The organism is Streptacidiphilus sp. PAMC 29251, from assembly GCF_054208735.2.
Window position 1 is genome coordinate 2890875 of record NZ_CM135725.2, and the last position, 457831, is coordinate 3348705.

Here is a 457831-nt window from a genome sequence, read left to right on the forward strand (position 1 = left end):
GTACGGGCCGAGCCGACGGCTGAACTCGCGGAGGTACTCCACCGCGCGCAGCGACCGCATCTCCGTGGCGCCGCGCAGGGCCTCGGTCGCGGCGGCGCAGGCCTCGTCCACCTCGCCCAGGCCCAGCCTCGCGGTGGCCAGCACCGTACGGCAGAACACCCGGCTCCTGGCGTACCCGGCGGCCCGCAGCCGGAGCGAGCGTTCCGCGTGCTGCGCGCAGGGCCGCCACTGCTGGAGGTCGCGGTAGCAGTGGCCGAACTCGTCGGCTAGTTGCGCCTCGTCGAAGAACCGGGCCCAGCCCGGCATCTCGTCGCTGGGACGGGCGGCCTGCAGCGCGCGCTCGGCCCGGACCAGCGAGGTGGTGCAGGAGCGGGCGTCCCCGATCAGGCCGTGGCCGCGGGCCTCGGCGGCGAGCATCAGCGCCTGGACGGCCGCGGGGGCCGCGGTGCCGATGCCCTGCTGGGCGACCCTGGCCAGCTGCACCGCCTCCCGGCCGTGGCCGAGGTAGACCGCCTGACGGCTCATGGTGACCAGGACGTACGCCCCGTAGAGCCGGTCGTTGGCGGCCTGGGCCAGGCGCAGCGACTGGACGAAGTAGCGCTGGGCCAGCCCGTGCGCGCCGATGTCGTAGGAGGTCCAGCCGGCCAGCCGGGTGAGGTCGGCGACCGCGCCGAACAGCGAGCGGCCGATCGGCTCGCTGTAGCGACCGCGGAGCATCGGCTCGGCCTCGCTCTCCAGGTAGCGGATCAGCGCCTGCCTGGCGTGGCCGCCGCCGTAGGCGTTGTCGAGCGAGCGGAACAGGTCGCCGACGGCGTGGACCGCGGCGACGTCACCGCGGCCGACCCGCTGCAGGCCGCGCGGGGAGGGCGGCGGTGGCGGGGCGAGCTCGCCGTGCGCGCCGAGGATCCCGGCGCCGACCGCTCCGGCGGTGCCCGGCAGCGCCGGTCGGCGGGTCTGCGCCGGGATGCCGGTGGCGAGACCGTGGGTCACGCCGTGGGCCAGGCCCTGGGGCACCGCTCCTGGTCGCCCGACGGGGCGGGCCGGGCCGGGGCCGATGCCGAGGTCCTGGGCGGTCTCGCGGGCGACCCGGTCGTCGCTGCGGCCGATCAGCCAGTCCCGGCTGGGCACCACCAGGCCGGCCGGGGTGAAGGCGATCCGGCGCAGCTCGGAGTGCACGCCGGTGTCCTTGCGCCACATGCTGCTGACGATGTCGACCGCCTCGGCCGGGGTCTCCGCGAACTCGAGCCCGGCGTAGACCGGCGCGCAGGCGTCCAGGCCGAGGTCCTGGGCGGAGAGCCGGCGGCCGAGCCGCCGGGTGAAGACCTCGGCGATCAGCGCCGGGGTGGCGCCCCTGGGCTGCTGGCCGCGCAGCCAGCGGGTGACCGAGGTCTTGTCGTAGCGCAGGTCGAGGCCGTGCTCCAGGCCGAGCTGGTCCACCCGGCGGGCGAGTCCGGCGTGGGAGAAGCCTGCTTCCTCGATCAGCCCGGCGAGGCGCTGGTTGTGCGAGCGCGCGACCTGGGCGCGTTCCACCTGGGCGCGCTCCACCTGCGGGCGCTCGACACCGGCCCGGGGCGACCGGGGGGCCTCGTGGGCCGCTGAGTCCACTGCGGGCCGGGCCTGGCCGAGTCGCGGGTCGACCGACCGGGAGCGCTCGGCGAGAGTCGGCCGCTCGGCGGTGCCTGAGCGGTCGGGTCGGGTCTCTGACGACGGTCGGTCGGTTACTGGCCGCTGGGACATGTGCCACACACCTTCCGGGTGCGCGCGCCGCCCCGGAGGATGCGCCCCTCGGAGTACGTCGCGAGCTCCCTACGGGAACGGCGTGAATGTAGCGAGCATTTGACCCGTAATGGCCGATTCTGTCAATACAATCGTCCGATCGAGTGACAACAGCCCCTCGTTGTGGTGATGGCCCGTCAGGATGGTGCAGTGCGCCGGACCGACCCGCCGAGTGCCCCGGCGGCGGCGCGGTGACGGCCCCGTCGCCGGGTCGGGTGACGGGTGGTCAGCGGCTCGGTGACGACGCAGGCAGTGGCTCGGGTGACGGCCTGTCAGCGGGCGGCGAGGCCCCGGAGCAGCAGGCCGACCAGTGCGGCGAACTCCTGGTCGGCGGCGGGGGTCGCCCAGGTGGCGGCGTAGGCCGGGTCGTGGAACCGGGCGGTGGCCTGGAAGACGGTGTGGGCGAGCGTCAGCGGGTCGCCGACCTCGGCGAAGATGCCCTCGTCCTGGCCCTCCGCGATGATCACCGCCAGCTGGGCCTCCAGGGCGGCCAGGTGCTCATCGATGAGAGCACTGCTCTCGTCGACGAGCACCGAGTACGTCGCGAACAGTTCCGGGTCGTCCAGGGCCTTGTGCTTCTTGGCCTGGTAGAGCGTCTCCAGCCAGAGCCGCAGCCGGACGTCCGGCGGCTGCGAGCCGGTGGCCACGGCCGGGAGCGCGGCGTGGGCGCGGTTCAGCCAGCGCTCGGTCACCGCGCCCCGCAGCGCGGCCTTGCTGGGGAAGTGCCGGTAGACCGTGCCGTGGCTGACCCCGAGCGCCCGGGCCACGTCCAGCACGGTGGCCTTGGCCGGCCCGAAGCGGCGCAGCGCGTCCTCCGCCGCCACCAGGATCTGCTCGGTGCTCAGGACTGATTCCGCCATGGCTGGTCTTCTCCGGTCCTACGTCTCACTTCGTCACGTCTCACTGAGTCACGTCTCACCGAGTCACTTCTCGCTGTCCAGATGTGCCATCTGGGCAGCAATGTACCGGTCTCCGGCGGCGGCCCCGGCCGGCACCGCGGCCTCGATGGCCTGCAGGTCGGCGGCGTCGAGCTTGAGGTCGAGCGCGCCGAGGGCCTCGCTCAGCCGGTCCCGGCGGCGGGCGCCGACCAGCGGGACGATGTCCTCGCCCTGGGCCAGCACCCAGGCGATGGCGGTCTGCGCGACGCTGGCGCCCTTGGCCTCGGCGACCACCCGCAGCGCCTCCACCAGGGCCAGGTTGGTGTCGATGTTGCCGGCGCTGAAGCGGGGGGAGATGCCGCGGAAGTCGCCGGGGACGGCCGGCCGGTCCGCCGACCAGTGGCCGCTGATCAGGCCGCGGGAGAGCACGCCGTAGGCGGTGACGCCGATGCCCAGCTCACGGACGGTGGGCAGGATCTCGGCCTCGATGCCGCGGGAGATCAGCGAGTACTCGATCTGCAGGTCGGCGATCGGGTGCACGGCGTGGGCCCGGCGGATGGTGTCCGCGCCGACCTCGGAGAGGCCGATGTGGCGGACGTGGCCGGCCTGCACCATCTCGGCGATCGCGCCGACGGTCTCCTCGATCGGGACGGCGGAGTCGAGCCGGGCCGGGCGGTAGACGTCGACGTAGTCGGTGCCCAGCCGGCGCAGCGAGTAGGCCAGGAAGTTCTTGACCGCCGCGGGCCGGGCGTCATAGCCGGACCAGCCGCCGTCGGCGTCGCGCAGGGCGCCGAACTTGACGCTGATCCCGACCTCGCCGCGATCCCGGCCGCTGCTCCGCAGGGCGTCCCTGATCAGCAGTTCGTTGTGGCCCATGCCGTAGAAGTCGCCGGTGTCGATCAGGGTCACCCCGGCGTCCAGGGCGGCGTGGACGGTGGCGATGGACTCGGCCTCGTCGGCCGGGCCGTACATGCCGGACATGCCCATGGCGCCCAGGCCGAGGGCGGAGACGCGGGGGCCGGTGCTGCCGAGTCGGCGGAGGTTCATGGGGGATCCCTTCGGGTGTGTGGCTTGTCGCGGTCAACTATGCATGATGCGCTGACAGATTTCCATATCTGTCATTCTTTCGTGTGCTTCCGCGGTCGTAGAGTTGCCGACAGGGCCACAACACAGACACGCGGGACGCAGACCCGCGGGACACGGACACGTGGGCAAGGGGTGACGGCAGTGGGCGGCGGGCTTCGGTTTGTGCACCTGGGCATCGGCGAGCGGGCGGTCCCGTACGAGGAGGCGCTGGCCGAGCAGCAGCGGCTGCACGCGCTGCGGGTCGCCGACGAGATCCCGGACACCGTCCTGCTGCTGGAACACCAGCCGGTCTACACCGCCGGGCGCCGCACCCGGCCCGAGGACTACCCGCTGGACGGCACCGCGGTGGTCCAGGTCACCCGCGGCGGCGAGATCACCTGGCACGGCCCCGGCCAGCTGATCGGCTACCCGATCGTCAAGCTGCCTGAGCCGATGGACGTGGTCGCGTATGTGCGCCGCCTGGAGGAGGCGCTGATCCGCGCCTGCGCCGACTTCGGCGTGGCCACCACCCGGATCGAGGGCCGCAGCGGCGTCTGGGTGCTCGGCCAGGAGCTGCCCGGCGCCGTGGTCGACGCGGACCGGGTGGTGAACATCGGCGCGCTCACCCTGCGGATGGGCGCCAAGCTCGGCCTCGACCCCCGGCTGGCCGGCCCCGAGTACGCCGCGTCCAACGCCGGGCAGCGCGGCGACGACCGCAAGCTCACCGCGATCGGCGTCCGGGTCGCCCGCGGGGTGACCATGCACGGCTTCGCCCTGAACTGCGATCCGGACATGACCTGGTTCGACCAGATCATCCCCTGCGGCATCCGCGACGCCGGGGTCGGCTCGCTGAGCACCGAACTGGGCCGCGACGTGACCGTCGCCGAGGCGCTGCCGACGGTGGAGCGGCACCTCAACGAGGTGCTGGCGCGCGGGAATCAGCCGTCCTCGCCTGCTGTTGCCGTGTGAGCGTGGTTCCCAAGGCTGAATGCTCGTCCAACCGGGCGTTCGAGCCATGGAATCGCAGGCGTATCCTGGGGTATCGCCTGGCAGTAAAGCGCGCGCAGTAAAGAGCACGGTACGACAACCTGTATTACGTCACCATGCAGGACGACAACACTGAGGGAGCCGCTACGTGTCCGCTGTCGCACCCGACGGTCGGAAGATGCTGCGACTGGAGGTCCGCAACAGCGAGACCCCGATCGAGCGCAAGCCGGAGTGGATCAAGACCCGGGCGAAGATGGGCCCCGAATACACCGCGCTCCAGTCGCTGGTGAAGTCGGAGGGGCTGCACACGGTCTGCCAGGAAGCCGGCTGCCCCAACATCTTCGAGTGCTGGGAGGACCGCGAGGCGACCTTCCTCATCGGCGGCGACCAGTGCACCCGCCGCTGCGACTTCTGCCAGATCGACACCGGCAAGCCGGCCGACTTCGACCGCGACGAACCGCGACGGGTCGCCGAGTCGGTGCTGAAGATGGACCTGAACTACGCCACCATCACCGGCGTCGCCCGTGACGACCTCGACGACGGCGGGGCCTGGCTCTACGCCGAGACCGTGCGCCAGATCCACGCGGTGACCGCCGAGCGTCCCACCGGCACCACCGGCGTGGAGCTGCTGATCCCGGACTTCAACGCGGTGCCCGAGCAGCTCGCCGAGGTCTTCTCGTCCCGCCCGCAGGTGCTGGCGCACAACATCGAGACGGTGCCGCGGATCTTCAAGCGGATCCGTCCCGGCTTCCGCTACGACCGCTCGCTGCAGGTGATCACCGAGGCCCGGGCGGTGAACCTGGTCACCAAGTCCAACCTGATCCTGGGCATGGGCGAGACCCGCGAGGAGGTCAGCCAGGCGCTCCGGGACCTGCACCAGGCCGGCTGCGAGCTGATCACCATCACCCAGTACCTGCGCCCCTCCCCCCGGCACCACCCGGTCGAGCGCTGGGTGAAGCCGCACGAGTTCGTGGAGCTGCAGCAGGAGGCCGAGGAGATCGGCTTCGCCGGCGTCATGTCGGGACCGCTGGTCCGCTCCTCGTACCGCGCCGGACGCCTCTACCGCCAGGCCCTGGAGCACCGCGGCACGACCGTCTGAACAGAATGCCCGAAACCCTGCACGAGGGTTTCACCTATGTTTGACCCGGGGGTCACCGCGCGGTAACACGGTGTGGTGACGATGGGGTGGGAGCCTCGGAGGCTGCACCCCGAGAGACAGCACGAGCACGGACAGACAGCACGACCACGAGGGGAGTGGTTCCGCATGCAGTCAGTATCGCGAGCACAGTCCGCCGGGCGGCCGTCCGTCAACGGAAGCCTGAGCACCGGAGGGATCAGCACCGGCCTGCTCAGCGGCGGCCTGCGGTCCGTCGGCGGCGCTCTGCGGATGGCCGAGTCGGTCCTGCTCGGCAGCGGCCAGCAGACCGCCCGCCGCAACGCCTGGGACGCGGTCTGCGAGAACCGCCGCCATGCCCGGGACCGCGAGGAGCTCGACCGACCCCTGGCCCGCTCCGCCCGCTGACCTCGCTCCACCGGGCACGCTGACCGCCCCTCGGGCAGCCGGCCGGCCCGGCGGCGCGGCCATTCGAACGCACTGAGATCAACCCGATACGGACTCAGGCCCCCGGGCTTGGGAAACCGGGGTGGTCGCACCGTACGATGGCCCCATGGCGAGGCAGGAAACCACCGACGAAAACCCCGGACGGCTCAAGCAGATCCGTCTGGCGTACACCATGACCAAGCGGGTCGACCCGAAAATCGGTCTCATCATCGCCGGTATCGGGCTCGGCACCCTCGCGGTGCTCCTCGCTATCGGCTTCGCGGTCGGACACCCGATCTACCTGGGCGTGCTCGGCCTCTTCGCGGGGCTGCTGGCCGCCGTGGTGATCTTCGGACGCCGGGCCGAGAAGGCCGCCTTCGGGCAGATGGACGGGCAACCCGGCGCAGCCGCGGCCGTGCTCAACAACATCAAGCGCGGCTGGACGGTCACCCCCGTGGTCGCGGCGACGCGCCAGCAGGACGCGGTGCACCGCGCGGTCGGCCGCCCGGGCATCGTCCTGGTCGGCGAGGGCAACATCAACCGGCTGCGGCCGCTGATGGCAGCCGAGAAGCGCAAGATGAGCAAGGCGGCGGGCAACGTCCCGGTGATCGACATCATCGTGGGCGAGGGCGAGGGCCAGATCCCGCTGAAGAAGCTGCAGATGCACCTGACCAAGATGCCGCGGACGCTTCCGCCGTCCCAGGTCACCCAGATCAACGAGCGGCTCCGGGCGATGGGCGACCTGATGACCAACGCCCCCATTCCCAAGGGTCCGATGCCCAAGAGCGCGCGGATGCCCAAGGGCCGCTGACCACCGCTCCCCCACCCGCAACGACAGTCGGCCCCGGCCGCGTCACCTCGCTCCGAGGGACGCGACCGGGGCCGCTCCATGCGTACCGGTGCCTGAGGCCGTTGCCCCAGGCTCTCGCGGAGGCCGTGAGACCCAGGCCTCGCGCTACATCCGGACCTCGACCGTGCCGACCAGGCGGTCGTGCATGCCGCGGCCGTCGCGGTCCCAGATCACCGCGGGGATGGCGAGCATCATCAGGAAGGTGCGCAGCGCCACCTGTCCGAGCGTCGCCCGGCTGCCGTCCACCCGGACCACCCGCATGCCGAGCAGGCGCTTGCCGGGGCTGCTGCCGATGGTGCCCACAGTGAGTACTGTGACCACGAAGAACACAAAAAGGGTCCAGTCGTTGGCCTGGGCCAGGTTGCCGTGGGTGATCAGCCCGTAGGAGACGATGGCGCACAGCCACCAGTCGATCACCAGGGCCACCAGGCGGCGCCCGGTCGGGGCCATCGATCCGGCGCCGTGCTCGGGCAGGCCGAGCCGCTGGCCCCGGTAGTCGGGGTCGCCATCGGTCTGCGTCGCGCCCAGCTTGGGGCCTTCGATCCACGATCCGAGCGCATCTCTACTGTCGTCCACAAACCCACAGTAGCCGCCGGAGGCCTAGCGGTCCCCGGCCGGGGTAGGAAGAGCGAAGGAGGCCCAATATTGGTCTAGTCCACTCTCCAAGGAGTGAAACAACGACACGACCGCCGAGGCCCCAACGACCAGGAACCCCAAGGGTCGTTCCCCCGTTGACCTGGTGCGGTTAACAACTGCGAAACATGTGAGTCACAGGCGAGAAACGGCCTGTTCCTATCGTGAGCCACACGGTGCCGCCGGCGGGACCGGCGGTCCCGCACCCGCAATCCTGGCGCTTGCCGGGCCGAGGAGGATGGATGTTCAACAACGCCGACGAGATGTCTCGCTACATCTCGGAGAATGACATCAAGTTCGTCGATGTCAGGTTCTGCGACCTTCCAGGCGTCATGCAGCACTTCACGGTGCCCGCGGAGTCCTTCGATCCGGCCGAGACCCTGATGTTCGACGGATCGTCGATCCGCGGCTTCCAGGCGATCCACGAGTCCGACATGGCCCTGGTCCCCGACCTGAGCACGGCCCGGCTCGACGCCTTCCGCAAGGAATCGCACCTCAACATCAACTTCTTCATCCACGACCCGATCACCGGCGAGCAGTACAGCCGTGACCCGCGCAACGTGGCCAAGAAAGCCGAGGCCTACCTCGCCTCCTCCGGCATCGCCGACACCGCGTACTTCGGCCCCGAGGCGGAGTTCTACGTCTTCGACGACGTCCGCTTCGAGACCAAGCAGAACAAGTCCTTCTACGAGATCGACTCCGTGGCCGGCGCCTGGAACACCGGTCGCGTCGAAGAGGGCGGCAACCGCGGCTACAAGGTCCGCTACAAGGGCGGCTACTTCCCGGCCCCCCCGGTGGACCACTTCGCCGACCTGCGCGCCGAGATGTCGCTGGAGCTGGCCGCGGCCGGCCTCACCATCGAGCGGCAGCACCACGAGGTCGGCACGGCCGGCCAGGCCGAGATCAACTACAAGTTCAACACGCTGCTCGCCGCGGCCGACGACCTGATGCTGTTCAAGTACATCATCAAGAACGTCGCCTGGCGGAACGGCAAGACCGCGACCTTCATGCCCAAGCCGATCTTCGGCGACAACGGCTCCGGCATGCACTGCCACCAGTCCCTGTGGAGCGGCGGCGAGCCCCTCTTCTACGACGAGCAGGGCTACGCCGGCCTGTCCGACATGGCCCGCTACTACATCGGCGGCCTGCTCAAGCACGCCCCGTCGCTGCTGGCCTTCACCAATCCGACGGTGAACTCCTACCACCGCCTGGTCCCCGGCTTCGAGGCCCCGGTCAACCTGGTCTACTCCCAGCGCAACCGCTCGGCGGCGATCCGCATCCCGATCACCGGCGCCAACGCCAAGGCCAAGCGCATCGAGTTCCGCGCCCCGGACCCGTCCTCCAACCCGTACCTCGCCTTCTCGGCGATGCTGATGGCCGGCCTGGACGGCATCAAGAACAAGATCGAGCCGCTGGAGCCGGTCGACAAGGACCTCTACGAGCTGGCCCCGGACGAGCACGCCTCGGTCCCCCAGGTCCCGGCCACCCTCCCGGCCGTCCTCGAAGCCCTCGAGGCCGACCACGACTACCTCCTGGCCGGCGGCGTCTTCACCCCCGACCTGATCGAGACCTGGATCGACTTCAAGCGCACCCAGGAAGTCCTCCCGATCGCCCTCCGCCCCCACCCGCACGAGTTCGAGCTCTACTTCGACCTGTAGCTTCCGGTCCCGCTCTACGAAAACGTGCGACCTCACATTTGATTCTCCGCAGGTCAGCGAAATCGCTGACCTGCGGAGAATCTGTTTCGGTGACAGCTCCTGGCCTTCCGCCCGATCGTCACCGTAAACTGAAAATGCCTGACAGCAAGCTCCTGCAACCGTCCTCAGAGACACAGTGCCTGCTGTCGATCAGCCCTCGCCGATGACGCCCAGCAACCACACTTCGGCATGCTTTTGCGCAAAGGCATGAACTTAATGCGCTCTGCGGCCAGTACAGGAGGGAGCAAGTATTCGACTGACGGCCCTCTAGGCTCACTCCACGTTCCCTCTCGCATGGCGGGCACCATTCTCGACGTCGTCAATATGGACGATGGCATCAGGAATATCCTTGAAATGCATGAGAGCCCTCACGGAGACTTTGTAACTCCGCCCTGCCCTTGCAACGGGAAAAGGAAACTCCCCCGCCCTGATGAGCCGATGCGCCGCAGATTCGGCGATCCCCATCACCACTGCAGCTTCTCGGAGCCCGATGAACGAAGGGCAAAGGTCCGAGACATAGTAGTAGAGGTTCTGGTCGGAAATTCGACCTCGCGACAGTGACATCATCACCGCATGGCCAACTGAACCCGAACGGTGCCCGGAGCGAATTTCATCGTGAAAATCCCGCACACCGTTGAAGCAACCCAACCTCTGAAGCAGCGCCCCAAGCCGCTCACCCCTGATTCGCTCTGCGGCGTCTGCGTCGAGAATACTACTGACGTCGATGATCGACGATGCCCTCAACGGGGATACCGAGGCAGAGCCTTCTGGCCAGAGCAACACTTCTACGTCATCTGTCGAGTACTCCGGCGAACCGGCATTTCCCCAGGCCACGGCAAAGGCTGCCTTCACCATTCGATCCCTCACACGGCGCGGCGGGACGCCCTTGACAGTGTCCGCCCACACTTCCAGTGCGGTTGTCGCCATAGCTGACCGAATTTCTTCAAGCTCTACCTTGAAATCGCGGGAGATTTTTGCTGAAAGCGAACGAAAGCAGGGAACGATGCAGTCGAGGATGACCAGCCGCCAGGTGTCATCGCCATCCAGGTCACACAACCTCCCCATCGCAATCATTGACTCCCAAATGCGCGAACTCTGACCTTAATTGACTCCCGCCCGGATCGCTTCAGTTCGAAACTTCGAATAATTTGGATGCTTCTTTATCGTACACTCCCGAGCATTCCCCACGTGCACACAAACCGGATCCTCGCCGAAAATCTTCTGGGTCTTCCATTCGATTTGATCGAAAATATCCAGCATGATTCTTGCTCCAATTTTCATCTTTCCCGACGCGAGCGAGCATGGCGATTCAAGCAGATTCCAACAGTTGTTCCCAGACTCCATCATTCGATCGAGTGGAAATCCCTTGCTTCCGCCACATGGGCGCAACGGATGTGCGTACCCAGGGATGACACAGGAAGCTGATCCTTGGCTCGATACAGGACTGGAGAGAGCTTCCGGCCAGGTTGAACGGTTGAGGCTTGACCGGAGCAGCCGATCCGGCAGCGATTGATTGACGTAATGACTGCGTCAATATATTATTCCTGGCATGCTCTACCCGAATCCCACCCTCAGCGCCGTCGACGAGCAGGTGCTCGGCGAGATCGACCAGATGCGGCAGGACCTGCGACATCAGGTGCGTGCGACGCCCTCGAAGTGGACCGCTGGACTTCGCAAGTTCCTGACCGCTGATGCCGTTGCGGCCTCGAACTCCATCGAGGGGTTCAAGGTGTCCACCGTCGACGTCGAAGACCTGATGGACGGCGAGCGCGACGTCGAGGTCTCCGAGGAGAACCGCGAGGAGACCCTCGCCTATCAGCGGATGATGACGTACATCCAGACACTCCACGACGCCCAGGACTTCAGCTACAGCAAGGGCCTGCTCAACGCGCTGCACTGGATGCTGCAGGGCCATCGCCATGCTGTGCGAAAGCCGGCAGGGCAGTGGCGTCGCGGCCCCGTGTATGTCACCGACGCCCGCGACCCAAGCATCGCGGCCTACACGGCCCCGAACGCCGAAGGCGTTCCCGCACTGGTGCAAGAACTGGTCAACTGGCTGAACGCCGAGGACGGGGTCCACCTCCTGGTGCGAGCCGCCATGGCACATCTGCACCTCGTCTCCATCCACCCCTGGGCTGACGGGAACGGGCGTATGTCCCGGTCGCTGCAGACGCTCATGATTGCCCGAGAGGGCGTGCTGGCCCCGGAGTTCTCGTCGATCGAGGCATGGCTGGGCCGCCCCGGCAACACCTGGGAGTACTACCGCGAACTCGCCGACCGGGGACCGGAGTACGTCCCCGACCAAGACGTCTCCAGCTGGATCCGCTTCAACCTGACCGCCTACCACCAACAAGCCCAGACCGTCCAAGGCCGACTCGACCGCTCCGGCCGAACCTGGGGATCGCTCGCCGGCTTCGCCGAGAGCAACCGCCTGGACGAACGTACGGTGACCGCCCTGCACGACGTGGCCATGGCCGGACGCGTCCGTCGCTCCCGCTACGAACACGTCGAGGGCCTGAGTCTGCAACAGGCACAACGCGACCTGCGCGATCTCGTCACTGCGCAGCTCCTCGAACCAGTCGGCCGGACCCGCGCCCGTTACTACACGGCCGGCCCTCGCTTCCCCCAGCCTGCCTTGGACATCGCGCGCACCCCGATGACTCTCAGGAATCCCTACACCAGCTGATCGGCATTCAGCGTCTCTGATCAGCTTCTTATGCAGCGATTGTGCAAGATGATCAGTTGGGCCTCGGAAATCCACAGGTCAGAGCACTCTTCGAGTTGTACTTCGACATCTAAAGGGCATCTGACCCGCGCAGCCTTTGCGACGCAACTTGTGTGCCATCACGTGGCACCCGGTACTGCTCATGCACCATCACGTGGTGGCCGAGCCAAGGGCCGCGCCTCAATCGTGCAGAGGGCGCAGGCCGGTGGTCGGCGAAGTGGCCGTGAAGGCGTCCCGGCCGTGGGAGTTGCCCAGGAGTTGCCTTATAGGGGTTGGGTGAAGGTGAGGCTGGTGGCGCCGGTGGCGGTGGCCAGTCCGGTGGTGAGGCAGGTCACCCGGGCCAGGGGGTCGCGGATGTTGGCGATGGTGACCTGGTCGCCCGGGAACCGGCCGGTGGTGATCGTCGCGGTCAGGCCGACCGCGCCGCCGGCGCCGCCCAGCCCGGGGACCAGGCTGGTAACCGTGGCGTGGCTGCCGGTGCCATCCGCCCAGGCGATGTCCAGGATCCCGGCCACGTTCTGCGCCGAGACGCACGTCAGGTTTCCGGTCAGGGCGTAGGTGAACGTCCCCGTGGTGGCTCCGCCGCCGGGGAACACGCAGGTGGTGATGGTGCCGGTCCCGGTCCCGGTCCCGGTCCCGGTCCCGGTCGAGCTGGTCACGGGCGCAGGGCTGGGCAGGACCAGGCCGGAGACGGGGGGAGAGAAGTTCAGCACGATGCTCGCCAGGCAGGCCGGAGCCCTCAGCGCGGCAGATACCAGTGCTGTGCCGCACTGACGGGGTGAGAGTCAGGTGCCCAGGATGGTGGCGACCACGGTGCCGGACGCCGGCCAGCAGTAGCGCCGCGGCCAGGGGTACCGCGCCTGGACGCGGCCAGTGGGGCTTCGGGTGCTACGCAGGGACATGGCGGTCTCCTTCGGAGTCCGGTGCACCCGCTCCGCCCCCACAGGCGGTGCCGGTCGCGCTACGGCGACCGGCCAGGGCAGCCCGCGAGGCGCCGGTGCCCGGTCCCGTCCCGCGTAAAGCGGGAGATCTTCGGCTGGGGCCGTTGCGCGGGACGCAGTGCGGCCCCAGCTACCCATCAGGCGGGCATCCGGGGCCGCAGGCATGCGTGGTGGTTCTAGAAGGCGAAGTAGGCGGTGTGGGTGCTGCCGTCGGTGAGCTGGAGAGTGAACCGCTGGCAGGTGCCGTGCAGGGCGGTGGTGGTCTTCCACTTGTAGGTGTAGACGCCGAGCAGGGTGCTGTAGGTGAAGCCGTCACTGGCCGTGGCGGTGGGAGTGCCGGTGGGGGCGTGGGTCAGGCAGTTGACGGGCACGGTGGTCGGGGATCCGGCGGCGACGACGCCCAGGCCCTTGTTGCCGTGCAGGGTGAAGGAGACGGGTACGTCCAGGCCAGGGACGCGGGGGTTGAGGAAGGGAGGGTTGAGTACGGGCAGGAGGAAGCCGGTGAAGGTGAACGGGGTGACGTAGGTGTAGTGGTCGGCGCTGCTGGCGGCGCTGGTGCCGCCGGCGGTGGTGACCTGGACGTCGACGGTGCCTGCGGCCTCAGCGGGGGCGGTGGCGGTGCAGGAGGTCGCGGTGCACGACACGGCGGTGGCCGGGTGGCCGGCGCCGAAGGTGAGCGCGGTGGTGCCGGCCAGGTCGGTGCCGGTGACCGTGACTGTGGTCCCGCCCGCCGTCGGGCCGCTGCCGGGGCTTACGCCGGTGACCGAGGGCGGGGCCAGGTAGGTGTACTGGTCGGCGGTGGTGGTGGTGCTGGTGCCGGCCGGGGTGGTGAGGGTGACGTCGACGGTGCCGGCGGCGTGGGCCGGGATGGTGGCGGTGACGGTCAGGTCGTTGACGACGTGGATGTCGGTGGCCGGTGTGGTGCCGAAGTACACGGCGCCGGTGCCGGCCAGGCCGGTACCGGTGACGGTCACGGTCCCGCCGCCGGAGGTCAGGCCCTGGCCGAGGCTGATCGCGGTCACCGCCAGGGGTGCGGGCGCGAGGGCGACGTCGTAGGGGGTGCTGCCGACGGGGATGGCGGCGGTGACGGTGTTCGTGGCGGTGTCGATCACCGAGACGGTGTTGCCGCTGGCGTTGGTGACGTAGGCGTTGCCGGTGACCGGGTCGACCACGATGCCGCCGGGGCCCGTTCCGACGGGGATGGTGGCGGTGATCGTGTTGGTGGCGGTGTCGATGACCGAGACCGTGTTGTTGCCCTGGTTGGTGACGTAGACGTGGGCGCCGTCGGGGGTGGCCGACACCTTGTACGGCCTGGACAGGCCGGGGATGGTGGCGGTGACCGTGTTGGTGGCGGTGTCGATGACCAGGACGGTGCCGTTGTTGTAGTTGGCCACGTAGGCATGGGCACTGTCGGGGGTGAGGGCCACCCCGGCGGCCTGGGGCGGAATGGGCACGGTGGCGGCTACCGTGCTGGTGGCGGTGTCGATGACGGACACCGAGCCGCCGACGAAGTTGGCCACGTAGGCCCCGGTGCCGTCGGGGGTGAACGCGATGCTGTTGGGCTGGTTGCTGGTCACGATGGTGCCGGTGATGGTGTCGGTGGCGGTGCTGATCACGGTGATCCCGCCGATGCCCGGCCCGACGTTGTCGCCCACGTACACCAGCGAGCCGTCCGGGGACACCGCGATGGTCGACGCGCCCAGACCGACCGGGATCGTGGCCGTGACCGTGTCCGTGGCGGTGTCGACCACCGAGACGGTATTGCTGCCCTGGCTGGTGACATACACGGTGGAGGCGTCCGGGGACACGGCCACCGCGGTGGGGAAGGTGCCGACGGGGATGGTCGCGGCCACCGTGCCGGTGGCGGTGTCGATGGCGCTGAGCGAGTTGCCGCGCAGGTTTGCGACGTAGGCGATCCGGTCGCCTGTGGCTGCGTGCGCGGGCGCGGCCAGGGCGGTCAGGCCGCCCAGTGCAAGGGCCCCGGCGGCGGCCAGCGCGGTCACCCGCGAACCCCTTCGGGCCCCGGACGCACGGGACGGGGTGGTCAAGAACGACATGAAGGTCTCCCCCCTCATCTGCGCACCGAGGCGGCAGGAGACCGGTGGGCCTCCCTGCGACCGCCCCGGGGCGCGGTACCGCAACGGTCACCACGCCCCGGGGCGCAGGCACAGAAGACGGCAGGCAACAGCGACCCGGCACGTCAACTCACCTGCAAAAAAAGAGGACTTGGGGCATGGCGCCGTCCCGTCCACCATGGCACACACATAACCTCCACCGGATGCGAACAATCACATCAACCCGACAAAAACCCGCCCACACCGCAAGGCGGCCAAAAGGTGCACAGGGGGTGATCCAAAACGATCAAAGTCAGACGAAATAAGTCTCTTGACCTGACTCTCGGGACTGATGCGGGGTCGGCGGAACACTTCTCCGCCCTCGCCGAAGCTGCCCTCCACGGGGGCAGACCGCGCCACCGGCTCGCAGCCCTGACGGCCACCTTGGCGCCGGTCCTGGCCCGCGTCGCCGAGCTGCCGCGCACGCGCACGCCGACCCGTACGTGGCCTGACCCTGGACCTGCGATTCTCGGACACCCCGGCCACGATCACCGCGACGACCGCGAGCTCGGGCACCTGCAGCATCGACACCACGCAGAGCAGCGAGTACGGCGACTGCCAGCTCAGCGTGGTCGCTGACAGCTCGGCGGTGACGATGACCGTCACGGACCCGGGCTTGGGCTGTGTAATGATCGGAATCATGCAGCACCCGGAGTACCACACATGCGACAACGGCGTCCTGCACCGCGTCACGCGCGCTGACGTCGTATGACCGGCGCCGACGCCTTTCTGGAGACTCTCGCGACCAGCGGCCTGCCGCCCCTGCGCGGCCGGCGGCCCGTCGCCGACGACTTCCGCGCCGACGTCGTCACCCGCGATCTGGGGCCGCTGCGGCTGGCCGAGCTGGTGACCCCGGAGGGCGAGTGCTTCCGGGACGCGCGGTCCGCCCGCGCCGCCGACAGCGAACTGTGGCAGATCGAGCTGGTGACGCGAGGGTGGGTGTGTGCCGAGCAGGGCGGCAGCACCGCTGTGCTCGGGCCCGCCGACCTGGTCCTGATCGACCCGGTGCGGCCGGTCCGCTTCGCCAGCACCGCCACCACGCATGTGACCATGCTGGTGCCGCGGCACTCGCTGCGGCTGGGACCGGACGAGGCCGCCCGGCTGGCCGGCGTGCGTATCCCCGGCGACCGCGGCCCCGCGGCCCTGGTGTCCTCACTCGCACGGGACATGGCGCGGGACATGACGCGCTCCCTGGACGGATTCCGCGCCGACGAGGCGGACCGGTCGGCGGCCGCGGTCATCGAGCTGATCGCGGTGGCGCTCTCGGCCCAGCTGGGCCACGCGCGCCCGGTCGCCGACGAGACCCTGCGCACCAGGATCGTCGGCTACATCGAAGCCAGGCTGTCCGACCGGGACCTCGCCCCGGCGAAGGTCGCCGCGGCACACCACATGTCCGTGCGCCACCTGCACAAGCTCATCGAGAACCAGCCACTGACCGTGGCGGCCCTGATCCGCCGCCGGCGCCTGGAGCGGTGCCGCGCGGACCTGGCCGGGACCGACCGCACCGTCGCAGCCGTCGCCGCAGCCTGGGGGTTCGCCGATCCGGCGCACTTCAGCCGACTGTTCAAGGCCACCTACGGATACAACGCGGTGACGCTCACGTCCAACAACCGTGCACAGATGGTCAACGCGTCCGCCGCCCGGCCCACCGAGGATGGTGACTGAAAACGTAGAAAGCAGAAAGGCGATCACATGGAACAGTCGGTCGAAGCAATGAGCGCCATCCCGGCCCGGATGAACGAGGGTTGGAACAACGGTGACGCCGCCGCGTTCGTCGCCGATTTCGCGGATGACGCCGAGCTCGTGGACTTCGAGGGAACCGTTCACAAGGGCCGCGAGGCGGTCATCGCATGCAACCAGCCGCTCTTCGACACAGTATTGAAGGGTTCCCGGCTGGTACGGGGTGAGGTGCCGTTCGCCCGGATCGTCCGCCCGGGCTGGGGCGTGGTGCACCACCGCGTCTCCATGGTGATGCCGGGGCGAGCCTGAGCCACTGTCGAGCCGCCACTTCATGCAGCTGCTCGCGGTCGTGTGGCAGAACGACCGCTGGGAGGTCGCGACGCTGCAGAACGCGCGCCTGATCTCGCTGGAAACCGCGATGGCCCTGGACGCCCAGGCCGCCGCCGCCCCGGCAGCGTCCGCCGGGTGAAGCCGGAATCGCCCTCGTCCTGCTGTCAGTGCCGCTGGCTACTGTGCTGGTGTGACTGATCTCAAGGTTGTGGCACGGGCGTTGGTCGGGGACGGGTGTTCGGTGGAGCGGCTGGTGTGTCATCCGCGGCTGCCGCTGGTGGCGTGTTGGGACGCCGAACGCCCGGCGGTCCGTATCTGGGACTGCGGCGGGGAGCAGTTGCGGGAACTCGGGGCCGTCGGGGCTGAGGCGGAGGGGTACGCGGACGCCGCCGGGTGGGACCGAATGGAGCTGACGCCGGCTGCGGCGTGGCAGTGACCAGGCAGCCGCCCAGCGCGGACGGACGCCATCTCGCGGCTACCGAGCACAATGGCCCGCCCGAGTCGCGCCTGACCGCGCTCACGGTGACTCCGACCGGCGAACTCCTCACCGCCACCGACGGTGGCCAGCTGTTGCTGCTCTCCGTGCTAACCAGCACCGCGCTGACGCCGACCAGGACCTGGGTGTGGCAGGGGTCGCCGAAGAGCCCCGGATCTGCAAGGGAGATGCTAGCCGCGACCGGGGAAGCATGGAAGCGCTTCCAATCTTTCGTTCAAGTCATTGACAGAGAACGAGCGAAGAAGCACCATCTCGTCCAGGTTCTGAAGGCCCGACAGCGCATGTCGAGCACTGGAAGCGCTTCCAGTATTTCTACTCCCACCCTTGGAGTCATCGTGCAACCACGCAGTCTCCGGCGGCCATTGGCCGCCATCGTGGCGCTGGTCCTCGGTGCCGGCCTGGCGGGGCTCGCGCCCGGCACAGCGTCCGCCGCAGCCGCGTCCGCCGGGGCCAACGGGCACGCCATCAGCCCGTCCGCCCGCTTCTTCGTACCACCGCCGGCGGACGGATCGGTGCAGCAGATCGTCCAGTTGGCGAAGAAGGGCGACCTCAAGGACGCCGCGCTGCTGGCGAAGATGGAGGCGGCGCCCTCCGCCGTCTGGCTCACTGGCGGCACGCCCGCACAGGTGGGCAAGCAGGTGCGGACCACCCTGGCCGAGGCCGCCCTGGAGCGGGCCGAGCCGGTGTTCGTGGTCTACGACATACCCGGCCGCGACTGCTCCGAGTACTCCGCGGGCGGGGCCGCCGACCAGGCGGCCTACCAGAGCTGGGTGGACGCGGTCGCCGCCGCGGTCGGCAGCGCCCACGCGGTGCTGCTGGTCGAGCCGGACGCACTGGGCAACGAGCCCTCCGACTGCAACCTCCCAGCCGCCTCCTACCCCCGCACCGATGCCGAGCGGACCTCCGAAGTCGCTTACGCGGCAAGTGCCTTGGAGCAGGACCCGAACACCGGCGTCTACCTGGACGGCACCAACCCGCACTGGCAGGCCGTCCCCAACATCACCACGCGGCTGCTGGCCGCAGGCGTGCAGGGGACGCAGGGCTTCTTCCTGAACGTCTCCAACTTCCGCACCAATGCCGAGTCGCAGGACTACGGCTCGTGGATCTCCGACTGCATCGCCATGGTCACCGATCCCTCGCACTGGGCCTACGGCCACCCCGAGTACTGCGCCAGCCAGTACTACCCGGCCACCGTGGACGACTTCAGCACCTGGAGCCAGACCACCGCCTGGTACACCCAGAACCTCGGCGGCGCGGTGCCCAGTACCCACTACGTGGTCGACACCAGCCGCAACGGCAAGGGCGCCAACACCATGGCGGCGTACGGCGCGGCGCCGTACAACCAGAGCGCCTCCACCGTGGCCGTGCTGATGCAGGGCAACTGGTGCAACCCCACCGATGCGGGGCTGGGCGTCCGCCCCACCGCGAACACCGGCGTGCCGCTGCTGGACGCCGACCTGTGGGCGAAGACGCCGGGCCAGTCCGACGGCCAGTGCGACGCTCTGGGCGGCGTGCGGAGCTGGGACTACACCGCCTACAGCCGCCCCGGCTGGCCGACCGACGCCACCGGCCAATCGGCGTTCGACCCGCTGTGGGGCCAGGTCGACCCGGCCGCCGGCTCCTGGTTCCCGGCCCAGGCCCTGCAACTGGCCCAACTGGCCACCCCGAAGCTGGGCTGAGCCCGGGTGTACTGACCCGCCGGTTGCGCCTGGGGCCGGCGCCCGCCTGTGGTGGCGGGCGCCGGCCCGGTGGGTCAGGGGTAGTAGGGGGTGTAGGTGACGGCGCTGACCTTCAGGTAGCGCGCGCCGTCGGCGGTGGCCCAGGTGGAGGAGTCGGGGTTGCCGGGCCAGTCGCCGCCGACGGCGGTGTCGATGATGAAGTGGATGCCGACGCCGGAGGCGGTGCTGAACCACTTGGTGCCGGTGAAGACGCCGTCGGTGCTGAAGTCGATGTGGTCGGGCCACCAGGTGAACGAGTAGGTGTGGAAGGTGTTGGTCCAGCCGCTGGACTTGTTCACCGCCCACTGGGTCTGGTTGTTGCTGGGATCGTGGAAGGTCTGGTAGGCGGTGTTCGGGTGGGAGCCGATGATCTCAGCGGCGTCCATCTCGGGCAGCCACGGGTTGAGGTAGGCGCCCCACACGGCGGGCAGCAGGCCGTCGCCGTTGGGCATGTTCGCCGTGAAGCTGTAGGTGCCGTAGCCGTAGAGGGCCTTGGACTCCACGCGGCCGGAGTCGTACACGCCGCCGCCGGCGTTGTAGGTCTTGATCATCAGTGTGCTGCCGTCGTACCAGACGCAGTTGGGCGTGTAGGTCTCCAACTCGTTGTTGGCCGTCCACCTACCGCTGACGACGTTCCAGAAGCTCAGGGAGTTCAGGGACTGGGGCGTGCCCCAGGAACTGGCGTGGGCGGGGACGGTGGTGAGCGCGAGCAGCAGGCACGCCGCCAGGGCTGCGATCAGCAGCCGCGCTGGTTTGAGCAGGGGCAGGGGCGGGGGCAGGGGCATGGTGGTACCTCCTGGTACTACGGCCGAAGGGGTAGCTCGGACGGTGGCGCTCAGAAAATTTGGAAGCGCTTCCATAGCGGGATTCCCCACAACTGAGCGAATATGGGAGGCTCGCCATCGTCAAAAATGGAAGCGCTTCCATCATTGACGATGATTGGCTGGGGGCGGAGGGGTGTCAAGAGTGTCAACACGAGATTTCCTGCAGGTGTGCGTAGATCACCACAGGCTTCCATCGTGGAAGCGCTACCATCGACGCTCCGGCGTTGGCTGACCGAAGGCCATCAGCGCGGACCGCCGACGTCTCGTGGAGGGACAGGACCCATGCAGGCATCGCCGCGACGACAGCCCACCTTGGACGAGGTCGCAGCCCGTGCGGGAGTCTCGCGCACCGCGGCGTCGCGCGCGATCAACAACAATCCCCATGTCAGCCAGGCCAAGCGCGACGCCGTGCAGCGTGCCGTCAACGAGCTGGGCTACGTCCCCAACCCGACGGCGCGTGCCCTGGTCACCCGCCGGGTCGGTGCGGTCGTGCTAGCCGTCTCCAGCGACGAGCCGACGCTGTTCGCCGACCCGTTCTTCGCCGAAGTCACCGTCGGGGTCAGCTCGTTCCTCGAACACACCGACCTGGAGCTGATCCTGCTGCTCGCGCACACCCCCCGCGGCACGGACCGGCTCCAGCGCATCCTGGGCGGCCGCCGCGCGGACGGGCTGATGCTCATGGCCGTACGCGGCGACGATCCGCTGGGAAACCTGGCCGAGCAGACGGACCTGCCGGTGGTCTTCGGCGGCCTGCCGCTGCACAGCACGCCCCGCTGGTATGTCGACCCCGACAACCGCGGCGGTGGCCGCCTGGCCGCGGAACACCTGCTCCGCACCGGCCGGCGACGCATCGCGATGATCACCGGCCAGGTCGACCTGCAAGCCTGCGTCGCACGCGAGCAGGGCTTCCGCGAAGCCCTGCTCGTGGCCGGGGGATCTCTCGTCGCGCTGGAAGCCGGGGACTTCACCCTGCCCGGGGGCGAGACTGCAATGGAGCGCCTGCTCACCGCCCACCCGGACATCGACGCGGTCTTCGCCGCCGGCGACAACATGGCGCTGGGCGCCCTGCGCGCGCTACGGCGCCACGGCCTCAGCGTGCCGCACGACGTCGCCCTCGTAGGCTTCGACGACCTCGCCGGCGCACCCTACGCAGACCCGCCCCTCACGACGGTGCACCAGCCGGTCCGCGCCCTGGGGCGCGAGATGGCACGCATGCTCGTCGACGCCATCGACGGCCAGGACCCCAGCCCGCTGATCCTGCCCACGCACCTCACCGTCCGCGACAGCGCCCCGGAGGACCACGCCGACAGGACGTAACGGCCTGCGCCGTTACGTCCTGTCCGGAACTGACGGAGCCCTCGCTGTTCGGGGTCAGCCGGCCGCGGCCTGGAGCGCGTTGACGATGTTCGGCCGCTGCCACTGCACCGTCGTGCGGTTCAGCAGGCCGAACTGGTCGTCGCCGACGCCGGTGTAGCCGTTGTCCCACACCACGGTCTTCTGACCGAACTGCTTGGCGTACGAGGTGACGTGGGTCTCGAACTTCGCGACCTCGGCCGAGTTGTCGCCGCCGTTGTACGGCTTGACCGTGGCGCCGAACTCCGTCCAGGTCACCGGGATGCCCCTGCTGGTGAACAGCCGGTTGGCGTTGTTCACGTCGCCGTCCGGCAGGTAGTTCATCGAGCCGTCCCAGGTGAGGTAGTTCGGGGCGGTGGTGGAGGCGAAGGCCCACGGGTTGTACGTGTGCAGCGACACCGCGATGTTGGCGCCGGCGGGCACCGTGAGGTTGTCCGCACCGGTCTGCGCGTTGGCCCCGTACGGCACCACGATCAGCCAGCGGGTGGAGTTGTTGCCGCCGGTCGAGCGGACGACGTTGACGAAGTCCTGGTTCAACGTGTTGATCGGGCCCCAGTTGTCCGATGTGCCGCCGCCGTAGCGGTTGCCGCCGTTGGCGTCCTGCGGCTCGTTCATCGCCTCGAACAGCAGGTGGTTGCTCTCGCCGTTGAAGTAGGTGGCGATCTGCTTCCACAGCGCGACGAACTCCGGCTCGGTCGTGCTCATGGCCCCGGTGCTCGGGATGAGCCAGCTGTCGCCGCCGCCGTCGTGGTGGATGTTGATGTCGACGAACATGTTGTCGCTGATGGCCCAGTCCACGACCTGCTTGAGGCGGGCGAAGTAGGTCGGGTCGACGGTGTAGTTCGGCGCCCCGCTGGTCATGTGCCCGGACCAGGTCACCGGGATACGAATGTAGTTGAACTTGGTCGAGATGAGATCGATCATCGGCTTGGTCGTCGCCGGGTTGCCCCAGCAGGTCTCGCCACAGGTCGCGTCGAAGGAGTTGCCGAGGTTCCAGCCGGCGTGGATCTGCGACCAGAAGCTGTTGCCGCCGCCGGTGCCCGTGCCGGTGCCGGCGTTCACCGTCCAGTGCTGGTTGGCCGTGCCGGCGCAGTCCCAGATCTGCAGGTAGGAACCGTTCGCGCTGCCGTTCGCGTCAAGGCACCGGCCCGAGTTGGGATTGCTGATGCTGCCGTTGGCATTGACCGTCCAGTGCTGAGCGGCGGTGCCGTTGCAGTCGTAGAGCTGCACACGGGTGCCGTTGGCCGTACCGGCGGCCGTCACGTCGACGCACCGGCCCGAACCGGGGTTCAGGATGGAACCGTCCGAACGCACCGTCCACTGCTGCGCGCCGGTGCCGTTGCAGTCGTAGAGCTGGACAGCGGTGCCGTTCGCGGTGCCGGCGCCCGGCAGGTCGACGCACCGACCGCTCTGCTGGCCCACGATCGTGCCGGGGGTGTTGGTGGCCGCCGAGGCCGTACCGCTGGCCAGCGACGCCGTGGCGATGCTCAGAGCCGCGGCTGCCGCGAGGGCGACTGCCGTACGCCACGCGCGGCGTCGGTGACGGTCGGGATGCTGGTGGGGGGACTGCATCGTGGCGTGCCTCCTGCGTTGATCCGGGGGGGTTGATCCGGGGTGGGGGTGGTGGGTCAGGGAGCTGTGGTGCGACCGGCGGTGGAACAGCGGCCTGCCCTGGCGGGGGTGTCACGCTGAGGCCGAGGGCAGCCGGCATCGGGCGTTCTAGTGGTGGGCATGTCAAATCTGACCCGGTGGATCCGAGGCGTCCGGGGCGAGGCGGCCAGTGGGGTCGAACAAGTAATGAGTACCTAGTAGGTACTAGGTAGGATCTGGGTTGGGAACGTACCCCACGGCAGGCTCCCCGACAAGAGGGCTGATGCACAAAGGCCAAGCGGTTCACAGCAGTTCATGGATCATGGTCGACCGGTGACCGAAGCCGCCGACCGGCCGTTCAGGCCGGCCCGCGGCTGCGCCCGTCGGCGAATCGGCCGAACAGGGTCTCGGCGGCCGTGTCCCACTCCTCGACCAGATCGATGCTCTCCGGAGCACGCAGCCACTGCACCTGCAGGCCGTCCATCATCGCCACGATCTGCCGGGCGAGCAGTTCCGGACGGTCGGTGAGCTCCCCGGCGAGCGCGGCGAACGAGGAGACCACCCGCGCCTGGCGCGCCGCGAAGTAGTCGTGCGCCGGGTGCCCGGGGTTCAACGACTCGACCTCCAGCACCGCGAACAGTCTCACGATCTCGGGCTGCCGCACATTGCGTCGCATCGTCACGGCGCACAGTTGCCGCAGGTCGACGCCTTCCGGGCCGCCGGCGGACCACTCGTCGGGCACCTCGTCCTCGCCGACGCCGAGCTGCACGCGCAGCGACTGGGCGTCCTCGACGTCGCGGTGTTCCAGCACGGCGACGAGCAGCCCGACCTTCGAGCCGACATAGTGCAGCAGGCCGGGGACAGTCAGCCCGCACCGGTCGGCGACGTCCTGCATGGACAGGCCCCAGAAGCCGCGTTCGGCGATCAGCTCAGAGGTCACCTCCATGATCTGCCGCCGCCGCTGGGCCGCCGGCAGCCGGGACCGCTCCCGCCGGTACTGCGGCGCTGCCTCATCCATGCTCACCGCGCCCTTCCGCCGGAAGCCCGATCGTCCGGCATCCAGCCCAGGCTATCCGTCGCACCGAAGCCGCACCCACGTCGCACCCGCGTCGCACCCACGCCGCAGGCCGAGTCGTCCACGGACTGACAGGTCTAGACCTTGACGGGGACATGCGATGTGAAGTTCAATCATGTCTTGAGGAAAGTGCTGACGCCCCGTCAATGCCCGGCGTCCACAGGCCTGGCGGTACACCACTGAATCCCGCCCGTCCCGGGCGCCAAGCCGTCCCGCTCTGCCCCCACATCAGCGAGGACGCAGGCCCGTCACCCTTTCTCCCCCTCCACAGCAAGGGAGTACCCCCATGCGCGCCTTCCCCCTGCCCCGACGCCGGTCCCTGCCCCGACGCCGGACCCGGCCACTGCGTCGGCTGTCCTCCGCGGTGGCGCTGACCGGCGCGGCCGTCCTGGCCGCGAGCGGCCTCACCCTCGCCTTCGCACCCACCGCCTCGGCGGCGGTCAGCTCGGGCACCAGTTACACCGTCACCAACGTCAACAGCGGCAAGTGCGTGGACGCCAGGGCGGCGGGCACCGCCAACGCCACCGCCGTCCAGCAGTACGCCTGCAACGGCACCAACGCCCAGAACTGGGTGTTCACCGCCACCAGCGGCGGCTACTTCCAGGTCGGCAGCGCCGCCGGCACCGCGCAGGTCTGGGACGACGCCAACGTCTCCAGCGCCGACGGTTCGCTGATCCAGCTGTGGACCTACGGCGGCGGCAACAACCAGCAGTGGCTGCCGGTGCTGCAGTCGGGCAGCACCTACCACTTCGTCAACCGCTTCAGCGGCAAGTGCCTGGACGTCCCGTCCGCCTCCACGGCGGACAGCGTCCAGCTGCAGCAGTACACCTGCAACGGCACCGCGGCCCAGTCCTTCAACCTCTCCACCGGCGGCGGCGGTACGACGCCCCCGCCCGGCGGGTTCGTGGTCAGCGAGGCCCAGTTCAACCAGATGTTCCCGAACCGGAACTCCTTCTACACCTACAGCGGCCTCACCGCGGCGCTCAGCGCGTACCCGAGCTTCGCCACCACCGGCAGCGACACCGTCAAGAAGCAGGAGGCCGCGGCGTTCCTGGCGAACGTCGACCACGAGACCGGCGGACTGGTCTACGTCACCGAGATCGACCAGTCGGGGAACTACTGCGCGAATGAGCCGTACGGCTGCCCGGCCGGCACCTACGCCTACTACGGGCGCGGCCCGCTGCAGATCAGCTGGAACTTCAACTACAAGGCCGCCGGGGACGCGCTCGGCATCGACCTGCTGGACAACCCGAACCTGGTGCAGACCGACGCCTCCGTGGCCTGGAAGACCGGCCTCTGGTTCTGGAACACCTCGACCGGCGCCGGCACCATGACCTCGCACAACGCGATGGTCAACAGCGCGGGCTTCGGCCAGACCATCCGCGCCATCAACGGCAGCCTGGAGTGCAACGGCAACAACACCGCCGAGATGCAGGACCGGATCAACGACTACCAGCAGTTCACCCAGATCCTGGGCGTCCCGGCCGGCAGCAACCTCAGCTGCTAGGGCTTGGCCATGCGTCTGCGGCGGCACCGTAAGCACCGGTGCCGCCGCAGACGCATGTCTCCGCAGCCGCATGTCTCCGAACCGGGGGCCGGGGCTGCTGACAGTTCGGTATCGACCCAGTAGCATTCCAAAAAGCGAGAGAGCGCTCTCTTGACTCCGCTCCACGGGTGCCGCACGCCGCGTCCCGCCCACACGGAGTGCGCAGCCCGTATATCGCAGACTGGATGAGTGACTGTGACCGACCTCCCGTACCTGGATCCGACCCTGTCCACCGCGGAGCGCATCGACGACCTGCTGCCGCGGATGACGCTGCCGGAGAAGGTCGGGCAGATGCTGCAGCTCAACGCGATGGAGGACGTCCGACACCAGGTCGAGGACCTGTACGCGGGCTCGATCCTGCACGCCTCCCCGGAGCGGCTGACGCAGGCCATGGACCTCGCCGAGGGAACCCGCCTGAGCATTCCGCTGCTGGTCGGCGAGGACTGCATCCACGGCCACTCGTTCTTCTCCGGTGCCACCATCTACCCGAGCCAGCTGGGCATGGCCTCCTCCTGGGACCAGGCACTGGTCGAGCGCATCGCACGGGCCAGCGCCGTCGAGATCTCCGCCACCGGTGTCCACTGGACCTTCTCGCCGGTCCTGTGCATCACTCGCGACCTGCGCTGGGGCCGGGTCGGCGAGACCTTCGGCGAAGACCCCTACCTCATCGGCGAACTGGCTTCGGCCATGGTCCGCGGGTACCAGGGCGACGGACTGGACGACCCCACGGCGATCCTCGCCTGCGCCAAGCACTTCGCCGGCTACTCGGAGACCCAGGGCGGGCGCGACGCCAGCGAGGCCGACCTCAGCCGTCGCAAGCTGCGCTCCTGGTTCCTGCCGCCCTTCGAGCGGGTCGCGCGCGAAGGCTGCCGCACCTTCATGATCGGCTACCAGTCCATCGACGGCGTCCCCATCACCGCCAACCGCTGGCTGCTGCGCGAGGTCCTGCGCGAGGAGTGGAACTACACCGGCACCCTCGTCACCGACTGGGACAACGTCGGCCGGATGGTCTGGGAGCAGAAGGTCTGCGCCGACTACGCCGAGGCCGCCGCCAGCGCCGTCCGGGCTGGGAACGACCTGGTCATGACGACCCCTCAGTTCTTCGAGGGCGCACAGGAGGCCATCAGTCGGGGGATGCTCACCGAGCCCGAGATCGATGCCGCGGTCCGCCGCATCCTGACCCTCAAGTTCGACCTGGGGCTGTTCGAGAACCCCCGCCGCCCCGACCCGGAACGCCAGGCCGCTGTGGTGGGTCATGCCGACCACGCGGCACTGAACCTGGAGAGCGCCCGGCGCAGCCTGGTGCTGCTCAGCAACGACGGCACGCTGCCCCTGCTGGCCGAGGCCGCCACCGGCGCCGACGGCCGCGCCGTGCCGACCGCCCCGGCCCCGCCCCGGCGGATCGCGCTGGTCGGCCCCAACGCGGACGACGCCGATGCCCAGCTCGGCGACTGGGCCGGCGCCTCCGGCCAGGCCGACTGGCTGGCCGACGGGCAGCCCAGGCACCTCACCCAGACCCTGCTCGACGGGCTGCGGGCGCTGGCGCCCGAGGGCTGGACGGTGGCCCATGCCCCGGGAGCCCGCATCGCCGAGTTCGGGCCGAACCCGAACGGCCCGCTGCTTCCCGACGGACAGCCCGCCCCCCAGGTGGTCGTACCCGCCGGCCTCGATCCGGAGCTGCTCCGCGCGGCCGTCGCCGCCGCCGAGCAGTCCGACCTCGTGGTCGCCGTCGTCGGCGACACCATCGGGCTGATCGGCGAATCACGGTCCACCGCCACCCTGGAACTGGTGGGCGGACAGATCGCCCTCCTCGACGCCCTCGCCGCCACCGGCAAGCCGCTGGTGGTCGTCGTGATCAGCTCGAAGCCCATGGTGCTGCCGCAGTCGGCGCTCGGTGCGTCCGCGCTGATCCAGGCGTTCAGCCCCGGGATGCGCGGCGGCCAGGCCCTGGCGGAACTCCTGCTCGGCCTGGTCGAGCCGAGCGGCCGACTGCCCGTCACCGTCCCCCGGCACGTGGGCCAACAGCCGGTCTACTACAACCAGCTGCGCGGCCAGCACGGCGACCGGTACGCCGATCTGACCCAGGAGCCGCAGTTCGCCTTCGGCCACGGGCTCAGCTACACCGAGGTCGCCTACTCCGACCTGCGGGTCACCGCATCCGACCTCCGGCCCGAGGAACTCGTCCAGGCGACGGTCACCCTGACCAACCAGGGCTCTCGACCGGCCCGGGAGACGGTCCAGGTCTACATCCGGGACCTGGTGACCTCGACCACCTGGGCCGACAAGGAGCTCAAGGCGCACTACCAGGTCGACCTCGCCCCCGGTCAGTCCACGGAACTCGCCCTGGCGTTCCCCGCCGCGGACTGCAGCATCGTCGACGCGGACGGCCGACGCACCGTCGAGCCCGGGGACTTCGACCTCCTGGTCGGCCCCTCCTCCCGCGATGCCGACCTGCTCAGCGCACGCTTCCACATGCGCTGAGGTGCGGTGGGCCGTCGCCGCACACGGCTGGTCGGTCGTAGCGGCGGCGGCCCCGCGGTCCGGCTCAGCCGGCCTGGTGGCTGGGGAGGACGCAGACGGCGTCCAGGCCGAGCACGTGGTTGAGGCGCCCGAAGGCGAGCCAGGAGCCGAGGCACATGGTGAGCTCCACCACCTCGGCCTGGCTGTAGTGGGCCAGCATCCGGGACCAGAAGGCGTCGTCGATGCCGTGGTGGTCGGTGGCGTAGCGCTCCGCGTACTCGGCGGCCAGCCGGGTGCGGTCGTCGAAGGCCCCGGTGCTGCGCCAGTCGGCGACGGCGTCGAGGAACTCCGGCTCGACCGTCGCGCCGTCGCGGTCGGTACGCCAGTCCAGGCAGAACAGGCAGCCGTTGATCTGCGCGATGCGCAGCCGCGCGGCCTCGAACTCGCGCAGGCCGAGCGTGGTGTGCTCGTAGACGGCCAGCGAGAAGCCGGCCGCGGCGACCCCGATGCCGGGCACCAGCTCGCCCCAGACGTAGGCGATGGGGTCCTTGTCCTCCGGAATGTCGACGATCATCACTGCTTCCTTCCGAGTCGGCCGACGGCGGGACGCAGCGGCACGTCCAGCGCGTCGTAGAGGCCGGGGCCGGCCTCGACCAGCCAGTCGACGGCGTTGACCAGGCGGCCCGCGGCGGTGGCGTTGCCCCCGGCGGAGCGGTTCTCGCCCTCGTCGGAGGCGGTGACGGTGACCTCGATCCGCGGCCGGCCCTCGACGATCACGCGGTGGGCGCCGTGGTCGTCCGGCGGGGTCGGCCAGTCCGGGGCGCAGTCGGGGTGGATCCGGGTGACGTGCTCGACGACCAGCCGGACCTCGCCGTCGACGACCCCCTGCACCTCGAAGCGGACCGCCCCCTGGGTGCCCGCCTCGAACTCGCCCATGGTGCGGGTGACGACCGTGGTCTCCAGCGCCCGGCGCTGGACCTGTTCCCTGATCTCGTCGAGTTCGACCCCCAGCGCCCGGGCCAGCAGCCGTAGCTGGCCGCCCCAGACCATGGTCGGCACCTCGGGGGCCAGCATGGGCGGCTCATAGTCCATCGGCTGGCCCATGCCGACCAGATAGCGCACCGAGTCCGGCTGGTCGTAGCTGGAGTAGTCGAAGACCTCCTGGCACCGGATCGCGTCCACGGTGCTGCCCAATCCGCTGACCAGCAGCGGCAGTACGTCGTTGGCCCAACCGGGGTCGACGCCGGAGACGAGGAGCGAGCCGTTGCCCTCGGCGATCGCGGCCAGCACCGGTTCGCGGAACTCGGGTGGGGCGCTGCGCTGGTCGTAGAGGGGGTAGAGCGCGGAGGTGACCACGACCGCTCCCGCCCCGACCGCCAGCAGCACATCGGCCAGGGCCTCGTCGGGCCGGATGTCGCCGCTCGCCGCGTAGACCACCGCCCGCGGGCGGGCGGCCAGCACCGCCGCCACGTCGTCGGTGGCAGCCACCCCCAACTGCCGCCCGAGCCCGGCGAGTTCGCCCGCGTCCCGGCCGACCTTGGCCGGGTCGTGCACGAGCACCGCTGTGAGTTCAAGCCCGGGATGGGCGGCCACTGCCCGCACCGCCGCCCGCCCGAGGTTTCCGGTCCCCCAGACCACCGTGGAAATCATGGCCGGAGGCTAACCGCAGGACCTCGCGATTCCCATAGCCGTGACACAGGCGAAGCTGACTTCACGGATCACCGGGTTCCTCTGGGCGTAGGATGAGGAAACATGACGATCAAGAAGCGAGCCCTCGGGAACACCGGCGAGGATGTGACCATCCTCAGCTATGGCGCCATGGAGCTGAGGGGCGTGCCGCGCGGTCCCGAGATTGCGGACGACGACGCGGGCCGTCTGCTGAACGCGGTCCTGGACGGCGGCATCAACCTGATCGACACCTCGCCCGACTACGGCCGCAGCGAGGAACTGATCGGCAATCACATCGGCCACCGCAGGGACGAGTTCTTCCTCTCCTCCAAGTGCGGCTGCCCGCTCGAGACGCCGGCCGACGTGCCGCCGCCCTACCCCCACGACTTCAGTCCGGGGAACGTCCGCGCCAACGTCGAGCGGTCGCTGCGGCGGCTGCGCACCGACCGCCTCGACCTGGTCCAGGTGCACATGTCGCCGAGCGGGGCGACGCTCCGGGAGGACCGCACGGTCGAGACGCTCAAGGAGCTCCAGGCCGAGGGCAAGATCCGCTTCATCGGCATGTCGGGCATCCTGCCGAACCTGCCCGACCACCTCGCCCTGGGTGTCTTCGACGTCTTCCAGATCCCGTACTCGGCGGTCCAGCGCGATCACGAGGCACTCATCACCCGGGCTGCCGAGGCAGGCGCGGGCACCTTGATCCGGGGCGGCGCGGCGCGCGGCGCGGCGTCGGAGGAGAACAACTGGCGGACCGGGCCGCTGAGCCAGGCTCCCGGCGTCGCCCAGCGGAACTGGGAGACCTCCGGCATCGACGACCTGCTGAGCAAGGCCGGCATGAGCAGCATGGAGTTCGTCCTGCGCTTCACGCTCAGCCACCCCGGCCTGTCGACCACGATCGTCGGCACCTCCAACCAGGCCCACCTGGCCGGCAACATCGCCGTCGCCCAGAAGGGGCCGTTGCCCGACGACCTCTACGAAGCGGCCAAGAAGCGCCTCCCCCTCCCGTAGGACCGCTCGCGGAACACTGCTGCCCCGGGCATGTCGCCGGGGCAGCAGCGCGGGTGGCGCCGGAAGGTCGACCTACGAGTCCTTCACCTGGTTGTAGATCTCCTGGCCGGCCGCGTTGTAGGCGTGGAGGTAGGGGTTCGGGGTCAGGACGAACGAGCCGGGGCTGGAGGAGCTGGAACCCAAGGTGTTGGTCATGTCGGACGCGTAGAAGAACGCGCCGCCCGCCATGATCACCGGGTACTCCTTCGGGTTGGAGTCGTAGCTGACGGTGATCTTGGCGACGGCGGACGTGTAGTGCCCGGCACCCAGCGAGAGGGAGTCCCGCTGGCCGGCCGACGCACCGAAGGAGTCAAAGAACTCGATGGTGTGACCCGCGTTCCACAGGCGGTTGTTGATGAAGGTCGGAGGGGAGTCCGGGCTGGTGCCCCGGTCCCCCTTCGTCTCGCATTGCACGTACTGGCCCGCGGAGTTGACGGCGACGAGCGCGCCGTCCCAGTCCTTCGAGGCGATCGGCGTGCGGACCGCGATCACCACGTGGTACTTCGAGGCCTCCGAGCCCATGCAGGAGGCCAGGATCCTGGCGGCGGTCCCGGCGGCGATCGGGGGCGTCTTCCCGCTGATGAACGTCCACGAGACGGGGGCAGGGGTCACCGGGCCCGAAGACACCGAGCCGCCCCCGGACGACCCGGCGCCCCGCGTCGCGCTGTGGGTAGACGTCGCGCCGTGGGTCGGCGTCGCGCTCCGACTGGGCGACGCGGTGGCGCCGCTGGTCGGGATTCCAGTGCCGAGCGCGGTGGTGTCGAGCGCCGGCTTGGCGGTCGCGTGCCCGCCGAAGGCGGTCACCGCCGCGACGCTCACCACGGCGACAGCGGCGGCGACGCCGAGCGGCAGTCCCCAACTGCGGCGCAGCGAAGCGGGCTGGTCCTCGGGATCGATCCTCATGAGCAGTTCCTCTCGGATCCGCCGATGGTTCGGCAGGTCACGATCGGGGGGAGCCGCGGGAATGCCCTGCATGTCATTCATCGTGCGACCTCCTCCACATGGACGGGATTCTTCGGACTGAATGACGTCGGAGCCGTGCGTCCGCCGACGAGGTCGGCCTCCAACCTCCGCCGGGCCCGGTGCAGTCTGGACTTCACGGTCCCGACCGCCACCCCCAGCACCGCCGCGGCCGCCTGCTGATCCAGGCCCGACCACACGCAGAGCTCGACGACCTCGCGTTCATGGCGCGGGAGCCGCGCCAGCGCCCGGTGGATCTCCGACATCCGGCGTTCGTCGTCGACCAGGCCGGCGACGCGGTCCGCGTGGTCGCCCACCGGCTCGTCGTGCGAGACGAGCCGGTACAGCAACGCCTGCGCCCGCCGCAGCCTCCGCCTGGTGTTCGACACCAGGCCGTCGGCGATGCCCAGCAGCCACGGCAGAGCCGAGTCGCGGTCCAGGACCGTCTCCGAACGCCGACGCCAGGCATGCATGAACACGGTCGACGTGAGGTCCTCGGCCTCGGACCAGTCGGCCGTCCGCCGGAACAGGTGGTTGTAGACGGTCCTCGCGTGACGGTCGAAGATCCGACCGAAGGCCTCCCGGTCGCCGTCGACGGCCAGCGCCCACAACTCCCGGTCGGAGATCCGTCCGACCAGCGCGGCAGGACCCGCGTCGTTCAGTTCCATGCCCTACATGTGTCCGGCACCCGATTGAAGGTTCCCACTGAGCTCCCCCGCTTTGCCGAACACCCTCACTCCGGTGGCGCTCGGCCCGCCAGGACACTCTCATACTTTCCCGCCCCGCGCGGCTTCGCCCAGGGCAGAGCGCCGCTCCCTTCCGCAGGCGGCTCGGATCCCTAGGCTGAAGGGGTGAGCACTCCTGCGCCCAACGAAGCCCGCGTCATCCCCCTGCGCCCGCGGATCCAGCCGCCCGGCTCCACCGGGGCGCCTCGCGCCCCGCAGCGACCGACCGGAACCCCGCCGGCCCCCGCGCCGAGGGAACCCCTGTGGCGCCACCTGGTCGGCGACGCGCTGCGGCGCGAACGGCTCACCCAGGAGCGCACGCTGAAGGACGTCGCGGAGGCGGCCCGGATCTCGATGCCGTACCTGTCGGAGGTGGAGCGTGGACGCAAGGAGGCCTCCTCCGAGGTGCTCGCCGCCGCCGCCCAGGCCCTCGGGCTCGGCCTCGCCGACCTGCTCTCGCTCGCCCAGGACGAGCTGACCCGGCACCCCGGCAGCCGGGCGGGCCGGGACCGCACGTCGCCCACGGCGCGGTACGACGGCCTGTGCCTCGTCGCCTGACGGGCCGCGGGGTCGTCAGCCGAACGCGAGCCGTCGGCGCACCACCTCGTCGACGAGCCCGTAGGCGACGGCCTCCTCGGGGGTGAGGACCTTGTCCCGGTCCATGTCCGCGCGCAGCGTCGCCATGTCGTGGTGCGTGTGCTGGGACAGGATCTCCTCCACCTGCGAGCGGATGCGGGCCATCTCCTTGGCCGCGAGGCTGAGGTCGGAGACCGTCCCCTGCCGGCCGTTGCTGGCCGGCTGGCCGAGCAGCACCCGCGCGTGCTGCAGCATGAACCGTCGCCCGGGATCTCCACCGGCCAGCAGCACCGCTGCCGTCGACGCCGCCTGGCCGACGCAGAACGTGGAGATCGGCGCCTGCACGAACGTCATCGTGTCGTAGATCGCCATCAGTGAAGTGAAGGATCCACCGGGCGAGTTGAGGTAGATGGAGATCTCCTGCTCGGGGTTCGCCGACTCCAGGTGCAGGAGTTGTGCGATGACCGCGTTGGCGACCCCGTCGTCGATCTCCGTGCCGAGGAAGACGATCCGCTCGTTCAGCAGCCGGCTGAAGACGTCGTAGGACCGCTCACCCTGTGCGGTCCGCTCGATGACATAGGGAACCGTGTACGACCCCATGTCACAACCCCACCCGTGGGCGCGACGTGGCCGGGCGGATGCTGGCCAGCGATTCCACCACCCGGTCCACGATCCCGTACTCCCTGGCCTGCTCGGCCGTGAACCATCGGTCCCGGTCACCGTCCCGGGTGATCGTCTCCTCGCTCTGCCCGGTGTGCTCGGCGGTGATCTTCTCGATGGCCTTCTTGGTGAACTGGAGGTTCTGCGCCTGGATCTCGATGTCCGCGGCGGTGCCACCGATGCCCGCCGAGGGCTGGTGCATCATGACCCGCGCGTTCGGCAGCGCGAACCGCTTGCCGGACGCTCCGACGGTGAGCAGGAACTGGCCCATGCTGGCGGCGACCCCCATCGCCAGCGTCGACACGTCGTTCGGGATGAGCTGCATGGTGTCGTAGATGGCCAGACCCGCGGTGACCGAGCCGCCGGGGCTGTTGATGTACAGGCTGATGTCGGTGAGCGGGTCCTCCGCCGACAGCAGCAGCAGTTGCGCGCACACCCGGTTGGCCGAAACCTCGTCGACCTGGGTGCCGAGGAGGACGATGCGCTGGACGAGCAGCTGGGCGGCCAGGTGGTCGTCGAAGCGGCTGTGCTGGGTGTCGCCCTCCTCCGCGCGGGGCCGGAGGGTGGTCGGTGGAGTCATCTGGGTCTCCTTGTCGGGCGGGGATGCCGTCGACTCCACTCTTGCCCCTGGGGGACCCGCGAACGCGGTCGCTCTGCCCGCCGCAGATTCGCCAGGGGCAGATCCGAGCCCGTCACCGGGCGGGATCGCTCCTGCCCGGGTCGTTGGGGTGCGACTCCAGCGCGGTGACCTTCACGTTCATCCACGGGCGCAACGGGAGCGTGCCCAGCACCTTCTCGTGCAGGTCGGCCTCGTCCACGGCACACCAGATGCCCAGGCTGCGCAGCTCGCCGACCGGGCGCCACAGACGGAACAGGTTTCCGGCGGCCGCCAGTTCCGCGGCCCGGACGGCCTCGGCGGCCCGGCGGCGGTCGACCTCGGCCTCCTCGGTGCCCTCGGGGATCGTCGTGGTGATCTCGACCAGGAACTCCTTCATGGTCCTTCTCCCTGTCTCAAACGAGGTGTTGACCAGTGTCAGAGTAAACATAGATCATGAGCTAAAGGCAACTATACAAACACTATTAATGTTCCCTTTGTTCGAAGCTACCGTGTGTGATCTCTTACACCTGATCGTCCGGGGGGACCCGCCTTGTCACCTGTACTCGCCGCGGCCGACCTCGCGCCCGCCCCTTCCGCGATGCGCTCGGTGTGGGGATCGCCGCTGTACCGCGGGGCGACCGTCGCGCTGTTCCTGTCCGGGCTCGGGGCCTCGGCCGCCGCCCCGCAGATCACCCTGTTCCTGGTCGATGACCTGCACGTCTCGCTGACCACGGCCGGCCTGTACTACCTCACGAGCATCACCGCCCCGGTCGCCGGGTACCTCATCGGCGCCCGCTCGGACCGCACCGGCCGACGACTCGGGCTGTTCCGGCTGTGCGCCGTGGCCGGGTTCCTCGGCTGGTGCGCCATGGCCGCGGCCGACCGGGTGTGGATGCCGTTCGTGATCAGCGCCGTGGTCCTGGCCTTCGCCGGCGGCGCCGGGTCGCAGCTGTTCGCCGCGGTCCACGACGACCTGCAGGCCACCGCCAGCCCCGTCGGCGACGGGGTCGTCTCGGTCGTGCGCATGGCGATGACCGCCGGGTGGATCGTGGGCCCAGTGGCGGGCTCGCTGCTGGCCACCGCTGCCGGGCCGCGCGCGATGCTCGTGGCCACCGGGGTGTGCACCCTGGCGCAGATCCTCCCGATGGGCCTCGCCCGCACCCGCTCGGCTCCACCCGAAACGCCTGCCACGGACATGCCCGCAAGCTCCGCCCGGCGGCAGGTTGGGGTGCGGGACATGCTGCCCTTGCTCGCGTTCACCGGACTGTATGTGTTCGTCTACGCGGGAGAGCCGATCAAGTACGGCTATCTGACGATCTATATGCATGACGACCTGCGGCTGCCGACGGCGGTCAGCGGCGCGGTCATCGGCATCCAGCCCCTGATCGAGCTGGTCCTGATGCCGGTGGCGGTGGTCGTCGCGCGCCGGACCGGGATGATGCGCCTGATGGTCCTCGGCGCCGCGTTCGGCGTCGGCGCGAACCTGTGCTTCGCGCTGACCGGCAGCGCGGCGGGCATGTTCGCCGGGCAGGTCCTGATGGGCGGGGTGTGGGGGGTGTTCGCCGGACTGGGCATCATCGTCGCCCAGCGCCTGCTGCCCGAGGCCGTGGCGACCGCCTCAGCCGTCTTCATGAGTTCGACCGCGCTCGCCAGCGCCCTGGGCGGGCTGACCGGCGGCCTCGGCGTGGGCCTGCTGGGGCTGCCGCACGTGTTCCTCGCACCGGCCCTGTACGGCCTGGTGGCGACCGCCGGCCTCGCCGTCATGAGCCGCTCCCGGCACGCCGTGGGCTGACACTCGCTGCGCGCCGTAGGCTGACACTCGCGACATGCGGTGGGCTGACGCCGCCACCGGAGCGGCTCTGGTCGCCGGCCGTGAGGCCGAGGCGACCGCCGTCAGGCAGTTCTGACGACGGTGCCGGTCCCTTCGAGCGCTGCTACCTCGTCGGCGGGCGCGGTGGTGTCGGTGACGAGGGTGTGCACAAGTGTGGACGGGCCGACGTGGGCGTAGGCGGTCCGGCCGAGCTTGCTGCCGTCGGCGGCGGCGATGATGCGGCGCGAGGAGGCGATGATCGCTTTCTTCACCGCCGCGTCGTCGAGGTCGTAGGCGGTCAGGCCCTCGGCGGCGCTCAGGCCGCAGCAGCCGACGATCGCGGTGTCGAAGCGCAGCGCCGCCAGGGAGGCGAGGGTGAGGGGGCCGGTCAGGGCGCCCTCGGCGGAGCGGGGCCGTCCGCCCGGCACCATCAACGCGGTCGGGCCGGGAGCGTCGCTGAGTACGTGGATGGCCTGCAGCGACAGGGGCATCACGGTGATCCGCCGTCCACGCAGCAGGCGGGCCACCTCCAGGCAGGTGGTGCCGCTGTCGAGCAGGACGGTCTCGCCGTCGGCGATGAGCCGGGACACCTCGGACGCGATCCGGTGCTTCTCGTCGGCCGCCTCGTGGGCGCGCAGCGCGAAGGGCGGCTCCTCGCCCCTGAGCAGCAGGGTGCGCGCGCCGCCGCGGACGCGCTCGAGGGCGCCCTGCGCGGCCAGTGCGTCCAGGTCACGCCGGATGGTCATGTCCGAGGCGCCGGTCAGCTCGGCGAGTTCCGGGACCGTGGCGCTGCCCGACTCCCTGACGGCCTGGGCGATCAGCCGGTGCCGGTCTGCGTTGCTCATACCGCGATTGAACACCATCCAGAAAGAACATACAAGCCGTGCGAATCTATGGGTTTCAAACACTTCATATGTTCGTTATGGTTGTTTGCATGAGTCGTTCCCTTCGCGCCGCCCGTGTGGCGACCTTCGTCTACTTCGTCCTCAACGGCACCCTGATGGGCATGTGGCTGGTGCAGATCCCCGCCATCGAGCAACGCGTGGGGATCAGCAACGCGACGCTGGGAAGCCTGCTGGTACTGCTGGGCCTCGGCGCCTTCGTCGGCATGCAGGTCGCGGGCCGACTGGCCGACCGCATCGGCACCCGCGTCGTGGTCCCCGCCGCCGGCGTGCTGTGCGGTGCGGCCCTGGTACTGCCCGGACTTGCCCGCGATCCCTGGACGTTGGCGGGCGCGCTGCTCGTCTTCGGCTTCGGTAACGGCTGCCTCGACGTGAGCATGAACACCCATGCCGTGCACGTGGAGAAGGCCTACAACCGGCCCGTCATGTCGGCCTTCCACGCCACCTTCTCGGTCGGCGGAGTCATCGCCGCGCTGGTCGGGGCACGAGCGACCAGCGCGGGGATGAGCCCCGCCACGACGCTCGGCGCCGCGGGAGCAATCGGCGTCGTCGTCGCCCTGCTGCCGGCCCGCAGCCTGCTGGCGCCCGCGGCGGCCTCAGCGGCGCCCCTGGCTTCGCCGGGCTCCCCCGCGCCCGAGTCAACGGCCGCGGAAGGCCTGACGGAACCGGCGACGACGCGGCGTACCGTTCCCGGACGCGTTCCCGGACGCATCTGGATCCTCGCCGCCCTGGCGTTGATCTGCATGCTGGGCGAGGGCGTGGCCAACGACTGGAGTGCCCTGGAGGCGAAGAACATCCTCGGCGCCCCGGCCGCGACCGCCTCGTTCGCCTACGGCACCTACGCCGCGACCATGACCATCGGCCGGCTGCTGGCCGATCGCGTCTCCCGGCGGTTCGGATCAGCGGCCGTCCTGCGCTACGGCGCGGCCGCGGGCGCCGTCGGAATCACCGTCGTGGCCCTCTCGCCGTGGATCTGGATGACCCTGGCCGGATGGGCGCTGTTCGGACTGGGCCTGTCCGGCTGCGTCCCCCAGTTGTTCAGCGCCGCCGGGCACACCGACCCCGCCGCCGCGGGCGCCAACGTCTCCCGGGTCGCCGGTCTCGGCTACCTCGGCATGCTCGCCGGCCCGGCGCTGATCGGCTGGATGACCCGCGTCATGGCGCTCAACCACACCTTTCTGCTCCCGGCGGGGCTCCTGGTGATCGCCGCCGCGACGGCCGGGATCCTGCGTGCCGGAACCGGGCGCGCGCCCAAGCCCACAACTGAGCCCGAGCCCAAGTCCGAGTTGGCGCAGCACCCCTGACGGAAAGGAAGCCCCCATGCCATCCGGCCAACGGATCGTGCTGTTCGACCTCTTCGGAGTCATCGCCCTGCACCAACGCCCCGGCGCCCTGGCGGAGATGGCCGCCTGGTGCCACGCACCCGCAGACGCCTTCACCGAGGCCTACTGGGCCCTGCGACCGCCCTACGACGCCGGACGGCAGTCCGCACCGCAGTACTGGACAGCGGTACTACGGCGACTGTCCCGCCCTGTTGACACCGACACGATCGAGCAGCTGCGGCTCGCCGACATCGACAGCTGGTCACGCGTCGACGACCAGATGGTCGCCTACGCGCTGTCCCTGCGCGACCGTGTCAGGGTCGCCCTGCTCTCCAACATTCCCGCGGATCACGCGGACGCCTTCAGCGCGGCCCAGCCCTGGCTGCGAGACCTCGACCACGTCGCCCTCTCCGGGAAGATCAACGTAGCCAAGCCGGACCCGACCGCGTTCCACCACTGCGTCACCGCCATGCACGCCGCACCCGCAGACTTCCTCTTCATCGACGACCGCGAAGAAAACGTGCGCGCCGCACAAGCCATCGGTATGACCGGACACCTCTTCTCCGGCCTCGGCCAACTGACGAACGCCGTCAACGCCTGGCTACCGACCAGCACGACGTCATCCAAGCAAGCCGGCAGGGACTCCCGGAATCCCTACGCCAACTGATCGACATTCGGCACCTCGGGGCGAGGCCCGCGACCATGGCGCGCTACGGGCCGCCGGCCGGTGTCAGACTCAGCCCGCGTCGGACGTCGCCTGCTCCTTGACGGCCACGTCGAACAGCGCTGCGGCCGCGGCGCGGGCGGTCGTCGCCGCCGAGGGGTCGTGGTCCATGCGGGCCGATACCCCGGCGCCGTCGTAGAGGAGGTGCAGCTGCCTGGCCAGGCCGTCGGCGTCGGCGACGCCGGCCTCCCGCGCCAGGTCGGTGAACATCGCCCGCACCCAGTGCCGGTACCGGTCCGCGGCGCACTGGGTGGGGCTGCCGGGCTGCGCCTCGGCACTGGCCGTCATGTGCGCGCAGCCGTTGAAGTCGGGCTCGGTGAACAGCTGGCCCTGGGCGTCGAAGACTCCCAGCAGGCGCTCGCGGGGTGTGCGAAATCGGGTCAGGGCGCGTTCGACCTGTTCGCGGGTGTTGGCGTGGCGGGCGTCCAGGTAGGCCTGGACGAGTTCCTCTTTGCTGCCGAACAGGTTGTAGAGCGATGCCTTGGCCACGCCTGCCTGTTGCACGATGCGGTCGATGCCGACGCTCTGGACGCCTTCGCGGTAGAACAGGTCGTCGGCGGCGGCCAGCAGACGTTCACGCGCGGACGGCGTCGCGGTAGTGACCTTGCTCGGCATGGCTGCTTCCTTCTTCCAGACTGGCGGTCCAGTCTACTGCTCCCTACGGGGCCTATTGAGCCCCTCATCCGGTGGAACACACCTAGACCGATCTGTCTTCCCCGACACGGGCAGGGGCGGCCGCCATGTCCTCACGGTGGGAGAGGAGCCTAGCGGTCGAGGAAGAGCCTGGTGTGGGTGACGAACCGGTCGGGGTACTGGAAGTGGGCCCCGTGGTTGGCGTCCGGGTAGATGATCAGCTCGGCGTTCGGCAGGAACTGCTGAAGGATGTACGAGTTGATCGTCGCGATGATGGTGTCGTCGGTGCCGTTGACCACCAGGACCGGAACCTTGATGTTCTTCAGGATCGCGTAGGCGGGGTCCTTGGTGGTGCCGTAGGTGTGGATCGCGGCGCCCTGGCCGGCGTAGACTTGCTCGCCGAACGGGGAGGCGTCGCGGTCCTTGCGGGCCACGATCCGCTCGACGTACTCACGGCCCAGCTTCTGGCTGGTCTCGGTCGGGGCGAACAGGATCGGCAGCCACATGTCCTCCTGCCGGGGCAGCTTGACGCCGAACAGCGCGCCGGTCTCCGCCGGCGTCTCGCCGATCCCCACGCCACCCCGCGGGCCGGTGCCCACCAGGACCAACTTGCGTACCAGATCTGGCCGTTGGAGGACGACCTGCTGGGCGACCAGGCCGCCCATCGAGTGCCCGACCAGATCCGCACCGGTCACGCCCAGTGCGTCGATGAACGCCGCGGCGTCGGTGGCCATCTGCTCGATGGTGTCCGGGACCAGCCCGCTGGTGGAGGCGACTCCGGTGTTGTTGAACAGGATCACCTCGCGGTCGGCGGCGAATCCGTCGCTGATCGCCGGGTCGTGGTCGTCCAGGTTTCCGATGAAGTGCTGGAAGAACACGACCGGTGTCCGCCCCGCGGCAGCGTTGCCGAAGCGCCGGTAGGCGAAGCGGATGCCGGCGGCCTCGACGAACTGGGTGGGGGCGGTGTCGTGGGTGTAGTCGTTCATTGCGGCGCTTCTCCTTGAGGCAGTGGGTCGACCGGGATCAGTTGGCGGAGTGGCCACCGACTTGGTGATGCCCTCGACGGCGTGCTTGCTGCCGACATAGACCGAGGCCCCGGCCGCGCCCTCGTGCCCATAGGTCGAGGAGATGTTGACGATGCTGCCGCTGCCCTGTTCCTGCATGACGCGAACCTGGTGCTTCATGCTCAGGAGGACGCCCAGGACGTTGGTGTCGAACGTCGCGTTGTAGGTGTCCGCGGTCTGGTCGGTGATCGGACTGGGGCGCCCTTCGGTGCCGGCGTTGTTCACCGCGGCGTCGAGACGTCCGAACCGTGCGACGGACAGCAGAGGATCAGACAGCGGTGCGTCCGCCGTCGACGGGGATGACGGCGCCGGTGATGTATCCGGCGGCCGGTGAGGCCAGGAACGCGATGACCTCCCCGATTTCCTCGGCCTCTGCGGTGCGGGCCAGGAGCGTGGTCCTGCCGAGGGCGGTGAGGCTTTCCCTCGATGAGCCGCCGGTGTAGGCCGGCCCGGGGGCGATGGTGTTGACCCGCACGCCCGCCGGGCTGTACTCGGCGGCCCAGGCGCGGGTCAGTGCAGCCAGCGCGGCCTTGGTGGCGCTGTAGGCGGCGCCACCCGCCAGGCCGATCTGCCCGGCCATGCTGCCCAGGTTGATCACGGTTCCCCGGCCGCGTTCGGCCATCCCCGGGGCGATGGCCGCCGTCAGGTAGTACGCCGAGCGCACATTGGCCGCGAACAGCGTGTCGAAGGTGTCGGGCTCCAGATCCGCGGTGGGGCCGAACCAGGAGAACCCGGCGTTGTTGACCAGCACATCGACGTCCCCGGCCGCCTCGGCCAGTTGTGTGATGGCAGCGACGTCGGCGAGGTCCGCGGCGAGGAACTCGGCGCTGCCGCCTGCGTGTTCGATCTCCTTGACCACGGCGGCCCCGCGCTCGGCGTCGCGGCCGTGGACCAGGACCTTCAATCCGTCCCGGGCGAGCTTCAGCGCTGCGGCCCGGCCGATTCCGGACGTCGCCCCTGTCACCAGGGCTGTGCGCATGACGGGCATGATCGTCCCTTCCGATGATTGGTTAGACCGGTCTGTCTACTCCGCTGTCCAGCTAAACAGGTCGAGCCTGTCTCGTCAACCTGCGGCGGTGAATCAGCCACCTGGGCATTGTCTTGACCGACATGACTGCCGCACCTAGGGTTGTTTCAGGGATTAGACAGACTGGTCTAACCATTCAGCGAATCTGCTCGCGGGCTGAACCACCCGCACCGGGATCAGGAGAGAACCATGACGACACGGGAACCCAAGCCCCCCGGACCCGACCACCCGATCACCATCGCGCCCACGGGCGTACGCGTAGTGGCCCGGGTCGGCGCACATGTCATCGCCGACACCAGCAGCGCCCTGACCCTGCGCGAGGCCGACTACCCGCCGGTCCAGTACATCCCGATCGGCGACGTCGACCCGGCGCTCCTTGCGCCAAGCGCCACCCACACCTACTGCCCCTACAAGGGCGACGCCTCCTACTACAGCGTCGACCTCCCCGCGGACGCACTGGTCGACGCGGTGTGGTTCTACCCCGAGCCGTACCAGGCGGTCGCCGACATCGCCGGCCACGTCGCCTTCTACACCGACAAGGTGGACGTCGTCGTCGGGGCCTAGGGTCGTGGTCGACAGCTGCCTGCTGGAGGGTGCACTGATCGGGCACGGTCAGTCGGCGCGGCGATCCCCGGCCCCACGCACGCCGCGCCGCTGCACCGGGCTCAGTCGCGGTAGGCGGCGGTTGCGAGCTGGACGAACGAGTGGATCAGGGGATTGCTGTCGCCCTCGTTCCATGCCGCGACCACGCGGCTCGGCGGCATGTCGATCAGTGGTACCACGACGAGTCCCGTTGTCGGTTCGTGGCCCAGGAGGGTCATCCCGACCGTGCCGTTCCAGAGCACGGCCTGCAGGCACTCCTGGACCGCGCGGACCACCGGGCCCTGACGGGGTGTGCCGCCGTTCCAGTAGGACTGCCAGAGGGGGTCGGTGCCCTGCGGGAATTGGAACCAGTGCCGGGCGGCCAACTCGGCCAGCTCCAGGCTGTCGTGGCCCGCCAGCGGATCGTCGGCGCGCAGCAGCGCTCCTACCGGGTCGGCGCGCAGTTGCCGCACGGTCAGGCCGGTCTCGTCGAAGGGCCCGCGGGTCAGGGCGACGTCGACAAGTCCGGCGTGCAGCCCGCAGGTGGGATCGGTGAGGTCGGTCTCGCGGATGCGGACCTCGACGCCCGGGTGCCGTCTGCGGTAGGCCGCAGCCAACCGGGATGCGGCCGGGTCGCTGCTGTCGCCCAGGAGGCCGACGGTGAGGGTGGCGCTGCCGGCTGCCGCAGCCACGCGTACCCGCACCCGGTCGGCGTGGTCGAGCAGCCCACGCGCCTCGTCGAGCAGCACCGCCCCCACCCCCGTGAGCGTGACACCGGCGGATGATCTGTCGAACAGCGCGGCGCCGACCTCGGCCTCCAGCTGCTTGATCGCCCGGCTGAGTGGCGGCTGACTCATATGCAGCCGGGTGGCGGCCCGGCCGAAGTGGAGTTCCTCGGCGACCGCCGTGAAATAGCGCAGCGTACGTAGCTCCATACTGTGACGATACCCGTACGGTATCGACTTCCCAGAATGGGTCTTGGACAGCGGCCAGGCCCAGGCAGTGGAATCCAGGTGTAACCAATGAACCCGGAAAAGGACACAGGGAGCATGCACCTCACCTATTGGATCGTCGCCGGCCTACTCGCCCTCTTCTACCTCTACGGCGGCGGGATCAAGGTGATCCAGAGCCGTGACCGACTCCGCCCGATGATGGCCTGGGTGGACAGCACCCCGATGCCGGCCGTGCGGGCCATCGGTGTGATCGAGGTGCTCGGCGCGATCGGGCTGGTCCTGCCGCCGCTGACCGGCATCGCACCCTGGCTGGCCCTGGCCGCGGCCATCGGGTTCGTGCTGCTGCAGATCGGCGCGACCAGGGTCCACCTGAAGATGGGCGACCGGCAGGTGGCCATGAACATCACGCTCATCGCCGCCGCAGCCGTGACCGCCTGGCTCTCGACGACCTGGCTGTGACGTCAGCGATCTACGTCACGCATCGACTGCTGACACCGCGTTGGGAGACCCCGCCGGTGGGGCTCCTGCCGGCGGACTTCGCCACCCTGGCGGCCTGGGCCGCGCAGATCGTCGAGCGCTGAGCAGCCGGGGCCGCGGTGCAGCGGACTGCCGCCGGCCGGCGGAGGGATGCGGTGTCAGGGGTGGAAGCGCCACCGGCCTTCGGAGACGACGTCCACCTCGCCGTCGACGACGCGGATGGCTGAGTCGTCGTCGATGAAGTAGATCGGGAAGTCCGCCTGGGCGGTGATGCGGTCGGCCCAGGCGTCGTCCCGTTCCGGGAAGTACGGAGAGTCCAGGTGGGGTTTCAGATACCAGTCGAAGAGGCCGAACGGCGGTTCCACCGTTGTCGCGCCGAGCACGTGCAGGTCAGCGGCGTCCCCGATGACATCGGCGGAGTGTGCGGTGAGATTTCGGCTGAAGATCATCGATCCGGCGCTCACCCCCACGTAGACACGGTCCCCAGTGCTTCCAGGAAGCCCTCGGCCAGGTCGTTGCCGGTGATGCTGCGTGCGAGGTGGTAGTGGTTGCCGCCCTCGACGTAGACGACATCGGCGTGCAGCAGCCGGTCGAGCACCAGTTGCCGGGGCAGGCCGTTCAGCTCCAGGATGTCGAACTCCCGCCAGCCGAGGGCGTGCAGCCGGTTCAGGTCCGCCACGAACCAGCTGTGGTCCCCGGGCTCGGCGACGGACGCCGTGGGAATGTACACGATGTTCGCCGACTCGAACGGCTTGCCCAGCAGCTCGCGCAACGCCTCCCGCAGGGTCTCGTTGCGCAGGCCGCTCGACGTCAACAGTAGTTTCACCCGGCGAGCCAATCACGGCCGACGGAGCCCGCGCAACGGGCGCGGGCGGAGGCCCCGCAGGAAAGCCAGTCGTCGGTAGGAGTCCAGCAGGGCCCCGCGGTCGTAGCTGCTGGTGGTGACCAGGTACTCGTCCGCGCCGCTGCGTGCCAGCAGCTTGTCCAGGCCGGCCGCCACCTCGTCCTCGGTGCCGTACAGCTGCCCGCGCTGCGCCTCCTCGAACAGCGAGCGCTCCCGCCCGCTCATCGCCGCAGCGTCGGCCAGGACCTCGTCCAGGGGCACGAGCGCCGGGAACTCGCCGTGGGTCCGGGCGTACGCCGTGGCCCGGGCCTCGGGCAGCAGCAGCCTGCGGGCCTGGTCCCTGTCGGCCGCGACCGCGACCGTGCCGGACAGCACGACGTAGGGCCGCTCACCCCAGCCGGACGGACGGAAGCTGCCGCGGTACGCCTCGACGGCCCGCAGCATCGCGTCCTCACCCCGCACCGGGGCGATGACCAGCGGCAGCCCGGCCTCGGCTGCGACCTGCGCGCCCGTCCCGGTGGCCAGCACGAACGCGGGCACCCGGAGGCCCTCCGCCGGATGGGCGTGGACCTGGGGTGCGCAGTCTGGGTACCGGTGAAATAGCCGAGGAGTTCGGCGAGCTGACCGGGGAAGTCGTCAGCGTCGCTCTTGTCGCGACCGAGCGCCCTGCGGATCCCGTCGGTGAAGCCCACCGACCGGCCGAGGCCCATGTCGATGCGACCGGGGAAGAGCGCCTCCAGCACCCCGAACTGCTCGGCGACGACCAGTGGCCGGTGGTTGGGCAGCATCACCCCGCCGGTGCCGACCCGGATGGTCGAGGTCGCGGCGGCGACGGCGGCCGCGAGCACGGTCGGCGCGGAGCCGGCGATGCCGGGCACGCTGTGGTGCTCGGACACCCAGAAGCGGTGGTAGCCGAGCTGCTCGATCTCCTGGGCGAAGCTCACGGTGTCGCGCAGCGCCTGCGCCGCGTCCTGCCCCTGCCGGGTGCGGGAGCGGTCGAGTACGGAGAAGGGGATCGTCGCGGTGACTGGGCTCACCTGTGGTTCAACGCCTGCGCGGTGCCATGATTCCCGCCCGTTGCCTAGGGTGGCCGATGTGACGCAGACGAGGCAGCCGACGCAGACGGCGAGGACGGCGAGGACGCAGGCGACGAGGGCCAGCAGGCCCTTGGCCGTGTTCGACCTGGACGGAACACTGGCCGAGACCGGGCACCGCCAGCACTTCCTGGAGCGGCAGCCCCGGGACTGGAAGGGCTTCTTCGCCGCGTCGGTCCAGGACCCGCCGCTGGCCGAGGGCGTGCGGCTGGCCCTGGAAGCCGCGGCGACCTGCGAGGTCGTCTACCTCACCGGCCGCCCCGAGCGCTGCCGCCGGGACACTCTGGCCTGGCTGGCCCGGCACGGCCTGCCCGAGGGGAGCCTCCGGATGCGGGGCAACGACGACCGGCGCCCGGCCCGTACGACCAAACTGGAGGTCCTGCGCGGCTCGGCCGGGGCCGGGAGATACGGATGCTCGTGGACGACGACGAACTGGTCTGCGACGCGGCCGAGCGGGCCGGCTTCCGGGTCGTCCGCGCCCGCTGGGCCAGCACCTCGCACACGGAGTCGACGGCCCTGCGGGACGCGCAGGAACGCGAGGCCGAACCTGACAAAAACGGAGGGGATGCCCGACCGTGGTCAGTGGGCTGCCCAGCGCGGCAGGCGGCCGGGTGGGGTGCAACTCCGCCCTGGCCGTGCTGGTCTGATGAACCGTCACCAGTGGTTGTCAGCAGCCGCCGGACGAGGGGCACCGCTGCCGCTGCCGCTGCCTACGCCGATACCGACGCCGACGCCGACGCCGATGTCGAAGAGGCCGGCTCCGCCGCAGACTCCGGTGTCGGGGAGGGCGAGTTCGACGCGGGCGGCCGCTTCGTGGTCGCCGGCCAGGGCGGCGGCGACCGAGCGGACCTGCTCGTATCCGGTCATGGCGAGGAAGGTGGGGGCGCGGCCGTAGCTCTTCATGCCGACCAGGTACACCCCTCCTCCTGGTGGCCCAGTTCGCCCGCGCCGTGGGGGTAGACCGTGCCGCAGGAGTGCTGGTTGGGGTCGATCAGCGGGGCCAGCTTGACCGGGGCCTGGAGCCGCTCGTCCAGGGTCAACCGCAGTTCGCTCTGCCAGGTGTGGTCGGGCCGGAAGCCGGTCAGGCCGATCACGTGGTCCAGGCCCTCGATCCGGCGGCCGTCGTCGGCCACCAGCACGACCTGCCCGTCGGCCTCCTCGACGCGCTCGGTGCGGAAGCCCTGGACGACCTCGATGTGCCCGGCCGCCACCGCCTCCTTCGCACGCAGGCCCAGCGCCCCGCGGGCGGGGAGTTCGTCGGACTCGCCGCCGCCGAAGGCGTTGCCCACCTGGCCGCGGCGCAGTACCCACACCGTGCGGGTGCCGGGCGCGTCCTTGGCCAGGTCCGCCAGCGACAGCAGGGCGGTCAGGGCGGAGTGGCCGGAGCCCACGACGGCGGTCCGCCTGCCCGCGTGCCGGGTGCGGACGGCCGGGTCGGCGGTGTCGGGAGCGAGGTAGGTGATCCGGTCGCGGTGGGTGTGCTCGCCTGCGGCCGGGAGGCCGTCGCTGCCCAGGGGGTTGGGCGAGGTGAAGGTGCCGGTGGCATCGATGATCGCCCGGACCAGGAGGCGTCCCTCGGCGCCGTCCGGGTTGCGGGTGTGGAGGGTGAAGGGCTGGTCCTCGCGGCCGGAGTCGACGATGCGGTCCCGGCCCCGGCGGGCGGCGCCGGTGACGGTGGTGCGGTAGCGCAGGCGGTCGCCGAGGGCGTCGGCCAGCGGCTGCAGGTAGAACTCGGCCCACTCCGCGCCGGTCGGGTAGCGGGTGGCCTCAGGGCGGGTCCAGCCGGTGGGCTCCAGCAGGCGGGCGGCGGCCGGGTCGACCAGCTCGGACCAGGCGGAGAACAGCCGGACGTGGCCCCAGGCCCGGACCGCGGAGGCCGCCGCGGGCCCGGCCTCCAGGACCACCGGCTCCAGGCCGCGTTCCAGCAGGTGGGCGGCGGCGGCAAGACCGATCGGGCCCGCCCCGACCACGGCGATCGGCAGGGCTGCGGTGCTGGGGCTGCTGTTCTCACTCATGGCCGTCTTCTCCGTGTGGTTCGGATCGTCTGCGGGTTGCCCAAAGGGGGGATCAACTGCTGCGGGTGTGGCCGGTCAGCAGCAGCCGGCCCCGGCGGCGACGGCCTCGGTCTTCGCGGCGGGGTCGCAGCAGGCCGAGGCGGTCTCGGCAGCCTGCGCGGTGCCGCAGCACGGGCTCGCCGCGACGGGGGCGGGGGCCGAGGCGGGGGCGGTCTCGGTCGGGGCGGCGGTCTCGGTCGGGGCGGTGCTGCAACAGGCGGTGGCGGGGTGCTGGTGCTCTCGCTCATGGCGGTACTCCTCATGGTCGGCATGCCTTGTTTCGACAGTTGTCGATACAGGGGAGTTTGTCGCCTGCTTAGACGGATGTCAAGATAGACACATGTCGAATTTGAGCGTCGTGGAGCTGCCGGCCCTGCAGGACGGGGTCGCGCCCTGCTGCCCGCCGGTGACCTCGGCCGAGCTGTCCGAGCCGGACGCCGTGCGGATGGCCGCGATGTTCAAGGCCCTGGGCGACCCGGTGCGACTGCGACTGTTCTCCAAGATCGCCTCCCATGCCGGCGGCGAGGCATGCGTGTGCGACATCCAGGACGTCGGGGTCTCCCAACCCACCGTCAGCCACCACCTCAAGAAGCTGCGGGAAGCCGGGCTGCTGTCCTCCGAGCGGCGCGGGACCTGGGTCTACTACCGGGTCGAGCCGTCAGTACTGGCCGCGATGGGCATGCTGCTGAGCAACGCCGCCTCCTGAACCGTCGCCCCCGGGACCGACACGGCGCAGGAGGGGCGGGCCAAGTGGCGCCCAGGAGGGGCTACTTGGCTCGGCTGCGGCCGAAGATCAGGGCCACCAGTGCCAGTCCGACCACGGCACCGACCAGTTGGACGCCGACGAAGCCGGGCACCGAGGAGGGCTTGATGCCGGCGAAGGTGTCGGTGAAGGCGCGGCCGATGGTCACGGCGGGGTTGGCGAAGGAGGTGCTGGAGGTGAACCAGTACGCCGCGCCGATGTAGGAGGCCACCGCGACCGGGGCCAGGTTCAGCCGGTCGGTGCGGGCCAGGCCGAAGATCAGCAGGATCAGCCCGGCGGTGGCGACGACCTCGCCGATCAGCAGGTGCCCGACCGAGCGGTCGTGCGTGGACCACTGCACCAGCCGCTTGCCGAACATGGCGTCCGCCAGGATCGCTCCGCCGATCGCGCCGAGGATCTGGGCCGGGATGTAGACGGCGGCGTCGCGGATGCTCAATCCGCCGGTGGCGCGTCCGGTCCCGCGTCCGGTCCCGCGTCCGGTCCACCAGTCGGCGAGGGTGACCACGGGGTTGAAGTGCGCGCCGGATATCGGGCCGAGCAGGGCGATCAGCACGCCCAGGCCGAAGACGGTGGCGGTGGAGTTCGCCAGCAGTTGCAGGGCCACGTCGTCAGTGAGTTCGGTGGCTTGAATGCCGGAGCCGACCACGACCGCGACCAGGGCTGCGGTGCCGACCAGTTCCGCTACCGCGCGTTGACCCAGCGGCGGCCGGTGCGCGACGGCCTGGCCGGGCGGCAGGGCGGCATCGCCGTGGGGCAGAGCGCTGGCGCCGGTTGCGGCCGGGGTGGCGTCGGTGGTGGTCACGGGCAGGGCCTCTTCGTGTCGGCGTCGTTGGTGGCGCGGGCCTGCTCGGCCAGTGCCCCGAGGTCGGCGGCCAGCGCCTGGACGGCGGCGGGCTTGAGTTTGTAGTACAGGAAGCGACCGCAGGCTTCCGTCTCCACCAGATCGGCGTGCCGCAGCAGCCGCAGGTGGTTGGACAGGTTCGTCTGCTTGGCGCCGGTCTCCTCGACCAGGTGGCACACGCACAGCGACTCCACGGCCAGCAGCCGGAGGATCTGCATCCGCAGCGGATCGGCCAGGGCCTTCATTACTTCAGTATCCACTGACGTCACCATAGGCTGATACGTTACCCGGCAAGGGGTCGCCAGGCGACCCCCAAGCTGCCACCGCCCGATCAGAGAGCACCCGCCTGCGATGACTGCCGCACCCGCTGCCTCGGTTCTGTTCGTCTGCGTCCACAACGCCGGCCGCTCGCAGATGGCCGCCGGATTCCTCACCCACCTCGCGGGCGACCGCGTCGAGGTCCGCTCCGCCGGCTCCGTCCCCGGCGACCAGGTCAACCCCTCGGCCATCGCCGCGATGGCCGAGGTCGGCGTCGACATCTCGCACCAGACGCCCAAGATCCTGACCACCGGGGCCGTCCAGGCGTCGGACTACGTCATCACCATGGGCTGCGGCGACGCCTGCCCGATCTTCCCCGGCAAGAGGTACCTCACCTGGGAACTCGAGGACCCCGCCGGGCAGGGCGTGGAGGCCGTGCGCCCGATCCGCGACGAGATCAAGAAGCTGGTCGAGGGCCTGGTCGCCGAGATCGACGCCAAGCAGCAGGGAAGCTGACGGCGTCGTCGCCGGGGTGACGGTGACTGTCAGCGCTGACGATGACCCAAAGGACTGACGGTGACCGTCAGGGCTGAAGGGTCGCGGTCAGCGTGATCCCGACGGCGAGAGCGCGGGAGATCGCGCAGGTGCGCGCGGCCCGTTCGGCGAACTCCTGGAAGCGGTCCTCCGCGACCCCCGGCATCTGCGCCTCGACGGTGATGTGAATGCCGCGGATGCCGGGGCTCACCACATCGCTGCCCATGTCGACCTCCACGGATGTCCGGATGGTGCCGACGGCCAGCCCGTTCTTGTGGAAGATGTTGGCCAGTGCGTGGTTGTAGCAACCCGCGTGGCCCGCGGCCAGGAGTTCCTCCGGAGAGGCTCCCTCAGCGCCCTCGAACCTGCTGGCGAACGAGTAGGGGTACTCGCTCAGCGTCGCGGACGCTGTGGAGATGGTCCCGGTACCGCCGTGAAAGGTGCCGTCCCAGACGGCCGAACCGATGGCATGCATGCTGTGGCCTCCTCCTGGGGATGCATCAGGACGTCGGGGACGGCTGGGGGAAGGTGCGGCCCATCTCGGCGCCCAGGTTGCGTTCGATGTGGGTGTTCCGCTGCAGGCCACGGGCGAACAGTTGCGCGTTGACGGACTGGAACTCGGGCCGTGCGGCCGCGGCCCAGAAGGCGTCCGACTGTCGGACGAAGACGTCGTCGGTGGGCAGGGTGAGCTCGTTGACGAAGCCCTTGAGGTCCTCGATGACGCGTCGGTCCCACTGGGAGACCCGGGTCGCGTAGGCGTCCACGAACGTCTCGAAGGAGGCGTCGGGGACGGCCCGGTTCACGTAGCCGTACCGCTCGGCGAGGTCGGCGTCGAAGTCCTCGCCGCCGAGCATGATCTCGAAGGTGCGGCCGCGGCCGACCAGGCCCGCGAGGCGGGCGGTGGCTCCGCCGCCCGCAACGGCGGTGAAGCCGACCTCCATCTGCCCCAGCACGGCCTTCTCCCGGCTGGCGAAGCGGATGTCGGTGGCGAGCACGAACTCGCTGCCCGCGCCGCGGGCGATGCCGCGGATCGCGCTGATGGTGACCACGGGCAGCTTGCTCAGCCGCACCAGGATGTCCACCCAGGCCGGGTAGCCCGTCGTCCCCGGCAGGGCTTCGGCGATCGCCGGGTCGGCCGCCAGGTCGTAGTGGGCCAGGTAGAACTCCGGGTTCGCGCTGTCGAACACGACCGCCTTGACGGATTCGTTGCGCTCCAGTTCGGTGAGCAGCTCCTTCAGGTCGCGCATCAGGTCCGGTCCGATCACATTGACCGGCGGGTTGTCGAAGGTGACCCGCCACAGGGCCGGGGAGGTCTGAGTGAGCGTCAGGTGGGTGGGCTGGTAGCGGTCGGCGAACGTCATGGTCTCTTCTTCCTTGTCACATGCCATGGATCTGGTCAGAAGTCAGGAGTCAGGCGACCGACCGGACCGCCTCGATGATCACGTCGGCAACCTCCCGCGACCGCGAGATCGCGCTGGAGTGCGAGCCGCCCTCCAGGACGGTCGTCTTCGCTCCGATCCTGGCGGCGGTGGCCTTCTGGTATTCGGGGCTGATGGCGTTGTCCGCGCTGGGGACGATCCACCAGGTCGGCAGGCGCTTCCAGGCCGGTTCGACCGACAGCGGCTCACCGAAGGCGATGCCGGAGGCGGGGCGCTGGTTGGCGGCGCCGGCCGCGGCCTCCTCATCGGTCACGTCGGCGGCGAAGACCGAGCGGTACTTGTCGACCTGCAGGGTGAACTCGGGAACCTCGCTGCCCGGGTAGCTCCAGGGCTGGAGTGCCTCACCCAACTCCGAAGGGGGAAAGTCCTTCGGGGCGTCCAGGGCGTTCTCCCCCTGGTCCAGGCCGAAGGCCGCCAGCAGCACCAGCGCCTTGACGTTCTCGGCGGAGCTGCCGGCATGGGTGACGACCGGGCCGCCGTAGCTGTGGCCGACCAGGACCACGTCGCCGGGGGTCTGGGCGACCACGCCGGCGACGTACTCGCCGTCCGCGGTCAGGCCGCGCAACTGGTTCGGAACGGTGCGAGCACTGATGCCCGCCGCGCGGAGGTGGGCGATGACCTTGTTCCAGGCGGAGCCGTCGGCGAACGCGCCGTGGACGAGGAGCACGGTGGGAGACATGGTGGTGTTGCCTTTCAGTACGGCTGCGGGCCGGTGGGCCGCGCAGCGGGAGGGGTTGGCGTGGGTGTGTCAGTCGGCTGCCGTGAGGTCGCCCAGGGCGTCGCCCAGGTCCAGTTCCAGCGGCCCTCTGGTCTGGAATCCCCGTGCGAACAGCTCGCCTGCCCGCTGCTTCACGCTGTCGCTCACCACGAGTTGCTGGAACAGGGCCGCGTCCGCCCGCACGGCGGAGCGCTCCGGCAGGGTGACGGCGTTCACCGCCGCCTTGGCGGCGATCACCGCGTCGCGTGGGAACCGGGCGATGCGTCGGGCGGTCTCGGCCACGAAGTCGTCCAGTTCGGCGTCCGGCAGCGCGCGGTTGATCCAGCCGTAGCGTTCGGCCAGTTCCGCGTCGAAGTCGGCGGAGGTCAGGATCGCCTCCAGGGCCCGGCCCCGGCCCAACAGCCGGGACAGGTGCTGGACGGCGCCCGCGCCGGGCGGCGCGCCGATGCCCACCTCCGGCTGACCCAGCACCGCGGTCTCCTTCGCCGCGAAGCGCATGTCGCAGGCGAGCGCGAACTCGCTGCCCGCGCCCCGTGCCCGGCCCCGGAGTTTGACGACGGTGACCGCAGGGCTCTCGCTGAGCTTGCGGAACAGCATCCCGAGCGAGGCGTCCCCCGGCCCGCCGGCCTTCGCCGCCTCGGCGGTGTAGGCGGGGACCTTGGTCATGTCGACGTGCGGGAACAGGAAGTCCGGATCCGCGCTGTCGAACACCACCACCCGGGGCGCGTCCGGCTGGACGAGTTGCTCCAGCAGCAGGACCAGGTCGCGGACCACCTCCGGGCCGATCAGGTTGATCGGCGGAGCGTCGAACGTCGCGTGGAGGACCTTGCCGTCCAGGCGCGTCGTGATCGTTTCGAGTGAGTCGGTCATGCTTCTCCTCCGTTCAGGGACATGTGCACCGAGCGGACCGCGCTCGCACCCTCGCCCACGGCCGCCGCGACGCGCTTCATCGAGCCGGCCCGCACGTCACCGGTCGCGAACACCCGCGGCAGACTCGTCTCGAAGGGCAGCGGACGTCGGCCCAGGGCGGCCCAGGCGGCGCCGAGCGCGGAGTCCTCGATGCCGACGTCGGTCAGGACGAAGCCGTGGTCGTCGGTCGCGACACCGCTGAGCCACTCCGTGGCGGGGCTGGCGCCGATGAAGCAGAACAGGCCTCGGCAGTCCAGCTCGGCCTCCGGCCCGCCCCCGCCCTTGCTGCCCACCGTGATGCGCTCCAACCGGTCGCCGCCGTGCAGCGCGGTCACGTCGCTGGAGGTCCGGACGGTGACCGAGGGGTGGGCCACGATGCGGTCCGCGAGGTACGAGGACATCCCCGCCTCCAGATCCGCGCCGCGCACCACCAGGCTGACCGCGCAGCCCCTCCCAGCGAGGTAGAGGGCCGCCTGACCTGCGGAGTTGGCTCCGCCGACCACGGTGACCGGGTGCGGGCCGCAGGCGCGGGCCTCCAGTTCGGTGGCGGCGTAGTAGATACCCGCACCCTCGAAATCAGCCCACCGGTCCAGCGGCAGCGAACGGTAGCTGGCGCCGGTGGCGATCACGGCCGCCCGGCTGGTGATCTCGGTGCCGTCCCGCAGCACCACCCGCAGCAGGCCGTCCGCGGTGTTCGGCGGGCCGGCAGTCTCGGGCGGGGTGCCGGTCTCCAGCGGGGCGGCAGCCTCGGGCGGGGTGCCGGTCTCCAGCGGGGCGGCAGCCTCGGGCGGGGCGACCGGCTCCAGCGAGGCGACCTCGCACGGGCTGGCGATACGCGCGCCGAACTTCTGCGCCTGCACCACCGCCCGGCCGGTCAGGTCCGCACCGCTGATGCCCGAGGTGAAACCGAGGTAGTTCTCGATACGGGAACTGGCAGCCGCCTGGCCGCCGGCCGCCCGAGTCCAGGACCAGGGTCCGCAGCCCCTCCGAGGCCCCGTACACCGCCGCGGCGAGCCCGGCCGGGCCGCCGCCGATCACGACCAGGTCCAAGGTCTCCCCCGCCACCGGACGGTAGGACAGGCCGAGGTGGTCGGCCAGCGCGTGGGTGGTCGCCCGCCGCAGCACCTGGGTGGGCGTGATGACCAGGGGAAAGTCGTCGGCCTCGGCGCCCGCGACATGGGCCAGCGCCTGCCCCGCCCGGCTGTCGGCCGACAACCAGGTGTGCGGCTGCCGCTGTCGGGCGGCGTAGGTCCGCAGCGCCAGCGCCTCCGCGGAGGCGTCGTGGCCGACGATGACCATCGTCCGGGCCGCGGCGTTCCCCCGCAGGTCCTCGCGCCGGGCCAGGAGTGCGCGCAGCACGATGTCGGACAGTTCCGGATCCTCGTTCATCAGCCGCCGAAAGGACGGCGGTCCGACCCGGAACACCGTTCCCGGCGTGGCGGCCCTCGCGCTGAGATAGGTGGACTGCCCGGTCAGCAGATTCAGTTCGCCGCTGAACTCGTGCGGCCCATAGCGTGCGACAACCACCTCACCCGCGTCGGAGGTGTCCGGGCGGACGATCTCCACTTCGCCCGACTCGACCAGGATCATGTCGCCCGCGGGCTCCCCCGCCCGGAAGAGCACCTCGCCCGCCCCGGTGGCCCGCTCCGTTCCATAGGCCCGCAGCCGGGCCCACTGGCCGTCACTGAGCGCCGGCCTTGCGGCTGTTGTCGGTTCTGGCGTCGACATCGTCCTACCCCTCGTCCCGTCCCGTCGTCATGCCCGAGCGACCCTGACTTCACTTTGACAACCTAGCATGCTGGATAGGTCTCGGCAATCCAGATGGTCGCCTGCGCTTCCCCGGGCCGGAAATTCGGCAGCGGGAAGCAAGGTGGGCACGACCCAGACAGGAGGGCCTGGATTGGCTCATAAGAGTTAGGTATGCTGAATTCATGGGACTTTCGTGGATGCATGACTCCAGCTGTTCGGTATCGAGGAGTCTGGGCGTCCTCGGCGAAAACTGGACCCTGCTCGTCCTGCGCGAAGCGCTCACCGGCACGACGCGCTTCGCGGAATTCAGGTCCGCGCTGGGACTGGCCCCCGACGTGCTGAGTCGGCGGCTGTCGACGCTTGTCGAATACGGCGTCATGTATCGCGAGCCCTACCAGGAACCCGGCAGCAGAGTGCGGTACGAGTACCACCTCACGGACGCCGGACGCGAGTTGGAGGTGGTGCTCGGGGCGCTGCAGCAGTGGGGGGACCGCCACCTGCCGTGGCCGGCCGGCCCCACCATCCAAAGGCGCGCCATGCGCACCAACCGCCCGGTCCATGTCGCCTTCGTCGACGACCACGGATACGAGGTGCCGTGGGCGGACATCGAGACCGTGCGCACCGACGCCTACCCCGAGGAGGACAAGGGCGACGAGCCCACGGTCTGAGGACGGCGATCCGAAAAGACCGGAGAAAGCGGGCGCCGTCGACGGGGTATGGCGCAGGTCACGGGAATCCGGTGGAACTCGGTGGCCCCGGCGGACAGGATCTGGCGTGGAACTTTCCTTGCGCGCCAGGCTGCGCTCCGGTGATCCGGAGGCCTTCGGGCGGATATTCGATGATCATGCGCGTGCGGTGCACCGGCCAGGCCTGCTGCCCTGGCTGCTGGGCATCGCCACCCATGTGCTGCGCAACACCCAGCGGGCCGCCCGCCGCCACCAGGCGGCCCTCGGTCGCGTCCCGCTCCGCGACACCGTGCCGGACTTCGCCGACGAGCTGGTGGGCCGGATGGAGGATGCCCAGCGACTGGCCGCCGAGCACCTCATGAGCGAGATCCACCACGCGAACCCGGCGACCGGCCCCGAGGCCGCCGCCGCAGGCATCGACGCCGCAGGCTCCGTCCCCGTGTCCCGGCGTCGAAGGCGGCGCTGGGTGCACACCGGCACCGCGGAGCCGGCCCCCTCCAAGGCGTCACTGCTGCTGCAGAACGCCGCCGACGTGGTCTCGCACAGCCAGGCCGCCGCCCAGTCGTACGGCGCCGGGACCCCTGAGCGCCTCGACTTCCCCGCTCCCGGGCAGGGGATGGTCGGAGCGCCCGGCGAAATACAGGGCCCCTTGGAGGACCTGGCCGCCCTTCCCCGCGACCCGGCCGAGGCGCTGCGGACGATCGGGGCCCAGGTGAGCCGGCAGATGGACAACGACGAGAACACCGATGGGGGGCAAGCGCCCCTCCTCCCTGAACCCGCAACTGGTCTTCGGCTACCTCGGCGGCATGCTCGCCGAGTCCGTGGACCCGCAGACCACGGCGTTCCTCTACCGGGTCGCCGCCCTGATCCCGGGAACGGGGGTGGTCCCCGACGCAGTGGACGCCGCCGGGCGGCACGGTGTCGCGATCAGCATCGACGGCGGGGCCAGGGACCGCGAAGAGTGGATCTTCGACAAGTCCACGTACGCCTTCCTCGGATTCCGCCAAGTCACCCAGGACGACACGGTGATCGGCAAGGCCGGCAGCGTGATCCTGGTGACCGCGGTACTCGAGCGCACCGTCGTCGACCACGTGGGCGACACCACGTCACGCAGGACCACCGGCTGAGCCGGTCACGTCCCGGGAACACACCCTTCCCGGATCCCGCTGCCCGGCGAGGCACCAGCGACACTTCGCCGGGCAGCACCGTCAGGTTCGCTGTTCCTTGTCGGCGGGGCCGATCCGGGCGGCGCCTGGCCGTAGGTGGGGGGCGTGCTCGGCGACCGCGTCGAGGAGTTGGCGCCTCGAGGGGTTCACCAAGGTGGTCCTCCCGGCCACGGTGACAGTGGGCACCGTCTCGTTGCCGTCGGCGACCGAGCGCACGAAGGCCGCCGCGTCCGGATCCCGCCAGATGTTCCGCTTGGTGTAGGGCAGCCGGGTGAACAGCAGCCGCAGGCGCAGCATCATGCAGAAGGTGCATCCCGGACGCCAGTACAGCACCACGCCGTCGCTGTTCTCGGTCACGAACTCCCCCTGGGTGGATGGTGGATGGGATCCCGGCTCGAGCCTAGTCGAGTCGAAACCCAGCCCGCGCGGGGAGTTGCGGGGAGTCCGCGGCCTCCTGCTCAGATGGGGGCGAGCAGGGTGGTCAGCCGGTCGCAGATGCTGGCCCAGGCGAGCCGGGCGCCGTCGTGGATGGGCCGGGTGGGGAGGTGTTCGTGGAGGATGGTCATCTCGGTGGCGTCCCCGTCCGGGCGCAGGATGACGGTGACCTGGGTGGTGCGGTTGTTGGTGGTGTCAGCGGCCCAGGTGAAGACGAGGCGGTGCGGAGGGTCGACGACCAGGTATTCGCCGGTGACCTCGTCGGCGCCGCTGTCAAGGATCTTGACGATCCGGTAGTGTCCGCCGACCACGGGATCGCAGGTGGCTTCGGCGACGAAGCCGGGGGTCGGGGCAGAGCCACTGCTGGAGCCGGTCGGCGTCGGTCCAGGCATCGAAGACCTGCTCGGGGCTGGCCTTCAGGGTGCGGGTCACTCTGACCACGGAGTCGCTCACGGCGTGGGCCCCCCTTCTTGGACGTGCTGTTCCAGGTGGTCGGCCAGGTGGTCGGCCAGGTGGTCGGCCAGGGCGTCGGCGCGCCGTTCCCAGAAGCCGGTGTAGTTGCTGATCCACTGCTCGGCCTCGGTCAGCGGCTGCGGGTCGGCGCTCAGGTAGTGGTCCCGGCCGCGGATCTCGCGCCGGACCAGGCCTGCGCGTTCCAGCACGATGATGTGCTTGGAGACGGCGGCCAGGGACATCGGCAGCGGTTCGGCGATCTCGGTGACCCGGGCCTCAGCCGTGCGCAGGCGCTGCAGGATCGCCCGGCGGGTGGGATCGGCCAGCGCCATGTACGTCAGGTCCAGGGGTACGGAGACACGTTCAACCATATTGCTGAATGTTAGCGTGGCGAGTACATTCAACCAACAGGTTGAATGACTTGAAGGAGGGGAACCCATGCGTCCCACCGAAACCGCCGAACCCACCCGCGGGTCCGAACCCGCCTCGACCGCGATCGTCACCGGCGCCGGACGCGGCTTCGGGCGCGCCACCGCCGGAGCCCTGTGCCGAGCCGGCCTCCGGGTCGTCGGAGTCGCCCGCGACCGCACCGACCTGGAGAAGGTCCACGGCGAACTCGGCGACTCCTTCGTCCCCGTCGGCGCCGACGCCACCGATCCGGCCGTGGCCGAACGGCTGCTGGCCCAGTACGCCCCGCGCGTCCTGGTGCTCAACGCCGGGGCCGTGCCGCTCGCGCGGCCCGTCCACGAGCACACCTGGGAGTCCTTCAGCCTGCACTGGCAGACCGACGTCCAGCACGTCTTCCACTGGACCCGGCTGGCACTGACCATGCCCCTTTCGCCGGGCAGCACGGTCCTCGCGCTCTCCAGTGGGGCTGCTCTGCGCGGGTCGCCGGTCAGCGGCGGCTACGCCGGGGCCAAGGCCACCGTCCGATTCCTCGCCTCCTACGCGGCCGAGGAGTCCCAGCGCGGCGGCCTCGGGATCAGGTTCCTGTCCGTGCTGCCGCCGATGACCCCCGGTTCGGGCGTCGGCGACGCCGGAGTCGCCGGCTACGCGGCCCGGTCCGGCGTGAAGGAGGCCGACTTCATCCAGCGACTCGGCCCCACTTCCACGCCGGAGCAGATCGGCCGGACCATCGCGGCCCTCGCCCTGGACCCGGATCGCGCCCAGGGCGGCTACCAACTCACCGCTGCGGGGCCGGTCGCCCTCGATTGAAGCCGCTTCCCGGGGTGATCGCGGCGAGCGGCACCGACCGGCACCCGTTCGTCGCGCCCTCGGGGGCCCCGTACCCCATGACGCGTCAGAGGTTCAGCAGTTCCTCGTAGAAGCCGCCGAAGTCCCGCTCGCGGTCGATGAGATGGATCTCCAGGATCCAGTACAGGAGCTGCCCCGACTTGTCGGTGCGCCGCAGTGGCTTGTCGTTGGCGGGCACGATGTGGGAGTCGACGTCCTCCCAGTCGTTGTCCTCGGGCGGGAACTCCCCCACCAGGTGGCCGGCGTGCCAACCGCCCAACTGCCAGCCCGCTTCCCCCGCCAGCCGCTCGACCTCGGCGTAGAGCCGGCTGCCGGTGATGTCCGGGTCGGCCTCGAAGAAGCGGCGTGCCGCGGCGAAGACCGTCGCCAGGTCATCACGCAGGCGAAGCTTGACCGGGTCGTCACCGAGCACGAAGGTCCGCCCGAAGTCCGCCTCGAACTCCTCGAAGATCGGCCCGAAGTCGGCGAAGACGACGTCGTCCGCGCCGATGACCCGGTCCGGCGGGTTCTCGCGGTACGGCAGCAGGGTGTTCGGCCCGGACCGCACGATCCGCTTGTGCCAGTAGTGCGTGGTCCCGAACATCTCATTCGCCAGGTCACGGATGCGGTCGCTGACCGCCCGCTCACCCTGGCCGACCGCGATCAGCTCACGCTGCTCCACCTCGGCGAACAGCTCAACCGCCTTGGCCTGGGCATCCAACAGTCGCTCCGCGCGAACGGCTTCCTCATGCATGCCCCAGACGCTAGGCGAAAGCGGGTGCCCCGGCCAAGCGGAATCAGCCGACGCGCACCGGGTCAGCCACGGGCATCGGGTCCGTAGCCGCCCTCCCAGCAGCTGCGATACGGACCCGGTGGACCCGTCGGACCAGCAACTGCACCAGCAGGGCGCCGGCCACGGCGGTGGCGAAGGCCACGGCGCCGCCGGCCGGCTCGGTGAGAACGGCGACCAGGAAGCAGAACGCGGCGAAGCCCCACAGGCCACGTAGCACGCCGGCCAATGTCGCCCCCGCCGCCGACGGGCCGCCCTGGGCCAGGGCGAAGGTGGCCACCACGCTGGTACCGATCGGAAACGGCGCCAGCACACCGGTCAGGCCGGGGCCCAGGTGCGCGGCAGCGGTGGTGAGCGCGAGCACGAGCGCCGCCGTCATCGCAGCGCGGGCGGGGAGGTCCCACCACCGCGGACCCGGCGTCGACGGCGGAACCGGTGCGGCGGCCTGCCGCGCCGTCGCCATCGGCGTCGTCGTCATCGCCATCGCCATCGCGAGTGCGGTCGCCGCCATCGAGAGGCCGAGACCGGCCAGGGCGGGGAGGTTGACGGCCGACAGGGCGAGATCCGCGACCAGGCAGACCAGCCACCCGGTCATCAAGGTGGCCGGCCAGGACCAGGTACGCGCCTGCCGGGCGAAGACGACGGCGAACAACGCCAGCGAGACCAGCCCGAGGAGCGAAGCGGACGCGGCATGCGCCGCGAAGCGCCGTCCGTGTTCCAGATAGGTGATGAACAGAATGGGCCCCGCCACGATCGGCAGCGCCACCAGCGTCCCGGCCACGGCAGGCCCCCACCGGCGCCCCGCCAGCGACGATCCCACGACGAGCAGCGGGGCCAGCACGAGTTTCAATATCAACAGCGTCACCGACCCACCCTGCCAGACCGCCCCTCCGCCACCACGGCCGGGTCCAGACCGCCTTCAGCTGCGCCGGGCGGCCCATACCGTGCGTTCGGTGCGGACCGTCAGGTCGTCGCGGCGGAGGATGCTGTGCGGGCTGTCGGTGTCGAGCAGTCGGTCGAGGGCGGTGAGGTCCTCGGCGGTCAGTGCCGGGGCGGCGCTGCCGCGCAGGCGGCGCAGGCTGTTGAGGGCGTAGCGGCCGACCGCGTCGGTGTGGGGCGGGCCGATGTTCACGCTGATGGTGCGTTCGGCCTCGACAGTGAAGCCGTTGGCGGTGAGCTTGGATCCCCAGTCGGCGCCGCGGTGCGGCAGGTGTTCGGCGTGGTGCTGGTCGAGCGCGGCGTGACAGCGTTCCTCGAGACCGGGACGGCCTTCGGGGCGTCCTCGGGCAGGAACCTGGGGAAGCCGGCCAGTTCGACGACGGCGAACAGCCCGCCCGGCGCGAGCGCGTCGTGGACCTGGCGCAGGGTGCGGTCGGGATCGGCCATGTGGTGCAGGGAGGCTGACGCCCAGACCAGGTCAGGTGTACCGAGGTCGGGCCAGGTCGCGTCGAGGTCGGCCTGGACCGTATGCACCCTGTCTGCCAGGCCTTCCGCCGTGGCCTTCGCCAGCAGTCGCTGCAGGTGGGGAGTTGAGGTGTCGACGGCGGTCACCTCGGCCCGGGGGAAGCGCTTGAGCAGGGCGAAGGTGCCGGCCCCGGTCCCGCAGCCCAGATCCACGAGGTGACGGGGGTCGGCTCCGACGGGCAGCCACGCGGTGATGGCGGCGATGTGCTCGGCGAGCACCTCGGCGTCCAGGTCGAGGATCTCCGCCTGGCCGTCGGTGTCGTGGCCCGCTGTGTGCTGGTGGGTCGAGTGCTGGTGCGCCGCGTGGTCGTGCGCTGGTTGGTCGTGCGCCGTGTGGTCGTGCGCTGCGGGTGGGGAGGTGTGCGTCATGCCGACCACGCTAGACAAACCATGGGCGCGTGGCGCGATGGCTTCCCGAAAGCGCAAGACGATGGCCGCCTGGCCTGCCTGCTGCGCAAGAACGCCATGACCTGCGGCTTGATACGACGCTCCAGGGGGCTCCGGGGCTCCGGGGGCGGGGCGGTGGCGGCTCGGGTCAGGCGCCCTCGCTGCGCTGGTGGCTGCGGCGGGCGTCATGGTCGAAGATGCCGAGGGTCTCGCACGGCCCGCCCTCGGCGCCGATGGCGTGCGGGAGCATCGTCGGGAACTCGGCGGCCTGGTTGGTCTCCACCCGAAAGCGCCGGTTGCCCAGCAGCAGGACGGCGGTGCCGGAGAGGACGACGAGCCATTCGCGCCCGGGGTGGGCCCGCATCCGCGAGGGGTTGTCGGGCGGCGGGTTGGTCATCCGCTGACGTACGACGGTCATGCCCGGTTCCGCGCGGATGGGCCACCGCATCAGCCCGTGGGCCGCGTCGATGGTCGGACTGGAGATGACATCGTCGGTGGCGGTCTCCACCAGCTGGTCCAGCGAGGTGTCCAGGGCCCTTGCCAGCGTGACGAGTTGATCCAGCGCGAGCCGTCGCTGACCGTTCTCGATACGGCTGAGCGTGGACGGGCTGAGCTTGGCGCGGGTGGCCAGTTCATCGAGGGACCAGCCCTGAGCCACGCGCAAGGCGCGGACCCGTTTGCGCACCAGGCTGTCCAGCTCATCATTGTCTTGCGTCATAGGCAACATGGTATGCCCTGCACGCAAGGCGTGCTTAGTGTGATCGCGAGGGCCCGGCTCCGGGCCTGTTCACCGCGAGGAAAGGTACGCCCATGCCTGTGACCACGTCCGAGGAGACGACCGACACCCTGCCCACCGCCGATGAGACCGTCGACGCCGTGGTGATCGGAGGCGGCGCCGCCGGGCTGAACGGCGCGCTGATGCTGGCCCGCTCCCGCCGCTCGGTCGTGGTGATCGACAGCGGCACTCCCCGCAACGCACCCGCCGAGGGCGTGCACGGCCTGCTCGGCCTCGACGGCACCCCGCCGGCCGAACTGCTGCGCACCGGCCGCGCCGAGGTGCGCCGCTATGGCGGCACGGTGGTGCCGGGCGAAGTCATCGCCGCCGCTGCGACCGACCCGTCCGCCGAGGCACACCCCGCCGCCGGGGGCGACCCGCGGTTCACCGTCACCCTGGCTGACGGCCGCACCCTGCGGGCCCGTCGCCTCCTGGTCGCCACCGGGCTACGGGACGTCCTGCCCGACATTGACGGACTGGCACAGCACTGGGGGCACAGCGTGGTGCACTGCCCGTACTGCCACGGCTGGGAGGTACGAGACACCACCATCGGCGTCCTGGCCACGGGACCGGCCTCGATCCACCACGCGCTGCTCTTCGGGCAGTTGAGCGACGACCTGGTCTACTTCACCCGCGGCACCGACCTGGACCAGGACACCCGGGAGCGTTTCGCCGCCCGCGGCATCCGGGTCGTGGACGCCCCGGTCGCCGGGGTCGAATCCACCGAGCAGGGCGGCATCGCGGGCGTTCGCCTGGACGACGGACGGATCGTGGCCCGTCGCGTCCTCGCGGTCGCGACCACCCTGCAGGCCCGTACCGAGGGGCTGGACGGCCTGCACCTTCCGCTGCGGGACCTGCCCGGCGGCATGGGCCGCCACTTCGCCACCGGCCTGGCCGGCACCACCGACATCCCGGGCGTGTGGATCGCGGGCAACGCCACCGACCCGATGGCCCAGGTCGGCGCCTCCGCCGCGGCCGGGGCCCTGGCCGGCGCCCATATGAATGCCGACCTGGCCAACGCCGACACCGAGGCGGCGCTGGTCGCCGCGCGGGGGTAACCGGACACGGCACCAACGCCATATCCGCAGCGCGCAAGCGCCGGGAACAACCGCCCCCGGCGGACCGGCGCTGCCCTTCCACGCCTCCACGGCCAACCGAAAGGTCCACCCCCCATGCGTACGAACCCGCCTCCACAGGTGAGCGCCGACGCCGCCGATGCGAGCGTTGGCGACCCGCGTCAGCGTCGCGCGATCCTGATCGCCGTCTGCATTGCCCTCATGGCCGTGATCGCCTCGGTGTCCGGGCTCAATGTCGCCCAGCCGGACCTGGCCATCGCGTTCGACGCCTCACAGAGCACCGTCCTGTGGATCATCAACATCTACACCATCAGCCTGGCCGCGCTTCTGCTGCCGCTCGGCGCGATCGGCGACCGCTGGGGCCGCAAGCCGGTGCTGCTCACCGGCCTGACCGTCTTCGGCCTGGCCAACGTGGTTGCCGGCCTGGCGACCTCGGCCGAGGTCATGCTGGCCGCACGGCTGCTCAGCGGCGTCGGCGCGGCGATGATCATGCCGGTCACCCTCGCCGTGATCACTTCGACCTTCCCCGAAGCGGAGCGCGGCCGAGCGATCGGCGTATGGACCGGCGTCGCCGGTGGCGGCGGCGTGCTGGGCATGTTCCTGTCGGCCGCCCTGGTGGACCTGGCGAGTTGGCGGTGGCTCTTCGTCCTGCCGGTCGCTCTCGTGGTGGTGGCCATCGTCGCGGCACTGCGGTCCGTCCCCAACTCGCGCGACGAGTCGGAGCACAGCTTCGACTCCGTCGGCGCGCTGACCTCGGTCATCGCCGTGGTCGGGCTGATCCTCGTGCTCCAGGAAGGCCCCGGGCGCGGCTGGACCGCGCCCGTCACCCTGCTGAGCCTCCTCATCGGCGCGGTCGCCGCCGTCACCTTTGTGGCCTGGGAGCTGCGCCGACACGCACCGCTGCTGGACGTCCGCCTCTTCCGCGAGCGCGGGCTGGCCTCCGGCTCCCTTGCGCTGCTCGCGGTGTTCGGGGTCCAGGCGGGCATCTTCGTCGTCCTCTTCCCCTACTTCCAGGCCGTGCTCGGCTGGTCCGGCCTCCGGTCCACCCTGGCGCTGATGCCGATGGCGCTGCTGATGATGGCGGCCTCCGGACTCGCCCCGCGGGTGGCCGAACGCGTCGGAGCCCGCGCGACCATGGCCGCCGGAATCCTGCTGGGCGGTGCGGGCCTGGCCCTCATGGCCGGCTTCGTCTCCGTCGGCGGCGGCTACCTCTCGGTGCTCCCCGGCATGCTCGCCATGGGCATCGGCATGGGCCTGACCATGACGCCCTCCACCGAGGCCATCACCGGTGCCCTGCCGCGCGAGCGCCAGGGCGTCGCGTCCGCGCTCAATGACGTCACCAGGGAGTTCGGCACCGCGCTCGGCGTCGCCCTGCTCGGAGCGCTGCTGTCCGCCGGCTACCGCAGCGCCGTCGACTCCCGGCTCGACGCCGTTCCCAAGGGCACCGCCGACGCCGCCCGCGAAGGCCTCGCCAACGCCCTTGCCGTCGCCGACCAGGCGGGACCGCAGGGGCAGGCACAGGCGCAGGCACTGATCCGAGCCGCCCGGCAGTCGTTCGTCGACGGCTGGCAGCACGCGATGTGGGCGGGGGTTGCGGTGATGGCAGTCCTGTTCGTCTACATCCTGGCCCGAGGCCCCCAGCGCCCCACCCACACACCGGCGCCCGCCTCCGAGCCCGCAGCCGCACCCACGCCCGCCTCCGAGCCCGCGCCCAAGCCCGTGCCCGCCGCCGTGCCCGCCTCCGTCCCCGCGAGCGAAGAAAGCAGACGCGGCTGACGCCTCCCGGCCCTCAGGTCCGTCGGGGGACGACTCCGCCGCGGAGGGCGTCAAACAGCCGCTCCAGCCGCGCGCGGTGGTCGTCCACCAGGGCGCTCGACGGCTCGCTCACGACGTTCGGCGGCTCGTCGGCGGTGCGCCGACGCGCGGTCTCCACCAGCACGGTGCTGTAACCGGCGATGAAGAAGGCGGCGAGCAACGTCCCGTCGCCCTCGAAGGCCGGGTCGCGTTCGAGCTCCTCGGCGAGGACCAGCTGAAGGTCGAAGGCGATCTCTCGCGCGCGAGCGAGCAGCGCGGGTGAGGCCGCGACGGTCCGGAAGAAGGGGAGGGACCGGTCGTTGACCCCGGAGAGCGGGTGCCGGGCGTCGAGCAGACGGAGGCTGGTGTCGCGCAGGGAGGCCAGCACCTCGACGCCAGGAGAGCGGTCGCGCACCGCCGAGCGCAGGAATTCGACGGCGTCGTCCGCGCGGTCCAGGAAGAGGTCCTCCTTGCGTGGAAAGTGCTTGAAGACCGTCACGCTCGAGACCCCGGCCTCCCGCGCGACCTCGGCGACCGTGACCGTGTCGTACCCGCGGTCCTTGAACAGCTGGGTCGCCACCTCCAAGATCCTCGCACGCGTCTGCGGCCCGCCGCGCTCTCCGGTCCTGGGCATCCGACCTCACTTCCTTGTGTAACTAAACTTAGTCAGTTAACTTAGTGCTATGTCCTCCGAACAGACGATAGCCATCGAAGCCACCGACCGGTCTCCGCACTCCCCCCGATCATTGCGGGAGGCATGGGTGGCCCTGGCCGGCCTGTCCGCGGTGTTTCTCTTCGAAATGCTGGACAACTCGATCCTGAACGTCGCGCTGCCCACGATCGGGCGCGACCTGCGTGCTTCCACCACCGCACTGCAATGGGTGACCGGCGCGTACGCGGTGGTGTTCGGCGGGTTGATGCTGGCGTTCGGCGCGATCGCCGACCGGTTCGGCCGGCGCCGGATCATGATCATCGGTCTGGTGCTGCTCGGCGTGGCGAGCCTGGCCACCGCCTTCGTCACCACCCCGGAGCAGCTGATCGCCGTCCGGATGGCGATGGGGGTCGCGGCCGCGATGACGACTCCGGGGTCCATGGCGCTGGCCTTCCGGCTGTTCGACGAGGACGGCCTGCGGGTCCGGGCGATGACCGTCATCACGACCGTGGGCCTGGTCGGGCTCGCGGTCGGCCCGACCGCGGGCGGCCTGGTGCTCTCGGTGGCGCCCTGGCAGGTCCTGCTGCTGGTCAACGCGCCGGTCGCGGTGCTCGCGATCATCGGTGTGCGGTTCGGCATCGCCGAGGACGTCGCGGCCGACCTGCACCGCGATCCGGTGGATGCGGCGGGTGCGGTGCTGGGCACGGCGGCGATCGTGCTGGCGCTGGTCGCGCCGACGCTGTTCGTCAACGCGGGCGCCGGATCGTGGGTCCCGTGGGCGATCACGGCGGCGGCCGTGGTGGCGGCGATCACCTTCGTCCTGCGCGAGCGTTCGGCGCGCCACCCGCTGCTCGACCTCAAGCTCGTCGCGCACCCGCTGGTCTCCAGCGGCCTGGCGTTCAAGGCCGCGTCCGGGCTGGCGACCGCCGGCCTCGGCTACCTGGTGACGCTGCAACTGCAACTCGAGTGGGGCTGGTCGCCCGCACTCGCCGCCGTCGGGATGCTGCCGCAGGTAGTCGTCCTCATCGCGGGCGGCGCGTTGCTCGGTCCGTTCGTGAAGTGGGTCGGTCTTGAACGGGCCGCCTGGCTCAGTGCCGCAGCGGTCGTGTTCGGGCTCGCCGTCTACGCCGTGCTGGGCAGGTTCGGATACGCGTGGGTCGCGGTCGCACTCGTGCTCGTCTCCGCGGGAATGCGCGTGGTCGGCGTCGTCGCCGGGACCAATGTGCTCCGCGGCCTGCCGAAGGAACGGACCACGATCGGCGCGGCCCTGGTCGACACCGCGACCGAGGTCGCCTCCGGCGTCGGCATCGCCGCCACCGGCACCATCCTCGCGGCGCTGTTCACCGGCACCATCGCCAGTTCGCACTGGAGCACCCACCAGACCGCGCAGTTCCAGGAGGCGGTCACCGTCTCCGGCCTCACGCTCACCGGTGTGGCAGCGGCCCTCGTCGGCTGGGGGATCCTCCGCAGCCGGCACCTCGCGGCAGCGCCGCCCCGACCAGCCGAGTGAGGGGGCAGGAGAAAGTTCTGTCACGGCTATGTACAGCCCGTTTACCCATAGGTAACTTACTGGCGAGTCAGATCCGTGACCTACCTCACTTTTGTCAGGGGAGCCATGTCCGGAAAGTCCGTTCGCCAGCTATCAGTCGCCGCCGTCGCCGCCCTGGGGCTCGCCGCCGCCTCGCTCACCGCCGCCACCGCGGCCGACGCCGCAGCCCCGAGCGCCGCAGCCGCCGACTCGTTCTACGCCTACTCCGGCAGCGCGCCCCTGTCATCCTTCGCACCGGGCGCCGTGCTCGACGTGCGGACACTGCCGTACCACATCGTGGGCATCGCCACCCCGCTCACCGCGATCCAGATCCTGTACCGAACCACCGACGCCCAGGGCCGCCCGGCCGCCAACGTGACCACCGTGGTGCGCAGTCTCACCGGGGACAGCACCAAGGCCGTGTCCTACCAGTCCTTCTACGACTCGCTCAATCCGCAGGACGGCCCCTCCCGAGCCATCGCCGGCAATGTGAGCCTGGGCGGGGCCATCGCCAACGTCGAGTCCGCGGCCCTGTCCACGGTCCTGCTGCAGGGCTACAACCTGGTCATCCCGGACACCGAAGGCCAGTCCGCGGACTTCGCGGCCGGACCGGAGTACGCCACCAACACCCTCGACTCGATCAGGGCCGCCACCCACCTTGCCGCCACCGGCATGAACAGCGGCACCCGGTTCGGCCTCATGGGCTACTCCGGCGGCGCCATCGCCACCGACTGGGCGGCGGCGCTCGCCCCCAGCTACGCACCGGACGTCAACAAGAACCTGGTGGGCTTCGCCGAGGGCGGCCTGCTGGTCGACCCGGCCCACAACCTGAAGTACGTCAACGGGGCCCTGCTCTGGTCCGGTGTCATACCGATGGCGCTGATCGGGGTGGCCCGCTCGTACGGCATCGACCTCACGCAGTACATGAGCAGCTACGGCAAGCAGGTCTTCGGCCAGTTGCAGAGCGCCTCGATCGTCGACGCCCTCGGCCACTTCCCTGGGCTGACCTGGCAGAAGATGGCCCTGCCGCAGTTCGCCGACCCGGACTCGGCACCGGCCTTCGTCAGCGCGGTGAACCGGATCAACCTGGGCTCGGCCCCCACCCCGACGATTCCCGGATACATCGCCCAGGGCGACGGGGGCGTCCAGGAGGGGACCTTCGGCCACCCGGCCGGCATCGGCACCGGCGACGGCGTCATGGTCGTCGGCGACGTGCGGGCCCTGGCCAACCAGTACTGCGCCACCGGCGACGGCTCCATCAAGTACGACCAGTACGACCTGCTCAGCCACACCGAGACCGCCGTCGCCTGGGCGCCGGTGGCAGCAGCGTGGCTCAATGACCGGTTCGCGGGCAAGAAGGCCCCCACCGACTGCGGCCGGATCGCGGCCGGCAACTCGCTCGCCCCCGAGCGGCCGCTGCCCTGACCGACGGCTGACCGACGGCTGATCGACGGCTGGCTGAGGGCTGGCTGAGGGCTGACTGACGGCGCCCGACGTGCGAGTGGTGCCGTGATGGCGGACATTGCTTCTCAGAGCCCGCGTCCGGCGGCACGGGCCTGCTTCGTAGGCTGACCGCACACGCCGAACCCTGGAGAAGCAATGTCCGTGCGCCTCAACGAGTACGACCAGCCCATCGGTGAGCCGGTGCCCGACTGGTCCCCCCGCCGGTTGCCCGCCGAGGTCACCCTGAAAGGCGACCACTGCCGGTTGGAGCCGCTGAACGCGGACCGGCACGCCGCCGAGCTCCACGCGGCCTACAGCGCCGGCTCGGACCAACGGGACTGGACGTATATGTTCATCGGGCCGTTCGAGCAGGCGCAGGACTACCGCCGCTACGTCGAGGAGGCGGCCGCCGGCAGCGACCCGCGGCACTACGCGGTGATCGACCTCGCCGACGACAGGGCCGTGGGCACCCTCTCGCTGATGCGGCAGGACCCGGCCCACGGGGTGGTCGAGGTCGGCAATGTGATGTTCTCGCCGGCCATGAAACGGCGTCCGATCTCGACCGAGGCGCAGTTCCTGGCCATGAGGTACGCCTTCGACGACCTCGGCTACCGGCGCTACGAGTGGAAGTGCGACAGCCTCAATGCGCCCTCGCGCACCACGGCCGAGCGCCTCGGCTTCACCTTCGAGGGAATCTTCCGGCAGGCGCTCGTGTACAAGGGCCGCAACCGCGACACCGCCTGGTACTCCGTCACCGACACCGAATGGCCCGCGATCGAGCGGGCCTTCCAGGCCTGGCTCGCACCGGAGAACTTCGACGAGCAGGGAGTCCAGCGCCGCCCGCTCGCGGAACTGCGGCGCTGAGGCCGCCGGGCCGGGACAGCTGCTCGCCGCGGGCGGGCGCGGCGGTGTCGTACGCGCCAGGTCCTCCCCTTCGTCAGATCGTGGCCGAATCAAAGCACAGGGCACTGACAAATCCAGCCGAGCCGGGAGCACATGTCAGGGGGCGGCCTCCTGGGATCCCTGGGCGTTGTCGGCGGCGTCGGCCGGGGGTTTGTCTGGGGGCGCCTGGTCGGTGGGCGACTGGCCGGAGGGGTCCGGCTGGGCCGGGTCCTTGGGTGGGCGGCCGCGTCGGGGCAGGGTGCCCACGTTTCCCGGCAGGCGTCCGGCCTGGGCGAGGGACTGGCGCAGCAGGTACTCGATCTGGGCGGTGGTACTGCGCAGTTCGCTTCCGGCCCAGCGGGCCAGTGCGTCGTGCACCGCCGGGTCCAGGCGGAGCAGAATATTCTTGCGTTCGGTCACTGTGGCGCTTACTGGTAGAGGGTGCCGGTGTTCACCACGGGCTGGGTGGCGTGGTCGCTGCAGAGTACGACGAGCAGGTTGCTGACCATGGCGGCCTTGCGCTCCTCGTCGAGGTCGACGATGCCTTGTTCGGCGAGGTTGTCCAAGGCCATCCGCACCATGCCCACCGCGCCCTCGACCAGCCGGGTACGGGCGGCGACCACGGCGTCGGCCTGCTGGCGGCGCAGCATCGCCTGGGCGATCTCGGCCGCGTAGGAGAGCCGGGTGATGCGTGATTCGATCACATGGACGCCGGCAGAGCTGACCCGAGCGGTGATCTCGGCGGACAGTTGGGAGGTAATCTCCTCGGCGTTCTGACGCAGTGACAGTTCTTCGTCGTGGTGGGCGTCATAGGGGTAGTTGCCGGCGATGTGCCGAACCGCGGTCTCGGTCTGGATGCCGACGAACTGGACGAAGTCATCGACCGCGTAGACGGCTTGAGCGGTGTCGTCGACCTGCCAGACCACGACGGCGGCCATCTCGATCGGATTGCCGTCGGCGTCGTTGACCTTGAGCACCGCGGTCTCGTGGTTGCGGATCCGGGTCGAGACCTGGCGCCGCCGGGTGAACGGGTTGACCCAGCGCAGACCGGTGTCGCGGATGGTTCCGCTGTAGTGCCCGAACAGGGACACCACCCGGGCCTGCCCAGGGGCGACGGCGGTCAGGCCGATCAGCACCAGGACCCCGACCGCGATCAACGCTGTCGCGAACGATCCCCCATCGGTCGTCGAGGACCCGGCCAGGACGGCCCCGCCGACGACCAGGGCCAGCCCGGCGGCCAGCCCGAACCACCCGGACCAGGCACGCGCGGCGTGCTCGCTCACCGGCGACTGCGGCATCCGGGCCCGGATCTCGCCGGGCTCTCCAGCAACCATCTCACTGCCTCCTTCTTCTCTGCGCCGCGTTGTCCTGCGGCGCCCGATGTCACACGGGTTGGGTCTTGTCCCTGGTGGGGATGGCGCCGGTCGGTTTGGTGCCGGTCGGTTTGGCGCCGGTGACCAGGCGTTCGCGGTCGAAGAGCTTGGCGACGACCAGGTAGGCAGCGCCGTCGATGGCCAGCAGCAAGGCCGCGAACAGGAGGGCGACCGCGAGGGTCGGTTTGATGACCTGGAACGACATCAGCGCGATCAGCACCAGCGGCGGCAGGCTCGCCAGCGTGCTCAACTGCTGGGCGACGCGGGTGTCGCCGGCCTTGGTGGAGATCGCGATGCCGACCCAGATCGCCCAGCCGGACAGCAGCGGGATGTAGAACACCTCGGCGAGCAGTTGCGGAGCGTGCCAGACGGCCGTGGCGATCACCGGATTCGCGCCGATGCCCACGATCGCCAGGAAGACGCCGAAGACGACGTAGGAGAGTCCGACAGCGGGGATGAGGTTCGCCACCGCCTTGCCGATCAGGAATTCCTCGCGTCGGATCGGTGTAGTCAACACCGGTTCCAGGGTGCCCTGTTCGCGCTCCCCGATCACCGAGCTGGCCGCGATGGCGGACGGGAGGAACACCGGGATCAGCATCAGGAACATCAGCGAAAGCCCCACCTGGTCGTCCAGTTGCCGACTGTCCGCGGCTGCCTGGCCGGCCAGGATGGTGACGGTCGGCGTGATCAGGAAGAGGACCGGGAAGACCGCCATCGTGGACAGGATGAAGCGGTTGCGCCGGAACTCGGTGAGCTCCTTACGGACCACCGCGCCGATTCGCACCGTGCTGATGCCGGAGCCGGCGGTGGTGCCGAGGCCGGAGCCGGCGTTGGTGCTGGCGCTCATCGCGATCCTCCTTCCTGGCCCTCGACCAGTTCGAGGTAGACGTCCTCCAGTGAGTGCCGCGATTCGTTGATCGACAGCACGTCGGCGCCGGCGGTCACCAGCGCCCGGGTGACCGCCGGCGCCGCCACGGCCGGGTCGGACACCGTCAGCACATAGCAGACCGGACCGCTCGCCGACAGCTCATCGGATCGCCAACTCTCCACCGCTGCAACGCCCGTGAAGACCCGCTCGGGGTCGGCCAGCGGCGCTGCGATCGTGGCCTCCAGCGACCGGCTGAAGTGGGTGCGGCGCAGTTCGTCGGGTCGGCCGATGGTGCGCAGGCCGGTGTTCATGATGGCGACCCGGTCGCACAGGCGCTCCGCCTCATCGAGCCGATGGGTGGTCAGGAACACGGTGACGCCGCGCTGCCGCAGCCCGCGGATCAGGCCGTGCACCTCGTGCGCCGCCACCGGGTCGAGGCCGGAGGTCGGCTCGTCCAGGAACATCACCTCCGGATCGTTGAGCAGCGTGCGGGCCAGCGCGACCCGCTGGCGCAGACCCTTGGACAGGCTCCCGCAGAGGTCCTGCGCGCGGTCGCCGAGGTCGACCGCGTCCAGGGCCTCCTTCATCCGGGCCTCGCGCTTCGGCAGGCCGTACAGGCGCGCGAAGAACTCCAGGTTCTCGGTCACCGTCAGTTTGCGGTACAGGCCCGGAGCCTCCGGCATGATCGAGATGCGCCGGCGGATCTCCGCCTCATTGCCGCGGGTCAGCGGAATGCCGGCCACCACCGCCGACCCTGACGTCGGGGCGATCAGCGTGCCCAGGATCCGCACCGTGGTGGTCTTGCCCGCCCCGTTGGGGCCCAGGAACCCGAACACCTCACCGCGGGCGACGCTGAACGACACATCCTCCACGGCGGTGCGGCCGCCGAAACTCTTGCGCAGGTGGCTGACTTCCACCGCTGACTCCCCTGCGGAGGACGCCCGCCCACCGACCCCGCCGCCCTCGGCTGCTCTGCTCATTCGGCCCTGCCTTCGACTGCAAGCCCCAACTGCTTCTTACCTCTATCAAAGTGATATCACATTTCTTGGCAGACCGCTTCCCCTTCGGGCGACCTCTCCTACCGGCGGACCATTGACGCTGCACATTCACGGTGCTTCACTGCTCAGGCAGAGAGCGCTCTCTTACGCTCTCGGACCAGCCGCACCACCCTCCCCCCACCCACCACAGGGAGCGCCATGCCGAGCACACCCAGCCGCCGCACCGTGCTGCGTACGGCCGCCGTCGCCGCCGCCACGTTGCCCATGGTCGGCGGCCCACTCGCCACCGGCGAGGCGTTCGCCTCGTCCCCTGCCTCCGGCAACGACGGCCACCCCGGCCACAGCACCGGCCTCGGCCCCAACGTCCTGGTCTTCGACCCCTCGATGAGCGACGCCTCGATCCAGGCCCAGGTGGACGCGGTGTTCACCACCCAGCAGTCCAACCAGTTCGGCACCGAGCGCTATGCGCTGGCCTTCCGGCCCGGCAGCTACAACGTCGACATCAACGTCGGCTTCTACACCCATGTACTCGGCCTCGGGTCCTCCCCGGACGATGTCGTGATCAACGGTCATGTCACGGTCGACGCCCAGTGGTTGCAGGGCAACGGCACCCAGAACTTCTGGCGCGCCGCCGAGAACCTGGCCATCGTCCCGCCGGACGGCCTGGAGCGGTGGGCGGTCGCCCAGGCCGGTGGGATGCGGCGGGCCCACATCAAGGGCAACATGACCCTGTGGCCCAGCCCGCCCGGCAACCGCTGGTCCAGCGGCGGGTACCTGGCCGACAGCGTGGTGGACGGCCAGGTGGACTCCGGTTCGCAGCAGCAGTGGCTGTCCAGGAACGACAGCTTCGGCAGCTGGACCGGCACCAACTGGAACATGGTCTTCGTCGGCACCAAGGGCGCTCCCCCGCAGAGCTTCCCCACCCCGGCCTGGACCACCGTCGACCGGACTCCGTCCGTCCGTGAGAAGCCCTTCCTCACCATCGCCCACGACGGCTCGTACCACGTCTTCGTTCCCGCCCTGCGCCACGGCAGCGCCGGCCCGAGCTGGACCTCCGGCCGGGCCGCCGGGCACAGCATTCCGCTGTCCCAGTTCCATGTCGCCCGGCCCGGCGACTCCGCCAGGACCATCAACGAGGCCCTGGAGCGGGGCAGCCACCTGCTGTTCACCCCCGGCGTCTACGCCCTCTCCGGCGCCATCAAGGTGGACCGTCCCGGCACCGTCGTGCTCGGCCTGGGCCTGGCCACCCTCCAGGCCACGCACGGCAATTCGCTCATCGAGGTGGCCGACGTCGGCGGCGTCACCGTCGCCGGGGTGCTGCTGGAGGCCGGCGCCGCCAACTCGCCGGTCCTGCTCCGGGTCGGCCACGGCCGCAGCCACCGGTCCCACGCCGGGGACCCCACCGTGCTGTTCGACGTCTACGCCCGGATCGGCGGCGCGGTCGCCGGTGGCGCCACCGTCAGCATCCAGCTCGACAGCAATGACGTGATCTGCGACAACCTCTGGCTCTGGCGCGCCGACCACGGGTTGGACGGCACCGTCGGCTGGTCCGTCAACCCGGCCGACACCGGCTTCCTGGTCAACGGCGACCGGGTCATCGCCTACGGCCTCGCGGTCGAGCACTACCAGAAGTACGAGGTGCTCTGGAAGGGCAACCACGGCCGCACCTACTTCTTCCAGAACGAGCACCCCTACGACGTCCCCACCCAGACCGCCTGGCGCCACGGCAGCACCAACGGCTACGCCGCCTACAAGGTCGCCGACTCGGTCACCGACCACCAGGCCTGGGGGCTCGGCAGCTACTGCTTCTTCGACCTGAACGCCAATGTCTACACCGACCGCGCCTACGAGGTCCCCGACACCCGCGGCGTTGTCTTCACCGACCTGATGACCGTCTGCCTCAACGGCCCTGGTGGCGGCGGCATCCTGCACTGCATCAACAACAGCGGCGACCCGGTGCAGAACGGCTTCGGCACCTTCGACCTGACCGGCTACTCGAACGGCGTCGCGACCTGAGTGTTAGTCAGAGGTCCTGAGGGCCCGGACCGGCCCAGCGGGGCCAGGGCCAGGCCCTCGGAGCGGCCCCGGACCGCCGCCGTCATTGTCGGTGGCGGCCCGGGGTCGTTCCGATGATGTGGGTGAACGCCGCGATGAAGCTGCTGGGGTTGGCCCAGCCGCAGGCGGCGGCGGTTCGGGTGGTGTCGTGGCCCTCGGCGAGGAGCACGAGCGCGTGGTGGACCCGTAGTTGGGTGCGCCACTCGTAGAAGGTCATGCCGAGTTCATGGTGGAAGAGACGGCTGAGGGTGCGGGCGCTGGCTCCGATCCGCTTTCCGAGTTCGGCCAGCGTGGCATTGTCCGCCGGCGTCTGGTGCAGCATCCGGGCGACGGCCTGCAGCCGGTCGTCCCGTGGTTCGGGCAGGTGCAGCGGCTGTTCGGGTGCTTCGCGGAGTTCCTCGACGAGGACGCGAAGGAGGCGGGCGCGCGCGGAGCGGCTGTAGTCGGGCACGGCGTCGTCGTAGTTGCGGGGGCCGGTCAGGGCGAGCAGGACCTCGCGGGCCAGGCCGGAGGCCAGGAAGACGGCGGGATGGTCCGGGACGAGCCGGGCCAGGGACGGCGCGAGGAAGACGATCCGCATATCGGTGTCGCCGTGGGCCCGGTGCTGATGCGTGAACCCGGCGGGGGTCCAGGCGACCCGGTTGGCGGGAACGATCGACGTGCCGCGCTCGGTGTGAACCGCCAGGACACCGCGGGCCGCGTACACCAGGTGGCCCCGGGCGTGCGACTGCACCGTACTTGTCTCGCCGGACGGCCACAGGTGGCGCCCGCCGGAGGGCCACAGATGTGACGTCACACCGGCGTTCGGGCGAGCTTGGCGGTGAACAGGCATCAGTTGGCATTCTAGCGGTAGCAAGCCACCTCTCGATCCGGCGAGACTTCCTTCAGGCCCAGCGGTCATGGAGGCAGCCCGCCTCGATGCCGCGGCCTGAGAGAGCTTGAGAGAGCTTGAGAGAGCTTGCGAGAGAAGGAGCAACGCATGGCGACGTTCGTCCTTGTGCCCGGCGCCTGGAAGGGCTCCTGGTCGTTCGAGGCGGTGGTCCCGCTGCTGGAGCGCGCCGGTCACACCGTGCACGCGCTGACCCTGACCGGTCTGCGGCCGGACGACGACAATTCGACGGTCGCGACCGCCAACCTCGACACCCACGCCGACGACGTGGTGCGGCACCTCGATCGCCACCACCTCACCGGCACGACGCTGGTCGGCCACAGCTACGCCGGGATGGTGATCGCCGCCGCAGCGGACCGCGCCGGCGGCCGGATCTCACGACTGGTGCATCTCGACGCCTACGTGCCGCGCGACGGCGAGTCCTGCTGGTCGTCCACCAACGAGCACTTCCGGAAGGTGTTCGCGGCCGGCGCTACGGCCACCGGCTACTCCGTCCGACCGCCGGCGGGAGGCGATCCCCGCCGCCGTCCCCATCCCCTCGCCTCGTTCCTGCAGACCGTCCGGCTCACCGGCGCGCTCGCCCAGGTCCCCCGTCGGGAGTTCGTCTACTGCTCGGGATGGGAGGACCGGACACCGTTCGCCGAACTCCGCAGCCGACTCCAAGCCGATCCCGCGTGGCAGGTCCACGACCTCCCCACCGGCCACGACGCCATGCACGAGGCGCCGGAGGCAGTCGCCGCACTCCTGCTCGGCTGACCAGCCGGCTAGCGTGCCACGCGGTAGTGGAGGTAGACGACTTTCGAGCTGAAGGTTCGGGTCTCGACGAGTTCGAGATCCACCCGCTGCTCGCGCTGGGGAAAGAACGAAGTGCCACCGCCCACCAGAACCGGGTAGACCCTGGCCCGGTACTCGTCGATCAGACCCAACTCGGCCGCCTCGGCGGCGAGAGCCGCGCCACCGATCGCGATCTCGCCCTCCCCCGGCTCGGCCCGCAACCGCTCGATCTCCGCCGCCAGGCCGCCGGAGGCCAGGCGGGCACAGCCCTGCACCGCCGACAGCGTGGTGGAGAACACCACCTTCGGGAGCGGCTTCCAGAGCGCGGCCCACTCAAGCATGGGTTCGTCGAGCGAGGGATCCTCGTCGGCGGTCTCCCAGTAGAGCATCGTCTCGTACAGCCGTCGTCCCATCAGATGGACGCCGACCCCGCGAATCTCGTCGGTGACGAAGCGAAAGACCTCCTCGTCGGGCGCCGTCCAGTCGAAGCCGCCGTCCGGCCCCACGACGTAGCCGTCGAGTGAGACGCCCATCGAATAGGTCACGCTGCGCATCAGGAGCCCTCCTCGGTAACGGGTTCGACAGTACGATGTCTCACTTCCTTGACCAAGGCCTCGAACCGAGAATCCCCCACCTGGACGACGTGGGTGCGACTCGATTCGTCACTCGGCGTGACGGCGAGACTTCGCCGCCCCTTGGCGTTCCGCAAGATCTCGACCGAGGCATCGGGGGGAAATATCTGTGCTTTCCCTCTGACTCCCTGCGGGACAACCAGGACACCACTGTCAAGGACCCTGATCCGCCTTCCCACCATGAACGCCACCAACAGGAAGCATCCAGCCGCACATCCATAGGGAATTCGGTCCGCGAGACCACCGCTCTGAACCGCCGGGAGCAACGTGGAAAGACATAGGATGACGAATCCGACCTGAGCGGCGGGAGCGCCCTTTCTGGGCGCCGAGAATACAGTTTCCGGCTGCGATTCGGATGGCTTCATGCGCGGCGCCCTTCCAGTGCTGGGTAGATGGGTCGTTCTAGAGGATGATTGCCAGAACCGCGGTCGCAATGAACAGAAAGGTCCCTGCGGTCAGGCGGATCGTACGAGAGGTTGACTCGCCAAGCATGGCGACTCCATAGGCGGACAGCTTCTGCATCCACTGCTGGTCCGATCATAGGAATACCCCTAGGGGGTATCGTCGTTCCTGTTCCCGACCGGCACGTCGAAGCCGCCACACCCACCAGGGGCCACCATGCACGCGATCCGGCACGCACTGTCCATCACCGGCTCGATGACCTGGGAGATCACCTGGGCCCTGATCCTGGGCTTCGCCCTGTCCGCGGTCGTGCAGGCGGTGGTGCGGAAATCCACGATCATCCGGCTCCTCGGCGACGACCGGCCCCGCACCCTGGCCATGGCCTCGCTGCTCGGGGCGGCCTCCTCCTCGTGCTCCTACGCGGCCGTGGCGCTGGCCCGCTCGCTGTTCCGCAAGGGCGCGAACTTCACCGCCGCGATGGCCTTTGAGATCGCCTCGACCAACCTGGTGGTCGAACTCGGAGTGATTCTGGCCCTGTTGATGGGCTGGCAGTTCACCGCCGCCGAGTTCACCGGCGGCCCGATCATGATTGTGGTCCTGGCCGTGCTGTTCCGCATCTTCCTGCGCGACAAACTGCTGCGCGAGGCCCGCGAGCAGGCCGACCGGGGCACGGCCGGCTCGATGGAGGGCCATGCCGCGATGGACATGTCCGTGCAGGCCGAGGGCTCCTTCACCAAGCGGCTGTTCTCCCGCGAGGGCTACACCTCGGTGGCGCACGTGTTCGTGATGGAGTGGGCCGCGATCCTGCGCGACCTGGTGATCGGCCTGCTGATCGCCGGAGCCATCGCCGCCTGGGTGCCCGACTCCTTCTGGCGCACCTTCTTCTTCGACGGCCACCCCCTGGCGTCCAAGCTGTGGGGCCCGGTCATCGGCCCGCTGGTGGCCGTGTTCTCGTTCGTCTGCTCGATCGGCAATGTGCCGCTGGCGGTGGTGCTGTGGAAGGGCGGCATCAGCTTCGGCGGCGTGGTCGCGTTCATCTTCGCCGACCTGCTGATCCTGCCGATCCTGAGCATCTACCGGAAGTACTACGGGTGGCGGATGACCGCTTTCCTCGCCGCCACCTTCTACGCCGCCATGGTCGTCGCCGGCTACGTCGTCGAGTTCGTCTTCGGGGGTCTTGGCCTGATCCCCGACCAGGCCACCGCGAAGATCCCGATGGATGGCGTGAGCTGGAACTACACCACCTTCCTCAACATCGCCTTCCTGCTGCTGGCCGCCGCGCTGCTGGTCCGCTTCCTGCGGACCGGCGGACGCGGGATGCTCGCGATGATGGGCGGCGCGCCGGAGGCCGAGCACGCACCTATGCACAGCCACGAGCACGAGCACTGAGGGCGGACAGGGCAGCGGGAATGCGAACGCGGTCGGCGCTGTTGAGCCGAACAGCAACACACATGGAAATGAAAACCATGACGTTGTAAGTGGTCCGCCAGACCACCCGCACAGGAGGGACACCGCATGGCCCGCAACGAACTGCGCCCGATCGTCAAACTCCGCTCGACCGCCGGCACCGGCTACACCCACGTCACCCGCAAGAACCGCCGCAACGACCCCGACCGGCTCACCCTCCGCAAGTACGACCCGCGCGTGCGCGAGCACGTCCTGTTCCGCGAGGAACGCTGACCCGCCCCGTCTCCCCCACCAGCTCAACTCAAGGAGTAGCCGTGAAGACCAGAATCCACCCCGCGTACCGCCCCGTCGTCTTCCGCGACAAGGTCGGCGGCCTCGCCTTCCTCACCCGCTCCACCGCCACCGGTGCACACACCATCGACTGGGAGGACGGCCGCAGCTACGACGTCATCGACGTCGAGACCTCCTCGGCCAGCCACCCCTTCTACACCGGTAGCGCCCGCGTCCTCGACACCGCCGGCCGTGTGGAACGCTTCAACCGCCGCTACGGAAGCACCGCAAGGCTTGCCGGCCAGGCAAGCTGACGCACCGGCGGTCAGGCACCGCCGTAGCCGTGCAGGAACGTGGTGACGGCATGGGTGATCGAGTCGGCGATCTGCGCCGGGGAGAGCGGTGCTCTCCCGTAGGCGCGAATGGTGATCTCGGAACTGACCAGGGCGATGAAGTGGACGGTGGCCCGCGCCGGGTCGTCGAAGCGGAGCAGCCCGGCCTCGGCCAGCTGCTCCAGCCGCCGGGCGACCTCACGCTGCACCCGTAGCGGTCCCGCCTGCTGCCAGGCGTCGATGACGGCCACGGGGAAGTGCGCCACCTCCGACTTGATCTGGCGGATCATCGCGAAGTGCTCGGGGAACTGGGTGCGCTGCCCGACGAAGGCCCGGCCCAGGGCGACCAGGTCGGCCTCGGGATCGGCGCCGGCCAGCTGCCTCTCCACGGTCTCGATGAAGGCGTCCGCGACCTGGTTGGCGCTGGCCTGCACCACGTCGGAGAACAGCTGCTCCTTTCCGCCGAAGTGGTTGTAGATCGTCCTGGTGGAGACACCCGCCTCGGCCGCGATCGCCTCGATGGTGGTGCGGTCGTAGCCCTCGCGCCCGAACACCGTGCGCGCGCCCTCGGTGATGGCCACCCGCTTCGCCGCGCGGACGCCCGGGCGGGGACCCGAGGACCTGGCTGTCGGTGTTGACGGCGTTGTCGGCGAGCTCATCGGGTCCTCCACAGGTACTGGCATCCATCGCCGTCGATCGTCATCCGTCGTTGTTCAATTTACCATGCACGTTGTACTTTACTTTGACGGGTGCAGTGCCAACAACGGAGGAACCATGGGAACCACGGTCGCGATCGTCGGGGGCGGATACGGCGGGGCAGCTCTCGCCAAGGAGCTCGACCCGGATTTCGACGTCGTCCTGATCGACCCCAAGGACTCCTTCGTCCACGCGGTCGCCGCCCTGCGCGGCCTGGTCAGCGCCCCCTGGGCCGAGCGCATGTACTTCGGCTTCGACGGGTTGCTCCAGCGCGGGCGCCATCTGCGCGACCGCGCCGCCGCGGTGGACGCCGGCGGGGTGACCACCGCCGACGGCACCCGGGTGGCGGCCGACTTCGTCGTCCTGGCCAGCGGATCCTCCTACCCCTACCCGGCGAAGCTCGACACCGACAGCACCGCCGAGGCGCTGGCCCGACAGGCCGGCACCCGGGCCGAACTCGCCGCCGCCCGCCACGTCCTGCTGGTCGGCGCGGGGCCGGTCGGCCTTGAACTCGCGGGCGAGATCACCGACCAGTGGCCGGACAAGCGGGTCACCCTGGTCGACGTCGCCGCGGACATCCTCGGCGGCCAGTACTCCCCCGAACTGCGCACGGCGCTGCGCGGTCAGCTGGCCGACCGCGGCGTGCGGCTGCTGCTGGGCAGCCCGCTGGCCAAGCAGCCTGCAGTGGAGCCGGGGGTTCGGCAGGGCTTCGTCGTCCGTACCGAGAACGGCGCCGAGATCGAAGCCGACCTCTGGTTCCGCTGCTACGGCGTGGTCCCCAGCAGCGACTACCTCTCCGGCTCCGGCGAACTCGCCGCGGCCCGGCGCGCCGACGGCTTCGTCGAGGTGGACGAGAGGCTCCGGGTGGCCGGGGCCTCCAACGTCTTCGCGATCGGCGACATCACCGCCGTTCCCGAGCCCAAGCGCTCCAAGGCCGCGTCGGACCACGCCCAGGTCGTCGCGGCCAACATCAGGTCGCTCGCGGCGGGCCGCCCCGCCGAGGCCGTCTACCGGCCGGGACCGGCCGCCGTGCTGATCCCGCTCGGTGCGGCCGGCGGAGCCTCCCAGGTGCCCGGTCCCGAGGGCCCGGTCGTCCTGGACGCGGCCACCACGGCCCGCTACAAGAGCGGGGACCTGCTCATCGGCCGGTACGCCGAACTCTTCGGCACAGCGCCGCAGCAGTAAGCACCAGCAGTAAGCAGCAACAGTGAGCGGCCCCCGGGGGACGACACACTGCCGCAGTACGCTGTTCATCATCGGCTCGGAGAATAGTTGACATGACGACAACTCAGGAGATCGACCAGACCGCCTTCGCCCAGCAGTGGGAGGAGTGGCACACCGCCCACGAGCAGGTGCTCGCCGACCCGCACGGCTTCCTCGCCATCACCGGCCTGCACTGGCTGAACGAGGAGCCCACCCGCTTCGAGGACGCGCCCGGCGCCTGGTCCACCACCGACGAGGGGGTCGTCGTCGAGCTGGCCGAGGGCGAGCAGCTCACCGTCGACGGCGTCACCGTCACCGGTCGGCACAGCTTCGGCGTCATCGGCGAGCGGGTCAGCCTCTACCCGGCCGCGGGCGACGCGGTCATCGAGGTCGCCAAGCGCGGCGGCCACGACATCCTGCGTCCGCGCCACCCCGAGAACGGCCTGCGCACCGCCTTCACCCACACCCCCGCCTACCAGCCGGACCCGAACTGGGCCGTGACCGGCCGCTACCTGCCCTTCGAGACGCCCAGGCCGACCACCGTGGGCGCGTCGGTCGAGGGCCTGCAGCATGTCTACGACGCCCCCGGACAGGTCGAGTTCGAGCTCGACGGGGCCACCCACCGGCTCACCGCGTTCAACGGCCGGGAGCCCGGCAGCCTGCTGGTGCTCTTCAACGACGCCACCTCGGGCGTCACCACCTACGCCGCCAACCGCAGCCTCTCCGTGGCCGCGCCCGACGACCAGGGGGCGGTCCTGCTGGACTTCAACCGCGCTGCCAACCTCCCCTGCGCCTACACCGACCTGGCCACCTGCCCGCTGCCGCCCGCCGAGAACCGGCTGCCGGTCGCGGTGGAGGCCGGGGAGAAGATCCCGTTCGAGCGCCAGACCGACTAGGACCGCCTAAGCCCGACCGTCCGAACACCGTTCGCTGGGCGCCGTTCGCTAGGCGCCGTTCGCTGGGCGCTGGGCGGCGCGGTAGCGGGAGGGCGGGGTGCCGTAGCGGCTGACGAAGGCCTGGCGCAGGGTCTCGGCCGTTCCGAAGCCGCATCGCGTCGCCACGGCCGCCACCGGCAACTCGGTCGAGGCCAGCATTCGGGCGGCCGCCTCGGTGCGGGCGTCGCGGACGAATCGGCCCGGGGGTTTGCCCAGCTGCTCGACGAACAGCCGGGTCAGCTGGCGTTCGCTCACTCCCGCCCGGGCCGCCAGCGCGGCGGCGCCCAGGTCGCCGTCCAGGTGGCTGGAGATGTGGTCGACGGCCCGCCCCACCAGGCTGTTCGTCGGCGCGGGGGTGGCCGTGAAGATGCTCATCTGGGCCTGGTTGCCCGGTCGTTGCAGATAGGTGACCAGGCCGCGGGCCACCGCGCGGGCCAACTCGGCGCCGTGGTCCTCCTCGATGAAGGCCAGGGTCAGGTCCAGCGCGCTGGTGACGCCGGCCGCGGTGGAGACGCTGCCGTCGCGGATGTAGATCGGCACCGGGTCCACCGTGATCTCCGGGTAGGCGGCGGCCAGTTGCTCGGCGTACCACCAGTGGGTGGTGGCACGTCTGCCGTCCAGCAGGCCGGCGGCGGCCAGCACGGTCGCCCCGGTGCAGACCGAGGCCACCCGGACGCTCTCCCGGGCCAGGCGGCGGACATGTCCGACGATCAGCGGGTTGGCCGCGGCGGCGGCGTGGCCGAAGCCGCCCGAGACGATCAACGTGTCCAGCGGTCCCCGCAGCCGTTCCAGCGGACGCCGGCCCTGCAGCGTCAGCCCGGAGTCGCAGGTGATCGCCCTTCCGCCCGGCGTGGCCAGGCTCACCGCGTAGGCGGGGCAGGCGCCCAGCAGGTTGGCGGTGATCAGGGTCGAGGTCACGCAGGCGATGTCCAGCAACTCGGCCTGGTCGTAGCCGACCACGACCATCTGTCGTTCCTCCATGGCCAGGACCCTATGTCGGGATGCCAGGCATCCCAAGATTCCGGACCGGGTCGCTGCTTTCTCTTGGCTTCTCCAGGCCGGGAGCCGATGGTGACGGCATGACCAAGACACTCGCCTTGTTGCTCTATCCCGGCCTCACCCCGCTGGACCTGGTGGGGCCGCTCCAGGTGCTGTCGACCCTGGCCCGGATCGACCCCTCGTTCGAAGTGGTCGTCGTCGGGCGGGAGTTGGCTCCGCTGGACACCGACACCCCGCTGAGGCTGGCCCCCAGCCATACCTTCGACCAGGTCACCGCGCCGTTCGCGCTGATCGTGCCCGGCGGGAACGAACCGACCCTGGCCGCCATGGCCGATGAGCCGCTGCTGGACTGGATCCGCCGGGCCGCACGGACGGCCGAGGTCGTCGGCTCGGTCTGCACCGGCTCACTGCTGCTCGGCGCGGCCGGACTGCTCGACGGCCGACGGGCCACTACCCACTGGGGCTTCCGCGACCTGCTGCCCGGGTTCGGGGCGACGCCCGTGGCCGAACGCTGGGTCGAGGACGGTCCGGTGCTGACGGCCGCCGGGGTGTCGGCCGGGATCGACATGGCCCTGCACCTGGTGGCCCGGCTCGCGGGCGAGGAGATCGCCCGGATGGTCCAGCTCTTCATCGAGTACGACCCGCAGCCGCCGCTGGGCGGAATCGACTGGGGGACCACCGACCTGGACTTCTTCAAGCCCTATGCCTGGGCCATGCTGGAATCGTCGCTGGCCGACCATCCGGCACTGCTGGCCCGGCTGACGGGCTGACGGGGGTAACGGGCTGACGGGCGCTCCTCGCGACGGGTGCGGTCGCGAGAAGCGCCCCTGGGTGCCGGGCAGATGGGGTCAGGGCAGATGGGGTCAGGGCAACGGGGTGGGCTTGGCGAGGTAGGACTGGGTGCGGGTGACCCAGTAGTCGGAGTCGCTGGGTGTGCTCTGGTAGGTGCCCACCATCTCCGGCACCCCGTAGGTCCCGGAGCCGGTGCCGGCGCCGAACAGGATCGCCACGATGCCGTCCGCCGCCGCCTCCGGGAGGTGCGAGCCCCAGGTGACGGTGCTGCCGCTGACGGTCACCTTGGGGTCGGCGCCCGGGTTGCTGCTGTAGAAGGCCAGGTTGTTGCCGCTGCTGGTGAACGAGTCGCCGTAGAAGAACGTGGCCGCCGAGTCCTCGTCCTGGTTGGCCGAGACGTCGTCCAGGGCGGGGAACTTCCCGGACGCGTTCCAGTAGGTCGGGCTGGCGGTGAGCGTCGAGTTGAGGTGCCCGGTCGGCAGCTGCCAGAGGACGGCCGGCAGGCCGAGCGACTGGCGGATGGTCTTCACATAGAGCAGGTAGTTGCTCCAGTGCGCGTCGTTCAGATAGCGGATGTCGCCGGCCGGGTTGGGGTCGTGCAGGATGCCGAAGTCCTGCCCCCACTGGTCGAAGGCGACGAAGTCGGCGTCGTAGCCGATGCCGGCCGTCTTGATGAAGTTCGCGACCTGGGTCGCCACGTTCGCCACCGACTGCTGGCCGGCCGTCCAGGTCGTGCCGTCGGTGTCCTTCAGCGCGTCACGGACCGCCCAGGTGTTGACCTGCCAGCCGACGAAGGCAGTCGGGTCGTACTTCTTGATGGCGTAGTTGATCGCCTGGACCAGGCCCTTGAGGTTGTTGCCGAAGGCCGGGTCGCTCCCGCTCGACAGCACACCGGAAGAGTACGCGGCGCTGGTGGCGGCCGGGAACTGGGTGGCGTCGTTGTTGTGGGCGGCGGCGTAGTTCTGCTCCAGGTAGCCGAGCATGTCCGGCTCGATCACCCAGCCGACCGGCTTGCCCGGTGCGGCCGTCTGTGCGGCCTGAGCGGCGGATTTGAGGGCCTGGAAGTAGGTCGTCAGCCAGCTTGCGCTCTGCATGTTGGTGTAGTCGACGGCGGTGCCGTCCACATTGCCGTTCATGCCGTAGTCGACCAGGACCGGCGTCATCCCCAGCTTCTCGGAGTGGGTGACCATGGTGGTCGCGGTCGTGGCCCAGTTGGCGAAGTCTCCGCCGATCAGGTACTCGTAGCCGTAGTCGGGCAGTTTGCCGTGCGACTTCAGCGTGGTGAAGAACGAGTCGACGGTGCTGCCGGGGGTGTAGACCGAGCCGATGGAGAGGTAGTCGGGGTGCCAGGGGGAGGCTCCGCCGCCACCACCGGTGGGGGTCGGCGTCGGGGTGGGAGTCGGGGTCGGCGTGGGCGTTGCGGTCGGCGTGGGCGTTGGGGTTGGGGTCGGAGTCGGCGTGGGTGTGGGGGTCGGCGTGGGAGTCGGCGTGGTGGTGCCGCCGGGGCCGGTGAGTACCACGTCGTCGGCGGCGTAGGAGCCCGTGCCGTACCAGCCGTGCAGGTAGACGGAGATCGACGTGGTGGTCGCGCCGGTGGTGAACGTGGTCGAGAGGGGTTGCCAACCCGTCGCCGAAGGAGTCCAGTTGGCGTTGCCGCCGGTGGCGCCCAGGTAGACATAGGAGCCCTCGACATACGCCGACAGCGTGTAGGCCGTGTTGGGCAGCACCGCGACGGTCTGGGAGCACTGCGCGGTGGAGGACCCGGTCGGCAGCGCCGCGAGCGCGTGCGTGCCGGAGTGGACCGGGGAGGTGACCACCTTGGCGGTCCCGGCATCACAGGTCCAGCCGGACAGGGTGCCGGTCTCAAAGCCGGCGTTGGTGATCGGATTGGTGCTGGCGGCGCTGGCGGTACGGCTGAGGGCGGTGAATCCGAGCGGGACGAGCAGGACGGCGGTCAGAGCGGCGACCGCTCGGTTCCTCTTGCGTCGGTGCACTGTGTGGTACCTCCTGGCAGGGCGGCTTGACGATCGGCACCGCACCGGTGGCGCGCGGAAACCCAAGGCTGTGTACCTGACAAAGCGGGCTTTCCGAACGATGGCCCAGGCCCGCCCGGCCGTCAAGGGTCTAGACCATGAGTTGAGGAGGCGCTAGGGATCCCTTAACGGGCGAAGGCCCCGGCCGGGGTGCGGCCGGAAGCACTGTGCCGCCCATGCTCCGGGCAACCGCTCAGACCGACTCCACGAGCGCTCAAGGGCTAATCTCGAAAGGGACCGTTCCAGGCAAAACCGTCGAGACTGCGAAGAAGAGGTGTGCCATGCCCACGATCACCACCAAGGACGGCGCGGAGATCTTCTACAAGGACTGGGGCCAGGGACAGCCAGTGGTCTTCAGTCACGGCTGGCCGCTCAACGCCGACGCCTGGGACGAACAGGCCCGGCTCGTGGCCGACCACGGCTTCCGCGCCGTCGCCCACGACCGGCGCGGCCACGGCCGCTCCAGCCAGACCTGGGACGGCAACACCATGGACCAGTACGCCGACGACCTGGCCGAGCTGATCGAGAAGCTCGACCTGCACGACGCGATCCTGGTCGGCCACTCCACCGGCGGCGGCGAGGTCGCCCGCTACCTCGGCCGGCACGGAAGCGCCCGGGTCGCCAAGGCCGTCCTGGTGGGCGCCGTCCCGCCGGTGATGCTGAAGTCGGACACCAACCCGGAGGGCACCCCGATCGACGCCTTCGACGGGATCCGGGCCGGCGTCGAAGCGGACCGCTCGCAGTTCTACTACGACCTCAGCGAGGCCTTCTACGGCTACAACCGCCCCGGCGCGACCACCTCCGAGGGCATGCGCCGCTCCTTCTGGCTGATGAGCATGCAGGTCGGCTTCCGCGGCGCCTACGAGTGCGTCAAGCAGTTCTCGGAGACCGACTTCACCGAGGACCTCAAGAAGATCGACGTGCCCACCCTGGTGGCCCACGGCGACGACGACCAGATCGTCCCGATCGCCGCGGCAGGACTGAAGACCGCGCAGATCATCAAGAACGCCACCCTCAAGGTCTACCCGGGCGCCCCGCACGGCATCGCCGGCGAGTACCGCGCGGCCTTCGAGAAGGACCTGCTCGCCTTCATCAAGAGCTGAGCGGAACCTGTCCCCCTGCTTGTCGAATCTGGCCTGTCGAATGCGGGCAGCGAAAGGCCCGGGACCCCTCGGCGAGGTGTCCCGGGCCCGGTCCGCGGCGACTACGGCGTGGCGCCGCCGTCGACGGTGATCACCTGGCCGGTGATCCACCGGCCGGCGTCGCCGACCAGGAACGAGATCACATCCGCGATGTCCTGCGGTTGACCCATCCGCTTGAACGGTGACGCCGCCGCCATCGCCGCCTGCCGCTCCGGCGGGGCGGCGCTGAACATCCCCGGCACGGTCGGGCCCACCCGCAGGGTGTTCACCGTGATCCCGCGCGGGCCCAGTTCCTTGGACGCGACCTTGCCGAACAGCTCCAACGCGGCCTTGCTCGCCGCATACGCGCCGGAGCCGGGGATCGGGTCCTGGACGATGGTGGACGAGATGTTGACCACCCGTCCGCCGTCGGCCAGCAGCCGCGAGGTCTCCCGCAGCACATTCAGCGCACCGCGCACATTGACGTCGAAGACCAGGTCGAAGACCTGCTCGCTCAAGTCGGCGATCGGCTTGGGGATCATCGTTCCGGCGTTGTTGACGACCACGTCGATCCGCCCGAACCGGGCCACCACGTCCGCGAACAGCGCGCCGACCTGATCGGCCTTGGTGACGTCGGCCTGCAGCGCGACGGCGGTGTGGCCCGCCTCCTCGATCTCGGCGACCAGCTGCTTTGCCGCCTCCGCACCGGAGTTGTAGGCCACCACGACCCGGTGACCGTCAGCGGCGAGGGTGCGGGAAACAGTGCTGCCGATGCCACCGGCGCCGCCGGTCACCAGGGCGACTCTGCCGGTCGGGTTCTCGGTTGTCATGGATACCTCTCAACGTGGTGTGGGCAGCAGCCGGTCGGCAACCCAGTCAGCTGCTTGCAGGGTGCAGGTACTGATCAGATTCAGACAGACATGTGCTTCGCGGTCGTGCACAACGAGCTGGTGGTGCGTTCCCCAGGCCCGGTCGAGCTCGTCGAGGGCCGTCAGCGGAAAGATGTCGTCGAGGCGCGCCTGCATGTCCAGATCGTCGTCGCACACAAAAGCGAAACGGAAGTCGTCCTTCAGCCGTCGGGGCAGCCCGTCGAAGGGCGAAATACTGGGCCCGCCCCGCAGGTTGACGATACAACGGAATGCGCCGCCGAGGGCCTGAGCCACCCTCAGCGCGGGATATCCACCGAAACTGATGCCGAAAAAGGCGAGCCGGTACGGATCGATGCGCGCGTCCTCGCGCAGGAGTACGACCGGCCACCGTGCTGGACTCCCGGGCGGCCTGGGCATGGCGATCGCCTCGGGCCACCCAGCGGACCCGCCACTCCTCCCGGAACCCCGCGGACGCCGGGTCCAGGCCCTCGCAGGCGGAGACGGTGATGTCATAGCGGCCGTCATTGGTCGGCCAGACCACATCGGTCTTGTCCCCGGCGGCGACATAGCTGGTGACCGCGGTCCCGCCGAAGTCGTTCGCGCTGACCGTGAAGCGCAGCTCGGTCCCGCCGTCGTTGCTGGGGGCGCACAGCGCGGCGGCGCTGCTCCCACGTGGGAGCAGCGCCGCCGCGGGGGAGGTCAGCCGTAGATTTCGAACTCGGAGAGCTGGGCCGCGATCCAGCCGGTGTTGTTGGTCAAGGAGAGCCGCAGCGCCTGTGCGCTGGTTCCGGGCGGCAGGGTGATGGTGACGACGTTGTTCGCCGCCGGGTCGAAGGTGTAGTCGGCGGACGGGACCAGGGTGGTGAAGTCGGTGCCGTCGGTGGAGCCGAGGACCGAGAGCGTCTCGACCCGGGTGCCCCAGTTGGCCGGCAGGGTGAGCACCACCTTGCTCAGCGGCTGGTTGGAGCCGAGGTCGGCGGTGAGGGTCTGCGGATAGGCGGTGCCGTCCTCGCTCTCCCAGTAGGAGCCGTCATTGCCGTCGTTGGCGTTGGTGGCCGGGAAGTAGGTCAGCGCACTGCTGGACGTCATGGTCGCGCCCAGCGCCAGGTCGGCCGGCGGTGCGACGCCCCCGGCGCCGCCGATGCTGTCGGTGCTGGCGATCAGCTGCACGCTCGTCGCACGGTGGCCCTCGGAGATGCGCAGCGCCCCCTTGGTAATGCCGGCGGCGGACACCGTGGCGCTGACGTCCACCACGCACCAGGACGCGGTGTCCGTGGATGACGCGGCGTCAAGTGAACTGCCGCAGGGGTGGAGTGCGTCCGGTGACACGGTGAAGCCGGCACTGGCCGTGATCGCCCCCAGAGCGGTGGCGGCGCTCCCGGTGTTCATGACGGCGACCTTCTGCACCGGCGTGGCCGTGCCGACTCCCGCATTCTCAAAGGTCGTTGTGCTCGGATAGGCCCACAGTCCGCTCTGCTTCGGCATCCCGCAGGCGCTGGACGACCAACCCCGGTTCCCCGGACCGCGATTGACGGTGAACCCCGCGCCGCAGCTGAACACCCCCGCGCCCCGAACACCGCTCGCCGTGGTGCGGGACACCGAGATCGCACCGGGAGCCTGGTCCTGGAAGACGTAGGTCCCCACATTTCGAACGGTGTTGTCGTTGATCCGCACCTGGGTGACCGCGAAGCCCGCGCTCGGCGGCGTGGTGACCGCCGCGCCGACATAGGCGTTGGAGTTCTGGAACATGAAGGCCGAGTAGGGGCTGTCCAGGATGGTGTTGCCGGTGATGTTCACCGGGGCCGCCATGTCCCCCTGCTGCGGGTCGAACCAGATCGCACCGACCCCGTAGTCCCATCCGGGATCCCATTGCCCGGTGCGTACCAGGGTGTTGCCGCTGATGGTGAGCGGTCCGGACATGGGCACCGAGTCGAACCGCTGTCCGACGTGGATGCCGCCGCCGCGGGTGACGGTGTCCTGGAGCAGGTTGTGGCTGATCACATCGCCCGCACCGGAGCCGTAGACGCCGATGTTGTTGGCCAGTCCCGGCGAGTCCACGGTGTTGTGGGTGAGGACGTCGTCGGTGTCGCCGAAGTTCTCGGACCACAGCGCGAGACCGTCGTCCTGGGTGTTGCGCAGGAAGCTGTTGCTGATCACCGCGTGGGTGACCGGGCCGTTGGCGGCGTTGAGGTTGATGCCGTCGGCGGTGGTGTCCTGGATCCGCAGCCGGTCGAAGGTGAGGTTGGTGCTGGGTCCGACCACCCAGGCGCCGACCTTCTCGTTCTGGATCCACACCCGGGAGATGACGGAGTCGCTGAACCCGCCGTTGAAACCGGTGTCCTGGCTGTTGCTGTCGTCGCGGACGCCGACATTGCCGAACAGCGCCAGATCGGAGATCCGCACCTGCGAACTCGGCGGGTTCTGCTTGCCGTTGAACTCGACGTTCTTCCCGGTCAGCACGGTGTACCACTCGCCCGCACCGGTGACGGCGACCCGGTCGACGTCCAGCGGCTTACTGACGGTGTAGGTCCCGGCCGGCAGGTAGACCGCCTTCCCGGCGGCCGAGGCGTCATTGATCGCCGACTGCAGAGCGGCCGTGACGTCGGTCGCCCCGGTGCTGTCCACGCTGTACGGGGCCCGGGTCACGTCCACCGACCCGGCCGGCTGCCCGAGCGGTGCGGCGACCTGCTCGAAATCAGCTGTGTTGATCACATACCAGGGCGCGTTGTCCCCGGCGTCCACCTGCAGTTTCACCACCGTCCCGGCCGGCAGCACCGAACCGAACCGGTAGCGCACGTCGTTGTAGAAGTCGTGCGGCACCTGACCGTCCGGCTTGCCGACGCTGGGGTTGTTGCTGAACGGGTAGGTCCCGTAGAGCCAGCTGAACTCCGAGGTCAGCGACAGCGCGGTACGCGCCTTGCCGTTGACGTAGAGGTGCAGCGGGGCGGTGATGCCGCCGCCGTGCAGCGAGTCGGGAATCGCGTAGTGGAAGTCAACGGCGTTGGCGGCCTTGGTCAGTGTGAAACTGACGTACTGTCCCACCCCCGCCAGCTGCACGGCCTGACGCCCCGTCGCCTCGGCGGCGAGACTCCCGTAGTGGAAGTCGGGCCCGAGAACGGTGCCGTTGGTGCGGGTGCCGTGGCTGGTGGCGGCGTTGTACTCAGTGAAGGGAACGGGAGCCCCGGCAGAAGCTGGCACCGGGGCGGCCGGCACTGGGGCGGCTGACGCCGTCGTGGCCATCAGGGCGGGCGCGATGAGCAGCGCAGCGGCGAGCATGCGGATGGGTGGGGGAAACATGGCGCTCAACGTACAGACGCGTCAGTTTCTCCACAAGATGTCGATAGAAATAAGCAAGAAACAAACATTATTTGCAAATTATGGACCGGAAGGCGAAAAGCGCAAGCTCGGGCCGCACTATTCCGCGCACCGCAGCATTCGCGGCGGCACTCGCTCCGCAAGAAATGAACAGCCGGCGGGGGCCGGTCGTACGCACGTGTCCCCCGCCGGAGGGCCTCAGCGCTTGGTGGCGCGCAGGACCACGAACTTCGGGCTCGACGCGATGGTCACGCAGTTGCCGAACAGCCGCCGCAGCGTCACGTGGTAGTTGAGGTGCCGGTTGCCGACCACCCAGAGCTGTCCGCCAGGACGCAGCGCGCTGCGGGCGTCGGCGAACATCCGCCGGGCCGCCGCGTCCGTGGTGGCCTGGTGCGAGTGGAACGGCGGGTTGTTCAGGACCAGGTCCACCGACCCCGGCGGCAGGTCGGTCAGGCCGTCGCCGAGCAGGAACCGGGCCTTGGACGGGATCCGGGCCGCCTGGAAGGTGGCCTTGGAGGACGCCAGCGCCTGGTGCGACTCGTCCGCGAAGGTGATCTCCGCGTCCGGGTTGGCCAGGGCCGCGGCGGTGCCGACGATGCCGTTGCCGCTGCCCAGGTCCACCACGTGCTCGGGCCCGGTCCTGGTGGGCAGGTGCTGGAGCAGGAAGCGGGTGCCGATGTCCAGCCGCTCGGCGGAGAAGATGCCCGCGTGGTTGGTGACCTTCAGCCCGGCCGCGGTGCCGAGGGTGGCGTCGTCGGCGGGCAGGGTGTAGGTGACCGGCCAGCCGCTGGGCGCCGGGGTGAGCGCCGGGTCAGGGGTGCAGAAGATCAGCCGGGCCTTCTTGACCGCCAGTGAGGTGCGGGTCGGGCCGAGAATCCGTTCGAACAGCTTCAGCGTCGAGGTGTGGATCTCGGTGACCATCCCGGCCCCGATCACCACCGTGCCCTCGTGGACGGCCGGCGCGAGGCGCAGCAGCTGGTCCTCCAGCAGGGCGAGGCTCTTCGGCACCCGGACCAGCAGCACGTCCACCCGGGCCGGCGCCGGCTCCTGGCTGGAGAGCAGCGTCACCGCGTCCGATGCCAGGCCGTTGCGCTCCAGATTGGCCAGGGTGGCCTGCTGGGTCAGGTACGAGTCGGTGATCTGCACGGTGGTGCCGTCGACGGCGGCGTCGGCGGCCTGCGCGGCGGCCACCGCCGTGGACAGGGCGCCCCAGCGGTCGCCGAGGACGACCACGGTGCCGGTCAGCGCCACCGGTGGGCTGGTCGTGCCGTCCAGCGCCGCGGCGCCGTCGAGCTGCCGCAGCAGGTACTCGTCGGAGGCGTCCCAGGCGCGGAGCGTGTCGCGGGGGTCCTCGGGGAAGCGGGCGAGGGAGTACTCAGCATGTGCAGTCGTCAACTGGTTCATTGTCCGACCAATGTATCCGCAGAGCGGCGGCCCGACCGCATGATGCGGTCGGGCCGCCCCCGAGCGGGCTTCCCGCAGAGGGCTCAGGGCGGGCTTCCCGCAGGGCTCAGGAGCCGGCGGGCCAGGCGATCTGGGTGGAGTGGTAGTAGGTGACGCCCGCCGCCTTCCAGCGGGGGCCCTGGGCGCCGAGGCGGGTGCGGAAGGCGGTCCAGCTGTGGGTGCTCTCCGGGGACCAGCCCAGCTCGGCGAGGGCGGCCAGCCTCGGGAAGGCCATGTACTCGATGTCCGCGCTGGTGACGATGGTCTCGGTCCAGAGCGGGGCCTCGACCCCGAGCACGGCCGAGGCCGGCACGCCGGACAGATAGGCGCCGGGGTCCCAGCCGTACGCCGTCTTGACGTCGGTGAGCCCGGCCCAGTCCTGGCCGAGCGGGGTGCTCTCGGTGTACTTCATGTCCAGGTAGGCGTGGTTCGCCGGGGACATGATGATCTTTGTCCCCTTCTTGGCCGCGGCCGCCACCGCCTTGTTGCTGGTGGTGGTGTCCCAGAACTGGGCGACCGTGGACGGCAGCAGGGTGGCGTTGACCACGTCGTGCCAGCCGATCGCGGTCTTGCCGTGGGCCGCGGCGATCGCCTGCACCTTGTTGACGAAGGTCGCGTAGTCGGCGGCGCTGGTGGACTGCGCCTCGTCCCCGCCGATGTGCAGGTACGGGCCGGGGGTCAGCGCGGCCAGCTGCCCGATCACGTCGTCGAGGAAGGTGTAGGTGACCGGGCTCGCCACGCAGAGCGAGCTGAAGCCCACGTCGGTGCCGGTGTAGAGCGGGGGCGCGACGCCGTCGCAGTTCAGCTGGGCGTAGGAGGACTGGGCCGCGTTGGTGTGGCCCGGCATGTCGATCTCCGGGACGACGGTGATGTAGTGCTGCTGCGCGTACGCCACGATCGCCGAGTAGTCGGCCTGGGTGTAGTAGCCGCCGGGGCCGCCGCCGACCTCGGTGCTGCCGCCGTGCGAGGTGAGCAGCGGCCAGCCGTTGATGGCGATCCGCCAGCCCTGGTCGTCGGAGAGGTGCAGGTGCAGGTAGTCGATCTTGTAGCGGGAGATCTGGTCGATGTACCGCTCGACCTGGGCCACGGTGAAGAAGTGCCGGGCGACGTCCAGCATCGCGCCGCGGTAGGCGTAGCGCGGGTAGTCGACCACCCGTCCGCCCGGCACGGTCCACGGACCGGGCTGGACGCTGCTGCTCTCCACCGTCGGCGGCAGCAGTTCGAGCAGGGTCTGCACCCCGGCGAACAGCCCGGCCGCGGCCCGGGCCCGGACGGTGACACCGGACCCGGTGACGTCCAGCTGGTAGCCCTGGGCGCCGACCGAGGCGGGCGCGCCGGACAGCCGCAGCGCGATCGATCCGGTGCCGGTGGTGACCGGGACCGCGTAGCCGGTGGACTTGTGCAGGATGGCGGAGAGGTAGCTGCCGATTCCCGGCACGTCGCTGGAGATGCTGGTGGAGGAGGGCAGCGTGTAGCTGACCCCGGCCGCCGGAACGGCGCTGACCGGGGCCGGGACGATGTCGGCGAAGCTCTCGACCGCGGCCCGGGGCTTGGCGGCGGCGGCCGCGCCGGCAGCAGGAGCCGTGGCCGCGCCCAGGGTGGCGAGGAGGGTGGCGCTGACGGCGGCGAGGGCGGCTAAGAGTCGGCGGGAGCGTTGGACCATGGGGGCCTCCGTAGATGGGGTCGAACACCGGGCCGGGGGCGCGCCTGCTGGGCGCGCCCCCGGCCTACGTGCCGTCAGACGACGATGCGGTCCAGGTTCGGAGCGCCCGCCGAGGGGTTGGAGAAGGTGATGGTGTTGCCGCTACCGGCGTTGCGCTGGACGGTGACGGTCTTGGTGACCACGGTGTTGTAGTCGGGTGTCTCCGGGAAGTTGACGGTCTGTGGGGTGCCGTTGACGGTGACCGTCGCGGAACGGGCCTGACCGACGCTCATGAAGTAGATGGTCAGGGTGTAACTACCCGTCGCCGGTTCGGAGATGCCGGTGAAGGTCGCCGTACCGCCGTTGCCCAGGTAGCTGAGCTTCTTGCCGCCGGAGCAGTGCGAGCAGTTGGTGATGGTGGTGCCGCCCGCGAGCGTCGCCGCCTCGGCCTCGTACGACTTGTTTCCGCCCGGGGCCGCCGGTGTGGTGACCGACAGCGCGGTCCCGGAGGCCGAGGCGTTCCCGGCCGCGTCGTGCGCCCGCACCGAGTAGAGGTACGAGGTGGACGGGGCGACGGTGCTGTCCGTCGCGGTGGTGCCGGTGACCGTGCTCAGCAGCGAACCGTCCCGGTAGACGTCGTAGCCGGTGACCCCGACGTTGTCGGTACTGGCGTCCCAGGCCAGCGCCACGCTCCCGGAGGCCACCGAGGTGGTCCGCAGGTTCGCCGGGACGGTGGGCGGCTGGGTGTCGCCCCCGCCGCCGGCGGCCGGGGTGGTCACCGACAGCGCCGTACTCGCCGCCGAGGCGTTCCCGGCGGCGTCATGGGCCTTCACGGTGTAGCTGTAGCTGGTGGAGGCCGCGACCGTGGCGTCGGTCGCGGTGGTGCCGGTGACCGTGCTCAGCAGCGAGCCGTCCCGGTAGACGTCGTAGCCGGTGACCCCGACGTTGTCGGTGCTCGCGTCCCAGGCCAGCGCCACGCTCCCGGAGGCCACCGAGGTGGTCCGCAGGTTCGCCGGCGCCGAGGGGGCCTGGGTGTCGCCGCCACCGCCGCCGATGGGCGCGGCGACGTCCTGCTTGGCCGCGTTCCAGCCGGAGACGCTGATCACCGGGGTGGCCCCGGCCAGGTCGGCGGACTTGTAGCTGACGCTCACGGTCTGCGACTCACCCGGCCACAGGGTGATGTCGTTGTCGCTCCACAGCGCCGAGGGCAGCTGGTTGTCCCCGGACGCCTCCGCCCCGGACGCGGTGCCCCGGCGCACGTCCGTGCGCAGGAAGAAGCCGACGGTGGGCGTGGTCGAGGTGTTGGTCAGGGTCACATGGGTGACGGTGTCGGCGCCGTTGGGACCGGCCTGGGCCTGCGAGACGGCGGTGGCCTTGATGGTGCTCGCCGCCAGGGAGTTGAGGCCCTGCAGATTGGCGTAGGTGGTCAGCACGGCGGCGGGGTGGTCGATGGTGGAGGACCAGTTGACCGCGTCCTTCTGGGTGGACTGCCAGTAGACGTTGCGGTCGACCACGGTCGAACCTTGACGCACCGTCAGTTCGACGAAGTAGGTCTGCGCGGTGGAGCCGGTCGGGACCTTGGGGGTGATCACCGAGGTGCGCACCTGCTGGCCGGTCAGGCTGATCCCGCTGACGGTCTGGTCGTCCAGCACCGCCCCGGCCAGGCTGTAGACCTTGGCCTCGACCGAGACACCGCTCTGGGTGGTGGAGCCGATGTTGTCCAGCGCGACGGTGCCGTTGTCCTGGGTGTAGAGGGCGTGCAGCGGCTCGTTGGCCTTCTTCGCGCCGTAGAAGCTGCCGGCCTGGTCGCCGTCCTCGTTGTAGAGGTCCCAGAGCACGGTCGGCCAGCCCTTGTTGAGCTGCCAGTAGATGGTGCCGGTGGACGGGGTCGGGGTGCTGGTCGAGTGCGCCATGAACGCCTCGAACTGCGCCCTGGTGTTCTCGTAGTTCTGGACCTGGGCCTCCTCGACATAGTTGTTCAGGCTGGTCGGCGCGCCGTAGCGGGCACTGAGCGCCTTGTCGAAGAGGGTGACCGTGCCGAACTTGTAGTCACCGGTGCCGGTCTCGTAGTTGGCGTGGTACTGGTTGGCGCCCGGGCTCTGCCACAGCGCGTTCTGGTCCGCCGGGGAGAGGAAGCGGTTCATCGAGTCCTGGGTCGGGATGGTGTCGCCGGCGCTCTCCTCGGTGTCCAGGCCCCAGGAACCGCCCGCGTTGGTCTGGCTGTCACCCGAGTCGCCGTGGGTGTTGTCGTACCAGTAGTTCGGCGGGACGTAGTCGTACGGGCCCTCCTTCTGCCCGGACGCGCCCAGGGTCGGTCCCGGGTTCTCCTCGGCGGAGGAGACCACCGGGACGTTGAAGTCGGCCGCCTTGAACTGGGCCAGGGTGGCGCTCTCGTCGGCGGCGGCCGGGGCGTTGTCGCTCCAGCTGAAGGCGACCACGCTGGGGTGGTCCACCTCGTTCTGGGCCACGGTCAGCGCCGAGTTGGTGGCCACGGTCAGCGTCTGGCCGCTGATCGTGCCCTCCCAGGCGTCGCAGCACTGGTAGCCGGAGTAGATCATGATCCCGGCGGCGTCCATCTGCTGGTAGAAGTCGTCCGGCATGAAGTGGCCTTCGAGCCGCAGCATGTTGACGCCCAGGTTCTTCAGGATCGCCACCTGCTTGGCGATGTCCGCCGCGTCGTAGTGCAGGAACAGGTCCTCGGCGAAGCCGCCGCCGCGGACCACGAAGGGCACCCCGTTGACGGAGAACTGCCGTGCGCCGTCCGGGGCGAGGGTGGACTTGCCGATGATCGCCGAGCTGGTGCTCCTGATTCCGAAGGTGCCGCTGGTCGAGTTGGAGACGGTGCTGCCCTGCGTGACCGAGGAGGTCAGCGTGTAGAGCGGCTGCGCGCCCATCTGGTACGGCCACCAGACCTTGGGCTGACTGATCGTCAACCCCGGGAAGCCGGAAGGCGCGAAGGTCACCGTCTGGGTGCTGTTGGCGGGCACGGTGACGCTCTGCTGCACCGTGATCGGCGCGGCGCCGCTGCCGCCGGGGGCGGTGACGGTCGCCGAGACGGTGCCGGTCTGCGCGGACGAACTGTGGTTGGTGACACTGCCCTTGACCGTCAGCGCGGAGCTGGTCAGGGCGGCGTTGTTGCTCTCCACCACATGGGTGTTGGCGATGCTGAGCGCGTTGGCGACCTGGAGCTGGACCGGGAACTGGATGCCGGTGTTGTTGTCCGGCGGGATCTGGTTCCAGTCCACGTCGTCCAGGGTCAGCATCTTGCTCGGGTCGTTCGGGTACACCTCCAGCGCCAGGGAGTTGGCGCCCGAGGTGAGGATCCCGGTGACGTCGAAGGTGTAGCGGGTGTACGCGCCCTGCACGGTGGACTGGGTGGCGACCTCATGGCCGTTCACCCACACGTCGGCCTGGCCGACGATCCCGTTGACGATCAGGCTGGCGTACTGGCCGGACTGCAGCGAGGCGTTGAAGTCGGTGCGGTACCACCACGGGTCCTTGAACTGCGCCACGGTCTCGGCGCCGACCTTGGTCATCGAGCCGAAGCAGGTCTTCATGTTGTTGGAGTAGAAGACGTTGGGACACTTGCCGTTCTGCAGCAGTGCCTCGATCTCGGTGCCGGGGCCGCCGCCGTCGTCCGCCGCGACCGGGAGCCAACTCGCGGTGGCGAAGCCGGGGGTGGAGATCTGCGCGCCGCCCTGGGTGGCGGTGGCACTGGTCAGCACCTTCCAGCCGGCGCTGCCGAGGGTCACCGCGGGGCCGCTGACCGCGGGGGTCGCAGTGACGTGGGCCGCAGTGACGTGGGCCGCGGCGGCGGGGGTGGCAGCAGCGGGGGCCGCGCCCCGGCCGGCGACGGTCATGGCGAGTATGAGCAGAAGTAGGACGAAGAACCGGGTATGCGCCGTTCTGACGTTCACGGGGCCTCCTCGCAGCACGATCTAGTTAAGTAAACTAACTTGACAATGTGTGAAGGTACGCCCGGCTTGTCGCGCGGTCAACAAGGCCGACGGCCAAACGCCCGTGACAGCGGAACCCTTGATCCGCTAGGTTCCACCCAGCTTCTTATCTGATCTTTATCTCGGGGTTCCGTGAACATCGACTTCAGCAACCAGCCGCTCTTCTCCTGGTACGTCGTGCTGCTCGCGATCAGCGGCGTGGCGCTCATCGGCCTCGGCATCGCGCCGACCGGCCGGACCGGCATGCGGATCTTCAACGGCCTGGTCGGCGCGGCCTTCCTCGGCTATGCCGTCTACCTGGGATTCATCTTCCAGGGCGGCAGCTACCTCATCTTCTTCAAGGCCTTCATCGTGCCGGTGCTGCTTGATCGCCAACACCGTCAAGTCCTACAACGGCCGCCGCCACGCGGCTGCCGCACAGGCCCAGTACCCGCAGGCCCAGTACCCGCAGGCGCAGCCGACGCCCGCCGCGTCGGCTGCCGACCCGCAGGGCTGACGACTACCCCGCCAGCGTGCGGAGTTGGGCCAGGTCCTCGGCGGAGGCGCCGAGGGCCTCGGCCTGGGAGAAGAGGGCGGGGATGTCCTTGGGGCGGCCCCACTGGCGGAGGAACTCGGCGTAGGCGAGCAGCGCGTGCAGGTCGCCCGCCTCGATGCCGCTGCGGTAGCAGTCCTCCGCGGTGCGGCGGTCCTTCTGGTCCTCGTAGATCAGTGCCAGGTTCAGCCAGGCGTTGGCCTCGCCCTCCTCCGCGGCGGCGGTGTAGTGCTGGATCGCCTCGTCGAAGCGCCCGCGGTCGGCGAGGAACACCGCGTAGTCGAAGTGCGCGCCAACCTCCTCGTCCTGGACCGCGGTCAGGAACTCGCCCTCCGCGGCCGACTGCTCGTCCGGCGTGCCGTGCTCGGCGCAGAAGTTGGCCCAGGCCAGCTGCGCGCCCTCGATCTCGTCGTCCAGCGCCTCGGCCAGGTGCGCCCTGGCCTCGCTGAAGTTGCCCAGCTGCTGCTCGGCCTCGGCCATCGGCACCAGCACCGAGCGGACGCCCGCGTCCAGCCCGCGCCGCAGCCAGCGCAGCGCCTCCTCGGGCTGCTCCGCCTCCAGGTGCATCCGGCCCAGGTTGCCCAGCGCCATCGGGTCGCCGCGCTCGACCGCCAGGGTCAGCACCTCCTCGGCCTCGACCAGCCGCTCCGGGTCGTCGCTGAGGAACACGCCGAAGTCGTTGAGCGCCCCGGCCGCGCCCGCGTCGATGGCCCGCCGGTACCAGGTCTCGGCCTGCTCGCGGTCGTCCAGCTCGTCGGCGAGCACCGCCGCCGTCCACAGGGTGACCTCGCGGCCGCGCTCGTGCGCCTCCTGGAGGTTCTTCAGCGCCTCCTCCGGCTCCTCGATCTCGACCAGCAGCGCGGCCAGCGCCTCGTAGGCGCCGGAGACGCCGTCGTCCGCGGTCTGCTGCAGCACCTCCAGCGCGGCGTCGACGTCGCCCCAGGCCTCGACCAGGTCGAGCAGCTTCTCGGCGACCTCGTCGTGCCTGCTCTCCCACGCCCGCGCGTACAACTCCAGGGCTTCCGCGTGGCGGCCCTTGGCCGCCTCCTCGTCGGCGCGCTGCACAAGAACCTGCTCGGACATGGCGATTTCCTTCCTCGGATCGGACGAGCACAAGTATCGCCGCCCGCGCGCCCTCCGCGCGCACCCGCCCCGACCTGCGGCGACGATCGTGTGAAAAGATCGCCCCCATGCCGATCGAACAGACGCCGGGCTGGTCCGAGGTCGCGGACCGGGTGTTCCAGCGCCGGTACCACCCCTGGGACGTGACCGTCAGTGTGATCGTCGGCGCGGACGGCCTGGCCGTGGTCGACACCCGGTGCAGCCCGGCCGAGGCGCGCGAGCTGCGGGAGCACCTGCGGCAGCTGTCGCCGGCCCCGGTCCGGTGGGTGGTGAACACCCACGCCCACTTCGACCACGTGCTGGGCAACACCGAGTTCGTCCCGCCCAGCCAGGTCCCCGGCGCGGAGCTGTGGGCGCACCGCGCGGCGGCGGCGGAGATCACCGGCACGGCCGTCCCGGACCACCTGGTGGACCGGACCCACACCCTCGACCTCGGCGACCGCGCGGTCCAGCTGCTGTTCCCGGGCCGCGGCCACACCGACGGCGACCTGCTGCTGCTGGTCCCGGACGCGGACGCGCTGCTGGCCGGCGACCTGGTGGAGGAGTCGGGACCGCCCGCCTTCGGCTCCGACTCCTATCCGCTGGACTGGGCGCCCACCCTGGACGCCCTGCTGGCCCGCACCGGCCCCGGCACGGTGGTCGTCCCCGGCCACGGCGCCCCGGTCGACGCCGCCTTCGTGCGCGGGCAGCGCGACGAACTGGCGGCGGTCGCCGAGCAGCTGACCGCCCGGCACGCGAGCGGAGTGCCGGTCGGTTCGGCCCTGGCCTCGGGCCAGTGGCCCTACCCCGCCGAGGGGCTGCGCGACGCCGCGGAACGGGCCTACGCCCAGCTGGACGGCACCCTGCGCTGACTGTCAGCACCGGTTCAGCCCAGCGGGTCGGCCAGCTCCCAGCCGCGGGCCAGCAGCAGGTCGACCTGTTGCAGGGCGGCGGTCAGCCGGGTCTCGCGGTCGCCGTGGAGTTCCAGCCAGGGCACCTGCTGCGCCGTCAGCACCTCGCGGAAGCGCTGGGTCATCCAGGGCCGCAGGTGCTCGCCGTCCCGCAGCCCGTCGTCGTGGAACGGGACGTCCGCGTCCGCCGTGAGCAGGTAGAGCGCCCGGGGCGGGACCGCGGCGGCGAGGTCGCGGACGGGCAGGGTGCTGCGGCCCCGGTAGCGCTCCTGCCAGACCGTGGTGGCCAGCGCGTCGGTGTCGCAGACCAGGACCGGGCCGCCGGCCCTGGCGGCCCGCTGCTCGTCGGCGGCCTGGTTGCGGACCACGGTCTCGAAGTCCTGGTCGTCCCACTCCAGGTCGAAGACGGTGGGCGCGGGGCCGGCCGGGTCGGCCGCGGCGCGGGCCAGCGCCAGCTTCACCACCGTCAGCTCCCTGCCGTACTCCGGCACCCAGCCGGTCTGCGCATGCGGGCCGCCCCGGGCCCGGAGCGCGGCGGCGAGGTCGCGGGAGAGCGTGGTGGTGCCGGTGGACTCCGCGCCGAGCACCACCACCCGGCGCGCGAACCAGGCCCGGACCGGGGGTTCCAGCGCGTCCCAGTGCGCCACCGGGTCGGCCCTGACCTTGGTGCCGGAGACCGTGAAGGTCTCCCTGGCCCGGTCCAGCAGCACTGCCGCCGCGCCGAAGCGGCGAGCCAGCTCGGTCCCGTAGGACTCGGAGCTGAAGACCGCGTCGACCGGGCGGTCGGCGTGCGGGCCCAGCGCCACGCCCTGCCGCATCAGCGCGACGTGCCCGGCCCAGATGTCCTCGCTCTCCAGGTCGATCGGCAGGTTGTCGACCATCCCGGTCACCGCCACCCCGGGCCGGTCGGCACAGGCCTCGCGGAGCCAGCCGACCCGGGTCGCCAGCGGTACGGACTCCACGTCCGCGGCCATCACCACCACGGTCACCCGCTCGCAGTGGTCGGCGGCGGTGCGGATCAGGAAATGGTGCCCGCTGTGCGCGGGGTAGAACTTCCCGATGACCAGGCCGTGCGCGAATTGACGACGCGTCATGCCGCCACCGCCACATCCGCACGTGCCGGGGCAGCAGTGGCCAGCTCCCGGTGCCAGGCCCGTAGGCCGAGCAGGCACATGCTGAGGAAGAGCACATAGACGATGCCGGTCAGATTCAGCGCCTTGGTGAAGTAGAGCGGGACATAGACCACGTCGGCCGCGATCCAGAAGTACCAGTTCTCGATCTGCTTGGCGTTGAGCAGCCACTGCGCGGCCAGCGACAGCGCGGTGGTGAGCGCGTCCCAGAACGGCGCGATGTCATGGGCCTGCGTCAGCACCACGGTCAGCCCCCAGGTCACCGGGACCAGCAGGGCGAGCAGCACCAGCAGCGTGCGGCGGTCCGCCCGGCCCATCGCCCGCCGGGTGCGCAGTTCGCCGCCGTGCAGCCAGACCCACCAGCCGACGGCGGCCAGGCCGAGGTAGACGATCTGCAGCAGCGCGTCCGCGTAGAGCCGGGCGCTCCAGAACAGCACCAGCCAGAACAGGTTGTTGGCGATCCCGACCGGGAAGTTCCACACCTTCACCTTGACGGTGAGCCACACCCCGATCGCGCCGGTGGCGAAGCCGAGCAGCTCGGCCCAGCTGACGGCGTCCTGGCCGACGTGGAACAGGACGGTGTTGAGCGGAGCGACCAGCTCGCCCAGGGCATGGCTGACATCCATGGCGGGATCCCCCTCGGATCGATTACGTCAAAGTGACGATAACTCCCCGGGGCTGCGCGGACAAGTGCTTTCAGCTGCGTAGTCTGGCCCCATGGAACTGTGGATCAACCCCCGCTGCGGCAAGTCAAGGGCCGCGGTCACCGCCTTCGAGGAGGCCGGTGCGAGCTACACCCTCCGCCGCTACCTGGAACAGCCGCCCAGCCCGGACGAGTTGGTCGCCGTGCTGGCCCGGCTCGGCCTCGAACCCTGGGAGATCACCCGGCTGGACGAGCCGGTCGCCGCCGAGCTGGGCCTGCGGGACCAGGATGCCTGGCCGCGGGACGCCGCCTCCCGCGACCGCTGGATCGCCACCCTGTCCGAGCATCCGATCCTGATCCAGCGGCCCATCATCAGCACCGACGACGGGCGGGCGGTGGTGGCCCGCACCCCGGAGGCGCTGCGCTCGGTGGTCCCCGAGCCGGTGCGGCGGCGGCCCCGGCGCTAGGTCAGGAGCGGTCTCGGCCGAGCACCACCGGCAGGGTCGCGTACCCGCGCAACAGCAGCCGGGGGTTGCGGGTCGGGGCCGGCCCGGGCGCCGGGGCCAGGTCGGGGAAGCGGGTGAACAGCGCCCCCAGCGCCAGGGTCCCCTCCAGCCGGGCCAGCATCGCTCCCAGGCAGTAGTGCGCGCCCGCGCCGAAACTCAGCGGCTGGACGTCGGCACGCCAGGGGTCGAAGCGGTCCGGCTCGGGGAACCGGGCCGGGTCGCGGTTGGCGGCGCCGATCAGCAGCAGCACCTCCCCGTACAGCGGCAGCCGCACACCGCCCGCCTCGACCCCCTCGCGCAGCGCCACCCGGGACGTCAGCTGCACCGGCGAGTCGTACCGCAGCACCTCCTCGACCAGGTCGGCGGCCGGCAGCGCACCGGTCCGCAGCGCCGCCTGCACCGGCGGGTGCGCGAAGACCGCGGCGAGCCCGTTGCCGAGCAGATTGGTGGTGGTCTCGAAGCCGGCCACCAGCAGCAGCACCAGATTGCCGATCAGCTCCGCGTCGCTGAGCCGGGCGTCCTCGCCCCCGGTCAGCCCGACCAGTGCGCTGACCAGGTCGTCCTTGGGCGCGGCCCGGCGCTCGGCGGCGAGTTCGGTGAAGTAGCCGGACAGCTCGCGGGCTGCCGCGTCGGCCCCGGAGAGGTCGCCCTGCCCGGCGGCGAACTCCAGTACCGCGCTCAGCTCGTGGCCCAGCGGCCGGAACAGGTGCCGGTCCGCCTCGGGCACGCCGAGCAGCTCGCAGATCACCGCGACCGGCAGCCGGTGGGCGACCTGCTCCATGAAGTCCACGGGTGCGCCGCCGGCCCCCCGCTCCGCCAGCTCGTCCAGCAGGGTGTCGACCACGGCGGACACCGCGGGCTCCAGCGCCGCGACCCGGCGCGGGGTGAAGACCGAGGCGATCGGGGCCCGCATCCGGGCGTGCCGGGGCGCGTTGGCCTGCAGGATGGAGCGGCCCAGCAGCCCGGTCGCGGTCAGCCTGGTCGCGGTCGTCTCCTGGAGCTCGGCCTGCTGCTCCGGCCACCAGGCGGCGACGACCGCCCCGTCCACCACCCCGAGGCCGGGCTCCCGCAGCAGCCGGTTGACCTCGGCGTAACCGCTGACCAGCAGGAACGAATCGGTGACCGGGACCACCGGGCCGAGCCGGTGGGCGGCGGCGTACAGGGGGTACGGATCGGTCCGCCCCGCCCCGGCCGCCAACTGCTCGACTATCGCCGCCGCAGCCGCGCTGGTTTCCATCTGTCCACTCCTTTTGCCGGTGCTCGGACAATTACTGATTCCCGACCGGTGCTCGTGTCGACGTACCGTCAGATAATGAATGGCGTCCACTAGTCGGTGTAGTCGCCTACCCGAAGGGATACGCCCACCGTGTCAGATGTCGAGCCGCAGTTGTCCACCGCCCGTCCCGCCGCCCAGACCACCGCCGACCCGGCCCCGCTGGGGCTGGCCGCGTTCGCCATGACCACCGTCGTCCTCAGCTGCTACAACGCCGGTTTCCTCGGCCCGGCCACCGAGGCCGTCGTGCTCCCGCTCGCCCTGTTCTACGGCGGGCTGACCCAGCTGCTGGCCGGAATGTGGGAGTTCCGCCGCGGCAACACCTTCGGCGCCACCGCGTTCAGCTCCTTCGGCGCCTTCTGGCTGGCCTACTACCTGCTGGCCAAGGACGTCGCGCCGACCCTCGCCACGGCGACCGACGCGCACAAGGCGGTCGGCCTGTTCCTGCTGGTCTGGGCCATCTTCACGGCCTACATGGCGGTGGCCTCGGTCCGGGTCAGCGGCGCGGTGCTCGGCGTCTTCGTCGCGCTGACGCTGACCTTCCTGCTGCTGTCCATCGGCGAGTTCGCGACCAGCGCGACCACCACCAAGATCGGCGGCTGGCTTGGGCTGGTGACGGCGGCGCTGGCCTGGTACGCCTCCTTCGCCGGAGTGATCAGCTCGACCTTCGGCCGCGACGTGGTGCCGACCATGCCCGGCGGGCCGGCCCGGTAGCACCTGGCACCCGCGACGGCAGCGCCCCCTGACCGGCACCTCGGGGCGCTGCCCAGCGAACTATCCCGTGCAGATGTCTAGTGCATACCGACTGGTCGGTACTACCCTCCGTTCACGCCCTCGCCGCCGAGGCCGCGGTCCCGGACCATGCCTCGGCGCGACCGCATGTCCGTACGTACAGGTGCCCCGAGGAGCCAGCAGGATGACGACGACCCCCTCCACCGCCGACGCGCCCGTCTCCAGATCAGCACCCAGCCCGCTCGGCCGGCTGTGGCAGCGCAACCTGGACCACTACCCGGACACCGGGCGCCGCTACGCCTACCTCGCGATCGTGGTGCTGACCACGATCGTTCTGTACTACGCGCTCTACATCCAGTACGCCGTCGCGACCTCGATCATCCAGCACTTCCACATGACCTACCGCTACTTCATCTGGGTCTCGGTGGTCGGCAACGCGGTCGGCGCCTTCGCCTCGCTGATCGCCGGCCTGGCCGACCGCTGGGGCCGCGCCAACATGGTGGTCTACGGGTTGGCGGTGACCGGCCTGCTGGTGCTGTTCGGCCTTCCGAACGCCTCCGGCGAGCTGTCCTATCTGATCCTGTTCGCCCTGGTCGGCTTTGTCGAAGGCATCGTCCTGGTCGCGACACCTGCCCTGATCAGGGATTTCTCCCCACAGCTCGGTCGAGCCACGGCCATGGGCTACTGGACCATGGGCCCGGTGCTCGGCAGCCTGGTGGTCACCACCGTCACCAGCAGCACCCTCGACTCCTCCACCTGGCAGGACGAGCTGCGCTACGCGGGCATCTCGGCGCTGATCGTCTTTGTGATCGCCCTGGTGGCGCTGCGCGAGCTCTCCCCGCGGCTGCGCGACCAGATCATGGTCAGCCTGCGCGACCGGGCGCTGGTCGAGGCCCGCGCCAAGGGCATCGACACCTCCGCCGTGCAGACCGGCAGCCACTGGAAGCAGATGATGCGGCTGGACGTGGTCGGCTCGGCCTTCGCGATCAGCATCTTCCTGCTGCTCTACTTCGCCGCCGTCGGCAACTTCGTGGTCTACTTCGCCACCACCTTCGGCTACTCCGAGCAGCGGGTGAACGCCCTGGCCAACTGGTACTGGGCCGCCAACGCGATCGCCCTGGTGGTGGCCGGACTGGCCTCCGACCGGCTGCGGGTGCGCAAGCCGTTCATGCTGGTCGGCGCGATCGGCACGATCATCGTCACGCTGCTGTTCGCCCTCGCCGCGACCCACGCCAAGACCGGCTACTACACCTTCGCCTGGATGTTCGTCGGCATCGGCGTGCTCAGCGGCCTCACCTACGCGCCGTGGATGGCGAGCTTCACCGAGACCGTGGAGAAGCACAACCCGGCCGCGACCGCGACCGGCCTCGCGGTCTGGGGCTGGATCATCCGGATCACGGTGGCGGTCTCGGCCGCGTTCCTCCCGCTGGTGGTCACCTCGGCGACACCGCTGGTGGAGCACGGCACGGAGGTCGCCACGGCGCAGGCGCAGGCGGGTCCGGCGCTGGCGATCGTCAACGCCCACCCGCAGCTGTTCGCCGAGCTGTCGAAGTACCCGCCGACGGCGATCCCGCCGGCGCTCCAGGGCCAGGCCGTGCAGGAGGTGGGGATCCCCAACCTGACCATCGTGCAGAAGGCGCAGCCGCAGCTCGCGGTGCTGCAGAAGTACGGCACCCAGGTGCAGCAGGCCGCCAAGGACAACCCGGGCAACTGGCGCACCTGGTGGTTCGTCTGCCTGGGCGGACAGGTCCTGTTCCTGCCGTTCCTGTTCATCATGGCCGGGCGCTGGAGCCCGAAGAAGGCCCGCGAGGACGCGGAGGAGCACGCCAGGCTGGTGGACCTGGAGATGGCGGCGATGGCGTCCAGCGACGCCTGACCCCCTGAGGGGCCGTTTGGTCGGCGGGAACGGGTGAACCCGCTCCCGCCGACCGGACAAATACCACAACCAGTGCAATTGTGGTCGATATGACCACACCTTCCTTCGCGGACACCACCGACTTCACCAACGCCGACCGCGGTTTCGTCGCCGCCCTGAAGCCCGCTGTCGTCACCGACGCGAAGGGCCGGGTGATCTGGGACAACGACGCCTACGACTTCCTCTCCGGCGACTGCCCCAGCAGCGCCAACCCCAGCCTCTGGCGCCAGGGCCAGCTCTGCGCCAAGCAGGGGCTGTACCAGGTCACTGAGGGGATCTACCAGGTCAGGGGCCTGGACCTGTCGAACATGACCCTGGTCGAGGGCGACACCGGGGTCATCGTGATCGACCCGCTGATCTCCGCCGAGACGGCCGCCGCCGCGCTCGGCCTCTACCGCGCGCACCGCGGCGAACGCCCCGTCACCGGCCTGATCTACACCCACTGCCACGGCGACCACTTCGGCGGCGCCCGCGGCGTCGTCCCGCACGGCCACGCCCCGGTCCCGGTGATCGCCCCCGAGGGCTTCATGGAGCACGCGGTCAGCGAGAACGTCTACGCCGGCACCGCGATGACCCGCCGCGCCGCCTACATGTACGGGGCGACCCTGCCCAAGTCGGCGGCCGGCCACATCGGCGCCGGCCTGGGCATGACCACCTCGCTCGGCACGGTCACCCTGATCGCGCCGACCGTGGACGTCACCCACACCGGCCAGGAGGAGACCGTGGACGGCGTCCGCATCGTCTTCCACCTCACCCCGGGCACCGAGGCCCCCTCGGAGATGAACTTCCTCTTCCCGGACCGCCGGGCGCTGTGCATGGCCGAGAACGCCACCCACAACATGCACAACATCCTGACCCTGCGCGGCGCGGTCGTCCGCGACTCCCGGATCTGGTCGCACTACCTGGACGAGGCGGTCACCCTCTTCGCCGACCAGGCCGACGTGGCCTTCGCCTCGCACCACTGGCCCACCTGGGGGCAGGCCGAGATCGTCACCTTCCTCACCGAGCAGCGCGACCTCTACGCCTTCATGCACGACCAGACGCTGCGCCTGCTCAACCAGGGCCTGACCGGGCCGGAGATCGCCGAGCAGCTGGTCCTGCCGCCGGGCCTGGAGGGCTCCTGGAACGCCCGCGGCTACTACGGCTCGCTCAGCCACAACGTCAAGGCGATCTACCAGCGCTACCTGGGCTGGTTCGACGGCAACCCGGCGCACCTCTGGGAGCACCCGCCGGTGGCGACCGCCAAGCGCTACGTCGAGTGCCTGGGCGGGGTGGACGCCACCGTGGTCAAGGGCAACGAGTACGCCGCCTCCGGCGACCTGCGCTTCGCCGCCACCCTGCTCAACCACGCGGTCTTCGCCGCCCCGGACCACAGCGGCGCCAAGAAGGCCCTGGCCGACGTCTACGACACGCTGGGCCACGGCGCGGAGAACGGCACCTGGCGCAACTTCTACCTGACCGGCGCCCAGGAGCTCCGCAACGGGATCACCAAGACCGAACTCGACCTCGGCAACCCGGAGATGGCGATGGCCCTGAGCGTCGAGCAGCTGATCGACTCGCTGGCCATCCGGGTGGACGGCCCGCGCGCCTGGGACACCGGTCTGACCATGGACTGGAACCTCAGCGACGAGAAGCAGAGCTGGCGGATCACCCTCTCCAACGGCGCCCTCACCTACCGCACGGTGCTCGGCGCCGAGGCCGCCGACGTCTCGCTCACCCTGACCAAGCCCCAGCTGCTCGGCCTGCTGGCCGGCCAGGGCCTGGACGGGGTGAGCGTCGACGGCGACGCCTCGGTGCTGAGCAGGCTGATGGGCCTGCTCGACTCTCCCGAGCCGAACTTCGCCATCGTCACGCCCTGAGGCTTCGTTCACCGTTGCACGAAGACCGCCACGGTCCGGGACGGGACGGTGAAGCTGCCCGTGGCGGGGTCGAAGGCGGACTGCCGGACCACCGGATCGCTGCCGCCGGCCTGCGCCGGGTGCAGTTGTTCGGTGGTCCCGGCCAGCGCGGCCAGGGTCTGCCGCTGGGCGGTCGGGGTGGCGTTGAAGACCACGGTGACCGAGCGGTAGGTGTGCGGCAGCCCGGCGCCGTCCAGGTGCAGGGTGATCACGCCCGGGGTCTCCCCCGGGGTGCCGGAGAGCGGGAAGCTCAGCCGTTGCTGGACCGCGGCCGCGGTGGGCAGTGAGAACAGCGGGGTGGAGCGCTTGATCTGCAGGAACTGCTGGTAGAGCGCCGAGGCCGAGGTCTCGGCCGCGCAGCCGGGCACCAGCGCCGGGTTCGCCAGCAGCGGCTGGGCGAAGACCCAGGACGCCTGGTTGGACGCCGCCATCGGCAGCCCCCTCCCGAAGCCGTTGCCGTTGGCGCAGTTCCACTGGATCGCGTTGAACCAGTCGCCGCTGTCGTAGGAGTTGGCGTCCAGCGACTTGCTGCGCAGCAGGTCGCTGCCCGCGACGGCGAAGCCGGGGCCCTGCGCGAGCGCGGTGGTGGCCAGTGAGAGGGCCTGCATCCTGGCCCGGTCGGCGGGTGAGGTGCCGGTCGGCAGCTTGTAGGCGAGGGCGTCGTAGAGGTCCAGGTTGTCATGGGCGTCCACATAGGTGATCGCCTCGCCGGGGGCGTCGGTGTACCCGGTCGGGGCGCCGTTGTAGTCGACCCCCGAGCCCTTGACCGCCTTGCCCGCGCTGTCGGTGAACGAGTACGTGGCGAGATTGCCGGTCAGGCCGACCTTGATCTGGTCCATGGAGTGCAGCAGCGCCGCCCGCTGCTGGTCGGCGGTCCCGTTCACCGCGGCCCCGTTGGGGTCGGTGCCCAGCCCGGAGCCGAAGCCCTGGATCCGCGGGTCGGTGTCGAAGGGACCGCCGCCCCTGACCGCGTCCCGCTGCCGGTCGTTGAAGGTGGCGATGCCGGTACCGGCCATGTTCGCCTGGGTGGCCTGGACGAAGCGGGCGTCATTGGCGACCACGCCGAAGTTCCAGCCCTCCCCGTAGAGGAACTCGCTGCGCCCGGTCCGCTTCAGCGAGGACTGCACGTCCAGCACGGTCTGCTTGGGATCGAGCCCCATCAGGTCGAAGCGGAAGCCGTCCACGTGGTACTCGGTGGCCCAGGTCCTGGTGGAGTCCACCACCAGCTTGTTCATCATGGTGTGCTCGGGCGCGGTGTCGGCGCAGCAGCTGTCGGTGGTGACCTTGCCGTTGGCGTCGAGCCGCTGGTAGTAGCCGGGGACGATCCGGTCCAGCACCGAGGTGGGAGCCTGTCCCGAGGCCGCGGTGTGGTTGTAGACCACGTCCAGAACCACCCGCAGTCCGACCTTGTGCAGGGCGGCCACCATCTGCCGGAACTGCACGGTCCGCGCGGTCCCGTCCGGGTCGGTGGCGTAGGAGCCCTCGGGGACGGTGAAGTGGTACGGGTCGTAGCCCCAGTTGTAGTCGTCGGTGGCCTGGGTCTTGGCGATGCAGGCCTGCTGGTCGGCGGAGTCCGGGGCGGAGGCGGCCAGGTCGCAGGCCGGGGCGGTCTGCCCGGCCTTGGTCTCCGGCACCGAGGAGAAGTCGAAGGTCGGCAGCAGATGGACGGTGGTGACGCCGGCCTTGGCCAGGGCGGCGAGGTGCTTCATGCCGTCCGAGGTGAGGTCGTCGAAGGCCAGGTAGGTCCCCCGGTCGGCGGCCGGGACGGTGCTGTCGGCCGCGGAGAAGTCGCTGACCTGCAGCTCCTGGATCTCCTGCTGCCCGGCGGAGATGGCCTTCGGTGAGGAATCGTCAAGCCACTTGACCGGTTGGGTCGAGCGGTCGTCCAGGTCGACGATCTCGCTGCGCTTGGAGTCGGCGGAGAGGGCCAGCGAGTAGGGGTCGGTGACCTCGTTGACCACCACCTTCTGCACGCTGGGGGCCCAGACCGTGACGGCGTAGAGGTAGTACTCGCCCTTCCAGGAGGCGGGCCCGCTGACCGACCAGACGCCGCTCCCGGCGTCCCGGTGCATGGCGACCCGGTGCGGGGTGGTGGCGGTGGGGCTGTCGTAGAGCTCCAGGCTGACGGTCGAGGCGGTCGGGGCCCAGACCGAGAGCTTCGCCGTGTTTCCGGTGACCACCGGGCCGAGGGCGGCCTTCGCCGCCTTGGCCCCGTACACCGCGTCCAGCACGCCCGGCGTCTGCACGCCGCTGGCGGCCAGCAGCGCGCCATTGGCCTCACGCTCCGTCATGATCAGCTGTCCGCGCAGCGCCGTGGCGATCCGCCCGGTGTCGCGCGGGTCGACGGTGAAGGCCGCATAGCCCTTGAGCTCGGGGTGGGCGGCCAGCTGAGCAGCTGTCAGACCACTGCTGACCGGCAGCAGCCGGAGCCAGTAGCCGGGGTCGGTGAGGTCGCCGTCCTTGACGGCCAGTGCACCGGTCGGCGAGTAGACCAGCTCGGCCGAGGAGCCGGCCGGCAGGTTCTGCCCGAAGCCCCAGGCGGCCGGGACGGCCACGGTGGTCCGGTCGATCCACTGCGCCTTGGACTGGCTCAGGTCGAGGTCGGCCGCCGAGGCGGTGGACTGCGGCAGGATGTAGCCGGGGGTGCCGTCGGTGATCCAGACCTCGCGTCCGTTGATCGCGAAGTTCAGCTCCTGGTTGTCCGGCAGATCCTTGGTGTCGCCGTTGTGGAGGATGTAGTCGAGCACGGTCGCGCCGTCCGCCAGCGGCACGGTGAAGACATCGCCGAAGGCGTCCGTCCCGGAGGGCTTGAGCGGGCTGCCCCAGTCGGTCGGGGTCGCCGCGCCGGTCCAGTCGTGCAGGCCCCAGCCGGTGTAGTCGCCGTCGGTGCGGTGGTAGTGGATCACGGCGGTGCCGGCCGGCGGCTGCACCGGTGTGCCGGGATCGGTCGGGGAGGTGGTGGCGCTGCCCGAGTCGACCCAGACCTCACCCGTCTGCGACAGGTCGATGCCGCGGTCGGCGTCGCCGTCCTTGGTGCCGTTGTTCTCGATGATGAAGCCGACCGTGGACGCGCCGGGCTTCAGCTTGACGTAGGCGAAGGCCCCGTAGGCGTCCCGGCCGATGAAGGGGTGCCCGGCCGGCCAGGTGGTGCCCTCGCCGTCGGCGATGTCGCCCCAGGCGTAGAGGTTCCAGCCGCTGTAGTCGCCGTCCGCGCGGTGGTAGTGCACCACCGCGTAGCTGCGCGAGGCGGCGGTGGGCTTGGCGGGCGGCGCGGGCGTCCCGGCGGTGGTGCTGCCGGTGGCGTCGGCCAGCCTGCCCGCGCTGTCCTCGACCACGGCCTTGTAGTGGACCGTGGTGCCCGGCGCGACATTCGTCAGGTCCTGGGTGACCTGGTACGGCGCATGGTCGGCGGTGCCGAGGGTCCGCCACTTCCCGCTGCCGACGGCGGCGGCGAAGGTGACCCGGTCGAAGCCGCTGCCGGGCACGGTCGCGGCGACGGTCGCCGTCCCGGTCGCGCCGGCCGCGGGCGGGGTCAGCGCCACCGAGGGTCCGGCGGCGGGCCTGGCCAGCTTGGCGGCGGCCCGGTAGACCACGGCGGACTGGGCCGGCACGGTGATCGCCAGCTTGCGGTCCGCCCCGGTCGTCGCCGTGGTGACCGCCCCGCCGTAGATCGGGGTGAAGGCCATCCCGGCCGAGTAGGTGGAGACGCTGACGCTCTGCGCGGTGGTGGCGTTGTTCACCGCGACCAGGTACTCGACCTGCTGGTCGGCGTCGATCCTGGAGAAGGCATAGACCCCGGGACCGTCGGCGGCGTAGCGCTCGACCTGGGCGCCGTCCTCCAGCGCCGGGTTGGCCTTGCGCAGCGCGGCCAGGGTGGAGATGGTCGCGTAGAGCGGGGTATCGGTGCCGTAGCGGTCGGCGGATCCGGTGCTGCCGCCGATCACGGTGTCGGTGTTGTACTCGTCGGTCTTGGAGGCGAACATGTCCTGCCGGGCCGACTTGTCGCCGCCGGTCCCGGTGAAGCCCTGCTCGTCGCCGTAGTAGACCACCGACTGACCCCTGGTCAGGAACTGCAGCTGCTGGGCCAGTTGGTCCTTCTTCAGCAGCTGGGCATTGCTGTCGCCGGGGTTCGCCGACTGCAGGAAGTAGCCGATCCGGCCCATGTCGTGATTGCCGAGGAAGGTCGGCAGCTCATAGGCATTGGTGTCGGCGGTCGTGTACTTGTAGTCGTTGGCATAGAGCGAGGACAGCGCCTGGGCCGAGCCGCCGGCCGTTGTGTAGCTCTGCGCCGCCGCCTGGAACGGGAAGTCCAGGGTCGCCTGCAGCTTGCCCTGGGTGACATAGGACGAGGTGGTGGAGGTGTCGCTGTCGTAGACCTCGCCGAACATGAAGAATCTCTTGTTGCCCTGCTTGGCCGCGTAGGCCTTCAGCGCCGGGGCCCACTGCTGCCAGAACGCCATGTTCACGTTCTTGACCGTGTCGATCCGGAAGCCGTCGACCCCGGTCTTCTTCACCCAGTCCTCGTAGACCTTCTCGAAAGCCCTTGACCACCCGCGGATCCTGGGTGTCCAGGTCGTCCAGACCGGAGAAGTCGCCCTCGGTCCCGGACTCGCCGGTGAAGGTCGAATTCCCCCGGTTGTGGTAGAGCGTCGGGTCGTTGAGCCAGGACGGAGTACGGGCGGTCCGGTCCGCCGCCGCGTTGTAGACCGGCGTGTAGGGGAACGAGCTGGTGGTCAGCGCGGGAAAGCTGGAGGTCCCGTGCAGGGCGTTGGCGTCGGCGATCGCGGTCAGGTCGACCGGGCGGCCGTTCTCGTCCAGGGTCGGGTAGGCGCCGGTGGAGCGGTAGTCATAGGTCTTCTGGGAGTAGTCGATGACGTCGGCGGTGTGGTTGGTGATGACGTCGAAGAAGACCTTCATCCCCCTCGCATGAGCCTTGTCGATCAGCTGCTTCAGCTGGGCGTTGGTGCCGAAGTGCGGGTCGACCTGGGTGAAGTCGGTGATCCAGTAGCCGTGGTAGCCGGCCGAGGCGTCGGCACCCGTCCCCTGCACCGGCTTGTTCTTGAAGATCGGCGCCATCCAGATCGCGGTGGTGCCCAGCTTCTTGATGTAGTCCAGCTTGCCGATCAGGCCCTTGAGATCACCACCGTGGTAGAAGCCCTTGTCGGTGGGGTCGAGGCCGTTGTCCATCCGGCTGCCGGTGATGCCCCCGGTGTCATTGCCGGTGTCGCCGTTGGCGAAGCGGTCGGGCAGGACGAAGTAGTACTGCTCGCGGGTGAGGTCGTGCCGGTCCGGGGTGGCGGCCAGCGAGGCGTCCGACGGGGCGGGGCGCGGGGGCGGGGGCGTCGTCGTCGCCGTTGTTGTCACCGTGGTTGTCACCGTGGTGGTGGCGGCGGTCGCGGCCGGTGCGGCGGTCGCGGCGAACGCGGGCGCGAGCAGGGCGACGGTGGCGATGAGGCTGCCGAGTCTGGGTCGTGGGGCCACGCGGGCTCTCCCTTGAGGCGGCGTCAGCGGTACAGAACAGGGGTGGCTCGCCCAGGAACGTAGTGGCCGCAATCACTTTCAGCAAGAGTCTGTAAAGGATTTCAACAAGTGATCCCGCCGCTGCCCGCTCCCACCGCTGGCAGTAGGATCGTCAACATGTTCGGAGCCTCTGCCCGCACGGGGCGGTGGCTCCTTCTTTCACCTGTACTCCAACGTGCGCGGGAGGCCGCTCCAAGCGGGACCAGCGAAGGGCCGTAGGACTTCAGAGGGATATCGAGAAGCGAATCCCCAACCACAGGGTGATCAGCTCCCGGGAGGCCGCATGGCAGACTACTGCCCCATGGGGGAACCGAAGCGGGACCACGAGGGCGCCATTGACGCCGTACGTCCGTCCGGTCCCGTCGTCCCCGACGGAACCGCCGCACGCACTGCCGCACCCACCGGCGCCAGCCCCGCCCAGGACTCGCCGACGCGGCCGGCCGGCTGGCGACAGCGGCTGTGGCACCCGCTGCGCGGACACTTCCACTCCCCCGGCCGCCCCCGGCTGTGGTTCGAGCTGCTGCTGATCGCGATCAGCTACTGGCTCTACTCCCTGGTGCGCAACGCCGTCCCGGAGATGCAGGGCCAGGCCGAGCAGAACGCACACGACATCTGGCACTTCGAGCAGACCCTGGGCTTCGCCTGGGAGAGGTCGATCAACCACGCGATCGACTCGGTCACCTGGCTGATCACCGGGATGAACTACTACTACGCGACGCTGCACTTCATCATGACCATCGGCGTCCTGGTGTGGCTGTTCCGCCGCCAGCCCGGACGGTACGCCGCAGCCCGGCTGTCACTCTTCGTGACCACGGCGATCGCCCTCTTCGGGTACTACTTCTACCCGCTGGCCCCGCCCCGGCTGATGAGCGGCGGCGGTTTCATCGACACCGTCGCCAAGCACCACACCTGGGGATCGATGGCCTCCGGCGACATGGCGAACGTGTCCAACCAGTACGCCGCGATGCCCTCGATGCACATCGGCTGGTCGCTGTGGTGCGGCCTGACCATCGCCTTCCTGGCCCGGCGGCGCTGGGTCCGGGTGCTGGGGCTGCTCTACCCGATGGTCACCCTGGTGGTGATTGTGGCCAGCGGCAACCACTTCTTCATGGACGCGGTGCTCGGCGCCTGCTGCACCGGGGTGGGCCTGCTGGCCTCTCGGCTGGTCTACGGGCGCTGGATGTTCGCCTTCCCGCGCGAAGCTGCGCCCCCGGTCCGCCCCAGCGACGCGGGGGACGACACCCGCCCCAGCCGCGAACCGGTCACCGCCAACCGCTGAGAGCAGTGCTCTCCCTCCGCTTGAAGCGGTGCTCTCCCCCTGTCGAGAGCACCGCTCTCGTCGTTAAGCACCGCTCTTGCTCTGGGGCGCCGCCCGCCCAGCACCGAGAGCACCGCTCGCACCTCGCGGGGCACCGCCCTCACCGCGCCGAGAGCACCGCTCTCGTCTCAGAGCCCCGCCCTCACCGCCGAGCGCCGCCCTGACAAGGCGGATGTCACCCGTAGAACAGTGCTTCCACCACGATCCGCGCCTGCCGCGCCCGCCGCCGGTAGTCGTCCACCATCTCGCCCGCGTGCCCGGCCGGATACCCGAGGTAGCGGGCCACCCCGGCCAGCTCCTGCGGGTCGCCCGGGAAACTGTCCCCGGCCCGCCCCCGCACCAGCATCACCGCGTTCCGCACCTGCGACGCCTGCACCCAGGCCGCCGACAGCACCTCGGCCTGCTCGGGATCCAGCAGCTCCGCCCGCACCGCGGCGGCAAGCGCCGCACCCGTCCTGGTGGTCCGCAGCCCCTCCACCCGGTGCCCGTGCTGCAGCTGCAGCAGCTGCACCGTCCACTCCACGTCGGCGAGACCGCCCGGGCCGAGCTTGGTGTGGGTGGTCGGGTCGGCCCCGCGCGGCAGCCGCTCCCGCTCCACCCTGGCCTTGATCCGCCGGATCTCCAGCAGCTCGGCGTCGCTCACCCCGGCGGCGGGGTAGCGCAGCGGGTCTATCAAGCTGACGAAGGCCGAGCCCAGCTTCGCGTCCCCGGCCACCGGCGCCGCCCGCAGCAGTGCCTGGCTCTCCCAGGTCCGGGACCAGCGGCGGTAGTAGGCGGCGTACGAGCCCAGGGTGCGCACCAGCGGGCCCTGCCGGCCCTCGGGCCGCAGATCGGCGTCGATCAGCAGCGGGGGCTCGGTCGAGGGCAGCTGCAGCAGCCTGCGGACCTCCTCGAACACCGCGCGGGCGGCGTTGGCCGCCCTGGTCTCGTCGGCGCCGGGGAGAGGTTCGTGGACCACCATCACGTCCGCGTCGCTGCCGTAGCCCAGCTCCCCGCCGCCGTACCGGCCCATGCCGATGATGGCGATCCTGGTCGGCAGCGGCTCCCCGGCCTGGGCCTCCCAGCCGGCCACGCAGGCGCTCAGCGCCCCGCCCAGGGTGGCCGTGGTGAGGTCGGTCAGCGCGGTCGCCGACGCCGCGACGGCCTCGGCCGGGCTGTCACCCAATCGGCCCAGTACATCGGTGGCACTTGTCCGGAACAGCTCCCGGCGGCGCACCGAACGGACCGCGGCGACGGCGGACGGGGCGTCGGCCGCCCGGCCCACCGCCGACTGGATCTCCCGCTCCAGCGCCCGCAGGCCGCGCGGCACCAGGCCGTCGCTGTCGCCGAGCAGGGCGACCGCCTCCGGCGCCCGCAGCAGCAGCTCGGGGGCCAGCCGTCCGGAGGAGAGGATCCGGGCCAGGTTCTGCGCGGTGGCGCCCTCGTCCCTGAGCAGCCGCAGGTACCAGGGGGTGGAACCGAGGCTGTCGGAGACCTTGCGGAAGTTGAGCAGCCCCGCGTCCGGGTCGGCCGAGTCGGCGAACCAGCCGAGCATCACCGGCAGCAGGGTGCGCTGCAGCGCGGCCCGGCGGCTGACGCCGGTGGCCAGCGAGCGCAGATGGCGCAGCGCGTCGGCGGGGGCGCGGTAGCCGAGGGCCGCGAGCCTGGTCCTGGCCGCGGCGGCGGACAGCCCGGTGAGCTCACTCCCGGTCAGCTCGATCCCGCGCCCCGCCCCGTTCTCCTCGGCGCCGAGCCGGGCCACCGCGTCCAGCAGCGGGCGGTAGAACAGCTTCTCGTGCAGCCGGCGCACCTCGCGGGCGTGCCGGCGCCACTCCTGGCGCAGCTCCTCCACCGGGTCGGCGCGCAGCCCCAGCGAACGGCCGAGCCGGCGCAGGTCGTCCTCGCCGGTGGGCACCAGGTGCGTGCGGCGCAGCTGGTAGAGCTGGATCCGGTGCTCCATCGCCCGCAGGAAGCGGTACGCGGAGTCCAGCGCGGCGGCGTCGGCGCGGCCCACATAGCCCCCGGCCGAGAGCGCGGCGAGCGCCTCCAGGGTGGTGGAGCTGCGCAGGCTCTCGTCCGCGCGGCCGTGCACCAGCTGCAGCAGCTGCACCGAGAACTCGACGTCCCGCAGGCCGCCGGGACCCAGCTTCAGCTCCCGCTTGACCTCGGCGGCCGGGATGGCGTCGATCACCCGGCGCCGCATCTGCTGCACATCGGGGACGAAGTTGTCCCGGTCGGCCGCGTGCCAGACCAGCGGGCTGACCGCGTCCACATAGGCCCGGCCCAGCTCGGCGTCGCCGGCCACCGGGCGGGCCTTGAGCAGGGCCTGGAACTCCCAGGTCTTGGCCCAGCGCTGGTAGTAGGCGAGGTGGCTGCCGAGGGTCCTGACCAGGGGTCCGTTCTTGCCCTCGGGGCGGAGGTTGGCGTCGACCGGCCAGATCACGCCCTCCCTGGTGGTGTCCGAGCAGAGCCGCATCAGCCGGGCCGCGAGCCGGGTCGCGGCCTGGACGGCCCGGCCGTCGTTCTCGGCGGTGTCCCCGTTGCCGTTCGGCCGGGGTTCGGCCACGAAGACCACGTCGACGTCGGAGACGTAGTTGAGCTCATGGCCGCCGCACTTGCCCATGGCGACCACGGCGAGCCGGCAGGCCGCGGCGGAGGCCGGGTCCTCCTCGGCGGCGATGTCCAGGGCGGCCTGCAGGGTGGCCCCGGCGAGGTCGGCGAGCTCCGCGGCGGTCTGGCCGATCTGGGTGGTCCCGGTCAGGTCGCGGGCGGCGATGCCGAGCAGGCAGCGGCGGTAGCCGGTGCGCAGCGCGTCCTCCCGGGGCTCGTCGGCGTGCCGCTCCCAGATGTGGGAGTACAGCGTCCGCAGGAACTCCTCGGGCCCCGGGTGGATGTCGCTGAGTTCGAAGGTGACCAGGGCGTGCCAGTCGTGCGGGTGCCGGGCCAGGTGGTCGCCGAGGGCGGCGCTCGCGCCGAGGACGCCGAGCAGCCGGTCGCGCAGCGGCTTGGCGGTGGTGACCGTGTCGAGCAGGGTGCGGCAGTCGGCCGGGGTGCAGGCCTCGGCGAGCCGGGCCAGGCCCTGCAGCGCGAGATCCGGGTCGGCGGTGGCGGCCAGGGCGTCCAGCAGCACAGTGTCGGTGGCATGCGGGGCGAGCGCCGGCTCGGCGAGCCGGCGGACCGCGGCGTCGGGGTCGATGAACCCCCGGCGGACCAGCCGCGCCGCCGGGTTGCTGCGCCGCGCGTGCCGATCCGTCAGATCGGTCGGGCCGCTGGTGCCGTCCGCACTGGACAAGGCAGTTCCCCTCAGACGCCGGAACGGAACGTCGAATCCTCGAATCCTCGAACAAGATCCGAGACTACGTGCAGAGAGCGCCCGCAGCTACGTGGCTTCGTCGGCTCGTGTCCCCAACTTCGGCTACTTCGGCTACTTCGGCTACTGCGGCCTCTTCGGCGTTCTTCCCCGCGCGGCCCCGTGACCCCGCTCCCGCCGCGGCGTTGTCACCACGTGGAGACGACCGCCCGTACCGCCGTTCATCCCGCCGCCCGTGCCACCCCCCGTCATGCCGCCCGTACCACCGCCCCGCAACGCGACCGGCTGCCCTCGCTGACCGGGCTGCGGTTCTGGGCGGCGCTGCTGGTGGTGCTCTACCACCTGAGCCGGGAGTACCGGCCGCTGCCCTGGATCAGCCCGCTGGTCTGGTACGGCCGGGACGGGGTGACCTTCTTCTTCGTCCTCTCCGGCTTCGTCCTGGCCTGGTCCTACGCGGACACCTGGTCCTCCCCGGGCACCTGGTCCTCCCCGGGCGGGGGCCTCCCGGCGACGGTGTTCTACTGGCGCCGCCTGGTCCGGATCGGTCCCCTGCACCTGCTGGCGACCGGCCTCGCGGTGGGGCTGACCCTGGCCCTCGGTGCGGCCGTACCCCTCCGAGCCACCCTGCTGTCCCTCCCCCTGCTCCAGGCCTGGAGCAGGACCACCGCGACGGCAGGCAACCCGGCCGCCTGGTCCCTCAGCGCCGAGGCCTGGTTCTACCTGCTGCTCCCGCTGCTACTGCCGTTCCTGCTGCGCCGCGGCAACCGCGCCCTCGCAGCGGTGGGCATCCTCGCCGCCGGCTGCGGGCTGCTGCTGTGGCTGGGCATCGGACCGGTCGTGCCCGCCGCCGACCGCGGCTGGCTGCTCGACTACTTCCCGCTCTTCCGCACCCCGCAGTTCCTGCTCGGTGCGGTCACCGGCCTCGCCGTCCGCCGCGGCCTCCGCCTCAGGCTGCCGGTCGGCGCGGCCGTGGCCGGCCTGCTGCTCTGGCACCTGGCGCTGATCCCCTGGCACCACGCCGTCCCCGACTCCCGCTGGTACGGCCCGTACAGCGCCTCCCAGTTGCTGGTGGCCCCGCTCTTCGCCGCCCTGATCGCCGCAGCCGCCGCCCGCGACGCCGACGGCCGCACCGGCCGCCTGGGCGGCCCGTGGATGCGGCGGCTCGGCCACTGGTCCTTCGCCTGGTACCTGATCCACCAGACCTGCATGCGAGCCATCCTCGCCACCCTCGGCCCCCCACGCGGCCTCTGGCCCACCCTCGCCGGCTGGCTCCTGGTCCTGGCCGTCAGCCTGGCCCTCGCCGGCGTCCTCTACACCTACGTAGAACGCCCCCTGGAAGCCCACCTCCGCACCCGCGGCCCCGGCCGCTACACCCCACCCCCACGCCCACACCCCCTACTTCCCGGTGCCCGCACCCCGTCCCCCACCCCCGAGCCGACGCCCGCCGGCAACCCCCAGCCCCAGCGACGCTGACCACGTCCACAGCTTGCAGAGCCCAGCTCAGCAGGTTACATTTATTTCAGATATAGACTGCCCCGCAGGAATGAAGCTGGAGGCTGACACATGGCGCGCAGCAGTGTCCTTGCGGAAGCCACCAAGGTCGATCCGCACCCGTCCCATCAGGCAGAACTGACCGCGACCAGTCGGCTGACGGCAAGCGAGGTCAAGGTGATACTGCGATCGGCGGACGGGAGCGAGCAAATTCTTCCCGCCGAGCTCATTGAGATCCTGATCGCCTCGGCAGGCCAGTTGGCACGTGGGCACGCGGTGACCGTGCTGGCCTCCGAGACCGAGCTGACCCCGGCTGAAGCCGCTGAGATGCTGGGTCTGTCCCGACCTTTCGTCGTCCGCCTGCTCGACTCCGGCGACATCCCGTCGACCTACCTCCCCGGCAGCCGACACCGGGTCGTTCGCCTGGCCGACGTGCTGACCTTTCAAGCCCGTCGCGACCAACGCCGCGAGGGCCGCAGGAAAATCGCCGACACCATCGAAGAAGCCGGCCTGCCGTACTGATCCCGACCAAGACAGCACCGAACGTTCAAGGGGGAGCCGGTACTGATGCGGGTTTTCGTGGACACCAATGTCCTCTTCCCGTTCTCCGTGATGGATCTGATGCTGGCTCTTACCGAGGACTCCATCCATGAGATCGTCTGGTCGGAACGCCTGCTCTCGGAGTGGGAACGGGTGATTATCCGCGAACAGCACCGCTCCACCGCGTCGGCCGCGGCCGTCACCCGAGCGATCCGCCAATTCTTCGCCGACTCCGAGATCCCAGAGACGGCATACGCCCACCTTGTGGAGCAAATGCCGGGCGACGACCCTGACGATCGCCACCACACGGCTGCGGCCTTGGCCGCCAGGGCCGAAGCGCTCATCACCTGGAATCTCGCCGACTTCCCTGCTGCCGCCCTGGCCGACCTCGGACTGCGCGTACTGGACCCCGACACTTACCTGTGCGAGCTCTATCGCGAACTGCCAGACGAGGTATCCGACACCGTAATCAGGCTGGCCTCAGAAAAGCGCAATCCACCGACAACAGTCCGCGAAGCCCTCAACCGCCTCACCAAAGCGGGTCATCAAAGTTGATGGGTCGTCAGCTTTCCGCGTGCCCTTCGGGTGGTTGCGCAGTGTGATCGCAGGCGTTGGCTCCGGCGGTTTCGGAAGCCGTAGGCCTTGCGGGCTTCGAGCTTGATCACGCGGTTGTTGCCTTCGGATGCGGCGTTCGTTATGCCGGTTTTGATGTAGTTTCTCGATGCCGTGCCACCACTGGTCGACGGTTTCGGCGAGGGTGACCAGTTCGACCAGGTAGGGGCGGTCGGCACAGAAGGCCTGGAAGCGGTAGCGGGCGGCGGAGACCGCGGAGCGGTCGGGAAGGACGTGGGCGTGCTTGGCGGTGAGCCGCAGCAGGTCGCGCAGGAGCTCCTTGGCACGCCAGCCGTCGAGGATCTGCTTGCCGTAGGTACCCATATCGGTCAACTCGTCGGCAAGCGTGGCCAGTTCTGTGGTGGTGAGGTCTTCCTTGTTGCGGCGCAGGAGCTTGCGGACGCTCCAGACGGGGTCGCCCTTGCGGGCGCGGCGGCCGTGGTGCCTCCAGGTGAGGCGGCGGCGCAGGTCGGCCAGGTGGCGCTGGGCGAGCTGGACGACGTGGAAGCAGTCCACGACGATTCGGGCGTGGGGCAGGGCGGTGCGCACGGCGGCGCGGAAGGTGGCGCACAGGTCGATGGCCACGTACCTGACCCGCTGTTTCCAGGTCTCGGGCTGGAGGGTGAGCCAGGCGGCGACGGAGGCGGCGTTGCGGCCCTCGACCTGCCCGAGCAGGCCCTGGCCGCCGACCGCGTCGACGAAGCCGATATGCCAGGCGTCGGCGACCAGTTCCCATGTGCCCGTTTCGGGGTTCTCCCGCCAGACCGGCTTGCCCCTGCGGGTCTCGTCGATGCCGACGGCCTCGGTCACGGGCGGCTGATCAGGCAGGACGAGCTCGGCGTACTGTTCGAAGGCAGCTTGGGCAGTGGGCCAGGAGATGCCCAGGTCACGGCCGGCCTGTACGACCGTGCGGCCGTCGTCGGCCACCACGCGTCCGGCCTCGCGCCGCAGCGCGCGGGTCAGCCGGGCCCCCGCTGGCACCTCGCGGACCTGCTCGGTGAACGAGCCGCGCGGGCACAGCGGTTCCGCGCAGAACCAACGGGACTTGTGCCAGTGCAGATCCACACGTCGTCCACCGTAAGGAAGTTGGCGGGGGCGGGTGAGACGTGGGCCCTTCCTCGTCGTGGAGAGCACTCCGCACTCCGGGCATGCCCGCGCACCCTCGTCCACCGTCGCCACGTGCACGACGAGAGCCGGCCCGACCTCCTCCACCTTGATCACCCCCAGCCCCTCCAGGCCCAGCAGCAGTGTCGCGTCCGTATCGGCACAGGTATCGTTGATGTTCGAGCCCGCAGGTGTTCGTGATCGGTTTCTCTAGACAAGAACCATGATCACCAATCCCTGCGGGCTCCTTGCATCCGGGGCACACCACACCCGGCATCGTCACCCAACGTGACAGTCAATTGGCTCAAGCCGCTGACGGCCCATCAAGTTTGAAGACCCACCAAAGCGGGGCTACCCGCGTTCGCCGACCTGATCCTCCATGCCCTCGACCCAGGCAGCTAAGCCTCCCCACGATGGAACACCACGGGCGGCTCGACTGGCGACTTCGAGATGATCGCGTCGCGGCCCGGCCAGCCGCACGAATGGGTCGCCTCAGCCTGCACAGCGGACTGAGTACACATTGGTCCTGCAACGGCCCTCAACCGGCCGATTCTTCTTCGGCCCCAGCACCGTCCGTCTCACGGCGCGGAAACCGCTCCATAGACTTTCGACATGACCAGTCCGGACTTCACCCACCTCCTTCGCATCGCCGAAGAGCTGGCGGAGAACCTCCGCCGCTCATCAGCAAGATCGAGATCAGTCGCGGTGAGATCGTCATGATGATGTCGCCGTCGACTCGGCACGGATTCAACGCCAACCGGGTCCAGGTCCAGCTCATCCACCAGATCCCCGACGAACTGATCGCCGCCGCCGAGCCCGACATCACGGATCGGGTCCACGGCATCAGGCGGACCCCGGACGTCGCCGTCGTCGACGCGGAGGCGCTGAAAGCGGACGAGAAGGCGTTGTCCACCCAGGATGTCCACGCCGGGTTCGAGATCGTGTCGCCCTCGAACCCGGAGAACGACCACAAGGACAAAGTGGTCGACTACGCGCGGATGCAGATCCCGATCTACGTGATCATCGATCCGCGCGACGGCACGATCCTCGTCCACGACGAGGTGACCGCCGCCGGCCACTACGGCCGTCTGCAGCCCCACCGCTTCGGCGACACCGTGCACATCGACCCCTGGATGCTCCGCACCGACACCCTGGAGCTCTACGGACCGACCGTCATGGCCGGCCACCCGAAGCCCTGATCGGTGGGGCCTCGGCGGTCAGCCCACACCATCGCCCCGGATCAGCCAGCGGTCACCGACGATGGCCCAGGTCGCCGACCTGGGTATTGTGTGGAGCGCGTGCGACAGACTGCGACCGACCGCTGAAGAGTGGTCAGGATGAACGGTGGCTCACCGCTGATTCCGGTGCGGGCGTCCTAGAGTTCCTCGTCTCGCGCCAGGATCAAGCTGACAGTTCCGTCCTCAAGATTGACCCCTGGGTCCAGATGCATGTGGTAGCCGTTGTGTAGCTCGGGCGAGGTCAGATCGTCGAGTTGCTCAGCGAGCCATCGAAGGCCCGCCACGTTGCCGGAGATCGTCACTTCGTTGGCCGAGCCGTACACCTTGATCCGGGGTTCCTCCATGCCGATACGCTAACTCAAGGCGCTTTCGATTTCGCGCTGCCTTGCCCCTCGATGCGAACTACCGGCGGTTCGGTCGTTGAGGCCCCGTCCTGGTCAACGAGTCCACTGGGGTCAGCGATTCACCTGAGTTAGACATCAGGGCAGGCTGCTGCTCGTAGTATGGGGCTATGCTAGAGGAGCCAGCGTTGTCTATCACCGCCTCGACCCCATCAAGCCCTGAAGCATGGTTACATTCTCCCGAACATCAGCGCGTCCGTTTCTTCGGGCTCTTGGCGGTCGCATCATTCGGGCTTTCTTTGTTGCTCCTCGCTCTCATGGTGATCTTGTGGTGGCCGTTTCGCGGCTTTTACTTCTATGATGTGAGCGGAGAAGTAGTCAGTCGACTGTCCCCCTTCTTCCTGCCAACGCTGATATTCCTGCTTGCGGGCGGGTTCTTGCTGACGTCTCGCAACGGTCAACGTGCAAAATTCGATGCCCGGCAGCGACAGCTCGACCATGACGTCGAAATTGTCTCTCGGCAAGCAGAGTTGATCGCGCAAGGCGATCCGCAGCACGCAGAGATCTGGGCCCTGACCAACGAGCGCCTACGCGGCTATCATGAACGCGCCTACCGTCAGGCTGATCAGAGTTTCCGCAATGCCCAGTGGGCCATATTCGGCGGATTCATCATCGTGGCCGGCACGGCTGCCATCGCAGCTTGGAAAACCACGCTTTCCACCTCCTCCAGCATCGTTCTTGGTGTGATTGGCACCGTAGGGGCTGGGCTGGCTGCGTACATAGGACGTACGTTCTTGCGTTTGCAAGAGACGACAGCGAACCACATGCGGTCGTATTTCGATCAGCCGCAGGAAACCTTCCGCTACTTGCTGGCCGAGCGTCTGGTGAGCCGCCTTCCAGAGGCACAGCGGACGCAGTCGGTCGAGCACCTTGTTCAAGCTGTCATGCTTTCTGGGTTTTCAGTCGAACAGGCCCGATCCGCCCTGAGCTCGCCAGCAACAGAATCGACCGCACAAGAATCGGAACCTCGTTCTGAAAGTTAGGGGCGGGCACCGCTGTGGAACCCGATGGCAACTTGGTGCAGCCCATGCCAATCCGGCGACAGACCGGCCAGGTCGGCCAGGTCGGCGTGTCGACCCACGAGCCGAAGGTCTGATGCCTCGCACGGCTCCAAGACGGCGAGCGATGCGTTGGATCGGCTCGTCAGTCGCCTGAATATCCCCAGAAAAGGATCTCGGTCGGCTCCCTCTCTGACAGTCTCGACTGAGACGTCCGGTTCGTCCGGGTTAGTCTGGATGGGCGAGACAGGAGATTCCCGGCATGGCTTCCAATACCACCACCTCACGCACAGCCCCCGAGCCCGACCCGGCCCCGCGGCCGAAGCGGCGCACGTTCACGGCGGAATACAAGCTGCGGATCGTCGCTGAGTACGATGCCGCCCCCAGCGGGGAGAAGGGCGCGGTCCTGCGCCGCGAGCGGTTGTACCACTCGCACATCATCGAGTGGCGGGCCGCGCGAGACGCCGGAGCGATGGCCACGCTCGCCGACCGGCGGACCTCGCCCGCACGCCCCAAGAGGCCCGCCGAAGCAGCCGAGGCCGAGCGGCTGCGCAAGAGGCTGGCCGTCGTGGAACGGGAGCTGGCGCAGAAGGACGCCGCCCTGGAGCTGCTGGGAAAAGCTTCCGCACTCTTGGAACTGCTCTCCAAGAGTGCGGGCTGAAAGCCGAGGCCGAGCAGGTCGCCGACGAGCTCTTCCAGTCGCTGGAGCGGGAGTTGAACACCACTGCGGCCTGCCGGCTGACCGGTCGCTCACGGGCCACGCACTACCGTCGGCTCAAACCCGCCCCCGCCGCGCGAGCGCGCTCCGCGCCCCTCGCCGCCCTCAGCTCTGGCTCCGGCGGAGCGCGCGCGGATCCTGGCACTGATGAACAGCCCGGCCTATGCCGAACTGGCACCTGCCCAGATCTGGGCGCGCGAACTGGACGAGGGCCGCTACTACTGCTCAGTGCGCACGATGTACCGGATCCTGGAGGCCCAGGGCCAGACCGGCGAGCGCCGCCGCCAGGCCACCCACGCCGCCAAGTCCATCCCCGAACTCGTGGCCACCGCCCCCTCGCAGGTCTTCAGTTGGGACATCACCAAACTGGCCGGACCAGACAAGGGCATCTGGTACCACGCCTACGTCATCATCGACATCTTCAGCCGCTACGTCGTCGGCTACACCGTGGAGATGGCCGAATCGGCCGAGCGCGCCGAGGAGTTGATCAGCGAGACCGTCGAACGCAACGGCATCGCCCCCGAGCACCTGCACGCGGACCGCGGCACCTCGATGACCAGCAAGAAAGTCTCGCAGTTGCTCATCGATCTGGGCGTGACGCGCTCGCACTCGCGCCCCAAGGTCTCGAATGACAACCCGTACAGCGAAAGCCAGTTCAAAACCACGAAGTACATGGCCGACTACCCGGCGCGGTTCGACTCCCTGAACCACGCACGCGAGTGGTTCGACTCATTCATTGCCTATTACAACCATGAGCATCGCCATTCGGGCATCGGGCTGCACACGCCTGCGTCCGTGCACTTCGGCACCGCCGGCCAAGTCCAGGACCAGCGCGCCGTCACGCTCAACGAGGCATACGCCCGCCACCCCGAACGCTTCGCCCGCCGCCCCCGCCCGCCCAAGATCCCCGATCAGGCGTGGATCAACGACCCCGCCAAACGCAGAGAACCCGAATCAGCACAACAGAGCGCATAACCGTACGAACGTCTCATTTGACTTGACACGTTCCGGCTCGCCCTCGGAGTTGTGCAGGACGGCGCACCTGCCAAACCAGCGCTCGCTGGCAAGCGGCACGATCACATCCACGTGTTCTCGCGTCAACTGGTCGGTGCCGGCACTCTGGCGAGCCTCGTCGACCGACACCGGCTAGACAGTGTTGTAGTCGGCCTCCAGATCCTCCTGGTAGGGGACGTAGTAGTTCCAGCTGGATGCGCCCACGGCAGCCTGCCTTCCTCGACCAATCTGAACGGACAGTGCGGCGCAAGCTACCAAGGGGCACTGACAAGCCACCTCACCGTGCGCTGTTGACCGACCTCGCACGGCCCCATGGCAGCCCCGACGTCGTGCCTCAGAACTGCTCCTGCATCAGTTGCCATCGGGCAGCGTAGTTCCAGACCACAACTGCGCGTGACAGGGTGGGCGAAGTCTGGGATGCTCCACGCCATGTTCTTGATCGCTGCCGAAACGGCCGACACCTACTCACCTACCGGGGTCTACGTCTTCTTGATCCTGCTCGGCGTCGCCGGCGTTGGCTGTGGGATGGCTCTCTGGCTCAATCTCCGCAACTACCGTGACCGAATCATCACTAACTCGAAGAGAGGCGCAGAGAGGCGCATGCTCGGAAGTGGCAACCTGGCTATCGGCGGCCAATCAGCGCCAAGTCACCTGAAAATCAAACTCTTTGGGGCTTCCATCGTGATAGCAAGCGGGATAGTGATCTTGATATCCATAGTTTCGTTGGCCAAGCACGACTGACGCCGTTCAGCGCAGCGGGGTGGCGCGCTCTCGCCAGATACAGGCCCTGGCCGGTCTCCTGCGGCTCCGCAGGAACCACGACGGCCCGTAGGCGGCCCAGAGGGAATCAAGAAGCCCGGCACCAGTGAATCACTCCACTGGTGCCGGGCTTCACGCGTCAGCCGTCAAGCGCGTGACCTGCGGCTACAGCACCGGGAGGTTCTTCCTCAGCTCGTAGGCGCTGACCTCCTGGCGGTACTCCTCCCACTCCTGGCGCTTGTTGCGCAGGAAGAAGTCGAAGACGTGCTCGCCGAGGGTCTCCTGGACCAGCTCGCTGTTCTGCATCAGGTCGATGGCCTCGCCGAGGTTCTGCGGGAGGGGTTCGATCCCCATCGCGCGGCGTTCCATGCTGCTGAGGGCCCAGACGTCGTCGTCCGCGCCGGGGGGGAGTTCGAGGTTGTCGGCGACGCCCTTGAGGCCGGCCGCCAGGATGACGGAGTAGGCCAGGTAGGGGTTGCAGCCGGTGTCCAGCGAGCGGATCTCGACCCGGGTCGAACCCTGCTTGCTGGGCTTGTACATCGGCACCCGGACCAGCGCGGAGCGGTTGTTGTGGCCCCAGCAGATGTACGAGGGGGCCTCGCCGCCGGCGCCGGCCGAGCGCTGCGAGCCGCCCCAGATCCGCTTGTAGGAGTTGACCCACTGGTTGGTGATCGCGGCGATCTCGGCGGAGTGCGCGAGCAGCCCGGCGATGAAGGAGCGGCCGATCTTGGACAGTTGGAACTCCGCGCCCGCCTCGTGGAAGGCGTTGCGGTCGCCCTCGAACAGGGACAGGTGGGTGTGCATGCCCGAACCCGGGTACTGCGAGAACGGCTTGGGCATGAAGCTGGCGTGCACGCCCTGCTCCAGCGCGACCTCCTTCATGACCGAGCGGAAGGTCATGATGTTGTCGGCGGTGGACAGCGCGTCCGCGTAGCGGAGGTCGATCTCCTGCTGGCCGGGGGCGCCCTCGTGGTGGCTGAACTCCACCGAGATGCCCATCGACTCCAGCATGGTGATCGCCTGCCGGCGGAAGTCGTGGCCGACGCCGCGCGGGGTGTGGTCGAAGTAGCCGGACTGGTCCGCCGGGGTGGGCACGGTGCCGTCGCCCGGGAGGTCCTTCAACAGGAAGAACTCGATCTCGGGGTGGGTGTAGAAGGTGAAGCCCAGCGCGGCGCACTTCTCCAGCGTCCGCTTCAGCACGTAGCGCGGGTCCGCGTACGACGGGGAGCCGTCCGGCATCAGGATGTCGCAGAACATCCGGGCCGTGCCCGGGGACTCCGAGCGCCACGGGAGTATCTGGAACGTCGCCGGGTCCGGCTTGGCCAGCATGTCCGACTCGTAGACCCGGGCGAAGCCCTCGATCGCGGAGCCGTCGAAGCCGATGCCCTCTTCGAAGGCCTGGTCGAGCTCGGCGGGAGCCACGGCGACGGACTTCAGAAACCCGAGGACGTCCGTGAACCACAGTCGGACGAACCGGATGTCGCGCTCTTCGAGTGTGCGGAGAACAAACTCCTGCTGCTTGCCCATGGCGACAGTCTCACCTCTGCTCTTTACGATTACGTTACGTGAAAGCGGCCACCAGGGGCAGCACTCCGCGCGCTGACTTGTCCGCTGGTCGCATCATCGCAGATTCGGCGCGAAGAAAAAGTCCGCATACGGACCCCCGTGCGAGCCCCGACCGTGCGGCTCAGCTGACGACGCGGCCGAAGTGGGTGGGCCAGTAGCCGGTGGACAGCACGGACACCCGGACGTCGATGCCGGGGCGGGGCGCCTCGATATACCGACCGTCACCGAGGTAGAGCGCGACGTGGTGGATCCCGGACGCGCGGCTGCTGGTGGACCAGAACAGCAGGTCGCCCCGGCGCAGGTCACTCGCGGTGATCGGGAGGGTGGCGGTGAACTGGTCGGCGGCCACCCGCGGCAGCTGCACCCCGGCCCGGAGGAAGGCCTGCTGGACCAGGCCCGAGCAGTCGTAGCCGTTGGGGCCGTTGCCGCCCCAGACGTAGGGCTTGCCCAGCTGCGCCGAGGCGAAGGCGAGGGCGGTCTCGATCGAGCCCGAGGGCACGGTCGTCGGGGGCTTCGACGGGGCGGACGGTGCGGACGGACCCGAAGGCCCCGTGGGACCTGGCGGGTTGGGGCCGACCGGCGGGGGCTTCGGCAGCGGCTTGGGCGTCGGGGTCGGCGCGGCCGCGGAGCCCTTGGTGTACCGGAGGTAGACGTCGTAGTGGGTGGTCCAGCGCCACTCCTTGTCACTGGCCCGCTGGAACCAGTAGCGCGTCCCGTCCCAGCCCTGCCGCAGCGGGGCCGCACCGGTCGGCGCGGGCGGCGGCTTCGGCGTCGTCGGCGGCTTGGACACCGGCGTCGGCTTCGCCGTCGACCCGCTCGGCGTCACATGCTGCAGGTAGATGTCGTAGTGGCTGGTCCAGCGCCATGCGCCGTTGGAGCGGAACCAGTAGCGGTGGCCGTCCCAGCCGGGGCGGGTCGGCGCCGCCAGCGCGCTCGCGCCGGACGCGGTGGCCAGGCTGGCTCCGGTCCCGGCGACGGTGCCGCTGACGGCGACCAGCGCGCTGGTCGCCGCGGCGCGGACCAGCGGATGGCGCGGGTACGGGTACGGGTGCGGATGCCGCTTCGCGGCGGGTGCGGCCGCCGCGGCGGCGGTCGCGGTGCAGTGGGTGCAGCGGCAGGCCGCGGTCCCCACCGCCAGGGCGTCGAGTTCTATGAAGGCAGTGGTCATACCTCGCGTGCTCCGTTCAACGATGCGGTCGCAGGGACCTTGGCGGCGGCGGTGACGGGGGTGGCGGCGGGAGCGGGAGCGGGGGTGGGAGCGGGGGTGGGAGTGGTCTGGCTCTGCGGCGGCAGCACCTCGGCCGGGGTACTGACCGCCGGCAGCGTGAGGAAGGCCGTGACCAGGTCGCGGACCAGACCGGTCCTGGCCTCGCCGTCGAAGTGGACACCCTGGGTGTGCTCCAGCCGGGACACGGCCAGCGCCGCGGTCTCCAGCGCGTCGCCGACGATCACCTCACGGGTGCCCGCGTCCAGCTCGGCCAGCCGGCGACGGCGCAGGGCCCGGCCGAACTCCCCGGTGTAGTCGAGGGCGACGGCCTGCGCGGAGTAGACCGAGATGCCGACCGGCGCCGCCTCGGCGGTCAGCAGCCGGGTGAGCTCGCCGTCCAGCCACTGCCCGTCCCGGAGGCACGGGCCCGGGCTGGCGAAGCTGTCGCAGGGCAGCGTCGAGGTGACCCGGCGCAGCGCGGCCTCGGTCGCGGCGGCCAGGTAGGCGCGGTGGTCCTGGACCGCGAACTGGGCCCGCGCGGTGTCGCGGACGGCCCAGACCAGCAGCACCTCGGCCTGGACCGGGGAGCCCTCGCGGTCGGTGGCGGCGATCGGCTCGCTGCGCCAGTGGCGCACCCGTACGTCCACCGCACGCCGCCTGAGCAGCGGGTTCACCCAGACCAGGCCGGTCCGCCGGACCGTGCCCCGGTAGCCGCCCCAGCGGCTGAGCACCCGTGCCGTGCCGACCGGGTTGGCCATCAGCCCCAGCACCGCGACCACGCCGACCAGGGCGCAGCCGCCGAGCAGCGGCCAGGCGTGCGGCAGCGTCCCCCGCCGCAGTTGCACCAGGACGGCGCCGGCCACGGCCGCGGCCGCGGTGAGCAGCCCGGCCCAGCCGGGGAGGACGAAGCGGGCCGGACGCTCCCTCAGCTCGGCGTCCCCACGCGGCGGACGGCGGACGGACGTGCTGGCGGACGTGCTGGCGGCGGATCGGCCAACGGTGTTGGCGGGGTGGCTGACGGGGCTGGCTCCGGCGGGCGTGCTGCGCTGATCCACGTGGATGGTCTCCCTCTGGGGCGCGTTCCTGACTGAACGTATCTTTATATCCGACAAATAGTCAAAAGCAGGAGATTGCCGTCTATTAAGGGTGTCCCCTCGTCCGGCCCACCCCGAACCCCCATAGCGTCGGTTAGACGATTAGGCTGGGTCCGTGGCCTACCTACGCATCGCGCTGAACCAGATCGACACCACCGTCGGCGACATCGCCGGGAACGGCGACCTCGTCCTCCGCTGGACCAGGCACGCCGCCGAGCAGGGCGCCGACCTGGTGGCCTTCCCGGAGATGGCGCTGACCGGCTACCCGGTCGAGGACCTGGCCCTGCGTCCCTCCTTCGTGGACGCCTCCCGGGCCGCGCTGCTGAACCTCGCCCAGCGGCTGGAGGCCGAGGGCCTCGGCTCCACCGCCGTGGTGGTCGGCTACCTGGGCCGGTCCACCACCTCCTCGCCCAAGCTGGGCCTGCCGGTCGGCTCGCCGCAGAACTGCGCGGCGCTGCTGCACGGCGGCAAGGTGGTCACCCGGATGGCCAAGCACCACCTGCCCAACTACGGCGTGTTCGACGAGTTCCGCTACTTCGTGCCCGGCGACACCCTGCCCGTGGTCCGGCTGCACGGCGTGGACGTGGCCTTCGCCATCTGCGAGGACATCTGGCAGGACGGCGGCCGGGTGCAGGCCGCGCGCCAGGCCGGGGCCGGGCTGCTGATGGTGGTCAACGCCTCCCCCTACGAGGCGAACAAGGACGACTCCAGGCTGGAGCTGATCCAGAAGCGCGCCGCCGAGGCCGGCTGCACCCTGGCCTACGTCAACCAGGTCGGCGGCCAGGACGAGCTGGTGTTCGACGGCGACTCGGCCGTGGTCACCGCCGCCGGCGAGGTGCTGGCGCGGGCCCCGCAGTTCGAGGAGGGCTGCATGCTGGTCGACCTGGAACTGCCGCAGGCCACCGAGCCGGCCCAGGGCAGCCGCTTCGTCGCGGACGGCCTGGAGATCGTGCACACCGTGCTCTCCGAGGAACCGCTGCCGGAACCCGCCGAACGGGTGACGCCGGGTCAGGCTCCCCGTCTCGGCGAGGAGGAGGAGATCTACGGCGCCCTGGTCGTCGGGCTGCGCGCCTACATCCAGAAGAACGGCTTCAAGTCGGCGCTGATCGGCCTCTCCGGCGGCATCGACTCGGCGCTGGTCGCGGCGCTGGCGGTGGACGCCGTCGGCGCCGAGAACGTGCACTGCGTGTCGATGCCCAGCGCCTACTCCTCGCAGCACTCCCGGGACGACGCCGCCGAGCTGGCCCGGCGCACCGGGCTGCACTTCCGCACGGTGTCGATCGCGCCGATGTTCGACGCCTACATGGGCGCGCTGGGGCTGACCGGCCTGGCCGAGGAGAACCTGCAGTCCCGGCTGCGCGGCACCATGCTGATGGCGATCTCCAACCAGGAGAACCACCTGGTGCTGGCCCCCGGCAACAAGAGCGAGCTGGCCGTCGGCTACTCCACCCTCTACGGGGACTCGGTGGGCGCGTACGGGCCGATCAAGGACGTCTACAAGACGCTGATCTTCCGGCTGGCGACCTGGCGCAACCAGGCGGCGGTCGAGCGCGGCGAGACCCCGCCGATCCCGGAGAACACCATCCTCAAGCCGCCGAGCGCCGAGCTGCGCCCGGGGCAGGTGGACACCGACTCGCTGCCGGACTACGACCTGCTGGACGCGGTGCTCACCGCCTACATCGAACGGGACCTCGGCCGGGCCCAGATCCTCGCCGAGGGCTACGACCCGGCGGTGGTGGACCGGGTGGTCCGACTGGTCGACACCGCCGAGTACAAGCGCCGGCAGTACCCGCCGGGCACCAAGATCTCGTCCAAGAACTTCGGCCGCGACCGCCGCCAGCCCATCACCAACCGCTGGCGCGAGGCGCCCTGACCCGTCACCGGTCGCCGCCCACACCGGCCTGCACGGCTACAGCTGGATGTGGGCGCCGATCGGCAGGTGGTCGCTGCCGGTCTCCGGCAGGGTCCAGGCGTCGGTGGGCTTCACTCCCTTGGTCATGATCTGGTCGATCCTGGCCATCGGGAAGAAGGCCGGCCAGCTGAAGCCGAAGCCCGACCCGGCCGAGCCCTGCGCCGAGCGCATCTGCGAGGTGACCGGGGCCAGGCTGCGGTCGTTCATGGTGCCGTTGAGGTCGCCGAGCAGCACCACCCTGGACAGCTTCTCGGCGGCCAGCGCCTGCCCCAGCGCCGCGGCGCTGTTGTCGCGCTGGTTGGCGGTGAACCCGCTGTCCAGGTTCACCCGTACCGACGGCATGTGCGCCACATAGACGGCGACGTCGCCGTGCGGGGTGGCGACGGTGGCGCGCAGGGCCCTGGTCCAGCCGATCTCGATGTCCACCTTGCGGCCGTCCGACAGCGGGTACTTGGACCACAGCCCGACCGTGCCCTCGACCAGCCGGTAGGGGTACTCGGCGGCCAGATCCCGCTGGAAGGTGTCCAGTTCGTTGCCCGCGGCCAGCTCCTCCAGGGCGATGACGTCCGGCTTGGCCGCCTCCAGCACCTTGACCGTGCCGGCGATGTCGGTGTTGCCGGCGTTGACGTTGTGCTGGACCACGGTGAAGTCGTAGGAACCACCGCTCTTGTCTGTGAGCAGTGCTCCGAAAAGGTTCACCCACACCAGCGCCGGCACCAGCAGCACGATCAGCGCCGTCGCCGACCTGCGCAGCAGGCCCAGCACCAGCAGCACCGGGATCGCCAGGCCGCTCCAGGGCAGGAAGGTCTCCACCAGACTGCCCAGGTTGCCGACCCGGTTGGGGATCTCGGCGTGGAACAGCAGCAGCAGCGTGACCAGCACAGCGAGCACGGCCAGGATCCGGCCGCGGCGCCAGGTGGAGTGCCCTCTGGCGTCCCGCCCCCAGCCGCCCACTCCGGGGATCCTCGAACGCGGCGACTCGCCGCCGACCGTGTCCCGCTGTGCCTGTGCGTATGCCATGTGCCTACCCAACGTGCCGTTCCGTCCCTGGTGCCACCCTATGGGGAGGAGGACGTACGACCCGCTCGAACAGGTTCCGACTTGCGCTAAAAAGTCCGATCTACACATCCGGGACGGTCGGGGCGGCCGGAGCAGCCGCAGCAGCCGATGGCGATGCGGAAGGCGCCACCGCGGGCTCGACCGGTCGTGGGCCCAGCCCCTGCAGCAGGGTGTCCACGATGGTCGCCGACAGCGTCGGATCCTCCAGCGGCGCGCCCGGACGCAGCAGGCTCCGCGACAGCATCGGCCCGATGAACAGCTCACCGAGCAGGTCGAGGTCCATGTCCGCGCGGATCTCGCCCTGCTCCACCCCCCGGGCCAGCAGCCGCCGCAGCCGCGCCCGCCGGGGGTCGACGACCTGCTCGTGGTAGCGCCGGTAGAGCTCCGGCATGGACCGCAGTTCGTTGGCCACCAGACCGAGCGAGGTGTGCGAGCGCCGGGCCAGCGCGGCCCGCCGCAGGTACTCCAGCGCCGCGACCAGGGCGTCCCGTACGCTCCCCTCGGCGGCGGCCGCCGAGGGCTCCGGCTCGTCCAGCCGCTGCAGGATGTCGATCAGCAGCTCCTCCTTGTTGGGCCAGCGCCGGTAGATGGTGGCCTTGCCCACACCCGCCTCGCCGGCGATGCCCTCGATGGAGAGCAGCGCCAGCGGATAGCCCTGCTCCAGCAGCCTCAGCACCGCCCCGACGATCGCCTGCTCGGCCGCCTCGCTCCGCGGCCGCCCCCGCCGCGGGGCGGCGGCAGCCTGCTCCGCGGCGGGGGCGTGTGCGCCGACGGGGGCGCGGGCAGCGGCGGCAGCCTCCGCGGCGGCGTCTTCGCTCGTCGTCCTGGTCACCCCGCTATCCTGCCGTCTCGTCCTGCGCCCCCTGGCCAGGGGCGTCCGGCGCACCCGCCCGCCCCGGCAGGTCCGCCTTGCCCGGCAGGAAGGCCAGGGACACGATCACCCCGATCACCGCGACCCCGCACGAGGCCAGCGCCGTCACATGCATGGCGTGGACGAAGGCGTCCTTCGCCGGGTCCACCAGCGCCGCGGCCCGTGGGCCGATCTTGTCGACGATGCCGAGGGTGCCCTCGATGGACTCCCCCGCCGGGGCCCGCAGCGGCGCGGGCAGCGTGCCGAGCTTGTCCTGGATGCCGCTGCGGTAGGTGGTGGACAGCAGCGCGCCCAGGATGGCCACCCCGAGCGAGCCGCCGACCTGCCGGAAGGTGTTGTTGACGGCGGAGCCCGAGCCGGCCTTCTCGCGCGGCAGGGTGGACATGATGGTCACCGTCGCCGGCGGCATCACCAGGGCCATGCCCGCGCCCTGGAAGAAGGCCAGCACCTCCAGCACCCAGATGCCGGTGTCCCGGCCGAGCAGCAGGAAGCCGGCGAAGGTCGCGGCGATCATGAACAGTCCGGTGGCGCAGGTCGCCTTCACCCGAAGCGGTCGACCACGAGCCGGGCCCGCGGCGACACCAGCAGCTGGGCGACGGCCAGCGGCAGCAGCAGCAGCCCGGCCTGCAGCGCCGAGTAGCCGCGGACGCTCTGCAGGTAGAACACCGAGAAGAAGGTGACCCCCATCAGCGCGAAGAAGGTCAGCCCCACCGCGACCACGGCGGCGGAGAAGTGCTTGTTGCGGAACCAGCCCATGTCCAGCACCGGATTCCGGCTGCGCAGCTGGTAGAGCACGAAGCCGGCCAGCACCAGGATCCCGACCAGGATCGGCACCCAGGACTGGGTGATGGTGAAGTCGGCGACCTGGCCGCCCTTGATGATCCCGTAGACCAGCGAGACCAGGCCCACCACGGAGAGCAGCACGCCCAGCGGGTCGAGCTTGCCGGGGTTGGGGTCGCGGGAGTCCGGGACCAGCCAGACCATCCCGATCAGCGCCAGCACCACGATCGGCACGTTCACCAGGAACACCGAGCCCCACCAGAAGTGGGCCAGCAGCAGACCGCCCGCGATCGGGCCGATGGCGATGGCCAGGCCGACCGCGCCCGACCAGATGCCGATCGCCCTGGGCTGCTCGTCGCGCTCGAAGACGTTCATGATGATCGCCAGCGTGGCCGGCATCACAAACGCGCCGCCGAAGCCCATCGCGGCCCGGTAACCGATCAGCTCGCCGGGCGAGTGCGCCATGGAGCAGAGCAGCGAGCCCGCCCCGAAGATCACCATGCCGAAGAGCAGGGTCTTCTTGCGGCCGATCCGGTCGCCGAGCAGGCCTGCGGTGAACAGCAGCCCGGCGAAGACCAGGGTGTAGGAGTTGATGGCCCATTCGAGCTGGCTCTGGGTCGCGCCCAGCCCGGTGGGGGCGGGGCTGGCGATGGTCTTCATCGCGACGTTGAGGATCGAGCTGTCCAGCACGACGACGAGCAGGCTGAAGATCAGCACGGTCAGGATCGCCCAGCGGCGCCGGTGGATCGCCTCGGGGACCCGGCGCGCGGCGGTGGCGGCGGGGGATGTGGTGGTCATAGGGACCACGCTACGCCCATTTACGATACGAGCCCGTCTCGTATCGTAAATCTTCTGCCAAATCCTCGGCACGGATCCCCGCCGCCCCGCCCCTTTGCGGCCGGGCTGCCGCGTGTCAGCATGGAGGTGATCCGGGGACGCCCTCCGTGGCGCCACGAGACGACACCAACAGGAGACCAGCCATGCAGCACGGTTCGCTTCCGCCTGCCGCCACACCTGCCACCGCGCCTTCGTCCGCGCCCACGACGCCCGCCGCACCCGCGAAGGCCCAGGCGCAGACCCAGCAGTCCCTCTACGGCGGTGTCACCTCCCGCCGTGTGACCGTCCGCGACCTCGCCGCCGCCAAGCAGCGCGGCGAGCGCTGGCCGATGCTCACCGCCTACGACGCGCCCACCGCCGGGATCTTCGACGAGGCCGGCATCCCGGTGCTGCTCGTCGGCGACTCGGCCGGCAACGTCCACCTCGGCTACGAGAACACGGTCCCGGTCACCATGGACCAGATGGTGATGATGTCCGCCTCGGTCGTCCGCGGCACCAAGCGCGCGCTGATCGTCGCCGACCTGCCCTTCGGCTCCTACCAGGAGTCCCCGCCCAGGCACTGCACAACGCGGTACGGCTGATGAAGGAGGCCGGGGTCGGCGCGGTCAAGCTGGAGGGCGGCGAGCGCTCCGCCCCCGCGACCGAGCTGATGGTCCAGGCGGGCGTCCCGGTGATGGCCCACCTCGGCCTCACCCCGCAGTCCGTGCACGCCTTCGGCGGCTACCCGGTCCAGGGGCGCGGCGACGAGGCGGCCCACCAGCTGCTCCGCGACGCCAAGACCGCGGAGGCCGCAGGCGCCTTCGCGCTCGTCCTGGAGGCCGTCCCGGCCGAGCTCGCCGCGCAGGTCACCGCCTCGCTGCACATCCCCACCGTCGGCATCGGCGCGGGCGTCGGCTGCGACGCCCAGGTCCTGGTGTGGACCGACATGGTCGGCCTCACCGGCGGCCACGTGCCGAAGTTCGTCAAGCAGTACGCCGACCTCCGCGCCACCCTCGGCGACGCCGCCCGCGCGTTCTCCGCGGACGTCATCGCCGCCACCTTCCCCGCCGAGGAGCACACCTTCCACTGACCGGCGCCGATACCGCCACCAGGAAGACTTGCATGAATGCAAGTATCATGGATGCAAGTTGCATCCATGCAAGTCTCCTGAAGGTTGGCCGCTGTGGACGGATTCATCGGCCGTAAGGCAGAGCTGGCACTGCTGGAGGAGCAGCTGGTGCCGGTCCGCACCGGCGGCAGGACCGGGCGTCCGGGTCGCGCCCTGCTCATCCGGGACGGCGGCGGGTCGGCAAATCCCGCCTGGTCGAGGAGTTCCTGCGGCGCACCGAGCTGCCGCATGTCTTCTTCACCGCCGCCGGCGGCTCCCGGCAGGACGACCTCGCCCACTTCGGTGCGGACGTGGCAGCGTCCAACCTCCCCGACGCCTCGCGGTTTGCCGACTTCACCGCCCCGCAGACCTGGGACGCCGCGCTCACCCTGCTCTCCGGGGTCCTGCCGCAGGACCGGCCCAGCGTGGTGGTCCTGGACGAGATGCCCTATCTCGCGCAGGAGGATCCGACCTTCGAGGGCACGCTGCAGAAGCTGTTCGACCGCACCCTGTCCCGGCTCCCGGTGCTGCTGATCCTGATCGGCTCGGACATGGCCATGATGGAGGCGCTCAACACCTACGGGCGCCCCTTCTACCAGCGCGGCACCGAGATGGTCATCCCCCCGCTGAACCCGGCCGAGGTCGCCGAGATGCTGCGGCTCGAGCCCGCCGACGCCTTTGACGCCTACCTGGTCTCGGGAGGGCTCCCGCTGATCCTCGAGGAGTGGCCGGAGGGGGCGTCCCTCTGGGAGTACCTGGACCAGGCCGTCACCCGCCCGACCTCGGCACTGCTGGTCAGCGGTGAACGCGCGCTCGCCGCCGAATTCCCCACCGAGGCGCAGGCCCGCAGCGTGCTGAGGGCCATCGGGCACGGTGAGCGCACGTTCTCGCTCATCGCCCGTGCGGCAGGCGACCTCAACTCGGGTTCGCTCCGCCGCTCGCTGGACATCCTCGCCACCAAACGAATGATCGAGGCCGAACTCCCGCTGTCCACCCGGCCGTCCAAGGAGACCCGCTACCGGGTCGCCGACCCGCACCTGCGCTTCTGGCTCTCCTTCCTCGGTCCCGGCCTGCCCGCCATAGAGCGCGGACGGGGCGACCAGGTGCTGGCCACCATCCGTGGCAGCTGGGCCTCCTGGCGCGGACGCGCGATCGAACCCGTGCTGCGCGAGGCCCTGTGGCGGCTGCCCGCCGGACATCTGCCGAGGGCACCGATGTCGTCGGCGGCTACTGGACCCGCACCAACGACCCGGAGATCGACATCATCGGCGCGGACCGCTCCCCCATCGCCAAGCGGATCACCGCGGTGGGATCGGTCAAGTGGCTCGAGAGCAGGCCCTTCGACGCCCGCGACCTCTCGCGCCTCATCGTCCACCGCTCCCAGCTCCCCGGCGCCGACGACTCCACGCCGCTCCTCGCCGTCACCCGCAGCGGCTGCACCGCGCAGGGCGTCCGCGCCATCGGCCCGGAGGAGCTGCTGACCGGCTGGCAGGCCGGGACCTGAAGGTCTGCCGGGTCTGACGGCGCGCTGACGGTGGGTCCGCGGCGCTGACGGCGGCGTGACGGGGGCGTGACGGGGCCTGGGGCGAGGGTCGGGGCATGACATGGAGCGCAGGGAGGGACCCGGCCGTCGCGGTGCGGGGGATGGCGAAGTACTACGGGGAGACCAAGGCCCTGGACGGTGTGGACCTCGACGTCCAGGAGGGCACCGTACGGGGGGTGCTGGGGCCCAACGGGGCGGGGAAGACCACGCTGGTGCGGATCCTGTCGACGCTGGTGAAGCCGGACGCCGGCAGCGCCACCGTGGCCGGGATCGACGTGCTGCGGCAGCCCCGGCAGCTGCGCCGGGCGATCGGTCTGACCGGGCAGTACGCCTCGGTGGACGAGCTGCTGTCCGGCTTTGAGAACCTCTATCTGATCGGCCGGCTGCTCGACCTCTCGGCCAAGGGCGCGCGGGCCCGGGCCACCGAGCTGCTGGAGCGCTTCTCGCTGACGGACGCCGCCAAGCGGCCCGCCAAGACCTACTCGGGCGGGATGCGGCGGCGGCTCGACCTCGCCGCGTCGATGATCGGGCAGCCCAGGGTGCTGTTCCTGGACGAGCCGACCACCGGCCTGGACCCGCGGACCCGCAACGAGGTCTGGGAGGAGGTCCAGCGGATGGTGGGCGAGGGTTCGACCGTGCTGCTGACCACGCAGTACATGGAGGAGGCGGAGCAGCTCGCGCACGATCTGACGGTGATCGACAAGGGCAAGGTCATCGCCGACGGCAGCGTCGAGGCGCTGAAGCGGCAGGTCGGCGGGCAGACCCTGACGGTCCGTCCGGCGGTGGCCGATCAGCTGGAGGAGATGGCGCGCTGCCTGGCGCCGTACGGGGCCACCGCCGCCGAGGGGCTGCTCGAACTGCCGGTCGGCGGCGAGGAGCAGCTGACCTCGGTGATCGCGGAGCTGGCGCGGGGAGGGTTCGGTATCGCGGGGATCGAGACCCGGCTGCCGAGCCTGGAGGAGGTGTTCCTGACGATCACCGGAACGGGCGCAGGTGCCACCGGGAGGCCCAGTGGCCTTCCGGCTCAGCAGACTCAGATGGAGGGCGTTCGATGACCAGTGCCGTACTCAACCCCGTGAAGCCGCTGGTGCCGCTGGCGCCGTTGGAGGACCAGCGGATCAGCCTGCGGGCGTCGCTGCACCACATCGGGGCGCTGACCCGGCGCAACCTGATGCGGATCAAGGCCGACCCGGAGTCGATGCTCGACGTCCTGCTGATGCCGATCATGTTCACCACACTGTTCGTCTATGTGTTCGGCGGCGCGGTGTCCGGCAGCCAGACCGACTACATCCAGTACATGGTCCCCGGGATGCTCGGCCAGATCGGGATCTCGCTGGCGATGAGCGTCGGCACCGGGCTGAACTCCGACTTCAGCACCGGGGTGATGGACCGCTTCCGCACCCTGCCGATCGGGCGCAGCTCGGTGCTGATCGCCAAGCTGCTGGCGGAGAGCGCCCGTTCGCTGGTGTCGCTGGTGATCCTGATGGCCTTCGCGATGGCGCTGGGCATGCGGATCCACACCGGGCCGCTGCAGCTGCTGGCCGCGCTGGCGCTGGCGATGGCCTTCGGGGCCGGGATGGTCTGGGTGTCGATGCTGCTGGGGATGGCGCTGAAGAACCCGCAGGCGGTGCAGGGGGTCGGGCTGCTGATCACCATGCCGCTGCAGTTCGGCAGCTCCACCTTCGCCCCGACGAAGACCATGCCGGGCTGGCTGCAGGCGTTCACCAAGGTCAATCCGCTGTCGGCGCTGGCGGACTCCAGCCGGGCCCTGATCAAACGGCCATCTTCCGGTGCTGCATCCGGCGCTGGAGGTGCTGGGCTGGTCGGTCGGGCTGACCGCGGTGTTCGCACCGCTGGCGGTGGCCAAGTTCAAGAAGCGCACCTAGGAAGCCCTCCTAGAAGGAGGAGTGACGGGGCGTCAGCCCTCGCGGAGGACGGCCACGGCCTCGGCCGGTTCGAGGGCGGCGCCCTCCGCGTGGGCCGCGTCGTAGGCCTGGTCGCCCAGCAGTTCACGCAGACCCGCGATGGTCTCCTCCAGGAGCTGGCGCTCCAGGTGGTGGACGTTGTTGCGGGTCTGCTGCCGTTGGTACGCGCCGATCAGCCGGGCCGCGAGCAGCGCGGGGTCGTCCCCAGCCGGGTCCTCCGCTGCATCCGGGGCGGCGTCGCCGATCGGGACGCCCTCCTGGGCGCAGCGCATCAGCAGGTCCGCGGCGGAGGGGATCAGCATCAGGCCGAGCATGTCGTTGATGACGCCGGCCAGCGGGTGGTCGGCGACCCGGCCGACGCCGCCGCGGAGCCGGTGCAGCCCCTGCGCCAACTGCCCCTGGCGGGCGTCGAGCCAGCCCAGCATGCCCTCCAGCATGCCGCCGAGCATGGAGGCCATGCTGCCGTCCTTGAAGTCCTGGCGCATCGGTTCCAGCAGTTCCCTGGCCTCGTCGAAGCGCTCCTGCCGGCAGCGCAGCGCGGCCAGGACGACCGTCCCGAAGAAGCCGGTCCCCTGGCCGTAGGGGGTGTGGATCCGGGAGTTCTGGACCCCCAGCAGGATCTGCCGCTCGCCCTCCTCCAGCTCGCCGGCGCCGAGCAGGGCGTCGCCGAGCCGCACCTGGAGGATCGGGACGCCCTGGTGCGCGCCGATGCTCTCGGCGTGGACGATGGCCTCGCGGGCGCAGCGGGCCGCGGCGAGGTAGTCGCCGTCGAAGGACGCCGCCTCGGACTGACCGGCCAGGGCCTCGGCCATGCCCCAGCGGTCGCCGAGCCGGGTGAACAGCTCCAGGCTCTCGGCCGCCTCGGCGTGCGAGAGCTCGCGCTTGCCCGGCTGGTCGTTGTGCAGCTTGCAGCTCATCTGCAGGGCGAAGGCCAGCTCCCAGGGGCGGTCGTGGCGGCGGCAGCTCTCGACCATCGACTCGACCGCGGGGTGCATCTGGTCCATCAGCGCGGCGGACATGGTCACATAGACCCGGTGCAGGGCCGGGATCCGGGCCGACTGCGGCAGTTCCACCGGGTAGGCGCCCAGGACGTCGGCGGCCAGCCGCCGGGTCTCCTCGGTCGGCGACCGGCTGAAGTCGCCCTCGGCGGTGACGCACTGAAAGATCTTCAGCCCGCGCCTGGCCTCCGCGTAGACCTCGGCGGACCAGGGCGGCGGCAGGTCCATCGGCCCCTCCGGCAGCGGGACGGACGGTCCCGCCGGGAAGTCGGGCGGGCAGAGCTCGGCCACGGCGACCACCCAGGCCCGGGACTCGTCGACGAAGTCCCGCAGGTTCCAGAACCAGGCCAGCGAGAGCACCAGGCTGAGCGCCTCCTGCGGATCCCGGGCGGCGACGGCCCGGCGCAGCGCGGCGCGGAGGTTGTCGTGCTCGGCCTCCAGCAGGGCGAGGGCCTCCAGCTGCTCGGCTCCGCGCAGCAACGGGTCGGTGGCGCGGGCGAGTTCGCGGAAGTGGATCCGGTGACGGTACGTCACGTCCTCGGCCTCGGGACTCTCGGCCAGGCGCTCCCTGGCGTACTCGTGGATGGTCTCCAGCATCCGGTAGCGGGGCGGGCGGTAGCCGGGTGCGGGGTCCTGGCCCGCGCCGTGCAGGGAGGCCTGGACCAGCGACTTGTCGACCAGGGAGGCCAGCAGCGAGGCGATCTCGCCCTGCGGGAGCCCACCCGGCGCGTCGTCGGGGTTCGAGCAGATCTCCTCGACGGCCTCCAGGGTGCAGCCGCCGGCGAAGACGGACAGCCGGGCGAGCAGGGCGCGCTCGGGCTTGTCCAGCAGGTCCCAGCTCCAGTCGACGACCGCGCGCAGGGTCTGCTGGCGCGGCAGGTTGGTCCGGCTGCCCGCGCTGAGCAGCTGGAACCGGCCGTCCAGCCGGTCCGCGAGCTGGCGCGGCGTCAGCGCGCGGAGCCGGGCCGCGGCGAGCTCGATCGCCAGCGGCAGGCCGTCCAGGCGGCGGCAGATCTCGGCGCAGGCGTCCGGGTCCTGGGCCGGGTCGGTCGGGTCGAAGCCGGGACGGGCCGCCGCGCCGCGCTCGGCGAACAGCCGCAGGGCGGCCGGGTCGGGCAGCGGGTCGACCGGACGGACCGTCTCGCCGGGGACGCCGAGGGGCTCCCGGCTGGTCGCGAGCACGGTGACGCCGGGGCAGGCGACGGTGAGCGGCTCGGCGAGCTCGGCGGCGGCCTGGATCAGGTGCTCGCAGTTGTCCAGGACCAGGAGCAGGCGGCGCGGGGTGCAGTGGTCGATCAGCTGCCGCAGCGGGGTCTCGGCCTCGGGCGTGGACAGCGCCTCGGCGGCCATCGCCTCGGCCTTCCCGCCGACGTGCAGCTGGGTGCCGCGGAGGCCGAGGGCGCTGAGGACGGCGCCGGGGATGCCCTGCGGGTCGTTCAGCGGGGCCAGTTCGACCATCCAGACGCCGTCCGGATAGTCGGCCGCGAGGGCCTCGGCGGCCTGCTGGGCCAGCCGGGTCTTGCCGCTGCCGCCGGGGCCGGTCAGGGTCAGCAGCTGCCGGTCCGGGAGCTCGGCCCGGATCGCGGCGAGGTCGGCGTCCCGGCCGACGAAGCTGGTGAGGCGGGGGCGCAGGTTGCCCGCGGGAGCGGGGGTGCGCGCCGGGGTGTCCGCAGGCGTGCGCGCCGGGACGGGCGCCGGCGCCGGTGCGGACGCCAGCAGCTCCGTGTGGAGCCTGCGGAGCTCGGGCCCCGGGTCCGTGCCGAGCTCCTCGGCCAGGGTGTGGCGGAACGCCTCGTAACCGAGCAGGGCCTCCGGGGTGCGGCCGCCGGCCTGGAGCGCGCGGAGGTGGAGCGCGCGAAGCGGCTCGTCCAGGGGTTGGCGTTCGATCAGCTCGGCCAGCTGTTCCAGGACCTGGTCGGTCCGGCCCAGCGCCAGCTCCGCGCCGAGCAGCCGTCGCCGTACCGACTCCCGCTGCGCCTCGCAGCGGGCCGCGGCGTCGGGGCGGCCCGGCAGGTCGGCGAGCGCGGGACCGCGCCACAGCGCCAGCGCCGCCCGGAGCGAGTCGACGTCCGGACGGCGGCCGAGCGCCTCGAAGCGTTGCAGGTCGGAGCCGTCGACCTCAAGGCGGTAGCCGTCGGCGGTGGAGCCGAGCAGGTCGGGGCCGAGGGCCCGGCGCAGCCGGGCGACCAGGGTCTGCAGCGCGTCCTGCGGATCGACCGGCGGTCCGTCCGCCCAGATCTCCTCGATCAGCACCCGGGCCGGGACGGCGCGTCCGCCGCGCAGCACCAGCGCCGCGAGCAGCGCACGCAGCCGCGGCCCGCCGAGCGGCACCGGTGTGCCGTCGTCACGGAGCGCCTGGGTGGTGCCGAGAATCCCGTACCGCATCCGATCATTCTCGTTCATCCGGACGCCCCGGTGGAACGGACCGCCGATTGTCGACGTTCAGCAGGTTGTCGCTTGTCCCGGAGTCGGTAAGCCGGAATGATCGGCAGTCCCTTCCCAGTTATCGGAGCCCGAGAATCCGTATGACCCTCACCGACGCCCCTCCCCGCTCCGACCGGAAGATCAGTGTCATCTTCTGGGTACTGCTCGCCGTTCTGGCCACCTCCGGCTGGGCGCTGTGGAGCGACTGGGGCGATCCCAAGGTCGGCGTGTTCCTGTTCGTGGTGGCCGGCTGGCTGGTGTCGCTGTGCCTGCACGAGTACGCCCACGCGCGGACCGCGCTGCACAGCGGTGACATCTCGATCGGGACCAAGGGCTATCTGACCCTCAACCCGCTGAAGTACACCCACCCGATCTACAGCTTCGTGCTGCCGCTGGTGTTCATCATCCTGGGCGGCATCGCGCTGCCCGGTGGCGCGGTGTTCATCGAGCGCGGCCGGATCCAGGGGAAGTGGAAGCACAGCCTGATCTCGGCCGCGGGACCGGCCGTGAACCTGGTGTTCGCGCTGCTGCTGCTGATTCCGCTGGGCCTGCAGGGAGACTGGCAGACCAGCTCCCACCTGCGATTCTTCGCTGGAATCGGGTATCTGGCGATGCTTCAGCTGATGGCCGGGATCCTGAACCTGGTCCCGATGCCGGGGCTGGACGGCTACGGGATCATCGAGCCCTGGATCTCCCCCGCCAACCGCCGCGCGTTCGCGAACATCGCGCCCTACGGCATGATGATCGTCTTCCTGCTGCTGTGGAACCCCAGCGTGCGCGACTGGTTCTTCAACGATGTGATCTTCCGGGTGCTGGGCTGGTTCGGCGACAGCGCGGACTACGCCGACATCGGCTCCGGGGCGTTCCAGATCTTCGGCAACCTGCACCTGGGCAACCTCTTCGGCAGCTGAGGCCTCAACCCGACCAGCCTTACTGCGTCCGTCCCCGGCGCCACGCCACCCAGCCGATGTTGCTGGCGATCCCGGCCAGCAGCACCCAGGCCAGGCCGATCCAGAAGCCGGCGAGCACCGAGACCACGGCGGCGATCAGCGCCAGCGCGGCGAGGACGAAGGCGAGCAGGGCGAAACGGGGCATCTGCGGAACTCCGGAAGGAACTGAGGAGGGGAACTGGGGACGGGGAGGACGGGCACGGGCCGGGAGGACCATTCTCCCCCGCCCGGCCCGTGCCCCCGTACCAGGGGTTGCTGAAGTCGGATCAGACGTCGGTGATGCGCAGGCCCGCGTGGGCCTTGTAGCGGCGGTTGACCGAGATCAGGTTGGCCACCAGCGACTCCACCTGGTGCGCGTTGCGCAGCCGTCCGGCGAACACCCCGCGCATCCCCGGCACCCGCTCGGCCAGCGCCTGCACCGCGTCGGTGGCGGCCCGCTCCTCGCCGAGGACCAGCACGTCGATGTCCACCTGCTCCACCGCCGGGTCCAGCAGCAGCACCGCCGAGAGGTGGTGGAAGGCCGCCGTCACCCGTGAGTCCGGCAGCAGCGCGGCGGCCTGCTGCGCGGCGCTGCCCTCCTCCGGCTTCAGCGCGTAGGCGCCCTGCTTGTCGAAGCCCAGCGGGTTGACGCAGTCCACCACGATCTTCCCGGCCAGCTCGGCCCGGAGCGAGGTCAGCAGCTCGGCGTGGCCCTCCCAGGGCACCGCGACGATGACGATGTCGCTGGTCGCGGCGGTGGTGGCATTGTCGGCGCCGCGGACGCCGTGGCCGATCTCGTCGGCCTTCTCCTGGGCCCGCTCGGCGCTGCGCGAGCCGATCACCACCTGCTGGCCGGCCCGGGCCAACCGGTAGGCCAGGCCGCGGCCCTGCGGCCCGGTGCCGCCGAGGACGCCGACCACGAGACCGGAGACGTCCGGCAGGTCGTGCGGGCTGCGGGCGGGGGCGGGAGCGGCGGCTGCTTCAGGTGTGGTCATTCCCGAATCCTCGCATCACCGGAGCCCACTGCGGCAGCATGGGGGCCATGGATGCGGCCAGGGTCACAGTGCTTCGGGAACTGCTCGCCGGAACGGCATGGCTGGAGCGGACCCACGGCTTCGCGGGGGCGCTGCGCGGCTCGGTCACCCGCGCCTCCGCCACGCCGGACGGGCTGTTGCTGGTCGGCACCCACGGCGAGGAGCCCTGGCACCTCGCCGCGCACCTGGACGACGAGGCCGCCTGGTCCGGGCTGCCCCAGCTCTCCCCCACCCTGGTCCGCCGGGTCGTCCCGCCGGGCGCGCCGCCGCACCTGTCGGTGCCGATCCAGCGGCTGGAGCAGGCCCGGCGCGGCGAGACGGTGTTCGTGGTCGCGCCGGACAGCGCGGACGGCGGACTGCTGGAACGGGTCCAGGACGCGCGCCGGGCCGGGGCGACCGTGCTGGCGCTGGAGAGCGGCGATCTGGAGCTGCGCGGTCTGGCCCATGAGTCGCTGACGGTCCCGGCCGAGGACGACACGCTGACCTTCGACGTGGTCCAGCACCTGGTCAGCACCGCGGCAGGCGCGCAGCCCGCGGCCGGTCAGCGGCGGGCCCGGCGGGCGCTCTCGCGCATCGTCGAGCGGCTCACCGCGCCCGCGCCGCCGATGCGCTGGTAGCCGCGACTGTGGTGCGCCGGTAGCCGGGACTGTGGCGGCGCGGTGAATAACGTTTTGCCCCATCCGGCCTCGCCGGGTCAGGATCACCCTTTGTGACCTCGAACAACGCCCGAACCGGGTGGCTCCGCCGACTGGCCTCCCAGTTCACCGTCGACCTCTCCCCCTGGCACGGCTCACGGGACTTCCGGCTGCTGTGGAGCGCGGGGGCGATCACCGTCTTCGGCAGCTACCTGACCCTGGTCGCCGTGCCGCTGCAGCTGAAGCAGCTGACCGGGTCCTCGCTCGCGGTCGGGCTGATCGGGGCGGTGGAGCTGGTCCCGCTGATCGTCTGCGGGCTCTGGGGCGGGGCCCTGGCCGATGCCCTGGACCGGCGCCGGCTGGTCCTCTACAGCGAGGCGGCGCAGGGCGTCTGCGCGGCGGTGCTGCTGCTCAACGCGCTGCTGCCGCACCCGGCGGTCTGGCCGCTGTACCTGGTGGCCGGTCTGGCCTCGGCCTTCGGCGCGATCCAGCGGCCCTCGGTGGACGCGCTCACCCCGCAGATCGTCGGCCACGACCAGCTCACCGCCGCCGCCTCGCTCAACTCGCTGCGCTGGAACGTCGGCGCGATCGCCGGACCGGCGCTGGCCGGTGTCATCGCCACCACGGCGGGTGTTCCGGTGGCGTACGCGATCGACCTGGCCACGTTCTTCGTCTCGGTGCTGCTGATGTACCGGCTGCGCCCGGTCCCGCCGTCGCCCTCGGCGGAGAAGCCCTCCGTCGCCGCGATCGTGGACGGCCTCCGCTACGCCCGCAGCCGGCCCGAGCTGCTGGGCACCTACGCGGTCGACCTGGCGGCGATGCTGTTCGCGATGCCGACCGCGGTCTTCCCGTTCCTCGCGGACCGGCTGCACGCCAACTGGTCGCTGGGCCTGATGTACGCGTCCTTCGCGGTCGGCTCGCTGCTGGTGACGCTGACCAGCCGCTGGGCCTCGCAGGTGCACCGGCACGGACGGATGGTGGTCTGGGCGGCCATCGGCTGGGGTGTCGCCATCGCCGGGGCGGGGCTGTTCGGAGAGGTGTGGCTGGTGCTGCTGTGCCTGGCGTTGGCGGGCGGCGCGGACATGATCAGCGGACTGTTCCGCTCCACCATGTGGAACGGCACCATCCCGGACGAGTACCGGGGACGGCTGGCCGGGGTCGAGCTGCTGAGCTACTCGGTGGGGCCGCAGCTGGGCCAGGTCAGAGCGGGTGGGATGGCGGCGGCGGTCGGCGTCCGGGCCTCGATCTGGGTCGGCGGGGTGGCCTGCGTGGTCGCGGTGGGCGCGCTGGCGCTCTCGCTGCCCGCCCTGATGCGCTACGACGTCCGCACCAACCCGCACGCCCTCGCCCTCCGCGCCCGCCGCGAGGCCGTGCCGGCGGCGGACGCGGTCACGGCGGGGTAGCCCCAGAGGCCTGCGGTTACTTCCGCCGGGGGGACAACGCGGCGATCACCGCCGCCGCGGCGGCCGCCAGGGCGAGGGCGGCGAGGAGGCGGGCCCAGGGGCCGGAGGGGGCGACCGGGAGCAGCGCCGCGGCCAGAGCGATCCCGCTGGCGCCGTAGGCGCAGAGCAGGACCAGCGGGCGGCGCAGCGGCCGGGCCGCCGGCGGCCCCGCCGCCAGGGCGTCGACGCAGAGCAGATAGGTCAGCAGCAGCGCCGTGTCGCAGGCGGCCAGCCACCCCGGAGGGTGGTTGAAGGCGGCCAGCACCACGCACATCACCGCGAAGGCGGTGTTCCGGTGCCGGGACAGCCTCGCCCGCCAGCGGAAGCCGTAGGCGACCGGACGGGCCGTCAGCGGGGTGGCGGCGAACCAGGCGATCAGGGCCGCGAGCAGCGGAAGCACCAGGTAGGACCACGGGTGCGCGCCCCATCCGGCCGGATTGGTGACCAGCAGCGCGACGATGCAGCCGAGGAGCCGGGCGAGCTGGTCCAGGCCCTGCACCGGGGCGGGAGCCGGAACAGCGGCGGCAGACGGAGCCGTACTGGTGGTCAACTGACTCTCCCTTGGAGGCGGCTGCGCAGCAGCGGGGCCAGTGACAGGTCCAGGGTCTCGCCGAGCCAGGGGACGACCGGGATGCCCTTCTCCACCAGGCTGTAGCGGACCGCCTCGCGGTCAAGACGCCACAGCCGCAGCGCCAGCTGCTCCACCGCGTCGGCGGCGGCGACCCGGGGGTCGCCGATCGGGATCTCCACCACCACGATCGGGTTGCCGCGCTCGGCCAGCCCGCCGAGCACGTCCATGATCCGGTTGTCGGCCAGCGGGGTGACCGCGTACACCAGCGCGCCGTGCGGCAGCGCGGGCGGGGGCAGCCGGTTCAGGTCGGGGGTGTGGAAGGCCAGGTCGCGGCGGACGTCCAGGACGGTCTGCACGATCCGGTAGAAGTAGGCGTCGCCCATCCCCGGCTGCAGCCAGTACAGCTTGCCGCCGACCGAGACGATGCCGACCCGGTCGTGGCTGCGCAGATAGGTGCGGACCAGGCCGGCCGCGACCCGCAGCGACTCGTCCAGGCTGGAGCGACCGGTCACCGGGTCGGCGACGTCGGTGAAGGCGTCCAGCAGCACCACCGCGTCGGCGGCCCGCTCGGCGGCGAACTGGTTGATCTGGATGCTGCCGCGCCGGGTGGTGGACGGCCAGTGGATCCGCCGCTGGCGCTCGCCCCAGACATGCGGGCGCACGCCGATGACCTCGATGCCCTCGCCGGTCTGCCGGGCGGTGTGCTCGCCCAGCCGGTCCGGCAGCCGGACCGGGATCGGGGTGAGGCCGCCGTCGACCGGCAGCGGGAAGACCTCGACCTCGCCGAGGTCCACCCGGACCGTGCTCCGGGCCAGCCCGCCGGCGTCGTAGAGGTCGAGGTCGACCACGCCGAGCGACCAGCGGCCCCAGCGCTGCGCGGTGAAACCCAGGGTGACCACAGGACCGCTGACCTGCACCGATACCAGCTCAGCACCGGGGCCGGGGGCGACGCCGGGGTCGACCCAGCCGACCAGCCCGTCGAAGTCGACCGTCACGGTCGCGATCAGCGGCTCGCCCTCGAAGCAGCGGCGGCTGGGCACCTCGGCCTCGGCGCCGCTCCTGGACGGACGGCTGCCGGCCGAGCCGGAGAGCAGCAGCAGCGCGGCGGGGCCTGCGGCGAGCGCCAGCAGCCAGGGCTGGCCGGTGAGCACCGCCGCCGCGACCGCGACCACCGCGACGGTGGAGAGCCGCAGCGCCCGTTCGGCCGGACGCCAGCCCTCGGGCCGCGGCGCGGGCGGCTCGGAGTCCGCCCTGGCCGCGCCGTCCTGCCCCAGCGCGCGCCGCACGGCCGCCGACGGCGGGGCCTGCGGCAGGGCGGGCGGGCCGGACCGGGCAGGCGTCGGGCCAGGTGCCGGGAGGGCTCCCGCTGCCGCAGGCTGCTCGAAGGTCGCCCGCCGCTCCGCGGCCCGGCGCACGGACCGCCGCTCGGGCCCCGGCTGGGCTTCGGGCGGCGTCATGCGGTCTGCGGGCCGCTCTGCGCGGGCACCGCAGCCGCAGGCACTGCAGCCGCGGGCACCGCCGGCGGCGCCGTCCGCGGGGTGGTGCGCGGGGTCGGGACGGACTCGACCAGCGCGGCGATGACGTCGTCGGCGCTGATCCGGCGCACCCACAGCTCCGGGCGGAGGCTGATCCGGTGCGCCAGCGCGGGCACCGCGATGGACTTGACGTCCTCCGGCACCACGTAGTCCCGCCCCGACATCACCGCGCGGGCGCGGGCGAGTTGGACCAGCGCGAGGCCGCCGCGCGGGGACGCGCCGACCTGGATCTGGGCGTGCTTACGGGTGGCGTCGATCAGCGAGACGATGTAGTCGACCAGGTCGTCGTCGATCTCGACCCGCTCCAGGCTGTCCCGCATCGCCAGCACCTCGGCCGGGTCCGACAGCGACTTCAGCACCGCCTCCGGCGCCGAGCGGTCCAGCCGCGCCCTGAGCATCGCGGCCTCGTCGGCCACCGGCAGGTAGCCCATCCTGACCCGGAGCAGAAAGCGGTCCAGCTGGGCCTCGGGCAGGGTGTAGGTGCCCTCGTACTCGATCGGGTTGTCGGTGGCGATGACCACGAACGGGGCCGGCAGCCGGCGGGTCACCCCGTCCACCGAGACCTGGGCCTCGGCCATCGCCTCCAGCAGCGCGGCCTGGGTCTTCGGGGGCGTCCGGTTGATCTCGTCGGCCAGCAGCAGGTTGGTGAACACCGGGCCCGGCCGGAACACCATCTCGCCGGTGCGCTGGTCGTAGAACGGCGCGCCGGAGACGTCCGAGGGCAGCAGGTCGGGGGTGAACTGGATCCGGCTGAAGTCCAGCCCGAGGACCGAGGCGAAGGACCGGGCCAGCAGGGTCTTGCCGAGCCCGGGCAGGTCCTCGATCAGGACGTGGCCGCCGGCCAGCACGCCGAGCATCACCAGCTCCAGGGCGGCCCGCTTGCCGACGACGGCGCGCTCGACCTCGGCCAGGACGGCGTGCGCACGCTCGCCCGCCTGCTGGGGCGTCAGGACGGAAACGGTGTCCTGCGGGCTCAGGTTGCTCACGGTGCTCCTAGGTCGCGCTTGCGGTAAGGCTTCTGACGGTTCGTCCGGTCGCTCTGCCGGGTCACAGCGACTCCAGCCGCTCGACCAGCGCCGCCAGGGTCCGGTCGGGGATCGGCCCGGGGGCGAGTCTGGGGTCGATCCGGGGCGCGCCGACGCCTCGTTTGGCGATCGACCCGGCGTCCAGGGCGTCCCTGGCCAGCCGGGGTTTGGCCGGGTCGATCCAGGGCCACAGCTCCGGCCCGATGATCGCGGCGGCCCGGCGCGGCTCGGTGTGCAGCGAGACCCCGTGCCGCTCGGCGAGGCGGACCGCGTAGAGCCGCTGCAGCAGCGGGCGCAGGTGCAGCTCGTATCCGGCCAGCGACTCCCGGGCGTCCTCGATCGCGGCGTCCCAGTAGCGCAGGGTCGGCTCCCGGCTGCTGACCAGGCGCACCTTGCGGCGGTAGTCGCTGTCCATGGCCTCGGCGCCGTGCACATAGCGGGCCGCCAGCAGCGCGGCGGCGACCAGCACGGCGGCGCCGACCCCGGCCACGGCCAGGCCGCCGACCAGGGCGAGCGCGGTCTCGGAGCCGATCGCGGCGATCGCGAGCACCACCAGGGCCTCGGGCAGGACCGCGATCCGCGGGGCAGGACGGGAGCTCATCGGACCGGTTCCCCGTTCGCCGTCGCAGCAGCCTTCAAGCCCTCTGCAGCCTTCAGGGCCTCTGCGGCGGCCTCGCGCTCGGCCAGCAGCCTGCTGATGTCGTCGAGCGCGTTCCTGGCCCGGACCAGCTCGGCCTGGGTCATCGGGTGGCTGGAGTAGCGCGCCTCGCGGAACAGCGCGGCCAGCTCCTGCGGGGCGAGGCCGACCAGCAGCCCGGCCGCACCGGCCCGCTGCAGCAGGTCGGCGGGGCTGTCCGAGGCCCGGCGGCCGAGGCCGCTGCGGGCCAGCGAATCCTCCATCGCGGCGTAGCAGGCGATCACCGCGGCCCGGACGTCCTCCCCGTGCAGGGCGAGCCGGCCGGCGCTGACGGCCGCCGAGAGCGCCTCCTCGTCGGCGGGCGCCTCCAGGGTGCCGACCAGCTCGGGCGGGGGCGCGGACCTGCTGCCGAGGTAGCGGCGGGCGACGATCACCGCGGCCACCAGCAGCGCCAGCACGGCCAGCACCAGCAGCGTGGTCAGCAGGAAGGGCAGCGAGATCGGGTGCGGCACATGGACCCGCGAGGCGCCGCCCGGGTCGACCGGCGGGAGCGGCTGGGGCTTGATCGAGGGCATCACCGGCGGTGTGGCGGGCGCGACCGGGGGCGGCTGGTCGGTGGTGCCCATGCCGACCATGGCCAGCGTGACCGCGGTGCCGAGGATGGTCAGCACCAGGGCGGTGACGGTCAGCGTGACCAGTCGGCCCTCGTGCGGGGTGCCCATCGGGCGCTCGTTCTGCCGGCCGTAGTACTTGGCGGTGAGGTACCAGCCGCCGACACCGACCACCAGCAGGATCAGCAGCCACTCGCCGTGCAGCGGCCCCACGCTGTCCAGCAGGCTGCCGCCGCCGCTGTCGGCCGCGTCCAGACAGACGGCGGCGACGGCGAGGCCGAGGACCAGGGCGAGCAGCAGCAGCGGGCGGGGGGCTCCGGGGCCCCGGAGCCCGCCCTCGCGCGGGCGGTCCTGGTGCACGGACCGCCGCGCCGCGTCTGTGTCCTCCGCCACGCCCCTGATGCCCCCGCGCCCTTGCCCGTACGTCACGGGCTCACGCGGAGCACCATCATGTGCGTACGCGAGCCAGTCTCGACGGCAACCCTGGCACGTCGAACGCCCTCACGCCAAGGGATGTCCGTGATGTCCGGCTCGTCCCATGCCAGGTACTGACCGGCTACTTCCAGTTCGGATCGTTGTCCCACTCCTCGTTGCGCTCCTTGGAACGCTCGATCGCCCGGGCCGCCTCCGCCTCGGTCGGGTACGGGCCCAGTCGGCTGCGCGCGGGGCAGATCATCCCGTGCTCCACGGTCTTGTGCTTGAGGCAGTAGAACCAGCCCTCGGCCTTGTCGACTCCATCGGTCATGACCCGTGCTCTCCGTTCGCCGTCGTCCCGCTCGGTTGAGGACCCTGGTGTCAGGATGCTGCCCAGGAAGGCCGCACGCACGCCTCGGTCCTCCGCCCGTGGCCGATCGTTAGGATTGCGCGCATGTCTCCCCTCGTTCCCGGCACCCTCTCGCCGACCCGCAGCGTCCCGGCCCACATCCCCCGTCCCGAGTACGTCGGCCGCAAGGGGCCGAAGCCTTACGAGGGGCCCGAGGTGCAGACGGCCGAGACCATCGAGAAGATGCGGATCGCCAGCCGGATCGCCGCCCGGGCCATGGACGCCGCCGCCGCGGCGATCGCGCCGGGAGTGACCACCGACGAGCTCGACCGGATCGCCCACGCGTACATGTGCGACCACGACGCCTACCCCTCCGACCTCGGCTACCGGGGCTTCCCCAAGTCGATCTGCACCTCGGTGAACGAGGTGATCTGCCACGGCATCCCGGACTCGACCGTGCTGCAGGACGGCGACATCGTGAACCTGGACGTCACCGCGTTCATCCACGGGGTGCACGGCGACCTCAACGCCACCTACCTGGTCGGCGACGTGGACGAGGAGTCACGGCTGCTGGTCGAGCGGACCAGGGAGGCGACCCGGCGCGGGATCGCGGCGGTGAAGCCGGGGCGGCAGATCAATGTCATCGGACGGGTGATCGAGTCCTACGCCAAGCGCTTCCACTACGGCGTGGTCCGTGACTTCACCGGCCACGGGATCAACACCTCGTTCCACTCCGGCCTGATCGTGCCGCACTACGACAGCCCGTACGCGACCACGGTGATGCAGCCGGGGATGACCTTCACCATCGAGCCGATGCTGACCCTGGGCGGCTACCAGCACGACATGTGGGCCGACGGCTGGACGGTGGTGACCAAGGACGGGAAGCGCACCGCGCAGTTCGAGCACACGTTGGTGGTCACCGCCGACGGCGCGGAGGTGCTGACCGTGCCGGGAACCGACTAGCCGACTAACCGACTAGCCGATGAGCCAGTGCTCGCCGACCGCCACCGCGCCGACCGCGGTGCAGGCGTCGGTGAGCACGTCCAGCACCCGCAGCGGGTCCGGCAGCTGCCGGTCCGGGTCGCGGACCCAGGTGACGGTGGAGCCGTCGGCGAGCCGGGACGGCGGCAGCAGCACGTAGCTGCCGCGGGTGTGCCAGCGCAGGCCCGGGTGCTCGGTGACGTTCTCCGGGCTGGTGTCCAGCTCCGAGGTCCACCACTCGTCCTCGTCCAGGGCGGAGCGGCTGGTAGTGAAGAACAGGTACCGGTCGTCGCCCACCGCGGCGACCGGGCCGACCGTGACGCCGAGCTCGTCCATCCGCTCCAGCGCGAGCCGGCCGGCCTCGGCCGGGACGTCCAGGACGTCGTGGCTGCGGCCGGTCGCGGTGACCGCGTTGGCCTCCGGGTCGCGGGCCATCCAGCGGGTGACCTGCTCCACGTCCGCCGAGGCCTGGGACTGCCAGGCGAAGGAGAGCGGGTGCTGCGCCGGGGCCGGACAGCCGACCCGGTCGCAGGAACACCGGTAGTCGACCGCGTGCGCGGCGGGGGCGACCGGGAAGCCGGCGCGAACCGCGCGGCAGAGCTCTTCCAGTCGGGACGCGTTCTCGGCCGCGCCCAGCGCGGCGACCGTCCGGGCGTTCTGGCCCGGCCGCCTGCGCCACCAACTGCTTCGCCTGCTCGCGGATTCCATCGAGCCCCTCTCGCTTCCGTACGCACCCCGGGGTTGCCGGAATGTGTACAGAGCAGGATACGGGTGCGGGTGAGGTGCTGTGTGCCAGCTGCGGGAAGAGTGGCCGGATGTGGCTGCTCCCAGCAGTGGTCCTAGCTGTTGACCATCTGGGTCAGTTGGCTCGCCGAGGGGATCTTGTCGGTCACGTTGAGGCCGTTCTGGGTACCGGCCTGCTTGACCCCGTCGACGACGCTCTGGACCTGGTTGAAGTCGGCGTCGGTGGCCGTGCCGCCCTTGATCTTGCTGGGCAGGTCCTTGATCTTGTCGATACCGGACTGCAACGCGTCCGTGGCCTTGGACAGGGTCGGGTCGCCCTTGGCGTCGTTGAGCGCGGCCTTCAGCCGGTTGTAGGTGAAGGCGCCGGCCAGACCGGCCTTCACCACGGCGAAGGTCCTGCCCTTGGCGCCCTTCTTGAAGGTCCCGGCCTTGAACGGCTTGTAGAGCCACTGGTACGAGGCCCCGGCGGCGAGGCTGGCGTTCGCCACGAACTTGGTCTTGGCGAGCTTGACCCGGTCGGCACTGGTCGAGGGCGAGGCGACGCTGCCCGCGAGCGGCGTGGCCGAGTTGCTGCTCTTGCTGCTACTGCTGCAGGCGGGCAGCACCAGCAGGGACACGGAGAGAGTGGCTGCGGCCAGGGCGGTGCGGAGACGGGCTGTCGACACGACGGTCCTCCGGGGAGTCGGCGTACTGCGGCCCGCTGAGGTGCGGGCTCTGCGCCCCACGCTCACACGCGCCCCACCGGGCGGCGACCTCCTGCGGGCCGAACGGGTGAGCCCACCAAGGCTAGGCGCCCAGGTAGCGCAGCACTGCCAGCACCCGGCGGTGGTCCGCCGAGGACACCGGGAGGTCCAGCTTCAGGAAGATGTTGGCGACGTGCTTCTCCACCGCCCGCTCGGAGACCACCAGGTCCCGGGCGATCGCCCCGTTCGACCGTCCCTCCGCCATCAGGCCCAGCACCTCGCGCTCGCGCGGGCTGAGTGCGTCCACGGTGTGCCGGCTGGGGCTGGCGCCGACCAGCTGGTTGATCACCTCCGGGTCCAGCGCGGTGCCGCCCGCGGCGACCCGCTCCAGCGCGTCGACGAAGTCGCGGGTGTCCATCACCCGCTCCTTCAGCAGATAGCCGACCCCGGCCGAGCTGCCGGCCAGCAGCCGGCTGGCGTACTGGGCCTCCACGTACTGGGAGAAGATCAGCACCGGCAGCCCCGGCTGCGCCGCCCGCAGCTCGATCGCGGCGCGCAGGCCCTCGTCGGTGTGGGTGGGCGGCATCCGGATGTCGGAGACCACGATGTCCGGACGGTGCGCGGCGACGGCGGCCTTGAGCTGCTCGGCGTCCGGGACCGCGGCGACCACCTGGTGGCCCTCGTCCTCCAGCAGTTGGACCAGTCCGGCCCGCAGGATGGCGGTGTCCTCGGCGACGACGACGCGCATGGTGTCTAGAGGCCTTCCAGTTCGATGCCGATGGTGGTCGGACCGCCCGGCGGGCTGTCCACGCTCAGCCGTCCGTCGGCGGTGCGCACCCGCTCGGCGAGGCCGCGCAGCCCGCTGCCGGCACCGCCGAGGGTCGCGCCGCCCTGCCCGTCGTCGGTGACCAGCAGCCGCAGACTACCGTCCACCGAGAGCACGGTGACGGCGATATGCGCAGCCCCGCTGTGCTTGGCGGCGTTGGTGAGCAGTTCGGCGGCGGCGAAGTAGAGCATGGTCTCGACCGAGGCCGGGGGCCGCTGCTCCAGCTCGACCCGTACCGTCGTCGGCAGCGCGCAGCGGGCGGCCAGGGTGGCCAGGGCCGGTTCCAGGCCGGAGTCGAGGGCGGGCGGGTGGATGCCCCGGACCAGCTCGCGCAGTTCCTGGACGATCTCCTTGGCCTCGTTCCTGGACTCCCGGACCAGGGCCAGCGCGGTGTCCGCGTCGCCGCGTCCGAGCCTGGTCTCGGCCCGGCCCAGCCGCATGCCCAGGGCGATCAGCCGGGCCTGGGCGCCGTCGTGCAGATCCCGTTCGATCCGGCGCAGGGTGGCCGCCGCCTCGTTGATGGCGTGCTCGCGGGTCTCGGTCAGCTGGGCCAGCCGCAGCGAGGTCTCGGACGGGCCGAGCAGCCGCGGCAGCAGCCAGCGGTCCAGCAGCAGCGGGACCCGCTGCACCCAGGGCCAGATCAGCAGAACCAGCAGACCGAATGCGGTGACGGTGATCGCCCGGGGCCAGCTGTCGGCGTAGGAGCCGCCGAGCTGCAGGCCGAGACCGCTGCTGTGGTGCGCGAACGCCGCCTCGATCTTCCACTCCACCGGGTAGACGGTGAACAGCAGGCCGTAGGTCCAGAAGCCGAAGCCGACCATGAACTGCAGCGCCCCGAGCGGGAAGCGGATGGTCAGATAGCCGGCCGCGCGCCAACTGGCCGGGTCGCCCAGGTGGTACTGGATCCAGCCGCCCAGTCCCGGGCCGCGCCGGGGCCGGGGCGGGGTCGGGATGCTGAGGCCGAGCAGCCCCCGGGCCAGGCCCCGGTAGGGGGCGCCGAAGCCGCGGACCAGGGACAGGAACAGGAACATCAGCGGCAGCAGCAGCAGCCCGGCCGAGATCACCCCGGACACCACCAGCAGCAGCACGGCGGCCAGGCCGAGGAAGGCCAGCGGCAGGCTCAGCAGCGAGTAGCAGAGCTCGCGCCAGGCGCGCGCCGAGAGGGGCTCCCGCAGCGCGCGCCTGATGATGTGCATGAACGGATTCTGGCTCACCGGACGATCACACGTCTCGCTTCCTGAGGGTCAGCCGGGCGGCGAGGTAGGCTGCCAGGACCCAGCCGAGCATGATCAGCAGCCCTTGCAGCGGGGAGTAGGCGTCGGAGCTGTTGTGGCCGCTGCCCATCATCACGATGGTGCTGGCCGGCAGCGCCCCGGAGACATGCTCGCCGAGGCTGCCCGGCAGCAGGCTGGTGACCGCGGGCAGCACGAACTGCAGGCCGAGGACGGCGCTGATCGCCCCGGCCGGGTGCCGGATCAGCGCGCCGAGGCAGAGGGCGAAGACCCCGGTCAGCGCGATGTAGAGGCCGAAGGCCGCCAGCGCGCGGAGGGTGGTCGGGTCGGTGAGCGAGGTGTGCGCGTGGGCGCTGGTGATCCGCGAGCCGATCAGGAACGAGGGCACCGCGATCAGCTCGGCCAGCACGAACAGCACCCCGGCGAAGACGGTGGCCTTCGCCGCCAGCACCGGGGTCCGGCGCGGGGCGGCCAGCAGCGTCGACCTGATCATGCCGGTGGAGAACTCGGAGGCGAACAGCAGCACCCCGAGCACACAGGCGGCGAGCTGCCCCCACTGCGCGCCGGGCTGCAGGATCAGGCCGATGGTGTCGTGGACGTACTGGTCCTGGTTGTCGGGGCTGAGGGTGTTCCAGTTCGCGGTCAGCAGGCTGGTGGCGGCCACCGTGAAGCCGATGCTGAGGACGACCATGGCGGTCAGCGACCACCAGGTCGAACGGAGGCTGGTGAGCTTGGTCCACTCGCTGCGGAGCAGGTTGCCGAAGGCGGGCTGCTCCGGTTGCTTCTGCTGCCTACGCGGGGTGTTGAGCACGGCGGTGGTCATGGTCACTCGTCTCTTTCTCGCTGCTGAGGGGTGGTCAGGCCGCGCTGTACTGGACGCTGCTCGCGGTCAGCCGCATGAACGCCTCTTCGAGCAGCGCCGGGCGGGCCACCGGCGGGGTGGCCGCGTAGAGCTCGGGGTCGGTGTGGCGCTGGATGAACTCGGCGGTGCCGCAGTCGGCGAGGAGCCGGCCCTGGCCGATGACCAGCAGGTGGTCGGCGGTGACGGCCATCTCGTTCATCAGGTGCGAGGAGACCAGGACGGTGCGGCCCTGGGCGGCGAGGTCCTTCATCAGGGTGCGGATCCAGAGGATCCCCTCCGGGTCGAGGCCGTTGACCGGCTCGTCCAGGAGCACGATCCGCGGGTCGCCGAGCAGCGCGGCGGCGATGCCGAGGCGCTGCGCCATCCCCAGCGAGAAGCCGCCCGCGCGGCGGTCGGCGACCTCGTGCAGGCCGACCATGCCGAGCACCTCGTCCACCCGGGCCGCCGGGAAGCCCTGCGACTGGGCCAGGCTCAGCAGGTGCTTGCGGGCGGTGCGGCCCTTGTGGAAGGCCTTCGCCTCCAGCATCGCCCCGACCTGCGCCAGCGGGGTCTCCAGCTCGGCGTACGGCTGCCCGTTGATCAGCGCGGTGCCGCTGTCGGGCCGCTCGAGGCCGAGCAGCAGCCGCATCGTGGTCGACTTCCCGGCCCCGTTGGGCCCGAGGAACCCGGTGACCTTGCCGGGCGCCACGCTGAAGGTGATGTGGTCGACGACGGTCCTGCCGCCGTAACTGCGGGTGAGCCCCCTGGCCTCGATCGCGGGCCCTGCTGTCGCTGTCTGCGCTGTCGTCCTCGTCATGCCCTCAAGCCTGTCGGCCCGTCCCCGCCCGAACGAGGGCGCAGGCACCCGTCCTCAAAGGTGGTGCCAGCACGAACCCGTGGCTCCCTGGCGGGGTCTACTGCCAGGCGTCGACCACCTGTTGCGGCCCCCAGAGCAGGCTGCCGCTCTCCGGCCCGGTCTCGACGGAAGCGCCGGAGAGCGAGGCGATCACCAGACCGGTACGGCCGGGGGTGAAACCCGGGACCAGCGGCGCGGCGTGGGTGAGGCTGGTGAGGTCATGCCGGTCGAAGGGAGTGGCCAGCCACTTCACCGAACCGGCGAACAGCACCTCCCGGGCGATCGGCGCCCGATCCGCACCGATCAGGTCGACCTCGGGGTCGAACTGCCGGTTCCACCAGCCGCCGACCGCCTCGACCGAGCCCCACGGCAGCAGGCCGTCCAGGGCCGCCAGTTCCAGGGACTGGCGTACCAGCGGTTCGACAGCCCGGCCGCGCCAGGTCGCCCAGCGGCGTTCGACCAGTCGGAAGGCCGCTTCGGGGCGACCCCGGCGGACCTGTTCCTGGGCCGCGCGCAGGACGGCCACATAGAGACGGCAGCTGCTGTCGGCGATGCGGTAGAGCGCGGGCTTGCCAGGATGGGTGGAGAGCGGTTCGTCCATGGCCAGGATCCGCTTCTCGTCCACCAGGCGACGCAGCAGCGGGGACAGCGAGCCGGACGGCAGGACCCCGCCCCGGCCTCCCGCTGTCGCGGCGATGTTGGCATGGGTGCGGTCGCCGCCGCCCACCGCTTCCAGAACGCGACGTGCGTGGTCCGGCGAGGGGAACTCAGCCAGCAGCGAGGACTCGGGAACGCCGAAGACCGGGGACGCGGGATCCGCGCACTCCTGTTCCAGGAATTCCAGAGCGGGAGTGCCGTGCGGCCAGGCGCGAAGGATGCCGGGCAGGCCACCAGACACCAGGTGGGCGTCCACGGCATCCGCGGCCGCCAGCCCCAGCGCCCGGCCCGTCTCGGCGGGATTCAACGGGCCCAGGGTGAGGTTGTCCGCGCGCCCGTAGAAGGGACGGTCATAGGCCGTCAGTCGTTCCATCATGTGCAGATCACTGCCGAGCAGCAGAAGCAGCACGGGACGCGGGGCGAGCAGGCGGTCCCAGGCCGTCTGCAGTGCACCGTCGAAGAGATCGTCCTGCTCCGCGAGCCAGGGCAACTCGTCGATGACGACGACCGCGGGGCGCGGAGGGAGCGCTGCGGCCAGCACCCGGAAAGCGTCGGGCCAACTGCCCGCAGTGCTGGTGGCGACCAGTTCCGGATCTGCTGGAAGCGAGGACTCCTTGAGGGCTGCAAGGAACTCCGCCACTGCTTCTGTCGAGGACGCGCCCTTGGTGGCGGCGAAGAACAGATAGGGCACCTCGGCCCGGTCGCAGAATTCCTGCACCAGACGGGACTTGCCGACCTGGCGCCGTCCCCGTATGGCCACAGCAGTGCCGGCGCCTGAGGCCGCGACCCGCTCCAGACGCTTGCCGAGCAGGGCCAGCTCTGCCCTTCGGCCGACAAAGGAGGTCCGCTGCACCTCGTGCTCCCATCTGGGTAGATTCAATCTACGTAGATTGAATCTACCTCTGTCGGGGTCGGCAGGCGACATGGCTGGAAGCGGCTGGGGCTGGTAGGACGGGGGATGAGTGAAGCTGTGAGGCCTGCGCGTTCGCGGTACGACGTGGTGGTGGTCGGGGGTGGGCACAACGGCTTGGTGGCTGCCGCGTATCTGGGGCGGGCCGGGCGGCGGGTGCTGGTGCTGGAGCGGTTGGGGCACACCGGGGGCGCCGCGGTCTCGACCCGGGCGTTCGCGGGGGTGGACGCGCGGCTGTCGCGGTACTCCTACCTGGTGAGCCTGCTGCCGCGGCAGATCATGGCGGATCTGGGGCTCGCGGTGGAACTGCGACGGCGCAGGGTGTCCTCGTACACGCCGGTGTCGCGCGAAGGAAGGGCGACAGGTCTGCTTGTCGACAACGGGGACGAGGCCGGGACGGCCGAGGCGTTCCGGCGGCTGACCGGGTCGGGGCGGGAGTACGCCGCCTGGCAGGAGTTCTACGGGCGGACCCGGCGGGTCGCCGAGGCGGTGTTCCCGACGCTGACCGGGCCGCTGCCCCGGCGGGCGGAACTGCGGGCGCGGGTGGGCGACGACAAGCTGTGGGAGGCGCTGTTCGAGCGTCCGCTCGGCGAGGCGGTGGAGGAGACCTTCAGCGACGACCTGGTGCGCGGGATCGTCCTCACCGACGCGCTGATCGGCACCTTCACCCATGCCCACGACCCGTCACTGCGGCAGAACCGCTGCTTCCTCTACCACGTGATCGGCAACGGCACCGGCGACTGGGACGTCCCGGTCGGCGGCATGGGCGCGCTGACCGACGCACTGGCGGACGCGGCCCGGGCGGCCGGCGCGGAGCTGCTCACCGGCTGCGAGGTGACCTCCGTCCGGACCGACGGGACCGACGCCGAGGTGGTGTTCCGCAGCGGCGACGGCACAGGGGGCGGTGACGGGGACAACGCCGAGGAGTACCGGGTGGGCGCGGCGCAGGTGCTCTGCAATGCCGCGCCGCGCGAGCTGGAGCGGCTGCTGGGCGAGGAGCCGTCCGGGCCGGCGCCGGAGGGGTCGCAGCTGAAGGTGAACATGCTGCTGCGCCGGCTCCCCCGGCTGCGCGACCGCGGGGTCGACCCGCGGGCGGCCTTCGCCGGGACCTTCCATGTCGCCGAGTCCTACCAGCAGTTGGAGGCCGCCTACCGGGAGGCGGCGGGCGGGGCGGTGCCGAGCGTCGCGCCGTCCGAGATCTACTGCCACTCGCTGACCGACCCGTCGATCCTCGGCCCGGAGCTCCAGAGCCAGGGCTACCAGACGCTGACGCTGTTCGGACTGCACCAGCCGGCCCGGCTGTTCGACGAGGCCGGCAACGAGGCGTCCCGGGAGGCCGCCCTGGCGGCGGTGCTGCGGCAGTTGGACGCCGTACTGGACGAGCCGCTGGCGGACTGCCTGGCGCTGGACGGTGACGGCAGGCCCTGCGTGGAGGCCCGCACCACGCTGGACCTGGAACGGGACCTCGGCCTGCCCGGCGGCAACATCTTCCACCGCGACCTGGCCTTCCCCTTCGCGGAGGGCTCCTCCGACGATCACGAGGACCGCTGGGGAGTCGCCACCGCCCACGCCAATGTGCTGCTCTGCGGCGCGGGCGCGGTCCGCGGCGGCGGCGTCAGCGGCATCCCCGGCCACAACGCGGCCATGGCCGCGCTGGGTCGGTAGAGAGCTAAGCGTCAGGCGGGGACTGCGGGTCGGCCGCGTAGCGGGCGCCGTGGAGGCGGGGTTCGAGGCCGATCCAGATCACAGACATCAGTCGGCGGGCGGTCTCCTCCGGGGGCTCGGGCCCGGTGTCGAGGACCCAGCCCGCCAGCGCGTCGGCCGCGCCGACGATGGCCTGGGCCACGGCCGCGGCCTCACCGCGGTCCGGGCGCTCGCCCTGCCGCGGCGGCGGCACCGCGTCCAGCGCCGCCCGGCGCACCAGCAGGGTGACCGCGTCCACCACCTGGCGGCGGGCCGCGGCGACCTCCTCGACCACCGGCTCGCCCTGGGCCCGGGCCTGCTGGTAGAGCACGATCCAGCTCTCCCGGTGCTCGGCCACGAAGCCGAAGAACGCAGTGAGCCCCCGGCGCAGCTGCTCGCCGGTCTCCAGGCCGGGTTCGGCGGCCTGCCCGACGGCCTCGATCAGCCGGTCGGCCTCCCTGCGGATGCAGGCGGCGAACAGCTCCTCCTTGGACCCCAGGTAGAGGTAGAGCATCGGCTTGGAGACGTCGGACGCCTCGGCGATCTCGTCCATGGAGGCGGCGTGGTAGCCGCAGCGGGAGAAGACGCCGACCGCCGCGTCGAGCATCTGCTGCTCGCGCTGGGCCCGCGGCACCCGCTTCGCCTTGGGCGCAGGAGGGCCCGAGCCGGTGGCACTCTTGGCCGCGGGGCGTGCATCCGATCGCATGAGGCGAGTGTATTGGCTGGAGACGGCACCGATTCAAGTGTCTTCACCTGTGGACGTACCGGGTGACGTAACGGGCGAGGCACCGGGTGACGCGCGGCACGTCCGCCGCACTTGCGCCGGGTGCGCTCCGCGACATTAACTAGCATCGCTAGTTATAACGGCAGCGCAGCCGCGACGGAAGGATCATCTGGTGCAGCAGCATGGAGATCAGTACATCGGCGGCGAGTGGGTCCGCTCCCTCGGGGCGGACACCATTCCCGTACTGAACCCGGCCACCGAAGAGGTGATCGCGACCGTCCCGGCCGGCACCGCCGAGGACGTGGACGCCGCCGTGCGGGCCGCCCGTGCCGCCGCCCGTGCCTGGGGGGCGACCTCGCGCGAGGAGCGCCTCGACCACCTGACCCGGCTGCGGGACGGCCTGGCCGCGCACCAGCAGGAGATCGCCGAGACCGTGGTCGCCGAACTGGGCTCGCCGATCAGCTTCGCCACCCCGGTCCAGGCCGGGCTGCCGCTCGGGGTGGCCAACTCCTACCTGGAGATCCTGGCCGGGTACGAGTTCACCGAGCAGGTCGGCAACTCCATCGTCTACGCCGAGCCGGCCGGGGTGGTCGCCGCGATCACCCCGTGGAACTACCCGCTGCACCAGGTCGTCGCCAAGGTCGTGCCGGCCCTGGCGGCGGGCTGCACGGTCGTGCTCAAGCCGGCCGAGGACACCCCGCTGGTGGCCCGGCTGTTCGCCCGGCTGGTGCACGAGGCCGGCTTCCCGGCCGGGGTGTTCAACCTGGTCACCGGCCTCGGCACGGTGGCCGGCGCGGCGCTGGCCGCGCACCCGGAGGTCGACCTGGTCTCCTTCACCGGCTCCACCGCCGTCGGCGCGAAGATCGCCGAGATCGCGGGCGGCGGCATCAAGCGGGTCGCCCTGGAGCTCGGCGGCAAGTCCGCCAACGTGGTGCTGCCCGGCGCCGACCTGGGCCGCGCGGTCAACGTCAACGTCGCCAATGTCTTCGCCAACTCCGGCCAGACCTGCACCGCCTGGACCCGGCTGCTGGTGCACCAGGACCAGTACGAGGAGGCCGTGGCGATCGCCGCCAAGGCCGCCGCCAAGTACGTCCCGGGCGACCCGACCGACCCGGCCACCAGGATCGGCCCGGTGGTCAGCGCCAAGCAGCGGGACCGGGTCCGCGGCTACCTCGAGACCGCGGTCGCCGAGGGCGCCCGGGTGGTGGTCGGCGGCCCGGAGGCCCCGGACGGCCTGAGCACCGGCTTCTACGTCCGGCCGACCGTCCTGGCCGACGTCGCCCCGGACGCCACCGTGGCCCAGGAGGAGATCTTCGGCCCGGTCCTGTCGATCCTGTCCTACCGCGACGAGGCGGACGCGCTGGCCATCGCCAACGGCACCGCCTACGGGCTGGCCGGCGGGGTCTGGGCGGCCGACAACGAGACCGCGGCGGCGTTCGCCCGCGGCATGGACACCGGCCAGGTCGACATCAACGGCGGCCGCTTCAACCCGATCGCGCCCTTCGGCGGCTACAAGAGCTCCGGCGTCGGCCGGGAGCTGGGGCGGCACGGCCTGGAGGAGTTCCTCCAGCCGAAGTCGCTGCAGTTCTGACGCCCGCTCATATCCCTTGACCCACCTGCCTCACTTGCCGAAAAGCGCCCGAAAGAGGTCCACCATGGTCCGCGCCGCCCTGCTCACCGCCGTGGGCGCCCCGCTCGAACTCACCGAGATCGAGCTGCCCGAGCCCGGCCCCGGCAAGGTCCGGGTCAAGCTGGCCGCCGCCGGCGTCTGCCACTCCGACCTGTCGATGACCACCGGGGTGCTGCGCTCCAGCACCCCGGTGGTGCTCGGCCACGAGGGCGCCGGGACCGTGGTCTCGGTCGGCGCGGGCGTCAGCTCGGTCCGGGTCGGCGACCCGGTCGTCCTCAACTGGGCTCCGGCCTGCGGACACTGCCACCTCTGCGCGATCGGCGAGCCCTGGCTCTGCGAGAACCAGTACGCCGCCTCGGTGGAGACCTACGCGGCGCTGAAGGACGGCACCGCGCTCTACCCGGGCCTGGGCGTCGCCGCCTTCGCCGAGGAGACGGTGGTCAATGAGAACGCGCTGATCCCGCTGCCGGACGGGGTCCCGCTGACCTCGGCGGCGCTGCTCGGCTGCGCGGTGCTCACCGGCTACGGCGCGGTGCACAACTCGGCCAGGGTCCGGAAGGGCGAGTCGGTGGTGGTGTTCGGCCTGGGCGGGGTCGGCCTGGCGGTGCTGCAGGCCGCACGGATCGCGGGCGCGTCCCCGATCATCGCGGTGGACGTCACCCCGGAGAAGGAGGAGCTGGCCCGCCGTCACGGCGCGACCGAGTTCCTGCTCGCGGACGAGCAGACGCCCAAGGCGATCCGCAAGCTCACCGGCGGCAACGGCGCGGACCACGCCTTCGAGTGCGTCGGCCGCGGCAGCACCATCCGCGCGGCCTGGTCCTCCACCCGCAAGGGCGGCCGGGCCACCGTGGTCGGCATCGGCGGCAAAGCAGACATGGTGTCCTTCTCCGCCCTGGAGATCTTCCACTTCGCCCGGACCCTGACCTCCTGCGTCTACGGCAACAGCGACCCGGTCAAGGACATCCCGATCCTGGCCGGGCACGTCCGCTCGGGCGCGCTGGACCTGGAGTCGCTGATCACCGACCGGATCACGCTGGAGCAGATCCCGGCGGCCTTCGAGCGGATGGCGGCCGGACAGGGCGGCCGCTCGCTGGTCGTCTTCTAGGACGCGGACACCCGCACGGGTAGCGGCGGAGCAAACGGTTCGACTCACGGGCGGGCGGAACGTTAGGGTGGTTTGTTCCGCCCGCCCGAGGACCGAGGATTTCACGTGAGTTCCGACCAGCCTGCCAGCGCGTCCCACGTCCTCGAGGAGGCCTCGCGGCGCCGCACCTTCGCGGTGATCAGTCACCCGGACGCGGGCAAGTCCACGCTCACCGAGGCGCTGGCGCTGCACGCCCAGGCGATCACCTCGGCCGGCGCCGTGCACGGCAAGGGCGGACGCAAGGGCGTCACCTCCGACTGGATGGAGCTGGAGAAGGAGCGCGGGATCTCGGTCACCTCCGCCGCACTCCAGTTCGGCCACCGCGACCATGTGATGAACCTGGTCGACACCCCCGGCCACGCCGACTTCTCCGAGGACACCTACCGGGTCCTGGCCGCGGTCGACTGCGCGATCATGCTGGTGGACGCGGCCAAGGGCCTGGAGGAGCAGACCCGCAAGCTGTTCTCGGTCTGCCGCCACCGCGGCGTCCCGGTGATCACCTTCATCAACAAGTGGGACCGCCGCGGCCGCGGCTCGCTGGAACTGCTGGACGACATCGAGAGCGTGCTCGGCATCATCCCGGTCCCGGTGGTCTGGCCGGTCGGCGAGGCCGGCAATCTGCGCGGCCTGGTCGAGGCCGACGACACCAGCCAGATGCGCCGCTTCACCCGCGTCCCCGGCGGCACCCACAAGGCCGTGGAGGAGAAGCTGACCGCGGCCGAGGCGGCCGAGCAGGAGGGCGAGCTCTGGGAGACCGCCCTGGAGGAGATGGAGCTGGTGCTCTCCTCCGGCCCCGGCTGGGACGAGCAGGCCTTCCGGGACGGCAAGATCTCCCCGGTGTTCTTCGGCGCGGCCCTCACCAACATCGGCGTCGGACTGCTGCTGGACGCGGTGGTGGACCTGGCCCCGGCGCCCGGTCCGCGTCCGCTGGCCAAGGGCGACACCCGGCCGGTGGAGAACGACTTCTCCGGGCTGGTCTTCAAGATCCAGGCCAATATGGACCCGGCGCACCGCGACCGGATCGCCTTCGTCCGGGTCTGCTCCGGCGTCTTCGAGCGCGGGATGACGGTGACCCGGGCGGCCAGCGGCCGATCCTTCGCCACCAAGTACGCGCACACCGTCTTCGGCGCGGAGCGCACCGTGGTCGACACCTCCTACCCCGGCGACGTGGTCGGCCTGATCAACGCCACCGCGCTGCGGGTCGGCGACACCCTCTTCGCGGGCCGCAAGGCCGAGTTCCCGCCGCTGCCGGCGTTCGCGCCCGAGCACTTCGCGGTGGCCCGGCCGAAGGACATCAGCCGCTCCAAGCAGTTCCGCAAGGGCATCTCGCAGCTGGACGAGGAGGGCGTGGTGCAGGTGCTGGTCTCCGACCGGCGCGGCGACCAGGCGCCGGTGCTGGCGGCGGTCGGCCCGATGCAGTTCGACGTGGTGCTGCACCGGATGGAGCACGAGTTCTCGTCCCCGATCGCGCTGGACCACCTCCCCTACAACATCGCCAGGGTCACCGACCCGGCCGGCGCGGCCGTCCTCAACCGCGCCCGCCTGGTCACCGGCGAGACCCTGACCCGCCGCTCGGACGACGTGCTGCTGGCCCTGTTCGGCGACAAGTGGCAGATGAACAGCTTCGTCCGAAGCAACCCGGACGTGAAGCTGGAGACCCTGATCGCCACGGCGGACTAGCCCGCACCCTGTCTACTGGCTGCACAGCTCCGTGCGCAGGGCGGTGAGGCGTGCGCTGAGCTTGATGCTGCCCGGGCAGTTGAAACTCCCGGCGGGTCCGTCGGTCCAGGCGGTCATGGTTCCGTGCGCCTTCTGCCCGTCGGAGCAGGTGTAGCTGAAGTCCACGGTGTCCTGGTCGGCCTCCTGGTAGGACACGACTGTTCCGTCCCCGTCGGTCTTCATACGGACATTCTTCTGATAGGGGAAGGGCTCGCCCATGGATCCGACCGTCAACGAGGCGCCTTCGTCGTAGGCGGCGAGCAGGTCCTCGGCCAGGTGGGGGAAGGGGCGGTCGCTGGTGAACCCTGACCGCAGCTCCACTCGCGGGAGCAGCTTCACCGTCGTCCAGACGCCCCGCTTGACGACGGTCCTCCCGCTCGCGGCGACCAGGACCAGGCTGCTCGTCCGCGCACCCCAGTCGACCGTGCCGGCAGGGCAGCCCGCGTCCGCCAGGGGCAGACCGGGGGACGCGGTCGGGGACGTGGTCGGGGCCGGCTTCGTGGCGGAGCAGGCGGCCAGCAGCAGCACACAGGCGGCCAGAGTGGCGGCGGCGAATTTCATGTCGTCCGATCGGGTTACGCGGGCAAGGGGCCCATCCGACCAGCCATTATGCCCAAGCCCCCACCGCGCCCCAGCGCCGGCCGGTCAGGCCGAGCCGCGGGCCACCAGGGTGGGGTGGAAGACCGCGGACTGGAGCGTCTCGGCGGGTTCGGCGATCTGGGCCAGCAGCAGCTGGGCCATCCGCGCCGCCATCTCCTCCAGCGGCTGCCGGACGGTGGTCAGCGGCGGGTCGCAGGCCAGCGCCGCGCTGCTGTCGTCGAAGCCGACCAGCGCGACGTCCTCGGGGACACGGCGGCCGGCCCGGTTGAGCACCGGGATCGCGCCGAGGGCCATCAGGTCGGAGGCGACGAAGACCGCGTCCAGGTCCGGGGCCTGGGCCAGCAGCTCGCGCATCGCGGCGCCGCCGCCGGCCTGGGTGAAGTCGCCCTCGACCACCCCGGCCTCGGTCAGCCCGTGCGCGGCCATGGCCTGGTGGAAGCCGGTGAGCCGCTCCTGCGCCGAGGGCATGTCCAGGGGTCCGGAGAGATGGGCGATCCGGCGCCGGCCGATGCCGACCAGGTGGTCGACCGCGAGCACCGCACCGGCCCGCTGGTCGGCCTCGACGAAGCTGATCGGGGTGGTCTGCCCCGGACGGCCGGAGAGCACGGCGGGGACCTGGGCCTCGGCCAGCAGTCCTGGCAGCGGGTCGGCGGCGTGGCCGCAGATCAGCACGACGCCGTCGACATGGCCCTGGCGCAGATAGCTGACCAGGTGGGCCCGCGAGTCGGAGTCGTCCACCAGCATCAGCACCATCTGCACGCCGCGGGGGCGGATCACCTCCATCACCCCGGTCACCACCCGTCCGAAGAAGGGGTCGGTGAACATACGTCCGAGGAAGGGGTCCGCGACATGGCGGGACTCGGCCTCGGAGACGACCAGGGCGATCGAGTCGGTGCGCCGGGTGACCAGCGAACGGGCGGCCCGGTTGGGCACGTAGTCGGTGGCGGCGACCGCGTCCTCGACCAGCTGACGCATGGCCGGGTCGACGGTGGTGCTGCCGTTGATGACGCGCGAGACCGTGGCACGGGACACACCTGCGACCCGTGCCACGTCTTCGAGCGTGACCGAACCCAGCGACGGCGGCTTCCTCTTCATGACGTAGTTATACCTGCTGCCATGAGGGTGGAGAGCCGCCGTCCCGGGTCTCGGGGGGCTGCTTGCAGCCTTGGGGGGCTGCCTGCCGCCTACGTCCGGTCGCTTCCGATTACGGGAAGCTGGGGAGGTAGACGTTGTTGGTCGTGGCGTTGGCCGCCGGACCGGTGCTGTTGATGACGTGGGAGATCGTTCCCGTGCCGCCGAGCGACACCGTCAGCAGGTCGTGGAACTTCACGTTCGCGGTGACCGGCGCCTGGAAGGCGTTGTCGGAGACCACCGCGGGGTTGACGTTGAAGTAGCAGTAGCTGCCGACGCCCCAGGCCTCATGGCTGGTGACGTTGTCGGCCACCTTGTAGGCGGGGTAGCCGTTGGCGCTGCCGTTCATCCAGGCCGCCTGGTTCGGCGGGTCGTAGGGCATCTCGTTCTGGAAGAAGTAGGTGCGCCCGCCGTTGCCGTTCCAGAGCACCTCGGTCTTCTGGAAGTGCTCCACGGCCAGCCCGTAGAGGGTGACGTTGTCGCCGTTGACGACCAGTCCGGTGTCGGCGGTGTTGACCGTCCACCCGGTGTTGTCGCCGTGGTCCGCGCGCCAGAGCCAGAAGTTGTCACCGACGGTGTTCTTGCTGTTGATGACGACGCTGGTGGTGGCCTTGCCGACGACGCCGGTGCCGCCGATCCGGATGAACAGGTCGGAGACCACGGTCGGGTCGGCGGAGTGGTCGGCGCTGGAGCCGGCCGGGCCGATCTGGACCAGGGTGTTGGAGTTGGTGGTGCCCGCGTCGATCAGGAAGCCGCCGATGCGGACCCCGTTGACGTCGGCGGTCTGGATGGCGGTGACGCCGTTGTCCGGGACCAGGGTGGCCATGCCCAGGCCGAGCACGACGGTGTCGGCGCGGTTGACCTGGAGGGTCTGGTCCAGGTGGTAGACGCCCGGGGTGACCAGCAGGTTGTCACCGGCCGCGAGCGCCGCGTTCATGGTCTCGGCGGTGTCGTTGGGCTTGGTGACGTAGAAGGTGTGCATGGCCAGCGAGGTCCCGGCCGGGGTGCCGTTGATCCAGCTGGCGCCGGCCGAGTTGGCCCGGTCACCGGGCACGAACACCTTGTAGGTGTTGCTGCTGGTGTCGAAGTAGAGGTAGGGCTCCTCGGCCGAGGTCGGGGTCTGGTTGACCACGGTGTGCGAGGGGTTGGGGAAGTTCTGCGCGGGCGCACCGGTGTCGCCGACGAAGACCATGTTCCAGACCGAGCCGTTCCAGCCGCCCATGGTGCTGTTGCGGGTCAGCCACTGCTGCTGCGAACCGGAGTTGACCGAGCCGCTGATCCTGGAGTCGGCGAGGAAGCCGCCGCTGGCCCAGTAGTCGCCGGTCGGGTCGAGCTTGAGGTCGCCGTGGACGTCCACCCGGCGCAGCGAGGTGCCCTGGGCGGTGGCCCAGGTGTCGGTGCCGCTGGGCGGGGTGATCGACAGGTTGCTGGCCTCGCGCCAGAAGTTCTGGGTCGCGTTGCCGTTGAACCAGCCGGCGTCGACGGTGACGTACCCGTTGATGTTGACGTCGTCGGGCGACAGGCCGAGGCCGGAGACCTGGGTGTTGAAGCCGACGTTGGCGCTGACGCTGTAGTTGCCCGGCTTGAACAGCAGCGCGTTGCGCTGGGCGCCGAACTGGTTGGTCTCCTGCTGGCTGAAGACCGTGTCCAGCTTTGCTCTGGATGCTGGTGGTCGACATGGTCGGGTCGAAGACCGTGACGTTCGGGCCGAAGTCCGGGGTGTCGGTGGTCGGCGGTCCGGTGACCGGCGGGGGCGTGGTGGTGCCGCCGCCGTTGCCGCCGGTGTAGACGCCGAACTCCCAGAGGGAGTAGCCGTAGCCGGTGGCGCGGGCGGTCCCGTAGACCCGGACGTAGCGGCCGGTGCCGGAGACGGCCAGCGTCTCGATGCCGCCCGCGCCAGTGGTGGTGGAGTAGATCGGGGTCCAGTTGGTGCCGTCGGCCGAGGTCTGGATCTGGTACGCCTTGCCGTACGCCGTCTCCCAGTTGAGGACCACCTTGCAGATGCTCTGCGAGGAGCCGAGGTCGACCTGCAGCCACTGCGGGTCGCTCGCGGCGCTGGACCAGCGGGTGCCGGTGTTGCCGTCCACGGCCGCGGAGGCGGGGGTGCCGCCGTTCTCGGTGGAGGAGGCGGTGGCGGTCTTGCCCTGGGCCGCGTTGGCAGTGCCGCAGGTGGTCGGCGGCGGGGTGGTGGGCGGCGGGGTCGTGGTCGGCGGGGTGGTGCCGCCGGCGGTGCCGTAGACCTGGAACTCCCAGAGCGAGTAGCCGTAGCCGGTGGCGCGGGCGGTCCCGTACATCCGGACGTAGCGGCCGGTGCCGGAGACGGCCAGCGTCTCGACTCCGCCGGGGCTGGTGGTGGTGCTGTAGATCGGGGTCCAGGTGGTGCCGTCCGCGGACGTCTGGATCTGGTACGCCTTGCCGTAGGCGGCCTCCCAGTTGAGGACCACCTTGTCGATGCTGGCGCTGGCGCCGAGGTCGACCTCGAGCCACTGCGGGTCGCTGAAGGCGCTGGACCAGCGGGTGCCGGTGTCGCCGTCGACCGCGGCGGAGGCGGGGTTGTTGGCCGCGTTCTCGGTGGACGAGGCGGTGGCGGTCTTGCCCTGCGAGAGCAGGGTGTCGGCGGCGTGCGCCGAGCTGGCCGGGGACATGAACACGGCCAGCATGGCGGCGAGCACCAGCAGGACGGACCAGAGGGCGAGCGGCCGCCCGGCCTGGTCATGAAGGGTGTTCCGGGGGTCGTGCTGCGCCCGGATATGAGCCGATCTCATGTGCATCTCCTGCGCGATGAGACAGAGGGTGGGGGGAAACGGGCATGGCGGATCGACGCGCCGACCGGGGTGGACGGAGCGTCAGCTATGGCCCGTGCTGCGAAAGGAGGCGCACTTGAGGGGGTGGGAGAGCGCTCTCTCAGGGGCGAGTTTCATCCCCTGTGCACCGCCGCGTCAAGACCATGAGCATGCCGGAACCAAACCGCCCGTTTTCCCGGAGCGCGCTTGCGGCCCCTACCGGCGGCCCTCACTCACCGCGCGGACGCATCCCGGCGGCGCGGTAGATGTCGTCGATCAGGCCCATGGTGACCACCGCGTCCTCGGGCGGCGTCAGCACCGGGCCGCCGTCCAGCACCGCGGCGGCGAAGGCCCTGAGCTGGTACGTATAGGTGTGGCCGCCCGCCACCCGCTCCCGCCGGACGCCCGCCGCGGTGCGCACCGTCAGCCGGTTGAAGATCTGCGGGGCCAGGTAGTTGACGACCCGTAGCTCCCCCGCGTCGCCGCGCACCCTGGCCGTGAAGTCCAGCAGCCGCCGGGACCACATCGAGGTGGTGATCCGCCCGCCCGCCCCGCCGGCGAAGCGCAGCTCGGCGGTCATCGCCCGGTCCACGTCCGCGCCGCGGAGCTTCGCTGTGGCGGCCAGCACCTCCGGCGCGCCCTGCGCCCCCTGCGCCTCGCCGCCCAGCAGTTGCAGCAGGTGCAGGGCGTAGCAGCCGCCGTCCATCAGCGCGCCGCCGCCCAGCGGGTAGCTGTAGCGGATGTCGTCGAACTTGGGCAGCGGGAAGCACATCGCGGTCTCCACCGAGCGGATCGTGCCCAGCTCGCCGCCGTCCACGATGGCCCGCATCCGGGCCGCCATCGGGTGGTAGCGGTAGTGGAACGCCTCCATGACGACCAGTCCGGACGCCTTGGCGGCGTCGGCGACCGCGCGGGCCTCGATCGCGTTGGAGGTGAACGGCTTCTCGCAGAGGACGTGCTTGCCGGCCGCGAGCGCCTTCAGGGTCCACTCGGCGTGCAGCGCGTTGGGCAACGGGTTGTAGACCGCGTCGATGTCCGGATCGTCCAGCAGCGCCTGGTAGCCGGCGTGCACGGTGGGGATCCGGTGCTTGGCGGCGAAGCCGCGGGCCCGCTCCGGATCCCGCGCGGCCACCGCCGTCACCACCGCCTCCGGCACCTTCGCCGCCGGACGGACCAGCGCGGACGGAGCGATCCTGGCGGCGCCGAGCACACCGATACGCAGCAGACGAGGGTTCATGCGGTCAGCTTAGGCCGACCGGCAGAGGGTGGGGCCGCTCGGCGACCCCGCATATCAGTCGCTATCGGCAGGTGCCACGTAGTCGCGGTGGGACGGCAGCCACTCCACCGCGAAGTCGGCAGCATCGCGCACCCGCAGCAACCGGCAGTGGGCCGAGCCGATTCGGCCGGACCAGAGCACATGGCCCTCACGTTCGAAGTCCTGACCCATCGCACCGAAGTCGCTGTCGTCGAGCGCCACGTCCTCGTACGACCACCACTCGGGCTCGCCCTGGGGCCCCCGGACGACGCACTCGTAGCTGCGGAGCGGTGGGTTCGGAATGCGGTACTCGGCCAGGTGGAAGGCCGTGAGGACGCTGAAATCCACACCGATCAGCAGGACTTGTGCGTCCATGGCATAGAGGCGGCCCAGCGGGGAGTCCTCGCCGAAGTGTCGGTCGCGGCGATGGCCGGACACGATCGCCTCAGCTGCGGGGCCGACTGCCGCGAACGACGTCTGCGGATGATCGCTGCGCATCGCTCCAGGCAGGCCTCGCACGGTCTCGGCCAGCACGCCCATGCCAACGGCAGGGTGGTCGCAGGGTCGAAGGGCGGCATGGAAGCCTTGTAGTCGGCCGCTTCGGCTTCGCTCATGCCGCTGATCGCGTGCAGGAAGTCGCGAGAGGTGGCGGAGTTCTCCGGGGTGAAGGCCGGAACGACCAGTGTGCCGCTCGGGGAAAGGGCTTGCTGCAATGCGTGGGCTGCGGCCAGCGGGCCGCCGATCACCCACCCCAGTCGGCGCAGCGACGGCATGCACCATGAGCGGGCTGTTCAGCCGCAGGGCCCCGAGTTCCTTGGCCAACTGCGCCTGGGAGACGGTTGTCGGGGGCGTTTCCGGTTCGGTTGCCACGTCGGACCACGTCTTCAAGGCATCACCTTCTTCCCCTTGCCCCGGTACCAGGTTTCGCCGGACCAGTGAGGTATAGGCACCCTGAGAACTCTACCCGCGATAACAGGGCAGTACCCGTGCCACAGCGGAGAAGAATAGCATGCAGGTGCTCTCCGGAGAATTCTTCCAGGTCAGGCCGTGCCGGACGCGGCCCCGCTTGCCGCTCGTGCGCTCTCCAACTCTGTTCTCGCTCCCCTGAGCAGGAGGAGTACCCGCTCGTGGTGATCGCCGACGACATCGACGACGCGAACGCGCATACGAATGTCGCCAATTTTCTCTATCGCGACGCTGGAGAATCGGCCGACGCGTCTCATCTCGCGGTGATCGCCGCCCAGTAATCCACCGTGCGCGAACGGGTTCAGGTCGAAATCCCGACCGAGGGCAATACCCATGCTCTGCAGCTGGAGTGTGATCTTGCCGTGATCGACCCAGTCCCCGTCGGGGTCGGGCGGCACCGCCGCTGTTGCCTCCCAGCACTGGTAGCCGATCTCCTCCACGGTGGAGGTGTACGAGCTGCCGTTGTGCACCTCGACCACCCAGATATGCGTGCCCGTCATTCCCGGCCGTACTTGCCGCACTTCGCCGGTCCAGGCAATGATCGGGCAGACGGTCCGCGCGTACTGGGCCCGCGCGAATATCAGCCCTGTCGTCACGGCCAATATATTGGACAACGACTCCACGTCGAGAAGAGTGAGCCGCCAGGGCCATTCCTTTCTCATGGACGGGTTCACATTGGCGGAGACGACCGCCCATGTCAGCAGGCACAGCAGGAATCCCAGCAGGACGAGTGGGACAATAAAAAGCAGTCGACTTCGGCTGATCCGGTGCTGTGCGTCAATGCTCCGCTGCGACATGATCCGGATGTCCTCCCCCATTGACACCTGAGCCCGAATCCACCGATGAATGACCTGTCCGAGGCCTGGACATAACGACGCGGATGCCCTCTGACCTGGGACGATGGGACTTCCTACAGAACCAAGTCGCCAGAACGAGAGAACATCCGCGAGATGCAATCCTGCCATGCCGCCACAGCGGTTTCCGCCGTCTTCGACGAGCCGAACCTGATCGCCGATGCCGGGCTGCTGTCGCTGGTCCGGCTGGCCGAGCGGGCCGGCCTGCGGCAACTGGCCGCGTCCGCGCTCCGCATCGAGGGCGCCGACAACAGCGGCGGAGCCAACCCGGCCGCCAAAGTGATGTCGCTGATCAGCGCGATGTGCGCGGGCGCGGACAGCATCGACGACGCGGCGCGGCTGCGGCACGGCGCGATGGACCGCGCCTTCACCTCGGTCCGCGCGCCCTCCACCCTGGGCACCTTCCTGCGCTCCTTCACCCACGGCCACAACCGCCAGCTCCACCGCGTTCACCGCGACTTCCTGGCCCGACTGGCCCGCAGCACCCCACTGCTGCCCGGCGCCGACACACTGATGTTCATCGACATCGACCCCACCCACCGCCGCGTGTACGGCCACGCCAAGCAGGGCGCGCAGGTCGGCCGCCTCAAGGGCCAGCGCACCCTGCACCCGATCCTGGCCACCCTGTCCACCCCGATCGCCCGGCCCGTGATCGGCGCGGTCCGCCTGCGCCGCGGCAAGGCCGCCGACGTCCGCGGAGCCGAGAGCTTCGTGAGCGAGGCCCTGGCCATAGCGAAGGAGACCGGCGGCACCGGGATCCGCCTGGTCCGCGCGGACAGCAAGTTCTACACCGCCGACGTGGTCGCCGCCTGCCGCCGGGCCGGCGCCCGATTCTCCCTGACCACCGGCATGAACCCCTCCATCGCGGGCGCGATCTCCCGCATCCCGCAGGAGTCCTGGACGGCGATCCGCTACCCGGACGCCTTCGTCGACCCCGACACCGGCGAGATGGTCTCCGACGCCGAGGTCGCCGAGATCCCCTACACCGCCTTCACCGGCCGAAGGAAGTCCGAGCACGTCACCGCCCGGCTGATCGTGCGCCGGGTCCGCCGATTGAACGCCGAAGTGGCCCAGGGTCAGGGCGAGTTGTTCACCGCCTGGCGTTACCACCCCGTCTTCACCGACAGCTCCTTCGCGGTGCTGCAGGCGGAACTGCACCACCGGCAGCACGCCGTGGTGGAGCAGGTGATCGCGGACGGGAAGTCCGGGCCTCTGGCCCACCTGCCGTCCGGGAACTTCCAGGCCAACGCCGCGTGGCTGACCCTGTGGGCGATGTCGCACAACCTGCTGCGGGCCGCCGGTGCGCTGACCTCGGTCTTCCACGCCAAGGCCACCACAGCGACCCTGCGCGCCCACCTGGTCCACGTCCCGGCCCGGCTCGCGCGCACCGCGCGCACCAAATTGACGGTGCATCTGCCCGAGCACTGGCCCTGGCGCGACGCCTTCACCGCCCTGTTCGAGGCCGTCCACTCCCCACCGCCGCGCCCGGCGGCCTGACCGCCACAAGATCCCGCACCGCGACGGCCCGACGGCCACCGGCGACAGCGCCACCAACCGCTCCCGACCCCGCACAACCCCTCGGACAGGCCGCGACCCGCGCACGGCGGCTACCGCACACCCTCAACCTGTTGCCCCCAGCGGCCGACCGTCCACGGGCAGGAGAGCAACCCCGAAATGATCAGCCGGTGGATTCGGGCTGAGCCAGCCATCATAAGCGGCCTGCCAATCGGGTGTCCATGGTGACGCCGCCCGGCCGCTTTTAGAGACGGCCGACCGCGACAAACAGGAGCAGGGCCAGGATCAGCACATTGCCGGCGATGTTGCGGGCCTCGGCCGAACCGCGGTCGGCCGCGCGGTCGGCGCACAGCAGCGAGCCGTGGCTGGCCATCGCGCCGAGCAGCACCACCGCCAGGCCGATCGCCGCGGCCGGCGTCAGCGCCGGGGCGATCCCGGTCGCCCTTGGCAGCACCAGCCCCAGCGCGCCCAGCAGTTCGCAGACCCCGGTCAGCCGCAGCACCGGCAACGGGAACGGCGCCACCCCGCTCTGCCCGGACGCGAGCAGCCGGTCCTTCGACCAGACCGCCTTGGCAGCCCCGGTCGCCGCGAAGAGGACCGCGAGCAGGCCCTGGACGATCCACAGTGCGAGGTTCATCGCGACTCTCTTCCAGCTGGAGCGAGCGGACCCGCCAGGCGTGCGGCAGGGGTCAGGCCGCCGCCTGGTCGCCGCGCTTCTCGGCGGCGTCCACCCGGGCAGCCTGCCACAGCGCGCGCAGGGTCGCCGTCCAGTGGTGGTCGGCGATCGCCGCGGCCATCAGCGGATGCTCTCGCACCGCCTGCTGGGCGGCCTCCTGCGCGCCGCGCAGCCGCTGGTACTCGGCCTGCCGGGGCAGCGGCCAGGCCACCACCGGGCTGCTGGGCCCGTCCAGCACGAACGCGCGTGTCGCTGCCTCGCTGGCCCAGACCTGCTGTTGGGCACGTACGAGGTCGCCAGGGAAGCGACTGCCTGATGACATGACGACATTCTTGCAGGGGCCACTGACAGGAGGCTCTGAAGCGGATGAACGTCTCCTGAGGATCCGGGTCAGGTCGCCGGGGTGCCGGCCCGTACCGTGGCCGGCGGGATGTCGCGCATTCCCCTGATCGGTGAGAAGACCAGCCAGGAACCGGTCAGGGCCATGATCGAGGCGCCGATCCACAGGGTCGGACGCAGTCCGATCCAGGTCCCGAGAATACCGCCGAGCAGGGCGCCCAGCGGCACGGTGGCGTAGATCAGCCAGCGGATGGACGCGTTCATCCGGCCGCGCAGCTCCGGCGGGCAGACCGACTGCCGGTAGGAGACCTGCGCGGTGTTGTAGACCGCCCCGGCGGCGTTGAAGGCCGCCCAGCCCGCGCCGTAGGCCAGCGCGCCCCAGCCGGACCAGGCCAGCGGCATCAGGAAGGTGAACGGGGCGGGGACCACCAGGGCCACCCACATGATCCGTGCGGTGCCGACGGCCCGGGCGAGCCGACGCGCCATCAGACTGCCGAAGAACCCGCCGAGCGTACCGAGCCCGAGCACGATGCCGACCTGGGTGGGCGTGGAGTGGACCGCCCGGATCAGGAAGACCACCTCGATCGAGGTCACCATGCTGATGGCCAGGTTCGCGGTCGCGGTGCAGGCGGCGATCCGGCGCAGGATCGTGTCGCCGAGGACGAAGCGCAGCCCCTCCCCCATCGCCGCCCGGAAGGTGACCCGGGGGGCGCCGGTGCCGGGTTCCCGGCGCGGCTCCGAGGTCCGGATCAGCAGCAGCGAGAGGACGCTGAGCGCATACGAGACGGAGTCCGCCGCGATCGCGCGGGCGGCGCCGACCAGTGCGGCCAGCGCGGCGCCGAGCGAGGGCCCGAGCGAGTCCGCGAGGGTTTCGGTGGCGCGCAGCTTGCCGTTGCCCTCGACCAGCTGCTCACGGGACAGCAGGGTCGGCAGGTAGCTCTGGTCGGCCACGTCGAAGAAGACCCGGAACGCCCCGACCGCCATGGCCGAGAAGGCCAGTTGCCAGATGGTGATCCGGCCGAACAGGGTGGCCAGCGGGATGGATCCGATGGCGGCCATGCGCCCCGCGTCGCACCACACCATCAGGGTGCGCCGGTCGACCCGGTCCACGATGACGCCGGCCGGCAGGGTCAGCACCAGGAACGGCAGCCTGAACATCACCCCGAGCAGCGCGACCTCGAAGACCGTCGCGTTCAGCGTGCGGACCGCGATGAGCGGGAGGACCAGCGTCGAGACGGCGCTGCCCAGGTCGCTGACGGCCCCTCCGGACCACAGCAGCAGAAAATCCCTATGCCTCCAGAGGGAAGGGGTCGGCGGAGGGGACTCCGATATTATTGGCATGGTCTGTTCAGGCACCCCCTATGCCTACACGGTTGGGGGGCCCAACCCAACCACTCTTGAAGAACCTTCACAACTGAGCGTGGTGTCACCTAGTGACATTGCTCTGACCTGGGAGAACAGGGAAGCCCGGCGCCGATATTCAAGGGCGGGTCACGGACCCGCCGCCGGTCGGGGCGGTCCAGTCGGCAACGGGGTTGCCCAGCCAGCGGCTCCGGGCCGGGATCGTCTCCCCGCGCATCACCAGCGAGGAGGGCCCGACCACGGCGGCGTCCGCGACCGTCGCGCCCAGCAGCACGATCGAGTGCGGCCCGATGGTGGCCCCGGCGCCGACCCGGATGCCGTCCATCCGCATCAGCCGGTCCTGGAACAGGTGGGTCTGCACCACCACGCCCCGGTTCAGGGTGCAGCCGTCGCCCAGTTCCACCAGGTCGGTCTCCGGCAGCCAGTGCGTCTCGCACCAGACCCCGCGCCCGATCCGCGCTCCCAGGCTGCGCAGCCAGGTGTTGAGGAAGGGCGTGCCGATCAGCGTGCTGCCCAGCCAGGGCATGCCGAGTTCCTCCACAAAGCTGTCGTAGAGCTCGTTGCGCCAGACGAAGGAGCTCCACAGCGGTTGCACCCCGGCCCGGAACCTGCCCATCAGCAGCCGCTTGGCGGCGGTGGTGAGCGCGCAGGCGACGATCCCGCAGAGCACCAGCAGCACTCCGGCCGGCAGCAGCGAGCCGACCGCCCCCTGCCGGAGCAGCACGGCCTGCAGTCCGGCCGCGGCCAGGTCGGCGAGCAGCACCGCGAAGACCATCGGGGCCAGCCGGCACAGCTCCACCGCCGCCCTGGCCAGCACCAGCCGCCGGGGCGGGTCGTAGGTGCGGGCCGGGTCGCCGGTCTCGACCACCCGCTGCAGCGGGAAGCCGGGACGGCCGAGCCAGGAGCTCCCCGGTTCGGCCCGGTGCGGCGCGTCCGAGAGCACTCCGACCAGCGCGTCGTCCGGCAGGTCGCGGCCGGGGCCGACGATCGCGGAGTTGCCCACGAAGGAGCGCCGCCCGACCGACACCCGGCCCAGCCGGAGCCAGCCGCCGGAGACCTGGAACGGGGCCAGCAGGGTGTCGTCGGCGAGGAAGGCGAAGTCCTCGACCGTGGTCAGTCCGGGGAGCAGCAGCACGGTCGACGCCTCGACCCGGCGGCCGACCCGCGCCCCGAGCAGCCGCAGCCAGGACGGGGTGAGCAGCGAGGCGTAGAGCGGATAGAGCTGGGAGCGGGCCGCCCCGGTCAGCTGGTGCACCAGCCAGACCGACCAGCCGATCCGCCCGTGGGCCGGGTGCAGCCCCGGCCTGACGGCCCGTGAGAGCAGCCGGACCAGCCCGGCCAGCAGCAGGGCGTAGAGCACCCGGCTGACCAGCCCCAGCGGCAGCGAGCTGAGCAGCAGCCAGCCGAAGGCCTGCCCGGCGCCCGGGTGCTGGCCGAGCAGGACGTAGAGCACCAGCAGGGCCGGGGTCGCGGCGGCCAGCGGGAGCAGTTGCAGCCCCGGCAGCGAGAGCGCGTAGGCCGCGTCCCAGGCCCGGTCGCGGACCGGGGAGCGCGGCGGACGCTCGGCCGGCCAGGGCTCCGCCGCGGTGCACGGGTCGGGCCGGGTCGGCGAGCCGTGCACCCGGGTCCGCTGCCGGACCTGGCCGGTGACGCAGCTGCCGGGGGCGACCTCGGCCCCGGCGCCGACCTCGGCCCCTGGCATCAGCATCGCCCGGGTGCCGATCCTGGCCCCGGGGCCCACCGTGATCGGGCCCAGCCGCAGCAGCTTCCCGTCCAGCCACCAGCCGGCCGCGTCCACCTCGGGTTCCAGCGTGCAGCCCGCGCCGAAGGCGGCCAGGCCGGTGACCGGCGGCATGGTGTGCAGCTCGACGTCGGGACCGACCGTGCAGCCGAGGAGGCGCGCATAGCGCCGGGCCAGCGGGGTGCCGACCACCGCGGCGATGTTGAAGGCGGCGACCAGCCGCTCGGCGGTCCAGAGCCGCAGATGGACCCGGCCGCCCCTGGGGTACGCCCCCGGGCGCAGGCCCCGGGTCAGCAGCCTGGCCCCGGCCGCGCCGAGCAGGGTCCGGCCGAGGGCGCTGCTCAGCAGCAGCCAGCCGATGCCGATGAGCCACCAGGAGGTGGGCCTGGCCCAGGTCGGGGCGTGGGCCTGGCCGCCGCTGAGCAGCCCGTCGCAGAGCAGGTTGTTGAGGGCGGCCAGGGCGAGGACCCAGCGGGCCGCGCCGAGGGTGTGCAGCAGCAACAGGACGGTGGCTTGGTAGAGGCCGGTGCGGGCGGGGGTGGGGGGCGCGGGCGCGCGTTCGGGCCGGGGGCGGCCGGTCTGGGCCGGCAGGGCGGGCCCGGAGCCGCCGAGGCGAGTGTCGCCGACGCCGGCGGGCTGGGCAGCGGCGGCTTCGGGGGTGGCCGTGGCCTCGGCGGTGGCGGCGTGAGCGGCCTCGGCGGTGGCCGTGGCCCGGAGGTCGAGGTGGGCGGCGAGGTCGCCGAGCCGGGGTTGCCGGTAGAGGTCGGCGACGGACAGCCCGGGGTGCCGTTGGCGCAGCTGGGAGACCAGTTGGGCGGCGGCCAGACTGGTGCCGCCCAGCGCGAAGAAGTCCCCGTCGGCGTCGGTGCTCACCCCGAGCAGGTCGCGCCACTGCTCGGCCAACGTGGCAGCGGTCCCCCGCAGTTCGCCCCGATCAAGCCGCCCCTGCCCCTGCCCCTGCCCCGCGTCGCCTCCCGGCAGCGACGGCGACGGCAGCGGCCAGGGCAGCGCGCCCCGGTCGACCTTGCCCGAGGTCCGGGTCGGCAGCTCGGGCAGCACCGCGAGCACCGGCACCAGCGCGGCCGGGAGCTGCCGCAGCAGCCGCTGCCGCAGTTCGGCCGGTTCCAGCCCGGCCCCCGGCTCGGCCACCAGGTAGCCGACCAGCACCTGTCCGCCGAGCGGGGTCTCCTGGACCGCCGCTGCCGCTGCCCGCACCCCCGGCAGGGCGGCCAGCGCGGCGTCCACCTCGCCCAGTTCGATCCGCCGCCCGCCCAGCTTGACCTGCTCGTCGGCGCGGCCGACGAACACCAGTCCGGCCGGTTCGGCCCGGACCAGGTCCCCGCTGCGGTAGACCCGGTCGCCGGGCAGCGCCGGGTGCGGGCGGAAGCTTTCTGCGTCCTTGAGCGGATCCAGATAGCGGGCCGCGCCGACCCCGCCGATCAGCAGTTCGCCGGTCTCGCCCCAGCCGACCGGGGAGCCGTCCGGGTCGACCACCGCGAGCGCCCAGCCGTCCAGCGGGGTGCCGATCCGCACCGGCTGCCCGGCCCGCAGCAGCGAGGCGCAGGCGACCACGGTGGTCTCGGTGGGCCCGTAGGTGTTCCAGAACTCGCGTCCTGGACGGTCGAGCCGGGCGACCAGCTCGGCCGGGCAGGCCTCGCCGCCGACGATGACCAGCCGGACCGCGTCCAGCGCCTCGATCGGCCAGAGACCCGCCAGCGTCGGCACGGTGGAGACCGCGGTGATGCCGCGCTCCACCAGCCAGGGCGCCAGTTCGGCGCCGGCCCTGACCAGCGCCCGCGGCGCCGGGACCAGGCAGGCGCCGTGCCGCCAGGCCAGCCACATCTCCTCGCAGGAGGCGTCGAAGGCCACCGAGAGCCCGGCCAGCACCCGGTCGCCCCGGCCCAGCGGAGCCTGCCGCAGAAACAGCCCGGCCTCGGCGTCCACGAAGGCGGCGGCCGAACGGTGGCTCACCGCCACGCCCTTGGGACGGCCGGTGGTGCCGGAGGTGAAGATGACCCAGGCGTCGTCGGTCGGCTCCGGGCCCTTCTGGCCCTCCCTGCCCTGGCCCTCCCTGCCCTGGCCCTCTCGGCCCTGGCCCGGCGCGGTCGGCCCCGGCCGGAACTCGCCGTCCGGGCCCAGCACCGCGCAGACCCCGGCGTCCTGCCAGATCAGCTCGGCCCGCTCGTCCGGGTCGTCCACGTCGACCGGGACGTACGCGGCGCCGGCCAGCAGCACGCCGAGGATCGAAGTGTAGAGCGCGGCCGTCCCGGAGGGGATCCGGACGCCGACCCGGTCCCCCGGGCCCGTCCCGCCCGCGCTGAGCCGCGCCGCGACCGCGACCGCTGCCGCGCGCAGGCCCCGGTAGTCGAGGACGGCGCCGTCGGCGTCCAGGGCGGGCGCGTCGGGCGTGAGCCGGACCGTGGCGTCCAGGATGTCCACCAGGGTGCGGGCCGGCGCTGCGGGGGCCACGGGCCAGTCGGCCTGCGGGAGCGGCAGCGTCGCCGCGAGAAGGTTCTCAGATTCCACGTGCCGCGCTCTCGTCAGGTGCAAGGATCACCGTGATTGACGAGCGCGCGGCACTCCGGGTAACTGTGAAAAGCGCATAAAGTTGGTAAAACCTGACAAGACGTCATTTCATAGGCATCGCACAGCCGGCAGCGCTCAGCCGCTGACGCTGGCGGCCCCGGTCTCGATGTGCCCGGTGAAGCGCCGGCTCCAGGAGGCGTCGGTGCTGACGGTGACCGTGAAGTCGTACCAACCATTGGTGTAGGCGGCGGCGTTGAAGTAGTCGGAGACGCTGCCCCCGGCCGGGACCTGGTACGTCCACGGCCCGTCGCTGCGGTACTGGGTGGAGCTGATGGTGAAGGTCGCCGCCGCCGTCCCGGTGTTGGCCAGGGCGAACCAGATCGCCTGCTTGCCGGTGTCGGGGGCGGGCGCGTAGGAGGAGGTGACCTCGGCGGTGTGTCCTGCCCCCGTGGTGTCCCCGGCGAAGCGGCGCAGGAAGCGGTTGGGGCCGATCAGGGTGAGGTCGTATTTTCCGTTGCCGTAGCCGCTGCCGACGTTGAAGTAGTCGGCGGCGGTGCCGCCGGGGTCGACGGTGTACTGCCAGGGGCCGCCGGTGCGGTCGGCGTTGGCGTAGATGGAGAAGTGGGCGGCGGCGGTGGCCTGGGCGCCCTGGTTGGTCATCTTGATCCAGACCAGCGTTTTGCCGGCGCTGTCGAACTCCAGGTGGTCCACGAAACCGTTCGGCTGGTAGGGCAGGGCCCGGGCCGGACGGGTCCCGGTCTCCTGCGCGGGCAGGGAGTTGGTGCCGGGGGCCGGATTCACCAGCAGATTGCACTCCGCCTGGCCGATGACGGTGCTGGTGGTGGGCAGGGCGGGCAGCCCGTGCACCGGGTTGGCGAAGTCGAAGGCGCTGGTGAGGTCGCCGCAGACCTTGCGGCGCCAGGCGCTGATGGCCGAACAGGTGGCGGGGGTGCCCAGGGCGGTGGTCCAGGTCTCCAGGAAGCGGATCACCGAAGTGTGGTCGAAGACCTGGGAGTTGACCCAGCCGCCGCGGGTCCAGGGTGAGACCACGACCATCGGGACCCGGAGGCCCAGCCCGACCGACTGGCCGCTGTAGGACTCGTCCGTGGTGCCCGCGGGAGCCACGGGCGGCGGGACGTGGTCGAAGAAGCCGTCGTTCTCGTCGTAGTTGAGGAACAGCACGGTGGAGTCCAGGACGGTGCTGCTGGCGGCCAGGGCCTGGATGACCTGGTTGACGAAGTGCGCGCCGTCGTTGGGCGGGGCGTCGGGGTGTTCGGAGAAGGCCTGGTTGGCGACGATCCAGGAGACCTGGGGCAGGGTCCCGGCCAGGGCGTCGGCCTTGATCGCGGCGGCGATGTCGTCCGGGGTGGAGCCGGTCACGGCCGGGACCGAGGCCATGCCGCGCTGGTACAGCGGGCTGCTGGTGGCGGCGTTGGCGAACTGGGTGAAGTAGGCCAGGCCGTTGTCGCCGAAGTTGTCGCTCGCGTTCTGGTAGACCTTCCAGCTCACCCCGGCGTTCTGCAGGGATTCGGCGTAGGTCTGCCAGCTCAACCCGGACTCGTCGCCGCCGTCGTAGGCCGGACCGCCCGCCTTGCCGGCCGGGTCGATCGAACCACCCCACAGATAGGTGCGGTTGGGACCGGTGGCCGACAGGATCGAGCAGTGGTACGCGTCGCAGACGGTGTACGCGTCCGCCAGCGCGTAGTGGAACGGGATGTCCGAGCGGTTGAGGAAGCCCATGGTCCGGCTGGAGCCCTTGGCCGAGACCCAGTTGTTCATCGCGCCGCCGTTCCAGGCGCTGTGCTGGGTGGCCCAGCCGTGGTCCAGCGATCCGTCGCACTGCGCGAGGGTCTCGCCGCTGGTCCCGAAGTACCAGGTGCCGGTGGCGCTCAGCTGCCAGGGGTACTGCCGACCGCTGCCGCTGGGCTGGTCGAAGACCGAGTAGCCGCCGGGGAGGGTGATGCCGCTGCGGTCGGCGAAGCCGCGCACGCCCTTGAGCGCGCCGAAGTAGTGGTCGAAGCTGCGGTTCTCCTGCATCAGCACCACCACGTGCTTCACGTCCGTGATGGTCCCGGTCGCGGCGGCGGCCCTGGGAGTGGAGCCCGGCAGGGCCTCCAGCCCGAGGGCCGCGCCCAGGGCGGCGGCGGAACCGAGGAAAGTACGACGGGTGACAGGCGCCACGGAGTCCTCCGGATCGGTGGATTGCTGGATCTCGCTGGATCGAGCTCGATTCGGGGACTGACTCTTCAGTAACCAGATGTCGTCGACCCCCGCCAAAGGTGGCAGGGACATGAAGCCCTGCCCACCATTGGACTGGACTCGTTACCGCAAAGTAATAAAGCCTCAGGACTCCAGCAGGGCGATGAACTGACGGGCGAACAGATACGCGTCCCCCGGCCAGCGCGCGGACAGGTAGGAGCCGTCCAGCACGGTGAAGGCCGCGGTGTCGTCGGCCGCCGTGCCGCGCCGGGAGAGCGTGCGCGGACCCCGCTCGAAGTCCGTCGGGGCCGCGAGCGCCGCCCGTACCTCCTGCTCCACATAGGCGGAGTAGGTCCGGTAGTAGCGCCCCCGGCGCCAGGCCGTGGCGAGGTAGGCGGAGCGCTCCATGTACCCGGGCAGGCAGGTGGTCCGCCGCCCGTGCAGCACGCTGCGTCCGGTCGCCGGATCCTGGGTACGGGCCAGCACCAGCACGCCGTGGCAGATCGCCGCGACCGGGCGGCCGGTGGCCCAGAACGCGGCGACCTTCGCCCGGAGCACCGGCGAGCCCAGGTACTGCCGCATCGCCGGGGCATGGCCGCCGGGCAGCAGCAGCGCGTCGTAGTCCTCGGGAGCCAGCTCCTCCCAGCCGAGCGTCCGCCGAAAGGCCGACGACTCGACCAGCTCCGCGTAGAACCGCCGGGGCTCGGGCTCGGCCCCCAGCTTCCCGAAGACCACACCGGTCAGCAGCAGCGGATCCGCCGCGGGCACGGTGCCGGCCCGCTCGGTCGCGAAGACCACCTCGTGCCCGGCGTCGGTGAGCAGCCGCCAGGGCACCGCCACCTCGGTCACATCGAAATCCCGGTCCGGGACCGGGATCAGCACGCGTGCCACAGTTCGACTCCCTTCACTGCTGTCACTGGTGCGCTTCCGTCGGCGGGATGCCGACCAGTTTCGCCAGGAACCGGTCCGCCTGTTCCTCCAACGGGGTCCAGGACGCATCGGGTTGGCTGACGCGCAACGAGACGGCGCCGTGGACGGCCGTGGAGGTCGCATAGCCTACGGCGTCGCTGAGGGTTCGACGTCGAAAGTCCAGTCGAGCATCGACTGAAGGAACTCGACGACTCCCTGCTCCTCGCTGTACCAGGAGCCGTCCCGTCGTTGACGCGCTGCCACACGACCGGATCCGCGTCGGCGGCCCGCTGCAGCGGGATCGCCCAGCTGACGACGTTCTGCTCCTCCTCGGCGATGAACAGATAGCCGTCCGCTACCTCCAGCTGCTCCAGCGTGAAGATCGCGTTGTGGGCGTCGAGCAGTTCCGCGCAGGCTCCGAGCTGGTGGTGGAAGGCGGAGAGTTCGGGCGGCAGGCGCATGCCCAGCCGGCCCTCCGTCTCCGCGACCACGGCCGGCGGCCGGGCGTCAGCGGGTGTCCACGCCTATCGACCGCCTCGGGGGCGCCCAGGGCCCGGGTCGGCGTCGCGCGCAGCGGCCTGGCGCGGGATCTGGTCGGTGTCGAAGGTGCCGTCGGCGATCTGTCGGGCGAGGTTGGCGAGGTGGTGGTGGTTGGAACGGGCATAGGTGCGGAAGGCGGCGAACGCCTCGTCCACGGACACCTGCCAGCGTTCGGCCAGGATGCCCTTGACCTGTTCCAGGACGACACGGCTGGTCAGTGCGTACTGGAGCTGGCCGCGTTCCAGCTCGCTGTGGGCCAGGGTGCGCTGCTGGAGGATCGCGATGGTCGCCACGTCCGCCAGCGCCTGGGCCAGCGCGATGTCCGCGGCGCTGAGCGGTTCCGGGTCGGTCTGGAACAGGCCCAGCACGCCGATGATCCGCCCGCGCAACCGCAGCGGGATGGTGTTGGCCGAGCAGAAGCCCGTCGCCTGGGCGGCGGCGGCGAACTGGGGCCAGTCCTGGGTGTTGTCGGGGTCGTTGAGGTTGATGTCGGTACGGGCGGTGCCGCTGCGGTAGCAGTCCACACAGGGGCCCTGGTCGTGCTGCAGGGCCAGCAGTTCCAGCAGCCTGGTGTGCTCGTCGGAGGCCGCCAGGACCTGCAGATGGCCATGGGTGTCGGCCAGCAGGATGCCGACCGCGGCCACGTCCAGGAGCTCCATGCAGCGCACCGAGAGCTGCTGGAGGAAGTCGATGAGATCGAAGTCGTCGATGAGGGAGTCGGCGACTTCCACAAAGACCTCGGTGAGCTGCTGTTCGCGGGTCATGGCGATCAGTCCTTGTCTGCGACGGGCGTCGGGGCGCCGTCGCCGTTTCCGTTGTGGTTGTCGTTGTGGTTGCTGTTGTGGTTCAGGCGGAGTCGCCGGTCCACGATGTCCTGGGAGATGTCGGTGAGAGTCCGCCCGCTGCTGTACGCGTGGGCGCGAAGCCTCAGCAGGGCCTGCGGGAGGGGGAGCGAGAGTTGGACGCTGAGCATGCCGGTGGCCTGGTGCACCACCGCGTGCTGCAGGGTGCACAGCGGGTCCGTCAGGTCGACGGACCCCAGGTGCGGCTCGCCGCCGGCCAGACAGCGGGCGGTCAGCGCCGAGGCCAGGACCAGGGCGTCGTCGGCCTGGCCGGGCGTGAGCGGCCCCGGGGTGCGCCGTACCGCGGTCAGCACGCCGACCCGGATCGCGCCGATCCCCAGCGGAAAGCAGAACACCGCGCGGGACGCCAGATCGGGCGCTTCCATGGTCAGCAGCGGCCAGCGGTCGCCGCGGATCTCGGCCAGATCGGGCACCCACACCATCGCCCCGCTGCTCGCCGCGTCGATGCCGGGCCCCTGGCCGAGGGTGAGCTGCAGGTCCTCGAACCGGCGCGCGGAGGCGTCGGAGCACCACAGCAGCTCGATGCCGCCGCCCTGGGTGACCAAGGACACGGCCAGACCGTCCACGCCCAGGGCGTCCGCGGCGACTGCGCCGGGGCCGGTGGGGTGGTCCTGGCTCTGGCTCTGGCTCTGGCTCTGGCTCTGCAGCAGGGTCAGCACCTGGGCCATCCGGTCACTGATCACCGGGACGCCCCAGCCCCAGTCCTTGGAAACTGTCGTCGATGCCGATGGAGAGCAGCCGGTCGGTGCCGGTGAGGGCGACCAGCCGGGTGAGCATCGGGCACAGGTTCTCCAACCGCAGGCGACCCCCGGCGGCGATGGTGAGCCAGGTGGCGTCGAGAAAGGCGCCCAGACCGCTGACGTCGCAGAAGGTCAGGCGGGCCAGGTCGATGTCTATGGTGCGCAGGCCGGCCCGCAGGCACTCCTGCACCGCATGGTGCAGCTCCGGGGCGGAGTCGAGGTCGATCTCACCGACCAGCGTGAGCAGCGTCGCCCGCCTGCGGTCGCGCCGGTGAATACTGAACCTCTGCCGCGGGCCCGCTGTCGGCTCCGGTCCGGCTCCGGCTTCTGTTCCGATTCCGGGCGCCGCGGCAACAAATGCGGTGGTCTGCTCTCTGCTGGACATCCTGAACCCCCTGGCCGTCTCATGCGGGACGCGGCCAGGGTCAGGGGCAGCTGGAACAACACCGCCGAGGCGGCTTCTCGCCGGTTCGCCAGGCACAACCTTCGCCCGCTGCCGCCCCGACAGCTCCGGGGCGACGCTGGACGTGCCTGATCGCACCGGCAGTACGATCTCTTCCCTCCCTAGAATAGCCCCGTCGGGCAGCCGAGGTGACGACAGCCGAACACCAGTTGCAGAGCGCTGCCGCGCGGCTGCCGGGACCTGCCCTGTCCTACGGCGCCCACGCCCCGACAGTCTGGCGCCTCAGCCAGGCGGACAATCCGCTGGTTCCAGGCTCGCGGCCTTGGCAGGATGGGCGGCAATGACAATCGACCATCCCCCGACCAGCATTGAGCCCCGTCCCTTCGACCCCCGCACCGCGGCCCGCGATTCCTTGCGCGGCCTCGCTGTCGGTGACGCCTTCGGCGCCCAGTTCTTCGTCCCCGACAACCTCCCGGCCCTGCGCGAGCACCGCCTGCCGCCCGCACCCTGGCCGTGGACCGACGACACCGAGATGGCCTGCTCGGTCTTCGCCACCCTGCGCGACCACGGCCGCGTGCAGCAGGAGCAGCTGGTCCACTCGTTCGCCCAGCGCCACGACTTCGACCGCGGTTACGGCCCGGCGATGAATCGCCTGCTGCGGCTGGTACGCCAGGGCGGCTCATGGCGCGAACTCGCCGCCGGACTCTTCGAGGGCCAGGGCTCCTGGGGCAACGGAGCGGCCATGCGCGTCGCTCCACTGGGAGCCTGGTTCGCCATGGACCTGGAGGAGACAGCCTGGCAGGCCGCACGCACGGCCGAGGTCACGCACACCCACCCCGAGGCAACCGCAGGAGCCGTCGCAGTCGCCCTCGCCACCGCCTGCGCCGCCCGCACCCGGGGACAACTCCCGTCACCGCAGCAGCTGTTGGATCCGGTCCTCGCACTGACGCCGCCTGGCCGGGTCCGCGACGGGGTGGCCGAGGCCATGGACCTGCTCGACCAGCCGCACGTGGAACTGGCCGCCCATCGACTGGGCAACGGACGTCAGGTCAGCGCCGTGGACACGGTGCCGTTCACCCTGTGGTGCGCCGCACGCCATCTGTCCGACTACCAGGGCGCATTGTGGGCGACCTCCGCGGCCGGCGGCGACGTGGACACCACCTGTGCGATCGTCGGCGGCATCGTCGCCGCCCACGTCGGCGCCGAGGGCATCCCCGCCGCCTGGCGCGAAGCGGTCGAACCGCTGCCCCGGTGGCTGGATTCCTGACCCGAGGCGGGTCGCCGGCCAGAAGCAGGTAGCTGGTCAGAGGCAGGTCTGTGGTCAGAGGCTGCTCGCAGGCGTCAGCAACTCCTGCAGGCCGATGCGGTGGTAGAAGTCGGCCCTGATCCGGTCGGCGACCGCGGAGACGACCTCGCTGCCGTCCCGGCTGGGGTCGATGTGCACCCGGAAGGGGCGTTCCCCGGCCGGGAGGTCGACCACCTGCGCGATGGCCTTGGCGACGTCCTCCGCGTCGGAGTCCGGCGGGACCAGCGCCGCCAACCGGGCGTCGAGGCCGTCGATCAGGTCGCCGTAGCGGGCGTCGTAGGCAGCGGCGCGCGCGGTGTCACCAGGGCTGCCGGCATGCGCAAAGTGGTTGGTTCCGGAGGTGAAGGCGCCGGGGACGATGATCGAGGTCTCGATCCCGAAGCGGATCAGTTCCGCCGCGTAGCTGACCGCGATGGCGTCCATGGCCGCCTTGGCCCCGAAGTAGGGGGCCAGGAACGGCGGGCAGCCGCCACGGGTGCTGGAGGAGCCGACCCACACCACCAGCCCGCTGCCCTGGGCCCGCAGATAGGGAAGCGCGGCACGGTTGACACGCTGCGCGCCCAGCACATTGACGTCGTAGAGGCTCGCGTACTGCTCCGGGGTGAAGGCCTCGGCCGGTCCCATCACCATGTGTCCGGCGTTGTGGACGACGACGTCCACGTGGCCCTGCTCGTCGATGATCTGACCGACGGCGGCGTCGACGGAGGGCTGCGAGGTGACGTCCAGCTCCAACGGACGCAGGTCCACCCCGTGCAGCGGGGCCTTGTGCCGGATCTCGGCGGCGGCCGGGGCGTTGCGGCCCGCGGTGTCACGCATCCCGGCGTAGACGGTGTGCCCGGCGCGGGCCAGGGCCCGTACGGTCAGGGCGCCGAAGCCGCTGGAGGCGCCGGTGACCACGATGGTCCGACGGGCGGTCGAGGGGGTGGGGGCGGTGGTGTCGGGCATGAGTGTCCTGTTCCTGTTCTGTCCTGGGAGCTTGAAAGGCTGGGCATCGGGGCCGGTCTCAGACCAGGCCACCGTTGACGCGGATGTTCTGGCCGTTGACCCAGTGGCCGGCCGCGCTGGTGAGGAAGGCGACGAGTTCGGCGATGTCGTTCGGGGTGCCCAGCCGCTGCAACGGGACGGCGTCGGCCAGGCGGGCGATCTGCTGCTCGTCCTTGCCGTCGAGGAACAGGTCGGTGGCGGTCGGGCCGGGGGCCACCGCGTTGACGGTCACGTCCCGTCCCCGCAGTTCCCTGGCCAGGATCAGCGTCAGCGCCTCGACCGCGCCCTTGCTGGCGGCGTAGGCGGCGTAGCCGGGGAAGGAGGTGCCGACCACCGAGGTGGAGAAGTTGACGATGGAGCCGCCGGGACGCAGCCGCCGGGCGGCCTGCTGGTTGGTGACGAAGGTGCCGCGGATGTTGGTGCGGTGGACGGCGTCCAGGACGTCCAGGTCCAGGTCCACCAGCGGGGCCAGCGCCATCCGCCCGGCGGCGTGCACCAGGATGTCGACGCCGCCGAAGGCCTGCTCGGCCCGGTCGAAGACCTCGGCCATGGCGTTCTCGTCCGCCACGTCGCCGCGTACCGCGATCGCGCGACCGCCGGCGGCGGTCACCTCGGCGACCGTGGCGTCGGCCTCCGCGTCGTTGGAGGCGTAGCTGACCACGACGGCCACGCCCTGTCCGGCGAGGAGGAGGGCGGTCTGCCGTCCGATGCCGCGCGATCCCCCGGTGACGACGGCCACCCGGCCGGTGTTCTGCTGCTCTGCCATGGTTCGGCTCCTGTCGGTACGGCGCTCTCTGCGACCTGCATCCAGCGTCGACCCAGGAGCAGCTATACGTCCAATGAATCATTTCTATGTAGGCTATGCGTGTGACACATATTGACCGGGTGGACCTGAACCTGCTCCCGCCGCTCGCGGCCCTCCTGGAGGAGCGGCACGTCTCCCGCGCGGCTCAACGGGTCAACCTCTCCCAGCCCGCCATGAGCAGGGCGCTGCAACGCCTGCGCGAGGTGCTGGGGGACGAGCTGCTCGTCCGGGGCTCCGCGGGCTACGAACTCACGCCGCGGGCGGAACGCGTCCAACGCCAACTGGTGGCGATCCTGCCCCGGTTGGAGATCCTCTTCGCCGGCGAGGCGTTCGACCCCGCCGCCGCGGCCGAGTCCTTCCGCCTGGCCGGCACCGACTACCCGGCGATGGTGTTCGGGCCCGCCCTCTTCCAGCAGGTCTTCCGGCAGTCACCGCACTCCACGGTGACCTTCCGCGGCTGGCACGACGGCGTCTTCGACGACCTGGCCCGGGGCCTGACCGACATCGTCTTCTACGGAGTGTCGGCGCCCCCCGCGCTGCGCTCCGAGAAGCTGTTCGAGGAGACCTTCGTCTGCGTCATGTCCGCGGACCACCCCCTCAGCGGTCGCTCACGACTGGACCTCGACGACTATCTGCGCTGCTCACACGTGGTGGTCAACATCGTCGAAGGCGACCAGACCGTGATCGACCGGCATCTGCAGGCCCTCGGCACCCCGCGCCGCGCCAGCCTCAGCGTGCCGTACCACGCCGCCGCGCCCCTGGCCGTGCCCGGCACCCGGCTGGTCGCGACCCTCCCGCTGCGGCTGGTCGCCCAGCACGCGCAGGACCCCGCCCTGCGGCTGGTGCCCGCGCCGGAGGAGATCAAGGACATGAGCTACCACATGTCCTGGCACCCCCGGCTCGACGACGACCCGGCCCAGCGCTGGCTCCGCCACACCATCCGCACGGTCACCGCCGCGATCTGACTACGGGCGCCCGCCGCCCTCGGTCGGCACGCGGCGGGGCGCCGCCCTCAGTCGGCAGTCGGCTGGGCGCCGTCCCGGCCCTGCCAGGTCGTCACACAGGCCTCATTGCCCTCGATGTCGGCCAGCACCCAGAAGGCGGGAGCCCGCGCCGCGGACAGCAGCCGGCCGCCGGCGGCCAGTGCGGCCTCGATCCGCCCGGGCGCCTCGTCGTGCGGAACGGAGACATCGAAGTGGATCCGGTTGCGCTGCGGACGCGGCTGGTCCATCTGCTGGAACCAGACCGCAGGCCCCTGCCCGACCGGGTCGACGATCGGGTCCTCGGGACCGTCGGCGCCCGCCTCGTCGGCGTAACCCAGCACCGCCTTCCAGAACGGTCGGACCGCGGCGATGTCAAGCGCGTCGATCCCGATCTCCAGAATCTGCACCGACCGCGTCGACGCCGCCGACGCCCCTGCCGACCCCGCCGCCCCCGTGCCGATCTCCGGCTCGGTCCGCAGCCCCGCCTCGCGCACCGCGGCGGAGAGCCGCTGCGCGAGGTCGACATCACGGGCCGTCAGCGCCGCCTGCTCCAGCGACTGCAGGGTGAGCACCACCCGGTCCGCCCGCAGATCGACCCGTAGATGCCCGTCGGCGTCGTCCCCGCACACCTCGACCGCCCGCGCTGCCACCTCGACCGCCCGACCCAGCGACCCGACCAGCACCGACGTGCGCAGGGTGCCCAGCAGATACCGCCACCCCAGCCCCCCGACCGCGTCCGAGGCCCCTGCCGGCTCAGTGTCTGCGTCATGTCTCGCCACACTCCCCTACGGTCGGACAGAAGGCCCAGTTCCAGTCAGCGGCGACCCCGCCAAAGCCAGCCTAGGGGGTCGTCCGCCATGGCCGAGCTCACCACGACGACGCCGACTCCCGCACGAACCGCTGGTCGGACCGGGCCACCGCACCCCGCGGTCCGGTCGCCCGCAGCACGACGTCCAGGACCGCGTCCGGCAGCGGCGATGTGCTGCTCTGCTGCGGCGCAAGCAGCAGGGCCGGCACAGCGCGCACGGTCACGGCTGCGGCCGAAACTCGTGGACGACCTCGATCGGGCCCATGATGTGCCGATTGAACTCGTCCAGCTCCTCCGCCGGAACCCAGAGCTCCAGGATCGTCTCGCCACCGGCCTGGCGGACGGGGTAGCGGGCGAGGAAATCGGAGTCGACCTCAAAGCGGATCACAAAGCCGACACCCGAGGCGGGCACGTTCCAGTCCCGTGCGATACGGATCGCGTAGTCCTCGTTCAGCACCGGATAGAAGATCGGCTGCTCAGGCAACCGCGGCGGCCACGCCCGCCACCCCGCCGCCTCGACCAGCGCCAGCTCCTCCGGCCCGGTCGGACGCCACAGCGTCGTCGTTGCCACCGTCCCACTCATCGCACTCTCCACACTTTCCAGTTGCTTGGCCACCCACCGTATGCCGCCCGCCACACCCCCAGCCAGCGGATATCCCCGTGGCTCTCGTCCTCGGCAGATGACCGGTGCATCGACCGAATGGGTCACCCGGCCCCGGGACGAGTCGCCGGTCAGGACCGTCCGGGCGAGCCTGGTGCCAGTGAAGTCGACATTGGAGGGCGCATGGGCGAGGCCGATATCGGGGCAATGTGCGAGCTCGACCCAGTGACCTGGGACGCGATGATCGACGCTTTGAAAGCCCATGGTGTGGCGGACGCGACCCTCGGCAGCGTCTGCGCACAAGCCCTGTCAGCGATCAACGCCACGCCCGTCGCGGTGCGCGACGAGTGGCTGGCCACCGGCGCCAAGCCCGCCGGCTGAAGCCGAATCAGGCGGCAACCGGCACGGAGCCCGGCTTCGAACCGACCGGTCTTAGGCCGGTAGTTGGCGCTGCCAGCCGGTGCTGCCCGGCGGGTTGACATAGCGGGGGTTCGCGCGGGCGCTGCTGGTGCGGAAGGGCTTGCCGCCGTCGTCGATGCGCAGGATCCCGCTTCGGGCGCCGCTGCTCCAGTGGAGTTCCAGGTACCAGCTGACGTCGTGTCCCGTGGCGCCGGCGGTGATGTCGAAGACCTGGGGGTCGCTCGCGGAGACCTTGTAGGGGAAGGCGGGGGCCGGAATCGGCACGTCGCCCTGGGATCCGGCCGCGGCCACCGCCCGGGGGTGCACGGCGTCGAGGTCGATATGGAAGCCAGCAGGGGCCAGGCCGCCGCCGCAACCGTCGGCCATGGCGAAGACCGGCCAGGTCAGCGGCTTGCTGCGGCTGACGATGTGCACCTGCAGGTCGTAGAGCACGACCGCCTCGGCACCCGTGCCCTGCACCGCGGCCTCGATGCTGGTGGAGTCGGCGGAGACCGCGCCGTGGGTCCGCAGCCAGGCCCGGTCGTCCTGGGTCGGCGACGGGGCCGGCGGGGCCCGGTCGGGAGTCTGGTTCAGCAGCTCCCACTGATCGCACATGTCGTCGATCGTGTAGGGACGCAGACTCACGGTCAGCGGAGCGGGGCGCGCGGGCGCGGAGGCGGTCGGGGCCGGGCCGGACGTACGCTGCGCGGGCCGGTGGGCCAGCGCGAGGGCGAGGCTGCCGGGGATCACCAGAGCGGCGATGCCCAGCCCGACCAGCACGAACCGAAAGCCCCTCCTGCCTGGGCCTGGGCCTGGGCCTTCGCCTGCACCTTCGCCCGCGCCTTCGCCCTCGCCGCGCAGCCCCGGCGCATCGCCCTGTCCTGACCGTCCATCATCGGGCAGCAGATCCGCCACCAGGTCGAGATCCGATGCCGACCCGGACGGCGGAGCGGATCGCGGCAGGGCGGTCGGCCGGGCGGCCGGCATTCCGGACGGTGCCGCCGCCGGCGCCGCGCGGTGCCGCCGGGCGTCCTCGGCGACGATCCAGCGCCGGTGCAGCTCGACCATCTCCCCCGACGTCGCTCCGCAGGCCCGGCCCAGCCGCTCCACCGGTGCGAACTCCACCGGCACGGCGTCACCGTTGCAGTACCGGTGCAGGGTGGAGGTGCTGACGTGCAGTCGCCGTGCGAGCACCCCGTAACTGAGCCCCGAACGGTCCTTCAGCTCGCGCAGCAGGGCCGCGAGATCGGTGCCGTCTCGGTGCTGCATCGGGGGCTCCTCACGTTCCAGGCCGGCATTCCAGGTGCATGCCGTTCCCGCAGCTCAGACTGCATGGGAACGTTCCATGGTTCCGTCCCTCCCGGAGATCATTGCCCCGGTTCCGGTCCGGCCCGCAAGCTGTGGTCATCGACGACGGCCCGGCCCGAGCAGGCCGCACTACGTGGACGCCCTGCGGAACGCACCGTCGAAGCCGTCACCGCCGCAACAGGAACCGAGGCACCACCATGTCCAGCCGCCGCATCAGCTCCGTCCGGGCCGCCGTCATGAGCGCACTGACCCTCGGGGCGCTGGCCCTGACCACCTCGCAGATGCCGCAGGCCTCGGCCACCACCGTCCGGGCGGCCACCACCGTCCGGACAGCCACCAGCACCGCCTCGTGCACGGGGAGCAACACCAAACTGACGGTCACCCGCGTCGCCAGCCCCAGGAACCACCTGCTGATCAAGGTCACCAACACCGGCCGCACCACCTGCGACGCCTACTACTACCCGTACATCGGTTTCACCGGGGACCAGGCGACCACCCAGTCCGTCGAGGCGAGCATCCCGCAGGCCGTGGTCGTCCTCGCCCCGGGCCGGTCCGCCTATGCCGGCGTGCGGACCCTGGCCGCCAACGGCAAGGGCGCCCACAGGCGCACCGTCCGTGGCATGAGCCTGTACTTCGCCTCCCGCAACCAGAGCGGCTCGGTCGGCAAGCCGCTGACGGCCGTCCTGGCCAAGGGCACCCAGATCGACGACTCGGCCGCCGTCACCTACTGGCAGACCACCGCGAAGGCCGCCCTGGCCTGGTGACAGCACCGGCACGCAAGCCGCAGCACGCACGCTCCCCCGGAGCCTTCAGCCAGAGGGCCCGTGCCTCCCGGCAGTAGCCTAGGAGCACGGACAAGCGAGCACGGGTTCGGGAAACCGGGGGCTGGACAGAACATGCGCGTTGGATTCTTCCGCGAGATGCCGCACGGCGATGCGGCCGGTCCGAGCCTGGCCGAGGCGTGCGGCGGGATTCCGCAATCCAACGAGGACGAGATAGCGGCTTACCTCGACCATGGGCACATCCGTGTCCCTGCCTCCAGCCTCGCCCATGATGTCTTTGATCCGGACGAACTCATCCATGCACCGCACCATTTGACCGACGGTCGGTTCGAATGGCCCGGTGACCTCGCCCACTACGTGCGGAACTACCACCTCCGCCTGCCGGAACCGTTCGTCGAACATATGCGGGCCAACGCGTGGCGAGTTCCGTCCGACGTCGATGTGGCAGCACCTCTGCCGTTGGCGCGAACGCGGTGGGCGGATGTCAGGTGGATGACCAGCGAACGCGAGGTCGCCGAGCGCCTGTCCCGGCTGGTCCCGCACGATGCCGAGTGCCACGTGTACGAGATCGCTCACGCCGGGCTCGCCCGGTCCGTCCTGCCGCAACTGCCGGCGGATCAATACCTGATAGCGGCCGCGGCGGCCGGCCCCGTGCTGTGGGATCAGATCCAAGCATCCTTCGGCTACTCCTCGCTGTTGGAGACCATGGAGCACTTCCGCGACCAGTTCCCGCCCAAGGAGCCCATCCCCGCGACCGTTCCCTCCTTCCCGCCGGAATTCGGCACGGCGATCGAGCAGCTCGCGGAGGGAGAGCCGGGCGACCCCGTAGCCCAGGGGCTGTTTCCGAGCCGGGTGACCGTACTCGCCCGGCTCCTGCTGAGCCGTGCGGACATCTACCCCGCCGACGCGGTCCTGCGGGCGGCCGAGCAGTCCTTCGGCCGGGACCACGGCAGCCGGCCCACCCACGACGCGTTCGCGTGCGCACTCGTCCATCCCCGCATCGACGCGGTCGGCCTGGCGGAGTGGCACCAGCGTCAACCCCGGGACCACCTGGATCATCACGCCCGGCGCCGGACGGACCAGTTGCTCGCCTGGGCTCGATTCCATGGCTACCTGCCCGATCCGTCCGGCTGCCCCTGCGGGCACCACAGGTTCACCGTGCCGCGAACCAGGCGGGACACGACGGCTCTGTACAAACACAGGCAAAAGATCGACCACCTTCTGGCGCCCATCGAACTCGACCCCTCCCGGTGGCTTGGGGTGTACGCGTGCACGCTCTGCGGCAAGATCTGGGCGGAGGACGACATCACCTCCGGCCATGCCGAGCTGTTCTTCTACTATCCGATCACCACCACTGATCCGAAGGCCTGGCTTTCCCGGGCCGAGCCCCTTCAACCCAGGATCAGGTCCTGGTAGAACGCTCTCGCCGCGGCACAGTTGCCTGCGGTCAGCGGGGGCACTCCATCACTGCCGTCCACGCCGAATGCCCCATGGCCGGTGCCCGGGAACTCGGCGCCGGAGGGTCGATGGAACGCGGTGGAACGCCCCTGTGGATGACGGACTGCTCGCCCACGGGCGGGGTCAGTAGTGATGCACAAGGAGAGTCAATGACGGCGAACAAGATGTCATCCAGGGTGAGGACGACGGTCGGGCACCGGCCTCGCCACCGGCACCAGCCCGGGCATGTCCCACCGACCTGTACCACCACCACGCTGCCGGCCGTTGCCGCCCTGCACATCGCCGCCCCGGTACGGGAGGCATGAACCGAACAGGAACACGACGTGCGAGACGGCGAGGTGAACAGCAGCGCCGAGGGCGAATTCGAAGCCTTCGTCGCCACCCGCGGACCGCGGCTACTGCGCCTCGCCAGGTCGCTCACCGGCGACGTGCACCATGCCGAGGACCTGCTGCAGACCGTGCTCACCAAGGTCTGGCCGCATTGGCGGCGGATCGCTCCCGACAGCCCTGAGGCCTATGTGCGGGCGGCTCTGGTCAACACCCACGTGTCCTGGTTGCGACGGCGCTGGCGCAGTGAACTGCCCGTCGAGACACTGCCCGAACGGGCCGTCACAGCTGACCCCTTCGCGGGCGTCGATCTGCGGCAGGCGCTCGCCGAAGAGATGCGGCGACTGTCGCCGCGCCAGCGCGAGGTCGTTGCCCTGCGTTATTTCGAGGACCTGAGCGTTGAGGAGACCGCCGAGGCCTTGGGCTGGAAGAAAGGCACCGTCAAGAGCCAGGCCCACCGGGCCCGGAACTCACTGCGGGCCCAACTCTCCGCCGCCGAGCAGATGACGGGCGATGAGCCCCGTGACAACTGACCGCGCAGCCGTGGACGAGGCGTCGCCGGGGCCCTGGCGGCTGGAGCCGTTCACGCCGGACGGGCCTGCTCGCGGTTCGGTGTCATCGAAGCGTTGGCCTGGGCACGGAGACGACCGGACGAGTCCGAGACGGTGGCCCGGACAAGAGTGCGTTGCCTACCGCTCTGGAGGATGCTGCCGATGAGTGTGTAGGGCTGATCGGCGAGCATCGGTCGGGCATAGTCGATGTTCAGGCTATGGACGCCAGCCTGTCAGCATCGTCGCCGGGGATTCATGAGTAGCGGATGCTCAGGCAACCCGGAAGTCATTACGTTTGACTGGGATTCGGACAGGACGCCTCGGTTCGCGGGATGAGATCGACGACCGGAAGGACTCGAGATGGATTACCGTCGGGCCGTGGAGCACATAAGGGACATCCAGCACTTCGACGAAAGAGCGCGTTCTCTGCCGGGCCCGGATCACCGCGCGTTCCATCAATCCCTGGTCAGGGAACGGCATGCCATTCTCATGGGCATCCGCGAGGGCCTGGCGATACGATTGTTCGAGAACGGCCTCTCCGATGAATGCACGCTGCGAGAAATCGGCGACCTGATCGGCCGACCCGGCCTGTGGTACGAATGGGCATTTGGCGAGCAGGTCTCGTGAACGGTCAAAGAGATTCCGGCGGCAGCGACAGCGCTGCTGCGAGATCTCTACGGGTCCTCACACCCAGCTTGTTGTAGATGTGCTGAAGATGGTTGTTGACCGTCCTCACGGACATGCTCAAGGCAGCGGCGATGTCCTTGCTCGGGTTGCCCGCGCCTGCCAGGAGCGCGACTTCCTGCTCCCGAGCCGTGAGCGGCGTCGCCACGTCGCCGAAGGCCAGCGCAGGCGTCTCAGCCCCCTGGCAGCGGGCCGCGCGAGCCTTCGCCCGTCTCGTTGAGGCCTCAGCACGGCGATGGTGTCCCGCCCGGTTCCATGCCGCCGCGGCAGCCAGGGCGGCTTCGGCCGCCATCAGATCAGCACCGAGAAGATCCAAATCGTCGGCGACAGCAGTGAGATCCTCCGGATCGTCGTTGGACAGGGCAGTGGCAAGCCGGGCCCGACACTGTGCCAAGGCCCATCACAGGTGGCCGCCAGGGCCACCATCCGCTGCACCACGTCCTTGGCGCCGCCGAGTCGGGCCACATCGGTCAGCAGCAACATCTCGGAGGTCGTATGGCCGACAGCCTTGGCTGAGGCAGCAGCCTCGATGAGGATCGCCCGGGCCTCCGCCACCTTTCCCTGTGCCGCGCACAGCCAAGCCTGGCCCAGCCGCTCCTCCCCGGTCGAGAGCCCGACGGTGGTGTGGCCCACCAGTTTGGCCAGAGCAGAGCCGGCTGCCGCTTCGTCGCCCAGCACCGCGGCCGAGGCTGCCAATCCCGCCAACGCAGGAATCAGAGGTCGGATTCGGTCGTCGGCCTCCGCATGGGCCACGGCTTCCGCGTACCAGTGGCGAGCCGATCGGATATGTCCCGCGAGCCATTCTGTCCGGCCGCGGTAGCAGGCAGCCCACATCCACGTCAGGGAGTTCTGGGAAGTCGCCGTCTCGGCCAGCACCTCCTCGGCGATGTCGCGGGCCTCGTCCAGGCGGCCCTGGTCGGACAGAGCGAAGATCATCGGGATCAACTGGCTTGCCAACGGCGGCCCCAGTTCCTCACGGTCCTTCTCCGACTGGACGTTGTAGGCGTGTTCAGCCCAGGAGATGGCCTCGTCCCCACGACCCACGAGCGCCAATCCCATCGACTTGGACATCGCGACAACCGACGCCTCATTGAATCCGGGGGTCCATTGCGGATCCAGCTCCAGCGCGCTGAGCACCTCCAGGCCGTACTGGGGTTGCCCCAGAAGTGTGCGCATGGATGCCTCGTTGACCCTGAGGGTGATCAGAGCCTGCGGGTCCACCACGCTGCTGAGACTGACTGCGTTGACCTCCATCGCCTCCTGCTCCTCGGCGGCCATCCAGAAGAGGTTCCAGGTGCGGGCGAGTGTCGCTGTCACCCGCTCCTTCTCGCTGGTGCTGTGATTCTCAGCCAGGGTGAGGACGGTGTCTGCCTGTCGCCATTGACCCGTTTGCAGCAGAGCCTCACCGAGGAGCAGGTAGCTGCTGTGGGTTCGGTGCTCTTCCGGCAGTGCCCGGAGCAGGTCCACGACCCTTTGGTAGTCATTGACATATCTGGCCAGAGTCGCGGCCTGCAGCAGGAGGGCGGGATCAGCGGTGCTGCCGGCGAGCAGCTGCCAGGTGGCGATCTGCAAGGGGTCGTCGCTTCTTCGCGCTCCCGTCGCCTGGATGCGCTTGAGGTGTTCGGTCAGGATCCGCCGCCGCCGCAGCACGGAGACGCCCGCGCGCAGTTGCTCCGCGTACAGCGGGTGGGCAAGTGTGACAAGAGTTCGGCGCCCGTCTTCCGCAGTTCGAACCAGGCCGGCTTCGGCAAGGCTGTCCACCAGCTTCGGGCTCGCCATACCGGACACGATCGCCTCGGACACGGGCTCGCAGTAGGCGAGCAGTTCCAGTACTTCGCGCGCCTCGGACGGCACCCTGGAGAGGCGTGCCTCGATGAGCTCACGCAGCTGGGGTGTCGTCGGCGTGGCGGCTTCAGCCAGTCGCCAGATCTCTCCGTCGTTCGTCAGGGACTTGTCGCCGAGCGCCGCATGGACCAGTTCTCGTAGATACAGGGCGTTGCCGCCCGAGGCCCTGAAGAGCCTGCTGACCGTCGGGCGGGCCACAGCACCGCCGAGGACGGCCCGCAGCAGGTCGTCCACCACGGGCTCCCGGAGCGGGGCCAATTCGATGGTGCACATTCCGTCTTCGCTGGTCAGTGCTTGCCCGACGGTGAGATCGTCATCTCCGCTCCGGCGGGTGGCGATCACTCGGATCACCCCGCCGTCGAGGAGCGCTCTCAGCAGCGACAGCGAGACCGAGTCCAGGTACTGCAGGTCGTCGACGAACACCACGTACTGATGGCCCAGGGCCTCACGTCGCATGGCCCGGCCGACTGCTTCGAAACCGGTGACCGGTTCGGAGAGGTCCACCCCGGAGGGGATCAGGTGCGCGATCGACCCGAGCGGGACCGACACCGCGGGGGTACCGGTGACCCGGACCACCTTGTCCTCAGCGCTGGTGGCTCGGAGCAGGCATTCCTCGGCGAGTCGCGACTTCCCCACACCGCCCGCACCGGAGAGGACCGCAGCGCTGCAGCCGGCGTCCCACGCGGCCTGAAAGGCCTGCAGCTCCTGCTCACGCCCGGTCAAGGGCCACCGAGAATGCCGCCCTTGTGTCAGCACGCCAGCCTCCTGGAAGCCGACCGATATCGCCGGGGTTCATCAGTCCACAAGTCCACCATAGCGAAGCCCGTCCGGCGAGGCCGTCCTCGGCGCGGGGCTGACCGGCCCCAGGCCGGCGGTTTCGCGGCCACCCGCTCCTCCGGCCAGAACTCCGCGGGGCACGGCCGCTTCGACGGCCGCCGTGCCCCGCGTCGTCCTGGGGTCAGCCGACGTTCATCAGCCTGTTGATCGTGTTCCCGGTGGCACTGCCGGTGAACTCATCGGATGCCACGACGCAGCTGAGGGCGGTATCCGCGCAGGTCTGCGTCTCGGTGGTGAATCCGTTGATGCGCACCTCGTAGGTATGGCCGACGGCGGGGTTGAAGCTGTACTGCTGCGGGACTTCGCCACCCTGACCGCAGAGTCCCCCGATGATCAGCCCAGCGAGATCGGCGGTCTCGACGAAGCTCGAGCCGGCCACCGAGTCGTCCTTGACCCAGACTCGAAGTCCACGACCGAAGGGGTCCGTGGCGGACTCCGGGATCTGGTCGCAGTTCTTCACCGTGTAGCTCTTGGCCGCCGGATAGGTGGTGCCGCCACCGCCGCTGGTGGCGGCCGGGTAGGTGGTGATGCTGGGACTGGTGCCGGGCATCATCGCCATTCCGGTATCGACGACGCCTGAGGGGTCATAGGTCATCAGGTGGTTCGTCGTCGCGTTCACGTACGCGATCCTGAAGGAACTGGGCCCCTCCTGGGTGATGCTCGGACTGGTGTTCGGTGCCACGGCCATCCCGGAACCGGCCAGGAAGAAATTGGTGTCGGGGAACGCGCGGTACAGCAGGTAATCCGGCCCCACGAACGCTGTCTCATAGCCGCCCGCGCCGGCCAGGTACGTCAGGGACGGGCTGGAGTTCGGCGCCATGAAGGCGCCGGTGTCGACCACCTTGCCGGTGCTGTCGAAGGTATACAGATGATCACCCAGGGCGTGGAAGGCGACCTTCCAGTGCCCCTGGCCGTCCGAAGCGATCGCCGGACTGGTGCCCGGTGCGACACCCAGCCCGCCTCCCACGCGGACGGGAGCCGCGTCCCAGCCGAGGCTCATCCACAGGAACCCGTCCCAGCTCTGGAACGCAGTCGCATAGAGACCTTGGGGCGTCAGCGACGTAAAGGCAGGACTGGTTCCCTGCTTGAGGAAGAAGCCGCCGGGCTGCTGCCCCCCGCTCTGGTAGAACGTGAGCTTCCCCTGAACTCCAGGATTCGGCGCATCGGCGCTGGGGGCCGCCTGCACCACGGCGACGCCGGAGGGAGTGGCGGACGGGCTGGTACCCGGTGCCATGCTCTGCCGCTCGACCATGTCCCTGGTCGGCTCCCGGTACGCCAGCACATTGCTCGCGCTCTGATACGCGATGACGTATCGGCTGTTGCTGCCGGCCACAGAGGCGTCGTTGTCCGCCACGACGCTGGGACTGGTCCCCGGCGCCATGGGCAGCGACGTCTGGCCGCTGGGGCCGAAGCCGTCAGCCCCGAAGTGCCACAACGTCCCGTCCGCATGCTGGAAGGCGATCTCCGTCGGCGGGAGGGTCGCTGCCTGCGCCGCCGGTGCCACGGGGGCAGCCAGCGCCAGGGTCCCCGCCAGTACCGCTGCGCCGCTGAGCATTCCGATGGTCCTGCTGCGGTATGAGCCGACGGTCCTGCTGCTGAACGAGCCGACGGTCCCGGCCGCCGACGCGTGCGGACGCGCCAGACCCAAGCGGGCCTTGATGTCCAGATTCATGGTTTTCCTTGCTCTCTCGTTGAAAAAGATCCGACAGGTTGCCGGGCAGCCGAAAGGTGACCCTTCGTCAGCACCCCGCTCCAGATTGGGAACGGCAACGGCTGCCGCTGCCCTCCGTGCGGCGCGATCACTTGCCGTTCACGGCCATGGCGTAGGTCTCGGCTTCGGGCTGAGGGGGAGTTCCCGTCCAGTCCGGGCGGTAGCCGTCGATCTTGAGTCGGTTTCCCGCCGCCAGGTGCATGGAGATGCGGATGATGAAGTTGCGGGATCCGCAGCTGGAGAGGACCGGCACGCTGCCGAGGGCGTAGGGGATGCTGTAGTGGTGCACGGATGCGCTGATCGTGCTGGTCAGGTCGCTGGTGGCGGTCACGTTGCAGGTGCTTCCGGCCGCGTCGAGCTGGACTGCCTCCAGGTGGGAGACGATCGTCGAGCTACCGGAGTTGCCGTAGGACGCCTTGGTGGGGACGCATGCGTCGGTGCCGGTGAAGCAGGTGGTCATGGATGCGTTCGCGTTCACGGCGATCGAGGTGGCATTGGCCGCGGCGGTGAAGGCCTTCTTCTGGGTGGGGTCGTTCTGGGTTCCGTCGTTGTACAGCAGGTACGAGGTGGTCGCGTTGCCGCCGCCGAGGTAGACGCAACTGCTGTCGATACCGGCGCCGTCGCATTCCGGGTTGTGCCACGACTGGGCGCCGGCGTCGTCAGTGGTGTCCAGGTGGAGCCAGGTACTGCCGGCGAGGGCGGTCTGGTTGCCGAAGCTGTCCGTGAGGAGTTGGCAGGTGTAGGTGCCCGCAGTCGGCGCGGTGAACAGCAGCGAGGGGTCAAGGGCCAGGGCTGCCGTGCTGGTGTGGTTCTTGGCCGTCCAGGCAGCGTCGCCCACCTGCTGCCCCGCGGCGTTCAGGCATTGGATGCCGGCGTCGTACTCGACCACGGCGGAGGAGGGGCTGGTGGAGTTCACCTGTCCGACAAGCCGCCGCGATTCGCCCGCCCGGAGGCTGAGGACCTCACTGAAGACGGTGATCGTCCTCTTGTTGAACGGTGTGTCCGCCGCCAGCGTGTCGATCTTCACCGGCTGGACGGGAGAGGCGATCGTGGGACTGGTACCGGCACTCAGCGCGGTACCGAGGTCGTGCCCGACGTTGTCCGGGGTGACGCTCCACAGGTGGTCGCCCTGGGCATGGAAGGCGATCTCATAGCCGACGCCGTAGGGGCCGGCCGTGATGGAAGGGCTGGTGCCGGCGGCGACGCCGAGGCCGGCGCTCGCACGGAAGTCTCCGGCGGTTCCGGCTTCCCACAGCAGGGAGTCGTACAGGCCGACGAAGGCGATCTGATAGCCGCCGCTGGGCAGCGAGGTGACGGAAGGGCTGGTGGCGGTCAGGACGTGGAAGCCGTCGGGGTTGGGGTGCCCGACGTTGTCGTCGACCGTCCACAGCTGGTCACCCAGTGCGTGGAAGGCGATCTCGTAGCCGCCGGAGGAAGCCGCCGCGATCGAAGGACTGGTGCCGGGGGCTACGTCCAGGCCGGCACCCACCCGGCGTTCGGCCGCTGCTCCGTACTCCCACAGGAATCCGTCCGAACCTGCGAAGGCCACCTGGAAGCCGCCGTTGGACAGCGCGGTGACCGACGGACTGCTGTTCGCCATCACCCCGAAGCCCTCGCGGTTGGGTGCGGGACCGGTCGCGGAGTTGTACGTCCACAACTGGTCCCCCTGGGCATGGAAGGCGATCTCGAACGTCCCCGCGGCATTCAGGGTCTTCAAACTTGATGGGCCGTCAGCGGCTTGAGCCAATTGACTGTCACGTTGGGTGACGATGCCGGGTGTGGTGTGCCCCGGATGCAAGGAGCCCGCAGGGATTGGTGATCATGGTTCTTGTCTAGAGAAACCGATCACGAACACCTGCGGGCTCGAACATCAACGATACCTGTGCCGATACGGACGCGACACTGCTGCTGGGCCTGGAGGGGCTGGGGGTGATCAAGGTGGAGGAGGTCGGGCCGGCTCTCGTCGTGCACGTGGCGACGGTGGACGAGGGTGCGCGGGCATGCCCGGAGTGCGGAGTGCTCTCCACGACGAGGAAGGGCCCACGTCTCACCCGCCCCCGCCAACTTCCTTACGGTGGACGACGTGTGGATCTGCACTGGCACAAGTCCCGTTGGTTCTGCGCGGAACCGCTGTGCCCGCGCGGCTCGTTCACCGAGCAGGTCCGCGAGGTGCCAGCGGGGGCCCGGCTGACCCGCGCGCTGCGGCGCGAGGCCGGACGCGTGGTGGCCGACGACGGCCGCACGGTCGTACAGGCCGGCCGTGACCTGGGCATCTCCTGGCCCACTGCCCAAGCTGCCTTCGAACAGTACGCCGAGCTCGTCCTGCCTGATCAGCCGCCCGTGACCGAGGCCGTCGGCATCGACGAGACCCGCAGGGGCAAGCCGGTCTGGCGGGAGAACCCCGAAACGGGCACATGGGAACTGGTCGCCGACGCCTGGCATATCGGCTTCGTCGACGCGGTCGGCGGCCAGGGCCTGCTCGGGCAGGTCGAGGGCCGCAACGCCGCCTCCGTCGCCGCCTGGCTCACCCTCCAGCCCGAGACCTGGAAACAGCGGGTCAGGTACGTGGCCATCGACCTGTGCGCCACCTTCCGCGCCGCCGTGCGCACCGCCCTGCCCCACGCCCGAATCGTCGTGGACTGCTTCCACGTCGTCCAGCTCGCCCAGCGCCACCTGGCCGACCTGCGCCGCCGCCTCACCTGGAGGCACCACGGCCGCCGCGCCCGCAAGGGCGACCCCGTCTGGAGCGTCCGCAAGCTCCTGCGCCGCAACAAGGAAGACCTCACCACCACAGAACTGGCCACGCTTGCCGACGAGTTGACCGATATGGGTACCTACGGCAAGCAGATCCTCGACGGCTGGCGTGCCAAGGAGCTCCTGCGCGACCTGCTGCGGCTCACCGCCAAGCACGCCCACGTCCTTCCCGACCGCTCCGCGGTCTCCGCCGCCCGCTACCGCTTCCAGGCCTTCTGTGCCGACCGCCCCTACCTGGTCGAACTGGTCACCCTCGCCGAAACCGTCGACCAGTGGTGGCACGGCATCGAGAACTACATCAAAACCGGCATAACGAACGCCGCATCCGAAGGCAACAACCGCGTGATCAAGCTCGAAGCCCGCAAGGCCTACGGCTTCCGAAACCGCCGGAGCCAACGCCTGCGATCACACTGCGCAACCACCCGAAGGGCACGCGGAAAGCTGACGACCCATCAACTTTGATGACCCGGCATTCACCGCGATCGACGGACTCGTCCCCTGGGCCACCCCGAGACCCCCGCCCACCCGGTCGGGGACACCGTCGGGGCCAATCGCCCACAGGAGGCCGTCTTTGCCGACGAACGCCGTCTCGAATCCGCCGGTGGGCATCGCCACTGTTGCGGGACTCGTCCCCGCGGCCATGTTCGTGCTCAACTCGCCGTCGGCGACGGACCACAGGCTCCCACTGCCCGCCTCCTGGAAGGCGATCCCCGCGGTGCCGGCTGTCGCGGCTGATGCGGCCGATGCGGCAGAAGGCAGCACCGCGAGCATCCCACCGGCCAGGGCCATCGCGCCGACTGTCACAGCCAGTCGATTCCATGCTCCAGCGGTATGCGCAGAGCGAAGATTTTTCCTCATGAACAAACCTATCTATGGTGATTCTCGTGGGACCGACAGGGGTCAGACACCTGCCGACACGTCAATTCAATGTCCTGCTGCCGTCCGGGTCCTGAGCATGCAGTACTCAAATCCGGCGGAAGCCGGGGCTCCGGCCGCACCGGAACCCGATGCCAATGGCCCGTCCTCCGATGGCGGGGACATAGCCGGCCGATGTCGAGTCACCCTTCAGCGTCACGACCCGTTGATGTACGACGACACGAACACGGGAAGGACGACCACATTCCATCCCGACATATCGATCCGAATCTCTGGCTTCTGCTTCCTGCTGTCGGTCGTGAAGACCCTGGCGACACCCCTGTCGAAATCCGAACCGGTGATCTCGGCCCAGGGGATCTTCCGTGCGAACGGCATCCGCCTGCGCAGGCCGAGGGCATCGGCGTCGACTTTGGACCCGGCGTAGCTCCCGAAGGTGACCGTCTTTCCGTTGGAAATGGACTCCATGGCCTCCGCGGAAATTCGATGGACGGCCGTTCGGGAAAGCAGCTCGACCACCCTGCGCCATTCATGGTCCTTCGTCTTGAGCTCGTCGCCACGACGGTAGGCGTCAAAGAGGAAGTCGGCCTTTTCCTTGCCCTGGGCGACACTTATTCTGTAGGAGGCTCGATTGCTCTGGGCGGCAGCTCTGTAGACGACGCGGTCGATGGCGTCCAGCGCGAACTCGCGCCCGTCGATCGTCAGTGAACTGCTGGTGGCGACCAGCTCGTGGCGCCCGCTCCTTATGTGCACCCTGACTCCAGGATCCGCGTACGTGCCTTCTTGCATACCCTTCCGGCGTTCCACCCCGTTCCACGGTCGTCCATCACGGTCGGCGCGGCCCCGACGGCCGCGTCGGCTGCCTCCTGCGTCAAGCCCACCAGGCGTTCCGCGCCGAATCCGAAGTGCCAGGTCTCAGCCCGTCGAGCGGGTGACCGCGGCACCCTGACGCAGGGCCCGGGGGATCTCGGCGACCTCATCGACCGTTGCGATCAATGCGGCGATCAGCGCCTGTGGCGCGCCGCTGTCAACCTCGACGGCGTAGCAGATGCCGGTCGACAGCCAGTTGGAGGTGTCGAAGCCGCCCTCCGCCCGCACCCGGACCCCCAGTAGTTCCACCCCGCCGGCCTCGGCCTCGCGATAGAGGTCGTTGAGTACGCACACCGCCACCGCCAGGTTCAGCACGTGGCCCCCGGTGAACGTCGACCGCACCCCGATGCCGCCGGGCGTCCACCGGTGCGGGAGCCTGACGTCGTCGTCGCCTTCTTTGAGAAACGATCCGGTGTTCGCCACCACCGTGAACCGCTCATCCATGACCTGCCTCCTCCGACCGTGCTACGGGGTGGTCCACGTGCTGACCACTTCGGCGAGCTGGTTCCTGGTCCGGACGCCCAGTTTGACGTAGATGTTCTGCAGGTGGTTGTTCACCGTGCGGACCGACAAGTGGAGGGCCGCAGCCACGTCCTTGCTCGCCGCCCCGCCCGATGCGAGCGCTGCGATCTGCATCTCCCGTTCGGTGAGCGGCGCGAACTGCCGATGCGCGGTGAGCTTCGCGAGGGCAGGGGTCGAGGCGCCCTCGCAGTTGGACGCACATGCCATGGCGCGATTGGCAGCAGCCGTGGCGCGGCGCTGATGCCCGGTCAGCTGATACAGGTTCGAGGCCTCGGCGAAGGATTCGGCCGCGTAGAGAGTGGCACCGAATGCCTGAAATTTCTCGGCGCATCCGACCAGGAGTTCCGCATCACCGTGTGCGACCGCTCGCGTGTACTCCAGGCGCGTCCTGAGGAATTCGTCCTCCACCGGCAGGTCCCACAGCAGCGCGGCCTCGGCGGCCAACCCGAGGCGGCCCATCGTATGGACGACCCAGACGGTATGGAGGTGCTGTCCGGCTGCTTGGGCCTCCTGGGCAGCCGTGGAGAGCTGATGCGCCGCCTCCTGTGGATCCGAACGCGTTGACGCGAACCAGGCCCGGGCGATCCTGTTGCTGCACGACTCGATGTCCTCGCCGGCCTCCGGGAGTTCCTTCATATACGCGGAGAGAACACCGCTCTGTCCCACCATGGCGGCGCACGTCACGGCAGTTGACAGCACCCATTTGGTGAAGACATTCCAGTGGACGCCTGCGCCGATGATCGGATGCAGAATACCGAGGGCGGTCAGCGGCTTCCCGCGTTCCATGAGAACGTAGCCCAGTCCGGTGGCCCGCCTGGCGACGAGCGAACTCTCACCCTTGACGACTGCCTTCTCATGCTGACTGGACAGCAGGGCTTCGGCGTCTTCCAACCGGCCTCTCAGGGAAAGCATGTAGGCAAAAATATCTTCGACGAAGTCCGCGTAGAGTGTGTTCTCGCGCCGACTGTCGCTCAGCTTTCCCTCGGCGTTCGGAAGGTATCCGGCAAGCGACTGGAACATGCTCTCGGCTTCACTGGTGCGGGCACTGCGCAGCAGGGCCGAGGTCGCGACCACGGCGGCGTCCTGGGCGATTCCGGGATCCGTGCTCCGAGCAAGGGGGCGACACACCTCGACGCAGTCGTGCAGCAGCCCGCGGAAGTGCAGGACACTGCCGAGGGACAACCGGCTGCGCTCGTCGTCCCGGCCCACCAGCATCGCCTGGGCCTCCGCCAGGCTTCCGGCGAGAACCAGGTTGTTCACCTTCGCCTCGAAGAGCGCGGGCACATCCTCGTTCGGAAGCAGAAGTTCCGCCTGTCGCAAGAAGCGATCCGCCTCGTCGTGGCGCGCCAGATCGATCATGGCGTTCGCATGGCCCAGGGCAGACTCCTTGGTCTGCCTCTGCTTCCACGCCGCCTTGCTCAGAAATGCGGCCCGGTCGAAGTCACTGGAATGCTTTGCGAATGCCGCGGCCTGCAGCAGCAGGGTGAAATCTGCCGTGCTGGTCGCCTCCAGGCGCCAGGTGGCGATGTGCAGTGCGTCCTCACTACGACGTACTCCCCTGTTCTCCGCCCATACGGCACGGCGCAGCAGGAGGTCGCTCCTTCGCGCCCGCGAAATATCGCCTTTCACTGCTTCCGCATAGAGCGGATGCGCCAACGAGACAGTGATCCGACGCCCGTCCATCGACGTTCGGATCAGCCCGTTCTCCTCAAGACATGCCAGCGACTCCGCGGACGCGACCTCTTCAGCGAATTCCAGCCCGAGCGGGCCGCAGAGAGCCAGGATCTCCAGGATGGCGTGGCCGTCCGTCTCGACTTCCGCCACCCGAGACCTCACGAGCTCGATCAGGCGTGGTGTGGGCTGCGGTCGATGCGTCAGATCCCAGACCTGACCGTCCGAGCGCAACGCTCCGCTCCTCAGTGTTCCGGCCACCAGCTCGCGCAGATAGAGCGCATTTCCTCCGGAGGCGGCACGAAGATCGTGGATCGCCCGTTTGGTGACCAGCCCGCCCAGGGCACGTTCGAGAAGATTCGCGACTTCCTGGGTGTTCAGCTCCGACAGATCGAGCCGGGACATCGAGTCGCCGCCGGAAAGCGCAACGAAGGCCCTGGTGGAGGTGCTGTCAGAGCGAGCGGTGCCGATGAAGCGGACAGCACCGGCGTCGAGCAGCTGCCGAAGGAGCATCACCGAAGCGGCGTCCAGCAGGTGGTAGTCATCAACGAACACGGCACAGCGACGGGTGGGCAGGTTCCCGAGGGCCGCGACGACGCTCGAAAAGCAGCGGACCGGGTCGGACAGGTCCGTACCGTCCGGGATCAGTCGGGCAACGGCACTCAGCGGGATCTCGGCAGCCGCGGCAGAACCCGCCATGCGCAGGACGCGGTACCCCCGAGGCGATGCCTGTTCCATGCCTTCTTCGGCGAGCCGTGTCTTCCCCACCCCCGGCGGACCGACGATCACCAGCCCGCGGGAGTGCTGGTCGGACCACCACCGGTCGAAGGCCGCGAGCTCGCCGACCCGCCCCACAAAAGGCCACTGTCCGCTCGACGTCCTGGTACGCATCACGCACCTCCGTGCGTCGTGGCGGCGACGGCTTCCGGAAAGCAGCCGTCCGCATTCACCCTACTTGCTCCGCCATTGCCTTGAAAGCCTTGTTCTCGATATCCAGGGCCCGACTGAACCGGCGACCGAACAGGGCTCCGTAGAGCCCTGCCGTCGGGCCGGAGACCTCAAGCCCCAGAATGCTTCGGCACCCGTCGCCGACCGGCTCCACCACGTGTGATCCTGTCATCTTCATTCCCATCAACCGGATTTCCCAGGAGAATTCCCGACCTGCGTCGAAGCTGATCACGACCCAGACCAGCGGAGCCAGACCGGTCTGCTTGATCCGAGCGGAACTCCCCACCTGGAAAGGCCCGCTGTCCAAGCGCTCGACCCGCTGCACGGCGGGACAGAATTGCGGCCACGCCTCGACCCCGGTCGTCAGCTCCCACATGCGGGAGACAGTGGATGCGATGACAATTGAATTCTCCATACGTGCTCACTCCACTCAGCAGGGAATTTTCGTCGGACGCTCACATCAACCCACCGGCCAGTAGGAGCAAGCCATTCCCGTGTGCACCGTCGAACGAAGATGGGCACCGAGAGCGCAGGGCTGTTGCAAGGTCGGGTAATCTTGTGAACTCGCTGGTCAGCGTGCCGTGTCCGGGATAGACGAAGCTCCGTTGTGGTCGATGACCTCACAAGTCCTCGACAAACAACGGAGCTTCGGTGATTCCTGAGTCTGCCATGTCCAGTCGGCTTCCATGGGGCGCGGGGAGCGTGTCGCCTGGTGCCACGGTGTTCGCGCTGGTCAACGGCTTGCGTGACCCGCGTGATCCGCGTGGGCGGCAGTATCCGCTCGGTGCGGTGCTGCTGGTCGCGCTGTGCGCGCTGTCGTGCCGGTTCGAGTCGTTCCGGGCGATGGGGCAGTGGGCGGCCGCGGCGCCGGCGTCCACGCTGGAGCGGCTCGGATTGCGCCGCTGCGGGGTCTTCGGGCTGGTCAGGGCGCCGAGTGCGTCCACAATCCGCCGGGTAGTCGGTGCTGTGATGCCCGGCGGGCTGGAGGGGCTGCTGCGAGCCTTTGCGGTCCAGGCGCGGGAGGTGGCGGTGGACGGCAAATGTCTGCGGGGCTCGCGGGACCAGGCCGGGCAGGCGGTGACGGTACTCGGGGCGATAGTGCAGGACGGCACACTGGTCGCGCAGCAGCGGGTTCCCGACAAGACGAACGAGATCACCGGGTTCGCGGCGCTGCTGTCGGTGCTGGACCTGGCGGGGGCGGTGGTGACGGCGGATGCTCTGCATACGCAGCGTGACCATGCCCGGGTGCTGGTCGAGGAGTTCGGTGCACACTACGTTTTCACGGTCAAGCGCAACCAGCCCGAGCTGTGGACGGCGTGCCGGGCGGTGCCCTGGGAACGGGTCAGCACGTCCTCCCGGTCCACGGTCCGAGCGCACGGCCGGGTGGAGACCCGCATCATCCAGGCCGTGACCTGGAACGATCTCGACTTTCCGCACCTGCGACAGGTGGCCCGGCTGACTCGGCACCGCACCGACAGCAAGACCGGGAAGCGTTCGCGGGAGACGGTGTACGTGATCACGGACCTGTCGTCGGCGCAGGCCGACCCGCAGATGATCGGGGCTTACGTCCGCGGCCACTGGGGAGTGGAGAACAAGATCCATTACGTTCGTGATGTTGCCTTCGGCGAGGACGCCTCCCGCATCCGCACCCGCCACGGAGCCCAGAACATGGCCACCTTGAGGTCAGTCGCCATGAACTTCCTCCGCAGGAGCGGGAGTTCCATCGCCGATGCACGTCGAGCCATGGCCCTCGCGCCCCACACAGCCCCGCTCGAACTCTTCGGCATCCCTACTGACCTGCACGTTCACCCATGAAATCCGACCTTGCAACAGCCCTGACCGAGAGCGGGGTCGACTTCCGCGATGCGGTCGATCGTCCGGCGGATCGCCTTGCTGACCGATATGCGCGATCGCTCCCTTCCGTCGGAGAACTGGCGCACCCGGCCGCCGATTCCCACCGTGCCGGTCAACTGGCTGAGGATCCAGTCACGTTCGACCCGAGCCCGGTCCGCGGACTTGTCGTCAAGCTCGAACCCGGACTCGGACTCGGCGATCTCGGCCTGCAGCACCTTGAGTCGCTGCCGGTACTCACGGATGGCCGCGTGGTCCAGCATCGGCTGTGTCGAGGCGAAGGTGTTGTTCCGCCCGCCGCCCAGCGCGGACAGGCCGGTGACCAGGTCCACCGCCGGAATCTCCCGCCCGGGGTTCGCGATGAGCACGGAGAGATGGAACATCCCCACACTGTCCTCGACGACCACGGTGCAACCGCCCCTTGCGAGTTGCCATCGGCGACCGAACCGACCCACCGTCAGCTGCCCTCTGCCGGAACCAAGTTCGGGGGGTGAGCACGGACTCAGCGCCGAGGTCTCACCCTCTGCCGCCTCCAACTCGGTCTGAGCGACGGCCGCGTCCTCCGTTCGGCCACGCCGGAGCAGGGCCTGTGCGAGTCTGCGCCGCGACGCGATCACGGCCGGCCAGTGCGCCAACGCGAGGTTGCGCTGCACCGCAGTCCGAAAGTGGTCGACCGCACGGTCGAGGTCACCCATGGACAGGGCAGCGACACCGAGAGCGTGGTGGGACGATCCGAAGCAGACGATGCCGATGCTGCCCAGCATGGGGAGCTCGGCATACGGGCGGAGCAGTTCGTAGGCGTCGGCCGAGACGTCGGCGTCGTCGAGCAGGTGGGCTGCCTCGACGATGCCGTACATGGTGGACAGCCATCCGCTCGACCGCGGGAGCGACGCCAGATCCGGTCCGCACAGTGACGCCAGGAGGCTGGCCGCCCTCCGCCGGTCCCCGGACATCACCGCGGCCACGGCCAGGGCGGCGGAGGTGGAGTTGTCCGCCATGCTGAGAAGCGGCGAATGCACCGTCCTCTCCAGCCGCGGCAGGACTTCCACCAGGCAGCCCTGGTACCAACGGATCGCCACCAGTTGCGCGTTGTACCAGACGGTGGCGTCGACGTCGCCCGCCGCCAGGCCCTGCCGCAGGCAGTCCTTCGCCAAGGTCTCGGCGCCGTCGAGATCTCCGGCTCGGATCGCGAGCATCACGTCCACCGCACTGACGACGTAGCCGACGGCGAGATGGCCCCGGTGGGACAACTGCTCGCGGAGCTCGGCCAGTCGGCGCCCACTGTGCGGTGACGCTTCCAGCAGGTGGTCGACTGCCTGCCAGAGCAGCCCCATCAGCAGGTCGCTGTACCGTCCCGAGCGGAAGCTCCAGCCGACGAGTTCACGGGAGAGCCGCTGCCGTGCCGAGGCGTGATCGGGGCCGAGAAGACACTGATGGGCCAGATTGACGACTTCGGCGCGTACGGCGGGATCCGCGACCGCCCTGGCCTCTTCGAGCACCGCCTGTACCCTCGCGTGCGTGGCGCTCGGGTAGTCCGCCTCCGCGGCCAGCCTCGCCCGCACCCGCAACGCCAGCACGTCCTGCGGGTCCAACAGGCCGAGTACCCGGACCAGTCGCTCCTCGAGCAGGGCGGCGTCCGAGACGCTGCGGAGGCCGTGGACCCACAGGCCCGCGGTCCCCAGCGCGGCCACTGCCATCGCCTCGGGGTCCTCGGCCAACTCGGCGGCGCGGTAGGCCCTCTCGAACAGATCCTTGCCCGCCTTGAGGTCGCCCGTCCCGGCGAGAGCCTGCTCGCCCTCCATAAGCAACGTGTCGACCGACTCATGCCGCCGGCAGTCATCGAGCGTCGCCGATGCAAGGGAATTCCTCATGCGTGCCCCCCGTACTCGTTCCTGTAGCACGCCTTCCGTTCGTACTCCGCCAAAGACTAGGGCCGGCCCCCCGCCATGCCCCTGAGTAATTCCTACTCACCTGCGGGCCCGCCCGGCGCTGTTGAACAACAACTTGAGCAGCCGTTGCTCAGGGAGGTGCGGCAGGCGGGAGCTTGACTGGGGGCTGTACCAGAGGATCAGCCCGCACATTCACAGAACGCTCCCGGAGAAACACGTGGACATCCGCAAAACCGCCGGCCTGCTTCTTTCCGCAGCCGCGCTGGCCGTCGGCCTCGGCATCACCGTCATGCCGGGAGCCGCGCAGGCCGCAGTGACCCCTCCTGGCGGGGAAGGGTGGAGCGAACTCACCCTCCCGCTCCTGAGCAACAGCGTATGCCTGGACGTGACCGACGGATCCACCTCACCGGGGGTGCCGCTGCAGATGTACCACTGCCACGGCTACGCCGGCAACGGTGCCCCCCAGCGGTGGGTGTTCGTCCCCGTCGGCGACGGCAGCTACAAGATCTACAACCAGAGCGATCTCCTGTGCGTCACGCCGAAGCCCCCGGCCAGCCGCGGTCAGACCAAGAATCTGGTCGAGCAGCTTCCCTGCGGCCAGTTCGCCGGCCAGGACTGGAGGCTCGTCGCGCTCCCCTCCTACCCGAGTACCGTCTTCCAGCTGGAAAGCGCCACCGGCAACGGCACCTGCCTGGCCGGTGCCGGTGGCGACCACGCCACCATCTACTGGGAGCCCTGCAGCACCACGACCATCCAGGCCTGGCGATTGGGATGACGGCACTGGCCCTCCCGAACAGGTATGGGGCCTGAAGCCCGGAAAGGGCCTCCGACGCAGGTCGGAGGCCCTTTCCGGGGCAACTCCCCAGCTAGGGGCGGACGAGTCGGCCTGTACGAGGTGTACCTGGCTGCGGGAACGCCCAGCCTGGACGAGATCGCCGCTGACATCGAAGCTGTTGAGAGCCTCAAGGGGGTGCCGAGTCGCGATACGGTCCACCGCTGCATCAGCAAGCCGGCTCTACCGGCCAACCAGGCTGATGCGGCTGCCGTCGCCTTCGTACTGGCGCGCCGTGCTGCCTGGGATGAATACGATCTGAGGGCACAGATATGCGGCCTGTGGGTCGCGGCGCAGATGGCCAAGGGCGCGGGACGGCCGATCAGCGAGTTCAGCGCCGAGTCCGTCTTGAGTAATCTCGGAGTGCACCCAGCGCTCGATGCTGGCGTCGTCGTTCCCGAGCTGCGGGCACTACCCGCCTATGTGCCCAGGGATTTCGACACCCAGCTCGGTGAGGTGGTCGCGGCCGCTGTTGCCGGGAGCAGCAGGATCGCGGTCCTGGTCGGTGACTCGTTTACGGGCAAAACCCGGTCCAGTTGGGAAGCTGTCCGGAGTCTGCCTGAGGGGTGGCGGCTGTGGCATCCTATCTCCCCCTCGCGCCCCGCAGCGGCTCTGGCTGAGCTTGCCGATGTCGCCCCGCGCTCCGTGGTGTGGCTGAACGAAGCTCAGGAGTTCTTGGCACCGAGCAAAGCCGGTGAGGAGATTGCAGCCGGTCTGCATGACCTGTTACGCGATCCGGACAGGGCTCCGGTCCTAGTCCTGGCCACACTCTGGTCACGGTACTGGGACGAGCTGACCACCCGCAGTGAACCCGACCGCTGCGCTGCCGCCCGCGAACTGCTGCGAGGCCACAGGATCGATGTACCCGATTCGTTCACCCGAGACGAGTTGGACGCTCTGGCCGGCAAGGTCGCTGTCGATGCGCGACTGGGCGAGGCCGATGAACGCGCTGAGGACGGGCGGATCACCCAGTACCTTGCCGGGGTAGCAGTGCTGAAGGATCGGTACGAGAACGCAAGCGGTGTCACTAAAGAGCTGATCCACGCCGCGATGGACGTCCGCCGCCTGGGCGGCGGCCCGAACATTCCTTTGTCGCTGCTGATCTCTGCTGCCCCGGGCTACCTCCGGGAGGCCGAGTGGAATCTCACCCCGGAAGACTGGGAGGCCAGGGCACTCGCCTACGTCATGGCTCCGGTAGATGGCATCCCCGGCATCCTCACCCCGGTGAAAACCGGTACCGTTCGAAACCATCGCAACCGCCGCGATCTCACCCCCACTTCCGAGTCACCTCGCCCTGGTCACCGCCGCCACGCCTTTCTCACCCTGCGCAGACTCGACCCAAAAGCCCAACCGCCGGCCTGACCTTCTACCAGGTCCCGAACCAGATCCAGGACCTGCTGAACTGCTGGACCGGCATCTGCACCACCTGCCAACAGCCCATACCCACGCCCCGAACATCCCACAACCCCCGACCACCCAACGAAACTTAACGAAGTACTACTAGATGTGCGGACGGAACGCGGCGATGTCGGTAGTGAATGCGCACGCGAGCCATCCGGAGCTGGACGAGGCCAGGGCTGAGCATGGGCCTGGTAGATCGAGTCGGGCTACCTGTGTCATGCGGGCGAGGTCCCAGATCCGCACGGTGTGGTCGTCAAATCCCGTGATCGCGATGGGATGACCTTCCAGGACAGTGGAGGCCACGGCCGCGGCCGTCACGCTGGATTCAGTGCGGAGCTGTCCGATTGGCTGGCCAGCGGCCAGATCCCAGACCCGGACTGTACCGTCGAAGGAGCTCGAGACGGCGACGGTTCGCCCGTCCAAGACGGTGCACGCCACCGCCTTCACCGTATCGGTGTGCGCGGTGAGGGGCTGTCCGATCGGCTGGCCGGTGGTCAGATCCCAGACCCGCAAGGAGCGGTCTTCGGAGCCCGTTACGGCGACGACGCGCCCGTCCAAGAGGGCGCATGACACCGCAGTTACCGAGCCAGTGTGGGCAATGAGGGGCTGTCCGATCGGCTGGCCGGTGGTCAGATCCCAGACCCGGACCGTTCGATCCCGGGATCCCGTGACTGCGACGGGCCGCCCGGCCAGTGCAGTGCAGGCAATCGTCTGCACCGGTCCTGAGTGCCCGTGGAGCCGCGGACCGATCTGCTGGGCAGTAGTCAAGTCCCAGACCCGCACGGAGCCGCGGTGAGAGCCTGAGACGGCGACCGGACGTCCATCCAGGATGCTGCTGGCCAGGGCCGTGACCGTGCCTGAATGCCCGGTCAGGGGTGGACCGATCGGCCGTCCTGTGGTGAGGTCCCTGATGCGCAGGGTGCCGTCATAGGAGCCAACGACGACGACGGGCCGCCCGGCGAGAGTGGCGCAGGCCAGCGCCTTCACGGCACCGGTGGGTCCTATGTGGGGCCGCCCGATCGGCGGGCGGGGGGTCAGGTCCCAGATCCGCACGGTGCCATCGCGGGAGCCGGTGACGGCGACTGGCTGCCCTTCCAAGGAACTGCACGTCACAGCAACAACCGGGGCAGTGTGGCCAGTAAGCGATTGACCCGGTTGTCTGGTGCTCAGGTCCCACACCCGTACCGTGTGGTCGTCGGAGGCGGTCACGGCGACCAGCCGTCCACTGACGGTAGTGCACGTCACAGACGTCACCACGTCGGTGTGTCCGGCGATGGGCCGGCCGATCGGTTGTCCGGTGGTCAGATCCCACACCTGGATGCTGCCCTGGTAGGTCCGGTGACGGCGACCGGCCCGTCCAGGAGGGCGCAGGTGACAGCTGACGTGTCGATGTGCCCGGTGAGGGGTTGCCCCATCACTTCTGCACTGGTCAGGTCCCAGATGCGGACCACGCCGTCGTGGGAGCCAACGACAGCGACGGGCCGGCCGGCAAGAGTGGTGCATGCCAGGGTCTTCAACGTGTGGTCGTGTCCGCCGAGGGGTCGGCCGACGGGCTGGCCGGTGGCCAGGTCCCAGATGCGCACCGTTCCGTCCCGGGAGCCGGTGACGGCGACTTTGCGGCCCTCCAGCTCGCAGCAGGCCACCGCCACTACCCACGCCGCGTGTCCGGTGAGGGGTTGGCCGAGCAGCGTCCCAGTGGTGAGGTCCCACAACCGCACCTCGAGGTCTTCGGCACCGGTGATCGCGACTGGGCGCCCGGTGAGGGAAGTGCATGCCACGGCTCGCACTGTCGCGGTGTGTCCACGGAGGGGCTGGCCGATGGGCTGGCCGGTGGCCAGGTCCCAGATCCGCACCGTGCCATCCGCAGAGCCGGTGACAGCCACTTGGCGTCCGTCCAGCTCGCAGCACGCCACCGACAGCACCCAGTCGGTATGCCCGAGCAGTGTATTGCGCAGCGCCGAGGACACAGTGGTGCCGGTGGCCCAAAGGGGGATCCAGTCACCGGGCTGGGATCGATTACTGAGGGTGGTGAGCAGCGTGGCGTCGTTGTAGCGGGCGGCATCCAGAGCCAAAATCTGCCGTCGGCGGTCGGGGGAGGCGTGGCGGTGGGCTACGAGAGAGCTGCGGTAGACCGCAGCGGTGAGTCGAGCCGGCGCCCTCCGGGCGGCGTGCAGGTGTGGGACGAGCACGTCGGGTTCCGCATGGACGAGGTATCCGGCATCGGTCAAGGCGTCGTCGAGCACTCCGCCCAAGGTGGCATGGGTGGCGAGGTGGCGCAGGGTGTAGGGGTGGGCGTGGGCCCAGTCGCGGGTGCCGTCGGCCCGAAGCGGCACGTGGTCGACCAGGGTCCGGGCGATGGCAGCCTGCATGGTCGCGTCGTCCCGCTGGTTCCGCAGATACTCGCTCAGGGCTTGGTGGTAGAGACGGTAGACCGATCGGCCGTCCTCGACGGCCTCAACGATGTAGGAGCCAGCCTGGTGCCGCAGCCAGCGGATGTCAGCATCCGTGTAGTGATGTCCGCTCGTCGCGGTGGCGAGCGCGGCCCACTGGTCCTCCCAAGGCAGACCCTGGCCCTGGGCGTAGGCCAGCGGGCGCAGCAGGTCGGCGGCGCGGGCCGCGTCGGCCCCCAGGCGAAGGGCGAGGTCCTTTGCCATGGCCTGGTCGGCGTGCCTGGGCAGGTTGCGGCGCCACTGCGGGTCGTGCGGGTGGGGGAGGTCAGGCTGTGCGGCAAGGGTTCCGGCGGCCAGGCGGGCGATCAGGAACGAGCGGCCCGCCGCGGTGGCGACCGCGTCGGCGACCGCCTGGGTGAGGCGCGGTGGACAGGTGCGGTAGGGCGAGCCGGGGTGGGCCAGCAGCAGGTTGCGCATGGTGTACGTACGTACGGCCTCGGGGTCGGCGTGACGCTTGGCGTCGAGGTCGACCAGCTGGTCGTGGCCCAGGCCCAGCCGGAGCAGCAAGTGCGGCCGCGTGCCGATGAGCAGGCGGATGCGGCCTTCGGCATGCTCGATCAAGGGACGCAGGACGCTGGTGCACAGGGTGTCCGGGGTGGCGGCCTCGTCCAGGCCGTCGATCAGGACGGTCAGCGGCCGTGGGCGGCCACCCAGCATGGCCAGAAGTCCCCCGACCGTGTCGGCGCGGATCTTGGCGGCTGCGGCTAGGCCGTCCAGAACCTGCTGGTCGGTCAGGTTCTGCGCGTAGAGCGCGACATCGATCAGCTGCGCGGCGTGGACGGTGGAGGACTCGATACGCAGGGAGGTCACGGGAACGGTGCGCCGCAGTTCGGGATGGGCCAGGGCAGCGAGGACGCCCAGGACCGCAGTCTTGCCGGATCCAGGCCCGGCGGTCACCGCCAGCGCCAGCCGTGAGGACTGGGGCTCGTTCTCCTCGGTGAGCCAAGCGGTGATGTCGGCCAGAGCGGTGCGACGACCGGCAAACCACCAGCCCTCGCCGGGCATGCTGCCCTTGGCCCGCACCAGCAGGCGGGCGTTCAGCTCGATGTCGCGTCGGTCGGCCTGAAGCTGCCAGGCGGCCTCCTGTTGGACGGCCAGGTCCACTTCTGTCAGTCGCGGGTCGTGACGCGGGTTGGGCAGGAACGCCGGGGCCTGCCCGGTCAGGCCGACTTGGGTCAGGCCGATTCGCTGGTGCCCGCCGACGGCGTTCATCCGCTGGACCACAGCCTCCAGAGCCAGCGCATGTGGCCCGTGGCCTGCGGTGGCTTCGTCGGTAACGGCCTGATCCAGCAAGTTCGGGAAAGCCCCGGTGACGGCCTGTTCGAGGGGTTGCGCGGAGGACAGGATCACCAGGCCGGAGCCGGGCGAGGACCCCCAGCGGCGGCTCATGCGCTCCATTGCAGCGGCGGTGACCTCGTTGCCGCCCTGGCCCGAGTAGCAGGTGTCCAGCATCAGCAGCAGTCGCCGCACCCGCGTACCAGCGAGCATCTTCCGGGCCAGGGTCTCGGTGGGCAGCGCGTCGGCGATGTCGTCCGGGTCGGTGTCGTGGGTGAGCAGGACATGGCCGCCGCCCTGATCCTCGTCCAGGACCTCGCCGTGGCCGGCGAGGTATAACGCGACCAAGTCGTCGGCACGGCGCTCGATGGACGTGCAGAACGCCCGCAGCCGCTCGGTCAGCTGGTGCCCGGTCGGGTCCAGGCCCAGGTCGCTGACGTGCTGGTAGCCGAACCTGCCCGTGAACAGGTCGATGACTTGCTGACGGGCCTCGACCAGCCCGGGCCGGTCCCACGCTGGGGCATTCTTGTAGTGGGCAACGGCGGTGGCGATGAGGAAACGACGCGGCTCCGGCTCAGCCCCCATGCAGCCCACTGGCAATCGCGGCCCCGGTCAGAGCGTCGGTCAGATACGAGGCAGCGTCGTGCGCGTGGGCTCCGTTGACTACCACCGCCGAGCGGACCTGCGACCCGAACAGCGGTCGCAGGTCCTCCACCAGGGCCACCACATCACCACGATCCGCGATGTTCGTCCACACCAGTTCCGCTCCGCCGGGCCAGAGACCCGGCTCGGGCACCAGGCGCCGGTGGACCATCGGTATCCCCAGCGGGGATCCCAGCGTCACCAGCGCCCGCACCCCGTGCCCGGGTAGCGCGCACAGCGCCTCGTAGGCGACCACCGAACCCAGCGAATGCCCCACCACCACCCGGGTGTCCTCGTCGATCAGCGCGGTCACCCGTCCGAGCGCACTCTGCCGCAGCTCGGATTCGGTCAGGTAACGTCGGACCTGCTTCAAGTCGAACACCAGCGCCCGCAGCGCCAGGTCCGAGAAAAAGGGGAACCCCGCCAGTGCGCGCAGCGCTGCCTGCACCGAACGCGGGGTCCGCGCCAGAGTGTCTGCCCCCGGAACCACCAACCGCTCATCCACCTGGGCCGCAGCCTGCCACCAGGCGAACAGCAACTCCTCCTCGAAGCCCTCCTCCACATCCTCAGCCGTGTACCGCGGATCGCCGATCGCCAACATCCCGGCCTCGCGGAACAGGTCCCCGTAGAAGCCCATCGCCACCTCGCCCGGCTCCGGCACGGGGCGGCCCGCACGGCGCGCACCGTCGCACAACCCCGGATACCAGTCCTTCAGCAGGCTGTCCTCACCCATCACCTGCTTGCCGACGCCATGTACCCCCACCACCCGAGCCACAGTCAACCCCCGTCTCGCCAGGCCACTTGCAACGCACGCCCACTCTAGTACTGCAACCGCATCTGGGCGTGACTTTGAGCGTGGGTGCTCGTTGGTCTAACTGTGTGCCAATGAGTTGACGGTTGAGCAGGTCGAGTCGTGGTCCGAGGGGATAGCCGGGTTTCATGCCCGGTTCGCCCGTCATTTCGGGAGGTCGGAGCCCCGCGAGCGGGCGTTGGACTACCTGAACGGGTTGCTCGCGCCCCTGGAGCGGAAGAACGGCTGGACGGTGGCCGAGCAGGTCGGGCAGGTGCGTCCCGACGGCGTCCAGCGGTTGCTCAACCACTCCGAGTGGGACGCGGATGCGGTGCGCGATGACGTGCGCGGCTTCGTTGTGGAGAGCATCGGCGCCAGGGACGCCGTGCTGATCGGCGACGACACCGGATTCCTGAAGAAGGGCACGAAGTCCGCAGGCGTCCAGCGCCAGTACACCGGAACCGCGGGCCGCACCGAGAACAGCCAGATCGGGACGTTCCTGGCCTATGCCTCGAGCAGGGGGCGGGCGTTGATCGACCGCGAGCTCTACGTCCCCGTCTCGTGGACTGATGACCGCGCACGCTGCCGGGCCGCGGGGATCGGGGACGAGGTCCCCTTCGCGACCAAGAACGAGCACTTCAAGTGGATGCTGCAGCGCGCCATCGACGCCGGCATCCCCTTCGCATGGGTCACCGCCGACGAGGCGTTCGGGCAGGTGGGGCACCTGCGCGCCTGGCTGGAGGAACGATCGGTGGCGCACGTGCTGGCCACGAAGGTCAACGACATCGTGACCACCGCCCACGGCAGGGCCGCGCAAGTGGACCAACTGATCGCCGACCTGCCCCGGCAGGCGTGGAAGCGCCTGTCGGGGGGCCGGGGCGCACACGGCGAGCGGATCTACGACTGGGCCAGGGTCGCTGTCCGCGAGACCTGGGAGAACGGGTTCGGGCACTGGGTCCTGACCCGTCGCAGCGTCAGCGACCCGAGCGAACTGGCCTACTACGTCTGCTACGGACCGGTCGCCACCCGACTGAAAGACCTGGTCAAGGTGGCTGCGGCCAGGTGGGCGGTGGAGGAGTGCCTCCAGACCGCGAAGGGCGAGTGCGGCCTGGACCACTACCAGGTACGGCTCTACCGGGCCTGGTACCGCCACATCACCCTGTCCATGGCCGCACTCGCCTACCTGACCGCCGTCCGCGCCGAAGAAGCCCAAAAAGGGGAAGCGCCGACAATGCGGACGAGCTCATACCGCTGAGCGTCCCGGAGATCCGCCGACTGATGGGGCACATCGTCGTTGCAGCCCACCACCATGCCAACGAACACCATCTGCACTGGTCACGCTTCCGACGACGAAGCCAGGCCCGCGCCCGCAACTCCCACTACAAACGCCGAGGACACAACCCCCAGATGCGGTTGCAGTACTAGGGCGAGGGGCCGCTCGCCGCCCAGCCCTCTGCCGAGCGAGAGAAGATCGGTTATCCGAGGAATACACCGCGTCGGAATACGGGCTCTCCACCGGTTCAACAGGCGGAGTTGCATCGATCGGCGATCCTGCGGGTAGCGTGTCCGCGGCCCGTCCCGTGGATCTGCGGACGGATGTACGATTTTACGAGGGCGGATTCGTGTGAAGCGCCGTGATCTGTGATCGCTGCAGGGGAATACGGCAGGCTTTCATGGCGCAGGGCTGCAACGGCCAGACAGCAGGCGCGCGAGGTTACCGCCATCTGCGTCAGCGATCAGTACTGCCAACTCGTGGACGAGATCGTGCAACGGCTCCGCCTCGCAGCCGACGGCGCCCCAGCCTGCCACGCGGCCGACCACCCCGACCGCCGCAGCCGCGGAGGACACGAAGTGGCCCGCCGCCGCCGAGTACCGCAAGGCTCTGGACCAGGCAGCCGCCCAGCGGACCGCCCCGGTACGCACCGGGGACGAAGAGAAGCTGCACACGAAGTTGAAGCACGAACTCAAGAACGTCTACGCCCTGTTCGACACGTACGGGGTACCCGAGGTCTACCCGGTCTACTCACACCTGTCAGGGCTGTCCCACAGCAGCATCAACACCGCCACGGCCTACGTCGAACACGCTGATGACGGGAGTTACCAGCTCCGCTCCACCGCACCGATCCTCGGGGACACAGACATCATCCAGATGGCCCTCAGCCTGCTCCAGGCCGCTTCGGTGATCAGCCCCCTCCTCGCGGACGACCCCATGCGCGCGGACATCGACCAGGCCACCACGACGCTCGGTATCGACCCCGCCACGATCCTGCCCAAGCGCGTCAAGTAAGTACGCGGGCGGTTCGCCCCGGGGCCAGACGCCCCCGGGGCACCGTCTCAACCGACAGTGCGCTCTTCAGGCGCTTGAGTCACTGCGCGCTTGATCTTCCGCCTCTAGGCCCTCTCTGACAGTCTCGACTGAGACGTCCGGTTCGTCCGGGTTAGTCTGGATGGGCGAGACAGGAGATTCCCGGCATGGCTTCCAATACCACCACCTCACGCACAGCCCCCGAGCCCGACCCGGCCCCGCGGCCGAAGCGGCGCACGTTCACGGCGGAATACAAGCTGCGGATCGTCGCTGAGTACGATGCCGCCCCCAGCGGGGAGAAGGGCGCGGTCCTGCGCCGCGAGCGGTTGTACCACTCGCACATCATCGAGTGGCGGGCCGCGCGAGACGCCGGAGCGATGGCCACGCTCGCCGACCGGCGGACCTCGCCCGCACGCCCCAAGAGGCCCGCCGAAGCAGCCGAGGCCGAGCGGCTGCGCAAGAGGCTGGCCGTCGTGGAACGGGAGCTGGCGCAGAAGGACGCCGCCCTGGAGCTGCTGGGAAAAGCTTCCGCACTCTTGGAACTGCTCTCCAAGAGTGCGGGCTGAAAGCCGAGGCCGAGCAGGTCGCCGACGAGCTCTTCCAGTCGCTGGAGCGGGAGTTGAACACCACTGCGGCCTGCCGGCTGACCGGTCGCTCACGGGCCACGCACTACCGTCGGCTCAACCCGCCCCCGCCGCGCGAGCGCGCTCCGCGCCCCTCGCCGCCCTCAGCTCTGGCTCCGGCGGAGCGCGCGCGGATCCTGGCACTGATGAACAGCCCGGCCTATGCCGAACTGGCACCTGCCCAGATCTGGGCGCGCGAACTGGACGAGGGCCGCTACTACTGCTCAGTGCGCACGATGTACCGGATCCTGGAGGCCCAGGGCCAGACCGGCGAGCGCCGCCGCCAGGCCACCCACGCCGCCAAGTCCATCCCCGAACTCGTGGCCACCGCCCCCTCGCAGGTCTTCAGTTGGGACATCACCAAACTGGCCGGACCAGACAAGGGCATCTGGTACCACGCCTACGTCATCATCGACATCTTCAGCCGCTACGTCGTCGGCTACACCGTGGAGATGGCCGAATCGGCCGAGCGCGCCGAGGAGTTGATCAGCGAGACCGTCGAACGCAACGGCATCGCCCCCGAGCACCTGCACGCGGACCGCGGCACCTCGATGACCAGCAAGAAAGTCTCGCAGTTGCTCATCGATCTGGGCGTGACGCGCTCGCACTCGCGCCCCAAGGTCTCGAATGACAACCCGTACAGCGAAAGCCAGTTCAAAACCACGAAGTACATGGCCGACTACCCGGCGCGGTTCGACTCCCTGAACCACGCACGCGAGTGGTTCGACTCATTCATTGCCTATTACAACCATGAGCATCGCCATTCGGGCATCGGGCTGCACACGCCTGCGTCCGTGCACTTCGGCACCGCCGGCCAAGTCCAGGACCAGCGCGCCGTCACGCTCAACGAGGCATACGCCCGCCACCCCGAACGCTTCGCCCGCCGCCCCCGCCCGCCCAAGATCCCCGATCAGGCGTGGATCAACGACCCCGCCAAACGCAGAGAACCCGAATCAGCACAACAGAGCGCATAACCGTACGAACGTCTCATTTGACTTGACACGTTCCGAGGATCACGGGCCAGCGGAGCACCACAGTCCGCTCAACGCCTTGGTCCCGCATCGCCTGCGTCCGGTGCTGCCCGTTCGTCAAGAGCGTCGACCTGCGACCGAACATTCGCTCTGGGCTTCCTACCGGTTGTCTCATTTCAAGCCCTTGCGCACGGCGGTGCGGTGAGGATGCTGGTGACCCCTGGAGCTGGGTATCGGACAGGGTGCGCTGGAATCCGGGTTCGATCAGGGCGATGCGCGAGCCGCGGAGCCGCCCTCAGGAGCCCTTCAACGTTGGCTGGGCGATCTGACCGATAGGCAACACCAAGGCGCCAATGACCGGTTTGCGCATTGCCTTCGATTCCGCTGAACGCTTCGGGGCTGCGCGTCTACAGTGGTGGTTCAATTGGTCGGCTGGGGTGGGGGTTTGCGGTGGCGCTGGTGATGGCGGTGCACGGGGTGGGCAAGCAGGCGCTGGGCGAGGAGAGCCTGCTGAAGGACTGGGTGCCTGCCCTGGCCGACGGTCTGCACCGCGCCGGCGGCCCTGCGCTGGGGCCCGGGGAGGTAGCGATGGGTTTCTACGGTGACCTGTTCCGCCCCGCGGGCCAGCTCCTGGCGGTCGGTGACCCGCTGCTGACGGCGGCCGATGTGCAGGAGGGCTTCGAGCAAGACCTACTCTTCGCCTGGTGGCAGGAAGCCGCCCGGGTGGATCCCGCGGTGGTGGCGCCGGGGGCGGACACCCTGGCGCGGACCCCGCGCTCGGTGCAGGCGGCCCTGCGGGCGCTGGCCGGGTCGCGGTTCTTCTCCGACATCGCGCTGCGTTCCCTGGTGTTCGACCTGAAGCAGGTGCGCCGCTACCTGGAGGAGCCAGTGCTGCGGATCGAGGCGCGCGAGCGCGTCAAGGCGCTGATCGGTCCGCAGACCCGGGTGGTGGTGGGCCACTCGCTGGGCTCGGTGGTGGCCTACGAGGCACTGTGCTCACTGCCCGGGCACGGGGTGCGGGCCCTGGTGACGCTGGGCTCGCCGCTGGGGATCCCGATGGTCTTCGACCGCCTGCTTCCCCCTGACGGCCCATGGCCCGCCAGCCCCGCTAATGGCGGCAGCGAACTGGTGTGGACGAATGTGTCCGACCTGGGGGACGTGGTGGCACTGGTCAAAGACCTGCGGCCGCTGTTCGGCGCGCAGATGACCTGCGCGACGGTCGACAACGGCGCCCACGCCCACGACGCCACCTCCTACCTCACCGACAAGCTCACCGGCACCGCGATCAGAGCGGCGCTCGATGGCCGCTGACGGCGGCGAGACCGGGGAACCGCGGCGGTACCTGATCGCCACCGCCACCGCCCACCACAAGAACCACAACGCCTGGGACCGCCCCGGCCTGGTCCAGGCCCGGCAGGACATCATCAACCTGTTCTGCGGGCGCTTCGGCTACCAGCACGTCACCCATCCGGGACTGGACCTCACCGAGTACCAGCTCACAAGACAGTTGCGCGAGTTCTGCAAGTCCCCCGACCGTCGTACCAGTGACCTGGTCGCGTTCTACCTCGGCGGCCACGGCGAGGTCCTGGACGAGGACGCGGGCGGCGGGCACGTCCTGCTCACCCACGACAGCGAACCCGACGACATCGAGGACGCCCTACCCACCGAAATCCTGGCCCGCAAGATGCTGGCCGGCACCAAGGTGCGGCGCCTGCTGCTGATGCTGGACACCTGCTACTCCGGGCAGGGCGGCAACGAAGTCACCATCACGGCTCTGCAACGCATGAGCAGCCGCTGGGGCACGACCCCAGGATCAGGGCTGGTCGTGATGTCCTCCGCCCAGCCGCTGCAGCAGGCCAGTACCGGATTCTTCCCCCGCAGACTACGCGAGGCGGCCGAGGACCTGGCACTTGCCGGAGACGGGCCGCAGACGCTATCGCTGGAAGCGGTGGTCGACCACATGAACGCCGGTGGCACCCACCAGCGGGTGGGCCTGAGCCTGGCGGGCCTGACCGGGCGCGTGCCGCCATTCCTGCCCAACCCCCGCCACTCCGCGCACTTCGCCGAGCTGAGCCTGGCCAGCCTGACCGGACGCGTGACGCTGTTCGCGCCCAACCCGCGCCACTCCGCGGGGTTGACGGATGTGGACCTGGCTCTGCAGCAAGCGGTCAGGTGGCAGCGCGAGGCCGACCAGCGCGACCTCGAACTGGACCAGCGCCTGCTGCGACGCGCCATGGGCTACAGCGGCGACGTCACCGCCTGGTGGTTCGCCGGGCGCGGCACCGCCCTGGACGACATCACCACGTGGCTCACCGCTCCCCGGTGGGCAGGGGGCGGCCAAAGCAGCGTCGAGGAGTGTGCGCGGGCGGTGACCGGCAGCCCGGGGTCAGGCAAGACCGCGGTGCTGGGCATCATCGCCGCGCTGGCCCACCCGGAGGTGCGCCACACCGTGCCTTGGCGCAGCCTGGGCCTGGGGGCCGAAACCGTTCGCGCTGCCCGAGCAGTCGATATTGCCGTCTATGCCCAGACCTTGAGTAACGGGCAGGTTCTCGACGCCCTGGCCGCCGCCGCCCGCACCACGGCTGCTACGCCCGGCGAGCTCTTGTCCGCCCTGACCGGTCGTGAAGAGCCGCTAACCGTCGTGATCGACGGGCTCGACGAGGCCGCCACCCCGACACCTTGTGCTCCGCTGTCCTGGCGCCGTTGATCCACCATGCGCAGGGGCGGATCCGCCTGCTCCTGGGTACCCGTCCCCATCTGCTCCCCGCCCTGGGCCTGCGCCGGGAGCAGCAGATCAACCTGGATGCCGAGCGCTATGCCGATCCGCAGGCCGTTGTGGCCTACACGCTCCGCAATCTCCTGCAGTCCCGTCTCGACTCCCCCTACCGCCACGCCCCGCCCAGTACCACCCGGGCAGTGGCCGGCGCTGTCGCCCAGGCCGCCGACGGCTCCTTCCTGGTTGCCCGACTGGTAGCCGGCACCCTCGCCGCCGCCAGCCTGATCCCCGACCCACACGACCCCCAGTGGGTCGCGGCCCTGCCCCGCCACGCCGACCAGGCCATGGCCGAGGACCTCACCAGCCGCCTGGGACCCGACGCGGATCGCGCCGCCGACCTGCTCCGCCCGCTCGCCTACGCCCAGGGCCAGGGCCTGCCCTGGGAGGATCTGTGGGCGCCGATCGCCACAGCCGTCAGCGGCCGCCCCTACACCGACCGCGACATCCGCTGGCTGCGCGAGGCCGCCGGCTCCTACATCATCGAAGCCGTCGAGGACGACCGCTCCCTGTACCGCCTCTATCACCAGACCCTGGCCGAACACCTGCAACGCGACACCGACCCCGCCCATGTACACCGCGCCATCGCCCGCGTCCTGACCGACCGCGTGCCCACCGGCCCCGACGGCGAACCCGACTGGTCCCGTGCCCACCCCTACACCCTGCGCCACCTCGCCACCCACGCCGTAGCCGGCGGCACCCTGGACGACATCCTCACCGACCCCGAATACCTCGTCCACGCCGACCCCGACCAACTCACCCCCCACCTGCACCACGCCGACGGCGAACCCGCACGCCTGGCCGCGGCTGTCTACCGCAGCGATATCGCCCACCACCGCAACAGCACAGTTCAGCGACGCCGTCAGGTCCTCGCCCTGGCCGCCGCCCAGTACAACAGCCTCACCTTGACCGGAGCACTCAACAACAAGGCCGCACCCGGCAGCTGGCTGCCCCGGCACGCCACCGGGGGTACCGTGTCCCCCGCCATGCGCAATACCCTCACCGGCCACGACTTCAGCGTCACCGCGGTGGCCTGCACGGCCCTCGATGGGAGGCCAGTGGCCGTCACCGGCTCCGAAGACGACACGGTCCGGGTCTGGGACCTGGCCACCGGCCAACCCCACGGCCAACCCCTGACCGGCCACACCGGGCCCATCAACGCAGTGGCCTGCACGACCCTCGACGGGAGGCCAGTGGCCGTCACCGGCTCCTACGACCACGAGCTCCGGATCTGGAACCTGGTCAGTGGCAGGCTCGTGGACGCTCTGCTCCTGCCCGCACCTGTCGAAGCAGTGGCTGCATCCGCGTCAGAAATCTTGGTGTGCGCGTTCGGCCTTGGTATCGCCATTTTCGGCCGGCGGCAGACAGTCAGCAACTGAACCAAGGAGCCCGAAGGCCATTTCTAGAACGGAAGTTTGATCATCGTAGTTTGAGACGATTCCATCACGGTCAGGCAAGTTTGTCTCATCGCCCTGTCCCTTGGGCTAGAAGAAGCCACCGCCACTGGGAATTGGGACACTGGAACCGGGAACCTACATGGTGGTGTAGGGCCGTATTTGGAATGTCCCCTTCCAGGGTGCTGACCTGGGTGTTCGACCTGAAGCAGGTGCGCCGCTACCTGGAGGAGCCAGTGCTGCGGATCAAGGCGCGCGAGCGCGTCAAGGCGCTGATCGGTCTGCAGACCCGGGTGGTGGTGGGCCACTCGCTGGGCTCGCCGCTGGGGATCCCGATGGTCTTCGACCGCCTACTTCCGGCGGGGGCTGCCGACCGGGCGGCAGCGACCTGGTGTGGACGAACGTGGCCGACCTGGGGGACGTGGTGGCGCTGATCAAGGACCTGCGGCCGCTGTTCGGCGCGCAGACGGCCTGCGCGACGGTCGACAACGGCGCCCACGCCCACGACGCCACCTCCTACCCGACAAGCTCACCGGTACCGCGATCAAGGCAGCGCTCGATGACCGCTGATGGCGGGCAGGCCAGGGAGCCGCGGCGGTACCTGATCGCCGCCGCCCACCACAAGAACAACCCCGCGCCGGGATTCTTCCCGCCTGACGTCGGCCACTTCATCATCCGAGCCAGGTGCGTTTCTGCGGTGACGGCAGTCGGCAAGGTTGGTCGGGGTTGCACAGCGCCGGTTTCAGCTTGCCATTTAATGTCCGGATGATCATCGAGACGGTGTTCCGGAGCCCCGGGCCGGTATTGCGGTGTGGGCTGGGAGTGTTGTGGTCACGCCACTGCGCATCGCTACTCCTGGTTGGCATGCCCTGGGCCCGAACTCTGCATCGCGGCTCGGTAACGTCAGCCTGGTGGACCTTAACCTTTTCAACAATGTGCCCGATGGCCTGACACGACGGGCCCGGTCGTTCGTGAGCTCGCACGGCGTGAAAGTAGACGTCCGATCCGTCGAGGTGCACAGGCAGTGGTGGCTTGAGCGAGCTATCCCAGCAGCGACGATCGACCGGATGGCGACGTATCAAGAACGTTGGGGTGGTCTGCTTCTGCCGCCCGCATCGCAGTACGACGGCGGCCCCAAGTTCTTCGATCCGGACTCGCCCGAGGGCTCTGCCTCCGAAGGGTGGTGGTTCGAAGCCGGATCGCAGCGGACCGCCGTCCCCTACTCGTTCATGATCGGACCGAATGATGAATTCGGCATCCATGCGGACCGTTGGACGCCGCTCCACGCGACCGTCGAAGGATGGGTGGAGTCGCTCGCGCTGACCCGCCACGCATCCATGTGGGCAAAGCAGATCACCAAGGTCACGGGCGATGATGTCGACGGCATCGACCTGGACGATTACGAGCCGGTAGTAGAGGTGCGGGGCCTGGCCGACACGTGGTGGCGGGGAAGCGAATCGTTGGTGGCGATGTACACCGGTGAGGCTGAATCCCTCTCCTTTCCCAGGGCACGCACCGCACTGATCTACTCGGGCCTGGACGACTGGGGACTGCGCGGTGGAGTTGAGGACGGCAGTGCCTGAGCACATCAAGAAAGGCGGCTGTCACCCACACGGGGGTTCGCCGGACGTCGGGGCGGCCTTCGCATGATCCTGAACTCAGCTACGAGGGACAGGGTTCGACGCGGAGGCCACATTGCCGAGTTTGCTCCACCAGGAAGCCCGCCAGCGGGCGTTCGCGAAACTGTCGCGGTTTAGGGGCGAGCTCTACGGCTGCCTCACCAGCCGGGGTGATGCGCTGTTCGAGCTGGCGGACGCGCTGCTGTGCACGGACGGACCGGTCAAGACCCTGGTGGACCTGTCGCTGGCACCAGAGCACCGACGCGGGCACGGCTCCCTCTACGCCGCGCTCAACAAAGGCCAAGTCGGCGAGGACCGGCTGCGTCAGCTGCTGGCCGGGTTGCCGTTGCCGCGGGCCGCTGACGGCCGCCTGGTCCTGGCGGTGGACCTCAGCCCCTGGCTGCGGCCGGACGCCGGCACCGCGCCGGACCGCTCGTTCTGCCACACCTACGGACGGGGCAAGGACGAGCACCGGATGAACCCGGGCTGGCCCTACTCGATCGTCGTGGCCCTGGAGAGCGGCCGGACATCGTGGACCGCGCCCCTGGACGCGGTCCGCTTGGAGCCCGGCGCCGATGTCTGCAGCGTCACGGTCGCCCAGCTCCGTCGGGTCGTGGAGGAACTTGTCGCTGCCGGTCAGTGGCGGCAGAGCGACCCGAAGGTCCTGGTGGTCATGGACGCCGGCTATGAGGCCCCGCGGATGGCGCATCTGCTGGCCGACCTGCCGCTGGAGGTCCTGGGCCGGATGCGATCGGATCGGGTGATGCGCCGGGCAACCCCGCCGCGCGTCTACGTCCCCACCGGTGGGCGCCCGCTCAGGCACGGGGCTGAGTTCGTCTTCGGCCAGCCCGACACCTGGGGCCAGGAGCTGGACTCGGCTACACGGTTCCCGTCAACGGACTCACCGTGACCTCGGCGCAGCAACTCGCAACAATCGCAGGCCACTCCTACCCCTCAACCGCCGAACAGACCGAGTAGATAATTTTCGGCAGCCCCCTGGCGTCATGCCCTGCAAGAGTTCGAAGCCCTCACAACGAACATCGGCCCCACCAGGCCCTCGACCAGGCAAGCCCGCTCCGCGCAGTACCCCAGCCAATCATCGATCCAGACCGAATCAGCCGGCTGGAAATACGCCGACATGACCGCCTCAGCAGAGTAATCCACGAGTACCAGCACGCCGCCTGAAAAGCGGATTAGTTTTCCGCAGGCGCACCGCTGTGACCGGTCCTGCGGTAGGCCATCGATCTGTCGTCGGAAAGCAGCGCATAGCGGGTCTCAGCGGCCCGGTACGGAGCTGGGATCATCGGGGGGGCGAAGGCCAGGCGCAGGATCGCCCGCTGGGTCTCGAACGGCTTGTCCCCGCCGAATTTGTGCCACAGGCCCACGAACGCCTCGCGGCGCAAAACCCTCCGAATCCCGCACTAGAGTTCAGCAGCAAGAAATTTTGCCCCAGCCTCAGGAATATATGGCCTTTACCACGCAGTCGCACGCCCCGGCAGCTCCCGCATAAAAACGAGTCAGTAGTTCAGTGAGCTCGTGGATTTCATCTACCGAGCCGGAGTCCAGTGGAAGCCCTCGAATGTTCTCCACGTCATGGCGCCTGGACTCAATCAGCGTACCGATATCGAGCGAGCGCAGGTATTCGTGTGCAGCAATTACGGATTCACTCGGAAGAACCACCGCAACCTCGGTCCTTTTCTGCGCCCAGAGCTGACCTCCGAGAATCGGGAGGAATCCAGCACTTTCTGGTTCCGCATTTTCCCCGGCCAGAACAACATGAGTCAAGTCCCATGTATCTCCAATGTACAGCAGAGTTCCTTGATTAATCTCCTCCAGAAACTTTACCTCGTCATCGACCCTGGAAGGGAATTTAGAAAATATATTCTCTCCAGTAGGAATACTCCCATAATTTGGGAAGCGCCGGAGATGAATATCAACGCTGCTCATACTATTTCCTTTCGTCTGAAAATAAACTGGGGGCGCCACCAGGCGGTGGCGCCCCCAGCATACCGCGTCTAGCCGAACGACCTTAGACCCCATTGGGCGAGGCCCGAAGCGAAGCCAAGAAGAGGCGGGTTGTCAGGAGTAGCGAGACCATCGGTTCCGATGTCCTGTGCCACAACCCCGACTGTAACCACTGCCGCTCCCGTTAGGGCAAGCCCACCAGCGGCCCAGCGGCCTGCTGTCCACACCTGAAGTTGGAACTTGCCGCGGGTTTGCGCGTGGTATCTGGCAAAGGCTCGATAGGCTCCGATTTCGGATCTTCATTGAAAGGATAGTTGAACTGGTCGTACGTTATGACGCCTTTTCCCGGATACGTCTGGGACGACCGGACGTGGATGAAAGTTTCTGGTTTGTAGATAGCAGGAGAAACTAGCGGAGGGATCTCGAATCCTGCTTGAACCGTTCGATTGTCGCCTATCGACGCCAGATAGGTCTGGAGCGCTTTGACATAGCCCTCCACATCCGTCTCGACCGTCGCCACCGCCAACAGCGCACAGGCCGCCACCACCTCGCCAGGCACCACCCCCGCCACCAGCTACACCGTCGCCTCCGGCGACACCCTGTCCGGCATAGCCGTCAAGGACCACGTCCCCGGCCGCTACAAGGCGCTGGCCGCCGCCAACCACATCGCCTCCCCCTACGTCATCCACCCCGGTGAGAAGCTCAAGCTCCCCACCGGCTCCTACGTCACCAACCCCTCCGCCACCCCGTTCCCCGTCGCCGTAACCGTCGGCAAGGCCACCCAGATCATCACCGTCAAGGCCCACGGCAGCGACGCCACCGTCCAGCTGTGGCAGAAGACCGGGACCACCTGGACCTGCGTCTACACCACCATCTATGCCAGGGTCGGCACCAACGGCATCACCAACGGCACCACCCGCACCCAGGGCACCTCCACCACGCCCACCGGCACCTACACCATCACCCAGGGCTTCGGCGTCGGCGCCAACCCCGGCACCAAGATGCCCTACCACCAGGTCACCACCCACGACTGGTGGGTCGAAGACCCCACCAGTGCCTACTACAACCAGATGCGCACCGACACCCAGGGCGGATTCCACCTCACCGAAGCCGGCAACGACGGCAGCGAACACCTGATCAACTACCCCACCCAGTACCACAACGCCCTGGTCATCAACTTCAACATGAACCCCGCCGTCCACACCCGAGGCGCAGGAATCTTCCTCCACGACCTCGGCCCCCAAGCCGGCCCCACCGCCGGCTGCGTCGCCGTCCCCGCCGTCACCATGACCCGCATCATGCAGTGGATCAACCCCAGCCAGAACCCCGTCATCGCCATCGGCTGACGCCCATTCAACGCTCGCGCCGCCCTGGGGTGACCCTTCATACAGCACCACCCCAGGGCGCACCCCATTGGTCACCCACTAGGTAGGACGGCCCGACAGGTAGCATCGACAACAACCAGGACATCATCACCCGCGACACCTGCGGAACCCGCTGCCTCCACCCCGCAGCGCACCGCCAGATAGGCGGGGCGCTGCGACTTCTCCCCCGGTGAACCACCCGGGCGGGTCGAAACCCTCGCCAAGGCAGTTGTGCCTCGCCGCATCGGCATCCGGACACACTCAAGTCCTGGCGCGCAGCCAACTTTCGGCCCTTCCTCCGCCCGGGAACCCGGGCCCAACAAGCGGCCCGCATAGCCAAGTACTCCCCTCGAAAAATTGCCTTCTACAGGGGCCAAATGTCGACTCCTGCCAAAAAGTCTGCCAAATTTCTTTGGCAGACCCGGGAAAACCGCAGGTCGGCAGCGGACGCAACGCGAAGAGACTGGCCGCTGACCTGGGACTTCACCCAGGCCAGCGGCCAGACGGCGGACGAGCCAGCCTGTACGCCGGGTTCATCTGCACCATCCCAATGACCTGCACCTTTATGGGAGCGGAGCGACTGTGACCTGCTAGGACGGGTCGCGGAGCCAGTCAGAGGCAGTCAGAGCCGGTCAGAGCCAGTCACTCTGATTCGACCCCGATTCGACCCGTGACTTCCTCCGGTCGATCCCGAGCAAAAGCGACATTGCGGCACGCCGAGCGATTCGACTCCGGGTCGAACAGGCGGCCTGCGAGGTCCGCGTGCTCGGGCGTTGCATGCGAGGGCGAGCCTGCCCCTGATCAGTGCCCAGAAATACGAGAGCCCCCAGGATTGCCGTCCTGGAGGCTTCGCTGGCACCGATTGGAGGTCGGTTCCGGACGCCACCCGTGCTTTTTGCGGGCCTCGGTGGTGGTGTCCTCGTCTTTGCGAGACAGCCCCAGAATGCCATATCCAGACCCCTTTCTGCACTCCCCCGGGCACTGTGCTGTGCCCTGGTCGAGCCGGTCAGAGCCAGTCAGAGCCAGTCACCAATCTGCCCTCGGTCTGCATCAGATTCCTCGATCTGCCGCCGACCTGATCTTGCTGGGCGACCTCACCGGCCGCTACGCGAGCGGCAGCTACACCCGCCTCAGCTCCACCGGCGCCCTCGCCACCCGGGAGCAGAGCCAAGGAGCGGCTGAGCACGGTCACCGGGTCACGGCGGCCATCGCCTGCCACGTCGCCCGCACCGGCGGCACGGTGGAGGCGTTGGCCCGGATGCTGCTGCATCCGGACCACGAGGGCGGCCGCCACGCCCAGACGATCGCGACGCGCTCAGGGCTGGCGCGTGCCCAGGGCTATATCGAACGGGTCTGGGCCAGCGCCCTGAACCTGGTCGACACCACCGCGGCCATCGACTCCCGTCCCGGGGTCTTTGAGAGCCTTGCTGTGCTGCGGGAGCGGATCGAGACGACCCCGTGGCGTGGTGAGCGCGGCCGGACCGCACTGCGGGTGCTGCAGGCTCACGTCTCCTTCGCCCAGGCCGCCGGCGGCCGGATGCACGCCGCCAGCGAGCGGCAGGCAGCCGAGGCTGCGGGGATCTCCCGGCAGACCCTGCGGCAGGCCTACCAGTTCGTCTTGAAGCCCGGTGGTTGGCTGCGCCGGTTGCGGGTGGGCCACGGCACTGAGGGCTCGACCTGGTACCTGGCAGACGGGTTCCCGGACCCTGCGCTGTCTCGTGATCAACCCATTCAGTTCCCCCCCGACGGGGACCTTGGGGAGTGGTCCAACCCTGAGACGGAAAGTCGCGCTGACGTCGATTCCCGGGTCATCGGCCAGTTGATGGGGCACGACGCCTTCGCCCACGGGGCCCTGGGCAGTTCCGCTCTGATGGTCATCGGCGCCCTGCACGCCCACCCCGCCCAGACCCCGCGCCAACTGGTGGCCTCTGCCTCGGTGTCCCGGGCCACCGCCTACCGCACCCTGGACCGCCTGCGCAGCCATGGGCTGGTCCAAGTGGACGGCGAGGGATGGGCGTTGACGCCCCACGCCCTGGAGGGCATCGGTAACAGCCTTCCGGAAGCTGTTACCGCACCACCCGAAGGACCCGTCCGGCAACGGGGCTGGGCAGCCTTGGCCCTGGCCTACGGCACGGCCGGGATCGCGGCTGCCCGCAAGGCCCTGCACGCCACCGAGCGGGCCGCCTACCGCGACGCGCTCCAGGCCTGGGCACAACGCCGCCGCCCCGCCCAGACCCAGGTGCACCAGGGACGGACCGTGCTGGTCCCCGCTCTGCGCGCCGACGAGGTCCCCGCGCACTGGCAGGCCCCCGGCAGCACCGTCCTGGATCCGGTCACTGGCTCTCCCGTGCCCGGCTGGCAGATCGCCAGCGACGGACGCCTGATCCTCCTCAGCCCCAGCGACGAGCTCACCTACGCCGAGCTCGCCGCCGCCCACACCCACGCCCTGCACGAATGGGAGTCAGCAGCATGACCACCACACCTACACCCACATCGGCGGCCACGCGGGGACCGCGGTGGACTGCGGCCCGCCAGCGCCAGGCCCTGGACCTCAGCGCCCGCTACCGCCACGGGGCCACCGTGCGCGAACTCGCCACCGCGGAGGGACTGGCCCCGGCCACGGTGCTGAGCCGGCTGCGCATGGTCGACACCCCGATGCGCACCCAGCAGCAGGCCCGCGCCCTGCGGCACGGCGCCGGTCGCACTGCCCAGGCACAACAGTTGCGGGACGGCTACCAGGCCGGGGCCAGCGTCACGGCCCTGGCCGACCAACACAGCCTCTCGGTGCGCACCGTGCGCCGGATGCTGCGCGAAGCCGGGACCGTGATGCGCTCCAGCTCCCACACCCGCGCCCTGCAACGGCACGACCGCGAAGCCCTGCAGCAGGAACAGCTGGACCAACTGCGCTGCCGCTACGAATCCGGGGCCCACGTGCCAGCCCTCGCCGCCGAAGCGGGCTGCTCGACCAGCACCCTCTACCGGCTCCTGCGCCGCGCCGGGACCGCGATGCGTCCCCGGGGCCGGTCGACCCCCGACCAGGCCATTGGGCCGCCCTGAGATCCGCCCATTCCCCGAAGCACTCCACACCCTCACCCCATGACTGCTCTTCAATCCAAGGAATCAAAACCATGATCATCGCTCACATCAGTCCCCGGACGGGCGGCAAGACCACCTCGGTCGGCTGGCACGCCCACGCCCTGCACCAGCGCGGCCATGCCGTCACCGCATTCGAGGCGGACTACAGCCACCAGCTCACCGAGTGGGACGCCTGCGCCGGCGGCTTTCCCTTCCCCGTCCAGCAGCAGGCCTCCCCGATGTTCTACAAGAATGTGCCCCCCACGATGGCCCCCGGTCAGATCGGTGTCGTGGACTGCGGCCACGCCGAGGACCACCGCACCATCGTGCAATCGGTCCTGCGCGTGACCGACGTAGCGATCCTGAACACCGCCCCCACCACGGCCGACATCGACCGCATCGACCGCCTGCCCATGCGCGACCTCATCGAGGACATCGCCGTCCTGCGCCCCGACGGCAACCCGCCGCCCACCTGGGTCCTGCTCAACCGCACCGTCACCGGAGCCAAGGCCACCAACGACTACCGGGCCTACCTCACCGACCATGGGTGGAACATCTTCACCACCACCATCCCCAACCGCCAGCTGTATGCCCAGTCGATGCTCCACCCCGTCACCGCCAAAGGCTCCGCCTACGACGAACTCGTCACCGAGATGACCGACCGCGGCCTCCTGCCCACGATCGGGGACCAGCGATGAGCCCCACCCCCGACCGCAGCGCAGCCCTGCGCAACCGCAACGCCGGACAGGAAGTTGCCGCAGTCTCCAGCACGGGGGCCTCGTCCGGCCGGCCTGCCGACCTGGTGATCACCTCCGAGATGGTCCCGGCCCCGGCCCTGACCGGAGCGAGCGGACCACTCAGCCAGGTCGAGCAGCACGAACTGGGCCTGTGCGAGCGGGCCGTGGAGAACATGACCACCGCCGCGTGGCTCGCGGGCAAGGCCCTGCAGACGATCCGCGACGCCAAGCTCTACCGCCACACCCACCCCCGCTTCGAGGACTACATCGCCGAGCGATGGGAGATCGGCGAGCGCACCGCCTACCAGCTCATCGAGGAATGGGCACTGGCCGAGCGCCTCAACCAGGCCCTCGGCAAACCCGCCACCGCCTCCCACACCCGCGCCCTGCTCCCCGTCGCCACCCGCTTCGGCCTGGACACCGCCACCGACCTCTACCAGCAACTGCGTGCCCGCACGCACGCGGAAGGCATCCGCCTGACCGCGACCATCACCAGCCAGATCGTCAAAGCCGGGCTCCGGGCCGCCGGAAAGCAGGCCGAGCAGACTGCCTTCCAGGACGCAGCCCGCCACCTACTGGCCGCCCCCACGCTCTCCCTGAGCAGCGGTACCCACACAAGCACGACACCCATCCCCTCCACATCGCGCAGCGCTTCACCACAGCCTGCCGGTGACGACAGCAGCCTGCGCAATTTCGCAGGAAGTCACGACCAGGTCACGGTGGCCGGTGGTGCGGGAGCCCTCCTTCCGCATGAGGCACCGCCCACCAGTGCCCAAGGAGCCGCTGAGGAATACGTCGGGCCACAGCCCCAAGAGACCTTGACGGGAACTCCCGTACCTGGTGGTGCGACTGCGCCTGTGCCGCCGTTCGTCGTAGCGGGTTCGGCGGCGGTGCCGACGCCGGTCTCCGCGGGCAACGCCTCCATCGCGGCCATGGCCGTCTCCGCTCCTGGCTTCGCACCCGTGTCGTCGGCTCCCGACGCCCTCTTCGTACTGGAGGACATCCGCCGCCGGGTCGCCGCCATCCAGCGCGACCTCGGCACCACGATGGTCCGCTCCCCCGCCAACCCACAGGAACAAGCCCGACTCGACGCCCTGGTAGACGAAATCATCCAACGGCTCAGAAACGCGGCCAACTCCCTGATCGAACCCCACCCCCAGGGCTGACCCCGCGCAGCCCGCTCGGCCTCTACCTCTGCACCGACCGGCTCCCTCGCAGAGCACACGCCGGGGCGACTGGGCCCATCCGTGACCAACCCAGCCACCCCGGCACGTTCCTCCCGAATGTCGACAGGCATTCCCTCCTGGTGGAAGTCCTATGGCCCCCGGAACACTCAGCACGGCGATGACGCGTTCTCCCTCGACACTTCCGCCTCGGAGGGGTTCGTCATGAACGATCAGCAGATGCTGCCGCTTGACGACCTGAACACCCCACCAGCTCTACCCGCAGCACCAGCTGGCCCTCATCGGGCAGCCGGTAGCCATCCGCCTGCCCGTCGACCTGTGGGAGAAATGGCTCGCGGACCCGGGGATCGTGCAGCGGTTCGAGATCACCGCCAAGGACGTCCGCACCTGGCTTATTGGTAACCCCGGCCATCGGAACCTGCGGAATGCTGCGGAGCAACAGGCTGCGATCGCCTCGGGACGACCATTAGGTCTGGGTGTCGACTTGGTCGAGGGCGACGACAAGTTCTTCGACCAACATCTGGTGCTGCTCTCGCTCGGTATGCCGTGCTGGGCTGGTCAGGACCAGCGTCTTTGCCAAGCCAAGAGCGTCTGGCCCGGCGCCCAGCAGTTCGCGAGTGACGATGATGGAGTCCATCACGCCGATTCCACGCGTGCTCCGCATCTCCTGGATGGCTGGCATCTCGGTGCCCGTCGCCAGCAGGGGTCGGAGTTCGGCAGCCAGAGCCGAGAGTCGTGCAGCCCTCTCGGGATCGAGCCCGGTGAGTGCCATTGTTCAGTTCTCCCCAGCCGGGTTCTGCTCGTCTGCGGTGCGGGCCATGACGAGGCCAGCGCTGACGGCCTGTTCGTCGTTGATTCCGACGCGCTGGAGGAAGGCCCAGCGGTCGAGCTGGGTGCATGCCCAGGCGGGGTCGTATGCCGCAGTGGGCAGCTGTGGGATGCGCTTGCGACCCGTCTCGTCCAGTCGGTAGGGCTCCTCGAATGCGGTGTTCCACTTTTGGAAGGCAGAGGTGTATCGCTCTCGGGCTTCGTCGGCGCTGATTCCCAGGTAGGCCGCGACCTGAGCCCAGGAGCTGCCGCGTTCGACTTCGTAGATAACGGCCGAGGCCAGGGTCAGTTCGGCCAGTTCGATGAGTTGCTGGGCTTGGCTGACACGACCGGCGAGCCCGGTGTCGGGATCGTGACGGGTGCCCACCAGCCCGGCGGCGCTGTCAGCCACGTTCCTGGCGTGGTCGGAGAGCACGAGACGGGCCAGTCCTTGGCGGGAGTATGCGGCTCGGTCATCGTCGTAGGGGGTCGTCTCGCTCATGAGGGACAGGGTTCCACGGGCGCATGTTCTGCGAAAACTGGATATCAGTGCCCAGCGGCACCCAGCAGCTCACCGGCGGCTGACCTCAGCGGCGTACTCGGCGCCGAAGCCTTGGCGTTCGCGGTTCCAGTTGTCGCCGGTGTTCTGGTGGAAGCCGAGCAGTCGGCTGAAGACGAAGGACGGCAGTTCGGAAGCGATGTCCATCAGCGCGGTGTTCCGGGCGACCCTGGGTTGGATGCCGATGGCGCGAAGCCGCTTTCCCAGATGGGGTGGAGAGAGGGGCTGGCCGGGGTAGCCGCCGGGGAACAGCCACTTCGGTTTGGTGAGCGGGATGGTCACGGCGTGGCCTTGGCGCCGACGTACGAGTTGTCGGATGAGGTCGTCCAGTGGGGCCGGCAGGTCTGCGGGGCCCGGCCAAGGGCGAGGGTGACCTTGTCTCCGTGGTCGGTGACCTGGTCGGTGGTGAGTTGGGTGATCCGGCTGGGTGGTTGGGCGAACAGCAGCAGAAGCAGTCCGGCCGTCCGGTCGACGGTGTCCAACTGGTCGTCATGGACGAGGCGTCGGACCAGCGCCCAGCGTTGGTCCTGGGCGATGACGTGCGTGGTGAAGTCGCCCGTGTAGAGGGGCACGTCCAGCGGGGCGGTGTGGCCGCGGCGGCTGGTCCACAGCAGGAAGGTGCGGACATAGGCGCGCTGGGCGGGGTCCTCGGCGAGCCAGGTGTCCAGATGGTCCTGGGTGCAGTCGGCGAGACCGCTGCCGTGGCTGTGGAGCCAGTCCAGCAGCCGCACGATGTTGCGGATCTCGTGTTTGACGCTGGCGGCCTGGCCGTGGGTGACTTGCCTGCCGTCCGTCCGGAAGGCTGCGCAGACGCCGCAGGTGGTGCCATGTGGCCCAGCTGCGAACGACCTTCCGCTCGTCGGCGACTTCGACGCGGGCAACGGTCTTGGTCAGGAACTTCTCCAGGGTGACGAGTTGTTCGTCGCGAGCGGGCAGCGCCCCTCCGGCGACGAGGATGACGCGCAGGTTCGTCGCGGTCTGGACCGAGGAACATCGGTCGAGGGTCTCGTGGGTGACGGGCCCGGAGCCCTCAGCCAGTGCCTCAAGGACCGCGCGGCGGGTGGGAAATTTGTTGATCCAACGCAGCACGGCGCGGGGCTGAGCGCGCAGGATTGCCTCGAAGACCGGCTCCAGTTCAGGGCGCATGGCCTTCCGGGAGCCGGTGAGCACGTCGCGCAGGCTGCGACGGGCGGCGCATGCGGTGCAGAGTCCGTGGTGGAAAAGTCTCGCGACGGTGCCGCAGCCGGTACAGGGCCGGCGTGCGGCGGGGTGCTTGGACCAGCAGGTCTGGCACAGCGGCTTGCCGTCCGGTCGGCCCATCACGCGATATGTCTTGCCACAGGCGGAGCAGGGTGTGCGTGGCTCACCGCAGTACTTGCACAGCGATTCGCCAGACGCGCTCAGGTAGTTGATGACCCGTTCGACACCGCAGCGAGCGCAGATGCCCTGCCGCTTGGTCCGCTCGTAGCAGGTCGCGCATTTCAGGGCCCCGGTTCGGATCTTCCTGCAGGGGCCCGGCCACCCGCAGTCTGCGCAGGTCGCCAAGGGCCACTGGGCGCAGTGCACGCACAGGTCGCCCTCGCCGGTGGTCGTCACGTTCTTCTTCCAGGCTCCGCACCGGCTGCACTTCTTCCGGTTGAACGGCACCGCCTGGCGGCAGCTGCCGCACAGCGGTTGGCCGTCGAAGGTCCTGGTGTCCACGAATCGCGGGCGCTGGCAGCGCGCGCAGATCGCGGTGCGGCTGGCGCGCGAGCAGGTCACGCAGGATCGCAGGCCCTCGCGAGTGGCGCTGAGCTCCCGAGCGCGTCGGCAGAACGGACAGGCCGGGATCACCAACCCCGTCGCGCCGCGGTCGAGCAAAGCCCGGATCAAGTCGGCCGTCTTGCGGGGGCCGCGGGCGCCGTTGCCGGTCAGGAGGTTCGGGACGTCCTCCAGAGCGTGCAGCAGGTGACGTTGGCCGTTGCTGCGACGCTCGACCGACCAGACGGCTTCCTTGATCTTCTGCTGCGGCAGACCGACCGGGAGGCAGGCGAGCGTCTCGCAGAGCGAGGCCAGAGGGTCCTTCGGACCGTCCGGGTGCCGGGTGCAGCGGGGCCGTCCCTGCCGGTCGCGTCCGGCGAACTCGTGGCGGCCACAGACGGTGCACGGGTTGGCCAGCGCATACTGACGGGCGTTGCAGGAACTGCAGATCCGTCCGTTGTCGCTCAGCGCCTCCAAGGGGCGTTGACGTTGGCACTGTGCGCATCGGGGCAGGTCAACGTGCACCGCGCCGTGCTCACGCAGAGCACGGATCAGCCTCTCAATCGAGCGGGGTCCGTTGGGACGGCCGGAGGTGAGCAGGTCAGGGTCCGCGTGCAGTGCTTGGGCGAGCTCGCGCCGCTGTGGTCGGCGTTTGACCGTCGAGAGCAGGACCGTCTCGGTGACCTCCACGGCAAGGTCCGGCTCCACGGAGTGCACGACCTCGACGATGAACCTTTCGGGTTCGAGGGCGAACCTCGGCTCCTGTTCGTTCACAGCGACGCTCTATTCGGGCAGGATTCGGGCCCGCTTGGGCCGGAACTCCCCGACGCCCGACGTGCCTTCGCCGGTCTGATCTTCTCCGCCGGCTGCGGCCGTCTTGCGTCGTCGGCCGCCCGCCGCGGAGACCGGCTCGATCAGGTCTTCCATCGAGCAGCCGAGGATGTCGGGCAGGGCCATGAGCGTCTTCAGGCTCATGCGCTCGGGCCGCTCGACCACCAGGCGGTAGGTCTGGCTGGGAGAGAGGTCGATGCCCCGTTCGGCCAGCAGCGGCCGCAGATCGGTCGTGGAGAACATGCCTCGGATGGCCATCACCTCCCGCAGATGCCAGCGGTAGTCCAGCTTCGCCGTCACGTCATCTCCCTACTGTCCGTTATCAAGAGCCCGGTCCAGGACCTTGCGCATCATCGTGTTCATGAAGTCACCGCTGACCCCGGTGTAGATCGCAGTCGTCGACGGAAGCGATGCCCAACTTGCCGCTGGACGAATGCCGGGTCGGCGCCGTCCTCGATCTGGTGCGTGACGTGGCTGTGCCGCAGGCAGTGCGGCACCAACTCCTTGTCCAGCCCCAGCGCGTCACGGTAGGTGGCGAACCGGTCCTCGATCTCCCGGGCCTGCAGGCAACCGCCCCGCTCGGTCAGCCACAACGCAGGCTGCTCGCCCGCCTCCGCGTACCGGGGACGGACGTTGGCCAGGTAGTCCTCGACTGCCTCCGCCGCCCACGGCATGACGCTCAGCACCATCCGGCGGCGTGGCGGCGATCCCTTGGTCCGCTTGCCGTACCGCACGTGCAGCGATCCGAACCGGCCCAGCTCCGGAGCCTTCGGGTTGCGGTAGAAGTCGGTGATCTCCAGCCGAGACGCTTCGGTGCAGCGCAGCCCCCAGCCGTAGATGGTCTTGAACACCGTGGCGTCGCGGTAGGCCGCCAGGGCTCCCTTGCGGCCCAGCCGGATCGCCCGCTCCACCTGGTCGTCGGCGTAGTCGAGGAAGAACTGGATCTCCTTGCGGGTCATCGGCCGCCGGTCGGGGCCGCCCTCGTAGTCGACCAGGTGGGCCGCGGTGTTCCACTCGTGGCAGATCTGCACTGGGTGCGTACCGAACCGGGCCTCGCACTCGGCAGGCCACTGGTAGTGCGGCGAGGTGATGTAGTCGCAGAACAGCCGCAGCGTCGTCTGGAAGCTGCGGATCGTCGACTCCGCCCGCTTCAACTCCGCGATCTGGTACGTCATCCATTCATCGACGTCGGCTGCCGACCACTGCCACGGATAGGCATTGGTGTACTCACCGAAGCGGCGGACCAGGTTCTGCCGACCCTTGATGGTCTCCGGCTGAAGCCGCCGGCCCCCGCGCTGCTGCCGCCCCCAGCCCTCCAACATCGCCTCGAAGACGGCGTCCTCGGGATGCAGCAGAGCCACGCCGTCCAGCAGCACCAACTGGGCGGACCCCTCGCTCAGACCCGTTCTCGACACGCAACCTCCCAGCCCTCGGGTGCGCGAATCATGCATCAGATGAACGCTCGCCCGCAATGGGCCAAGTCACGCCCCTCTACCTCACCGGAAGGACGGTGGTGTGATCCCGCAGGTCACCAGGTCAGCGGTCTCGCCATCGTGCATCAAACGCAATTCCCCGGGGTTCGACCAACTCCGCACCACCTGCCAGTGCTGCGCACGCGGCCTCGACACCGCCCGCGACCAGCCCCAGTGCTGCGCGATCGGGACGTGCTGCCGCAGGCGACTCTCGCCGCTGACCCTGGCCTACGTCCACTCCGTGCTCAAGTCCGCCCTGGAGCACGGAGTCCGCGAAGAGGAGTTCCCCCGCAACGTCGTCCGCAACGTCCGCATGGGCACACCCCCCGACGACGGCGACGAACCACCCCTATGTGCAGCAGTTGTCCGCTGACGTTGCCGTCAACTACTGCCGTCAGACAGCCAGAAGCCCCACTGATGATCTTCAGCGGGGCTTCTGCCATTGGCGATCTACTGCGGGAGGAAATTACGACTCGGAGCCTGATGCGATTCTCCGGATGACCGGATTCCCATCCAATTCCGGGATCTCTTCAATCAGCTGCGAGCGCGCCGATTGGAGAAAGCCCGAGATCTTCTCCAGTAGCTCTCCACGGGCCACCGACGCCTGCCCCGGTTTTTTCGATGAGCTCACCGAGATACTGTCGCCAACTTGACGAAGGCTAATGACCTCCTCGCTCTCCGTGAAGCCGAACGCCGCATCCTCCCCATGGGAGATCCGCTCGACCACCCCACGGAGAGACAGGGCCAGATCCACGAGCGTCACAAATCTCCTCTTCGAGATGATCTCCACGTCGTTCATGACCATCTCGACGTTAACCCCGAAGTATTTGTAGCGAAGGTCGATCTCCGCGAGGCCCGTAGGATCGCCCTGCTTAGCCTCATCCCAGGTCCTACGCCAAGGTGAGGACGACTCCGGAAGGGAGAAGGAAAAGTCAATCATGTTTTCTCCTCGCGGGAAATTCATTCAGCTAGAACGGGAAGGCAGTCACGACTTTCCCGTCGTTCACAACCACGCGAATGCTGGTCAAATCTCCACCCCCATTTGCTGGGCCAGCCTTTCCAACAGTGGAACCGAAGTCCCATTCGTAAACCTGGCCAGGCCGGGGCGCCCCGGTGACGGGGTCCGGCGTATTTGCCTTGGGGGTTCCTCGATTAATGGCGTCGGCAATCCTCTGACGCACCACTTTATCCTTGCCCGTGAAAATCCCCGACTCGTCGTCAACCAATTCTCCGCCGGGCCTGTGGCGGTCCTGAATGTGCTGCCAATCCCCATTGTCAACGGCCGACGTCCCACAAATCGAGGTATTGTGAACCAAGATCGGCGTCGTACCGGCGAGTACATAGTACGTGTGGAGGTCCTGGACAGTCAGGTTCCAGCGGTAGGCCGTGCCGGGGGTCGTCTTGGTCGTGACAACTGTGGGGTGTTGACCGTGGGTGCTGGCGAGGTGGTGGCCAGCGGTGAGGTGGTCGGCTCGTACCCAGGAGTGAGTGGTACTGTCCCAGAAGGGATGGCCAGCCGTGGTGTGAATGATGGATGTGTGGTTGTTTCCGTCGCTGATGGTGATGTCGAGAAGGTCGCTGTCATGGTTGATCAAGACATGCTGGATCGTCCGGCCGCCCTTGTCGCCGCCGGCACTGGGGTCGGCTGCTTCGACTTTGTCGCCCACCTTGAGTTCGCTGATGGGTTTTGTCTTGCCGTCGGCAAGAAGTACTGGGGTACTCGGGTCGAAGCTGTTCGGGTTCGGGCATACCCGCGTGGACTCGCCTGCATCGCCTGAGGCCCCCGAGTCGCCTGCTTCGCCTGAGGCTCCTGAGTCGCCTACACCTCCTACGACCATCAGGAACATGTTCACTGAGGTTGAAAGCGTGATGGCCTCTGCGGGCGGTCATCGGGGCTCGATGTTCAGTCCAGTCTCGGTGAGGGAGTCGTCGATCAGGTGCGGGCGGTACTGAATCTTCTTCAGCTTGCGCTTCATGACCCGGACCAGGTGGTCCGAGTTGGCAGCGGCGAAGTTCGCCGGCCCGCGCTTGACCGGCGACCAGATCCCCTCCTGCGGGTTGAGGTCCGGCATGTAGGAGGGGAACTGGAAGACCTCCAGCCAGTCCTGGTGCTCAACGGCGAACTCGGCCAGGCCGTCGGCGAGATGAACGTTCAGATTGTCCCAGCACCACACCACCGGGCCGCCGAGCTGCAGGTGGGTCATGGCGATGAAGTCGCGGCAGTCCTGCCGGGTGAAGTTCTTCGCCTGGCCCTTGCGGGCCTTGTAGAGGTGCAGCTTGAAGAAGAACCGCGACCGCTGGCCGGGCTTGAAGCAGACCGCGCCGGCCACCGTCACCCGGCCCCCGACGCACACCCGGACTTCGGGTGTGTCCGCGCCGCGCCCAGGTCCGGCCCTTCGGCGGCCTCATGCCCTGGCCCGCCTCGTCGACGAAGCAGATCCAGGCGTTACGGGCCGCGACGGTCCTTTCAACCGCGGCCAGACCTCGGCCTTCCACACCTCCACCGCGGCGACGTCACGCTCCAGCGCCCGGCGCACCGGCACCTGAGCCGACCAGCCGTGACGCCGCAGCAGATGCCACACACCCTGCACCGTGTAGCCGACGTGGAACCTGCGCGCGATCACGATACGGATCCGCCCCAGCGTCCAGCACCGGTCCCCGCTCTAGCCGTACGCCAGCGGACCCCGCGCCAGCTCACGCACCAGGTGTTCCCACTGCGCCGGGGTCAACCGCTCCACCGAGTGCGGCCCCTTCGAGCGAAGCGCGTCCACCCCGCCGTCGTGCCAGGACTGCCGCCACTTGCGCACCTGCCGCTCACCCACCCGCAACGCCGCCGCGACCACCGCCGTCGCCTCGCCACGCGCGAACCGATCGGCCGCCTCCAGTCGTATCCGCTCCCGCTCCACCTGCCCCTTCGGAGTCAGCCCACCACCCTGCGCGTAATTCATGCTCTGGTCGTACCGCAGGGATCAAGGAACGTCAGCCCCCTACGGCCAACACGCTTTCAATCTCAGTAGTCGACTTCAATATGGTCTAACCAAGCCCATCCTTGGCATCGATATTACGCCCACTCAGACCCTCTCGCTTAAGCACCTCAAAGGCGTGCGCCACCTTTCGCGCAAGATACCGAGGGCGGTCTTCATCGTACATTGCACTTTCATGCAACCAGTGCCTTAGATCTGCTTCGACCTCCCCATCTTGCTTAACGTAATCCCCTTGAAATCCAGAGAATGAATGACCTGAGCCACCATGGCCATCCACCATCAAGTCAAAACCATGCAAATACTGAAGTCCCATAGTAATCATGGCATCATTTGGATTGAATTCAATATCTTCAACCCATTTGGCCGCCCAGGCATGCGCGCTCTCGCGCGCAATAGAGCCGTCGATTACACTCCGCCACACTTCCGCCAATTTTTCCCTCGATGGGTGTTCGCGATCATCTGACATTAGGGGGCACTCCAGCTTCCCGATCCCAGTCGACCATCAAGCTCCTTCTGGGTAAAGTCCTTGATGACCGTCGTATATCCACCGCTTGAATTCGACATATCTCTAATTGCTACATCGTAAGACCCGTTTCCCGTGGGGAGAGCTTTCACTACCTGACCGTCGTTCTGTATGTACATGCCACTACTCGAGTCATTCCAGATTTCATCTCCCGCCGTTCGCGTCGCGTCGCGCAGGGCACCGTGAACATCTCGACTTGACACGGATTTTCCGGCAGGCGCGGCGGGCTCAAGTACCTCTGGCATTCCCTCGTAGTTGCAGTAGCAGTCCGCCGCATGGCCGGACTTACCGCAGGTGTTGTGCACGAGGATGGGCTGATTGGCTGCCACAACATAGTACGTGTGGAGGTCCTGGACAGTCAGGTTCCAGCGGTAGGCCGCGCCGGGCGTCGTCTTGGTCGTGATGACGGTGGGGTGTTGGCCGTGGGTGCTGGCGAGGTGGTGGCCGGCGGTGAGGTGGTCGGCTCGTACCCAGCTGTGGGTGGTGTCGTCCCAGAAGGGGTGGTTGGCCGTGGTGTGGATGACGGATGTGTGGTTGTTTCCGTTGCTGATGGTGATGTCGAGAAGGTCGGTGTCATGGTTGATCCAGACATGCTGGATTGTCCGTCCGCCCTTGTCTTTGCCGGTGGTGGGGTCGGCTGCTTCGACCTTATCGCCCACCTTGAGTTCGCCAATGGGTTTTGTCTCGCCGTCGGCGAGAAGGACTGGGGTTTTCGGGTCGAAGCTGCAGGGCTTACTGCCTGCGTCACCTGTGTCGCCTGCGTGACCGCCGTCACCCATGTCACCTCCTGCTGCCAGCAGGAACGTGTACACCGCAAGGTTGGAAAGTACCTTCGCTCCGTTGAATTGCTTCTCGGAGTAGTTCCCGTGAGTGGCGCAGTCGTTCCAGACGCAGTAGAACGCGGCGATGTCCTCTGCGCCCTGGAGGTCACCGGTGGCCTGGATGTATTGGTATGCCTGATTGCAGGCCTCTCGGCCGTAGCACAGTTCCTGCGAGCCGTTCTTCGCTCCGGTCCAGTAGTCGCCATAGATGTTCTGGTCGATTTGGGTCAGGGCCCCGTACCACAGTTGGGCCACCAGTTTCGCGTCCTTGAACTGCGGGCTGTGCTTGTTCTTCCACGTCTTGATCTTGTCATCCGTGCCGGCCGCGCTGCTGGGGGTGTTGCTGCCGCCGTCATAGCAGTAGGCGTTGCACTTTGCGCCCTTGGGTTTGTTGGTTCCGGGTGGTTCGGGGCTGTTGAGTCCGTCGCACTGGTCGCGGGGGCACAGGCCGCTGGGGTCGCTGGAGTTGATCGGGTCGTCTGCGGCGTAGGTGTAGCCGCCGAGTTGGTTGGGGCTTGCGGCTTCCAGGACCGGGTCTGCTTGGAGGAAGCGCCCGGTGGCGGGGTCGTAGGTGCGGGCGCCGAGGAGGTCGTAGTTGGTGGCGGGGTCGACGGGCTGGTTGAGGTAGCCGCGGTTGTCGATCCAGGAGCCGGTGGTGCCGCGGGCGGTGCCGTAGGGGGTGAAGGCCTGGCGGTTCTCGGTGGTGAGGGTGGAGTTGAGGGTGACCGTGCCGGTGCCCTGGCTGCCGGTGGCCTCGGTGGTGAGGTTGCCGGTGCTGTCCCGGATGACGGTGGGTCCGCCGGTGGAGTAGTAGCGCAGGGCGGTGATACCGCCGGCGGAGTTCATGGTGAGCTGCTCGCCGGGCAGGTAGAGCAGGGTGGTGGTACTGCCGGAGACCGTGTCCTTCTGTTCGAGGAGGTTGCCTGCGGCGTCGTAGATGTAGCCGGCTGACGCGCCGGTGGTCGCGTCGGTGACGGTGCTGGTATTCCCGTCAGGGGTGTAGGTGAAGGCCTGGCTGCTGGTGGTGGTGCCGCTGGCGTTGGCCAGGGTGCGGGTCTTGGTGGAACCGTCCAGGTTGTAGCCGTAGGTGGCTGTCGCGGTGGTGGCGCCGGTGCCGTCCGCGGTGGTGGTGCTCTGGGCGGTGTCGGGCTGTCCGGTCTGGCCGGTGGCGGTGGGGTAGTTGCTGGTCTGGGTGCTGGTGGTGGCGCCGGTGGTGTCGTGGGTGGTCAGCTTCGTGCGGTTGCCGTCCGCGTCGTAGCCGTAGGTCTCCCAGTACGGGGCCGGGCCGCCGTTGGTGCTGGCGCTGGGGGTGCTGGAGTTGCAGGTGCCGATGCCGGGCACTGAGGGGGAGGCCTGGCTGGTGATGCCGCTCTTGTCGGTCCAGGCGGTGGCGAGCTGGTCCTGACCGTTGTAGGTATAGCACTGCAGGTCGGTGGCGGTGCTGTTGTCCTGGATGTCCTGCTGGGCAGTGATCTTGCCTGCGGGGTTCCACAGGGTGGTGGTGTCGTCGACGTGGCCGGCGGCGTTCTCCTTGTCCAGGACGGACTCGGTGGTGCGGGCGGTGGCGGTGTCGTAGTAGTTGCTCTGGACGACCTGGTCGGGCATGCCGACCAGGGTGTAGCGGGTGATCTGGCCCAGCGGGTTGGAGACGATCTGGGTGAGGTAGTCGGCGTTGCCGGCGACGTTGGTGAGCTGCCCGGTCTCGGTGTAGCTGTTGTAGACGGTCTCGGCGGGTAGGCCGCCGTCGGCGCCGTAGGTGGTGTGGTCCAGGCGCCAGGTGACCGGGGTGTAGCCGTAGGACTGCGTGTAGGTCGCGGCGAGGGTGCCCTCACTGGCCGGGATCGTGGTGCTGAGGCCGGTCGGGGCGCCGAAGGCGGTGTATCCGGCGACGGTCTGGGTGAAGGCGTTGGTGCCGCTGTAGGAGGTCTGGCTGGCGAGCTGGCTCTTGCCTCCGGTGGCGGTGTCGTAGCTCCAGGCGTCGAGTTCCGTGCTGCCCTGGTAGAGGGTCTTCTTCCGGCCGAGGTTGTCGTAGCTGTAGGTCAGGGTGGTGTTGTTGCTGTCCGTGGACGTCACCATGGAGCCCGCGGCGTCGAAGGTGGCGCTGGAGGCGCCGGTGTCCGGGTCGGTGGAGGCGACCTGGTGGCCCTGGGCGTCGCTGGTCTGGGTGCGGACGTGCCCGCTGGCGTCGGTGATCGAGGTCACCTGGGCCTCGCCGCCGCTGCTGGTCGTGGACTGGGCGTAGCCGTAGGAGGTGACGGTGGCGTCGGCGGGGTTCCCGGTGGCGGTGTTGGAGTGGTAGGTCCACAGGGCGGTGGTGTGGCCGAGGGCGTCGACGACGGTGGAGGTGGCGGTGCCGCCGCTGGGCACCGAGACGTCGGAGCGGTCCACCCCTGGATAGGCGGTGCTGCCGGACCACTGCAGTTGGGCGTAGGAGTAGAACGACGTGGTGGTCGGGCGGTCCATGCCGTCGAAGGCGGTGACGGTCTGCGAGGGAACGTTCGCGTCAGCGGCCTGGTAGACGGTCGGCGAGGGGGTGTTGGTGATGTAGTACGGCGTGCTGGTCGCCTTCACCTGCCAGCCGTGGGAGTCGTAGAAGTGGTCCGAAACCAGGCTTCCGTTGGAGTTGGCGCTGTCCAGAGCCATGCTCTGGTCCTGGCGTACCTCGCCGAATCCGTTGAGGATCTGAAAGTCGGTGTGGTAGGTCTTGCCTTCGCGCAGGGTCTTGGTCTCGGTCCACGAGGGGGCGCTCTGTCCGCCGATGCTGTAGACGAAGACGGTGGAGGCGTTGGCGGTGGTGGGCTGGCCCGGTGCCCACACGGAGGTTATGCGTCCCAGTGCGTCGTAGGCAGTGGTGGTGGAGTTGGTGTTGAAATCGGTGACCGTGGTGGGCAGCTGCCGCAGCTGGTCCATCGTGGTGGTGGTCACCCAGTTCCCGGCGGTGACGTCTGTGGCCACCACCGTGGTGGGCAGGGTCCCGGTGGTGGGGGTATAGGCGGTGGTGGTGACGATGCCGCGTACGTCGGTGCTGGAGAGCTGGCGCCCGTAGGCGTCGTAGCCGCTGCTACCGGCGGGGGCGGTCATCTTCTTGGTGAAGTTCTCCGTGGTCCCGGACCAGGCGCCCATGGTGTCGACCTCGGTCGGGTTGCCGACACCGGCGGCGGGGATGACCCCGAAGGTCGTGTTGCCGTCGAAGAAGGTCCGGGTGTCCTCGGTGGTGTTCGCCGCGGTCTTGGCCGGGCAGCTGCCGGTACCAACACCGGTGCCGGTGGTGACGGCGACGGTGGCGGTCTCGGCCGGCACATTGACCAGGCCGGTGTTCTGGCCGCTGGTGGGCGGGGCGGCGTAGGTGTAGGTGGTGCAGGTCTCCTGCGAGTGGGCCGTGCCGAGGAGGGAGGTGTCGCCCTGGGTATCGGTCTGGGTGAGCAGGCCGCTGGTGGGTGAGTGGACGCTGACGGTCTTGGCGGTGCGCCAGGTGCCGTCCGACATCAGGCCGCGGGCGACGCTGGAGGCGGTGTCGACGAAGTACGCGGTCTCCGCCGGAGTGCCGACGGGCGTGCCCTCGGCGTGGGTTGCGGTCAGCTGCGACCAGGGCAGGTTGACGGTGTCACGGACAACGGTGCCGGCGTTCTTCGTGTAGGTCTTGGTCTCGTAGACGAAGCCGGTGTACTGGCCGGAGTCGGTGATCTTGTCACCGAGGCTGTTGGTGACCTGCGGCCACGTGCGCGGGGTCATGCTGGTGGCGGAGGTGGAGTCGCCGTCCATGCCGCGCAGGTACAGGGTCTGCGTCTCGGTGATCGGGTCCGGGGCCTGTCCGGTCTCGGTCAGCACGTCGCCGTAGCCGCGGAACTGATCCCAGGTGCGCTGGGAGTTCGCGACCGCCGGGGAGTCGTTGCGGTGCCAGGCCGCACCGCCGTTGTAGGTGTAGTCGGTGTACCTGGTCGGGGCGCCGCCGACCTTGTCGATCTGCCGGACCTCGGTGACCACGTACTTCTCAAACCAGTCGGTGATCTGCGTGGATTGCGGCGGGGTCCAGTACTCCTGGTAGCAGCGCCGGGTGTCCGTCGAGGGGGTCGGCAGGTCCGGGCTGGCGGCGGACTGGTTGCAGTCCGGGTCCGAGTAGGCGATGTTGAGGGACTCGCCGGTCTCGGTGTTGATCGCGGTGATGCGGAAGCGGTTGAACACGGGCCACGACGCGGCGCCGGGCACCCGGTTGGGCATCGACGCGTACACGAACCCGACCGCCGGCAGAGGGATCGCTGTGCCGTCGTTGCCGGTGCGGGTGACCGAGTCCAGGCGCAGCGCCGGTGAGGTGCCGTCCTCAGGGTCGGGCAGGGACTGGGCCAGGGCGTAGGTGTCGACGTTCTTGTAGGCGGTCGTGGTGGTGGTGCCGGTGTTGACTTGGGTCTGGATCTGGGTGAGCCGGACTTCGGTGAAGTACGACATCGTGTAGTTGGTGCAGGTGCCGGTGGAGGCGCAGACCTGGTCCTGGGGGACGTCGGGCCAGTACGGGGCGGTGGCGGAGGTCAGCGAGGCGCAGTCGGCGGTGGTGACGGTGTGTTTGTTGATGACACTGCCGACCATGCAGCGGGTGGCCGTGGTGAACAGGACCTTGGCGGCGGGGGCGGGGTTGGCGCCCTGGTTGGCGATGTCGGCGGCGCGCCAGCCGTACTTGATGCTGGTGGGGTAGGAGCCGCGGTCGTAGGCGGTGCGGGTGTGGGCGCTGGAGCGGCCGTAGTAGTTGGTCTCCTGCGCGTAGGTGTACTGCGTGGTGTTGCCGTGGGCGTCGATGACGAAGTCGAGGTTCCAGCGGTAGCCCATGGTGGCGTTGAAGGAGCTGGTGCCGGTGGTGGCGGAGTAGCAGGGGTCGAGCTTGTTGGGGCAGTAGACCGGTTCGGTGGACACCGAGTTGGTGGCCGTGTCCGAGCCGGTGCCGCCTTCGGCGGTGGGCAGCTTGCCCGCGCCGTAGTACATGCGGGTGCCGTTCTGCAGCGTGACCAGCCAGCCCTCGCCGTTGTAGGACCCGTTGTTCAGGCCGGTGAGGTAGGTGACAGTGGCGCCGGAGTCGGAGGACAGGTGCCAGTGTCCGGTGGTGTCGTCGTAGACGATCTGGCCGCTGTTGCTGCCCGATGCGCCGACTTCGTGGCCGCCGTAGGCCCAGCACGTGTCGCCGGAGGTCGCTAGTCCGTCCTGGGAGCAGGGCTGGTAGGAGCGCTCGATGTAGTTGGAGACCCCCGCCCACCCGTCGCCGGTCCAGGAGGTCTGGGAGTTGGTGGAGGCGTTCTCCCCGTCCACGCTGGAGGAGGAGTAGTCCAGGCTGACCGAGGGGGCGTCGCCGGCGATGCTGGCCGGAACGGTGATCGGGTAGCTGTAGTTGTAGTCGCCGGTGGAGCCGCCGGCGGACCACTGGTCGGAGGGCTTGAGCGAGGTCGCGGCAAAGGTGCCCGTGGGACCAGACTGACCTGCGACCGCCGCCAGGACCGTCATCGTGTCGGCGGAGACCTGCGGGGCGGGCGCGGTGACCTCGGCGCTTTGGTGCTGCGGCTGCTGCGTTGTCGTGGGAGCGGACGCAGGTGGGGTCGTTGCCGCAGTGCCCGCGCTGGTTGCCGGGGTTGTGCCGGTCGCCGGGATGGTGAGGTCCGCCACGATGCGGCCGGTCTTCGGATCGCGGACCGCGGTGACGGGGGTCTGCTTCTGGCAGGCGGCCAACTGGGGGGTCGTCAGCGCACAGGCCGGGAGCTGAACCAGGCCAAGGCGCGAGCCGAGGTCGCCGCCGCCCTCGCCGGTCAGCAGGCTCGGGTCCAGTTGCACGGCGACCCGGCCCCGGCGGTGGAGTGGTCTGCGCGCTCGAGGCCGAACAGGACACCGCTGGTGATGCCGCCCTTGCGCGCGGTGGCCGGGGCGGCGAAGCGGACCTGCACGCCACTGGGTGCGGCTGCCCCGGTCGCGGCCGGCGCCACCCACAGCGGGGAGGTCCCCACCCGCACGGCGGCACCGGAGACGACCTTGCCGTCAGGGAGGGCCTGCATGGCCTGCTTGCCGGGACTGGCAAGGCTCGTGGCGCTCTGTCCAGCTCGGGGAAGGTCGACCGCGGGGGTGCTGTATGCCGACTGGGCGGGAGCCTTGGCGGCCGGCCGTACCTTGGACACGTAGCTGCCCGGGACGGACTTGGCCTGCGCCAACGGCGTCTGCGGAGGGGACCAGACCTGGCCCTTGGCGTACTGCGCCGCGACCGCCGTGTTCGGAAGCAGCACCGCGAGGACAGCTAGCAGCGAGGTGAGCGCCGACAGGCGTGCGAGTCTGGCGCGCGTTCGAGATGTCGAACGGCGGCGGCGCATGGCAGTCAACAGGACCCCCGGGGTCGATGGTGCGATCGAGCTAGTGAGCGATCACGCAATCTAGGCCCTGGCGGCATGCGGCGGAACCCGCACTAATCACCTGACCCACGATCAGGTCACATACAGAACATTGCAATGCCGTCCAAATCCAGGCAATTGAACACTTCGTCAACCTTATGATGTAAGTCACAGCTGCTATTTGGAGGTTTTCGCAGGTTACGGTGTGCCGCGCGGTCCCGCCGGACCGCGCGGCACTGCTTTCACGGGAGGCCCCCATGGGCATCAGATCCAACCATCCGCCAACAATGCGCCGACGTATACGCGGCGGACTGGGGGCCGCTGTTGCCGTGGCACTCCTTGCCGGCTCGGCCGTGTCGCTCACGGTCGGCACCGCGCACGCGGACACCGGTAACCCTCCCGTGGTCACCGACCCGGAGGCGATCGCCTCCGCCCAGGCCCAGGCCACCGGGAATCCGGTGCCGGTGGACGCCGACACCACCACCACCTCGACCACGGTGGCCAACGCCGACGGCACCTTCACCTACACCGCCGGCGTGCTCCCCGTCCGGGTCAAGCGGGGCGACGGCTGGGTGCCGGTCGACGCGACCTTGGCCCAGGCCAAGGACGGCACATGGTCGCCGAAGGCCGCCGAGTCCGCGGTGGCCTTCGGCGCCGGCGGCAGCCCCGCACTGGCCACCCTCACCAACAGCCAGAACCAGCAGATCTCGGTGTCCTGGCCCACCGCCCTGCCCACCCCCACCGTCTCGGGGGCCACCGCCACCTACCCCTCGGTCTACCCCGGGGTGGACCTGCAGATGACCGCCACCACGGACGGCGGCTACACCGAGCAGTTGATCGTCAAAACCGCTGCTGCGGCGGCGAACCCGGCCCTGGCGGACATCCACCTCAACACCGCCACCAGCACCGGACTCACACTCAGCCGCAACGCGGCCGGCGGACTGCAGGCCACCGACGCCACCGGGGCGGTCGCGTTCAGCTCCCCCACCGCCACCATGTGGTCCACCGGAACCCCCAGTTCCGCCCAGAAGACCGGCGCCAAGTCGCTCAGCACACAGCGCGCCTCGGACACCACCCAGGACACCACCCCCCAGGACGCGGGCAACCCGGTCACCGCCCTGACCGTCAACGTCAGCTCCTCCGGCGTGGACCTGATCCCGCCGAGCGGGGCGCTGACCGCCAGCACCAACACCTACCCGCTGGTCATCGACCCCCCCTCAGCCCAGGCGAGCCCGGCTGGGCCTGGATCTCCTCCCAGACCCCCAACACCAGCTACTGGCAGGGCACCAACAACACCCACGACACCTACGGCCACGTCGGCTACGACGACTGGTGCTCGGACGGCAGCAGCGGCTGCACCGGCTTCCAGAAGACCCGCTCACTGTTCTCCCTGGACATGACCGGCCTGCTCACCAAGCACGTCACCGCCGCCACCCTCTCAGTGACCGAGCAGGGCCCCACCTCCTCCCACTCCGGCACCAGGCAGATCGACCTGCACGGCGGCGGCGCCTTCAACAGCAGCACCACCTGGAACAACGCGAGCATCTCGTCCTCGGTGGCCGCCAGCGCCAACTTCGCCAGCGTCACCACGAACACCACCGGCAACGCCAACTTCACCGTCACCACCCTGGTCCAGAACGCCGTCTCCGCCGGCTCCCATACCCAGACCATGGCCCTGGAGGCGAGCGACGAGAGCGACGACACTGCCTACCGCTACCTGCACGGGACCGTGGCGTTGGCCGTGACCTACTGGTCCGTCCCCAACGTGCCCACCAACCTGTCCACCTCGGCCGCCGCCAGCGGGGCGTCCAAAGCCTGCGACACCACCGCGCCGGGCATGTGGATCAACAAGAACGACAGCAACTCGGTCACCCTGCACGCCAGCCTGACCGGCCCCGACACCGGCTACCCCGAGAACGCCGACTACTGGTACCGGCAGTTCGCCCCCACCACCGACCCATCGTGGACCGAGGCACCGCAGCAGACCGTCACCGCGCAGACCACCGCCCAGCCCACCCAGGTCACCCTGCCCGCCATCCCCGACGGCAGCCAGTACGAGTGGTCCGTCTACGCCAAGGTCGACAACGACGCCTACTCCAGCACCGCCGCCCCCGCCACCAACATCTCCTGCTGGTTCCGCACCGACTTCACCGCCCCCACCGTCACCGTGACCAGTCCCGCGCCGCCCACCAGCACGGGCACCACCGGCACCCTCGCCCTGGCCGCCTCCGACGCCGGGACCAACCCGTCCGGGGTCAAGGAGATCGACTACAACATCGACGGCACCTCGCTCAACAGCGGCGGCGCCGGCGAGACGGCCGCCACCGGCAGCACCGCCGCCATCACGCTACCCGCCACCTCCTGGGGCACCCACACCATCTGGTACGACACCGTCGACAACGCCGGCAACCAGTCCGCCCCGGCCCACTTCGACTACTACGTCCCCGAGGGCGCCTTCACCCCCGGCACCGCCGGCGATCTGGACGGCGACGGAAAGCCCGACCTGACCACCGTCGCCACCAACGGAGACCTGCACTACTACAGCAACCCCTTCGCCAACAGCCCCACCACCGGCGGCCCCCTCATCCCCGCATCCCACGCCCCCAACAGCACCAGCTTCGCCGGGGCACTGATCACCCACCGCGGCTCGCTCACCGGCCAGACCTGCGACGACCTCGTGATCATCCAATCCGGCAGCCTCCAGGTCGCCACCGACAACAACAACTGCAGCCCTGGCACCGGATGGACCCTCGGCCTACCCCAGGCCCGACCCACCAGCACCACGGGTGACACCACCAACTACAACACCACCGACTGGTCCTCCGTTCAGCAGGCCGTCATGCTGCCCGCCACGGCAGCCACCAACAACAAGCCCGCCCTGGTCACCCTGGAGAACGACAACGGCGTGCCGACCGTGTGGATGTACACGGCCACCGGCTCAACCTTCCGCACCGCCACCCTGCTCGCCACCGGCAGCTACTGGTCCCACGTCACACTCCTCTCGCCAGGCCTGATCAACGGCAGCCCCGCCCTGTGGGTACGAGACACCAGCACCGGCGCCCTGCTCCAGTACCCCAACATCGAGACCTGGCAGGGCAACACCACCGCCCCCACCGGCGGCGCCACCATCGCCGCCAGCGGCTACCGCATCAGCCAGTACCCCGCCATCACCACCGACGGCCCCGCCGACAACACCGGCCCCACCCTGTGGGCCACCAACCGCACGGGCCAGCTCATCGACATCCCCACCACCGTCGACACCAGCGGCAACACCACCACCGGCACCCCGATCACCGTCGGCGCCGCCGGCTGGGCCGCCAACAACCAGACCCTGGACGGAGTGCGGCCCCTGCACCCGACCACCAGCATCGGCGTCTTCCGGGCCAGCAGCGAGCAGTTCGTCTTCGCCACCGCCAACAACAACGCCACCGTCGACCACACCGCGGTGTTCGGCCAGTCCGGTGACATCCCCCTGACCGGGGACTGGAACGGCGACGGCATCGACACCATCGGGATCTACCGCCCCAGCACCCGCCAGTTCATCCTGTCCAACTCCAGCACCAACCCCGCCCAGGACATCACCGTCGCCTTCGGCAACTCCGGTGACATCCCGATCGTCGGGGACTGGAACGGCGATGGCATCGACACCATCGGCGTATTCCGGCCCAGCACCCGCCACTTCTACCTCTCCGATTCCAACACCAGCCCCGCCGTCGACCACGCCGTCTGGTTCGGCACCACCGGCGACCAGCCCATCATCGGGGACTGGAACGGCGACGGCACCACCACCGTCGGCATCTACCGCCCCAGCACCAAACAATTCGTCGCGGCCAACTCCCTCAGCAACCCAACCGTCGACGCCACCATCGCCTACGGCGACTCCGGCGACACCCCGCTGACCGGCGACTGGAACGGCGACGGCACCACCACCATCGGCATCTGGCGACCCAGCGCCTTCTCCCTGGACAACTCGCTCACCTCGTCGACCACAGTCCAGACCACCTCGATGGGCATCAGCACCGACACCCCCATCACCGGCGACTGGAACGGCCAGTAACCAGCACGAAAGACCCACCCACACACCGCGGACCTTGCACACATTCCGGTGCCGTGTCGCCTCCCGAGAACGAGGGGAGGCGACACGGCACCCCCGCGCGACCGCGGTCCCGAACCAGCACAGCACCACCAGGCAAACGACCACTGAGATGCCCGCCCGACCACCAGGAGTCCCGAGGATGAAACGCCGTTCCGCCCTGCTCGCCGCCGCGACCGGAACCACCAGCACACTGGTCGCCCTCACCCTGCTCCTGCCCGTAGCAGCCCACGCCACCGACACCCCAACCGCTGACGGCCCCTCAGTCGAAGAGCTCGGCTACCTGAAGACCGATCACGGCATCGTGCTGCGCGGCACCGCAGCCAGCACGGCCGCCAAAATGAACCTGATCGTCGAACGCGCCTACCCCACCGGCGGAGTAGCGCCAGCTGTCACCTTCACCATCACCCAGACCGCCGCCGACGGCAGCTGGCAGACCACCACCCCCCTCAACCTGCCCGACGGCGACTACTGGCTGTCCTCACAGGCCTTCGACAAGGACGGCAACCCCGGGCTCGTCGGCTCCATCGGCGGCCTCCCCATGGCATTCAAGCCCCAGCCCGTCTTCCACGACACCGTCTTCAGCCCCGGCCCGCTGACCTACATGTCCCCCACCGAGACCGTCACCGGCACCCTGACCACCTACGACCCCGAATCCGGCGACACCGGCACACCCTGGACCGGCCCTATCACAGTCCAGGCCACCGCCGGCAACCCCCAGGACGGCGGCAACGTCGCGGGCACCCAGGCCATCGCCGCAAACGGCAGCTACCGCATCGACTTCCAGCCCCAGCCCAACACCAGCGGCGACGAACCGGTCAGCGTGCAAGCCATCCTGCCGGGCATCCCCTGCCCCGGCTGCGTCCCCGATGCCGTCACCGGCCCCACCACCACCGTCCCCATCCAACGCAACCAACCCACCCGCCTGCTCCTGGACCACCCCACCAACACCGGCCTGACCGCCGGCACCCGCACCACCGTCACCGGCACCGTGCAGTACCAGGACAGCACCGGCTGGCACCCCGTCCCCCAGGCCTGGGTCTTCCTCGGCGGCGACGGCACCTGGTCCGCCACCCAGACCCTGACCGACGCCGACGGCCGCTTCACCATCCCCCTAACCATCCCCACCACCCCCACCAGCTGGCCGGTCTACGTCGTCAACAACGGCAGCACGAGCAAGTACCTGACCTCCGCCCAGGCCAGCTACGCCATCACCTCCGTCAACCAGCAGCCCACCCTCACCCTCGCCGGCGTGAGCCTGGACGCCCACAGCAGCCTGACCTTCACCCCGGCCGCGCACAGCACGAACAACGTCCTGCCCACCGGACACACCTACCTGCAGCAGTCCCCCGACGGACACACCGGCTGGACCACCATCGCCACCCTCCCCGCCAGCACCACCACCCCCACCCGCCACACCCTGCGCGTGAACAACCCCCACGGCTACTGGCGCCTGACCTCCCCCGCCACCACCGGCTACGCCGCCGCCACCAGCAACACCATCCACACCTTCCGCTACCAGACCAAGCTCACCGGCGGCCCCACCACCACCCACGCCCACATCGACCAGCACGTCACCTTCAGCGGCCACCTGCAACAACAGGGCTACGGCCCCTGGACCAACACCACCGGCGCAACCGTCCAGATCGTCTTCCGCCCCCACGGCACCAACCACTACTACACGATGGCCACCGCCCACACCAACAGCCAGGGCCACTTCACCACCACCGCCAAAATCACCGGCGGCGGCACCTGGTACCTCTACTACCAAACCCCCGACCAAAAACACCTCGACGCCACCACCACCGGCACCTACATCCACCTGAACTAACACAACGGCAGGCCGCGCAGTCACCACCCACCACCCCACCCGGGCAACGGCATTGCCGCACCGAGCAAGCCCGATACGATCAAAGGGTGAGCCGCCTCTGCCTCTCAGGCAGCTCGGAGCCAGCCTGCGGAGCGAGGAGCGATGGGGTCCCAGCACCCTCGACGCGACGCGCCGAACGTTGCAGGAAAGTCGACTTCTGCCAAAACAACTTGGCAGGCAGGGGAAACCGCAGGTCGGCAGCGGACGCAACGCGAAGAGACTGGCCGCTGACCTGGGACTTCACCCAGGCCAGCGGCCAGACGGCGGACGAGCGGGCCTGTACGCCGGGTTTTGTCTCGCGGGAGCCTTGCGGCTCGCGCGGAGGCGGTCATCCATCTACGGCTGCCGTTGCCGACAGCCTCTAGCGGTCTACCCGCAGGCTCGGGCGGGCAGCCCTCGAACGCCTGCGCGGGGCATCTTGCGATGCCCCTCCTTGACCTTGCTCCAGGTGGGGTTTACCTAGCCGTCCAGGTCACCCTGGACGCTGGTGGTCTCTTACACCACCGTTTCACCCTTACCGGCTGCCGAAGCGGCCGGCGGTCTGTTTTCTGTGGCACTGTCCCGCGGGTCACCCCGGGTGGGCGTTACCCACCACCCTGCCTTGTGGAGCCCGGACGTTCCTCGGCACACCCGGTGAAGGGTGCAACGCGACCGCCCGGCCGACTCGTCCGCCGTGTGGACCATGGTAGCCGGTGCGGCGGGGCGGTCCGGCCGCGGTCGAACAAGGGCAGGGGCAGGGGCAGGCGCAGCGGCTCAGGCCGGGGCGAAACGGATGATGGGCTTGGTCGGGTCCGCGATGGTCAGTCGCACCCGCAGCCGGGTGCCCAGCGGCAGCGGGACGGCGTCGGGGCGGTCGTCGGTGAGGCGGGCGCGGACGGCGGGGGCGTGCAGCTGGACCGTGCCGGACTGGGGCTTGCGCTCGTCCACGTCCACCACCACGCCGTCGAAGACCTCGCCCTCGCGGCCGCGCAGCAGTTCTGCCTCGACCAGGTCCACACAGGCGCGTTCGACCTCGTGGGCGCGGCGGTCGCCGGTCTCCATCAGCTTGGGGATCTCCGGCAGCGCCTCGCGCACCCACTCCGGGACCGGGTCGCCGGAGGCGACCGCCGCGCAGACCTCGCCCGCGAAGCGGTCCGCGAGGCGGCGCAGCGGCGCGGTGCAGTGCGCGTACAGGGACGCCACCGCGGCGTGCCGCGGATCGCTGGGCACCTCGCCGTCGAAGGCGGTGTAGGCGGCGCCGCGGAGCAGCCCGGTGCACTCGTTGAGGAAGGCGGCGTGGGCCGGCCGCCCGGGGTTCAGCGAGCGGATGAGCTGCGGGTACGGCAGCGCGTCCGGCCAGTCGACGCCGAGCGCGGTGGCGGTGCGCCGCAGCCGGGCGTACGCGCTGTCGGGCGCGGCCGGGAGGGTGCGCAGCAGGCCGATGCCGGCATCGAGCATCATCTCGGCCGCGGCCATGCCGGTGAGCAGCGAGATCTGCGCGTTCCAGCTGTCGGCGGGACGCGGCGCACGGTAGCTGAGGGTGTAGCCGCCGCCCTCCAGCTCGATCTCCTGTTCGGGGATCGGCAGGCTGACGCCGCCCCGGTCGGCCTCGCGCTCCTCCCGCAGCGGCCCGATGGTGCCGAGCAGGGCCAGGGCCTCGTCGGCGGTGCCCTCGTCGATGGCCCGCTGCACGCCCGCGTACTCGAGCTTGCGGCGGCTGCGGACCAGGGCCCGGCGCAGGTCGGTGCAGATCAGCGCCCCGTCGACGTCCAGGTCCAGCTGCCAGAGCAGGGCCGGCACGTCCTGGCCTGGCAGCAGGCTGGCCGCGCCCTCGGAGAACTGCGGCGGGTGCAGCGGGACCCGCAGGTCGGGGAAGTAGAGCGTCTCCACCCGCCGTCTGGCCTCGGTGTCGATCGCCCCACCGGGACGGACGAACGCGCCGACGTCGGCGATGGCGTAGTACACCCGGTAGCCGCTGCCGCGCCGTTCCAGGTGCATGGCCTGGTCCAGGTCGAGCGAGTCGGGCGGGTCGATGGTGAACAGCGGCAGCTCGGTGGCGTCGTAGGCCGGGAGCCGGACCGCGCGGGTCGCCTCCCCGACCTCGGCGAGGACCTCCGGCGACCAGCTCTCCGGAAGCTCGAGCCGGGCCCGCAGCCCGGCCAGTTCGCTGTCGATCCGGGCGGTCCCGGCGGTTCGGACGCTGAGGAGGCGACGAGGCATGGTCGAAGCGTAGGCAGGTGGGGTGGTCGGTGGGCGTCGGTCGAGTCAATAGGCTTGGGTGTGTCGTCCCAAGCGAGTCCACTGCGAGGAGTCCTGCTGTGCTGGTGCTGTTGCCGCCGTCCGAGGGGAAGGCCGCCGCGGGGACGGGCGCTCCGCTGGAGCTGGACGCCCTGTCGCTGCCGGAGCTGAACCCGGCCCGGGCACGGGCGCTGGACGCGCTGGTGGCGCTGAGCGGCGGCGACCAGGACCGGGCCAGCGAGGTGCTGGGGCTGAGCCCGGGCCTGCGCGGTGAGCTGGCCAGGAACACCGCGCTGCGGACGGCCGGTGCGCTGCCGGCCGGCGAGCTGTACACCGGCGTCCTCTACGACGCGCTGGAGCTGTCGACGCTGACCCCGGACGCCTCCGCGCGGGCCGAGCGCTCGCTGCTGGTGTTCTCCGGGCTCTGGGGAGCGGTCCGGATCAGCGACCGGATCCCCCCGTACCGCTGCTCGGGCGGGGTGAAGCTGCCGCCGCTGGGCCCGCTGGGGACGTACTGGCGCGCGGAGACGGCGGCGGTGCTGCCGGGCCTCGCCGGCCAGGGCCTGGTGCTGGACCTGCGCTCGACGGCGTACGCGGCGCTGTGGCGCCCGACCGGGGAGGTGGCCGGACGAACGGCGACGGTGCGGGTGCTGCATGAGCGCGAGGTGGGAGGCGTCGTCAAGCGCACGGTGGTGAGCCACTTCAACAAGGCGACCAAGGGGCGGATCGTCCGGAGCCTGCTGGAGGCCGGGGTCGAGCCGGAGTCCCCGGCGGAGCTGGTGGTGGCGCTGCGGGATCTGAAGCACACGGTGGAGGCGACGGCGCCCACGGCGGGGAAGCCGTGGGCGCTGGATGTGGTCGTCAGCGAGCTGTGAGCCCTGCCTGATCCGCTGTCAGCCAGGCGTCAGCGCAGGTGGGAGGTGTCGTTGAGGAGCCGGAGCGAGGCGTTGCCGTCCGCGTAGTACTGGATCGCGGAGAACGAGGCGGGCGACAGCTCCATCCGGAACAGCGACTCCTGCGGCGCGCCCAGGGCCAGCCTGACCAGGGTCTTCACCGGCGTCACATGGGAGACCACTAGGACCGTCCGGCCCGCGTACCGGGCCAGCAGCTTGTCCCGGGCGACCGCGACCCGGTCGGAGACGGCGGCGAAGCTCTCGCCGTCCGGGGGTGCCGTCTCGGCCGAGGCCAGCCAGGCGTCCAGCTCGGCCGGGCGACGCTCCTTGACCTCGGCGAAGGTCAACCCCTCGAACGCGCCGAAGTCGGTCTCCCGCAGGCCCTCCTCGATCCGTACCTCCAGGCCGAGCCGGGTGGCGACGGCCTCGGCGGTCTGCCGGCATCGCAGCAGCGGGGAGCTGACGATCACCTGCACGCTGCCGCGGGCGGCGAGGGCGGCGGCCGCACGGTCGGCCTGGCCGCGGCCGCGGCGGACAGCTCGGGGTCGCCGCCGCCACTGCCGGAGAAGCGCTTCTCCGGGGTGAGGGCGGTCTCGCCGTGGCGCAGCAGCACCAGCGTGGTGGGCGTGCCGAGGTCCGCGGCGGCACCCCAGCCGACGGGGTTGGCCGGCGGGTCGGAAAGCGGCTCGTCCCCGGGCAGGGTGGCTGCGGCGGAGGCGGTGGCCGCAGCGGAAGCCGTGACCGCAGCAGTGCCCGAGGGGGAAGCAGCGCCGGGCAGCGGCTTGGCGGCCCACTGGCGGCCGGCCTGGCCGGCGTCCATGGCCTCGTTGGCGAGCCGGTCCGCGTGCTTGTTTCTCGGCGCGCGGCATCCACTGGTACGTCACCTGGCCGCGCGGGAAGACCGCCGTGGCCTCGGCTGCCAGCGGCTGCATGTCCGGGTGCTTGATCTTCCAGCGCCCCGACATCTGTTCGACGACCAGCTTGGAGTCCATCCGGACGTCGACCCTGGCCTCCGGGTCGATCGCGTGGGCCGCCCGCAGCCCCGCGATCAGACCCCGGTACTCGGCGACGTTGTTGCTGGCGATCCCGATGTACTCGGCTGCCTCCACCAGCAGCTCGCCGGTGTCGCCGTCGCGCACGGTCGCGCCGTAGCCGGCCGGCCCCGGGTTGCCCCGGGAGCCGCCGTCGGCCTCGATGATGAATCGTCGGGTGGACGCCATCGCGCTGTTCCTGACTCCTCTGTGGTTCCTGGCCTGCTGGTTCCTGGGCTGCTGGCTGCCGGAGTCGGCCGTCAGATGCCCGAGTCGGCGGTGCGGACCAGGATGCGGCTGCAGTTCTCGCAGCGGACGACCTCGTCCGGAGCCGCGGCGCGGATGGTGCGGAGGTCGGCGGTGGCGAACTCGACCCGGCAGCCCTCGCAGCGGCGCTGGAACAGCCGGGCCGCCCCGGTGCCGCCCTGGGTCTGCCGCAGCCGGGTGTAGAGCTTCATCAGGTCGTCCGGGATGACGGCGGCGATGGTCGCCCGCTCGCGGGTGATCTTCTCGACCTCGACGTCGATCTCGGCCTGGGCGGCGTCCCTGCGGACCTCGCCCTCGGCGAGGCTGTGCTGGGCGTCGTCGCGGCGGGCGGTCATCTCACTGACCCGGGTCTGCGAGGTCTCCAGCCGCTCCATGATCTCCAGGACGACGTCCTCGAGGTCGCTCTGCCGCTTGGCGAGCGCGCCGACCTCGTGCTGGAGGTTGGCGAGGTCCTTGGCGCCGACCGAGCCCGAGTCCATCCGCTGCTGGTTGCGGGCGGCCCGGGTGGTGACCTGGTCGACGTCCTGCTCGGCCTTGACCAGCTCGCGCTTGGTGTCGCTGAGCTGGGTCTCGGCGGCGACGGTCAGCGAGCGCAGCTCGGTGAGGTCGTTGGTGCGCTGCTGGATCTCGTCGTGCTCGGGAAGGGTGTTGGAGCGGTGCGCGAGGAGGTCCAGGCGGGAGTCGAGGGCCTGGAGGTCCAACAGGCGGATCTGGTCGGCGGGCGCGGCGTTCAGGGGGTGCTCCTCGGGTGGTGCGTCGGTCGGTCAGGAAAGGTCTGTGGGTGCGTCGGCATGAGCAGGCTCGAAGCTCATCGGGGTGTGCAGCGTCCACGGGTCGGTGACCTGCTGCGACACCCGGGTCTCCAGGGCCCAGCCGCGCTTCTCGGCGGCGGCCAGCAGCTCGCGCTCGGCGAGTCGCAGCCAGGGCCACTCGGTGGCCCAGTGGGCGGCGTCGACCAGGGCCAGGCCGCTGGTCTCGCGGGCCTCGGAGACCGGGTGGTGGCGCAGGTCGGCGGTGACATAGGCGTCCACGCCCGCCGCCCGCACGGCGTCGAAGAAGGAGTCGCCGGAGCCGCCGCAGACGGCCACCCGGCGGATCAGCTGCTCCGGATCGCCCGCTGTACGGACGCCCTGCGCGGTGGCGGGGAGCCCGGCGGCGACCCGGGCGGCGAAGGCGGAGAGGGGCTCGGGTGCGGACAGCTCGCCGATCCGGCCGGTGCCCCGGCGGCTGGCCGGGTCGGTCGGGTCGGGGATGAGCGGACCGGTGACCCGCAGGCCGACCGCCTCGGCCAGGGCGTCGGAGACCCCCGGGTCGGCGGAGTCGGCGTTGGTGTGGGCGGTGAGCAGGCCGATGTCGTGCTTGATCAGGGTGTGCACCACGCGGCCCTTGAAGCCGGTCGCGGCGACGCTGACGACCCGCGCAGGTAGAGCGGATGGTGCGTGACCAGCAGGTCCGCGCCCCAGCCGACGGCCTCGTCGACGACCTGCCGGACCGGGTCGACCGCGAACATCACCCGCCGGACCGGGGCCTCCGGATCGCCGCAGACCAGGCCGACGGCGTCCCAGGACTCCGCCCGGCCGGGCGGGTAGAGCTCGTCGAACACGGTGAGGACGTCGGAAAGGATCGGCACCCGTCGAGATTACAGAAGTTTCCGGGCAGAGCCGTACGTCGGCCCCGGACCGGTTGGTTACGGGTGCTCACCCTTATGAGTGAAGGGACTTCGATCCGTTCGGGTGACGGGGGTGGCGTAAGTAGCGTCATTGGTGCGGCGGGGGTGTCGGCGAGTTCCTGATACCCGAGCGTTCCCCGGCTGCGGACCGGCGGCTGTCTGCCGTCCGGTCCGACCTCCTTGAATCCGGTGGTGGACTCCATGACTGCGTCACCTCTCACTCTCGTCGGCGCCTTTCCGCATACCAGGGCGGCGCCCGCGCTGCGACGGCTCGGCTTCACCTTCTCCGCCAACGGCGCGTACGCGGCCTGCCTGGCGACCTCGGGGGACGGCGGCTGGTACCCGGAGAGCTGGCGCCTGGGCGGGGTCGACACTGCGGGCCGGGGCCAGGAGCAGCTGGTCGGCGGCCTGATCGTCGGCGGCCTCGGCGGCTTCGACGGAGGCGGAACCAACGGCGGCAGCGGCGGCAGTAACGACAGCGGCAGCAACAGCGCCGCGAGCATGGACCTCGCCGCCTTACCCGTGCCGCTCCCCCAGGCCACCGGCGCCGCCGCGGAGAACCTGCGGTCGCAGCTGGTCTCGCTGCCGGACGGCCGGGTGCTGATCTGCCGCCAGGTCGCGGCCGACCGCTTCGAGCTGGTGGTCCGCACCCCCGCCTCGGTGCGGGAGTCCTCGGTCGGGACGCTGGCGTGCCGACCCTGCGGTTGCTGGCGATGCCCTCGCCCGAGCCGGGCGGCCCGGTCGCGGTGGCGCTGGGGACGGACACCCGGCAGGTCAGCTCGGTCTGGCTGGTCAGCGCGGACGGCTCGGCGCAGCCGCAGCAGGTCGCCGAGTTCGCCGGGATCTCCGGCGGCGGGGTGTGGCTGGACCGGGGCGGGCGGCTGCTGGCCCTGGACCATGTGCTCCCCACCAGCAGCGAGGGCTTCCGCACCCGCGGCCCGGTGGTCAAGACGGTGGTGCTGGACCTGGCCACCGGCTCGGTCAGCCCGTTCCTGGAACTGGCTCCGCACAGCAACGACCGGCTGCTCGCCGCCGACCCCGGCAGCGGGCTGATCCTGGTCCGCAGCGACGCACCGGGCGAGGACCGGATCGGCTGGGGCGTCCTGGGCGGGGCTGAGCCGCTGCGCTTCCCCGACTGCCTGCACCGGACCAGGGAGTTCCTGCGCCCGGTGGCGATCGAGCCGGCCCGCGAGCCGGGGATCGCCGCCGCCGATCTGCGGGTGGCGCTGCAGGGCGACTGGGGCGTGGGCTCCACCCTGGCGCTGTGGCAGCCGTCCTCCGGGCAGCTGGAACCGGTGCCCACGCCGCCGGGCCGGCTCGGCGGGGTGGGGCACTGGTCCGCCGCCGGGCTGCGGATGCCGTACTCCGCGCCGGACCACCCGGCCGGGGTCGCCACCATCGACGTGGACCGGCTCCGGGAGGGCCCGCCGGAGAGCCATGAGCCGGTGCCGACGATGCCGCTGCGGCTGGCCCCGCTGCAGGGCGGCTCGGCCGGGATGGGCAGCGTGATACGGATACACCGGCGGCGGGGAACAGCCAGGGCCTGCACGGCTCGGCCGGCCAGGGCCTGCACGGCTCGGCCGCGCCGGGCCCGCGCACCACGCCGTCCGGGTGGCGGCTGGACGGCAGCGCGCCGCCCAGCGACGGGGGCCGCTGGCACGGCGCGCGGACGGTGGAGCTGGCCGGGGCGGCCGGGCCGATGGAGGCCGTGGTCTACGGCGGGGACGCCTGGCTGACGGCCCAGCACCTGGTGATCGCCCTGCACGGCGGCCCGGCCGACGCCTGGCGGCTGGAGTTCGACCCGACGCTGCAGCGGATGGCAGCCGAGGGCCTGGCCGTGGTCGCGGTCAACCAGCGCGGCAGCACCGGCTACGGCGTGGAGTACGCGCAGGCCCTGCAGGACGCCTGGGGCGGCCCCGACCTGGACGACCTGCTGACCCTGATCGCCTCGGTCAGCGGCCAGCGGACCGCGCTGGGCCTTGAGCCGCCTTCACTCTTCGGAGTGAGTTACGGAGCGTTCCTGGCGCTGCTCGCGGCCTCGTCCGCGCCCGAACAGGTGGCGCGCTGCGCGGTGGTGGCACCGTTCCTGTCCGGCCCCCGGCTGCTGGCCGAGGCCGGGCCGGCGGTCCGGGCGCTGACGCTGCGTCTGGGCGGGGCCCATCCGGGCGGGACGGCCGAGGACGGTTCGGACGGGCCCGGTGCGCGCGACGTGCTCCGGGTCTGCCACCGGCTGACCGCTCCGCTGCTGGTCGTCCACGGCGACCAGGACGCGGTGGTGCCGGTCGGCCAGTCCCGCACGCTGTGTCAGGAACTGCACCGGATGGGCCGCTCCGAGGGCGCCGACTTCCGCTATGTGGAGGCGGCCGGCGCCGGCCACGAGGTGCTGGCCGAGGACGGCGCCCCGGTGCTGCACGAGCTGCTGGCCGGCTTTCTGCGGACCGGGCGGCCGGCCTGACGGGGCATCACACCCTGCTACTGACGGGTATGCGTCGTGGACGTTTTGTTACGTACCCGAGGTGTAACCCCTGGGGCGGGTTGCATAGGGTGATCAGGTTCGTAGGACAGCACAAAAGACGACACCGACGGGATAAAGACGACTCTCATGTCAGATGCCTTCACCGACATCACTGAGAACCGCCTGGGGGCTGCTCCGGGTCACGACAGCGACGACGACACGGCGGGCAAGCACCGCGGCACGGTCGCCGAGGACGATCGGGAGGGACGGCGCGAGCCGGCGGGGCACGGACGCCACCGCCGACTCTCCACCAACGAGTAATCGACCGACAATCGACCAACAAATGAATGGGCGAAGGAACAAGTGAACTGCCGCAGGCGACCGGCTCCGCTCAGCTTCCGTTCGCGCTGCTGTGCCGCAGGCCGAGCACGTCGAGGTTGGCGTAGCCGTCGCCCGGGGTGCGGTCGGCGTAGAACGGGGTGAGCAGGTCGTCGAGCTCGGCCGGGGTGAAGAGGTCCTTGGCGGTGTCGAACTTCGCCAGTACCGGGGGCTTCCCCAGGACCGCCACCATGCCGCCGTGGACCACGAAGACCTGCCCGTTGACGCGCTGCGCCGCGGGCGAGGCCAGGTAGCCGACCAGGGGTGAGACATGCTCGGGAGCGAGCGGGTCGAGCCCCTGGTCCGGTGCGCCCATTCCACCCACGAAGACGTCCTCGGTCATCCGGGTCCGCGCGCGCGGGCAGATGGCGTTGGAGGTCACTCCGTAGCGGGCCAGCGCCGTGGCGCAACTGCTGGTCAGGCCGACGATGCCGCCCTTGGCCGCGGCGTAGTTGGGCTGGCCCGCCGAGCCGCCGACGAAGGCCTCCGAGGAGGTGTTGACGATCCGTCCGTAGACCGGCGCGCCGGCCGCCTTGGCGCGGTCGCGCCAGTGTGCGGCGGCGAAGCGGGTGGTGGCGAAGTGGCCCTTGAGGTGGACCTGGATCACCGAGTCCCACTCCTCCTCGGACATCGAGAAGACCATCCGGTCGCGCAGGATGCCGGCGTTGTTGACCAGGATGTCGAGCTGTCCATAGGTCGACACGGCCAGCTCGACCAGGGCCCGGGCGGCGTCCAGGTCGGCGACGTCGCCGTAGTGGGCCACCGCCTGCCCGCCCTCGGCCAGGATCGCCGAGACGGTCTCGTCCGCGGGGGCGGGCGAGGCCGCGCCGCTGCCGTCGCGGCCCGGCGCACCGAAGTCGTTGACGACGACGCTGGCGCCGAGCCGGGCCAGCTCCAGCGCCTCGGCCCGGCCGAGGCCGCGCCCCGCGCCGGTGACGACGGCGGTCTTGCCCGCGAGGGAGGTGCTCATCCTGAATGACTCCTCTTCAGAGGTCGATGACGGTGCGGAGCGCTTCGCCGCTGCGCATCTGCTGGACGGCGTCGTTGATGTCCTCGAGCCGGACGTGATGGGTGATCATGCCCTCCAGGTCCAGCCGCCCGGCCCGCCAGAGGTCGATCACCGTCCGGTAGCCGCGGATCACGTCCGAGCCCCCGTAGAGCGACGGCAGGATCCGCTTCTCGTTGAAGAACAGTTCGAACATGCTGAACTGGGCCATGTCGTCCATCGCCCCGCGCCCACCACCACCAGCGCGCCCCCGCGCCGCACCGCGTCGTACGCGGCGCGCACGGTGGCGGACTTGCCGACCACCTCGAAGGCGTAGTCGAAGCCCTCGCCGCCGGTCAGCCGCTGCACCGCCTCGGACAGGCCGTCCGGGGCGACCGCCTCGGTCGCGCCGAAGCGCAACGCCCACTCGCGGCGGGCCGCCACCGGGTCGACCGCGACGATCTGCGCCGCCCCGGCCACCCGCGCGCCCTGGATAGCGGCGATGCCGACCCCGCCGCAGCCGATCACCACCACCGAGGAACCGGGCTCCACCTTCGCGGTGTTGATGGCCGCGCCGACCCCGGTGGTGACGCCGCAGCCGATCAGCGCGCCGACCTCGAACGGGACGTCGTCCGGGAGCTTCACCGCGCAGCCCGCCGCGACCACGCTCTCCTCGGCGAAGGTGCCGGTGCCGGAGAAGCCGAAGATGTCGGCGCCGTCGTGGTGGTAGTTGGGGGTGCCCATGTTGGCGAACCCGGCCAGGCAGAGGTTGCCCTCGCCGCGCCGACAGCTGGGACAGACGCCGCAGGGCGGCATCCAGCAGACAACGACATGGTCGCCGACGGCCAGGCCCTCGACCCCCGCCCCCACCTCGGTGATCTCGCCCGCGCCCTCGTGTCCCGGCACGAAGGGGGCCGGCTGCGGCAGCACGCCGCTCATCGCGGACAGGTCGGAGTGGCACAGGCTCGCGGCCCGCATCCGCACCCTGACCTTCCCCGGCCCGGTCTCCGGGAGAGTCACCCCTTCGTGGACCTCGAGCTTCTCCTGGCCGGTCTCGTGCAGGACTGCTGCGCGCATGGCTGCTCCCCTGGTGGGTGGGTTCGAAAATGGCTGGTGGCGTGGGCTGGTACCGCTGGTGGCGCGAACTACTGGTGGGTGAGGACGGTGTCGGCGAGGACGGGGGCGTCCGCGCGCTCCACGGCGGTGGCGGTCACGGCGAGCCGTCCGTCGCCCTCGTCCCAGATCCGCACCCGGAGCGTCTCGCCGGGGAAGAAGATCCCGGCGAAGCGGGTGCTGTAGGAGAGGACCCGGCCGGCGTCGCCGCCGAGGGCGGTGTCCACCACGGTCTTGAGGGTGGTCCCGTACGAGCAGAGCCCGTGCAGGATGGGGCGGTCGAAGCCGGCCAGCTTGGCGAAGTCGGGGTCGGCGTGCAGCGGGTTCCAGTCGCCGGAGAGCCGGTAGAGCAGCGCCTGGTCGTGCCGGACCGGCACCTCCTGCTCCCAGTCGGGCGCGCGCTCGGGCGGCGCCGTCCGGGTGCTGGTGCCGCGCTCACCGCCGAAGCCGCCCTCGCCGCGGACGAAGACCTCGGTGTCGCAGGTCCACAGCGGGCCCTGGTCGTCGGCGGCCTCGCTGCGCATCACCAGCACCGCCGCCTTGCCCTTGTCGTAGACGGCGGCGAGCCTGCTGGTCAGCACCCCGCTGCCGGCCGCCGGGACCGGGCGGTGCAGTTCGATCCGCTGGCCGCCGTGCAGTACCTGGGCGAGGTCGATCTGCAGCCCGGGCAGGGTGAACACGCCCGCCTTGGCGAGCCCGCCGCCCGCGACGGTGACGAAGCTGGGGAGGACCTGGAGGTCCTTCTCATAGGTGTAGCGCAGCTCGTCCGGGTCGGTGGCCGGACGGTGCGCGCCCGCGCCGACGCCGAGGTGGTAGAGCAGGACGTCCTTGCTGTCCCAGTTGATGTCATTGGTGCGCGGCGGTGCCGCGAGGGCCGTGGCAGCGTCGATGGGCATGTGTACTCCCTCCCTGGTCGGACCGGGTTGGTGGACCCCGACGCGACCGTCCGCACCGTCGGACGCGCCGGGGCCGCTCTGCGCGGACAGCGGCTCAGTCGCCCGGCCGCTTCCGCGAGTCTATTTGTAGAACCTGTTACATCTGACTATGCGTCAGGTATAACGCATCAAGCCTTCCTTGCCCATGCCCCGAACGGCTATCCGCGCCGCTGTTCGCGCCGCAGCATGGTCACCACGGCCGCGCCGCCCAGCCCGATGTTGTGCGCAAGACCCACCCGCGCCCCGGGCACCTGCCGCTCCCCCGCCTCGCCGCGCAGCTGCCAGACCAGCTCGGCGCACTGCGCCAGACCGGTCGCGCCCAGCGGATGCCCCTTGGAGATCAGGCCCCCGGACGGATTCACCACCCAGCGCCCGCCGTAGGTGGTCGCGCCCTCGGCGACGAGCTTGCCGCTCTCGCCCTCCGCGCACATCCCCAGCGCCTCGTAGGTCAACAGCTCGTTGATGGAGAAGCAGTCGTGCAGCTCCACCACGTCCACGTCCTCGATGCCGAGCCCGGACTGCTGGAACACCGCACGGGCGGCGGCCCGACTCATCGGCGTGCCGACCACGTCGATGCAGGAGCCGGAGGCGAAGCTCTCCTCGCTGTCGGTGGTCATCGCCTGACCGAGGATCTCCACCGCCCGCTCCTCCAGCCCGTGCTGCCGGACGAAGCGCTCGCTGGCGACCACCGCGGCCGCCGCGCCGTCCGAGGTCGGCGAGCACTGGAGCTTGGTCAGCGGGGCGTGGATCGACTTGGACGCCAGCACCTCCTCCAGGGTGTGGACGTCGCGGAACTGGGCCCGGGGGTTGGCGGCGGAGTGGCGGTGGTTCTTCACCCCGACCTGGGCCAACTGCTCAGCCGTGGTGCCGTGCCGCTCCATGTGCTCGCGGGCGGCGTTGCCGAAGATCTGCGCGGTGGGCGGGGTCCGCTCGAAGCCGTGCCGGGCCGCCATCACCCCGTAGTGCCGGGCCAGCGGGCTCACCGCGAAGTCCCCGGCGCCGGCGGACCCGCCCAGCGCGCCCCGGCTCATCTTCTCGAAGCCCAGCGCCAGCACGCAGTCATTGAGCCCGCCGGCCACGAACTGGCGGGCCATCATCAGCGCGGACGAGCCGGTGGCGCAGTTGTTGTTGACGTTGTAGACCGGGATCCCGGAGAGGCCCAGCTCATAGACGGCGCGCTGACCCGCCGTCGACTGCTGGAAGCAGAAGCCCACAGGGGCCTGCTCGACCAGCCCGTAGTCGATTCCGGCGTCGGCGAGGGCAGCCTCGCCCGCCTCACGGGCCATGTCCCAGTACTGCCAGTCCCGGGTCTCCGGCTTCTCGAAGTTGGTCATTCCTACGCCGACCAAGTAGGTCTTCTCAGGCATGGTGATTCCCTCAGTCCCTCAGTCAATGATGGGGTGCAGCAACAACGAGCGCATTAGTCGCGCGGCAGGCCGAGGATCCGCTCGGCCACCACGTTCAACTGCACCTGTGTGGTCCCGCCGGCGATGGTCAGGCAGCGCGCCATCAGGAAGGCGTGGGCGGCCTGCTCCCCCAGCCCCTCATAGACCGCGCCCGCCGGACCGCAGAGCTCCAGCGCCAGCTCGGCGACCCGCTGCGCATGCGGGGCGGAGACCAGTTTGCGGACGCTGGCGCCCGCGCCCGGGTCCAGGCCGTCCAGGCTGCTGAGCGCGGTCCGCAGATCGATGCAGGCCAGGATGTGCTCGTCGGCGACCAGCCGCCCCAACCGCTCGCCATGGACCTCCGAGCCGCCGCCGACCGCGAGCAGCTGCCGGACCGCGTCCCCGGTCGGGCTGGAGTCGGACATATGGACCCGTTCATTGCCCAGGGTGTGCCGGGCCACCCGCCAGCCGCCGTCGACCTCGCCGACCACCGCGTCGGCGGGCAGTTCCACCGCGTCCAGGAAGACCTCGTTGAACACCGCGTCGCTGGTCAGTTCGCGCAGCGGACGAATGTCGATTCCTGCGGTCGTCCGCATATCGACAAGGAAATAGGTCAACCCCTGGTGCTTGGGCTTCTCCGGCGAGGTCCGTGCCAGCAGGATGCCGAAGTCGGCGGTGCCGGCGCTGGAGGTCCACACCTTCTGCCCGTCCACCCGCCAGCGGCCGTCCGGCAGCCGGACCGCGCGGGTGCGCAGCGAGGCCAGGTCCGAGCCGGCCTCCGGCTCGGAGAACAGCTGACACCAGGTCAACTCCCCACGCAGGGTTGGCATCAGCAGCCTTTCCTGCTGCTGCGACGTGCCGTAGGCGATCAGTGAGGGGACCACCCAGTTGCCGATGGTCAGATCCGGCAACCGAACCCCGGCCGCGCGGAACTCCTCGTCCACCACCAGCTGTTGCAGCGCGTCCGCCCCCCGCCCGTAGGGAACCGGGAGGTGCGGCGCGGCCCAGCCGTCCGGGGCGAGCCCGCGCCGCTGCTCGGCCGGCTCCAACCCGCGTACGGACTCCGCCGCGGCCCGTGGTCCAGCCCGGAACTCCTCTGCCTCGGCCGGGAGTTCAAGCCCCGGACGGTCAAGGCCGCCGACCGCCCGCCGCGCCGCCTCCCCATACAGAACCGGTTCGCTACCCAGCAGTTGACGCAGGGTCACCGCCCGCCGCAGCCTCAGATGTGCGTCATGCTCCCAGGTGAAGCCGATGCCGCCGAGGATCTGGATGCAGTCCTTGGCGTTCTCGAACGCGGCTTCCACCCCGGTCGCGGCGGCGATCGCAGCCTCCGCCCCAGCACCCCCAGCAGGGTCCTGGCTGCGGGCCGCCTGCCAGACCGCGGTACGGGCCCGCTCGGCGCGTACCAGCATCTGTGCGCACAGGTGCTTGACCGCCTGGAACTGCCCGATCGGCCGTCCGAACTGCTCGCGCACCCTGGCGTGGGCGACGGCGGTGTCCAGTGCCCAGCCGGCGATGCCGCAGGCCTCCGCCGCGAGCAGCACCTCGGCGAGCCGGCGCACCGTCTCCGGGGCGACGGCCAGCCGCCGCTCCTCTGCAAGGACAAGACCCGGCCCACCCACCTCGATCGCGGCCAGCCCCCTGGTCAGATCCAACGCCCGCAGCGGCCGAACCACCACCTGCTCCGACTCGACCGCGAACCAGGCGACTCCCTCGCCAGTCTCGGCAGCCAACAGCAGCAACTCGGCCCGGTCGCCGCCGAGGACCGGGCCGGTACGCCCGGTCAGCAGCCAGCCGCCCCCGGGTTCTCTCCGCGCCGTCAGCCCGCCGGGTTCCAGCGCCAGGGCGGCCGTTCGGGTGCCGTCGGCCAGGGCCGGCAGCAGGCGTTTGCCGAGCGGTCCTTCCCCGGTGGCGGCGAGCACGGCCGAGGCCAGCACCGTGGGCAGGTAGCCGTCCGGCAGCAGCGCCCGCCCGGCCTCCTCCAGCACCACGGCGAGGTCGAGCAGCCCACCGTCGCCGCCGCCGTGCTCGCCGGGCAGGTGCAGACCCAGCAGCCCCTGCCCGGCGACCGCGTCCCACCAGGGGGCCTGCCCCACGCGCTCCCCCTCGGACCACGCCCGCACGACCGGCCCCGGGGCCTCCCGCTCCAGCTGCCTCCGGACGGCCGCAGCCAGCTCCCGGTGGTCCTCCGTGATCCCGATGGCCATGCGTTTCCCTTCGGTCCCTTGGCTGACGCACCGTCAGATTAGAACGTGTTCCACTTCGAGGGAAGGCCGCCCGCCGAGAATTCCGCTCCGCTGGTGGTCTGCGGCGGACCGGGCGGGTGTGAGCGGGCGGGTGTGACCAGGCGGGTGTGAGCCGCCGACCCGGGCGCGTACCGTTCAGTAGGCTCCGGACGGGCCGGACCGGCCCCCTCGGCACAGCACAGCCACGGCACAGGAGACGCAGCGGATGACGGACACCACACAGTCGGCAGGCACCCCCTCCGCAGGCACCGCCACGGCGCAGGCGCCCTCGGCCGGGACGCTCGCGGCGTTCGAGGCGGCGACCGGGTTCATGCCGGTGGACGAGGGTCTGGCGCTGTACGCGGCGGCCGCGGAGGCGGCCGGACGCACCGGGCTGCCGCTGCTGGAGGTCGGCAGCTACTGCGGCCGTTCCACCATCCTGCTGGCCGACGCCGCACGCCGGGCCGGGACGGTCGCGCTGACCGTGGACCACCACCGCGGCTCCGAGGAGCAGCAGCCGGGCTGGGAGTACCACGACAGCTCGCTGGTCGACCCCGAGGTCGGGCTGATGGACACCCTCCCCCGGTTCCGCCGGACCCTGCGCGCGGCCGGTCTCGAGGATCATGTGATCGCCCTGGTCGGACGATCGCCGCAGGTCGCGGCGGTCTGGGGCCGCCCGCTCGGCCTGGTGTTCGTGGACGGCGGCACACCGACGAGCACGCCACCGGCGACTACGAGGGCTGGGTGCCGCATCTGGCGGCGGACGGCCTGCTGGTGGTCCACGACGTCTTCCCCGACCCGGCGGACGGCGGCCAGGCCCCCTACCGGATCTATCTCCGGGCGCTGGCGGAGGGCTTCCAGGAGGTCTCGGCGACCGGCTCGCTGCGGGTCCTGCGCCGGGGCTGAACAAAGGGCTGAACAAAAGGCCGAACCAGGGACTGAACTGGAACAAGGCCTTCACAGGCGGTCGGCCTTCGGTACGGTGGCCGCAGCAGTGCAGGTGAACGAAGGAACGTGGGGGAGGTATCGGCTGTGGCCGATGCGGAGGAGAGCGCACCGGCGGTATGGGACCCCACGGCAAGGGACGGCGCCGGCGGGTGGGTCCGTCGCGACCCGGCGACAGCCGCGATGTGGGGCAAGCCCCCGGCCCCGCCGACGGCCGGAGACCCGGACGACAGCCCTGCCGACGACACCCGTGACGGTGGAGCGGCCGGCGGCGACACCGACCGGACGGGCCCGCCCGCGGCCCCAGGCCGGGGGCCCACGGCGGCGTCCGGCGCGCCCGCGGCAGGCTCCGGGGACGAGCCGACGTCGGTGCTGCCGCCGACCCCGGCCGGGCCCCCGCCCACCCAGTTCGACCCACCGATCGTCCGCCCGTACCTGCCCACGGCCAGGGACCTCCCGCAGGTGGTCCCGCCGCCCACGCAGGTCTCGCCCCAGGCGCAGACCCGCCCCCAGCAGCCGCCCGCGGCCACGGGCGGGGCCTACGGCGCGCCCTCGTACCAGCCCCAGCCGCCCCCGCAGGCCCAGCAGCATCAGCAGCCCCAGCAGTCAGCCGCGCAGGCCCAGCAGGCCCAGCAGGCCCCGCAGGCCCCGCAGCCGCCGACGCAGCAGGCCGCGCCGATGTACCGGCCGGCCGGCTTCGGCCCGCCGCCCGGTGCGCAGGAATACGACAGACAGGCCCCCGGCGGGCCCGCGCCGTACCAGGGACAGACCCAGCAGCAGCCGGGCGCCTACCCGCAGGCTGCCTATCCCCAGAGCTCCTATCCCCAGAGCTCCTATCCCCAGGGCGCACAGCATCAGGGCGCACAGCATCAGGGCGGCCAGCCGACCGTCCCGCCGCCGTACTCCTACGACCGGCAGTACCCCCAGGGCGGCGGCCCCGGTGCGCCCGTTCCCGGCGGATACGGCGGTCCGGACGGCTCAGGCCCGGGATCGGGCTCAGGTTCAGGTTCAGGCCCCGACGGTTCCGGTCGGCGGATGAACCCGCTGCTGCTGGGCGTGCTGGTGGTCGTGGTCGCCGCGCTGCTGGGCGTGGGCGTCGTCTACGGGATCGGCCTCGGCAAACCGAAGACCACCCACCCCCCGGTCGCCTCCCCGACGAACTCCGCCACCGCCGCACCCACCGGCAGCGCCGCCCCCAGCGACGACGCCTCCGCGAGCAGCAGCCCCTCGGCCGAGACCAGCACCAGCGGGACCGGCCAGACCCAGGCCGCCGCGGTGGACCAGCTGCTCGACCAGTCCGCCCAGGCGCGGGCCCAGGTGGGCAATGCCGTGGCCGCGGTCGAGAGCTGCAGCAGCGAGCAGTCCGTCGCCGACGCCGCCTCCGCGCTGACCAAGGCGGCGCAGACCCGGCAGGCCTTGTCCCAGCAGGCGGCTACCCTCGATGTGTCGCAGGTGGCCCCCGGTGCCGCCGACGCGATGCAGACGCTGAGCCGGGCGTGGGCGGAGTCTGCCTCGGCGGACAACGACTACGCGCAGTGGGCCCAGGAGATGAGCAACGGCGGCTGCAGCCCGGACAACGCCAAGCACACCGCGACGTACAACAAGACGACCGCGGCGAACAACAGCGCCACCAATGACAAGAACTCGTTCGTCGCGGCCTGGAACCCGATCGCGACCACCTATGGTCTGAACGCGAGGTCAGCCGGTGCCATCTGAACATCCACTCGACAGGCACGACACCGCGGAACCCTCGCGGAGGGGCCGTCGAACGGCGACCGTCGCGCTGGTGCTGGCCGCACTGGTGCCGCTGAGCTTCGCCGGATGGCTGGGCTGGCAGGCTGTGGCCGGCGACGGCGGCAAGCACGCCACCGTGGACACCCAGGCGGCGGACCAGCTCCCGGCCGTGGGCGGCGGCTCCTCCACCGGAGCCTCGGCCGGCGCTTCGGCCGGATCCTCCGCAGGCGCCTCGTCGACCCTGGCCCCGAGTCCGGGCACCAGCCCGAACCCGTCGCCCACGCCGGACCCGAAATCGAAGCCGGTGACCGTCCCGCCGGCCGGCTCGGGCAAGCCGCTGGCCGGGAAGACCATCGTGATCGACCCAGGACACAACCCGGGCAACGTCAACTACACCAGCAAGATCAACGCCCTGGTGGCGATCGGCAAGGGCACCACCAACTGCGACACCACCGGCACCTCGACCAACGCCGGCTACTCCGAGGCCCGGTTCACCCTGGACGTGGCCCGCAAGGTGCGGACGATCCTGCAGGCCGAGGGCGCCAAGGTGGTGTTCACCCAGGACGGCAACCTCGCCTGGGGCCCCTGCGTCACCCAGCGCGCGGCGATCGGCAACGCGGCGCACGCCGATGCCGCGATCTCGATCCACGGGGACGGCGCGGGCGGCAGCGACCACGGCTTCCACGTGATCCTCCCGGCCGGCGTGGACCAGGGCGGGGCGGACAACCTGGCCATCGTCGGCCCGTCCCGGACCCTGGGCCTGGACGTGCGCTCGGCGTTCCACAGCGCCACCGCCGAGCCCTTCGCCAACTACATCAACGGCGGCACCGGGCTGGACGTCCGCAGCGACCTCGGCGGCCTGAACATGTCGAAGGTCCCCAAGGTCTTCATCGAGTGCGGCAACATGCGCAACGCCACCGACGCGGCCAGGATGACCAGCGCCTCCTGGCGCCAGCTCGCCGCCCAGGGCATCGCCGCCGGGCTCACCGCCTTTGTGGAGAAGCCGCATTGAGTCCGACTGATCCAGACATGCCCGAAGTGGCGCCGACACCGTACGCTAGGGCCCGTCCGTACAACAGTCCCGTACGTCCCAGCACTCACGAGAGGGCTCTTTCACGGTGAACCTCCGAACCGTCACCAGGGGGGACGCAGCAGTCGCAGGCGCCGCACTCCTGCTGTTGATCTCCTCGTTCCTGCCCTTCTACAGCACCAGTGAGTCTGACGGATTCGGAACCCGGACGTACAGCGCCAACGCCTGGCACTCCGCCTTCTTCCCGCTGCTGCCCTCGGTGTTCTTCCTCGGCCTCATCGCCGCGGCGCTGATCCTGGTCAGCCGGCTGCTGCCGCAGGACCCGAAGCCGGCCGGCATCCAGCTGAACCACTGGGGCACGGTGCTGGCCGTCGCCGCGTTCTGGGGCGCGCTGTGGTCGCTGTTCGGCGGCGGAGCGGGCACCGGACACGGTTTCGGCGCCTACCTCGCCTTCCTGTTCGCGCTGGTCCTGGCGGCCGCCGCGGTGATCACCCCGCTGGTGCCGCAACTGGCCCTGCCGCTGCTGCCGAACGCCCCCGCCGCGGCGCCGGTCGGCCCCGGCGGCTACCCGGCGTACGGACAGCCGGTCCAGCCCGGGCAGTACCCGTACCAGGCGCAGCAGCCGCAGCCGCAGTTCCAGCACGGCGAGCCGGTGCAGCAGGCCCAGCCGGGCCAGCCGTTCACCGGCCCGCAGGGCCAGGCCGCGCCCACCGCGCCCCAGCAGGGCGGTGCGTACGGCTACCCGCAGCAGGGGTCGCAGCAGAACCCCTCCTACGGCGGCCAGTACGGCGCCCAGGCTGCTCAGTCGCCCGCCCCGGCCCCGGCGCCCGCCCCAGCGCCGGTGCCGCAGGACTCCGCTCCGGCGCGGCACCAGGACCAGGACGAGCCGCTGGACCACGCCACCGCGATGCTGACCCCGGCCCAGAAGCGCCAGCCGGAGCCCGCGGCCCAGCCCGAGCCCGCCGCCCCGGCCGCACCGGCCGCCGAGACCCCGGCGGCGCCCGCCTTCGCGCCGTTCTGGTTCGCCGTCCCGGCCGTGCGCTCGCTGGCGCCCGAGGAGGGCCCCGGCGGCCCGACCGTGGGCGAACTGGTGCCCGGCACCTGGTACCTGGCGATCGCGCAGCGCGGTGACGCCCTGCTGACCCAGACCCAGGAGGGCAAGCGCGGCCTGCTCGCCGACACCTCGGGCATCCAGCGCGGATAGTCGTTGTGGCTTGTCAGCGCTCCGCCTACGATCCCCCCAAGAGAACTGACGCTCCATCAGATCCTGGGGGACTTCGATCATGCGCCTCGGACTCGCGCTCGGCTACTGGGGCGCCGCGCCCTCCCCCGGCTTCCTCGATCTCGCCGTGGAGGCCGAACGCCTCGGCTACGACTCGGTGTGGACCGCCGAGGCCTGGGGCTCCGACGCCTTCACCCCGCTCACCTGGATCGCCGCCCGCACCAGCCGGATCCGGCTGGGCACCGGCATCGCCCAGATGGCCGCCCGCACCCCCACCGCCACCGCCATGCACGCGATGACCCTGGACCACCTCTCCGGCGGCCGGGTGATCCTCGGCCTGGGCCTGTCCGGACCGCAGGTGGTCGAGGGCTGGTACGGCCGCCCCTTCCCCCGCTCACCGCTGACCGCCGTCCGCGAGTACCTGGACGTGGTGCGGCAGGTGCTCCGCCGCGAGAAGCCGGTGACCCTGGACGGTGCGTACCACCCGCTCCCCTACCCCGGCGCCGACGGCACCGGCCTGGGCAAACCGCTGAAGCCGATCCTGCACCCGCTGCGCTCCGACCTGCCGATCATGCTCGGCGCGGAGGGCCCGAAGAACATCGCGCAGACCGTGCGGATCGCCGACGGCTGGCTGCCGCTCTACTTCTCCCCCACCGCCGACGGCGCCGACCTCTACGCCGAACCGCTGGCCTCGGCCCGGCCCGGCTTCACCGTCGCCCCGCTGGTGCACACCCGGGTCTGCGAGGACGTCGCCGAGGGCCTCGCCCCGATCCAGGCCATGCTGGGCTTCTACATCGGCGGCATGGGCGCACGCGGACGCAACTTCCACGCCGATCTGATGGCCAGGATGGGCTACGAGGCCGAGGCCCACCGGATCCAGGAACTGTTCCTGGAAGGACGGCAGGCCGAGGCGGTGGCCACCGTGCCGGCCGCCTTCGCCGACGAGATCTCGCTGGTCGGCCCGCGCGAGCGGATCGCCGAACGCCTGGAGGCCTGGCGGGCCAGCCCGGTCACCGACCTGCTGCTGACCGCCCGCGACCCGCTCACGCTGCGCACCATGGCCGAACTGGTGCTCTGAGGAACACTTCTGACGCACTGTCCACTCAGTCGAAAGTGAGACCGTCCAGCCAGAACCCGAGCAGCGCCTCGTCGCCGAACACCTGGAGGTCGCCGCGGCCGTCCGGGAGGCGCTTGGTGAGCAGCAGCATCAGCTCGACCGCCGTGCCCCGCACCGCCACCTCGGCCTTCTGGTGCCCGAGTTCACAGCTGAACCCGTCCGGGGTGCGGCGCAGCAGCCATTCGCCCTCGACGTCGTCGCAGTGCAGATGCAGGGTGCCGCCCTCGCCGCTCAGCTTCTTCCGGTGCGGGAAGGCCCGCGCGGCCGGGGCCAGGGCGTTGTGCAGCAGTTCGTCGACGGCGTCGGCCGCCAGCCCGGCGTCCACCGGGCCGATCCGGCCCACCGCCAGCTCGGCGTCGATCCGGTGCACCAGGGTCTCGTGCGCCATCCGGCGGGCCCACCAGCCGGTGTGCTGCTCCGCGGCCCAGCCCCAGACCTGCGTGTCGGGGCCGGTCTCCTGGAGCAGTTCGACCGCCGCCGACGCGCCCCGCAGCAACCACTCGGCCTGTCCGGCCGGATCGGCCGGCAGCTCCCTATCCGGCAGTTCGTCCCAGCCCAGCCGCTGCGTGGCCCGGGTCCGGACCACCTGGGTCATCCAGCGGTGCACCATGCCCTGGTGCCGGCACAGCTCGGACAAGTCCCAGTCCGGGCAGCTGGGCACCCTGGCCCGCGGATCGCCCTGCGCCACCACCCGGGCGAACAGCCCGGCCTCCGCCGCCACCGCCGCCAGGTAGCGCTCGTGGTCGAACCACCCAGCTGTCACTCCAGCCACTGCCGCGTCCCCTCTCGCCCATCGATCGCCCACAGCCTGCCCACAGTTGCCCGCACGCTAGCATCCGCTGCCGCCAGCCGGTTTGTGTGGCCGAATACCGGCAAGAGGCTGACCATGAGTGGACTATTGCGCCTGATCGGACTCGCGCTCTACATATGCGCGCTGATCCTCGTCATCTGGTTTCTGCTGTTTCTCTTCGAGGCCAACACCGGCAACGACGTCGTCAACTGGTTCCACGAAGCGGCCAACTGGCTGTCCGGGTGGTCCCACGGCCTCTTCAACAGCATCCACAACAGCAAGCTGCACGCCCTCTTCGTCTACGGCCTGCCCGCCGTGGTCTATGGAGCGATCGGCAGCGCCTTCAGCCGTTCCGGCAACCGGGTCTGACGGAACGTCACCATCAACACCGCTCAACCGGGCAGCGGCGCGCAGCACTCGTCGGCGAGACCGGCGGGCAGCTGCGCGCCGCCGAACACGGTCGTGGTCGCCTCGTCCCCGCCGAGCGCCGCGACGGCCAGCAGCAGCGAGCCCGCCGTCCAGGTGGTCCGCTCCTCCGGCCAGACCGCGTCGTCCTCGAAGACGTACCCGGTCCAGTAGCCGCCGTCCTGGTGCCGCAGGTGCTGGATGGAGCGCAGGATGTCCACCGCACGGTCGGACTCGCCGATCGCCCACAGCGCCAGCGCCAGTTCCGCGCTCTCGCCGCCGGTGACCCAGGGGCGGTCGTCGACGCAGCGGACGCCCAGCCCCGGCACCACGAAGCGGTCCCAGTCGCGCGCGATCCGCTCCTGGGCGGCGGGGCCGCGCAGCGCCGTCCCCAGCACCGGGTAGTACCAGTCCATGGAGTAGCGGTCCTTGTCCAGGAACGCCTCCGGGTGACTGGCCACCGCGTGGCCGAGCCGTCCCGCCGCCAACTCCCAGTCCGGCTGCGGTTCTTCGAGGCAGTCGGCGATGGCGAGGGCACACCGCAGCGCATGGTGCACGCTGGAGCAGCCGGTCAGCAGCGCCTCGTCCGGCGCGCTGCCGTCCTCCTCGCGGCGCCAGGCGACGGTGCCGTCGGCGCGCTGCAGTTCCAGGACGAACTCGATGGCGCGGACGACGGTGGGCCACACCTCCTCCAGGAAGGTGTCGTCCCCGGTGGTCAGATGGTGGTGCCAGATCCCGACGGCGATGTAGGCACAGAAGTTGGACTCGCGGTTGCGGTCCGTCACCATGCCGTCGGTATAGGCCGAATACCAGGAGCCGTCCGGGTTCTGATGCTTCATCAGCCAGCGGTACGCGGCCTCGGCGGCGGTGTGCTCGCCCGCGACGTCCAGGGCCATGGCGGCCTCGGTGTGGTCCCAGGGGTCGAGGTGGCCGCCGGCGAACCAGGGGATCCCGCCGTCCTCGCGCTGGTCGGCCAGGATGCTGCGGACCGTGGCGGCGGCCTGCCCGGCGTCGAGCACGCCCGGCAGCACCAGCACCTCGGGCACCGCGACCGGACCGGTGCCGGCCGTCACCCGTCCACCCGCTGGTCGTCGCGCGGCTTGGTCGCGTAGGCGACGAAGCTCTTGCCGATCAGCGGGTTGAGCGCACTCTCCGCCGCCCGGGTCAGCGTGCTGATCACCGGGGTGCCGACGATGTCCCAGACCAGCAGTTGGTGGTACGCCTTCACCGGCAGCGCCTTGTCGTTGTCCACGCCGACCGCGCACTTGATCCACCAGTACGGCGAGTGCAGCGCGTGCGCGTGGTGCTGCCCGTAGGGCCTGAGCCCGGCCTCGCGCATCTTCTCGACCAGTTCGTCGCCCCGGTAGATCCGGATGTGCCCGCCCTCGACCTCGTGGTAGGCGTCGGAGAGCGCCCAGCAGATCTTCTCGGGCAGCCAGCGCGGCACGGTGACGGCGATCGAGCCGCCGGGCTTGAGCACCCGGACCATCTCGGCGAGCACGCCCTTGTCGTCCGGGATGTGCTCCATCACCTCGGAGATGATCACCTTGTCGAAGCTGTCGTCAGGAAAGGGCAGCGCCAGCGCGTCGCCCTCCATCGCGGTGGCGGCGGCGCCGGCCGGGGCCTCGCCGGCCTCCTCCATGGCCGTGAACCAGCGCTTGACCTCGCGGATCTCCTCCGCGTTCCGGTCCAGGGCGACGACGCGGCCGCCGCGCCGGTAGACCTCGAAGGCGTGCCGGCCACCACCGCAGCCGAGGTCGAGCACCCGGTCGCCGGGGGCGATCGGGAATCGGGAGAAGTCGACGGTCAGCACGGTCGCTGGGCTCCATTCACGTCGTTCGCGCACACAGGAAAGTCAGGGGGTACTGCGACTGGCGGTCGGTCAGACGTAACGCCAGCCGTCGCCCGCACGGGCGCGCTGCCCGGCTCCGGTGGCGATGGCCGCGCGGTAGCGCTCGGCGGTGAGTTCGGCCGCGCGCTCCCAGGTGAACCGGGTGAGCACGCGCTCGCGTCCGGCCGCACCGATCCGGCGGCGCAGTTCGGGGTCGTCCAGCAGCCGGCCGAGGGCCGAGGCGAGCGCGCCGGGGTCGCCCGGCGGGACGGCGAGGCAGGTCTCGCCGTCGGGTCCGGCCACCTCGGGGATGGCGCCCCCAGTGGTGGCGACCAGCGGGGTGCCGGTGGCCATGGCTTCGGCCGCGGGCAGCGAGAAGCCTTCGTAGAGGGAGGGGACGCAGGCCACCTCGGCGCTGCGGACCAGGTCGACGAACGCCGCGTCGTCTATTCCGCCGCGGAACTCGACCACCCGCTCCAGGCCGAGTCGACGAATCGCTTCGGCGACCGGGCCGTCCTCGCGCCGCTTGCCGACCACGACCAGGTGCGCGTCCCGTTCGGTGCGGACCTTGGCCAGCGCCTCGACCAGGTGGATCAGCCCCTTGAGCGGTACGTCCGCGCTGGAGGTGGTGACGATCCGTCCGGGCACCACCGGCACCGACGGGTCCGGCGACCACAGCCGCACATCCGCGCCGATGGGCACCACGTGCACCCGCTCCGGGGACACGCCCAGGTGCTCGGTGATCTCGCGGCTGGAGCTCTGCGAGACGGTGAGCACGGAGTCCAGCCGCTGGGCCACCCGGCGCTGCATCCGGGTGAAGCCGTACCAGCGGCGCACCGAGAGCCGTCGCTTCAGGGTGTCGGCGGCGGCCAGGTCCAGCTCGCGGTCCACGGTGATCGGGTGGTGGATCGTGGTGACCAGCGGGAAGCCGATCCGGTCCAGGCCGAGCAGGCCGTAGCCGAGGGTCTGGTTGTCGTGCACCACGTCGTAGCGGCCGCGGTGCAGGGCGAGGTGCCGTCGGGCCCGCATGCTGAAGGTCAGCGGCTCGGGGAAGCCGCCGCTGCGCATGGTGGCGTACTCGACGACGTCGGCGAGGCTGCGGTACTCGCCGGGACGGGGATTGCGGAACGGGTCGGGGTTCCGGTAGAGGTCCAGGCTGGCGATCTCGGTGAACCCGAGCCGGCCCCCGCCCTCGGCCACCGGGTCCAGCACCGGGTACGGCTGCCCGCCCAGCACCTCGACGTCGTGCCCGAGCCGGGCCAGCTCACGGGACAGGTGGCGGACGTAGACGCCCTGACCGCCGCAGAAGGGGTTGCCCTTGTAGGAGAGCAACGCGATCCGCAGCGGCCGGTCAGCGGGCACAGCGTCCCGCACAGCACTGGTCACCTTGGATTCTTCTCCTCTGTCGTCCCCGGCTCAGGGTAATCTAGAACACGTTCCAATGATGCGGAGCATGGAGACCTTGAGATTACCCGTCCGTAGGGTCCTTCTCGGCCCGAGGTGGGTGATTCGCGCCACCCCTGGACTCTGCGCCATCATGCGGGGCAACCAGCACCACCCGACGGGGGAGCGCCCAGTGACGACCAACCCCAGCCAGAGCCCCGGTCCCCGGACCGCCGCCGCACCGCCGCTCACCGAACGGCAGGAGGCGCGCCGCCGTCGGATCCTGCACACGGCCGCCCAGCTCGCCTCCCGCGGCGGTTTCGACGCGGTGCAGATGCGCGAGGTCGCCGAGAACTCAGGAGTGGCCCTCGGCACGCTCTACCGCTACTTCCCCTCCAAGGTGCACCTGCTGGTCGCCACCATGCAGGACCAGCTGCAGCTGATGCAGTCGCAGCTGCGCAAGCACCCGCCGTCCGGGGAGACCCCCGCGGCCCGGGTGACCGAGACGCTGATGGGGACCTTCCGCGGACTGCAGCGCGAACCGCAGCTGGCCGAGGCCATGGTCAGGGCGCTGACCTTCGCCGACCGCTCGGTCAGCGCCGAGGTGGACCAGGTGAGCCGGCTCACCGCGGTGCTGATCACCGAGGCGATGGGCCTGGACCGGCCGCCGACCCGGGACCAGCTGGCGGCCGTCCGGGTGATCGAGCACACCTGGCACTCGGCGCTGGTCACCTGGCTCTCCGGACGGGCCTCGATCGCCCAGGTCAGGATCGACCTGGAGACCGCCTGCCGACTGCTCTGAGCCGCTTCCGGCGACGGCCGCCCCGGGGACGGTTCAGTCCGGCGGGAACACCGGCTCGCTGCTCCCGGCCAGGTGCAGCGAGATCGCCTCGACCGGGCAGCACTCCGCCGCCGCCAGCAGCGCCTCCGCGGCGTCCGCCTCCTCCTCCACCGGGTGCGACTGCCGGGCGGAGTCCAGCCGGAACCCGTTCGGGGCGGAGGCCGCGCACAGCCCGGAGCCGATGCAGACCGAGCGGTCCACCTCCACCCGCCAGCGGTCGCCCATCAGCCCTCCCGACCGGGCGCCGTGTACCCCTGGGGCAGGTGGATGGTCTTGGACTCCAGGTAGGAGTCCAGCCCTTCCGACCCGAACTCGCGGCCGATGCCGGACTGCTTGAAGCCGCCGAAGGGCCCCTTGAAGTCCAGGCTGAAGGTGTTCACCGAGTACGTCCCGGTCCGCACCTGCCGGGCCACCTCGATGCCGTGCTCCACGTCCGCGCACCAGACGCTGCCGGAGAGGCCGTAGTCGGAGTCGTTGGCGATCCGCAGCGCGTCGGCCTCGTCCTCGTAGGGGATCAGGCAGACCACCGGGCCGAAGATCTCCTCGCGGGCCACCCGCATCCGGTTGTCGACCCCGCCGAGCAGCGTCGGCTCCACGTACCAGCCCCGGGATTCGGCGGCGGGCACGCCGCCGCCGGTGAGCACCTTGGCGCCCTCCTCCTGGCCGATCCTGATGTAGTCCAGGCTCTTCTGCTGCTGACGCCGGGTCACCAGCGGGCCGACCTGGGTCGCCTCGGCCAGCGGGTCGCCGACCACCAGCGCGCCCACCGCGGCGACCAGCCGCTCGGCGGTCTCGTCGTAGCGGGAGCGGGGGGCCAGGATCCGGGTCTGCGCCACACAGGCCTGGCCGTTGTTCATGTAGGCGGAGCTCATCAGGTTGGCGACGGCCTCGTCCAGGTCCGCGTCCGGCAGCAGGATCGCGGCCGACTTGCCGCCCAGCTCCAGCGTCACCCGGGTGAGGTTGCGCGAGGCCACCTCCATGATCCGCTTCCCGGCCGGCACCGATCCGGTGAAGGAGACCTTGTCGATGCCCTCGTGCCCGACCAGGTACTCGCTGACCTCGCGGTCGGCGGGCAAGATGCTGAGCACGCCCTCGGGCAGCCCGGCCGCGCCGACGATCTCGGCCAGCAGGTAGGAGTCGAGCGGGGTCTCCGGCGAGGGTTTGAGGATCACCGAACAGCCGGCGATCAGCGCCGGGGCCAGCTTGGCCGCGGCCACGAACTGCGGGACGTTCCACGGCACCACCGCGGCGACCACGCCGACCGGCTCGCGGCGGACCAGGATCGGGCCGAGGGCGCCGTCCCGGTGCTCCTCGAAGGCGAAGGCGCGGGCGGTGGCGATGGCCGCGTCCCAGATCATCATCGGGCCGTAGGCCTGGGCCAGGATGCTCCAGGAGTACGGGGAGCCGTTCTCGGCGCTGATCACCCGGGCGATCTCGTCGGCGCGGGCCGCGATCCCGTCCCTGATCCGCTCCGCCACCGCGAGCCGCTCCTCCAGCGGCAGCCGGGACCACGGGCCCTGGTCGAACGAGGTCCTGGCGACGGCGACGGCGCGGTCCACGTCGGCGCGCGAGGCGTGCGGGACCCGGCCGATGACCTCCTCGGTGTGCGGGGAGACCACCTCGATGACGTCCTCCCCGGCGGGTGCGACCAGCTTCCCGCCGATGAACAGTTCGCCGTACTCCACGAGCTCGGACATGGCCGTCCTCCTACTGATCTGACGAACTGTCTGACGGACCGTCACTCGGCCGTTGATAGAACTGATACCAGTTCTACTTATTGAGAGCAACGGTCGTGCAGTAGGCTGCCCAACTAGTTGTGCCGCACATGCAACAGGTTCTTGATTCAGCCTGCTCGGAGAGGACGGTCGCATGCCCGCCCGCGAGACCCCGGTCCGTGAGACGCCACCCACCCAGGACCTGGGCGGTGGGGTCTGGAGCATCACTGTCCCCATCCCGAACAACCCGCTCCAGTACACCCTGGTCTACCTGCTGGAGAGCGACCGCGGCCCGGTCCTGGTCGACACCGGCTGGGACGACCCCACCGGCCGCACCGCGCTCGCCGAGGGCCTCGCCGCGGCCGGTTTCGCCCTCTCCGACGTGCACGGCATCGCCGTCACCCACCACCACCCGGACCACCACGGCCTCTCCGGCTACGTCCAGGAGCAGTCCGGCGCCTGGATCGCCATGCACGCCGCCGAGACCGCCGTGGTCCGCGCCCTGCACGACACCACGCCCAGCCGCTGGCTGGGCCGGATGTCCGACCTGATGCTGCTCTCCGGCGTCCCCGAGGAGCACCTGGCCGCGCTGGGCAATCTCGGCAACTCCGAGAGCCCGCTGGCGACCACCCTCCCGGACCGGGAGCTGGTGCACGGCGAGTCGGCCGGGGTGCCGGGCCGCGACGTACGGGTGCTCTGGACCCCCGGGCACACCCCCGGCCATGTCTGCCTCTACCTGGACGAGCCGGGGCGGCCGACCCGGCTGCTCTCCGGCGACCACCTGCTGCCGCGGATCAGCCCGATCATCAGCCTCTACCCGGAAAATGCGGACGACGAGCCCGCCGATCCCCTCGGCGACTTCCTCGACTCGCTGGAGCGGATCGCCGTGCTGGCGCCCCAGGAGGTGCTGCCCGCGCACCAGTACCGCTTCGCCAACGCGGCCGGACGATGCGGGGAGCTGCTGGAGCACCACGCCCTGCGGCTGGCCGAGCTGCACGTCCAGCTGAGCCGGGAACCGCTCACGCTCTGGCAGTGCGCGGTGGGGATGCACTGGAACCGCCCCTGGGAGGAGCTCGGCTTCATCGCCCGCCACCTCGCCCTGTCCGAGGCCGCCGCCCATGTCCGCCGCCTGGTCAAGACCGGCCTGGCCGAGGAGCTCCGGGACACCGAGCCGCTGCTCTACCGCGCGACCTGACGGGGGCGGGGGCGGCGGGCGGGGGCACCAGGCGTCGGTGCTGGTGACACGCCGTGACCGGGCGGGCCGGGGTGCGTCCGGGCTGAACCGGGGCGTCCGGATACAGTGGCGCTGACTCGCACCCCTGCGGCCGGAGCACCGGTCGGGACCGCGAGCGGCGCCGTCGAGGTCCACGGCGGCCACCCGACCGTCGAAAGGCACCATCCCATCATGCTCACCGCCGCCCGCCTGGGCGCCGTCGCGCTGACCGCCGCCGTGCTCGCCGGTACGGCAGCGCCCGCGCTCGCCGCCAGCACCAGCCCGAGCCCGGTCCCCGTCCCCGCCGCGGTCTACGGCAAGGGCGACCCGACCTACGACGGCGTCTGGCGGCAGGGCCTCAGCCTGCTCGCGCTGCACACCCAGGGGGTCACCCCGGCGGACTCGGCGATCAGCTGGCTGACCGGGCAGCAGTGCGCGGACGGCGGCTGGCCGTCGTACAACGCGGACCCGACCAAGGCCTGCGCGGCGTCGACCGAGGACACCAACGCGACCTCCGCCGCCGTTCAGGCGCTGGTCGCCCTCGGCGGCCACGACGCGGCCGTCGGCAAGGCCGTGGCCTGGTACCGGACCGTGCAGAACAAGGACGGCGGCTGGTCCTACAACCCCGGCACCCCGAGCGACGGCAACTCGACCGGGCTGGTCGTCAGCGCGCTGCTCGCCGCGAAGACCGACCCGGCCACGGTGAGCAAGGACGGCAAGAGCGGACTGGACGGGCTGCACGCCTTCCAACTCGGCTGCTCCGCCGCCAAGGCCACCCAGGGCGCCTTCGCCTACCAGCCGGACAAGACCGGCAAGCTGGTCGCCAACGACTTCGCCAGCGCGCAGGCGGCGCTCGCGGCCGGTTCCGGCTTCCTCCCGGTGGCCGCGCCCTCCGGCTCGTCCCCGGCGATCCCCGCGGCGAGCTGCTCGGACCCCAAGAGCGCCGCGTCCCAGTACCTGGCCCAGCAGCTCAGCTCCGGCGGAGGCCACCTGACCAGCCAGCTCGCGGGAGCCAAGCCCGCCCCCGACTACGCGGGCACCGCCTGGGCCGCGCTCTCCCTGGCCGGCAACGGCCGGGTCGGCGAGGCCAAGCAGGCGGTCGAGTGGCTGCGCCAGAACGGTGAGTCCTGGGTCCAGGGCAACGGCACCACGCAGCCGGCCGCACTCGCGCTGATGGTCCTGGACGCCAGGGCGACCGGGCTCGACCCGCAGCACTTCGGCACCACCGACCTGGTCGCCCAGCTGGAGGCGACCGGCCCGGCCCCCGCGGCGAGCGCGTCCGCGACCGCGTCCAGCAAGGCGAAGTCCGACAGCAGCAGCTTCAACCCGTGGTGGCTGATCGGCGTGGGCCTGGTGGCGGGCGCGGGCATCGGCATCTTCATCAGCTACAGCCGCAACAAGCGGGCATGACCGTGCCTCGCCCGGCAGCGGTGGCGGGCATAGCCGTCACGGCCGTTACCGCCCTGCTGCTCCTGCTCACCCTGGGCCTCACCCCGGCCTCGGCGGCGAGCTACCGCTACTGGTCGTTCTGGGAGGGCACGGGCACCGGCTGGACCTACCAGTCGGCCGGGCCCAACACCTTCCGCCCGGCCGACGGCTCGGTCGACGGCTGGCGGTTCGGCGTCAGCGCGGACAGCGCCGACGGCAGCAAGCCGGGCAGCACCCCCGACTTCGCCACCGCCTGCGCCAAGACCCCGGCCGTCAGCGGGAAGAAGCGGGTCGCCGTCGTCATCGACTACGGCAGCTCGGCTGACGCCCCGTCAGGCTCCACCCCGCCCGGCTCGGTCACCACCACCTGCGCCGTGCTCGCGGCCGACGCCACCTCGGCGCAACTGCTGGCCCAGGTCGCGCCGCCGCTGCGCTACGACAGCAATGGGATCCTCTGCGCCATCTCCGGCTATCCCAGGACCGGCTGCGGCGACGTGGTCAGCGGAAGCGGAAGTGGAAGCGGTGGGGCCTCCACGCCCGCCGGCTCCGGCTCGACCGGCCGGACGACCGGCCGGACGACCGGCCGGACGGCAAGCTGGGTCGCCGGCGCAGCCGTGATCCTCGCCCTCGCCGGCGGCGGGTACTGGCAGACGCGTCGCCGCAACCGCTGAGCCGGACCCACCCTCCTCCCCTCCTCCCCTCCCCCATCCGCTGAAAGCCGACGATGCCGCTTCCGCCCGCACCGCAGCGCCACCTGCATCCCGGTGCCTGGTGGCTCTGGGCTCTCGGCCTCGCCGCTGCCGCGTCACGCACCACCAATCCGCTGCTGCTCCTGCTGATCACCGCCGTCGCCGGCTATGTCGTCGCCGTCCGCAAGACCGACGCGCCCTGGGCCCGCTCGTACTCCGTGTTCCTCAAGCTCGGCCTGGTGGTGCTGGTCATCCGGATGGTGTTCTTCACCCTGCTCGGCTCGTCCGTCCCCGGCATCCACATCCTGGTCACCCTGCCCGAGATTCCGCTGCCTCACTGGGCGCAGGGGATCAGGCTCGGCGGCCCGGTCAGCCTGGAGGGCCTGGTCGCCGCCCTCTACGACGCGATACGGCTCGCCGTCCTGCTCGCCTGCGTGGGCGCGGCCAACGCCCTCGCCAACCCGGCCCGGCTGCTCCGCTCCCTCCCCGGCGCGCTCTACGAGGCCGGGGTCGCGGTTGTGGTCGCACTCACCTTCGCCCCCAACCTGGTCACCGACGTCCAACGGCTGCGCGCCGCCCGCCGCCTGCGCGGACGGACCGAACGCGGCATCAAGGCACTGCTCACCATCGGCGTCCCGATCCTCGAAAGCGCGCTCGAACGCTCCGTCAGCCTGGCCGCCGCCATGGACACCCGCGGCTTCGGCCGCACCGCCGACGTCCCGGTCGCCGTCCGGCGCACCACGGCAGCACTCACCCTGACCGGCCTGCTCGGCATCTGCGTCGCCAGCTACGGCCTGCTCGGCGCGGACGGCAGCGACTGGGCGCTGCCCGCGCTCGCCCTGGGCGTCCTCGCCGCCGCCGCCGGGCTGCTGCTCGGCGGCCGACGGGCGGTGCGGACCCGCTACCGGCCCGACCCCTGGGCGCTGCGGGAGTGGCTGGTGGCAGGCTCGGGCATCGCCGTGGCCGCCGTGATCATCAGCCTCGGCCCCGCCTACGCCGACGCACTGAACCCCCCGGCCGTCCCGCTCACCGCGCCGGTGTTCCCGCTGCTCCCCGCGGCGGCGATCCTGCTCGGGCTGCTGCCCGCGGTGGCAGCGCCGGTCCCGCCCGGTGCTCCTCGAGCTCCGCGTCCTGGCCGTTCTTCCCGTTCCCCCCGTTCTTCCCGCCCTTCCCGTCCGAAGGACATCCGATGATCACCTTCGAACAGGTCTCCGTCACCTACCCCGGAGCCTCTCACCCGGCACTGACAGACGCGGATCTGACGGTCCCCGAGGGCGAACTCTGCCTGCTGGTCGGCCCTTCGGGCTCCGGGAAGTCCACCCTGCTGGGCGCCGTCAGCGGCCTCGTCCCGCACTTCACCGGCGGCGTGCTGCGGGGCAGGGTCACCGTCGCCGGGCGGGACACCCGCACCCACCGCCCGCGCGACCTCGCCGACCTGGTCGGGACGGTCGGCCAGGACCCGCTGGCGCACTTCGTCACCGACACCGTCGAGGACGAACTCGCCTACGGCATGGAATCGCTCGGCCTGGCCCCCGAGGTGATGCGGCGCCGGGTCGAGGAGACCCTGGACCTGCTCGGCCTCGCCGAACTCCGTGCCCGCCCGCTGGCCACCCTCTCCGGCGGCCAGCAGCAGCGGGTCGCCATCGGCTCGGTGCTGACCGTCCACCCCAAGGTGCTGGTCCTGGACGAGCCCACCTCCGCGCTGGACCCCGGCGCGGCCGAGGAGGTCCTCGCCGTCCTCCAGCGCCTGGTCCACGACCTGGGGACGACGGTGCTGCTGGCCGAGCACCGGCTGGAACGGGTGGTCCAGTATGCCGACCAGGTCATCCTGCTGGAGGGCGCCGGGCAGCCGCCGCGGATGGGCAGCACCGCCGAAATCATGGCCGTCTCCCCGGTGCACCCCCCGGTGGTGGCCCTGGGCCGGGCCATGCAGTGGTCCCCGCTCCCGCTGTCGGTCCGCGACGCCCGCCGGTCAGCCGGACCGCTGCGAGCCCGGCTCGCCGATCTGACGCCCGCGTCCTCCTTGGTGCCTGCTGCCGCCGCAGGCGCGGTGGTCGCTGCTGTGCAGGGGCTGGCCGTGCGCCGCGAAACCGTCCAAGCGCTGCGCCGGATCGACCTCGCCCTCCACGCCGGAGAGATCACCGCCCTGATGGGGCGCAACGGCTCCGGAAAGTCGACCCTGCTCGGCGCCCTGGTCGGCCTGCACGCCCCCACCTCGGGCCGGGTCGACGTGGGAGGCCGGACCCCGCACCGGGCCCGACCGGCCGACCTGCTCGCCCGTGTCGGCCTGGTCCCGCAGGAGCCGCGCGACCTGCTCTACTGCGACAGCGTCAGCGCCGAGTGCGCAGCCGCCGACAGCGACACCCACTCCGCCCCCGGCACCTGCCGTGACCTGGTGGAACGCCTGATCCCCGGGATCCGGGACGACCTCCACCCGCGCGACCTCTCCGAGGGCCAGCGGCTCACCCTCGCCCTGGCCGTCATCCTCACCGCCCGCCCCGCGCTGATCCTGCTGGACGAACCCACCCGCGGCCTCGACTACGCCGCGAAAGCCCGACTTGTCGACATCCTCCGCGACCTCGCCGCCGCCGGGCACGCCGTGCTGCTGGCCACCCACGACGTGGAACTCGCCGCCGAGCTGGCCCACCGTACGGTGATCATCGCCGAGGGCGAGGTGGTCGCTGACGGTCCGACAGCGGAGGTCGTGGTCTCCTCCCCCGCGTTCGCACCCCAGGTCGCCAAGATCCTCAACCCGGAACCCTGGCTGACGGTCCGCCAGGTCACCGCGACACTCGGGAGCGTCGAATGAGCCTTCCCAGCGCCCCCGCAACCTCGACCACAACCTCCACCACCGCCCTGGCCCGCCCGGTTCCCCTGGGCCGTCGCTCCATCACCATGCTGCTGATCACCTCAGCCGTCGGCGTCGTCGCCTTCGGCTGGCCCCTGCTCGCCGCCCCCGGCTCCGGCCTGGCCCACTCCGCCGACGCGCCATGGCTGTTCGCCGCGCTGCTGCCGCTGCTGCTCGCGGTCGTGGTCGCCCAGATCGCCGAGGGACGGATCTCCAGCGGGGGCCAGGCCGGCCTGGAGGCCAAGTCGATCGCCCTGCTCGGCGTCCTCGCCGCGGCCGGCGCCGCCCTGCGTCCGCTCGGCGCGGGCACGGCCGGGCTTGAACCGACCTTCTTCCTGATGGTGCTGTCCGGACGGGTCCTCGGCCCGGGCTTCGGCTTCGTCCTCGGCAATATCTCCCTCTTCGCGTCCGCGCTGCTCACCGGCGGCGTGGGCCCCTGGCTGCCGTTCCAGATGCTCGCCATGGGCTGGGTCTGCCTCGGCGCGGGCCTGCTGCCGCGGCCGGCCACCCTGCGCGGCCGCCGCGAGCTGTGGCTGCTGGCGGCCTACGGCGCGGTGTCGGCGGAGCTTTACGGGCTGGTGACGGACCTTCAGGGGTGGCCCTACATCGCCGGGCTCAGCACCGGCGTCTCCTACGTCCCCGGCGACCCCGTCCACGCCAACCTGGTCCGGTTCCTGACGTACCACGTGACCACCGCCATGGGCTGGGACATCACCCGCAGCACGCTCACCGCCGTGCTCTGCCTCACTCTCGGCCACCCCATCCTCGCCGCCCTGCGCCGCGCCTCCCGCCGCGCCGCGTTCGACGCTCCGGTGCGGTTCGACCCGCCCAGCGGGTAGCCCGCGCCTACGAGTCGGGCGCGGCTCACCGCAACGCCAGGCCCGTGGGGTCGGCCTTCGCCGTACCAGCGGCTCCCGCCCCGCTCCCGCGTAGTTGGCCGCTTTGCGTCGGAGACGCGAGACGGCGCCGCTACCGCTGGTACGGCGAAGGCCGACCCCACCCGCGCAGCGCAGCCCTGACCCGCACCGCACCCCCTCGCCGCCGCGCCCGCCGCCGCCTACCTAAGCTGATCCACATGACCTCGGCACCCATCGACCTCGCCCACGACGACCACCACAGCTCCACGGCAACGGCAACGGCAACGGCCACCGCCCCCGCCACCGCCCGTCCCACCGTCCTGCTCATCCACGGCCACCCCTTCGACCGGTCGATGTGGAGCCCACAGGTCACCGCCCTCGTCGCCGCCGGCTACCGCGTGGTGGCCCCTGACCTGCGCGGCTACGGGGAGAGCAAGGTCGTTCCCGGCATCACCACGCTGGACGTCTTCGCCCGCGACCTCGCCGCGCTGCTGGACCGGCTGGGCGTCCGCAAAGCCGTCATCGGCGGATTGTCGATGGGTGGTCAGATCGTCATGGAGTTCTGTCGACTCTTCCCGGAGCGGGTCAGCGCCGTTGTCCTGGCCGACACCTTTCCCCAGGGTGAGACCCCCGAGGGCAAGGTCTTCCGCAACAGCGTCGCCGACCGGCTGCTCGCCGAGGGCATGGACGGCTACGCCGACGAGGTGATCGACAAGATGGTCGCCCCGACCACCATCGCCGCCAGGCCCGAGGTCGCCGCGCATGTGCTGCGGATGATGCGCTCGACCGATCCCGAGGGCGCAGCAGCGGCGCTCCGCGGTCGGGCCGAACGTCCGGACTACTGCGCGCTGCTGACCGAGCTGACGGTCCCAGCCCTGGTCGTGGTCGGCGAGGACGACGTCTACACCCCGGTCAGCGACGCCGAGTACATGCACCAGCAGCTCGCCGACTCCACCCTCACCGTCGTCGCCGGGGCCGGCCATATGCCGAACCTGGAATACCCGGACCTGTTCAACGCCGCCCTGCTGACCTTCCTGGAAGCCCTGCCCGATGCCTGAGCACCCCGAAAACCCCGAAAACCTCGAGCCCGCCAAGCACCCCGAGCCCACCACACAGTCCCAGCCCACCGGGCACCCCCTGCTCCGCCTCCTCCTCGACGCCGCCGACGGCCGCTTCCCGCCCGTGGACGGCATCGTGACGGTCGTCCCCCCGCTGGGCCGCGGCCTGGAGTGCGCGACCGCGTTCACCGGCCACGCCGTGGTCGCCACCGCCCTCCCCGACGCCGCCGTCCAGGCGCAGGGCCCCGACGGGTTCGGCGGGTCGATGGCACCGGACTTCCTCCGCTGGATCGCCGGGACGGCCGGCTGGGTCGGCTCCATCGACAATGTCCTGGTCGCCCGCGGCACCGGCGGCGAACCACAACTGCCGCTGCTCGACGAGCAGTCCGCCGTCGCGGACACCCACCGGGTGCGCTATGCCCGCGAGGTCCGCGACGACGTGCGCGTGTACGGGGACAAGCGCGGGCTGGTGATCCTCGCCTCGGGCGTGGCCGGGCGGCGGGAGCTGAGCATCGAGGCCGCGCCGGAGGGGCACGGCCGGGGGTGGGGCCGATCGCTGCTGGTTGAGGCGCTGACGCTGGTCCCGGCCGGTGAGCCGGTGTTCGCCGCTGTGGCGCCCGGCAACGCCCGCTCGCTGCGGGCGTTCCTCGCCACCGGCTTCGTCCCGATCGGCAGCGAGGTCCTGATCCGCCCGCAGCGCAGCTGACACCCCCGCACCGCAGCTGACGCCCACGCACCGCGGCTGACACCCGCGCACCGCAGCTGACACCGAGACCGGGGGCGCGCACGACCACGCGCACGCCCCCGCCCCAGCGCCCCGTCGCTCAGAGCCGCTGCAGGATCGTCCCCGTCGCCAGCGCCCCGCCCGCGCACATGGTGACCAGCGCGAACTCCTTGTCCGCCCGCTCCAGCTCATGCAGCGCCGTGGTGATCAACCGGGCGCCGGTGGAGCCCACCGGGTGGCCCAGGGCGATCGCGCCGCCGTTGACGTTGACCTTCGCCATGTCGGCGTCCATCACCTGGGCCCAGGAGAGCACGACCGAGGCGAAGGCCTCGTTGATCTCCACCAGGTCGATGTCGGCGAGCTTCATCCCGGCCTTGCCGAGGACCGCGCGGGTCGCGTCGATCGGTCCGTCCAGGTGGAAGTACGGGTCGGTGCCGACCACCGCCTGCGCGACGATCCGGGCGCGCGGGGTGAGCCCGAGCGCCCTCGCCGCACGCCGGGACGCCCACATCACCGCGGCCGAGCCGTCGGAGATCTGGGAGGCGGTGCCCGCGGTGTGGATCGCCGCGGGCATGACCGTGCGCAGCCCGGCGAGGGCCTCCAGCGAGGTGTCCCGCAGCCCCTCGTCGCGGTCGAACAGCCGCCACATGCCCTTGCCGGCCAGCTGCTCCTCCTCCGTGGTGGGCACCTGGACGGCGTACGTCTCGCGCTTGAACCGCTCCTCGGACCAGGCGTGGGCGGCCCGTTCCTGCGACATCACGCCGAGCCGGTCCAGATCGGCCCGGGTGAGCCCGCGCCGCCGCGCGATCCGTTCGGCGGCCTCGAACTGGTTCGGGAGGTCGACGTTCCACTCCTCCGGGAACGGGCGTCCCGGCCCGTGCACGGAGGCGGATCCGAGCGGGACCCGGGACATCGACTCGACGCCGCAGGCGATGCCGACGTCGATGACGCCGGCCGCGACCATGTTGGCGACCATGTGGTTGGCCTGCTGCGAGGATCCGCACTGACAGTCCACCGTGGTGGCGGCGACCTCGTAGGGCAGGCCCATCGCGAGCCAGGCCGTACGGGCCGGGTTCATCGACTGCTCGCCGGCGTGGGTGACGGTCCCGCTGACGATCTGCTCGACGACGTCGGGCTGCACGCCGGTACGGGCGAGCAGCTCACGGAAGGTCTCCCCGAGCAGGTAGCCGGGATGGAGGTTGGCGAGGGCTCCGCCTCGCTTACCGATGGGGGTGCGCACTGCTTCGACGATGACGGGTTCAGCGGCCATGACTCGCCCTCCGGAAGCCCCAGGGCCGTTGCCGACCACTGGAGAGAACTGATACGCGTTCTAGTTCTGAACCCCTTTGTATTCGTCCCAAGCGGGGCTGCGCAAGGCTCTTGCGCGTACTAGAACGCGTTACTACCGTCATGGGACAGATCTGACGCCCCGTCAGCTGATCCGGAGGCTCCCGATGACGTGCCCGGCCCTGCCCGACGGTTTCGACTTCACCGATCCCGACCTGAACCAGCGCGGGGTGCCGCTCCCTGAGTTCGCCCTGCTGCGCAGCACCGAGCCGGTCCGCTGGATCCCGCAGCCGCACGGGACCACCGGTTTCAACGACGGGGGCTACTGGGCCATCACCCGGCACGCGGACGTCAAGGAGGTGTCGGTGCACCCGGAGACCTTCTCCTCCACCACCAACACCGCCATCATCCGCTTCAACCCGCAGATCCAGCAGGACGGCCTGGACAGCCAGAAGCTGATCATGCTCAACATGGACCCGCCGGAGCACACCCGGCTGCGTCAGATCGTCCAGCGCGGCTTCACCCCGCGGGCGATCAACGCCATGAAGACGGCCCTGCACGACCGGGCCGAGCGGATCGTCTCCTCCGCGCTCAAGGAGGGCCGGGGCGACTTCGTCCGGGACATCGCCTGCGAGCTGCCGCTGCAGGCCATCGCCGAGCTGATCGGCGTGCCGCAGCAGGACCGGTCGAAGATCTTCGACTGGACCAACAAGATGGTCGCCTACGACGACCCCGAGCTCGGCGTCAGCCAGGAGACCGGGATGGAGTCGGCCATCGAGCTGATGATGTACGCGATGGGCATCGCCGAGGAACGCAAGGGCTGTCCGGCGCACGACATCGTCACCCAGCTGGTCAACGCCGAGGGCGAGGGCAACCTGAGCTCGGACGAGTTCGGCTTCTTCGTGCTGCTGCTCGCAGTGGCCGGGAACGAGACCACCCGCAACGCCACCAGCCACGGGATGCACGCCCTGCTCAGCAACCCGGACCAGTGGGAGCTCTACAAGGAGCAGCGCCCCGCCACCGCCGCCGAGGAGATCGTCCGCTGGGCCACCCCGGTGATGGCCTTCCAGCGCACCGCCACCCGGGACACCGAACTCAGCGGGGTGAAGATCGGCGCAGGTCAGCGCGTCGGGATCTTCTACAGCTCGGCCAACAACGACACCGAGGTGTTCGACCGCCCGGAGCGTTTCGACATCCTCCGCGACCCCAATCCGCACCTCGGCTTCGGCGGCGGCGGACCGCACTTCTGCCTGGGCGCCAACCTGGCCCGGCTGGAACTCGACCTGATCTTCAACGCGATCGCCGACACCGTCCCCAACATCCGGCTGGCCGGCGAACCCCGGCGGCTGCGCTCGGCCTGGCTCAACGGCGTCAAGGAACTCCCCGTCAGCTACACCTAGCCGGACCGAGGCCGGGCCGAAGCCGGGCCGAGACCGAACCGGCCAGCCGCCCGAACCGGCCGGTCGACGGACGGACGGCCCGTAGCCCGTTCGGCCTCCAGCGCAGGCAGCCGACCCCCTCCGCTGAAAACCTGATGGTCAGTCCACCAGGCAGCGGAGGGGTCGATGGCCCAGCAGCAGGCAACGACAGGCGCAGCAGACGCGGCACCGATCGAGGAGAACTCGGGGCGGGTCAAGCTGGTCTTCCTCGGGGTGATGCTGGGAATGTTCCTGGCGGCCCTCGACCAGACCATCGTCTCCACCGCGCTCCCCACCATCGTCGGCGACCTGGGCGGTGCCAACCACCTCTCCTGGGTGGTCACCTCCTACCTGCTGGCAGCCACCGCGACCACCCCGCTCTGGGGCAAGCTCGGCGACCTATTCGGCCGCAAGTACATCTTCGTCATCTGCATCGTCATCTTCCTGATCGGCTCGGCGCTCTGCGGAATCTCGCAGAACATGCTGCAGCTGATCATGTTCCGGGCCCTGCAGGGCCTGGGCGGCGGCGGTCTGATGGTGCTGGCGATGGCGGTCATCGCGGACGTCGTCCCGCCCCGCGACCGGGGCCGCTACCAGGGTGTCGTCGGCGCGGTCTTCGGTGTCTCCTCGGTGATCGGCCCGCTGCTCGGCGGCTTCCTGGTCGACAACCTGAACTGGCACTGGGTCTTCTACGTCAACCTGCCGGTCGGCGTCGTCGCGCTGTTCGTGATCGTGACCGCGCTCAAGGCGAAGAACCCCGACATCCGCCCGAAGATCGACTACGTGGGCACGCTGCTGCTGGCCGCCGCGTCCACCTGCCTGGTGCTGATCGCCAGCCTCGGCGGCACCACCTGGGCCTGGAGCTCGATCGAGGTCTGGGGCTGCGGGATCGGCGCGGTCGTGCTGATCGCCGCCTTCATCATGGTGGAGCAGCGGGTGGACGAGCCGGTGCTGCCGCTGCGGCTGTTCCGGAACCGGGTCTTCGCGGTCTGCTCCGGCATGGGCTTCGTGATCGGCCTGTGCATGTTCGGCGCGCTGTCCTACATCCCGCTCTACATGCAGGTGGTCAACGGCAACTCGCCGACCATCTCCGGGCTGCGGCTGCTGCCGATGATGGCCGGTCTGCTGGTGACCTCGATCGGCACCGGACAGCTGATCAGCAAGACCGGCAAGTACAAGATCTACCCGATCGTCGGCACCGCGCTGACGGCGGTCGCGCTGGTGCTGCTGGCCCAGGTGGACGACACCACCAGCGACACCGTGATGGGCCTCTACATGCTGGTGCTCGGCGCCGGCCTCGGCCTGGTGATGCAGGTGCTGATCATCGCGGTGCAGAACTCCACCGACTACTCCGACCTGGGCACCGCCACCTCCGGGGTCACCTACTTCCGTTCCATCGGCGGTTCCTTCGGGGCCTCCATCTTCGGCACCGTGCTCAACAACAAGCTGAACTCCAACATCACCGCGGCCCAGGCCGACGGCACGCTCTCGCGGGCCTTCCCGGTGCAGCGGGTGCTGGAGAACCCGACCATCGTGCAGAAGACCCCGGCGGCGCAACGGCCGCTGCTGGAACCGTTCCTGCACATCTACGCGGTGTCGCTGCAGACCGTCTACCTGGTGGCGGCGGCGATCGCGGTGGTGGCCTTCGTGCTGTCGCTGTTCCTGCGCGAGCTGCCGCTGCGGACCGCCAACCGCACGGCGCAGCAGGGCGAAGCCGCCGGCCTGCCCACCTTCCGTACCTCGGCGGAGGAGATCGAGGGCATGGTCACCCGGCTCTCCAGCCGGGAGAACGTCTGGGAACGCTACGGCAGAGCCATCGAGAAGGCGGGCGTGGACATCAGCGTCCCGCAGGCGTACGGGCTGTTCCGGCTGCACCACGCGGGTCCGATCAGCGAGCAGGACATCTGCATCCGCAACAAGGTCACCGTCGACGAGATCCGGCCCAAACTGGACGCCATGGTCGCGTCCGGACGGGTCGCCCGGGATCCGGACGGTCTGATCCGGCTGACCCCGCTGGGCGACGAGGTGGTGCAGCAGCTGTCCTCCGCCCGACTGGCGCTGCTGAACGAGAAGTTGGAGGGCTGGTCACCGGAGCAGCACGCCGACCTGGTGGCCATGCTCAAGGAACTGGCCGACAACTCCATGGACGCCCCGGGGCAGGTGCTTTCGTAGGACTTGTCCTGGCGGCTGGAGTTCAGCGCTGGGGACCCGTGGTGGACCCGGCCACCTGAGCGCACAGATGTCCTGCATAATCGGTCACCGTTCGACCGATCGTGGAGGGGAAGATGTCGGGGCAGCTCTGCGGCAGATGCGGCGGATCATTGACGGGCAGCGGTTGCGGCTGCCCGTCACCAGACCCGGCCGGAGGGCCGGAACCGGACGAACCGACCGCGATCCTCCCGGCGATCGGACACCCGGAGCTGGTCAGGCCGTACATCCAACCGACCGAGGTCTTCGACGCCGAGGCGTTCGAGGTCGACGAGGGTGTCGTCGTCGAGCACTACCAGGGCGCCTACGAGGGCTCCGTCGTGCCGGGAATCGACGCACCGCACCTGGTGCGCTCGTCCCGGGCCCAGGTGCTGGCCGGCCAGCTCGTCGGCGCGCCGGAGGAGCACAGCACCGAGGTCGTCCCGTACGCGCCCCGCGCCGGCTCCGCCCTCCCGGCCCGCCGTACCGGGACGGCCGGCGGCGTGGGGACGGCCGTCGTGACCACTCGCCGTCAGCACGGGGGCCGGGGACGGGCCGGCCGGGGTCGCCGGGCCGCGCTGATCGCCGCCGGCGCCCTCACCGTCGCCGCCCTCGGCACCGCGGCGGCGCTGGCCCCGCAGCTGGTCAACGGCAACAGCGGCGACCAGGCTCAGCCGCTGCCCGGGATCACCATGGCGCTGCCGACCGCGGCGCCCGCCACCGCCTCGGTCGGTACCAAGGCCCCCGCCGCGGTCCGGCCCAGCCACTCGGCCGGCTCGCATCCGACCGTGTCCAGCAGTCCCCGGGCCAGCGGCGCCACGCCCAGTGCCTCGGCCGGCGGCGGGCCCAGCAGCGCCGCGCCGCACACCAACGCTCCGAACCACGCGCCCCCCGCGACCGGCCAGAGCACCCCGCCGCCGTCCAGCGCGCCGCCCGGCCCGCAGAGCCTCAAGCTCGGCGACCAGGGACCCGCCGTGACCACCCTGCAGCAGGAGCTGGGCACCCTCTGGATCGACCGCAGACGGGCCAACGGCACCTTCGACAGCCGCACCGAGCTGGACGTCTCGACGTTCCAGCTCTGGTACGGCGTGCAGGGCGACCCGGACGGCGTCTTCGGCCCCAACTCCCAGGCCCGGATGAACCAGCTGCTCCAGCACCACTGACCCGGAGGCAGCCGGGGCCGTCCAGGGCCCAGGGCCTGGGTCAGCCCGCGATCGCGCCGACCAGGCTCACCGCCGCCATCACCATCATCACCACGGCCGCGACCCTGGTGATGACCCGCAGCGGAACGTGCTTCATCAGCTTCTGGCCGCCGACGATCGCGATCCCGGCCACCGCGCACAGGGCCAGCCAGGAGCCCAGGAACACCGACAGCGGGTCGGTGTACTTGGCGGCCAGGTTGGCGGTGGTGATCTGGGTCAGGTCGCCGAACTCGGCGATCAGCACCATCAGGAAGCCGGTGCCGGCCACCCGCCAGAAGCCGGTCGAGGCGGGCTCCTTCACCGCGCCCTCCTCGTCGTCCTCGTCCTTCTGGAGCAGCAGCATCAGCGCCCCGCCGAGGAACATCAGGCCGACCACCGCCTCCACCCAGCGGTGCGGGAGCAGGGCGAGCAGGCTGCCGGCGGCGATGGCGAGGGCCACCTGGACGGCGAAGGCGGCGGCGATGCCGGTGAAGACGTAGCTCGCCCGGTAGCGGGTGCCGAGCACCAGGCTGGCCAGGGCGGTCTTGTCGGGCAGCTCGGCGAGGAAGATGATGCCGAAGGTGATCGCTGCGACGGTGATGCTCACGTCGGGGACGTCCTTGAAGGTCGGAAGAACTACCGTGCCTTCATGATCCATTTTCTGGGTCGCTTCGGCACGGCAGGACTCAGGGGATGTGGAGACAACCTGTGAGTACTGCGGCCGAAGGTCTCACCAGCACCGCTTGACGCGGTGCCCCGGGCGCCGGGCGGCCCGCGCGATGCGTGGACCAGCCAGTATGTCGACGTTCCGGTGGGGGCTACTCCCCTTCGATCTGGTCCAGTATACCGGAGCTCTGGTGAGCATCAGGTGAAGGGTGCGGGCTTTCGAGCAGAAGTAGGAGAGAATCGAACGCGTCCGAACTCATGGGGGAGAACCGAACGTGCATCAGCGACAAGAAAACAGACCTGCCCAGCACAGCTCCGCCCGGCACAGCCGGGCCCGCCGCCTGGCCGCCGCGATCACCGTGGCCGGACTCACCCTCGGCGGGCTGCTGCTCGCCGACGGGACGGCCTCCGCCAAGTCGGGGGTGGCGGTCAGCGTCTCCACCCACTCGCTCCGGGTGGGCCAGTCGGTCCGGGTCACCGGGACCGGCGGCGACGACTCGGCCAGGTACAGCTACCTCTGCGTCGACACCAGGGCCGGCTCCGGCGGCTGGACCACCGTCAGCTGCAACCCCAAGCCGTACCAGTCGGCCTCGGCGTCCGTACGCGCCGCCCGGCGCGGCACTGAGCAGTTCCGGGCCCGGCTGCTGATCCGCCGCTACCTCGGCGGGCCGCTGGTGCTGGACCGGGTCTCCGGCACGACCACCGTGCTGGTTCACTGATCCATTTCCCGGGTGCACTTTCCCTGGTGCCCTCGACAACGCGGCCGGGTAGGGGTGAGGGTGGGACCATGGAGTACACCTCACTCGGCCGCACCGGCCTGTCCGTTTCCCGCCTGTGCCTGGGCACCATGAACTTCGGCCCGCGCACCAACGAGGCCGACGCGCACCAGATCATGGACACCGCCCACCAGGAGGGCATCAACTTCTTCGACACGGCGAACGTCTACGGCCAGGGCGAGAACAAGGGCCGTACCGAGGAGATCGTCGGCACCTGGTTCGCCCAGGGCGGCGGCCGCCGCGAGCGCACCGTGCTCGCCACCAAGGTCTACGGCAACATGAACCCCGAGGGCAAGGACAACTGGCCCAACGAGCACAAGCTGTCGGCGCTGAACATCCGCCGGGCCGTCGACGCCAGCCTGAAGCGGCTGCAGACCGACTACATCGACCTCTACCAGATGCACCACGTCGACCGGGCCACCCCCTGGGAGGAGATCTGGCAGGCGATGGAGGTGCTGACCGCCCAGGGCAAGATCCTCTACGTGGGCAGCAGCAACTTCGCCGGCTGGCACATCGCCACCGCCCAGGCCGCCGCCGCCAAGCGCGACTTCCTCGGCCTGGTGGCCGAGCAGTCGCTCTACAACCTGCTGGCCCGCACCGTGGAGCTGGAGGTGCTGCCCTCGGCGCAGTACCACGGGCTCGGCGTCATCCCCTGGTCGCCGCTGCAGGGCGGCCTGCTCGGCGGCGTGCTGCGCAAGGCCGACGAGCAGGGCGGCCGCAGCGTCGACCGCGCCAAGACGCTGACGAACGCCCAGCGCGAGCAGCTCCAGGCCTACGAGGACTTCTGCGACAAGCTGGGCCACGAGCCCGGCACCGTCGCCCTCGCCTGGCTGCTGCACCAGCCGGCCGTGACCGCGCCGATCGTCGGCCCGCGCACCGCAGGGCAGTTGGACACCGCGCTGAAGGCGCTGGACGTCACCCTCGACCAGGCCGCGCTGGACCGGCTGGACGAGATCTTCCCGGGCCACCGCACCGCCCCCGAGGACTACGCCTGGTAGAGGACTAGGCCTGGAAGCAGGCAGATCCTCGCACCGCTCGGTAGGGTGCTCAGGACGAGAGGACTGAGCACCCATGCCGACTGCGCCCGCCAGGAAGCACGCCGGGAAACCCGTTGGGAAGCCCGCCGCCGAGGTCTGGATCGCGTTTCTGCGGGCGGTCAACGTCGGCGGGCGCAAGGCGCCGATGGCGCAGGTCAGGGAGCTGTTCGCCGAGCTGGGCCTGGAGGATGTGCGCAGCTACATCGCCAGCGGCAATGTCTTCTTCACCCTGCCCGAGGCCGGTTCGGCCCCTTCGTCGGCAGAGCGGGCCGCGCTGACCCTGGCGATCGAGGAGAAGCTGCGCGCCGGTCTCGGCATCGACGTCCCGGTGATGCTGCGGACCGCCTCCGAGCTGGCGGCGACGCTACAGGCGGCCCCGTTCGACCAGGTCGAGGTCACCCCCGAGGTGCGGCTGAGCGTGGTGTTCCTGTCCAGCCCGCTGCCCGCCGGGCTGACCTTCCCGCAGCGCTCGCCCAAGGGCGACTGGGAGCTGCTGGGCGCGACCGAGGGGGAGGCGTTCGTGGTGATCCGACTGGCGGACGGAAAGCTCGGCGGCAACCCGATCGCGGTCCTGGAGAAGACCTACCAGGTCCGGGCGACGGCTCGGTTCTTCCACACCGCGAGCAAGATCCTGGCCGCGGCAGAGAAATCATGATGCTGCGTCATCTTCCTTTCCCTGTGCGCTGATTCACTTCTCCTGCTCGGCGATGGTGTCCCTGAGCTTCGCCAGGAGCTCCCGCAGCCGGGCCCGTTCACCGGCGTCGAGGCCGCCGGTCGCGGCGGCGAGCGCGGCGCGGTCCACCGCCTCCGCCTCGATGTGCCGGGCCCGGCCGGTCTCGGTCAGGGCGAGCAGGAAGGCCCTGCGGTCGACCGGGTGACGGATCCGCTCCACCAGGCCGTCCCGCTCCAGGCTGTCGACCACGGTGGTGGTGGTCCTGGCGGCGATGCCCAGCATCTCGCCGAGATCCCGCATCCGCAGCGGCTCGGGCGCGGCGGCGAGCATCCGCATGGCGCGCAGCCGGGCGACGGACGCGCCGCGCTCCCGCAATCGGGCGTCCACAAAGGTGCGCAGCCGGGTGGTCGTCACAAAGAGCTCGTCCACCAGGATGTCGCTGCTGCCGGGTGCCTCCGCGGGCGTCTTCATCCGCAGGCCCCTCCAATCTTGTGAGCCCACACATAGTGAGTAAGCTCAGTATGTACGGACGGGCCAGGTCCACCGGACCGGCCCGTCCTCCGCTTCAGGTCTGACAGTGCCGTCACGATCATCTCCCACGCCTCACAGGACTGGTCTCCATGGCTCACCGCCGACTCAGCCAACGTGTCGTCGTCCCCGTCGTGTTCGTCTCCACCGTCTTCATGGTCATCGTCGACGGCGCCATCACCACCGTCGCCCTGCCCGCCATCGCCCGGCAGTTCCAGCTCGCCCCGTCCGGACTCGACGGCGTGGTCGTCGTCTATCCGGTCGCCGTCGCGGTAGCCGTTCCGGCCTCGGCCTGGCTCTGCGACCGCCTGGGCGGGAAGCGGCTGCTGCTCGGCGCCATGGCGCTGTTCTCGCTCTTCTCCGCGCTCTGCGGCGCCGCCGCCGACCCCACCCAGCTCGTCCTGTTCCGCGCCCTGCAGGGCCTGGCCGGCGGACTGCTCACCCCGGTCGCGAGCACCCTGCTGTTCCGTACCTTCTCCTCGCACGAACGGGTGCGCGCCTCCAGGATCATGATCTTCCCTCAGCAGATCGCCCCCGCCCTCGCCCCGATCCTCGGCGGCATCCTGGTGGACGGTCTGTCCTGGCGCTGGGTCTTCTATGTCAACCTCCCGCTCGGGCTGGTCGCCGTCGTCTTCGGGCTGTACTTCCTGGACCAGCACCGACCGGACGGCCTGCGGCCCGGTGCCGCCGCCCCGCGCTTCGACCTGCCCGGGCTGCTGCTCTCCGCCTCCGGACTGGCCGCACTGACCTACGGGATCTGCTCCGGCGCGGTCCGCGGCTGGACCTCCCCCGGCATCCTCGCCGCGCTCCTCGGCGGCACGGTGCTGCTCGCCGTGACCGTGCTGGTGGAGCTGCGGACCGCCGAACCCCTGCTGCGGCTGCGGCTGTTCCAGAACCGGCTGTTCCGCGACTTCAACATGCTCATGATGGTCGGCGTGGTGCCGTTCATCGGCGCGATGTTCCTCGGCCCGCTGTTCATCCAGGACGCCCTGGGCGGCAGCGCGCTGGACTCCGGGACCAGCACCTTCACCGAGGCCTTCGGCGTCCTGCTGACCGTGCAGGCGGCCGGATTCCTCTACACCAGGGTCGGCCCGCGGGTCATCATCGGCAGCGGGCTGCTGGGCGTCACCGCCATGCTGTTCCTGTTCTCCCGCTGCGACCTGCACACCGATCTGTGGACCATCAGGATCTACATGTTCCTGCTCGGCGTCGCCATGGGCGCGGTGTTCATGCCCACCACCGTGGCCGCGCTCAGCACCATCGCCGGCACCGACATGGGCCAGGCGTCCACGCTCAACACCGTCATCCGGCAGACCTCGGTCGCACTGGCCCCGGCCCTGGTCACCACCCTGCTGGTGGTGGGCGGCGTCAGTTCCTCCGGCTCCAGCGGCGGCAATGGTCCCTCGGTAGCCGTGTACCAGCACACCTATCTGGTCCTGGCCGTGATCTGCCTGGTGTCAGCGGTCTACGCCTTCACCATCCGCGACGGTGCGGCCCGCCGGGCGGCGGGCGCGGAGCAGCCCGTGGAGGCGGCCGAAGCGGCCGCCTCCGTCGGCTGACGCGCCGCCCCGGCCCAACTGCAGCCCTCACCGTTCTCCGGTCAGCGCCAAGGGCTCAGCGGGCGCCCCTCAGCCAGCGCCGGGCCCAGCGGACGCCCCCTCAGCCGGGCCCGTTCCAGTCCAGCGTGGGCGCGAGCACCCCCTCCAGGGTGAGCAGCCAGCGCTTCACCTCCATCCCCAGCGGTCCCCCGCCGAAGCCGCCGATCCCGTCCGCGGCCACCACCCGGTGGCACGGCACCAGCAGTGCCACCGGGCAGGAGCCCATGATCGATCCCACCGCCCGCGCGGCCAAGCCCCGCTGGTCGGACACGTCCTCGAACACCCCGCTGCGGGTGGCGAGTTCGCCATAGCTGACGGTCTCGCCGAAGCCGACCGTACGGTGCAGCGTCTGCAGCACCGCCCGCTGCGGGCCGGTGCTGAACCGCCAGTCGACCGGCAGGTCGACATCGCGGCGCCGCCCCGCGAAGTAATCCGCGAACCGCTCCGCCACCAGCGCGGCCCTGGGCTCGTCCCCGGGCCGCAGCGCGTCCTCGGCGCCCCCGGTGGCGCCGGACGGGGTCGCGTCGAAATGCGCCGCCACCACCCCCTCACCGGTGATGCCGACCCTGATCGGGCCGCTCGGCAGGGGCGTGGGGACGGTGAACCAGGAAACGGACATGGCGGTCAGTGCACCTGGCCGGTGGGGCGGACCACGACGGAGTTGACCTCCACCCCGGCCGGCTGGCCCAGCGCCCAGACCACGGCGTCGGCGATGTTCTCCGGCGTCAGCACCGGGCCCTCGGGGGCGGCGCCCTTCGGGTGGCTGCCCCAGAAGGGCGTCTCCACCCGCCCGGGGGCTATCAGGGTGACCCCCACCCCCGAACCGGTGACCAGGACCCGGGTGTTCTCGGCGAGCGAGGTCAGCGCCGACTTGGAGACCGAGTACATATTGCCGGGGGTGTTCTTGATCCCCGCGGTGCTGCCGATCAGCACGATCCGGCCCCCGCTCGCGGTCAGCGCCGGAAGCGCGGCCTTCACCAGCAGCGCCGGGCCGAGCACATTGACCAGCAGCATCTCGCGCCACTGCTCCGGGTCGCCGTCGGCGAGGTTGTCATGGGTGGAGAAGCCCGCGTTGGCGATGACGGCGTCCAACCGGCCGAACTCCTTGACCGTGGCGTCGACGGCAGCGCGGACCGCCGCGTAGTCGGTGGCGTCCGCGGCGACCGGCAACAGCACCACGGGGGCCGCCCCGATCGACTCGGCGAACTGGTCCAGGCGGCCCTGGTCCCGACCGGTGACGGCAACCCGGTGCCCGGCGGCGAGCAGGCGGCCGACCGTGGCCGCGCCGATTCCGGTGGCTCCCCCGGTGATCAGCGTGACCGGCTTCTCCGTGGTGGTAACGGTGTTGCTCATGATTCCCCCTGGGTCATGGACGTCTGCCACCGATTCTGCCTCACCGCACCGACAAAGCCCGGCCGGCCGGCCTGAGCTGGTCGCCCTGGCCGCTCCAGCCGCCCCAGCCGCCCTGTCCGACTACCAGACGTCGCCCTCGCGCCAGTCGCAGATCAGTTCGAGAAACACATCGACGCCCAGATCGACCTCCAGCACATACACGCTGCCGTCGTCCTCCTCGGTCCGCAGCGGACCCCTCGGCGTGCTCACCGCGGTCGGGCCCAACCACTGCTGCCAGCCCCGCGACCGATAGAAGCCGACCGCGCGCGCGGAGGCGGACAGCGCGGCCAACCCGTAGTCGCCGTTGCCCAGTTCCTGCTCCACCGCGTCCATCAGCAGGGTGCCGTAGCCGATCCCCTGCCGATCGGCCCGCACCGCGACCGCCTCGACATAGCCGGTGCAGATGGTGACTCCCCCGGTGCGCAACTGACGCTCCACCACCGAGCCGTGCCCCACCAGCACGCCGTCCTCCCGGAGCAGGACATGGACCCCGCCGAGCGCGTGCTCCCAGTCATGGTCGGAGAAATTGCCTTCGAACACCTGCTCAAGCAGCCTCCGTACCGCAACGAGCGTCACCGCGTCCGGTGAGCGAGTACTCACTACCTCCACCTCAGCCATGCCCACCATCGTCCCGCAGCGCCGCCGCACCCGTGCCGTCATCGTGTGAGGATGTCCGATCGTGGAAGCTGTCGATATGAACACCTCTGACCCCTCTGACCCCGTCGGCCCGCTTGGCGCCTCCGGCCCCTCCGCCGAGGACGGCCCCCCGGAGCGGGCGGGCTACCGGCGATCGGCGGGGTCGCCCCGGGGCGAGGCCAGGCGCCTGGAACTGCTCGAACGTGTCACCGAGGACCTCGCCGCCAACGGACTGGTGGACTTCTCGCTGCGCCGTGCCGCGCGGGCGGCCAGCACCACGCACAAGGTGCTGCTCTACCACTTCGACGGAGCCGACGACCTGTTGAAGCAGGCGATCTTCAAGCTGCGCGACCGGCGCATCGACAAGGCGCTGGCCATCGCCGCGGCCGGGCCGTCCCCTCGGCCACTGGCGGACTGGGTGCGGGCGGTGTGGCCGGTCCTGGTGGGTGCGGAGGCGCGGGTGCTGGACCAGGCGATCGGCCTGGCGATGTACGACCCCGACCGCTACGCGGAGCTCGGCCGAGGGGCGTCCCAGCAGTACCTGCCCTCGCTGCTGTCGCTCTGCCCGGAGCACTGGCCCGAGCGGCGCAAGCTCCAGGTCGCCGAGATGATCCTGGCGACGCTGCGGGGATTCCTGGTGGACGCGCGGACCAGTGGCGACACCGAGGGCATCGCCGCCGGGTTCGACGCCCTGGCCCGCGCGCTGGAGCGGGAGGAGGCCGCGGACGCATAGCCGCCCCGGTCCGGCAGTCATGGACAGCTTGCGAACCACATGGTTCACTTTCTGCAGGATGAGCACCGCCCACTCTCGGAGGTCGGCATGCAGGTGTCCATGCAACGCGAGAAGGTCCGCTTCACCAGCGGCGGCGCCGACTGCGCCGCCTGGCACTATCCGGGAACCAACGGCGCCTGCGTGATCATGGCCGGCGGCTTCGCGGTCACCAAGGAACCGGGCACGGACCGCTTCGCCAAGCGGTTCAACGACGCCGGGTTCACCGTCCTCGCCTTCGACTACCGCGGTCTCGGCGAGAGCGGCGGCGGGTCGCGCCAGGTCGTCCGGATCAAGGAGCAGCTCGCCGACTGGCAGGCCGCGATCGGGTACGCCGCGACGCTGCCGGGGGTCGACCCGAGCAGGCTCGCCGCCTGGGGCTTCTCCGTCTCCGGCGGCTATGTCTTCCAGGTCGCCGCGCACAATCCGCAGCTCGCGGCGGCGATCACGCAGACGCCCAACGCCGACGGCCCGGCCGCCGCCCGCAACGCGGCGCGGTACCAGAAGCCGTCAGCGATGCTGCGGCTCACCGCCCGTGGCCTCCTCGACGCGCTCGGCGGCCTGCTCGGCCGCCAACCGCTGCTGGTGCCGCTAGCCGGCCCGCCGGGGACGGTCGCGATGCTGTCGACACCGGACGCCCTCGACGGCGACCGCGTGCTCAACCCGGACAACCGGTACCCGGACTGGCAGCAGACGGCAGCCGCCCGCTCGGCGCTGCGGATCTGCCTCTACCGGCCCGGCCGCTACGCCGCCCAGGTGCGGTGTCCGCTGCTGGTCGTGGTCTGCGACCAGGACCGGACCGCGCTCGCCGAGCCGTCCGTCCGCGCGGCGCACCGCGCCCCCCGCGCCGAACTGCTGCGGCTGCCCGGCGGGCACTATGCGCCCTTCACCGAGGCGCACGAGCAGGTCGTCGATGCCGAACTGGCCTTCCTGCAGCAGAATCTGACGCCATGACCAAGCAGATCGAGACGAAGCAGGTCGAACTGTCCGCCGGGACGCTCGACTACGAGGACACCGGTGGTGGCGGCCCGACGATCGTCCTGCTGCACGGGCTGCTGATGGACGCCTCGCTGTGGGAGGCGACGATCGCCGACCTGTCCGCCGACCACCGCTGCCTGGCGCCGACGCTGCCCCTCGGCGCCCATCGCCACGCGATGCACGCCGACGCCGACCTCTCGCTGCCGGCGACGGCCCGGCTGGTCGCGGAGTTCCTCGACCGTCTCGATCTGGAGGACGTCACCCTGGTCGGCAACGACACCGGCGGCGCCCTGGTCCAACTGCTGATCAGCGACGGCGCCGGCGCACGGGTGGGCCGGGTCGTCCTCGCCTCCTGCGAGGCGTTCGACAACTTCCCGCCGGGGCTGACCGGACGGACCCTCGCGCTGGCCGGCAAGCTCCCACCGGGGCTGTTCGGGCTGTTCATGCAGCAGCTGCGGCTCCGGACGCTCCGCCGGCTCCCACTCGCGTTCGGCTGGCTGACCAGACGCGGGGACGCCGTCACCCGCCGCTGGCTGCAGCCGATCCTCCAGCAGCCCGAGATCCGCCGCGACACCGTGCGGATGCTGCGAGCGGCGTTCGCCGACCTGCGGCTGATGCTGAAGGCCGCCGAGGGCCTGCCGGGCTTCGACCGCCCGGCCCTGGTCATCTGGGCCGCCGGTGACCGGGTGATGCCGCCGGAGCACGGCCGCCGCCTCGCCGGACTCCTCCCGCAGGCGAGGCTGGTCGTGGTGGAGAACAGCCGCACGCTGATCCCCCTGGACCAGCCGACCAGGTTCGCCCAGGCCGTCCGCGAGTTCACCCGAGCCTGAGCCCGGGGCTGAGCCCAGGCCCGGGGTCCGGGCTCAGCCCAGGCCCGGAAAACCAGTCGCGCCGCCCTCCCCGCAGACGGCAGAGTGGTCCGCATGTCCAGCTACGTCATCGCCAGGAAGCCCGCAGTCGCGGGCGCGATGACCGCTGCCCCGGCATCTGCCCCCGCAACCGCAACCGCCGCCGCATTCGGCGCCGCGGCACTGCGGTTCGACGGCGCGCGACGCTGACCTTCCCCGGGATGTCCCGGGACCTCGGACGGGGAAGGTCGGCCCGTCCAAGAGGTCTCACCCCCCATCTCGCAGAGCCGGGAACAGTCATGTCCAAGCAGGCCTACCTGCGCACCAAGCCCCATCTCAACATCGGCACGATGGGTCACGTCGACCACGGCAAGACCACCCTCACCGCCGCCATCACCAAGGTCCTCGCCGACCGGGGCAACGGCAGTTTCGTCCCCTTCGACCGGATCGACCGCGCCCCCGAGGAGGCCGCCCGCGGGATCACCATCAACATCGCCCACGTCGAGTACGAGACCGACACCAGGCACTACGCCCACATCGACATGCCCGGCCACGCCGACTTCATCAAGAACATGATCACCGGCGCCTCCCAGTTGGACGGCGCCATCCTGGTGGTCTCGGCGCAGGACGGTGTCATGCCGCAGACGGCCGAGCACGTGCTGCTCGCTCGCCAGGTCGGCGTCGAGCACATCGTGGTGGCCCTCAACAAGGCCGACGTCGGCGACCCGGAGCTGCTGGACCTGGTCGAGCTGGAGGTGCGCGAGCTGCTCACCGCCCAGGGCTACCCGGGCGCCGAGCTCCCGGTCGTCCGGGTGTCCGGCCTGCGCGCCCTGGCCGGCGACCCGTTGTGGACGACCGCGCTCGGCGAACTGCTGGACGCCGTGGACACCCATGTTCCGACGCCGGTCCGCTACACCGACGCGCCGTTCCTGCTCCCGGTGGAGAACGTGCTCACCATCACCGGGCGCGGCACCGTGGTCACCGGCGCGGTGGAGCGCGGGCGGGTCCGGATGGGCGACCGGGTGGAGGTGCTCGGCCTCGGCGACGGCCTGACCTCGGTCGTCACCGGCGTGGAGACCTTCGGCAAGCCGATGGAGTACGCGGAGGCCGGCGACAACGTCGCGCTGCTGCTGCGCGGGGTGCAGCGGGGACAGGTCCGCAGGGGCCAGGTCGTCGCGGCGCCCGGCAGCATCAGCACGCACACCCGTTTCACGGCCAGGGTGTACCTGCTGGGCAGCGCCGAGGGCGGCCGTCGCACGCCGGTCACCACCGGCTACCGCCCGCAGTTCTACCTGCGGACCGGCGACGTGGTCGGCGACGTCACGCTGCTCGGCGGGACGGGTTCGGCGCGTCCCGGCGAGACCGTCGACCTGACGGTGGAGCTGGGCCGCCCGGTCCCGCTGGAGCCCGGCCTGGGCTTCGCCGTCCGCGAGGGCGGCCGCACCGTCGGTGCGGGCAGCATCACCGCGCTGCTGGACTGACCTGCGGAAAGAGGCGGGGGCGGGGGCGGGGGCGGGCATCGTGCCCTCCCCCGCCCCCGCCTTCCGTTCAAGGGCGGACGGAGACGGCCCGGTAGTCGTAGCCGTCCTGCCCCGGTGCCTCCCACTCCAGCTGCACCTGCTGTCCGGCGAGCAGAGTGCGGAACCCGTCCGTCTCGATGTTCGAGTAGTGCGCCCAGCAGCCCTCGGGCGTCTCCGGGCTGTCCAGGACGCCCCAGCCCTCCTCGTCGTGCCACTCTCGGACCGTTGCCGTCACCGTTGCCATGTCCGGCACCCTATGCCCAGCCCAGAGGGGCCCGACGCAAACCGGCCCGACCCGGCCCGGCCCGGTCCAGCCCGGGAATGGGGCGCCTTTGACAAGCGTTGTGCAGATGGTTGAAACTTGAACTACTCAAGCGAAGGCGAGCGAGTCACCATGATGCAGTTCGGGATCTTCTCGGTCGGGGATGTCACCGTCGACCCCACGACCGGCGCCAAGCCGACCGAGCACGAGCGGATCAAGGCCATGGTCGCCATCGCGCTCAAAGCCGAGGAGGTCGGCCTGGACGTCTTCGCGACCGGGGAGCACCACAACCCGCCGTTCGTCCCCTCCTCCCCCACCACCATGCTCGGGCACATCGCCGCCCGCACCGAGAACCTGGTGCTGTCCACCTCGACGACCCTGATCACCACCAACGACCCGGTGAAGATCGCCGAGGACTACGCCATGCTGCAGCACCTCGCCGACGGCCGGGTGGACCTGGTGATGGGACGCGGCAACACCGGCCCGGTGTACCCGTGGTTCGGCAAGGACATCCGCGACGGGATCGCCCTGGCCGTGGAGAACTACGCCCTGCTGCGCGAACTGTGGACCAAGGACGTGGTCGACTGGCAGGGCCGCTTCCGCACCCCGCTGCAGAGCTTCACCTCCACCCCCCGCCCGCTGGACGACGTTCCGCCGTTCGTCTGGCACGGTTCCATCCGCAGCCCCGAGATCGCCGAGCAGGCCGCCTACTACGGCGACGGCTTCTTCGCCAACAACATCTTCTGGCCCAAGGAGCACTACCAGCAGCTGATCCGGCTCTACCGCGACCGCTACGCCCACTACGGGCACGGCGCTCCCGAGCAGGCCATCGTCGGGCTCGGCGGCCAGGTCTTCATGCGGAAGAACTCCCAGGACGCCGTCAACGAGTTCCGCCCCTACTTCGACAACGCCCCCGTCTACGGGCACGGCCCCTCGATGGAGGAGTTCATGGCCCAGACCCCGCTGGCCGTGGGCAGCCCGGAGCAGGTGATCGAGCGCACCCTGGCCTTCCGCGACCACTTCGGCGACTACCAGCGCCAGTTGTTCCTGATGGACCACGCCGGGCTGCCGCTGAAGACCGTGCTGGAACAGCTGGACATCCTCGGCGAGGAGGTCGTCCCGGTCCTCCGCAAGGAGTTCGCGATCGGCCGCCCCGCCAACGTCCCGGACGCCCCCACCCACGCCGCCCGGGTGGCCGCCGCGACCGCGGCGACCGCTGCGATCTGACGCCTGCTCAACTGCCTTACACCCGTTGCCTGGCACCCGCTGCCTGACACCCGATCAAGAGAAGGAGACCCGACGTGACCACCGCGCCCGTCCGCATCGCCGTCATATCCGCGGGCCTGAGCCAGCCCTCGTCCACCCGGCTGCTCGCCGACCGCCTCGCCGAGGCCGTACGGCTGGGTCTGGACGGGGGCCTGGACGGGGTCGGCCGCGAGGACGGCCGCGGTGTCGAGTTCCAGGTCGTCGAGCTGCGCGAACTCGCCCATGCCATCGCCGACAACCTGGTCACCGGCTTCCCCGGCCCCGCGCTGCGCGCGGCTGTCGCCGCGGTGACCGACGCGGACGCGGTGATCGCCGCCACCCCGGTCTTCAGCGCCTCCTACAGCGGCCTGTTCAAGTCCTTCGTCGATGTGCTCGACAACACCGCGCTGACCGGCAAGCCGGTGCTGATCGCCGCCACCGGAGGGACCGCGCGCCATTCGCTGGTGCTCGACCACGCGCTGCGCCCGCTGTTCTCCTACCTCCGCGCGGTGGTCGTCCCGACCGGGGTCTACGCCGCCACCGAGGACTGGGGCTCCGGCACCGCCGCCCACACCGACAGCCTCCCGGCCAGGATCACCCGCGCCGCCGCCGAACTCACCGCGCTGCTGTCGCACGCCCCGGCCCGCCCTTCCCAGGTCGAGGAGCTCATCCCCTTCGCCCAGCAACTGGCCGCGCTCCGGCCGATCGCCGCCGAATAGCGCCGCGCGACGGCACCACCTGGACGGCACCGAGGTACAGCGCCGCCCTTCGGCGACCGACCAACCACCGGGGCCCGCTCCGGGCTAGGCTGCTGCCATGGCCCCGTACTCGCTCGCCGTCCTGCCCCCGCCCGCCCGCTAGGCGGGCGGCACCCACTCCGGACACCAGCCCCGACCGCTCTGCGATGAGCCGAGCCGTCGGGCCGGTGATCGCTGCCCGCATCTCCCCCACCCTGCGGACCAGCGACCACCCACCGGAGCTCAGCCATGCCCTCCCTGCCCGTACGTTCCCTGCCTGCTGCCACCCCGACCGCCCGTCCCCGGCCGGCCGGCGCCCCCTCCTACCGCCGGGCGCTGCTCACCATCGGCCTCGCCGCCGCCTCCTGGGGCAGCGCGGGAGCCGCCGCCGCGACCCTGCACCGGATCAGCGGCCTCGGGCCGATCACCGTCTCCTGCTGGCGCTTCGCCCTCGGCGCGCTGCTGCTGCTCGCCGCCCGGCCGATCGTCCACCGGACCGCGGCGGCTCCCGCCGCCCGTCCCGGCCTGCTGCTGTCGGTCGGCACCGGGCTGCTGATGGCGACCTTCCAGACCTGCTATCTCGCCTCGGTCGACCTCGCCGGGCTCGCCCTCGGCACCACCGCGACCCTCGGCGCCGCGCCCGTCCTCACTGCCCTGGGCGCCCGCGTCCTGTTCGGCGAACGCCTCGGCCGGCGCGGCGCCGCGACGATCGTCCTCGCGCTCACCGGCCTCGCTCTGCTCGCCTTCGGCAGCGGGCCGTCCACGACCGGGCGGGAGCCGCTGTGGGGCCTCCTCTGCGCCCTCGGCTCGGCCGCCGGATCGGCCGCGATCAACCTGCTCAGCCAGGCCCAGGCCCGCAACGGCCGGGCCGGGGATCCCTACGACCGCGCTCTCGCGGGCTTCGCCGTCGGTGCGGTCTGCCTGCTGCCCCTCGCGGCCGTCACGGGACCGCTGCTCCCCGGCCCGCACCATCTGCTCGCCGCCGCTGCCCTGCTCGGCTATCTGGGCGCGGTCCCGACCGCCCTCGCCTACGCCCTCTTCTTCGCCGCGCTCACGGTGGTCCGGGCGACCACCGTCTCCATGGTGATGATGCTGGAGCCCGTGGCCGCGCTGCTGCTCGCCGTCGGCCTCCTCGGTGAGCGCCTCACCCTCGCCGCGGTCTGCGGCACCGTCGCCCTGCTCGCCGGGGTCTTCCTCCTCACCGAGTGAGTCCTCCTCACCGAGTGAGCCGGCCGCCGAGTGCGCCGGCCGCTGACCGGTCGGCCCCGCGGACCATGACAATCGTCATCCCAAGGTGCATACGGGACGCACTGCCGAGATGCCGTCCCGGTTCGTAGCCTGGCAACAGAGGCTGGAATCAGCACATCTGACAGCAGGAGGATCGCGATGAGCAGGAACAAGAGCGAGAACCGCGACGAGTCGGCCGTCAACGCCGCCGTCGGCGGACTGCTCGCCTGGATCGCAGGCAAGGGCTCCACCACACGCGGCTCCTCGCCCACCGACGGCGCCGCCGGCGAGGTCATCTCCTGGGTCACCGGCAAGGGCGGAAAGAAGGACCGGAACAGCCGGAGCAGGTGACCGCAGCCGATCTCCGGCGGCGCCGCCCTCGCCGACGAGGCGGGCCTGGCCAATCCGACGATGGGTCTGCTGGCCGAGCGGCGGGGCCTGCGCGCCGTCTGCGCATGCTGCCGCCGTGGACGCTCGCCACGCCGTCACCGGGGCGAGCCCTACTCGAACCGCGCGGTGTCCCCCGCTCCCCGGCGGACGATCTCGGCGTCGCCGCTGGAGAAGTCGATGACCGTGGTCGGCTCGGTGCCGCAGTCGCCCGAGTCGAGCACGGCGTCCACCACATGGTCGAGCCGTTCCTTGATCTCCCAGCCCTGCGTCATCGGCTCGCCCTCGCCGGGCAGCAGCAGGGTGCTGGACAGCAGCGGTTCACCGAGCTCGGCCAGCAGGGCCTGGGTGACGACATGGTCGGGGATCCGCACTCCCACCGTCTTCTTCTTGGGGTGCAGCAGCTGGCGCGGCACCTCCGAGGTCGCGGGGAGGATGAAGGTGTAACTGCCGGGCGTCGCCGCCTTGATCGCGCGGAACACCTTGTTGTCGATATGCACGAACTGACCCAGCTGCGCGAAGTTCTGGCACACCAGGGTGAAGTGGTGCCGGTCATCGAGGTTGCGGATCGACCGGATCCGGTCGATGCCGTCGCGATTGCCCAGCTGGCACCCCAGCGCGAAGCAGGAGTCGGTCGGGTACGCGATGAGCGAACCGGACCGGACCAGGTCAGCCACATTGCCAATGGTGCGCCGCTGCGGATTCTCAGGGTGCACGTCGAAATACTTCGCCATTCGGCGAGCCTACGGGAGCGGGGGCCCAGGACGCGCAGGTCCGGCGCGTACGCGTGCCCGTCGAGTGCACAGATCCGTCGCGCCAGCCCGACCGGAGAGCGCCGACGGCCTTCGGCCCGGACGTTCCGGGATTGAACAAAAGCCCCTGAGCCAGGCGGAATTCCCTCCTCGCCACTCCGTCGACGTCTGCCATACAGCGGGTCGTCACCAGCTGGATGCCGGTAAGTTGTCTGGACAAGTTGTCCTTGATTCCGACCGACGACCCCAACTGGCCACCACTCGTGCGAGGGATCCCCACTCATGGCTGAACTCGATCGCCGTCGCTTTCTCCAGCTCTCCGGTGCGACCGTGGCGTTCTCCGCGCTGTCGCAGAGCATCGCCCGCGCCGCGGCCATCGCGCCGCAGGGCACGACCGGCACCATCCAGGACGTCGAACACATCGTCGTACTGATGCAGGAGAACCGCTCCTTCGACCACTACTTCGGCTCGATGAAGGGCGTCCGGGGCTTCGGCGACCCGCGTCCGGTGAACCTGCCCAGTGGGGCCTCGGTCTGGCACCAGACGAACAGCAGCAAGAAGGAGGTGCTGCCGTTCCGTCCCCAGGCCAGCAACCTGGGGCTGCAGTTCGTCCAGGACCTCAACCACGACTGGGCGGGCAGTCACCAGGCCTTCAACAACGGCAAGTACGACCAGTGGATCCCCGCCAAGACGGCCACCACCATGGCGTACCTGACCCGCGCCGACATCCCGTTCCACTACGCGCTCGCCGACGCCTTCACCGTCTGCGACGCGTACCACTGCTCGTTCATCGGCTCCACCGACCCCAACCGCTACTACATGTGGACCGGCTACACCGGCAACGACAGCACCGGCGGCGGGCCCGTCCTGGGCAACCAGGAGGCCGGGTACAGCTGGACCACCTACCCGGAGCGGCTCCAGCAGGCCGGCGTCTCCTGGAAGATCTACCAGGACATCGGCGACGGCCTCAACGCGGCCGGCTCCTGGGGCTGGATCAGCGACGCCTACCGGGGCAACTACGGCGACAAACTCCCTGCTCTACTTCAACAACTACCGCAACGCGCAGCCCGGCAACCCGCTCTACGACCGGGCCCGCACCGGCACCAACGCCAAGAACGGCGACGGCCTCTTCGACGTCCTCAAAGCCGACGTCGCGGCGGGCACGCTGCCCCAGATCTCCTGGATCGCCGCCCCCGAGGCCTATACCGAGCACCCCAACTGGCCTGCCAACTACGGGGCCTGGTACATCTCGCAGGTGCTGGACGCGCTCACCTCCAACCCCGACGTGTGGGCCAAGACGGCACTGTTCATCACCTACGACGAGAACGACGGCTTCTTCGACCACGTCGTGCCGCCCTTCCCGCCCTCCTCCGCCTCGCAGGGCCTGTCGACCGTCGCGACGGCAGCCGACTACTTCGCGGGCAATTCCAGCTATGCCGCCGGGCCCTACGGACTGGGCCAGCGGGTGCCGATGATCGTCGTCTCGCCCTGGAGCACCGGCGGCTACAGCTGCTCCGAGACCTTCGACCACACCTCGATCATCCGCTTCATGGAGCGCCGCTTCGGGGTCGCCGAGCCGCACATCTCGCCCTGGCGCCGAGCCATCTGCGGCGACCTGACCAGCGCCTTCGACTTCAGCACCAGCAACACCACCCCGTCCGCGCTGCCCTCCACCGCGGCCTATCTGCCGCCCGACCACAACCGGCACGCCGACTACGTGCCGACCCCGCCGGCCACCGGCACCATGCCCAAGCAGGAGTCCGGCAGCCGGCCGACCCGCCCACTGGCGTACGCGCCGTACGTGGACGGCTCGGCCAACACCGGCACCGGCAAGTACACGCTCACCTTCAGCGGCGGCCCCAGCTCCGGCGCGCAGTTCCTGGTGACCGCGAGCAACCGCACCGACGGACCGTGGACGTACACCGCCGAGGCCGGCAAGACCGTCGCCGACGCCTGGAACACGGCCTACTCCCAGAACGTCACCGCCCTGTCCGTGTACGGGCCGAACGGCTTCCTGCGCTCCTTCCGCAATCCGGGGACGACGGCCGGCCCCGAGGCGACGGCCCGCCACAACGCGGCCACCGGCAACCTCGACCTGACCTTCACCAACGCGGGCACCGCGACGGCCACCCTCACCGTCGCCAACGCCACCGGCTACGCCGGAGGCCCCCAGACCGTCACGGTCGCCAAGGGCGCGACGGTGAAGCTCTCCCTGGCCCTGAGCGGCAGCCGCAACTGGTACGACGTCACCGTCACCTCCAGCGCCACGACCGACTTCGTCCGCCGCTTCGCCGGCCACGTCGAAACCGGTGCGACCGGCGTCTCCGACCCGGGCCTGATCACCTACTGACACGTCCGGATCGACCCGGACGAGGTGGGTCCAGCTGAAGTCGTCGCTCCCCGACAGGAGAGGGTTCAGTCGCGGGAGCGGGCGACCTCGACGTTCTCCAGCACCCCGAGCGCGTCCGGGACCAGCACAGCGGCCGAGTAGTAGGCGCTGACCAGGTACTGGATCACGGCCTTCTCGTTGATCCCCATGAACCGGACCGACAGGCCGGGCTCGTACTCGTCCGGGAGACCGGTCTGGTGCAGCCCGACCACGCCCTGGTTGTCCTCGCCGGTGCGCAGCACCAGGATCGAGCTGGTGTGACCCTCGTTGACGGGGATCTTGCCGCAGGGGAAGATCGGCACCCCGCGCCAGGAGGGGATGCGGTGGCCCTCGACGTCCACCGAGTCCGGGTAGAGCCCACGCTTGCTGCATTCGCGGAAGAACGCGGCGATCGCCCGCGGGTGGGCCAGGAAGAGGTTGGAGCCACGCCGGCGGGAGAGCAGTTCGTCCAGGTCGTCGGGGGTGGGCGGGCCGCTGTGGCTGTGGATGCGCTGTTCGTGCTCGGCGTTGTGCAGCAGCCCGAAGTCGGGATTGTTGATGAGTTCGTGCTCCTGGCGCTCGCGCAGGGCCTGGACGGTGAGCTTGAGCTGCTGCTCGATCTGGTTCATCGGCTGGTTGTAGAGGTCGGCGACCCGGCTGTGCACCTGCAGCACGGTCTGCGCGACGCCCAACTCGTACTCGCGCGGCGCGAGTTCGTAGTCCACGTAGGCGCCCGGCAGTTGCTCCTCGCCCTCGTGTCCTGCAGCCAGGGAGATCTCGGCCTGCCCGTGGGAGTCCTGGTCCAGTTCGGCGGTGACGCGGTAGAACTCGACCTGGGCCCGCAGGGCGTCGGAGCGGGTCACCAGGTCGGCGAAGGCGGCTTTCGGCAGGACGAGAAGGCTGCCGGAGGTGGCGGCCTTGGCCGTGTACTCCCAGGTGAGACCGTCCTCGGCGAGGGTCTCCTCGCCGAGGTGGTCGCCGTTGGCGAGGGTGCCGAGGATGGTCTCGTGGTCACCGAACGCGCCGTCTCCGATCTGGCGGACCTTGCCGTGAGCGATGATCAGGACGCGGTCGACCGGTGTGCCGCGCTGGGCGATGACCTCGCCCGGCTCGAACTCGCGCTGGGTGAAGCGGTCGGCGAGCTCGGTCAGCAGTCCTTGGTCCTCGAAGCCGCGCAGCGGGGGGAGTTCGGAAAGGTGGGGGGAAGAATCTGGACCCGGGCCCCGGTCTGGATGAAGCTGATCCGTCCGCGTCCCGTGGTGTAGGTGAGGCGCCGGTTGACGCGGTAGGTCCCGCCGGAGACCTCGACCCAGGGCAGCATTCTGAGCAGCCATCGGGAGGTGATGCCCTGCATCTGGGGCGCGGTCTTGGTCGTGGTCGCCAGGTTCTTCGCGGCGGCGGTGGTCAGTGCGGTCTGTTCCTGGGGCATGTTGCTCGCTCCTCCGAGAGTGCAGACGAGGTGGGCAGCGGGTACTCGCGGCCGGCAGGGCCGAGGAACTCAGAGAGTGGTCGGAAGGCGCCGAAATACCGGCTCTACATCCCGCAGGGGCGCAATCTTTGCGGAGGCCTCGGGGTTCGACTGGGGAAGTATTGCATCGAATGCCCCGAGTCCGCACTCACTCGATCGAGTGAGGCGCAGCCGGTAATTCCCTGTGTGTTCAACGCTGCCATGAGGTGCACGAACATTGTGGATACGTGTGCGAAATGTGGCGAGAGTAACTGCGCGCGGAGTGAAGCATGTGGCTCGCTGCGCGCCGTTCTTGTGCGCATGCGCGCCGGTTGGTCGGGGATTGATGGCCCCGCCCGCGGTCAATACAACCGGGTGAGGAGCCGCAGCGCTTCTTGCCATGCGGATCGCGGGGACGTTGTGCCCGCCTTTCCGCCTGTCCGCCCCAAAGGCTCGAGTACGCACAGGAAGAGGCAGTCGATGCCCCACGTCAGGTTCGCCGTCGAAGTGTCGCCGCACCACCGAGGCTCCCCGGTGGTGTGCTTGTGAGCTCCGCGAGCATGGACCGGATTCTGCGCGGTCCGACCGGTCTGGGCACGTCGGGCCTGAGCCTGACCCGATTCGACGCGCCGAGCGGGGCAGCTGTCCCGATCCCGGGGCTGTACTACCATCCGGTGCCCGACCCCGACCCCGTGCGGGTGGCCGAAGTCAGCCGGCGGGTCAAGGAGTGGGCGGTGCAGGAGGTCCAGCTGTTCCCGCCGGAGTGGGAGGACCAGTTCGACGGTTTCGACCTCGGGCGCTACATGGTCTCCTGTCATCCGGTCGCCCCTACGGTCGACCATCTGATGCTGGCCACCCGGCTCATGGCGGCCGAGAACGCGCTGGACGACTGCTACTGCGAGGACCACGGCGGCTCGCCGGTCGGCCTCGGCGGACGGCTGCTGCTGGCCCACACCGCCCTGGACGCCCTGCACACCACACAGGAGTACCAACCGGACTGGCAGGCGTCGCTGCACGCGGACGCCCCCCGACGCGCCTACCGCTCCGCCATGGAGTACTTCACCCGGGCGGCGAGCCCCTCCCAGGCGGACCGCTACCGGCACGACATGGCCCGACTGCACCTGGGCTACCTCGCCGAGGCCGCCTGGACGGAGACGGACCACCTGCCCGAGGTCTGGGAGTACCTGGCCATGCGCCAGTTCAACAACTTCCGCCCCTGTCCCACCATCACCGACACCGTCGACGGCTACGAACTCCCCGCCGACCTGCACGCGCTGCCCGCCGTGCAGCGCGTGATCGCGCTCGGCTCCAACGCCACCACCATCGTCAACGACCTCTACTCCTACACCAAGGAACTCGCCGCCCCCGGCCGCCATCTGAACCTGCCGGTGGTGATCTCGGAGCGCGAGGACCTGAGCGATCGCGACGGCTACCTGAAGGCGGTCGAGGTCCACAACGAGCTGATGCACGCCTTCGAGACCGCCGTGACCGATGCGGCCACCGCCCATCCCGCACCGCCGGTGCTCCGCTTCCTGCGCGGCGTGGCCGCCTGGGTCGACGGCAACCACCACTGGCACTGCACCAACACCTACCGCTACAGCCTGCCCGACTTCTGGTAACCAAAGAGGAGATGACCCACATGACCGACACCGATCTCACCTCCGTCACCATCCCCGGCCCGGCCACCCCCTACCAGGGCGACATCGCGCGCTACTGGAACCAGGAGGCGCGCCCGGTCAATCTGCGGCTGGGCGATGTGGACGGCCTCTACCACCACCACTACGGCATCGGCGAGGTGGACCGCGCCGCGATCAACGCGCCCGAGGGAGCCGAGCGCGAGAAGCAGCTCGTCGCCGAACTGCACCGGCTGGAGTCCGCGCAGGCCGACGTCCTGCTCGATCATCTGGGCCGAATCGACCGCTCGGCCACCCTGGTGGACGCGGGCTGCGGCCGCGGCGGCTCCATGGTGATGGCCCATCAGCGCTTCGGCTGCCGGGTCGAGGGAGTCACCCTGTCGGCCAAGCAGGCCGACTTCGGCAACGACCGGGCCCGACAGCTGGGCATCGCCCCGTACGTCCGCTCCCAGGTCCGCAACATGCTGGACATGCCCTTCGAGACCGGGCAGGTCGCGGGCTCCTGGAACAACGAGTCCAGCATGTACGTGGACCTGCAGGACCTGTTCGCCGAGCACTCCCGGATCCTGTCCGTGGGCGGCCGGTACGTCACCATCACCGGCTGCTGGAACCCGGTCTACGGGCAGCCCTCGAAGTGGGTCTCCCAGATCAACGCCCACTTCGAGTGCAACATCCACTCCCGCAAGGAGTACCTGCGGGCCATGGCCGACAACCGGCTCGTCCCGCAGGCCATCATCGACCTCACCCCGGCGACCCTGCCCTACTGGGAGCTTCGGGCCACCTCCTCCCTGGTCACCGGTATCGAGGAAGCGTTCCTGTCCTCCTACCGGGACGGCTCCTTCCAGTACCTGCTGATCGCCGCCGACCGGATCTGACCCGGCAGCCCGGCCCTCGGCGCGGGGACGGTCTTCGCCGCCCGATCCGCGACGCTAGGTAAGCCCGATCGGCCCGTCCGCCAGCACATCCGCGACGTACGCGTCCAGGTCGGGCTGCTCCGGCGCGAACACGTGCCGGATCCAGGCCGCCCGCTCGTGCACCACCACGCCGAGCTCGAACGTGCACCCGATGAGGTGGCCGGTCACCGGGCCGTCCATCGGAACCAGATGGGCGGGGTCCTCGTCGGGGCAGCCGAGGAACAGCACGCCGCCGCCGGCGAACCTGGCGTGGATGACGTTGTCCCAGTACCAGCTGTAGACGTTGAGGTGGGCGCCGGCCGAACTGCGGAACAGGACCGTGAACGCGGCGGGCGGCGTCGTGTCGTCCTCCGGGCCGAGGAAACCGGGGATCAGCGCGAGCGCGGCCTGCTCGATCGCCGAGTCGATCGGTGCTCCGTCGCGGCTGATGTGGTAGCGCTTGACCGGTCGGCCGCCGATGACGTCGGTGCCGGCGTGCCAGACCTGCGGTGCTGTGAATGTCATGGCTTCACGGTAGAGAGGCATCACTGACACGTACTGTCAGTGGAATACTGCCGTCATGCGCGCCGGCCGACTCGTTTCCGTCCTGCTGCTCCTCCAGACCCGCGGCCGGATGACGGCGCAGGCACTGGCCGACGAGCTCGATGTGTCGGTCCGCACGATCTACCGCGACATGGAGTCGCTGAGCGAAGCCGGGATCCCGGTCTACGGCGACGCCGGACCGGCCGGCGGCTACCAGCTCCTGGACGGCTACCGCACGCGCCTCACCGGCCTCACGAACGACGAGGCAGCGGCGATGTTCCTCGCGGCGGTGCCGGGACCGGCCGCCGCACTGGGGCTCGGATCCGTGATGGCGGCCGCCCAGCTCAAGTTCAGAGCGGCGATGCCGCCGGAACTCGCCGACCGCGCCGTCCGCATCCAGGACCGGTTCCATCTCGACTCCCCGGGCTGGTACGACGACGGAGACCAGAGTCCTCATCTTCCGGCGGTCGCGGAAGCGGTCTGGGACCAGCGCCGGCTCCAGGTGCTGTACCGGAGATGGAAGGCGCCGACGGACGTCGTGCGGACCCTGGACCCGCTCGGCATCGTCCTGAAGTCCGGACGCTGGTACGTCGTGGCCCGCACCGGCCCCGGATCCGGCGGGGTGCGGACGTTTCGCGTGAATCAGATCCTCGAGCTCCAGGACACCGGCGAGACCTTCGAACGTCCGAAGTACTTCGACCTCCAGGGCTATTGGCGCGATCAGGTCACCGAATTCCGCACGCGCCTGGTCCAGGGCAACGCGATGATCCGCCTGTCCCCGGCCGGACGGCGCCGCATGACCGAGGTGATGACCTCCGAAGTCGTCGCCGCCGTGGAGGAATCGGCCGAGGACGACTGCGACCGGGACGGCTGGATCAAGGCGACCGTCCCGATCGAGTCGGTGACGCACGCGCACGGCGAGTTGCTCGGGCTCGGCGCCGAGGTCGAGGTACTGGCGCCGCAGGAGCTGCGCGACAGGCTCGCCGAGACCGCCGCCGGACTGGCCGCGCTCTACACGGTCTCCGCCCCCACGCCGCCCGCCGACAGCGTTCCCTGAGCTACGAGCTACGAGCTACGAGCTACGAGCTACGAATGTCTCCTGTCCGAGGGTGCCGGGCGTTGAGGTCAGTGGGCGCCGGGATTGGCTGCGATGCGTTCCAGGACGGCGTCGAGGTCGGCACGGGACCACCAGGAACCGTCTCGCATCACACCTGCGATCTTGTGAAGCGCGTGGTGGTCCTCCAGCGGGTCCTCGGCCAGGAGCACCAGATCGGCGGGCATGCCGGGGAGGACGCGGCCGAAAGCGCCCTCCCTGCCGAGGAAGCGGGCCGGTTCGGTCGTCGTCATCCGCAGGATGGCCAGCGGTTCCAGTCCGGCCTCGGCGAGGTAGTCGAACTCGTCGTGCAGCGCGAATCCGGGGATGACGCCGATGGCCCCGCACGCGTCGGTGCCCGCGACCATCGGTACCCCGGCGTCGGCGAAGGTCTTGATCATCCGCAGTTGCGCGTTCCAGTGGTGGCCCAGGGCCTTGCGGGTGACGTCGGGGAGCTTGGAGAACCTCTTCGCCGACTTCTCCCAGGCGCGCAGCTCTTCATGGGCCATGTAGCGGCTTCGCGGGTCGGCGGTGTGTTCGGGCGAGTCGCCGAACTGCTGCGTGTGGACCCGGATCAGGGTCGGGCACTGCCACGTGGTCCGTTCGACGAACAGGGCCGCCAGTTCCTCCGCCTTCTGTTGGTCGTAGGAGCCGTCGGCGAGTTCGTAGGCGTGGGCCTCCAGTTCGGAGGTCCCCGTCGCGGGGTTCACCGCCATGCTCTTGACCAGCTTCATCACCAGCTTTTCGGCACCGGGGAACTTGATCTTGGGAAGCGGCGGGAGCTTCCGGGTGGCGTTCTTGGCACGGACTTCGGCCTCGCGGGAGGACGCCGCGGCGAACACGGTGACACCCGGGCCGAGGTGCTCGATGGACCACACCCCGCCGTGCGCGGCCTCGCGTGGGTCGAGGTCGGCCGGCAGGTGGCCACCCAGCAGGATGCCGAGCCGGTTCGCCTCCTGGAGCGCGGCCAGGAAAGTGGCACGGGTGGTCATACCGGCCTTGACGAAGTCCGCGCCGTCCCGGTGCTGCTCCCGGACGGCCTGCACCGCGCCCTCCACCGTGCTCGCGTTCAGCGGCGTCAGCAGGTCGCCGGCGGTCGCCAGCAGAGCCGGAGCGCCGGTCGGCGCGGGCAGAGTGCCCTCGCGCCGGGACTTCAGCAGCGCCCTGCTGCCGGACATCTGGCGGAAGCCGACCACGCCGTTGGCGAGCATCAGCGCATAGGTGCCGTCGACGTCACCCGGGGTGTTCAGGGCATGCATGTGCATGTCCGCGAAGGCCGGGACGACGAACCGGCCTCGGCCCGCCACCACCTGCGCACCGGCGACGGGTCCCGCGGTCGCCCGCACCGACGTGATCCGACCCCCCTCGACCTCCACGTCCTGGCCGGGCGTGCGGCTCCCGTCCACCGGGTCGACCACGGTGACGTCCGTGACGACCACGTGCCCGTTGATCGAGGACGGCTCAACGTACCTGCTCATGTCGCTCCTTGCTCGGGGTTGTACGACGGGCTCTGCGCGCGCTCGACACCACGGTGCGCCGGAAGGTCACCGCCCGCCGGAAGGTCACCGCGCGGCGGCAGCGAAGAGGCGGTGCGCGTTACGGGTGGTGAGGTCCCGCCAGGTGTCGTCGGCGGACGGCTGCACCGCGGCGTCGACCGAGTCGATCTGGGCGAGCACGCCGTTGACGGGCGTCCAGCAGTAGTCGCTGCCGTAGAGGAGCCGTTCGGTGCCGAACGCGGCGTCGAGGGCCGGAATCTGGCGCGGGAAGGGCGTCCCGGCCATGTCGTACCACAGGCGGCCGAGCTGCTCCACGGCGCTCGGCTCGTCGGCGGCTCCGGCGCCGAAGAAGGCCCGGAAGAGTTCCATGCGGTCGGCGAGCAGCGGGAGCGCCCCACCGCCGTGCGTCAGGATCCAGCGGATCCGCGGGTAGCGGGCGAGGACGCCCCGGAAGAGCAGGTCGCCCGCGGTGCGTGCGGTGTCGAAGAGGAACTCCAGCATCGGCCGGGGCCGGCCCAGGGAGAGCTCGTCGGCGTGGGGCGGCGAGGTGGGGTGGACGAAGACGACGGCGCCACGGCGGTCCAGGTCCTGCCACAGCGGCTCGAAGCGGGGGTCGCCGAGGTAGAGGCCGTGGTGGTTGCTCTCCACCGCCACGCCGTCCGCACCGAGGACGTCGAGCGCGTGGGCGGCCTCCGCGAGTGCGCCCTGGACGTCGGGCAGAGGCAGCGAGGCGAAGTGGCCGAACCGCTGCGGATGCTCGGTGCGGACCCGAGCGCCGAACTCGTTGACCTCGCGCGCGAGGCCGCGGGCCGCACTGTCGTCCCCGAAGTGCACTCCCGGGGAGGACACCGACAGGTAGGACTTCTCGATCCCTGAGCGTCCCATCAGGTCGAGGTGCTCCTCGATGCTCCAGCCGGCCCAGCCCGGCATGCCGTCGGGGTGGTCGATGCCTGCGGATCGAGCCGCGGCGATGTAGCTGTCGGTGACGAAGTGGGCGTGGATGTCGATGAGTCCAGTCGCGGCCATGCGGGTCTCCCGGGTTGTGGATGCGTACTCCACGGTAGGAACAGGGCCGTACACTGGCATGAGTGATTTCAATGAATGAAACACCGAGTTCCGACGGTGACGCCCGGCCCGAACGCGAGGGCAAGCCCAGACGCGAGGACAAGCCCAGACGCGGGGGCAGGCCCGCTGAGGGGCAGCCGGTGATCGACCGGGCCTTCGCCCTGCTCAGCACCTTCGACCAGGACCATCGTGCGCAGTCCCTCGCCGAACTCGCCCAGCGAAGCGGCATTCCGCGCAGCAGCGCCTTGCGGCTCGCCCGATCGCTGGTCCATGTGGGCGCGCTGGAGCGCCTCGACGACGGCAGCTACGTCGTGGGACTGCGGTTGCTGGAGACCGCTTCCCTGGCACCGCGCGGCCACGGCCTGCGATCCGTGGCCATGCCATTCATGGAGGACCTCTTCCATGTCACCCGTCAGCATGTGCTGCTCGCGGTGCGGGACGGGGGTGAGGCGCTGCTCGTCGAGCGGCTTTCGGCGCTCGACGCCAGTCCCGTGAGCTACCGCGTGGGAGGCCGCCTCCCCCTCGCCTCCACCGGCGTCGGACTGGTGCTGCTCGCCTTCGCCCCGTCGGCCGAACAGGACCACGCCATCGCGGGCTACGGGGCAGGAAACGGCGACGACGACATCCTCACCCCGACCGACCTGCGACGCACCCTCGCGGAGATCCGGCGCGGCGACTACGCCTACGGTCAGCAGAGTCATCCCTGGCAGCTGAGCACCGTGGCCGCACCGGTTCGAAACGGCGACACGGTGGTCGCTGCCCTGTCGGTGGTGGCGCCCAGCACCGGCTTCGCAGACGCCGGCTACGGCCCGGCTGTACGGGCGACGGCCCGCGCGATCTCCCGCCGACTCGGCTGACGGCCGGTCCCCAGCATCGACTGGTCAGCGGATCCCCCTGATCCGGTAGACGGAGACCGCGCCGACGATCGAGAAGACCCCGGCGAAGGCGAACAGCGTGTTGTAACCGCCGAGATGGGCGATCAGAAGTGAGGCGACGAACGGAGCCACGATCTGGGGTCCCGCGTTGGCGACGTTGAGCACGCCCATGTCGCGGGCGGCGTCGCCCTCGCTGGGGAGGACCGCGGCCACGACGGCCGTGTCCACAGCCATGAAGCAGCCGAAGGCCAGCCCGTTGAGCAGCGCGAAGAGCATCATGCCCGGCCAGGTCGGGCTGATGATCGGCACCACCATCACCAGGCCGGAGACTGCTCCGGCGACCGCGACGAAGACCTTGCGGCGGCCCAGCCTGTCGGACAGCGTCCCGCCGAGCACCGTGGCGATGCCCGTGGCCACCATGCCGATGGCGCTGAGGATGCCGACACCGCCGGCCGGGCTGATGCCGTGCGGCATGGTGACGTGGTCCTGCAGGATGTACAACTGGTAGCCGAACACCGAGAAGTAGCCCAGCACGAGCAGCGCGCGGCCGATGAAGGCCCAGCGGAAGTCGTGGGTGCGCAGGCTCTCGGCGAACGAGGCGACCTGCTCCCGCAGGCCGGGTGCCGCGTCGACGCGCGCCAGGGGAACGTCCTTGACCCGCCAGGTGAACAGCACCGCCGTGCAAGCAATGAAGACGGCGAACACCAGGTATCCGGCGCCGAGCGAGTGGGACAGGCCGCCGGCGGCGATCACCCCGATCAGGCCGCCGACCGGCAGGCCGAGGCCGACCATGGCGGAGGCGGTGCCGAGCCGGTCCTTGGGGACCCGGTCCGGCACGATGGCGGTGACCGCCGCCTGGTAGCAGTTCATGAACATCTGGCCCAGCGACCAGAACAGCGTGATCAGCAGCAGGCTGTCCACGCTCCCGAGGGCCGCGACGGCCACCGCCGCGAGCACCGCGCCGCCGAGGATGAACGGATTTCGGCGCCCCACCCGGTCCGACAGTGCTCCGGCGACGGGGTTCGCCAGGGTGGCGAAGACCGCGCTGACGCCGGACACCATGCCGAGCGCGGTCACCTTGTCGGCGCTGCCGACCGTGCGCTCGATGAGCAGCGGGTTCAGGACGCCGCCCACTCCCATGTAGACGACGAACATGGCCGCGTTGGCGCCCACCAGCCAGGAGAACAGGCTGCGCAGGCTACGGGGCGGCGCTCCCGGTGACGGCGTTTCGGAGGAGGCTTCGGGTCCCCCGGCGGTACTGACCAACGGTCTGTCGAACACGCTCATGAGTCGCACCTTTGCGCACAGGAAGAGGGGGAGGGTGGTTGGCCCGTTCGAGCAGGGGCGGTCAGCGGGAGGGGGCGGAGCCGGCGCCGTGCCGGCCGAGACCGTGTCCGTGTCCGTGTCCGGGGCCGAGACCGAGTCCGTGGCCGAACGGGTACACCGGATCGGCGGATTCCTGCGCCAGATCGGGGCTCCCCTGTTCGACCTCCCGCATGGACCTGGGGAGTTGGAACGGCAGCCGGCCCTGCGGGGCCGCCCGCCCGAACACGACGTCCAGCAGGGCCTCGTCGCTCGCGCCGTAGCCGGCCAGCAGGGCGCCCGCGTGCTCGGCGATCTCGGGGATGACGGCGGGCCGCTCCAGGTGGATGTCGACCACGGTGGGCACCGTGTCCAGCAGGGTGAGGATCTCCTTCAGACGTTCGGGGGCGAAGTCGAGCCTGCCCGCGTGGAAGAACGCCTCGAACCCGCCGCCGCGGGGCTCGTAGGGCGTCTGCAGCCGGATGACGGCCAGCTCGGCGGCCTCGGGGGCGTCCACCAGGTCGCCGTAGCGGGCGGCGGTCTCGGCCTTGATCCCCTCGACGTACAGCCGGGGGCGGTGGGTGACGGGCAGCAGCGCGTCGTTGTTCTTGAGCAGGGTGAACGAGCGCCGTTGGGCGGCGCTGCCGAGGGCCCGCAGGTCGGCGCGGCCGACGGTCTCCTCGGCCGCGTCGGGGTCCACGAAGCGGCGGTCGTCGAACAGGCCGAGCCGGAACTTCTCCGCCAGCAGGCGCCGGGCCGAGGTGTCGAGGCGGGATTCGGGGAGCTGTCCGCCGCGGACCAGCTCCACGACGAGTTCGGGGGCGTGCTCGCCGCCGAACTGGTCGGCTCCGGCGTCCAGGATCTTCGCGGCCCGTTCCAGCGGGGTGAGCTGCTCGACGCCCCAGGCGCGGGCCTGCATCGGCTCGCCCAGGAACTCGGTGTCGGTGACCAGGCCCCAGTCGGTGCACACGATGCCCTGGAAGCCGAGCTGGTCCCGCAGCAGGCCGGTGATGATCCCTTGTTGAAGCCGAAGCCGACCTCCTCGTACTCGGTGCCGACCGGCATGCCGTAGTACGGCATCATCTGGGTCGCGCCGGCCGCCAGCGCGGCCCGGAACGGCCGCAGGTGGTACTCGAACTGGTCGGCCGGGTAGACCTGTTCACGGCCGTAGGGGAAGTGCGGGTCCTCGCCGTCCCGCTGCGGTCCGCCACCCGGGAAGTGCTTGACCATGGCGGAGACGCTGTCAGCCCCCAGCACGCTGCCGGGACCGCGCAGCCCCTCGATGTAGGAGGCCACCAGACGGGAGGTCAGCTCGGCGTCCTCGCCGAAGGTGCCGTTGCCGCGGGCCCAGCGGGGCTCGGTGGCCAGGTCGATCTGCGGATGCAGGGCCAGCCGGATCCCGACGGCCAGGTACTCGCGGCGCACGGTGTCGGCGTACGCGCGGACGAGCTCGGGGTCGCCGACGGCGGCCAGACCCAGGGTCTCCGGCCACTGCGAGAAGGGCCCGGCGAGCATGGCGGTGCCGGGGTTGTCGGTGAAGGAGTGCCGGGGGTCGGAGGAGAGCGTGACCGGGATGCCCAGCCGGGTCTGCGCGGCCAGCTCCTGGAGCTCGTTGTGCCACAGCGCCATCTGCCGTGCGCCACCGGAGCCCAGCAGGTTGAAGTGGCTCATCCGCAGCTCGGTGACCATGTGCCGGGCGGTCGCGGTGGGCGCGTGGGCCGGATCCTCGACCAGGCTGCCGTCGGGATTCATCGTCAGCATGGTCTGGAAGAGCAGGCCGGCCTTCTCCTCCAGGCTCATCCGGGACAGCAGATCCTCGGTCCGCTGCTCGACGGACTGGGCGGGGTCGCGGTACAGGGGCGTGGTCACAGGGGCTCCAGGGGTGGCTAGGCGTGAGGGGACTTCAGCGGGCGGACCGGGGCGCGGCGCGCCCTCCGCGGGGGCCGGTGGCGGTCATGACCGCGGTGCCCGGCCCAGGAGTTCGGGGGTGGCGGCCGCGGCGGCGCAGCGTTCGGCGAAGCCGAGGACCTGGTACCGGTACTCGTAGCCGGCGACGCTGTTGGCGACCACGTGCGAGGAGCCGGGGAACAGCGCGGCGTCGACGTACGGGGAGCCGGTGCGCAGGGTCGCGGCGAACGCGGCGACATGGTCGGGGTCGGCGACCCAGAGCGTGTCCAGTGCGCCGAGCCGGTAGTGCACCGGCACGGTGACCGAGGAGGCGACGTCGGACCATTCCCGGAGCCAGCCGCCGACGACCTCCTTGAGTTCGGCGTGCAGGGCGGGTTGGAACGACTCGCGCCGGTCGGCCGCGCCGAGGACGTAGGCGGGGATGGTCCACATCGGCGGCATGGCGACCCTGCCTGCGAGCTGCTCCAGCTCGACGTACTCGGAGGCCGACGGAGCGTCCCAGGCGCCGACCATGGCCGGCGGCGACACCTGGCCGATGTCGGCCACCGCCACGCCGAGCAGGGGCCAGGACGGATCGGCCTGCTCGGCCCAGAGCGCGGCCAGGTGGAGCGTGATCGCACCGCCGATGGAGCAGCCCACGATCACCACGCCCGGGCTGGTCCGGTGGTGCCGCTGCCACAGTTCGTCCACCGCGTCGAGCAGGCGCTCGGCGTTGGCGCGCATCAGTCCGGAGTCGGAGTCGGGCGGGAAGCGGAGCGAGGCGCTGTCGCCGGACCCGGGCCGATCGAGCGCGAAGGCGGGGAAGCCGTTGAGTGCGGCCAGTTCCAGTTGCGAGTGACCGGGGATGTCGAAGCTGGTGGCGTTGGCGCCGCCACCGTGGACGTAGACCAGCAGCGGCTTGCCCGCCGGTTCCGTGGGCAGCGCCGCGATTCCGGTGATCTTGTCGCCCAGAAGTTCGAGCTTGTCGCGGGTGACGGACATGAGGCTCTCCTGTATCGAGACGCGGATAGGGTTCGGCCGACATGATTACACGTGCAACCAGAGGTCGGGAAGCCCCCCTGGGCCCCGGCGTCCTGGCTGGTTCCGGTCGTCCTGCCGGTTCAGCCGGCAGGGATCAGGCGTCCCACCAGTCGAAGGGGTGCGTCGGCACGTGGCGGACAGCGGCCCGGTTCAGCCGGGCCAGCCGTCCTCGGTAGAAGACCAACGGGTTCCTGTCGCCGCCGGCCGCGGAGAGGCGGCGTACCCGGCCGACGATCGCGAGGTGGTCGCCGACGGGGAAGCTGCTCTCCAGGTCGCACTCGATCCAGGCCAGGCAGCCGTGCAGTCGCGGGGATCCGTCGGCGGCGGCCTCCCAGCCGCAGGAGCCGAACCGGTCCCCGGTGCGCCCGGCGAAGGCGGCGCACTGCGCCTGCTGGTCCTCGGCCAGGACGTTCACGCAGAAGCGACCCGCGGCCGTGATCGCGGCGGCGCTGGCCGAGTGCAGGTTGCTGTAGAACACCACCAGCGGCGGGTCCAGGGAGACCGAGGTGAAGCTGCCGACGGTGACCCCGACCGGCCCCGCCGCGGTGGCCGCGGTGACGACGCTGACGGCGGTGGGCACCCGGCCGAGCACCTTGCGGTAGTCCCCCGCGGCCGCATCGGGCCCAGGGGCGACCGGCCCGGTGACGACGGATACGGACATGACGACCTCCAGAGACGGTGCGGCGCAAGCGCTTTTCGGACAAGTGAAGCCAAGGTTGCCGCGGCGTGAACATGGCCTGGGAGCGCAGCGTCCCCGCCGGGCTCTGTGCTGTCGGCCCAGAAGCGTCCGGCTTTGGCCCCGTGGCCCAGCGCGGGCCGCGGATCCTGTCCTCCCAGCACCACGACAGGCTCCCGAATCGGGCGTGGAATCCATCGGACGACACCCCGTACCGCGAGCCGCCTCATCGTCGACGCGGCCGACAGCCTGGAGTACCCATGACGACCACCGCGACCGAATCGACCACCGCCTGCACCGCGGGGACGGCCCTGCCGGAGCGCGCCGCCGCGCTGGTTCCGCTGCTGCGGGCCAACGCGGCCAGCACCGAGGAGGACCGCAGGGTCGTTGAGGAGAACATCAGGGCCGTGGCCGAGGCCGGCCTGTTCCAACTGACCGTGCCCGAGCGGTTCGGCGGCCACCAGGCGGGCCTGCGGACCTTCCTGGAGGTCGGTTCCGAGCTGGCCCGCGGCTGCGGTTCGACGGCCTGGGTGACCACGCTGGTCAATGTGTGCAACTGGTTGACCGGGCTGTACCCGGAGCAGGCCCAGCAGGAGGTCTGGGGGGCCGACCCGCTGGCCCGCGTCTGCGGAGTACTGGCTCCCACCGCGACCAGCAGGGCCGTGGAAGGCGGCCAGGTCGTCACCGGCAGGTGGGGTTTCGCCTCCGGCTGCCTGCACTCGCAGTGGGCGACGCTGGGCATGCCGATCGTCGACGCCGCCGGCGATCAGATCGACCAGGGTGTGGCCCTGGTCCCGCTGTCCGAGCTGACGATCGAGGACACCTGGTACGTCGCCGGCATGCGCGGCACCGGCAGCAACACCCTGGTCGCCGATGAGGTCTTCGTGCCCTCGCACCGGATCCTGTCGGTGACCCGGGCCATTCAGGGTGACTACCCCACCGAGCACACCGGCGAGACGCTGTACCGCTCCGCGCTGGTCCCGGTGCTCGCGCTGGTGCTGGCCGGTCCCCAGGTGGGCCTGGCCAGGGCAGGCCTTGAGCTGGTCACCGCCTCCCTCGCCAAGGGCAAGGGGATCTCATACACCTTCTACGAGCGGGCCGCCGAGTCACCGTCCACGCAGATGCAGATGGCCGAGGCGGCCCAGCTGATCGACACCGCGCAGCTGCACATGATGCGGGCGGCCGACGACATCGACGCCTGGGCCGCGAAGCAGGAGTACATGCCGCTGTTGACCCGCGCCCGCGTGCGGATGGACACCGGGTATGTGGCGCGGCGGTCGCGTGAGGCGCTCGACCTGCTGCTGAGCGTGCAGGGCGCGGGCAGCTTCGCCGAGGCGAGCCCGCTGCAGCGGATCTGGCGTGACCAGGAGACCGGCAGCCGGCACGCGGTGATCAACCCCGCGATCGCCACGGAGCTGTACGGGCGGGCGCTGCTCGGGATCGAGGAGCAGGTCACCCCGCTGATCTGAGGCTTCCGGCCGGCCCGAGCACGGCGGAACCGAGCAGGTGGGCCGTCTCCAGTGCGGCGTGCACCTCGAAGCGGCGCCGTGCGATGTCGTGGCCGAGCAGATGCTGGGCGCGCTTGACCCGGTAGGTCACCGTGTTGCGCGCCACGTGCATCTGCTCGGCCGCCGCCATCAGACTCCGTTCGGCCTGCAGGTAGTGACGCAGGGTCTCCCGGAGTTGCTCGGCCTGCGGGGTGTCCTCCGCCAGCGGCCCCAACTCGTCCCGCACGAAGCGCCGCGCACCAGGAAGGTCGTTGCTGAGCAGCGCCACGACCTCGACGTCCCGGTAGTGCAGCACCGACGTCCCGGGCCGGGGGTTCAGCCGGGCTACCCGGGCGGCGCGCAGCGCCTCCTCGTGGGAGTCCCGGAAGCCCGCGACGCCCGGTCGGAACGATCCGCAGGCGATGCGGACGTCCTCGCGCCCGAGCGGCACGACGTGGCCGTCCGTGGAGGCCCGGGGCGTTGCCAGCGACCCCCAGGCCCACAGGCCGGTGCGGCCGGTGGGTACCACCAGCGTGACGGTGCAACCCTGCCGGCGCAGGAAGTCCACGGCAGCCTGTTGCAGGTCGGTGGTGTCCGGTCCGGTCATCGGGTCGCACCACACGGTGATCGCCAGGTGCTCACGCGTCAGCGGATAGCCGAGCGTGCGGCCTGCCGCCTCGGCCCCGACCGGCTCCCCGGCGAGGATCGCCCGGACGGCCTCCTGCCGGGCGGCCGCCCGACTGGTCACCCAGCGGTCGTGTTCGGCCACGTACTCCTCGGTCATCCGCGAGGAGAAGCCGTCGATGAAGCGGAAGAGCGTGTCCGAGACGCGCCGCATCTGCCCGGCGCGCTCCTCGGGGGGCGCCAGCGCCTCGCAGGCGTTCATCATCGCGTGGGCCATGTCGGCGTGCCCGAGTCGGATACCACGCAGCACCTTGTCCAGCGAGACTCCCCGGCGTACGAAGTCACGATCGCCCTGCAGGGCCTCGTCGGTGATCGGGGCGCGGCCGCAGGGATCGGCGAGCATCAGCAGCGCGCACAGCGCGGAGGACTCGGTCCCCATCCGCAGAGTCTCGAAGGGACCCTGCCCACCGCCCAGTTCGGGAATCTCGGCGGTGATCCTCGCCGCCATGTCGTGGCCGAGGCCGACGGCCCAGCCGACCGGATCCGGCCCCAGGCACGCGGTCGCCTCGGCCACCGTCTCAAGCGCACTGGCCGGCAGCAGATCCGCGTACCGGGCGGAAGGCAGCAGCCGGTAGAGCCAGGCCGCACCGCCGCCGCTCTCACCGGATCCGTCGAGTGCCGGCGCATCGATGGCCATGCTCATGAATACCTCTGCGCCGCGCTGCGGGCGAAGCGGCTGAAGTAGGCGAGGGCTTCGAAGTCGTCGACGGCCGCGCGGCTGACCACCTGGCTGATCGACGCGCCCTGGAGCAGTCGCTTGACGGGCACCTCCAGCTTCTTTCCGGTCCGGGTGTGGGGAACAGCGGGCACGGCCAGGATGGTGTCGGGGACGTGCCGGGGCGATGCCTGGGTGCGGATCGCGGTGCTGATCCGGGTACGCAGGGCGTCGGTGAGGTCCTGGCCCGGCTCCATCACGACGAACAGCGGCATCCAGTAGCCCCCGTCGGCGAGTTCCGCGCCGATGACCAGGCTCTCGCGGATGCCGGGCAGCCCGTCGACCACGGCGTAGATGTCGGCGCTCCCCAGCCGGACGCCCTGGCGGTTGAGAGTGGAGTCCGAGCGGCCGGAGACGATGACGCTGCCGTGGGACGTACGGGTCATCCAGTCGCCGTGGCGCCAGACGCCGGGACAGGCGCCGAAGTAGGCGTCCAGGTAGCGGGAACCGTCGGGGTCGTTCCAGAAGTACAGGGGCATCGACGGCAGCGGCCGGGTCACCACCAGTTCGCCCACCTGGTCGGTGACCGGCAGGCCGTCCGCGTCCCACGCCTCCAGCGCGACGCCGAGGATGGGAGCGGAGATCTCGCCCGCCCACACCGGGGTGGTGGGGGCGCTGCCGGCGAATCCGCTGACGATGTCGGTGCCGCCGCTGACCGAGGCGACCTGCACGCGATCGCCCACGTGGTCGCGGACCCAGTGGTAGGGCTGGGCGGGCAGCGGAGCACCGGTGGAACCGAGCACGCGCAGTTCGGAGAGGTCCAGCTCGCGTCCGGGCTCCAGGCCCGCCTTGGCCGAGCCCAGGAGGTAGCCGGGGCTCACGCCCAGGACCGCCGTGCGGTGTTCCGCCGCCAGCTCCCACAGCCGCCGCGGTCCCGGATGGCTGGGGCTGCCGTCGTAGAGCACCGGCGTGGCGCCGACCAGCAGGCCGGAGACCACCAGGTTCCACATCATCCAGTTCGTGGTCGTGTACCAGAGGAACCGTTCACCGGGGCGCAGGTCCAGGTGCAGGCCCAGCAGCCGGTGGTGGTCCAGCAGTACACCGCCGTGTCCGTGCACGATCCCCTTCGGCGTGCCCGTCGTGCCGGAGGAGAACAGCACCCACAGCGGTGCGTCGAAAGGCAGTTGCTCGAAGACCGGATCCTCGGTGCCACCGGTGACCTCGGCCCAGGTGGAGGAGCGCGGGTCCTCGGCGGTCGGCAGTCCCAGGCACGGCACCCGCACGGTGTGCCGCACCGTGGGCAGGGCCTCGCGCAGTTCGTCGGCTTCGGTGCGGCGGTCGTGCTCCTTGCCGTTCCACCGGTAGCCGTCGGCTGCGAACAGCAGGACGGGCTCGAGCTGGGCGAAGCGGGCCGCCGCGCCGGAGGCGCCGTAGTCCTGGCCGCAGGCCGACCAGACGGCCCCGATGGCGGCTGCGGCCAGGAACGCGACGACCGCGTGGACGGTGTTGGGCAGATAGCCGACGACCCGGTCGCCCGCGGTGACGCCGTTGCGGCGCATCCAGGCCGCCAGCGAGCCGACCTGGCGCCGCAGTTCGTCCCGGCTGGTACGACCGGTGCTGCCGTCCTCGCCGACCGAGATCACAGCGGGCTGCGGTCCCTCGGTGCGCAGCGCGTGTTCGGCGTAGTTGAGCCGCGCACCGGCGAACCAGCGGGTGGCCGGCATGGGCGCGTCGTCGAGGACACGCTCGTACGGGGTGCCGGCCTGGATGTCGAAGAAGTCCCACACCGCCGACCAGAACCCGCTGAGATCCTGGACCGACCACTCCCACAGCGACGGGTAGTCCGGGTGGGACGTGCCGGTCCGGGTCGCGACGAACTCGGTGAAGCGCGCGATCCGGGTGTGGGCGGCAACGGCCGGGTCGGGTATCCAGATCGGCATCGGCGTGTTCACGCGGCACCGGCCGGGGTCGACGCTGCGACGCGGGATGCGGTCAGTTGCTCCTGCAGCTCGGTGACCAGCTCTGCCAACTGCTGCCCGGTGCGGGCCGTGCCGAAGAGGTAGTGGTCGGGGCGGATCACCACGCCCGTGTGCCCGGCCTCCTGAAGGTGCGGCAGATAGACGTCGTCGACGTCGAAGGCGGCGACCTCCGGGTCCGCTTCGGCGTCCACCGGTGCCAGGTGCAGCAGCCGGGCGCCGATCCGGTCGAGGAAGGCGAGTTGATCGGCTGCGAGGACGCTGCGGGGGTCGACGGTGGCGGCCACCACGAAGCCGTGGCCGACCGCCTGGTCCAGCAGGCCGGTGCGGCCCCGATGGCGGACGCGTGCCTGCATGCTGAGCTTTCCGGCTGAGGGGTCCGCCGGTGCGCCGGAGACGATGCCGCCCAGGAGCGTCGGCGGGGGCAGCGGCGGCAGGATGCGCTCCGGGTCCGCCTCCAGTGCGATCATCGCGCTGTCCCGTCCGGCTGCGGCGGCGGGGTCGGTGACGCAGATGACCTTGCCGAGCTCGACGGACATGCCGATCGCGTGCTGGACGTGCGCGCCGCGCTCGCTGCCGTAGCTGTCCAGCAGCGCGGGGTCGGCCTCCCCGCCGAGGACCAGGCCGAGCTTCCAGGCCAGGTTGGCCGCGTCGCGGATGCCCGAGCACATGCCCTGGCCGGCGAAGGGCGGCATCAGGTGCGCGGCGTCGCCGGCGAGCAGCAGCCTGCCCGAGCGCCAGACGTCCGCCCACTGGGCCTGGAAGGTGTAGACGGCGTGCCGTTCCAAGGTGCAGTTGTCCGGTGTGAGGTCCCAGGGCGCCAGGAGTCTCCAGGCTGTCGCCTCCGTGTTGAGCTGCTCCACGGTTTCGCCGGGCATGCGCATGAACTCCCAGCGCCTGCGGCCTGGTCCGCCGGAGACGACCGTGGTGGGCCTGGCCGGGTCGCAGATCTGGAGATTCACGGGGTCCCAGGTGCGCTCCTGGTCCGGGTGGACGTCCACGATCAGCCAGTCGTAGCAGAAGCCCAGGTCGACCATCCGGGTCGGCATGCGGGTGCGGACGAAACTGTTGGCGCCGTCGCATCCGACGACCCACGGGGCGGTGAAGCGCTGCTCGCCGCCGAGGCCGTCGCGGGTGGTGACCTGTACCGATTCCGGGTTCTGGACGAGCCCGACTGCTTCGTGCCCGCGCAGGATGGTGATCGCCCGGTTGGCTTCGGCGGTTTCAACGAGGGCTTTCTCCAGGTCCGGCTGGTACGTCATCGACGCGGTGGGCCAGCCGGAGGGACCCGGCCTGGACCAGTCGAACCGCAGCAGCGGGGCACCGTCGGCGTTGCGCCACTCGTAGGTGCCGGCCGCCTCGGTGAGGTCGCCGAGCCGGTCACCGAGTCCGACCTCGGCCAGCAGGCGAGCGGTCTCGTCGTCGAAGTGCACGGCCCGGGGCCGGGGATAGGGCGAGGGCCACCGTTCGAGAACGGTCACCGTCCAACCGTCCCCGCCAGGAGGAGCGCGCACGCGAGGCCGACCGGTCCGGCCCCGATGACCAGGACGTCGCTCGCCCTGGCGCTGTCGTCGTGGAGGGTCATCGCCGACCCCTACTTCGCCGGGCCGGAGTGGGACCCGGTCATGAGCTCCGCCAGGTCCTCGGGTGCCAGGAAGGACGGCGGCGGGGGCGGCCCCCAGGCCCACAGCGCTTTCGCGCCGCCCCATTCGCGGGGCTTCCAGAGCGCGTCGTCGACGATGCAGTCCAGGTCGGAGTAGTACTCAGAGAAGGTCCCGGCCGGGTCCTTGAGGTACCAGAAGAAGTTGGAGCCGATGAAGTGCCGCCCCAGTCCCCAGGTGTGCCGGGTGGGGTCGGCCTCCAGCATCGCGGACGCCCCGCGCCCGACCTCGTCGACGTCGTCGACCTGCCAGGACGTGTGGTGCAGAAAGGCCACCGGAGCCTGCTGCACCAGGACGTTGTGGTGGTCGCTGGAGCAGCGCATGAACGCGGCCAGTCCCGGGACGGTGTCGCTGACCTTGAACCCGAGGCCCTGCTGGAAGAAGCGCTGGGAGAACTCCTGGTCGGTGGAGCCGAGCACGACATGCCCCAGCTTGCGGGGCCGGACCGGACCCTCCCGCAGGATGCCGGGCGCACGCTCCTGCAGGCGGGCGTCGATGCCCGGCGTGTTGTAGGGCGGCAGCGGGGTGGGGGTCTGCTCGTAGCGGGGGGCGAGTGCGACCCGGACCAGCAGTTCGGTACCGGGGTCAACGGCGGACACACCGGTTGCCGTGCGGTCCACCCGGACGCCGAGCTTCGCCAGCGAGGCCGCGACCCGGTCCAGGTCGTCAGGGTCGTCGGCGCCCACACCCAGTTCGACCAGACGACGGCGCGGGGTGCGGACGATGCGCAACTGCTCGCCCCCGTCGACCGTGGAGAAGCCCTGGCCACCGGGCTGCGGCGCGGCGGCGGCGCCCAGCGGGCCGCCGCTCGGCGTCAGGCCGAAGTCCCGGTAGTAGGCAGCGGTCCGGTCGACGTTCGGTACGCCCATGACGATCTGGGTCAGGCGGTGCAGTGGCATCATTGCCGGCTTTCTTCGGATGGACTGTTTCTGCTGGGGACAGCGGGTGCGACTCAGCGGGTGCGACTCAGGGGGTCCGCATGGGGTTGCGCAGCGTGCCGACCCCTTCGATCCAGGTGACCAGGACGTCGCCTGGAGCGAGGAACTTCTGCGGGGTGCGCGCGCCGCCGACGCCGGCGGGAGTGCCGGTGAAGATCAGGTCCCCGGGCAGCAGCGGGCACACGGCCGACAGCCGGACGATCAGCTCCGGAACGTCGAAGATCATGTTCGAGGTTCGGCTCTTCTGCAGCACCTCGCCGCTCTCAAGCATGCAGCCGAGCTCCAGGTCGTCGGGGTCGGCGAATTCATCGACCGTGACCAGCTCGGGACCGGTGGGGGCGAAGCCCGGGTAGGACTTGCCCAGCGAGAACTGCGGAGCGGGGCCGGTCAGCTGCAGTTGCCGCTCGGAGAGGTCCTGTCCCACGGTCAGCCCGGCGACGTGGGACCAGGCGCTCTCGCGGGTGGCCCGGTGGCAGCGGCGGCCGATGACCACGACCAGTTCGGCCTCCCAGTCCACCGAGCCCTCCGGCAGGGCGACGCTCTGCTCATGGCCGGTGAGCGAGCTGGGGAACTTGGTGAAGACCGCCGGCTCCTCCGGAACCTGCAACCCGGCCTCGGCCACGTGGTCGCGGTAGTTCAGCCCGACCGCGAAAACCTGCGCGGGACGCGGAACAGGAGGACCGAACGACGTGCCTGCGCCGAGGTCCAGCCGGGCACCGGCCGGCTCGTCGCCGCCTGCCAGGAACGTCCGTCCCCACGGTGCGAAGTGGTCCCATTCGGCAAGCGCCTGCTGCGGATCAGGGCCGAACCGGCCGCCGCTCGCCGCCTCCACGTCGACGTAGCCGTCGGCGCCCTTCAGGACCAGCCGCCCATTGATGTTGGCCACGCGCATGCGCATCTCCTCGTTCTCGGAACTTGGCGTCCAGTGTTCCCTTCGGATAGCGTGAAAGCAAGAGATTAACGTTAATCATGAAGGATCACGTTCGTCCGCTAGACTCTCGGATCATGGTGGGAGTGAAGACGACGAGAGCAAGCGCGGTGTACGCGCAGATCCGCGAGGACATCTTTCAGGGGGAGCTCGCACCGGGGCAGCGCCTGCGCCTGGTGGAACTCGCCCAGCGCTTCACCGTCAGCCAGTCCGTCATCCGCGAGGCCCTGACCCGCCTGTCCGAGCAGGGGCTCGTACTGGCCGCACCCCAACAGGGCTTCAGTGTGGTCACGCTGTCGCTGAAGGACCTCAACGAACTCACCGAGGCCCGCCTCGACATCGAGTGCACCACCCTGCGCCGAGCGGTCGAACGAGGCGACATCACGTGGGAAGCGGGAGTTGTCGCCGCCCACCACCACCTGGCCAGCACGCCGGTCACGGCACCGGGAGGCGGCCTCAACAGCGAGTGGTTCACGGTGCACGAGCGGTTCCACCAGAGCCTGCTCGAAGGATGCGGCAACGACCGCCTGCTGGCCGTGTGCATGTCGCTGCGCGACGCCGCGACGCTCTACCGGCGCTGGTCGCTACCCGTGGGCCACGACTACGACCGCGACGTCGCCGGCGAGCACCGGGCCCTGGTGGATGCCGTCATCGGACGGGACGCCGTCAGAGCGTCCCGGCTACTGGCACAGCACATAGACCGCACGTCAGCCTCCCTTAGAGCCGTCGCCCGAGCCGACGGCGGGTGAGCCGCACCCGCGGATGACCGCGTCGCGGCAGCTCAGACACGGGCGGCGCGGGCGCGGGCGCGCCTCGTGACTGGGGTGGCTGAGGAGACGAAGCAGCCCCGCTGATCATGGTGATCGTGACGTCAACTCACGATCCTGCGATGGTTACGCGCCCCGGCGAAGACCCCGGTCGTGTCGACCAAATCCCCGGTGTCGGCACCGGCCAGCAGCAGCGCCAGATGGAACCGGCTGCGCGCCCCGTACTTCTCCATCAGGTCCGCGACCGTATAGGTGATGGTGCGCCGGCTCAGGCCCAGCTGCTCGGCCACCATCTGGTCGGTGCAGCCCTCGGCGAGCAGCGTCACCACGGCGCGCTCCCTGGCCGACAGCCCTGCCGGCCACCGCACGGGCTCGGCCGCCTGTTCCCACAGCCGCTGGTACATCTCGACCAGGGCGCGCACCAACGGCTTCGCGGTGATCTGCCAGACCCCCTTCAGCGGATCCTCCGGGTCGATGGGCGTCATGACGATCGCCCGGTCGATGATGACCATCTTGGCCGGCAGGGACGGCAGGGTCCGATGTTCGGCGCCGGCGGCGATCAGGCTCACGTCCTGGCCCGACTGGGCCGACCCCAGCCAGCGCGTACGCACATCCGGCGGCATCGGGAGCGACCCCAGCACCGGGCGCTGGGACGACGCGGGAACCATGACCAGCCGCTCGCTCCGGTCGACGGCCACGATCTCGACGAACCGGGCCACTACGGCGTCGGCCCCGAACAGCGGGCACACACCGCGCCCGGCCCGCAGCGACTTCAGCCACGCCACCTCAGACATCGCCGGCCACCCCCTGACGTCCACGCCGTGAATCCACATCCTGCCCCAGAAAGCGAGTGTCGCCTACGCGGGACGGACACCGTTGCGACTTTGCGCAAGAACGAGGCGGGAGTGATGCGCGCCCCCCGTTGCGCCCCGCATCGTTCCTTCCATCCCCCAGTCCCGAAAGGACACCCCATGAACCACGACCTGCAAACCCTGGCCGACCGCGCCGAGCTGCACGACCTGCTGCTGCATCTGGGCCTGGCTCTGGACGAGCACCGCTTCCACGACCTGAAAGACGTTCTGACGCAGGACGCCACCGGCACCACCCGCAACGGGTCCGGATCGGGCCGCGACGTTCTGATCGCACAGATCGAGGCCGGCAACAAGGACTACGCCCGCCTGCTCCACCGGTTCAGCACCGTGCTGATCGAGGTCGACGGCGACACCGCGACGATCCGCGCCTACATCACGGCCCTGTCCGGCCACGCCGACAGTCTCGTGCCGGCCTCACGGGGTTACGGGCTGGCCCGCATCAAGGCCGTCCGGACGCCCGACGGTTGGCGGATCAGCGAGCTGAACGTCGAGCCGGTGTTCGTCGTGGGGTGAAAATGGCAAACCCTGCGTGGGCGAGCATGACCAGCACGGTCCACCGCGCCCACGACGGGTAGCGGCGGACCTGATGTCCATCGAGCCCTGTCAGGCCCTTTCCGGACTGGAACGCCTCCTCGATGCTCCACCTCCTCCCGGCGGCCTTGATCAGTGCGGCGAGGGATGCCGGGGTCGGAGCCCAGCAGCGGTAGAAGGCCGGCTCGCCGGCGTCGGTGTCGCGCCGGGGCGTTGCCGTAGACCTCAGGCGGTCACCCAGCCCAGCCCGGCCGGTGGCCCGCGGCCAGGCAGGATCGGACCGGGTCCGCAGCCAGTTCGGGCTTGGCGGCGAACACCGTGTCCGAGCATCTGGACCAGCTCTACAACGCACTACTGGCTCAAGACCTGGTGGCAGCTCCAACGGCTGACCTGGCGACACGGCTGCACCGATCCCCACGCCTGCAGAACAAGGAACTACTGAAAGAAGCCGGAATCGACGACCGCCGGGTGCACGACGGCCGTCACTCCGCGGGCACGATCCTCAACGAACTCGACGACAACTGGGACCAGTTGCCGACACCAGCCCCACAAGGGACGCTCGGATCCGCCGCCGCGGACGGCTCCGCCAAAGAGAAAAGCCAAGGTCACCGCAAGTGAGTCCTGGGGATTTTCAGGGCCGCCTTCGGGATTCGAACCCGAGACCTACGCATGACGAGGACCGAGCAGGCAAGCCTCTGACCTGCACAAATGCAGTCCATGCCTCGCCTGACCTGCGAAAGTCCTTCTCAGCCGCTCTCACCGTCTCCCATGAGTTCTCGTCCTCATGCGGACTGAATCCGTACCCCAGCGTGCGAGCACCTGGCCACGAGATCACGCCACCAAGGGGCCCTACCTCCTGGCTCAACGGTGCCTCACAGCAGCAGCTCGCAGTCCATGATCGTCGATCCAGGAGCCACCGAAATCGACGGTTACAGCACTCACACGCCAGTGGCCTCATCCCCCTGATCGCTACGCAGCGTGCCCGCACGGCGCAGCTGCCCCGACGGCTGCGCCGCCCGAACCGCCTCCGTCCATGCGCCCGTGCGTCACCGTGCGGGAACCGCCCCGGCCGGCGATTGGGCCACCGGGTCCTGGGGGACCCCGGCCAGGTCGAGCATGGCGTGCATCACGGCGGTCGGCAGCACCGGGCTTCCCGCAGCTGCGCGCGTGCGGGATTCGTCTAGGAGCGCGCTCTGCAGGTAGGCCGTCGGAATGCGGGCATCGCGAAGGGCTGCGGTGCGGGTGTAGGGGTCCGCGGCCAAGCGGACGACTTCGTCAACGGGCAGTTCCGGGTCCCGCAGCGAGAGGAGCCGGAGCTGATGGTTGACGTGGCGGGCGTACTTGGCGAAGCCGGGGCGTTCGAAGTTGGGGTGCCGCCTGAGGAACCAGGAGGTCTTGCCGTGCCACCACGCGTACATTTCGATCACGAGCTCGTGCGGTGCGTCGGCGCAGTTTTGACAGAGTGTGAGTTTGACGAAGAAGTCCTCGTCATCGGCAAGCAGGGCGACCGCCTCAGGGGGCAGGTGCCGGAACCCCGCGACACCTCGGCGGATCAGGACGTGCGACGAGGAGGCCAGGCGTACGAGGGCTTCGGCATCGGTCTCCAGGCCATTGATCCACGGCGGGTTCTGGTGGTAGCCGGCGGGGACGATGTAGGCGATGGCTCGGCGTTCCTCATCGGAGAGGTCCTCGCGCAAGGAGAGTCGTAGCCGGACGATGTCGTCCGGGTCCTCGGCCAGACGCAGCGCGAGGGCGCGTGGGACCCTGGAGTCCCACGCTGCGCGGGAACGCGTCTCCGGGTCCGGGCTGGTGATGAGCATCTCGGCCTCGGTGCGGGACAGTTCCGGTGCCGGCGGCTCGGGCGACGGTGCGAGTTCCGCCTCCGTGGGCGAGGCCGCCCCCAGCCGCGACGCCTGGGTCCCGGCCTCGTCGCGAATGCTCTGCTTGGCGTCGTCGACCAGGAGCCGCGCCACGAGGGGCGCGGGAAGCGTCAGACCGCGATCGTTGGCCATGACGACGGCGATGAGCCGGACGCGAGGTTCGGGGTCGGCGGCGAGCGCTGCCAGCGTCTCGACGTCTGCGTGCTCGTTCTCGGCGATCGCGCCTCGGACCTGGATGTCCGGATGTGCGGCGAGCTCGGCGATGGTTTCTGCGGCAACGTTGATCCAAGTCAGCCACAGGCGAGGATAGGTCAGGCGGTCCTGAACAGTGATGATCCGCCGGAGCACTGCGGCCGAGGCGGCGGAGTTGTTGGCGAGTCCCTGGACCCAGTGCTCGTGCAACTCGGGGCGCCCGGCAGCTTCAACCAGTACGCGTTCCCATCCTTCATGATCCATGGCGTCCCATCATGCCCACCCGTCACACATATAGCCAAGCCGCCCCCAGGGAGCATGCACCGTCGCCCGGTCGACCACCCAACAAGATCAATTCCCATGTGTTCCGAATGTGTTCCGCGGACCCCCGAGCTTCAGCAGGAGCCTCCAACTAGCACGGGGAAATGAGGGGTTGATGCGGCCCAGCGCGGGCGACATCCGCCTAAATGGAGCCGCACTCATCCGGAGCAGCCCCATGGCAGATACAGGCTTCTGACCAGTGCGTTCGTCGACACGGGCCGAAAACGGGCTCGTGAGTGCCGCCATTGTGGGCGGATGTCATCATGGATGACTGTCCGATTTACCCTAGAAATATGTCCGCCTAGCGCGGAATGCCCGATTCAGATTGATCGTGACACCGCGCAAACGGCTTCGCCCGACACATTGGCCGAGTCTCGTCCTGCGGCTCGGCCAGGCCTCTGACCTGCGGGTTTGTGGAACTGTGTGGGCGCAGACGGTTTCGAACCGCCGACATCCGCCTTGTAAGACTTCCCCGAGCAAGTCGTTGACCTGCAGAGATGCACCTGAAGCAGCATCTAAGCTGCGAAAGTCACTCTCAGTAGTTCTCTCCGTTTCCGAAGACTTCTCGGCTTCATATGTGCTGCGGACCTCGCCATATCCCTCTCTGGGTCTACTCCGCCGACCGGGTCATCTCTCGGTGTTCCGTTCATCGAGGATCTCGGCAGCCCAGGCGCGCAGCCGTCGGCGCATGTCCTCCACCTGGCCGCTATCGACGCCGTATGCCTCGTATTCCCGGTCCGGCCAACGGTCGACGGCCTGCAGCGCCTGGGCGAAGTAGTGCAGTTCGAACCCGGCGTCGTGCTCCGACGCCAACTGCAGCAGCCGCCCGCCGGAGTACCGCCCGGAGGCGAGCGCGGCATTCACGTCGAGGTAGTCGCGTGGCGCGGCCCGTCCGAACAGCGTGGTCACCTTGTTGGCCACCGCGTCATCCGGATGCAGGACCGGACCGATCTCCAGCACAGCAGGCGGGTGAGCCCGCCAGTCACACCCGAGCTCCACCTTCGCCGCGTGTCCCTGTCCATCAGCAACCGCGAACCGCGCGAACACCCCACCGGGCTGCTCCACCTCGACAGTCAGGTCCGCTGCCCGGTAAGCCGCAGCCACCGCATCGACGGCTTCCGAGAAGGCAACCGGGTCAGCGATGTTCGTGAAAAGGTCGACGTCATCCGACAGCCGTTCCAGGAACCCGTGCGCCTGAACCGCGTACCCGCCGGCCAGGACGAAGCCGTATCCCGCGGCAGCTCCAAGGCCGATACGGGCAAGTCGAGCGTGAAACTGGTCCATGAAGGCGAATCCTACGCAGCCCTGCGAGCCAGCTGCGGGAACCGCCCTTCCCACATCAACCGCACGCGCGGCGGAAGCCACAGCCTCTGCCATACGTCCGAAAGAAGCACAGGGTCCAGAAACTGCTGCAGCTCCTCCGCATGCATGGCCTCACGGATGACCGTCTCATAGAGCATGCGCAAGTCAACGTCGTCCGACACGTCATAGACCCGCTTCGGCGTCCAGTCCAACACGGTCGGCAGAATCACCACCCCGTCCCTCGGACCGGCCAGCTCCTCCAACGTCTCCGGCACTGTGTACGGCCGAATCTCCGCGTACCGCACCCGTGACTCCATGCACCCAGTATGCCCAGACTCAGCCCTGGACAGCCACGGCCATCCGCGAGTCCAGCTGGTGGCGCGATGGTGTCCGGGTACCCCATGACTCGGTGCCGCCAAGGAAGACGTCGTGGAAGGCGTGCCGCCGTTGGCGGGGTGGCCTGCCTGGGCGTATTCGCGCAGTCCGGTAACGGACGCGGTCCCGGCCCACGACGCCGTCACCGAGGACAGCGCGCCGCAGCGGCCACAGGAGTCAGAGCCGGTGATCGTGGCGCCGCAGATGCTGTCGTCGTCGGGGCTGCCATACGCGGACGCGTCCTCAGGCGGGCAGGAGAAGGTGGCCCTGTTCCGAGCCCTGTTCGTTGGCCGCGGCGATGTGTACGCCCGGCCGTGGGTCAACAAGAAAGGCCGCTCCGGGTGGAGCCCGGCAACCGAGAAGCCGCCGTAGGACTTGAGCGAGGGCGAGGAGCGGGTCTTGCTACCGCTGATGGACCGGGCTCTGTACGAGCACCTGACCCGGCCCGAGCCGGGCACGGAGAAGAAGGTCGAGAAGCTGCACGCGGGGCTGTACCCGCTTCTGCTGGACGACACCTGCCAACTGCTGGCCTGTGACTTCGACAAGGGCGAGTGGCGCGGGGACGCGGCCGCGTACTACACGGCCTGCCAGGCAGCAGGCGTGCTGGCCCCGATCGAGGTCTCCCGTTCGGGCGAGGGCGCGTACGTGTGGACGTTCTTCACTGCACCGGTCGCGGCCGCGCTGGCCCGCAACCTCGGCGCCGCACTGCTGCGCGACGCGATCAGCTCCCGCAAGCAGATATCCCTTGCCAGCTTCGACCGCTTCTTCCCCTCCCAGGACCTGCTGCCGACCCGCGCCAAGGGCGACGCCAGCTTCGGGAACCTGATCGCACTGCCCCTGAACGGACTGCGCCGCCAGCGCGGAACCACCCTGTTCCTCGACCCCACCCCGGCATCGCCAGGAGCACGGTCGCCGAGCGTCGCCGAAGTCCGTGCCTGGGCCCGCGACCAGGACCAACACGTCCCCGAACGCGGCCGTCTGCGCGCCGACCTCTGGACCGCCTGGCACAGCGCCCACCCAGCCTGACCGTCACGCTGCCCAGCACAGGCATGCGCACCAAATCCTTGCGGCTGGACCAGCATGGAACCGGCCGCTTTCGAACCCGAGACCTACGCATTACGAGGACTTAGCAGGCAGGGCTCTGACCTGCACAAACGCAGCTGACATGCCGTCTGACCTGCGAAAATCCCTCTCACTGACTCTCGCCGATCCTCGTCGTTTCTCGTCCTCATGTGTACTGAATCCGTACCTCGGAGCAGACCACCGCAAGGCCCGGGAGAGCAGGTTGAGCTGGTTCGAGGCGCCCATCCGAACACCCTGCCAGCATCCCACGGTCTCTCCGGCGCCACCGATTCCGCAGCCTCACCTCTACCTCCCGACAGCAGCGGGGATCAGGGTTCGCTGAGCACCCCGCCCGTAGGTGGCAGCGTCGTGGAGACAGTGCGATTCCCGGTCCAAGCGGACGGGTATGGCAGGAGGGACGTGGTCGAGGGGTGGGTGATCGCGTCGGTGCCGAGGACCGATGACCTGGGGAGGGTTTGTGGCACGGCGCAAATCGGTGGCGGAGATTCTCGCTGAGGCCTACCGGCTCAAGCAGCAGGCCCAGGCGACACAGGCAAAGCAAGTTCAGAAGCAGGCAGCGCCCCCGCGAAAGGCCCCGAGCAGGAGGCCTTCAAACGCCGATGCCGAGCACGCGCGTCTGTTAGCGGCGGGTGAGAAGTTGCTGCAGCGCGAGGAGGCGGCGCGTGCGAAGGAGGCCGCGCGGGTGGAGGCCGAGCTTGCCAAGCGCCAGGCCGAGCGGAAGCGGGCCAAGGACGTACAGGAGCGTGAACGAGCCCGTACCGAACGGGACCGTGAGAAGCAGGCACGCGAGGCACAGGTCACCGAGCTGAAGCAGGAAGTCGAGAACCGCACCCAGGAGTGCCGCGAGCGCACCGAGGAACTGGAGAACGTGCTCCTTCGCCGCCTGGGCGGCCTTGACCGGTGGCACTCCCATGTCGAGCAGGGCTTGGCCGAGCGCGGCCAGCAGGGCGTCGCCGATGCCATGGAGAACTTGCTACGCCGCTCCCCCGTCCCCAGGCCCTCTCTGACAGTCTCGACTGAGACGTCCGGTTCGTCCGGGTTAGTCTGGATGGGCGAGACAGGAGATTCCCGGCATGGCTTCCAATACCACCACCTCACGCACAGCCCCCGAGCCCGACCCGGCCCCGCGGCCGAAGCGGCGCACGTTCACGGCGGAATACAAGCTGCGGATCGTCGCTGAGTACGATGCCGCCCCCAGCGGGGAGAAGGGCGCGGTCCTGCGCCGCGAGCGGTTGTACCACTCGCACATCATCGAGTGGCGGGCCGCGCGAGACGCCGGAGCGATGGCCACGCTCGCCGACCGGCGGACCTCGCCCGCACGCCCCAAGAGGCCCGCCGAAGCAGCCGAGGCCGAGCGGCTGCGCAAGAGGCTGGCCGTCGTGGAACGGGAGCTGGCGCAGAAGGACGCCGCCCTGGAGCTGCTGGGAAAAGCTTCCGCACTCTTGGAACTGCTCTCCAAGAGTGCGGGCTGAAAGCCGAGGCCGAGCAGGTCGCCGACGAGCTCTTCCAGTCGCTGGAGCGGGAGTTGAACACCACTGCGGCCTGCCGGCTGACCGGTCGCTCACGGGCCACGCACTACCGTCGGCTCAACCCGCCCCCGCCGCGCGAGCGCGCTCCGCGCCCCTCGCCGCCCTCAGCTCTGGCTCCGGCGGAGCGCGCGCGGATCCTGGCACTGATGAACAGCCCGGCCTATGCCGAACTGGCACCTGCCCAGATCTGGGCGCGCGAACTGGACGAGGGCCGCTACTACTGCTCAGTGCGCACGATGTACCGGATCCTGGAGGCCCAGGGCCAGACCGGCGAGCGCCGCCGCCAGGCCACCCACGCCGCCAAGTCCATCCCCGAACTCGTGGCCACCGCCCCCTCGCAGGTCTTCAGTTGGGACATCACCAAACTGGCCGGACCAGACAAGGGCATCTGGTACCACGCCTACGTCATCATCGACATCTTCAGCCGCTACGTCGTCGGCTACACCGTGGAGATGGCCGAATCGGCCGAGCGCGCCGAGGAGTTGATCAGCGAGACCGTCGAACGCAACGGCATCGCCCCCGAGCACCTGCACGCGGACCGCGGCACCTCGATGACCAGCAAGAAAGTCTCGCAGTTGCTCATCGATCTGGGCGTGACGCGCTCGCACTCGCGCCCCAAGGTCTCGAATGACAACCCGTACAGCGAAAGCCAGTTCAAAACCACGAAGTACATGGCCGACTACCCGGCGCGGTTCGACTCCCTGAACCACGCACGCGAGTGGTTCGACTCATTCATTGCCTATTACAACCATGAGCATCGCCATTCGGGCATCGGGCTGCACACGCCTGCGTCCGTGCACTTCGGCACCGCCGGCCAAGTCCAGGACCAGCGCGCCGTCACGCTCAACGAGGCATACGCCCGCCACCCCGAACGCTTCGCCCGCCGCCCCCGCCCGCCCAAGATCCCCGATCAGGCGTGGATCAACGACCCCGCCAAACGCAGAGAACCCGAATCAGCACAACAGAGCGCATAACCGTACGAACGTCTCATTTGACTTGACACGTTCCGAGGGGATGTCGTGATGCTGCACAAGTGGCATACGCGCCCGAGGCACGGCGGCTGGTCGTGGAGGTGGAGCTCCCTGGATTTGAGATCATCCCGGCCGTGCTGGGGTACCGGTTCGTGGCCCAGCGTATGGAGATCGTCGCGCTGCCGAAGAAGGAGGCCGAGGTTCAGGAGGCTTACCGCCGGCTGGTGGCACGGCTGGCCCTGCGGGCGTTGGACGAGGTCTTCGCAGCGACGCCTGCCAGCGTGGTCTCCGGTGTGATCTTCAACGGGCACGTGAGTGCGAAGGACCGGGCCACCGGACAGCCGGTGCGGCCATGCGTCGTCAGTGTGGTGGCGGAGCGGGACGACTTCGCCGAGCTGGTCCTCGACGAGCCGCTGCTCGATCCGCAACTGTGCCTGCGCCGGATCGGTGCCGTTGTCTCGAAGCACCCCTACGATCTGGAACCGGTCGATCCCGTCGTGGAGATCGACCTGTCGCGGTACCGCATCACCGCGGACGTCGCACTCGTCGCAGGGCTGGACAGCCGCCCCGACCTGTTGCAGATGAATCCCTTCGACTTCGAGCGCCTCGTGCGCCAGCTCTTCGAGGCCATGGACTTCGAGATCTGGCGTACCCAGGGCTCGCGCGACGACGGGGTGGACGCCGTCGCCGTGAAACGCAATCCCGTCGGAACCACCGTCTTCGCCATCCAGGCCAAGCGGTCCAAGAACGCCGTGCCGGTGGAAACCGTCCGCGCCCTGGCGGGTGTGATGCACGACACCGATGCCAACGGCAGCGTCCTGGTCACCACCTCATGGTTCGGGAAGGCCAGCTACGAGTTCGCCCGCCGCAACGGCCGCATCGACCTGATCGACGGCCGCAACCTCAAGGCCCTCCTCCTGGAACACCTGAACATCGACGCACTGATCGGGCTACCCAAACTCCCGCACGACTGGCAGCCCAGCGACCTCGTGTAATCGATACCGTGGTCCGCTTCCGCCTGTTCACGGCTCCAAAAGCGAGGACATCAACCGCATAGGGTCCTTACGTGCTAAGCATGGGTTTCCCTACTGGCCATCACCAATAGATTGCGATGACCTCAGTGTCAAGATATCTGCAATCTTCTGCGCCTGCAGGCTGAGCCCGAATCCACCGGCTGATCATTTCGGGGTTGCTCTCCTGCCCGTGGACGGTCGGCCGCTGGGGGCAACAGGTTGAGGGTGTGCGGTAGCCGCCGTGCGCGGGTCGCGGCCTGTCCGAGGGGTTGTGCGGGGTCGGGAGCGGTTGGTGGCGCTGTCGCCGGTGGCCGTCGGGCCGTCGCGGTGCGGGATCTTGTGGCGGTCAGGCCGCCGGGCGCGGCGGTGGGGAGTGGACGGCCTCGAACAGGGCGGTGAAGGCGTCGCGCCAGGGCCAGTGCTCGGGCAGATGCACCGTCAATTTGGTGCGCGCGGTGCGCGCGAGCCGGGCCGGGACGTGGACCAGGTGGGCGCGCAGGGTCGCTGTGGTGGCCTTGGCGTGGAAGACCGAGGTCAGCGCACCGGCGGCCCGCAGCAGGTTGTGCGACATCGCCCACAGGGTCAGCCACGCGGCGTTGGCCTGGAAGTTCCCGGACGGCAGGTGGGCCAGAGGCCCGGACTTCCCGTCCGCGATCACCTGCTCCACCACGGCGTGCTGCCGGTGGTGCAGTTCCGCCTGCAGCACCGCGAAGGAGCTGTCGGTGAAGACGGGGTGGTAACGCCAGGCGGTGAACAACTCGCCCTGACCCTGGGCCACTTCGGCGTTCAATCGGCGGACCCGGCGCACGATCAGCCGGGCGGTGACGTGCTCGGACTTCCTTCGGCCGGTGAAGGCGGTGTAGGGGATCTCGGCGACCTCGGCGTCGGAGACCATCTCGCCGGTGTCGGGGTCGACGAAGGCGTCCGGGTAGCGGATCGCCGTCCAGGACTCCTGCGGGATGCGGGAGATCGCGCCCGCGATGGAGGGGTTCATGCCGGTGGTCAGGGAGAATCGGGCGCCGGCCCGGCGGCAGGCGGCGACCACGTCGGCGGTGTAGAACTTGCTGTCCGCGCGGACCAGGCGGATCCCGGTGCCGCCGGTCTCCTTCGCTATGGCCAGGGCCTCGCTCACGAAGCTCTCGGCTCCGCGGACGTCGGCGGCCTTGCCGCGGCGCAGGCGGACCGCGCCGATCACGGGCCGGGCGATCGGGGTGGACAGGGTGGCCAGGATCGGGTGCAGGGTGCGCTGGCCCTTGAGGCGGCCGACCTGCGCGCCCTGCTTGGCGTGGCCGTACACGCGGCGGTGGGTGGGGTCGATGTCGATGAACATCAGTGTGTCGGCGCCGGGCAGCAGTGGGGTGCTGCGGGCCAGTCGGGCCAGGAAGTCGCGGTGAACGCGGTGGAGCTGGCGGTTGTGGCCGTGGGTGAAGGAGCGCAGGAAGGTGCCCAGGGTGGAGGGCGCGCGGACCGAGGTGAAGGCGCGGTCCATCGCGCCGTGCCGCAGCCGCGCCGCGTCGTCGATGCTGTCCGCGCCCGCGCACATCGCGCTGATCAGCGACATCACTTTGGCGGCCGGGTTGGCTCCGCCGCTGTTGTCGGCGCCCTCGATGCGGAGCGCGGACGCGGCCAGTTGCCGCAGGCCGGCCCGCTCGGCCAGCCGGACCAGCGACAGCAGCCCGGCATCGGCGATCAGGTTCGGCTCGTCGAAGACGGCGGAAACCGCTGTGGCGGCATGGCAGGATTGCATCTCGCGGATGTTCTCTCGTTCTGGCGACTTGGTTCTGTAGGAAGTCCCATCGTCCCAGGTCAGAGGGCATCCGCGTCGTTATGTCCAGGCCTCGGACAGGTCATTCATCGGTGGATTCGGGCTCAGGTCCAGGCGTCAGAGCAGACTGCGTCGCCGCGGCGGCTAGCGCAATCCCAGCCTGCTGGCGAGCATCCGTACGGAATCTGACAGCAACCTCTGGTTCAATATCTCCAGCAAATCGCTGCCCAATGAACTCAGAGATCGCCCTAAAAGCAACACGGCTTTCGGAGACCGGGAACACCAGGTCTGCATTCTCGCCGGCAAGGGTCTCCATGAGAGAGCGATCGACATCTGTAATGGTCACTCCATAATGCTGGGCAAGCAGGTCACCGTAGATGACCAAGGCAGAATATCCGGGCGAGGATACCTGCCCTTGCGCCTGGCCGCCGGATACCATGGATTGCAATGCGCCAGATCCGAATGATTCCAGCTCCCGCGCAAGACCTGGCGAAACCTCTCCGAGCACGTCAACCAGCTTGACAGGGGTCCACGAGTCGCGAAGCCCCGCCTCATTCAATCGGCAAAGCACCTTCACGCGCGCTTTGGAGAAAAGAATTCGCCGAATATCTTTCCAAAAGAGGCCTTGCTCTGCCACCCCAACCAAGTAGACAGGTTTCACTGATGGTTGACCAGCTGCCGGCAGCCTGTCAATTACGGCTCGGTGCACGAGGTATTCGACGCCATTGACCATTAGCACATGATAGTCAACCATACGACACTTCAGGGGAATTAGGCCAACCATGAGCTTTTCAAGCACACGATTAATCTGAGTGACCTTTCGGGTTTCCTCCTGGTTGGTTTGAGAAGCCAGCTCCTCGCTGTCTTGGATAATATCGACATAAGATGAAACGATGGAACTGATGCGGAAGATTGCATCCGCCTGCAGTTCGACCTCCACTTCGACCAGGCGCCCCCGCCTGAGCGCCGCGTTATCGACGACCCATGGGCCACTAGGAAACGAGCTTCCGGGTGCCGCGACGATCGACTGAGCATTCTCTAGACTGATTGTCTCATCAATGACTGGCAGTACCGCAAGCGATGACTTTTCCCCATCGTAAAGCTCTTTAAAGGTCGCCTGAATTGTCGCCTTGCGAAGTACCTGCCTATTCTGCGTCTGTGTCGCCAAGAGACGTGAGCCGACTTTTGGCTTGACGACTCCAACGCCAGTCGCAATTTCGCTGCTAAACTCGGATGTCACTGTGTCGACCGAGCTATCTGTGAACTCACTCGGAATCGCACCTAGCTTAGATGAGAGCAGACTCGTAACACTTACTTCATCTAGGTAGACAAACTCGCGCAGCGCCAACGGCTCCTTCTTGTTTCTCCTTTGCTTCCTTCGTTGCCACCATTGCCTGATCCGACGAATCATCGTGCGCCCTCCCGACTTCCGCTTGCTGCAACGGCCGCAATTCGAGCCCGCTGGGCAGCTACTCGTTCAAAGCCGCCAATGTAGTCCTCTGTGAACAGTTTGCTACGCCGATCCGATACGGCAAGCAACGCCGCCTCACTCCAGATTGCCGTCAGCTCAGCTGGCGACCAGCCCTCCGTCTTCTCGGCGATCAAGGCATGTGGGAGATGCTCCCCCACGGCCAGCCGCCGTGCAGACACCTTGAGGATGGCCTCCCTATCAGACCTGGAAGGCAAGGGGAAGTTGATTTCCCAGTCGAATCTCCCAGGGCGGCGAAGCGCGACATCGATATCTTGAGGCCGATTTGTAGTGGCAATAACAATCACATTAGCGTCCGCCCTGAATCCATCCATTGAGGCGAGCAACTGTCCAACAACTCGGCGGGATGCCTCATGGGAGTCATCGCTCCGCTGTGAGGCCAGACTATCGATCTCATCAAAGAAAACAATGGCTCGCGATTGAGTCGCTGCATCTTCAAAGATCTTTCGAATTAGCTCCTCGCTTTGCCCATACCACTTGCTCATAATCTGAGGCCCGCTGACCTCATAGAACATTGCACCAGCCCTACTTGCAATAATACGAGCCAGCATTGTCTTACCTGTTCCTGGAGGGCCGGTAAAGAGAACACCTTTGATGGCCCGAGCGCCGATAGCGGCAAGCTCGACATGCCGTTCCAAAGGAAGCTCAATGAGCTCCTTTGCCCTTTCCAGGATCTCTGGAGAGCCACCAAAATCCTGGAATGAAGCTGCGCTGCTCGGCGTTGATTTGAACTGCTCAATAGTCGCATCGTCAACGGCCGGCAGGTCAATGTATCTGACTGGACTATCAGAAAGGACAGCAGTGATCCCCGCCAAGTCACGGCCTTCGACGGTATTTCCTTCTCGCAACTCCGGAGCAGACGGCTTGGGTACGACTCTGAGTCTTCCACCAACGTCGATAATGACTTGACTAGCCAGAAGCAGCCGAACCACTCCAACCCAAGGCTCCTCAATCCATAGGTCGTCAGGCGCCCTCTCAAGTCCATTATTTTCAGGATCGAGGAAGACGGCATTTCCGGGCCGCACGTCAAGGGGAGGCCCTGAAGAAGTGCAAGTAGCCGCCTGGCCATTTCGCAACTCAAGATATGCCGTACTACGATCGTTACTTACATGCATTACGCGGGCGACAGTTCGCGGTGTCGTAATATCCAAGCTCATGCTGCTCAGATCCGCCCTTCTCAGCAAGAGGAAACGCAAGGCTGCAAATCGGACCCGGCCACACGCTTGCACCGTCAGTCATGACTCGCACAGATTAACTGTTCGGACTGACAGCGGCCTAATCCACACTCAGTGATCATCCCATGGCCCAAATCGATCACTTTACGGTGCCTTCTGATCAGGCATTACTTGAATCGGAATAATAGCTTCCGCTCTACCGATTAGTACGCTTCCTCTCGTCATCCAGCACCCACGCGAACGCCACCGGCGCCTAGGGAAGGCCCAGCCGTCGCAAGCCGCCTCGGCGGAGGCCCTCGGATCCGAAGCTTCCAACTGCGCAAGACGCGGTTGGCGTGGTTCCGCGATGCAACCCAGGACATCGAGGTGGCGGATGCCGCAGTCGCCGCACGACGGGGCGGCCTCGCAGCCCTCGGTGGGGCCAGGTCGAGATGGATCAGACGGCCATGCTTGGGACGCACCACGGAGCCGGCCACCTGCATCAGTGACGCTCAGAGCGCCAAGACCGCGCTGAGGAACCTTCTTGACGTCTCATCATGCGGTACTCTTATAAAAATCCTCCCGCATATGCGGTGGGGATCTTATAAGACCCGGAGGGTTCGTGCTCCTCAACGCCGCTCTCGGCAGGCCGGACGACAGCAGCCAGCTCCTCGCCGAACTAGGCCTCAAGCTTGAGTACTTCGATCGCATCATCCGCATGGGGCAGCAAGCACGTGGACAGTGCACCGAAGACGATGCCAAGAACGCCAGGGGAACCCAGGACTACCTCAGTCGCGTGCGCGAGCTGCGCTTCGTCCTGCGTACCGAGTTGGCCTGGAAGCGCTACGACCCGAAGCAGTCACCGCTGATCGTCAATCCCGAGAAGAACATGGGCATAGGCGTGCTGCTGGGCGATGCGCGAACCGGACCGGAACGTGTCAAGTCAAATGAGACGTTCGTACGGTTATGCGCTCTGTTGTGCTGATTCGGGTTCTCTGCGTTTGGCGGGGTCGTTGATCCACGCCTGATCGGGGATCTTGGGCGGGCGGGGGCGGCGGGCGAAGCGTTCGGGGTGGCGGGCGTATGCCTCGTTGAGCGTGACGGCGCGCTGGTCCTGGACTTGGCCGGCGGTGCCGAAGTGCACGGACGCAGGCGTGTGCAGCCCGATGCCCGAATGGCGATGCTCATGGTTGTAATAGGCAATGAATGAGTCGAACCACTCGCGTGCGTGGTTCAGGGAGTCGAACCGCGCCGGGTAGTCGGCCATGTACTTCGTGGTTTTGAACTGGCTTTCGCTGTACGGGTTGTCATTCGAGACCTTGGGGCGCGAGTGCGAGCGCGTCACGCCCAGATCGATGAGCAACTGCGAGACTTTCTTGCTGGTCATCGAGGTGCCGCGGTCCGCGTGCAGGTGCTCGGGGGCGATGCCGTTGCGTTCGACGGTCTCGCTGATCAACTCCTCGGCGCGCTCGGCCGATTCGGCCATCTCCACGGTGTAGCCGACGACGTAGCGGCTGAAGATGTCGATGATGACGTAGGCGTGGTACCAGATGCCCTTGTCTGGTCCGGCCAGTTTGGTGATGTCCCAACTGAAGACCTGCGAGGGGGCGGTGGCCACGAGTTCGGGGATGGACTTGGCGGCGTGGGTGGCCTGGCGGCGGCGCTCGCCGGTCTGGCCCTGGGCCTCCAGGATCCGGTACATCGTGCGCACTGAGCAGTAGTAGCGGCCCTCGTCCAGTTCGCGCGCCCAGATCTGGGCAGGTGCCAGTTCGGCATAGGCCGGGCTGTTCATCAGTGCCAGGATCCGCGCGCGCTCCGCCGGAGCCAGAGCTGAGGGCGGCGAGGGGCGCGGAGCGCGCTCGCGCGGCGGGGGCGGGTTGAGCCGACGGTAGTGCGTGGCCCGTGAGCGACCGGTCAGCCGGCAGGCCGCAGTGGTGTTCAACTCCCGCTCCAGCGACTGGAAGAGCTCGTCGGCGACCTGCTCGGCCTCGGCTTTCAGCCCGCACTCTTGGAGAGCAGTTCCAAGAGTGCGGAAGCTTTTCCCAGCAGCTCCAGGGCGGCGTCCTTCTGCGCCAGCTCCCGTTCCACGACGGCCAGCCTCTTGCGCAGCCGCTCGGCCTCGGCTGCTTCGGCGGGCCTCTTGGGGCGTGCGGGCGAGGTCCGCCGGTCGGCGAGCGTGGCCATCGCTCCGGCGTCTCGCGCGGCCCGCCACTCGATGATGTGCGAGTGGTACAACCGCTCGCGGCGCAGGACCGCGCCCTTCTCCCCGCTGGGGGCGGCATCGTACTCAGCGACGATCCGCAGCTTGTATTCCGCCGTGAACGTGCGCCGCTTCGGCCGCGGGGCCGGGTCGGGCTCGGGGGCTGTGCGTGAGGTGGTGGTATTGGAAGCCATGCCGGGAATCTCCTGTCTCGCCCATCCAGACTAACCCGGACGAACCGGACGTCTCAGTCGAGACTGTCAGAGAGGGGACTTCCCGGCAACCCCCAGCCCCGCAGCTACCGCCCCGCCGGCATCTCGAAGGAGACTGCCGTTGCGCGCAACCAGCAACTCTCCCTCTTCACAGTGGCCGCGGAGCCGGACGAGGTCCAGCTCGATGACGACGAGTACGCCAACCTGGCCACCTGGTACCTGCTGACCTACCGGTACCAAGCACGGCGGTCAGAGACGCTGGAGGTGCGCAGCGAACTGTCCCTGCCCGACCGCGTGGGCAGCAACGGAAGGATAGACAGCTGGAGGGCAAGGATCCTCCTCCCTACCGTTCTATTCGAAAATGTGCGCGACTACACTGGCGATCAAGCTGCTGAGTACGTCGTTAACGTCGAAGAGCGGTGATCACCCCGTACAACCCGACTAGGTAAGGACTGCGAGGAGAGATGATCAATTCCTCGCGCATCACCACTGCCAGGAAGCGCCGCGGCTACACGTTGGCTGAGCTCTCCAGCCGGGCTGGCGTCAGCCTCCAGAGCCTGTCCAACTACGAGCGCGGGCGGACTGAACCGACCGCCGAGACCATCGCACAGATGGCAGTCGCACTCGACTTCCCGGAGTCGTTCTTCTATCAGCCGGACCTGGATCCGATCCCCCTTGACGCGGTCTCGTTCCGCGCACGCAGCAAGCTTGCGGCTGGCCCGCGCGAAGGGGCCCTAGCCGCCAGCAGACTCGCGCTGGAGCTCAACGAGTGGATCGAAGCCCGCTTCCGGCTGCCGGCCAATGACATTCCGACCCTGGGTAAACCCGATCCGGAGACTGCCGCTGAGATGGTGCGGGCTCGATGGGGGCTGGGTAACAGCCCTGCGGGAAACCTCGTGCACTTGCTTGAAGCGCACGGGGTGCGCGTCTTCTCCCTCCCTCCGGAGTACACGGACGTCGACGCCTTCGCCACCTGGCGCAATGGCACACCGTTCGTCTTCCTGAGCACTCTGAAGACTCCCGAAAGGGGCCGCTTCGACGCTGCCCACGAACTGGGCCATCTTGTCCTGCACGGTGAAGATCGCTCCCTGGTCGGTCCACAGGCCGAGCAGCAAGCCAATGCCTTCGCCAGCGCGTTCCTGATGCCACGCTCCAGCGTGCTGGACCACATGCCGCGATCCCCCATGGTGCCCCAGATCATCAAAGGCAAGAGCATCTGGCGCGTCTCAGCCCTCGCCCTGACCTACCGGCTTCACGACCTGGACCTCCTAAGCGACTGGCAGTACCGCCGAACCTGTATCGAGCTCGGCGAGCGTGGATACCGGACAGGCGAGCCCAAGGGCCTCACCACGCGCGAGGGCTCACAACTGCTCGATAAGGTTCTCCGCGCGACAAAGGTAAAGGGCTCCGGCATCTCGGACATCGCCAGAGAACATCCCAATGCCGTTGTCAACCAGCCGCCGTGACTGCCGGTATTGCTTGGTAGCACGCTCCGTCGCGGAGCATCGCCCACAGCACGTTCACCCGTCGTCGCGCGAGCGCGATCAGGGCCTGCTTGTGCCCCTTGCCCTCGGCGCGCTTTCGGTCGTAGAAGATCCGCGAAGCCGCGCAGGATTTCAGGCTGGCCATCGAGGAGAGGTAGAAGACCCTCAGCAAGCCGCGGTGGTAGCGGCGGGGGCGGTGCAGGTTGCCGCTGACCCGTCCGGAGTCCCGGGGAGCTGGGGCCACGCCTCCGTAGCCGGCCAGGCGGTCGGCGCTGGCGAAGGCATCCATGTCACCGCCGGTGGCCGCAAGGAACTCGGCCCCGAGCTGGCTGCCCATCCCGGGCAGGCTGCGGATCACCTCGGCGTGCGGGTGCTCGCGGAACCTCGCCTCGGTGAGGGCGTCGAGCTCGGCGATCTCCTCGTCCAGGGCCATCACAGCCTTGGCCATCCGGATCACCATCGCGGCGGCGAGCTTCTCGCCGGGCAGTGCGGTCTGCTGGGCCTGGGCCGCCTCCAGCACGGTCTTCGCCAACGACTCGGAGCTGCGGACCTTGCGGTTGCGCAGCCAGGACTCGATGCGCTTGGCCCCGGTGCGGCGGATGGCGGCCGGGGTCTGGTAGCCGGTCAGCAGGACGATCGGACCCTTGTTCGTCAGGTCCAGTGCGCGTTCCAATGCGGGAAAGTATTCCAGCAGTTGGGCACGCAGCCGGTTGATCTGGCGAGTGCGGTCGCTGACCAGGTCGGTGCGGCGGGTGGTGAGGATGCGCAGGTCGACCGCTATCGGGTCGCCGGGCCGCAGCCGGCCCAGGTCGCGGCGCATGCGGGCCTGGTCGGCGATGACGAAGGCGTCCTTCGCGTCGGTCTTTCCCTCGCCGCGGTAGGTGCCCGTGGCACGGTGGACGGCCAGACCGGTGAGGTAGGCCATCGGCTGGTCGTGGTTGAGCAGCAGGCCGATCAGTAGCGCGGCGCCGCCGTGGTTGATGTCCACCGCCCACAGCACATCACCGTCGATGCCCAGGACGTCGCGGATCAACTCCAGCAGAGCCGGCTCGTCGTTCAGGACACGACGCGACAGCAGCCGCTCGCCCCGCTCGTTGAGCACCACGCAGTGGTGATGCTCCTTGCCGATGTCCACTCCGGCCCAGACCTGCGGCACAGCTACCTCCGTCAGCTTGTCGTCAACAAATCCCGCAGACGACCTCGCCGACGTAGTCCTACAGAGCGATCAAGTCGCACATCCCAATTGGCGGTCGGGTCGTCGCGGGGCTCCGGGCGGCCATGTTCTCTGAGCCATCCGATCGGCTCCTCCATGACAGCCATACCCAGAGCCCCCGGGCCCACCGATCTTACGAGTGACCAGTTCGAACCCTCTTGAAAAGTAGGACTCCATGTCACTCCGAAGGAACTGAGCAGTTGGGTATTCGGGCTCGTGGTCACCTCTCGCACCGGCAGCAGTGACCACACCGCCGCGGCTTCCCCCCAGGCCCGGCCGCGGCTCTCACTGGTGCAGTAAGACACGTAAGCGGCGGGTGCACTGTCCGGCGTGAGGCTGCGAGGATGCCAGCGTGGTGGACATCGAGGAGTGGAATCGCGTTCGCGAGGGCCTGCGGTTCGGGCAGCGGCTCCAGGGGAGGGTGGCTAGGGTGCCGAGGCCGGGGGCGATCGGGATCTTCGTCGACGTCGGCCTCCCCGTCGGCGGTTTCGTGGACGTGCTGTTGCTGCCTGTGGATGCGGACCGGTGGCCGCGGGAGGGCTCGGTGGTCGAGTTCGAGGTCTGGTGGGCCGATGAGCGACCACAGCTCCGACTCAAGCCGGTCAATCCCGGTTTCCTGCGGGACGATTTCGATCGGTGGCAGGCGAAGATGCGGCCGGGATGGGCGGCGGAGCGAGGACAGGCAGTGCCCGTCGGCACGGCACCGGCGGCGACGCAGGCCCGGGTCCATGCTTGGGTGGACGCTACGGCCACGCCCCTGGCAGGGGCGGACGTGGTGACTGGGTTCTCCGTCGAGACCGAAGAGACCTTGCGCGCGGCCGGATGGTGGCCCGGCCGCCGTGTGTGCGTCGCTCTGTGGCGCGACACCCTGGAACAGGACGGCCCGGTGCGCCTGCATGACGCAGCCGAACGGTTCCTGACGGAGTTCGGCGGCTTGAGCGTGTCACTGCGCGGGCCGGGCATCACCTGCGCCAGGACCCCGTTCGAGTTCGACCCCGAGCTCTGCGTCGGGGAGGGGGACCGGTTCGCCGAGTGGGGCGAAACGATCGGGCACGACCTCTTCCCGATCGGCGAGCTCGACCAGGGCCGCTTCTTCCTGGGCATCGACGAGAACAGCGAGATCTACCTCATCGCAGGCTGGGTCGCGACGTTCGGTCCGCTCACGGAGGCACTGGAAAAGCTCGCGCTGGGCGTCCGCCCGCAGACCATCGAGACGCCATAGCGCAGTTCAGCGCCATGTCGAGCAGGCTAGATTCAGCAATCCGATTAAGACCGTCCGGCAATAGGCAGTGGTCGGGGCGCGATGATGTGGGGTGGATGCAGCGCGGGCACGGGTCCACGTGATCATGGAGTTCTCTACGCTCAGTGATCATGAAGGACGGCCGTGCCCGCGCTGCCATTTTGCCTGCTCGAACCCCTCTGGGACCAGTTCTCCGCTCTCCTGCCCGCCCGGGGAGAGTTCGCAGTGGACCACCCGCTGGGCTGTCACCGCCGCCGGATTGCCGATCGGACGGTCTTCGAACACATCGTGCTCGCTCTGGTCCACGGCACGGGCTACGAGCGCATCTCCACCCCTGGGTGCTCGGACCGAACGATCAGACGCCGCGTCAAGGAGTGGTCTGAACTGGGGATATCGGAGAAGGTCCACGCTCTGGCGCTTGAGGCGTACGACCGGATGATCGGTCTCGGGCTGGGCGAGATATCGGTGGACGGCTGCATCACCAAGGCCCCGTCCGGCGGTGAGAAAGCGGGACGCTCCCCGGTTGACCGGGGCAAGCAGGGACTGAAACGCTCGGTCGCCTCCGACGCCTGCGGCGTCCCGCTCGGGATCGTCTCCGACGGCGCGAACCGGCACGACTCACCTCTGCTCGGCCCCACCCTGGAGGCGGCCAAGGCACAGGTCGGCGCGATGCCGACAGCGGTCAACATCAACCTTGACCGCGGCTACGACAGCGCCAAGTCCCGTGCGCTGATAGCCGAGTTGGGATTCACGGCCGAGATCGCCCGCAAGGGTGTACCGGCCCCGATCCAGGCCGGTAAGCGCTGGGTGGTCGAGCGCACGCACTCGTGGATGAACGACTACGGCAAGCTGCGAAGCTGCACAGAGAAGAAGGGCAGCATCGTGGACTTCTACCTGTACCTGGCCGCCGCCCTCGTCACGCTCCGCATGCTCATCCGCCGAGCAACGAGCCGCTACCGCTGGGACGGCCGCCCCACCACCCGACGCCTCAAGTGATCCATTTGCCGGTCGGTCTAACTCGCGGTTGAATGCCCGAGCGTTGCCGAACTCGGCCACCCGCGGCTGATGACGCTCCTTGAAAACGACTCTCCCCGGATCTGGGTGAAATCCTAGGACGGGCGTGCCTCGTTCTGACTCCTGCGGATCCGAGTCCTCACCCGCCCATGAGACTTGTCCACCGTTAGTCTTGACGGCGCCTCAGCCTTGGACGAAAACGGGCCAGCACCGACGGCGTCCTCCTCGTTCAAGTTGGGCAACGTGCTGCTGCTGGATGAGGATCGCGAACGGTCCCACCCTGGCCTTAATCTTGAGTCGATGACTGAAATCCAGCCCGCCACGCCAAACCCCGTCTGGACCAGACTGATGCCGGCACGCGAAGTCGACCGACGAGTGAGTCTTTCGTGGCTCTCCGGACTCGGCTTCAACCGTGGGGCACCCGTCGAACTGCTCATCCAGCTCCTGGACGTCGGTGTGACCGATTTCCTGTGGCGCGAAGACCTGCCGAATAGCGTCATGGACGCCGTGGTTGGTCACAGAAGACGGAGTGTGCGCGCCCTTGCCGCAGAAATCGGCCGCCTCTCCCCGGCGCAATGGGAACGGATCATCGACGCCTCCCACGAGCCGGACCTGCGCCAGCAGCTGACCGAGCGCGCCGAGGAACTAGTGGCGGCCCGGCGGCTCTCACGTGGAGGCCGGGGTGTCGGGCGTGCACCCCGACCCGACGCCGAGCCGCCCGCGACAACCGCCGAGATCGCGACGATGGCCTCCGAGGTCCCCGACATCGACCCCCACAGCTCCACGACGGCACTGTGGTGGATCGGCGCACTCCACGCGAACGCCGAGGCCATGCGTCAGCTCGCGCGTTCCCCCAAGCTGCTGGTCCGTCGCAGCGTCGCCAGGGCGCCGCGGCTGCCCGCGGACGTAGCGGAACTCCTCGCCAGCGACGAAGACCGTGCCGTTCGCCTCTTCCTCGCCGAGTCCTGCGACGACGCCCCGCCCGAGATGCTCCTTGAGGTCGCAGGATGGTGGGACGCGAGCTACTCGTTCCCCGGCCGACCGCGCAACCACCCCAACTTCCCCCGCCAGGGGCTGCTGCGCTTCGCAGAGGACCCGAACCCGCGCCTGCGGGCTCTCGCGCTCGACGACCCGGCCTCCACCGCCGCACTCGTCGAGCAGGCCAGCCACGATTCCCACGAAATCGTCCGCATGTCCGCTGCCGAGGACCCCCGGCTCACACCCGAGGCCGCAGTCCGACTAGCCGCCGACCCCGACCAGGGCGTGCGTTGGCGTGCGGCATCGAACCCGGCCGTCCCCCCAGACGAACTGGTGGCACTCCTACTCGACCTGCGCACCGCGCAGATCGCCGTCCGCAACCCCGTACTCCCCGCCTCCGTCATGCGCAGCATGGTCGAGGTCGCCGCCCCGTGGCTTGATGCTCCGCGCCACCCCCCACAGAGGTAGACGTCATGCGAGCTTGATCAACAGTCTCCACGCAGGCGCGGCCAGATCCGTCTTCGGAGGACGGAGCACGCAGGGCCCTGACCTGCACAAACGCGGCTGACATGCCGTCCGACCTGCGAAAGTCCCTCTCAGCAGCTCTCGCCGATCCTCGTCATTTCTCGTCCTCATGTGTACTGAATCCGTACTCCAGGACAGCGTTCCCGAGGGGATCAACGGGTAGGCCGCCCCCGTCGCGGGCCGGGGTCGCCTCCAGGGTAAGCATCGGGCAACACCAATAGGAGGCTGCCCGTGTGAGCACGGCATTGAGCTGGACCGAGACTCCGGACAGACACGAATCCATCCCCTTCCGCCGTTAAGGAGTGGATAAGGTGGGTTCACGGTGTGCCGGGAAGTCTGGTCGGCTCGGGGATGGATCTGCGGCGCTTCAGCTGCGGGGACCCCGGTGACGATCCGGGGTTCCCGAAATGCGTGCGGTCGGCACTGTTCTTGTCCTTGTGGTCCTGGCCACGGTGGTTGCCACCGGTGCGCGGCGGTGGCGGATTCCGGCCCCCTCCCTGTTGGTGATCGCGGGCCTGTTCGTGGCCCTGATACCGGGCACCCCAGCGCTCCACATCGCTCCGCAGACCATCGCCCTAGTGGTGCTGCCGCCGCTGCTGTACGCCTCGGCGGAGGAGATGTCGCTGCGCGACCTGAAGATCGTGTGGCGGCCGGTGACGGTGCTGGCGCTGGGCCTGGTACTGGCCTCGGCCGCCGCTGTCGGGTTCCTGGCGGTGGCGCTCACCCCGCTGACGGCGCCGATGGCGCTGGTGCTGGGCGCGGTGCTGGCCAGCACCGACCCGGTCGCGGTCACCGCGCTGGGGCGCAGGCTGGCGCTGCCGGGTCGGGTGCAGACGATGGTGCAGGCGGAGAGCCTGTTCAACGACGCCACCTCACTGGTCCTGTTCAAGGTGGCCGTCGGGTTGGCGGTCGCCTCCAGCGCGGTGTCTTGGCCGAAGGCCGGTGGTGAGTTCTTCCTGCTGGCCGGGGGCGGCAGCGTCATCGGCGCGGCGGTGGCCGGGGTGGTGGCACTGATCCGGGCCAGGACCACCGATCCGGTCCTGGAGACGGTGATTGCCCTGGTCACCCCTTACGCGGCGTACGTGCTGGCCGAGGGTGCCCATACCTCAGGGGTCACCGCTGTGGTGGTGGCCGGGGTGGTGCTGGGTCGTTCCGGGTACCGCCTGACGGATGCGCGGATCCGCCTTCAGTTGCAGGCGGTGTATTCGGTGGTGGTGTTCCTGCTGGAGAGCGTGGTCTTCGCGATCATCGGCCTGGAACTGCCCACCATGGTCCGCGACCTGCCCGCAGGTTCCGGAGCGTGGCCGTTGCAGGCGCTGGCGCTAGCCGCGGTCCTGATCGGGCTGCGGGTGCTGTGTGGGTGTGGCCGCTGTCCAAGGTCGTCAAGCCCGTCGAGGGGGCCGCGTCGTGGCGGGTCGCCGCCGTGGTGACCTGGGCCGGCACCCGCGGCGTCATGCCCCTGGCCGCGGCCCTGTCGATTCCGCTGCTGGCCGACGACGGCAGCGCGCTGCCGGGACGCCCGTTGGTGTTGGTGCTGACCACGGCGGTGGTGGTGTTCACGCTGGTCGTGCAGGGGCTGAGCCTGGCCCCGCTGGTCAACCGCTCCGGGCTGGCCCTGGAGCCGCAGGACACCGCCCGCGAGCAGGAGCGCGCCCGCCAGCAGATCGCCCGCGCGGGCCTGGACCACCTGGACCAGCTCGCCGACCTCGGCGCCGCACCCGACGCGGCTCTGAGCCGCGTGCGGTTGTCGCTTGACGCGCGCCTGCGCCACAGCCAGGCCCAGGACCCCGAGGACCACAGCGCCGGGGAATCATCACTCCTGCAGGTCTACCAGCAGCTGCGGCGCGAGGTGATCATCCTGCAGGGCACCGAGCTGCAGCGGATGTACGAGGCGCACCAGATCAGCGACACCACCCGGCGCCAACTGCAGTACGACCTCGACCTGGAGGAGTCTGGACTGAGCAGCGGCCGATAGCCCGCACCGCTGCACCCGAACCCCTCCGCGCTCCACCGCCCGTCACTCAGGACCTCGAAGGAGAGCCGCCCATGACCTACCAGGACCGACGTGCGCTGCACCTGCACCCGGGGCAACCCGGCTGCCTGGCGGCCAGTGTGCACGGGGTGGTCACCGCGGAGTTGGCGCAGCGGATCGCAGACAGGCTCGCGGACCACCTGGTGGCTACTACCCGTGAGGTGCACGTGGACGTGGACCAGGCCAACCCGTTGGCTGCGGCTGCCGCAGCCGTCCTGTTCTTCCCTCTGCTGCAAGCGGCCCGCGACCGCGATCCCGTAGTCACCGTGACGGTCCACCGGGCCGACTCCCGGACCCGCGCTGGGATGCTCCAGCTGGGGCTGGACCGGTTCCTGGCCTACAGCGACCAGCCGGTCTGACGGAGGGATGCCTGTCGGGAGGTGCTGCCGGGTGTTGTCAGGTGCCTGGTAGGCGGCGTTGAGGGCGTCGTGGCGCTGGGTGTAGTCGCGGATGCGGGTGATCAGGCCGTCGGTGTGGTGGAAGACCAGGTAGTGCGTCGCCCGGGGGGTGGTGGGGTCGTCGCCGGGGTGGACCAGCAGCCCCAGGACGGTGGCTTCGGGGTAGGTGAAGGTCTCCTGGACGGTGGCGCGCAGCCCGCTGGTGTGCAGGTGGGAGCAGCGGAGCAGGACTTCGGTGCGGCCGTGGCAGGGGCTGCCTTGGTGTGCGGCGGGGGTCCAGTGGACGTCGGGGTGCAGGATCTGGCTCAGGGGCAGGCGGTCTCCGGTGTTCAGGGCAGCGCGTAGGTGGGCGGTGATGGTGCTGGGGCTGGTGGGCATGGGGCCTCTCGGGTGTGCGGGGACCGTGGGAGGGCTTGCCGGGGTCTGGTGGCCGCGGGGGTCAGCGGGCGGCGGCGGTGGCGGGTTCGGCCGGTGGGGTGGCGGGGTGGTGCAGTGAAGCGAGGACGGATTCGTAGGTGATCCAGCCGGTGAGCTGGGTGCGGGTGGAGTCCAGGACGGGGAGTCCGGCTCCGCCGGCGTGGACCAGCGCGTTCAGGGCGTCGGTGAGGTCGTTGTCGGCGGTGATGGTGGCGGGCCGGTGGGTGATGGTGGCCAGGGTGCTGGTGGCGTGGGTGCCCTCGGCCAGGGCTTGGGCGGCGTGGCGGGCGGTGGCGGTGCCCAGGTAGGTGCCGTCGGCGGCGAGGACGGGCAGGACGCCGTGCGGGGAGGCGGCCAGCCGGTCCGCCGCCGCTGTCAGCGCCATGGTCTCGGGCAGGGCTTCGGGGACGGGTTCCATGACCGCGCTGACGGTGATCCCGGCGAAGGGGGAGGTGTCGGGCTTGGCATCGAGGTCGATGCCGCGCGGCGGCGCAGTTTGGCGGTGTAGATGGTGTCGCGGGACAGGGCGCGGGAGACCAGGGTGGCCAGGACGATGGCGGTCATCAGCGGCAGGATGATGGTGTACTCGCCGGTGAGCTCGAACAGGATGATCACAGCGGTGATGGGGGCGCGTGCAGCGCCGGCGAACACGGCGCCCATGCCGATCAGGCCGTAGGCGCCGACGGGTCCGGCGATGCCGGGTGCCAGGTCGTGGGCGGCGGCGCCGAACGCGGAGCCGAGCATCGCGCCCATGAACAGCGAGGGGGCGAAGACGCCGCCGGAGCCGCCGATGCCGATGGTCAGGCTGGTGGCGACGATCTTGCCGACCAGCAGCACGATCAGGAATCCGATGACGTACTTGCCGCCGACCGCGTTCTCCAGCACCGGGTACCCGACGCCGTACATCTGGGGCAGGACCAGGAGCAGCAGGCCCAGCAGCAGGCCGCCGACGGCGGGCCGGGCCCATTCGGGGCCGCGCCAGACCTTGTCGCAGGCGTCCTCGATCCGGTACAGCACCTTGCTGAACCCCACGCCGAGTGCTCCGGCGAGCAGTCCGAGCAGGGCGAACAGCAGGTACTGGGCCAGGTGCTGGACCTGGAAGGGCGGCAGGTGCAGGAACGGGTTGTTGCCCAGGGCTGCGCGGCCGATGACGGAGGCGGTGACGGAGGCCAGGACGACCATGCCGAAGGACTCGGCGGTGAAGTCGCCCAGGATCAGCTCCATCGCGAAGAACACCCCGGCCAGCGGGGCGTTGAAGGTCGCCGCGATGCCGCCGGCGGCGCCGCAGGCCACCAGGACCTTGAGCCGGTCCTCGGCGACCTTGACCCAGCTCCCCAGGCTGGAGCCGAGCGCGGAGCCGATCTGCACGATCGGGCCCTCGCGGCCCACCGATCCGCCGCCGCCGATGCACAGCGCCGAGGCCAGGGATTTGACCAGGGCGACCTGCGGGGCGATCTTGCCGCCGCGCCGGGCGACGGCGTACATGACCTCGGGCACCCCGTGTCCGCGGGCCTCGCGGGCGTACCGCTGGACCAGCGGCCCGTAGACCAGCCCGGCGACCACCGGAGCCAGGAGCACGAAGAAGCGTCCGAGCCAGGGCACGTGCGGGTTGGCGGCGTGCCCGGCGGCGGAGTAGTCGGCGTGGCCGGACAGCAGCAGGGTGAACGTCTTGATCATCCAGCGGAACGCGACCGCGCCCAGGCCCGCCCCTGCGCCCACCGCCAGGGCGAGGGCCACCAGGCCGCCCTTGGACTCGCGCAGCCCCACCCACAGGCGCGAAAGTCCCCGCTGGAGTGCGATCGGCGCGGCCGGGACTATGCGCCCAGGGGTTGGTCGGGGCTCGGTGTTCGCAGGCTCGCTCATTCTTGCAGTATGCAATGTTTGCACTGTCGGAAGAAAGGCGGGGGTCCCCGCGGCTCCATGCGGGAGCGCCCGACGGGGTAGAACTGCTGTCATGCCTGAACTCCTGCCGTCCCAGGAACCCGCCCCGGTCAACGCCATGGTCGCCGCCGTGGTGACCGCCTCCCGCGTGCTGGTCGCCATCTCCGCCCGCTCCCTGGCCGCGGTCGAGGACACCTGACCGTCCCCCAGTTCCGCATGCTGGTGGTCCTGGACACCAACGGCGCCACCAGCCTGTCCCGCCTCGCCGAGCAGCTCGCGGTCAACCCCTCGACCGCGATGCGGATGGTGGACCGCCTCACTGCGGCCGGCATGGTCGAACGCACCGCGGACGCCGGAGACCGCCGAGTAGTACGCCTGGTCGCCACCGAGGCCGGACACCGGGTGGTGCACCAGGTCACCGAACGCCGCCAGGCCGAGATCGCGCAGATCGTGGCCGCCATGCCCGACAAGCACCGCGACGCGATGGTCCAAGCGCTGCAGGCGTTCGCCGACGCCGCCGGCGAGACCCAGGTCGACCCCACCACCTACACCGGACTCGCCCTGCCCGGCTGGACCTGAACGCCCGGGGCAGACCGCATCGACCGCCCAGTCGAACTCTGTGCTGCCAGTCTCCGCCCGAGCCCGACGCTGCGGTGCAGCAGCCGGCGGTACCCGGGGTCGGCAGGGCATCCCTCAACAGCGCTTCGAAACGCTTCAGCCCAGGACCGCGGCCAGGCCGTTCTACTCCAGGACGGAGATCAGCTGGTGACCGCTCGGCGACGGCGGTAGGCGCCGGCGGCGGCCCGGTCATTGCACTGGTCGCAGCAGTAGCGGCGGGTGCGGGCGCGGCTGCGGTCCACGAACACGCAGGTGCACGGTGGCGCCTGGCAGACGCCCAGGCGGCTGGTGCCGTGCCGCACCAGATGGGCGGCCAGGGCGCCCAGGAGCCGGGCGCGCAGGACGGACAGTCCGGCAGTGGCGGCGCTCACGGTCCAGCGCGCTGTTCCCTGGTCGACCGTCAATCGCACTGGTGCGCGGTCGTGCTGGAGCAGGCCGTTGAGCACACCCGCGGCCTGGTCGAGGTCGGAGGCCGAGAACAGGGGGGCGATGGCTGCTCGCAACTGGACCAGAGCGGGAAAGTCGTCCTCGTTCAGCTCCTGCGCCAGGGCCGGCTCCTGTGCCTGGCAAAGGATGCGCTGGTAGGTGGCTGTATCAGTGAGCCGGTCGGGCGGATCGGCAAGCGCATAGAAGGTGTTGACCAGTTCGACGGCCAAGTCGAGGTCGCTCTCCTCCATGGATCCGGCCCCCTGCGTCAGTGATGTTTCCCCTCATGGTACTTGCGAACGCGCCGTCAGTAGTGTTCAACTAATAGCAACTGATGAGTGATGAGGGGGGAATCCTGTGTCCGTATCCACGATGTCCGTGCGCGGCGGTCCGATGCCCGGCGGCGGTTACCTCCGTGGGCGGTCGGGCTGTCGGTGCTGTCCGGGCAGGTGATGGCGTCGCTGGACACGGCGATCGTGAACGTGGGAGCCCCGCAGATCCAGAGCGACCTGCACCTGACCGGCCCGGTGCTGCAACTCGCCGTCTCCGCCTACGTGCTGGTCTATGCGGTGGGTCTGGTCACCGGCGCCCGCCTGGGCGCGCGCTGGGGATACGCGCGGGCCTTCCTGGGGGGTACGACGCTGTTCACGGCCGCCTCGCTGGCCTGCGGGCTCGCCTCCGGCGCGGTCATGCTGGTCAGTGCCCGTGCCGTGCAGGGAGCCGGCGCGGCCCTGATGGTCCCGCAGGTCCTCTCCCTGCTGCAGGCGGGCTTCACCGGCGAGCGGCGCCGACGCGTGCTCTCCCTGTACGGCCTGGTCCTGGCGGTGGGTGTCGCCGCAGGCCAGATCCTGGGCGGCGTCCTGATCAGCGCCGACCTGCTCGGCGGCGGATGGCGTCCGATCTTCCTGGTGAACCTGCCGATCGGCCTGGCCGTGCTGGCCTGCTCCGCAGGCCGCCTGCCCGCCGGACCGGACCGTGCGTCGGGACGCCGCCGTCTCGACCTGGTCGGCGCGTTGCTCCTGGGCGGCGCGATCCTGGCGCTGGTCGTGCCGTTGACCTTCGGCAGCGACGCCGGATGGCCCTGGTGGTGCTGGACCCTGCTGGGTGCAGCACCTCCCGCTCTCACCGTCTTCGCCCGGTACGAAACTAGACTGGCAACCAACGGGCAGCAACCGCTGATCGACACCGAGATCCTCGCCCAACGCGCGGTCCGCCAAGGCCTGGGCGGTGTCTTCGTCCTCATGGCCTGCTACGGCGCACTGCTGTTCACCACCGCGCTCTACCTCCAGTACACCCTGCACGACAGCCCCCTGCGTTCCGGGCTGACCTTCGCCGGCTACGCCGCAGGCTTCGCCACCGCGTCCATGACCTGGTCCCGGCTGCCCAACCGCTGGCATCCACACCTTCCCGCCGTCGCCTTCGCACTCTTCTCCGCCGCCACCGCAGCCCTGGCCTGGACGGTGGCCACCAGCGGCTGGCCCTGGTGGGCCACCGTCCTACTGGCCGCGGCCGGCGTAGGACACGGCGCCGGCTTCGGAGCACTGGTACGACGAACCGTCGAGCACACCGCACCCAGCACACGGCCTCGATCAGCGGCGTGCTGAGCACCGCCAACCAACTCGCCATCGCCATCGGCGTCGCGGCCCTGGGGACCCTCTACCTCTCCACCAGCCCGCACACCGACTCGTTCCCGGCCCTGTCCTGGGTCCTGAGCGCCACTGCCGCAGCAACCGCCCTGACCGGCCTGCTCCTGACCGCCTCCCGACCCACAAGGCAGGCTGACGAACAGAGCGCCCTCAGCGCCCCGGAAGCACGTTGAACCTCTGCGTGTATGGCTTCAGAATCCCCGGAGTAACGCTCCGATCGCATCAGTGGATCATTTCTTGACGTACGTGGATCCGTTGATACGACGGGCCGCAAGGTCCTGGCACTGCAGGTGGCTGTGCGCGCCACCGAGGGTGGCGGTGCCGGTCCGATGGAGCCGCTCCGTTCCTCTCCGGTATCGGCAGTCTCTGCGCGGGGGTGCTGGTGGGAATCCGGGGTCCTGGCGGCCCTGTCCACAGGGCCGTTCGGCCCTGTGGCGGCGGGCGCTCCGGGAGCAGCATGACGGTGGCAGCAGGCGGATGCGGTGCCCTCCGGGTACCCGAGGCGCCTGCTTCGAGGAGAGATCATGACCGACACCATCACCCGGACCGCTTCCACGGAGAACGTCTCCACCAGTGACGGGGCAGGGCTGCGCAACCGCACCGTCGCCAGTCTGGGCAAGCCGGAGTCCCGGGGCCGGACGAGCATTGCGGACAGCGTGGTGGCACAGATCGCCGGTATGGCCGCCCGCGAGGTCCCGGGTATCCACAGCCTGGGCGCGGGAATGAGCCGTGCCTTTGGCGCGGTGCGGGACCACGTCCCTGGAGGGGGCACCAACTTCTCTCGCGGGGTCAAGGTCGAGGTCGGTGAGCGCCAGGCTGCGGTGGACCTGGACGTGGTGGTCGAGTACGGCGTCGCGATCCTCGACATCGCCGCCAGCGCCCGCGCGCACGTGATCTCCGAGCTGGAGCGGACGACCGGCCTGGAGGTCGTGGAGGTCAACATCTCCGTCGTCGACGTCCACCTGCCTGAGGAGGAGGACGAGTCCACGCCGAGCGAGAGCCGCGTGAAATGACCCGTCCCTCCGTAGGCCGTTCCAGCTGGCCCGAGCATGCGTCGGACTCGGAATCGCGGCAGGGTACCGGCGGCGGACACAGCGCCGGCATCGGGCTGCTGGCTGGAATGGCCCTGGGATTCGCCGGCTACTTCGGCGGCTTCTGGGCCTTCCTACTGGTAACCGTGATGGGAGTGGCGGGACTGGTGACCGGTCTGGCCCTGGACGGCAGCCTGGACCTGGGCGCGCTGGTCAGGGCACGCGGTGGTCGGCGATGAGTACCCTCAGGGCGGCACCAGTTGAGCAGGGGCCACCGGTGGTGGCAACACCGGGCCGCGGCACCACACGGATTGCGGACAGGGCTGTCGCCCGGATCGCCGCACGAGCTGCCCGCGACGCGCTGGTCCCGCACACCCGGCCCGGACATCACCCGCACGCCCCGCGCGCCAGGATCACCACCGGCAGCGGAGCTGTGAGGGTGGCACTGCAGGTGCGCCTGCCTTACCCGGCCGACCTTGCGGCGATCTGCACCCGACTGCAGGATGACGTCGCCCTGCGCCTGGGCGAACTGACGGGCCTACAAGTCCGCGAGATCACCGTCGACATCGAGCAGTGCAACGTCGAGAGCACCACCGCAACGCCCACCCGGCGGTGGACCTCACCAAGCCACCACCCCATCCCGGGACCGGTGGTACAGCTCTGGTGGGCGGCGATGGTTCGGCGACGGCCGACACGTCCCGACTCCCACACCGCTGGTGGGCGGCACGCCGGATCCCCTCCGCACTGACGGCCGGACTGGTGCTGGCCGGGTCCCTGCTGCTGATCTACAAAGTGGTGGCCGCAGGCCGGGACCACCCGACGGGGTGGGTTGGCGCAGCCTTTGCCCAGGGCTTGGCCGACCGTCCCCTGGGCGACGCCTGGGTGATCGTCGTTGCCGCAGTGTGCGTGGCACTAGGACTGTGGATGATCATGGCGGCGCTCATGCCCGGCGGACGCCGGACACTGCCGCTGCGGCCGCCGGAAGAGGATCCGGCGCTTCGTGCCGGCTTGGGCCGCGCCGCCGCCGCCACAGCGCTGCGGGACGCTGCGCTGAGCGTGGCGGGCGTCACCGCGGTGCGCGTTCGAGTACGCCGCCGGATCACCGTGCGAGCGATCACAGGATTCGGCGACCCACAGCGGATCGAAACCGAGCTGACCCAAGTCCTGAACCAGGCACGGGACGGACTCGGCCTGGCCCACCCGCCTGCTCTGACCGCCCACACCCGACGCCCCTCCTGATCTCCCGTATCCCCACTTGCTTCTACCCGGTCAACCATCGTCCCTGGGACCTGCCATGCGAGCGCAATCCGCTGTCAACCGCGCCCTGCTGGCGTCGATCGGGACAGTCCTGTTCGGCGCCGGACTACTGGCCCTGGCCGGCGCATGGGACCTGTACCGGCGCTGGGACCTGCCGCGGCCTACCCGTTGGCTCCCCACTACCCCGCATGGCGCCCTGAACCGTGCAGTTCGACACGGCGGCTTCAGCACGTGGGCGTGGGCCTGGCCGGTGACCCTGACCGCACTGACCCTGGTGAGCTTGCTCGCACTGGTCTGGCTGCTGCGGCAACTGCCCAGTGCAACAACCCGGAAGACCCCACTGGGTGGGACTGTCCTGCGGGGACGCATCATGATGCGAGGCACCGCCCTGGCCCAGGCGATCCAGGAAGAGATACTGGACGTGTCCGGAGTCCAGCGTGCTCGGGTACGGGTGGCTGGCTCCGACTCACACCCCAGCCTCTACATCACGGTAGCCCTGGACGCGACGGGGAGTCCGCGCGAGGTTTTGCATGCGCTGCAGTCGGGGCCAATCGATCACGCCCGGATGGCAACCGGCTGGACGCACCTACCGGTCGATATCCGGTTCAGCAATTCGCCACACAGAGCGCGGCGCACCCACTGAAGGGCACGCCCCCGGGCGGTTGACCGCTGGAACTCGGGACTGTAGGCCGTGTGAGCCGTGCGTGATCTTTCCCGCTGTCGACGGCGGGTGTCACCACGCGGTTACTACGGCCCGGATTTATTCTGGGGGGAGGATGGGGGTGGCGATGCTGGGGCTTCCTGAAGGTATCCGTGCCTGCCTGTTCGATCTCGACGGCGTGCTCACCGGGACCGCGGTCCTGCACGCGGCGGCGTGGAAGGAGATGTTCGACGGCTTCCTCAGTCTGCGGGAGGGGCCGGGATTTAGACCCTTCGATCCGGTCGCGGACTACGACGACTACGTCAACGGGTTGCCGCGGGCCGACGGTGTCCGCGCTTTCCTGGCCTCGCGGGGTATCGACCTCGCTGAGGGCGGCGCGCGGGACCCTGCGGAGCGCGAGACCGTGTACGGGCTCGGCACGCGGAAGAACGCGCTGGTGCTGCGGATGATCAAGGAGCGCGGCGTCCAGGCGTACCCGGGGTCGGTGCGCTATGTCGAGGCGGCGAGGGAGGCCGGACTTCGGCGTGCGGTGGTGTCCTCCAGCGCCAACTGCCTGGACGTCCTGGTGGCGGCCGGTATCGCCGACCTCTTCGAGGTGCGGGTCGACGGCGTGGTGGCAGCCGAACGCGGGCTTGCGGGCAAGCCTGCCCCCGACACTTTCCTGGCTGCGGCGCAAGCGCTCGGTGTCCTCGCCGCGCAGGCGGCGGTCTTCGAAGACGCGCTGGCCGGGATGGAGGCCGGTCGGGACGGCGGCTTCGGGTGCGTGGTCGGAGTGGACCGGGGCGGTCAGGCCGACGCGCTGCGCCGTCACGGGGGCCAGGTCGTGGTGAGGGATCTCAGCGACCTGCTGGACTGAGCACGATCTGGTTCCCTCGGGTGTCGACTCCACCGTTCCGCCGGCCCGCGTCGCAGACGCGGGGCAGGGGCCGGCTGGTCCCACTCCAGAGCCGGTCCGACGCCACGTCCTCCTCTGTCCCCGGGGACGCTTGAACGGGAAAGGCTACTTCTCGCTGTGGGGGCGGCTTCGGCCTACAGTGGGCTCATCAGCGTCCTGGACCCCGACGCGGCCACAGTCCGGCAGACGGTCGGGCGCGAGCGCATCTGGGGCGCACCGATGAGCAAGCCGGTCCAAGCAGCAGCGAGGGTGTATCCGTGGGCCCGCTTGGCGGGCAGTGCCCGTGATCGGGCACCTGGGCAGGGGCTGCAGCCGCACACAGGTGAGGTTCCGGGTGCGGATCCTTCCGCAGGGCATGTTGTGATCTGTCGCGCCACGCCGCCGGCATGTGCGGTCCGAGGGCTTGGTCCGGGCAGGTGATCGCCCATCCCGCTTTCGCTGTCGATCCGTGGTGTCTGCGCGAGTGCGGTCTGGATCTGGAGGTGCTCGCGCAGAGCGAGTCGCTGTTCGCGTTGTCCAACGGCCATGTGGGCTGGCGCGGCAACCTGGACGAGGGTGAGCCGCACGGCCTGCCGGGGACGTATCTGAACGGTGTCTTCGAGTTCCGCCCGCTGCCGTACGCGGAGGCCGGGTTCAGCTATCCGGAGTCCGGCCAGACGATCATCAATGTGACCAACGGCAAGGTGATGCGGCTGCTGGTGGATGGCGAGCCGCTGGACCTGCGCTACGGGACCCTGCACAGCCACGAGCGGGTGCTGGACTTCCGCGCGGGGGTGCTGGAGCGGAGCGTCCTGTGGACGACGCCCTCGGGTTGCACCGTGCGGATCCGGTCGACTCGTCTGGTCTCGCTCACCCAGCGCGCGATCGCCGCGATCGCCTACGAGGTCGAGGCGGTGGACCGGCAGGTGCAGGTCGTGCTGCAGTCCGAGCTGGTCGCCAACGAGCAGCTGCCGCCGCAGGGGGGCGACCCCAGGGTGGCGGCGGTGCTGGACTCGGTGCTGGTGGCGGAGGACGACTTCGCCCGGGGCAGCAGGCTGCGGCTGGTGCACCGCACGGTACGCAGCGGGTTGCGGGTCGCGGTGGCCGCCGATCACCTCATCGACGGCCCGGCGGGTACGTCGGCGGCGGCGGAGAGCGGTCCGGACGTGAGCCGCCTGACGGTGACCTCGCAGCTTGCGCCGGGTGAGTGTCTGCGGGTGGTGAAGACTGTGGCGCACGGCTGGTCCGGTGCCCGGTCGCTGCCCGCGGTGCGGGACCAGGTCGACGCGGCGCTGGCGGGCGCCGCGGAGATCGGGTGGGCGGGGTTGCTGGCGGGGCAGCGCGCGTACCTGGACGATTTCTGGACTCACGCGGACGTGGAGGTGGAGGGCGACGCCGAGATTCAGCAGGCGGTGCGGTTCGCGCTGTTCCACGTCCTGCAGGCGGCGGCCTGCGCCGAGGAGCGGGCGATCCCGGCCAAGGGCCTGACCGGGTCCGGGTACGACGGGCACTGCTTCTGGGACACCGAGGCCTACGTGCTGCCCATGCTCGTCCATACGGCACCGGCGGCGGTGGGCCAGGCGCTGCGCTGGCGCCACGCCACCCTTCCAGCGGCGCGGGCCCGGGCGGCCAAGCTCGGCCTGGCGGGGGCCGCGTTCCCCTGGCGGACCATCAACGGGGACGAGTGCTCGGCGTATTGGCCGGCCGGGACGGCGGCCTTCCATGTCAACGCCGACATCGCCGACGCGGTGGTGCGCTACACCTCGGCCACCAGCGACCTGGCCTTCGAACGCGAGGTCGGCCTGGAGCTGCTGGTGCACACCGCACGGTTGTGGCGCTCCCTGGGCTACCACGACGGTGCGGGGGTGTTCCACCTGGACGGGGTGACCGGGCCGGACGAGTACGGCGCGGTCGCCGACGACAACATCTACACCAACGTGATGGCCCAGCAGAACCTGCTGGCCGCCGCCGACGCGGTCGCGCGCCACCGCCAGGCGGCACTCTCGCTCGGGGTCGACGATGAGGAGACCGCTGCCTGGCGCGATGCCGCGGCCCGGATCGCGATGCCCTTCAACGCGGTGCTGGGCGTGCACGAGCAGTCGGTCGGTTTCACCACCCACCAGGTGTGGGACTTCGCCGCGACCGCCCCGGAGTCCTACCCGCTGATGCTGCACTTCCCCTACTTCGACCTGTACCGCAAGCAGGTCTGCAAGCAGGCCGACCTGGTCTTCGCGATGCAGCAGCGCGGTGACCTGTTCACCGCGGAGCAGAAGGCTGCCAACTTCGCCTACTACGAGGCGGTCACGGTGCGGGACTCCTCGCTGTCCGCCAGTAGCCAGGCTGTCCTGGCCGCCGAGGTCGGCCACCTGCGCCTGGCCTACGACTACCTCGGTGAGGCGGCGCTGATGGACCTGGCGGACCTGGAGCACAACACCCGCGACGGCATCCACCTCGCTTCCCTGGCCGGGACCTGGATCGCCCTGGTGACCGGCTTCGGCGGGATGCGGCACCAGAGCAACGCACTCGCCTTCGCCCCGCGCCTGCCCGAGCAGTTGACCCGCCTGGCCTTCGCCGTGCAGTTCCAGCAACGCTGCATCCGGGTGGAGATCACCCACCAGGACGCCACCTACACCCTCCTGGAAGGCTCCGACCTGGAGATCAGCCACCACGGCCAGCCGCTGACGGTGACCGGGCACTCGCCCTGCCGCGCGGCCGTACCAGCCGCGCCGCAGCTGCCTGAACCACGTCAGGCCGCCGGTCGCGTTCCACCGCGGCGGACCTGGGCAGCCGATCATCAGCACGGAGCCGAGGACCCTTCGCGGGCACACTGAGGCGTGCGGCCGAGCCGCCTCCCGAATCCGCGCACAACCCATCCGCCACCAGGGGAAGACATGCACGCGATCCTCCACGCGCTCTCGCTCACCGGCTCGATGGCCTGGGAGATCACCTGGGCACTGATCCTGGGCTTCGCCCTGTCCGCGGTGGTACAGGCGGTGGTGCGCAGGTCCACGATCATCCGGCTGCTGGGCGATGACCGACCGAGGACGCTGGCCCTGGCCTCGCTGCTGGGGGCGGCGTCCTCCTCGTGCTCCTACGCGGCGGTGGCCCTGGCCCGTTCGCTGTTCCGCAAGGGCGCGGACTTCACCGCCGCGATGGCCTTCGAGGTCGCCTCCACCAACCTGGTCATCGAACTCGGCGTGATCCTGGCCCTGCTGATGGGCTGGCAGTTCACCGCCGCGGAGTTCGTCGGCGGCCCGATCATGATCGTGGTCCTGGCCGTGCTCTTCCGGATCTTCCTGCGTGACAAGCTCCTACGCGAAGCACGTGACCAGGCCGAACGCGGAGCGGCGGGCTCGATGGAGGGCCACGCGGCGATGGACATGTCCGTCCAGCGCGAGGGCACCTTCACCCGGCGCCTGTTCTCAAGGCAGGGCTACACCTCGGTGGCGCACGTGTTCGTGATGGAGTGGGCCGCGATCCTGCGCGACCTGGTGATCGGCCTGCTCGTCGCCGGGGCCGTCGCCGCCTGGGTCCCCGACTCCTTCTGGCACACCTTCTTCTTCACCGGCCACCCCCTGGCGTCCAAGATCTGGGGGCCGCTGGTGGGACCACTGGTCGCCATGCTCTCGTTCGTGTGCTCCATCGGCAACGTGCCCCTGGCCGTGGTGCTGTGGAAGGGCGGCATCAGCTTCGGCGGCGTGGTCGCCTTCATCTTCGCCGACCTGCTGATCCTGCCGATCCTGGCCATCTACAAGAAGTACTACGGGTGGCGGATGACCATCTTCCTCGCCACGACCTTCTACACCGCGATGGTCATCGCCGGCTACATCGTCGAGTTCACGTTCGGCGCCCTGGGACTGATCCCCGACCAGGCCCGGGCAACGCTCCCGACCCAGGGTGTGAGCTGGAACTACACCACCTGGCTCAACATCGTCTTCCTGCTCCTGGCCGCCGCCCTGGTGCTCCGCTTCATCCGTACCGGCGGACGGGCGATGCTCGCGATGATGGGCGGCGCCCCCCAGAAGGAGCAGGCCGACATGACCATGGACACCGGTCGCCGGGATTCACCGGCCACCGGCCGCGGTGAAAGCCACCACTGAGAGGAGGACCACCGGTCCTCACCGCTGGCTGCGCTCCACGAGCGTAGACTGACAAGAGAGTTGATCTTCCTGTCCGGGTTCCCCGCAGGCAGGCACCCGCGTCGCCCCAGACTCCCGGCGGCATCCACGACCGACCGTTGGATGAATCCCGAGGAGCTGATGACGTCCATGGCATCCAGTCACCGGTGGCAGCCGCCACTTCCCGGAGCCGTCAATCGAGTTGGCCTGCTCGCTGCCCGGCAAGGGACCCGGGGCGGGCATGCTGCGGGGACGGGTGGGGAATCGACGTGGAACTGATCATCGTTCGGCACGGCGAGACCGCATGGACGCTGTCGGGCCGGCACACCGGTGCCACCGACCTTCCGCTCACCGAACACGGCCGTCTTGAGGCGGCTGCGCTGCGGCCCCTGCTCGGCCACGTCCTTTCCGGCCGCGAGCCCGTGGTCTACGCAAGCCCGCGGGAGCGTGCGGCCCAGACCTTGGCACTGGCGATGCCCGGTGCCCGGGGAATCGTGGAGCCGCTCGTCGCCGAGTACGACTACGGAACGTACGAAGGCCTGACACACGAGCAGATCTCCACGCTGCGCCCGGGGTGGAACATCTGGCGCGACGGATGCCCCGCTGGCGAGAGCACCGAGGGTGTCGGCGCGCGTGCCGACACGTTCCTGATCGGGCACGCCGAGCACACGGCCGTTCCGGTCGTCGTGGTCTCCCACGGGCATTTCTCCCGGATCCTGGCGGCACGGGCGCTGGGCCTCGCGGCAGACCACGGACGCCTGCTGGCCGCCGGCACCGCTTCGGTCTCGGTGGTCAAGGACTTCCACGGCGAACGCTGCATCGTCCTGTGGAACGCCTGCGCCGAACTCCTCGGCGCCCAGGTGACCCTTGGCCGAACCCAGACTGTCCCTGACGCCGCACCCGGGCATTGAGGCCCGACGGACATCACACCGTCCGCGAGCGTGCGCCCCTCCATCACCTGGACCGGGCCCTTGATGAGCGTCCGGACGAGCACGCATCCGGATCCTTCGTGATCGTCCTGGGGCAGTGCCGCCCCTTCCTTGGGCGGCGAGCAGGCGGCGATGGCTTCGATGCCACGGCGCGACCGCAGTACTGCTGGAGTCAGGCCGTCCGGGATCTGGGCGCACTTCAGCCTTGGTCCCGCTTGATCGGTACCCGCCACACCAGCCGGGTTCCGCGGGGGATCCCCGGGGCGACGGCAAGCGTCCCCCGCACTGCCGGGCCCGCGCGTCGAGATCGGCCAGCCCGCTTCGGGCGCCGCCTTGCGCGATGCCGACCCCGTCATCGACCACGGTGAGGGTGAGGTCCGTGCGCGTCGCCGCGACGGTGACCTCGACCGCCCGTGCCTTGGCGTGGCGGGCCGCGTTGCTCAGCGCCTCGCCCAGCACCGCCAGCAGGCTTTCGACGAAGTCGCCGGGGACCTCGGTGTCCAGCAGGCCCTCCATCCGCAGCCCAGGTGTGCAGCCCAGGGCCGCGACCGCCCGCTCGACCGTTTCGACGATGCGGGCACGCAGGCCATGGCCGCCGGGTCCGGCATCGCGGGCGCGCAGGCCGAAGATCGTCGAACGGATGATCTTCACCGTGGCGTCCAGGTCGTCCACCGCGCGGTGGACCCGCTCCAATGCCTGCGGGTGGTCGATGAAGCGCTCGGCGCTCTGCAACGTCATACCGGTCGCGAAGAGCCGCTGGATCGCCAGGTCGTGCAGGTCGCGGGCAATTCGGTCGCGGTCCTCCAACAGTGTCATCTGCTCGGCGCCGCGACGGCGCTCGGCCAGTTCCAGGGCCAGCGCGGCCTGTCCGGCGAACCCCAGCAGGGGGCCCGCGTCTTCCGCGGTGAACTCGGTGCCACCCTCGGTGCGAGCGAGCGCCAGAACCCCGCGCACCCCGCCCTCGACCGTCCCCATCCGCACCGCGACAGCAGGCCCGAGCCTCTGCCAGCGTTCCCGGGGAGCAGTGATCCTCGCGTCCTTGTTGACTGCGGCGCTGATGATCGGCTTCCCTGAGCGCAGAGCGGCCCCGACCAAGGAACCCTCCGCCGGCAGCACCAGTCCCTGGTGGGCTTCGGCCCCCTCGCCGACGGCCACCTCGACGATCAGTTCGCCCGCACCCAAGGGCAACGCGATCACTGCCAGGTCAGCTTCGGCGATGGACCTGGCCTGTTCGGCCAGCAACTGCAGCACCTCGGCCCGGCCGGCTCCAGTGAGCAGGCTGCTGGTGATCTCGGCGCTGGCGGTCAGCCAGCGCTCGCGCTGCCGGGCCTGGCTGAACAGCCAGGCGTTGTCGACGGCCACCCCGGCCGCCACCGCCAGCGTCGCCAGGACGGCCTCGTCCTCGGCGTCGAACGGGCCGCCGCCGTGCTTCTCCGTCAGGTAGATGTTGCCGAACACCTCACCGCGCACCCGGATCGGCACACCGAGGAAGGAGTGCATCGGCGGATGGTTGGGCGGGAAGCCGAGCGAGGCCGGGTGGGTGGACAGCTCGGTCAGCCGCAGCGGGACCGGGTTGCTGATCAGCTCCCCGAGCAGGCCGTGCCCCTGCGGAGGCGTTCCGATCGCCGCCTCCTGCGCCTCATCGAGGCCGACGGTGATGAACTGGGACAGCCGCTGCCCCTCACCGATCGCTCCCAACGCGCCGTACCGGGCATCCACCAGCGCCACCGCGGCCTCCACGATGTGCCGCAGCACCTGGTCGAGTTCCAGCTCCCTGCCGACCGCCAGGACCGCTTCCAGCAGACTGTGCACCCGGTTTCTCGCGTCCCGGGCCATGTCCAGCCGCGCCTGCAGTTCACCGAACAGCCTGTCCTGTTGAAGCGCGTCCTGCTCGCCCGCTGCCTCTTCGATCATGTGGGACTACCTGGGAACCACTGCCCGACGGTCAACGCTGACACGAAGATCGACTCCATGGGTGGAGCCCACCGCGGGTTCCTGCTGATACGGGAGGCAGCAGAGTCGCCAGGGCTGCACTGGGTGTCCACCCCAGCCCTGCTGCCATCCACCCGGTCCACCAGGCCGACGGGAACCAGCGGCTCCACGGGTGCGAGGATCAGGCGGATGAGCGTGCGCGCGAAGGGGTCGATGACCACGCGGGTCAGCTCACTGCAGGCGCCGTCGCTGGTGCGGTCCTCGGTGCCGATCGTGAAGGACGTGCTCTCGCCGGTCATGGGCTCGCTTCTCTTCTGTGTCGTGCGCCGTCGCCGCTGCGGCGTAGGTGCCGCAGGCCGCCGAGGCGTTCGTGGTTGGGGAGTTCCTCCTCCTGGTTCAGGCGTGCGAACAGGTCGAAGAGGGCGTTCAGGGCGTCGTCGCTGCGCAGCCGCTGTTCGATGGAGCGAAGCGCGCGGTACGTCAGCCTCGGTCTCATGTCGTCCTCCCTCTGCCGGGGCCGGGGTCGGGGCCCGTCGCCGGTGTCGCGGCTGCGGGAACCGGGGATCGCCTAGACGGGCACAGGATGCTGGCTGCACCATGCGCACCGGCGGCGGCCCTGCGTGCCGGATCTGTCGTTGCCGTGGTCCTTGATCTCCGTGCCGTAGGGGCAGTTGTCGTTGTCGTGGTAGATGTCCGGGTCGGCATCGGTGTGGAACGCGGTGTCCGTCGCGGGTCCGGCGGCCCGTGGTGGGGTGCCCGGTCCGTGTCTGGGCGCCGGTTCGGCTGCTTGCGGCTGTGCTGCGGTGGGCTCGGTGGTCGAACTCTCGGTGGTGGTCCGGTCCAGGATCCGGTAGGCGAGGAGTTTGATCCGGTCGGTGACCAGGAACCAGAGCAGGGCGTAGCCCCACACCAGCAGGGCGTAGGTCCAGCCGAGGGGGGTCATCAGGACGCCGAAGACGGCGATCAGGGTGGCCAGGATCTGGGTGCCGAGTACGGCCAGCCACAGGATGCGGGCGGGGCGGATGGACCAGAAGGGCCCTCGGGTGCGGGTGAGGAAGATCGTCAGGTGTCCGGCGACGGACAGCATCAGGTACATCAGGGTCTGCAGTTGCGGGTGGCCCAGGTGGAAAACGCTGTTGCCGAGGTAGAACAGACCGAAGGCGGCGATCGGGCCCACGACGCCCAGGACCGTGGCGACGCCCAGCACCAGGCGCATGTTCCAGGCTTCGGGGCGGTTGCGGTAGCGGACGTTGTCGTAGGCGATGGACAGGATGGCGCCGTCGTTGAGCAGCGCCAGCATGACGATCATGACGGCGGTCAGCGGGTAGAAGTTGAAGACCAGGATGGCCAGGGTGACGAACAGCAGCACGCGCAGGGTCTCGGCGATGCGGTAGATCGCGTAGCTGTTCATCCGCTGGAAGATCTTACGGCTTTCCTTGATCGCGTCGATGATCACGGACAGGCCGGGGGTGGTCAGGACGATGTCGGCCGCCGCGCGTGCGGCGTCGGTGGCGCCGTCCACCGCGATGCCGCAGTCGGCCTTCTTGAGTGCGGGTGCGTCGTTGACGCCGTCGCCGGTCATGCCGACGATGTGGCCGCGTTTCTGCAGGACGTCGACGATGTGGAACTTGTGCTCGGGGAAGACCTGGGCGAAGCCGTCGGCGTCCTCGATGGATTCCGCTGTCGTCGCGCTCTCCTTCTGTTTGACGTCGCCCAGGCCGGCGGCGTCCAGGATGCCGGTGCCCATGCCGAGTTTCTTGGCGGTCTCCTGGGCGATGGCGAGTTGGTCGCCGGTGACCATCTTGATGGTCACGCCCATGTCGCGGGCGGTGGCGATGGTGGTGGCGGCGTCCTGGCGCGGCGGGTCGGACAGGGGCAGCACCCCCAGGAACTGCCAGGGCCCGTCCTGTCCTTCGGCGCGGGCCACGCCCAGGGCGCGGAAGCCCCGTGCGGCGAAGGCGTTGACCGCGTCGTCCACGGCGGCATGGACGTCTGCGGCGTTGGCGGACAGTGCCAGGATGACCTGGGGTGCGCCCTTGGTCGTCCTGAACACGGCGCCTTGCGTGGGTTGGACGGTGGCTTCGGTGCGCTTGTGGACCGGGTCGAAGGGCTGGAAGTGGGTGACCCGGTAGCCGGTCAGGGCGTCCTCGTCTGCGAGTCCGCCCAGGACAGCGAGGTCGATGGGGTCCTGGTTCTCGGCGCGCGAGGCCAGCGCCGCCGCGAGGATGACCGGGTCGGCGGGTGTGTCGCCGGCGCTGAAGACCTCGCCCAGGGTGAGGGTGTTCTGGGTCAGGGTGCCGGTCTTGTCCGCACACAGCACGTCCACGCCGGCCAGTTCCTCAATCGCCACCAGCCGGCTGACGATCGCCTGCTTGCGGGCCAGCAGCCGGGCGCCCACCGCCATGGTCACCGACAGCACCGTCGGCATCGCCACCGGAATCGCAGCGACCGTGAGCACCAGGGCGAACTGCACGGTGGTGAACAGCGGGTCGCCGCGCAGCAGCGCCACCACGATGATCACCGTGACCAGGACCGCGGCCAGGACGATCAGGTAGTTCCCGATCCTCAGCACCGCGCGCTGGAAGTGGCTGACCGTGTGGGCGTCCTGGACCAGCTGCGCGGTCTTGCCGAAGTAGGTGTCCACACCGGTCGCGTAGACCAGGGCGTCGCTCTCACCGCGGCGCACGATGGAGCCGGAGAACACCGCCTCGCCGGGCTGCCGGGTGGCCGGCAGTGATTCTCCGGTCAGTGCGGACTGGTCCACTTCGACCTCGTCGCCGGTCAGCAGCCGGGCGTCAGCGGGCACGATGTCGCCCAGCCGCACCCGGATGACGTCCCCGGGTACCAGGTCCCGTGCGGCAACGCTGGTCCACCTCCCGTCGCGCTTGACCCTGGCCTTGATCGCGAGCCTGGCCTTCAGCGCATCGATGGCGTTGCCGGCCTGGTGCTCCTCCCAGAAGCCGACCACGGCGTTGGCCACCAGCAGGACCAGGATGATGAAGAAGTCGGGCCAGTGGCCGACCACGGCCGACAGGATCACCGCGGCCTCGATCATCCACGGGATGGGGCCCCAGAAGTAGGCCAGGAACTTCAGCAGCGCACTGGCCTTGACCTCGGCTATCTCGTTGGGCCCGTACCGGGTCAGCCGCTCGGCGGCCTCGGCCTGGTCCAAACCGGATGGGGAGCTGCCCAGCTTCTGCTCGACCTGCGCCAGAGGCAGGGACTTCAGGTCGCCGTCCGGGGCGGGTTCGGTGGCCGGTGCCGCGCTGGCATCCGCTGTCATCAGTGGTTCCGCCGATCTTCGGGTAGCTGGTGCCGGGTGCGCGAACGGGGGGTTTCGCACGAGGTGGCCCTCGGTTCAGTCCCCTTCCAGGGCCGGGGTGTAGGCGCCGCGTCGCGCCGCCGCGTCGCACCGGGCCCGGTGCAGCAGCGCCTTCTGAGCGGCGGGACCTGGGTGTCCTTGCCGTGCCAGATCTCCAGCGCGGGTTGCTGGATGGCGCGGGCGAAGGAGAACGTCAGCGGCCAGGGAAGACAGGACCGGTCGCGTGTGTGCATGGCGTTGAGGTGGGCCGTGGCCCGCTGGCCCGGTTGTCCGCCCGACAGGAACGCGATGCCCGCCACGGCGGCCGGTACCGTCCGCCGCAGGGCCTCCAGGGTGGCGTCGGCCACGGCGTCCACCGGCTCCTGCCTGGGGCAGTCCGATCCCGGGAGCACCATGTTCGGCTTGAGGATCAGGCCCTCCAACAAGACCCGCTGGTCGTGCAGCTCACCGAAGACCGCCCGTAGGACGTCCTCGGTCACCTCACCGCAACGCCGCAGTGTGTGCGGCCCGTCCATGAGCACCTCCGGCTCCACAATCGGCAGCAGGCCGGCCTCCTGGCACAGGGCGGCGTAGCGGGCCAGGGCGTGGGCGTTCGCCTGGATGCACCCGGCGCTGGGACGACTCTCACCGATCGTGATCACCGCGCGCCACTTGGCGAAGCGGGCACCCAGGCTCCGGTATTGGTCCAGGCGCTGCCGCAGGCCGTCCAGGCCCTCGGTGATGCTCTCGCCCGCGCACAGCGCCAGCGCATGGGTTCCGGCGTCGACCTTGATCCCCGCGAGGATCCCGGCGTCCGCCAGGAGCTGCACCAGGGGTGTGCCGTCCTGGTCGCGCTGGTGGATCGTCTCGTCGTGGAGGATCGCCGCGCTGATGAACTCGCCAAGGCCCGGCGTGGTCACCAGCCACTGCCGGTAGGCGTGCCGCATCTGCGGTGTCTGCGGGATCCCGGCCTGGGCGAAGCGCTCCTCGCAGGTGGGGATGGACTCGTCCATCGCCAGCAGGCCCTTGCCGACGCCGACCAGCGCCTGCGCGACGTCCGCCAGCTCCTGCGCGCTCACGGCGCCGTGCCCCAGACCCAGTCGCGGATCTCGGGCAGGTCCTGGCCGTGGGCATCGATGTAGCGGGTGTGCTCGACCAGCTTGTCCTGCATCATCTGCTTGAGGTAGTCGCCCTGCGAGCCGAGGTCCGGTACCCGGTCGATGACGTCCATGACCAAGTGGAAGCGGTCCAGGCGGTTCTGGACGCGCATGTCGAAGGGGGTGGTGATGCTGCCCTCCTCGTTGTAGCCGCGCACGTGCAGGTTCCGGTTGTGGCGCGCGTAGGTGAGACGGTGGATCAGCTGGGGGTAGCCGTGGAAGGCGAAGATGATGTGCTTGTCGCGGGTGAACAGCGAGTCGTAGTCCGCGTCGCTGAGCCCGTGCGGGTGCTCGGTGTCCGGTTCCAGCTTCATCAGGTCCACGACGTTGACCACCCGGACCTTCAGCTGCGGCAGGTGTTCGCGCAGGATCGCCACGGTGGCCAGGACCTCCAGGGTCGGGGTGTCCCCGGCGCAGGCCAGGACCACGTCCGGCTCGGAGCCCTGGTCGTTGCTGGCCCAGGGCCAGATCCCGGCGCCCTCGGTGCAGTGCGCCACCGCGGCCTCCATCGACAGCCACTGCGGCATCGCCCGCTTGCCGGCCACCACGACGTTGACGTAGTTGCGGCTGCGCAGGCAGTGGTCCATCACCGACAGCAGCGTGTTGGCGTCCGGCGGCAGGTAGACCCGCACCACGTCGGCCTTCTTGTTCACCACGTGGTCCAGGAAGCCGGGGTCCTGGTGGGTGAAGCCGTTGTGGTCCTGCTGCCACACATGCGAGGTCAGCAGGTAGTTGAGTGAGGCGATGTCACGGCGCCAGGGCAGCTTCTTGGTGATCTTCAGCCATTTGGCGTGCTGGTTGAACATCGAGTCGACGATGTGGATGAACGCCTCGTAGCAGTTGAACACCCCGTGCCGCCCGGTCAACAGGTAGCCCTCCAGCCAGCCCTCGCACTGGTGCTCGCTGAGCATCGAGTCCAGCACCCGCCCCTGGGGCGCCAGGAACTCGTCGCCGGGCACGGTAGCGCCCTGCCACTGCCGGCTGGTCACCTCGAAGACCGCACCCAGCATGTTGGACAGCGTCTCGTCCGGGCCGAAGAGCCGGAAGTTGCGGTGGTCCTCGTTGAGTGCGGTCACGTCACGCAGGAATCCGCCCAGCACCAGGGTGTCCTGGGCCTCCACCGCCCCCGGGCTCTGGACGGCGACGGCGTGAGCGCGGAAGTCCGGCATCCGCAGGTCCCGCAGCAGCATGCCACCGTTGGCGTGCGGGTTCGCACCCATCCGCTGCTCACCCTTGGGAGCCAGCTCGGCCAGCTCGGGCATCAAGGCGCCGTCCTGGTCGAACAGTTCCTCGGGCCGGTAGCTGCGCATCCACTCTTCCAGCAGAGCGAGGTGCGTGGGGTGGTCGGCGTCGACCAGCAGGGGGACCTGGTGGGAGCGGAAGGTGCCCTCGATCGGGAGCCCGTCGACGACCTTGGGGCCGGTCCAGCCCTTAGGGGAACGCAGGACGATCATCGGCCAGCGCGGCCGACTGGTGTCGCCGGTGCTGCGGGCATGGTCCTGGATCTGGCGGATCCGCTCGATGGCGGCGTCCAGGGTCGTGGCCATCAGCTGGTGCATGGCCTGCGGCTCGTCGCCGGCGACCACGTACGGCTCCCAGCCGCAGCCGCGGATGAACTGCTCCAGTTCCTCATCTCCGATCCGGGCCAGGATGGTGGGGTTGCTGATCTTGTAGCCGTTCAGGTGCAGGATCGGCAGCACCGCCCCGTCGCTGACCGGGCTGAGGAACTTCGTCGACTGCCAGGACGTCGCCAGCGGCCCGGTCTCGGCCTCGCCGTCGCCCACCACGCAGGCCACCACCAGGTCGGGGTTGTCGAACGCGGCCCCGAAGGCGTGGCTGAGCGAGTAGCCCAGCTCGCCGCCCTCGTGGATCGAACCCGGGGTGGAGGGGGCGACGTGGCTGGAGATACCGCCGGGGAAGGAGAACTGTGTGAAGAGCTTCTTCATCCCGGCCTCGTCCTGGCTGACGGCGGGGTAGACCTCGCTGTAGGACCCCTCCAGGTAGGTGTTGCCCACCAGCGCGGGGCCGCCGTGACCGGGGCCGGCGACGTAGAACATGTCGAGGTCGTACTTCTTGATCACCCGGTTCAGGTGCACATAGACGAAGTTCTGGCCAGGGGTCGTGCCCCAGTGGCCAACTATCAGCGGCTTGACGTCGGTGAGCTCCAGCGGGCGTTTCAGCAGCGGGTTGTCGTAGAGGTAGAGCTGGCCAACCGACAGATAGTTCGCCGCCCGCCAGTACGCGTCCATCGCCTGCAGCAGGTCCGGCGACAGGACCGGCTCGCCTGTGAGGGCGGGCTGGGAGGGGGGATTGACGTCCATGGCTCAGGACTCCTTCATGGTCATGGCCCGCGGTCCGGTTGGCTAGTGGCTGTTGAGGAGCGGGGAGCCGTTGACCGGGATGTCGTCCTTGGAGGTCTCCACGACCGGACCCCGCGCGTCGGGGGCCGAGGTGTCCGTCAGCCCCGGCAGTGCCTTGGGGACCGCGGCGGTCAGGGGCACGGCGGCGGCCGTCTCGCGCGCCAGGAAGGAGCCCAGCTCCCCGATGGTGCTCATCAGCGGGGCGGGGAAGACGACGGTGGTGTTCTTGTCGACGCCGATCTCCACCAGGCTCTGCAGGTTCCGCAGTTGGAGGGCAAGGGGGTGCTCCATCATGATGTCCGAAGCCTCGCCCAGTGCGGCGGCGGCCAGGGACTCGCCCTCGGCGTTGATGATCTTGGCGCGCTTCTCCCGCTCGGCCTCGGCCTGACGGGCCATCGCCCGCTTCATGCTGTCCGGCAGCTGGATGTCCTTCAGCTCCACCAGCGTCACCTGCACGCCCCACTCGACCGTGGCCACGTCCAGGATCTCGCGGATGTCCAGGTTGATCGCGTCGGTCTCGGACAGGGTCTCGTCCAGGGTGTGCTGGCCCACGACCTTGCGCAGCGTGGTCTGCGCGATCTGGTCGATCGCGGCGTAGACGTTCTCGATCGCCACCACCGACTTCACCGGGTCCACGACCCGGAAGTAGGCGACGGCGGAGACGTCGACGCTGACGTTGTCGCGGGTGATGATGCCCTGGGACTGGATCGGCATGGTCACGATCCGCAGCGAGACCCGGTGCATGACGTCGATGAACGGGATGATCAGGTGCAGTCCCGGTTCCCTGGGGCCAACGACGCGGCCCAGCCGGAACAGGACGCCCTGCTCGTACTGCTTGACGATCTTCACCGCCAGCGCGAGCACGGCCAGAACGACTAGCACGACGACGATGATGATCAGGACGGGCATGGGGTGCCTCGGATCGGATGACGCGCGCGAATGTGGCGGGTCGCTACGGTCAGGTCCGCAGAATGGGCGGCCGGTCCTCCGGGCGGCTACAGGAATTCCCTGAGTTCCGCGGGGTCCAGGCGAAACGGAACGCAAAACCCGACACCCGGAAGCTCCCAGGCGGCATAGTCCAACGCCGTACTGTCAGTCAACGCCCGCGACCAGCCGCTGTCAATGAGCACCCTCCGGGCAGGGACCACTGCCGGTGGCGCCGCAGGGCCGCCGGCAGGCCCGGGAGGACCGGGTACCGCGCTGGGTGGGCGGTCACCGCATGTGCGGGACCTGGTCGGGGTCGGGGTGGTCTTGGCCTGCCACGACAGCGACGGGGCAGGGGGCGTGGTGCAGCACGGCGTGGTTGACCGGGCCCAACTGCATTCCCAGATGGCCTTGGCGGCGGTGGGCGCCGACCACGACTAGGTCGGCGCTGCCGGCCTGGTGGAGCAGGACCTTGGCGGCTGGTCCGTGCTCGGACTTGTGCTCCACCTGCACGCGGAACGTGCCGGTGGCCCCGGGTTCCGGGGTGTCCAGCAGGTGGGCGACGTGCTTGGCTGCTGTGTTCATGAGCGCGAACGCGTCGGCGGAGTTCGAGGGCCAGGCATGGACCAGGTGCAGGTCCGCCTGCCGCAGGACCGCTTCCCGAACCGCGAACCGCGTTGCCTCAGCGGACGGGTTCGGGCCGAGACCCAGCACGACCCGGGGCCGCTGGTGGGACGGGCGCTGCCCGGGACCACGGACCACCACGACGGGGAACTCAGCTCGGGCCGCCACCCGCAGACTCACCGATCCCAGCAGCAGGCCCGCGAAGCCGCCTGCGCCGTGAGCGCCCAGCACCAGCAGCGGCGCCAGGCGCTGCAGGTCCAGCAATCCGCTCACTGGCTCATCGGGGATGACCTCGCTCTCCACCCGGAGACCGGGGCACTCGGCCTCCGCTTGCTTGGCGGCGGTGGACAGCAGGTCCTGGACCTGTGAGCGCTCCGATCCGCGCTCGCCGTCGTCTGCGACGCCCTGCCCGTAGCGTTCGCGCACACAGGCGTTGACCAGCCGCAGGCCAAGGCCGCGCCGGTGTGCCTCGTGCGCGGCCCAGTCCACGGCCAGCAGGCTTCCCGGCGAGCCGTCCACGCCCGCCACGATAGTTGCGATCTCCACGGTCTTCCTCCTGCTGCTTGCCGTTCTCGGATGCTTGGAGGTACCGCGAAGCCGGGGTCAAGGCACTGCGGAGGCTCGGTGCCGGGTGGTGCCCTGTTCGGCCAGGACTTCAGCGCATCGACGCACTCGAACCGGGTGACGATTGAGGGCTACCTGCGCCCAGCTCTCGGTGCTCGCCTCAGACAACGCCGCTGCCGCACTGGGAGCGCAGGAGGAGCCTTCGGCCATCCCACGGTACTGCGATCTGTCGCCGCGTGGTGGGCCCAGCCGCGCCCTGCTGGTCACCGCTAAGGACGACGCCCTACCGCCCTTCCTGCAACGCACCAACCCGCGCGGCGCCCAGCGCAACATCCTGCTCGTCCAGGGCGCCATCGTCACCGCCATCTCTGCGGTCTACCTGGTCATGAAGGACGTCAGCTCCGCGTTCTTCCTCATCTCCGCCCTGGTCGTCGGCCTCTACATGATGATGTTCGCCGCCGCGATCCACCTGCGCCGCACCCAGCCCGACCTGCCCCGCCAGTTCCGCATCCCCGGCGGCACCGCCAGCATCTGGATCGTGGCCGGCACCGGCTATCTCGCCGTCGCCTTCGCCCTGGTCCTGGCGTTCGTACCGCCCTCGCAACTGCCGATCGGCAACCCGGCCAGCTACGTGGCCCTGGTCGCGGGGGGGCACCATCGTCTTCACCGGACTCCCACTCCTGATCTACAAACTGCGCCGCCCCGGCTGGCGCACAGCGAAATGAACCAGCCGACCAGGCCGGTCGGACAAGCGGGCAGCGGGACCGGCGACAGCCGCAGGGCTGCCGGTCCCCGGCGGCCGAGCATGCTGTGGGAGTTCACGATCTCCTCGACGGCCCTCGCCCCGGATCCCAGTCCTGCCCGGCCTGCGCACCCTGAGCCGCCGAACAGGGGACACGGTTCTGCCCCGGTGTGCGCGCGGGCGCAGCGGGCACGGTAGAGAGTGAGCCGTCTGCTCCGGTCCGGACCGGACCGCCCTGGTGGGGCCGACATACGCGCAAAGGGGAAGCCCAATGATCGAGGCAGCGGATATCCGCGAGTGGCGCAACCAGGACGTCGTCGACCTCGACGGGCACAGGATCGGCTCGCTGGAGGCGATCTATGTCGACACCTCCAGCGACGAGCCGGCCATGGCCACCGTCCGGGTCGGCCTGCCCACCCGCCACCGCCTGGTCTTCGTCCCCCTGGCCGGGGCGATCGCCGGACCCGGCTATGTGAAGGTCGCCTACGACAAGGCACTGGTCAAGGACTCCCCCTCGATCGGCACTGACGACGTCCTGCCCGCCGAGGACGAGGAAGCGGTCTTCAAGCACTACGACCTCACCTACCAGCCCGGCACCGCAGGCGAGCGGCAGCTCGCCCGCCGCTGAGGCTGCCCGCACCCCTGAAGGAGGTAGGCCCGCCATGGTCGCGTTCCTGCTTGTGGTCATCGTGGCGATCGTGCTGGGCATCATCGGCGCCGTCGTCCACGGACTGCTCTACCTGCTCGCTATCGCCGTCCTGCTGTTCATCGCCGACATCGCCGTCGCGGCCGTGCGCTCAGCACGCCGCCGACGCCCCCTGCGCTGACCCCGCCAAGCCGCAGCGAAAGCACGTGCGATTCCTCCGCTCATACCCGACGGTCGTCACCATGCGTGTCAGACAGGGCTACTGTATGGAGGGAAGAGCTGAATATGCCGGTGCGATGAGGCGCGTCATGCCTCACCCCGGACCTGCCAGGGGCATAGAACGACGACGGCATTGCCCGCAGATTGCCGTGCAATCGCCTCGCGGTGTTGTCCCAGCTGCCCCTGACCCCGGCCGCGTCGCGCACAAGACGCCAGGGAGTCCAGGGTGTTCCATAGGCAGCACACCAGAACAGCTACCCTGACGGCGCCGCCGTACCCGGGACCGGAACACCAACGGCTGACCGTCCACCGGCACGACCGCAGACGGGGAACGCTGATCGCACTGGCCGGCGAGATCGACATCGACTCCGCCCCCTTCGTGCACCAGGCGGTACAGGGGTGCCTGCACGCGGGGATCCGCACCATCGACCTCGACCTGAACCATGTCACCTTCTGCGACATCAGCGGCCTGAACGCCCTCCTCGACGCGACCTGGCTCACCACCGCCGCCGGAGGGCGCCTGCGCCTGGAGAACCCGTGCCCGATGCTGTCCCGCCTGCTCGCCCTCACCGGAGCCCACCTCTATCTCGCCCCCCGCACCGACGGTATCCGCGACCTGCTCCAGGACGGGGCCCCAATCGACCGGGCCGTCCGCGGCCGGTTCCTGCCCCAGGCCCGCGCCGCAGGGCCGCCCGATGATCAGTGACCGCATGGCCAAAGTCCTGCTCCTCCTGCAATCCCAGGAGGACCCCGGCGAAGTGGCGGACATCGCCGCAGCGGCAGCCGGCGCCCTCGGAGTCGACGGCCTGGCCCTTTCCCTGACCACAGCGGGCGAGGACCACCACACCGAGGTGTGGTGGTCCTCCCAGGGGCCGGCCTGCGACTTCGAGGACCTGCAGCTCACCCTCGGCCAGGGACCGGGCATCGATACGGCCAGCACCGGAGCCATGGTGTGGGTACCGGACCTGGCCACGGTCCGCGCCGACCGCTGGCCGCTGCTGTCCATGGAAGCCCCCGACCTTTCGGCCCGCGCGGTGTTCTGCTTCCCGCTGGGGATCGGCGCGATCCGCGTCGGCGTCCTGACCGCCGTACGCCGCACCCCCGGCCCGCTCACGCCGGAACAGGCCGACGACGCCCTGGTGCTGGCCGCGGCCCTGACCGCCCGATGCCTGGGCCAGGGCGAACCCGGGCTGAGCGCCCTGGACCCCACCGATCCCCTGTGCACCCTGCAGCACGCCGTGGTCCACCAGGCCACCGGCATGCTCAGCGTCCAACTCTCCCTGCCCCTGCCCCAAGCCCTGCTACGGCTGCGCGCGCATGCTTACAGCAGCGGACGCACCATCAACGCCACCTCCCAGGACATCGTGGACCGGCGACTTCGCCTGGACCACAACGGCAACGGCGACGGCACCGCGGTGCCCGTCGCAGACAAGGACTGATCGCCATGCCCCGCGAACAGCAGCTCACCGAGGTCTTCGTGGAAGTCGCCGACTCCCTGATCGACGACTTCGACCTCATCGACTTCCTCCAGCAGCTCTCCGTGCGCTGCATGGAACTCCTGGACGTGGCCGCCGTCGGCATCCTGCTGGCCGACCAGCACGACCACCTCCAGGTCCTGGCCGCCTCCGACGAGCACACCCGACTCCTGGAACTCCTGGCCCTGCAGCACGACCAGGGCCCCTGCGTGGACTCCTACCGCAGCGGGGAACCCCGTACCAACATCGACCTCCACGACCCGCAGACCACCCAGCACTGGCCCCAGTTCGCCGCCGCCGCCCACAAAACCGGCTTCGTCACCGCCAACGCCATCCCGATGCGGCTGCGCGGCCGGGTCATCGGGGTGCTGGGCCTGTTCCAGACCGCCCCCGAACCCCTCAGCGCAGCCGACGTCACCCTCGCCCAGGCCCTGGCCGACGTGGCGACCATCGCCATTCTCCAGCAGCGCACCCTGGCCCACAGCGAACTGGAACGCGGCCAACTCCAGTACGCACTCACCAGCCGCATCGTCGTGGAACAGGTCAAGGGCATCCTCGCCGAGCGCTGGCGCATCTCTGTCGACGACGCCTTCTCCGCGTTCCGCACCTACGCCCGCTCCAACCACCACCACCTCGCCAACCTCGCCCGACAGGTTTCCGACGGCACATTCGACACCGACCAGATCCCCCACCAGCCCATCGCACCCCGCGGCTGACCCGGCATCGGCTCATGCGGAACGCCTTCCCAGCGGCCGCTCACGGCGGCAGGGAGCTGGTACGGCCGGCGGCAGCGTCGGCGATGGTGGCGTGCCGCGGGAAGCGGCCCTCCAAGCGGCGGTTTCAAGCAGCGAGGCGATGGAACGGTGGGTGTAGACCAGGCGCAGCCAGCCGCCGTCCAGGTCTGCCAGGGCGTGGGCCGCGCACAGCACGCGCAGGGCCGGGGCGTCCAGGAAGGTGGCCTGGCCCAGGTCCACGATCTGGCGGCGAACCCCGTCGCAGGCCTGCCAGCGGTCCAGGTCCAGCCGCAGCAGCGCGGTGGTGGCCAGGTCCAGTTCGCCGCGGGCGCTGACGAGGCGGTACCTCTGCACCGCGGTGGTGTCGTCGTCGGCGTCCACGGGTCTCCGGTCCTGGCTGGCCTGCACCTTGGCACGAGCAGGCGAGGCCGGGGACAGGGGCACCGCTGGCCAGACGCTATACGCAAGGGCGCGGGGCGCGCACCTGGGATTCCTCCCCGCCGTCAAAGCGCCCGTTGTTGACCGACCATGACCCCTGTCAGCCGTAGCGGCACCGCGTTCCGATCGTTTCAACACCGGCGCCTGACGCCGCTGCCGGACACAGACATGCGGCGCCGGGCCCACGCGCAGTGGCACACAGGCACCCCGGCGGGGCCTCCAACGCGGCCTGCCGCAGCTGGATCAGGGCCAAACGCAGGTGGTCGCGGATCCCGGGGTAGGGGTCGACCTCGCACCGCAGCGGTACAGGGCCGGGGGCCGCAGAACTTCCCGTCAACTCGCGCAGCCGCTCCAGCACGATCACCAGCTCATCGCGGATGCGCTCCAGGGACTCCCGCTGCCCGCACCCGCTGCCCTGCGGGCCGCGGGACGCGGGGATCACCGGTCCAGCTCCAGACGCAAACGAATCAGACCCTCGCGGATCCGCGATTTCGCGGTACCCAGCGGGATCCCCAGGCTCGAAGCGACCTCGGCATGGCTGCGGCCCTCGTAGAAAGCCAACCGGATCGCCTGGCCCTGCAGCGGGGACAGCACGCCCAGGACACGTCGAACACCCTCCTGGTCCAGAACCTGCTCCACACCCTCCACCACGCTGTCGTACGCCGGGGAGTGCGCCAGATGGGCAACACGCTGCTCACGCCGGATCCGGGCGCACTGCCGCCGCACCTGGTCCACCGCGCGCCGACGCGCAATAGTGGCCGCCCACCCGTGCACGCTGCCGCGGCCCCGCTGGTAGCGGCCGGCGAGAGTCCACAGTTCGACTATCACCTCCTGCGCGACCTCCTCGGACTGGGCCCGGTCACGCAGGACGTGCTGGACCACGGCCCGGACCTGGGGAAACAGCGCCCGGTACAGGTGGGTGAAGGCTTCGCGGGCGCCCCGCGCGACCGCGAGCAGACAGTGTTCCAGCCGCTCGCCCTCGCGCCGACCTGCCTCAGGGTGCGGAAGTGGAAGCGTCACGGGACTCATCGATACCCACCTCACCACACCACCGACGCCCAGCCCCGGAACGACGCCGCCCAAACGCCCGGACTGACCGCGCCGCGCTCCCGCGCAGGTCAACCCGACCAAAGGCACTCGTGTGTGCGTTCGCGCACAGCCTGTTCATGTTCCATGCAGTGCGTGACGACCGGAGCCGGGGCAGGTCACTTCCAGATCCGGAAACATCTGCCGTGCCGCTGGTTGCCAGCTGAGGTGACCCGCTGGAAACGACGGGGCAAGAGCGGCCGCGAGCCTGGGAGGCATACATGCTGGCAGAACTGCAGGAGGAGACGGCGATCGAGCGTGTCCGCGAACGGATGCACCGGCGCTACGACCAGGCAGTAGTACCCGGCGAGGTCGACCGGGTCCTGGCCGGGGCCCACCACCGGTTCGACGGGTGCCCAGTGCGCACTTTCGTACCGATCCTGGTGGAGCGCGGGGTGCGCGCCGAACTGGACCACCGGCCGCTCCGGCACAAGCAAGCGGCCGACAGGGCTTGATCACTGTCACGGAAGCCACAGCGAGGAGAACCCCGTGGTGGTGGGGAAGCTGCCCTTCTGCACCAGACCATCTGGCCACAGCCATCCGAAGCCGACGATTACGACTTGGGGAGGGGCCTAGTTTCCCCCCGCTCCGCAACTGCTGACATATCAGCGTGGAGAACGACCCCTGCAGCACGTTTCTGCAGGCCAGAGGATTATTGCCGCATGGAACCTAGGGGAATTGAACCCCCGGCATGGCTGGCGAAGTAGCAAGCAACGGCCCTCGGCTGACTCTGTGGGTGCCGAATTCTCATCCGGCCTGGTCAGGCAGCGTGTTGGTACTCGTGGAGCACTCCCCCGAGCCGGTCCTTCCGTTGGATGCTCAGGTGATCCAGTCTGGTGGGTTCGACGATCGGGTCGGGCAGCGGTCGCAGTGGGGCGGCGCTGCCAAGCGTGCGGTGGGACCGGTGCCCGTTGTAGAAGTGCTCGAACTCGCGCAGTGCGTGCAGGAGGTGGGCCTGGTTCCAGATCAAGGTCCGGTCCAGGAGTTCGCGCTTGCAGGTTCCCACCCAGCGCTCCATGATCGCGTTCATCCGCGGTGTCCGGATGCCGCTGAGGACGATCCGGAGCCCGGCGTCGGCCAGAACTGCGTCGAACGCGGCGGTGAACTTCGAGTCACGATCACGGACCATGAACGCAGCTCTGCTGCCGGCATCCTGTAGGTCCATGACGAGGTTGCGGGCGAGCTGAGTGGTCCAGACGGCCGTGGGCGCGGTGGTGGCACCGAGGATCCGGATGCGCCGGTTGGCGTGCTCGATCACCGCGAAGACGTACACCCGGGTCCCGGTCAGAGTGCGGGTCTCCAGAAAGTCGCAGGCCAGCAAGGCATCGGCCTGGGAACGCAGGAAACCGGCCCAGGTGGTGCGGTCCCGCTGGGGCGCGGGATCGATGCCATGCTCCCTCAATATCTCCCACACCGTGGATGCGGCGGTCCTGACGCCCAGAGCGGCGAGTTCGACGTGGATTCTGCGGTAGCCCCACGAGCTGTTCTCCCGCGCCAGACGTAGGACCAGGGCCCGGATCGAGCGCAGGGTGCGCGGACGCCCCGGCCGCTTGGGCGCACACGTCGCGGCATGCCGACGGTTGAGCAGGTCACGGTGCCAGCGCAGCAGGGTGTCCGGGCGCACCAGCAGCTGGAGCTGACGCAGCTTCGCCATCGGTAGGTGGTGCAGCAGCGCAGCCAGCAGCGTGCGGTCGCCCGGGGTGAACACCGGCCTGCCGACCTGGCGTTGCAGGACGGCGAGCTGGTGCCGCAGCGCAAGAATCTCGACGTCCTTGTCCCGGTCGCTCATCGGCAGCAGGCGTATGAGGGCGAAGGTGTTCGTCATCGCAAGGTAGGCCAGTCGCAGCACCGAACCATCATCCCGCCCACGGGCCACGCGCTCCGGGAATCCGACCGGCTCCGAACCCTGCCCGCCCTGGACCAGGCCCAATCGGCCCTCAGGCCGCTGACCTGGCCGGATGGATAATCGGCACCCACACAGTCGCCCCGGGCATCCGGAGGTCGGCGCCCCAGAGCCCCAACACTCGGGGCAGGACGGTGGCGACCGTCTCCCAGTCCTTTGCCCGGACCTCGCTGACCTGCGCAATTTCCGGCAGCCAGAACTAAAAGACAGCGGAAAGGCTCATACTGCAATGGAGGCCATTCGTGATTCATGGAAGTGCGACACTTCGCACGCCGCACTGCTGATAGCGTGTGCCAGTCACAGCCCTCCTCATATTTGAAGGGAGGGATGGACTCATGAAGAAAGGGAAGTCGGTAGCACCACGACCGGCTCCCAGCCGGTTGGAGCGCACCGCATGGCTAATGGTGATCATTGCCAATGCCGTGCAGAGCGCTGCGATCCTCGTCAGCCTCACCCGGTAGTCCGGGTGTGGCCTGGGCCCGGCCTGTTACGACCGGGCCCAGGTGGTGACGAGGGCGGCTGAGGCCACCCCCACCAGGGCTCCTGCGTCTACGCCTAGACAGCGGCGCAGGGGCCCGCTCTTCGCAAACATGCAGGTCAGCACCCCGCACGATTGCTTAATTCCATGAGACAGCACTCATGCTACCGCAGTCGATGCTTATAAGTTGTCTCCCGCGTAAGGCTAATCAACTTTTATGCATCATCCTTAATGCTGCCGCACACCCCTCGCGCGCTTAATCCGCGAAGCAACCATAATCGGGGGCATTACCGGCTTACGACAACCGATCTGCCTTGGATACGCCCGCCTGATAACCATCGCAAATTATCTCCGCAGGTCAGGGTAGTGTGAATCCAGCCGCGTCCGCCGTGTGCTCTGCCCGCCGCACCGGCCGGCTACCGCGAACCGTGACCGTCCACCTCCGGCAGCCGGTTCTGGGTGCAGTGGGAGTGGGAGTCGGAGGTGTGCCGTCAATCGACGACGCTCAGACCCACGGAACGAGAGAGGGCCACACCGCAGCACAGCAAGCCCTGCGGACCGTCAGCCGCCGAGGGTCCCCATGCACGTCAAACAACGGCTCGTGGCCTGCAACTGTGTGTTGCCTCCAGAGGCGATGGCCGGGCTGCCTTCGCTGATGCGGCCCCATTCCCCGGGGGGCGGATCGAGAATCCACCCCCACTTCGGGGTCGCACCTCGTCTTCTGTCATGTGATCACAGGCGCCGGGAACGTGCGCCTTGCCGTTCTGTTTGATCAAGATGGCGTTGCCGGGGAACTGGCGCCACTCCTGTCGAACACCTCGTTCCTCCGGGTGCGCCTTGGGCACGCTGCCGTCAGCAGGGCAGGCACACCCCATGCCGATGATGTTGTCGCATCGCTCGCAGCGCACCTCTTTCATGTGAACAAGTCTCTCAGGCTGAGAGCTGCAACTGCTGCCCGCGCCAGGGCACAGCTGCGCCGTCCAGCCAGCATTCGGCCAGGTGCCCGCCTGGGATCATCAACACCGCAGATCGGATCTACTGGGGGGCTAATGAGACCAACGACCAGACTCGGGCGTGACATCGGGTCGATTCACAACAAGATCCTTGAGGGGAACAGGCAGCTTCAAGAGCTCCCCGTCGCTGACCGGCCCGCCGTCACCAGCGCGCTGCTGAGCCCGAATCCACCGATGAATGACCTGTCCGAGGCCTGGACATAACGACGCGGATGCCCTCTGACCTGGGACGATGGGACTTCCTACAGAACCAAGTCGCCAGAACGAGAGAACATCCGCGAGATGCAATCCTGCCATGCCGCCACAGCGGTTTCCGCCGTCTTCGACGAGCCGAACCTGATCGCCGATGCCGGGCTGCTGTCGCTGGTCCGGCTGGCCGAGCGGGCCGGCCTGCGGCAACTGGCCGCGTCCGCGCTCCGCATCGAGGGCGCCGACAACAGCGGCGGAGCCAACCCGGCCGCCAAAGTGATGTCGCTGATCAGCGCGATGTGCGCGGGCGCGGACAGCATCGACGACGCGGCGCGGCTGCGGCACGGCGCGATGGACCGCGCCTTCACCTCGGTCCGCGCGCCCTCCACCCTGGGCACCTTCCTGCGCTCCTTCACCCACGGCCACAACCGCCAGCTCCACCGCGTTCACCGCGACTTCCTGGCCCGACTGGCCCGCAGCACCCCACTGCTGCCCGGCGCCGACACACTGATGTTCATCGACATCGACCCCACCCACCGCCGCGTGTACGGCCACGCCAAGCAGGGCGCGCAGGTCGGCCGCCTCAAGGGCCAGCGCACCCTGCACCCGATCCTGGCCACCCTGTCCACCCCGATCGCCCGGCCCGTGATCGGCGCGGTCCGCCTGCGCCGCGGCAAGGCCGCCGACGTCCGCGGAGCCGAGAGCTTCGTGAGCGAGGCCCTGGCCATAGCGAAGGAGACCGGCGGCACCGGGATCCGCCTGGTCCGCGCGGACAGCAAGTTCTACACCGCCGACGTGGTCGCCGCCTGCCGCCGGGCCGGCGCCCGATTCTCCCTGACCACCGGCATGAACCCCTCCATCGCGGGCGCGATCTCCCGCATCCCGCAGGAGTCCTGGACGGCGATCCGCTACCCGGACGCCTTCGTCGACCCCGACACCGGCGAGATGGTCTCCGACGCCGAGGTCGCCGAGATCCCCTACACCGCCTTCACCGGCCGAAGGAAGTCCGAGCACGTCACCGCCCGGCTGATCGTGCGCCGGGTCCGCCGATTGAACGCCGAAGTGGCCCAGGGTCAGGGCGAGTTGTTCACCGCCTGGCGTTACCACCCCGTCTTCACCGACAGCTCCTTCGCGGTGCTGCAGGCGGAACTGCACCACCGGCAGCACGCCGTGGTGGAGCAGGTGATCGCGGACGGGAAGTCCGGGCCTCTGGCCCACCTGCCGTCCGGGAACTTCCAGGCCAACGCCGCGTGGCTGACCCTGTGGGCGATGTCGCACAACCTGCTGCGGGCCGCCGGTGCGCTGACCTCGGTCTTCCACGCCAAGGCCACCACAGCGACCCTGCGCGCCCACCTGGTCCACGTCCCGGCCCGGCTCGCGCGCACCGCGCGCACCAAATTGACGGTGCATCTGCCCGAGCACTGGCCCTGGCGCGACGCCTTCACCGCCCTGTTCGAGGCCGTCCACTCCCCACCGCCGCGCCCGGCGGCCTGACCGCCACAAGATCCCGCACCGCGACGGCCCGACGGCCACCGGCGACAGCGCCACCAACCGCTCCCGACCCCGCACAACCCCTCGGACAGGCCGCGACCCGCGCACGGCGGCTACCGCACACCCTCAACCTGTTGCCCCCAGCGGCCGACCGTCCACGGGCAGGAGAGCAACCCCGAAATGATCAGCCGGTGGATTCGGGCTGAATGACTCCGGATCGTTGGACGATCTGTGCTGGAGCGATACGGCCTCCGAGGTACTGGAGGCATACCGGCAAAACGATACGCCGATGACTGCGATAACCCGGAAGTACGGGGTGACGGAACAGCAGGTGCTGGCCCTCGTTGACGAGGCCGGCTTTGCGCGACGCTCGGAGATGGCCAAGGCCCATCACGGCAACGGCGGGCGCGTACTTGAGCCCGAATCCACCGATGAATGACCTGTCCGAGGCCTGGACATAACGACGCGGATGCCCTCTGACCTGGGACGATGGGACTTCCTACAGAACCAAGTCGCCAGAACGAGAGAACATCCGCGAGATGCAATCCTGCCATGCCGCCACAGCGGTTTCCGCCGTCTTCGACGAGCCGAACCTGATCGCCGATGCCGGGCTGCTGTCGCTGGTCCGGCTGGCCGAGCGGGCCGGCCTGCGGCAACTGGCCGCGTCCGCGCTCCGCATCGAGGGCGCCGACAACAGCGGCGGAGCCAACCCGGCCGCCAAAGTGATGTCGCTGATCAGCGCGATGTGCGCGGGCGCGGACAGCATCGACGACGCGGCGCGGCTGCGGCACGGCGCGATGGACCGCGCCTTCACCTCGGTCCGCGCGCCCTCCACCCTGGGCACCTTCCTGCGCTCCTTCACCCACGGCCACAACCGCCAGCTCCACCGCGTTCACCGCGACTTCCTGGCCCGACTGGCCCGCAGCACCCCACTGCTGCCCGGCGCCGACACACTGATGTTCATCGACATCGACCCCACCCACCGCCGCGTGTACGGCCACGCCAAGCAGGGCGCGCAGGTCGGCCGCCTCAAGGGCCAGCGCACCCTGCACCCGATCCTGGCCACCCTGTCCACCCCGATCGCCCGGCCCGTGATCGGCGCGGTCCGCCTGCGCCGCGGCAAGGCCGCCGACGTCCGCGGAGCCGAGAGCTTCGTGAGCGAGGCCCTGGCCATAGCGAAGGAGACCGGCGGCACCGGGATCCGCCTGGTCCGCGCGGACAGCAAGTTCTACACCGCCGACGTGGTCGCCGCCTGCCGCCGGGCCGGCGCCCGATTCTCCCTGACCACCGGCATGAACCCCTCCATCGCGGGCGCGATCTCCCGCATCCCGCAGGAGTCCTGGACGGCGATCCGCTACCCGGACGCCTTCGTCGACCCCGACACCGGCGAGATGGTCTCCGACGCCGAGGTCGCCGAGATCCCCTACACCGCCTTCACCGGCCGAAGGAAGTCCGAGCACGTCACCGCCCGGCTGATCGTGCGCCGGGTCCGCCGATTGAACGCCGAAGTGGCCCAGGGTCAGGGCGAGTTGTTCACCGCCTGGCGTTACCACCCCGTCTTCACCGACAGCTCCTTCGCGGTGCTGCAGGCGGAACTGCACCACCGGCAGCACGCCGTGGTGGAGCAGGTGATCGCGGACGGGAAGTCCGGGCCTCTGGCCCACCTGCCGTCCGGGAACTTCCAGGCCAACGCCGCGTGGCTGACCCTGTGGGCGATGTCGCACAACCTGCTGCGGGCCGCCGGTGCGCTGACCTCGGTCTTCCACGCCAAGGCCACCACAGCGACCCTGCGCGCCCACCTGGTCCACGTCCCGGCCCGGCTCGCGCGCACCGCGCGCACCAAATTGACGGTGCATCTGCCCGAGCACTGGCCCTGGCGCGACGCCTTCACCGCCCTGTTCGAGGCCGTCCACTCCCCACCGCCGCGCCCGGCGGCCTGACCGCCACAAGATCCCGCACCGCGACGGCCCGACGGCCACCGGCGACAGCGCCACCAACCGCTCCCGACCCCGCACAACCCCTCGGACAGGCCGCGACCCGCGCACGGCGGCTACCGCACACCCTCAACCTGTTGCCCCCAGCGGCCGACCGTCCACGGGCAGGAGAGCAACCCCGAAATGATCAGCCGGTGGATTCGGGTTGAGGTTGTCCACGCTGTCTTCGCAGCTGGCAAATCGATTTCCCTGAGCGAGATAGAGGACCGGGTTGCCTCCGCTATCCCACGCGACCAGGACCACGCCTCGCCCTGACACCCTCATCGGCCGCGGCCATGGCTTCGGCAGCGGCGTCCAAGCTCGCCATGAGGTCTTCGTCGTCCACGGCAAACCAGAGGTCACGATCCAAGATCCACCAAGCGTCCCTGTATCGGACGAAGTCCTTGATCGTTGCGCTCAGGTATCTGGCTCGCCCCCGAGCGAGCTCATCCGCCATCGCGTTGTGCCGGATCTCAACCGGAGCGTCCCGGCCGCCTCGGCGGTCAGCAGGTCCGCTGGTGATTGTCGTGCTGGTCACGGCGTCCCCCCTCACGGCCGGATCTTCGGCTGATTGTCGAGCGCGGGCTGCGCGGGCGGCTGCTGGATGCCAGCGGCGGCCTGATGGAGCTGCTGCCCCTGCTGCGCTGGTTGGTGGGCAGGTGTCGGCGGCGAAGCGAGTATCGCGGGGGTGACTGCCGACTCCGCCTGCTCGGCATTGGAAACGATGCGGCTCGCGTCGGCGGCAAGTTCAGTTCGAAGATCATGGACGAAGAGCTCGTGACCGATCTCGACCGCCGCTCCGACCACCACAGCAGTGGCCATGAGGTGTCCCAGGTACTCGGGGCCTGCGGGCTCCTGGCGGACCTCCACCTCTTCTACGTAGACCACCGCAGATGAGTCGCGGCCGAGCTGCCAGGCGACGGTCAGCTCGTTGACCGGTTCGCCTTGTTCGTAGACGGTGAGGATTGCCTCGTACACCTCCCGGCGAGGGCCAGGCTCGAAGCTGTCCGGGGACAGCCAGACCTGGACTTCCGCCACCTGGTCCCCGTTCTGCAGAAGGTCAGCGAGGACCAACTCCTCCTGCCGGGCCCGGCTTTCCACAGGCACGGTGTACTCGGCATCCGCCACGGGCTGCCGGTACGTCGGCGGAGCACTCTCCACCTGTATCTCGGCAGCCGGCGGGGCAACCTGGCGCGCGAGGGCCTGGGCCAGCCGGTCAAGTCTGGGCTGAGTTCCCCCTGCCTCGGCAGCGCTGACCGCGATTCTGTCCACGTGGACAGCGAGCTGAGCCCGGACGTACGCCTCCTGGACCATTCGGGCATAGACCGTGATGTCCGCCGGTGCCGGTCCGCTCGCCGCGAGATCGCGCAGATACGCCGCGCTGACCCCCGGAATCCGAAGCCTGTCGGCAAGTTGCCCGGGAAGCTCCGCCGTCTTCGCGGCAGCGCCGGCGATCAGTTCCGAGTACAAGGCCCGGTAGGTGGGGTGGGTGAAGCGGTCGGCCCGCAGGTAGGTGATCTCTTCCCGCTTGGCCGGCTCCTGAAGCAGAGCGCCGATGACGGCCTGCTCAGCTCGCAGGGAGATGTTGGGGTTGCTCATGGTCAGGTCCTCGATCCAGGCTCGTCGTCAGCGGGGGCGTCCCCGAACAGGTCGCGGGCGGCCCGCCGGCGTTGAGTGGCCGCTGTCGCCTCCGCCATCGCCGCTGCGGAGGCGTCGAGCTTTGCGGCGAACGCGTCGTCGGAGACGAGAACCCAACGGTCCTCCCCTCCGTCCAACCACCAACTCCCATGGAGTAGGACATATTCAGGGATGGCCGGGCTGAGCCTCTTCGCTTCACCGTTTGAGATGGCGGCCTGCATCGCGGAGCCGGTCATGGTGTCCGGCTGAGCCGGCTGCTCACCTTCTGCCGGGGCAACAAGCAGACCCTGTGGAATCCCAAGCAGCGGGTCAGCCTTGAGCCACTGCTGCTGAAGATCCGGGGAGTTCGCGGCGCCTCCAGTCGCGCCCTTATGCCCGGTGCGGCACTGGGACGCGTAGTAGGCGGCAGCGTTGGCGGTCACGGCCCGGAGCTCGGTGTGCCAGTAGCGGGCGGCCTGGCCGGCGGGCTGCTCGGAGTTGTAGATCTCCTTCCGCCACGTCATCAGTGCCCAGAGCTCTTCGATCATGCCTGGGTGCTCAGCCCAGCATTCCGGAAGGCGGGACTCGACCGACAGCTCGTAGCGGTCGTAGAGCCAGACCACCCAGCCACAGAGCTCTGCCCAGTTGACTGCCCGCTCGGCGGGACTCATCGAGTGCCACTCGGCAATTCCCCGGTGTGCGGGGGCGCTGCCGGTGTTGGGGGTGACCTGCTTCTGGCCGTTGCGTCGCTCTGCGTTCAGACGCGGGAGCCGCGGGCGGCGCACGCGGGGGTGCCCCTTGATACGGCCTATCGGCTGGTAGTCGTTGTCAGTCATGGCCGGACCTGGGGAGTTGTGGAAGCGTCGAGAAGCGTCGGAGCGTTCAAGGGCAGGAGCTGGGTCTTGCTCTCCAGAGCCAGCGGAGCATCGTCCGGAGCAAGGTCGGCCAACGGGGGCTTCACCGTGGATGGCCGCCCCTGCCGGTGTTCGATGATCGCCCGGAGGTCAGCAGCACAAAGCGCTTCTGCCGCCTCCATGGCGGTGATGGCGTCGCTCGGCGTCACCATCAGCCGACTGATGTAGGCCGAGGAATCGTGCAGGTCGTACCGCCTCATCCAGGTCTGCCGCGGCAGCATGTCCTCCAGCCTGGTGGCCATGACGGACAACATGGCTTCAGGAGTGATCTCCTTGCCGCGGAGCTGGAGAGAGACCATGGCGTCGTAGATTTCGAAGCGTCGGTTGGTCGTGAAAGTGGCGACCGGCAACCAGTTCACTTCGCGCAGCTCCGCCGGCCGCTGCACGAGGAATGCCAGAACCGCATCTTCCCGGTCACTTCGGCAGTCGCCGCCGATTGCGCTCAGTGGGACAAGAGCCTGCGCAGCCTGCGAACGACGATCACGTATCCACTCAGCAGGGTCTTGAGCGGTTCGCACGAACTCGAAGAAGCCGTTGCTCGTGATCTCCACGTAGTTACGGCTGCGGCTCGCGTCGGTCGCCGACGTATAGGAGGCTCCGTCCAGGCCAGAAGCGGACTGGGCCGTGCGGGGAAACTTGAACCACCCCTCGTCGAAGGGGTCGATTCCCGGCCGCCGTCCGTCGCGTTCCCGGGCCCAGCGACGCTCGCCCCTCGCCTGTTCCGCCTCGGTGAGAGCGATACTCATGCCGCCGCCGCCTGATCCGTGATGCGGTACTGGCGTGCCCACTCGACGGCCGCCGCGAAGTCCTGGGCGTGCGGTCCCTCGTAGTGGCGCTGCATGACGGCCTTGGTCGGCAGAGTCGTCGCATGGACGATCAGTGCCTCTCGCTTCTCCTCATTAAGGGTTCGGATCTCGTCCGGCGTGATGGTCTTCCGGTCCTGGAGGGTGGTCTGCATGGTCGTGCCGTGGGTGCCGGACTGGTAGGTGGTCAGCGATTCCCGGTAGATGCCGGCCAGCTTGCTGAAGTCCTCCAGCTCCTCCCCTGCGAGACCGCCGAGGGCCACCTTCACAGTGGATGCTCCCCAGATCATCTCCGCGCCGTCCTTGCCCCAGCGCTTTCGGAGTTGGGCCATGTTCTGGGCAATGGCCGTGATGAAGATGCCGGAGCCGCCCGCGAAGCTGAGCAGTTCGGGCAGGTACGGCAGCGGCGACACGTTCGCCACCTCGTCCAGGATCATGCCGAGCGGCGGGTCGAGTCGGCCGCCGGGTGAGCGGTCGGCGAGCCGCTTCGCGGTCTCCGTGAACTCGTCGATGAAGGCTGTGATCAGGGGTGCCAGCGACCGCGACTCCTGTTCCCCGACGAGCAGGTAGAGGGTGCCGTTGTCCTTGAGGAACGCTTCGATGTCGAGTCCCTGACCGTCTGCCGGAGCGAAGGTCGCGCGGGCCATCGGCGCGAACAGCGGCGTCAGTGCCGTCTGGACCGTGGCGAAGAGGTTCGCGCGGGTATCGCCGGGGTTCCGATAGAGGCTGTCCATCATGGCGGCAATCCCGTGCTCGGCTCTGTCCGAGTTGGCCAGCAGCTTGATGGGCTCCTCGATGCTGGGGTTGAATCCCCAGGTCAGGACGTCATCCATCGTGCGGCCGGTGAGCGCTGCCGCGTGCAGCCAGCCTGCCAAGAGGCTCGTTGCGGTGGCTCCGAAGAAGCCGGCCCCGGAACTGTCGGAGGTCTCGGCCTTCCCGATCTGGACCATCAGGTCGGCGCGCTTCATCGCCTTCCCGAAGTTCTCGCAACCGGAGGTCGGGGACCACTGCGCCAGGTCCGGCCAGTCCACCATTCCCGTGGGAACCATGACCGCCACCGGGCCGGCGGCGCGGCGGGTCAGGGCGGTGGCGTCCAGCACGTCGCCGCGCAGGCTGGTGACGAGCGCTGGCCCCATCCACGCGTGCAGCCAAGGGATGATGACCTGGCTGGTCTTGCCCTGGCGCGGTGCCGCGAGCACCAGGACGCTGCTCTCCACGATCGCCCACAGCGCCAGTCCGGCCAGCGTCCGTCCCAGGCTCACCGCGACGTCCGATGCCATGAACTTGGTACCGCTGAGGGAGGGGCGCACGGTCGGCCCTCGGCGCACGACGGCCTTCGCGGAGAGCACTCGGGCCAGCTGGTTGTACGAGGCGAAGCCCCTCACCGAGCGGTTCCGGCTGCTGTTCCTGATGACCCAGGCGCCAACCGTCACCATCGCCGTGAGCACCAAGAGGGCCGCGATGGCGAAGCCGACCGGTCCGGGCAGGTCGGAGCGTGCCGCAGCTGGCCACGCCTGCTTGGGATCGCCGAGGTGATGCGGGAGCTGTCGAGCAACGGCGAAGGCCGTGCCGAAGCTCACGGGCGGCCAAGCAGCGTGGGTGAGCAAGCCGGCCAGTTGACCGGTCGCCCAGGTTCCCATGGTCACGGCGACAACCAGAATGATCAGGATGACGATCAGGTAGTCGCTCGGGCCGTCGAGCAAGGGGCGGCGCGCGGTCGTGCTGTTGTTGCTAGCCATCAGACAGCCATGCGTTCGTTCGTGTAGTACAGCTGCCGCTCAATCGGTGAGAGGACTGTCTGAACCACGTGACTGGACGTGCGGCCGATCTTCCAGATGGCACGGCCGATCTGCTCACCGCTCCAGGACGCGATGTGTGCGCACTCGGTGTCGGTCAGACCGATGGCATCGCGAGTCATGGCCAGCGGGGCGGTGTCCTGCCGCAGACAGATCCGAACGTCACAGCTGGAGATCAGGTTCTTGGCGATGCTGACCTCCTCGCTGCCCTGCGCACCGACGGCCTCGAAGTCAGCCAGTCGGTGGGTGCTGAGCACCTGGATGGTGCCCTGGGCTCGGGAGAGGCGTAGGTCCGAGTCCAACTTCCGGATCATGGCGGGCACACGCATGGCTCGCCACAGCTCATCTCGGACGACCAGTCGGACCGGGCCGCCGGGTTCGTCAATGGCGGCCTGTCCCCAACTGCTGACGCAGGCCAGGGTCATGGCCACGGTCTCGTCCCCGCGGCCGTCGATCCGGCTGAGGTCGACGGTCTGGATCGGCGCGTCGAAGTCCGGCCGGACGGTGGTCGGACGGTCGAAGAGGCCGCTGAGGCTTCCCCGGCACATGTTGCCCAAGGCATCCGCGGCGGGCCGGATCATCTCCCGCAGCTCGCGCACGTCGGCGTCACGCACCCGGAGGTCTTCGGCCATCTCGGGACGCGGGTCGCGCAGCAGTGCCCAGACGTCGGGGATGGTCGGGTCCACCAGCTCGCTGTTGCCGGTCGCCTGACCGGAGGCGTGCTGGATGGCGAGAGAGAGCGCGGCCTCTTCGGTCGGGGTGAGGTCTCGTCCCAGCCGCATGACGAGCAACGAGGAGAGCAGGGTGATCCGGCGGCGGTGGATCTCGTCCAGGCGCTCGCGCAGTTCCTCGCCGTCCGTGGGCAGGTTCCGGCCCAGCGGGCCGGCGTCGAGTGGGTTGAGCCGGGCTTTGAGGCCAGGGCCGAGTTCGACGGGTTCGACGCCGAAGGCTCGCGCGAGTGGGGCGTATTCGTTCTTGATGTCGCCGAGGACGAAGGTCCTGACCCCGTAGGCCGCCAGGCGAGTGGAGAGGGCCTTGAGCGTCGCCGACTTCCCGGCGCCGGGGACGCCGGTCACCAGGATGTTGGGGTTGGTGATCAGGCCGCGGTGGAGCCATTCGATGGGGTGGCAGGAGAAGGCCCCGCCAGCCAGACAGTCCACCCCCATGTAGACCCCGACCGGCGGGATCGAGGCACCGTAGAGCCATGGGTAGAGACCCTGGATCTGGCCGGTGCTGCCGCGGAAGACCGGCACGGCGGGCATGATCGGGGCTCGGCCGCCGTAGGGGCGTGCCCAGCCGCGGCGCGGCGCGATCGGCTGACGCTTCTCCTTCTCCCGCTTCTCCTTCTGGACGGGTGCCGGTGCTGCGGAGGTACCGAGGACCTGGCTCAGGTCGTACGTCGGGAGTTCGGCCGCCTTGCGGCGGGTGAGGCTGGGGCTCATCGGTCTACCACCGCTTCTTGGGAAGGCCCATGCCGACGGGCAGCGCGCCGCAGGCGAATCCCACGTCCTGGGCGAACCAGAGCCGCTGGAGTTCGATCCTCGCTCCGGAGGCGTCGGCCTCCAGGGCTGAGCAGGCGTCTTCGAGTTGGGCGGCGTCGGTGACGGTGACGGTGACGTAGGCGCTGAACCGGACAAGACCGTGGCCGGCTGCGCGTTCGGCGTCCTGGGCTTCGGCGTGCCGGAGAGCCTGCTTCTCGTGCTCGGGAACGATCTGGCCGGACTTGTGCCTCATGCTGACGGCGACGTGACGCGCAGTGCGTTCCCGCATGACCTCGCGTTCTGCGGCGCGGGGGGTCAGTGGTTCGACGTGAAGACTGAAGGCGCGACGGTGCTCGCCTTCGCCGAGCAGCGGAGCGAGGGCCGTGGAGTAGACCTTGTTCCTGGGCCACTCCGCGACCCAGTACGTCACCGACAGGGCGCCGTCGTGGGCGTAGTGAGCGCGGGAGCTCTCCGTGGCCAGGGGCCCGGCCAGGCCCGGGGCGACTCCGGGTTCAGCTGTCGGTTCCAGACCGCGGACAGCGGCGGCGTTGGCGGATGCCCGGCGTTCCGCGAACATGCGCGCCGAGTGCGGGTCGAAAGCCGTGCGAAGCACCTCGGCCAGGTCGCGGGGGGCAAGCCACCCCTCGACCTGGAGATCAGCGGAGCCGATCGAGGTGGTCAGCGCCCGCAGATGGCGAACAAGGACGGCTGCGGCCCCAACGGTGCCACCGCCCGCGTTCTTGATGGGGCCGGCTGCGCGAGCAGCATCCATGGTGAACGCCAGGTACGCCTCTCGATGCGATGTCGCCAGGGTCGCGGTACCGAGCAGTGAAGAGGTGATCTCCACTGCCGCTGCCGGGGCATCGTCGGCGAGGTGATCGGCGTGCCACCGGTGAAGTGCAGCACCGGACTCGGGGACAAGTCGTTGAAGGGCCTGCACTCGGATGATCGGACTGCCTTCCGAGCACAGACCGGACAGCAGCTGTCCCCATCCGGCGACGCGCTGGTCACGGCGACTGGAGTCGACCAGGCCGATACCGGGGAACCGGATACGCGCAACCGCTGTGAACGTTGTCGGCGGCCGTGGCAGAGTCCAGGTGTGCGGCCAGTTGAGTCCAGGCTGATGGCCACCGGAAATCCAGGTGGATGGCCTGTTGACCTGTGGTGTTCCTGATCGCTCCCTTTATCTGAAGAAGACCCCTCCGTCCGGTTTGCTGGTGTTTGCGAGCATCAGCTACCGGCCGGAGAGGTCCTATGACGAAGTCTGACAGAGAGATCATGGAAATCTTTGAGGCGTACGACCTGACGGAGACCGTCTGGTCGGCGGCGGCCCTGAGCGGGCACGACCCCAAGACCGTCAAGCGGTATGTCCAGGCCCGTGACCACGGGCTCAATCCCTTCGAGCACGCGCCGCGGCCGAAGATGATCGACGCCTACCTGGAGAAGATCGAGGAGTGGGTCGACCAGACCCACGCGGCGATCCGGGCGGACGTGGCCCACGACAAGCTCGTGCGGATGGGCTTCGCGGGCAGTGCGCGCTCGACCAGGCGGGCGGTGAACGCGGCGAAGGGCGCGTGGCGGTCCGGGCGGCGGCGCTCCTACCGGCCGTGGATCACCGAGCCGGGGATGTGGCTGCAGTTCGACTGGGGCGAGGGCCCGCGCATCGGCGGGCGGCGGACCTGGCTGTTCTGCGCGTGGCTGTCGTGGTCGCGGTTCCGGGTCGTTATCCCGGTCTGGGACTGCACGTTGGGCACCCTGGTGGCCTGCCTGGACACCACGTTGCGCAGGATCGGCGGAGCGCCGACCTACATCCTGACCGACAACGCGAAGACCGTCACCGTCGACCACATCGCGGGGATACCGGTGCGGCACCCGCAGATGGTCGCCGCCGGCCGGCACTACGGCTGCCAGATCGTCTCCTGCGTGCCCTACGACCCCGAGTCCAAGGGCGGCGCGGAGGCCACGGTCCGCATCGCGAAGGCCGACCTGGTGCCCACCACCGCGAACCTGCGGCCCTCCTACGACACCTTCGCCGAGCTGGCCGATGCCTGCCGCAGTTGGTGCCTGGAGGTCAACGCGCGGCGCCACCGCTCGACCGCGCAGATCCCTGACCTGCGGCTGGAGATCGAACGTGCGACCTTGCACGTCCTTCCCGCCGAGCCGTTGGCGTTGGCGCTGGGCGCTGAGAGGACGGTGGGCGCGGACCGGACTGTCAGTTTCAACGCGGTGCGCTACTCGACGCCGCCGGGCTATACCGGGCAGCGGGTGTGGTGCCGGGTGGTGGGTGAGGAACTGTCGATCACCGCGCGCACCGACACCGGCGACCTCGCCGAGATCTGGCGCCACCAGCTGTCGACCCCGGGGGTCCCGCAGATCATCGACGCGCACTACCCCGACCACCCCGAGGGCCGGAGCATCCTCGCGCCGCGGCTGGCACCGCGCTCGGAGGCGGAGATCGCGTTCGTGGGCATCGGCCCCGGGGCGGGGCGCTGGCTCAAGGAGGCCGGACCCGCCGGCGCGGTGCGCATCCGCGCGAAGATGGCCCGCGCGGTCGAGCTGGCCACCGTCATGGGCAGCGACAACGTCGACCGGGCCCTGGGGCTGGCAGCCACAGCCGGACGCTTCGCCGACGACGACCTGGTCTCCATCCTGGAACACCTCCAGGGCAGCACGCCCCTGGGCGAGGTCGTGCGCGCGGACGAGAGCCACTCCGCCCAGAGCGGCACCTCGGGCTGGCAAGCCCTGGGCCAGCAGAACAACCCACGCTGACCACACCCACCCTGACTATCCATCACCAGACGATCGGCACCGCCATGTCCTTCCCCAACCCGCCCGCCATCCCCGAGGAACTCGACAAGCTGATGCGCCGCATGCGCCTGCCCTACATGCGCAAGGCCGCCCCCGACGTCCTGGCCACCGCCCGCGCCCAACGCTGGGACCCCGCCGAGGTCCTACGGCTGCTGATCGCCGAGGAGGTCACCGGCCGCGACGCCGCCACCCGACGCCTTCGGCGTCACTCGGCGAACTTCCCCACCGGCAAGACCCTCGCGTCCTGGCGCACCGAGGATTCCACCATCCCCGAACCCACCCAGAACTCCCTGACGACCCTGGAATGGATCGGCCGAGCCGAGAACCTGGTCATCGCCGGTCCCTCGGGGACCGGGAAAAGCCACTTCACCGAGGGTCTGGCCCAGGCCGCGATCGAGAAGGACCTGAAGGTGGCCTGGTTCACCCTGGAGACCCTGACCGCCGCGATCGGCAAGTCGAAGGTCGACGGGTCCACCGCCCGCACCGTCGCCCGGATCTGCCGCGCTGATCTGATCGTTTTGGACGATATTGGCCTGCTGCCGGTCGGCGAGGACGCCGCCGAGGCGTTCTACCGCATCATCGACGCCGCCTACGAGCGCCGCTCCATCGCGGTGACCAGCAACATTCACCCCTCAGGCTTCGACACGATCATGCCCAAGACCCTCGCGGGTGCCAGCACCGACCGCCTCATGCACCACGCCCACCTCGTCACCACCACCGGCGACTCCCACCGCCTCGCCGAAGCCCTCGCCGGCAAGGGCGTGGTCCCTCTGAACTGACCTCCCCCACCCCAGGAGCACCACTGACCACAGGCCTGGGTTTCTGATGGCCACCAGCCTGGTGAACCCACGACCACCTACCTGGGGATCTCAATGACCGTTGACAAACGTCCTGTCGGTCCGGTTGTGGATCACGGCCATGGTCTGGCCGCTGCCGGTGTCCGCTTCGAGGATGGTCAGCGGCGCGAGGATGCCGGGCAGGTCCAACGTCGGGGCGTCGTTGTCACTTGCGGCCTTGGCAGCAGGGTTGAACGGCCCGGAGAGGAAACGATTCTGCCGACGGTTCCGCAGGAGGGTGAACGACATGTAGGCAACCGCCCATTCGTCTACTGTGCGTCCGGCGATCCGGACGTAGGCCAGGGCGACCAGGAGGAGGGACAGTGGCCAGGTCACGATTCCCGCCTGGATACGGGAAGCTGCCAGGGGCCAGATGGCCAGGAGGACGCCGCCGCCGAGCATGGCCGCGCGCTGCGCGGACATGCCGAACATGAACGCGACCTTCTCCTGCTGCCAGCCGAAGTACGTTCGTGATGCACTCGGGGTCTCGCTCACTGCGTTCCTCCTTCCTTCGGTGTGGCTGGGCCTGTGCTGTCAGCCGGGCGAGACGTCGACCCGGGAGCAGGGGAAACAGAACTGCTCGTAGTGGGCGGTGCGGCGGGGGCGACGGGAGGCGGTGGTGCCGCCGCCGGGTCTGCGGTCCCCCGTTGGCCTTGGCCTGTCGGCGGCAGACCGGCGGCAGCGGCGCTCCCCGGCGACTGCTGGGACTCACCCGCGTGCTGCTGCGGCGCTGCGGGAGCATCCGTGGAATCGAGATCCGACGGCACCGCAGGAAACTCGATCGTCGGCGGGTCGGAAGGCGAAGCCGAGGAGCTGGCCGAGGACTCCTCTGTTGGCGCACCCGTTGTGGGAAGGTCTGGAGTTCCCTCGACTTGGGCCTGCTGACTGTCCTGGCCCGATGTCTCGCTCGGAGGCTGGGCACCAGTCCAGTCGATCGGTGTCTGCTCGCCTCCGCTGCTGGAAACGGCGGACGCCGCGCCACCGTGACGGGGCACGTAACCTGCCGGCTGGGCACCGGGGTTGGCTTGCAGTCCCGCGTGGCCGGCCATCTTGTCCATTCCTCCCGCAAGGGAGTTGACCGCCTGCTGAGCAAGGCGCACACCAGCTGCCGCGATTATTCCGGCCGGGCCTGCCGCAGCGGCTGCGCCGGAGGCCGCACCTGCCCCGGACGCTGCGCCCGCGGCCTGGCCGCCGCCGCTGACGGCTCCGGCGACTTGACTGCCTCCCTTGCTGGCGAAGCTGGACATCGTCCGGTCAGCGGAAGCCGAGCCGAAGTCGTCCGGGGATACGCCCGAAGGGCCTCCGCCACCCTGGGCGCTGAGCCTGCCACCGGCGAATCCCAGAAGCGCGCCGAGTCCGGCACCTCCCCCGGCCTGGACGTTGGCGAAGCTGAAGAAGCGTGCGATGGAAGGCCAGGAGAGTCCGGCCAACAGCAGGACCAGCATCCCGGAGAGCGTCGTTTCCAGGTCCTGGGAGTCACCGGCGAGGTTGAACCCCAATGCGAAGACGAGTGCGACGATGGGCTTGAGGATGATCAACTGCACGGTCGATGTGACCAGCTTCGACCACCAGGATTTCGTGCCTTCGGAGACCATGCCTGCGGCGGAGATCGGCGACGTGGCGATCAGAACTGCGATGGCGGCGTTGCGCAGCAGCATCTCGAACCACAGCACAACGGTGAGCAGGATGCCGAGGATGCCGAAGATCAGCAGCAGGCTGCCGGTGTCTTGGGGGTCGTAGCGCACCAAGTTGGCGATCTTGTCGCTGAACGCCTTTGTGCCCCCGAAGCTGCTCTCCACGATCCACTTGGTGATCTCGTCGCTCGCGAGCAACGCAGTGCTGGCGATGCTCAGAGTGAGCATGAACGCCAGTGCTGCCTTCCCAACGCCCAGGATGCCTGTCGCCAGAGCAGACCCGTCATGCGTGACTGCCGTCCGGATGACTTGCCCTAGGAGCAACAACACAGCTACGAAGCTCGCCAGGCCGAGGGAAATCGCGTAGACGTTGCGGAGGCCCGTGGACGTGAGGTCGACATTCGGGATGGCGACGAAAGCGTGAGCAAACGACGTCAGCACCTTGGTGGCTGCATCGGCGAAACTCTTACAGATGGAGTCCCAGGCACTGGAAACGATGCTGTCGACGCCGTCGCCGATGATCGGGCCGGTCACACAGGTGATGGGGCTAGTGATGCAGGACATCTCACTCCCCCGGTTCGATCGGTGCGTTCATCGCTTCAGTTCCTGCCAGCCCTTGGCCGAGGCATCAGGGGATTCCGGCTGGGCGGACAGGCCGCTGTAGTCGGTGTTGTCGGATGGGGTGAGGATGTGCCAGTCCCCTGCGGACCACTTCATTTCGAGGGGGTAGACCCCCATGCGGGTCTGGATGCCCTGGCCCGGCGAACTCGTCGTGTAGGTCGCGAGGAGGAGCACCTTTGCGTCGTCCGCCGTGGCGGATTGGACCTGGTACTCAACGGGAGACAGCACTACCGAGGCGTTCGCCGGCGCCTGCCCGGTCGCGGGGAGTCCGAGCTGCTTGCGTGTGGCCGCAGGCCCCTGAGCCAGCTGCTGGGGAGCATCAGACCATGACTGATCGGCAACGAGGCGTCCCACAGCGGCGGCGCGGTCGGCATCCAAGGTGGAACCGATCTGACGCATGTACTCGACGGATGCCGAGACTGCGCCGACTGTCGAATGCGGATAGCCGATCCGCACACCATTTACGAGTTGCCGGCCCTCGACCAGCTCCAGCGAGCCGTTCAGAACCGAGGATGGAGCTGGCTTCGGGGATGAGCTGGACGGTACGGGGGTCGGCGCCCCCGGCAGCGGGATCGCTGCCGGCGGGGCATAGGTGCTGGGCGCGCGTGGGCCAAGCTGCGACTCGATCGCGACGCCCACTGCCACAGCGGCCAGAAGCGCGACAACGGCTGCGAGCACGAGCGGAAAGATCCGTCGCCGCTTGGGCGCGAGGAATGGGTTAGCCACGATGATGTCAGTCCTTGCCGACTACGCCGAAGCGCCGAAAACCGTGTTGATCATCGGAATGGCGCAGGCCGTGACGATGACTCCGCCGAGCGCCCAGATCAGCGCCCGCTTGCCCTTGTCAGCCGCGTCGGGCCGGTTGCTGAGGTGCCCGATGCCCATCAGACCGCCGGAGATCACTGCGGCCACGGCGCAGGCGATGAGCGAACCCCACTTGGCGTAGCTCAGCAGGAGGTTGGTCCCCTTGGAACCGTTCGTCGGGTCTGCCGGGGCGGGGTTGCTGACCGCATCGGCCAACAGGGTGTGCGCGGCGTGCACGACGTGCAGAGAAAGAGACATGTGGGCTCCAAATGCAACGGAGCGGTAGAACCGATACGAACCTGATACTTCCGGCTCGGATCGGTCACCCCCGTGGCAACGATCGTGCAGATAGGAAAGCCCAGTTGCTCCGTAGTGCGCCCTAGGGCGATGTTCACTCTGGCTAACGAGCTGTATGCAAACAATAAACAGACATAAAGACTGCCCGTCAACCAGAATTTATGTGACTGAGGTCACACGTATACAGAGCGTTCGCTATGGCGGCCCAGCATCACTGTGCGCAACGATGTGCCGATGGCGAGCAAGGGGAGGAACAGCGCCGACCATGAGCACTGAGGAACAGGAAGACTTCCACGAGGACGACCCGGAGCTTGGGTTCTTCGCCCAGCGACTGAACCGGCTATTCAGGTCCGTACACCCCAAGGACCGGCGCCCGTACAGCACGCCCGAAGCGGCGAAGAAGATCAACGCAGCCGCCGGCCGGTCTGTCATCTCGGCCACCTACCTCTGGCAGCTGAGGAAGGGGAAGCGCGCAGACCCCACGCTGAGCCGCGTTACGGCGATAGCCCGCCTGTTCAACGTGAAGCTCGATTTCTTCAACGAAGCGCGCCCCGAGGAGCCTTCGCGGCGGGAGCTCGCTCTCGCGCAAGCCCTTCAGAAGCCAGACATATGTGAGCTGGCCTGCCTGACTGACGGCCTGTCGCACGAGAGTACAGCCGCGCTCGTGACCCTCAGCCGATCCCTGCGGGCGATCGAGGGCCTTCCGCGGGAGCTGGCCCACGCCGCCTAGCAGGGCCCACCTAGCGGACAAAATCGACCCCTATGCCCGATTCACTCTATTTATTGGCAAACGAGAAGAGCCCCCAGGTGGGGGCTCTTCTCGTTTGCCAATCGTTACTTTCCGCCACCAGCCCATGGAGCCACTGGGTCCACCCAGGATGCTCAGGCCAGCCTCTCGCATCCCAATTCGGACATTACGTTCTCAATGCCGCATCAAGCTCTTCACTCTGGCTAATATCTGGCCGCACACCAAGAAGCCATGGTTGACATAATCATTCGCCATCAGCCTATCTTTAGCGACCCACGCCTTAGCTGTGGCGAATCAGGCAGACCATCACGCGCCCCAGAGTCCGCGGGAACGCATGTCGGGGCCCGACCATGAAGGGGGCTCATGAACAAGGCAGTGCTCGGCGTCACCGCTGGGCTTTCGACGCCGTTCGCACTGGTGATGATCGTTGCTCTCGCCGCAGGGGGAGCATCCGCCATCACGCCAGCGGCAGTGGGAACCACGAACTGCTCGACTCCTGTAGCTGTCGGCTCACCCGTCTCCAGCGGGCAGAACCTCACGAGCGAGCAGATCAACAACGCGCAGATCATCTACCAGGTCTCCGCAGACCTACAGCTCCCGCAGCAGGCCGCCGTGATCGCGATAGCCACCGCGATGCAGGAATCCAGCCTCGTCAATCTGCCGAACGGGGACCTCGACAGCGTAGGACTCTTCCAGCAACGCCCCAGCCAGGGATGGGGATCAGTCTCCCAGCTCATGGACCCTGTCTACGCGAGCAAGGCGTTCTACGCCCAGCTCGTCAAGGTTCCCAACTGGCAGAACCTCCCGGTGACGCAGGCAGCCCAAGCGGTCCAGCAGAGCGGCTTCCCGGACGCGTATGCGCAGTGGGAGAGCCTGGCTCGCCAACTTGTTGCGACGGTCAGCGGCGGTGCCACGAACTGCTCCGGGGGTAACGGCGACGGCAATGGCGGCGCGATCACGAGCCCGGTAAGCCTCCCGGCCGGCTTCACGCTACCCGCCGGAACACCCGTTGCGATCGTGACAGCTATCAAGTTCGGCGTCTCCAAGCTGGGTATGCCATACCAATGGGGCGGAACCGGGGACCCGAGCTACGACTGCTCCGGGCTGATGATGATGGCCTACCAGGCTGCTGGGGTCACGATCACCAGGACTACCTACACCCAAGTCAACGACGGCACCCCCGTCTACAACAGCGCTGACCTGAAGCCAGGCGATCTGATCTTCACCGCTGGAAGCGACGGAACCGTGAGCAACCCAGGTCATGTGGGAATGTTCCTGGGAGACGATCTTGTCCTGGACGCCCCCAGGACGGGGGAGAACATCGAAATCACCAAGTTCGACAACGGCTACTGGAACGCCCAGGCAGTGGCGTTTCGACGCATTGTGCGAAGCGCGTAGGGGCTGAGCGCACTCTCCGCCTTCGAGCAGAACAGCGGGCCCTCCCTCAGACTCCCCATGTTGGCTCTCGGTGAACCTCAGTCGGTTCCCAGCGCCTTGCGGGCAGCTACTTGAAGGGCACGGTCAGGCGGATGCTTCGCTTCCGCTGCGACTCGGAACCGTGACTCGAAGGAGGTCAGGCGGCCGGAGCCCCCACGAATCGCCTCGTGTGTCCAGTCCGTTGAGATCATCTCCCAGTCATACATCGCTTGTCGGAGCGCAGCGGCTGCATCGGCTACCTGCCGGGGGCCGGCGACGCCGACCGCAGAGGCGGCGGCGCTGAACTGTGTCCAGGCGTTGTGCGCTTCCTCGTAACGGGCCTGCCACTCGACTGCCGTGCTGCCGACCGCGTCGAGCTGATCGGCCACCTTCCAGAGGGCGTTGGACAGCTGCTTAGTGCTGGCGAGCAGGGAGACGTACGCGTCGCGTCGAATCTCGTCCCGCCACCGCTCCCGGTCTCGGTCATGTTGGTGGCGCATCTGGCGTGCCTGCCCGAGCGTAGAAAGGACACCCCCACCCAAGCCTCCGATTGCACCAACAGCTGCCCCCAGAACCACTGCGACGCTCGCGTCCATGGCAGCATTAGACCGCCTTAGGCCCAGAACCGAACAGGGCGCAATTGCGACTCCTGCATCGGGGGCGACCACGTTGAGGTCTGCTTTGCCGGCTCGATCCCAGGCGACCAGGTGAACCCTCTCGCCGCAGCGATGGCCGAGGTCGGCCCTCACTCCGGCGCCTCCCAATGTTCTGACCACCGAGGCCGTCCAGGCATTCACATCGGCCCGCCAACGCCAAGAGGTCCCCATCCCGGTCGGGATGGGGACCTCTCGCCTAACGGCCAGTCAGTGGCGGACCGTCCAGGAAGTCCTTTACTACGGACCGGCTGAAGGTGCCGCTGTCCGTGCTGACCCACTCATCAGCCCGACGGCGGTAGCCAAGCCACCGGACGAGCAGTCGGCCCGGAGCGACGTCAAGGATCTGACCCCGAACGTACATGCCGCCCTTGTCCTTCCAGGTAGAGACCCATAGGTGGCCAACCCAATGCTGAGGAGGCTGCTCCGCGTATCGGTCATGGGGATTGCTGTTCATTCTTCACTCCTGCGGTACGACATCACGAATGCGGGGACGGAAGACTGGAGCAGTCGGCTTTGCTCGACTGCAACCTCGGGGTGGACCGCGAATCGGCAAGTGCAGATCCCGGCACGAAGTCGTTCGACGCGCTGCGCTCATCGGCCGGCCTCCTTGAGGCGCTGCTTGTGAGCATGGGCAGCACTCCGAACTCCACTGCCACGCCAGGCCCTTACGTCTGCGGGTCGGTACCGGCGCTCTCCGTTGGCCCGGACGTACTGGGGGCCCCATCCATCTATCCCGACCTGGCACAGCTCGCCCGGAGCGATGCCCAGGTACTTCGCCGCTTCACTGATCGACCACCACGAGCGGTTTGACTGCGCCATAGAGGCGCTACCCCGCCTCATTTGCCACTCCGCGGCTGCGAGGCTCGCAGTTCAAGCCAAGCCCTAACGTCGGCCGGGGCGTACTGCCGATACCTACCGACTCGGAAGCTGCGCGGCGCAGTGCCCTTCCAATTCATCTGATACATGGTCTTAACCGGCACTCCAAGGAACTCGGCGGTCTCTCGGAGGCTCCACAGGCGCTCTGCGCTAGTCATGTGCACTCATCTCTCATTGCCTGTCGATTCGACAGAGCCTTCTGTCGTTTCGGCGTCTGATGAGAGCTTCGCCTGCCTGGCAATCTTCTGTCAAGACGACATTTGAACTTGTCGATATGACAGACGGGCCGCGCGTCTAACCTTCTCGATCCTGGCTTGGATCCCCCAGGCAGCGCGGTGAACTCGTGCCATGGAGGAAGCATCCTGTGCATTTGGCCTGGTCAGCTAGACCGCCGGCAGGCCATTCACTTCACGACGAAGCTCACTGTGACCGCACTAGTCATATCGACAGAGGAGATTGCTCAAAGTTTCGAACCTCTGTCGATTGCACAGACGACCTTGCTTGCGTACTGTGGTCGATAAGACAGACAAGGAGGTTCGCGTGACCAGCGGAGCAGATCCAATGGAACTGTCGGTCAGCGATGCCGTTGCACGGCGAATCAAGGAAGCCCGCGCGCGGCGCGGCTGGACGGCGAAGCAGTTGGCCGAACAGTGCGCCGCACGGGGTCTCACACGACTGACGCACTCTGTGCTGAACAACATCGAGTCGGGCCGCCACAACAACGCTGGCGAACGCAAACGCGACGTCAGCGTTGACGAGCTCCTGGGCCTGGCCCTGGTTCTCGACGTGGCCCCACTTCACCTGCTGGCACTGCCCGAGAGTGCTACAGGCGAAGTCGCGATCAGGCTGCTACCCGGCGTGGCTATCTCCGACAACCCTGATCTCCTTCTGTGGATGCGCGGGGAGAAGGCGCTACCCGAGAACGACGCGCGTCTCTACTACGCCTCTGCCATGGAGCGACTACCGGCCACGGACTCCCAGCGGACAACCGCAGAGTTCGCGCGGTCAGTACTACAGGACAGGGCCAAAGAGATCGTCCAGGGCTTCAACGAACAGACCGCTCAGCTTGCTGCCAGCGCTGCGGCACGAATGCAGTCTCTTGTAGCCGAAGCGGAGCAGGCGATCAGCAACGGGGCGAGCCTCGAAGAAGTGATGGCCCTGCTTAAGCAGGCCGGCGAAAGCTAGCGCCCGGGCACCGCCTGGAGGCAGTGCCCGACCCGAGGCGCGGCCGTTGAACCCGCCGCCGCGCCATTTTGGCGACTCCGCGTTCCTGCGCTGACCCAGGAACTCCCTCTGCCCCCTCATCGGCAACGGAAGCTCTTAAGCCTCTCTTTGTCATGCCCATTTAATAAGTGAGTTGGTGCAACATGTCCCGAGTCTGGATAGAAGACCGAATCAACCAGGCCGACTACAAGCAGGCGGTGCAGCGCGCCAAGTCGAGCAGTCGGACACCGCCGGGTCGATTCCGGGTGCGGTGGTACGACCCCGACGGCAAGCCCAGGTCGCTGACCTACCTGAAGAAGATCGACGCAGAACACAAGCGCGCCGAGCTCCAGATCAAGCTGGGAGACGGCAGCTACAGCGACCCTGGCGCAGGACGGACCAAGCTCGCCGAGGTGGCCGAATCCTGGTTCGCGTCCAAGGTCGACCTCAAGGTCAGCACCCGCAATCGCTACCGCGAACTGCTCGACCTCTACATCCTGCCGAGGTGGGGGACCACGGCCGTGGCCCGCATCCGGTTCGAGGACATCGTCACCTGGATGGGCGACCTTCTCGCAGATACGGTCAAGAGCGGGCGCCCGATGTCTCCCGCGAGCCTGCGGAAGATCCACATCGTGCTTCGCGCGGTGCTGGGCTTCGCGATGCGAAGCAAGAAGATCGCCACCAACCCGGCCGTGGGCATCCCCCTTCCTCGACTTGTTGCACCCGAGCACATTTACCTCAACCACATGCAGGTCGAGGACCTTGCCGACGCCTGCGGGCCCTACCGCACCTTCGTCCTATTCCTCGCCTACACGGGGGTGCGCTGGGGAGAAGCAAGCGCTATCCGGGTCGGCAGGGTTGACCTCAAGGCCCGGCGCGTCCGGATTGCCGAAGCCTGGTCGACGGACAAGTCGACGTTGGTCATGGGGACGCCGAAAACCCACGAACGACGCACGGTCCCGATCCCGCCCTTCCTGGCCAAGGACCTCGCTGCCCTGATGGAGGATCGCGGCCCGGAGGAGTTCCTGTTCACGGCCGAGAAGGGTGGGGTGCTCCTCAACCGGAACTTCGTCAGGCGCATCTTCGCTCCGGGCCTGGCAACCGCCGGCCTGACTGAGCTTGGCGTGACACCTCACGTGCTGCGGCACACGGCAGCATCCCTGGCCATCGCCAGCGGCGCTGACGTCAAGGTCGTGCAGACGATGCTGGGGCATAAGTCGGCCACGCTGACGCTCGACACGTATGGTCATCTGTGGCCCGACCGGTTGGACGAAGTGTCCGACCGCCTCGACCTCGAACGGACGAAGGCACTTGCCAAGGCCCGGAAGAAGGCGGAGAAGGCCGTGCGCAAGGCTCAGGAGCTAGCGGCGGAGTTGGCCGCTCTGGAGGCGACCGAGGTCCCTCTCGCGGCCTGATGTGTACTGAATGTGTACTGGAGCCCCTGACGGACAGTCATGCAAATTCCCGTCAGCCCGTCCGGTACGACAAAGGCCCAGGTCAGACGGTGTCTGACCTGGGCCTTGAATGGGGCCGCCTTCGGGATTCGAACCCGAGACCTACGCATTACGAGTGCGGAGGTCCACATCGGTCGGCGTCCGAATCAACCCCTGGGGCCGCCCCCACCGAGCGGGCAAGGGCAGGCTGCCACCCAACAAGATCAATCCCCATGTGTGCTAATTGTGTGCCGCGCGTCCGAGCTTCACCAGGAGTCTCCAACTGACCCGAAGGAACAAGGGGTTGATCCGGCGAGCGCGAGCGACATCCGCCTTTTTGGAGCCATGCTCATCCCAAGCAGCCCACGACAGGCACATGCGCCTGACCAGGGCATTCGCCGCAACCGGTGAGGGCAGGCTCGCGAGCGCCGCCATTTTGGGGCGGATGTCATCATGAAGGGCTGTCCGATTTGCCCTAGAAAATATCCGCCTTGCGCAGATTGCCCCGATTCGCGCTAGCCGTGACACCGCGCAAGTGGCTACATCCCACACAATGGCCGAGTCTCGCCTTGCGACTCGGCCACACCTCTGGCCTGCGGGTTTGTGGAACTGTGTGGGCGCAGACGGTTTCGAACCGCCGACATCCGCCTTGTAAGGGCGGCGCTCTACCACTGAGCTATGCGCCCGGGCCAGGGCAACAATACCTGCTCCCGGAAGGGTTCGGTGCCGGGCCTGGTGCGGCGCGGCGGGGGTGGGTGCGAGGATGGGGCGCGCGGGCCGGAGTGGCCTGGTGGGCGATGCTTGCGAGCGGGAGACGACGTGGCTGGCGGATCAGCGCGGTGGCGGCGCGGCGAGGGTGTGCGCGCGGACGCACAGGCCGCGAAGGACGCCGCCGCGCAGGCGTTCTACGAGCTGGACACGGTGCAGCGGGACGTACGGATCTCGGTGGAGGTCGTGGCCGCCTCGGACAACTCCCCCGGCGCCCGCCGCGCCATCGCCGACTTCACCGCGCTGGGCAACCGCATCGACGAGGTCAGCGCCGCCTATATCTCCGCCCTCGACGCCCACGACCTGGACGCGGACGACCTCGACGCCGGCGCCGCCGCCCGGGCCCGGCAGCAGTTGGAGCAGTCCAAGCAGCAGTTGCTCTCGGTCAAGGCGGAGCTGGAGCGCTTCAACGGCTTCCTCGAACCGCTGGTCATCGCCGCCGAGACCCAGCTCGCGCAGGTGACCCCGGCGGTGGAGCGCGCCAAGCAGTCCTGGCTCGCCGCGAGCAACGCCCTGGACGCGGCCCGCGCCGCCCGCCTCGGCACGGACGACCTGGCCCGCCGGCTGGCCTCGCTCGGCCCGCAGCTGAAGCTGCTGGGCGAGGGCGCCGGACAGCACGGGGTGCAGACGATCCTGCGGACCGCCGCCGACGCGCAGCGCACCGCCGAGGCGATCCGCGCCGAGGCCGAGAAGCTGCCGGAGCAGGCCAAGGACATCGACAACCGGCTGGGCTCGCTCCGCACGCGCACCCAGGCGCTGGAGACCAGGTCGGGGAACATCGCCCCGGTGCTGAGCGAGTTGCGCCGCCGGTTCAGCTCCGCCTGCTGGCAGGACCTGCAGCATGTGCCTGAGCAGACCGAGACGGCGGTCAGGAACGCGCAGAACCGCCTCGCCGAGGCGTCAAAGGCACGGGACGAGCAGCGCTGGGCGGACGCCATCAGCATCCTCTCCACCGTTCGCGAGCTGCTGAGCACCGCTGACGTCTCGGTGGCGATCGTGAACGAGCGGCTGCACTCGCTCAACGAGGCGCAGCGGGCCCCGGAGGCCGAGATCGACAAGGCCCGCTTCGCACTGCGGGACGCGCAGCGGCTGGCGATGGCGGGGCGCAGCGCCCCGGACCCCCGGCACGCGGGGCCGCTGGACGCCGCGGTGGTCCGGTTGGACGCCGCGGCAACGGCGCTGACGGGTCGTCACCCGGACTACTGGCACTTCCTGACCGAGCTGGCCGCGGTACGGGAGACGGCCGCGCAGGTGGTGCAGTCGATCCGCGAGGAGCGGGGCGCGGGAGCCCGCTGAGGCTGCGGCTTCACACAGGCGGACGCCCCGCAGACCGGGGCGCCCCGCACGCCGTAGAGTACGGGCATGCCTCGCTATGACTACCGCTGCCGTTCCTGTGGCGCCACGTTCGAACTGCGCCGCCCGATGTCCCAGTCCGACGCCCCGGCGATGTGCCCGGCCGGGCACGACGACGTCGCCAAGCTGATGTCCATGGTCGCCGTCACCGGCACCGCCTCGGGCGGGAGCAGCAGTGCCGCCCCGCGGAGGGCGGAGGCGGCGGCGGTTGCTGCGGTGGAGGCTGCTGCAGCTGAGCCAGGTCGGCACACCGGCGCGGTCCGACCGGACCCGGCCGACAGCCAGTAGCAGAAGTAGCCGACCGACAGCCAGTAGCAGTAGTAGCCGGCCGACAGCAGTAGCTAGCCGACGGCGGTCCTGACCCGGACCCGGGCCAGCAGCAGGCGGACGATCTCCTCGCCCGCCGCGACGCCGACCTGCTCCAGCGCGGTGACCCCGGGGCCGACCCAGCCGCTGTCGGCCAGCTCGCCGTGTCCCGGCCGGTAGCCGGCGTCCGCGGCGAGCAGCAGTTCCGCGTCCAGCAGCGAGTCGCCGGCGGTGAGCACGGTGGACGCCCCGGTCCGCCGCTCGACCTCGGCCAGCGCGGCGGACTTGGTGAGCGGCTGCGGCACCAGGTAGATCTTCCGTCCCTGCAGCGACACCGTGTAGCCGCGCTCGTCGGCCCAGCCGGTGAGCTCGGCGACCCAGCCCGGCGGCAGCAGTTCCCGCTCGACCACCAGGTAGGCGAACAGGTCCTCGGCGACGCGGCGCTTGAGGGTCCACTCCGGGTCGGCGTCCAGCGCCAGGTGGTGCACGATCTCGTCCAGCGGTGCGCAGTTCTGCGCGAGCGTGGCCTTGATCTGGGCGTTCCAGTCCTCGTCGGTCACCCCGTCGACCAGCAGCTGGCCGCCGTTGGCGCAGATCGCGTAGTGCGGCGCCCAGCCCGGCACCGGTCCTGGCAGGTGCACCCGCTGGTACTGGGCCCTGGTCCGGGTGGTGACCGGGACGAACTCGGCCGCCGCGATCAGCTCGACCAGCAGCTCGGCGCAGCGCTCGGTCATGAACGACAGCGGCTTGCCGTGGTGCACCTCGACGGTGAGCAGCCGCGGCGCCAGCTCGTCGGCCATGTCCAGGGCCAGCGCCCTGGGCGAGTAGATCAGCGTGCGGTCCAGGTCGCTGCCGACCAGGAACCGGGTGGGTTTGGATGTGCTGAACGTGCTCATACGGCCGTCCCCTCGTCGCCGGTCGCGCCTCGTGTGTACTGGGGGTGGATCAGTCCGACACAGCTGTAGGGCAGGTCGTCGACCACCTCGACCGGTACGCCGCGCTGCTCGGCGAGCAGCCGGACGTGTCCCAGCTCCGCCTCGGCGCCCTTGCGGACCAGCACCCGCCAGGGCACCCGCCGCAGCAGCACCCGGGTGGTCTCGCCCACTCCTGGTTTGACCAGGTTCACACTGTTGATGCCGTACTCCTCGCTGATGCGCTCCATGGCGGCCCAGCCGGACCAGTCAGGTTCGCGGTCGGACGTGTCTGCGGCGGCACTGGCGCGGACGTCGGGAAAGCACTCGGTCACGGCGTCGAGGAACTGGTTGGAGACATCGCCGTCGGCGAGCTCGCGGTAGTACTTGGCGCCGTGGAACTCGTCGGGGCCGATCAGCCCCTCCCGAAGCACCGTACGCGACACCAGTCCGGAGACGGTGGAGTTGAGGCAGGCGGAGGGGATGAGAAAGTCCTCACGGGTGCCGAAGGTGCGGACGCAGTGGGCCGGGTCGGCCAGTACCGCCATCTCCGGGTTGAAGCCGGTGCCGGCCAGCGCCTCGGCCAACTCCCGGGTGATCGCGCCCTTTCCGGTCCAGCCGTCGACGAACACCACGTCGCCGGCATGGTGACGGTCCGCCAGGTAGCGCAGGGCCACGGTGTCGATGCCCCGGCCGCGGACGATGGAGACGGCGTAGTGGGGCAGTTCGAGGCCGTGCGCGTGCTGGGCCCAGCGCCGCATCAGGATGCCGACCGGGGTTCCGGCCCGGGCCAGCGAGGCGAGGACGACGCCGTGGCCGCGCTCGGCGAGGACGGTCTCGGTGACCACGGCGACCGCCTCGGCGATCCGGCCCGCGTACTGGCTCAGCGCCTGCTGGAACAGCTGCTGGTACTCGGCGCTGGGCTGGTACTCGACCGGCAGTGACTCGGCGTAGTGCGCGCCGCCCTGCTGGATCGCCTCCTCGCGCTCCTCGGTGGGGGCCTCCAGAGTGATCCCGGAGAGGTCCTTGAGCAGCCAGGACACCTCGTCCGCCCGGTAGGAGCCGAAGGCCGGCCCGTGCAGCGCCGGCGGCAGGGCAGCGGGCTCTGCCACAGGGGCGGCGCCTGCCGCGACAGCGACGGGACGCGGACGGTGGGCCGGGACGGTCACGAGCAGTACCTCGTCGGTGACATGGCGCAGTCGGTCGAGCAGACCGCGTCCGGGGGCGTGCAGCGGGGCTCGGTCGGCGGCGTCATCGATGACCAGCACGATCGTGTCGAAGCGGCGGGACAGGTCGCGGCCGGGCGCGACGTTGTAGGCGTAGCGCAGCCCGTCGCCGTCGGCGGGGGCGTCGTGCGCGGGGAAGGACAGCCGGGTACGGAGGGCGTAGCCGGGGTCGTCGACGGTCAGCGCGGGCGAGCGGGTGGTGGTGGAGAAGCGCACCTCGCTGTCCGCGCCGAATCGTTCCTGCAGCGCCCCGGCCAGCCGCAGCGGCGCATACATCAGCTCCTCGTAGCCGAGCACCAGCACCCGCCGAGGCGCTGCGGGCGTGGCTGCGCCGGCGGCGGAAACCGAGGCGGCAGCAGCGGGGTCGGCGACGGAAACCGCGGCGGCCGAAGCGGGCGCACCCAGCGAAGCGCCCGCGCCGGCCCAGGCGACTGCCGCCGCCACCCGCTCGGCCATCGCCGGCAGCGCGGCGTCCAGGCGGAGCCGGTCGGCGGCGGTGAAGCCGTGCCGGCCGCCGTCGGGGAGGCCGGTCGGCCAGCCGAGGTCGACCCGGGTGAGCGGGGCCTGCGGGCCGGTCGGCGGGAGTCCGCAGCCCTGCCGGGTCTCCTCGGCAGCGACCAGCGCCGCGCCGCGGGCCAGCACGTCCTCCGGCAGCTCCACCCTGCCGGTGGCGACGGCCGCCACCTCGATCCGGACGCCCAGGTCGGCGGCGGTCTTGGCGAAGCGCTCCCGGTCCGCGTCGCTGCGCAGGTCGACCAGCGCGGCGACCACATAGCGGGTCCGCGGGAAGCGCTCGTGCAGGGCGGCGATGGTGTTGAGCACGGTGGTGCCGGTGGAGAGTTCGTCGTCCACCAGCACCAGCGGTCCGCCGCCGCCCAGGAAGTCGGGGTCCGCGGGCAGCAGCAGGTGCGAGGTGGCGTGCGAGTGCTCCTCCTCGAAGCCGCCGACCGGCTCGACCCCGGTGACCGGCCGCCTGGTCGAGTGCAGGTAAGGCGCCGCGCCGCCGTCCGCGTCACCCAGCCCGTCCGCGTCACCCAGCCCGTCAGAGCCACCCAGCCCCACAGAGCCCCCCAGCCCGTCGGCGACGCAGTGGCCCAGGCCGGTCGCGGTCTCCGCGTAGCCGAGGACCACCGCGGAGGCCGCCTGGTCCGGCCCGAGCAGCTCGCGCACCGCGCGGCCCAGGTCGTAGCCGGTCCCGTAGACCACCGCGGGCAGCTGCGGGACGTGCTTGCCCAGCACCTGGGACACCAGGAGCTGCGCGCGCCGCGGATTGCGCCGCAGCGCCAGCCCGAGCAGATCCCGCACCGAGCGGTCCGGCAGCCGGACGCCGAGCCTGCGCTCGACCCACTCCCCTGTCCACATGCCGTCCGTCTGCATGCTGTCCGTCTGCCCGTACTGCTCAGTTCTCATCGTGCTGCTTTCGTCGATCGTGCATCCGGGCAGGCCCGCGCGTCAGTCCACGCCCCCACTCCATCATGGAGGAGTGACAGTAAGGTGTCCTCCAGACCTCATCCCGAACAAGCCCAGGTCACGGGCACAGGCAGGCGGCCAGCAGCTCGGCGAAGGTCACGCCCTCCCGCGAGACGCCGAAGACCGAGGCCCGCAGCATCACCCGCTGCGCCCAGGCCCGGTGCGGCTTCACTTCGTTCATCTTGTTGGTGTACGCCGACCGGAGCACCCCGCCGCCCGCGCGGTCCTGGTGCAGGATGTCCGCCGCGTCCGACCACTCCTCGTGGGTGGCCACGGACAGCGCGTGCACCGCGGGGACGTGGGTGGGGTGGATGCAGGTCTTGCCGAGCAGGCCGTTGGCTCGGTCCAGTTCGATCTCGCGGATCAGCCCGTCCAGGTCGTGGGCGATCAGCTTGCGCCGGACCGATTCGGTCGGCGGCTCGGTCCCGGCGAACGGGCTGCTGCGCAGCTGCGGCTTGAACTTGCGCTCCTGCACCGGGAAGTACTCCCAGACCGGTCCGGTGATGGTGTAGCCGGTGCCATTGGCGCGGCCGAGCACGTTCACCACGTCGCCGATCACCGAGGCGACCAGCTGGACGTCGTACGCGCTGAGGTCCGGCGGACGCCGCAGGCCGTAGGCGGAGCAGAGGTCGGTGACGCCGAGCCGTACCGCCAGGATCGCCTCGCGGTGCTTCTCCAGTACCCGGGCTATGCCGGCCAGGGTGTCGTGCCGGGTCTCCAGGTGTGCCAGCTCGGGGGATTCCAGCACCGGCATCCCGAACAGCCGCAGCCCGGTGCTGCTGCGCACCTGCTCCAGCGCCTCCAGGAAGGGCAGCCCGGTCTCCTCGGTGAACTTGGGCATGACGAAGCCGGACAGCACCGACAGGGCCGGCCCCAGCCGGGCGGCGAGGTCGGTGATCTGCTCGGGGTGCCGGACCCGGACGAACAGCAGCGGGGTCTGCGCCCCGGCCTCGGCCTGCTCGGCGGCCAGCAGCGGCAGCTGCCGCACCAGGTTGGCCTCGGCGTCCGCGACCTCGGAGTCGTCGATGGCGTCCTCCAGGCAGAGCACCATGGAGATGACGCCGTTGGCGGCCTGCTTGCGGATGTCCTCCAGCAGGCGCGGCCGGGTGGCGGGCGAGTAGAGGGTGGCCCCCAGCGCCGTCGACAGCACGGCGGCTTCACTGTCCCGGTTGAAACTCGCGGGCTCACGCAGGAAGAGACGTGTTCGCGTCTCCCCGTCGAGCTGGCTGAAATGGCGCATGGGCCCCTTCCCTGGTGAGTCTGCGAGTGCGTGCTACGTCCGGGGTCCACCGGGGCCGTTGACGGATTATCGTACGTAAGAAGCAGTGATAAATCAGCCAGGAAACGCGTTGTTCTCCCAAGCGTGGCTGCCGCTTAACACACATGTCCTGCACATCGCCACGCCCACCAGCATGAACGCGCCACCGGGTTTCCGCACCGCGACGCCGTCCACATACCTGCACTACCCCGACATTGCTTGCGGATGGGTCGAGGTGCTGCATAGTGTCGCCACAGACCACCCGATGGCAAGCCCGCACCGAAGGAGGACCCGTTGCAGCGTGTCACCGCCCTCCTCTGGGGCCTGCTGGGCCTGTCCGGGCTGCTGCTCACCGACCAGGCAGCCGGGGCCGGGCTGGCCGTGCTCGCCGCCGGCGCGGGCCTGCTGCTGCTGGCCGCGCTGACCGCCACCGGCGCGATCGGCGCCGCTCCCGGCGGCCAGTCGCCGCACGCCGTGCGCAGCACCGCGGTCAGGCGCAGGGCCTGGCGCACCGCCTTCCTCCCCCAGCGCGACCCCGACGGACGCGGCCGCTGCCGTCCGCGAGCACCGGGCCGGAGCCCGGCAGCCGCGTTCTAGGCCCGGGTCGCACACGCACGTCCCCACCCGCACAACCCACCGCACCCCACCCGCCCCGCCCGGCCCCGCCGAATGAACACGGCTGTCCTCCCGCGCACTGTCATCCCTGACAACCGGAGGGCTCAGCCACCATGTCCGTCTTCGCATTCCTCGATGTCCCCACCGTCCACGTCCAGCACGCCGTCGTCGCCCTGGCCGGTGACATCCACCCGCTGCTCGGCGCCACCGCGACCGCCGCCGTGATCGTGCTGACCACCGCGCTGGTCCGGCTCGCCCTGCACCCGCTGGCCCGGCGCCAGGTCCGCGGCGAGAAGCTGCGCGCCAGGATCGCCCCGCAGCTCAAGGAGCTCACCACCCGCCACAGGAACGACCCGGCCCGGCTCAGGGAGGCCCAGCTGGCGCTCTACCGCGCCGAGGGCGCCTCCCCGCTCTCCGGCCTGCTGCCCAGCCTGCTGATGTGGCCGTTCATCGCGGTGCTGTACCGGCTGTTCAGCCTGCCGGTGCTCGGCGGCCACGCCAACACCCTGCTCACCGGCACCCTGGCCGGGATCCCGCTCGGCACCCACCTCACCGCCGCGGCGACCGGTCAGCTCCCGGTCTTCCTGGTGCTCTACGCCCTGCTCGCGGTGGTCGGCCTGATCGCCTTCCGCCGGGCCCGCCGGACCGTCGACCCGACCGCCCCGGGAGCCTCCGTGCTGCCCTATCTCTCCTTCGGCACCGTGCTGTTCGCCGCTTTCGTGCCGCTCTCGGCCGGGCTCTACCTGCTGACCACCACCAGCTGGACCCTGGTCGAACGCGCCCTGCTCCACTCCTGAGCGGATCCGGTAGGTCTACCCTTGTGCCGTCACACCGGCGGGGACGTCCAAAGAGGGAGTGCATCAACTCGCGATGACCAAGGTCATGCCCAAGGGCTCCAACACTCCGCTCTCGAACGTCGGCGCGGTGCGGGCGGTGCTGCGCTGGCGCGTGGTCGCCGGGGCGCCGGACGTGGACGCGTCGGCGCTGCTGCTCGCACCGGACGGGCGGGTCCGCTCCGACGCGGACTTCGTCTTCTACAACCAGCCCCGGCACCCCAGCGGGATGGTCCGGCACCTGCGCAAGGCCCGGCTCGGCGAGGAGGTCACCGACACCGTCGACATCGACCTCGGCAAGCTCTCCGAGGAGATCGACCGGGTCGTCGTCGGTGCCTCGGTCGAGCACGGGAGCTTCGACGAGATCCCCGGCCTGCACATACTGCTCTACGACATCGCCGGCGGCCCCAGCGCGGAGGCGCTGGCCCGCTTCGACATCACCGACACCGCCGGGGTCACCGCGCTGCTCTGCGGGGAGCTGTACCGCAGGGGCGGCGGCTGGAAGTTCCGCGCGATCGGGCAGGGCTACTCGTCCGGCCTGGTCGGCCTGGCCACGGACTTCGGGATCACCGTCGAGGAGGAGCCGGAGGCCCCGGCCGGGGCGGAAGCCGAGAGCAGTACCGCGGCAGAACCCGAGACCGCCGTCCAGCCGGCTCCCGAGCCCGAGCCGGAGACCGCCGCCGCCATCCCCCCGCTGCCCTCCCAGCCGCCCACCCCGCCGACCCCGCAGCCGGCCGTGCCGCAGAGCTCCGGACCGCAGAGCCCCGGACCGCAGGCCCCGGTCCAGCCGTCCGGCTACGGCTATCCGCCGCCCCACCAGCCGGCCCTGCTGCCGGAGCCGCCCGGCTTCACCCTGCCGCTGCAGGGCCCCCAGTTCCAGTCGGCCGGCCGCTAGTCGAGTCAGCCGCTGACCGACCTACCCGCTGACCGGTTTGTACCCCCGCTGCCACTGCAGGCCGAAGCCGTACAGCCGGTCCAGTTCGGCCTGGAACCCGTAGACGTACTTGACCTCGCGGCGCACCACCAGGTTCCCGCCCTTGTTCTCGATCAGCGCCACCGCGCAGGACCGTGCCTGCGGCGCCCGCTGGTCCAGCTTGACCTCGATCGGCGGGCCGCCCGGCAGGAACAGCGTCACCAGCGCGTGCGCACGGTCGAAAGCGGGGGTTTCGTCGTAGATGTAGACGAAGATCAGGATTCGTTTGAACTCGTCCTTCTTGCCCAGGTCGATGTACATCATCTCGCCCGAGGGCGCGCCGGCCCGGTCGTCCCGGCTCAGTTTGATGTACGGGGCGCGCTGCAGGTCGCCGAAGAAGTTGCCCAGCGGCTGGACCACCCCCTTGGTGCCGTCCGCGAGTTCGTACATGCAGCCCAGGTCCAGGTCCACCGCCATGATCTGACTGCTCGACGGCGGCATCTCCATCGGCCGGAACAGCGCCGGGCGCAGCAGCCCGCGCCAGCCGCTGCCCGGGTCCCGACCCGAGCGGTCCTCCTCGCGGGCCGTCCAGTGCAGGTTGACCTGCAGGGTTCCATAGCCCGTGCCCAGTTCGGTCAGTGAGACGGCCGGTGACCCTTGGTCAGCGTCAACCGCTCGATTCCCGGCCCGAACGACTGGTCGGTCTTGTTCAGAAAGTCCCTCAGCCCCGCCACTGCCCCCACCCCTCCGCGTCCCGACTCCGGGACTCCATCAGCGAGTTACCCAGTTCGGGGCCGCCCCGCACCACTCTGCCGCATCGGTCCGTGCGGTCTTCCGCCGACCCGTCAACACCAATGACTGGTGGTCACAACTGACTCATGCGTACGATGCGTGCTCTCCCGACGCGATATCGTCTCCTCGCACGCGTGCCGCGGCGTCAACTCCGCCATCCCCGGGGGAGACACCGCCCCGGGGGAGACACCGCCGTCGCAACCCCTTACTCCTGAGTGCCGCCCGATCCCGAAGCCGAGGCTGACCCGGTATGACTCTTACATCCATACAACTGGTGTGGCTGGCCGTCGGCTGCGCGATCGCCCTGGTCATCGCCGTGGTGATGGGCCTGCTGCGCACCAAGAAGCCCAGGCACGCCGCCGAACCCACAGACGCCTGGGAGCGCAGCGAGGAGCGCCGCCGCCGCAAGGAGCGGCTCTACGGCAGCGCCTCCTACGTCCTGCTGTTCGCCTGCGCCTCGGTGGCCGCCGCGCTGTCGTTCCACGGACTGGTCGGTTTCGGCCAGGAGAACCTCAGCCTCACCGGCGGCTGGGAGTACCTGGTCCCGTTCGGTCTGGACGGCGCCGCGATGTTCTGCTCGGTGCTGGCCGTCCGCGAGGCCAGCCACGGCGACGCCGCCCTCGGCTCCCGCATGCTGGTCTGGGCCTTCGCCGGCGCCTCGGCCTGGTTCAACTGGGTGCACGCCCCGCGTGGCGGCGACCACAACGGCGCCCCGCAGTTCTTCGCCGGCATGTCGCTCTCGGCCGCCGTGCTGTTCGACCGCGCGCTGAAGCAGACCCGCCGGGCCGCGCTGCGCGAGCAGGGCCTGGTGCCCCGCCCGCTGCCGCAGATCCGGATGGTCCGCTGGCTGCGCGCGCCTGTCGAGACCTACCAGGCCTGGTCGCTGATGCTGCTGGAGAACGTCCGCACCCTGGACGACGCGGTCGAGGAGGTCCGCGAGGACAAGCGCGAGCGCGAGGCCGCCGCCGCCCGTCAGCGCAGCGAGAACCGGCGCGAGCGCGCGGAGTTGAAGGCCATCTCGCGCTCCGCCCCGCTGCGTGAGCTGACCACGCTGGAGGCCTCCGGCAACGGTGAGGCCGCCGCCGCGCTGGAACCCGCCGCGCCGCGCGGCCTGCCGTCCCGGCGCCGCCGCACCGACGCGCTGGAGGCGCCCGCCGCCCCGTCCGGCTACCTGAGCGGATCCGCCGAGGAGGAGCCGCTGCCCCGTCTGGACTCGCTGGAGAAGAAGCTCAAGGACCTCGAGCAGCAGTTCGGCTAGCACTTCTGCCTAGCTACTGACGGCCGGGCCTGGCAAGAGCACTAAAGTAAGTGCATGATTGCCAGGCCCGCGACCTCCTCCACGCTCAAGGAGATCAACCTCCGGACCGTCCTAGACGTGATCCGCGCCGCACCACCGGTCTCCCGTGCGGAGATCGCTCGGCGTACCGGAATCTCCAAGCCGACTGTCTCAGCGCTGCTCCAGGACCTTCTGGAGATGGGCCTGGTCACTGAGACGGTCCGCGCCGAGCTCGGTCCCACCTACGGCGCGCTGTTCTTCGCCCCGCGCCCCGAAGCCGCCTATGTGCTGGCCCTGGACGTCGGCGCCCGCCGGCTCCGCGGCGCGGTCGCCGACCTGGACGGGACGGTGCGCATCCGTCGCGACCTGACCGTCGAGGGCATGGACGCCCCCAGGATCGTGCTGGCCGGGAGCGAACTCGCCCAGGAGCTGTGCGCCGAGGCCGGGATCGAGCGCTCGGCGCTGGCCCATGCCACCGTCGGCGTCCCCGGCGTGGTCGACCGCCGCGACGGCCGGATCTGGGAGGCCACCAACATCCCCTCCCTGGACGGCTTCATCGCCCAGGACGCCTTCGAGGCGGCGCTGGGGCTGCCGGTCACGGTGGAGAACGACATCCATCTCGCCGCGCTGGGCGAGCAGCGCCACGGCACCGGCACCGCGGCCGAGAGCTTCACCTTCCTCTCGGTGGGCACCGGCGTCGGCGCGGGCCTGGTGCTGCAGGGCGAGCTGCACCGCGGCTTCGCCGGCGCGGCCGGCGAGCTGGACTGCGCGGTGGACCCGGACGTGTTCGACTCCCAGGACCCCTGCGCGGCCGCGCTGCTGCACTTCGCGGTGGCCCTGCTGCCGGAGGAGGCCGCCAAGGGCCCGCTGACCACCGAGCGGGTCTTCGCGCTGGCCCGGGAGGGCCACCAGGGCGCGGCTGCGGTCCTGGACGAGGAGGCCCGGCGGATCACCGGCTATCTGGCGCCGGTCGCCGCGGTGGTGGACGTGGAACTGGTGGTGCTGGGCGGCGGCATCGGCCTCAACGGCGATCTGCTGCTGGACCGGATCCGCGAGCGTCTTGCCGCCCGGCTGCCCTACCCGCCCCGGGTGGAGGTCTCCGCCCTGGGCGACGCCGCGGTGCTGACCGGGGCCGTCTCCGTCGCCACCCGCGCCGCCCTGGAGCAGATCCTCACCCTGCGCTTCGCCCCCTCGGGCCACCGGCGGCCCTGACGCAGGGTCAGATCACTGGCGGCCCGACGTACGGTCAGAGCGCGCGGGCCGCCAGCAGGTCCGCGCGCAGGGTCTTCTTGTCGGTCTTGCCGATGGCGGTGCGGGGCAGGGCGTCGGCGACCGAGTAGGTGACCGGTGCGTAGAGCTCCCCCAGCTCGTCGACGATCCGGCGGGTCAGCTCGGGGAAGTCCGGGACGGCGGCCGGGTCCTGCGGCACCAGGACCACGTGCACGGTCTCCCTGGCGTCGTCCCCGGGCAGGCCGATGGCGGCCGCGTCCTTGACGGCGGGGAGGGAGATCAGGAAGTCGTCGAGCAGCCGGGAGTAGACGTTGTCGGCGGTACCGCCGGTCACGATGATGTCCCGCACCCGGTCGACCAGGTAGAGGTAGCCGTCCGCGTCCAGGCGGCCCACGTCGCCGCTGCGGAACCAGCCGTCGCGGTCCAGCACCTCGGCCGTGCGCTCCGGGTCGTTCCAGTAGCCCTCCATGACCGAGCGGCTCCGTACGTACAGCTCGCCGGTCCGTCCGGCCGGCAGCGGCTTGCCGTCGCCGTCCCGCAGTTGCACCTCGACCCCGGGAGCCGGACGCCCGCAACTGGTCAGCGACTCGGGCCGGGTCAGGTCGTGCTCGGCCGGGGTGAGCTCGGTGACCATGCCGCTCTCGGACGCCGCGTAGACCTGGTGCAGCACCGGGCCGAAGCGTGCGATCGCCTGCCGCAGCCGGGCCGGGGCGGCGGGGGCTCCGCCGTAGTAGAGCGTCCTCAGGGCGGGGAAGCGTCCGGCGCGGCAGTCCGGGTGGTCCAGCAGCTGGTACAGCATGGGCGTCACCACCATCATCGCGGTGATGCGCTCGCGCTCCATGACGGACAGGGCGAGACCGGCGTCGAAGGTCCGCAGCAGCACGATGGTGCGGCCGTTCAGCAGGCCCATCAGGGCGGCGAAGTGGCCGCTGCTGTGGGTGAGCAGGGTGACCACCAGCATCTTGGGGTCGGCCGGGACCTCCTGGGCGAGCTTCGCCGAGACCCGGACCACGGCGGCGTAGTAACTGCCGCGGTGGGTGACCAGTTTGGGAAGCCCGGTGGTGCCGCCGGTGTAGAGCAGCGTCGCGATGCCGCGGCCGTCGGCGGCCTGCTGCGGCGTCAGGCCGGTGCGCTCCGGGATCCGGGTGAGGAAGTCGGCGGCGATCGATGACGGGCCGAGGCTGAAAACCAGCGGTATGTCGACCCGCCCGGTGATCCGCCGGGTCCGTTCCGCGAAGACCGGATCGAACAGCAGGGCCTTCACCTCGGCCCGCTCGATGAAGGTCTCGAGTTCACTGTTGCCGGGCTCGGGCGGGACGAAGACCAGTCGGCAGCCGGCGAAGTGGACGGCCAGCATCAGCAGCGGTATCTCCAGGGTGTTCTCGACGAAGATGGCCACTCCGTCCCCGTCCCGCAGCCCGGCCTCCCGCAGGGCCGCGGCGAACCGTAGGACGGTGGTGACGGCCCCGGTGCCGCTGATCCGCCGCTCCCCGGCGACTAACGCGTCGTGGCTGCCGGTCGCCCGCAGCCGTTCCAGCACCGTGACGGTGTAGTTCTCGCCGGCATTGAGGGAATCCATCATGGGTCTCCATGGGTGAGGAAGGACAAAAAGAGCCGCCGGCCGGCGCGGCCGCCCTCAGGGGCAACAGCGCCGACCGGCGGTCGAGCAAAAACGGTAGAGCAAGAGCGGTGTAGCAAGAGCGGTGTAGCAAGAACTGTCCGGCTAGAGCTCCGGCACGTCCCCCGCGGCCGCCAGCCGCTTGTTGCGCAGCAGCGAGGACGCCAGCGCCAACCCGATGAAGGCCACGCCGATCAGGCCGGTCACCACCTCCGGGATGGTGTACTTGATGGAGACCATCAGGATGATCGCCAGCGCGCCGATCGCGTAGTGCGCGCCGTGCTCCAGGTAGACGTAGTCGTCCAGGGTGCCCTGGCGGACGAGATAGACCGTCAGCGAGCGGATGTACATGGCGCCGATGCCCAGACCCAGGGTGATCTCGAAGATGTCCTGGCTGATGGCGAACGCGCCGACGACCCCGTCGAAGGAGAACGAGGCGTCCAGCACCTCCAGGTACAGGAACAGGAAGAACGCGGCCTTGCCGGCCACCAGCACGGCCGACTTCCCGGCCGGGGCCGCGGCGGTCTCCGTGCCCTCCGCAGCCGAGCCCTCCTCAGCCTCGTCCTCGTCCTCCTCGCCGGCGCTCTCGAACAGGTTGGAGAGTCCCCCGACCAGCAGGTAGGTGGTGAGTCCGGCGACGCCGGCCAGCAGCACCGTCTCCGCGCCGCCCTCGGCGAAGAAGCGCGCCGACAGCATCAGCACGATCATCGAGACGACCACCGACAGCTGGTCCAGCTTGCCGATCTTCTCCAGCGGCTTCTCCAGCCAGTGCAGCCACTGGACCTCCTTCTCCCCCAGGATGAAGTCAAGGAAGATCATCAGCAGGAACATCCCGCCGAACGCGGCGATCGCCGGGTGCGCGGCGTCCAGGTGCTGGGCGTAGGTCAGCCCGTTCTGGGTCTTGGCGGAGTCGAGCGCGAGCTGGACCACGGCCACCGGGTTGATGTGCGCGGTCAGCGCCACCACCAGCAGCGGGAAGACCAGCCGCATACCGAAGACGGCGATCAGCACGCCGACGGTGAGGAAGATCTTCTGCCAGAACGGCGTCATCCGCTTCAGGATGGTCGCGTTGATGACGGCGTTGTCGAAGGACAGCGAGATCTCTAGAACGGAGAGGATGAGGACGACGCCGAAGCCGTCCGCCCCCAGAAGTACGCCGCGGCCGCGAGGCCGAGCAGAGTGATCCCGAAGGACCACCCGAAGGTACGGAGGAGCACTGGGTGCCTGGACCTTTCTGTCACGCGCGGCAGCCACAGTTGCGGGGACCGCTCTCCACTTTCATGGGAGCGATCCCCGACATTCCCCGCCCTGCCCGCAAGATTTTCTTACTGAACGTTAACCCCGAAGTCTAGGGCGATACCACGCAGCCCAGAGGCATACCCCTGTCCCACTGCGCGGAACTTCCATTCGTTGTTGTAGCGGTAGAGCTCACCGAAGATCATCGCGGTCTCGTTGGACGCGTCCTCGGACAGGTCGTACCGCGCCAACTCCACGCCGTCCGCCTGGTTGGTGACCCGGATGTAGGCGTTGCGCACCTGCCCGAAGTTCTGCAGCCGGGCCTCGGCCTCATAGATGGAGACCGGGAAGACGATCTTGTCCACCTGCGGCGGAACCTGCGTCAGATTGACCTTGACGACCTCGTCGTCCTCGGCCCCGGTGCCGCCGATCAGCTCGTCGCCCATGTGCTCGACCGAGCCGTCCGGGCTCTTCAGGTTGTTGTAGAAGACGAAGTACTCGTCGCCCAGGACCCGGCCGTTGGAGCAGAGCAGGGCACTGGCGTCGAGGTCGAAGGCCGCACCGGTGGTCGCCCTCGCCTCCCACCCCAGCCCGATCTGCACGGCGATGAGGTTGGGGGCGGCCTTGGACAGCGAGACGTTGCCGCCCTTGGCGAGCGTGACACCCATGTGTATCTCTTCCCTCCCTGGCGAACGGGCCGCTGACGCCGCGACACCCGAAGGGTCACAGCGCCCGCGGCCCGTCAGCGAAACAAGCGAAACAGTTGATACGGGATCAGACGTTGACGCCGAAGTCCTGCGCGATGCCGCGCAGACCCGAGGCGTAGCCCTGGCCGATGGCCCGGAACTTCCACTCCGCGCCGTTGCGGTACAGCTCGCCGAAGACCATCGCGGTCTCGGTCGAGGCGTCCTCGGAGAGGTCGTAGCGCGCGATCTCCTGGCCGCCGGCCTGGTTGACGATCCTGATGTAGGCGTCGCGGACCTGGCCGAAGCTCTGGCCGCGGGTCTCGGCGTCGTAGATGGAGACCGGGAACACGATCTTCTGGACGCCGGCCGGGACCGCGGCCAGGTTGACCTTGATCACCTCGTCGTCGCCGTCGCCCTCACCGGTGGTGTTGTCACCCGTGTGCTCGACCGAGCCGTCGTCGGACTTGAGGTTGTTGTAGAACACAAAACCCTTGTCCGAGACCACCTTGCCGGTGTCGGACGTCAGGATGGCGCTGGCATCCAGGTCGAAGTCGGCGCCCGTCGTCGTCCGTGCTTCCCAGCCCAGGCCGACGAGGACCGCGGTCAGGCCGGGCGCCTCCTTGCTGAGCGAGACGTTGCCACCCTTGCTGAGGCTGACACCCACGAGTCCTCCAGATGCAGGGGGAGCACTTCGCCGTGCCCCCGTTGGTGCGGTTGCGGTTTCTGTCCAGCCAACGGATCGATCGTAGTGGCCAGTTCCCTTAAAAGTATGGAGCCCGGATACCGCAGTCGCACCGCTATCCGGGTCTTACCCACTACCGCAGGCGGCGGCGGCCCCCTCAGATGGCCGCGAGCGCCTTCAGGTACTCCTGCTGGTCGCGCGCGTCCGGCAGGCCGTTGACGACGGTCCAGCGGACCACTCCGGTCTTGTCGACCACGAAGGTGCCGCGGACGGCGCAGCCCTTCTCCTCGTCGAACACGCCGTAGGCGCGGGAGACCGCGCCGTGCGGCCAGAAGTCCGAGAGCAGCGGGTACTCCAGGCCTTCCTGGTCGGAGAAGACCCGCAGCGTGGGCGCCGAGTCGTTGGAGATCGCCAGGATCTGCACGTCGTCGTTCTGGAACTGCGGGAGCTCACGCTCCAGGCTGCACAGCTCGGCGGTGCAGACGCCGGTGAAGGCGAACGGGTAGAAGACCACGACGACGTTCTTCTCGCCGCGGAAGTCGGAGAGCTTGACCAGCTCGCCGTGCTGGTTCTTGAGCTCGAAGTCCGGAGCCTCGGTGCCGACCTCGATAGCCATGTGTACCTCTCAGAGTGGGGGCGGACGTCGTGCCCGGGGACATCCTGCCACCCCTCCCCCTGGTGCCGCCTCAGCGCATCCCCGGCAGCCGTCCGAGCAGTCCGACCATGCCCACCGCACGCCGCAGCAGCGCGCCGCCGGGCAGCCCCGGCACCTGTTCCACCAGCGGCGCCAGCGCCATCAGACCGCCGATCCGGTGCAGCTTCAGCTCGCCCCTGGCCAGCAGCGCCGGCAGCGCGCCGCGCCCGTTCGGCACCCCGAGCACGGTGGCCGCCGCGCCCTCGATCCCGGGCACGTCGGCCGGTCCCGGCCGGGTCTGCCAGCCGTCCCGGTCGGCCTGGAAGCTCCAGCCCCCGGTGCCGGGCCCCCACACCCCCGCCGCGGCCCGCAGCCCCTGACGGTGGGCCAGCGCGCCCACCACGTCCACCAGCGCCGCCACACCGGCGTCGGTGACCGCTTCGGGCACCTGCTCGGGCCCGCAGCGGATCGCGGCGAGCGCCAGCTCGTGCGCCATCGCGTGCAGCTGGGTCAGCAGCGGCAGCGGTCCCAGCGCGGAGTCCAGCACGGTGAGCCCCAGCGCCGGTTCGGCCTCGATCCGGTCCAGCGCGGCGGCGACCCGCAGCCGCGCCCCGGCCAGGGCGGCCAGCACCACCTTCGGGCCGTCCCCGGCGTGGTCCTGCCGGGCGGTCTCGGGCCCCGTCTCCTCGCCGCCCGCCTGGGCCAGCAGCCGGGCCAGCACCGGGCGCTCGGGCCAGGAGCCGAGCTCGGCCAACTCCCCCAGCCGCTCCGGCGGCAGGGCCTCGGCGAAGGGGATCAGCGCGTCCCACGCCCCGAGCACCCGTTCCCGCAGTCGCTCCGGCGACTCGGTGGCGACTCCGCGGCGATCGTCCATCCCTGCATTCTGCCCCGATTGAGTCTGCGGACACGACCGCCCGGCCGGGCGTCCAGACAGGGTCTGGGCGCCGACCGGGCGGTCGACTGCTGAGGGGTTGCTCCGTCAGGCCGTCAGCGCTGGCCTGCCTTGGCGTTGGCCGCCTTGGGGGTGGCCAGCCGAACGGCCTGCCAGTCCTTGCTGACAGAGACGGTGCTGGTCTGGGAGAGGCCGGCGGTCTGCGCCGCCTCGGCGATGTCGCTCGCCTCGACGTGCCCGGTACGCCCGGTCTTGGGGCTGAGCAGCCAGACGAGGCCGCCCTCCACCAGGAACTCCTGGGCGTCGACAAGGGCGTCGGTGAGATCGCCGTCCTCGCTGTCCTCGCGGAACCACATCAGCACGGCGTCAGCGACGTCGTCGTAGTCCTCGTCGACGAGTTCCGTTCCGGTGAGGTCCTCCACGGCCTCACGCAGATCCTGGTCGACGTCGTCGTCGTAGCCGAGCTCCTGGACCACCTGTCCGGGCTGGAAACCCAAGCGATTAGCCGGGTTGGACCTGTCCTCCGCGGGGTCCGCGGTCGCGCTCACGGGAATTGCCTCCTATATCCGACCCTGTCTCCTGAAGCCAGGGCTGTGGCCGTAGTCCACACGGGCCGGGCGCTCAGCGCAAGTACCCGATCCTCGATCCTGTGCCTGCAACGATGCGCCGCAACGCGACACGCCGCTGAGCGTGACACACATCACGCCCATTTGCCCCAGTATCGACGGGTGCGGCGGGTCCGCACAGTGGATTGCCGACTCACCTACCCGAGACATCCTCGGCTCACTCCTGGTACCACCAGTGCGGGCCGGGTCAGCGAAGCGTACGGGAGCACACCCCCGCCGGGCGTACAGTTCTTGATTGGCCCTCCCCAGCCTCACCCCACCACCACAAAGATGTGGCAGGTCGGGCCCCCTCGTCGTAGTCCGACACCTACCGGGAAACGGACTGCTGGACGGAGACCGGTTTCACCCGAAAGGGGCGCATTCGGACTGAAAGTCCCTGCGCAGGAGTCGGTTACCCATGGGTAGAGATGACGTTTCTCGACCTGCGGTCCACGATGGAGGCGGCGCGACACCACCTCCTAGTTCGACCGACAGTGAAGGAACAGCGTGGCTTCCGGATCCGATCGCAACCCGATCATCATTGGCGGCCTGCCCAGCCAGGTCCCGGACTTCGATCCCGAGGAGACCAGCGAGTGGCTGGAATCGCTCGATGCCGCCATCGACGAGCGGGGTCGTGAACGCGCCCGCTACCTGATGCTCCGGCTCATCGAGCGCGCCCGCGAGAAGCGTGTCGCCGTCCCCGAGATGCGCAGCACGGACTACATCAACACCATCGCGACCAAGAACGAGCCGTTCTTCCCCGGCAACGAGGAGATCGAGCGCAAGGTCCTCAACGCGACCCGCTGGAACGCGGCCGTGATGGTGTCCAGGGCCCAGCGCCCCGGCATCGGCGTGGGCGGGCACATCGCCACCTTCGCCTCCTCGGCCTCGCTCTACGACGTGGGCTTCAACTACTTCTTCCGGGGCAAGGACGCGGACGGCGAGTCCGGCGACCAGATCTTCTTCCAGGGCCACGCCTCCCCCGGCATCTACGCCCGCGCCTTCCTCCTGGACCGGCTGTCCGAGCAGCAGCTCGACTCCTTCCGCCAGGAGAAGTCCAAGGCCCCGTACGGTCTGTCGAGCTACCCGCACCCGCGCCTGATGCCGGACTTCTGGGAGTTCCCGACCGTCTCGATGGGCCTCGGCCCGCTCGGCGCGATCTACCAGGCGCGGATGAACCGCTACCTGGAGCACCGCGGCATCAAGGACACCTCCAGCTCGCACGTGTACGCCTTCCTCGGCGACGGCGAGATGGACGAGCCGGAGTCGCTGGGCCAGCTGTCCCTCGCCGCGCGCGAGAACCTGGACAACCTGACCTTCGTCGTCAACTGCAACCTGCAGCGCCTGGACGGCCCGGTCCGCGGCAACGGCAAGATCATCCAGGAGCTGGAGTCGCAGTTCCGCGGCGCCGGCTGGAACGTCATCAAGCTGGTCTGGGACCGCAGCTGGGACCCGCTGCTGGCGCAGGACCGCGACGGCGTGCTGGTGAACAAGCTCAACACCACCCCGGACGGCCAGTTCCAGACGTACGCCACCGAGTCCGGCGCGTACATCCGGGAGAACTTCTTCGGCGGCGACCTGCGACTGCGCAAGATGGTCGAGGACATGACCGACCAGCAGATCCAGCACCTGGGTCGCGGCGGCCACGACCACGCCAAGGTCTACGCGGCGTACAAGGCGGCCCGTGAGCACGTCGGCCAGCCGACCGTGATCCTGGCGCAGACGGTCAAGGGCTGGACCCTCGGCCCGAACTTCGAGGGCCGCAACGCGACCCACCAGATGAAGAAGCTCACCACCGAGGACCTCAAGCGCTTCCGCGACCGGCTGCACCTGCCGATCACCGACAAGCAGCTGGACGAGGGCTACCCGCCCTACTACCACCCGGGCAAGGACTCGGAGGAGATCCAGTACATGCACGACCGCCGCAGCGAGCTGGGCGGCTACGTGCCGACCCGCAAGGTGCGCCCGGTCAAGCTGGAGCTCCCCGGCGACGACACCTACAAGCTGCTGAAGAAGGGTTCCGGCAAGCAGGAGATGGCCACCACCATGGCCTTCGTCCGACTGCTCAAGGACCTGATGCGGGACAAGGAGATCGGCAAGCGCTTCGTGCCGATCGCCCCCGACGAGTACCGCACCTTCGGCATGGACTCGCTGTTCCCCTCGGCGAAGATCTACAACCCGCAGGGCCAGCTGTACGAGTCGGTGGACCGCGAACTGCTGCTCGCCTACAAGGAGTCGCCGAACGGGCAGATGCTGCACGACGGCATCTCCGAGGCCGGCTGCACCGCCTCGCTGATCGCCGCCGGGTCCTCCTACTCGACCCACGGCGAGCCGCTGATCCCGGTCTACGTCTTCTACTCGATGTTCGGGTTCCAGCGCACCGGCGACCAGTTCTGGCAGATGGCGGACCAGCTGGCGCGCGGCTTCGTGCTCGGCGCCACGGCCGGCCGGACCACGCTGACCGGCGAGGGCCTGCAGCACGCCGACGGCCACAGCCACCTGCTGGCCTCGACCAACCCGGCCGTGGTCGCCTACGACCCGGCGTACGGCTACGAGATCGCCCACATCGTGCAGGACGGGCTGCGCCGGATGTACGGCAGCAGCGCCGAGTTCCCGCACGGCGAGGACATCTTCTACTACATGACGGTCTACAACGAGCCGATGCGGATGCCCGCGGAGCCCGAGAACGTCGACGCGGAAGGCATCCTCAGGGGCCTGCACAAGGTGGCCCCGGCCACCGGCGGCCAGATCCCGGCGCAGATCCTCGCCTCCGGCGTGGGCGTGCCGTGGGCCCTGGAGGCGCAGCGGCTGCTGGCCGAGGAGTGGAACGTCAAGGCGGACGTCTGGTCGGCGACCTCCTGGACCGAGCTGCGCCGGGACGCCATCGCGGTGGAGGAGTTCAACCTGCTCCACCCCGAGGAGGAGCAGCGGATCCCGTACGTCACCAGCAAGCTGACCGGCGCCGAGGGCCCGTTCGTGGCCGTCTCGGACTGGATGCGCGCGGTGCCGGACCAGATCTCGCGCTGGGTCCCGGGCCAGTGGCAGTCGCTGGGCGCGGACGGCTTCGGCTTCGCCGACACCCGTGGCGCGGCCCGTCGCTTCTTCCACATCGACGCGCAGTCGGTGGTCCTGGGCGTGCTCACCGAGCTGGCCAAGCAGGGCAAGATCGACCGCTCGGCGCTGAAGGCGGCCATCGACCGCTACCAGCTGCTGGACGTCTCGGCGGCCCACCCGGGCGCGGCCGGCGGCGACGCCTGACCCAGCGGCACAGGCCGCAGTACAGCCACCAGAACCTCCGCCCGACGGCTTTTCAGCCGCCGGGCGGAGGTTTTTGGCCATTCAGAAGTCTTTACCTGGAAACCACTCTGCGGGGTGGCAGTCGGGACTACTTTGTCGGGAACCCGACAACATTGGGCAACCCCCACGCGACAAGGAGCACCATGTCGACGACCCGTCGTGCCACCGCTCTGTCCGCCACCCTGCTGGCCGTTCTCGCCGCCGCAGCCCCGGGCGTGGCCGCCGCCGCTCCCGGCCTCGTCAACGCCCCGCTGCAGCCCTCCACGAGCAGCCACCCGCTGGCCGCCCACGGCGGCGGTATACGGAACAGCACCAGCTCCAACTGGTCCGGCTACGCCGCCACCGGCGCCAAGTTCACCAGCGTCACCGCCAGCTGGGTCCAGCCCACCGGCCACTGCACCAGCGCCACCAGCTACTCCAGCTTCTGGATCGGCCTGGACGGCGACGGCAGCAGCTCGGTCGAGCAGACCGGCAGCGAGGTCGACTGCTCCGGCGGCTCCCCGCAGTACTACGCCTGGTACGAGATGTACCCGGCCTACCCGGTGAACTTCCCCGGCACGGTCCGCCCCGGCGACCACTTCACCTCCTCGGTCACCGAGAGCGGCAGCGGCTCCTTCACCCTCAAGCTCTCGGACACCACCCAGGGCTGGAGCAAGACCGTCACCAAGACCCTCCGCAACGCCGCCCTGGCCTCGGCCGAGGTCATCGCGGAGGCCCCGTCCAGCAGCTCCGGCGTGCTGCCGCTGACCAACTTCGGCACCGCCTCCTTCACCAGCGCCACCGCCAACGGCCAGCCGATCGGCAACTTCTCGCCCGACAACATCACCATGGCCTCGGGTTCCACCACCAAGGCCACCACCTCGGGTCTCTCCGGCGGCAACGCCTTCTCGGTGACCTGGAAGCACAGCTGACACCCTCGTACGGGCCGTCGCTCCTCCCCGGAGCGGCGGCCCGTATTCTTGTGAAGCCGCCGTGAATCTCTTAGCCCGAATGGTGCATGATGTGACGGTTGTCGCAGTTTAGTTACCCGTCGTACACCGTACGCACCTGGTGGATGCGCTTACGCTGACGCAGAACCAACTTCAGCAAGACCTCCGGGCCCGGCCCGTACGACGGTCGCCGGAAGCCCTAGGAGAAACACGCGTATGCGGTTCAGGCGCACCCTGATAGCGGCGATGGTCTCCTTCACTGTCCTGGCGGGCACAGGTGCCGCCGCAGCGGGGGCGGCGGTCTCCGACGAGCAGATCGCCATCACCACGCCGCCGGCCGGCAGCCACGCCTGGAGCCAGGACCAGTCGCTCGGCCGGCCGCTGCCGGATCCGGCCAAGGCCACCGCCGGCGAGGTCGCCGACTTCTTCGGCTCGCTCAGCCACGCCGAGCAGCAGCGCCTGGTCCGGAAGTACCCGCTGGTGGTCGGCAACTTCGACGGCGCCCCGGCGGCCCTGCGCTACCAGGCCAACGCGCTGGCGATGGAGCAGGAGCTGGCCCGGCAGCAGGGCCGCGCCGCCAACCGCTCGCTCAGCGGGGTCGAGCGCTCGGTCGCGGCCGGACAGGTCGCCACCCTGCACAAGCTGCTGATCCCCGGCCGCCAGTTCCTGGTCTTCGACCCGCGCGGACGCGGCCTGGTCGCCGAGGTCTTCGGTGACCTGGGCACCGCCAAACGGGTGTCGGTGCTGGTCCCCGGCTCGGACATGGACCTGGCCCACTTCGACCGCAGCGACACCGCCACCCCGCTCAAGGGCGCGGCCGGCATGGCCCAGGCGCTGCGCACCGAGGAACAGCAGGTCTCCCCCGGCACCGGCACCGCGGTCATAGCGTGGTCCGGCTATGTGACCCCCGTGGGCCTCGGCGCGGACGCCGCCACCGCCCGGCTGGCCGAGGCCGCCGCGCCGCGGCTGGAGCGGCTGCTGGCAGGACTGGCGCTGACCTCGCACCCGGACGCCGCGCCGACCCTGCTCTGCCACTCCTACGGCTCGGTGGTCTGCGGCATCGCCGCGCCCGAGCTGCACGAGAAACTGGGCGTCACCGACATGGTGGTCTTCGGCAGCCCCGGCATGGACGTGCCGGACGCCGCCGCGCTCGGCGACGGCGTCCGGCTGTGGGCGACCGCGCGCAACCCCGGCGACTGGATCGGCAACGTCCCGTAC

Annotated in this window: 392 protein-coding genes, 1 tRNA gene, 1 other RNA gene and 33 pseudogenes (2 of these 427 only partly in view); 198 read left to right on the forward strand and 229 right to left on the reverse strand. The window is 70.0% G+C overall.

Annotation, left to right across the window (positions count from 1 at the left end; genetic code table 11):
* The 3 genes from ACXKR8_RS13505 to ACXKR8_RS13515 form a co-directional block, all read right to left on the reverse strand.
* Positions 1–1737: the 5' portion of a regulator gene (locus tag ACXKR8_RS13505; RefSeq protein ID WP_458273148.1), read on the reverse strand. It extends 60 nt beyond the left edge of the window; only the first 1737 of its 1797 coding nucleotides appear in the window; it begins with the start codon at positions 1735–1737; its stop codon lies beyond the left edge, outside the window.
* 311 nt (positions 1738–2048) lie between these two features.
* Positions 2049–2636, reverse strand: a complete 588-nt coding sequence (locus ACXKR8_RS13510) for a TetR family transcriptional regulator (RefSeq protein ID WP_458273149.1) — start codon at positions 2634–2636, stop codon at positions 2049–2051.
* Between the two features lie 63 nt (positions 2637–2699).
* Entirely contained in the window at positions 2700–3701 is a 1002-nt protein-coding gene (locus ACXKR8_RS13515) for an aldo/keto reductase (RefSeq protein WP_458273150.1), read from the reverse strand.
* Between the two features lie 180 nt (positions 3702–3881).
* On the opposite strand from ACXKR8_RS13515, the gene lipB reads away from it, so the two are divergent.
* From lipB to ACXKR8_RS13535, 4 genes are all read left to right on the forward strand, one after another.
* Entirely contained in the window at positions 3882–4688 is an 807-nt protein-coding gene (gene lipB, locus ACXKR8_RS13520) for a lipoyl(octanoyl) transferase LipB (protein WP_458273151.1), read from the forward strand.
* 166 nt (positions 4689–4854) lie between these two features.
* Positions 4855–5805 carry a lipoyl synthase gene (gene lipA, locus ACXKR8_RS13525; RefSeq protein ID WP_458273152.1) on the forward strand — a complete coding sequence of 317 codons (951 nt, stop codon included), beginning with the start codon at positions 4855–4857 and terminating at the stop codon, positions 5803–5805.
* A 165-nt stretch (positions 5806–5970) separates the two neighbouring features.
* Positions 5971–6228, forward strand: a complete 258-nt coding sequence (locus ACXKR8_RS13530) for a hypothetical protein (protein ID WP_458273153.1) — start codon at positions 5971–5973, stop codon at positions 6226–6228.
* A gap of 145 nt (positions 6229–6373) precedes the next feature.
* Positions 6374–7057, forward strand: coding sequence for a DUF4191 domain-containing protein (locus ACXKR8_RS13535; protein ID WP_458273154.1), 684 nt, complete (start codon positions 6374–6376; stop codon positions 7055–7057).
* A 144-nt stretch (positions 7058–7201) separates the two neighbouring features.
* Here ACXKR8_RS13535 and ACXKR8_RS13540 read toward each other — a convergent pair whose 3' ends face one another.
* A complete protein-coding gene (locus ACXKR8_RS13540) occupies positions 7202–7672 on the reverse strand; it encodes an RDD family protein (RefSeq protein ID WP_458273155.1) in 471 nt (156 codons plus the stop codon).
* Between the two features lie 299 nt (positions 7673–7971).
* Here ACXKR8_RS13540 and glnA point away from each other — a divergent pair, with 299 nt between their 5' ends.
* Positions 7972–9387, forward strand: a complete 1416-nt coding sequence (glnA, locus tag ACXKR8_RS13545; RefSeq protein WP_458273156.1) for a type I glutamate--ammonia ligase — start codon at positions 7972–7974, stop codon at positions 9385–9387.
* A 312-nt stretch (positions 9388–9699) separates the two neighbouring features.
* Here glnA and ACXKR8_RS13550 read toward each other — a convergent pair whose 3' ends face one another.
* Positions 9700–10500 (reverse strand): helix-turn-helix transcriptional regulator, encoded by an 801-nt coding sequence (locus tag ACXKR8_RS13550; RefSeq protein ID WP_458273157.1) that lies wholly within the window; start codon positions 10498–10500, stop codon positions 9700–9702.
* Positions 10501–10975: 475 nt separating this feature from the next.
* Between ACXKR8_RS13550 and ACXKR8_RS13555 the strand changes: the two genes are divergently transcribed.
* Positions 10976–12112, forward strand: a complete 1137-nt coding sequence (locus ACXKR8_RS13555; RefSeq protein WP_458273158.1) for a Fic family protein — start codon at positions 10976–10978, stop codon at positions 12110–12112.
* A 302-nt stretch (positions 12113–12414) separates the two neighbouring features.
* Here the strand turns inward: ACXKR8_RS13555 and ACXKR8_RS13560 are convergent, their stop codons facing one another.
* The 3 genes from ACXKR8_RS13560 to ACXKR8_RS13570 form a co-directional block, all read right to left on the reverse strand.
* Positions 12415–12810: a hypothetical protein gene (locus ACXKR8_RS13560; protein ID WP_458273159.1), complete on the reverse strand. Its 396-nt coding sequence runs from the start codon at positions 12808–12810 to the stop codon at positions 12415–12417.
* A gap of 458 nt (positions 12811–13268) precedes the next feature.
* Entirely contained in the window at positions 13269–15149 is a 1881-nt protein-coding gene (locus tag ACXKR8_RS13565; protein WP_458273160.1) for a PxKF domain-containing protein, read from the reverse strand.
* A gap of 231 nt (positions 15150–15380) precedes the next feature.
* Positions 15381–15812, reverse strand: a complete 432-nt coding sequence (locus tag ACXKR8_RS13570) for a hypothetical protein (RefSeq protein WP_458273161.1) — start codon at positions 15810–15812, stop codon at positions 15381–15383.
* A gap of 102 nt (positions 15813–15914) precedes the next feature.
* Here ACXKR8_RS13570 and ACXKR8_RS13575 point away from each other — a divergent pair, with 102 nt between their 5' ends.
* The 5 genes from ACXKR8_RS13575 (at position 15915) to ACXKR8_RS13595 (ending at position 19391) form a co-directional block, all read left to right on the forward strand.
* Positions 15915–16871 (forward strand): helix-turn-helix domain-containing protein, encoded by a 957-nt coding sequence (locus ACXKR8_RS13575; RefSeq protein WP_458273162.1) that lies wholly within the window; start codon positions 15915–15917, stop codon positions 16869–16871.
* A gap of 27 nt (positions 16872–16898) precedes the next feature.
* Positions 16899–17195, forward strand: coding sequence for an SgcJ/EcaC family oxidoreductase (locus ACXKR8_RS13580; RefSeq protein ID WP_458273163.1), 297 nt, complete (start codon positions 16899–16901; stop codon positions 17193–17195).
* A 22-nt stretch (positions 17196–17217) separates the two neighbouring features.
* Positions 17218–17355 (forward strand): hypothetical protein, encoded by a 138-nt coding sequence (locus ACXKR8_RS13585; protein ID WP_458273164.1) that lies wholly within the window; start codon positions 17218–17220, stop codon positions 17353–17355.
* 51 nt (positions 17356–17406) lie between these two features.
* Positions 17407–17652, forward strand: coding sequence for a hypothetical protein (locus ACXKR8_RS13590; protein ID WP_458273165.1), 246 nt, complete (start codon positions 17407–17409; stop codon positions 17650–17652).
* Positions 17653–18047: 395 nt separating this feature from the next.
* Positions 18048–19391 carry a glycoside hydrolase family 6 protein gene (locus ACXKR8_RS13595; RefSeq protein ID WP_458273166.1) on the forward strand — a complete coding sequence of 448 codons (1344 nt, stop codon included), beginning with the start codon at positions 18048–18050 and terminating at the stop codon, positions 19389–19391.
* 74 nt (positions 19392–19465) lie between these two features.
* On the opposite strand, the gene ACXKR8_RS13600 is transcribed toward ACXKR8_RS13595, so the two are convergent.
* Positions 19466–20215, reverse strand: coding sequence for a glycoside hydrolase family 16 protein (locus ACXKR8_RS13600; RefSeq protein ID WP_458273167.1), 750 nt, complete (start codon positions 20213–20215; stop codon positions 19466–19468).
* 321 nt (positions 20216–20536) lie between these two features.
* On the opposite strand from ACXKR8_RS13600, the gene ACXKR8_RS13605 reads away from it, so the two are divergent.
* Complete coding sequence (locus tag ACXKR8_RS13605) at positions 20537–21571, forward strand: LacI family DNA-binding transcriptional regulator (protein WP_458273168.1); 1035 nt, start codon at positions 20537–20539, stop codon at positions 21569–21571.
* A 54-nt stretch (positions 21572–21625) separates the two neighbouring features.
* Here ACXKR8_RS13605 and ACXKR8_RS13610 read toward each other — a convergent pair whose 3' ends face one another.
* Together ACXKR8_RS13610 and ACXKR8_RS13615 are read right to left on the reverse strand one after the other, a co-directional pair.
* Entirely contained in the window at positions 21626–23179 is a 1554-nt protein-coding gene (locus ACXKR8_RS13610; RefSeq protein WP_458273169.1) for a cellulase family glycosylhydrolase, read from the reverse strand.
* Positions 23180–23555: 376 nt separating this feature from the next.
* On the reverse strand, positions 23556–24215 hold the full coding sequence (locus ACXKR8_RS13615; protein ID WP_458273170.1) for a TetR/AcrR family transcriptional regulator: 660 nt from the start codon (positions 24213–24215) through the stop codon (positions 23556–23558).
* A 343-nt stretch (positions 24216–24558) separates the two neighbouring features.
* Between ACXKR8_RS13615 and ACXKR8_RS13620 the strand changes: the two genes are divergently transcribed.
* Positions 24559–25779: a glycoside hydrolase family 19 protein gene (locus ACXKR8_RS13620; RefSeq protein ID WP_458273171.1), complete on the forward strand. Its 1221-nt coding sequence runs from the start codon at positions 24559–24561 to the stop codon at positions 25777–25779.
* Between the two features lie 228 nt (positions 25780–26007).
* The gene (locus ACXKR8_RS13625) at positions 26008–28299 is read left to right on the forward strand and encodes an exo-beta-d-1,3/1,6-glucosidase (protein ID WP_458273172.1); all 2292 of its coding nucleotides are present in this window, start codon (positions 26008–26010) and stop codon (positions 28297–28299) included.
* A 64-nt stretch (positions 28300–28363) separates the two neighbouring features.
* On the opposite strand, the gene ACXKR8_RS13630 is transcribed toward ACXKR8_RS13625, so the two are convergent.
* Positions 28364–28852, reverse strand: coding sequence for a carboxymuconolactone decarboxylase family protein (locus tag ACXKR8_RS13630; protein WP_458273173.1), 489 nt, complete (start codon positions 28850–28852; stop codon positions 28364–28366).
* Positions 28852–29928: an NAD(P)H-dependent amine dehydrogenase family protein gene (locus ACXKR8_RS13635; RefSeq protein WP_458273174.1), complete on the reverse strand. Its 1077-nt coding sequence runs from the start codon at positions 29926–29928 to the stop codon at positions 28852–28854. Before ACXKR8_RS13635 ends, ACXKR8_RS13630 begins: the two co-directional genes overlap by 1 nt.
* A gap of 102 nt (positions 29929–30030) precedes the next feature.
* Between ACXKR8_RS13635 and ACXKR8_RS13640 the strand changes: the two genes are divergently transcribed.
* A complete protein-coding gene (locus ACXKR8_RS13640; protein WP_458273175.1) occupies positions 30031–30954 on the forward strand; it encodes an aldo/keto reductase in 924 nt (307 codons plus the stop codon).
* A gap of 72 nt (positions 30955–31026) precedes the next feature.
* On the opposite strand, the gene ACXKR8_RS13645 is transcribed toward ACXKR8_RS13640, so the two are convergent.
* Positions 31027–31896, reverse strand: a complete 870-nt coding sequence (locus ACXKR8_RS13645; RefSeq protein WP_458273176.1) for a hypothetical protein — start codon at positions 31894–31896, stop codon at positions 31027–31029.
* Positions 31897–31973: 77 nt separating this feature from the next.
* Positions 31974–32621, reverse strand: a complete 648-nt coding sequence (locus tag ACXKR8_RS13650) for an RNA polymerase sigma factor (RefSeq protein WP_458273177.1) — start codon at positions 32619–32621, stop codon at positions 31974–31976.
* 183 nt (positions 32622–32804) lie between these two features.
* Between ACXKR8_RS13650 and ACXKR8_RS13655 the strand changes: the two genes are divergently transcribed.
* Entirely contained in the window at positions 32805–33236 is a 432-nt protein-coding gene (locus ACXKR8_RS13655) for a helix-turn-helix domain-containing protein (protein WP_458273178.1), read from the forward strand.
* A 15-nt stretch (positions 33237–33251) separates the two neighbouring features.
* Here ACXKR8_RS13655 and ACXKR8_RS13660 read toward each other — a convergent pair whose 3' ends face one another.
* From ACXKR8_RS13660 to ACXKR8_RS13670, 3 genes are all read right to left on the reverse strand, one after another.
* Positions 33252–33854, reverse strand: a complete 603-nt coding sequence (locus tag ACXKR8_RS13660; protein ID WP_458273179.1) for a ClpP family protease — start codon at positions 33852–33854, stop codon at positions 33252–33254.
* Between the two features lies 1 nt (position 33855).
* Positions 33856–34494 carry an ATP-dependent Clp protease proteolytic subunit gene (locus ACXKR8_RS13665; RefSeq protein ID WP_458273180.1) on the reverse strand — a complete coding sequence of 213 codons (639 nt, stop codon included), beginning with the start codon at positions 34492–34494 and terminating at the stop codon, positions 33856–33858.
* 112 nt (positions 34495–34606) lie between these two features.
* Positions 34607–34909 carry a muconolactone Delta-isomerase family protein gene (locus ACXKR8_RS13670; RefSeq protein WP_458273181.1) on the reverse strand — a complete coding sequence of 101 codons (303 nt, stop codon included), beginning with the start codon at positions 34907–34909 and terminating at the stop codon, positions 34607–34609.
* A gap of 153 nt (positions 34910–35062) precedes the next feature.
* Here ACXKR8_RS13670 and ACXKR8_RS13675 point away from each other — a divergent pair, with 153 nt between their 5' ends.
* On the forward strand, positions 35063–36304 hold the full coding sequence (locus ACXKR8_RS13675) for an MFS transporter (RefSeq protein ID WP_458273182.1): 1242 nt from the start codon (positions 35063–35065) through the stop codon (positions 36302–36304).
* Between the two features lie 101 nt (positions 36305–36405).
* On the opposite strand, the gene ACXKR8_RS13680 is transcribed toward ACXKR8_RS13675, so the two are convergent.
* Positions 36406–37167: a DeoR/GlpR family DNA-binding transcription regulator gene (locus ACXKR8_RS13680; protein ID WP_458273183.1), complete on the reverse strand. Its 762-nt coding sequence runs from the start codon at positions 37165–37167 to the stop codon at positions 36406–36408.
* An 89-nt stretch (positions 37168–37256) separates the two neighbouring features.
* Between ACXKR8_RS13680 and ACXKR8_RS13685 the strand changes: the two genes are divergently transcribed.
* A complete protein-coding gene (locus tag ACXKR8_RS13685; RefSeq protein WP_458273184.1) occupies positions 37257–38528 on the forward strand; it encodes an MFS transporter in 1272 nt (423 codons plus the stop codon).
* A gap of 16 nt (positions 38529–38544) precedes the next feature.
* A complete protein-coding gene (locus tag ACXKR8_RS13690; protein WP_458273185.1) occupies positions 38545–39213 on the forward strand; it encodes an HAD family hydrolase in 669 nt (222 codons plus the stop codon).
* A 69-nt stretch (positions 39214–39282) separates the two neighbouring features.
* Here the strand turns inward: ACXKR8_RS13690 and ACXKR8_RS13695 are convergent, their stop codons facing one another.
* The 3 genes from ACXKR8_RS13695 to ACXKR8_RS13705 form a co-directional block, all read right to left on the reverse strand.
* A complete protein-coding gene (locus tag ACXKR8_RS13695) occupies positions 39283–39885 on the reverse strand; it encodes a TetR/AcrR family transcriptional regulator (protein ID WP_458273186.1) in 603 nt (200 codons plus the stop codon).
* Positions 39886–40034: 149 nt separating this feature from the next.
* The gene (locus ACXKR8_RS13700; protein WP_458274976.1) at positions 40035–41243 is read right to left on the reverse strand and encodes an SDR family NAD(P)-dependent oxidoreductase; all 1209 of its coding nucleotides are present in this window, start codon (positions 41241–41243) and stop codon (positions 40035–40037) included.
* Positions 41236–41946, reverse strand: a complete 711-nt coding sequence (locus ACXKR8_RS13705; RefSeq protein WP_458273187.1) for an SDR family NAD(P)-dependent oxidoreductase — start codon at positions 41944–41946, stop codon at positions 41236–41238. The genes ACXKR8_RS13700 and ACXKR8_RS13705 overlap by 8 nt, the downstream gene beginning before the upstream one ends.
* A 237-nt stretch (positions 41947–42183) precedes the next feature.
* On the opposite strand from ACXKR8_RS13705, the gene ACXKR8_RS13710 reads away from it, so the two are divergent.
* On the forward strand, positions 42184–42558 hold the full coding sequence (locus ACXKR8_RS13710; protein WP_458273188.1) for a DUF427 domain-containing protein: 375 nt from the start codon (positions 42184–42186) through the stop codon (positions 42556–42558).
* Between the two features lie 101 nt (positions 42559–42659).
* Here the strand turns inward: ACXKR8_RS13710 and ACXKR8_RS13715 are convergent, their stop codons facing one another.
* On the reverse strand, positions 42660–43511 hold the full coding sequence (locus ACXKR8_RS13715; RefSeq protein WP_458273189.1) for a LysR family transcriptional regulator: 852 nt from the start codon (positions 43509–43511) through the stop codon (positions 42660–42662).
* A gap of 114 nt (positions 43512–43625) precedes the next feature.
* On the opposite strand from ACXKR8_RS13715, the gene ACXKR8_RS13720 reads away from it, so the two are divergent.
* Both ACXKR8_RS13720 and ACXKR8_RS13725 read left to right on the forward strand, forming a co-directional pair.
* Entirely contained in the window at positions 43626–43988 is a 363-nt protein-coding gene (locus ACXKR8_RS13720) for a DoxX family protein (protein ID WP_458273190.1), read from the forward strand.
* A complete protein-coding gene (locus tag ACXKR8_RS13725; RefSeq protein ID WP_458273191.1) occupies positions 43985–44110 on the forward strand; it encodes a hypothetical protein in 126 nt (41 codons plus the stop codon). The genes ACXKR8_RS13720 and ACXKR8_RS13725 overlap by 4 nt, the downstream gene beginning before the upstream one ends.
* Positions 44111–44164: 54 nt before the next feature.
* Here ACXKR8_RS13725 and ACXKR8_RS13730 read toward each other — a convergent pair.
* Positions 44165–44832, reverse strand: a pseudogene (locus ACXKR8_RS13730) (Type 1 glutamine amidotransferase-like domain-containing protein).
* Between the two features lie 12 nt (positions 44833–44844).
* Positions 44845–45887 (reverse strand): annotated as a pseudogene (locus ACXKR8_RS13735) (LLM class flavin-dependent oxidoreductase).
* A 130-nt stretch (positions 45888–46017) separates the two neighbouring features.
* Between ACXKR8_RS13735 and ACXKR8_RS13740 the strand changes: the two are divergent.
* Positions 46018–46484 (forward strand): annotated as a pseudogene (locus ACXKR8_RS13740) (phosphatase domain-containing protein); the annotation flags it as partial.
* A 114-nt stretch (positions 46485–46598) separates the two neighbouring features.
* Here ACXKR8_RS13740 and ACXKR8_RS13745 read toward each other — a convergent pair.
* Positions 46599–47959 (reverse strand): annotated as a pseudogene (locus tag ACXKR8_RS13745) (FAD-dependent oxidoreductase).
* Between the two features lie 379 nt (positions 47960–48338).
* On the opposite strand from ACXKR8_RS13745, the gene ACXKR8_RS13750 reads away from it, so the two are divergent.
* On the forward strand, positions 48339–48704 hold the full coding sequence (locus tag ACXKR8_RS13750) for an ArsR/SmtB family transcription factor (RefSeq protein WP_458273197.1): 366 nt from the start codon (positions 48339–48341) through the stop codon (positions 48702–48704).
* Between the two features lie 61 nt (positions 48705–48765).
* On the opposite strand, the gene ACXKR8_RS13755 is transcribed toward ACXKR8_RS13750, so the two are convergent.
* Both ACXKR8_RS13755 and ACXKR8_RS13760 read right to left on the reverse strand, forming a co-directional pair.
* On the reverse strand, positions 48766–49518 hold the full coding sequence (locus ACXKR8_RS13755) for an aquaporin (protein ID WP_458274977.1): 753 nt from the start codon (positions 49516–49518) through the stop codon (positions 48766–48768).
* Positions 49519–49559: 41 nt separating this feature from the next.
* Positions 49560–49874 carry an ArsR/SmtB family transcription factor gene (locus tag ACXKR8_RS13760; RefSeq protein WP_458273198.1) on the reverse strand — a complete coding sequence of 105 codons (315 nt, stop codon included), beginning with the start codon at positions 49872–49874 and terminating at the stop codon, positions 49560–49562.
* A gap of 79 nt (positions 49875–49953) precedes the next feature.
* Here ACXKR8_RS13760 and ACXKR8_RS13765 point away from each other — a divergent pair, with 79 nt between their 5' ends.
* Positions 49954–50376 (forward strand): arsenate reductase ArsC, encoded by a 423-nt coding sequence (locus ACXKR8_RS13765; RefSeq protein ID WP_458273199.1) that lies wholly within the window; start codon positions 49954–49956, stop codon positions 50374–50376.
* A gap of 67 nt (positions 50377–50443) precedes the next feature.
* Here the strand turns inward: ACXKR8_RS13765 and ACXKR8_RS13770 are convergent, their stop codons facing one another.
* The 6 genes from ACXKR8_RS13770 to ACXKR8_RS13795 form a co-directional block, all read right to left on the reverse strand.
* Positions 50444–50869 (reverse strand): OsmC family peroxiredoxin, encoded by a 426-nt coding sequence (locus ACXKR8_RS13770; protein ID WP_458273200.1) that lies wholly within the window; start codon positions 50867–50869, stop codon positions 50444–50446.
* Between the two features lie 25 nt (positions 50870–50894).
* The gene (locus ACXKR8_RS13775; RefSeq protein ID WP_458273201.1) at positions 50895–51755 is read right to left on the reverse strand and encodes an enoyl-CoA hydratase/isomerase family protein; all 861 of its coding nucleotides are present in this window, start codon (positions 51753–51755) and stop codon (positions 50895–50897) included.
* Positions 51756–51804: 49 nt separating this feature from the next.
* The gene (locus ACXKR8_RS13780) at positions 51805–52512 is read right to left on the reverse strand and encodes an alpha/beta fold hydrolase (RefSeq protein WP_458273202.1); all 708 of its coding nucleotides are present in this window, start codon (positions 52510–52512) and stop codon (positions 51805–51807) included.
* Positions 52513–52581: 69 nt separating this feature from the next.
* Complete coding sequence (locus tag ACXKR8_RS13785) at positions 52582–53421, reverse strand: enoyl-CoA hydratase/isomerase family protein (protein ID WP_458273203.1); 840 nt, start codon at positions 53419–53421, stop codon at positions 52582–52584.
* Entirely contained in the window at positions 53418–54089 is a 672-nt protein-coding gene (locus ACXKR8_RS13790) for an NAD(P)/FAD-dependent oxidoreductase (RefSeq protein ID WP_462100491.1), read from the reverse strand. The genes ACXKR8_RS13785 and ACXKR8_RS13790 overlap by 4 nt, the downstream gene beginning before the upstream one ends.
* Positions 54037–55188: a Crp/Fnr family transcriptional regulator gene (locus ACXKR8_RS13795; protein ID WP_462100492.1), complete on the reverse strand. Its 1152-nt coding sequence runs from the start codon at positions 55186–55188 to the stop codon at positions 54037–54039. The genes ACXKR8_RS13790 and ACXKR8_RS13795 overlap by 53 nt, the downstream gene beginning before the upstream one ends.
* A gap of 203 nt (positions 55189–55391) precedes the next feature.
* Between ACXKR8_RS13795 and ACXKR8_RS13800 the strand changes: the two genes are divergently transcribed.
* Positions 55392–55877, forward strand: a complete 486-nt coding sequence (locus tag ACXKR8_RS13800; protein ID WP_458273204.1) for a winged helix-turn-helix transcriptional regulator — start codon at positions 55392–55394, stop codon at positions 55875–55877.
* 58 nt (positions 55878–55935) lie between these two features.
* Here ACXKR8_RS13800 and ACXKR8_RS13805 read toward each other — a convergent pair whose 3' ends face one another.
* A complete protein-coding gene (locus tag ACXKR8_RS13805; RefSeq protein WP_458273205.1) occupies positions 55936–56268 on the reverse strand; it encodes a hypothetical protein in 333 nt (110 codons plus the stop codon).
* Positions 56269–56641: 373 nt separating this feature from the next.
* Between ACXKR8_RS13805 and ACXKR8_RS13810 the strand changes: the two genes are divergently transcribed.
* Positions 56642–57022: a hypothetical protein gene (locus tag ACXKR8_RS13810; RefSeq protein WP_458273206.1), complete on the forward strand. Its 381-nt coding sequence runs from the start codon at positions 56642–56644 to the stop codon at positions 57020–57022.
* 81 nt (positions 57023–57103) lie between these two features.
* Here the strand turns inward: ACXKR8_RS13810 and ACXKR8_RS13815 are convergent, their stop codons facing one another.
* The 4 genes from ACXKR8_RS13815 to ACXKR8_RS13830 form a co-directional block, all read right to left on the reverse strand.
* A complete protein-coding gene (locus ACXKR8_RS13815) occupies positions 57104–57418 on the reverse strand; it encodes a glutaredoxin domain-containing protein (protein WP_458273207.1) in 315 nt (104 codons plus the stop codon).
* 101 nt (positions 57419–57519) lie between these two features.
* On the reverse strand, positions 57520–57888 hold the full coding sequence (locus ACXKR8_RS13820; protein ID WP_462100493.1) for an SRPBCC family protein: 369 nt from the start codon (positions 57886–57888) through the stop codon (positions 57520–57522).
* Positions 57770–58042 carry an SRPBCC family protein gene (locus ACXKR8_RS13825; RefSeq protein WP_462100679.1) on the reverse strand — a complete coding sequence of 91 codons (273 nt, stop codon included), beginning with the start codon at positions 58040–58042 and terminating at the stop codon, positions 57770–57772. The genes ACXKR8_RS13820 and ACXKR8_RS13825 overlap by 119 nt, the downstream gene beginning before the upstream one ends.
* Entirely contained in the window at positions 57946–58320 is a 375-nt protein-coding gene (locus ACXKR8_RS13830; protein WP_458273209.1) for an ArsR/SmtB family transcription factor, read from the reverse strand. The genes ACXKR8_RS13825 and ACXKR8_RS13830 overlap by 97 nt, the downstream gene beginning before the upstream one ends.
* Before the next feature lie 67 nt (positions 58321–58387).
* Between ACXKR8_RS13830 and ACXKR8_RS13835 the strand changes: the two genes are divergently transcribed.
* Positions 58388–59164 (forward strand): SDR family oxidoreductase, encoded by a 777-nt coding sequence (locus tag ACXKR8_RS13835; RefSeq protein WP_458273210.1) that lies wholly within the window; start codon positions 58388–58390, stop codon positions 59162–59164.
* Positions 59165–59249: 85 nt separating this feature from the next.
* On the opposite strand, the gene ACXKR8_RS13840 is transcribed toward ACXKR8_RS13835, so the two are convergent.
* The 4 genes and pseudogenes from ACXKR8_RS13840 to ACXKR8_RS13855 all read right to left on the reverse strand — a co-directional run bounded on the left by ACXKR8_RS13840 (position 59250) and on the right by ACXKR8_RS13855 (position 62541).
* Entirely contained in the window at positions 59250–59936 is a 687-nt protein-coding gene (locus ACXKR8_RS13840; RefSeq protein ID WP_458273211.1) for a M24 family metallopeptidase, read from the reverse strand.
* Positions 59937–59979: 43 nt separating this feature from the next.
* A complete protein-coding gene (locus ACXKR8_RS13845) occupies positions 59980–60837 on the reverse strand; it encodes a hypothetical protein (protein ID WP_458273212.1) in 858 nt (285 codons plus the stop codon).
* A 54-nt stretch (positions 60838–60891) separates the two neighbouring features.
* Positions 60892–61805, reverse strand: a pseudogene (locus ACXKR8_RS13850) (class I SAM-dependent methyltransferase).
* Between the two features lie 166 nt (positions 61806–61971).
* Positions 61972–62541, reverse strand: coding sequence for a helix-turn-helix domain-containing protein (locus ACXKR8_RS13855; RefSeq protein ID WP_458273214.1), 570 nt, complete (start codon positions 62539–62541; stop codon positions 61972–61974).
* A gap of 92 nt (positions 62542–62633) precedes the next feature.
* On the opposite strand from ACXKR8_RS13855, the gene ACXKR8_RS13860 reads away from it, so the two are divergent.
* Entirely contained in the window at positions 62634–63656 is a 1023-nt protein-coding gene (locus ACXKR8_RS13860; RefSeq protein WP_458273215.1) for an NAD(P)/FAD-dependent oxidoreductase, read from the forward strand.
* Between the two features lie 114 nt (positions 63657–63770).
* On the forward strand, positions 63771–65450 hold the full coding sequence (locus ACXKR8_RS13865; RefSeq protein WP_458273216.1) for an MFS transporter: 1680 nt from the start codon (positions 63771–63773) through the stop codon (positions 65448–65450).
* Positions 65451–65463: 13 nt separating this feature from the next.
* On the opposite strand, the gene ACXKR8_RS13870 is transcribed toward ACXKR8_RS13865, so the two are convergent.
* Positions 65464–66048: a TetR/AcrR family transcriptional regulator gene (locus tag ACXKR8_RS13870; RefSeq protein WP_458273217.1), complete on the reverse strand. Its 585-nt coding sequence runs from the start codon at positions 66046–66048 to the stop codon at positions 65464–65466.
* 103 nt (positions 66049–66151) lie between these two features.
* Here ACXKR8_RS13870 and ACXKR8_RS13875 point away from each other — a divergent pair, with 103 nt between their 5' ends.
* The 3 genes from ACXKR8_RS13875 to ACXKR8_RS13885 all read left to right on the forward strand — a co-directional run bounded on the left by ACXKR8_RS13875 (position 66152) and on the right by ACXKR8_RS13885 (position 69955).
* Entirely contained in the window at positions 66152–67630 is a 1479-nt protein-coding gene (locus tag ACXKR8_RS13875; RefSeq protein ID WP_458273218.1) for an MFS transporter, read from the forward strand.
* A 105-nt stretch (positions 67631–67735) separates the two neighbouring features.
* Entirely contained in the window at positions 67736–69073 is a 1338-nt protein-coding gene (locus tag ACXKR8_RS13880; RefSeq protein ID WP_458273219.1) for a lipase family protein, read from the forward strand.
* 174 nt (positions 69074–69247) lie between these two features.
* Positions 69248–69955: a GNAT family N-acetyltransferase gene (locus ACXKR8_RS13885; protein ID WP_458273220.1), complete on the forward strand. Its 708-nt coding sequence runs from the start codon at positions 69248–69250 to the stop codon at positions 69953–69955.
* Between the two features lie 135 nt (positions 69956–70090).
* Here the strand turns inward: ACXKR8_RS13885 and ACXKR8_RS13890 are convergent, their stop codons facing one another.
* The 4 genes from ACXKR8_RS13890 to ACXKR8_RS13905 are packed head-to-tail and all read right to left on the reverse strand — an operon-like array spanning position 70091 to position 73131.
* Positions 70091–70456: a type II toxin-antitoxin system antitoxin gene (locus ACXKR8_RS13890; protein WP_458274978.1), complete on the reverse strand. Its 366-nt coding sequence runs from the start codon at positions 70454–70456 to the stop codon at positions 70091–70093.
* On the reverse strand, positions 70402–71307 hold the full coding sequence (locus ACXKR8_RS13895) for an SPFH domain-containing protein (protein WP_458273221.1): 906 nt from the start codon (positions 71305–71307) through the stop codon (positions 70402–70404). Before ACXKR8_RS13895 ends, ACXKR8_RS13890 begins: the two co-directional genes overlap by 55 nt.
* A gap of 49 nt (positions 71308–71356) precedes the next feature.
* A complete protein-coding gene (locus ACXKR8_RS13900) occupies positions 71357–72193 on the reverse strand; it encodes an ABC transporter permease (RefSeq protein WP_458273222.1) in 837 nt (278 codons plus the stop codon).
* Positions 72190–73131: an ABC transporter ATP-binding protein gene (locus tag ACXKR8_RS13905; RefSeq protein ID WP_458273223.1), complete on the reverse strand. Its 942-nt coding sequence runs from the start codon at positions 73129–73131 to the stop codon at positions 72190–72192. Before ACXKR8_RS13905 ends, ACXKR8_RS13900 begins: the two co-directional genes overlap by 4 nt.
* 279 nt (positions 73132–73410) lie before the next feature.
* On the opposite strand from ACXKR8_RS13905, the gene ACXKR8_RS13910 reads away from it, so the two are divergent.
* On the forward strand, positions 73411–75228 hold the full coding sequence (locus tag ACXKR8_RS13910; RefSeq protein ID WP_458273224.1) for an adenylyl cyclase: 1818 nt from the start codon (positions 73411–73413) through the stop codon (positions 75226–75228).
* A gap of 82 nt (positions 75229–75310) precedes the next feature.
* On the opposite strand, the gene ACXKR8_RS13915 is transcribed toward ACXKR8_RS13910, so the two are convergent.
* Positions 75311–76000: an AraC family transcriptional regulator gene (locus tag ACXKR8_RS13915; protein WP_458273225.1), complete on the reverse strand. Its 690-nt coding sequence runs from the start codon at positions 75998–76000 to the stop codon at positions 75311–75313.
* Between the two features lie 246 nt (positions 76001–76246).
* Between ACXKR8_RS13915 and ACXKR8_RS13920 the strand changes: the two genes are divergently transcribed.
* Positions 76247–76912, forward strand: a complete 666-nt coding sequence (locus ACXKR8_RS13920; protein ID WP_458273226.1) for an alpha/beta fold hydrolase — start codon at positions 76247–76249, stop codon at positions 76910–76912.
* Between the two features lie 8 nt (positions 76913–76920).
* On the opposite strand, the gene ACXKR8_RS13925 is transcribed toward ACXKR8_RS13920, so the two are convergent.
* Entirely contained in the window at positions 76921–77484 is a 564-nt protein-coding gene (locus ACXKR8_RS13925) for a dihydrofolate reductase family protein (RefSeq protein ID WP_458273227.1), read from the reverse strand.
* Between the two features lie 696 nt (positions 77485–78180).
* On the opposite strand from ACXKR8_RS13925, the gene ACXKR8_RS13930 reads away from it, so the two are divergent.
* The 3 genes from ACXKR8_RS13930 to ACXKR8_RS13940 all read left to right on the forward strand — a co-directional run bounded on the left by ACXKR8_RS13930 (position 78181) and on the right by ACXKR8_RS13940 (position 79955).
* Positions 78181–79353, forward strand: coding sequence for a permease (locus ACXKR8_RS13930; RefSeq protein ID WP_458273228.1), 1173 nt, complete (start codon positions 78181–78183; stop codon positions 79351–79353).
* 126 nt (positions 79354–79479) lie between these two features.
* Complete coding sequence (gene rpmG, locus ACXKR8_RS13935) at positions 79480–79644, forward strand: 50S ribosomal protein L33 (RefSeq protein ID WP_458273229.1); 165 nt, start codon at positions 79480–79482, stop codon at positions 79642–79644.
* A gap of 41 nt (positions 79645–79685) precedes the next feature.
* Positions 79686–79955 carry a type B 50S ribosomal protein L31 gene (locus ACXKR8_RS13940; RefSeq protein WP_458273230.1) on the forward strand — a complete coding sequence of 90 codons (270 nt, stop codon included), beginning with the start codon at positions 79686–79688 and terminating at the stop codon, positions 79953–79955.
* A gap of 11 nt (positions 79956–79966) precedes the next feature.
* On the opposite strand, the gene ACXKR8_RS13945 is transcribed toward ACXKR8_RS13940, so the two are convergent.
* Entirely contained in the window at positions 79967–80632 is a 666-nt protein-coding gene (locus ACXKR8_RS13945) for a TetR/AcrR family transcriptional regulator (protein ID WP_458273231.1), read from the reverse strand.
* 115 nt (positions 80633–80747) lie between these two features.
* On the opposite strand from ACXKR8_RS13945, the gene ACXKR8_RS13950 reads away from it, so the two are divergent.
* Both ACXKR8_RS13950 and ACXKR8_RS13955 read left to right on the forward strand, forming a co-directional pair.
* Positions 80748–81854: an NAD(P)/FAD-dependent oxidoreductase gene (locus ACXKR8_RS13950; RefSeq protein WP_458273232.1), complete on the forward strand. Its 1107-nt coding sequence runs from the start codon at positions 80748–80750 to the stop codon at positions 81852–81854.
* Positions 81855–81946: 92 nt separating this feature from the next.
* Positions 81947–82768: a DUF1684 domain-containing protein gene (locus ACXKR8_RS13955; protein ID WP_458273233.1), complete on the forward strand. Its 822-nt coding sequence runs from the start codon at positions 81947–81949 to the stop codon at positions 82766–82768.
* Positions 82769–82816: 48 nt separating this feature from the next.
* Here the strand turns inward: ACXKR8_RS13955 and ACXKR8_RS13960 are convergent, their stop codons facing one another.
* Positions 82817–83788: a GlxA family transcriptional regulator gene (locus ACXKR8_RS13960; RefSeq protein WP_458273234.1), complete on the reverse strand. Its 972-nt coding sequence runs from the start codon at positions 83786–83788 to the stop codon at positions 82817–82819.
* A gap of 98 nt (positions 83789–83886) precedes the next feature.
* Between ACXKR8_RS13960 and ACXKR8_RS13965 the strand changes: the two genes are divergently transcribed.
* Entirely contained in the window at positions 83887–84576 is a 690-nt protein-coding gene (locus ACXKR8_RS13965) for a DJ-1/PfpI family protein (protein ID WP_458273235.1), read from the forward strand.
* A gap of 93 nt (positions 84577–84669) precedes the next feature.
* On the opposite strand, the gene ACXKR8_RS13970 is transcribed toward ACXKR8_RS13965, so the two are convergent.
* Positions 84670–86592 (reverse strand): carbohydrate binding domain-containing protein, encoded by a 1923-nt coding sequence (locus ACXKR8_RS13970; protein WP_458273236.1) that lies wholly within the window; start codon positions 86590–86592, stop codon positions 84670–84672.
* 320 nt (positions 86593–86912) lie between these two features.
* On the opposite strand from ACXKR8_RS13970, the gene ACXKR8_RS13975 reads away from it, so the two are divergent.
* The gene (locus tag ACXKR8_RS13975; protein ID WP_458273237.1) at positions 86913–87734 is read left to right on the forward strand and encodes an alpha/beta fold hydrolase; all 822 of its coding nucleotides are present in this window, start codon (positions 86913–86915) and stop codon (positions 87732–87734) included.
* Between the two features lie 101 nt (positions 87735–87835).
* On the opposite strand, the gene ACXKR8_RS13980 is transcribed toward ACXKR8_RS13975, so the two are convergent.
* The 7 genes from ACXKR8_RS13980 to ACXKR8_RS14010 form a co-directional block, all read right to left on the reverse strand.
* Positions 87836–88582, reverse strand: coding sequence for an SDR family oxidoreductase (locus tag ACXKR8_RS13980; protein WP_458273238.1), 747 nt, complete (start codon positions 88580–88582; stop codon positions 87836–87838).
* 9 nt (positions 88583–88591) lie between these two features.
* On the reverse strand, positions 88592–89038 hold the full coding sequence (locus ACXKR8_RS13985; RefSeq protein ID WP_458273239.1) for an alpha/beta hydrolase family protein: 447 nt from the start codon (positions 89036–89038) through the stop codon (positions 88592–88594).
* A 282-nt stretch (positions 89039–89320) separates the two neighbouring features.
* Positions 89321–91918 (reverse strand): discoidin domain-containing protein, encoded by a 2598-nt coding sequence (locus ACXKR8_RS13990; RefSeq protein ID WP_458273240.1) that lies wholly within the window; start codon positions 91916–91918, stop codon positions 89321–89323.
* A 216-nt stretch (positions 91919–92134) separates the two neighbouring features.
* Complete coding sequence (locus tag ACXKR8_RS13995) at positions 92135–93331, reverse strand: methyltransferase (RefSeq protein WP_458273241.1); 1197 nt, start codon at positions 93329–93331, stop codon at positions 92135–92137.
* A gap of 115 nt (positions 93332–93446) precedes the next feature.
* Positions 93447–95042 carry a beta-N-acetylhexosaminidase gene (locus tag ACXKR8_RS14000; protein ID WP_458273242.1) on the reverse strand — a complete coding sequence of 532 codons (1596 nt, stop codon included), beginning with the start codon at positions 95040–95042 and terminating at the stop codon, positions 93447–93449.
* A 74-nt stretch (positions 95043–95116) separates the two neighbouring features.
* The gene (locus ACXKR8_RS14005; protein ID WP_458273243.1) at positions 95117–98938 is read right to left on the reverse strand and encodes a glycosyl hydrolase 2 galactose-binding domain-containing protein; all 3822 of its coding nucleotides are present in this window, start codon (positions 98936–98938) and stop codon (positions 95117–95119) included.
* 156 nt (positions 98939–99094) lie between these two features.
* Positions 99095–99352, reverse strand: a complete 258-nt coding sequence (locus tag ACXKR8_RS14010) for a hypothetical protein (protein WP_462100494.1) — start codon at positions 99350–99352, stop codon at positions 99095–99097.
* Between ACXKR8_RS14010 and ACXKR8_RS14015 the strand changes: the two genes are divergently transcribed.
* The gene (locus ACXKR8_RS14015) at positions 99342–99473 is read left to right on the forward strand and encodes a hypothetical protein (RefSeq protein ID WP_462100495.1); all 132 of its coding nucleotides are present in this window, start codon (positions 99342–99344) and stop codon (positions 99471–99473) included. The genes ACXKR8_RS14010 and ACXKR8_RS14015 overlap by 11 nt on opposite strands.
* Positions 99474–99476: 3 nt before the next feature.
* On the opposite strand, the gene ACXKR8_RS14020 is transcribed toward ACXKR8_RS14015, so the two are convergent.
* Positions 99477–100592, reverse strand: coding sequence for a tetratricopeptide repeat protein (locus ACXKR8_RS14020; protein WP_458273245.1), 1116 nt, complete (start codon positions 100590–100592; stop codon positions 99477–99479).
* 107 nt (positions 100593–100699) lie between these two features.
* On the opposite strand from ACXKR8_RS14020, the gene ACXKR8_RS14025 reads away from it, so the two are divergent.
* The gene (locus ACXKR8_RS14025; protein WP_458273246.1) at positions 100700–101482 is read left to right on the forward strand and encodes an MBL fold metallo-hydrolase; all 783 of its coding nucleotides are present in this window, start codon (positions 100700–100702) and stop codon (positions 101480–101482) included.
* A gap of 14 nt (positions 101483–101496) precedes the next feature.
* Here the strand turns inward: ACXKR8_RS14025 and ACXKR8_RS14030 are convergent, their stop codons facing one another.
* On the reverse strand, positions 101497–102615 hold the full coding sequence (locus ACXKR8_RS14030; RefSeq protein WP_458273247.1) for an AAA family ATPase: 1119 nt from the start codon (positions 102613–102615) through the stop codon (positions 101497–101499).
* Complete coding sequence (pnuC, locus tag ACXKR8_RS14035; RefSeq protein WP_458273248.1) at positions 102612–103277, reverse strand: nicotinamide riboside transporter PnuC; 666 nt, start codon at positions 103275–103277, stop codon at positions 102612–102614. Before pnuC ends, ACXKR8_RS14030 begins: the two co-directional genes overlap by 4 nt.
* 91 nt (positions 103278–103368) lie before the next feature.
* Here pnuC and ACXKR8_RS14040 point away from each other — a divergent pair, with 91 nt between their 5' ends.
* Positions 103369–103761, forward strand: coding sequence for an ArsC/Spx/MgsR family protein (locus ACXKR8_RS14040; RefSeq protein WP_458273249.1), 393 nt, complete (start codon positions 103369–103371; stop codon positions 103759–103761).
* Position 103762: 1 nt separating this feature from the next.
* Here the strand turns inward: ACXKR8_RS14040 and ACXKR8_RS14045 are convergent, their stop codons facing one another.
* Positions 103763–105037, reverse strand: coding sequence for a cytochrome P450 (locus tag ACXKR8_RS14045; protein WP_458273250.1), 1275 nt, complete (start codon positions 105035–105037; stop codon positions 103763–103765).
* 129 nt (positions 105038–105166) lie between these two features.
* Between ACXKR8_RS14045 and ACXKR8_RS14050 the strand changes: the two genes are divergently transcribed.
* The 3 genes from ACXKR8_RS14050 to ACXKR8_RS14060 all read left to right on the forward strand — a co-directional run bounded on the left by ACXKR8_RS14050 (position 105167) and on the right by ACXKR8_RS14060 (position 109579).
* A complete protein-coding gene (locus tag ACXKR8_RS14050; RefSeq protein WP_458273251.1) occupies positions 105167–105787 on the forward strand; it encodes an acetate uptake transporter in 621 nt (206 codons plus the stop codon).
* Between the two features lie 202 nt (positions 105788–105989).
* Positions 105990–107681 (forward strand): MFS transporter, encoded by a 1692-nt coding sequence (locus tag ACXKR8_RS14055; protein ID WP_458273252.1) that lies wholly within the window; start codon positions 105990–105992, stop codon positions 107679–107681.
* A gap of 89 nt (positions 107682–107770) precedes the next feature.
* Positions 107771–109579, forward strand: a complete 1809-nt coding sequence (locus tag ACXKR8_RS14060) for an alkyl/aryl-sulfatase (protein WP_458273253.1) — start codon at positions 107771–107773, stop codon at positions 109577–109579.
* An 8-nt stretch (positions 109580–109587) separates the two neighbouring features.
* Here the strand turns inward: ACXKR8_RS14060 and pulA are convergent.
* A pseudogene (pulA, locus tag ACXKR8_RS14065) lies at positions 109588–115069 on the reverse strand (pullulanase-type alpha-1,6-glucosidase).
* A 370-nt stretch (positions 115070–115439) separates the two neighbouring features.
* Between pulA and ACXKR8_RS14070 the strand changes: the two are divergent.
* Complete coding sequence (locus ACXKR8_RS14070) at positions 115440–116417, forward strand: phosphatase PAP2 family protein (protein WP_458273255.1); 978 nt, start codon at positions 115440–115442, stop codon at positions 116415–116417.
* Between the two features lie 214 nt (positions 116418–116631).
* On the opposite strand, the gene ACXKR8_RS14075 is transcribed toward ACXKR8_RS14070, so the two are convergent.
* The gene (locus ACXKR8_RS14075) at positions 116632–119691 is read right to left on the reverse strand and encodes a bifunctional [glutamine synthetase] adenylyltransferase/[glutamine synthetase]-adenylyl-L-tyrosine phosphorylase (protein ID WP_458274979.1); all 3060 of its coding nucleotides are present in this window, start codon (positions 119689–119691) and stop codon (positions 116632–116634) included.
* A gap of 249 nt (positions 119692–119940) precedes the next feature.
* On the opposite strand from ACXKR8_RS14075, the gene ACXKR8_RS14080 reads away from it, so the two are divergent.
* The 3 genes from ACXKR8_RS14080 (at position 119941) to ACXKR8_RS14090 (ending at position 122331) form a co-directional block, all read left to right on the forward strand.
* The gene (locus ACXKR8_RS14080; RefSeq protein WP_458273256.1) at positions 119941–121218 is read left to right on the forward strand and encodes an acyltransferase family protein; all 1278 of its coding nucleotides are present in this window, start codon (positions 119941–119943) and stop codon (positions 121216–121218) included.
* Positions 121219–121308: 90 nt separating this feature from the next.
* Positions 121309–121758, forward strand: coding sequence for a helix-turn-helix domain-containing protein (locus tag ACXKR8_RS14085; protein WP_458273257.1), 450 nt, complete (start codon positions 121309–121311; stop codon positions 121756–121758).
* 57 nt (positions 121759–121815) lie between these two features.
* A complete protein-coding gene (locus tag ACXKR8_RS14090) occupies positions 121816–122331 on the forward strand; it encodes a PIN domain-containing protein (protein ID WP_458273258.1) in 516 nt (171 codons plus the stop codon).
* Here the strand turns inward: ACXKR8_RS14090 and ACXKR8_RS14095 are convergent.
* Positions 122322–122492, reverse strand: a pseudogene (locus ACXKR8_RS14095) (transposase); the annotation flags it as partial. The gene ACXKR8_RS14090 and the pseudogene ACXKR8_RS14095 overlap by 10 nt on opposite strands.
* 49 nt (positions 122493–122541) lie before the next feature.
* A pseudogene (locus ACXKR8_RS14100) lies at positions 122542–123609 on the reverse strand (ISL3 family transposase); the annotation flags it as partial.
* Positions 123610–123974: 365 nt separating this feature from the next.
* On the opposite strand from ACXKR8_RS14100, the gene ACXKR8_RS14105 reads away from it, so the two are divergent.
* On the forward strand, positions 123975–124691 hold the full coding sequence (locus ACXKR8_RS14105; RefSeq protein ID WP_458274980.1) for a Uma2 family endonuclease: 717 nt from the start codon (positions 123975–123977) through the stop codon (positions 124689–124691).
* Between the two features lie 176 nt (positions 124692–124867).
* Here ACXKR8_RS14105 and ACXKR8_RS14110 read toward each other — a convergent pair whose 3' ends face one another.
* Positions 124868–125074: an Imm32 family immunity protein gene (locus ACXKR8_RS14110; RefSeq protein ID WP_458273259.1), complete on the reverse strand. Its 207-nt coding sequence runs from the start codon at positions 125072–125074 to the stop codon at positions 124868–124870.
* Positions 125075–125259: 185 nt separating this feature from the next.
* Between ACXKR8_RS14110 and ACXKR8_RS14115 the strand changes: the two genes are divergently transcribed.
* The 4 genes from ACXKR8_RS14115 to ACXKR8_RS14130 all read left to right on the forward strand — a co-directional run bounded on the left by ACXKR8_RS14115 (position 125260) and on the right by ACXKR8_RS14130 (position 128602).
* Entirely contained in the window at positions 125260–126114 is an 855-nt protein-coding gene (locus tag ACXKR8_RS14115; protein WP_458273260.1) for a TRADD-N-associated membrane domain-containing protein, read from the forward strand.
* Between the two features lie 277 nt (positions 126115–126391).
* A complete protein-coding gene (locus ACXKR8_RS14120) occupies positions 126392–126790 on the forward strand; it encodes a transposase (protein ID WP_458266979.1) in 399 nt (132 codons plus the stop codon).
* 204 nt (positions 126791–126994) lie between these two features.
* Positions 126995–127822 carry a transposase gene (locus tag ACXKR8_RS14125; protein ID WP_462099892.1) on the forward strand — a complete coding sequence of 276 codons (828 nt, stop codon included), beginning with the start codon at positions 126995–126997 and terminating at the stop codon, positions 127820–127822.
* 468 nt (positions 127823–128290) lie between these two features.
* Positions 128291–128602 (forward strand): hypothetical protein, encoded by a 312-nt coding sequence (locus ACXKR8_RS14130; RefSeq protein WP_458273261.1) that lies wholly within the window; start codon positions 128291–128293, stop codon positions 128600–128602.
* Positions 128603–128785: 183 nt separating this feature from the next.
* On the opposite strand, the gene ACXKR8_RS14135 is transcribed toward ACXKR8_RS14130, so the two are convergent.
* The 3 genes from ACXKR8_RS14135 to ACXKR8_RS14145 form a co-directional block, all read right to left on the reverse strand.
* Positions 128786–130147 (reverse strand): glutamine synthetase family protein, encoded by a 1362-nt coding sequence (locus ACXKR8_RS14135; RefSeq protein ID WP_458273262.1) that lies wholly within the window; start codon positions 130145–130147, stop codon positions 128786–128788.
* A gap of 160 nt (positions 130148–130307) precedes the next feature.
* Entirely contained in the window at positions 130308–131354 is a 1047-nt protein-coding gene (locus ACXKR8_RS14140) for a C40 family peptidase (RefSeq protein WP_458273263.1), read from the reverse strand.
* On the reverse strand, positions 131351–132448 hold the full coding sequence (locus ACXKR8_RS14145; RefSeq protein ID WP_458273264.1) for an SPFH domain-containing protein: 1098 nt from the start codon (positions 132446–132448) through the stop codon (positions 131351–131353). The genes ACXKR8_RS14140 and ACXKR8_RS14145 overlap by 4 nt, the downstream gene beginning before the upstream one ends.
* A 154-nt stretch (positions 132449–132602) precedes the next feature.
* Here ACXKR8_RS14145 and ACXKR8_RS14150 point away from each other — a divergent pair, with 154 nt between their 5' ends.
* Positions 132603–134360, forward strand: coding sequence for an NAD+ synthase (locus tag ACXKR8_RS14150; RefSeq protein WP_458273265.1), 1758 nt, complete (start codon positions 132603–132605; stop codon positions 134358–134360).
* A 36-nt stretch (positions 134361–134396) separates the two neighbouring features.
* On the opposite strand, the gene ACXKR8_RS14155 is transcribed toward ACXKR8_RS14150, so the two are convergent.
* The 3 genes and pseudogenes from ACXKR8_RS14155 to ACXKR8_RS14165 all read right to left on the reverse strand — a co-directional run bounded on the left by ACXKR8_RS14155 (position 134397) and on the right by ACXKR8_RS14165 (position 137907).
* A complete protein-coding gene (locus ACXKR8_RS14155; RefSeq protein WP_458273266.1) occupies positions 134397–135419 on the reverse strand; it encodes an endonuclease/exonuclease/phosphatase family protein in 1023 nt (340 codons plus the stop codon).
* A 100-nt stretch (positions 135420–135519) separates the two neighbouring features.
* Entirely contained in the window at positions 135520–136290 is a 771-nt protein-coding gene (locus tag ACXKR8_RS14160) for a TetR/AcrR family transcriptional regulator (protein ID WP_458273267.1), read from the reverse strand.
* A 4-nt stretch (positions 136291–136294) separates the two neighbouring features.
* Positions 136295–137907 (reverse strand): annotated as a pseudogene (locus tag ACXKR8_RS14165) (MFS transporter).
* A 182-nt stretch (positions 137908–138089) separates the two neighbouring features.
* Between ACXKR8_RS14165 and panB the strand changes: the two are divergent.
* From panB to ACXKR8_RS14185, 4 genes and pseudogenes are all read left to right on the forward strand, one after another.
* Positions 138090–139015: pseudogene (panB, locus tag ACXKR8_RS14170) on the forward strand (3-methyl-2-oxobutanoate hydroxymethyltransferase).
* A 93-nt stretch (positions 139016–139108) separates the two neighbouring features.
* Positions 139109–140537, forward strand: a pseudogene (locus tag ACXKR8_RS14175) (ATP-binding protein).
* Between the two features lie 95 nt (positions 140538–140632).
* A complete protein-coding gene (locus ACXKR8_RS14180; RefSeq protein WP_458273271.1) occupies positions 140633–141631 on the forward strand; it encodes an ATP-binding cassette domain-containing protein in 999 nt (332 codons plus the stop codon).
* Positions 141628–142462 (forward strand): annotated as a pseudogene (locus ACXKR8_RS14185) (ABC transporter permease). Before ACXKR8_RS14180 ends, ACXKR8_RS14185 begins: the two are co-directional and overlap by 4 nt.
* Before the next feature lie 32 nt (positions 142463–142494).
* On the opposite strand, the gene ACXKR8_RS14190 reads toward ACXKR8_RS14185, so the two are convergent.
* On the reverse strand, positions 142495–145884 hold the full coding sequence (locus tag ACXKR8_RS14190; RefSeq protein WP_458273273.1) for a BTAD domain-containing putative transcriptional regulator: 3390 nt from the start codon (positions 145882–145884) through the stop codon (positions 142495–142497).
* A 140-nt stretch (positions 145885–146024) separates the two neighbouring features.
* On the opposite strand from ACXKR8_RS14190, the gene ACXKR8_RS14195 reads away from it, so the two are divergent.
* Positions 146025–146834, forward strand: coding sequence for a site-2 protease family protein (locus ACXKR8_RS14195; protein WP_458273274.1), 810 nt, complete (start codon positions 146025–146027; stop codon positions 146832–146834).
* Between the two features lie 19 nt (positions 146835–146853).
* Here the strand turns inward: ACXKR8_RS14195 and ACXKR8_RS14200 are convergent, their stop codons facing one another.
* Together ACXKR8_RS14200 and npdG are read right to left on the reverse strand one after the other, a co-directional pair.
* A complete protein-coding gene (locus ACXKR8_RS14200) occupies positions 146854–147018 on the reverse strand; it encodes a hypothetical protein (RefSeq protein WP_458273275.1) in 165 nt (54 codons plus the stop codon).
* A 121-nt stretch (positions 147019–147139) separates the two neighbouring features.
* Positions 147140–147847, reverse strand: coding sequence for an NADPH-dependent F420 reductase (npdG, locus tag ACXKR8_RS14205; RefSeq protein WP_458273276.1), 708 nt, complete (start codon positions 147845–147847; stop codon positions 147140–147142).
* A gap of 47 nt (positions 147848–147894) precedes the next feature.
* Between npdG and ACXKR8_RS14210 the strand changes: the two genes are divergently transcribed.
* Both ACXKR8_RS14210 and ACXKR8_RS14215 read left to right on the forward strand, forming a co-directional pair.
* The gene (locus ACXKR8_RS14210; protein ID WP_458273277.1) at positions 147895–148503 is read left to right on the forward strand and encodes a hypothetical protein; all 609 of its coding nucleotides are present in this window, start codon (positions 147895–147897) and stop codon (positions 148501–148503) included.
* Positions 148504–148595: 92 nt separating this feature from the next.
* On the forward strand, positions 148596–149924 hold the full coding sequence (locus ACXKR8_RS14215; RefSeq protein ID WP_458273278.1) for an MFS transporter: 1329 nt from the start codon (positions 148596–148598) through the stop codon (positions 149922–149924).
* Between the two features lie 16 nt (positions 149925–149940).
* On the opposite strand, the gene ACXKR8_RS14220 is transcribed toward ACXKR8_RS14215, so the two are convergent.
* The 6 genes from ACXKR8_RS14220 to ACXKR8_RS14245 all read right to left on the reverse strand — a co-directional run bounded on the left by ACXKR8_RS14220 (position 149941) and on the right by ACXKR8_RS14245 (position 155087).
* Positions 149941–150513 carry a hypothetical protein gene (locus ACXKR8_RS14220; protein ID WP_458273279.1) on the reverse strand — a complete coding sequence of 191 codons (573 nt, stop codon included), beginning with the start codon at positions 150511–150513 and terminating at the stop codon, positions 149941–149943.
* Positions 150510–151991 (reverse strand): DUF58 domain-containing protein, encoded by a 1482-nt coding sequence (locus tag ACXKR8_RS14225; RefSeq protein ID WP_458273280.1) that lies wholly within the window; start codon positions 151989–151991, stop codon positions 150510–150512. The genes ACXKR8_RS14220 and ACXKR8_RS14225 overlap by 4 nt, the downstream gene beginning before the upstream one ends.
* Positions 151988–153055 carry an AAA family ATPase gene (locus ACXKR8_RS14230; RefSeq protein ID WP_458273281.1) on the reverse strand — a complete coding sequence of 356 codons (1068 nt, stop codon included), beginning with the start codon at positions 153053–153055 and terminating at the stop codon, positions 151988–151990. The genes ACXKR8_RS14225 and ACXKR8_RS14230 overlap by 4 nt, the downstream gene beginning before the upstream one ends.
* A gap of 61 nt (positions 153056–153116) precedes the next feature.
* A complete protein-coding gene (locus ACXKR8_RS14235; protein ID WP_458273282.1) occupies positions 153117–153695 on the reverse strand; it encodes a hypothetical protein in 579 nt (192 codons plus the stop codon).
* The gene (locus tag ACXKR8_RS14240; RefSeq protein WP_458273283.1) at positions 153692–154735 is read right to left on the reverse strand and encodes a DUF4129 domain-containing protein; all 1044 of its coding nucleotides are present in this window, start codon (positions 154733–154735) and stop codon (positions 153692–153694) included. Before ACXKR8_RS14240 ends, ACXKR8_RS14235 begins: the two co-directional genes overlap by 4 nt.
* Positions 154736–154898: 163 nt before the next feature.
* Complete coding sequence (locus tag ACXKR8_RS14245; RefSeq protein ID WP_458273284.1) at positions 154899–155087, reverse strand: hypothetical protein; 189 nt, start codon at positions 155085–155087, stop codon at positions 154899–154901.
* Between the two features lie 123 nt (positions 155088–155210).
* On the opposite strand from ACXKR8_RS14245, the gene map reads away from it, so the two are divergent.
* Entirely contained in the window at positions 155211–156068 is an 858-nt protein-coding gene (gene map / locus ACXKR8_RS14250; protein ID WP_458273285.1) for a type I methionyl aminopeptidase, read from the forward strand.
* 12 nt (positions 156069–156080) lie between these two features.
* Here map and ACXKR8_RS14255 read toward each other — a convergent pair whose 3' ends face one another.
* From ACXKR8_RS14255 to ACXKR8_RS14285, 7 genes are all read right to left on the reverse strand, one after another.
* The gene (locus tag ACXKR8_RS14255) at positions 156081–156794 is read right to left on the reverse strand and encodes a bifunctional DNA primase/polymerase (protein ID WP_458273286.1); all 714 of its coding nucleotides are present in this window, start codon (positions 156792–156794) and stop codon (positions 156081–156083) included.
* A gap of 131 nt (positions 156795–156925) precedes the next feature.
* Complete coding sequence (locus ACXKR8_RS14260; RefSeq protein ID WP_458273287.1) at positions 156926–157495, reverse strand: hypothetical protein; 570 nt, start codon at positions 157493–157495, stop codon at positions 156926–156928.
* A gap of 121 nt (positions 157496–157616) precedes the next feature.
* Positions 157617–158261: a response regulator gene (locus ACXKR8_RS14265; RefSeq protein ID WP_458273288.1), complete on the reverse strand. Its 645-nt coding sequence runs from the start codon at positions 158259–158261 to the stop codon at positions 157617–157619.
* Between the two features lie 5 nt (positions 158262–158266).
* Positions 158267–159535 carry a sensor histidine kinase gene (locus tag ACXKR8_RS14270; protein WP_458273289.1) on the reverse strand — a complete coding sequence of 423 codons (1269 nt, stop codon included), beginning with the start codon at positions 159533–159535 and terminating at the stop codon, positions 158267–158269.
* 25 nt (positions 159536–159560) lie between these two features.
* Positions 159561–160394, reverse strand: a complete 834-nt coding sequence (locus ACXKR8_RS14275) for an ABC transporter permease (protein ID WP_458273290.1) — start codon at positions 160392–160394, stop codon at positions 159561–159563.
* A 34-nt stretch (positions 160395–160428) separates the two neighbouring features.
* Positions 160429–161229, reverse strand: coding sequence for an ABC transporter ATP-binding protein (locus ACXKR8_RS14280; RefSeq protein WP_462100496.1), 801 nt, complete (start codon positions 161227–161229; stop codon positions 160429–160431).
* 97 nt (positions 161230–161326) lie between these two features.
* Positions 161327–162778 (reverse strand): ATP-binding protein, encoded by a 1452-nt coding sequence (locus tag ACXKR8_RS14285; protein WP_462100497.1) that lies wholly within the window; start codon positions 162776–162778, stop codon positions 161327–161329.
* A gap of 105 nt (positions 162779–162883) precedes the next feature.
* Between ACXKR8_RS14285 and ACXKR8_RS14290 the strand changes: the two genes are divergently transcribed.
* Entirely contained in the window at positions 162884–164500 is a 1617-nt protein-coding gene (locus ACXKR8_RS14290) for a phytoene desaturase family protein (protein WP_458273292.1), read from the forward strand.
* 4 nt (positions 164501–164504) lie between these two features.
* On the opposite strand, the gene ACXKR8_RS14295 is transcribed toward ACXKR8_RS14290, so the two are convergent.
* A complete protein-coding gene (locus ACXKR8_RS14295; protein ID WP_458273293.1) occupies positions 164505–165224 on the reverse strand; it encodes a TetR/AcrR family transcriptional regulator in 720 nt (239 codons plus the stop codon).
* Positions 165225–165414: 190 nt separating this feature from the next.
* On the opposite strand from ACXKR8_RS14295, the gene ACXKR8_RS14300 reads away from it, so the two are divergent.
* The 3 genes from ACXKR8_RS14300 to ACXKR8_RS14310 all read left to right on the forward strand — a co-directional run bounded on the left by ACXKR8_RS14300 (position 165415) and on the right by ACXKR8_RS14310 (position 169696).
* Entirely contained in the window at positions 165415–166833 is a 1419-nt protein-coding gene (locus ACXKR8_RS14300) for an aldehyde dehydrogenase family protein (protein WP_458273294.1), read from the forward strand.
* A gap of 64 nt (positions 166834–166897) precedes the next feature.
* Entirely contained in the window at positions 166898–167977 is a 1080-nt protein-coding gene (locus ACXKR8_RS14305) for a Zn-dependent alcohol dehydrogenase (protein WP_458273295.1), read from the forward strand.
* 105 nt (positions 167978–168082) lie between these two features.
* The gene (locus ACXKR8_RS14310; protein WP_458273296.1) at positions 168083–169696 is read left to right on the forward strand and encodes a peptide chain release factor 3; all 1614 of its coding nucleotides are present in this window, start codon (positions 168083–168085) and stop codon (positions 169694–169696) included.
* A 12-nt stretch (positions 169697–169708) separates the two neighbouring features.
* Here ACXKR8_RS14310 and ACXKR8_RS14315 read toward each other — a convergent pair whose 3' ends face one another.
* From ACXKR8_RS14315 to ACXKR8_RS14340, 6 genes and pseudogenes are all read right to left on the reverse strand, one after another.
* Positions 169709–170296: a hypothetical protein gene (locus ACXKR8_RS14315; protein ID WP_458273297.1), complete on the reverse strand. Its 588-nt coding sequence runs from the start codon at positions 170294–170296 to the stop codon at positions 169709–169711.
* An 84-nt stretch (positions 170297–170380) separates the two neighbouring features.
* Complete coding sequence (locus ACXKR8_RS14320; protein WP_458273298.1) at positions 170381–171430, reverse strand: LacI family DNA-binding transcriptional regulator; 1050 nt, start codon at positions 171428–171430, stop codon at positions 170381–170383.
* Between the two features lie 109 nt (positions 171431–171539).
* Positions 171540–174126, reverse strand: a pseudogene (locus ACXKR8_RS14325) (galactose-binding domain-containing protein).
* Between the two features lie 352 nt (positions 174127–174478).
* Entirely contained in the window at positions 174479–175486 is a 1008-nt protein-coding gene (locus ACXKR8_RS14330; RefSeq protein ID WP_458273299.1) for a Gfo/Idh/MocA family protein, read from the reverse strand.
* Between the two features lie 54 nt (positions 175487–175540).
* Positions 175541–176277: pseudogene (locus tag ACXKR8_RS14335) on the reverse strand (AAC(3) family N-acetyltransferase).
* A 267-nt stretch (positions 176278–176544) separates the two neighbouring features.
* Positions 176545–177288, reverse strand: a complete 744-nt coding sequence (locus tag ACXKR8_RS14340) for a hypothetical protein (protein ID WP_458273301.1) — start codon at positions 177286–177288, stop codon at positions 176545–176547.
* 132 nt (positions 177289–177420) lie between these two features.
* On the opposite strand from ACXKR8_RS14340, the gene ACXKR8_RS14345 reads away from it, so the two are divergent.
* Complete coding sequence (locus ACXKR8_RS14345; RefSeq protein WP_458266600.1) at positions 177421–178821, forward strand: IS1380 family transposase; 1401 nt, start codon at positions 177421–177423, stop codon at positions 178819–178821.
* A gap of 262 nt (positions 178822–179083) precedes the next feature.
* On the opposite strand, the gene ACXKR8_RS14350 is transcribed toward ACXKR8_RS14345, so the two are convergent.
* The 9 genes from ACXKR8_RS14350 to ACXKR8_RS14390 all read right to left on the reverse strand — a co-directional run bounded on the left by ACXKR8_RS14350 (position 179084) and on the right by ACXKR8_RS14390 (position 191119).
* Positions 179084–179476 (reverse strand): DoxX family protein, encoded by a 393-nt coding sequence (locus ACXKR8_RS14350; protein WP_458273302.1) that lies wholly within the window; start codon positions 179474–179476, stop codon positions 179084–179086.
* A gap of 52 nt (positions 179477–179528) precedes the next feature.
* Entirely contained in the window at positions 179529–179837 is a 309-nt protein-coding gene (locus ACXKR8_RS14355) for a hypothetical protein (RefSeq protein ID WP_458273303.1), read from the reverse strand.
* 68 nt (positions 179838–179905) lie between these two features.
* The gene (locus ACXKR8_RS14360; protein WP_458273304.1) at positions 179906–181210 is read right to left on the reverse strand and encodes an MFS transporter; all 1305 of its coding nucleotides are present in this window, start codon (positions 181208–181210) and stop codon (positions 179906–179908) included.
* 124 nt (positions 181211–181334) lie between these two features.
* Complete coding sequence (locus ACXKR8_RS14365; protein ID WP_458273305.1) at positions 181335–185483, reverse strand: Pls/PosA family non-ribosomal peptide synthetase; 4149 nt, start codon at positions 185481–185483, stop codon at positions 181335–181337.
* 135 nt (positions 185484–185618) lie between these two features.
* Positions 185619–187664 carry a phosphocholine-specific phospholipase C gene (locus ACXKR8_RS14370; protein WP_458273306.1) on the reverse strand — a complete coding sequence of 682 codons (2046 nt, stop codon included), beginning with the start codon at positions 187662–187664 and terminating at the stop codon, positions 185619–185621.
* 162 nt (positions 187665–187826) lie between these two features.
* Positions 187827–188573: a type 1 glutamine amidotransferase domain-containing protein gene (locus tag ACXKR8_RS14375; RefSeq protein WP_458273307.1), complete on the reverse strand. Its 747-nt coding sequence runs from the start codon at positions 188571–188573 to the stop codon at positions 187827–187829.
* 542 nt (positions 188574–189115) lie between these two features.
* On the reverse strand, positions 189116–189895 hold the full coding sequence (locus ACXKR8_RS14380; RefSeq protein WP_458273308.1) for a GAF and ANTAR domain-containing protein: 780 nt from the start codon (positions 189893–189895) through the stop codon (positions 189116–189118).
* Positions 189896–189900: 5 nt separating this feature from the next.
* Positions 189901–190677, reverse strand: a complete 777-nt coding sequence (locus ACXKR8_RS14385; protein ID WP_458273309.1) for an ANTAR domain-containing protein — start codon at positions 190675–190677, stop codon at positions 189901–189903.
* Positions 190667–191119 (reverse strand): STAS domain-containing protein, encoded by a 453-nt coding sequence (locus ACXKR8_RS14390; RefSeq protein ID WP_458273310.1) that lies wholly within the window; start codon positions 191117–191119, stop codon positions 190667–190669. The genes ACXKR8_RS14385 and ACXKR8_RS14390 overlap by 11 nt, the downstream gene beginning before the upstream one ends.
* A 358-nt stretch (positions 191120–191477) precedes the next feature.
* On the opposite strand from ACXKR8_RS14390, the gene ACXKR8_RS14395 reads away from it, so the two are divergent.
* Complete coding sequence (locus tag ACXKR8_RS14395) at positions 191478–192404, forward strand: ADP-ribosylglycohydrolase family protein (RefSeq protein WP_458273311.1); 927 nt, start codon at positions 191478–191480, stop codon at positions 192402–192404.
* Positions 192405–192458: 54 nt separating this feature from the next.
* On the opposite strand, the gene ACXKR8_RS14400 is transcribed toward ACXKR8_RS14395, so the two are convergent.
* Both ACXKR8_RS14400 and ACXKR8_RS14405 read right to left on the reverse strand, forming a co-directional pair.
* Complete coding sequence (locus ACXKR8_RS14400) at positions 192459–193388, reverse strand: SDR family oxidoreductase (protein WP_458273312.1); 930 nt, start codon at positions 193386–193388, stop codon at positions 192459–192461.
* A gap of 58 nt (positions 193389–193446) precedes the next feature.
* Positions 193447–194193, reverse strand: a complete 747-nt coding sequence (locus tag ACXKR8_RS14405; protein ID WP_458273313.1) for an SDR family oxidoreductase — start codon at positions 194191–194193, stop codon at positions 193447–193449.
* Between the two features lie 101 nt (positions 194194–194294).
* On the opposite strand from ACXKR8_RS14405, the gene ACXKR8_RS14410 reads away from it, so the two are divergent.
* The gene (locus ACXKR8_RS14410) at positions 194295–195197 is read left to right on the forward strand and encodes a LysR family transcriptional regulator (RefSeq protein WP_458273314.1); all 903 of its coding nucleotides are present in this window, start codon (positions 194295–194297) and stop codon (positions 195195–195197) included.
* 47 nt (positions 195198–195244) lie between these two features.
* Here ACXKR8_RS14410 and ACXKR8_RS14415 read toward each other — a convergent pair whose 3' ends face one another.
* The 3 genes from ACXKR8_RS14415 to ACXKR8_RS14425 form a co-directional block, all read right to left on the reverse strand.
* Positions 195245–195994 carry a VOC family protein gene (locus tag ACXKR8_RS14415; protein ID WP_462100498.1) on the reverse strand — a complete coding sequence of 250 codons (750 nt, stop codon included), beginning with the start codon at positions 195992–195994 and terminating at the stop codon, positions 195245–195247.
* An 88-nt stretch (positions 195995–196082) separates the two neighbouring features.
* Entirely contained in the window at positions 196083–196232 is a 150-nt protein-coding gene (locus ACXKR8_RS14420) for a hypothetical protein (RefSeq protein ID WP_458273316.1), read from the reverse strand.
* A gap of 11 nt (positions 196233–196243) precedes the next feature.
* Entirely contained in the window at positions 196244–196606 is a 363-nt protein-coding gene (locus tag ACXKR8_RS14425) for a hypothetical protein (RefSeq protein WP_458274982.1), read from the reverse strand.
* A gap of 201 nt (positions 196607–196807) precedes the next feature.
* On the opposite strand from ACXKR8_RS14425, the gene ACXKR8_RS14430 reads away from it, so the two are divergent.
* Positions 196808–197005 carry a hypothetical protein gene (locus tag ACXKR8_RS14430; protein WP_458273317.1) on the forward strand — a complete coding sequence of 66 codons (198 nt, stop codon included), beginning with the start codon at positions 196808–196810 and terminating at the stop codon, positions 197003–197005.
* Between the two features lie 51 nt (positions 197006–197056).
* On the opposite strand, the gene ACXKR8_RS14435 is transcribed toward ACXKR8_RS14430, so the two are convergent.
* A complete protein-coding gene (locus ACXKR8_RS14435; RefSeq protein ID WP_458273318.1) occupies positions 197057–198292 on the reverse strand; it encodes a helix-turn-helix domain-containing protein in 1236 nt (411 codons plus the stop codon).
* A 236-nt stretch (positions 198293–198528) separates the two neighbouring features.
* Here ACXKR8_RS14435 and ACXKR8_RS14440 point away from each other — a divergent pair, with 236 nt between their 5' ends.
* The 3 genes from ACXKR8_RS14440 to ACXKR8_RS14450 all read left to right on the forward strand — a co-directional run bounded on the left by ACXKR8_RS14440 (position 198529) and on the right by ACXKR8_RS14450 (position 201431).
* The gene (locus tag ACXKR8_RS14440) at positions 198529–199095 is read left to right on the forward strand and encodes a DUF4232 domain-containing protein (RefSeq protein ID WP_458273319.1); all 567 of its coding nucleotides are present in this window, start codon (positions 198529–198531) and stop codon (positions 199093–199095) included.
* A 132-nt stretch (positions 199096–199227) separates the two neighbouring features.
* Entirely contained in the window at positions 199228–200529 is a 1302-nt protein-coding gene (locus ACXKR8_RS14445; protein WP_458273320.1) for a hypothetical protein, read from the forward strand.
* A gap of 380 nt (positions 200530–200909) precedes the next feature.
* Positions 200910–201431, forward strand: coding sequence for a SigE family RNA polymerase sigma factor (locus ACXKR8_RS14450; protein ID WP_462100499.1), 522 nt, complete (start codon positions 200910–200912; stop codon positions 201429–201431).
* 50 nt (positions 201432–201481) lie between these two features.
* Here the strand turns inward: ACXKR8_RS14450 and ACXKR8_RS14455 are convergent, their stop codons facing one another.
* On the reverse strand, positions 201482–201664 hold the full coding sequence (locus tag ACXKR8_RS14455) for a hypothetical protein (protein WP_458274983.1): 183 nt from the start codon (positions 201662–201664) through the stop codon (positions 201482–201484).
* A gap of 145 nt (positions 201665–201809) precedes the next feature.
* On the opposite strand from ACXKR8_RS14455, the gene ACXKR8_RS14460 reads away from it, so the two are divergent.
* Positions 201810–202076: a hypothetical protein gene (locus ACXKR8_RS14460; RefSeq protein WP_458273322.1), complete on the forward strand. Its 267-nt coding sequence runs from the start codon at positions 201810–201812 to the stop codon at positions 202074–202076.
* 4 nt (positions 202077–202080) lie between these two features.
* Here ACXKR8_RS14460 and ACXKR8_RS14465 read toward each other — a convergent pair whose 3' ends face one another.
* The 4 genes from ACXKR8_RS14465 to ACXKR8_RS14480 all read right to left on the reverse strand — a co-directional run bounded on the left by ACXKR8_RS14465 (position 202081) and on the right by ACXKR8_RS14480 (position 208243).
* Positions 202081–202425, reverse strand: coding sequence for a response regulator transcription factor (locus tag ACXKR8_RS14465; protein ID WP_462100500.1), 345 nt, complete (start codon positions 202423–202425; stop codon positions 202081–202083).
* Complete coding sequence (locus ACXKR8_RS14470) at positions 202425–204734, reverse strand: AAA family ATPase (protein ID WP_462100501.1); 2310 nt, start codon at positions 204732–204734, stop codon at positions 202425–202427. Before ACXKR8_RS14470 ends, ACXKR8_RS14465 begins: the two co-directional genes overlap by 1 nt.
* A 202-nt stretch (positions 204735–204936) precedes the next feature.
* Positions 204937–206370, reverse strand: a complete 1434-nt coding sequence (locus tag ACXKR8_RS14475) for a hypothetical protein (RefSeq protein WP_458273324.1) — start codon at positions 206368–206370, stop codon at positions 204937–204939.
* Between the two features lie 244 nt (positions 206371–206614).
* A complete protein-coding gene (locus ACXKR8_RS14480; protein ID WP_458273325.1) occupies positions 206615–208243 on the reverse strand; it encodes a hypothetical protein in 1629 nt (542 codons plus the stop codon).
* A gap of 263 nt (positions 208244–208506) precedes the next feature.
* On the opposite strand from ACXKR8_RS14480, the gene ACXKR8_RS14485 reads away from it, so the two are divergent.
* Entirely contained in the window at positions 208507–209742 is a 1236-nt protein-coding gene (locus ACXKR8_RS14485; protein WP_458274984.1) for an ISL3 family transposase, read from the forward strand.
* A 609-nt stretch (positions 209743–210351) separates the two neighbouring features.
* On the opposite strand, the gene ACXKR8_RS14490 is transcribed toward ACXKR8_RS14485, so the two are convergent.
* The 4 genes from ACXKR8_RS14490 to ACXKR8_RS14505 all read right to left on the reverse strand — a co-directional run bounded on the left by ACXKR8_RS14490 (position 210352) and on the right by ACXKR8_RS14505 (position 214579).
* A complete protein-coding gene (locus ACXKR8_RS14490; RefSeq protein ID WP_458273326.1) occupies positions 210352–210960 on the reverse strand; it encodes a hypothetical protein in 609 nt (202 codons plus the stop codon).
* A 108-nt stretch (positions 210961–211068) separates the two neighbouring features.
* The gene (locus ACXKR8_RS14495) at positions 211069–211467 is read right to left on the reverse strand and encodes a hypothetical protein (RefSeq protein ID WP_458273327.1); all 399 of its coding nucleotides are present in this window, start codon (positions 211465–211467) and stop codon (positions 211069–211071) included.
* Between the two features lie 21 nt (positions 211468–211488).
* Positions 211489–214107: a helix-turn-helix domain-containing protein gene (locus ACXKR8_RS14500; RefSeq protein ID WP_458273328.1), complete on the reverse strand. Its 2619-nt coding sequence runs from the start codon at positions 214105–214107 to the stop codon at positions 211489–211491.
* A gap of 55 nt (positions 214108–214162) precedes the next feature.
* Entirely contained in the window at positions 214163–214579 is a 417-nt protein-coding gene (locus ACXKR8_RS14505) for an SRPBCC family protein (protein WP_458273329.1), read from the reverse strand.
* A 305-nt stretch (positions 214580–214884) separates the two neighbouring features.
* Here ACXKR8_RS14505 and ACXKR8_RS14510 point away from each other — a divergent pair, with 305 nt between their 5' ends.
* Positions 214885–215979, forward strand: coding sequence for an ISAs1 family transposase (locus ACXKR8_RS14510; RefSeq protein ID WP_458266617.1), 1095 nt, complete (start codon positions 214885–214887; stop codon positions 215977–215979).
* On the opposite strand, the gene ACXKR8_RS14515 is transcribed toward ACXKR8_RS14510, so the two are convergent.
* A complete protein-coding gene (locus ACXKR8_RS14515) occupies positions 215970–217817 on the reverse strand; it encodes a hypothetical protein (RefSeq protein ID WP_458273330.1) in 1848 nt (615 codons plus the stop codon). The two genes, ACXKR8_RS14510 and ACXKR8_RS14515, sit on opposite strands and share 10 nt — an antisense overlap.
* A gap of 304 nt (positions 217818–218121) precedes the next feature.
* Between ACXKR8_RS14515 and ACXKR8_RS14520 the strand changes: the two genes are divergently transcribed.
* Together ACXKR8_RS14520 and ACXKR8_RS14525 are read left to right on the forward strand one after the other, a co-directional pair.
* Positions 218122–218679: an RICIN domain-containing protein gene (locus tag ACXKR8_RS14520; RefSeq protein ID WP_458273331.1), complete on the forward strand. Its 558-nt coding sequence runs from the start codon at positions 218122–218124 to the stop codon at positions 218677–218679.
* Between the two features lie 120 nt (positions 218680–218799).
* Positions 218800–220098, forward strand: coding sequence for a hypothetical protein (locus ACXKR8_RS14525; RefSeq protein ID WP_458273332.1), 1299 nt, complete (start codon positions 218800–218802; stop codon positions 220096–220098).
* 138 nt (positions 220099–220236) lie between these two features.
* On the opposite strand, the gene ACXKR8_RS14530 is transcribed toward ACXKR8_RS14525, so the two are convergent.
* The 4 genes and pseudogenes from ACXKR8_RS14530 to ACXKR8_RS14545 all read right to left on the reverse strand — a co-directional run bounded on the left by ACXKR8_RS14530 (position 220237) and on the right by ACXKR8_RS14545 (position 225237).
* Positions 220237–221124 (reverse strand): WD40 repeat domain-containing protein, encoded by an 888-nt coding sequence (locus tag ACXKR8_RS14530; RefSeq protein ID WP_462100680.1) that lies wholly within the window; start codon positions 221122–221124, stop codon positions 220237–220239.
* A 63-nt stretch (positions 221125–221187) separates the two neighbouring features.
* A pseudogene (locus tag ACXKR8_RS14535) lies at positions 221188–221451 on the reverse strand (WD40 repeat domain-containing protein); the annotation flags it as partial.
* Complete coding sequence (locus ACXKR8_RS14540; RefSeq protein ID WP_462100502.1) at positions 221439–224447, reverse strand: caspase family protein; 3009 nt, start codon at positions 224445–224447, stop codon at positions 221439–221441. The pseudogene ACXKR8_RS14535 and the gene ACXKR8_RS14540, both read right to left, overlap by 13 nt.
* Positions 224437–225237 carry a hypothetical protein gene (locus ACXKR8_RS14545; RefSeq protein ID WP_462100503.1) on the reverse strand — a complete coding sequence of 267 codons (801 nt, stop codon included), beginning with the start codon at positions 225235–225237 and terminating at the stop codon, positions 224437–224439. Before ACXKR8_RS14545 ends, ACXKR8_RS14540 begins: the two co-directional genes overlap by 11 nt.
* A gap of 157 nt (positions 225238–225394) precedes the next feature.
* Here ACXKR8_RS14545 and ACXKR8_RS14550 point away from each other — a divergent pair, with 157 nt between their 5' ends.
* From ACXKR8_RS14550 to ACXKR8_RS14600, 11 genes and pseudogenes are all read left to right on the forward strand, one after another.
* On the forward strand, positions 225395–226549 hold the full coding sequence (locus ACXKR8_RS14550; protein WP_458273335.1) for an IS701 family transposase: 1155 nt from the start codon (positions 225395–225397) through the stop codon (positions 226547–226549).
* A gap of 696 nt (positions 226550–227245) precedes the next feature.
* Positions 227246–227581, forward strand: a complete 336-nt coding sequence (locus tag ACXKR8_RS14555; protein ID WP_458273336.1) for a hypothetical protein — start codon at positions 227246–227248, stop codon at positions 227579–227581.
* Between the two features lie 185 nt (positions 227582–227766).
* Positions 227767–228165 (forward strand): transposase, encoded by a 399-nt coding sequence (locus ACXKR8_RS14560; protein ID WP_458266979.1) that lies wholly within the window; start codon positions 227767–227769, stop codon positions 228163–228165.
* Complete coding sequence (locus ACXKR8_RS14565; protein ID WP_458274906.1) at positions 228162–229196, forward strand: IS3 family transposase; 1035 nt, start codon at positions 228162–228164, stop codon at positions 229194–229196. Before ACXKR8_RS14560 ends, ACXKR8_RS14565 begins: the two co-directional genes overlap by 4 nt.
* A gap of 447 nt (positions 229197–229643) precedes the next feature.
* Positions 229644–230504 carry a lipase family protein gene (locus ACXKR8_RS14570; protein WP_458273337.1) on the forward strand — a complete coding sequence of 287 codons (861 nt, stop codon included), beginning with the start codon at positions 229644–229646 and terminating at the stop codon, positions 230502–230504.
* A complete protein-coding gene (locus ACXKR8_RS14575) occupies positions 230494–231900 on the forward strand; it encodes a caspase family protein (protein ID WP_458273338.1) in 1407 nt (468 codons plus the stop codon). The genes ACXKR8_RS14570 and ACXKR8_RS14575 overlap by 11 nt, the downstream gene beginning before the upstream one ends.
* On the forward strand, positions 231897–233345 hold the full coding sequence (locus ACXKR8_RS14580; protein ID WP_458273339.1) for a WD40 repeat domain-containing protein: 1449 nt from the start codon (positions 231897–231899) through the stop codon (positions 233343–233345). Before ACXKR8_RS14575 ends, ACXKR8_RS14580 begins: the two co-directional genes overlap by 4 nt.
* 182 nt (positions 233346–233527) lie before the next feature.
* A complete protein-coding gene (locus ACXKR8_RS14585) occupies positions 233528–233794 on the forward strand; it encodes a hypothetical protein (RefSeq protein WP_458273340.1) in 267 nt (88 codons plus the stop codon).
* Positions 233764–234129, forward strand: a complete 366-nt coding sequence (locus tag ACXKR8_RS14590) for a hypothetical protein (protein ID WP_462100504.1) — start codon at positions 233764–233766, stop codon at positions 234127–234129. Before ACXKR8_RS14585 ends, ACXKR8_RS14590 begins: the two co-directional genes overlap by 31 nt.
* A gap of 142 nt (positions 234130–234271) precedes the next feature.
* Complete coding sequence (locus ACXKR8_RS14595) at positions 234272–234943, forward strand: hypothetical protein (RefSeq protein WP_458273342.1); 672 nt, start codon at positions 234272–234274, stop codon at positions 234941–234943.
* A gap of 121 nt (positions 234944–235064) precedes the next feature.
* Positions 235065–235847, forward strand: a pseudogene (locus tag ACXKR8_RS14600) (transposase); the annotation flags it as partial.
* 587 nt (positions 235848–236434) lie between these two features.
* On the opposite strand, the gene ACXKR8_RS14605 reads toward ACXKR8_RS14600, so the two are convergent.
* Entirely contained in the window at positions 236435–236926 is a 492-nt protein-coding gene (locus tag ACXKR8_RS14605) for a DUF1877 family protein (protein ID WP_458273343.1), read from the reverse strand.
* A gap of 202 nt (positions 236927–237128) precedes the next feature.
* Positions 237129–237515 carry a hypothetical protein gene (locus tag ACXKR8_RS14610; RefSeq protein WP_458273344.1) on the reverse strand — a complete coding sequence of 129 codons (387 nt, stop codon included), beginning with the start codon at positions 237513–237515 and terminating at the stop codon, positions 237129–237131.
* Positions 237516–237816: 301 nt separating this feature from the next.
* Here ACXKR8_RS14610 and ACXKR8_RS14615 point away from each other — a divergent pair, with 301 nt between their 5' ends.
* The 5 genes from ACXKR8_RS14615 (at position 237817) to ACXKR8_RS14635 (ending at position 243286) form a co-directional block, all read left to right on the forward strand.
* The gene (locus ACXKR8_RS14615; RefSeq protein WP_458274985.1) at positions 237817–238290 is read left to right on the forward strand and encodes a L,D-transpeptidase family protein; all 474 of its coding nucleotides are present in this window, start codon (positions 237817–237819) and stop codon (positions 238288–238290) included.
* A gap of 1099 nt (positions 238291–239389) precedes the next feature.
* The gene (locus ACXKR8_RS14620; RefSeq protein WP_458273345.1) at positions 239390–240781 is read left to right on the forward strand and encodes a helix-turn-helix domain-containing protein; all 1392 of its coding nucleotides are present in this window, start codon (positions 239390–239392) and stop codon (positions 240779–240781) included.
* Positions 240778–241365: a helix-turn-helix domain-containing protein gene (locus tag ACXKR8_RS14625; RefSeq protein WP_458273346.1), complete on the forward strand. Its 588-nt coding sequence runs from the start codon at positions 240778–240780 to the stop codon at positions 241363–241365. The genes ACXKR8_RS14620 and ACXKR8_RS14625 overlap by 4 nt, the downstream gene beginning before the upstream one ends.
* Positions 241366–241436: 71 nt before the next feature.
* Positions 241437–242081 carry a ParA family protein gene (locus ACXKR8_RS14630; protein ID WP_458273347.1) on the forward strand — a complete coding sequence of 215 codons (645 nt, stop codon included), beginning with the start codon at positions 241437–241439 and terminating at the stop codon, positions 242079–242081.
* Positions 242078–243286 carry a hypothetical protein gene (locus ACXKR8_RS14635; protein ID WP_458273348.1) on the forward strand — a complete coding sequence of 403 codons (1209 nt, stop codon included), beginning with the start codon at positions 242078–242080 and terminating at the stop codon, positions 243284–243286. The genes ACXKR8_RS14630 and ACXKR8_RS14635 overlap by 4 nt, the downstream gene beginning before the upstream one ends.
* A gap of 484 nt (positions 243287–243770) precedes the next feature.
* On the opposite strand, the gene ACXKR8_RS14640 is transcribed toward ACXKR8_RS14635, so the two are convergent.
* From ACXKR8_RS14640 to ACXKR8_RS14655, 4 genes are all read right to left on the reverse strand, one after another.
* Positions 243771–244076, reverse strand: a complete 306-nt coding sequence (locus ACXKR8_RS14640) for a hypothetical protein (RefSeq protein ID WP_458273349.1) — start codon at positions 244074–244076, stop codon at positions 243771–243773.
* Positions 244077–244079: 3 nt separating this feature from the next.
* Positions 244080–244613, reverse strand: coding sequence for a hypothetical protein (locus ACXKR8_RS14645; RefSeq protein ID WP_458273350.1), 534 nt, complete (start codon positions 244611–244613; stop codon positions 244080–244082).
* A gap of 69 nt (positions 244614–244682) precedes the next feature.
* Positions 244683–244952, reverse strand: coding sequence for a hypothetical protein (locus ACXKR8_RS14650; protein WP_462100505.1), 270 nt, complete (start codon positions 244950–244952; stop codon positions 244683–244685).
* On the reverse strand, positions 244949–245401 hold the full coding sequence (locus ACXKR8_RS14655) for a hypothetical protein (RefSeq protein ID WP_462100506.1): 453 nt from the start codon (positions 245399–245401) through the stop codon (positions 244949–244951). Before ACXKR8_RS14655 ends, ACXKR8_RS14650 begins: the two co-directional genes overlap by 4 nt.
* An 854-nt stretch (positions 245402–246255) precedes the next feature.
* On the opposite strand from ACXKR8_RS14655, the gene ACXKR8_RS14660 reads away from it, so the two are divergent.
* Positions 246256–246621, forward strand: a complete 366-nt coding sequence (locus ACXKR8_RS14660; protein ID WP_462100507.1) for a hypothetical protein — start codon at positions 246256–246258, stop codon at positions 246619–246621.
* A 572-nt stretch (positions 246622–247193) separates the two neighbouring features.
* On the opposite strand, the gene ACXKR8_RS14665 is transcribed toward ACXKR8_RS14660, so the two are convergent.
* Positions 247194–247541 (reverse strand): helix-turn-helix domain-containing protein, encoded by a 348-nt coding sequence (locus tag ACXKR8_RS14665; RefSeq protein WP_458273352.1) that lies wholly within the window; start codon positions 247539–247541, stop codon positions 247194–247196.
* A 59-nt stretch (positions 247542–247600) separates the two neighbouring features.
* Entirely contained in the window at positions 247601–248656 is a 1056-nt protein-coding gene (locus tag ACXKR8_RS14670; protein WP_458273353.1) for a tyrosine-type recombinase/integrase, read from the reverse strand.
* Positions 248657–248822: 166 nt separating this feature from the next.
* Here ACXKR8_RS14670 and ACXKR8_RS14675 point away from each other — a divergent pair.
* Positions 248823–249059: pseudogene (locus ACXKR8_RS14675) on the forward strand (site-specific integrase); the annotation flags it as partial.
* 120 nt (positions 249060–249179) lie between these two features.
* Here ACXKR8_RS14675 and ACXKR8_RS14680 read toward each other — a convergent pair.
* The 6 genes and pseudogenes from ACXKR8_RS14680 to ACXKR8_RS14705 all read right to left on the reverse strand — a co-directional run bounded on the left by ACXKR8_RS14680 (position 249180) and on the right by ACXKR8_RS14705 (position 259292).
* Positions 249180–249653, reverse strand: coding sequence for a hypothetical protein (locus tag ACXKR8_RS14680; protein ID WP_458273354.1), 474 nt, complete (start codon positions 249651–249653; stop codon positions 249180–249182).
* A gap of 28 nt (positions 249654–249681) precedes the next feature.
* Positions 249682–250560 carry a polymorphic toxin-type HINT domain-containing protein gene (locus tag ACXKR8_RS14685; RefSeq protein ID WP_458273355.1) on the reverse strand — a complete coding sequence of 293 codons (879 nt, stop codon included), beginning with the start codon at positions 250558–250560 and terminating at the stop codon, positions 249682–249684.
* Positions 250561–250599: 39 nt separating this feature from the next.
* Positions 250600–251661, reverse strand: a pseudogene (locus ACXKR8_RS14690) (IS630 family transposase).
* A gap of 85 nt (positions 251662–251746) precedes the next feature.
* Positions 251747–252163: a hypothetical protein gene (locus ACXKR8_RS14695; RefSeq protein WP_458273356.1), complete on the reverse strand. Its 417-nt coding sequence runs from the start codon at positions 252161–252163 to the stop codon at positions 251747–251749.
* The gene (locus tag ACXKR8_RS14700; protein WP_462100508.1) at positions 252163–258849 is read right to left on the reverse strand and encodes a polymorphic toxin-type HINT domain-containing protein; all 6687 of its coding nucleotides are present in this window, start codon (positions 258847–258849) and stop codon (positions 252163–252165) included. Before ACXKR8_RS14700 ends, ACXKR8_RS14695 begins: the two co-directional genes overlap by 1 nt.
* On the reverse strand, positions 258825–259292 hold the full coding sequence (locus tag ACXKR8_RS14705) for a hypothetical protein (RefSeq protein ID WP_462100509.1): 468 nt from the start codon (positions 259290–259292) through the stop codon (positions 258825–258827). The genes ACXKR8_RS14700 and ACXKR8_RS14705 overlap by 25 nt, the downstream gene beginning before the upstream one ends.
* Positions 259293–260007: 715 nt before the next feature.
* On the opposite strand from ACXKR8_RS14705, the gene ACXKR8_RS14710 reads away from it, so the two are divergent.
* Both ACXKR8_RS14710 and ACXKR8_RS14715 read left to right on the forward strand, forming a co-directional pair.
* Complete coding sequence (locus ACXKR8_RS14710) at positions 260008–263451, forward strand: DNRLRE domain-containing protein (RefSeq protein WP_462100510.1); 3444 nt, start codon at positions 260008–260010, stop codon at positions 263449–263451.
* 178 nt (positions 263452–263629) lie between these two features.
* Positions 263630–265318 (forward strand): hypothetical protein, encoded by a 1689-nt coding sequence (locus ACXKR8_RS14715; RefSeq protein ID WP_458273359.1) that lies wholly within the window; start codon positions 263630–263632, stop codon positions 265316–265318.
* A gap of 303 nt (positions 265319–265621) precedes the next feature.
* Here the strand turns inward: ACXKR8_RS14715 and rnpB are convergent.
* Both rnpB and ACXKR8_RS14725 read right to left on the reverse strand, forming a co-directional pair.
* An RNA gene (gene rnpB, locus ACXKR8_RS14720) (RNase P RNA component class A) lies at positions 265622–266024 on the reverse strand.
* A gap of 86 nt (positions 266025–266110) precedes the next feature.
* Positions 266111–267556: an RNB domain-containing ribonuclease gene (locus tag ACXKR8_RS14725; RefSeq protein ID WP_458273360.1), complete on the reverse strand. Its 1446-nt coding sequence runs from the start codon at positions 267554–267556 to the stop codon at positions 266111–266113.
* Between the two features lie 98 nt (positions 267557–267654).
* Here ACXKR8_RS14725 and yaaA point away from each other — a divergent pair, with 98 nt between their 5' ends.
* Positions 267655–268449: a peroxide stress protein YaaA gene (gene yaaA / locus ACXKR8_RS14730; protein WP_458273361.1), complete on the forward strand. Its 795-nt coding sequence runs from the start codon at positions 267655–267657 to the stop codon at positions 268447–268449.
* Positions 268450–268478: 29 nt separating this feature from the next.
* Here the strand turns inward: yaaA and ACXKR8_RS14735 are convergent.
* From ACXKR8_RS14735 to ACXKR8_RS14745, 3 genes and pseudogenes are all read right to left on the reverse strand, one after another.
* Positions 268479–269687, reverse strand: a pseudogene (locus ACXKR8_RS14735) (bifunctional RNase H/acid phosphatase).
* A gap of 71 nt (positions 269688–269758) precedes the next feature.
* Complete coding sequence (locus tag ACXKR8_RS14740; RefSeq protein WP_458274986.1) at positions 269759–270499, reverse strand: zinc ribbon domain-containing protein; 741 nt, start codon at positions 270497–270499, stop codon at positions 269759–269761.
* Between the two features lie 30 nt (positions 270500–270529).
* Positions 270530–271395, reverse strand: a pseudogene (locus ACXKR8_RS14745) (Nif3-like dinuclear metal center hexameric protein).
* Between the two features lie 728 nt (positions 271396–272123).
* Between ACXKR8_RS14745 and ACXKR8_RS14750 the strand changes: the two are divergent.
* The 3 genes from ACXKR8_RS14750 (at position 272124) to ACXKR8_RS14760 (ending at position 274210) form a co-directional block, all read left to right on the forward strand.
* Positions 272124–273170 (forward strand): hypothetical protein, encoded by a 1047-nt coding sequence (locus tag ACXKR8_RS14750; protein WP_462100511.1) that lies wholly within the window; start codon positions 272124–272126, stop codon positions 273168–273170.
* Positions 273107–273889 carry an alpha/beta hydrolase family protein gene (locus ACXKR8_RS14755; protein WP_462100512.1) on the forward strand — a complete coding sequence of 261 codons (783 nt, stop codon included), beginning with the start codon at positions 273107–273109 and terminating at the stop codon, positions 273887–273889. Before ACXKR8_RS14750 ends, ACXKR8_RS14755 begins: the two co-directional genes overlap by 64 nt.
* 147 nt (positions 273890–274036) lie before the next feature.
* Positions 274037–274210 carry a hypothetical protein gene (locus ACXKR8_RS14760; RefSeq protein WP_458273365.1) on the forward strand — a complete coding sequence of 58 codons (174 nt, stop codon included), beginning with the start codon at positions 274037–274039 and terminating at the stop codon, positions 274208–274210.
* A gap of 70 nt (positions 274211–274280) precedes the next feature.
* Here the strand turns inward: ACXKR8_RS14760 and ACXKR8_RS14765 are convergent, their stop codons facing one another.
* The 5 genes and pseudogenes from ACXKR8_RS14765 to ACXKR8_RS14785 all read right to left on the reverse strand — a co-directional run bounded on the left by ACXKR8_RS14765 (position 274281) and on the right by ACXKR8_RS14785 (position 280892).
* The gene (locus ACXKR8_RS14765) at positions 274281–275237 is read right to left on the reverse strand and encodes a 3-oxoacyl-ACP reductase (RefSeq protein WP_458273366.1); all 957 of its coding nucleotides are present in this window, start codon (positions 275235–275237) and stop codon (positions 274281–274283) included.
* A 16-nt stretch (positions 275238–275253) separates the two neighbouring features.
* Positions 275254–276329: pseudogene (locus ACXKR8_RS14770) on the reverse strand (Zn-dependent alcohol dehydrogenase).
* Between the two features lie 68 nt (positions 276330–276397).
* Positions 276398–277261 carry a MaoC/PaaZ C-terminal domain-containing protein gene (locus tag ACXKR8_RS14775; RefSeq protein ID WP_458273368.1) on the reverse strand — a complete coding sequence of 288 codons (864 nt, stop codon included), beginning with the start codon at positions 277259–277261 and terminating at the stop codon, positions 276398–276400.
* A gap of 197 nt (positions 277262–277458) precedes the next feature.
* Complete coding sequence (locus tag ACXKR8_RS14780; RefSeq protein WP_458273369.1) at positions 277459–278667, reverse strand: lipid-transfer protein; 1209 nt, start codon at positions 278665–278667, stop codon at positions 277459–277461.
* Positions 278668–278720: 53 nt separating this feature from the next.
* Complete coding sequence (locus ACXKR8_RS14785; RefSeq protein WP_458273370.1) at positions 278721–280892, reverse strand: acyl-CoA dehydrogenase; 2172 nt, start codon at positions 280890–280892, stop codon at positions 278721–278723.
* A 244-nt stretch (positions 280893–281136) separates the two neighbouring features.
* Between ACXKR8_RS14785 and ACXKR8_RS14790 the strand changes: the two are divergent.
* The 5 genes and pseudogenes from ACXKR8_RS14790 to ACXKR8_RS14810 all read left to right on the forward strand — a co-directional run bounded on the left by ACXKR8_RS14790 (position 281137) and on the right by ACXKR8_RS14810 (position 286919).
* A pseudogene (locus ACXKR8_RS14790) lies at positions 281137–281816 on the forward strand (class I SAM-dependent methyltransferase).
* Between the two features lie 126 nt (positions 281817–281942).
* The gene (locus ACXKR8_RS14795) at positions 281943–283571 is read left to right on the forward strand and encodes a hypothetical protein (RefSeq protein ID WP_458273372.1); all 1629 of its coding nucleotides are present in this window, start codon (positions 281943–281945) and stop codon (positions 283569–283571) included.
* 70 nt (positions 283572–283641) lie between these two features.
* Positions 283642–284601 (forward strand): N-acetylmuramoyl-L-alanine amidase, encoded by a 960-nt coding sequence (locus tag ACXKR8_RS14800; RefSeq protein WP_458273373.1) that lies wholly within the window; start codon positions 283642–283644, stop codon positions 284599–284601.
* A 106-nt stretch (positions 284602–284707) separates the two neighbouring features.
* Complete coding sequence (locus ACXKR8_RS14805) at positions 284708–285823, forward strand: DUF5336 domain-containing protein (RefSeq protein ID WP_458273374.1); 1116 nt, start codon at positions 284708–284710, stop codon at positions 285821–285823.
* Positions 285824–285902: 79 nt separating this feature from the next.
* Positions 285903–286919, forward strand: coding sequence for an LLM class F420-dependent oxidoreductase (locus tag ACXKR8_RS14810; protein WP_458273375.1), 1017 nt, complete (start codon positions 285903–285905; stop codon positions 286917–286919).
* Between the two features lie 25 nt (positions 286920–286944).
* On the opposite strand, the gene ACXKR8_RS14815 is transcribed toward ACXKR8_RS14810, so the two are convergent.
* Positions 286945–287721, reverse strand: coding sequence for a maleylpyruvate isomerase family mycothiol-dependent enzyme (locus ACXKR8_RS14815; RefSeq protein WP_458273376.1), 777 nt, complete (start codon positions 287719–287721; stop codon positions 286945–286947).
* Positions 287722–287844: 123 nt separating this feature from the next.
* Between ACXKR8_RS14815 and ACXKR8_RS14820 the strand changes: the two genes are divergently transcribed.
* Positions 287845–288117, forward strand: a complete 273-nt coding sequence (locus ACXKR8_RS14820) for a hypothetical protein (protein WP_458273377.1) — start codon at positions 287845–287847, stop codon at positions 288115–288117.
* 23 nt (positions 288118–288140) lie between these two features.
* On the opposite strand, the gene ACXKR8_RS14825 is transcribed toward ACXKR8_RS14820, so the two are convergent.
* The 3 genes from ACXKR8_RS14825 to ACXKR8_RS14835 all read right to left on the reverse strand — a co-directional run bounded on the left by ACXKR8_RS14825 (position 288141) and on the right by ACXKR8_RS14835 (position 291370).
* Entirely contained in the window at positions 288141–289226 is a 1086-nt protein-coding gene (locus ACXKR8_RS14825) for a prenyltransferase/squalene oxidase repeat-containing protein (protein ID WP_458273378.1), read from the reverse strand.
* The gene (locus ACXKR8_RS14830; protein ID WP_458273379.1) at positions 289223–289966 is read right to left on the reverse strand and encodes a class I SAM-dependent methyltransferase; all 744 of its coding nucleotides are present in this window, start codon (positions 289964–289966) and stop codon (positions 289223–289225) included. Before ACXKR8_RS14830 ends, ACXKR8_RS14825 begins: the two co-directional genes overlap by 4 nt.
* Before the next feature lie 69 nt (positions 289967–290035).
* On the reverse strand, positions 290036–291370 hold the full coding sequence (locus ACXKR8_RS14835) for a glycosyltransferase family 4 protein (RefSeq protein ID WP_458273380.1): 1335 nt from the start codon (positions 291368–291370) through the stop codon (positions 290036–290038).
* Between the two features lie 151 nt (positions 291371–291521).
* Here ACXKR8_RS14835 and ACXKR8_RS14840 point away from each other — a divergent pair, with 151 nt between their 5' ends.
* On the forward strand, positions 291522–292169 hold the full coding sequence (locus ACXKR8_RS14840) for a TetR family transcriptional regulator (protein ID WP_462100513.1): 648 nt from the start codon (positions 291522–291524) through the stop codon (positions 292167–292169).
* A 33-nt stretch (positions 292170–292202) separates the two neighbouring features.
* Here the strand turns inward: ACXKR8_RS14840 and ACXKR8_RS14845 are convergent, their stop codons facing one another.
* Both ACXKR8_RS14845 and ACXKR8_RS14850 read right to left on the reverse strand, forming a co-directional pair.
* Positions 292203–292433 carry a ferredoxin gene (locus ACXKR8_RS14845; protein ID WP_458273382.1) on the reverse strand — a complete coding sequence of 77 codons (231 nt, stop codon included), beginning with the start codon at positions 292431–292433 and terminating at the stop codon, positions 292203–292205.
* Entirely contained in the window at positions 292433–293905 is a 1473-nt protein-coding gene (locus tag ACXKR8_RS14850) for an aldehyde dehydrogenase (RefSeq protein WP_458273383.1), read from the reverse strand. The genes ACXKR8_RS14845 and ACXKR8_RS14850 overlap by 1 nt, the downstream gene beginning before the upstream one ends.
* 172 nt (positions 293906–294077) lie before the next feature.
* Between ACXKR8_RS14850 and ACXKR8_RS14855 the strand changes: the two genes are divergently transcribed.
* The 8 genes from ACXKR8_RS14855 (at position 294078) to ACXKR8_RS14890 (ending at position 302722) form a co-directional block, all read left to right on the forward strand.
* Positions 294078–295118, forward strand: a complete 1041-nt coding sequence (locus tag ACXKR8_RS14855; protein WP_458273384.1) for an MBL fold metallo-hydrolase — start codon at positions 294078–294080, stop codon at positions 295116–295118.
* Positions 295119–295328: 210 nt separating this feature from the next.
* Positions 295329–296546 (forward strand): prenyltransferase/squalene oxidase repeat-containing protein, encoded by a 1218-nt coding sequence (locus ACXKR8_RS14860; RefSeq protein ID WP_458273385.1) that lies wholly within the window; start codon positions 295329–295331, stop codon positions 296544–296546.
* Positions 296543–297235 carry an SCO2322 family protein gene (locus tag ACXKR8_RS14865; RefSeq protein WP_458273386.1) on the forward strand — a complete coding sequence of 231 codons (693 nt, stop codon included), beginning with the start codon at positions 296543–296545 and terminating at the stop codon, positions 297233–297235. Before ACXKR8_RS14860 ends, ACXKR8_RS14865 begins: the two co-directional genes overlap by 4 nt.
* Before the next feature lie 53 nt (positions 297236–297288).
* The gene (locus tag ACXKR8_RS14870; RefSeq protein ID WP_458273387.1) at positions 297289–298446 is read left to right on the forward strand and encodes a CbiQ family ECF transporter T component; all 1158 of its coding nucleotides are present in this window, start codon (positions 297289–297291) and stop codon (positions 298444–298446) included.
* A complete protein-coding gene (locus ACXKR8_RS14875; RefSeq protein WP_458273388.1) occupies positions 298443–300062 on the forward strand; it encodes an ABC transporter ATP-binding protein in 1620 nt (539 codons plus the stop codon). The genes ACXKR8_RS14870 and ACXKR8_RS14875 overlap by 4 nt, the downstream gene beginning before the upstream one ends.
* Positions 300059–300940: an ECF transporter S component gene (locus tag ACXKR8_RS14880; protein ID WP_458273389.1), complete on the forward strand. Its 882-nt coding sequence runs from the start codon at positions 300059–300061 to the stop codon at positions 300938–300940. The genes ACXKR8_RS14875 and ACXKR8_RS14880 overlap by 4 nt, the downstream gene beginning before the upstream one ends.
* Positions 300941–301176: 236 nt before the next feature.
* Positions 301177–302016: an alpha/beta fold hydrolase gene (locus ACXKR8_RS14885; RefSeq protein ID WP_458273390.1), complete on the forward strand. Its 840-nt coding sequence runs from the start codon at positions 301177–301179 to the stop codon at positions 302014–302016.
* The gene (locus ACXKR8_RS14890) at positions 302009–302722 is read left to right on the forward strand and encodes a hypothetical protein (RefSeq protein ID WP_458273391.1); all 714 of its coding nucleotides are present in this window, start codon (positions 302009–302011) and stop codon (positions 302720–302722) included. The genes ACXKR8_RS14885 and ACXKR8_RS14890 overlap by 8 nt, the downstream gene beginning before the upstream one ends.
* A 118-nt stretch (positions 302723–302840) precedes the next feature.
* On the opposite strand, the gene ACXKR8_RS14895 is transcribed toward ACXKR8_RS14890, so the two are convergent.
* On the reverse strand, positions 302841–304010 hold the full coding sequence (locus ACXKR8_RS14895) for a steroid 3-ketoacyl-CoA thiolase (RefSeq protein ID WP_458273392.1): 1170 nt from the start codon (positions 304008–304010) through the stop codon (positions 302841–302843).
* 184 nt (positions 304011–304194) lie between these two features.
* Between ACXKR8_RS14895 and ACXKR8_RS14900 the strand changes: the two genes are divergently transcribed.
* The 3 genes from ACXKR8_RS14900 to ACXKR8_RS14910 all read left to right on the forward strand — a co-directional run bounded on the left by ACXKR8_RS14900 (position 304195) and on the right by ACXKR8_RS14910 (position 308795).
* A complete protein-coding gene (locus ACXKR8_RS14900; protein ID WP_458273393.1) occupies positions 304195–305427 on the forward strand; it encodes a cytochrome P450 in 1233 nt (410 codons plus the stop codon).
* Positions 305428–305592: 165 nt separating this feature from the next.
* The gene (locus ACXKR8_RS14905) at positions 305593–307617 is read left to right on the forward strand and encodes an MFS transporter (protein ID WP_458273394.1); all 2025 of its coding nucleotides are present in this window, start codon (positions 305593–305595) and stop codon (positions 307615–307617) included.
* Between the two features lie 113 nt (positions 307618–307730).
* The gene (locus ACXKR8_RS14910) at positions 307731–308795 is read left to right on the forward strand and encodes a peptidoglycan-binding domain-containing protein (RefSeq protein ID WP_462100514.1); all 1065 of its coding nucleotides are present in this window, start codon (positions 307731–307733) and stop codon (positions 308793–308795) included.
* Positions 308796–308835: 40 nt separating this feature from the next.
* Here the strand turns inward: ACXKR8_RS14910 and ACXKR8_RS14915 are convergent, their stop codons facing one another.
* Positions 308836–309420: a TMEM165/GDT1 family protein gene (locus ACXKR8_RS14915; protein ID WP_458273396.1), complete on the reverse strand. Its 585-nt coding sequence runs from the start codon at positions 309418–309420 to the stop codon at positions 308836–308838.
* A 334-nt stretch (positions 309421–309754) separates the two neighbouring features.
* Between ACXKR8_RS14915 and ACXKR8_RS14920 the strand changes: the two genes are divergently transcribed.
* The 3 genes from ACXKR8_RS14920 to ACXKR8_RS14930 all read left to right on the forward strand — a co-directional run bounded on the left by ACXKR8_RS14920 (position 309755) and on the right by ACXKR8_RS14930 (position 311947).
* Entirely contained in the window at positions 309755–310198 is a 444-nt protein-coding gene (locus tag ACXKR8_RS14920; protein ID WP_458273397.1) for a hypothetical protein, read from the forward strand.
* Positions 310199–310266: 68 nt separating this feature from the next.
* Complete coding sequence (locus ACXKR8_RS14925; protein WP_458273398.1) at positions 310267–311253, forward strand: aldo/keto reductase; 987 nt, start codon at positions 310267–310269, stop codon at positions 311251–311253.
* 73 nt (positions 311254–311326) lie between these two features.
* The gene (locus ACXKR8_RS14930) at positions 311327–311947 is read left to right on the forward strand and encodes a DUF1697 domain-containing protein (RefSeq protein ID WP_458273399.1); all 621 of its coding nucleotides are present in this window, start codon (positions 311327–311329) and stop codon (positions 311945–311947) included.
* 33 nt (positions 311948–311980) lie between these two features.
* On the opposite strand, the gene ACXKR8_RS14935 is transcribed toward ACXKR8_RS14930, so the two are convergent.
* Positions 311981–312436 (reverse strand): MarR family winged helix-turn-helix transcriptional regulator, encoded by a 456-nt coding sequence (locus ACXKR8_RS14935; RefSeq protein WP_458273400.1) that lies wholly within the window; start codon positions 312434–312436, stop codon positions 311981–311983.
* Positions 312437–312585: 149 nt separating this feature from the next.
* Between ACXKR8_RS14935 and ACXKR8_RS14940 the strand changes: the two genes are divergently transcribed.
* A complete protein-coding gene (locus tag ACXKR8_RS14940; RefSeq protein WP_458273401.1) occupies positions 312586–314052 on the forward strand; it encodes a DHA2 family efflux MFS transporter permease subunit in 1467 nt (488 codons plus the stop codon).
* Positions 314053–314152: 100 nt separating this feature from the next.
* On the opposite strand, the gene ACXKR8_RS14945 is transcribed toward ACXKR8_RS14940, so the two are convergent.
* The 3 genes from ACXKR8_RS14945 to ACXKR8_RS14955 all read right to left on the reverse strand — a co-directional run bounded on the left by ACXKR8_RS14945 (position 314153) and on the right by ACXKR8_RS14955 (position 316143).
* Positions 314153–314710, reverse strand: a complete 558-nt coding sequence (locus tag ACXKR8_RS14945; RefSeq protein ID WP_458273402.1) for a methylated-DNA--[protein]-cysteine S-methyltransferase — start codon at positions 314708–314710, stop codon at positions 314153–314155.
* Between the two features lie 5 nt (positions 314711–314715).
* A complete protein-coding gene (locus tag ACXKR8_RS14950; protein WP_458273403.1) occupies positions 314716–315444 on the reverse strand; it encodes an SDR family oxidoreductase in 729 nt (242 codons plus the stop codon).
* 120 nt (positions 315445–315564) lie between these two features.
* Positions 315565–316143: a GNAT family N-acetyltransferase gene (locus tag ACXKR8_RS14955; protein WP_458273404.1), complete on the reverse strand. Its 579-nt coding sequence runs from the start codon at positions 316141–316143 to the stop codon at positions 315565–315567.
* A 34-nt stretch (positions 316144–316177) separates the two neighbouring features.
* Between ACXKR8_RS14955 and ACXKR8_RS14960 the strand changes: the two genes are divergently transcribed.
* From ACXKR8_RS14960 to tuf, 5 genes are all read left to right on the forward strand, one after another.
* Positions 316178–316852: a TetR/AcrR family transcriptional regulator gene (locus ACXKR8_RS14960; protein WP_458273405.1), complete on the forward strand. Its 675-nt coding sequence runs from the start codon at positions 316178–316180 to the stop codon at positions 316850–316852.
* An 87-nt stretch (positions 316853–316939) separates the two neighbouring features.
* Positions 316940–317842 (forward strand): alpha/beta hydrolase, encoded by a 903-nt coding sequence (locus ACXKR8_RS14965; protein WP_458273406.1) that lies wholly within the window; start codon positions 316940–316942, stop codon positions 317840–317842.
* A complete protein-coding gene (locus ACXKR8_RS14970) occupies positions 317839–318696 on the forward strand; it encodes an alpha/beta fold hydrolase (protein ID WP_458273407.1) in 858 nt (285 codons plus the stop codon). Before ACXKR8_RS14965 ends, ACXKR8_RS14970 begins: the two co-directional genes overlap by 4 nt.
* A gap of 93 nt (positions 318697–318789) precedes the next feature.
* Positions 318790–318924, forward strand: coding sequence for a hypothetical protein (locus ACXKR8_RS14975; protein WP_458273408.1), 135 nt, complete (start codon positions 318790–318792; stop codon positions 318922–318924).
* An 89-nt stretch (positions 318925–319013) separates the two neighbouring features.
* Positions 319014–320195, forward strand: coding sequence for an elongation factor Tu (gene tuf, locus ACXKR8_RS14980; RefSeq protein WP_458273409.1), 1182 nt, complete (start codon positions 319014–319016; stop codon positions 320193–320195).
* Between the two features lie 67 nt (positions 320196–320262).
* On the opposite strand, the gene ACXKR8_RS14985 is transcribed toward tuf, so the two are convergent.
* A complete protein-coding gene (locus ACXKR8_RS14985; RefSeq protein WP_458273410.1) occupies positions 320263–320478 on the reverse strand; it encodes a cold-shock protein in 216 nt (71 codons plus the stop codon).
* 153 nt (positions 320479–320631) lie between these two features.
* Here ACXKR8_RS14985 and ACXKR8_RS14990 point away from each other — a divergent pair, with 153 nt between their 5' ends.
* The 4 genes from ACXKR8_RS14990 (at position 320632) to ACXKR8_RS15005 (ending at position 324056) form a co-directional block, all read left to right on the forward strand.
* Positions 320632–321723 (forward strand): LLM class flavin-dependent oxidoreductase, encoded by a 1092-nt coding sequence (locus tag ACXKR8_RS14990; RefSeq protein ID WP_458274987.1) that lies wholly within the window; start codon positions 320632–320634, stop codon positions 321721–321723.
* Between the two features lie 74 nt (positions 321724–321797).
* A complete protein-coding gene (locus ACXKR8_RS14995; RefSeq protein WP_458273411.1) occupies positions 321798–322460 on the forward strand; it encodes an FMN reductase in 663 nt (220 codons plus the stop codon).
* 267 nt (positions 322461–322727) lie between these two features.
* Positions 322728–323687: an EamA family transporter gene (locus tag ACXKR8_RS15000; protein WP_458273412.1), complete on the forward strand. Its 960-nt coding sequence runs from the start codon at positions 322728–322730 to the stop codon at positions 323685–323687.
* Between the two features lie 177 nt (positions 323688–323864).
* Positions 323865–324056, forward strand: a complete 192-nt coding sequence (locus ACXKR8_RS15005; protein WP_458273413.1) for a hypothetical protein — start codon at positions 323865–323867, stop codon at positions 324054–324056.
* Between the two features lie 149 nt (positions 324057–324205).
* Here ACXKR8_RS15005 and ACXKR8_RS15010 read toward each other — a convergent pair whose 3' ends face one another.
* On the reverse strand, positions 324206–324826 hold the full coding sequence (locus ACXKR8_RS15010; protein WP_458273414.1) for an L-threonylcarbamoyladenylate synthase: 621 nt from the start codon (positions 324824–324826) through the stop codon (positions 324206–324208).
* 300 nt (positions 324827–325126) lie between these two features.
* Between ACXKR8_RS15010 and ACXKR8_RS15015 the strand changes: the two are divergent.
* Positions 325127–327194: pseudogene (locus tag ACXKR8_RS15015) on the forward strand (phosphocholine-specific phospholipase C).
* A gap of 65 nt (positions 327195–327259) precedes the next feature.
* On the opposite strand, the pseudogene ACXKR8_RS15020 reads toward ACXKR8_RS15015, so the two are convergent.
* Positions 327260–328641 (reverse strand): annotated as a pseudogene (locus ACXKR8_RS15020) (family 2B encapsulin nanocompartment shell protein).
* A gap of 584 nt (positions 328642–329225) precedes the next feature.
* Between ACXKR8_RS15020 and ACXKR8_RS15025 the strand changes: the two are divergent.
* Together ACXKR8_RS15025 and ACXKR8_RS15030 are read left to right on the forward strand one after the other, a co-directional pair.
* Positions 329226–330278: pseudogene (locus tag ACXKR8_RS15025) on the forward strand (family 2 encapsulin nanocompartment cargo protein terpene cyclase); the annotation flags it as partial.
* A gap of 20 nt (positions 330279–330298) precedes the next feature.
* The gene (locus ACXKR8_RS15030; protein WP_458273417.1) at positions 330299–331168 is read left to right on the forward strand and encodes a geranyl diphosphate 2-C-methyltransferase; all 870 of its coding nucleotides are present in this window, start codon (positions 330299–330301) and stop codon (positions 331166–331168) included.
* A 54-nt stretch (positions 331169–331222) separates the two neighbouring features.
* On the opposite strand, the gene ACXKR8_RS15035 is transcribed toward ACXKR8_RS15030, so the two are convergent.
* Positions 331223–331711: a hypothetical protein gene (locus ACXKR8_RS15035; protein WP_458273418.1), complete on the reverse strand. Its 489-nt coding sequence runs from the start codon at positions 331709–331711 to the stop codon at positions 331223–331225.
* Between the two features lie 55 nt (positions 331712–331766).
* On the opposite strand from ACXKR8_RS15035, the gene ACXKR8_RS15040 reads away from it, so the two are divergent.
* The gene (locus ACXKR8_RS15040) at positions 331767–332786 is read left to right on the forward strand and encodes a helix-turn-helix transcriptional regulator (RefSeq protein WP_458273419.1); all 1020 of its coding nucleotides are present in this window, start codon (positions 331767–331769) and stop codon (positions 332784–332786) included.
* A 68-nt stretch (positions 332787–332854) separates the two neighbouring features.
* Here ACXKR8_RS15040 and ACXKR8_RS15045 read toward each other — a convergent pair whose 3' ends face one another.
* Together ACXKR8_RS15045 and ACXKR8_RS15050 are read right to left on the reverse strand one after the other, a co-directional pair.
* Entirely contained in the window at positions 332855–334300 is a 1446-nt protein-coding gene (locus ACXKR8_RS15045; RefSeq protein WP_458273420.1) for an amidohydrolase family protein, read from the reverse strand.
* 84 nt (positions 334301–334384) lie between these two features.
* Positions 334385–335344 (reverse strand): amidohydrolase family protein, encoded by a 960-nt coding sequence (locus ACXKR8_RS15050; protein ID WP_458273421.1) that lies wholly within the window; start codon positions 335342–335344, stop codon positions 334385–334387.
* 71 nt (positions 335345–335415) lie between these two features.
* Here ACXKR8_RS15050 and ACXKR8_RS15055 point away from each other — a divergent pair, with 71 nt between their 5' ends.
* Entirely contained in the window at positions 335416–336240 is an 825-nt protein-coding gene (locus ACXKR8_RS15055; RefSeq protein ID WP_458273422.1) for an IclR family transcriptional regulator, read from the forward strand.
* Between the two features lie 24 nt (positions 336241–336264).
* Here ACXKR8_RS15055 and ACXKR8_RS15060 read toward each other — a convergent pair whose 3' ends face one another.
* The 5 genes and pseudogenes from ACXKR8_RS15060 to ACXKR8_RS15080 form a co-directional block, all read right to left on the reverse strand.
* Positions 336265–337545, reverse strand: a complete 1281-nt coding sequence (locus ACXKR8_RS15060) for an MFS transporter (protein ID WP_458273423.1) — start codon at positions 337543–337545, stop codon at positions 336265–336267.
* Positions 337546–337606: 61 nt separating this feature from the next.
* On the reverse strand, positions 337607–338575 hold the full coding sequence (locus tag ACXKR8_RS15065) for a glycoside hydrolase family 3 C-terminal domain-containing protein (RefSeq protein ID WP_462100681.1): 969 nt from the start codon (positions 338573–338575) through the stop codon (positions 337607–337609).
* 119 nt (positions 338576–338694) lie between these two features.
* Positions 338695–339360 (reverse strand): annotated as a pseudogene (locus ACXKR8_RS15070) (glycoside hydrolase family 3 N-terminal domain-containing protein); the annotation flags it as partial.
* Between the two features lie 153 nt (positions 339361–339513).
* A complete protein-coding gene (locus tag ACXKR8_RS15075; protein ID WP_458273425.1) occupies positions 339514–340449 on the reverse strand; it encodes an alpha/beta hydrolase in 936 nt (311 codons plus the stop codon).
* A 133-nt stretch (positions 340450–340582) separates the two neighbouring features.
* Positions 340583–341149 (reverse strand): flavin reductase family protein, encoded by a 567-nt coding sequence (locus tag ACXKR8_RS15080; protein WP_458273426.1) that lies wholly within the window; start codon positions 341147–341149, stop codon positions 340583–340585.
* A 275-nt stretch (positions 341150–341424) separates the two neighbouring features.
* Here ACXKR8_RS15080 and ACXKR8_RS15085 point away from each other — a divergent pair, with 275 nt between their 5' ends.
* Positions 341425–342633, forward strand: coding sequence for an acyl-CoA dehydrogenase family protein (locus ACXKR8_RS15085; RefSeq protein WP_458273427.1), 1209 nt, complete (start codon positions 341425–341427; stop codon positions 342631–342633).
* Here the strand turns inward: ACXKR8_RS15085 and ACXKR8_RS15090 are convergent.
* The 5 genes from ACXKR8_RS15090 to ACXKR8_RS15110 form a co-directional block, all read right to left on the reverse strand.
* Positions 342617–343972, reverse strand: a complete 1356-nt coding sequence (locus ACXKR8_RS15090; protein WP_458273428.1) for a PucR family transcriptional regulator — start codon at positions 343970–343972, stop codon at positions 342617–342619. The genes ACXKR8_RS15085 and ACXKR8_RS15090 overlap by 17 nt on opposite strands.
* A 2-nt stretch (positions 343973–343974) precedes the next feature.
* Positions 343975–345930 carry an acetoacetate--CoA ligase gene (locus ACXKR8_RS15095; RefSeq protein ID WP_458273429.1) on the reverse strand — a complete coding sequence of 652 codons (1956 nt, stop codon included), beginning with the start codon at positions 345928–345930 and terminating at the stop codon, positions 343975–343977.
* An 8-nt stretch (positions 345931–345938) separates the two neighbouring features.
* Positions 345939–347480, reverse strand: a complete 1542-nt coding sequence (mhpA, locus tag ACXKR8_RS15100; RefSeq protein WP_462100515.1) for a bifunctional 3-(3-hydroxy-phenyl)propionate/3-hydroxycinnamic acid hydroxylase MhpA — start codon at positions 347478–347480, stop codon at positions 345939–345941.
* 80 nt (positions 347481–347560) lie between these two features.
* Entirely contained in the window at positions 347561–348526 is a 966-nt protein-coding gene (locus ACXKR8_RS15105) for a VOC family protein (RefSeq protein ID WP_458273431.1), read from the reverse strand.
* A gap of 67 nt (positions 348527–348593) precedes the next feature.
* Positions 348594–349457 (reverse strand): fumarylacetoacetate hydrolase family protein, encoded by an 864-nt coding sequence (locus ACXKR8_RS15110; protein ID WP_458273432.1) that lies wholly within the window; start codon positions 349455–349457, stop codon positions 348594–348596.
* Between the two features lie 113 nt (positions 349458–349570).
* On the opposite strand from ACXKR8_RS15110, the gene ACXKR8_RS15115 reads away from it, so the two are divergent.
* The gene (locus ACXKR8_RS15115; RefSeq protein ID WP_458273433.1) at positions 349571–350242 is read left to right on the forward strand and encodes a GntR family transcriptional regulator; all 672 of its coding nucleotides are present in this window, start codon (positions 349571–349573) and stop codon (positions 350240–350242) included.
* Positions 350243–350364: 122 nt separating this feature from the next.
* Here ACXKR8_RS15115 and ACXKR8_RS15120 read toward each other — a convergent pair whose 3' ends face one another.
* Positions 350365–351054 carry a helix-turn-helix transcriptional regulator gene (locus tag ACXKR8_RS15120; RefSeq protein ID WP_458273434.1) on the reverse strand — a complete coding sequence of 230 codons (690 nt, stop codon included), beginning with the start codon at positions 351052–351054 and terminating at the stop codon, positions 350365–350367.
* A gap of 177 nt (positions 351055–351231) precedes the next feature.
* Between ACXKR8_RS15120 and ACXKR8_RS15125 the strand changes: the two genes are divergently transcribed.
* A complete protein-coding gene (locus ACXKR8_RS15125; RefSeq protein ID WP_458273435.1) occupies positions 351232–351645 on the forward strand; it encodes a nuclear transport factor 2 family protein in 414 nt (137 codons plus the stop codon).
* Between the two features lies 1 nt (position 351646).
* Here the strand turns inward: ACXKR8_RS15125 and ACXKR8_RS15130 are convergent.
* A pseudogene (locus ACXKR8_RS15130) lies at positions 351647–351871 on the reverse strand (IS701 family transposase); the annotation flags it as partial.
* Between the two features lie 95 nt (positions 351872–351966).
* On the opposite strand from ACXKR8_RS15130, the gene ACXKR8_RS15135 reads away from it, so the two are divergent.
* Entirely contained in the window at positions 351967–352281 is a 315-nt protein-coding gene (locus ACXKR8_RS15135) for a hypothetical protein (protein ID WP_458275301.1), read from the forward strand.
* A gap of 428 nt (positions 352282–352709) precedes the next feature.
* Here the strand turns inward: ACXKR8_RS15135 and ACXKR8_RS15140 are convergent, their stop codons facing one another.
* The 3 genes from ACXKR8_RS15140 to ACXKR8_RS15150 form a co-directional block, all read right to left on the reverse strand.
* Entirely contained in the window at positions 352710–353999 is a 1290-nt protein-coding gene (locus tag ACXKR8_RS15140) for a hypothetical protein (RefSeq protein WP_458273436.1), read from the reverse strand.
* A 684-nt stretch (positions 354000–354683) separates the two neighbouring features.
* On the reverse strand, positions 354684–355340 hold the full coding sequence (locus tag ACXKR8_RS15145; RefSeq protein WP_458273437.1) for a nucleotidyl transferase AbiEii/AbiGii toxin family protein: 657 nt from the start codon (positions 355338–355340) through the stop codon (positions 354684–354686).
* Positions 355341–355351: 11 nt separating this feature from the next.
* Positions 355352–355675: a hypothetical protein gene (locus ACXKR8_RS15150; RefSeq protein WP_458273438.1), complete on the reverse strand. Its 324-nt coding sequence runs from the start codon at positions 355673–355675 to the stop codon at positions 355352–355354.
* A gap of 262 nt (positions 355676–355937) precedes the next feature.
* Here ACXKR8_RS15150 and ACXKR8_RS15155 point away from each other — a divergent pair.
* Both ACXKR8_RS15155 and ACXKR8_RS15160 read left to right on the forward strand, forming a co-directional pair.
* Positions 355938–356609, forward strand: a pseudogene (locus ACXKR8_RS15155) (TOTE conflict system archaeo-eukaryotic primase domain-containing protein); the annotation flags it as partial.
* Positions 356604–356759, forward strand: a complete 156-nt coding sequence (locus tag ACXKR8_RS15160) for an Lsr2 family DNA-binding protein (RefSeq protein ID WP_458274988.1) — start codon at positions 356604–356606, stop codon at positions 356757–356759. The pseudogene ACXKR8_RS15155 and the gene ACXKR8_RS15160, both read left to right, overlap by 6 nt.
* A gap of 676 nt (positions 356760–357435) precedes the next feature.
* On the opposite strand, the gene ACXKR8_RS15165 is transcribed toward ACXKR8_RS15160, so the two are convergent.
* Positions 357436–357729, reverse strand: a complete 294-nt coding sequence (locus tag ACXKR8_RS15165; RefSeq protein WP_458273439.1) for a hypothetical protein — start codon at positions 357727–357729, stop codon at positions 357436–357438.
* A gap of 160 nt (positions 357730–357889) precedes the next feature.
* Between ACXKR8_RS15165 and ACXKR8_RS15170 the strand changes: the two genes are divergently transcribed.
* The 3 genes from ACXKR8_RS15170 to ACXKR8_RS15180 all read left to right on the forward strand — a co-directional run bounded on the left by ACXKR8_RS15170 (position 357890) and on the right by ACXKR8_RS15180 (position 360311).
* The gene (locus ACXKR8_RS15170) at positions 357890–358288 is read left to right on the forward strand and encodes a transposase (RefSeq protein WP_458266979.1); all 399 of its coding nucleotides are present in this window, start codon (positions 357890–357892) and stop codon (positions 358286–358288) included.
* Positions 358285–359319 (forward strand): IS3 family transposase, encoded by a 1035-nt coding sequence (locus tag ACXKR8_RS15175; protein WP_458274906.1) that lies wholly within the window; start codon positions 358285–358287, stop codon positions 359317–359319. The genes ACXKR8_RS15170 and ACXKR8_RS15175 overlap by 4 nt, the downstream gene beginning before the upstream one ends.
* A gap of 92 nt (positions 359320–359411) precedes the next feature.
* Positions 359412–360311 (forward strand): restriction endonuclease, encoded by a 900-nt coding sequence (locus ACXKR8_RS15180; RefSeq protein ID WP_458273440.1) that lies wholly within the window; start codon positions 359412–359414, stop codon positions 360309–360311.
* Between the two features lie 364 nt (positions 360312–360675).
* On the opposite strand, the gene ACXKR8_RS15185 is transcribed toward ACXKR8_RS15180, so the two are convergent.
* From ACXKR8_RS15185 to ACXKR8_RS15195, 3 genes are all read right to left on the reverse strand, one after another.
* Positions 360676–362076 carry an IS1380 family transposase gene (locus ACXKR8_RS15185; RefSeq protein WP_458266600.1) on the reverse strand — a complete coding sequence of 467 codons (1401 nt, stop codon included), beginning with the start codon at positions 362074–362076 and terminating at the stop codon, positions 360676–360678.
* 100 nt (positions 362077–362176) lie between these two features.
* Entirely contained in the window at positions 362177–363442 is a 1266-nt protein-coding gene (locus ACXKR8_RS15190; protein WP_462100516.1) for a DUF6414 family protein, read from the reverse strand.
* A 59-nt stretch (positions 363443–363501) separates the two neighbouring features.
* Positions 363502–364515 (reverse strand): ATP-binding protein, encoded by a 1014-nt coding sequence (locus tag ACXKR8_RS15195; RefSeq protein WP_462100517.1) that lies wholly within the window; start codon positions 364513–364515, stop codon positions 363502–363504.
* Between the two features lie 844 nt (positions 364516–365359).
* On the opposite strand from ACXKR8_RS15195, the gene ACXKR8_RS15200 reads away from it, so the two are divergent.
* A complete protein-coding gene (locus tag ACXKR8_RS15200; RefSeq protein ID WP_458273443.1) occupies positions 365360–365722 on the forward strand; it encodes a hypothetical protein in 363 nt (120 codons plus the stop codon).
* Here ACXKR8_RS15200 and ACXKR8_RS15205 read toward each other — a convergent pair.
* Together ACXKR8_RS15205 and ACXKR8_RS15210 are read right to left on the reverse strand one after the other, a co-directional pair.
* The gene (locus ACXKR8_RS15205) at positions 365702–366736 is read right to left on the reverse strand and encodes an IS3 family transposase (RefSeq protein WP_458274906.1); all 1035 of its coding nucleotides are present in this window, start codon (positions 366734–366736) and stop codon (positions 365702–365704) included. The two genes, ACXKR8_RS15200 and ACXKR8_RS15205, sit on opposite strands and share 21 nt — an antisense overlap.
* Positions 366733–367131, reverse strand: a complete 399-nt coding sequence (locus tag ACXKR8_RS15210) for a transposase (protein ID WP_458266979.1) — start codon at positions 367129–367131, stop codon at positions 366733–366735. Before ACXKR8_RS15210 ends, ACXKR8_RS15205 begins: the two co-directional genes overlap by 4 nt.
* Positions 367132–367302: 171 nt before the next feature.
* On the opposite strand from ACXKR8_RS15210, the gene ACXKR8_RS15215 reads away from it, so the two are divergent.
* Together ACXKR8_RS15215 and ACXKR8_RS15220 are read left to right on the forward strand one after the other, a co-directional pair.
* A complete protein-coding gene (locus ACXKR8_RS15215) occupies positions 367303–367572 on the forward strand; it encodes a hypothetical protein (protein ID WP_458273444.1) in 270 nt (89 codons plus the stop codon).
* A gap of 41 nt (positions 367573–367613) precedes the next feature.
* Positions 367614–368615, forward strand: a complete 1002-nt coding sequence (locus ACXKR8_RS15220; RefSeq protein ID WP_458273445.1) for a helix-turn-helix domain-containing protein — start codon at positions 367614–367616, stop codon at positions 368613–368615.
* Here ACXKR8_RS15220 and ACXKR8_RS15225 read toward each other — a convergent pair.
* A complete protein-coding gene (locus ACXKR8_RS15225; protein WP_458266618.1) occupies positions 368599–369789 on the reverse strand; it encodes an IS110 family RNA-guided transposase in 1191 nt (396 codons plus the stop codon). The genes ACXKR8_RS15220 and ACXKR8_RS15225 overlap by 17 nt on opposite strands.
* Before the next feature lie 409 nt (positions 369790–370198).
* Between ACXKR8_RS15225 and ACXKR8_RS15230 the strand changes: the two genes are divergently transcribed.
* From ACXKR8_RS15230 to ACXKR8_RS15255, 6 genes are all read left to right on the forward strand, one after another.
* The gene (locus tag ACXKR8_RS15230) at positions 370199–371068 is read left to right on the forward strand and encodes an SUKH-3 domain-containing protein (RefSeq protein WP_458273446.1); all 870 of its coding nucleotides are present in this window, start codon (positions 370199–370201) and stop codon (positions 371066–371068) included.
* A 162-nt stretch (positions 371069–371230) separates the two neighbouring features.
* Positions 371231–372082 (forward strand): IS5 family transposase, encoded by an 852-nt coding sequence (locus ACXKR8_RS15235; RefSeq protein WP_458273447.1) that lies wholly within the window; start codon positions 371231–371233, stop codon positions 372080–372082.
* 261 nt (positions 372083–372343) lie between these two features.
* On the forward strand, positions 372344–373546 hold the full coding sequence (locus tag ACXKR8_RS15240; protein ID WP_458273448.1) for a serine/threonine-protein kinase: 1203 nt from the start codon (positions 372344–372346) through the stop codon (positions 373544–373546).
* A 509-nt stretch (positions 373547–374055) separates the two neighbouring features.
* Positions 374056–375033, forward strand: coding sequence for a cation:proton antiporter (locus ACXKR8_RS15245; RefSeq protein WP_462100518.1), 978 nt, complete (start codon positions 374056–374058; stop codon positions 375031–375033).
* Entirely contained in the window at positions 374964–375578 is a 615-nt protein-coding gene (locus ACXKR8_RS15250) for a cation:proton antiporter domain-containing protein (protein WP_462100519.1), read from the forward strand. The genes ACXKR8_RS15245 and ACXKR8_RS15250 overlap by 70 nt, the downstream gene beginning before the upstream one ends.
* Before the next feature lie 71 nt (positions 375579–375649).
* Positions 375650–375994, forward strand: coding sequence for a hypothetical protein (locus tag ACXKR8_RS15255; protein ID WP_458273450.1), 345 nt, complete (start codon positions 375650–375652; stop codon positions 375992–375994).
* 478 nt (positions 375995–376472) lie between these two features.
* On the opposite strand, the gene ACXKR8_RS15260 is transcribed toward ACXKR8_RS15255, so the two are convergent.
* Together ACXKR8_RS15260 and ACXKR8_RS15265 are read right to left on the reverse strand one after the other, a co-directional pair.
* Positions 376473–376868, reverse strand: a complete 396-nt coding sequence (locus ACXKR8_RS15260) for a CBS domain-containing protein (protein WP_462100520.1) — start codon at positions 376866–376868, stop codon at positions 376473–376475.
* Positions 376826–378313 (reverse strand): chloride channel protein, encoded by a 1488-nt coding sequence (locus tag ACXKR8_RS15265; RefSeq protein WP_462100521.1) that lies wholly within the window; start codon positions 378311–378313, stop codon positions 376826–376828. Before ACXKR8_RS15265 ends, ACXKR8_RS15260 begins: the two co-directional genes overlap by 43 nt.
* Before the next feature lie 91 nt (positions 378314–378404).
* On the opposite strand from ACXKR8_RS15265, the pseudogene ACXKR8_RS15270 reads away from it, so the two are divergent.
* A pseudogene (locus ACXKR8_RS15270) lies at positions 378405–378910 on the forward strand (MarR family winged helix-turn-helix transcriptional regulator).
* 179 nt (positions 378911–379089) lie between these two features.
* On the opposite strand, the gene ACXKR8_RS15275 reads toward ACXKR8_RS15270, so the two are convergent.
* The gene (locus ACXKR8_RS15275) at positions 379090–379626 is read right to left on the reverse strand and encodes a CGNR zinc finger domain-containing protein (RefSeq protein WP_458273453.1); all 537 of its coding nucleotides are present in this window, start codon (positions 379624–379626) and stop codon (positions 379090–379092) included.
* A 90-nt stretch (positions 379627–379716) separates the two neighbouring features.
* Here ACXKR8_RS15275 and ACXKR8_RS15280 point away from each other — a divergent pair, with 90 nt between their 5' ends.
* The 11 genes from ACXKR8_RS15280 (at position 379717) to ACXKR8_RS15330 (ending at position 389873) form a co-directional block, all read left to right on the forward strand.
* Positions 379717–380979 (forward strand): MFS transporter, encoded by a 1263-nt coding sequence (locus tag ACXKR8_RS15280; RefSeq protein WP_462100522.1) that lies wholly within the window; start codon positions 379717–379719, stop codon positions 380977–380979.
* Complete coding sequence (locus ACXKR8_RS15285; protein ID WP_462100523.1) at positions 380973–381194, forward strand: hypothetical protein; 222 nt, start codon at positions 380973–380975, stop codon at positions 381192–381194. Before ACXKR8_RS15280 ends, ACXKR8_RS15285 begins: the two co-directional genes overlap by 7 nt.
* A 351-nt stretch (positions 381195–381545) precedes the next feature.
* A complete protein-coding gene (locus ACXKR8_RS15290) occupies positions 381546–382034 on the forward strand; it encodes an Asp23/Gls24 family envelope stress response protein (protein ID WP_458273455.1) in 489 nt (162 codons plus the stop codon).
* A gap of 107 nt (positions 382035–382141) precedes the next feature.
* On the forward strand, positions 382142–382291 hold the full coding sequence (locus tag ACXKR8_RS15295) for a hypothetical protein (protein WP_462100524.1): 150 nt from the start codon (positions 382142–382144) through the stop codon (positions 382289–382291).
* 38 nt (positions 382292–382329) lie between these two features.
* A complete protein-coding gene (locus tag ACXKR8_RS15300; RefSeq protein ID WP_462100525.1) occupies positions 382330–382800 on the forward strand; it encodes an Asp23/Gls24 family envelope stress response protein in 471 nt (156 codons plus the stop codon).
* Positions 382801–382811: 11 nt separating this feature from the next.
* Positions 382812–383291 carry a DUF6286 domain-containing protein gene (locus ACXKR8_RS15305; protein ID WP_462100526.1) on the forward strand — a complete coding sequence of 160 codons (480 nt, stop codon included), beginning with the start codon at positions 382812–382814 and terminating at the stop codon, positions 383289–383291.
* A gap of 55 nt (positions 383292–383346) precedes the next feature.
* The gene (locus ACXKR8_RS15310; RefSeq protein WP_458273457.1) at positions 383347–383952 is read left to right on the forward strand and encodes an Asp23/Gls24 family envelope stress response protein; all 606 of its coding nucleotides are present in this window, start codon (positions 383347–383349) and stop codon (positions 383950–383952) included.
* 139 nt (positions 383953–384091) lie between these two features.
* The gene (locus tag ACXKR8_RS15315) at positions 384092–384826 is read left to right on the forward strand and encodes a beta-phosphoglucomutase family hydrolase (protein ID WP_458273458.1); all 735 of its coding nucleotides are present in this window, start codon (positions 384092–384094) and stop codon (positions 384824–384826) included.
* Between the two features lie 425 nt (positions 384827–385251).
* Positions 385252–387675 (forward strand): glycoside hydrolase family 65 protein, encoded by a 2424-nt coding sequence (locus ACXKR8_RS15320; RefSeq protein WP_458273459.1) that lies wholly within the window; start codon positions 385252–385254, stop codon positions 387673–387675.
* 60 nt (positions 387676–387735) lie between these two features.
* Positions 387736–388944 (forward strand): permease, encoded by a 1209-nt coding sequence (locus ACXKR8_RS15325; RefSeq protein ID WP_458273460.1) that lies wholly within the window; start codon positions 387736–387738, stop codon positions 388942–388944.
* Between the two features lie 287 nt (positions 388945–389231).
* Positions 389232–389873, forward strand: coding sequence for a histidine phosphatase family protein (locus ACXKR8_RS15330; RefSeq protein ID WP_458273461.1), 642 nt, complete (start codon positions 389232–389234; stop codon positions 389871–389873).
* Positions 389874–390284: 411 nt separating this feature from the next.
* Here the strand turns inward: ACXKR8_RS15330 and ACXKR8_RS15335 are convergent.
* The 8 genes and pseudogenes from ACXKR8_RS15335 to ACXKR8_RS15370 form a co-directional block, all read right to left on the reverse strand.
* Positions 390285–391805: pseudogene (locus tag ACXKR8_RS15335) on the reverse strand (GAF domain-containing sensor histidine kinase); the annotation flags it as partial.
* Positions 391802–392122, reverse strand: a complete 321-nt coding sequence (locus ACXKR8_RS15340) for a hypothetical protein (protein ID WP_458273463.1) — start codon at positions 392120–392122, stop codon at positions 391802–391804. The pseudogene ACXKR8_RS15335 and the gene ACXKR8_RS15340, both read right to left, overlap by 4 nt.
* Positions 392119–392319: a hypothetical protein gene (locus ACXKR8_RS15345; RefSeq protein ID WP_458273464.1), complete on the reverse strand. Its 201-nt coding sequence runs from the start codon at positions 392317–392319 to the stop codon at positions 392119–392121. The genes ACXKR8_RS15340 and ACXKR8_RS15345 overlap by 4 nt, the downstream gene beginning before the upstream one ends.
* 72 nt (positions 392320–392391) lie before the next feature.
* Positions 392392–395106: a plasma-membrane proton-efflux P-type ATPase gene (locus ACXKR8_RS15350; RefSeq protein WP_458273465.1), complete on the reverse strand. Its 2715-nt coding sequence runs from the start codon at positions 395104–395106 to the stop codon at positions 392392–392394.
* Positions 395106–396203 (reverse strand): class I fructose-bisphosphate aldolase, encoded by a 1098-nt coding sequence (locus tag ACXKR8_RS15355; RefSeq protein ID WP_462100527.1) that lies wholly within the window; start codon positions 396201–396203, stop codon positions 395106–395108. Before ACXKR8_RS15355 ends, ACXKR8_RS15350 begins: the two co-directional genes overlap by 1 nt.
* Positions 396200–398602 (reverse strand): phosphoketolase family protein, encoded by a 2403-nt coding sequence (locus ACXKR8_RS15360; RefSeq protein ID WP_458273467.1) that lies wholly within the window; start codon positions 398600–398602, stop codon positions 396200–396202. Before ACXKR8_RS15360 ends, ACXKR8_RS15355 begins: the two co-directional genes overlap by 4 nt.
* Before the next feature lie 42 nt (positions 398603–398644).
* Entirely contained in the window at positions 398645–399550 is a 906-nt protein-coding gene (locus ACXKR8_RS15365) for a slipin family protein (RefSeq protein ID WP_458273468.1), read from the reverse strand.
* A 303-nt stretch (positions 399551–399853) separates the two neighbouring features.
* Positions 399854–400735 (reverse strand): universal stress protein, encoded by an 882-nt coding sequence (locus ACXKR8_RS15370; RefSeq protein ID WP_458273469.1) that lies wholly within the window; start codon positions 400733–400735, stop codon positions 399854–399856.
* 169 nt (positions 400736–400904) lie between these two features.
* Here ACXKR8_RS15370 and ACXKR8_RS15375 point away from each other — a divergent pair, with 169 nt between their 5' ends.
* The 6 genes from ACXKR8_RS15375 (at position 400905) to ACXKR8_RS15400 (ending at position 404551) form a co-directional block, all read left to right on the forward strand.
* Positions 400905–401693 carry an amino acid permease gene (locus tag ACXKR8_RS15375; RefSeq protein WP_462100528.1) on the forward strand — a complete coding sequence of 263 codons (789 nt, stop codon included), beginning with the start codon at positions 400905–400907 and terminating at the stop codon, positions 401691–401693.
* 73 nt (positions 401694–401766) lie between these two features.
* Positions 401767–402123, forward strand: a complete 357-nt coding sequence (locus tag ACXKR8_RS15380; RefSeq protein ID WP_458273471.1) for a PRC-barrel domain-containing protein — start codon at positions 401767–401769, stop codon at positions 402121–402123.
* A 34-nt stretch (positions 402124–402157) separates the two neighbouring features.
* On the forward strand, positions 402158–402322 hold the full coding sequence (locus ACXKR8_RS15385; RefSeq protein WP_458273472.1) for a hypothetical protein: 165 nt from the start codon (positions 402158–402160) through the stop codon (positions 402320–402322).
* A gap of 264 nt (positions 402323–402586) precedes the next feature.
* Positions 402587–403066, forward strand: coding sequence for an STAS domain-containing protein (locus ACXKR8_RS15390; protein ID WP_458273473.1), 480 nt, complete (start codon positions 402587–402589; stop codon positions 403064–403066).
* Positions 403056–403799, forward strand: a complete 744-nt coding sequence (locus tag ACXKR8_RS15395) for an ANTAR domain-containing protein (RefSeq protein ID WP_458273474.1) — start codon at positions 403056–403058, stop codon at positions 403797–403799. Before ACXKR8_RS15390 ends, ACXKR8_RS15395 begins: the two co-directional genes overlap by 11 nt.
* Positions 403800–403804: 5 nt before the next feature.
* Positions 403805–404551: a GAF domain-containing protein gene (locus ACXKR8_RS15400; protein ID WP_458273475.1), complete on the forward strand. Its 747-nt coding sequence runs from the start codon at positions 403805–403807 to the stop codon at positions 404549–404551.
* 12 nt (positions 404552–404563) lie between these two features.
* Here the strand turns inward: ACXKR8_RS15400 and ACXKR8_RS15405 are convergent, their stop codons facing one another.
* A complete protein-coding gene (locus ACXKR8_RS15405) occupies positions 404564–405013 on the reverse strand; it encodes an STAS domain-containing protein (protein WP_462100529.1) in 450 nt (149 codons plus the stop codon).
* Positions 405014–405445: 432 nt separating this feature from the next.
* Positions 405446–406027, reverse strand: a complete 582-nt coding sequence (locus ACXKR8_RS15410; protein ID WP_458273477.1) for a sigma-70 family RNA polymerase sigma factor — start codon at positions 406025–406027, stop codon at positions 405446–405448.
* A 287-nt stretch (positions 406028–406314) separates the two neighbouring features.
* On the opposite strand from ACXKR8_RS15410, the gene ACXKR8_RS15415 reads away from it, so the two are divergent.
* Entirely contained in the window at positions 406315–406548 is a 234-nt protein-coding gene (locus tag ACXKR8_RS15415; RefSeq protein ID WP_458273478.1) for a three-helix bundle dimerization domain-containing protein, read from the forward strand.
* Between the two features lie 305 nt (positions 406549–406853).
* On the opposite strand, the gene ACXKR8_RS15420 is transcribed toward ACXKR8_RS15415, so the two are convergent.
* A complete protein-coding gene (locus ACXKR8_RS15420; protein ID WP_458274990.1) occupies positions 406854–407918 on the reverse strand; it encodes an integrase core domain-containing protein in 1065 nt (354 codons plus the stop codon).
* Positions 407919–409769: 1851 nt separating this feature from the next.
* Here ACXKR8_RS15420 and ACXKR8_RS15425 point away from each other — a divergent pair.
* The 3 genes from ACXKR8_RS15425 to ACXKR8_RS15435 all read left to right on the forward strand — a co-directional run bounded on the left by ACXKR8_RS15425 (position 409770) and on the right by ACXKR8_RS15435 (position 413107).
* Entirely contained in the window at positions 409770–411170 is a 1401-nt protein-coding gene (locus ACXKR8_RS15425; protein ID WP_458266600.1) for an IS1380 family transposase, read from the forward strand.
* Between the two features lie 217 nt (positions 411171–411387).
* On the forward strand, positions 411388–411606 hold the full coding sequence (locus ACXKR8_RS15430) for a hypothetical protein (RefSeq protein ID WP_462100530.1): 219 nt from the start codon (positions 411388–411390) through the stop codon (positions 411604–411606).
* Positions 411607–411706: 100 nt separating this feature from the next.
* The gene (locus ACXKR8_RS15435; protein WP_458266600.1) at positions 411707–413107 is read left to right on the forward strand and encodes an IS1380 family transposase; all 1401 of its coding nucleotides are present in this window, start codon (positions 411707–411709) and stop codon (positions 413105–413107) included.
* Between the two features lie 582 nt (positions 413108–413689).
* Here the strand turns inward: ACXKR8_RS15435 and ACXKR8_RS15440 are convergent.
* Genes ACXKR8_RS15440 through ACXKR8_RS15465 form a run of 6 tightly spaced genes read right to left on the reverse strand, consistent with a single transcriptional unit; the run spans position 413690 to position 420889 of the window.
* Positions 413690–414739 carry a DnaB-like helicase N-terminal domain-containing protein gene (locus tag ACXKR8_RS15440; RefSeq protein ID WP_458273481.1) on the reverse strand — a complete coding sequence of 350 codons (1050 nt, stop codon included), beginning with the start codon at positions 414737–414739 and terminating at the stop codon, positions 413690–413692.
* Positions 414740–414741: 2 nt separating this feature from the next.
* Positions 414742–415593, reverse strand: coding sequence for a hypothetical protein (locus ACXKR8_RS15445; protein WP_458273482.1), 852 nt, complete (start codon positions 415591–415593; stop codon positions 414742–414744).
* Positions 415590–416417: a hypothetical protein gene (locus ACXKR8_RS15450; protein WP_458273483.1), complete on the reverse strand. Its 828-nt coding sequence runs from the start codon at positions 416415–416417 to the stop codon at positions 415590–415592. Before ACXKR8_RS15450 ends, ACXKR8_RS15445 begins: the two co-directional genes overlap by 4 nt.
* On the reverse strand, positions 416414–418213 hold the full coding sequence (locus ACXKR8_RS15455) for a type IV secretory system conjugative DNA transfer family protein (RefSeq protein WP_458273484.1): 1800 nt from the start codon (positions 418211–418213) through the stop codon (positions 416414–416416). The genes ACXKR8_RS15450 and ACXKR8_RS15455 overlap by 4 nt, the downstream gene beginning before the upstream one ends.
* Positions 418213–419712: a VirB4 family type IV secretion system protein gene (locus ACXKR8_RS15460; RefSeq protein ID WP_458273485.1), complete on the reverse strand. Its 1500-nt coding sequence runs from the start codon at positions 419710–419712 to the stop codon at positions 418213–418215. The genes ACXKR8_RS15455 and ACXKR8_RS15460 overlap by 1 nt, the downstream gene beginning before the upstream one ends.
* Positions 419713–419716: 4 nt before the next feature.
* On the reverse strand, positions 419717–420889 hold the full coding sequence (locus ACXKR8_RS15465) for an SCO6880 family protein (protein WP_458274991.1): 1173 nt from the start codon (positions 420887–420889) through the stop codon (positions 419717–419719).
* 116 nt (positions 420890–421005) lie between these two features.
* Here ACXKR8_RS15465 and istA point away from each other — a divergent pair, with 116 nt between their 5' ends.
* Positions 421006–422520, forward strand: coding sequence for an IS21 family transposase (gene istA, locus ACXKR8_RS15470; protein WP_458267424.1), 1515 nt, complete (start codon positions 421006–421008; stop codon positions 422518–422520).
* Positions 422521–422564: 44 nt separating this feature from the next.
* Entirely contained in the window at positions 422565–423338 is a 774-nt protein-coding gene (gene istB / locus ACXKR8_RS15475) for an IS21-like element helper ATPase IstB (RefSeq protein ID WP_458267423.1), read from the forward strand.
* 90 nt (positions 423339–423428) lie between these two features.
* Here the strand turns inward: istB and ACXKR8_RS15480 are convergent, their stop codons facing one another.
* Genes ACXKR8_RS15480 through ACXKR8_RS15495 form a run of 4 tightly spaced genes read right to left on the reverse strand, consistent with a single transcriptional unit; the run spans position 423429 to position 426712 of the window.
* On the reverse strand, positions 423429–423890 hold the full coding sequence (locus ACXKR8_RS15480; protein WP_458273486.1) for an SCO6880 family protein: 462 nt from the start codon (positions 423888–423890) through the stop codon (positions 423429–423431).
* Complete coding sequence (locus ACXKR8_RS15485; protein ID WP_458273487.1) at positions 423887–425563, reverse strand: hypothetical protein; 1677 nt, start codon at positions 425561–425563, stop codon at positions 423887–423889. The genes ACXKR8_RS15480 and ACXKR8_RS15485 overlap by 4 nt, the downstream gene beginning before the upstream one ends.
* Before the next feature lie 57 nt (positions 425564–425620).
* Entirely contained in the window at positions 425621–426376 is a 756-nt protein-coding gene (locus ACXKR8_RS15490; RefSeq protein ID WP_458273488.1) for a hypothetical protein, read from the reverse strand.
* Positions 426377–426397: 21 nt separating this feature from the next.
* Positions 426398–426712, reverse strand: a complete 315-nt coding sequence (locus ACXKR8_RS15495; RefSeq protein WP_458273489.1) for a hypothetical protein — start codon at positions 426710–426712, stop codon at positions 426398–426400.
* 304 nt (positions 426713–427016) lie between these two features.
* On the opposite strand from ACXKR8_RS15495, the gene ACXKR8_RS15500 reads away from it, so the two are divergent.
* Both ACXKR8_RS15500 and ACXKR8_RS15505 read left to right on the forward strand, forming a co-directional pair.
* A complete protein-coding gene (locus ACXKR8_RS15500) occupies positions 427017–427481 on the forward strand; it encodes a hypothetical protein (RefSeq protein WP_458273490.1) in 465 nt (154 codons plus the stop codon).
* Positions 427482–427862: 381 nt separating this feature from the next.
* The gene (locus tag ACXKR8_RS15505; protein WP_458273491.1) at positions 427863–428897 is read left to right on the forward strand and encodes a C40 family peptidase; all 1035 of its coding nucleotides are present in this window, start codon (positions 427863–427865) and stop codon (positions 428895–428897) included.
* Between the two features lie 77 nt (positions 428898–428974).
* On the opposite strand, the gene ACXKR8_RS15510 is transcribed toward ACXKR8_RS15505, so the two are convergent.
* Positions 428975–429511, reverse strand: coding sequence for a hypothetical protein (locus ACXKR8_RS15510; RefSeq protein WP_458273492.1), 537 nt, complete (start codon positions 429509–429511; stop codon positions 428975–428977).
* 896 nt (positions 429512–430407) lie between these two features.
* Positions 430408–430605, reverse strand: coding sequence for a helix-turn-helix transcriptional regulator (locus ACXKR8_RS15515; RefSeq protein WP_458273493.1), 198 nt, complete (start codon positions 430603–430605; stop codon positions 430408–430410).
* A gap of 382 nt (positions 430606–430987) precedes the next feature.
* On the opposite strand from ACXKR8_RS15515, the gene ACXKR8_RS15520 reads away from it, so the two are divergent.
* Both ACXKR8_RS15520 and ACXKR8_RS15525 read left to right on the forward strand, forming a co-directional pair.
* A complete protein-coding gene (locus ACXKR8_RS15520) occupies positions 430988–431632 on the forward strand; it encodes a helix-turn-helix domain-containing protein (protein WP_458273494.1) in 645 nt (214 codons plus the stop codon).
* A 182-nt stretch (positions 431633–431814) separates the two neighbouring features.
* On the forward strand, positions 431815–433065 hold the full coding sequence (locus tag ACXKR8_RS15525; protein WP_458273495.1) for a tyrosine-type recombinase/integrase: 1251 nt from the start codon (positions 431815–431817) through the stop codon (positions 433063–433065).
* A 632-nt stretch (positions 433066–433697) separates the two neighbouring features.
* On the opposite strand, the gene ACXKR8_RS15530 is transcribed toward ACXKR8_RS15525, so the two are convergent.
* A tRNA-Val gene (locus tag ACXKR8_RS15530) sits at positions 433698–433769 on the reverse strand.
* A 133-nt stretch (positions 433770–433902) separates the two neighbouring features.
* Between ACXKR8_RS15530 and ACXKR8_RS15535 the strand changes: the two genes are divergently transcribed.
* Both ACXKR8_RS15535 and ACXKR8_RS15540 read left to right on the forward strand, forming a co-directional pair.
* Positions 433903–435147 (forward strand): hypothetical protein, encoded by a 1245-nt coding sequence (locus ACXKR8_RS15535; RefSeq protein ID WP_458273496.1) that lies wholly within the window; start codon positions 433903–433905, stop codon positions 435145–435147.
* A gap of 66 nt (positions 435148–435213) precedes the next feature.
* Positions 435214–435440: pseudogene (locus ACXKR8_RS15540) on the forward strand (FmdB family zinc ribbon protein).
* Between the two features lie 105 nt (positions 435441–435545).
* Here the strand turns inward: ACXKR8_RS15540 and ACXKR8_RS15545 are convergent.
* The 3 genes from ACXKR8_RS15545 to ACXKR8_RS15555 form a co-directional block, all read right to left on the reverse strand.
* Entirely contained in the window at positions 435546–436406 is an 861-nt protein-coding gene (locus ACXKR8_RS15545; RefSeq protein WP_458273498.1) for an HAD family hydrolase, read from the reverse strand.
* Complete coding sequence (locus ACXKR8_RS15550; RefSeq protein ID WP_458273499.1) at positions 436403–439057, reverse strand: phosphoribosyltransferase; 2655 nt, start codon at positions 439055–439057, stop codon at positions 436403–436405. Before ACXKR8_RS15550 ends, ACXKR8_RS15545 begins: the two co-directional genes overlap by 4 nt.
* A gap of 118 nt (positions 439058–439175) precedes the next feature.
* A complete protein-coding gene (locus ACXKR8_RS15555) occupies positions 439176–440357 on the reverse strand; it encodes an HpcH/HpaI aldolase/citrate lyase family protein (protein WP_458273500.1) in 1182 nt (393 codons plus the stop codon).
* Positions 440358–440669: 312 nt separating this feature from the next.
* On the opposite strand from ACXKR8_RS15555, the gene ACXKR8_RS15560 reads away from it, so the two are divergent.
* From ACXKR8_RS15560 to ACXKR8_RS15570, 3 genes are all read left to right on the forward strand, one after another.
* Positions 440670–440972, forward strand: a complete 303-nt coding sequence (locus ACXKR8_RS15560) for a DUF6412 domain-containing protein (RefSeq protein ID WP_458273501.1) — start codon at positions 440670–440672, stop codon at positions 440970–440972.
* Positions 440973–441103: 131 nt separating this feature from the next.
* Complete coding sequence (locus ACXKR8_RS15565) at positions 441104–441787, forward strand: YidC/Oxa1 family membrane protein insertase (protein ID WP_458273502.1); 684 nt, start codon at positions 441104–441106, stop codon at positions 441785–441787.
* Between the two features lie 73 nt (positions 441788–441860).
* On the forward strand, positions 441861–442718 hold the full coding sequence (locus ACXKR8_RS15570; protein ID WP_458273503.1) for a TerD family protein: 858 nt from the start codon (positions 441861–441863) through the stop codon (positions 442716–442718).
* 21 nt (positions 442719–442739) lie between these two features.
* On the opposite strand, the pseudogene ACXKR8_RS15575 reads toward ACXKR8_RS15570, so the two are convergent.
* Positions 442740–443411, reverse strand: a pseudogene (locus ACXKR8_RS15575) (Tellurium resistance); the annotation flags it as partial.
* 367 nt (positions 443412–443778) lie between these two features.
* On the opposite strand from ACXKR8_RS15575, the gene ACXKR8_RS15580 reads away from it, so the two are divergent.
* Positions 443779–444786, forward strand: coding sequence for a DUF2637 domain-containing protein (locus tag ACXKR8_RS15580; protein WP_458273504.1), 1008 nt, complete (start codon positions 443779–443781; stop codon positions 444784–444786).
* 54 nt (positions 444787–444840) lie between these two features.
* Positions 444841–446016, forward strand: coding sequence for an ROK family transcriptional regulator (locus ACXKR8_RS15585; RefSeq protein ID WP_458273505.1), 1176 nt, complete (start codon positions 444841–444843; stop codon positions 446014–446016).
* A 34-nt stretch (positions 446017–446050) separates the two neighbouring features.
* Here ACXKR8_RS15585 and ACXKR8_RS15590 read toward each other — a convergent pair whose 3' ends face one another.
* The 7 genes and pseudogenes from ACXKR8_RS15590 to ACXKR8_RS15620 all read right to left on the reverse strand — a co-directional run bounded on the left by ACXKR8_RS15590 (position 446051) and on the right by ACXKR8_RS15620 (position 452330).
* Positions 446051–447613, reverse strand: a complete 1563-nt coding sequence (locus tag ACXKR8_RS15590; protein WP_458273506.1) for an AMP-binding protein — start codon at positions 447611–447613, stop codon at positions 446051–446053.
* 144 nt (positions 447614–447757) lie between these two features.
* Positions 447758–448869, reverse strand: a pseudogene (locus ACXKR8_RS15595) (DUF475 domain-containing protein).
* Between the two features lie 108 nt (positions 448870–448977).
* Positions 448978–449556 carry a TerD family protein gene (locus tag ACXKR8_RS15600; RefSeq protein WP_458273508.1) on the reverse strand — a complete coding sequence of 193 codons (579 nt, stop codon included), beginning with the start codon at positions 449554–449556 and terminating at the stop codon, positions 448978–448980.
* A 106-nt stretch (positions 449557–449662) separates the two neighbouring features.
* Positions 449663–450238, reverse strand: coding sequence for a TerD family protein (locus ACXKR8_RS15605; RefSeq protein ID WP_458273509.1), 576 nt, complete (start codon positions 450236–450238; stop codon positions 449663–449665).
* A 175-nt stretch (positions 450239–450413) separates the two neighbouring features.
* Positions 450414–450872: a peroxiredoxin gene (locus ACXKR8_RS15610; RefSeq protein WP_458273510.1), complete on the reverse strand. Its 459-nt coding sequence runs from the start codon at positions 450870–450872 to the stop codon at positions 450414–450416.
* 70 nt (positions 450873–450942) lie between these two features.
* Positions 450943–451764 (reverse strand): hypothetical protein, encoded by an 822-nt coding sequence (locus ACXKR8_RS15615; RefSeq protein ID WP_458273511.1) that lies wholly within the window; start codon positions 451762–451764, stop codon positions 450943–450945.
* 113 nt (positions 451765–451877) lie between these two features.
* Complete coding sequence (locus ACXKR8_RS15620; RefSeq protein ID WP_458273512.1) at positions 451878–452330, reverse strand: DUF3052 domain-containing protein; 453 nt, start codon at positions 452328–452330, stop codon at positions 451878–451880.
* A 564-nt stretch (positions 452331–452894) separates the two neighbouring features.
* On the opposite strand from ACXKR8_RS15620, the gene aceE reads away from it, so the two are divergent.
* The 3 genes from aceE to ACXKR8_RS15635 all read left to right on the forward strand — a co-directional run.
* Positions 452895–455645, forward strand: coding sequence for a pyruvate dehydrogenase (acetyl-transferring), homodimeric type (aceE, locus tag ACXKR8_RS15625; RefSeq protein WP_458273513.1), 2751 nt, complete (start codon positions 452895–452897; stop codon positions 455643–455645).
* Between the two features lie 182 nt (positions 455646–455827).
* Positions 455828–456595: a G1 family glutamic endopeptidase gene (locus ACXKR8_RS15630; protein WP_458273514.1), complete on the forward strand. Its 768-nt coding sequence runs from the start codon at positions 455828–455830 to the stop codon at positions 456593–456595.
* Between the two features lie 234 nt (positions 456596–456829).
* Positions 456830–457831, forward strand: partial view of an alpha/beta hydrolase gene (locus ACXKR8_RS15635; RefSeq protein WP_458273515.1) — the 5' portion only. The gene runs 207 nt beyond the window's last position; only the first 1002 of its 1209 coding nucleotides appear in the window; it begins with the start codon at positions 456830–456832; the stop codon falls past the right edge of the window.

Coding starts and splice junctions, on each gene's coding strand:
- istA (WP_458267424.1), top strand. CDS start 421,006: ATGACGAAGTCTGACAGAGAGATCATGGAAATCTTTGAGGCGTACGAC.
- ACXKR8_RS13780 (WP_458273202.1), bottom strand. CDS start 52,512: ATGTCTCCCACCGTGCTCCTCGTCCACGGCGCGTTCGCCGACGGCTCC.
- ACXKR8_RS14890 (WP_458273391.1), top strand. CDS start 302,009: ATGCCTGAGCACCCCGAAAACCCCGAAAACCTCGAGCCCGCCAAGCAC.
- ACXKR8_RS14645 (WP_458273350.1), bottom strand. CDS start 244,613: ATGAGCGAGACGACCCCCTACGACGATGACCGAGCCGCATACTCCCGC.
- ACXKR8_RS15320 (WP_458273459.1), top strand. CDS start 385,252: ATGTGCGGTCCGAGGGCTTGGTCCGGGCAGGTGATCGCCCATCCCGCT.
- ACXKR8_RS14355 (WP_458273303.1), bottom strand. CDS start 179,837: ATGTCATCAGGCAGTCGCTTCCCTGGCGACCTCGTACGTGCCCAACAG.
- ACXKR8_RS15340 (WP_458273463.1), bottom strand. CDS start 392,122: ATGACCGGCGAGAGCACGTCCTTCACGATCGGCACCGAGGACCGCACC.
- ACXKR8_RS15460 (WP_458273485.1), bottom strand. CDS start 419,712: ATGAGCCCCAGCCTCACCCGCCGCAAGGCGGCCGAACTCCCGACGTAC.
- ACXKR8_RS13760 (WP_458273198.1), bottom strand. CDS start 49,874: ATGGTGACGTCAGTGGATACTGAAGTAATGAAGGCCCTGGCCGATCCG.
- ACXKR8_RS13660 (WP_458273179.1), bottom strand. CDS start 33,854: ATGGGGTCGTACACGGTTCCCTATGTCATCGAGCGGACCGCACAGGGT.
- ACXKR8_RS13650 (WP_458273177.1), bottom strand. CDS start 32,621: ATGGAACTGAACGACGCGGGTCCTGCCGCGCTGGTCGGACGGATCTCC.
- ACXKR8_RS14120 (WP_458266979.1), top strand. CDS start 126,392: ATGGCTTCCAATACCACCACCTCACGCACAGCCCCCGAGCCCGACCCG.
- ACXKR8_RS14275 (WP_458273290.1), bottom strand. CDS start 160,394: ATGACCACCGCCGTGCTCAACACCCCGCGTAGGCAGCAGAAGCAACCG.
- ACXKR8_RS15505 (WP_458273491.1), top strand. CDS start 427,863: ATGAACAAGGCAGTGCTCGGCGTCACCGCTGGGCTTTCGACGCCGTTC.
- ACXKR8_RS13985 (WP_458273239.1), bottom strand. CDS start 89,038: ATGCCCAGGCCGCCCGGGAGTCCAGCACGGTGGCCGGTCGTACTCCTG.
- ACXKR8_RS15060 (WP_458273423.1), bottom strand. CDS start 337,545: ATGAGCGTGTTCGACAGACCGTTGGTCAGTACCGCCGGGGGACCCGAA.
- ACXKR8_RS14880 (WP_458273389.1), top strand. CDS start 300,059: ATGAGCCTTCCCAGCGCCCCCGCAACCTCGACCACAACCTCCACCACC.
- ACXKR8_RS14135 (WP_458273262.1), bottom strand. CDS start 130,147: ATGGGCAAGCAGCAGGAGTTTGTTCTCCGCACACTCGAAGAGCGCGAC.
- ACXKR8_RS14320 (WP_458273298.1), bottom strand. CDS start 171,430: ATGAAGAGGAAGCCGCCGTCGCTGGGTTCGGTCACGCTCGAAGACGTG.
- ACXKR8_RS14540 (WP_462100502.1), bottom strand. CDS start 224,447: ATGGGGGCTGAGCCGGAGCCGCGTCGTTTCCTCATCGCCACCGCCGTT.
- ACXKR8_RS14970 (WP_458273407.1), top strand. CDS start 317,839: ATGACCAAGCAGATCGAGACGAAGCAGGTCGAACTGTCCGCCGGGACG.
- ACXKR8_RS15075 (WP_458273425.1), bottom strand. CDS start 340,449: ATGTCCGTCACCCGCGACAAGCTCGAACTTCTGGGCGACAAGATCACC.
- ACXKR8_RS15495 (WP_458273489.1), bottom strand. CDS start 426,712: ATGTCTCTTTCTCTGCACGTCGTGCACGCCGCGCACACCCTGTTGGCC.
- ACXKR8_RS14780 (WP_458273369.1), bottom strand. CDS start 278,667: ATGCCTGAGAAGACCTACTTGGTCGGCGTAGGAATGACCAACTTCGAG.
- ACXKR8_RS15555 (WP_458273500.1), bottom strand. CDS start 440,357: ATGCGCCATTTCAGCCAGCTCGACGGGGAGACGCGAACACGTCTCTTC.
- map (WP_458273285.1), top strand. CDS start 155,211: ATGTCTCCCCTCGTTCCCGGCACCCTCTCGCCGACCCGCAGCGTCCCG.
- ACXKR8_RS15400 (WP_458273475.1), top strand. CDS start 403,805: ATGCCCCGCGAACAGCAGCTCACCGAGGTCTTCGTGGAAGTCGCCGAC.
- ACXKR8_RS14885 (WP_458273390.1), top strand. CDS start 301,177: ATGACCTCGGCACCCATCGACCTCGCCCACGACGACCACCACAGCTCC.
- ACXKR8_RS14140 (WP_458273263.1), bottom strand. CDS start 131,354: ATGACCACTGCCTTCATAGAACTCGACGCCCTGGCGGTGGGGACCGCG.
- ACXKR8_RS15275 (WP_458273453.1), bottom strand. CDS start 379,626: ATGGAGGAGAGCGACCTCGACTTGGCCGTCGAACTGGTCAACACCTTC.
- ACXKR8_RS13855 (WP_458273214.1), bottom strand. CDS start 62,541: ATGACGCAAGACAATGATGAGCTGGACAGCCTGGTGCGCAAACGGGTC.
- ACXKR8_RS15395 (WP_458273474.1), top strand. CDS start 403,056: ATGATCAGTGACCGCATGGCCAAAGTCCTGCTCCTCCTGCAATCCCAG.
- ACXKR8_RS14685 (WP_458273355.1), bottom strand. CDS start 250,560: ATGTTCCTGATGGTCGTAGGAGGTGTAGGCGACTCAGGAGCCTCAGGC.
- ACXKR8_RS14495 (WP_458273327.1), bottom strand. CDS start 211,467: ATGGATGAGCGGTTCACGGTGGTGGCGAACACCGGATCGTTTCTCAAA.
- ACXKR8_RS14020 (WP_458273245.1), bottom strand. CDS start 100,592: ATGTCCGAGCAGGTTCTTGTGCAGCGCGCCGACGAGGAGGCGGCCAAG.
- ACXKR8_RS14345 (WP_458266600.1), top strand. CDS start 177,421: ATGCAATCCTGCCATGCCGCCACAGCGGTTTCCGCCGTCTTCGACGAG.
- ACXKR8_RS14435 (WP_458273318.1), bottom strand. CDS start 198,292: ATGCAGCACCGAGACGGCACCGATCTCGCGGCCCTGCTGCGCGAGCTG.
- ACXKR8_RS14110 (WP_458273259.1), bottom strand. CDS start 125,074: ATGGAGGAACCCCGGATCAAGGTGTACGGCTCGGCCAACGAAGTGACG.
- ACXKR8_RS15590 (WP_458273506.1), bottom strand. CDS start 447,613: ATGGATTCCCTCAATGCCGGCGAGAACTACACCGTCACGGTGCTGGAA.
- ACXKR8_RS14465 (WP_462100500.1), bottom strand. CDS start 202,425: ATGGCGGCCGAAGCCGCCCTGGCTGCCGCGGCGGCATGGAACCGGGCG.
- ACXKR8_RS14400 (WP_458273312.1), bottom strand. CDS start 193,388: ATGCCCGACACCACCGCCCCCACCCCCTCGACCGCCCGTCGGACCATC.
- ACXKR8_RS14910 (WP_462100514.1), top strand. CDS start 307,731: ATGTCGGGGCAGCTCTGCGGCAGATGCGGCGGATCATTGACGGGCAGC.
- ACXKR8_RS14270 (WP_458273289.1), bottom strand. CDS start 159,535: ATGCACATCATCAGGCGCGCGCTGCGGGAGCCCCTCTCGGCGCGCGCC.
- ACXKR8_RS14925 (WP_458273398.1), top strand. CDS start 310,267: ATGGAGTACACCTCACTCGGCCGCACCGGCCTGTCCGTTTCCCGCCTG.
- ACXKR8_RS13640 (WP_458273175.1), top strand. CDS start 30,031: ATGACGATCAAGAAGCGAGCCCTCGGGAACACCGGCGAGGATGTGACC.
- rpmG (WP_458273229.1), top strand. CDS start 79,480: ATGGCCCGCAACGAACTGCGCCCGATCGTCAAACTCCGCTCGACCGCC.
- ACXKR8_RS15545 (WP_458273498.1), bottom strand. CDS start 436,406: ATGAGCACGTTCAGCACATCCAAACCCACCCGGTTCCTGGTCGGCAGC.
- ACXKR8_RS13865 (WP_458273216.1), top strand. CDS start 63,771: ATGCGTACGAACCCGCCTCCACAGGTGAGCGCCGACGCCGCCGATGCG.
- ACXKR8_RS15525 (WP_458273495.1), top strand. CDS start 431,815: ATGTCCCGAGTCTGGATAGAAGACCGAATCAACCAGGCCGACTACAAG.
- ACXKR8_RS14560 (WP_458266979.1), top strand. CDS start 227,767: ATGGCTTCCAATACCACCACCTCACGCACAGCCCCCGAGCCCGACCCG.
- ACXKR8_RS14195 (WP_458273274.1), top strand. CDS start 146,025: ATGACCCTCACCGACGCCCCTCCCCGCTCCGACCGGAAGATCAGTGTC.
- ACXKR8_RS15445 (WP_458273482.1), bottom strand. CDS start 415,593: ATGACTGACAACGACTACCAGCCGATAGGCCGTATCAAGGGGCACCCC.
- ACXKR8_RS14380 (WP_458273308.1), bottom strand. CDS start 189,895: ATGACCCGCGAACAGCAGCTCACCGAGGTCTTTGTGGAAGTCGCCGAC.
- ACXKR8_RS14430 (WP_458273317.1), top strand. CDS start 196,808: ATGGGCGAGGCCGATATCGGGGCAATGTGCGAGCTCGACCCAGTGACC.
- ACXKR8_RS15000 (WP_458273412.1), top strand. CDS start 322,728: ATGCCCTCCCTGCCCGTACGTTCCCTGCCTGCTGCCACCCCGACCGCC.
- ACXKR8_RS13555 (WP_458273158.1), top strand. CDS start 10,976: ATGCTCTACCCGAATCCCACCCTCAGCGCCGTCGACGAGCAGGTGCTC.
- ACXKR8_RS15125 (WP_458273435.1), top strand. CDS start 351,232: ATGAACCACGACCTGCAAACCCTGGCCGACCGCGCCGAGCTGCACGAC.
- ACXKR8_RS15170 (WP_458266979.1), top strand. CDS start 357,890: ATGGCTTCCAATACCACCACCTCACGCACAGCCCCCGAGCCCGACCCG.
- ACXKR8_RS14965 (WP_458273406.1), top strand. CDS start 316,940: ATGCAGGTGTCCATGCAACGCGAGAAGGTCCGCTTCACCAGCGGCGGC.
- ACXKR8_RS14605 (WP_458273343.1), bottom strand. CDS start 236,926: ATGAGCAGCGTTGATATTCATCTCCGGCGCTTCCCAAATTATGGGAGT.
- ACXKR8_RS15030 (WP_458273417.1), top strand. CDS start 330,299: ATGACCGACACCGATCTCACCTCCGTCACCATCCCCGGCCCGGCCACC.
- ACXKR8_RS13925 (WP_458273227.1), bottom strand. CDS start 77,484: ATGCGCAGCGTGACCTATTCGATGGGCGTCTCACTCGACGGCTACGTC.
- ACXKR8_RS15010 (WP_458273414.1), bottom strand. CDS start 324,826: ATGGCGAAGTATTTCGACGTGCACCCTGAGAATCCGCAGCGGCGCACC.
- ACXKR8_RS13910 (WP_458273224.1), top strand. CDS start 73,411: ATGCCGAGCACACCCAGCCGCCGCACCGTGCTGCGTACGGCCGCCGTC.
- ACXKR8_RS14630 (WP_458273347.1), top strand. CDS start 241,437: ATGATCATCGCTCACATCAGTCCCCGGACGGGCGGCAAGACCACCTCG.
- ACXKR8_RS13715 (WP_458273189.1), bottom strand. CDS start 43,511: ATGGAGCTACGTACGCTGCGCTATTTCACGGCGGTCGCCGAGGAACTC.
- ACXKR8_RS14625 (WP_458273346.1), top strand. CDS start 240,778: ATGACCACCACACCTACACCCACATCGGCGGCCACGCGGGGACCGCGG.
- ACXKR8_RS14865 (WP_458273386.1), top strand. CDS start 296,543: ATGACCGTGCCTCGCCCGGCAGCGGTGGCGGGCATAGCCGTCACGGCC.
- ACXKR8_RS14460 (WP_458273322.1), top strand. CDS start 201,810: ATGGATTACCGTCGGGCCGTGGAGCACATAAGGGACATCCAGCACTTC.
- ACXKR8_RS15140 (WP_458273436.1), bottom strand. CDS start 353,999: ATGGATCATGAAGGATGGGAACGCGTACTGGTTGAAGCTGCCGGGCGC.
- ACXKR8_RS14130 (WP_458273261.1), top strand. CDS start 128,291: ATGTTCTTGATCGCTGCCGAAACGGCCGACACCTACTCACCTACCGGG.
- tuf (WP_458273409.1), top strand. CDS start 319,014: ATGTCCAAGCAGGCCTACCTGCGCACCAAGCCCCATCTCAACATCGGC.
- ACXKR8_RS14975 (WP_458273408.1), top strand. CDS start 318,790: ATGTCCAGCTACGTCATCGCCAGGAAGCCCGCAGTCGCGGGCGCGATG.
- ACXKR8_RS15615 (WP_458273511.1), bottom strand. CDS start 451,764: ATGGACGATCGCCGCGGAGTCGCCACCGAGTCGCCGGAGCGACTGCGG.
- ACXKR8_RS15385 (WP_458273472.1), top strand. CDS start 402,158: ATGGTCGCGTTCCTGCTTGTGGTCATCGTGGCGATCGTGCTGGGCATC.
- istB (WP_458267423.1), top strand. CDS start 422,565: ATGTCCTTCCCCAACCCGCCCGCCATCCCCGAGGAACTCGACAAGCTG.
- ACXKR8_RS13945 (WP_458273231.1), bottom strand. CDS start 80,632: ATGAGCTCGCCGACAACGCCGTCAACACCGACAGCCAGGTCCTCGGGT.
- ACXKR8_RS14860 (WP_458273385.1), top strand. CDS start 295,329: ATGCTCACCGCCGCCCGCCTGGGCGCCGTCGCGCTGACCGCCGCCGTG.
- ACXKR8_RS13960 (WP_458273234.1), bottom strand. CDS start 83,788: ATGGAGGAACGACAGATGGTCGTGGTCGGCTACGACCAGGCCGAGTTG.
- ACXKR8_RS13615 (WP_458273170.1), bottom strand. CDS start 24,215: ATGGATGAGGCAGCGCCGCAGTACCGGCGGGAGCGGTCCCGGCTGCCG.
- ACXKR8_RS14040 (WP_458273249.1), top strand. CDS start 103,369: ATGGAACTGTGGATCAACCCCCGCTGCGGCAAGTCAAGGGCCGCGGTC.
- ACXKR8_RS14945 (WP_458273402.1), bottom strand. CDS start 314,710: ATGTCCGTTTCCTGGTTCACCGTCCCCACGCCCCTGCCGAGCGGCCCG.
- ACXKR8_RS15420 (WP_458274990.1), bottom strand. CDS start 407,918: ATGACGAACACCTTCGCCCTCATACGCCTGCTGCCGATGAGCGACCGG.
- ACXKR8_RS14235 (WP_458273282.1), bottom strand. CDS start 153,695: ATGAGCTCCCGTCCTGCCCCGCGGATCGCGGTCCTGCCCGAGGCCCTG.
- ACXKR8_RS14940 (WP_458273401.1), top strand. CDS start 312,586: ATGGCTCACCGCCGACTCAGCCAACGTGTCGTCGTCCCCGTCGTGTTC.
- ACXKR8_RS15110 (WP_458273432.1), bottom strand. CDS start 349,457: ATGCGCGTGGCCAACATCAATGGGCGGCTGGTCCTGAAGGGCGCCGAC.
- ACXKR8_RS14935 (WP_458273400.1), bottom strand. CDS start 312,436: ATGAAGACGCCCGCGGAGGCACCCGGCAGCAGCGACATCCTGGTGGAC.
- ACXKR8_RS14950 (WP_458273403.1), bottom strand. CDS start 315,444: ATGAGCAACACCGTTACCACCACGGAGAAGCCGGTCACGCTGATCACC.
- ACXKR8_RS15105 (WP_458273431.1), bottom strand. CDS start 348,526: ATGCCACTGCACCGCCTGACCCAGATCGTCATGGGCGTACCGAACGTC.
- ACXKR8_RS14155 (WP_458273266.1), bottom strand. CDS start 135,419: ATGGCATACGCACAGGCACAGCGGGACACGGTCGGCGGCGAGTCGCCG.
- ACXKR8_RS14280 (WP_462100496.1), bottom strand. CDS start 161,229: ATGACGAGGACGACAGCGCAGACAGCGACAGCAGGGCCCGCGATCGAG.
- ACXKR8_RS13580 (WP_458273163.1), top strand. CDS start 16,899: ATGGAACAGTCGGTCGAAGCAATGAGCGCCATCCCGGCCCGGATGAAC.
- ACXKR8_RS15440 (WP_458273481.1), bottom strand. CDS start 414,739: ATGAGCAACCCCAACATCTCCCTGCGAGCTGAGCAGGCCGTCATCGGC.
- ACXKR8_RS13635 (WP_458273174.1), bottom strand. CDS start 29,928: ATGATTTCCACGGTGGTCTGGGGGACCGGAAACCTCGGGCGGGCGGCG.
- ACXKR8_RS13705 (WP_458273187.1), bottom strand. CDS start 41,946: ATGCGCACAGCCCTGGTGACAGGGGCGACGTCCGGAATCGGCCGGGCC.
- ACXKR8_RS15455 (WP_458273484.1), bottom strand. CDS start 418,213: ATGGCTAGCAACAACAGCACGACCGCGCGCCGCCCCTTGCTCGACGGC.
- ACXKR8_RS14985 (WP_458273410.1), bottom strand. CDS start 320,478: ATGGCAACGGTGACGGCAACGGTCCGAGAGTGGCACGACGAGGAGGGC.
- ACXKR8_RS14070 (WP_458273255.1), top strand. CDS start 115,440: ATGGGGGAACCGAAGCGGGACCACGAGGGCGCCATTGACGCCGTACGT.
- ACXKR8_RS13630 (WP_458273173.1), bottom strand. CDS start 28,852: ATGATCGTCGACATTCCGGAGGACAAGGACCCCATCGCCTACGTCTGG.
- ACXKR8_RS13860 (WP_458273215.1), top strand. CDS start 62,634: ATGCCTGTGACCACGTCCGAGGAGACGACCGACACCCTGCCCACCGCC.
- ACXKR8_RS14785 (WP_458273370.1), bottom strand. CDS start 280,892: ATGGCCATCGGGATCACGGAGGACCACCGGGAGCTGGCTGCGGCCGTC.
- ACXKR8_RS14190 (WP_458273273.1), bottom strand. CDS start 145,884: ATGCGGTACGGGATTCTCGGCACCACCCAGGCGCTCCGTGACGACGGC.
- ACXKR8_RS15510 (WP_458273492.1), bottom strand. CDS start 429,511: ATGGACGCGAGCGTCGCAGTGGTTCTGGGGGCAGCTGTTGGTGCAATC.
- ACXKR8_RS13685 (WP_458273184.1), top strand. CDS start 37,257: ATGAGTCGTTCCCTTCGCGCCGCCCGTGTGGCGACCTTCGTCTACTTC.
- ACXKR8_RS14895 (WP_458273392.1), bottom strand. CDS start 304,010: ATGGCCGCTGAACCCGTCATCGTCGAAGCAGTGCGCACCCCCATCGGT.
- ACXKR8_RS15310 (WP_458273457.1), top strand. CDS start 383,347: ATGCGAGCGCAATCCGCTGTCAACCGCGCCCTGCTGGCGTCGATCGGG.
- ACXKR8_RS14710 (WP_462100510.1), top strand. CDS start 260,008: ATGGTCGCCGAAGGCCGCCGAGTCCGCGGTGGCCTTCGGCGCCGGCGG.
- ACXKR8_RS15435 (WP_458266600.1), top strand. CDS start 411,707: ATGCAATCCTGCCATGCCGCCACAGCGGTTTCCGCCGTCTTCGACGAG.
- ACXKR8_RS15115 (WP_458273433.1), top strand. CDS start 349,571: ATGGTGGGAGTGAAGACGACGAGAGCAAGCGCGGTGTACGCGCAGATC.
- ACXKR8_RS15210 (WP_458266979.1), bottom strand. CDS start 367,131: ATGGCTTCCAATACCACCACCTCACGCACAGCCCCCGAGCCCGACCCG.
- ACXKR8_RS15610 (WP_458273510.1), bottom strand. CDS start 450,872: ATGGCTATCGAGGTCGGCACCGAGGCTCCGGACTTCGAGCTCAAGAAC.
- ACXKR8_RS13965 (WP_458273235.1), top strand. CDS start 83,887: ATGACCAAGACACTCGCCTTGTTGCTCTATCCCGGCCTCACCCCGCTG.
- ACXKR8_RS14775 (WP_458273368.1), bottom strand. CDS start 277,261: ATGCCCATCGACGCTGCCACGGCCCTCGCGGCACCGCCGCGCACCAAT.
- ACXKR8_RS15345 (WP_458273464.1), bottom strand. CDS start 392,319: ATGAGACCGAGGCTGACGTACCGCGCGCTTCGCTCCATCGAACAGCGG.
- ACXKR8_RS14960 (WP_458273405.1), top strand. CDS start 316,178: ATGAACACCTCTGACCCCTCTGACCCCGTCGGCCCGCTTGGCGCCTCC.
- ACXKR8_RS15515 (WP_458273493.1), bottom strand. CDS start 430,605: ATGACTAGCGCAGAGCGCCTGTGGAGCCTCCGAGAGACCGCCGAGTTC.
- ACXKR8_RS14330 (WP_458273299.1), bottom strand. CDS start 175,486: ATGAACCCTCGTCTGCTGCGTATCGGTGTGCTCGGCGCCGCCAGGATC.
- ACXKR8_RS13770 (WP_458273200.1), bottom strand. CDS start 50,869: ATGCATGCCATCGGTTCGGCCGTCTGGGACGGCACCTTTCACGGCGGT.
- ACXKR8_RS14695 (WP_458273356.1), bottom strand. CDS start 252,163: ATGTCAGATGATCGCGAACACCCATCGAGGGAAAAATTGGCGGAAGTG.
- ACXKR8_RS14855 (WP_458273384.1), top strand. CDS start 294,078: ATGCCCGCCCGCGAGACCCCGGTCCGTGAGACGCCACCCACCCAGGAC.
- ACXKR8_RS13895 (WP_458273221.1), bottom strand. CDS start 71,307: ATGGTTGCTGGAGAGCCCGGCGAGATCCGGGCCCGGATGCCGCAGTCG.
- ACXKR8_RS14505 (WP_458273329.1), bottom strand. CDS start 214,579: ATGGAGAATTCAATTGTCATCGCATCCACTGTCTCCCGCATGTGGGAG.
- ACXKR8_RS14475 (WP_458273324.1), bottom strand. CDS start 206,370: ATGCTCAGCGGCGCAGCGGTACTGGCGGGGACCCTGGCGCTGGCTGCC.
- ACXKR8_RS14870 (WP_458273387.1), top strand. CDS start 297,289: ATGCCGCTTCCGCCCGCACCGCAGCGCCACCTGCATCCCGGTGCCTGG.
- ACXKR8_RS14930 (WP_458273399.1), top strand. CDS start 311,327: ATGCCGACTGCGCCCGCCAGGAAGCACGCCGGGAAACCCGTTGGGAAG.
- ACXKR8_RS13535 (WP_458273154.1), top strand. CDS start 6,374: ATGGCGAGGCAGGAAACCACCGACGAAAACCCCGGACGGCTCAAGCAG.
- ACXKR8_RS14105 (WP_458274980.1), top strand. CDS start 123,975: ATGGGTCGCCTCAGCCTGCACAGCGGACTGAGTACACATTGGTCCTGC.
- ACXKR8_RS14200 (WP_458273275.1), bottom strand. CDS start 147,018: ATGCCCCGTTTCGCCCTGCTCGCCTTCGTCCTCGCCGCGCTGGCGCTG.
- ACXKR8_RS13920 (WP_458273226.1), top strand. CDS start 76,247: ATGGCGACGTTCGTCCTTGTGCCCGGCGCCTGGAAGGGCTCCTGGTCG.
- ACXKR8_RS15050 (WP_458273421.1), bottom strand. CDS start 335,344: ATGGCCGCGACTGGACTCATCGACATCCACGCCCACTTCGTCACCGAC.
- ACXKR8_RS14210 (WP_458273277.1), top strand. CDS start 147,895: ATGGATGCGGCCAGGGTCACAGTGCTTCGGGAACTGCTCGCCGGAACG.
- ACXKR8_RS14680 (WP_458273354.1), bottom strand. CDS start 249,653: ATGATTGACTTTTCCTTCTCCCTTCCGGAGTCGTCCTCACCTTGGCGT.
- ACXKR8_RS13605 (WP_458273168.1), top strand. CDS start 20,537: ATGCAGGCATCGCCGCGACGACAGCCCACCTTGGACGAGGTCGCAGCC.
- ACXKR8_RS14405 (WP_458273313.1), bottom strand. CDS start 194,193: ATGGCAGAGCAGCAGAACACCGGCCGGGTGGCCGTCGTCACCGGGGGA.
- ACXKR8_RS14440 (WP_458273319.1), top strand. CDS start 198,529: ATGTCCAGCCGCCGCATCAGCTCCGTCCGGGCCGCCGTCATGAGCGCA.
- ACXKR8_RS14395 (WP_458273311.1), top strand. CDS start 191,478: ATGACAATCGACCATCCCCCGACCAGCATTGAGCCCCGTCCCTTCGAC.
- ACXKR8_RS14045 (WP_458273250.1), bottom strand. CDS start 105,037: ATGGAAACCAGCGCGGCTGCGGCGGCGATAGTCGAGCAGTTGGCGGCC.
- ACXKR8_RS13750 (WP_458273197.1), top strand. CDS start 48,339: ATGTCGAATTTGAGCGTCGTGGAGCTGCCGGCCCTGCAGGACGGGGTC.
- ACXKR8_RS15360 (WP_458273467.1), bottom strand. CDS start 398,602: ATGGACGTCAATCCCCCCTCCCAGCCCGCCCTCACAGGCGAGCCGGTC.
- ACXKR8_RS13810 (WP_458273206.1), top strand. CDS start 56,642: ATGGGGGGCAAGCGCCCCTCCTCCCTGAACCCGCAACTGGTCTTCGGC.
- ACXKR8_RS13680 (WP_458273183.1), bottom strand. CDS start 37,167: ATGAGCAACGCAGACCGGCACCGGCTGATCGCCCAGGCCGTCAGGGAG.
- ACXKR8_RS14850 (WP_458273383.1), bottom strand. CDS start 293,905: ATGTCCGAGCTCGTGGAGTACGGCGAACTGTTCATCGGCGGGAAGCTG.
- ACXKR8_RS15005 (WP_458273413.1), top strand. CDS start 323,865: ATGAGCAGGAACAAGAGCGAGAACCGCGACGAGTCGGCCGTCAACGCC.
- glnA (WP_458273156.1), top strand. CDS start 7,972: ATGTTCAACAACGCCGACGAGATGTCTCGCTACATCTCGGAGAATGAC.
- ACXKR8_RS14955 (WP_458273404.1), bottom strand. CDS start 316,143: ATGACGGCACGGGTGCGGCGGCGCTGCGGGACGATGGTGGGCATGGCT.
- ACXKR8_RS15580 (WP_458273504.1), top strand. CDS start 443,779: ATGACTCTTACATCCATACAACTGGTGTGGCTGGCCGTCGGCTGCGCG.
- ACXKR8_RS13955 (WP_458273233.1), top strand. CDS start 81,947: ATGACGACAACTCAGGAGATCGACCAGACCGCCTTCGCCCAGCAGTGG.
- pnuC (WP_458273248.1), bottom strand. CDS start 103,277: ATGGATGTCAGCCATGCCCTGGGCGAGCTGGTCGCTCCGCTCAACACC.
- ACXKR8_RS13610 (WP_458273169.1), bottom strand. CDS start 23,179: ATGCAGTCCCCCCACCAGCATCCCGACCGTCACCGACGCCGCGCGTGG.
- ACXKR8_RS13900 (WP_458273222.1), bottom strand. CDS start 72,193: ATGAGCGCCAGCACCAACGCCGGCTCCGGCCTCGGCACCACCGCCGGC.
- ACXKR8_RS14305 (WP_458273295.1), top strand. CDS start 166,898: ATGGTCCGCGCCGCCCTGCTCACCGCCGTGGGCGCCCCGCTCGAACTC.
- ACXKR8_RS14765 (WP_458273366.1), bottom strand. CDS start 275,237: ATGAGCACCTCCCTCGCGGGCAAGACCGCCGTCGTCACCGGCGCGGGG.
- ACXKR8_RS13600 (WP_458273167.1), bottom strand. CDS start 20,215: ATGCCCCTGCCCCCGCCCCTGCCCCTGCTCAAACCAGCGCGGCTGCTG.
- ACXKR8_RS13785 (WP_458273203.1), bottom strand. CDS start 53,421: ATGACCGACTCACTCGAAACGATCACGACGCGCCTGGACGGCAAGGTC.
- ACXKR8_RS13885 (WP_458273220.1), top strand. CDS start 69,248: ATGTCCGTGCGCCTCAACGAGTACGACCAGCCCATCGGTGAGCCGGTG.
- ACXKR8_RS15280 (WP_462100522.1), top strand. CDS start 379,717: ATGAGGGGGGAATCCTGTGTCCGTATCCACGATGTCCGTGCGCGGCGG.
- ACXKR8_RS13765 (WP_458273199.1), top strand. CDS start 49,954: ATGACTGCCGCACCCGCTGCCTCGGTTCTGTTCGTCTGCGTCCACAAC.
- ACXKR8_RS13840 (WP_458273211.1), bottom strand. CDS start 59,936: ATGCATGAGGAAGCCGTTCGCGCGGAGCGACTGTTGGATGCCCAGGCC.
- ACXKR8_RS13775 (WP_458273201.1), bottom strand. CDS start 51,755: ATGACGTTCGCCGACCGCTACCAGCCCACCCACCTGACGCTCACTCAG.
- ACXKR8_RS13530 (WP_458273153.1), top strand. CDS start 5,971: ATGCAGTCAGTATCGCGAGCACAGTCCGCCGGGCGGCCGTCCGTCAAC.
- ACXKR8_RS14905 (WP_458273394.1), top strand. CDS start 305,593: ATGGCCCAGCAGCAGGCAACGACAGGCGCAGCAGACGCGGCACCGATC.
- ACXKR8_RS13645 (WP_458273176.1), bottom strand. CDS start 31,896: ATGAGGATCGATCCCGAGGACCAGCCCGCTTCGCTGCGCCGCAGTTGG.
- ACXKR8_RS15350 (WP_458273465.1), bottom strand. CDS start 395,106: ATGACAGCGGATGCCAGCGCGGCACCGGCCACCGAACCCGCCCCGGAC.
- ACXKR8_RS14545 (WP_462100503.1), bottom strand. CDS start 225,237: ATGGGTGAGGACAGCCTGCTGAAGGACTGGTATCCGGGGTTGTGCGAC.
- ACXKR8_RS14635 (WP_458273348.1), top strand. CDS start 242,078: ATGAGCCCCACCCCCGACCGCAGCGCAGCCCTGCGCAACCGCAACGCC.
- ACXKR8_RS14030 (WP_458273247.1), bottom strand. CDS start 102,615: ATGACGCGTCGTCAATTCGCGCACGGCCTGGTCATCGGGAAGTTCTAC.
- ACXKR8_RS14265 (WP_458273288.1), bottom strand. CDS start 158,261: ATGCGCGTCGTCGTCGCCGAGGACACCGCCATCCTGCGGGCCGGACTG.
- ACXKR8_RS14715 (WP_458273359.1), top strand. CDS start 263,630: ATGAAACGCCGTTCCGCCCTGCTCGCCGCCGCGACCGGAACCACCAGC.
- ACXKR8_RS14245 (WP_458273284.1), bottom strand. CDS start 155,087: ATGACCGATGGAGTCGACAAGGCCGAGGGCTGGTTCTACTGCCTCAAG.
- ACXKR8_RS15630 (WP_458273514.1), top strand. CDS start 455,828: ATGTCGACGACCCGTCGTGCCACCGCTCTGTCCGCCACCCTGCTGGCC.
- ACXKR8_RS15260 (WP_462100520.1), bottom strand. CDS start 376,868: ATGGAACCCGTCCCCGAAGCCCTGCCCGAGACCATGGCGCTGACAGCG.
- ACXKR8_RS14055 (WP_458273252.1), top strand. CDS start 105,990: ATGACGACGACCCCCTCCACCGCCGACGCGCCCGTCTCCAGATCAGCA.
- ACXKR8_RS13990 (WP_458273240.1), bottom strand. CDS start 91,918: ATGTTTCCCCCACCCATCCGCATGCTCGCCGCTGCGCTGCTCATCGCG.
- ACXKR8_RS15090 (WP_458273428.1), bottom strand. CDS start 343,972: ATGGCCATCGATGCGCCGGCACTCGACGGATCCGGTGAGAGCGGCGGC.
- ACXKR8_RS14060 (WP_458273253.1), top strand. CDS start 107,771: ATGACCACACCTTCCTTCGCGGACACCACCGACTTCACCAACGCCGAC.
- ACXKR8_RS14315 (WP_458273297.1), bottom strand. CDS start 170,296: ATGAAATTCGCCGCCGCCACTCTGGCCGCCTGTGTGCTGCTGCTGGCC.
- ACXKR8_RS14125 (WP_462099892.1), top strand. CDS start 126,995: ATGAACAGCCCGGCCTATGCCGAACTGGCACCTGCCCAGATCTGGGCG.
- ACXKR8_RS15055 (WP_458273422.1), top strand. CDS start 335,416: ATGAATGAAACACCGAGTTCCGACGGTGACGCCCGGCCCGAACGCGAG.
- ACXKR8_RS15600 (WP_458273508.1), bottom strand. CDS start 449,556: ATGGGTGTCACGCTCGCCAAGGGCGGCAACGTCTCGCTGTCCAAGGCC.
- ACXKR8_RS14725 (WP_458273360.1), bottom strand. CDS start 267,556: ATGCCTCGTCGCCTCCTCAGCGTCCGAACCGCCGGGACCGCCCGGATC.
- ACXKR8_RS14845 (WP_458273382.1), bottom strand. CDS start 292,433: ATGGGCGACCGCTGGCGGGTGGAGGTGGACCGCTCGGTCTGCATCGGC.
- ACXKR8_RS13710 (WP_458273188.1), top strand. CDS start 42,184: ATGACGACACGGGAACCCAAGCCCCCCGGACCCGACCACCCGATCACC.
- ACXKR8_RS14180 (WP_458273271.1), top strand. CDS start 140,633: ATGACATGGAGCGCAGGGAGGGACCCGGCCGTCGCGGTGCGGGGGATG.
- ACXKR8_RS14585 (WP_458273340.1), top strand. CDS start 233,528: ATGTCCCCTTCCAGGGTGCTGACCTGGGTGTTCGACCTGAAGCAGGTG.
- ACXKR8_RS14760 (WP_458273365.1), top strand. CDS start 274,037: ATGTCAGATGCCTTCACCGACATCACTGAGAACCGCCTGGGGGCTGCT.
- ACXKR8_RS14000 (WP_458273242.1), bottom strand. CDS start 95,042: ATGGTCCAACGCTCCCGCCGACTCTTAGCCGCCCTCGCCGCCGTCAGC.
- ACXKR8_RS13550 (WP_458273157.1), bottom strand. CDS start 10,500: ATGATTGCGATGGGGAGGTTGTGTGACCTGGATGGCGATGACACCTGG.
- ACXKR8_RS13830 (WP_458273209.1), bottom strand. CDS start 58,320: ATGGTTGAACGTGTCTCCGTACCCCTGGACCTGACGTACATGGCGCTG.
- ACXKR8_RS15150 (WP_458273438.1), bottom strand. CDS start 355,675: ATGGAGTCACGGGTGCGGTACGCGGAGATTCGGCCGTACACAGTGCCG.
- ACXKR8_RS14875 (WP_458273388.1), top strand. CDS start 298,443: ATGATCACCTTCGAACAGGTCTCCGTCACCTACCCCGGAGCCTCTCAC.
- ACXKR8_RS15380 (WP_458273471.1), top strand. CDS start 401,767: ATGATCGAGGCAGCGGATATCCGCGAGTGGCGCAACCAGGACGTCGTC.
- ACXKR8_RS15035 (WP_458273418.1), bottom strand. CDS start 331,711: ATGACATTCACAGCACCGCAGGTCTGGCACGCCGGCACCGACGTCATC.
- ACXKR8_RS14990 (WP_458274987.1), top strand. CDS start 320,632: ATGCAGTTCGGGATCTTCTCGGTCGGGGATGTCACCGTCGACCCCACG.
- ACXKR8_RS14840 (WP_462100513.1), top strand. CDS start 291,522: ATGCGGGGCAACCAGCACCACCCGACGGGGGAGCGCCCAGTGACGACC.
- ACXKR8_RS15365 (WP_458273468.1), bottom strand. CDS start 399,550: ATGCCCGTCCTGATCATCATCGTCGTCGTGCTAGTCGTTCTGGCCGTG.
- ACXKR8_RS14255 (WP_458273286.1), bottom strand. CDS start 156,794: ATGGAATCCGCGAGCAGGCGAAGCAGTTGGTGGCGCAGGCGGCCGGGC.
- ACXKR8_RS15085 (WP_458273427.1), top strand. CDS start 341,425: ATGACGACCACCGCGACCGAATCGACCACCGCCTGCACCGCGGGGACG.
- ACXKR8_RS13975 (WP_458273237.1), top strand. CDS start 86,913: ATGCCCACGATCACCACCAAGGACGGCGCGGAGATCTTCTACAAGGAC.
- ACXKR8_RS14820 (WP_458273377.1), top strand. CDS start 287,845: ATGAGTGGACTATTGCGCCTGATCGGACTCGCGCTCTACATATGCGCG.
- ACXKR8_RS15145 (WP_458273437.1), bottom strand. CDS start 355,340: ATGGACCAGTTTCACGCTCGACTTGCCCGTATCGGCCTTGGAGCTGCC.
- ACXKR8_RS13695 (WP_458273186.1), bottom strand. CDS start 39,885: ATGCCGAGCAAGGTCACTACCGCGACGCCGTCCGCGCGTGAACGTCTG.
- ACXKR8_RS15450 (WP_458273483.1), bottom strand. CDS start 416,417: ATGAGTATCGCTCTCACCGAGGCGGAACAGGCGAGGGGCGAGCGTCGC.
- ACXKR8_RS13720 (WP_458273190.1), top strand. CDS start 43,626: ATGCACCTCACCTATTGGATCGTCGCCGGCCTACTCGCCCTCTTCTAC.
- ACXKR8_RS15500 (WP_458273490.1), top strand. CDS start 427,017: ATGAGCACTGAGGAACAGGAAGACTTCCACGAGGACGACCCGGAGCTT.
- ACXKR8_RS14900 (WP_458273393.1), top strand. CDS start 304,195: ATGACGTGCCCGGCCCTGCCCGACGGTTTCGACTTCACCGATCCCGAC.
- ACXKR8_RS14810 (WP_458273375.1), top strand. CDS start 285,903: ATGCGCCTCGGACTCGCGCTCGGCTACTGGGGCGCCGCGCCCTCCCCC.
- ACXKR8_RS13980 (WP_458273238.1), bottom strand. CDS start 88,582: ATGACAACCGAGAACCCGACCGGCAGAGTCGCCCTGGTGACCGGCGGC.
- ACXKR8_RS13510 (WP_458273149.1), bottom strand. CDS start 2,636: ATGGCGGAATCAGTCCTGAGCACCGAGCAGATCCTGGTGGCGGCGGAG.
- ACXKR8_RS13800 (WP_458273204.1), top strand. CDS start 55,392: ATGGGACTTTCGTGGATGCATGACTCCAGCTGTTCGGTATCGAGGAGT.
- ACXKR8_RS14340 (WP_458273301.1), bottom strand. CDS start 177,288: ATGGGGGAGGACATCCGGATCATGTCGCAGCGGAGCATTGACGCACAG.
- ACXKR8_RS13575 (WP_458273162.1), top strand. CDS start 15,915: ATGACCGGCGCCGACGCCTTTCTGGAGACTCTCGCGACCAGCGGCCTG.
- ACXKR8_RS13930 (WP_458273228.1), top strand. CDS start 78,181: ATGCACGCGATCCGGCACGCACTGTCCATCACCGGCTCGATGACCTGG.
- ACXKR8_RS14290 (WP_458273292.1), top strand. CDS start 162,884: ATGAGTGAAGCTGTGAGGCCTGCGCGTTCGCGGTACGACGTGGTGGTG.
- ACXKR8_RS14295 (WP_458273293.1), bottom strand. CDS start 165,224: ATGCGATCGGATGCACGCCCCGCGGCCAAGAGTGCCACCGGCTCGGGC.
- ACXKR8_RS15290 (WP_458273455.1), top strand. CDS start 381,546: ATGACCGACACCATCACCCGGACCGCTTCCACGGAGAACGTCTCCACC.
- npdG (WP_458273276.1), bottom strand. CDS start 147,847: ATGACCACACCTGAAGCAGCCGCCGCTCCCGCCCCCGCCCGCAGCCCG.
- ACXKR8_RS15550 (WP_458273499.1), bottom strand. CDS start 439,057: ATGAGAACTGAGCAGTACGGGCAGACGGACAGCATGCAGACGGACGGC.
- ACXKR8_RS13820 (WP_462100493.1), bottom strand. CDS start 57,888: ATGCCTGGACCGACGCCGACCGGCTCCAGCAGTGGCTCTGCCCCGACC.
- ACXKR8_RS15255 (WP_458273450.1), top strand. CDS start 375,650: ATGACCTACCAGGACCGACGTGCGCTGCACCTGCACCCGGGGCAACCC.
- ACXKR8_RS15165 (WP_458273439.1), bottom strand. CDS start 357,729: ATGGGAGTGCCACCGGTCAAGGCCGCCCAGGCGGCGAAGGAGCACGTT.
- ACXKR8_RS13585 (WP_458273164.1), top strand. CDS start 17,218: ATGCAGCTGCTCGCGGTCGTGTGGCAGAACGACCGCTGGGAGGTCGCG.
- ACXKR8_RS15045 (WP_458273420.1), bottom strand. CDS start 334,300: ATGAGCAGGTACGTTGAGCCGTCCTCGATCAACGGGCACGTGGTCGTC.
- ACXKR8_RS15040 (WP_458273419.1), top strand. CDS start 331,767: ATGCGCGCCGGCCGACTCGTTTCCGTCCTGCTGCTCCTCCAGACCCGC.
- ACXKR8_RS13795 (WP_462100492.1), bottom strand. CDS start 55,188: ATGTCGACGCCAGAACCGACAACAGCCGCAAGGCCGGCGCTCAGTGAC.
- ACXKR8_RS15325 (WP_458273460.1), top strand. CDS start 387,736: ATGCACGCGATCCTCCACGCGCTCTCGCTCACCGGCTCGATGGCCTGG.
- ACXKR8_RS15080 (WP_458273426.1), bottom strand. CDS start 341,149: ATGTCCGTATCCGTCGTCACCGGGCCGGTCGCCCCTGGGCCCGATGCG.
- ACXKR8_RS13880 (WP_458273219.1), top strand. CDS start 67,736: ATGTCCGGAAAGTCCGTTCGCCAGCTATCAGTCGCCGCCGTCGCCGCC.
- ACXKR8_RS13835 (WP_458273210.1), top strand. CDS start 58,388: ATGCGTCCCACCGAAACCGCCGAACCCACCCGCGGGTCCGAACCCGCC.
- ACXKR8_RS14515 (WP_458273330.1), bottom strand. CDS start 217,817: ATGGAGGGCGAGCAGGCTCTCGCCGGGACGGGCGACCTCAAGGCGGGC.
- ACXKR8_RS14025 (WP_458273246.1), top strand. CDS start 100,700: ATGCCGATCGAACAGACGCCGGGCTGGTCCGAGGTCGCGGACCGGGTG.
- ACXKR8_RS15185 (WP_458266600.1), bottom strand. CDS start 362,076: ATGCAATCCTGCCATGCCGCCACAGCGGTTTCCGCCGTCTTCGACGAG.
- ACXKR8_RS13565 (WP_458273160.1), bottom strand. CDS start 15,149: ATGTCGTTCTTGACCACCCCGTCCCGTGCGTCCGGGGCCCGAAGGGGT.
- ACXKR8_RS13950 (WP_458273232.1), top strand. CDS start 80,748: ATGGGAACCACGGTCGCGATCGTCGGGGGCGGATACGGCGGGGCAGCT.
- ACXKR8_RS14575 (WP_458273338.1), top strand. CDS start 230,494: ATGGCCGCTGACGGCGGCGAGACCGGGGAACCGCGGCGGTACCTGATC.
- ACXKR8_RS15220 (WP_458273445.1), top strand. CDS start 367,614: ATGATCAATTCCTCGCGCATCACCACTGCCAGGAAGCGCCGCGGCTAC.
- ACXKR8_RS14225 (WP_458273280.1), bottom strand. CDS start 151,991: ATGACGCCGCCCGAAGCCCAGCCGGGGCCCGAGCGGCGGTCCGTGCGC.
- ACXKR8_RS14445 (WP_458273320.1), top strand. CDS start 199,228: ATGCGCGTTGGATTCTTCCGCGAGATGCCGCACGGCGATGCGGCCGGT.
- ACXKR8_RS15565 (WP_458273502.1), top strand. CDS start 441,104: ATGTCCGTCTTCGCATTCCTCGATGTCCCCACCGTCCACGTCCAGCAC.
- ACXKR8_RS15295 (WP_462100524.1), top strand. CDS start 382,142: ATGGCCCTGGGATTCGCCGGCTACTTCGGCGGCTTCTGGGCCTTCCTA.
- ACXKR8_RS13620 (WP_458273171.1), top strand. CDS start 24,559: ATGCGCGCCTTCCCCCTGCCCCGACGCCGGTCCCTGCCCCGACGCCGG.
- ACXKR8_RS15425 (WP_458266600.1), top strand. CDS start 409,770: ATGCAATCCTGCCATGCCGCCACAGCGGTTTCCGCCGTCTTCGACGAG.
- ACXKR8_RS14425 (WP_458274982.1), bottom strand. CDS start 196,606: ATGAGTGGGACGGTGGCAACGACGACGCTGTGGCGTCCGACCGGGCCG.
- ACXKR8_RS15570 (WP_458273503.1), top strand. CDS start 441,861: ATGACCAAGGTCATGCCCAAGGGCTCCAACACTCCGCTCTCGAACGTC.
- ACXKR8_RS14390 (WP_458273310.1), bottom strand. CDS start 191,119: ATGTCCAGCAGAGAGCAGACCACCGCATTTGTTGCCGCGGCGCCCGGA.
- ACXKR8_RS14085 (WP_458273257.1), top strand. CDS start 121,309: ATGGCGCGCAGCAGTGTCCTTGCGGAAGCCACCAAGGTCGATCCGCAC.
- ACXKR8_RS13690 (WP_458273185.1), top strand. CDS start 38,545: ATGCCATCCGGCCAACGGATCGTGCTGTTCGACCTCTTCGGAGTCATC.
- ACXKR8_RS15585 (WP_458273505.1), top strand. CDS start 444,841: ATGATTGCCAGGCCCGCGACCTCCTCCACGCTCAAGGAGATCAACCTC.
- ACXKR8_RS13515 (WP_458273150.1), bottom strand. CDS start 3,701: ATGAACCTCCGCCGACTCGGCAGCACCGGCCCCCGCGTCTCCGCCCTC.
- ACXKR8_RS15415 (WP_458273478.1), top strand. CDS start 406,315: ATGCTGGCAGAACTGCAGGAGGAGACGGCGATCGAGCGTGTCCGCGAA.
- ACXKR8_RS14500 (WP_458273328.1), bottom strand. CDS start 214,107: ATGCGTACCAGGACGTCGAGCGGACAGTGGCCTTTTGTGGGGCGGGTC.
- ACXKR8_RS15095 (WP_458273429.1), bottom strand. CDS start 345,930: ATGCCGATCTGGATACCCGACCCGGCCGTTGCCGCCCACACCCGGATC.
- ACXKR8_RS14350 (WP_458273302.1), bottom strand. CDS start 179,476: ATGAACCTCGCACTGTGGATCGTCCAGGGCCTGCTCGCGGTCCTCTTC.
- ACXKR8_RS15120 (WP_458273434.1), bottom strand. CDS start 351,054: ATGTCTGAGGTGGCGTGGCTGAAGTCGCTGCGGGCCGGGCGCGGTGTG.
- ACXKR8_RS14640 (WP_458273349.1), bottom strand. CDS start 244,076: ATGGCACTCACCGGGCTCGATCCCGAGAGGGCTGCACGACTCTCGGCT.
- ACXKR8_RS13670 (WP_458273181.1), bottom strand. CDS start 34,909: ATGAAGGAGTTCCTGGTCGAGATCACCACGACGATCCCCGAGGGCACC.
- ACXKR8_RS15265 (WP_462100521.1), bottom strand. CDS start 378,313: ATGAGCGAGCCTGCGAACACCGAGCCCCGACCAACCCCTGGGCGCATA.
- ACXKR8_RS13875 (WP_458273218.1), top strand. CDS start 66,152: ATGTCCTCCGAACAGACGATAGCCATCGAAGCCACCGACCGGTCTCCG.
- ACXKR8_RS13665 (WP_458273180.1), bottom strand. CDS start 34,494: ATGACTCCACCGACCACCCTCCGGCCCCGCGCGGAGGAGGGCGACACC.